Annotated in this window: 311 protein-coding genes, 2 tRNA genes, 2 pseudogenes, 1 CRISPR repeat array and 1 riboswitch (1 of these 317 only partly in view); of the genes and pseudogenes, 159 read left to right on the top strand and 156 right to left on the bottom strand. The window is 63.5% G+C overall.

All coding sequences use genetic code 11. The annotated features are described in order from the left end of the window. From ACYQ6J_RS14735 to ACYQ6J_RS14765, 7 genes are all read right to left on the bottom strand, one after another. Positions 1-620 carry the 5' portion of a GNAT family N-acetyltransferase gene (locus ACYQ6J_RS14735; RefSeq protein WP_460184948.1) on the bottom strand. The gene continues 589 nt to the left of window position 1, outside the view, so only the first 620 of its 1209 coding nucleotides appear in the window; its start codon is at positions 618-620; its stop codon lies off the left edge, out of view. Between the two features lie 19 nt (positions 621-639). Continuing rightward, entirely contained in the window at positions 640-1212 is a 573-nt protein-coding gene (locus ACYQ6J_RS14740) for a ParB N-terminal domain-containing protein (protein WP_460184949.1), read from the bottom strand. Positions 1213-1272: 60 nt separating this feature from the next. Next, on the bottom strand, positions 1273-1539 hold the full coding sequence (locus ACYQ6J_RS14745; RefSeq protein ID WP_460184950.1) for a hypothetical protein: 267 nt from the start codon (positions 1537-1539) through the stop codon (positions 1273-1275). A gap of 51 nt (positions 1540-1590) precedes the next feature. Then, positions 1591-3516, bottom strand: a complete 1926-nt coding sequence (locus ACYQ6J_RS14750; RefSeq protein WP_460184951.1) for a trypsin-like peptidase domain-containing protein — start codon at positions 3514-3516, stop codon at positions 1591-1593. A gap of 37 nt (positions 3517-3553) precedes the next feature. Beyond that, positions 3554-4078 (bottom strand): hypothetical protein, encoded by a 525-nt coding sequence (locus tag ACYQ6J_RS14755; protein ID WP_460184952.1) that lies wholly within the window; start codon positions 4076-4078, stop codon positions 3554-3556. A 470-nt stretch (positions 4079-4548) separates the two neighbouring features. Beyond that, positions 4549-8139 (bottom strand): glycoside hydrolase domain-containing protein, encoded by a 3591-nt coding sequence (locus ACYQ6J_RS14760; protein WP_460184953.1) that lies wholly within the window; start codon positions 8137-8139, stop codon positions 4549-4551. A gap of 652 nt (positions 8140-8791) precedes the next feature. After that, positions 8792-9835, bottom strand: a complete 1044-nt coding sequence (locus tag ACYQ6J_RS14765) for a 3'-5' exoribonuclease YhaM family protein (RefSeq protein ID WP_460184954.1) — start codon at positions 9833-9835, stop codon at positions 8792-8794. A 369-nt stretch (positions 9836-10204) separates the two neighbouring features. On the opposite strand from ACYQ6J_RS14765, the gene ACYQ6J_RS14770 reads away from it, so the two are divergent. After that, complete coding sequence (locus ACYQ6J_RS14770) at positions 10205-11566, top strand: citrate synthase (protein WP_460184955.1); 1362 nt, start codon at positions 10205-10207, stop codon at positions 11564-11566. A gap of 233 nt (positions 11567-11799) precedes the next feature. Here ACYQ6J_RS14770 and ACYQ6J_RS14775 read toward each other — a convergent pair whose 3' ends face one another. Then, the gene (locus ACYQ6J_RS14775) at positions 11800-13263 is read right to left on the bottom strand and encodes a S26 family signal peptidase (RefSeq protein WP_460184956.1); all 1464 of its coding nucleotides are present in this window, start codon (positions 13261-13263) and stop codon (positions 11800-11802) included. Between the two features lie 56 nt (positions 13264-13319). Further along, the gene (locus ACYQ6J_RS14780) at positions 13320-14120 is read right to left on the bottom strand and encodes a sugar phosphate isomerase/epimerase family protein (RefSeq protein ID WP_460184957.1); all 801 of its coding nucleotides are present in this window, start codon (positions 14118-14120) and stop codon (positions 13320-13322) included. Between the two features lie 321 nt (positions 14121-14441). On the opposite strand from ACYQ6J_RS14780, the gene ACYQ6J_RS14785 reads away from it, so the two are divergent. The 9 genes from ACYQ6J_RS14785 to ACYQ6J_RS14825 all read left to right on the top strand — a co-directional run bounded on the left by ACYQ6J_RS14785 (position 14442) and on the right by ACYQ6J_RS14825 (position 24345). Continuing rightward, on the top strand, positions 14442-17147 hold the full coding sequence (locus ACYQ6J_RS14785) for a hypothetical protein (RefSeq protein ID WP_460184958.1): 2706 nt from the start codon (positions 14442-14444) through the stop codon (positions 17145-17147). Positions 17148-17880: 733 nt separating this feature from the next. After that, positions 17881-18204 carry an ArsR/SmtB family transcription factor gene (locus ACYQ6J_RS14790; RefSeq protein ID WP_460185551.1) on the top strand — a complete coding sequence of 108 codons (324 nt, stop codon included), beginning with the start codon at positions 17881-17883 and terminating at the stop codon, positions 18202-18204. A gap of 127 nt (positions 18205-18331) precedes the next feature. Beyond that, entirely contained in the window at positions 18332-19702 is a 1371-nt protein-coding gene (locus tag ACYQ6J_RS14795; RefSeq protein WP_460184959.1) for a permease, read from the top strand. A 99-nt stretch (positions 19703-19801) separates the two neighbouring features. Then, on the top strand, positions 19802-20038 hold the full coding sequence (locus ACYQ6J_RS14800; RefSeq protein WP_460184960.1) for a thioredoxin family protein: 237 nt from the start codon (positions 19802-19804) through the stop codon (positions 20036-20038). A gap of 65 nt (positions 20039-20103) precedes the next feature. Next, positions 20104-20499, top strand: a complete 396-nt coding sequence (locus ACYQ6J_RS14805; protein ID WP_460184961.1) for a putative zinc-binding protein — start codon at positions 20104-20106, stop codon at positions 20497-20499. A 42-nt stretch (positions 20500-20541) separates the two neighbouring features. Continuing rightward, positions 20542-21057 (top strand): nitrophenyl compound nitroreductase subunit ArsF family protein, encoded by a 516-nt coding sequence (locus ACYQ6J_RS14810; protein WP_460184962.1) that lies wholly within the window; start codon positions 20542-20544, stop codon positions 21055-21057. A 391-nt stretch (positions 21058-21448) separates the two neighbouring features. Continuing rightward, on the top strand, positions 21449-22156 hold the full coding sequence (locus ACYQ6J_RS14815; RefSeq protein ID WP_460184963.1) for an aromatic aminobenezylarsenical efflux permease ArsG family transporter: 708 nt from the start codon (positions 21449-21451) through the stop codon (positions 22154-22156). A gap of 210 nt (positions 22157-22366) precedes the next feature. Further along, positions 22367-23167: a creatininase family protein gene (locus tag ACYQ6J_RS14820; RefSeq protein ID WP_460184964.1), complete on the top strand. Its 801-nt coding sequence runs from the start codon at positions 22367-22369 to the stop codon at positions 23165-23167. A 743-nt stretch (positions 23168-23910) separates the two neighbouring features. Continuing rightward, positions 23911-24345 carry a hypothetical protein gene (locus ACYQ6J_RS14825; RefSeq protein ID WP_460184965.1) on the top strand — a complete coding sequence of 145 codons (435 nt, stop codon included), beginning with the start codon at positions 23911-23913 and terminating at the stop codon, positions 24343-24345. A gap of 174 nt (positions 24346-24519) precedes the next feature. Here the strand turns inward: ACYQ6J_RS14825 and ACYQ6J_RS14830 are convergent, their stop codons facing one another. The 3 genes from ACYQ6J_RS14830 to gltX all read right to left on the bottom strand — a co-directional run bounded on the left by ACYQ6J_RS14830 (position 24520) and on the right by gltX (position 28803). Then, a complete protein-coding gene (locus tag ACYQ6J_RS14830) occupies positions 24520-25302 on the bottom strand; it encodes a class I SAM-dependent methyltransferase (RefSeq protein WP_460184966.1) in 783 nt (260 codons plus the stop codon). Further along, entirely contained in the window at positions 25302-27062 is a 1761-nt protein-coding gene (locus ACYQ6J_RS14835; RefSeq protein ID WP_460184967.1) for a glutamine--tRNA ligase/YqeY domain fusion protein, read from the bottom strand. The genes ACYQ6J_RS14830 and ACYQ6J_RS14835 overlap by 1 nt, the downstream gene beginning before the upstream one ends. A 163-nt stretch (positions 27063-27225) precedes the next feature. Next, entirely contained in the window at positions 27226-28803 is a 1578-nt protein-coding gene (gene gltX / locus ACYQ6J_RS14840; RefSeq protein ID WP_460184968.1) for a glutamate--tRNA ligase, read from the bottom strand. A 119-nt stretch (positions 28804-28922) separates the two neighbouring features. On the opposite strand from gltX, the gene ACYQ6J_RS14845 reads away from it, so the two are divergent. The 5 genes from ACYQ6J_RS14845 (at position 28923) to nadA (ending at position 34696) form a co-directional block, all read left to right on the top strand. Next, positions 28923-30308: a hypothetical protein gene (locus ACYQ6J_RS14845; protein ID WP_460184969.1), complete on the top strand. Its 1386-nt coding sequence runs from the start codon at positions 28923-28925 to the stop codon at positions 30306-30308. A gap of 571 nt (positions 30309-30879) precedes the next feature. After that, a complete protein-coding gene (locus ACYQ6J_RS14850; RefSeq protein ID WP_460184970.1) occupies positions 30880-31320 on the top strand; it encodes a response regulator in 441 nt (146 codons plus the stop codon). An 83-nt stretch (positions 31321-31403) separates the two neighbouring features. Continuing rightward, the gene (locus ACYQ6J_RS14855) at positions 31404-32438 is read left to right on the top strand and encodes a DUF933 domain-containing protein (RefSeq protein WP_460184971.1); all 1035 of its coding nucleotides are present in this window, start codon (positions 31404-31406) and stop codon (positions 32436-32438) included. A 536-nt stretch (positions 32439-32974) separates the two neighbouring features. Beyond that, on the top strand, positions 32975-33469 hold the full coding sequence (locus ACYQ6J_RS14860) for an FxsA family protein (protein WP_460184972.1): 495 nt from the start codon (positions 32975-32977) through the stop codon (positions 33467-33469). An 81-nt stretch (positions 33470-33550) separates the two neighbouring features. Further along, positions 33551-34696, top strand: coding sequence for a quinolinate synthase NadA (gene nadA / locus ACYQ6J_RS14865; RefSeq protein ID WP_460184973.1), 1146 nt, complete (start codon positions 33551-33553; stop codon positions 34694-34696). A 19-nt stretch (positions 34697-34715) separates the two neighbouring features. Here the strand turns inward: nadA and ACYQ6J_RS14870 are convergent, their stop codons facing one another. The 4 genes from ACYQ6J_RS14870 to ACYQ6J_RS14885 form a co-directional block, all read right to left on the bottom strand. Beyond that, entirely contained in the window at positions 34716-35123 is a 408-nt protein-coding gene (locus tag ACYQ6J_RS14870) for a hypothetical protein (RefSeq protein ID WP_460184974.1), read from the bottom strand. 33 nt (positions 35124-35156) lie between these two features. Further along, complete coding sequence (locus ACYQ6J_RS14875; protein WP_460184975.1) at positions 35157-35798, bottom strand: RNA polymerase sigma factor; 642 nt, start codon at positions 35796-35798, stop codon at positions 35157-35159. Between the two features lie 116 nt (positions 35799-35914). Continuing rightward, complete coding sequence (locus tag ACYQ6J_RS14880; protein ID WP_460184976.1) at positions 35915-36781, bottom strand: radical SAM protein; 867 nt, start codon at positions 36779-36781, stop codon at positions 35915-35917. A gap of 67 nt (positions 36782-36848) precedes the next feature. Beyond that, positions 36849-37124: a hypothetical protein gene (locus ACYQ6J_RS14885; protein ID WP_460184977.1), complete on the bottom strand. Its 276-nt coding sequence runs from the start codon at positions 37122-37124 to the stop codon at positions 36849-36851. A 534-nt stretch (positions 37125-37658) separates the two neighbouring features. Between ACYQ6J_RS14885 and ACYQ6J_RS14890 the strand changes: the two genes are divergently transcribed. Next, complete coding sequence (locus ACYQ6J_RS14890) at positions 37659-38651, top strand: zinc ribbon domain-containing protein (RefSeq protein WP_460184978.1); 993 nt, start codon at positions 37659-37661, stop codon at positions 38649-38651. 22 nt (positions 38652-38673) lie between these two features. On the opposite strand, the gene ACYQ6J_RS14895 is transcribed toward ACYQ6J_RS14890, so the two are convergent. Further along, positions 38674-39492: a TrmH family RNA methyltransferase gene (locus ACYQ6J_RS14895; RefSeq protein WP_460184979.1), complete on the bottom strand. Its 819-nt coding sequence runs from the start codon at positions 39490-39492 to the stop codon at positions 38674-38676. Positions 39493-39810: 318 nt separating this feature from the next. Between ACYQ6J_RS14895 and ACYQ6J_RS14900 the strand changes: the two genes are divergently transcribed. The 3 genes from ACYQ6J_RS14900 (at position 39811) to ACYQ6J_RS14910 (ending at position 41563) form a co-directional block, all read left to right on the top strand. Then, on the top strand, positions 39811-39939 hold the full coding sequence (locus ACYQ6J_RS14900; RefSeq protein ID WP_460184980.1) for a hypothetical protein: 129 nt from the start codon (positions 39811-39813) through the stop codon (positions 39937-39939). Next, positions 39936-40064, top strand: coding sequence for a hypothetical protein (locus tag ACYQ6J_RS14905; protein ID WP_460184981.1), 129 nt, complete (start codon positions 39936-39938; stop codon positions 40062-40064). Before ACYQ6J_RS14900 ends, ACYQ6J_RS14905 begins: the two co-directional genes overlap by 4 nt. Before the next feature lie 236 nt (positions 40065-40300). After that, on the top strand, positions 40301-41563 hold the full coding sequence (locus tag ACYQ6J_RS14910; protein WP_460184982.1) for an ADP-ribosylglycohydrolase family protein: 1263 nt from the start codon (positions 40301-40303) through the stop codon (positions 41561-41563). A gap of 890 nt (positions 41564-42453) precedes the next feature. Here the strand turns inward: ACYQ6J_RS14910 and ACYQ6J_RS14915 are convergent. Further along, positions 42454-43187, bottom strand: a pseudogene (locus ACYQ6J_RS14915) (IS5 family transposase); the annotation flags it as partial. A 424-nt stretch (positions 43188-43611) separates the two neighbouring features. Between ACYQ6J_RS14915 and ACYQ6J_RS14920 the strand changes: the two are divergent. The 4 genes from ACYQ6J_RS14920 to ACYQ6J_RS14935 all read left to right on the top strand — a co-directional run bounded on the left by ACYQ6J_RS14920 (position 43612) and on the right by ACYQ6J_RS14935 (position 45016). Beyond that, entirely contained in the window at positions 43612-44001 is a 390-nt protein-coding gene (locus tag ACYQ6J_RS14920) for a CD225/dispanin family protein (protein WP_460184983.1), read from the top strand. Positions 44002-44080: 79 nt separating this feature from the next. Then, positions 44081-44392 (top strand): DUF2752 domain-containing protein, encoded by a 312-nt coding sequence (locus ACYQ6J_RS14925; RefSeq protein WP_460185552.1) that lies wholly within the window; start codon positions 44081-44083, stop codon positions 44390-44392. 193 nt (positions 44393-44585) lie between these two features. After that, a complete protein-coding gene (locus tag ACYQ6J_RS14930) occupies positions 44586-44780 on the top strand; it encodes a hypothetical protein (protein WP_460184984.1) in 195 nt (64 codons plus the stop codon). Further along, complete coding sequence (locus ACYQ6J_RS14935; protein WP_460185553.1) at positions 44780-45016, top strand: transposase; 237 nt, start codon at positions 44780-44782, stop codon at positions 45014-45016. Before ACYQ6J_RS14930 ends, ACYQ6J_RS14935 begins: the two co-directional genes overlap by 1 nt. A gap of 380 nt (positions 45017-45396) precedes the next feature. Here ACYQ6J_RS14935 and ACYQ6J_RS14940 read toward each other — a convergent pair whose 3' ends face one another. Next, entirely contained in the window at positions 45397-46101 is a 705-nt protein-coding gene (locus tag ACYQ6J_RS14940) for a DUF4190 domain-containing protein (RefSeq protein ID WP_460184985.1), read from the bottom strand. 186 nt (positions 46102-46287) lie between these two features. Then, entirely contained in the window at positions 46288-47787 is a 1500-nt protein-coding gene (locus ACYQ6J_RS14945; RefSeq protein ID WP_460184986.1) for a hypothetical protein, read from the bottom strand. Between the two features lie 264 nt (positions 47788-48051). On the opposite strand from ACYQ6J_RS14945, the gene ACYQ6J_RS14950 reads away from it, so the two are divergent. Both ACYQ6J_RS14950 and ACYQ6J_RS14955 read left to right on the top strand, forming a co-directional pair. Then, entirely contained in the window at positions 48052-49077 is a 1026-nt protein-coding gene (locus ACYQ6J_RS14950) for a hypothetical protein (protein WP_460184987.1), read from the top strand. A 211-nt stretch (positions 49078-49288) separates the two neighbouring features. After that, positions 49289-50779 (top strand): hypothetical protein, encoded by a 1491-nt coding sequence (locus ACYQ6J_RS14955; protein ID WP_460184988.1) that lies wholly within the window; start codon positions 49289-49291, stop codon positions 50777-50779. 111 nt (positions 50780-50890) lie between these two features. Here ACYQ6J_RS14955 and ACYQ6J_RS14960 read toward each other — a convergent pair. Continuing rightward, positions 50891-50964: transfer RNA gene (locus tag ACYQ6J_RS14960), tRNA-Arg, on the bottom strand. A gap of 414 nt (positions 50965-51378) precedes the next feature. Continuing rightward, the gene (locus tag ACYQ6J_RS14965; protein ID WP_460184989.1) at positions 51379-52266 is read right to left on the bottom strand and encodes a metallophosphoesterase family protein; all 888 of its coding nucleotides are present in this window, start codon (positions 52264-52266) and stop codon (positions 51379-51381) included. Between the two features lie 253 nt (positions 52267-52519). Between ACYQ6J_RS14965 and ACYQ6J_RS14970 the strand changes: the two genes are divergently transcribed. Then, positions 52520-53812: a nickel pincer cofactor-dependent isomerase, group 22 gene (locus ACYQ6J_RS14970; protein ID WP_460184990.1), complete on the top strand. Its 1293-nt coding sequence runs from the start codon at positions 52520-52522 to the stop codon at positions 53810-53812. 425 nt (positions 53813-54237) lie between these two features. On the opposite strand, the gene ACYQ6J_RS14975 is transcribed toward ACYQ6J_RS14970, so the two are convergent. From ACYQ6J_RS14975 to ACYQ6J_RS14990, 4 genes are all read right to left on the bottom strand, one after another. Beyond that, positions 54238-56871, bottom strand: coding sequence for a DNA gyrase subunit B (locus ACYQ6J_RS14975; RefSeq protein WP_460184991.1), 2634 nt, complete (start codon positions 56869-56871; stop codon positions 54238-54240). A gap of 82 nt (positions 56872-56953) precedes the next feature. After that, on the bottom strand, positions 56954-57295 hold the full coding sequence (locus ACYQ6J_RS14980) for a DciA family protein (RefSeq protein ID WP_460184992.1): 342 nt from the start codon (positions 57293-57295) through the stop codon (positions 56954-56956). 47 nt (positions 57296-57342) lie between these two features. After that, entirely contained in the window at positions 57343-58461 is a 1119-nt protein-coding gene (dnaN, locus tag ACYQ6J_RS14985; RefSeq protein WP_460184993.1) for a DNA polymerase III subunit beta, read from the bottom strand. A 625-nt stretch (positions 58462-59086) separates the two neighbouring features. Next, positions 59087-60190 (bottom strand): DnaA/Hda family protein, encoded by a 1104-nt coding sequence (locus ACYQ6J_RS14990; RefSeq protein WP_460184994.1) that lies wholly within the window; start codon positions 60188-60190, stop codon positions 59087-59089. Positions 60191-60743: 553 nt separating this feature from the next. On the opposite strand from ACYQ6J_RS14990, the gene ACYQ6J_RS14995 reads away from it, so the two are divergent. Then, positions 60744-61133: a response regulator gene (locus ACYQ6J_RS14995; protein WP_460184995.1), complete on the top strand. Its 390-nt coding sequence runs from the start codon at positions 60744-60746 to the stop codon at positions 61131-61133. A gap of 799 nt (positions 61134-61932) precedes the next feature. Here ACYQ6J_RS14995 and ACYQ6J_RS15000 read toward each other — a convergent pair. Then, complete coding sequence (locus ACYQ6J_RS15000) at positions 61933-62565, bottom strand: response regulator (protein ID WP_460184996.1); 633 nt, start codon at positions 62563-62565, stop codon at positions 61933-61935. Between the two features lie 438 nt (positions 62566-63003). Between ACYQ6J_RS15000 and ACYQ6J_RS15005 the strand changes: the two genes are divergently transcribed. The 5 genes from ACYQ6J_RS15005 (at position 63004) to dapB (ending at position 68836) form a co-directional block, all read left to right on the top strand. After that, positions 63004-64407 (top strand): sigma-54-dependent transcriptional regulator, encoded by a 1404-nt coding sequence (locus ACYQ6J_RS15005; protein WP_460184997.1) that lies wholly within the window; start codon positions 63004-63006, stop codon positions 64405-64407. 897 nt (positions 64408-65304) lie between these two features. Continuing rightward, a complete protein-coding gene (locus tag ACYQ6J_RS15010) occupies positions 65305-66480 on the top strand; it encodes a prenyltransferase/squalene oxidase repeat-containing protein (protein ID WP_460184998.1) in 1176 nt (391 codons plus the stop codon). A gap of 434 nt (positions 66481-66914) precedes the next feature. Continuing rightward, a complete protein-coding gene (gene cysC, locus ACYQ6J_RS15015; protein ID WP_460184999.1) occupies positions 66915-67577 on the top strand; it encodes an adenylyl-sulfate kinase in 663 nt (220 codons plus the stop codon). Between the two features lie 100 nt (positions 67578-67677). Continuing rightward, positions 67678-67899, top strand: coding sequence for a hypothetical protein (locus ACYQ6J_RS15020; RefSeq protein WP_460185000.1), 222 nt, complete (start codon positions 67678-67680; stop codon positions 67897-67899). 145 nt (positions 67900-68044) lie between these two features. Then, a complete protein-coding gene (dapB, locus tag ACYQ6J_RS15025) occupies positions 68045-68836 on the top strand; it encodes a 4-hydroxy-tetrahydrodipicolinate reductase (RefSeq protein WP_460185001.1) in 792 nt (263 codons plus the stop codon). An 87-nt stretch (positions 68837-68923) separates the two neighbouring features. Here the strand turns inward: dapB and ACYQ6J_RS15030 are convergent, their stop codons facing one another. The 8 genes from ACYQ6J_RS15030 to ACYQ6J_RS15065 all read right to left on the bottom strand — a co-directional run bounded on the left by ACYQ6J_RS15030 (position 68924) and on the right by ACYQ6J_RS15065 (position 81981). After that, the gene (locus tag ACYQ6J_RS15030; protein WP_460185002.1) at positions 68924-71572 is read right to left on the bottom strand and encodes an alpha-galactosidase; all 2649 of its coding nucleotides are present in this window, start codon (positions 71570-71572) and stop codon (positions 68924-68926) included. A 239-nt stretch (positions 71573-71811) separates the two neighbouring features. Continuing rightward, positions 71812-73272 carry a discoidin domain-containing protein gene (locus tag ACYQ6J_RS15035; RefSeq protein ID WP_460185003.1) on the bottom strand — a complete coding sequence of 487 codons (1461 nt, stop codon included), beginning with the start codon at positions 73270-73272 and terminating at the stop codon, positions 71812-71814. Between the two features lie 152 nt (positions 73273-73424). Continuing rightward, positions 73425-75941 carry a DUF6288 domain-containing protein gene (locus tag ACYQ6J_RS15040; RefSeq protein ID WP_460185004.1) on the bottom strand — a complete coding sequence of 839 codons (2517 nt, stop codon included), beginning with the start codon at positions 75939-75941 and terminating at the stop codon, positions 73425-73427. Positions 75942-76097: 156 nt separating this feature from the next. Next, the gene (locus ACYQ6J_RS15045) at positions 76098-76793 is read right to left on the bottom strand and encodes a hypothetical protein (RefSeq protein WP_460185005.1); all 696 of its coding nucleotides are present in this window, start codon (positions 76791-76793) and stop codon (positions 76098-76100) included. Positions 76794-76993: 200 nt separating this feature from the next. Then, positions 76994-78058, bottom strand: a complete 1065-nt coding sequence (locus ACYQ6J_RS15050; protein WP_460185006.1) for an aldo/keto reductase — start codon at positions 78056-78058, stop codon at positions 76994-76996. Positions 78059-78811: 753 nt separating this feature from the next. Next, a complete protein-coding gene (gene fliM, locus ACYQ6J_RS15055; RefSeq protein ID WP_460185007.1) occupies positions 78812-79897 on the bottom strand; it encodes a flagellar motor switch protein FliM in 1086 nt (361 codons plus the stop codon). Positions 79898-80052: 155 nt separating this feature from the next. Then, positions 80053-81327, bottom strand: a complete 1275-nt coding sequence (locus ACYQ6J_RS15060) for a glutamate-5-semialdehyde dehydrogenase (RefSeq protein ID WP_460185008.1) — start codon at positions 81325-81327, stop codon at positions 80053-80055. 420 nt (positions 81328-81747) lie between these two features. Beyond that, positions 81748-81981, bottom strand: a complete 234-nt coding sequence (locus ACYQ6J_RS15065) for a cold-shock protein (protein WP_460185009.1) — start codon at positions 81979-81981, stop codon at positions 81748-81750. A 751-nt stretch (positions 81982-82732) separates the two neighbouring features. Between ACYQ6J_RS15065 and ACYQ6J_RS15070 the strand changes: the two genes are divergently transcribed. Next, positions 82733-84940: an Hsp70 family protein gene (locus ACYQ6J_RS15070; RefSeq protein ID WP_460185010.1), complete on the top strand. Its 2208-nt coding sequence runs from the start codon at positions 82733-82735 to the stop codon at positions 84938-84940. Between the two features lie 729 nt (positions 84941-85669). On the opposite strand, the gene ACYQ6J_RS15075 is transcribed toward ACYQ6J_RS15070, so the two are convergent. From ACYQ6J_RS15075 to ACYQ6J_RS15100, 6 genes are all read right to left on the bottom strand, one after another. Beyond that, entirely contained in the window at positions 85670-87247 is a 1578-nt protein-coding gene (locus tag ACYQ6J_RS15075; RefSeq protein WP_460185011.1) for an FAD-binding oxidoreductase, read from the bottom strand. Between the two features lie 158 nt (positions 87248-87405). Further along, on the bottom strand, positions 87406-88137 hold the full coding sequence (locus tag ACYQ6J_RS15080; protein WP_460185012.1) for an N-acyl amino acid synthase FeeM domain-containing protein: 732 nt from the start codon (positions 88135-88137) through the stop codon (positions 87406-87408). A gap of 590 nt (positions 88138-88727) precedes the next feature. After that, positions 88728-89999, bottom strand: coding sequence for a glycoside hydrolase family 62 protein (locus ACYQ6J_RS15085; protein WP_460185013.1), 1272 nt, complete (start codon positions 89997-89999; stop codon positions 88728-88730). 98 nt (positions 90000-90097) lie between these two features. After that, on the bottom strand, positions 90098-91087 hold the full coding sequence (locus tag ACYQ6J_RS15090) for an alpha/beta hydrolase fold domain-containing protein (RefSeq protein WP_460185014.1): 990 nt from the start codon (positions 91085-91087) through the stop codon (positions 90098-90100). A 607-nt stretch (positions 91088-91694) separates the two neighbouring features. Further along, entirely contained in the window at positions 91695-92321 is a 627-nt protein-coding gene (locus ACYQ6J_RS15095; protein WP_460185015.1) for a PEP-CTERM sorting domain-containing protein, read from the bottom strand. 647 nt (positions 92322-92968) lie between these two features. Next, positions 92969-94882, bottom strand: coding sequence for a hypothetical protein (locus tag ACYQ6J_RS15100; protein ID WP_460185016.1), 1914 nt, complete (start codon positions 94880-94882; stop codon positions 92969-92971). 500 nt (positions 94883-95382) lie between these two features. On the opposite strand from ACYQ6J_RS15100, the gene ACYQ6J_RS15105 reads away from it, so the two are divergent. Beyond that, a complete protein-coding gene (locus ACYQ6J_RS15105) occupies positions 95383-99897 on the top strand; it encodes a C25 family cysteine peptidase (RefSeq protein ID WP_460185017.1) in 4515 nt (1504 codons plus the stop codon). A 59-nt stretch (positions 99898-99956) separates the two neighbouring features. On the opposite strand, the gene ACYQ6J_RS15110 is transcribed toward ACYQ6J_RS15105, so the two are convergent. The 16 genes from ACYQ6J_RS15110 to ACYQ6J_RS15185 all read right to left on the bottom strand — a co-directional run bounded on the left by ACYQ6J_RS15110 (position 99957) and on the right by ACYQ6J_RS15185 (position 121555). After that, positions 99957-100298: a hypothetical protein gene (locus tag ACYQ6J_RS15110; protein WP_460185018.1), complete on the bottom strand. Its 342-nt coding sequence runs from the start codon at positions 100296-100298 to the stop codon at positions 99957-99959. Positions 100299-100576: 278 nt separating this feature from the next. Then, a complete protein-coding gene (locus tag ACYQ6J_RS15115; RefSeq protein ID WP_460185019.1) occupies positions 100577-101368 on the bottom strand; it encodes a 3-keto-disaccharide hydrolase in 792 nt (263 codons plus the stop codon). Positions 101369-101646: 278 nt separating this feature from the next. Further along, a complete protein-coding gene (locus ACYQ6J_RS15120) occupies positions 101647-107910 on the bottom strand; it encodes an alpha-2-macroglobulin family protein (protein WP_460185020.1) in 6264 nt (2087 codons plus the stop codon). Positions 107911-108310: 400 nt separating this feature from the next. Further along, positions 108311-109000, bottom strand: coding sequence for a response regulator (locus tag ACYQ6J_RS15125; RefSeq protein WP_460185021.1), 690 nt, complete (start codon positions 108998-109000; stop codon positions 108311-108313). Positions 109001-109021: 21 nt separating this feature from the next. Next, complete coding sequence (locus tag ACYQ6J_RS15130) at positions 109022-109519, bottom strand: RidA family protein (RefSeq protein WP_460185022.1); 498 nt, start codon at positions 109517-109519, stop codon at positions 109022-109024. A gap of 96 nt (positions 109520-109615) precedes the next feature. After that, positions 109616-110494, bottom strand: coding sequence for an ATP phosphoribosyltransferase (gene hisG, locus ACYQ6J_RS15135; protein WP_460185023.1), 879 nt, complete (start codon positions 110492-110494; stop codon positions 109616-109618). A 126-nt stretch (positions 110495-110620) separates the two neighbouring features. Then, positions 110621-111061, bottom strand: coding sequence for a phosphoribosyl-AMP cyclohydrolase (hisI, locus tag ACYQ6J_RS15140; protein ID WP_460185024.1), 441 nt, complete (start codon positions 111059-111061; stop codon positions 110621-110623). Between the two features lie 362 nt (positions 111062-111423). Further along, complete coding sequence (locus ACYQ6J_RS15145) at positions 111424-112752, bottom strand: MFS transporter (protein WP_460185025.1); 1329 nt, start codon at positions 112750-112752, stop codon at positions 111424-111426. An 80-nt stretch (positions 112753-112832) separates the two neighbouring features. Then, positions 112833-113399 carry a class IV adenylate cyclase gene (gene cyaB, locus ACYQ6J_RS15150; RefSeq protein WP_460185026.1) on the bottom strand — a complete coding sequence of 189 codons (567 nt, stop codon included), beginning with the start codon at positions 113397-113399 and terminating at the stop codon, positions 112833-112835. Between the two features lie 22 nt (positions 113400-113421). Further along, positions 113422-114681 carry a uroporphyrinogen decarboxylase family protein gene (locus ACYQ6J_RS15155; protein ID WP_460185027.1) on the bottom strand — a complete coding sequence of 420 codons (1260 nt, stop codon included), beginning with the start codon at positions 114679-114681 and terminating at the stop codon, positions 113422-113424. A 466-nt stretch (positions 114682-115147) separates the two neighbouring features. Then, complete coding sequence (locus ACYQ6J_RS15160) at positions 115148-116512, bottom strand: leucine-rich repeat domain-containing protein (protein ID WP_460185028.1); 1365 nt, start codon at positions 116510-116512, stop codon at positions 115148-115150. A gap of 695 nt (positions 116513-117207) precedes the next feature. Next, positions 117208-118491, bottom strand: a complete 1284-nt coding sequence (gene fabF, locus ACYQ6J_RS15165) for a beta-ketoacyl-ACP synthase II (RefSeq protein WP_460185029.1) — start codon at positions 118489-118491, stop codon at positions 117208-117210. Between the two features lie 156 nt (positions 118492-118647). Beyond that, positions 118648-119154: a 3-hydroxyacyl-ACP dehydratase FabZ family protein gene (locus tag ACYQ6J_RS15170; RefSeq protein WP_460185030.1), complete on the bottom strand. Its 507-nt coding sequence runs from the start codon at positions 119152-119154 to the stop codon at positions 118648-118650. A gap of 79 nt (positions 119155-119233) precedes the next feature. Further along, a complete protein-coding gene (locus tag ACYQ6J_RS15175; RefSeq protein ID WP_460185031.1) occupies positions 119234-119632 on the bottom strand; it encodes an acyl carrier protein in 399 nt (132 codons plus the stop codon). Between the two features lie 342 nt (positions 119633-119974). After that, complete coding sequence (locus tag ACYQ6J_RS15180; protein WP_460185032.1) at positions 119975-120724, bottom strand: 3-oxoacyl-ACP reductase family protein; 750 nt, start codon at positions 120722-120724, stop codon at positions 119975-119977. Between the two features lie 255 nt (positions 120725-120979). Continuing rightward, on the bottom strand, positions 120980-121555 hold the full coding sequence (locus tag ACYQ6J_RS15185) for a 3-hydroxyacyl-ACP dehydratase FabZ family protein (protein ID WP_460185033.1): 576 nt from the start codon (positions 121553-121555) through the stop codon (positions 120980-120982). Between the two features lie 271 nt (positions 121556-121826). Between ACYQ6J_RS15185 and ACYQ6J_RS15190 the strand changes: the two genes are divergently transcribed. Continuing rightward, positions 121827-122804, top strand: a complete 978-nt coding sequence (locus ACYQ6J_RS15190; RefSeq protein WP_460185034.1) for a hypothetical protein — start codon at positions 121827-121829, stop codon at positions 122802-122804. A 55-nt stretch (positions 122805-122859) separates the two neighbouring features. Here the strand turns inward: ACYQ6J_RS15190 and ACYQ6J_RS15195 are convergent, their stop codons facing one another. The 6 genes and pseudogenes from ACYQ6J_RS15195 to ACYQ6J_RS15220 all read right to left on the bottom strand — a co-directional run bounded on the left by ACYQ6J_RS15195 (position 122860) and on the right by ACYQ6J_RS15220 (position 128288). After that, on the bottom strand, positions 122860-123264 hold the full coding sequence (locus tag ACYQ6J_RS15195) for a hypothetical protein (protein WP_460185035.1): 405 nt from the start codon (positions 123262-123264) through the stop codon (positions 122860-122862). Between the two features lie 364 nt (positions 123265-123628). Further along, positions 123629-124594, bottom strand: a complete 966-nt coding sequence (locus ACYQ6J_RS15200) for a class I SAM-dependent methyltransferase (protein ID WP_460185036.1) — start codon at positions 124592-124594, stop codon at positions 123629-123631. Continuing rightward, the gene (locus ACYQ6J_RS15205) at positions 124551-124961 is read right to left on the bottom strand and encodes a hypothetical protein (RefSeq protein ID WP_460185037.1); all 411 of its coding nucleotides are present in this window, start codon (positions 124959-124961) and stop codon (positions 124551-124553) included. Before ACYQ6J_RS15205 ends, ACYQ6J_RS15200 begins: the two co-directional genes overlap by 44 nt. Positions 124962-125373: 412 nt before the next feature. Continuing rightward, positions 125374-126381 (bottom strand): efflux RND transporter permease subunit, encoded by a 1008-nt coding sequence (locus ACYQ6J_RS15210; protein ID WP_460185038.1) that lies wholly within the window; start codon positions 126379-126381, stop codon positions 125374-125376. A gap of 46 nt (positions 126382-126427) precedes the next feature. Next, a pseudogene (locus ACYQ6J_RS15215) lies at positions 126428-126961 on the bottom strand (efflux RND transporter permease subunit); the annotation flags it as partial. Between the two features lie 13 nt (positions 126962-126974). Further along, positions 126975-128288 carry an efflux RND transporter periplasmic adaptor subunit gene (locus ACYQ6J_RS15220; RefSeq protein WP_460185039.1) on the bottom strand — a complete coding sequence of 438 codons (1314 nt, stop codon included), beginning with the start codon at positions 128286-128288 and terminating at the stop codon, positions 126975-126977. A 747-nt stretch (positions 128289-129035) separates the two neighbouring features. Here ACYQ6J_RS15220 and purE point away from each other — a divergent pair. Continuing rightward, complete coding sequence (gene purE / locus ACYQ6J_RS15225) at positions 129036-129557, top strand: 5-(carboxyamino)imidazole ribonucleotide mutase (protein WP_460185040.1); 522 nt, start codon at positions 129036-129038, stop codon at positions 129555-129557. 84 nt (positions 129558-129641) lie between these two features. After that, the gene (gene mtnA / locus ACYQ6J_RS15230) at positions 129642-130706 is read left to right on the top strand and encodes an S-methyl-5-thioribose-1-phosphate isomerase (RefSeq protein WP_460185041.1); all 1065 of its coding nucleotides are present in this window, start codon (positions 129642-129644) and stop codon (positions 130704-130706) included. A gap of 90 nt (positions 130707-130796) precedes the next feature. Here mtnA and malQ read toward each other — a convergent pair whose 3' ends face one another. The 4 genes from malQ to ACYQ6J_RS15250 form a co-directional block, all read right to left on the bottom strand. Then, positions 130797-132380: a 4-alpha-glucanotransferase gene (gene malQ, locus ACYQ6J_RS15235; protein ID WP_460185042.1), complete on the bottom strand. Its 1584-nt coding sequence runs from the start codon at positions 132378-132380 to the stop codon at positions 130797-130799. A 559-nt stretch (positions 132381-132939) separates the two neighbouring features. Continuing rightward, complete coding sequence (locus ACYQ6J_RS15240) at positions 132940-134151, bottom strand: HEAT repeat domain-containing protein (RefSeq protein WP_460185043.1); 1212 nt, start codon at positions 134149-134151, stop codon at positions 132940-132942. An 893-nt stretch (positions 134152-135044) separates the two neighbouring features. Next, a complete protein-coding gene (locus ACYQ6J_RS15245; RefSeq protein ID WP_460185044.1) occupies positions 135045-136067 on the bottom strand; it encodes an ROK family protein in 1023 nt (340 codons plus the stop codon). A gap of 130 nt (positions 136068-136197) precedes the next feature. Beyond that, positions 136198-137400 carry a 6-phosphofructokinase gene (locus ACYQ6J_RS15250; RefSeq protein WP_460185045.1) on the bottom strand — a complete coding sequence of 401 codons (1203 nt, stop codon included), beginning with the start codon at positions 137398-137400 and terminating at the stop codon, positions 136198-136200. A 463-nt stretch (positions 137401-137863) separates the two neighbouring features. On the opposite strand from ACYQ6J_RS15250, the gene ACYQ6J_RS15255 reads away from it, so the two are divergent. The 10 genes from ACYQ6J_RS15255 (at position 137864) to rfbB (ending at position 150061) form a co-directional block, all read left to right on the top strand. Next, on the top strand, positions 137864-139006 hold the full coding sequence (locus tag ACYQ6J_RS15255; protein ID WP_460185046.1) for a serine/threonine-protein kinase: 1143 nt from the start codon (positions 137864-137866) through the stop codon (positions 139004-139006). Between the two features lie 36 nt (positions 139007-139042). Then, on the top strand, positions 139043-139534 hold the full coding sequence (locus ACYQ6J_RS15260) for a hydrogenase maturation protease (RefSeq protein WP_460185047.1): 492 nt from the start codon (positions 139043-139045) through the stop codon (positions 139532-139534). 259 nt (positions 139535-139793) lie between these two features. After that, entirely contained in the window at positions 139794-140237 is a 444-nt protein-coding gene (locus ACYQ6J_RS15265; protein ID WP_460185048.1) for a Crp/Fnr family transcriptional regulator, read from the top strand. Between the two features lie 21 nt (positions 140238-140258). Continuing rightward, positions 140259-140654 carry a hydrogenase maturation nickel metallochaperone HypA/HybF gene (locus ACYQ6J_RS15270; protein WP_460185049.1) on the top strand — a complete coding sequence of 132 codons (396 nt, stop codon included), beginning with the start codon at positions 140259-140261 and terminating at the stop codon, positions 140652-140654. Between the two features lie 126 nt (positions 140655-140780). After that, positions 140781-141434, top strand: coding sequence for a hydrogenase nickel incorporation protein HypB (gene hypB / locus ACYQ6J_RS15275; RefSeq protein ID WP_460185050.1), 654 nt, complete (start codon positions 140781-140783; stop codon positions 141432-141434). Positions 141435-141550: 116 nt separating this feature from the next. Further along, positions 141551-142195 carry a 16S rRNA (guanine(966)-N(2))-methyltransferase RsmD gene (gene rsmD, locus ACYQ6J_RS15280; RefSeq protein ID WP_460185051.1) on the top strand — a complete coding sequence of 215 codons (645 nt, stop codon included), beginning with the start codon at positions 141551-141553 and terminating at the stop codon, positions 142193-142195. 606 nt (positions 142196-142801) lie between these two features. Further along, positions 142802-145501, top strand: coding sequence for a hypothetical protein (locus ACYQ6J_RS15285; RefSeq protein ID WP_460185052.1), 2700 nt, complete (start codon positions 142802-142804; stop codon positions 145499-145501). Positions 145502-146115: 614 nt separating this feature from the next. Next, positions 146116-147384 carry a hypothetical protein gene (locus ACYQ6J_RS15290; RefSeq protein ID WP_460185053.1) on the top strand — a complete coding sequence of 423 codons (1269 nt, stop codon included), beginning with the start codon at positions 146116-146118 and terminating at the stop codon, positions 147382-147384. 304 nt (positions 147385-147688) lie between these two features. Continuing rightward, positions 147689-148447 (top strand): tetratricopeptide repeat protein, encoded by a 759-nt coding sequence (locus ACYQ6J_RS15295; RefSeq protein ID WP_460185054.1) that lies wholly within the window; start codon positions 147689-147691, stop codon positions 148445-148447. Between the two features lie 540 nt (positions 148448-148987). Next, the gene (gene rfbB, locus ACYQ6J_RS15300; RefSeq protein WP_460185055.1) at positions 148988-150061 is read left to right on the top strand and encodes a dTDP-glucose 4,6-dehydratase; all 1074 of its coding nucleotides are present in this window, start codon (positions 148988-148990) and stop codon (positions 150059-150061) included. Positions 150062-150949: 888 nt separating this feature from the next. Here rfbB and ACYQ6J_RS15305 read toward each other — a convergent pair. After that, positions 150950-151264, bottom strand: a complete 315-nt coding sequence (locus tag ACYQ6J_RS15305) for a hypothetical protein (RefSeq protein WP_460185056.1) — start codon at positions 151262-151264, stop codon at positions 150950-150952. A 369-nt stretch (positions 151265-151633) separates the two neighbouring features. Between ACYQ6J_RS15305 and ACYQ6J_RS15310 the strand changes: the two genes are divergently transcribed. From ACYQ6J_RS15310 to ACYQ6J_RS15360, 11 genes are all read left to right on the top strand, one after another. Beyond that, positions 151634-151831 carry a helix-turn-helix domain-containing protein gene (locus ACYQ6J_RS15310; RefSeq protein WP_460185057.1) on the top strand — a complete coding sequence of 66 codons (198 nt, stop codon included), beginning with the start codon at positions 151634-151636 and terminating at the stop codon, positions 151829-151831. A gap of 3 nt (positions 151832-151834) precedes the next feature. Further along, positions 151835-155356 carry a helicase-related protein gene (locus ACYQ6J_RS15315; RefSeq protein ID WP_460185058.1) on the top strand — a complete coding sequence of 1174 codons (3522 nt, stop codon included), beginning with the start codon at positions 151835-151837 and terminating at the stop codon, positions 155354-155356. Next, the gene (gene darT, locus ACYQ6J_RS15320) at positions 155353-156012 is read left to right on the top strand and encodes a type II toxin-antitoxin system toxin DNA ADP-ribosyl transferase DarT (RefSeq protein WP_460185059.1); all 660 of its coding nucleotides are present in this window, start codon (positions 155353-155355) and stop codon (positions 156010-156012) included. Before ACYQ6J_RS15315 ends, darT begins: the two co-directional genes overlap by 4 nt. Then, a complete protein-coding gene (gene darG / locus ACYQ6J_RS15325; protein WP_460185060.1) occupies positions 156009-157079 on the top strand; it encodes a type II toxin-antitoxin system antitoxin DNA ADP-ribosyl glycohydrolase DarG in 1071 nt (356 codons plus the stop codon). Before darT ends, darG begins: the two co-directional genes overlap by 4 nt. Beyond that, positions 157076-159994: a DUF1156 domain-containing protein gene (locus ACYQ6J_RS15330; RefSeq protein WP_460185061.1), complete on the top strand. Its 2919-nt coding sequence runs from the start codon at positions 157076-157078 to the stop codon at positions 159992-159994. The genes darG and ACYQ6J_RS15330 overlap by 4 nt, the downstream gene beginning before the upstream one ends. 10 nt (positions 159995-160004) lie before the next feature. Beyond that, the gene (locus ACYQ6J_RS15335) at positions 160005-163328 is read left to right on the top strand and encodes a Swt1 family HEPN domain-containing protein (protein WP_460185062.1); all 3324 of its coding nucleotides are present in this window, start codon (positions 160005-160007) and stop codon (positions 163326-163328) included. A gap of 1095 nt (positions 163329-164423) precedes the next feature. Continuing rightward, on the top strand, positions 164424-165638 hold the full coding sequence (locus ACYQ6J_RS15340; RefSeq protein ID WP_460185063.1) for a hypothetical protein: 1215 nt from the start codon (positions 164424-164426) through the stop codon (positions 165636-165638). Positions 165639-165751: 113 nt separating this feature from the next. Further along, positions 165752-165973, top strand: coding sequence for a helix-turn-helix domain-containing protein (locus ACYQ6J_RS15345; protein WP_460185064.1), 222 nt, complete (start codon positions 165752-165754; stop codon positions 165971-165973). 221 nt (positions 165974-166194) lie between these two features. Beyond that, entirely contained in the window at positions 166195-168492 is a 2298-nt protein-coding gene (locus ACYQ6J_RS15350; RefSeq protein ID WP_460185065.1) for a YfjI family protein, read from the top strand. Next, a complete protein-coding gene (locus tag ACYQ6J_RS15355) occupies positions 168489-168950 on the top strand; it encodes a hypothetical protein (protein WP_460185066.1) in 462 nt (153 codons plus the stop codon). Before ACYQ6J_RS15350 ends, ACYQ6J_RS15355 begins: the two co-directional genes overlap by 4 nt. A gap of 64 nt (positions 168951-169014) precedes the next feature. Then, on the top strand, positions 169015-170394 hold the full coding sequence (locus ACYQ6J_RS15360; protein WP_460185067.1) for a tyrosine-type recombinase/integrase: 1380 nt from the start codon (positions 169015-169017) through the stop codon (positions 170392-170394). On the opposite strand, the gene ACYQ6J_RS15365 is transcribed toward ACYQ6J_RS15360, so the two are convergent. The 6 genes from ACYQ6J_RS15365 to ACYQ6J_RS15390 form a co-directional block, all read right to left on the bottom strand. Continuing rightward, positions 170360-170432 (bottom strand) — tRNA-Ala (locus tag ACYQ6J_RS15365). The genes ACYQ6J_RS15360 and ACYQ6J_RS15365 overlap by 35 nt on opposite strands. Before the next feature lie 343 nt (positions 170433-170775). After that, entirely contained in the window at positions 170776-172440 is a 1665-nt protein-coding gene (locus tag ACYQ6J_RS15370; protein ID WP_460185068.1) for a fucose isomerase, read from the bottom strand. Positions 172441-172732: 292 nt separating this feature from the next. Further along, a complete protein-coding gene (locus ACYQ6J_RS15375) occupies positions 172733-174352 on the bottom strand; it encodes an Rne/Rng family ribonuclease (RefSeq protein ID WP_460185069.1) in 1620 nt (539 codons plus the stop codon). An 87-nt stretch (positions 174353-174439) separates the two neighbouring features. After that, a complete protein-coding gene (locus ACYQ6J_RS15380) occupies positions 174440-175489 on the bottom strand; it encodes a TIGR03936 family radical SAM-associated protein (RefSeq protein ID WP_460185070.1) in 1050 nt (349 codons plus the stop codon). Between the two features lie 207 nt (positions 175490-175696). Further along, positions 175697-176836: a hypothetical protein gene (locus ACYQ6J_RS15385; protein ID WP_460185071.1), complete on the bottom strand. Its 1140-nt coding sequence runs from the start codon at positions 176834-176836 to the stop codon at positions 175697-175699. 432 nt (positions 176837-177268) lie between these two features. After that, complete coding sequence (locus ACYQ6J_RS15390; protein WP_460185072.1) at positions 177269-177427, bottom strand: hypothetical protein; 159 nt, start codon at positions 177425-177427, stop codon at positions 177269-177271. Here ACYQ6J_RS15390 and ACYQ6J_RS15395 point away from each other — a divergent pair. Continuing rightward, on the top strand, positions 177426-178409 hold the full coding sequence (locus ACYQ6J_RS15395; protein ID WP_460185073.1) for an RluA family pseudouridine synthase: 984 nt from the start codon (positions 177426-177428) through the stop codon (positions 178407-178409). The genes ACYQ6J_RS15390 and ACYQ6J_RS15395 overlap by 2 nt on opposite strands. A gap of 431 nt (positions 178410-178840) precedes the next feature. Here the strand turns inward: ACYQ6J_RS15395 and ACYQ6J_RS15400 are convergent, their stop codons facing one another. The 3 genes from ACYQ6J_RS15400 to ACYQ6J_RS15410 all read right to left on the bottom strand — a co-directional run bounded on the left by ACYQ6J_RS15400 (position 178841) and on the right by ACYQ6J_RS15410 (position 182787). Then, positions 178841-180094: a sialidase family protein gene (locus ACYQ6J_RS15400; protein WP_460185074.1), complete on the bottom strand. Its 1254-nt coding sequence runs from the start codon at positions 180092-180094 to the stop codon at positions 178841-178843. 231 nt (positions 180095-180325) lie between these two features. Further along, entirely contained in the window at positions 180326-181339 is a 1014-nt protein-coding gene (locus ACYQ6J_RS15405; RefSeq protein ID WP_460185075.1) for a sugar phosphate isomerase/epimerase family protein, read from the bottom strand. 218 nt (positions 181340-181557) lie between these two features. Further along, positions 181558-182787 (bottom strand): HD domain-containing phosphohydrolase, encoded by a 1230-nt coding sequence (locus tag ACYQ6J_RS15410; protein ID WP_460185076.1) that lies wholly within the window; start codon positions 182785-182787, stop codon positions 181558-181560. A gap of 350 nt (positions 182788-183137) precedes the next feature. Between ACYQ6J_RS15410 and galK the strand changes: the two genes are divergently transcribed. From galK to ACYQ6J_RS15425, 3 genes are all read left to right on the top strand, one after another. Further along, positions 183138-184328, top strand: a complete 1191-nt coding sequence (gene galK / locus ACYQ6J_RS15415) for a galactokinase (protein ID WP_460185077.1) — start codon at positions 183138-183140, stop codon at positions 184326-184328. A 580-nt stretch (positions 184329-184908) separates the two neighbouring features. Continuing rightward, positions 184909-187710 (top strand): ATP-binding response regulator, encoded by a 2802-nt coding sequence (locus tag ACYQ6J_RS15420; protein ID WP_460185078.1) that lies wholly within the window; start codon positions 184909-184911, stop codon positions 187708-187710. Between the two features lie 114 nt (positions 187711-187824). Beyond that, positions 187825-188793: a UDP-glucuronic acid decarboxylase family protein gene (locus tag ACYQ6J_RS15425; RefSeq protein ID WP_460185079.1), complete on the top strand. Its 969-nt coding sequence runs from the start codon at positions 187825-187827 to the stop codon at positions 188791-188793. A gap of 98 nt (positions 188794-188891) precedes the next feature. Here ACYQ6J_RS15425 and ACYQ6J_RS15430 read toward each other — a convergent pair whose 3' ends face one another. From ACYQ6J_RS15430 to hisF, 5 genes are all read right to left on the bottom strand, one after another. Beyond that, the gene (locus ACYQ6J_RS15430) at positions 188892-189722 is read right to left on the bottom strand and encodes a DUF4190 domain-containing protein (RefSeq protein ID WP_460185080.1); all 831 of its coding nucleotides are present in this window, start codon (positions 189720-189722) and stop codon (positions 188892-188894) included. Between the two features lie 141 nt (positions 189723-189863). Next, positions 189864-190505, bottom strand: a complete 642-nt coding sequence (locus tag ACYQ6J_RS15435) for a hypothetical protein (protein WP_460185081.1) — start codon at positions 190503-190505, stop codon at positions 189864-189866. 60 nt (positions 190506-190565) lie between these two features. Then, a complete protein-coding gene (locus tag ACYQ6J_RS15440; RefSeq protein ID WP_460185082.1) occupies positions 190566-192335 on the bottom strand; it encodes a GspE/PulE family protein in 1770 nt (589 codons plus the stop codon). Continuing rightward, positions 192335-193483, bottom strand: coding sequence for a type IV pilus twitching motility protein PilT (locus ACYQ6J_RS15445; RefSeq protein WP_460185083.1), 1149 nt, complete (start codon positions 193481-193483; stop codon positions 192335-192337). The genes ACYQ6J_RS15440 and ACYQ6J_RS15445 overlap by 1 nt, the downstream gene beginning before the upstream one ends. Before the next feature lie 223 nt (positions 193484-193706). Next, positions 193707-194474: an imidazole glycerol phosphate synthase subunit HisF gene (gene hisF, locus ACYQ6J_RS15450; protein ID WP_460185084.1), complete on the bottom strand. Its 768-nt coding sequence runs from the start codon at positions 194472-194474 to the stop codon at positions 193707-193709. 502 nt (positions 194475-194976) lie between these two features. On the opposite strand from hisF, the gene ACYQ6J_RS15455 reads away from it, so the two are divergent. From ACYQ6J_RS15455 to ACYQ6J_RS15465, 3 genes are all read left to right on the top strand, one after another. Continuing rightward, entirely contained in the window at positions 194977-195366 is a 390-nt protein-coding gene (locus tag ACYQ6J_RS15455) for a hypothetical protein (protein WP_460185085.1), read from the top strand. Between the two features lie 9 nt (positions 195367-195375). Next, entirely contained in the window at positions 195376-195657 is a 282-nt protein-coding gene (locus ACYQ6J_RS15460; RefSeq protein WP_460185086.1) for a hypothetical protein, read from the top strand. A gap of 895 nt (positions 195658-196552) precedes the next feature. Then, positions 196553-197983 (top strand): ATP-binding protein, encoded by a 1431-nt coding sequence (locus tag ACYQ6J_RS15465; protein ID WP_460185087.1) that lies wholly within the window; start codon positions 196553-196555, stop codon positions 197981-197983. A gap of 93 nt (positions 197984-198076) precedes the next feature. Here the strand turns inward: ACYQ6J_RS15465 and ACYQ6J_RS15470 are convergent, their stop codons facing one another. The 3 genes from ACYQ6J_RS15470 to ACYQ6J_RS15480 are packed head-to-tail and all read right to left on the bottom strand — an operon-like array spanning position 198077 to position 203077. Continuing rightward, positions 198077-201190, bottom strand: a complete 3114-nt coding sequence (locus ACYQ6J_RS15470) for an efflux RND transporter permease subunit (RefSeq protein ID WP_460185088.1) — start codon at positions 201188-201190, stop codon at positions 198077-198079. After that, complete coding sequence (locus ACYQ6J_RS15475) at positions 201187-202452, bottom strand: efflux RND transporter periplasmic adaptor subunit (RefSeq protein WP_460185089.1); 1266 nt, start codon at positions 202450-202452, stop codon at positions 201187-201189. The genes ACYQ6J_RS15470 and ACYQ6J_RS15475 overlap by 4 nt, the downstream gene beginning before the upstream one ends. Then, on the bottom strand, positions 202442-203077 hold the full coding sequence (locus tag ACYQ6J_RS15480; RefSeq protein WP_460185090.1) for a TetR/AcrR family transcriptional regulator: 636 nt from the start codon (positions 203075-203077) through the stop codon (positions 202442-202444). Before ACYQ6J_RS15480 ends, ACYQ6J_RS15475 begins: the two co-directional genes overlap by 11 nt. Between ACYQ6J_RS15480 and ACYQ6J_RS15485 the strand changes: the two genes are divergently transcribed. The 5 genes from ACYQ6J_RS15485 (at position 203064) to pyrG (ending at position 208350) form a co-directional block, all read left to right on the top strand. After that, positions 203064-203417: a hypothetical protein gene (locus tag ACYQ6J_RS15485; RefSeq protein ID WP_460185091.1), complete on the top strand. Its 354-nt coding sequence runs from the start codon at positions 203064-203066 to the stop codon at positions 203415-203417. The genes ACYQ6J_RS15480 and ACYQ6J_RS15485 overlap by 14 nt on opposite strands. A gap of 43 nt (positions 203418-203460) precedes the next feature. Further along, complete coding sequence (locus ACYQ6J_RS15490) at positions 203461-205365, top strand: efflux transporter outer membrane subunit (protein ID WP_460185092.1); 1905 nt, start codon at positions 203461-203463, stop codon at positions 205363-205365. A gap of 18 nt (positions 205366-205383) precedes the next feature. Continuing rightward, a complete protein-coding gene (locus ACYQ6J_RS15495) occupies positions 205384-205683 on the top strand; it encodes a hypothetical protein (protein ID WP_460185093.1) in 300 nt (99 codons plus the stop codon). A gap of 53 nt (positions 205684-205736) precedes the next feature. Then, positions 205737-206552, top strand: a complete 816-nt coding sequence (gene kdsB, locus ACYQ6J_RS15500; protein ID WP_460185094.1) for a 3-deoxy-manno-octulosonate cytidylyltransferase — start codon at positions 205737-205739, stop codon at positions 206550-206552. Between the two features lie 166 nt (positions 206553-206718). Further along, on the top strand, positions 206719-208350 hold the full coding sequence (gene pyrG, locus ACYQ6J_RS15505; RefSeq protein WP_460185095.1) for a CTP synthase: 1632 nt from the start codon (positions 206719-206721) through the stop codon (positions 208348-208350). Between the two features lie 63 nt (positions 208351-208413). Here the strand turns inward: pyrG and ACYQ6J_RS15510 are convergent, their stop codons facing one another. Further along, a complete protein-coding gene (locus ACYQ6J_RS15510) occupies positions 208414-208764 on the bottom strand; it encodes a DNA gyrase inhibitor YacG (RefSeq protein ID WP_460185096.1) in 351 nt (116 codons plus the stop codon). Between the two features lie 235 nt (positions 208765-208999). Between ACYQ6J_RS15510 and ACYQ6J_RS15515 the strand changes: the two genes are divergently transcribed. The 6 genes from ACYQ6J_RS15515 (at position 209000) to ACYQ6J_RS15540 (ending at position 219864) form a co-directional block, all read left to right on the top strand. Next, the gene (locus ACYQ6J_RS15515; protein ID WP_460185097.1) at positions 209000-210073 is read left to right on the top strand and encodes a mannonate dehydratase; all 1074 of its coding nucleotides are present in this window, start codon (positions 209000-209002) and stop codon (positions 210071-210073) included. A 215-nt stretch (positions 210074-210288) separates the two neighbouring features. Beyond that, complete coding sequence (locus ACYQ6J_RS15520; protein ID WP_460185098.1) at positions 210289-212019, top strand: efflux RND transporter periplasmic adaptor subunit; 1731 nt, start codon at positions 210289-210291, stop codon at positions 212017-212019. A gap of 99 nt (positions 212020-212118) precedes the next feature. Beyond that, positions 212119-213351 (top strand): prenyltransferase/squalene oxidase repeat-containing protein, encoded by a 1233-nt coding sequence (locus tag ACYQ6J_RS15525; protein WP_460185099.1) that lies wholly within the window; start codon positions 212119-212121, stop codon positions 213349-213351. A gap of 271 nt (positions 213352-213622) precedes the next feature. Next, positions 213623-214333, top strand: coding sequence for an FHA domain-containing protein (locus tag ACYQ6J_RS15530; protein ID WP_460185100.1), 711 nt, complete (start codon positions 213623-213625; stop codon positions 214331-214333). Between the two features lie 198 nt (positions 214334-214531). Next, the gene (dnaE, locus tag ACYQ6J_RS15535) at positions 214532-218164 is read left to right on the top strand and encodes a DNA polymerase III subunit alpha (protein WP_460185101.1); all 3633 of its coding nucleotides are present in this window, start codon (positions 214532-214534) and stop codon (positions 218162-218164) included. 335 nt (positions 218165-218499) lie between these two features. Further along, positions 218500-219864, top strand: coding sequence for an outer membrane beta-barrel protein (locus ACYQ6J_RS15540; RefSeq protein ID WP_460185102.1), 1365 nt, complete (start codon positions 218500-218502; stop codon positions 219862-219864). 231 nt (positions 219865-220095) lie between these two features. Here ACYQ6J_RS15540 and ACYQ6J_RS15545 read toward each other — a convergent pair whose 3' ends face one another. Beyond that, positions 220096-221052: a metallophosphoesterase family protein gene (locus ACYQ6J_RS15545; protein ID WP_460185103.1), complete on the bottom strand. Its 957-nt coding sequence runs from the start codon at positions 221050-221052 to the stop codon at positions 220096-220098. 826 nt (positions 221053-221878) lie between these two features. Between ACYQ6J_RS15545 and ACYQ6J_RS15550 the strand changes: the two genes are divergently transcribed. From ACYQ6J_RS15550 to ACYQ6J_RS15560, 3 genes are all read left to right on the top strand, one after another. Continuing rightward, positions 221879-223801 carry an ABC transporter permease subunit gene (locus ACYQ6J_RS15550; RefSeq protein WP_460185104.1) on the top strand — a complete coding sequence of 641 codons (1923 nt, stop codon included), beginning with the start codon at positions 221879-221881 and terminating at the stop codon, positions 223799-223801. A gap of 111 nt (positions 223802-223912) precedes the next feature. Further along, complete coding sequence (locus ACYQ6J_RS15555; RefSeq protein ID WP_460185105.1) at positions 223913-225244, top strand: CNNM domain-containing protein; 1332 nt, start codon at positions 223913-223915, stop codon at positions 225242-225244. Beyond that, positions 225241-226269: a CNNM domain-containing protein gene (locus ACYQ6J_RS15560; RefSeq protein ID WP_460185106.1), complete on the top strand. Its 1029-nt coding sequence runs from the start codon at positions 225241-225243 to the stop codon at positions 226267-226269. Before ACYQ6J_RS15555 ends, ACYQ6J_RS15560 begins: the two co-directional genes overlap by 4 nt. A 63-nt stretch (positions 226270-226332) precedes the next feature. On the opposite strand, the gene ACYQ6J_RS15565 is transcribed toward ACYQ6J_RS15560, so the two are convergent. From ACYQ6J_RS15565 to ACYQ6J_RS15585, 5 genes are all read right to left on the bottom strand, one after another. After that, positions 226333-226638, bottom strand: coding sequence for a hypothetical protein (locus ACYQ6J_RS15565; protein ID WP_460185107.1), 306 nt, complete (start codon positions 226636-226638; stop codon positions 226333-226335). A gap of 315 nt (positions 226639-226953) precedes the next feature. Next, positions 226954-228366 carry a hypothetical protein gene (locus ACYQ6J_RS15570; protein ID WP_460185108.1) on the bottom strand — a complete coding sequence of 471 codons (1413 nt, stop codon included), beginning with the start codon at positions 228364-228366 and terminating at the stop codon, positions 226954-226956. A 184-nt stretch (positions 228367-228550) separates the two neighbouring features. Beyond that, positions 228551-231148, bottom strand: a complete 2598-nt coding sequence (locus tag ACYQ6J_RS15575) for an ATP-dependent Clp protease ATP-binding subunit (RefSeq protein WP_460185109.1) — start codon at positions 231146-231148, stop codon at positions 228551-228553. A gap of 642 nt (positions 231149-231790) precedes the next feature. Then, positions 231791-234163 (bottom strand): ribonuclease R, encoded by a 2373-nt coding sequence (rnr, locus tag ACYQ6J_RS15580; protein ID WP_460185110.1) that lies wholly within the window; start codon positions 234161-234163, stop codon positions 231791-231793. Between the two features lie 314 nt (positions 234164-234477). Next, positions 234478-236829, bottom strand: a complete 2352-nt coding sequence (locus ACYQ6J_RS15585; RefSeq protein WP_460185111.1) for an ATP-binding protein — start codon at positions 236827-236829, stop codon at positions 234478-234480. A gap of 513 nt (positions 236830-237342) precedes the next feature. Between ACYQ6J_RS15585 and ACYQ6J_RS15590 the strand changes: the two genes are divergently transcribed. After that, positions 237343-237939 (top strand): HNH endonuclease, encoded by a 597-nt coding sequence (locus tag ACYQ6J_RS15590; protein ID WP_460185112.1) that lies wholly within the window; start codon positions 237343-237345, stop codon positions 237937-237939. Positions 237940-237986: 47 nt separating this feature from the next. Here ACYQ6J_RS15590 and ACYQ6J_RS15595 read toward each other — a convergent pair whose 3' ends face one another. Further along, positions 237987-238934, bottom strand: a complete 948-nt coding sequence (locus ACYQ6J_RS15595) for a cobalamin B12-binding domain-containing protein (RefSeq protein ID WP_460185113.1) — start codon at positions 238932-238934, stop codon at positions 237987-237989. 300 nt (positions 238935-239234) lie between these two features. Here ACYQ6J_RS15595 and ACYQ6J_RS15600 point away from each other — a divergent pair, with 300 nt between their 5' ends. The 4 genes from ACYQ6J_RS15600 (at position 239235) to ACYQ6J_RS15615 (ending at position 242549) form a co-directional block, all read left to right on the top strand. Next, positions 239235-239807, top strand: a complete 573-nt coding sequence (locus ACYQ6J_RS15600) for a fasciclin domain-containing protein (protein ID WP_460185114.1) — start codon at positions 239235-239237, stop codon at positions 239805-239807. Between the two features lie 157 nt (positions 239808-239964). After that, positions 239965-240825 (top strand): heme-binding protein, encoded by an 861-nt coding sequence (locus ACYQ6J_RS15605; RefSeq protein ID WP_460185115.1) that lies wholly within the window; start codon positions 239965-239967, stop codon positions 240823-240825. A gap of 363 nt (positions 240826-241188) precedes the next feature. Further along, on the top strand, positions 241189-242079 hold the full coding sequence (locus ACYQ6J_RS15610; protein ID WP_460185116.1) for an AAA family ATPase: 891 nt from the start codon (positions 241189-241191) through the stop codon (positions 242077-242079). Next, positions 242079-242549 (top strand): hypothetical protein, encoded by a 471-nt coding sequence (locus tag ACYQ6J_RS15615; protein WP_460185117.1) that lies wholly within the window; start codon positions 242079-242081, stop codon positions 242547-242549. Before ACYQ6J_RS15610 ends, ACYQ6J_RS15615 begins: the two co-directional genes overlap by 1 nt. A 243-nt stretch (positions 242550-242792) precedes the next feature. Here the strand turns inward: ACYQ6J_RS15615 and ACYQ6J_RS15620 are convergent, their stop codons facing one another. Next, positions 242793-243563 (bottom strand): SDR family NAD(P)-dependent oxidoreductase, encoded by a 771-nt coding sequence (locus ACYQ6J_RS15620; protein WP_460185118.1) that lies wholly within the window; start codon positions 243561-243563, stop codon positions 242793-242795. 135 nt (positions 243564-243698) lie between these two features. On the opposite strand from ACYQ6J_RS15620, the gene ACYQ6J_RS15625 reads away from it, so the two are divergent. Next, positions 243699-244865, top strand: a complete 1167-nt coding sequence (locus tag ACYQ6J_RS15625) for a CAP domain-containing protein (protein WP_460185119.1) — start codon at positions 243699-243701, stop codon at positions 244863-244865. A 127-nt stretch (positions 244866-244992) separates the two neighbouring features. Here the strand turns inward: ACYQ6J_RS15625 and ACYQ6J_RS15630 are convergent, their stop codons facing one another. Continuing rightward, a complete protein-coding gene (locus tag ACYQ6J_RS15630; RefSeq protein WP_460185120.1) occupies positions 244993-245844 on the bottom strand; it encodes a hypothetical protein in 852 nt (283 codons plus the stop codon). 538 nt (positions 245845-246382) lie between these two features. On the opposite strand from ACYQ6J_RS15630, the gene ACYQ6J_RS15635 reads away from it, so the two are divergent. From ACYQ6J_RS15635 to ACYQ6J_RS15645, 3 genes are all read left to right on the top strand, one after another. Continuing rightward, complete coding sequence (locus ACYQ6J_RS15635) at positions 246383-247417, top strand: metal ABC transporter solute-binding protein, Zn/Mn family (RefSeq protein WP_460185121.1); 1035 nt, start codon at positions 246383-246385, stop codon at positions 247415-247417. Positions 247418-247566: 149 nt separating this feature from the next. Continuing rightward, complete coding sequence (locus tag ACYQ6J_RS15640; protein WP_460185122.1) at positions 247567-248520, top strand: metal ABC transporter ATP-binding protein; 954 nt, start codon at positions 247567-247569, stop codon at positions 248518-248520. Further along, on the top strand, positions 248517-249359 hold the full coding sequence (locus tag ACYQ6J_RS15645) for a metal ABC transporter permease (protein ID WP_460185123.1): 843 nt from the start codon (positions 248517-248519) through the stop codon (positions 249357-249359). The genes ACYQ6J_RS15640 and ACYQ6J_RS15645 overlap by 4 nt, the downstream gene beginning before the upstream one ends. Before the next feature lie 68 nt (positions 249360-249427). On the opposite strand, the gene ACYQ6J_RS15650 is transcribed toward ACYQ6J_RS15645, so the two are convergent. Next, entirely contained in the window at positions 249428-250321 is an 894-nt protein-coding gene (locus tag ACYQ6J_RS15650; RefSeq protein ID WP_460185124.1) for a fumarylacetoacetate hydrolase family protein, read from the bottom strand. Between the two features lie 256 nt (positions 250322-250577). Between ACYQ6J_RS15650 and ACYQ6J_RS15655 the strand changes: the two genes are divergently transcribed. Together ACYQ6J_RS15655 and ACYQ6J_RS15660 are read left to right on the top strand one after the other, a co-directional pair. After that, entirely contained in the window at positions 250578-251618 is a 1041-nt protein-coding gene (locus tag ACYQ6J_RS15655; RefSeq protein WP_460185125.1) for an ROK family protein, read from the top strand. Between the two features lie 147 nt (positions 251619-251765). Then, the gene (locus tag ACYQ6J_RS15660) at positions 251766-252155 is read left to right on the top strand and encodes a diacylglycerol kinase family protein (RefSeq protein ID WP_460185126.1); all 390 of its coding nucleotides are present in this window, start codon (positions 251766-251768) and stop codon (positions 252153-252155) included. Positions 252156-252197: 42 nt separating this feature from the next. Here the strand turns inward: ACYQ6J_RS15660 and ACYQ6J_RS15665 are convergent, their stop codons facing one another. Together ACYQ6J_RS15665 and ACYQ6J_RS15670 are read right to left on the bottom strand one after the other, a co-directional pair. Continuing rightward, a complete protein-coding gene (locus ACYQ6J_RS15665) occupies positions 252198-253238 on the bottom strand; it encodes a 6-phosphogluconolactonase (RefSeq protein WP_460185127.1) in 1041 nt (346 codons plus the stop codon). Positions 253239-253593: 355 nt separating this feature from the next. Next, on the bottom strand, positions 253594-254394 hold the full coding sequence (locus tag ACYQ6J_RS15670; protein WP_460185128.1) for a carbon storage regulator: 801 nt from the start codon (positions 254392-254394) through the stop codon (positions 253594-253596). 1656 nt (positions 254395-256050) lie between these two features. On the opposite strand from ACYQ6J_RS15670, the gene ACYQ6J_RS15675 reads away from it, so the two are divergent. Then, on the top strand, positions 256051-257163 hold the full coding sequence (locus tag ACYQ6J_RS15675) for a M28 family peptidase (RefSeq protein WP_460185129.1): 1113 nt from the start codon (positions 256051-256053) through the stop codon (positions 257161-257163). Between the two features lie 503 nt (positions 257164-257666). Here the strand turns inward: ACYQ6J_RS15675 and rbsK are convergent. The 4 genes from rbsK to ACYQ6J_RS15695 all read right to left on the bottom strand — a co-directional run bounded on the left by rbsK (position 257667) and on the right by ACYQ6J_RS15695 (position 262015). Then, entirely contained in the window at positions 257667-258596 is a 930-nt protein-coding gene (rbsK, locus tag ACYQ6J_RS15680; protein WP_460185130.1) for a ribokinase, read from the bottom strand. A gap of 70 nt (positions 258597-258666) precedes the next feature. Continuing rightward, positions 258667-259665, bottom strand: coding sequence for a hypothetical protein (locus tag ACYQ6J_RS15685; protein WP_460185131.1), 999 nt, complete (start codon positions 259663-259665; stop codon positions 258667-258669). Between the two features lie 331 nt (positions 259666-259996). Further along, complete coding sequence (locus ACYQ6J_RS15690) at positions 259997-260980, bottom strand: 3-keto-disaccharide hydrolase (RefSeq protein WP_460185132.1); 984 nt, start codon at positions 260978-260980, stop codon at positions 259997-259999. A 117-nt stretch (positions 260981-261097) separates the two neighbouring features. Then, the gene (locus ACYQ6J_RS15695) at positions 261098-262015 is read right to left on the bottom strand and encodes a sugar phosphate isomerase/epimerase family protein (protein ID WP_460185133.1); all 918 of its coding nucleotides are present in this window, start codon (positions 262013-262015) and stop codon (positions 261098-261100) included. Between the two features lie 1197 nt (positions 262016-263212). On the opposite strand from ACYQ6J_RS15695, the gene ACYQ6J_RS15700 reads away from it, so the two are divergent. Both ACYQ6J_RS15700 and ACYQ6J_RS15705 read left to right on the top strand, forming a co-directional pair. Further along, complete coding sequence (locus ACYQ6J_RS15700) at positions 263213-264130, top strand: phosphatidate cytidylyltransferase (protein ID WP_460185134.1); 918 nt, start codon at positions 263213-263215, stop codon at positions 264128-264130. 596 nt (positions 264131-264726) lie between these two features. Next, entirely contained in the window at positions 264727-265074 is a 348-nt protein-coding gene (locus tag ACYQ6J_RS15705) for a hypothetical protein (RefSeq protein ID WP_460185135.1), read from the top strand. Between the two features lie 138 nt (positions 265075-265212). On the opposite strand, the gene ACYQ6J_RS15710 is transcribed toward ACYQ6J_RS15705, so the two are convergent. From ACYQ6J_RS15710 to ACYQ6J_RS15725, 4 genes are all read right to left on the bottom strand, one after another. Beyond that, positions 265213-266037, bottom strand: coding sequence for a protein-L-isoaspartate(D-aspartate) O-methyltransferase (locus ACYQ6J_RS15710; protein ID WP_460185136.1), 825 nt, complete (start codon positions 266035-266037; stop codon positions 265213-265215). Positions 266038-266095: 58 nt separating this feature from the next. Next, positions 266096-267529 carry a tRNA (N6-isopentenyl adenosine(37)-C2)-methylthiotransferase MiaB gene (gene miaB / locus ACYQ6J_RS15715; RefSeq protein ID WP_460185137.1) on the bottom strand — a complete coding sequence of 478 codons (1434 nt, stop codon included), beginning with the start codon at positions 267527-267529 and terminating at the stop codon, positions 266096-266098. A 120-nt stretch (positions 267530-267649) separates the two neighbouring features. After that, a complete protein-coding gene (locus ACYQ6J_RS15720) occupies positions 267650-267832 on the bottom strand; it encodes a hypothetical protein (RefSeq protein ID WP_460185138.1) in 183 nt (60 codons plus the stop codon). 776 nt (positions 267833-268608) lie between these two features. Continuing rightward, the gene (locus ACYQ6J_RS15725) at positions 268609-270081 is read right to left on the bottom strand and encodes a Gfo/Idh/MocA family protein (protein ID WP_460185139.1); all 1473 of its coding nucleotides are present in this window, start codon (positions 270079-270081) and stop codon (positions 268609-268611) included. 482 nt (positions 270082-270563) lie between these two features. Here ACYQ6J_RS15725 and ACYQ6J_RS15730 point away from each other — a divergent pair, with 482 nt between their 5' ends. Both ACYQ6J_RS15730 and aroH read left to right on the top strand, forming a co-directional pair. Then, positions 270564-272657: a tetratricopeptide repeat protein gene (locus ACYQ6J_RS15730; protein ID WP_460185140.1), complete on the top strand. Its 2094-nt coding sequence runs from the start codon at positions 270564-270566 to the stop codon at positions 272655-272657. 134 nt (positions 272658-272791) lie between these two features. Then, the gene (gene aroH, locus ACYQ6J_RS15735) at positions 272792-273286 is read left to right on the top strand and encodes a chorismate mutase (RefSeq protein ID WP_460185141.1); all 495 of its coding nucleotides are present in this window, start codon (positions 272792-272794) and stop codon (positions 273284-273286) included. A 27-nt stretch (positions 273287-273313) separates the two neighbouring features. Here aroH and ACYQ6J_RS15740 read toward each other — a convergent pair whose 3' ends face one another. Further along, the gene (locus tag ACYQ6J_RS15740; RefSeq protein ID WP_460185142.1) at positions 273314-274444 is read right to left on the bottom strand and encodes a HEAT repeat domain-containing protein; all 1131 of its coding nucleotides are present in this window, start codon (positions 274442-274444) and stop codon (positions 273314-273316) included. A gap of 341 nt (positions 274445-274785) precedes the next feature. Here ACYQ6J_RS15740 and ACYQ6J_RS15745 point away from each other — a divergent pair, with 341 nt between their 5' ends. After that, positions 274786-275562 carry a lipoate--protein ligase family protein gene (locus ACYQ6J_RS15745; RefSeq protein ID WP_460185143.1) on the top strand — a complete coding sequence of 259 codons (777 nt, stop codon included), beginning with the start codon at positions 274786-274788 and terminating at the stop codon, positions 275560-275562. Positions 275563-275691: 129 nt separating this feature from the next. Here ACYQ6J_RS15745 and ACYQ6J_RS15750 read toward each other — a convergent pair whose 3' ends face one another. Genes ACYQ6J_RS15750 through ACYQ6J_RS15760 form a run of 3 tightly spaced genes read right to left on the bottom strand, consistent with a single transcriptional unit; the run spans position 275692 to position 279952 of the window. Continuing rightward, positions 275692-278625, bottom strand: coding sequence for a hypothetical protein (locus ACYQ6J_RS15750; protein WP_460185144.1), 2934 nt, complete (start codon positions 278623-278625; stop codon positions 275692-275694). After that, positions 278622-279560 (bottom strand): ABC transporter ATP-binding protein, encoded by a 939-nt coding sequence (locus ACYQ6J_RS15755; protein WP_460185145.1) that lies wholly within the window; start codon positions 279558-279560, stop codon positions 278622-278624. The genes ACYQ6J_RS15750 and ACYQ6J_RS15755 overlap by 4 nt, the downstream gene beginning before the upstream one ends. Then, the gene (locus ACYQ6J_RS15760; RefSeq protein WP_460185146.1) at positions 279557-279952 is read right to left on the bottom strand and encodes a GntR family transcriptional regulator; all 396 of its coding nucleotides are present in this window, start codon (positions 279950-279952) and stop codon (positions 279557-279559) included. Before ACYQ6J_RS15760 ends, ACYQ6J_RS15755 begins: the two co-directional genes overlap by 4 nt. Before the next feature lie 334 nt (positions 279953-280286). On the opposite strand from ACYQ6J_RS15760, the gene ACYQ6J_RS15765 reads away from it, so the two are divergent. Next, the gene (locus tag ACYQ6J_RS15765; protein WP_460185147.1) at positions 280287-281303 is read left to right on the top strand and encodes a DNA-binding transcriptional response regulator; all 1017 of its coding nucleotides are present in this window, start codon (positions 280287-280289) and stop codon (positions 281301-281303) included. A 54-nt stretch (positions 281304-281357) separates the two neighbouring features. On the opposite strand, the gene ACYQ6J_RS15770 is transcribed toward ACYQ6J_RS15765, so the two are convergent. From ACYQ6J_RS15770 to ACYQ6J_RS15780, 3 genes are all read right to left on the bottom strand, one after another. Next, positions 281358-282329, bottom strand: a complete 972-nt coding sequence (locus ACYQ6J_RS15770) for an FHA domain-containing protein (protein WP_460185148.1) — start codon at positions 282327-282329, stop codon at positions 281358-281360. Positions 282330-282521: 192 nt separating this feature from the next. Continuing rightward, a complete protein-coding gene (locus ACYQ6J_RS15775; RefSeq protein ID WP_460185149.1) occupies positions 282522-282953 on the bottom strand; it encodes an arsenate reductase ArsC in 432 nt (143 codons plus the stop codon). A 69-nt stretch (positions 282954-283022) separates the two neighbouring features. Then, positions 283023-284054 (bottom strand): nucleoside hydrolase, encoded by a 1032-nt coding sequence (locus tag ACYQ6J_RS15780; RefSeq protein ID WP_460185150.1) that lies wholly within the window; start codon positions 284052-284054, stop codon positions 283023-283025. 365 nt (positions 284055-284419) lie between these two features. On the opposite strand from ACYQ6J_RS15780, the gene ACYQ6J_RS15785 reads away from it, so the two are divergent. The 23 genes from ACYQ6J_RS15785 to ACYQ6J_RS15895 all read left to right on the top strand — a co-directional run bounded on the left by ACYQ6J_RS15785 (position 284420) and on the right by ACYQ6J_RS15895 (position 314854). Then, complete coding sequence (locus ACYQ6J_RS15785; protein WP_460185151.1) at positions 284420-284965, top strand: DUF4416 family protein; 546 nt, start codon at positions 284420-284422, stop codon at positions 284963-284965. Beyond that, positions 284962-286191, top strand: a complete 1230-nt coding sequence (locus ACYQ6J_RS15790) for a glycosyltransferase family 4 protein (protein WP_460185152.1) — start codon at positions 284962-284964, stop codon at positions 286189-286191. The genes ACYQ6J_RS15785 and ACYQ6J_RS15790 overlap by 4 nt, the downstream gene beginning before the upstream one ends. Before the next feature lie 12 nt (positions 286192-286203). Next, entirely contained in the window at positions 286204-288657 is a 2454-nt protein-coding gene (locus ACYQ6J_RS15795; protein WP_460185153.1) for an O-antigen ligase family protein, read from the top strand. 282 nt (positions 288658-288939) lie between these two features. After that, positions 288940-290838: a dynamin family protein gene (locus ACYQ6J_RS15800; RefSeq protein WP_460185154.1), complete on the top strand. Its 1899-nt coding sequence runs from the start codon at positions 288940-288942 to the stop codon at positions 290836-290838. A gap of 21 nt (positions 290839-290859) precedes the next feature. Continuing rightward, entirely contained in the window at positions 290860-291942 is a 1083-nt protein-coding gene (locus ACYQ6J_RS15805; RefSeq protein WP_460185155.1) for a dynamin family protein, read from the top strand. Next, positions 291939-293042 carry a P-loop NTPase family protein gene (locus ACYQ6J_RS15810; protein ID WP_460185156.1) on the top strand — a complete coding sequence of 368 codons (1104 nt, stop codon included), beginning with the start codon at positions 291939-291941 and terminating at the stop codon, positions 293040-293042. Before ACYQ6J_RS15805 ends, ACYQ6J_RS15810 begins: the two co-directional genes overlap by 4 nt. 210 nt (positions 293043-293252) lie before the next feature. Continuing rightward, positions 293253-294428, top strand: coding sequence for a hypothetical protein (locus tag ACYQ6J_RS15815; protein WP_460185157.1), 1176 nt, complete (start codon positions 293253-293255; stop codon positions 294426-294428). A gap of 285 nt (positions 294429-294713) precedes the next feature. Further along, positions 294714-295757: a nitrilase-related carbon-nitrogen hydrolase gene (locus tag ACYQ6J_RS15820; RefSeq protein WP_460185158.1), complete on the top strand. Its 1044-nt coding sequence runs from the start codon at positions 294714-294716 to the stop codon at positions 295755-295757. Between the two features lie 435 nt (positions 295758-296192). Beyond that, positions 296193-298325: an ATP-dependent zinc metalloprotease FtsH gene (gene ftsH / locus ACYQ6J_RS15825; RefSeq protein ID WP_460185159.1), complete on the top strand. Its 2133-nt coding sequence runs from the start codon at positions 296193-296195 to the stop codon at positions 298323-298325. 459 nt (positions 298326-298784) lie between these two features. Further along, entirely contained in the window at positions 298785-299300 is a 516-nt protein-coding gene (locus ACYQ6J_RS15830; RefSeq protein ID WP_460185160.1) for an NADH-quinone oxidoreductase subunit A, read from the top strand. Positions 299301-299396: 96 nt separating this feature from the next. After that, positions 299397-300059, top strand: a complete 663-nt coding sequence (locus ACYQ6J_RS15835) for an NADH-quinone oxidoreductase subunit B (RefSeq protein ID WP_460185161.1) — start codon at positions 299397-299399, stop codon at positions 300057-300059. A 17-nt stretch (positions 300060-300076) separates the two neighbouring features. Beyond that, positions 300077-300574, top strand: a complete 498-nt coding sequence (locus ACYQ6J_RS15840; RefSeq protein ID WP_460185162.1) for an NADH-quinone oxidoreductase subunit C — start codon at positions 300077-300079, stop codon at positions 300572-300574. A 203-nt stretch (positions 300575-300777) separates the two neighbouring features. Then, complete coding sequence (gene nuoD, locus ACYQ6J_RS15845) at positions 300778-302004, top strand: NADH dehydrogenase (quinone) subunit D (protein ID WP_460185163.1); 1227 nt, start codon at positions 300778-300780, stop codon at positions 302002-302004. A gap of 157 nt (positions 302005-302161) precedes the next feature. Continuing rightward, positions 302162-302692 carry an NADH-quinone oxidoreductase subunit NuoE family protein gene (locus ACYQ6J_RS15850; protein ID WP_460185164.1) on the top strand — a complete coding sequence of 177 codons (531 nt, stop codon included), beginning with the start codon at positions 302162-302164 and terminating at the stop codon, positions 302690-302692. Between the two features lie 133 nt (positions 302693-302825). Further along, the gene (gene nuoF / locus ACYQ6J_RS15855; RefSeq protein WP_460185165.1) at positions 302826-304283 is read left to right on the top strand and encodes an NADH-quinone oxidoreductase subunit NuoF; all 1458 of its coding nucleotides are present in this window, start codon (positions 302826-302828) and stop codon (positions 304281-304283) included. A 35-nt stretch (positions 304284-304318) separates the two neighbouring features. Continuing rightward, positions 304319-305950, top strand: coding sequence for an NADH-quinone oxidoreductase subunit G (locus ACYQ6J_RS15860; RefSeq protein WP_460185166.1), 1632 nt, complete (start codon positions 304319-304321; stop codon positions 305948-305950). Between the two features lie 16 nt (positions 305951-305966). Further along, positions 305967-307226: a complex I subunit 1/NuoH family protein gene (locus tag ACYQ6J_RS15865; protein WP_460185167.1), complete on the top strand. Its 1260-nt coding sequence runs from the start codon at positions 305967-305969 to the stop codon at positions 307224-307226. A gap of 52 nt (positions 307227-307278) precedes the next feature. Then, positions 307279-307869, top strand: coding sequence for a NuoI/complex I 23 kDa subunit family protein (locus ACYQ6J_RS15870; RefSeq protein ID WP_460185168.1), 591 nt, complete (start codon positions 307279-307281; stop codon positions 307867-307869). Positions 307870-307936: 67 nt separating this feature from the next. Further along, positions 307937-308701, top strand: coding sequence for an NADH-quinone oxidoreductase subunit J family protein (locus ACYQ6J_RS15875; protein WP_460185169.1), 765 nt, complete (start codon positions 307937-307939; stop codon positions 308699-308701). A 129-nt stretch (positions 308702-308830) separates the two neighbouring features. Further along, positions 308831-309277: an NADH-quinone oxidoreductase subunit NuoK gene (nuoK, locus tag ACYQ6J_RS15880; protein WP_460185170.1), complete on the top strand. Its 447-nt coding sequence runs from the start codon at positions 308831-308833 to the stop codon at positions 309275-309277. 19 nt (positions 309278-309296) lie between these two features. After that, complete coding sequence (gene nuoL, locus ACYQ6J_RS15885) at positions 309297-311354, top strand: NADH-quinone oxidoreductase subunit L (protein WP_460185171.1); 2058 nt, start codon at positions 309297-309299, stop codon at positions 311352-311354. A gap of 139 nt (positions 311355-311493) precedes the next feature. Continuing rightward, the gene (locus ACYQ6J_RS15890) at positions 311494-313257 is read left to right on the top strand and encodes a complex I subunit 4 family protein (protein WP_460185172.1); all 1764 of its coding nucleotides are present in this window, start codon (positions 311494-311496) and stop codon (positions 313255-313257) included. Positions 313258-313297: 40 nt separating this feature from the next. After that, complete coding sequence (locus ACYQ6J_RS15895; protein ID WP_460185173.1) at positions 313298-314854, top strand: NADH-quinone oxidoreductase subunit N; 1557 nt, start codon at positions 313298-313300, stop codon at positions 314852-314854. A 72-nt stretch (positions 314855-314926) separates the two neighbouring features. Here the strand turns inward: ACYQ6J_RS15895 and ACYQ6J_RS15900 are convergent, their stop codons facing one another. The 4 genes from ACYQ6J_RS15900 to ACYQ6J_RS15915 form a co-directional block, all read right to left on the bottom strand. Then, positions 314927-315583 (bottom strand): hypothetical protein, encoded by a 657-nt coding sequence (locus tag ACYQ6J_RS15900; protein ID WP_460185174.1) that lies wholly within the window; start codon positions 315581-315583, stop codon positions 314927-314929. After that, positions 315580-315978, bottom strand: coding sequence for a hypothetical protein (locus tag ACYQ6J_RS15905; RefSeq protein ID WP_460185175.1), 399 nt, complete (start codon positions 315976-315978; stop codon positions 315580-315582). Before ACYQ6J_RS15905 ends, ACYQ6J_RS15900 begins: the two co-directional genes overlap by 4 nt. Continuing rightward, on the bottom strand, positions 315978-317477 hold the full coding sequence (locus ACYQ6J_RS15910; protein WP_460185176.1) for a DUF3592 domain-containing protein: 1500 nt from the start codon (positions 317475-317477) through the stop codon (positions 315978-315980). The genes ACYQ6J_RS15905 and ACYQ6J_RS15910 overlap by 1 nt, the downstream gene beginning before the upstream one ends. 150 nt (positions 317478-317627) lie before the next feature. Further along, positions 317628-317993: a DNA-directed RNA polymerase subunit alpha C-terminal domain-containing protein gene (locus ACYQ6J_RS15915; protein ID WP_460185177.1), complete on the bottom strand. Its 366-nt coding sequence runs from the start codon at positions 317991-317993 to the stop codon at positions 317628-317630. Positions 317994-318381: 388 nt separating this feature from the next. On the opposite strand from ACYQ6J_RS15915, the gene ACYQ6J_RS15920 reads away from it, so the two are divergent. Next, the gene (locus tag ACYQ6J_RS15920) at positions 318382-319065 is read left to right on the top strand and encodes a YqaA family protein (protein WP_460185178.1); all 684 of its coding nucleotides are present in this window, start codon (positions 318382-318384) and stop codon (positions 319063-319065) included. A 226-nt stretch (positions 319066-319291) separates the two neighbouring features. After that, positions 319292-320719 carry a hypothetical protein gene (locus ACYQ6J_RS15925; RefSeq protein WP_460185179.1) on the top strand — a complete coding sequence of 476 codons (1428 nt, stop codon included), beginning with the start codon at positions 319292-319294 and terminating at the stop codon, positions 320717-320719. 177 nt (positions 320720-320896) lie between these two features. On the opposite strand, the gene floA is transcribed toward ACYQ6J_RS15925, so the two are convergent. Next, a complete protein-coding gene (gene floA / locus ACYQ6J_RS15930) occupies positions 320897-321886 on the bottom strand; it encodes a flotillin-like protein FloA (RefSeq protein ID WP_460185180.1) in 990 nt (329 codons plus the stop codon). Positions 321887-322164: 278 nt separating this feature from the next. Between floA and ACYQ6J_RS15935 the strand changes: the two genes are divergently transcribed. Further along, positions 322165-323670 (top strand): Gfo/Idh/MocA family protein, encoded by a 1506-nt coding sequence (locus ACYQ6J_RS15935; RefSeq protein WP_460185181.1) that lies wholly within the window; start codon positions 322165-322167, stop codon positions 323668-323670. 494 nt (positions 323671-324164) lie between these two features. Continuing rightward, positions 324165-325295, top strand: coding sequence for a hypothetical protein (locus tag ACYQ6J_RS15940; protein ID WP_460185182.1), 1131 nt, complete (start codon positions 324165-324167; stop codon positions 325293-325295). A 37-nt stretch (positions 325296-325332) separates the two neighbouring features. Here the strand turns inward: ACYQ6J_RS15940 and ACYQ6J_RS15945 are convergent, their stop codons facing one another. The 3 genes from ACYQ6J_RS15945 to ACYQ6J_RS15955 all read right to left on the bottom strand — a co-directional run bounded on the left by ACYQ6J_RS15945 (position 325333) and on the right by ACYQ6J_RS15955 (position 329668). Then, a complete protein-coding gene (locus ACYQ6J_RS15945; protein ID WP_460185183.1) occupies positions 325333-326619 on the bottom strand; it encodes a Gfo/Idh/MocA family protein in 1287 nt (428 codons plus the stop codon). A gap of 110 nt (positions 326620-326729) precedes the next feature. Next, positions 326730-328181 (bottom strand): sulfatase family protein, encoded by a 1452-nt coding sequence (locus ACYQ6J_RS15950; protein ID WP_460185184.1) that lies wholly within the window; start codon positions 328179-328181, stop codon positions 326730-326732. 386 nt (positions 328182-328567) lie between these two features. Beyond that, positions 328568-329668 (bottom strand): DUF1559 family PulG-like putative transporter, encoded by a 1101-nt coding sequence (locus tag ACYQ6J_RS15955; RefSeq protein WP_460185185.1) that lies wholly within the window; start codon positions 329666-329668, stop codon positions 328568-328570. 538 nt (positions 329669-330206) lie between these two features. On the opposite strand from ACYQ6J_RS15955, the gene hydE reads away from it, so the two are divergent. Beyond that, positions 330207-331322, top strand: coding sequence for a [FeFe] hydrogenase H-cluster radical SAM maturase HydE (hydE, locus tag ACYQ6J_RS15960; RefSeq protein ID WP_460185186.1), 1116 nt, complete (start codon positions 330207-330209; stop codon positions 331320-331322). Positions 331323-331401: 79 nt separating this feature from the next. Beyond that, entirely contained in the window at positions 331402-332826 is a 1425-nt protein-coding gene (gene hydG, locus ACYQ6J_RS15965; protein ID WP_460185187.1) for a [FeFe] hydrogenase H-cluster radical SAM maturase HydG, read from the top strand. Between the two features lie 86 nt (positions 332827-332912). On the opposite strand, the gene serA is transcribed toward hydG, so the two are convergent. The 11 genes from serA to ACYQ6J_RS16020 all read right to left on the bottom strand — a co-directional run bounded on the left by serA (position 332913) and on the right by ACYQ6J_RS16020 (position 353308). Beyond that, positions 332913-334556, bottom strand: coding sequence for a phosphoglycerate dehydrogenase (gene serA, locus ACYQ6J_RS15970; RefSeq protein ID WP_460185188.1), 1644 nt, complete (start codon positions 334554-334556; stop codon positions 332913-332915). 285 nt (positions 334557-334841) lie between these two features. Then, complete coding sequence (locus ACYQ6J_RS15975) at positions 334842-338354, bottom strand: WD40 repeat domain-containing serine/threonine protein kinase (protein WP_460185189.1); 3513 nt, start codon at positions 338352-338354, stop codon at positions 334842-334844. A gap of 133 nt (positions 338355-338487) precedes the next feature. Next, on the bottom strand, positions 338488-339948 hold the full coding sequence (locus tag ACYQ6J_RS15980) for a Gfo/Idh/MocA family protein (RefSeq protein ID WP_460185190.1): 1461 nt from the start codon (positions 339946-339948) through the stop codon (positions 338488-338490). A gap of 634 nt (positions 339949-340582) precedes the next feature. Continuing rightward, positions 340583-341446: a succinate dehydrogenase iron-sulfur subunit gene (sdhB, locus tag ACYQ6J_RS15985; protein ID WP_460185191.1), complete on the bottom strand. Its 864-nt coding sequence runs from the start codon at positions 341444-341446 to the stop codon at positions 340583-340585. A gap of 112 nt (positions 341447-341558) precedes the next feature. Then, positions 341559-343526: a succinate dehydrogenase flavoprotein subunit gene (gene sdhA / locus ACYQ6J_RS15990; RefSeq protein WP_460185192.1), complete on the bottom strand. Its 1968-nt coding sequence runs from the start codon at positions 343524-343526 to the stop codon at positions 341559-341561. A gap of 57 nt (positions 343527-343583) precedes the next feature. Further along, positions 343584-344369: a succinate dehydrogenase cytochrome b558 subunit gene (locus ACYQ6J_RS15995; protein WP_460185193.1), complete on the bottom strand. Its 786-nt coding sequence runs from the start codon at positions 344367-344369 to the stop codon at positions 343584-343586. 595 nt (positions 344370-344964) lie between these two features. Then, a complete protein-coding gene (locus tag ACYQ6J_RS16000) occupies positions 344965-346854 on the bottom strand; it encodes a hypothetical protein (RefSeq protein ID WP_460185194.1) in 1890 nt (629 codons plus the stop codon). Between the two features lie 149 nt (positions 346855-347003). Continuing rightward, positions 347004-348779 carry a proline--tRNA ligase gene (locus ACYQ6J_RS16005; protein ID WP_460185195.1) on the bottom strand — a complete coding sequence of 592 codons (1776 nt, stop codon included), beginning with the start codon at positions 348777-348779 and terminating at the stop codon, positions 347004-347006. Positions 348780-348965: 186 nt separating this feature from the next. After that, positions 348966-350423: an AGE family epimerase/isomerase gene (locus ACYQ6J_RS16010; protein ID WP_460185196.1), complete on the bottom strand. Its 1458-nt coding sequence runs from the start codon at positions 350421-350423 to the stop codon at positions 348966-348968. After that, on the bottom strand, positions 350420-352228 hold the full coding sequence (locus ACYQ6J_RS16015; RefSeq protein ID WP_460185197.1) for a sulfatase-like hydrolase/transferase: 1809 nt from the start codon (positions 352226-352228) through the stop codon (positions 350420-350422). The genes ACYQ6J_RS16010 and ACYQ6J_RS16015 overlap by 4 nt, the downstream gene beginning before the upstream one ends. A 135-nt stretch (positions 352229-352363) precedes the next feature. After that, positions 352364-353308 carry an alpha/beta hydrolase gene (locus ACYQ6J_RS16020; RefSeq protein ID WP_460185198.1) on the bottom strand — a complete coding sequence of 315 codons (945 nt, stop codon included), beginning with the start codon at positions 353306-353308 and terminating at the stop codon, positions 352364-352366. 423 nt (positions 353309-353731) lie between these two features. On the opposite strand from ACYQ6J_RS16020, the gene ACYQ6J_RS16025 reads away from it, so the two are divergent. From ACYQ6J_RS16025 to ACYQ6J_RS16035, 3 genes are read left to right on the top strand one after another with little or no spacing between them, the layout of a single operon-like run. After that, positions 353732-355717 carry an efflux RND transporter periplasmic adaptor subunit gene (locus ACYQ6J_RS16025; protein ID WP_460185199.1) on the top strand — a complete coding sequence of 662 codons (1986 nt, stop codon included), beginning with the start codon at positions 353732-353734 and terminating at the stop codon, positions 355715-355717. A gap of 16 nt (positions 355718-355733) precedes the next feature. Beyond that, positions 355734-356474 carry an ABC transporter ATP-binding protein gene (locus ACYQ6J_RS16030; protein ID WP_460185200.1) on the top strand — a complete coding sequence of 247 codons (741 nt, stop codon included), beginning with the start codon at positions 355734-355736 and terminating at the stop codon, positions 356472-356474. A gap of 52 nt (positions 356475-356526) precedes the next feature. Beyond that, positions 356527-357849 (top strand): ABC transporter permease, encoded by a 1323-nt coding sequence (locus ACYQ6J_RS16035; protein ID WP_460185201.1) that lies wholly within the window; start codon positions 356527-356529, stop codon positions 357847-357849. 141 nt (positions 357850-357990) lie between these two features. Here ACYQ6J_RS16035 and ACYQ6J_RS16040 read toward each other — a convergent pair whose 3' ends face one another. From ACYQ6J_RS16040 to ACYQ6J_RS16050, 3 genes are all read right to left on the bottom strand, one after another. Beyond that, positions 357991-359337 (bottom strand): sigma-54-dependent transcriptional regulator, encoded by a 1347-nt coding sequence (locus tag ACYQ6J_RS16040; RefSeq protein WP_460185202.1) that lies wholly within the window; start codon positions 359335-359337, stop codon positions 357991-357993. Continuing rightward, positions 359334-360626 (bottom strand): sensor histidine kinase, encoded by a 1293-nt coding sequence (locus ACYQ6J_RS16045; RefSeq protein ID WP_460185203.1) that lies wholly within the window; start codon positions 360624-360626, stop codon positions 359334-359336. Before ACYQ6J_RS16045 ends, ACYQ6J_RS16040 begins: the two co-directional genes overlap by 4 nt. Before the next feature lie 470 nt (positions 360627-361096). Next, a complete protein-coding gene (locus ACYQ6J_RS16050) occupies positions 361097-363778 on the bottom strand; it encodes a sodium-translocating pyrophosphatase (protein ID WP_460185204.1) in 2682 nt (893 codons plus the stop codon). Positions 363779-364539: 761 nt separating this feature from the next. Here ACYQ6J_RS16050 and ACYQ6J_RS16055 point away from each other — a divergent pair. The 3 genes from ACYQ6J_RS16055 (at position 364540) to ACYQ6J_RS16065 (ending at position 368200) form a co-directional block, all read left to right on the top strand. Continuing rightward, positions 364540-365418, top strand: a complete 879-nt coding sequence (locus tag ACYQ6J_RS16055) for a hypothetical protein (RefSeq protein ID WP_460185205.1) — start codon at positions 364540-364542, stop codon at positions 365416-365418. A gap of 370 nt (positions 365419-365788) precedes the next feature. Next, positions 365789-367111, top strand: a complete 1323-nt coding sequence (locus ACYQ6J_RS16060) for a nucleotide sugar dehydrogenase (protein WP_460185206.1) — start codon at positions 365789-365791, stop codon at positions 367109-367111. Between the two features lie 78 nt (positions 367112-367189). Continuing rightward, a complete protein-coding gene (locus ACYQ6J_RS16065) occupies positions 367190-368200 on the top strand; it encodes an NAD-dependent epimerase/dehydratase family protein (protein ID WP_460185207.1) in 1011 nt (336 codons plus the stop codon). A gap of 230 nt (positions 368201-368430) precedes the next feature. Here the strand turns inward: ACYQ6J_RS16065 and ACYQ6J_RS16070 are convergent, their stop codons facing one another. Further along, a complete protein-coding gene (locus ACYQ6J_RS16070) occupies positions 368431-370383 on the bottom strand; it encodes a methyl-accepting chemotaxis protein (RefSeq protein ID WP_460185208.1) in 1953 nt (650 codons plus the stop codon). A 595-nt stretch (positions 370384-370978) separates the two neighbouring features. Between ACYQ6J_RS16070 and ACYQ6J_RS16075 the strand changes: the two genes are divergently transcribed. From ACYQ6J_RS16075 to ACYQ6J_RS16085, 3 genes are all read left to right on the top strand, one after another. Continuing rightward, positions 370979-372382: a DUF362 domain-containing protein gene (locus tag ACYQ6J_RS16075; RefSeq protein WP_460185209.1), complete on the top strand. Its 1404-nt coding sequence runs from the start codon at positions 370979-370981 to the stop codon at positions 372380-372382. Between the two features lie 70 nt (positions 372383-372452). Further along, on the top strand, positions 372453-375008 hold the full coding sequence (locus tag ACYQ6J_RS16080) for an N-6 DNA methylase (protein WP_460185210.1): 2556 nt from the start codon (positions 372453-372455) through the stop codon (positions 375006-375008). An 87-nt stretch (positions 375009-375095) separates the two neighbouring features. Then, complete coding sequence (locus ACYQ6J_RS16085; protein ID WP_460185211.1) at positions 375096-376118, top strand: MBL fold metallo-hydrolase; 1023 nt, start codon at positions 375096-375098, stop codon at positions 376116-376118. Between the two features lie 83 nt (positions 376119-376201). On the opposite strand, the gene ACYQ6J_RS16090 is transcribed toward ACYQ6J_RS16085, so the two are convergent. The 3 genes from ACYQ6J_RS16090 to ACYQ6J_RS16100 all read right to left on the bottom strand — a co-directional run bounded on the left by ACYQ6J_RS16090 (position 376202) and on the right by ACYQ6J_RS16100 (position 378748). After that, on the bottom strand, positions 376202-376738 hold the full coding sequence (locus ACYQ6J_RS16090) for an HYExAFE family protein (RefSeq protein WP_460185212.1): 537 nt from the start codon (positions 376736-376738) through the stop codon (positions 376202-376204). An 87-nt stretch (positions 376739-376825) separates the two neighbouring features. Beyond that, positions 376826-378148, bottom strand: a complete 1323-nt coding sequence (gene hisS, locus ACYQ6J_RS16095; RefSeq protein WP_460185554.1) for a histidine--tRNA ligase — start codon at positions 378146-378148, stop codon at positions 376826-376828. 48 nt (positions 378149-378196) lie between these two features. After that, positions 378197-378748 carry a YkgJ family cysteine cluster protein gene (locus tag ACYQ6J_RS16100; protein WP_460185213.1) on the bottom strand — a complete coding sequence of 184 codons (552 nt, stop codon included), beginning with the start codon at positions 378746-378748 and terminating at the stop codon, positions 378197-378199. A gap of 582 nt (positions 378749-379330) precedes the next feature. Between ACYQ6J_RS16100 and cas3 the strand changes: the two genes are divergently transcribed. The 8 genes from cas3 (at position 379331) to ACYQ6J_RS16140 (ending at position 409078) form a co-directional block, all read left to right on the top strand. Continuing rightward, the gene (gene cas3 / locus ACYQ6J_RS16105; protein WP_460185214.1) at positions 379331-381736 is read left to right on the top strand and encodes a CRISPR-associated helicase Cas3'; all 2406 of its coding nucleotides are present in this window, start codon (positions 379331-379333) and stop codon (positions 381734-381736) included. Between the two features lie 24 nt (positions 381737-381760). Beyond that, on the top strand, positions 381761-382492 hold the full coding sequence (gene cas5c / locus ACYQ6J_RS16110) for a type I-C CRISPR-associated protein Cas5c (protein WP_460185215.1): 732 nt from the start codon (positions 381761-381763) through the stop codon (positions 382490-382492). A 14-nt stretch (positions 382493-382506) separates the two neighbouring features. Next, positions 382507-384327 carry a type I-C CRISPR-associated protein Cas8c/Csd1 gene (gene cas8c, locus ACYQ6J_RS16115; protein WP_460185216.1) on the top strand — a complete coding sequence of 607 codons (1821 nt, stop codon included), beginning with the start codon at positions 382507-382509 and terminating at the stop codon, positions 384325-384327. Positions 384328-384412: 85 nt separating this feature from the next. After that, a complete protein-coding gene (gene cas7c, locus ACYQ6J_RS16120) occupies positions 384413-385387 on the top strand; it encodes a type I-C CRISPR-associated protein Cas7/Csd2 (RefSeq protein ID WP_460185217.1) in 975 nt (324 codons plus the stop codon). Between the two features lie 194 nt (positions 385388-385581). Next, positions 385582-386277 carry a CRISPR-associated protein Cas4 gene (cas4, locus tag ACYQ6J_RS16125; RefSeq protein ID WP_460185218.1) on the top strand — a complete coding sequence of 232 codons (696 nt, stop codon included), beginning with the start codon at positions 385582-385584 and terminating at the stop codon, positions 386275-386277. After that, the gene (gene cas1c, locus ACYQ6J_RS16130; RefSeq protein WP_460185219.1) at positions 386274-387305 is read left to right on the top strand and encodes a type I-C CRISPR-associated endonuclease Cas1c; all 1032 of its coding nucleotides are present in this window, start codon (positions 386274-386276) and stop codon (positions 387303-387305) included. The genes cas4 and cas1c overlap by 4 nt, the downstream gene beginning before the upstream one ends. A 21-nt stretch (positions 387306-387326) precedes the next feature. After that, positions 387327-387617, top strand: a complete 291-nt coding sequence (cas2, locus tag ACYQ6J_RS16135) for a CRISPR-associated endonuclease Cas2 (protein WP_460185220.1) — start codon at positions 387327-387329, stop codon at positions 387615-387617. 240 nt (positions 387618-387857) lie between these two features. Further along, a CRISPR array of direct repeats spans positions 387858-408422; the repeat unit is 32 nt; unit sequence GTCGCCCTCTGCGCGAGGGCGCGGATTGAAAC. A gap of 119 nt (positions 408423-408541) precedes the next feature. Further along, a complete protein-coding gene (locus tag ACYQ6J_RS16140; protein WP_460185221.1) occupies positions 408542-409078 on the top strand; it encodes an IS5 family transposase in 537 nt (178 codons plus the stop codon). A gap of 227 nt (positions 409079-409305) precedes the next feature. Here the strand turns inward: ACYQ6J_RS16140 and ACYQ6J_RS16145 are convergent, their stop codons facing one another. From ACYQ6J_RS16145 to ACYQ6J_RS16155, 3 genes are all read right to left on the bottom strand, one after another. Further along, positions 409306-410043 carry an aldo/keto reductase gene (locus ACYQ6J_RS16145; RefSeq protein WP_460185222.1) on the bottom strand — a complete coding sequence of 246 codons (738 nt, stop codon included), beginning with the start codon at positions 410041-410043 and terminating at the stop codon, positions 409306-409308. A 1125-nt stretch (positions 410044-411168) separates the two neighbouring features. Continuing rightward, on the bottom strand, positions 411169-413337 hold the full coding sequence (locus tag ACYQ6J_RS16150) for an alpha-amylase/4-alpha-glucanotransferase domain-containing protein (RefSeq protein ID WP_460185223.1): 2169 nt from the start codon (positions 413335-413337) through the stop codon (positions 411169-411171). Positions 413338-413413: 76 nt separating this feature from the next. Beyond that, the gene (locus ACYQ6J_RS16155; RefSeq protein WP_460185224.1) at positions 413414-414484 is read right to left on the bottom strand and encodes a galactose-1-phosphate uridylyltransferase; all 1071 of its coding nucleotides are present in this window, start codon (positions 414482-414484) and stop codon (positions 413414-413416) included. A 251-nt stretch (positions 414485-414735) separates the two neighbouring features. Between ACYQ6J_RS16155 and ACYQ6J_RS16160 the strand changes: the two genes are divergently transcribed. After that, entirely contained in the window at positions 414736-415794 is a 1059-nt protein-coding gene (locus ACYQ6J_RS16160) for a DUF6807 domain-containing protein (protein ID WP_460185225.1), read from the top strand. Positions 415795-416116: 322 nt separating this feature from the next. Here the strand turns inward: ACYQ6J_RS16160 and ACYQ6J_RS16165 are convergent, their stop codons facing one another. The 3 genes from ACYQ6J_RS16165 to ACYQ6J_RS16175 all read right to left on the bottom strand — a co-directional run bounded on the left by ACYQ6J_RS16165 (position 416117) and on the right by ACYQ6J_RS16175 (position 418369). Further along, positions 416117-416506 carry a hypothetical protein gene (locus ACYQ6J_RS16165; protein WP_460185226.1) on the bottom strand — a complete coding sequence of 130 codons (390 nt, stop codon included), beginning with the start codon at positions 416504-416506 and terminating at the stop codon, positions 416117-416119. Positions 416507-416669: 163 nt separating this feature from the next. After that, positions 416670-417431, bottom strand: coding sequence for an SMC-Scp complex subunit ScpB (gene scpB / locus ACYQ6J_RS16170; RefSeq protein WP_460185227.1), 762 nt, complete (start codon positions 417429-417431; stop codon positions 416670-416672). Between the two features lie 116 nt (positions 417432-417547). Further along, the gene (locus ACYQ6J_RS16175) at positions 417548-418369 is read right to left on the bottom strand and encodes a hypothetical protein (protein WP_460185228.1); all 822 of its coding nucleotides are present in this window, start codon (positions 418367-418369) and stop codon (positions 417548-417550) included. A 326-nt stretch (positions 418370-418695) separates the two neighbouring features. Between ACYQ6J_RS16175 and ACYQ6J_RS16180 the strand changes: the two genes are divergently transcribed. After that, positions 418696-420198 carry a hypothetical protein gene (locus tag ACYQ6J_RS16180; RefSeq protein WP_460185229.1) on the top strand — a complete coding sequence of 501 codons (1503 nt, stop codon included), beginning with the start codon at positions 418696-418698 and terminating at the stop codon, positions 420196-420198. Here ACYQ6J_RS16180 and ACYQ6J_RS16185 read toward each other — a convergent pair. After that, a complete protein-coding gene (locus ACYQ6J_RS16185; RefSeq protein ID WP_460185230.1) occupies positions 420129-420830 on the bottom strand; it encodes a hypothetical protein in 702 nt (233 codons plus the stop codon). The two genes, ACYQ6J_RS16180 and ACYQ6J_RS16185, sit on opposite strands and share 70 nt — an antisense overlap. Before the next feature lie 396 nt (positions 420831-421226). On the opposite strand from ACYQ6J_RS16185, the gene pepF reads away from it, so the two are divergent. The 3 genes from pepF (at position 421227) to ACYQ6J_RS16200 (ending at position 425907) form a co-directional block, all read left to right on the top strand. Beyond that, positions 421227-423122 carry an oligoendopeptidase F gene (pepF, locus tag ACYQ6J_RS16190; RefSeq protein WP_460185231.1) on the top strand — a complete coding sequence of 632 codons (1896 nt, stop codon included), beginning with the start codon at positions 421227-421229 and terminating at the stop codon, positions 423120-423122. Positions 423123-423155: 33 nt separating this feature from the next. Further along, a complete protein-coding gene (locus ACYQ6J_RS16195) occupies positions 423156-424340 on the top strand; it encodes an aminotransferase class V-fold PLP-dependent enzyme (protein WP_460185232.1) in 1185 nt (394 codons plus the stop codon). 271 nt (positions 424341-424611) lie between these two features. Then, the gene (locus tag ACYQ6J_RS16200) at positions 424612-425907 is read left to right on the top strand and encodes a Gfo/Idh/MocA family protein (protein WP_460185233.1); all 1296 of its coding nucleotides are present in this window, start codon (positions 424612-424614) and stop codon (positions 425905-425907) included. Positions 425908-425940: 33 nt separating this feature from the next. Here ACYQ6J_RS16200 and ACYQ6J_RS16205 read toward each other — a convergent pair whose 3' ends face one another. After that, positions 425941-426780, bottom strand: a complete 840-nt coding sequence (locus ACYQ6J_RS16205; RefSeq protein ID WP_460185234.1) for a sugar phosphate isomerase/epimerase family protein — start codon at positions 426778-426780, stop codon at positions 425941-425943. A gap of 185 nt (positions 426781-426965) precedes the next feature. On the opposite strand from ACYQ6J_RS16205, the gene tadA reads away from it, so the two are divergent. The 3 genes from tadA (at position 426966) to ACYQ6J_RS16220 (ending at position 429751) form a co-directional block, all read left to right on the top strand. Beyond that, the gene (gene tadA, locus ACYQ6J_RS16210; RefSeq protein WP_460185235.1) at positions 426966-427481 is read left to right on the top strand and encodes a tRNA adenosine(34) deaminase TadA; all 516 of its coding nucleotides are present in this window, start codon (positions 426966-426968) and stop codon (positions 427479-427481) included. Between the two features lie 310 nt (positions 427482-427791). After that, on the top strand, positions 427792-429180 hold the full coding sequence (locus ACYQ6J_RS16215; protein ID WP_460185236.1) for a Gfo/Idh/MocA family protein: 1389 nt from the start codon (positions 427792-427794) through the stop codon (positions 429178-429180). 73 nt (positions 429181-429253) lie between these two features. Beyond that, on the top strand, positions 429254-429751 hold the full coding sequence (locus tag ACYQ6J_RS16220; protein ID WP_460185237.1) for a dual specificity protein phosphatase family protein: 498 nt from the start codon (positions 429254-429256) through the stop codon (positions 429749-429751). Positions 429752-429829: 78 nt separating this feature from the next. Here the strand turns inward: ACYQ6J_RS16220 and ACYQ6J_RS16225 are convergent, their stop codons facing one another. Next, positions 429830-431914, bottom strand: coding sequence for a DNA topoisomerase VI subunit B (locus ACYQ6J_RS16225; RefSeq protein ID WP_460185238.1), 2085 nt, complete (start codon positions 431912-431914; stop codon positions 429830-429832). Positions 431915-432525: 611 nt separating this feature from the next. Between ACYQ6J_RS16225 and ACYQ6J_RS16230 the strand changes: the two genes are divergently transcribed. The 5 genes from ACYQ6J_RS16230 to ACYQ6J_RS16250 all read left to right on the top strand — a co-directional run bounded on the left by ACYQ6J_RS16230 (position 432526) and on the right by ACYQ6J_RS16250 (position 442051). Continuing rightward, on the top strand, positions 432526-434898 hold the full coding sequence (locus tag ACYQ6J_RS16230) for a S1C family serine protease (RefSeq protein WP_460185239.1): 2373 nt from the start codon (positions 432526-432528) through the stop codon (positions 434896-434898). A 311-nt stretch (positions 434899-435209) separates the two neighbouring features. Then, positions 435210-436400 carry a HEAT repeat domain-containing protein gene (locus tag ACYQ6J_RS16235; protein ID WP_460185240.1) on the top strand — a complete coding sequence of 397 codons (1191 nt, stop codon included), beginning with the start codon at positions 435210-435212 and terminating at the stop codon, positions 436398-436400. 415 nt (positions 436401-436815) lie between these two features. Continuing rightward, positions 436816-439728, top strand: coding sequence for a secretin N-terminal domain-containing protein (locus ACYQ6J_RS16240; RefSeq protein ID WP_460185241.1), 2913 nt, complete (start codon positions 436816-436818; stop codon positions 439726-439728). 305 nt (positions 439729-440033) lie between these two features. Further along, a complete protein-coding gene (gene accD, locus ACYQ6J_RS16245; RefSeq protein ID WP_460185242.1) occupies positions 440034-440933 on the top strand; it encodes an acetyl-CoA carboxylase, carboxyltransferase subunit beta in 900 nt (299 codons plus the stop codon). A gap of 221 nt (positions 440934-441154) precedes the next feature. Continuing rightward, positions 441155-442051 carry a serine/threonine protein kinase gene (locus ACYQ6J_RS16250; RefSeq protein WP_460185243.1) on the top strand — a complete coding sequence of 299 codons (897 nt, stop codon included), beginning with the start codon at positions 441155-441157 and terminating at the stop codon, positions 442049-442051. A gap of 104 nt (positions 442052-442155) precedes the next feature. Here ACYQ6J_RS16250 and crcB read toward each other — a convergent pair whose 3' ends face one another. From crcB to ACYQ6J_RS16275, 5 genes are all read right to left on the bottom strand, one after another. Continuing rightward, complete coding sequence (gene crcB, locus ACYQ6J_RS16255) at positions 442156-442623, bottom strand: fluoride efflux transporter CrcB (protein WP_460185244.1); 468 nt, start codon at positions 442621-442623, stop codon at positions 442156-442158. 120 nt (positions 442624-442743) lie between these two features. After that, positions 442744-442810, bottom strand: a riboswitch (Fluoride riboswitch). Between the two features lie 801 nt (positions 442811-443611). Further along, positions 443612-444199 carry a hypothetical protein gene (locus tag ACYQ6J_RS16260; RefSeq protein ID WP_460182412.1) on the bottom strand — a complete coding sequence of 196 codons (588 nt, stop codon included), beginning with the start codon at positions 444197-444199 and terminating at the stop codon, positions 443612-443614. Positions 444200-444292: 93 nt separating this feature from the next. Further along, the gene (locus tag ACYQ6J_RS16265) at positions 444293-447379 is read right to left on the bottom strand and encodes a type II and III secretion system protein family protein (protein ID WP_460185245.1); all 3087 of its coding nucleotides are present in this window, start codon (positions 447377-447379) and stop codon (positions 444293-444295) included. A 91-nt stretch (positions 447380-447470) separates the two neighbouring features. Next, positions 447471-447977 carry a hypothetical protein gene (locus ACYQ6J_RS16270; protein WP_460185246.1) on the bottom strand — a complete coding sequence of 169 codons (507 nt, stop codon included), beginning with the start codon at positions 447975-447977 and terminating at the stop codon, positions 447471-447473. Positions 447978-448545: 568 nt separating this feature from the next. Then, on the bottom strand, positions 448546-449295 hold the full coding sequence (locus ACYQ6J_RS16275) for a sugar phosphate isomerase/epimerase family protein (protein ID WP_460185247.1): 750 nt from the start codon (positions 449293-449295) through the stop codon (positions 448546-448548). A gap of 1021 nt (positions 449296-450316) precedes the next feature. Between ACYQ6J_RS16275 and ppdK the strand changes: the two genes are divergently transcribed. Further along, positions 450317-453052, top strand: coding sequence for a pyruvate, phosphate dikinase (gene ppdK, locus ACYQ6J_RS16280; protein ID WP_460185248.1), 2736 nt, complete (start codon positions 450317-450319; stop codon positions 453050-453052). 277 nt (positions 453053-453329) lie between these two features. Here the strand turns inward: ppdK and ACYQ6J_RS16285 are convergent, their stop codons facing one another. Genes ACYQ6J_RS16285 through ACYQ6J_RS16295 form a run of 3 tightly spaced genes read right to left on the bottom strand, consistent with a single transcriptional unit; the run spans position 453330 to position 457323 of the window. After that, the gene (locus ACYQ6J_RS16285; RefSeq protein WP_460185249.1) at positions 453330-454448 is read right to left on the bottom strand and encodes a glycosyltransferase; all 1119 of its coding nucleotides are present in this window, start codon (positions 454446-454448) and stop codon (positions 453330-453332) included. Continuing rightward, on the bottom strand, positions 454445-456079 hold the full coding sequence (locus tag ACYQ6J_RS16290; RefSeq protein WP_460185250.1) for an O-antigen ligase family protein: 1635 nt from the start codon (positions 456077-456079) through the stop codon (positions 454445-454447). Before ACYQ6J_RS16290 ends, ACYQ6J_RS16285 begins: the two co-directional genes overlap by 4 nt. Further along, positions 456076-457323 carry a glycosyltransferase gene (locus ACYQ6J_RS16295; protein WP_460185251.1) on the bottom strand — a complete coding sequence of 416 codons (1248 nt, stop codon included), beginning with the start codon at positions 457321-457323 and terminating at the stop codon, positions 456076-456078. Before ACYQ6J_RS16295 ends, ACYQ6J_RS16290 begins: the two co-directional genes overlap by 4 nt. A gap of 257 nt (positions 457324-457580) precedes the next feature. On the opposite strand from ACYQ6J_RS16295, the gene ACYQ6J_RS16300 reads away from it, so the two are divergent. After that, entirely contained in the window at positions 457581-458429 is an 849-nt protein-coding gene (locus ACYQ6J_RS16300) for a prephenate dehydrogenase (protein ID WP_460185252.1), read from the top strand. Beyond that, positions 458413-461331 carry a phosphoribosylformylglycinamidine synthase subunit PurL gene (gene purL / locus ACYQ6J_RS16305; RefSeq protein ID WP_460185253.1) on the top strand — a complete coding sequence of 973 codons (2919 nt, stop codon included), beginning with the start codon at positions 458413-458415 and terminating at the stop codon, positions 461329-461331. The genes ACYQ6J_RS16300 and purL overlap by 17 nt, the downstream gene beginning before the upstream one ends. The last annotated feature ends 42 nt before the right edge of the window (positions 461332-461373 follow it).

Genomic DNA, 461373 nt, shown 5'->3' on the forward strand with positions numbered 1-461373 from the left:
GCGATGGCCCGGGCGGCCTGCCGATCCACCACGCTCGTGAATTCGTCGCACACCACCAGCGGCAGGCGTCGATCGGCTTGGGGCGGCAGCAAGGCATGCCACGGTTCCTCTTCGGAGGTCGCGGTCCCTTCCTCTCTCGGCGCGCCGGCCGTCGGTCCGGCGGCGTCCTCCGGTTCTGTTTCCTGTTTCGGCAGCGCGTCGGGACGCGGATACAGTGCGTCCGCGAAGAGCCGCGCCAAATCGCACCGCGCCCGTTCGCCGTTGCTGAGGAGTCGGTACGGACGGAGCCAGGCGGGCGGAGACGCGAACCCCACCGCCGTCAACAGACCCGCCGCCCGTTTCAGCGGCATGGCGTCGAAGACTTCGATCACCGCGCGATCGTCCGGCCAATCCGCGGCGGGCCGCATGCGATTTCCGAACCAGTGCCGCGCCAGCGTCGATTTGCCGCTTCCCGAAGGCCCCACGATCAGGCCGATGCGCCAATCCTCGGTCTGCGGCGGGACCTCCACGACGAACCGTTCGCAGAGCTTTCGGCCCAGCGGCACGTCGAACATGCCGGCGGCCTGCTGCACGCGAAAACTCGGTCGGACCGGCGATTCCAACACAATCTCGAACCGCATCGTGCACCCCACTCCGGTATCAAAGATTGACCAAGCGACAGGAAAACCCTTCTGCCGTCAATCGCTCGAACAATTGCCGCTGCTCATCCTCGTCGCGGCACCGGACCACGATTTGGAAGAGGTCGGGCAGAGGCGGTTCGCTTTGCCCGTCGGACGACTCCGCCGCCTCGAGTTCCCGCTCCGCTCCGCCGTCTTCGCCCGCCAGACCGTCCAAGAGCGATTGCAGGCCGGGGTGCGTCGTCTCCACTTCGGCCAAGAGGTCGCGGAGTGCGTCGTCGTCCCTGCCGGCCAGACTCGCCAAGGGGTCCAGCACGGCCAACAGCTTGGCCGCCTCTTCCGCCGACACATCCAGAACCAAGACCGGAACCAAGGCTTCCGGCGTGGTCTCCGCCCGCAAGTGCCCGTCGATCAACTCCAGCGATCCATCCTCCAACTGCCGGGCCAGGAGGGCGTCGGCGTAGCCGATCTCGGCCAGCACGCCGCGGAGGGCCTCTTGCTGGTTTCGGGGATGCGTCCGCCAATTGCGGGGATTGGGCCGCAGGTCTCCCGCCCGAACCCGACGCAACTCCTTGATTCGATCGCGTATTTGCACGGCTTGCGTTTCCTCCCCATCCGTTGCGTTCGCTCCCAAGACGTTGAACGGTGAACGCGGTCAAGCGGCGTCCTCCACGGTCGAGAACGTCGCCTCGGCCAAGGGGCACGTCACGGCGGGGCACGCCGATCGAACCGCGGGGCGAGCGTCTTCGCCGACACTCAGCGCCGCCCGCCGCGCGTCCAACATTTCGACCTTGCGCCGCAAGTCCTGAAGCGTGCTGATGACGACGGCCAATCGGGCATGGACCGTCATCAGCCAGGGCAGCAGCAGCATCAACCAGGTCGAAAAAAGCCCCAGAATCACGCCCCATTCGGTACTCGTCATGATCGGCGCTCCCATTCCCGCTGCAACGACCGGAGGACGACGCGGCCGGGTTCATGTCCCGGCGGAAGGCTCGCCGGCGGGTTCCGTCCGTCGTTCGCTTGCCTTGCGGCGGACTCGACGCCCGATCAAGGCGACGGCGGCGCGGGCGGCCAGCACCACGGCCAAGGAGGGCGGCCCGCTCCAGCCCAAGGCCGTCAAGAGACGCGGCAGCCAGGTCTGCACGGCGTCCGGCCCGCGCTCGGCGATCCATTCGGCGGCGGCCTCCCTCACCACGCCGCGGAGGTTCTCCTTGCCGACGACCGCCTCGGCCGCTTCCACGCGCCGGCGCAACCGACCCACCGCGGCGGTCGCGGCCTCCACGACCTTGAGACGCTCGCTCAAGGCCCGGGTCTCGGCTTGCTGCGCCGTTTCGCTCGCGCCCAATCGCTCGGCCAAGGCCTGCAAGCGCTCGCGGAGTCCGCCCGCATCGCTCGGGGTCTCCGACTCCGGACCGGATGGAGCGACGTCGTCCGGCGACGGAAGCGGGAGCGGGACCTCGCCGGGACCGGGGAGCGGAAGCGGATCGGGCCGAAGTTCCGGAAAGGGAGCGGCTTGCGGAGCGGCTTGAAAGAGGCCTCCCAGTCGGGACAGAAACGCCCGAATGCGACCGCAGTAGCTCCCCACGGTCCGCGTGCCGTCGGTACCCCACAGCACGCCCGCCACGCGGCCCCGCGCATCGAGGATCGGCCCGCCGGAATCGCCGTTCTCGGCCCCGCCGCTGACTTGCAGGGTCTGCCGACCGGCAAGCCCGGTCGTGCTTACATAGCCCAGCACGCGCCCCGACTTCACTTGCAGGCGACCGGTCGAGCCGAATCCGCAGAACGTCACCGCCTCGCCCGCCGCCGGAACGTCTCCGCGGATGGGCAGCGGATCGACCGGGGGCGCCGCGATTTCCAGCACGGCCAAGTCGCCTTCGCGATCCCATCCCAGCGCTCGCGCGGCATACGCGCCGCCGGCAAGGCTCACCGTCACTCGGCCCACGCCCTCCCGAAACAGATGGGCACACGTCAGAACCCAACCGCGGCGCTCGTCCTTGGCGATCAGCGTTCCCGTCCCGAACGACGTCATTCCGCCCGGCAGTTCATTGGCGATCCGGGCGACGGCGGTCCAAGGCGCGGCGCGAGTCGCGTCGGCCCCGGGCGGGCCTACCGGTTCGATGGGGATCGCCCCCGCCGTTTCCGGCGCGACGCCCACGGGCACACCGCATCGCCCGTCCACGCAACCGCTCGCCCCGACCGCCGATCTCGGCAACATCCCGCCGACAAAGAGCGAAAGGAACACCACGGCGGCGGGAAAGATTCGCTCCGCCCAGGTTCGCGGACGCGGCAACAGCGACTTTTCGCCCATTTCGTCCGGCACCAAGGTGCAGCGATAACGGAGGAACGCGCTGCGGGCCAAGTCGGCCGGTTCCGTCATGCGATCGGCCAGATTGGGCACCGGGTCCACGCCGCCGCCCGTTCGCAACGCCTCGGCGCAGGCCTGACTGCAAAACGGGGCCGAAGCCTCGTCGTCGCGATCGTTCGTGACCGCGGGCAGGATCAGCCGCAACAGCGGCAGGCGTCGCAGTGCCAAGGCGAAAAGCGCCCCATAGCCGTAGGGCCGGCCCATCCAGCGGCGCATGCGGCGGACCGCTCCTCGGCGATCGAAGTCGGGGCGTTGACCGTCCGGGTCCGCGGCGTACACGTCGATCCTGCCGGGATGACGGGCGACCTGGCTCTCCAGCGTAACGGCCCGGCCGCCGTAACCGCCGCGCACCTCCAAACAGAACAAATCGCCGTCCCACCAGGCGACCAAGGCGGCGTGATTGTGTACTCCCCGACCCACCGCCGAAATCACGTCCCGACGCCGGAACAGCAGGACGTCGGCATCGTCGATCATCTCCCGTGCATCGCGAAGCGCGACATAGCGGAGCATGGTTTCGCCCCCACCCATGGTCATCGCCGTTTCTCCTCAGCCGCCTCGCCGCTCGAACCCCTCACGCCGCCCACCGTTGCCCCTGCCCGAACCAGGCGTCGTCGTCTTCGTACGCCTGCGAGAAATCCGGGTCGTCGTCCCAAGGAGGCTGCCAATCGTCGGCCGCATCGCGGTCGGGCGGCGTCTCGTCGGGCAAAGGTTCCTCGGTCGTTTCACCCCGCGCCATCGCCGCCGCGCGAACCGCCACGTACCGCTCGTAGTGAGGGCTTCGCAGTTCCAACCGCAGCGGGCCGGCAGGCTCGTCGGAGGACGGCGGCAAACGCCCTTCCGCCCGCAGTCGCAGCACCATGCAGGCGCGACAAGGCATTTCCACCAAAGCCCCGCAGTTGGGGCAGCGGGCCGTCGGCGGCGATTCCGCGTTGATATCCGCGGAGACGGCGTCCTCTTGCGGACCCGCCTTCATCCGCGCGGCGATCTTCGCCACGGTGCCGCGACTGACTCCCAACTTGGCGGCGATCGCGCGGCGACTCATCTTGCCCGCTCGCAGCAACCGCTCCACGCTACGCACACGATGCAGATCCAACATGGCCGAGGTCCCCTCTGCGAATCGGCGGATCGTCCGTCATCCCGCCGGAAATATACGTATGTACACTGCTCCCGAGCGAAAAAAAGCGACGGGCAACGACCCGCCGCCAAGATGGGAATCGGCTCGCCTCGGCCTGCTCGGCCGCTTGCGTGCCGCCCACGATGAACCGATCTTACTACGGGGCGCGGCCCAGTTTCAAGCCTCCGGCGGAGCAACTCGCCGGGCGCCGGACCGAGTGCTGTCCAACCCCACCGGGTCGCGTCCAGCCCCATAACCGGAGCCGCCGGCGCGACCAGATCGTGCTAACACTATAGTGCTAACACTAGAGCCACCAGCGTAAGCTGGTGGTGTGGCGATCTGGTGATTTGCTTAGAGCCACCAGCGTAAGCTGGTGGTGAATTATCTGGAGCCACCAGCGTAAGCTGGTGGTGTAAAACCTGGAGACGCACCACGGGACGCGAACCGGACGTTCAGCGACCGAGCAGGCCTTCCAAGGCGTCGGCGGCCGCGCGGCGGACGCGAGAAACGGCGTCCGGATCGGGCAGAACCTTCGTCGAGTAGCGACCGCCCGCGTTGGGAATCGTCACCAATTCCAGGGCCGCCCGAAGTGCGGCCTCCGCCTCCGCCACGTCTTGACCGGCGGCCTTGCCCCGCTCGATCGCCTCGCGGAGCATGGCGAGGCACTCGTAATCCTCCACGCCCTCGCGAGCTTGCGCCAAGCGAATGGTCGGAACCGGTTCCTCCAGGCCGATCGGCTTGCCCGGGTAAATCAGAAAGCCGTCGCCGTTGGGATAGCGGACCCAATAGCGATTGCCCGGCTTGTCCGATTGGCTGATGTAGGCGTGCCAACCGAAGCGGTAAGGGTCGTAGGTCGTCCAGGCCACGCCCCAAAACTCGTACGCTTCCACCCCGTAGCGGAAACCATAGTACGGCAGCAACCGCTCCACGGCGCAATAGGGGGTATCCAGGCACATTTGACCGTCCGTGGTGAACCATAGCCGCTTGCCGGAAGCGCGGATGGCCTCCATTTCATCCACCGGCACCACGCCGTAGTGACCGATGCCCCAGATGTCGAGCGACCCGTCCCATTCCGGCACATGATGCCAGGTGCTGGAATAGATGGGGATGGCGGGATCGACCTCGTGGATCATCTCGCAAAGGGCCTGCATCTGCCGGATGATCGGCTCCTCGCGGAAAAAAGGCTCGTCGGAGATGTACAGCACGAAGCGGTCGGCCCAGCCTTTTTCCTTGACGTGATCCCAAAATAGCCGCAGGGCCTGCTGGTATCTTTGTTTGAATTCCGGTCGCAGTCGGCCGCGATCCGCGCCTTCGTAGGGATAGCCGCCGGGATAGGGGGCCTCGCCCCAGGCCGCTTTCGGCGGGTGTCCCCAACCGAACAAATACAGGTCCCACGGCGTGTAACTGTGCGGGAAGTGCATTTCGTCGAAGTACCAGCGGGCGGCCTCGTCGAAGGCGGTGAAGTCCGCCGTTACGCGGTCTCCGTCCAGGCGGAATCGGGGCATGGGTCGCACGGCGTCCGGGCACAACCGGTAGCGGGCCATCAGCGATGCCAGCGGACGATACCAGTCGTCCAAATTGCCGCCCCACACCGCCGAACCCGGGCCAAGACGCACGTCGTAGATGGCCTTGCATCGGCTCGTGCCGGGTAGGCTGAAGCCGCGGACGCGAAGCGTGTAGGGCACCTCCGCCGCCGCTTTTCCCGACCCCAAGCCCGGTTCCATCAAGCGGACCGTGCCGCGATATTCGCCCGGCGGTGCGCCGGAGGGTGCGAAAAAGGTCACCCAAACCGCGTGTGTCTCCTGGGCGGGCAAGTCCAACTCCGCCCGCGGCAGTAACGGGTCCGGCCACCAACCGGCAAAACCGTCGCAACCCGGCGACGTGTGCGGTATCTTGCGGTACCACGCCGGATTCTCGTCGCGATAGTAACTGGTGGGATAGTCCACCGGGACGTAGCCGACGACGTGGATTTCCGGCGGGGGCAAGACCGCGCCGTTGGGACCGCGGGGCGGGTCGGCGGCAATCCGCAAATGCCTTGCCCGACCGCTGCGAATCGCCAGTTGCAGAGGCTCGTACTCGTTGCCCGCCAGGTCCAATACCGCCGGCGTCGCGGGGCCGACCGGTTCGTCGGGGAAGACCTTGATCAGCGGATTCACGGGCCGGACGGCCAAGGGGGCGTCGGGCGGTAAGGGTCGGGCCTCCCACGCCGCCGTCGCGGCGGGCAGTATCTCCAGCACCAGTGCCCCGTCGTGCCACAGCGTGCCTTTGCCCTCGGTCGTCAGGTGTACCGACATCCGCGCGGCGTCTGCCGGCATGGTGAACGTCCCCGCAAGCAGCGTCCAATCGGTCGTATCCTTGATGCCGCTGCCCGTGCTGCGCATGGGGCTGTCCGCCGAGAACGAACCGTCCGCGCGATGGATGTGCAAGTGGACTCGGAGATCGCCGTCGCGGAGGTCTTGGCAACGTCCCCACGCGGCCACCAGATAGGCGGCGCCCGGTCGGACGGTGACCGCCTGTTGCCGACCGCGCCATCCCTTGGGCGTGTCCGGCCCGATCGTCATCTTCGCGGAGTGCGGACCCAAGCCGGGGGCGGCGATGTCGTCCCGAGTCAAGCTCACGCCGTTACCGTCCGGGGTGCGAGTCCAGGCCGCCGGATCGTCCGCCTCGAAGTCCGCATCCTTGAGCAAATTGGCGGGAGAACGCACCAGCGCGGCGTAGTCGGCAGGGTTCACGCCCTCCGGATGGACCGACGCCTCCGCCGTGTAATAGACCCAATAATCGGCCGCGGATCGCCCGGGCAAGGTCGCCTCCACAAGGATCCGGCCCTCGATGATCCGGACCGGTTGCGGACGTCCTTGGTGCAGGACGACGATCTTGGCGGGGTCCAAGCGACCGCCCAGTCGATTCCGCAAGTCGTCCAAGGGGATACCGACCCAGGCGGAACGGTCCCGCTCGTCCAGGTTCCACGCCCGAACGAGAACGCGGCGATCGCACGCAGCGGCGGGTCCTTGGGTCGGCCAATTCCCCGGACCGCCGATCCGCCGCAGTTCCAGGCGCTGCACGGCGTCGGCCTCGACCCGCCACGGTTGCCCATCCAAACATTCCAGACGCACGTCGTCGAACCAAGCGGTACCCGATCCGCGGAGGACGGTCCCCAAATCGGCCTGATCGGCTTCGGCGGGCGCAACGAATTCGGCGCGGACCTGCTTCCAGTCGAAGGTTCCCTCGCCCGCGGTCAACATGGGCGAGGCCAACATGGGGTTGTCGCGGTTGCCCAGGTGGATGTACCAGCCCGCAAATCCTCGCACATCCTTCGCCCGCACCCAGGCCGTCATCACGTACCGGGCACCGCCGATGATGCGGATGTTGTGTTGCCGCGTGGCGATCCACGTCGGTTCCGCGCCGGGTTCCACGATCGTCTTGAGACAACGCTTGCCGGACCGCGGCGACTCATCCGTCCATTCGGCCCGGTGCTGAGGATCGGGCGCATCGTGCCGCCACCCGGCGGGCGCGGCGTCCGGCCCCGCCGCGAAATCGCCCCACTCCATATCGCCGTTGACCAGTCCGCGACGGGCCTCGAAATAGTCGGGCAGGAAACCGGCCGCGGGATTGTCGAAATACACGTAAAGTTGCACAACGCCTTGCGGCGGGCAGTCGGCCGGGATGACCAAAACGCCGCCCGGCGGAATGGGGCCTTGCCGCAACGTGCCGCCGTCCGGTCCGAGCAGGTCGAAGAGCAACTCCCGCCCGCTCGCATCGCAAAGACGCAGGCTCGTCGCGTCGGCGCCGACCAGGGCGGCCTGACCCGGCCCGGCACCGATCGGCACCTCGATCGGCACGCCTTGCAGCGTCTGCGACGATTCGTTGATCACGCGGATGGGAATGCGGCACCGCCAATAGTCGCCGCCGCTCAGGTACAGCGGGTGATGCCAGTCGGCCGCGGCGCCGGGCACGCCCGCCGTGAGAAGCAGCACGGTCGTCCAGACCAGACGCCGCCGAAAACCTCGCGATGCATAATGATTTCGCGATGCTTGGTGATTCACGGCACCCTCCCCGGTATAAGCTCCTGGAGCCACCAGCGTCAGCTGGTGGTGAATTACCTGGAGCCACCAGCGTAAGCTGGTGGTGTGAAATCCAGAGCCACCAGCGTAAGCTGGTGGTGGCAGCGATGGTAAACGCTGGGCAGCGCCAAAACACCGCCGGCTCACGCCGGCGGCTCCAATTACGCTTGCGCCATCGCGCGAAACCTGGAGCCACCAGCGTGAGCTGGTGGTGTGAAATCCAGAGCCACCAGCGTAAGCTGGTGGTGGCAGCGATGGTAAACGCTGGGCAGCGCCAAAACACCGCCGGCTCACGCCGGCGGCTCCAATTACGCTTGCGCCATCGCGCGAAACCTGGAGCCACCAGCGTAAGCTGGTGGTGTGAAATCCAGAGCCACCAGCGTAAGCTGGTGGTGTGAAATCCAGAGCCACCAGCGTAAGCTGGTGGTGGCAAACCCTGGGTAGCGCCGAAGCACCGCCGGCTCACGCCGGCGGCTCCAATTACGCTTGCGCCATCGCGCGAAACCTGGAGCCACCAGCGTAAGCTGGTGGTGTGAAACCTGGAGCCACCAGCGTAAGCTGGTGGTGTGAAATCCAGAGCCACCAGCGTAAGCTGGTGGTGGCAAACCCTGGGTAGCGCCGAAGCACCGCCGGCTTACGCCGGCGGCTCCAAATCCGCCGACGGCGCCAACGTGGGCGACTCGGGCGACGCAGGTTCGGACGAGGGCGTTGCCGCCCCCTCGCCCTTGAACAACTTCCGATTGAGTTGGCTGTGGAAACCCGTCCAAGCGCTGCCGACGTTGGGATCCTCCTTGATGCACTGCCGGAAGGCCGCCATCCAGGCATCCAAATGATCCAGGCAGTGCAGCGCCAGGGCCTCCAGCGTCATGGGCGGCTTGGGGCTGCCGAAGTCCAGTTGCCCGTGATGGCTAACGATCATGTGCTTCAGCCGCAGGGCGATTTCGACCGGGAACGCCTCGCCCGCCAATTCCTCGGCTTGGCGGACCTTTTCCTCCAGCATCTGCGTGCCGATGACCAGGTGGCCCAACAATTGTCCGGCGTCGCTGTAGCCGTATTCCCGCTCGTACGTCAATTCGCGGACCTTGCCGATGTCGTGCAGGAAGGCGCCCATCAGCAGCAATTCGGGGTCCAGGTCGGAATAGCGTGGGGCGACGGCGCGAGCCAACTCCATCAGGTTGACGATGTGATCGACCAGCCCGCCCTCGTAGGCGTGATGGAACTTCATCCCCGCCGGGGCCTTGGCCAGATCGCGCAGAAACGTCTCGTCCAGCAGAAAGCACTCGGCCAGGTTGCGCAACGCGGGATTGCGCAGGCCGCGGAGCAGTTCCGCCAAACGGTTCATCAGCCGGTCCACCTGGCAGGGCGCCACGGGGGTGAAGTCGGCCGGGTCCACCTCGCCCGGGTCCACGCGTTGAATCCGCGAAACGATCAACTGCAAGGCGCCTTGATAGACTTGCGTCGTCCCCTCCACGCGGACGTAATCGCCGTTCTCGAACGAGCGATAAAGCTGCTCGGTGGCGTTCCACATGCGGGCGCTGATGGAGCCGGTACGATCGGTGAGATCCACTTGCAAGTACAAGGCCCCGTGGCGATTGGGGCGCAGTTGCTTTCCTCCCGCCCGATAAACCTCGCGTATTTGCTCTTGCGGACCCAACTGCTGAATGAAGCGACGTTCCATGGGCGATCGTCGAACTCCGGAAACGCCGAGGACGGCGCCTGAAGGGGGGACGGTGCGGCTTGACGCGGAGGCGGAAGCGGCCGAGACGACACGTCACCGCCGCGCCGCCGGGCCGATAAGCCCGCGATCCAACGAAACTCGGATTGTAGGTCGGCCCGCAACCCGGAACAAGACGCCCCCGGAATCGACCCCGGCGCCGCACCCGGGCGGGGGCACCACCGCGGCGGAAAGGCCGGCCTCGGCGCTGCATCCCCGCCCCGTCGTTGCCCGGCGATTCCCCCTTCGAGTACAATACACCTTCTGAAAGATTCATGCGTGATTTTGCCCGCGACCGTGTGATCGCGCGGCTAAGACGACAAGGACCCATCCATGAGTGAAACCGCCAAGCTGGTATTGGAAGGCAAAGAGTTCGAATTCCCGATCCGCGTCGGCACGGAAGGGAATCGCGTCATCGACATTTCGAAGCTCTACGCCGCGACGGGCTACATCACGCTCGACGACGGTTTCGCCAACACCGGCGGCGCGGCCAGCAGCATCACCTACATCGACGGCGAGCAAGGCATCCTCCGCTACCGCGGCTATCGCATCGAGGAGTTGGCCGAGCGCTGCGACTTTCTCGAAGTGGCCTTTCTGCTAATCTACGGCGAACTGCCCACCGCCGAGCAGTTGGAGGAGTTCCGCGAGGGCATCCGCAAACGGACGCTGCTGCACGAAGGGATGAAGAACATCTTCGCGGGCTTCCCGCCCGACGCCCATCCCATGGCGATCCTCAGTTCCGTGGTCAACGCCTTGTCGATCTACTGCAAGGATTCGCTCGATCCACTGGACGAAAACCAGCGTCAATTGGCGATGTTTCGCTTGATGGCCAAGATGCCGACGATCGCGGCCTTCGGCTACAAGCAGTCCATCGGCCAACCCTTCATGTATCCGCAAAATCACCTCGATTACTGCCAGAACTTCCTCTACATGATGTTCGCCCTGCCGAGCGAACGGTACCACCTGGTGCCGGAGCACGTGGAGGCCTTGAATCTGCTGCTGATCCTGCACGCCGATCACGGCCAGAATTGCAGCACCTCCACGGTCCGCATGGTCGGTTCCAGTAATGTGAACCTGTTTTCGGCGGTGGCGGCGGGCATCAATGCCTTGTGGGGACAATTGCACGGCGGCGCCAACGAGGCCTGCATCAACATGCTCGAGCAGATCGTGGCCGAGGGCGGCAACGTCGGCAAGTTCGTCGATCGCGCCAAGGACCCCAACGACCCCTTCCGCTTGATGGGTTTCGGCCATCGCATCTACAAGAATTACGATCCCCGGGCCAAGATCATCAAGGCCATGGCCGACCGCCTGCTAAGCAAGCAAGCCGCCGACATTCCGCTGTTCCAGGTGGCCCAAGAATTGGAGGAGGTCGCCCTCAAGGACCCCTATTTCGTGGAGCGCAAGCTGTACCCCAACGTGGACTTCTATTCGGGGATCATCTACCGCGCGCTCGGCATCCCTAAGAATATGTTCACCGTGCTGTTTGCCTTGGGGCGTCTGCCGGGTTGGATCGCCCATTGGCGCGAGATGCACATGTCCTCGAGCAAGCGCATCCATCGACCGCGGCAGCTTTACACCGGCTACCCCGAGCGATCCTACGTGCCCATCATCAAGCGCTCCACCGAACCGCCGAAGGAAGTGCATATTCAGCGTCCGCCCACGGGTCAGTTCCCCGGCGGCGAGTTCGAGCTATAGTCCGCGCTTGTGCGGGCCTGCGGCACGAACGGGAGCCTCCAGCGTTAGCTGGAGGTGCCTTCACGCTACCCAAGATTCAAGCGCTGACGCAGCGCTTTCACCACCAGCTTACGCTGGTGGCTCCAGGTTTATACATCAACAGTTTACGCTGGCAGCTCATGGCTTTGTTAGTAATCCGTGATCACACGTGGAGCCTCCAGCGTTAGCTGGAGGTGCCTTCACGACGGCACGGCCTAGCGCATCCGCAGGACGACGGTCCGCCCCAGGATTTGTTCGCTCGCGATGCAGAAGTCCGGTCGCCAATACCGCCCGTCCATAGAAGAGTGCGAATCGTCGCCCAATACCAGGTACTTTCCCGGCGGCACACGCACCGTGAAGGAGGCTTGGAGCACAACCGCGAACTCCTCGCCCGGCAGTCGTAACGGGAAAAAGGATGACTCCGCCCGGGAATCGAACGATGCGCCCGCTTTTCCATTGGGCAGCGGTTCCGGCGTCGGCGTCACCACGTCGTAAGGGGGCAGGTAATACACGTCGCGCAGCACCCGAAGGTCGGCCAATCGCCCCGTCGCCCCTTCCGCCTCGACCACGAATGGCTGAATCAGCGACCGCGTCAGCGGCGGCGGGTCGTACGTCGACTCGAAGACCGGGCGATCCTGCACCGCCACCAGCAGGCGGCGATCGACCAGGGAGACCGCCACGGGAAGCGGCGGCTTTGGATTCGGTCGGCGAACCCAGTTCTCCAGCACCCGAGGCAGAGTCGTCCAAAGCTCCATGCCGCCAGGGTCGTCCTCCGTGCCGCCTTGCTCGATCGCCATCCGCTTGGCCGCGAAATCGAACGTCACGATCCAACCTCGGTCGCCGTCGTCCGCTCGAATCTTCAGTTTGCCGCCCGCGTCCTTGCCTTTCGCCGAAAACTCGGTCAACGAAAACAGCAGGACCAAGTCGCGGGTCGGAAACTCCAGTTGATCCCAACCGGGGTGAAAGTGGCAGTAATTAGTGGCGGGCGAGGCCAGGCGGACCGGGCAGGGCAGGGCGCGCGGTCCGCGGGAGTCTTCCGCAAGCGGCAACGGGGCCGACATTTCCCGCACCAGGGGCCACGGCTTTCGGCAAATCCGCCCGTTCACGAATAGGTCGCCTTCGCGGATCGCCACGCTCTCGCCCGGCAATCCCACGATCCGCTTCACGAGCATCCGGGAGGCCGCCGCCGGGTCTCGCAAGCCCACCATCTCCCAGCGACGAGGCCGCCGAAAAAAGTACGGACTGCGCAGATTCCACACCAGGTCGCCCACGTGCCAGGTCGCGTTTTCGGTAGAAATCGCCACGCGCCGCCCGCAGTGGGGGCACACAACGATCGGCGGCAAGCGCCCATCGGGCATAGGCAACACGGCAAACCCCCGCCCGCAACCGTCGCACGTCACGCGATGGTGTTCGCCGATCAAACAGGGGACCATGGAGCCTCCTTGCACGCGATGCGGGCGAAACGAGGTGACAAAGACGTGATCGGCGGTCACAACCGTCGCCGCCAGCAGCACCGCCGCCCGCACCATGCGGAAAAGCGCCCCGCGTGCCCGACCGGCACGGCAGGGAATGGGCGGCCGATGGGCGACCGCGCCTTCCGCCCCGACCGGCATGCCCGACCCGGGGACCGAGCCTATCGCGGCCGAATCATCGGAGGGAATGCGTTCACGTGGGGGCATGGCGCTGAGCCGCAAATCCGGAATGCGGCGGGCGAGCATCCCGGGCGTGCCGGACATCATATTCGCCGCAGATATTCGATCGCCCGCTGGACCTCGCCGACGGGCTGATCGTCCCCGACGGCACGGACAAAGAACCACCCCCGATAACCCGTTTTCTCCAAGCCTCCCAAAACTTCAGAATAATCCACATCTCCGGTACCCAAGGGGGCGATTCTGCGTTGGCCCGGCCCACCGCCCGACACGGCATCCGTCGCGTGGACGACCATCACGGAGTTTCCCAAGGCTTGGACGGCCTGTTGCGGCGAGTGCCCGAACGCCGCCAGCAGCCCGGGGTCGAGGTCCACGCCGACCCCACCTTCGGGTAATAATTTCAGCAGTCGGGCCAAATCTTCGCCCGAATCCTCGCCCAATTCCCCCGTAAGGATCACCCCTTCCCGCTCGCTATAGTGTATCAGGTCGCAGAGGACATCCACGATCAGGGGATTCGAAATAGACTCTTCCGAGGGATGATCTTCGCTTTGCTCGGGCAGGCGTCCCAGGCGATTGGTGAGAAAGCCGGCGCCCAAGGCGGCGGCCAAACGCATGGCGGTCTTCGTGCCCTCCACCCGCCGATCCAGGTCCTGGGTTTCGTCATAACCCCTTTTGGTTCGGAATCTTACGACGGAAAGGCGGAGGTTCCTGTCGCTCAATTGCTTGCGGATCTCGCGGACGGCGGTTTGCCCCAGTTCCCGCCACGGCAATTGCCGCCGCAGGTCGATTTCGACGGTATCCACGCCCAAGCGACGGGCGGTCTCCAAGCACGGCAGCCAGTCCAAGCCCAGCGAAGCCAGGTCAACGGCGGGACGAATTCTGAGCACGGATCAATCCTTTTTAACTTGTCGCGGCACGCGACGCCGAAACCGAAGTAGGCGCGGTCCGCGCACCCTTGCCGCGTCCGTAGTCATTTGTCCTTGCACGACCTTGGAAACCCGATCGAGGGGTCGCAACCGCAGGGTCCGATTCCACCCGCGGTGAATCCCCCCGGCGATTCCGAACGCATTTCCATGTGCCCACGTTCGATGATTCCATTCCGCGATCAATCCTGCTCCAACGCTCGGCGACGGGGCGGGGCGGCGCGGGAGCGCCGAATCTTTGATCACCGAGGGAGGGGGCACGCTCCCTCCGCGGTCGGGGCGGTCGTGCTGGCGCTCTTTGGGATCATTGTAGGGGCGTACGCGGAGGAGCCCAAGACCGCCGATCCCGGCGAGCGGATGCCCCAAGCCGCGACGCAGGCGGAAGCCCCCCGCGGTCGCTACGTGGAGGCCGCATCGGCCCAGTCGTTGGACTCCCGCCCTTTGCCGGGGACGCAGTCCGTCTTCAGCCTCGACTTCGCCGAATCGAAGGACGTCAATTACGATAATTGGCCGGACTACTGGACGCGCCGGGTGGGCGAAGGGTTTCCCGCCTATTTGAAAATGGAGATCGTGGACGTACCCTCGCCCGACTCGCCCCGCTCGCTCGTGGCGGAACTCGACGGCGGGGGCGTCGCGGCCTTTAGCCCTCCCATTCAGGTCTCCACGCTTTTCAGCCACGTGCTGGAGGTCTGGATTCGCGCCGAGGGAATCCGGCACGATCGGGTGTTCACGACGCTGAGCTTTTTCGACTCGCGGAACAACCCGCTGCACATCGCACGGTCGGCGGAGATCGTCCCCGGTCCCGAGTGGCGGTTATTGCGACTGGGACCGCTGGACCTGGACCTGCCTCAAGCCGAGACGGTCGTGGTGGGCCTGCACGTGGAACCGCGAGAAAAGGCCGATCTGAAGGCCGCCGTGTGGTTCGGCACCATCCGCCTGGGTCGCCTACCCCGATTGAGCGTGCGACTGAACCGCGCGCACGGCCTGTATCAGGAAGGCGAGGCCGTCCAAGCCGAATACACGGCGGCGGGAATCGCCGCCCAATCGCCTCCCTTGGAATTGGAGATTCTGGATCCCGACGGGAACACGCTGGAGCGCGTGCAAGCCCCGTTGGAGGTTCGCCCCGCGTTCGGTCCGGACGAGATCCCGCGGGAGGAATCGCTACGGGCCAACCCGCCCCATTTTGGCGTGTGGAAGTGGGACGTACCGCTGTCTCAACCCGGCTACTATGTTTTGCGGGCGACGCTTTCCACCCCGGAGGGCGCGCGACGCCGCGTCGAGGTCCCCGTCGCACTGCTGGCGCCCGTCTCGCAGATCTCGGCCGCTCCTTTCGGTTGGTCGCTGCCGCGGGGCGCCGATCCCCTCGACCTCCGCGACCTCCTGGAAGTGATTCGCCTGTCCGGGGTGAGTTGGGTCAAATTTCCCGTCTGGACCGACGATTCGGCGAAGCCGGAGACCTTGGAGGAACTGGGCTTCTTCCTGGAGCGACTCCGCGGACAGGGCGTGCAAACGGTGGGACTGCTTTGCGAACCGCCCCCGACTCTCCGCGGTCCCTGGACCGGTCGAACCACCGCCGCCGAATTCTTCGCCGCGGATACCGAACTTTGGCGACCGTCGCTGGAGTTGACGCTGGCGCGTTTCGGGCTGCTGGTCGGTCGCTGGCAATTGGGCCGCGACGACGACCTGGGGTTCACCGCCGTTTCTCACCCCGAGGAAATCGTGCGCCGCGTGTCGGCCGAGGTCTCCAAGGTGCTCTACGGCGGACAAGTGGGGACGGCATGGGACTGGCTGGAACCGCCGCCTGTGGGTCGCGGTTCGCCGTGGCGATCCCTGCAATTCACCACGGAACCGCCCATGACCGCCGCGGAGGTCCGGCGCTACCTCGCCGGATACGCGAAGCCTGACGCCGAAACCGCCTTGTGGGTCGATCTCCGCCCGCTGAATCGGAGCGAATACCCGCTGCCCGTCCGCATCACCGATTTGGTGCTTCGCATGGCGGCGGTCAAGGCGAACGGTGCGGAGGCGGGCTTCCATCCCGACCCCTTCGATCCCCGCTGCGGCCTGTTTCGCCCGGACGGCTTTCCCACCGAGATGCTGATCCCCTGGCGGACCGCCGTCCACAGCCTGCGCGATCGTACGCCAAGGGGATCGATCCGCTTGCCCGGCGAGTCGCAAAACCTGATCTTCGGCGACGGCGAGACGGGCATGATGATCGTTTGGAACCAGGAACCCGGCGAGGAAACGCTCTACCTGGGCGAGGCGGTCTCGACCACGGACGTATGGGGACGCACCGCGCCCCTCTCCCGCTTGGGAGAAAAGCAACGCTTGAGCGTCGGACCGCTGCCGCAGTTCCTGGAGGGCGTCCACCTGCCGGTCGCGCTTTGGCGGCAGGCCTGCCAACTCGGCGTTGCCCGGGTACCCAGCGTGTACGGAAAGCCCATCTCCAACCAACTACGGTTCCGCAACACGTTCCCGCAAGCGGTATCGGGCACGGTGCGACTTCCGGGCGGTCGCGGTTGGCGACTGGAGCCGGAGACGGCGGCCTTCAAGTTGCTTCCCAACGAGGAGATCGCGGTCCCCTTTGTGCTCACGCTGCCCCTGGACGCAGAGGCGGGCGTTCAACCGTTCGTCGTTCACTTCTCGGTGCAGTCCGACCGGCGATACGAATTCGACGTCTTTCACACCTTGGAGATCGGCCTGGGCGACGTGTACGTTGACGTGCGCACGCGATTGAACGCGGCGGGCGAACTGGAGGTTCAGCAAACGCTGGTCAACGAGACGGAGAATCCCCTGTCTTTCCGCTGCGAACTGTTCGCCCCCGATCGGCGGCGTCAACGGACGCAACTCGACGTGCCGGCCTTGGGCCGCGCCATCCACGTTTACACCCTGCCCGCCGGACACGAACTCTTGGGACAAACGATCTGGCTGCGTGCGGAAGAGGTCGGGCAAGCCCGCGTGCTGAACTATCGCACCACCGCCTCCGCCGAATGACCCCCGCGCGATCGCGCAAACCCTGGAGCCGCCGGCGCCTAATGGAGCCCCTAATGGAGCCACCAGCGTAAGCTGGTGGTGTGCGCGAACTTTGCACGCACATACTTGAGCCACCAGCGTTAGCTGGTGGTGGCGTGAACTATACACGCTCATACTAGAGCCACCAGCGTTAGCTGGTGGTGTGCGCAGTGGTAAACGCTGGGTAGCGTGAAAACACCTCGGGCTTACGCCCGAGGCTCCAGTGTCTCCTGTGCCATCGCGCAAACCCTGGAGCCGCCGGCGCCCAATGGAGCCCCTAATGGAGCCACCAGCGTAAGCTGGTGGTGTGCGCGAACTTTGCACGCACATACTTGAGCCACCAGCGTAAGCTGGTGGTGAATCCTGGGTAGCGTTGAGACACCGCCGGCTTACACCGGCGGCTCCAGTTTATTTCACGCCGGCGGCTCTAAATTATTTCGCGCCGGCGGACCTAATTGCGCTAGCGTCACCAATCGCACCGGCGGCTCCAAAATAACCTTGACGCGAAAACGCGATTCTTGTAATATTGCATCATGTTGCAAACAACCAAGGACGATGATACGTATAAGAGTTCGTAAGGGCTTGGCCGAAGGTCCTGTGAACCGGTTCGATCTTCGGCGGCGACGTTGCCCGACGCCCCTTATGCCAGGGCAATTCGCGACGAACAGCCCTTTTACCGGGTGCTAGCCCCCATTTTCGGCGAGGGTAAGACGTGATGGACGCAAACGCGAAGGCTCGTTGCGAGATGACCGCCGAGGTCTTTCGGGCTTTGGCCCATCCCTCCCGGGTGTTCATCGTGGAGCAACTCGCGGAGCACGGAGAGAAGTGCGTCTGCGAAATGACGGCGCTGATCGGCGCCGACATGTCCACGGTCTCGCGTCACCTCTCGGCTCTGAAAAAGGCCGGCGTCATCGAGGACGAACGACGCGGAACCATGACGTTTTACCGATTGCGGACCCCCTGCGTGCTGAACTTTTTGCAGTGCGCAGAGAAGGTTCTGCGGGAAAGTTATCAGGCCAAAGTGCAAATGCTGAAGTAGAGGATCAGGCCCGGCGACTTTCCCGTTGGCGGCGCGTGGGGCGGATGATGAACGCCCGTTTGTTCGCAAGTCAATCTTGCATTATTGGCCAAACTTGCATACGATAGCGACTCGACAGGAGCGTAGGATGAACAGGAAAGAATGGGGAATCCTGATCGCGCTGGTCGCGGTCTTCGCCTTCGCCTATTTCGTCAACTTCAACTCCGAACGCATCCAAACGGCGATCATGGAGGCGTTCCTGATGCTCCAGTGGTATGCCCGAAACCATACCCTGGGCTGCGTGGTGCCCGCCATGTTCATCGCCGGAGCGATTGCCACCTTCCTTTCCAAGGAGGGCGTGCTGCGGCACCTCGGACCGCAAGCCAACAAGGTCGAGGCCTACGCCGTGGCTTCGGTGTCGGGGACCGTGCTGGCGGTTTGTTCGTGCAGCGTGCTGCCGATGTTTGCCGGCATCTATCGGGTGGGTGCCGGTTTGGGGCCCGCCGCCGCGTTCCTCTATTCCGGACCGGCCATCAACGTCATGGCGATCTTCCTCACCGCCCGCGTGCTGGGGTTCGACCTAGGCATCGCCCGGGTCGTGGGCGCCATCGTCTTCGCGGTCGTCATCGGCCTCTTGATGGCCCTGATCTTCCGTCGCGAGGAAGAGAACCGTACCAAGGCGATGATGGCCTTGCCGCCGTCCCCGCCCACCAAACGAAAGTTGTGGCAAAACGCCGTCTTTCTGGCCGCGATGATCCTGTTTCTGGTCTTCTCCGATTGGAGCGACCCCAGCCGCACGGTGGTCAAGCTTCAACCCAATACGCCGGTCACGCTGATGGACGGCACCAAGGAGCGATTGCAGGCGGAGGAGTTGGACGTCGCCGTGCTGCTGGAGACGACCGCCGCCTACCGCTTCCAGCTTGAAGAACCCGCCGACCGCTTCGCCAAGGGCGTCAAGATCAACGTGGATAAGCAATACGTCTTGGAGAAACGCCAGGACACCCCGCCCGGCTATGAATGGGCGGCCTGGCTCTATCCTCGGCGTTGGTATGTGGCGGGCGTGTTCCTGCTGCTGACCCTTGCCATGTCCTTCTCGTGGTTCGAGAAATCGGAACTGAACGCCTGGATGGCCGAGACCTGGAGCTTTTCCAAACAGATCATCCCCTTGCTGTTCATCGGGGTGTTCGTGACGGGTTTTGTGGGGGCGCTGCTGCCGGAAAAGGCGGTAGGAGCCTTGGTCGGCGGAGACAGCCTCCGCGCCAACCTCGTCGCCTCCGTCATCGGCAGCGCCTGGTACTTCGCCACCTTGACGGAAATCCCCATCTTAGAGGCGTTGATCGGCTTGGGTATGGGCAAGGGACCGGCGCTGTCGTTGCTCTTGGCCGGACCCGCCCTCTCCCTGCCCAGCATCGCCGTCATCTACAGCGTTTGGGGCTTCAAGAAAACCGCCACCTTCGTGGCCCTGGTAGTGGTCATGAGCGCCCTGGTGGGCATGATTTTCGGGGCCTTCTTCGTGTGAGGTCTCACGCGGCGACCGGCGAGGGTCCGGTAATCCGCCGTTTTTCCTTTCAAACTTCGAACGACCAGTCTTACAATTCACAAGATGGAGGAACGAACCATGAAGCTGATTCAAGTTCTCGGACCGGGTTGCGCCAAGTGCACCGCGCTGGCGACCAATGCCGCGGAAGCGGTGAAACAGGCGGGCGTCGAGGCCCAAATCGAAAAAATCTCCGATATCGCCACCATCACCGCCTTCGGCGTCATGATGACTCCCGCCCTCGTGATCGACGGCGAAGTCAAATTGATGGGCAAAGTGGCGAGCGTGGACGAGATCAAGCAGTTATTGACCGCTTGAACGACGCGGCCGGGCCGACCGGCTCCCCCGCCAAAACAACGGTCTTGCCGTAAGGAATACCAATCATGAGTGACGAGAAAACCCAAGGTGGCTGTTGCTCGGGAGTGGCCAAGCCGATCGTGTTGACCTGCTCGGGCGCCTCGAACCTGGGCCGCATGGCCGACTTGGCGGCACGCAAAATGACCGCCGACGGCATCGCCCAAATGTCGTGCCTGGCCGGAGTCGCCGGCGGCGTGCAAATGATGCTGGACGCCTTGGCCGCCGCCCCCGCCGTCCTCGTCTTGGACGGGTGCGACTATGAATGCGGGAGAAAAGTGATGGAGAAGGCGGGCTACACCGACTTCCATCAATTGCGACTCGACCAAATGGGGATGAAGCGCGGCGAAACCCCGGTCACGGGCGAAAACGTCCAGCGCGTCGTGGCCGAGGGCGCCAAACTGCTCGGCGTCGCCCTATCTTAGCGGCGGGATTTCGTACGTGCCCTTTTGAGGAGTGCTCTGACCATGGCGGAAAAGAACGGCATGCGAGCGTTGTTGACGGGAGCCTTGCTCCTGCTGGTGGGCATGGCCTTCGGCGCGATCTTCGTCAAGATCGGCCAGGCCCAAAAGCCTACGGAGGCCGCCCCCGCGGTCGCTCCCGCCGTACAGGTCGCCGAAACCGTGAACAAGGCCCCTCAGGACGCCGTCTTGGTGTACCTGTGCCACGGCAATGTGCGATGCCCAACCTGCCTGAAGATCGAGGCCTCCACCAAAGACGTCCTCGAACGGATGTTCGCGGACGATATTCGGGCGGGCCGCGTGATCGTCAAGGAGGTCAACTACGAGCAACCGGAGAACAAGGATTTGCTCACCAAGTACGAGATCATCGCGCCCACCGTGATCATGGTTCAGCTCAAGGACGGCAAAGAGGTAACGTACCGGAACATCATGGAGGTCTGGCAGACCGTCCACGAACCGGACGCCTTCCAATCCTTGATCTCCGACAATCTGAAGGATCTGTTGCCGAAAACGGCCTCCTGAACGGCTAGAGCCTCGAACCTGCACCGAATCCTAGAGCCTCGGGCGTGAGCTGGTGGTGTAAACCCTAGAGCCACCAGCGTGAGCTGGTGGTGGTGTGCGTGAACTTTGCACGCGAACCCTAGAGCCACCAGCGTAAGCTGGTGGTGCCCGCGGTGGTAAGCGCTGGGTAGCGCCGAAGCCACCGCCGGCTTACGCCGGCGGCTCCAATTACGCTCGCGGTGCCAAGCGCGCTGGCGCTTCCCTCGTGTTGCGCCGCGCCATCGCGCGCACACACTGGAGCCACCAGCGTAAGCTGGTGGTGTAAACCCTAGAGCCACCAGCGTAAGCTGGTGGTGCCCGCGGTGGCGTCGTCGGCCAAACACCAAACAATTGGGTAGGAGCTTCGCACTCCATGAACACGCAATGGTGGATGCAGCAGGGACCGCTGATCGCCTCGTTCGGCCTGGGTCTGGCGACCGCCGTCGCACCGTGCCCGATGGCGACCAACATCGCCGCCATCTCGTACCTGGGTCGCAAGGTCGGCAACGCCCGAGCCGTGTTTCTGACGGGCCTGCTCTACACGCTGGGGCGATCCCTGGCCTATTTTCTCCTCGCGCTGATCATCGTGACCGGCTTGGCGGCCTTGCCCGGCATCTCGGCGGCCCTGCAAACCTACGGACACATGTTCCTGGGGCCGTTCCTCGTCTTGGTGGGGATGCTGCTATTCGGTTTGCTGACGATCCCGCTGCCGTCGATCGCGGCGGGCCGATCGCAGGCGGTGGCGGATTCGGCCGGCATCTGGGGCGGGCTGCTCTTGGGCCTCCTTTTCGCCCTGGCCTTTTGCCCCACCTCCGCCGCGTACTTCGGCACGGTCATCGCCATCGCGCAGGGATCGCAAGCTCCGGCGGCCTTCCTGAGCCTGCTTTTCGGCGTCGGGACGGGCTTGCCCGTCGTCGCATTCGCCGCCCTCGTGGCCTTCAGCGCCCAATCGCTGGGCAAGGCCTTTCAGGTGATGACGGTCGTCGATCAAGTGGTTCGTTCGGTCGGCGGCACGCTCTTCATCGCCGTCGGCATCTACTTCATCGTAAAGTACCTTTTCGACGTGCCTTTGCCGTTTTGAGCGCCTGCGACGATGTCGGCCAGGCGTTCCCGACTTGGCGCCGGGACACCACCAGCTTACGCTGGTGGCTCCAGTTTGTGCGTGGATAGTTCACACCACCACCAGCTTACGCTGGTGGCTCCAGTTTGCGCGCGACGCCGTAAGCCTCATTGGAGCCGCCGGCGTGAGCCGGCGGTGCCCCGCGAAACCGTGGATCCAAGGACCTCCCCCATGGACGACTCGACGCCTCCGCCTCGACCCTGGAAACTGTGCGATCTGACCTACGCCGCCGTGCGACAGCAGCGCTACGAGGTCGCCGTGCTCCCCTTGGGCGCCACCGAACCGCACAACCTCCATCTGCCCTACGGCATGGATACCCGGGAGGGCGACCTGATCGGCGACGCGGTCTGCGAGGCCGCCTGGCGGCGAGGGGCCAAGGTCATCCTCCTGCCGACCATCCCCTACGGCACGGAGACGAACCTGCGGGCGTACCCCTTCGCCATGAACCTGAATCCCAGCACCCTCCACGCCGTGCTGGCCGACCTGATCGAGTCGCTCACGCACCAGGGCATCATGAAGATCGTGTTGCTGAACAGTCACGGCGGGAACGACCTGAAGGGCTTTCTCCGCGAGATGTACGGCCGATCGCCCGCCAAGCTCTTCCTGTGCAATTGGTACGCCTCGATTCGCGACGTTTATCACCAAATCTTCGAGGAACCGGACGACCACGCCGGAGAGATGGAAACCTCGCTGGCGCTGGCGTATTGGCCGGAACTGGTGGCCTTGCGTCCCGACGGTTCGCCCGACGCGGACTCCGGCAGGACGCGACCCAGCCGATTCGAGGCCGTCAACCTGGGCTGGGTGTCGATCACGCGACCGTGGCACCTGTTGACCACGAACGCCGGGGCGGGCAATCCGCACCGCGCCGCCGCAGCCAAGGGACGTCGCTTGGTGGAATTGCTGACCGAGCGGATCGGCTCGTTCCTGGTGGAATTGGCCCAATCGCCGCTGGACGAGACGTTCCCGTTTTGACGCCCTGTTGCGGCAAGCGCTGCGCCGCGCAGTCGCGCGAATCCTAGAGCCACCAGCGTAAGCTGGTGGTGGCGTGAACTATCCACGCACATACGGGAGCCACCAGCGTAAGCTGGTGGTGTTAGTGGTGAATCCTGGGTTGCGCCGAAACACCGCCGGCTTACGCCGGCGGCTCCAGTTACGCTCGCGCCTCCACATGCGCCGGCAGATCCAATAGCTTTGCGTTGTGTTATCGCGCGAACTAGAGCCACCAGCGTAAGCTGGTGGTGAATCCTGGGTAGTGTTAAGACACCGCCGGCTTACGCCGGCGGCTCCAATAGCTTTGCGTTGTGTTATGGCGCGAACGGGAGCCACCAGCGTAAGCCGGTGGTGGCATTTGACGCGCGGCCATTCTCGACCTAGAGTTGCAATGGCCTCCTGATCGACTCGCCAAGCCAAGTCGCGCGGGGTCGGCCGACGCTGGGGAGATTGCACGCTCTCATCACCGAGGAGCTAGGGGAGCCGAGACATCGGGCGGGACGACCGGCCTCGAGCACCACGCTTGCAGCCGCGACTTGCCGCGAGTTTCTTCACTTCCGACTGAAGGAATTGATTGCCTGCGGGCCGGTCTTGCCGGTTGCACGGGCGAAATTCTCGGCCCTCGCGTGCTCTCTGTTTCGTTCATCTCGTTTTGGCAACGACAAGTAATCGGCTCGGCAGCGAATGCCAATACACCTTGTGTACTTCTGCAAGGGGACGGGCGCATGAGTCACGGTGCCTTCGTGCGGAACGCGGACCCGGGTTGGGCGGCCTGCCTGAACCCGGCGGATGAGGCGGTACGGGACGGGGTCTGGCAGACCCTTTCGGCCTTGATGCCGGACGTTCATCCCGGTGAACGTCGCGAATGCGTCCGATTCAATTTCCCTTATCTCGTGCGGCTGACCATGGTGTCCGAGGATGACGGAACGCCCCGCGGTTCTCCCGTCGTCGTCGTGGGACGGCAAATCTCGGAAGGCGGATTGGGCTTCTATCATCCCAAACCGCTGGCGGCGCGGCGGATGATCGCCACCTTCGATGCGGGCGGCGAGCCTGTCAGCCTGCTCATGGAACTGCTGTGGTGCCGTTCCACGCAACAGGGATGGTACGAAAGCGGCGGACGCTTCGTCGCCCGAGTGCCCAATCCCGAAACGCCGATGTGAGCCGATAGCGCGCTTGGCACCATTAACGTCATGGGAGCCGCCGACATAACTAGAGCCGCTTGCGCAACTGGAGCCGCCGGCGTGAGCCGGCGGTGGCTTCGGCGCTACCCAGCGCTTACCAACGACGCCACCATGAACACTACCACCACCAGCTTACGCCGGGGGCTCTGAGGTTTATGCGATGCGGCGGAGGACGAAGACGGCGTCTTCCGTGCAATCGTCCAGGGGGATGACGTCGTCGATGTCGTAGCGGAAATCGTGGACGGCGGCGATCTCCCAACCGCCCGCCTTCTTCAACAGGCCGCGAAACTGCGCGGCGGTGTAGGTGCGGAAATCGAACTCGTCCACGATGCGGAAGCATCGCCGCGGCGTGTACACGTCGAATTGCAGGCGGACCCTTTCGCGGCGTGCCCGACGGTCCAGGCTGAGGCTGCGCATGAGGGAATTGACCTGCAACATGCCGCGCCGCGCGACCCAGGCCTCTTCGGTGCATTGGGGCGGACGGTTGGGGGTGAGGTGCAGGCCGATGACGTAGATTCCGCCGGGCGCGACGGCCTCGGCCATGCAGCGGAAATGCCCCACCGCCGCCCGCTCGTCCGCCACGTGACGAAAGCTGTTGATGGCGTTGTAGGCCGCGTCGCACGGTCGGGGCAGCGAGAAATCGGTCATGTCGCCGACCACGGCGACGGGCTTCTTGCCCGCCTGAACGAAGCGGCGGTTGCAGTAGTCCACCGCTTTCGGGTTGAGGTCCAATCCGCACACCGCGTAGCCCGCCGCGCTCAGTCGAATCAACATCCGCCCCGTCCCGCACGCCGGTTCGAAGACGCGGCGTACGCGTCGCCCGGCATAGCGGCGGAAGGCGGCCTGGAGGAACCGCATCTCGGCGGCGCAGTCGGCGCCGAAGAGCACGTCGTAATACTTCGGGTAGTCGTAGATGCTGCCGCGGATCGTTTCCATCAGGCGTCTTGTTCCCGTTTCTTCTCGATCTTGGCCCAAGCGTCCTTGAGGGAGACGGCGCGGTTGAAGACGAGTCGGCCCGGCCGGGAGTCGGGATCGACGCTGAAGTAGCCCAGCCGCTCGAATTGATAGCGCGTGCCCACGGGGGCATCTCGGACGCTCGGTTCCACGAAGGCGGGCGAGACGATCTCCAGCGAGTCGGGGTTCAGATTCGCGCGCCAGTCCGCGCCCTCGGGGACGTCGTCCGGGTCGGGCTTGAGGAAAAGGTGATCGTAGAGACGCACTTCGACCGGCAGGGCGTGCTCGGCCGATACCCAGTGGATGGTGGCCTTCACCTTGCGTCCGTCCGGGGCATTGCCGCCGCGCGTGTCGGGATCGTACGTGCAATGCACTTCGGTCACCTGACCGGTGGTCGGATCCTTGACCACGTCGGTGCAACGGATGAAATAGCCCCAGCGGAGGCGGACCTCGCGACCCGGCGACAAGCGGTAGTACTTGGGCGGCGGCGTCTCGCGGAAGTCGTCCTGCTCGATGTAGAGCACTTTCGAGAAGGGGACTTTGCGGGTGCCCATCCCCGGGTCTTCGGGATTGTTCACGGCGTCCAATTGCTCGACGAGATCGTCGGGATAGTTGTCGATCACCACGCGGAGCGGACGGAGGACGGCCAAGACCCGCGCCGCCCGGCGATTGAGGTCCTCCCGCAGGCAGTGTTCCAGCAGCGAGATGTCGATCACGCCGTCGTACTTGGCCACGCCGATGCGACGGCAGAACTCGCGGATCGCCTCGGGGGTGTAGCCGCGCCGCCGCAGACCGCAGATGGTGGGCATCCGCGGATCGTCCCAGCCTCGCACCAATCCCTCTTGCACCAACTGCAAGAGTCGCCGCTTGCTCATCACGGTGTAGGTCAGATTGAGCCGCGCGAATTCGATTTGACGCGGCGCGTAGATGCCCAGGGCTTGGATGAACCAATCGTACAGCGGGCGGTGGATCTCGAACTCCAGCGTGCAGATGGAATGCGTGATGCCCTCGATGGAGTCGGATTGCCCGTGCGCCCAATCGTAGGTGGGATAGATGCACCACTTGTCGCCCGTCCGATGATGCGTCGCCCGCAGAATGCGGTACATCACGGGGTCGCGCATGTTGACGTTGGGATGGGCCATGTCGATCTTGGCCCGCAGCGTCCGCGAACCGTCGGGAAACTCGCCCGCCCGCATCCGGCGAAACAGGTCGAGGTTCTCCTCGGGCGAGCGACGGCGGAAGGGGCTTTCGCGTCCCGGTTCGGTCAGCGTGCCGCGGTATTCGCGGACCTGCTCCGGCGTCAAATCGCAAACGTAGGCGTAGCCCTTGCGGATCAATTCCTCCGCCCATTGATAGAGTTGCTCGAAGTAATCGGAGGCATAGAAGCAACGGTCCTCCCAGTCGAATCCCAGCCAGCGGACGTCCTCCATGATGGATTCGACGTACTCCACGTCCTCCTTGGTGGGATTGGTGTCGTCGAAGCGGAGGTTGCACTTTCCGCCGAATTCCTGCGCGATGCCGAAATTCAAGCAGATGGACTTGGCGTGCCCGATGTGCAGATAGCCGTTGGGTTCGGGAGGAAACCGCGTATGGACGCGGTCGTAGCGACCGTTCCGCAGGTCTTCGCGAATGGCCTCGCGGATGAAATCGCCGCCGCCTTCGCAGGGAGGGCACCCGCCCTGCGCTCCGTTGCGGGCGATCGTTTCCGGTGCCGGTTTCGGTTCGGATGTGTTGTCGTTCATGACCGTCTCCGTGATGGAGTTCCACTTGATGGGGCGGAAAACAGCGGCCTTCCCGCCGGGTTCTCGCCGCGTTGCGCACGGCGATCGCGCCGCGATCCGCCTCGACGCGCTACGCCTCATTGTTGCCGCGCGGCAGGGGCGGACAAGGGGACGGCGGCCCGGTTCAGCCCTCGCCGCTTCCGCAAAAGCGTCGCTCGGCGGTCTCCAGTCGCGCCGCCGTTTCATCCTTGCCCAAAATGGCGATCGTCTCGAACAGTCCCAGTCCGACCGTTCGACCGGTAAGCGCCACCCGCAGCGGATGGATGATCCCGCCCAGCTTGATCCCCTGCCGCTCCGCGAAGGCGTGCACGGCCTGTTCGAGGTTGGCGGGCAGGAACGGTTCGACTTGGGCCAAAGTCTCCGCGGCTTGTCGCAACAAGGTCCCCGCTCCCGCCGCCCGAAGGTGCTTTTCGACCGCCTTGGGGTCGAATTCCAAGCGTTCGTAGGGGAGGAAGAACTCGGGATAGTTGAGGATTTCTCCGGCGACGCGAAGCCGATCGCCCGCCGCCTCCACCACGCGCGCCACCCGTTCGCGCAGTTCCTCGGGAAGCGGCGAGGGGACCCAACCCGCCTGTTGCAGGAACGGAATCACCGCCTCCGTCCGCTCGGCGAGCGGCACTTGCTGCATGTGGCGCTGCTGGAAGGCCGTGAGCTTCTTCGGATCGAAGGCCGCCGGGGCCTTGTTCACGCGATCCAGCGAAAACACCTCGACCAATTCGCGGCGGGAAAAGTGCTCCGTGCGGTCGTCCAGCGACCAGCCCAACAGGGCCAAATAGTTGACCACCGCCTCCGGCAGAAAGCCCACGATGCGATAGAAGTCCACGACCACGGGATTGAACAGGTCGTCCGAGGCCGTCAAGCCGATCCGCCGGGCGATGCCGCGCCCCAGGTCCATCAATTCGGCGAAATCGCGGTTTTTCAGATACTTGTCCAACTTCCGTTTGCTGAGTTTGGTCTTGCTGCCCGGTTCGGCCACGAAGGGCAGATGCGCGAATTGGGGCGGTGCGTGGCCCAACGCTTGCAAAATGAACACCTGCCGCGGCGTATTGGAAAGGTGCTCTTCCGCCCGAATCACGTGCGTGATGCCCATCGCGTGATCGTCCACCGCGCTGGCCAGGTGATAGAGCACGGAACCGTCGGACCGCTGAATGACGTGATCCTGCTCTTGCGACCAATCGAACTCCACGTCGCCGCGGATCAGATCGCGGACGATGAGCTTGCCTTCTCGGGGAATCTTCAGTCGCACGACGGCGGAGCGACCTTGGCCGCGGAATCGGGCCTCGTCCTCCGGCGTCTCGGCCATGAAGCGGCGACTGTACACGAAGGGGCGCTTTTCGGCTTGGGCGGCCTCCCGCTCGGCCTGAATCTCCTCCGGCGTGGCGAAATCCTTGTACGCGTTTCCCGATGCCAGCAGCTTTTCCACCGCCGCCGCGTAAATCTCGTGCCGCTGGGACTGATAGTACGGCCCGACCGGACCGCCCACCTCCGGCCCTTCGTCCCAATCGATCCCCAGCCACCGCAGGCCGTCCAAAATCGGCTGCAAGGCCTCCTCGACGTTCCGCTGCCGGTCCGTGTCGTCGATCCGCAGGATGAATCGACCGCCGTGACGCCGCGCGAACAGCCAGCAAAACAGCGCGGTGCGGACCCCTCCAATGTGAAGATAACCGGTGGGACTGGGAGCGAAGCGTGTGCGTACCGTCATGAAAGGGCGACCTGATGGACGGAGTTGATCTAAAATGCAGATAGTGGGCGGTCGGCCTGATGTCCGCGGCGCGGAGGACCGCAAAAACGCAAATATAACGCGATTGGAACGAACTGCCTATGTCGCCGGTACGGGATGATGCCTTGTTGCGGTGTTCGCGGGTTCCCGCGGCGGTCCGCTCTCCGCCGCCGATCGCCCTGCTCGCCGTGCTGGTTTGGTTCGCGTCGTTCGCCCCGGCCATGGATCGCACCAAGGGGAATCCGCCGTCGCCCAAGCAGGATTGGGTCACCATCGACGAGCCGAAGTTGCTCGCGGCGGGAATCCGGCGATTGGAGGGGCGGCATCTGACGCTCTTCACCGATCTCCCCCCCTCGCCCGAGGTCGACTCCCTGTGCCGCGTGTTCGACGCCGCCTTTCCCCAGTGGTGCCGCTATTTCGGCGTGTCGGGCGAGAACAACGACGATTGGCGGATGCGCGGATTTCTGATCGACGACCGCGAGCGTTTTCGCACGCTGGGCTTGCTCCCCGCCCGATTGCCGCCGTTTGCCAACGGCTACTCCGTCGGCGACCTGCTGTGGCTCTATGAGCAACCCACCGACTACTACCGCCGCCATCTGCTGCTGCACGAGGGGACGCACGGCTTCGTTCGCTCCTTTTTCGGAGAATTTGCTCCGCCCTGGTACAACGAAGGCATCGCCGAACTGCTGGGCACGCATCATTGGGACGGCACCGCGCTGACTTTGGCCTATACGCCGCGCTCGCCCGACGAGGTTCCCATGTGGGGGCGCGTCAAGATCGTGCGGGATGCCGTTCGCGCGGGACGCGGCCTGTCGCTGGAACAGGTGCTGGGCTTCGGGCCGACCGCCCATCGCGAAATCGGTCCCTACGGTTGGTGCTGGGCTTTGACCGCGCTGCTGGACGGCGATCCCCGCTTTCGAGATCGCTTTCGCTCCCTGGCCCGCCTCCTGAACCGGCCGGACTTCGCCCGGCGCTTCGACGAACTGTTCGCCGCCGATCGGCGGCTCCTGCAATTGGAGTGGCTGCTCTTCACGCACAACATCGAGTACGGCTACTCGTTCGAGGCCGAGGCCCTGGACTTGCGACCGGGTGTGCCCTTGCCCTCCGCGGGCGCCGGATACTCCGCGGCGTGTCATCGCGGTTGGCAGAACACGGGCTACCGATTGCAGGCGGGCACGACCTACCGGATCACCGCCCAAGGCCGATACACGGTCTGCCGTGACGGCGGCGATTGGGTCTGCGAGCCGAACGGCGTGACCATCCGTTACCACCGCGGAAAGCCGCTGGGAATGCTGCTGGCGGCGGTCGATGCGCCCGACTTCCCCCCCGACCGACCCGGCGGACTGCTCAATCCCATCGCGGTGGGAAGCGAGTGCCGGTGGTCGCCTCCGGTCGCGGGGACGCTCTTTGTTCGCATCAACGATTCGCCCGCCGAATTGGCCGACAATACCGGTTCGGCAAGCGTCTTCATTCGTCCCGAAGAATGATGAAGCCCGCTGGTTCACCGCCGGCTTCCGCCGGAGGCTCCAGGTATGTGCGTGAATCGTTCAATCCACCGCCGGCTTACGCCGGCGGCTCTAGGCTTAGCGCATAACATCCGGGAGCCACCAGCCTAAGCTCGTGGTGTGAAACGTAGAGCCACCAGCGTAAGCTGGTGGTGCAAAATCTGGAGCCACCAGCGTAAGCTGGTGGTGGCAGCGGTGGTGAGCGCTGGGCAGCGCCGAAATCACCGCCGGCTTACGCCGGCGGCTCCAATAGCGTTGTGGCGCGAACTGGAGCCACCAGCGTGAGCTGGTGGTGGCAGCGGTGGCGAGCGCTGGGCAGCGCCGAAATCACCGCCGGCTTACGCCGGCGGCTCCAATAGCGTTGTGGCGCGAACTGGAGCCACCAGCGTAAGCTGGTGGTGGTCCACGCTGGGTAGCGCCCAAACACCGCCGTGCCCACCCCGGCGCCGCGTCGTTTCGGCGACCTTCTTGCCGCACGAGCCCTCCCGTATAATCGCTTCAAGACGCGGAGGCTCCGCGCAGCATCGCCAACCTCATGATTCGGTACTCGATCATGGCCTCGAAAAGCAAGATTCTGATCGCCGACGATAACCCCACCAACGTGGAACTGCTGGAAGCCTACCTCGCCGATTTCGACTGCGAAACGGCGGTCGCGGCGGACGGTGAAGAGACGCTCCGCGCCGTGGAACAATTCCGACCCGACGTCATCCTCCTCGACATCATGATGCCGCGTCTCAGCGGCTTCGAGGTCTGCAAGCGGCTCAAATCCGATCCGCAAACGAAGGGAATCATGATCCTCATGGTCACGGCGTTGAACGAACCGGGCGACATCGAACGGGCCGTCCAGTCCGGTTGCGACGACTTCCTCAGCAAACCGGTCCACAAATTGGAACTCCTCAAACGTTTGGATAACATGCTGAGAATCCGGCACATTTCGGACGAGGTGGAGCGTCTGCGGGCCTACATCGAGCAAATGGAAGAACGCCGCCGCTAACCCCGCCGCGCACCCTTTCCGCGAGTGTGCGTGTAATCCGGGACCCTCTGCAAGGAGCAACCCCATCGGGGACGGAGTCTGTCATGCAAATCGGATTGGTGGGATATCAGGGCTGCGGCAAGAGTACGCTGTTCCATTGGTTGACGGGCGTGGCGCCGGATCCGGCGTTATCGCACAGCGGCCAAAGCGCGATGGCGGCCCTGCCCGATCCGCGATTGGAGGAACTCCGCAAGCTCTACGACGCGAAGAAGGTCACGCCCGCCGCGCTGGAGATCATGGACACGCCCGGCCTCAGTCGTTCCCATCAAGGAAACGCCGCCAAGTTGGCGGTGCTGCGGGACGTGGGCTGCCTGGTGCTGGTGGCGCCGGCCTTCGGCGGCGCCGATCCCGCCGCGGAATTGCAATCCTTCCGCGAGGACTTGATCCTGGCCGACCTGGAGATCGTTACCGGTCGCATCGAACGCGTGCAAGAGTCGCTCCGCAAGCCGCGACCCAAGCAGGATCGCGAGACGTTCGAGGAGGAATTGGCGGTGCTGCAACGGGTCAAGGAGGGCTTGGAAGCCGGGCGGCCGCTCACCGAGGCCGACATGCAACCGCACGAACTGCGGCATACCCGCGCGTTCCGACTGCTCAACGAGAAGCCGCAATTGGTCGTGGTCAACACGTCCGACGACGAGACCGACTTCGGCCGTTTCGCCGCGATGCTGCCCGCCGATCTGCCCGTCTTCGCCGCCCCACTCTCGCTGGAGGTGGAACTGGCGGCCATGAATCCGGAGGAGCGCGCGGCCTTCCAGGCGGAGTTGGGTGTGGGCGGCGCCGATCGCGGCGAATTGCTTTGGAAAATGCTGCGGGTCTCCGGCAGGCAGACCTTTTTGACCGCCGGACCGAAAGAGGTCCGCGCCTGGCTCATCCGCCGCGGCGCCACCGCCGTGGAGGCCGCCGAAGCCATCCACACCGACTTGGCCAAGGGCTTTATTCGGGCGGAGGTGATGAACTACCATGACCTCATCCGCCTGGGAAGCGAGCGCGAGATGAAGGCCCACAACCTGGTCCGGCACGAACACAAGGACTACGTGGTCCACGAGGACGATATCCTGCTGATCCGGTTCAGCGGGTGAAAATCGTGCGCGATCGTTTCGCCTGGAGCCACCAGCTTACGCTGGTGGCTCCAGGATTCGTGCGATCGCGCGGCGCAGCGCTAGGAAATCGTTTGGAATCGCAGGCGCGATTGGTGGCGCCGGCGTAATTAGAGCCGCCGGCGTGTGCCGGTGGTGAAATCAAACCTGGAGCCACCAGCGTGAGCTGGTGGTGGAGTCCTGGGTAGCGCCGAAACACCTCCAGCTTACGCTGGAGGCTCCCGCTCGCGCGTTCTGCCATGCGCATTCTGGAGCCACCAGCGTGAGCTGGTGGTGGAGCCTTGGGTAGCGCCGAAACACCTCCAGCTTACGCTGGAGGCTCCCGCTCGCGCGTTCTGCCATGCGCATTCTGGAGCCACCAGCGTGAGCTGGTGGTGGAGTCCTGGGTAGCGCCGAAACACCTCCAGCTTACGCTGGAGGCTCCAAAACGCGCTGGAGGCTCCAAGACGCGCCGGTGGCTCCAAAACACGCCGGCGGTTTCCCCCGCGGCAACATCACGTCCGCCAAGAGGCCCGTTTGTGATCCGCATTTTGGCCCTACTTCTGATCGTCCCCTTCGTGGAGTTGGTCCTGCTCCTATGGTTGGCGGATCGCGTCGGTTGGTTGCCGACGTTGGGCATCATCGTCGGCACCGCACTGTTGGGGGCGTTCGAACTCCGCCGCGAGGGTCTCCGCTGTCAGCGGCGTTTTCGGGAAGCCCTGCAACAAGGCGAACTACCCGCCGAACCGCTCTTCGACGGCCTGCTCATCCTCATCGCCGGGGCGCTCCTGCTGACGCCCGGGCTGATTACCGACGCCGTCGGTTTCGCGCTGCTTTTCCCGCCCTCGCGGGCCTGGATTCGGGCCTATCTCCGCCGACGCGTGGCGCGGTATCTGCACGTGTCCGTGGACGGAATGTCCTTTACGTCCACCGGACCGTTCGACCCGTTCGAAGACGACCCGTCCGCCGGGGCGAAAGGGCGGTCGGGTGCCCAAGACGACGTCATCGACGTAAAATTCAGAGACTCGGATTGAGTCGCGGCGCCCGACCCCGTCGCGTCGGCGCGGTCATTTCCCGCCTGATGAGATTCAAATCGCTTACCGCGAGAGCATTCCATGTCTGCGCGCGTTTTGGAAGAAACCCATCCTTTCGCCCCCTATCGCCGACTGCCGCCCGAGGAATTGGTCGCCCGCATTCAGCGCGTCAAGGCCGAAATGGGCGAGCGCCTGCTGATTCTGGGCCATCACTACCAGCGCGACGAGGTGGTCGAACTGGCCGACCTGCGCGGCGACAGCTACCGCTTGAGCGCCTTGGCGGCGGAGAACGAGACGTGCCGGGCGATCGTCTTCTGCGGCGTCCATTTCATGGCCGAGACGGCGGACATCCTGGCCAACCGTCCGGAACGCCTGGAGCGGCGGAGCGGCGAACGCATCCCCGTCGTTTTGCCGGACCTTTCGGCGGGTTGCTCCATGGCCGACATGGCCGAGATCGACCAGGTCGAGGATTGTTGGCAACAATTGTCGGAAGTCGCCCCGCCCGAAACGATCGTGCCCGTCACCTACGTCAACTCTTCCGCGGCGATCAAGGCCTTTTGCGGACGGCACGGCGGCATCGTGTGCACCTCCGCCAATGCCGACGCCGCACTGCGCTGGGCCTTGGACCGCGGCCAAAAGGTCGTGTTCTTCCCCGATCAGCACTTGGGACGCAACACGGCACTCAAGATGGGCATCACTTTGGAGCAAATGCAAGTCTGGGACCCGCACGAACCGGAATGGGGCGGCGGTCGCCCGGAGGAATTGGCCCAAGCCAAGATCATCCTTTGGAAGGGCCATTGCAGCGTGCATCAAATGTTCCTGCCGGAACACGTGGACTATTTTCGGCGGGAATACCCGGGCATCAAGATCCTCGTTCACCCCGAGTGCATGCGTGAGGTCGTGGCCAAGGCCGACGAAGTAGGCTCGACCGGAAGGATCATCCGTTTGATCCGCGAGGCCGCGCCGGGCACGCGCTGGGCGGTGGGCACGGAATTGCACCTGGTCAACCGCCTCAAGAAAGAGCACCCCGAGCAGGAAATCTATTTCCTCTCGCCCGTGGTGTGCATGTGCTCCACCATGTACCGCATCGACTTGCCACACCTGTGCTGGGCGCTGGAGAACTTGGCGGCGGGCACGCCGGTGAACGTCATCCGCGTGGATGATGCCACCGCCGCGGACGCCCTGATCGCCCTGGAACGAATGTTGGAACTTCCCGGCGGCGGGTGACCGCCGCGCGACGCGCGGATCACCGGCGCCGCAGTCGGCCCACGCTCGACTCGTAGTAGCGTCGGCGCCGCGTTTCCACCGCCGCGTCGCCTTCCTCGCTTTGAGCCTGCAAGTCGCGGAGGTTGGCCTGGCAAAAGCGGCAACCCACCTCGCGCAAGTGGATTTCCATGTACTGCCGAGCGGTGTCGTCGAGGGTTCCCAGCAAGTAGGCCGACCACTCGCGGCGGTCGGGGCAACTCGCCCGGCGACGGCGCCAAATCTCGCTCAGGGTGTGCACGCCCGAGTCCCGCCGCGCGTTGATGGCCGCCAATTGTTCCAGCAAGGCCGGTTCGCGACGCAGCCTTTGCTCGATCTCGGCCATTTCATCGGCGGGCAAGGCCTCGTCCAGGTAGGCCTCCAGGTCGTGTTGTCGCAGAGTTCGTTTCATGGCGCGTCGTCGAAGCGGCAAGCGGCGCGGCGATCAATCCCCGCGCAATTCGGGAAAAAGCTCCTCCGGCGGATTCTGCCGCCGCACCGCCGTTCGCAGTTTGTTCAAAAAGTCGAACTTCCAGTTGGCGACCTTCTGTTCGTCCACGCCCAGCAGTCGGGCCGTTTCGTTGTTCGGGCGACCGCGGAGGAACAGCAGTTCCAGGCAAGCGGCGCGGAGCCATTCGCCGTTCTGCTTGATCCGCGTCATTTGCTCCGCAACGGCGGCGGCCAAGGCGTCCTCTTCGAAGCCGCGACGTTCGCGACTGCCCAGCACGGTGCTCGGCCCCCGACCTGCCCCCGCCGGATCCCACGGCGAACCGCTCGACCCTAGCCCGGAAAGCGGCACGGCAGGGCGTCGTCCCACGCGGCGGAGGTGATCCGTCAACTTGTGCGCGGCGATGGAGAACAGCCAGCTTTCCAGGGATCGCTTGCCGTCGTAGTTGGGCAGACTGTTGAGGAACCCCAGAAAGGCCTCTTGGACGAGGTCTTCGGCGGTCATGCGGTCGCCGACGCGGGACTCGACGAAGGCCAAGAGTCGGCCCTCGTAACGACGGATCAATTCGGCCCAGGCATCGGCGTCGCCTTCCCGAATGCGTCGAATCAGCAGCGGTTCATCCCGCCCGACCGCGGTCATGCCAACCCCCTCGCAACCGATACGGCAGGCCCTGGGCGTCCTGCACGGGAGCGGATCGCCGCTTCCCGATTATCCATTGTGACCGGAACGGGTGGATGATTCCACGGGCGGCGGCGTCACGGATAGACGGCGACCGGCACGCCCACCTCGCGGCGGACCGCCTCCGCCCAGGTCTCCAGTTCCTCGGCGGAGAGGGGTCGGGCGAAGGATTCGGCGGGCTTTCGGGCGACGGTGTACAACTGCACGCGGCGGAGCGATCCTCCCGCCTCCAGCACCTCCCGCAGCCGGGCGCAATAGGCTGCCCGTTCGGCATCGTCCAGCGGTTCCTCGCCCCATCGCATGAGCAGCGTTTGGATGACGATCGGCCTGGCCCGCGCCGCCTCGGTGATGTTCTCCAGGATTTGCCCAAAGGAGATCGAGGTCCGCGCGATGCGGCGGAAATAGGCCTCCGTGCCGGCGTCCAGCTTCGCCCAAATCTCGCCGCCGTTGGCATCCAACAGGGCCAACCCTTCGCGGACGGCAGGCCGATGAAACATGGAAGCGTTGGTGATCAGCACCAGCTTCAAATCGGGCGGCGCCAGTTCGCGCCGCACGGCGGCGGTCGTCTCGATGACCTGCGGAAAGTTGCGGTAGGTCGTCGGCTCGCCGTCGCCGCTGAAGGCGATGTCCTGAAAGCGGCGGAATTGGGCGGGAGTCTCGGCGAAGGCCGGATCGCGGAAGATTTCGCCCGATACGATCCACGGGACCGCCTGCCGCAACTCTTCGTCCAGTTGCCTCAGATCGAGGAATTCCCGCTCTCCCATTTCGCGGCGGTCCACCTGGCAATACACGCAATCGAAATTGCAGACCTTGTCCAGGTTCAGGTTGACCCCCAGGGACACGCCGCCCGCCCGGCGACTGACCACGGGATACACGTACTTCCAATCGCCGAAGCGGCGGGGATGATGGCGGAAAACCAGGGGAGCGAGCGAGGGATCGGACATCGAAAGCGGGTCCCCGCGGCCGAACTTGAAAACGTCTCGGAGGAAGACGATGAAACTCGAGCCGCGTTCAATCGGCGCGGCGAATGACGGTGAATTCATCCACCGTAACGGCCGACAACTCGCCGTCCGGCAGTTCCAGCAGGATCACATCGGCGTAGGTCTGTTCGTCGGCGGCGCGGTCGAAGTGCAGGCCGTGATGGGTCCGCTCCGTCCGCACCACCGTACCGGTCACGGTGGACTTCCATTTTTGGGAACCGACCCGCACCAAGTGCTCGACCGTGATGCGATCGCCCACCTTCAGTTCGTCGAATCGCGTGATGGATTGGGTTTCACCGCCGACCATGCCGGCATACTCCTTGCGGCGCCGCCCCGGGGACCTCGGTTGCCATCTCGTCCCCGCTATTATCATTCTTACCCCGAGTCGTCCGCAAGGCTAGTTTTCGGCCCGACGGATCCGGTATTGCTTTTCACTAACCGCCGGTGCAAGGAAAACCGGAGCCCCCGGCAATAAGGGAGCCTCCAGGAATCATGGGAGCCTCCAGCGTAAGCTGGAGGTGGTTTCGGCGCTACCCAGGATTCCACCACCAGCTTCCACCACCAGCTTACGCTGGTGGCTCTAGGGTGCGCTAGTGGCTCACGGTGTGCGCCGAGGGCGCAGGGATGCGTGCGTCGTTGAAGCCACCACCAGCTTACGCTGGTGGCTCTCGAAAGCGCCGGCGGCTCAAGGGTGTGCCGGCGGCTCCAATTTCACGCCGGCGCCGGCGTCGGGTACAATACCGCTTCGGAGGGGCGCCGCGCGCCGCCCCATTCGCGATGATTCGGCGCGGATCACCCGCCGCGGGCCGACTCGCCCGCGCGACCAGGCGGAGGAACACTCATGACCGAAGCGGATTTCATTACGGGCAAATGCCCGAGTTGCGGCGTGACGTTTCGCGTGCCGTGGGCGATGCGGGGAAAGCGGGGCAAATGCCCCAAGTGCGGCGAGGTCTTGGAAGTCCCCATGGAGACCGCCGGGGCAACCCAAGCCGCCGAGACCGCCGCGCCCGGCCTCGCCGATTCGCCCTTTCCCCCGACGGCAGCGGCGGGCGGGGTGGAGACCAGCCTACCGGCGGGCCAAGCCTCGGCCCTGCCGAACCCCGACAAGACGTCCGCCTTTTGGCTGATGTTCGGGATCCTGGGGGGAGCGGCCCTGACGGTGCTGATTGCGGCGGGGGGCGTGCTCTTGTGGCTGCTTTTGCGTCCGCAACCGGTGGCGCAACAACCGGCGGCGCCCGTCCCTGCAACCCCGGCACCCGCCGCGGAACCCGCCGTGGCCGAGGCCACCTCGCGCTTTTGGGAGGATTTCCAGCGCAATTTGGCGACCCTGGAGGGGCGGTCGCGTAGCTTGGGCGCGGCAGCCGGACCATCCGCACTCATGGAGGGAACCGCCCTCCGCCAAGCCGCCGATGAAATCGCGCCATTCCTCGCCGCCGTGCGAAACCTCGATCGGACCAACGTGGACCCGCAGGCGCTTCAGGCCGTCGATGAGGCGATCCAAACCTTGACCGCGCTGGGCCAACGCCTGGGCCGTACCGCCGAGACCATGAAGCACTGGTCGGCGCAACAGCAAAAGATGGTCTTGGACCTGTCGATGGGGCAGATTCCCGAAGGCGGAACGCTTCCCGGCTTGGACAATCAGGCGATGCAGGGCGTTGTCAACGAGTTCGCCGAGATTGTGAAGCAGGCGCAGGATATGAAGGCCAAGCTGTCGGCGACGGCCGAGCAGTTGTCGGCCCGCTATCAACGACCGTTCACCGGCGCAGCTTCGGCGCCCGCGCCGCCGGGCGGAACCTCGGGCCAGGTCCCGCCCCCAGGCCCGTCGGGCGGATGACGCGCGGCGAACGCGGCCCGATTCACGCCCTCCGCGAGAGCCCGCCCCGGCGGAACTCGTAGAGAAAGACCCCCGCCGCGACGCCCAGGTTCAGCGAATCGACGTCCGGCGACATGGGGATCGTCACCAGCGAGTCGCACAGATTTAGCCAGGCGTCGAGTCCCTCCGTTTCATGACCCAGCATCAAGGCGCAGGGGAACGGGCAGGCGAAGTCGGGCAAGGAGACGGCCGATTCGCTCAGCACGGCGGCAGCCAAATGCACGCCGAATCGCCCTCGGACCGCCTTCAGGTCGGCGTGGAGGTCGCCGCTCTTGGCGATGGGGACGGCGGTGACGGCACCCATCGAGACCCGCAGCGCCCGCCGCGTGAAGGGGTCGCAGCACCGCTCCCCCAGCAATACGCCGCTGACGCCGAAGGCCGCCGCCGAGCGGAAGACCAGTCCCAGGTTTTCCGGCTTGGTCACCTCGGGACAGACGATCCAAATCGGCTCCTCTCCCCGCGGTTCGGCGAACAATGCCTCCGCCGAGCGGAACGGTTTGCGACGACCGACCGCCAAGATTCCCTGATGAAACTTGTAGCCGACCACGTCGTACAGCAGACGCCGGTCGCCCACGTAGAGCGGGATCGACTCGGGAATGCGATGGGCGAATTCCTCCACGTGATCGGCCGCCATCAGAACCGACTCGCAAGCGTATTCGCTTTGCAGCAGACGCTCCGTGACGAACCACCCCTCGGCGATGAAGATCGCCTCGCCGCGAAGGGTCCTCTCCGGCAGATTGCGGTAGGGCGCCACCCGCGGATCGTCGATGCTGCGGATCGGCTCGAAGGGTCGTGCGGTCATGTAGAAGGTGCGATGTCGAGGCTACAGGGACGCAGCGTGACGGCATGCGGTCGTGCCGACGCGGCAGGCTTTCCTCGATTGTCCGTTGCGCGCCGCGGGTTGGAAGGGGTACCGCCCCGCGGAGCCTCCAGCGCTGGTGGCTCCAAGATCATTGGAAAATGCGCGACCAGGAGCCTCGGGCGCTGGTGGAGCCTCGGGCGTAAGCCCGAGGTGTCTCGGCGCTACCCAGGATTCCACCACCAACACTTCCACCACCAGCTTACGCTGGTGGCTCTACGATGCCTATATTGCAACGACGCGCGAGTTGGAGCCTCCAGCGTGAGCTGGAGGTGTTTTATCACTACCCAAGATTCGACCACCAGCGCCGGCGCCACCACCACCAGCTTACGCTGGTGGCTCTACGATGCCTATATTGCAACGACGCGCGAGTTGGAGCCTCCAGCGTGAGCTGGAGGTGTTTTGTCACTACCCAGGGTTCCACCACCAGCGCCGGCGCCACCACCACCAGCTTACGCTGGTGGCTCTACGATGCCTATATTGCAACGACGCGCGAGTTGGAGCCTCCAGCGTGAGCTGGAGGTGTTTTATCACTTCCCAAGATTCGACCACCAGCGCCGGCGCCACCACCACCAGCTTACGCTGGTGGCTCTACAGTGAGCTAGCGTTGCTTGCTGCCCGTTTTCCGTTGCACGGCGGTTGCTCGCCGTCTAAATTGAAACGGCGGAAAGGCTTTTCACCGCATATCGCGGCGAGGAGCGCCCGAACCGTCACGCCCTGTGCCACAGACCTTTTGCCTTGCGAGGGGACCATGCGCCGAATCTTGCTTCCCGTCCTGATCGGGGTGTTCATCATGTCGTTCGCTCAAGAAAATGTCGCCCGCTGCCAGGAGTTCCGCAAACTCCCGCTGACCGTCTATCGCGACAAGATGGAGGCGGCTTGGCTGGGTCAGATGGCGGGAGTGGGCTGGGGCGGACCCACCGAGTTCCACGCCCAGGGACGCATCCTCCGCGAGGACGAGATGCCCGCCTGGCAACCCGACATGATCAACCAATTCCACCAAGACGACCTGTACGTCGAGATGACCTTCCTGCGAACGCTGGAGCGCTACGGCTGGGAGGTCTCCCTGCATCAGGCCGGGATCGACTTCGCCAATAGCCGCTACCCGCTGTGGCACGCCAACCGCGCCGGGCGCGACAACCTTCGCTCGGGCATTGCGCCGCCCGACTCCGGCCACCCCCAATTCAATCACCACGCCGACGACATCGACTATCAGATCGAGGCCGACTTTTCGGGCATCATCTCGCCGGGGATGCCCAACGCCGTGATCGCGCTGGGCGAGACGTTCGGTCGGCTGATGAACTACGGCGACGGGTTGTACGGCGGGCAGTTCGTGGGCGGCATGTACGCCGAGGCCTTTTTCGAAAGCGACCCCGTCCGCATCGTGGAGGCCGGCCTCCGCTGCATTCCCGCCGAAAGCCAATACGCCGAGTGCATCCGCGACGTTTTGACCTGGCAACGCGAATCGCCCGACGACTGGCAGGCCGTCTGGAACAAGATCAACGAAAAATACCACCTCAACCCCAACTACCGCCGCGCCTCGTGCGCCAAGGGCGACTTCAACATCGACGCCAAAATCAACGGCGCCTACATCGTGATGGGCCTGCTCTACGGCGGCGGCGACATCGACCGCACCATCGTCATCGCCACGCGCTGCGGGCAAGACTCGGACTGCAACCCCTCCAACGCGGCGGGCATCCTCTTCACCACGCTGGGCCTGGCCAAGATTCCCGATCGCTTCACCTCCGCCCTCAACCGCGAGACCGTCTTCTCGCACACCGAGTACAACTTCGACCGCCTGGTTCAGGTCTGCGAAAAGCTAGCCAAGGACGCCGTCGTGCGACAGGGCGGACGGATCGAACGCGACGCGGACGGCAACGAGACGCTCGTCATCCCCGTCGCCGCACCCAAGCCGGGCCCCTTGGAGCAGTGCTGGGAACCCGGCCCCGTCGCCGAAAGCCGATTCTCCGAGCAGGAAAAAGGCGAGATTCTCTATCCCCCCGGCGAACGCTGATCGCCCTCGCAAAATCGGCAAACCAAACGCGCAATCACGAGCCTCGGACAAGAGCCTCGGGCGTTAGCCCGAGGTGTTCGAGTCCAACAAAATCTCAACTCAACTCTGGAGCCTCGGGCGTAAGCCCGAGGTGGTACACTCTGGAGCCTCGGGCGTAAGCCCGAGGTGGTACTGCGCAAAAGGAGCCTTCAGCGGAGGGGCAACTGGGGCAAGAAAAAAGGGCACTCCAACCGACGGCGGCGGCGACATTGGCAACGGTGAGCCCGACGCATCACGGGGGCGCCGTGATCCCGCCTTGTGTGATCCGCCCGCGACCGGAGTCGCGCGACGGCTATACACGCCGCGGAATGCTTCGAGCGATACGGCTCCCATCGGGCAAAGTATCGACTCTCCGTCACAACATCGCCTCACGCACGGGGCGGAGTGCCTCGTTTCGTGATCGCCCGACCCGACCCGGCGAATCTCGCGGGTCCGAGCCGAGCGCTGGATGTCCCAAAACCCTTGTAGCATAGCACGTCGGCGGCCTCCGCTCAATCACCCGATTGGGTTCGCGCCGCGCCATCCGCGAAACCAACACGCGAGTTGGACCCTCCAGCATTTTTTGCAGACTCCAGCAATAAGGGAGCCTCCAGCAATTCTTTGGAGCCGCCGGCGTGAGCCGGCGGTGTTATGACGCTACCCAAGATTCCACCACCAGCTCACGCTGGTGGCTCTAATTCCACGCCAACAGGACCACCTCACGCTGATGGCCCAAGAGAGCGCCGGCGGCTCCAGGATTTGCATTGCGCCACACAAGAAGAGCCTCGGGCGTAAGCCCGAGGTGGGGCAGCCGCTCGCCCGTAACGCCACGCGCCGATCGAGGTCCTGTTGACATTCAAAATGGTGGTTAGCAGCGAGGCCTGGCAAAGAAAGCCGAGGCGATTCGGGGCGGTTTTTTCGTAGCGTGTGGCCACGCGGCGATAGTGCTTGATGCGGTTGAAAAAGCGTTCGACTACGTTACGGAGTTTGTACTTGATTCGGTCATAGCGACGCCGACGGATTTCTTTGAGTGCGGGAATGACCGGCTTGGCCCCTTGGCGGCGGATTTGGTCTCGCAACAGATCGCTGTCGTAGCCTTTGTCCCCAATGACGTACTCGGGAGAAAGCCCCTGGACCCATGGTTCGGCTTGGGTCACATCGTGATGTTCGCCACCCGTTGGCGCGAACCGGACCGGCCGGCCATGTCCGTTCACGGCAGCGTGTATTTTCGTGCTTTAACCGCCACGAGACCGCCCGAGGGATCCGTTGCGCGCCCCCCTTTTGCCCCAGCCGCATGCTGATGGTCCTGGACGATCGTGGAGTCGAGCAGCAGAGACTCCAAGTCGGCGTCGCCGCCAAGGGCCTCCAGCACCCGTTGCCACACGCCCTTCTTGCACCACCGATTGTAGCGTTGGAATACCGCGTTCCAGGGGCCAAATCGGTCGGGCAGGTCGCGTCACGGGGATCCGGTTTTGGCAATCCAAAGGACCGCATCTACGGACCTTCGATTATCTTCCCCAGTTCTTCCTGGGTCGCCCGCGCGACCCGGCAGCAACGGTTCAATGCGAGCCCATTGCTCGTCGGACCATGCGTGTCGCCGTTTCATCTTGCTCCTCCGTGAGCACCGGGAACGGCAAAGTGATAACATACCGGCGGTTTTCACGCCAGATGAATGTCAACAGGATCGAATACATCCAACCTCGCTAGTTCATTTGCGTTCGTGGGTTATTCTCCGCGCCCAGCCGGAATAGTGTGGCGTGAAGACATCACCGTTCACGCGGCAAAGGCTCACTCTAATTCGCGTATGACATCCCCGAATTCCGGCGTGTTGACAGTCCAACATGTTTGATTACATTGAGGGAAATCCCGTGCTGTTACCGTTCATGCGCTAAGCCGCCATGGGGAAACCCATCGACTCACTGAACAATCGCATGTCCGTAAGCCTCGCACGGATTGCAAAGAAGAACTACGACAGCTTCGTTCCGGCGCTGAGTGCCAGACAATTCTTCAACGAATGGGGGTGACTTTTCATGTACTGCCAGCAATGTGGGACGCCCAACCCGGATAATGCAGTCGTTTGTGGACACTGCGGGCAAAGGCTGCATCCTATCGCGGGGCGACCAGCGCTTAATCCGTACCCTCCCATGTACCCAAATGTGCCGCATTATCCAGTTCCCAACTATTTGGCTGGGGCCATTCTCGTCACACTTTTCTGCTGCTTGCCGTTTGGAATCGTCGCGATTGTTTACGCAGCTCAGGCAAACAGCGCGGCCAAACGAGGAAGTTATAACGAGGCCATGGAGAGTGCTCGGAAAGCCAAGTTTTGGACCTGGTTATCGTTCGGAATAGGACTAGCTGGAACGCTGCTTTATTTCCTCATAATGATCTTGGCGGCCGCGGCTGATAGCGGACCATACTGAAACTTCAAGCAGATCCTTGCGACACTCTACGAAACTCACCGTCATTGTGGTCGGTCTTGCGATTGCAACGATCGGGGTAGTGCTTCTATACACATTCGACCCCTCTACAAGCCGACTTTTCCCACCTTGTCCATTTCGGTACTTTACTGGAATGTATTGCCCGGGGTGTGGATCCTTGAGGGCTACTCATCAACTGCTGAACGGAAGAGTTATGCGGGCCGTTGATCTCAATCCTTTGATGGTGCTTTTGTTGCCTGGCATTTGCCTTTTCCTCGTGCGACCACAATCATTTCAACAGCCTTGGGTAGGCTGGACACTGCTTTCGTTGATAATTGCATTTTGGATTTTGCGAAATATCCCGATTTTTCCATTCTCCATTCTCGCGCCTTAAACTCCTACGGCGCAGGACGGCGCGCGGTCTTCGACACTACGGTACTTCAACCACCGATTTACGGCGGTGAGTACATACTAAACGCGAGGTTAAATGAGACAAAGACCCTCTGCACAACACCCACCTGACAACAGTATAATACGGGCATATTCGGGAACCAAGATAGAGACGCATCGACATTAGGACGGTGATCATGGCGAGGAAGGACGGTTCATCGCAGCGGACGTTGGCGACGGGCGGCTTCGACGTGATGCGAAAACCCACCCGGCGGCAACAGTCCCTCCCGGTGATGGACAAGGTCATGCCCTCGCAGGAATTGATGAGCCGCGTCGAGCCGTTTTATCCGAAAGGCGATGGTCCAGTACGTCCTGTCAAGCCGCTGATCTGATTGCTGAAGCTCTATTTCGTGACCGGGAGAAAGCGAGAAATCCGCGGAAGTCGCGGATTCGCTCGCGGGTGGAGCATGTGTTCAAGGTGATGAAGCACGTCTTCGGCTGGAGAAAGACGCGGTTTCGGAGGATATTCAAGAATCTCCAGTATGCGCTGGGAGTGGCGAGCGCCGTGAATATCTACCTTCACCGCTGGGCGATCTTGCGGAGTATGACCTTGCCCGGCGCGGGATAGAGCGCTGATACTGCGCGCACGAGGCGACGGCCCAATAAACCGGGCGATATAGAAAACATATAGACGTTAAACCCCGCGCATCCGCCCTTAAGAGCCGAAAACAAATCCGAGATACTCGAGCCGCCGGCGTGAGCCGGCGGTGGTTTGTCGCTACCCAAGATTCCACCACCAGCTTACGCTGGTGGCTCCACGATGCCTATATTGCAACGACGCGCGAGTTGGAGCCGCCAGCGCGAGTTGGAGCCGCCGGCGTGAGCCGGCGGTGTTATGACGCTACCCAAGATTCCACCACCAGCTCACGCTGGTGGCTCCACGCTTTGCGACACCACCAGCTCACGCTGGTGGCTCAAGGGTTTGCGCTGGGTCGCGCTTCGGCCGCGCTACCGCACCACGTCGGCCTCGATGCGGTAGATCATGCCGCCGAATTGCTGGTTCAAAACGTCGGGCTGCGAGGTAAAGACCCCGCCCACTCCGATCCGCTTCGTGCTGTAATCCAGCTTCAGGCCGTTCTTCAGATGGATTTCGACCATTTGGGTGGGCTTGAGTTGCCCCTGGCAGAAATTGCAATGGGCGACCTCCGCCACCAGAACGAAGTCGGTGATTCCGAACGCTTTTTCGCCCGCCACCATGTGGCCGTACACAAAGACCTTCTTCCCCTCCAAATCCTCGGCCTTCTTAGAGATGGGACTGCGGTCGCCGGGGTCGGGTTGAAGATCGGCGAAGGTGATCAGGCGGTAGCCCGGCGGAGCGGCGGCCAAAAAGCTGTACATCACCCAACCCGTTCCGCTCAGACCGAAGACCAGCGAGAACAGCATGCCGGTCTTCGCCATCCCCAGTCCCAACCGTTCCTTGGGCAGTCGCAGGATTTCCCGCCGCGCTATCCAGCCGAACGCCGCCCCCGCGATGGGGATGATCACGGCGTACACCGTCAGAAAACAGACGATGGAAAGGATTCCCAGAATCAAACTGACGACCGCGTGCGGCTGAATGGCCCGGTATCCGGTCCGAAATCTGGCGGCCAGTTTGTAGGTCCGCCGCAATTGGGACGCGGCGATTTTGCTGTCGGTGGTAGAATCCACGGCCATAAGCCCGGCCTCCTCGCGCCGATCGGCGACTGCTCCAACCCCTCCACGGGGCACATCACCCCGCCGCCCTTCTTCATTATAGGCGACGGCGGCGACCCGCCCTGATGCTTGGGCTACGAGCGCAGGCGGAAAAAGGTTTTCCCTTTGGCCGCGAACGGTCGGCGCAATCGGCGGCGTCGGCCGGTTTTAGCGGCTCCCAACCGGGGTGACGACGGCCGCCCAATGCCCTTCGCCGGGGGCCTCTAGCGGGATTTTGCCCCCGCCCGCGACGTCATCCGCTTTGGCGATCTTTCCCGTTTGGATGTCGATCCATTCCAATCGGAGCTTGCCCGGCGAATCGGACAGATCGAGGACCACGCGACCGCCGTTGGGAAAGTACACGATGCCGCCCTTGGCCGGATCGATCCCCGCAAAGGCCTCGTTCTCCTCGCGATCGCTCAGCAGGTCCTGTCGCGGTTGCAGGTCCCAGAAACGGACGCGGCTTTCAGCCAGTCGGGCCGCGCGAATGGCCGCCTTCGCCTTATCCGACAAACCCAGCCCCGAGTCGGGCCGATGGAACCGAGCGCCCGCCGCCCCCGCCAGGATCAACCGCCAGAACCGCTCCACGCCGTCGCGGTCCGTGCCAAATCGCCCGGTATCCGCGCCGTAAATCTTGACGCAGTTCAGCGGGCGGGGTCGCGCCGCGGTGTATTCCCGCACCCAAAGGAAATTCGTCCAATGCACATCGCCCTTGTTGTGGTTGTTTTGCGAGACGTCGGCGAAGCCGTACAACTCGGGGTGATCGAGCGTCCGGCGGTGTTGCGGGGCCTGCAAGTCCCAGGCGTCCCACATCTCGGTGACGTACACCGTCTTCCCTTGCGCCTTGGCTCGGTCGCGGATGAACTCGGCCCAAAACCGCCCCCACGCCTCCTCGCCCGAGGTCTCGTTGTCCATGCAGTACAACACGTGATCGTATTGCAGCGAATACGACAGCAGCTTCTCCACGAACCGCCGTTGGTACGGAAAGACCGTTCGGTTATTCCGCTGGGCCGGCGTGGTGAAAAAGAAAGGCTGTTTGTTCGCGCCGGGATGGTCCGGGTAATGTTCCGCGAAACCCGACTCGGCGTAGTCGTAGTTCACGTTGTTTTTCGGATTGTACGGATGCGGCTCCCAGTTGTCGCGGGAATAGTCGAAGCGGTCCCAGACCTCGATCTGCACCACGATGCCGCGCTCGGCCGTCCATCGGAGCATGTTTTCGAACCGCCGCCAATACTCGTCATTCCATTGATCGAGGTCGTACTTGCCGTTTTCCAGTCGCAAGAAAGGATAGACCTCGAAGCCGTTGTCGGGCCGATCGCTCATGGTGTTGCGGATGTAATTGGCGCCGACGGCGGCCATCTCGTCCAGGTGCTCGCGGAGATCGGGAATCTGAAAGAGGTTGTCGTCCTTGCTGCCGCCCAAGAGCATCACAGGCCGCCCGCGATATTGCCAGTAGCGCGGGTTTTCCTTCCAGGGTTGAATGGCGTCCTCGGAGGCGGCACAGGCCACGCACGCCCAAACCGCCCAGAGCACGGCGGCCGCCAAGGCGACTTTGCCCGGGACGCTCCAACCGAACGACCGCCGCGACGGTTCGGGGCACTTCGACCCCTGCGCTGAAACCGACCGACCAACCAACCGCAAAACCCGTAGGCAGCGATGCGACCTCATGAGAGCACCTCCTTTGGTAAACGACCGCGCACCCGACGAACGACGGAGCCAAGCCGCGAACCGTTGGGCCGACGCACCGAGCAGCACCGAATCGAGGCGACGCCCGCCGCCCCGGGACCGGTGCGAAGCCAGTATACCGAGCGACCTCAAGCCCGTCGATCTTTCGATCCCGCAATCCCGATCGACAGGCCTGTTTGGTAAAATCGAGGAACGGTCTTTCCTGCGTCGATCCGCCGGGAAGCCCCCGGGAACCCGAGTCGCCCCATGACGGATGAACCGCTGCCGGAAATTCCTCATTGCGTGCCGAGCGACCAACCCCGCAACGTTGCGGAGTTGGCCGAGCGGTTGCTGCCCGTCTATCGCGTAGAGGGCGGGACGATCCAGCTTTCCGGTTGCTCCATGGACGAGCACCTTTTTCTGCGGATCGACTTCGAGACGGAGGAGGGCGACGAGCGGGTGGTTCTGGATGCCGGCGGCCGATTCTTGGACCTGCGGCAAATCTCGATTCTGGGTCTGGACCGGACGACCCCGCTGCCCAAGCCGCGTCCCGTTCCGCCGGGTCTTTTGGAGCAACTTTGGGAGCAGGGTCGCCGCCGGGCGACCGAGCGCGGCCCGCTCGGTCCGCTCAAGCCCGCCGTCGTCTGGTGCAGGTACGTCGAAGGCCGACTCCGCGCCTGTTTCGGCGAAAAGCTGGTGGAGGTCTCGTTCTCGGACTGGGCGCGGCGTCTGCAACCGCCCGCCCTCACCTGCCCTACCACCGGTCGCAAGACCTTCGCCCTGACGCAAACGGACGACGGGCGGATCGTGGCGGCGGAGGAGGCCGCCGTTTGCGAGGAGACCCACCGCGTGGTACTGCGGACGGAATTGATTCGCTGCGAGGTGTCGGGCAAGGAGGTGTCGGCGTCCCTCACCACCCGCTGTCCCGTCTCGCATCACGTCGTGCTACGCGACCGCTTGATGCCCTGCAAGCTGTGCGGTCAAGAGGTCAGCCCGACCGTCCTGGCGTCGGGCGTGTGCGCGGCCTGCCGCGACGTGCGGCCGATCTCCAAGACCGATCCCCGACTGGTGCGCCTGTCGGCCGAATACCCGGCCCTGGAGCGCTCGCTCTCGTGGCGGATGTCGGAGACGAGCACCGTGTACATCGTCGTCAGTCAGGGTTGGTGGGAGCGCCTGTACTGGGTGGTGGACAAGGAATCGCTGCGGATTCACCGCCTGGCCCGTAGTCACCGCTTCTCCCGCCAATGGCAATTCCTCGCGCCCGAAGAATACCCCCCCGCCGTGGAGGAGTGAGGGTGCGATTCACCTAATCGGTGCAACACTCCCAAGCCAAGGCCGAAGTAAAGGCGTCGTGATGGGATAACAGAACCGCCCGCGCATGCGCGAATGGAAGTTGAGCTACAATTTTCGAGACAGCGAACGGGACCGTTCCCATTCGAGCGAAGCCAACATCCTTCCTTAGGTCTTGGCCCGGCCCAAGCCTTTGATGATAGGAACACACTCTGTGAACAGTTCAGCCGACAAAGCGCTGAATAGTGCGGACTCATTTACTCCAGAGGGCGCATCCCCTCTTAAGAAGGCGCACATCTTCCTTTATTCATTGGGTACGCTGCTTTTAGTAATACTATCCATATCCGTCCGCGCACACAACTTGGGTGCGTTCGCATTAACACAAGATGAGCCGGCAGTAGGGTTATTTGTACAGGGCAAGCTACAAGATGCAACACTCCGAATATCGCCACTTTCACCATTTGCCACGCAAATAGGGTTTACTATATTCGGCGTCAACGAATTCGGCGCGAGGTGTTTTTCCTTGATCGCTGGATGTATCTCCATCGTCTTGTTTTGCATAATAGGCTTCTCGATTGCACGGTATGCCGGCGCGTTTATCGCCTCCGCGATCGTATCACTGTCTTTTTATCACATCTACTTCTCTCAGACGGCGAGGTACCCCATTTTCGAGATTCTCTTCGGTTTTGCTCTCATATCCCTAATCATTCATGAATTGAGCGGCCATCGCACTGCGCGGCGACTTTGGTTGACCGTTTCCCTATTCTTGGCGTGCGCAGTCCTAGGCATCCTGTCGCACCTCTTTTTCGCAAAACTTGTAACCGCAGCCCTGGGTGGACTGATATTATTACGCTTGAACACTTCGCGGAAAGTTGTAGTGACGGTCATATGCGTGGTCCTCATCGTCTTGCTGACAGCGGTGTGCGGCGCACTTGCCTTTCCGGATTTCTTTGCACGCTGTCACTTTCAAGGTGGGCGTTTTTTATTGAACGTTGGTAGAGTCGTCCTGTGGCAATCACCGGTCTTATGGGCATTAGCTCTTCTAATATTCGTGATGCCAAATCGAACTGGTATTTGTAGCTGGCTTCGCGGCACCACGCTGATAGCCATAGTGTGGATGCTTGTTTTTTGTGTTGTCAGTGACTACCGTGCCCGGTACGCCGGATGGCTTTATCCAATTGTAGCAACGGACGCCCTTGTAGCGGTAGCGGCTTTGCTGGAAAGTAATAAGAGGCGTCAAAGCGTGTTTATTGTGGTGGTATGTATCTGCGCGAGTGATGTTTTAGCGCTTGCACGGTACGTGGCAAACAATAATTTTCGCTCACCGATGAATGTCGCCGCAAGAATTATTCGAGAACAGTCTGAGTCAGGCGATGTTTTTCTAGCTTCAGGGATTAACTGGTGGAGCGCTCGATTCTACTTGGAGGATCCGCCGATCATTCCCATCGTGGACGCCAAAGCTTTTTTCGAAACTCGGCGCACGCCCCCCGCCGCTTGGGCACTATGGTGTACCTTGGGTGGTAGGCCGCCGGAGCGATCGGGGTACTGTTATCGGGTAGTGGAGAATTGGCGGTCCGGCACCCCCTTCAAGTCCTTTGAATACGTCCTTTTGCGTTACGAACGGATTGAGGAGACTGGGGAAAGCCCTAGGCGGTTAACCGCACCGGATTCGGACGCCTTCAATGAGCAGTCGCCCGACCAATAACATGACGCGTTATAACCAATCGTGATGCTTCTGCATCGGGTTCCCCACGATTGGCCGTAGCGATGGCCGAGGTAGGCCGTTGGCGCCGGGAGCGTGACAAGAAAAAAACAACGCGCCCCACAGGACTCGAACCTGTAACCTTCGGTTCCGTAGACCGATGCTCTATCCAATTGAGCTAGGGGCGCAACGCGGACGCGGCGAGGCCGGACCTCGCTCCCATTCCACAATCTCGGTTGTATAGCCGTTCGCGGTTCGAGTCAAGCGCCCCCACGGGGTCGCGGGGGTTGGCGGGCATCTCGCGTCGGTTGGGGGATACGAGGCCGGCGCGAGTTGGTGGCGAATCCCTGGAGCCACCGGCGTGAGCCGGTGGTGAATCCTGGGTTGCGCCGGGACACCTCCAGCTTACGCTGGAGGCTCCTAAAAATCTGGAAATATTGGAGGCGCCCTGCGCGCTGGAGGTGTCTATTCATGAAAACGATTACGAAATCGAATCCCAGAGCCACCGGCGTGAGCCGGTGGTGAATTCTGGGTTGCGCCGAGACACCTCGGGCTTACGCCCGAGGCTCCAGTGCATTGGGCGCCCGAGGCTCGGTGTACTTTCACTCGGCAGGGTGGCGTCCGAGGGGCGCGTCCAGCATTTTTCGGGGTGAGTCGGCCCATGCCCGTTTCTCGTAGTCGTACGGGATCGCCAGCAGGCGATCGCGGGTAATGCGGACGACCATGATCTCGGACGGGCTTTTCGGGGCGGGCGACGGCAATTGCAGGAATCGGATGCCGCGGTAGACGTCGGCCTTCGATTGGTGATAGTGCCCGCCCAGCACCAAGATCACATTCTTGCCGCTCAGCGCGTCCGCCAAGGCGTCGCGGTTCGTGACGGCGTCGTAGCACAGATGCAGAGCGACCACGACCGGCACGTCGTCCGGCACCTTGTTCAGTTCCTCGCGAATGAACCGCAAGGCCCCCTCCGCGACCGGTTGGGCCGGATTGTTCAAGGTCTCGTCGTAATCCGAATGCACGGCGATGAAGCGGACGCCCCCTCGCTCGAACGTGTACGAGAGCGCACCATGCCGCGCGATGATCCAGCGGTGGAGCGTCTCGCTGGGCGATTTGCCGCCCGCGTCGTGATTGCCCGCGATGTCGAACGAGGGAAACCTGAGCCGATTCTCGATCAGATCGGCGTAGCGTTCCTTGGCCGCATGGGTGGGCCACTCGGTGATGTCGCCGCAACCGAAGACGAAGGCGGGTGCGTCCACCGTGGCGCCGATGCGTTCCGGATACGGCGTACCCGGCAGCGAGTTCATGGCGTCGATGGCGGGCAGCAAGTGGTCGGCGTTGCCGTCGGTTTGCACGTGCTGGTCCGACCAACCGAAGAACGTCAGGCCGACTTGCTCCGCGGCAAGCGGACCGATCGCCGCTGCCATACTCCAGAGCACCGCCGCACTCGCGAACATGCCCCCGAACATCCTTCGACGAATCCGGCCTTTCATGACTTCGGTTCCTCGTGAGACAATGCCTACGGACCGCGCGGGCTGATGCGACGGGCATCGCGCCGCGTTTCCATTATGTTCGGCATGGAGGCCCGCCGCTACTTCTCATCAGCTTGCGGCGGAATCGGCGTACAATAGGGGATCGGCGCGCGTTTCGTCTCCGAGGGTTCGCGCCATCGAAGGCACGGCGATACCACGCACGGCAAGACCCCGGCGGTGGGACCGCTCGGTCCAATCAGGCAAGGAATGGGTGATGCGGCAGGTCGATTTTCCGCACATTTTTCGCGTTCGGCAGCGGTTCGTATCGCGGGGGATCGCGGACTTGGAGTCCGCCGTTCGGCGCGAGTTCGATCGGATCGGACTTCGCGACCGAATTCGGCCCGGCGAGACGGCGGCGGTCACGGCGGGCAGTCGCGGCATTGCCGCCTATGCCCGCATCCTCCGCGCCGTGGTGCAATACCTTCGGGAATCGGGCGCGGAACCGTTCATCGTGCCGGCCATGGGCAGTCACGGCGGGGGCACCGCCGAAGGCCAGCGCGAGGTCTTGGCCCGATACGGCATCACCGACGAAACGATGGGCTGTCCGATCCGCGCATCGATGGAAACGGTCGTCGTGGGCCGAGCCGCGGAGGGTTTTGACGTCCACTTCGACCGCTTCGCGGCGCAGGCCGATCACGTGGTGGTGGTCAACCGCGTCAAACCTCACACGCAGTTCACGGGACCTATCGAAAGCGGCCTGATGAAGATGCTTTTGATCGGCCTGGGCAAGCACCGCGGCGCGGAGATTTATCACCGCGCGGTCGAAGATTTCGGCTTCGATCGCATCGTGCGGAGCGTGGGTCGCATGGTGCTGGAGCGCTGCCGGATTCTGTGCGGTCTGGGGTTGGTGGAGGACGCCTTCGACGAGACGGGACACGTGGAGGCCCTGCCGCCCGACCAATTCGAGACGCGCGAACCGGCCTTGCTGGAACTGGCCAAGCAGTGGATGCCCCGACTGCCCTTCGACGACGCCCATATTCTGCTCATCGACCGGCTGGGCAAGGATATCAGCGGGGCGGGGATCGACACCAACGTGATCGGTCGCAAGTACCATTATCATCACGCGGCGGAGAACGAACGGCCTCGCATTCGCTACATCTGCGTCCGCGGTTTGACGGAGGCCACCCACGGCAACGCCATCGGCATCGGTTTCGCCGAGTTCTGTCGCAGCGAGGTGATTCGGGCGATGGACGTCCAGGCCACGCGGATCAACGCCCTGACGGCGGGACATGTGGCGGCGGGAATGCTGCCCTTCGACTATCCCACGGACCGGGAGATGTTGACGCACGCATTGGCGAACATCGGTTTGACCCCGCCCCCGCAAAGCCGCCTGATGTGGATCGCGGACACGTCGCACTTGAGCGAGTTGGAATGTTCGGCCGCCTATTGGGAGGAGGCGCAGGCCCGAAGCGACTTGGAGGTTTTGACGGCCCCCCGCCCGCTGCCTTTCGACGCGGCGGGCAACCTGCCGTCGGTGCATGCGTTTTCGCCGTCGGACGCAGGTTGAGAAGCCGGACGCGTGACGGCACCGCCGGCTTACGCCGGCGGCTCCAGTGTCTCCTGCGCCATCGCGCAAACCCTGGAGCCACCAGCGCCCCCCAAGAGCGACCGGCGCTCGCGTGAAGCCGCCGGCGTGAGCCGGTGATGCCGAGAACTTTGCACGCACACACTGGAGCCACCAGCGTAAGCTGGTGGTGGAATCCTGGATTGCGCTGAAACACCTCCAGCTAACGCTGGAGGCTCTAGTTATCAATTCATTTGTTCTAGAGCCACCAGCGTAAGCTGGTGGTGATGTTGGTGGTGGAATCCTGGGCGGCGCCAAGACAACGCCGGCTTACGCCGGCGGCTCCAGAGTTGGGATTCTTTTGAAATCGAACACCTCGGGCTTACGCCCGAGGCTCTCTAGCGTTTGCGTACATGGCGCGTCGGCCGTCACACGTCCAGGTTTTGCACCTCCAGGGCGTGCCTTTCGATGAACTCGCGTCGCGGTTCGACCTTTTCCCCCATCAACACGCGGAACATCTCGTCGGCGGCTCCGGCGTCCTCCATGGTCACCTGGACCAAGGTGCGATGGGTGGGGTCGAGCGTGGTATCGCGCAACTCCTCGGCGTTCATTTCACCGAGACCCTTGAAGCGGGTGATTTGCAGGCCCTTTTCGCCCGCCGCTCGGACCGCGGCCAGCAGTCCCCGCAAGTCGTCCAAACCGTGCTCGGCGTCGCCGCGGCGGAAGATGAAGCGCGGTTTTTCGTCGCCCGGTCGCTTGATCGGAAAAAGCCCGTCCAAATCGAAGCCCATCTCGCGAAGATCGTTGAGCAGGTTGTTGATGGTGCGGACCTCGTGCAATTCCACGATGTGGACGCGCCCGGCCTCTTCGGCGTCCTCCGCTTCTTCTTGGGCTTGGGGGGTCTCCTCTCCGTTGCGATCGGCCTGAACGAGCAGGTCCTTGCCGGTCTCGGCCTCGCGCTGTTCGAGGAAATCCTCCATCTCCTTGCGACCGGTAAACCAGTAATCCTCGGCGCCGAGGAAGACGTGATAGACGGGCAAGCGGCCGGTGGCGGGATCGCGCCGCCCGGCGTGCTCGCGGAGGCTGATGCCGCGGCGTTCCAGGGCCATGACGGCGGTCTCCATCGAGGCCAGCGTGCGGCAGAGGCGATCCAGCTCGGCGCCCTGAATCACCCGACCGTCGCCGCACTCGAAGACGGCCTCGGTGATGCCCGCCTCCAAAAGCTGGCTCTTCATCTCCTCCTCGGTCTGCACGTAATAGACGTCCTTGCGGCGCCGGACGCGATACAAGGGAGGCTGGGCGATATACACCATTCCCGCCCGAACCAACTCGAACATCTGCCGGTAAAAGAACGTCAACAGCAACGTCCGGATGTGGGAACCGTCCACGTCGGCGTCGGTCATGATGACGATCTTGCCGTAGCGCCGGCGTGCGAGGTCCAAGTCCTCGCCGATGCCCACCCCCACCGCGGAGATGATGCTGCGGACCTCCTCGTTGCTGAGGACCTTATCCTCGCGGGCCTTGTAGGCGTTGATGATTTTACCCCGGAGCGGCAGGATGGCCTGGAACTCGCGGATTCTTCCGCCTTCGGCGCTTCCGCCGGCGGAGTCGCCCTCCACCAGATACAACTCGCAGCGATCGACTTCGCGGCTGGTGCAGTCGCGGAGTTTGCCGGGCAGACCGCCGCCGCTGAGCGCGCCCTTGCGCTCGCGGACCAACATGCGGGCTTTGCGGGCGCTTTCGCGGGCCTCCGCCGCCAAGAGGGCCTTTTGCAGAATCGCCCGCGCCGTCTTCGGGTTCTCTTCCAAGTATTTCGCCAAGAACTCCCCGACCGCCGAATTCACGATGCCTTCGACCTCGCCGTTGCCCAACTTGGTCTTGGTCTGGCCCTCGAACTGCGGATGCGGCACGCGGACGGCGAGCACGCCGGTCATGCCCTCGCGAAAATCGTCGCCGGTGGGGACCAGGTCCTTGAACATGCCGCTTTCGCGCCCGTACTGATTCAGCGTTCGCGTCAAGGCCGCGCGAAACCCGGAGACGTGCGTCCCGCCCTCCGTGGTGCAGATGTTGTTCACGTACGAATGGAAGTTCTCGGTATAGTCGGCGCAGTATTGCAGGGCCAATTCCACGGCCACGCCGTCCACCTCGGTGCTCATGGAGAGCACGTCGCCGTGCACGGCGCCGCTGGCGCGGTTCAAATACTCCACGAACTCCACGATGCCGCGTTCGAAGCGGAAGACCTCGCCTTGATTGCTCCGCTCATCGCGAAAGTGAATGGCCAGGCCCGCGTTCAAGAACGCCAACTCCTGAAGTCGCCGCCACAACGTGTTGTAATTGAACTCGGTGACGGGGAAGATTTCGTGGTCGGGCTTGAAGGTGGTCTTGGTTCCCGTGCGCTGGGTGCTGCCGATGCGGCGGACGGGACCGGTGGGAATGCCCCGCTCGTATTCCTGCTGATACACGCTGCCCCCGCGATGGACCTCGACCACGCACCACTCGGAGAGGAAGTTGACCACGGTCACACCCACCCCGTGCAAACCGCCCGACGTGTAGTAGGCGCCTTTGCTGAACTTGCCGCCGAACTTGAGCACGGTCATCACGCCTTCGAGGGTGGAGATACCCAGGACGGGATGCGTTTCCACGGGGATGCCGCGACCGTTGTCCTCCACGGTCACCGAACCGTCGGCGTTGATGGTGACCCAAATGTGCGAGGCATAGCCGGCCATGGCCTCGTCCACGGAGTTGTCCACGACTTCGAAGACCAGGTGGTGGAGGCCCCGCGTGCCGGTATCGCCGATGTACATGCTGGGCCGCTGGCGGACGTGATCGCGGTCGCTGAGGTGCTCCAGTTTGTCGGCGGAGTATTCGTTCTGGCCCTCCACCGCGCGAAGATTGATCCGTTCGATGTCCGCACCTTCGTCCGCGGGTCGCGGAGCGGTTTCGGGATTGGGAGTCGAAACCTCCGGGGTTTCGCCCTCGCCCGCCGGTTCACCGTTTCCGTCTCGGTTTGCGTCCTGTGATGCCGCGTCCACTTGCTTGACGTCGTCCGTATCCATGTTCATTCGCAACTCGTTTCGGCGCAATGCCGCTTCCGCGTGTTCAAACAGGCGCCGCGCGTATGGGGCGCAGCGCCGCCGCTAACGATCAGGATCGCTTCTCAAAGTCGCCCGCGCTGCCGATCCGAAAGCGGAGGCTGCGGATCTTCCAATCCGGCAGGTGTTGCCGCAAACCTTGCAGCAACGCAGCGCGGCGGAACATCATCTCTTGCAGCAGGGCGGAGGTGCGTACGCGCACCTCGATGCAGCCCCCTTTCCCCTTGACGACCGCGGTGTGCTCGCTCCACTCGCCGACCACCTCGCGCCAGGCCGCGGTGAGCTTTCGGTGCTCGTCGAAGCGTGCGGCGCCCGATCGGGCCAAAATCTCGCTGACCACTCGGCCCAACCATTGCGGCCCTCCGTACCCGCGTTGATCTTGACGCCCCCGCATCGGGCACACTCCTTTCGATCGTCTTTTCGCCGCTTTCGGCCGACCCGTCAGGAGGCGGACGTCGGATCCAGCGGCATCACCAAATGGTTGTAGCCGTCGTTGGTGGCGGCCAGCACGGCGGTATTCGGTCCCCAGACCTTCCACGTCACGGTCCCTTGATCGTCCAAGACCCGCAGAAAATCGACCACGAATCGCGGGTCCAAACGCACCGCCACCTCCTCGCCCTCGTAGGCGATCGGCAGTTCGATCCGCGACTCCCCGAATCGCGAGCCGCGCGACGAGAGGACCATGTTTCCGGAGACCAAGGTGTACAGCACCGAGCGGTGATCTTCGTCCGTCATGACGGCGGCCTGCCGGGTGACGGAGAGCAATTCCCCCACATTCAATTCCAAGACCACCGGATTTTCGCGCTTCGGGAAGACGTTCCGCCAATTGGGAAAGCGCCCTTCCAAAAGCCGCAGCGTGACCGCGGTGGAACCGATTTGGACCTGGGCCGATCCGTCCTGGATGGCCAACTGGATAGGCTCCTCACCGTCGCCCAGAACCCGTTCCAGCAGTTGAACGCCGCGGAGCGGCAAGACCACGCCTTCTCCGGGCTGATGTTCGCCTACACGATCGACGGGGCCTTCTTGGATGGCCATCCGCCGGCCATCGGTGGCCACTGCGTACCCGGTCTTCTCTCCCAGTTCGAAGTAAACGCCGCCCAAGGCGTAACGCGTGCTCTGCGGATCCGCGGCGAAGGCCGTCCGCACGATCATTTGGCGGAGCAACCGCGAGGGCAACTGGTGATAGTTCTCCGCCGAAAATCGGGGCACCTCCGGGTACTCCAGAGGGTCGGGCGTGGGGAACTGGAACTCGCTACGGGCACCCAGCAGCAGCACCGTCGTGCCCGTCGACTCCAGTCGCAACTTTTCCTCCCGCGATTCCCGCAAAGTCTGCATCACCAAACGAACGGGAAGCAGGGCCTCGCCGGGGACCTCCGTCTCCACGCCTGCCAATTCGCACCGCAAGCCCACTTCCAAATCGGTCGCTTGAAGCACGCATTCGCCGTCCTTGCAGTCCAACCGCGCATTTTCCAGGACCGGCTTGGGCGTTCGGGTTGGCACCACCGCGGCGGCGGTCTGCAATGCCTGCAACAGCTTCTCCCGCTCGAACGTAATTTTCATGATTCCAACCCTTCGTCAAGACTCGATATCGCGTTCGTCTATCTCTTGAGTAAACCGGTTACTCTTCTTAGTCCGCAAGGTACAGTCGTTTTCACCAAGCATCCGAACTATCCGGATGTGCTCTTGCAACAGCGTCTTCATGATCGTTGCGATCGATTCCATCCGAAAGTATTGCGGCGGACTGAGAGTCTCCCAGGATGTTGCCGATAACCTATTCCTAGAGGCTGGTTTCCTCTGACTCATCTCCTGATCTTATCCAAATCTCCCTGCGTAAACGCCTTTCCCAAGCTCGCAGGATCGGAAACCGACACCCGGCAGGGCACTCTCCTTCATAGGAGATATTTCTTTCTTGCTATGGTTATAGTGCGACGACGCTAGCGGTTGATAACCCGGTTCTCCTCGGGCGTATGCCTGCTGCCAAACACACTTTGCGACTTCGGCACGGTGTTGGAAGAGGCTGTTGGATTCTCGTTGGTTTCCCGTCAACGATCGTCAGCGATTGTTGATGGTTCCGTCCTTTTCAAAAGGCCGTGTCAATAAACGGTCGGTTATTGACATGGATTGACATCGCGGGTGTTCTATTTGGTAACTATCTGATTGTTATAAAACACGCTTATTATCTATATTAACTATTCACGCGAGAGCGTCTCTTTTCACATTCGAACTTCGATTTCTCGGCGATTTCGGTCACGGTAAGGCGAAGGCAGGGATCCCGGTCGATGGCGGATTGCGCTTTGCGCAAGGCGTACGAAATGGTGGTGTGGTCCCGTCCGCCCAAGATCTTCCCGATTTGCCGCAGGCTCTTGCGCGAGAGCGTGGCGATCAGATATACGGCGGTCTCCCTCGCCCGGACGACGGTCCGCGACCGACTGGGTCCTTTCAGTTCCGCGACGGGTACCCGAAAGTACCGCGACGTAGCGCGGAGGACTTGGCCTGGGGTCGGCGGGACGGGTCGGTCCATCCGCTTGAGCAACTGCTTGGCGGTCGTCAGGTCGATCGTACCTTCGCCCGCCAAAAAGGCGGCGCTCGCGGCCAGACCTAAGACTTGACCGGCGGGACCCGGGCATTCGTCCACCAGGTACTCCAAGGCCGCCGGCGTCGCCCTCAAGCCGCGCTTGCCCAGGGCCAAGCAGAGCAGTCGGGCGCGGGCGGGGGGCGAAGGGTACTCGACCGGCAGCGCATACCCGCCGCTCAGACGCGAGCGAAGTCCCTCGCTCAGTCCTTGCAGTCGAGTCGGATGTCGTGTCGCGGTGACGGCCAAGCGCATCAGCCCCTGTTCCACCCGGCGAAAGATACTTAGCAATTCGATTTCCGCCGCCGGGTAATCCTGCAAATGGTGAATGTCGTCGAGCAGCAACCATTGCGCTCGCTTCCAGGTTGCCCGAAACGCCCCGGTGCGTCCCTCGTCGATCGCGGCGGTCAGGCTCCGTACAAAGTCGGGCGCCGCGGCGGCAAGCACCTTGTCGCCCGGAAACACCGCCCGCAGGATTCCCCATAGCAATCGCAACAGGTGCGTTTTGCCGCTGCCCGTCGGACCGTACAAGACCAGCGAGAAGGGACCCGCCTTCGGCAACTCCAGCACATGCTGCATGGCGGCCAGGACTGGCAGGTTCTCGTCGCCGGTGACAAAGGGCAAAGGGGCATCGCGCGGGATCGAGAAAGCTTCCCCCTCCGGTCCGCTTTCCACCACGTGCACGCCGGGTAGCACGATTTCCGCGCGCCGCGTCATCACCGCCGGGGTGCCCTCCCCATTACCAAAGGGACGGTTCCAGGGAATTCCCAATGAGCCTCGACAAAGCCGATATTTTACCAGGTTTGCGGTCGTCTTGCGAGTCAAGCAGCGGTCGAACCGTCCACCGCGTGCGGGGGCGCGATACCGCTACCACAGAACCAGCCCGACCCTGCGATTTCCCTGCCAGTTTGACAGTCGCAGCCTGTCCACGGGCCCACCCATGGGACCGCATCGGCGTCTTCCACACGGCAAGAACGGTTGCCGTATTATCCGCGCGATGGTCCCCGGCGATCCCCGGAAAACAAGACTTATGGTTTGCCGAAACGGCGAAGATTTGCTAGATTTACGGCACTTTTCGGGCGCTTCGTCGTCAAGGGGGCAAGGGATGTCCCCGCGCTTGGGGCGATTTGGGAGAGGAAAGTGGGCGATTGCGGATTATGATTGGGGGAGGATATTCGCGGTTCCGCCTGCATTTGGCACATCAATTGCTAACATAAAGGTGGCGTTTTCCGGCGAGCCGAGGTGGTCTTGCCCGTCCGGAGGGTCCGTGATGCAGTTGTCAGCTCCAGCCTTATTGATTACGGACGACGATAGCCGTTTGCGGCAGACATTGCGCGAATTCTTGGAGGGGCAGGGTTACGCGACGTACGAGGCGGGCGACGGCGAGGAAGCGCTCCATATTTTGGAGCGGCGGTCGGTCCACGTCATGCTACTGGACTTGCACATGCCCAAGCTCAGCGGACTGGAGACGCTGCAATTGGCCCGCAAACTCCACGTGGTTTTGCCCTGCATCTTGATGTCGGCGGAATTGGACCCGGAGGTCATCGAGAAGGCCCGGGCGAACGCCGTCTTCGAGATTCTCGCCAAGCCCTTCTCCGTGCGGCAGGTGGCCTCCGTGGTCCGCGACGCCTTGCGAACGGCCTACGACTGGTCGGTGTAGGCCTTTCTCAGAGTTTTGGAGCGTCTAGCGCTTTTGAAGCGTTCGGCGCCGTGGGAGCCTCCAGCCGAATGGGAGCCTCCAGCGTAAGCTGGAGGTGTCTCGGCGCAAGCCAGAATTCACCACCAGCTCACGCCGCACCACCAGCTCACGCTGGTGGCTCTAGAATTCCACTACCAGCTCACGCTGGTGGCTCTAGTGTTTCACAACGAGCTAACGCTGGTGGCTCTAGAATTGATTTTCGAAAACGTTTCAAGGAGCCACGAGCGCCTCTTGGAGTCTCCAACGTGGAGCCTCCATCGCTTGGAGCCTCCATCGCTTGGAGCCTCCAGCGTAAGCTGGAGGTGTTTCGGCGCGACCCAGGATTCCACCACCAGCTTACGCTGGTGGCTCTAGAATTCCACTACCAGCTCACGCTGGTGGCTCTAGAATTGATTTTCGAAAACGTTTCAAGGAGCCACGAGCGCCTCTTGGAGTCTCCAACGTGGAGCCTCCATCGCTTGGAGCCTCCAGCGTAAGCTGGAGGTGTCTCGGCGCAACCCAGGATTCCACCACCAGCTTACGCTGGTGGCTCTAGAATTCCACTACCAGCTCACGCTGGTGGCTCTAGAATTGATTTTCGAAAACGTTTCAAGGAGCCACGAGCGCCTCTTGGAGTCTCCAACGTGGAGCCTCCATCGCTTGGAGCCTCCAGCGTAAGCTGGAGGTGTCTTGGCGCAACCCAGGATTCCACCACCAGCTTACGCTGGTGGCTCTAGTGTTTCACAACGAGCTAACGCTGGTGGCTCTCTAGGGAGGGAAGCTACGCCAGGCCTTTGCGGACGGCCCAGACGGCGGCCTGCGTGCGATCGCTGACGCCCAGCTTTCGCAGGATATTCTGCACGTGCTCCTTGACGGTCTCGACGCTGATGTCGAGCGAAAGGGCGATTTCCTTATTCGAAAGGCCGAGCGCGATGTGCCGCAGAACCTGGGCCTCGCGCTGCGTGAGGGAGATGTCGTCGTCTTCAATGGGCGCCCTGGTCTGCATGGCCTGAGCGATCGTGCCCATCTCGCCGGAAAGGGTGGGCGGTTGATGCGCCGCCGCCCCCTCGATCGCGCGGAGAATCTCTTCCCGAGAACACCCCTTCAGGACGTAGTCGCAGGCGCCCAGGGCGACCGCCCGGGCAACGTACGTGGGATTCTGAAACGTCGAAAGGATGACCACGCGCGATGTGACGTTCCGCTCGCGCATCTTCGCCAAGGCCTCCAAACCGTCGAAGTCGGGGAAGCGGATGTCGAGGAGGATCACGTCCGGATGCGATTCGACGGCCTTTTGCACGGCTTCTTCACCGGTGCCCGCCTCCGCAACGATTTGAATGTCCGTCCCGGCCAAGAGTTGCCGTAAACCCCAACGAATCACCTCGTGGTCGTCCGCGATCATCAACCGAATGGCCATCTCTGGTTCTCCGAAAGAGTGTCATCCCTCCGAGCGATTGCCGAAGAAATCGGGAGCGTTGGGCGGAATCCGCATCGGCCGCTTTCACCCAACTCGGCAAGAAGATGCACTCCCCAACGATGTCAAACCACTCTAAAGGTACCACAACAAGGGCGGGTTTGGCAACCTCCACGATAGGGAAAGTTGGGAAAAAGGAAGGGTGAAGTGACAATAATCGGCAGTGACGATCACGACGTTTGATACAATCCTAACGCCTGCGGATGGCAACAGAAATCTTTTGCAAACATCCCACGTTGACTATCTTCTCGGCGTAATGTAGATATTTTGCGACGGATCGTGATGCGCGGTCGGGATCGCCCCATCCTTCGGGGCAGACCCATCGATGCCGCTTTGCCCAGGGAGGTTTGCCTGGTTTGCCTCGAACGAGATACCCTTCCCATGCCCGCCAACACGATCAAAGCCTCGCTCCTGCTTGTCGACGACGATCGGCATGTTCTCCAGTCGATGTCCGTCTGGTTGAGGGATCAGGGTTATCGCGTGGACACGGCGACGGGCAAGACGGAGGCCCAAGCCCTGATCGAACGGAAAAGCTACGACGCGGCCTTGGTGGACGTACGCTTGCAGGATGGCGACGGGTTCGAACTCTTGGCGGAGTGCCGCCGCCTTCGCCCGGAGATGCCGGTCATCCTCATCACGGGGTACGGGTCGGTGGACGCGGCGGTGGAGGCATTGCGGGCGGGGGCCTTCGACTTCCTCACCAAACCGCTGATCGACGACGAGTTGGCTTTGGCCATCCAGCGGTGCCTCCATCAGAGGGAGGTCGTCGAGGAGAACCGTAATCTCAAAGCCCAACTCGACATGCGTTATGGGCTGGAAAACATCGTGGGCCGCGATCATCGCATGGTGCGAATCTTCGACGTGATCGAGGCCGTCGCCGACACCAAGGCGACCGTGCTGATTACGGGAGAGAGCGGGACCGGGAAGTCGCTCATAGCTCGGGCGATTCACCGCCGCAGCGCACGCCGCGACAAGCCTTTCGTGGAGGTCGCCTGCGGCGCCTTGCCCGAGACGCTACTGGAAAGCGAACTGTTCGGCCACACGGCGGGGGCGTTCACGGGTGCCACGGGCGAGAAGATCGGCAAGTTCCAACTGGCGCATGGGGGCACCATCTTCCTCGATGAGATCGGCACAGCCAGTCCCGCCTTACAGGTCAAGTTGCTCCGCGTTTTGCAAGACTACCAATTCGAACAGGTGGGAGGGTCGCAGACGTTCACCGTCGATGTGCGGGTAATTTTGGCGACGAACGAGGACCTGCAAAAGGCCGTCGCGGACGGACGCTTTCGCAGGGATCTCTATTACCGCATCAATGTGATCAACATCGAGCTGCCGCCGCTCCGCGAACGCATCTCGGACATTCCCTTGCTGGCCGACCATTTTCTGAAAAAGATTTGCGAGGAGATGGGCCGACCGGTCAAGACCCTGTCTCCGGAGTCGGCGGCGATCTTGCAGGCCTATCGCTGGCCCGGCAACGCCCGAGAACTGCAAAACGTGCTGGAACGCGCCGTGTTGCTGGGGCGCGGGCCGGCGATCGAACCGGAAGACTTGCCCGCCGAGTTGCTGACGCAGATGTCGGGCGACGTGACGCCCGCCGACGCCGCACCGCTCAAGCAGGCCTTGCAACTTCCGGAGCGGCAGATCATCTTGCAGGTGTTGGAGATGAACGGATGGAACCGGCAGGCCGCGGCCAAGGCCCTGGGGATCAATCGAACCACGCTTTACAAAAAGATGAAGCGTTTGGGGATCGAGGCCCCCCGCGGCGACGCCAGACCGGTCTCGGCCTAGCCGGCGGCTCTAGAGTTCGCACCACCAGCTCACGTGGTGGCTCTGGAGTAAATAGTTCCAGCGTTTGATTGTGTAATTGTGAAATCGTCTTCTGGAGCCTCCAGCATTTTAGAGAGCCTCCAGCGTAAGCTGGAGGTGCCTTGGCGCAACCCAGGATTTACCACCAGCTCACGCTGGTGGCTCTAGGATTCGATTTCGTAATCGTTTTTCTATAGACACCTCCAGCGCGCAGGGCGCTTCCAGCATTATCAGGAGCCTCCAGCGTAAGCTGGAGGTGCCTTGGCGCAACCCAGGATTCACCACCAGCTCACGCTGGTGGCTCTGGAGTTCACACCACCAGCTGACGCTGGTGGCTCTAAGACGCTCGCTTCCGCGGGGGTTGGCGTGTCGTATAATTCGACACGGGGCGCAGAAATTGACCACGCGACGTGCTAACCATCCCCGGTGATAACGAAGTTTTCGCGTCGAGGTCCGGCTTCGGAACGGCCTTTTTGTCGCCTCGCGCCCAACGCGGCGGCGATGTGCCGCATGGGAATGGAAGTTGCAATCAAGCTCCCGGCGAAGACTGCGCGCCAAGAGGCATCCACCACCGGTGGATCACTGGATTCCACCACCAGCTCACGCTGGTGGCTCTGGAGTTCACACCACCAGCTCACGCTGGTGGCTCTAGAGTAAATAGTTCCAGCGTTTGATTGTGTAATTGTGAAATCGTCTTCTGGAGCCTCCAGCATTTAAGAGAGCCTCCAGCGTAAGCTGGAGGTGCCGTGGCGCAACCCAGGATTCCACCACCAGCTTACGCTGGTGGCTCTAGAGTTCACACCACCGGCTAACGCCGGCGGCTCAAATGTTGTTCGACACTACGCGGGGTTTAGATTCACGTTCGGAGGAGAGGTAATTATGTCCGACTGCGGTTTGCGAACGGTGACGTTGCGGCGAGTTGTGCGATCGCATCTTGGGGCGGCGGCAATGCCGGCGGCGGTGTGCCTGATCCTGGTCGCCGGGGTCTGTCGTGCCGCCGAGGCCGACAACGCATCTCCGCCGCGGTTCGGCCCGGACCCGGCGGCGTATCGGCAGGTCGTGGATCGCGGCATCGCTTACTTGGTGGATCGCGGACAGGCCGCGGACGGTTCGTTCAGCGGCGAAACCGGCATCGGCATCACCGCCTTGGCCGTGACGGCCCTGTTGCAAAACGGTAAGACCGTGAACGATCCGGCGGTCCGCTCGGGTCTGGCGTTCCTTGAGAAGCATGTCCAGCCCGACGGCGGAATTTACTTCCCCGGCACGTATTACAAGAACTACGAGACCTCCATCGCCATCATGTGCCTGCATCAGGCCGACGCGGAGCGCTACCGCCAAATCATCGAGAACGCGGAGCGGTTCGTCAAAGGCATCCAATGGGATGAATCGGAGGATCAGACGCCCGCCGATTATGCCTACGGCGGGGCGGGCTACGGACGTCACCGCAGGCCCGATCTCTCCAACACCGCCTTTCTGCTGGAGGCGTTGCGGAGCATCGGGCGCGGTCCGGACGATCCCGCCGTTCAAAAGGCCCTGATCTTCGTCTCACGCTGCCAAAACCTCGAGACCGAGCACAACACCACCCCCTTCGCCGCCAAGAACCCCGACGGCGGATTCTATTACACGCCCGCGGCGGGCGGGCAGAGCATGGCGGGTGAAACTCCCACCGGCGGACTCCGCAGTTACGCCTCCATGACCTACGCCGGCCTGAAAAGCATGATCTACGCGGGTTTGAAGGCCGACGATCCCCGGGTCAAGGCCGCCAAGGAGTGGATCGCCAAAAACTACGACCTGGAATCCAACCCCGGCATGGGCCAGCAGGGGCTTTACTACTACTATCACACCTTCGCCAAGACGATGGATGTCTTGGGCGAACCGATCTTTACGGACGCGGCGGGCAAGGCGCACGATTGGCGGGCCGAGTTGTTCGATGCCCTTCGGCAGCGGCAGCGGCCCGACGGTTCCTGGGTCAACGAGGCCGACCGCTGGATGGAAGGCGATGCCAACCTGGTGACGGCCTACAGCTTGATGGCCCTGTCCTATTGCCGCCCGTAGGCGTGGAGTCCCCGCGATGGGCCGTTCCTACACCTCCAGCTCACGCTGGAGGCTCCAGTTCTTGCGGCGCTATCGCGCAAACCCTCGCGCCACCAGCGCAATTCTTGAGCCACCAGCGCTCTCCTGAGCCACTAGTGCTCTCTAGAGCCACCAGCGTAAGCTGGTGGTGACGCCGGCGCTGGTGGTGGAATCTTGGGTTGCGACGAAGCTACCGCTAGCTCACGCTAGCGGCTCCAATAACGTTGCGTTGCGTTATGGCGCGAACTAGAGCCACCAGCGTAAGCTGGTGGTGGAAGCTACTGGTGGAAGCACGGAAAGGAAAGCCGCAATCTCGGCGCGGCGCACTTCGCGTTGCGCGACCCGGGGTCTATAATGGGAATTCCTACTTTCTTGAGCAACGTATTGGTAATTGAGCGACAGGGAGCACAGAGAGCATGAATTCCCCCACGGATCCCAAGGTCTTTTGGCACGAGCACGCCGTTAGCCGTCAGGAGCGCGAGCAGCTTCACGGGCATAAGGGCTGCGTGTTGTGGTTTACCGGTCTGAGCGCCTGCGGCAAGAGCACGGTGGCGAACCTGGTGGATCACCGGTTGCACGCCTTGGGATGCCATAGCTACGTGCTGGACGGGGATAACATCCGGCACGGCCTGAACGCCGCGCCCGCCATGCTCAAGGAGCGGCACGGCGAGGAGTTCGCCAAGCGTTTCGGACTGGGGTTTTCGGCTCAGGATCGGGAGGAGAACATCCGCCGGATCGGAGCGGTGGCCAAGCTCTTCGCCGAGGCCGGTGTCATCGCCATCACGGCCTTCATCAGCCCGTACCGTGTTGACCGCGACCGCGTCCGCGCCTCGATGCAACCGGGCGACTTCATCGAAATCTACATGAACGCCCCGTTGGAAGTCTGCGAGGCCCGAGACCCCAAGGGGCTGTACAAGAAGGCCCGGGCGGGAGAGATCAAGGGCTTCACCGGCATCGACGACCCGTACGAACCGCCGCTCCAACCCGAATTGACGTTGGACGCCGGCAGTCGCTCGCCCGACGAATTGGCGGAGGAAGTGTTGGCGTACCTTCGGGCGCAGGGCATTCTGTCGCGGTGAACGACGCGCGTCGGCTTCGATGAGGCTCTAGCTTGCGCGTTGGTTTCGATGAGGCGCGCCGCGCGGTTGCTCCACCTCGGGCTGACGCCCGAGGCTCTTCTTGAGTGGCGCAATGCAAATCCTGGAGCCACCAGCGCAACTCTTGAGCCACCAGCGTAAGCTGGTGGTGGCGTTGGCGCTGGTGGTGGCGCCGGCGCTGGTGGTGGAATCCTGGGTAGTGTTAAAACACCTCCAGCTTACGCTGGAGGCTCCCCAAAGATGCCCGAGGCTCACGTTCAAGTTCACGTTCACGCCGGCGTTCGCGCTTGGGTTTACGAGTTGATTTCAACGATGACCCGCTTTAATTTCAACGATGACCCGCTGCCAGGCCGACTCCCGTGCGGCGAGCGTTTCGGCCTGCTATGCTGGAGTGCGCCGGGGATGGCAGCGGAGACACGCAGTTGCGAAAACTTGGGGAGGATCGGGCCATGGGAAAGCTACGCCTTGCCGTGATTGGGGCCGCGGGTCGCATGGGCCGGCGGATCGTCGCTCTGGCGACGGAAGATCCGAATTTGATGGTCACGGCCGCGCTGGATGCCGCCGAGCACCCGCAGATGGGCCAGGACATCGGCGTGGCGGCGGGCGTGGGACCGCTGGGAGTGTTGCTCCGCCCCGACCTCAGCGCCCCCGCCGACGTGGCCATCGACTTCTCTTCGCCTCATGCCACGGACGGCGTGCTGGCTTTGTGCCGCGAACATCGCCTGCCGTTGGTGTTCGCCACGACGGGCATCTCGGCCGAACAGCAGGGGCGATTGGAGGCTTTGGCGAGGGAGATCCCCATCGTGCAGGCCCCCAACATGAGCTTGGCCGTCAATTTGGCCATAAAACTGGCCCAAACCGCCGCCGCCGCGCTGAGGGAACATGACGCCGACGTGGAGATCTTGGAACGGCACCACCGATTCAAGGAGGATGCGCCGAGCGGGACCGCCTTGGAGTTCGGGCGTGTGATCAGCCGCGAAATGGGGCAGACCGTGCATCGCCACGGACGGGAGGGACGCCCCGGCAGTCGACCCCGCAACGAAATCGGCTACCATGCCGTCCGCGTGGGCGATAACCCCGGCGAGCACAACGTGGTCTTCGGCATGTTGGGCGAGACGGTGGAGATCATCGTTCGGGCGACCAATCGCGACGCCTACGCCAAAGGGGCTTTGGCGGCGGCCAAGTTCGTCGCGCGGCAATCGCCCGGCCTCTATTCCATGCGCGACGTCTTGAACCTGTAACGGCCAATCGAGCCAACCGTTCCCGATGCCGACGATGCCGCGAAGAGATCCCTTAGGGCACCGCGGGCACCGGTCACGCTCGCGCCGTCACGGGCGAGGCGATTCCCCGGCGACTCGTTGATACATCATCACCGCGGCGGACGGGGCCGATTCCAGGCTCCACGAAAACCCTCGCTCCATCAACTCGCGTCCCGTCGCCGTGAAGCGCCGATCGGAGTCCCATTGTGTCAAGGCATAGGTCGCCTCCGGGTCCAGTCCCCGCAGTCGGAACGTGGGCGAGTCGCTCGGGGCGGCATCGCGGCGGAAGGCCTGGATCAAACCGCGTCCCTCCTCCGGCAGGTCGAACTGCCAAGCGATCCAGACGTTCTTTTCCAAGCTGTAGGGCGTCAAGGGGTAATAGTCGCCGTAGAAGCAGGGCGACACCTCTCGAAAGGCTTGGTAGAGGCGGCGGAGCGCTTCGTAGTCCAAATCACGGACGCGGATGTCCACGCCGCAGCCTAAGCTGGGCGCGACGTTGCTCCAAAAGGCGTACGGTTCGACGGGGGTCGGTCCCGCCCCGTAGTAAGGCGCGGCGGAGCAGGCGACCGTGCCCGTCCCGTGATAGGGAAGCCAGAAGCTCAGTCCGTAAGTCATGCCCTGGTGGCCGATCGGTTCGTAGGCGTAATCGCTCCGCCACAGCGGCACGGCGCGCCGCATGGTTTCCAAGTCGTTGCGGCGTCCGCCGCTGGCGCACGAGTCGATCAGCATGTCGGGATGACGCCGCCGCAATTCATCCCAGTAGGCCAAATGACCGGTCACGTACCGGTTCTCCGTGATGCCTTGGCGATCGGGGTCGTCCGCCGCGCGCCAAAACGCCAGCGGTTCGATGTTGAAGTCCTCGCGGTAGAGATCGATGCCCTGTTCGGTGAGCAATCGGTCGATGTGGTCGGTGAGCCACCGCCGGGCCTCGGGATTGCCGAGGTCGAGCAGGCGGGGGCCGTCTTCTTGCGGAATGACCGCCGTGTCGTAGAGCGCGAACGTCGCCGGATCGGGTTGCGCACCCGATTGCATCCAACCGTACGACCACGCGCCCGACGGGTTTTTCTCGGGGTCGAAGTCGCGTGCCGCATCGTAGGCGCGGCCTTGGGGATCGAGGATGTGCGCCTCCAAACCCGTCGAATCGCAGATGTAGCTGCCGTTTCCGTAGCCCACCGCGAAGTCGAGCGTGGCGCCGGCCTGCAAGGCGACGGTGCCTTCGTAGCGGGCTTCCGGTTCGGCGCCGTCCAGTCGCAGTTTGCCCGCAAAGACGCTGCGATCGCCCGCCAGTACGTGGACGGAGGTCGTGGTCTCGCGGTCGATGGCCAGGAAACGGGCCTGCACGCGGTATTCACCGGACTTGGGCGCGGTGAAACGGATGACGCTGAACTGGCCGTCCGGGCCGGGGTGGAAAGAAAGGCGTCCCGGCGCCCACTCGATCGCCGCCATGCGGTACGCGTTCGGACCGAGGTTGCAACTCACGTTGGGGTCCGGCGTGCTGAAGGACGTGCTCCGCCATGCCCGCATCCCCGTGGAAGCGCCGTCTTTTCCCCTTCGCGGCAGCAGCCATTCGGGATGCTGTTGATAGAGCCATGTGCCGGGCATCACGCGCTCCGGTTCGAACCAGACCAGAATCTTGACGCCGTGGGCGTGCGCGAAATCGCTGATGGGCTTGAATCCGCGGGGGAAGCGGCGGGGGTCCACCTCCCAGGTTCCGACCTGCGGCCATCCGTGCTCTTGGATGTACCACCCGGCATCCATCCACCAGTAATCCGGGCGGAGACCCTCTTCTAAGTATCGCCGGATGTGCATGATCTGATTCTCTTCGTCGGCGTGGATCATTTCCTCGTAGGCCCGCGAGGACGACGCCACGAATTGGGTGGGCGGGAGGCGTCCGCCCGGTCGCGGCAGGTTGTGCCGAATCATCCACCGCCGCCAAACGTTTTGGGCGCGCAGCAGATCGCCCCGCCAGAATTGCAGCACGACCAGCGGGGTGCGGATTTTTTCGCCGGGTAGGAGTCGCAAGTGCGTGTTCTCTTGGCCGATGCGGAGTCGCAGGCCGCGCTGGGAGTCGCGGGTCCACTGGGCCGCCCATTGGCCGGGCCAACCGATCGCCACGATGCGTCCGCCGCCGTCGAACGCCAGGTTGAAGTAGGGCCAATCGGCGTCGCTGGGTCGCCCGCCTCGCCCGCTCAACCGCAGCGTTTGCCCGGCCTCCAGCACCGACGTCAACGGTTCGTAATCGCGCTGCGAGGCCTGCGAGCCGCGCTGATGGTGCAGCGTGAATTCGTCCGCACCTTGCCGCGTCCACGTCTCATCCAGGACCGAGATGTCTTCCAGCAGCGGCGTGGGGGCGTTGCCCACGTTCTCCAATTCCACCACCCATTCCACGGTGGGAAAATCGCGGTAGTGCGTCAGCTTTTGCCGCACCATCAGCCCGGTCCGGCTGTCCCGCCATGTGTACGTGCCTTCCGTCCGAGACTCATCCGGTTGCGAGGTCTGTTCCTGCAATTCCCAACCGGGCAGGCACTCGGCGGAGTCTCGCCCGTCGTATTGGAAGGAAAACGGCACGCCCGCCGCACCGTCGGGGGCATGCTGCTCAATCCACGCTCGGGCCTGTTGCATCTCTTCGGCGGTGGGAGCGACCTGGGCGACCAAGCTTCCCACGAAGAAAAGGCTCGCGCCGAAACCGATGGCGCACACCGTAGCCGGGCATTTCATGGCGAATCTCCCGATGGTTGCGGGCGACGTACGGTCGGAGGTCGCCAAGGCCTCGCGCCGCCGCGCCCCGCCTCACGCCGATTCCTAAGGCAAGCGGATCGGCCGACGCTGACGATAGCATTCCAAGGCCGCGAATACAATCTCGTGCGTGACGGCGCACGGCGAAGACTTCCTCGGGTTAAGCGACCTTGAACTCGCCCGCCGCCGTGAGGCGAGGCCGCCCTGCGGCATGGCCGGGGTCATTCGTAGATTTCCACTTCGGCGATCGACATTTGCCCGCCCGGTTGGTTCGGACCGTTGGGCTTCAGACCGCGGATGCGAATGACCTTAGCCTGAATCGGCTCGCAGGTCAGATCGACGGTGCCGCCGGTCTGATCCGTGAACGTGCCCAGGGGCGTCCACTGATCGCCGTCGAGCGAGGCCGAAACGTCGAACTCCGTTGGATAGCCGCGTCCGAAGCGGATCACGACGCGTCGCACCTTCTCCGCGCGGATGAGATGCACGTCATAGGCCCAGGCCCATTCGTTGGCGGCTTGCGCCACCGTATGGGGATCGCCGTCCACGCCGTTCCAGGCGTAATGGACGCCGCTGGAGGGCGGCAGCGGATACCGCCCGTCAAGATTGAGCATCCGTGCCGGTTTGCGCCAGGCCTTGTTGGCGGGGGGCACGGCCCGGCCCTCACGCCACGCGTCCAAATCGCGACTTCTCTCGGCGAGGGCACCGCGGAGCGACTTCAATACTTCCAATTGGGACCGATCCACGTCTCCGTCTCGATAGAGCACGATATCGATGGAAACGACTCCGCCCGCGCCGGTGACCAAGTGAAGATAGTCGGCCATCGCGCGCTTGGTCATTTTGATTCCGGGTTGTCCCCAACCGGAGCCGTCGTTGCCGCATCCCAGGTAGGCCAACAAGTGCCACTGTTTGCCGTCGATGAAGCGAGAGGGCGGCCAATCGAAAAAGATGTTCTGTTCGCCGGTCGTGAAATCCTCGTGCTTGGAGTACGCGCGGACGCGCGGGTCCACGCCGGGATTGAAGGCCACGATTCGGTCGGGATATCCCGCCCGCAAACCCTCGGCGAGTACCCCCAGTTTTTCGTCGTCGTAGCCGATCCAGGGATAACATCCGTCGACCCACCAACCCTTGACGCGATCGCCGTAGCGTCGTCCGTACTCCGCGGCGACTTCGGCCCATTGGGTCACGAATTCGGGGGAGACGGGGCCGGATCCGGCGTAGCCCATGGCCTGCGCCGCCTTGGGATCGGCCCGAGGCCCGTCGCCCGTCCAGTACAACATCAGGGGAATGCCCCGCTTGTCGAGGGAACGAGCGAGGTCGTCGATCAGATCGCGCGTCGCGCACGCCTCGCCCGGTCGATAGCCCGTGATCCGGTCGAACGCGGCGTTGGGCGCAATCATGAAACGTTGGACTTGCATGACCGTGAAGATCACGTAACCCGCCCCCGCCTCTTTCATCCTTTCCGCGAACAGTTCGGTATTGAACTCGCGGACGCATTCGTCCCATGAGGTGCGGCGATTCAGACTGGATACGTGCTCGGGATTGTTTTGAATCCCATCGAGATAATGGACGAAGACGCCGTACTTTGCCGCCGCGAACCAGTCGGTCTTGTGGTGCGTGGGTTCTTGGCCGCAAACCGTCGTCATGAACAACCCGACGACCGCAGCGATGACGAATCTCTTCATGTCGGCGTCTCCCCGGTTAAAGATAGGGCGTCTCCCCGGTTCATGATCCTGACCCGCCGTCCTGTCGCGCTTGTGGCGAACGGGATCGGCAGCGAAACGAGGTCCCCGGCAAACCTCGCCGATAGCATAGGGAAGACCTCGGCGTTCGTCCATCATGTCCCGGAACGCAGTGCCGGGGCGACGGCGGGGAAGCTTCGCAGTTCGGGTTGATCCGTCGCGGATTCGATGGCCTGGATGGCGTCCTCGACGGCTTGGACCCGGCGATCGTTCAGTTCCCCGCGGGGAAACTCGCCTCGCTCGCATTGCTGATGGAACTGATCGATCAGTGCGCGCAAGTCGGGGATGATGGCGCGCGCGGCCGTGCCGTAAGGAATCAATTCCTTCATGATCTCGCCGGTTCGCTTTTCGCTGCCGTGACCGCTCTGCGTCATGGCGAAGACGACTCCCGCCTCGATCGCCTCCTTGAAGCGATACTTCGTGAGGGCCTTGAGCGCGCCCATGCGGATTTCGTTGGCGAACATCGTGTCGGCGGGGCTCATGGTCTTGACGGCGGCCACGAGGTCGGGCCCCAAGGCCTCGACATCCTCCAGCGTCAGGCTCTTCTCGAAGAAGCTTCGCAGCGTCGCCCGCGCCATGCCGTCGGCGTTGTTGGCGATGACGCGAACGGCGGGATAAACCAGTTCGCGATCGACCTCGTCCAGCCCGCGCGCCAGCGGTCCCTTGAACAGGGCCGCCGCCAATTGGCCGTGCGTCAACTGGATGGGGTCTTCCCAGCGGATCGGATCGGCAGGCTCGGCGGTTTGCACCACGGCCTGGAGCATTTGCCGGACGACCGGTCGTGCGTCTCCCCCCATGTTTTTCAGGGCGCTTGCCGCCTTGAACCGCAGCCAACGATCTTCGTGCGAGAGCAGGCGGATGAATACGGGAAGGGCCTCGGGGGCTTTCATCAGGCCGAGCGCTTCGCAGGCGCCTTGGGCGACGTGGACGTCAGGCCCTTCGGCAAGGGCCATGAGTCGCGGGACCCAGGCCCGGGCTTCCGTTCGTGCGGCCAATTCCTCGGCGGCCCAACCGCGGACGATCGGCGACCAATCGCCCAGGGCGGCGGCCAACTGATCCATGCTCATGGTCTTCCGCCGAAGGTCGAAGTCTCCCGACGCGATCGCCTCGGCCACATCCCGGTCGCTGAGTCGGTTCGCCGGATCGGCGTCCTTGCCGGTGATGTAAAGCCGGCGGAGCGGCAAGGCGTAAGTCAGCACGTAGCACGCGGTCGGATTGAGGCCGTAGTAGCCGCTCTTGCCGTAATAGGTGTCGTCGTCGGTCTTGCCGGGGCCGAACTGTTCGCCGCCGTCGTAGGTGAAGGAGCCGTCACAGCGTCGGGCCAGGTCCATGTGCCAAGACGCCTGCCGGAAGAAGGCTGCCGCGGCGGACGGACCGCCGACATTCGCGCCCAAAGCGCCCCAAAGATAACTGAACCCCTGGCCCGTGTGGCCGTATTCCCGATTCTTGTAGGAAGCCGTGACCATCTTGGCGAAGTACCGGGCCTCGGTCACGCGGTTATCCTGGAGGGCGAAATACACGGCAGTCATGGCATTCTTGCCGTTGTTCTCGTGATAGGGCCAAGGCTCGTGTTCGCCGTAGGGAACGGCTCCTTTATCGACGTAATAGGCGAAGAAGTCGGCCCCGCGCTGGATGGCGCGGTCCACCGCCGGATCTCGAACGCCGCATTTCCTTCCCAGAACGATGGCGATATTGGCCGGCAGTCCCACGGCGTTGACCGGACCGTACGGGGGAACCGATCCGGGACGTCCGTCGGGCCTCGGCGGAACCAGTCGGTGGCCGAACGTGCCGTAGAGACTTTGACCTCGGGCAAGCGCGGCGGTGTACGCGTGGATGGCGGGCAGCACCTCCCGGTCGCCGGTCAGCAGGTAGTACTCGCACAGGAATAGCGTTCGGTAGGCGAAGTCCCAGGTCTCCAGCGACCGACCCTGCGGCAGGCGGAACGGCGAGGGCGCCATGGTTCGGGCGAGTTCCCGCACCCGCGGAAGGTACTCGCTCTTGCCGGTCGCCATCAGCGCCAGGCCGTTGATCGCGCCCCAAATGTCGGGCCGAAGGGGTTCCCGCTCCAAGACCTTGCATGCGTCATCGAGGATCGATTTCGATTTTGGGCAGTCGCAGGGGGCGGTGGGGCTGTACGTGCCCATGACGCGGAGGGGCAACCGAACCTCCGTCACCTTGCCCGCCCGCCAAAGCGTCAGTCGCAAGATACCGCGGTTCTCGCTCTTCTCCGCCTCCTGGATGGCTAGAGCGATACTCTTGCGGGCGTCGTCGCTGAACGGTTTTCTGCCGACGCCGAGAATGACGTCGTCCACCTCGACCAGGCCGTCGGCGGGCGACCCTTTGCCCACGTGCGTGACCAGAATCTGCCGAGCGGCGGCGGTGGTGCGCCCCTGCACGCCGTCCAGGTAGCTTGCCGCCTTGGTGTAGATCCACCCGCGAAGCCCGGTCGGGCCGAGATTATAGGTCAACTCGCGGTCGATCGTCGCGATCACGCCGTCTTGCGTCAAATCCGGCGGCGCCGGCGGGTCCTTCGCCAAGGCCGATCCAAACAATGCCGAACCGCCGGCCCAAGCAATCGCGGCGGCAACGCAAGTGGTGAGTAATCGCTTCATGAGCGGTTTTGCCTTTCGTAATGGAAGCCAGTTTCTCGGGTGTGGTCGTGCGGCACGACGAACCCCCTGCGAAAACCGCGACCGCAGGCCGCGATCGACGCGAGGGAGCGCCGCAGCGCGAACAAGGGAAAACGCCGTCAACCTGCGCCCGGTCGCCTATTTGAAATTCCCTTCACCCACGGTGATGGCGTGCTTGCCGTGGCAATCGGTACAGGGAGAGTCGAGCGATACGTATCGCCCGTTCGCGCGGCGTTCGCTGAGATGCTCTTTTCGGTACGCCTCGACCTTGTCGGGGTGTTTGTGTTGCAGGTGACACTGCCGACAAAACGGTTCGATTTCGGCGCGTCCCCAGATGACGTCCGGTCGGGTGATGTTGAATTCGTCGCCGCGGTGCGTCATGGAGTCGCCGTGGCAGGCCATGCAGGTGATTCCCGCTTTCAAATGGACCCTGGAGATCGGTTCCTCCTCGAAATCGATGTGGCACACCATGCAGGAGGAGTTGTCGGATTCCTCTCCGGAATCGAAGAGCAGGGGCTTGTCGTGGTTGTACCGGGGATTGCGTACCAGGATCATGCCTCCGCCGCGGGTGGGCGTATCCGACGGGGAAGAAGCATCGGCCCCGGCCGGCGACGAGGCGTCGCCGTCGGCGGCGGGCGAGGAGGGCTGCGGGTGCTGATTCTCCGCCGATCCCGTCGAAGGCGTCTGGGCTGTCGCGCCGTCTGCGGCGGGCACGGACGAAGGCCCCGGGGTGTCCGCCGCCGCGCCCAAGGGGAAGGCGCGGAGAAGGACCCCCATCGCCGCCAAGCTCAGCGCCGCCAAGGCCGAATAGATGAACAGTTTCCGCTTCCTCATGACGACCATCCTCCCGAAAAATACGAGAATACATGCGAGAATGAAAACGAGAACGAAGTTTCCACGCGTCGGAAATCCCGCCTCGCGGAAAAAGGCCGGTGCACGCGACCGCCGTCCCGGCGTTTGAGATCGCAGGCCGGGACGCGGACCGTTACGCGGCGAGAAACCTTTCAACGTTCAATCATGACGAGACGCGGGATTCACACCCACTTCCACTGGCGGAGCCATTCATAGTCCTTGGGCAGGTTGTTCCACATTTCGCCGGCGATCTCCTCCAATTCGGCGTGTTCGTGCTCGGCGAGGTCCTGCTCCTTCCGCTCCACCACCGCCGCCGCGGCGTTTTTTACCTGATCCAAAGTGATCAGGCCGGGGATGGCGGCGGTCAGTTGCGGGCAACTCAACACGTAGCGCAGCACAAGCCTGGCCCGGCGGTCGTCCTCATCCTTGCTGGCGGAGTCGGGTTGGCCGCGCGACTTGAACACCGCGCCGCTGGCGAAGGGCTTGATTCCGATGAAGCCCACGTCGTGCTTCTCGAAGGCGTCGAACATGCTTCCCTGCGGTGCCCGCTTGCTGCCCGCCGTGTAGGGCGTGACGATCACCTCCAACTGCGGATACGCGGCCACGGCTTCGGCGATCCAGTTGCGATCGTGGCTGGAAACGCCGGTAAAGCGAGCGCGGCCGGTTTTCTTGGCCCAATCGAGGGCCTGCATGGCGATTTCGATTTCCTCGGGCGTGTTGCGTCGGCTGGTCTGTTCGTGCATGGTGATCCGCCAGAGATCGACGTATTCCAGGCCGCCGGCCTTGAGGCCCATGTCGAGGCTTTCCTTCATCTTGTCCAACGATCCGCCCCAATCGGGAAAGCGGCTTTCGTGTCCGCCGAAGGAATAACCGAAGTAGATGTCCTCGCGGCGTCCCCGAATCGCTTCGCCGTAGGCGATGACCTCGTGGTCCCAGCAGGCGTCGATGTAGTTGATCCCGTGGTCGAGCGCGGCGAAGAGGACTTCGCGACGGTTCTTCTTGAATTCGTCGGTGCCGAACTCGTAGGGGATGCGCTTCCAATGCCCGCCCATGCTGACGGCCGAAATCCACAGGTTGGTCCGCCCGAGGCGACGATACTCCATGTTGGGGTTGTAGCTTCGGGTCTTGGTGGGATCGCCGGCATCGGGCGCGGCGACGGCCGGGGCGGCTTGTCCCGCCGCAACGGCGGCGGCCGCGGCGGCCGTTCCCTGAACGAACTGTCGGCGGTTGAGATTGGCGTCACTCATGGAGGGGCCTCCTCGCTCGGTTGGAGATGAAGAACGTCCGCGGTATTGCGGAGGGCTAATAAGCCGTGATCGGACGGCGTGCCGCAAGAGCGGATGACATTCGCGTTCTCTCGCCCCGAACCCGACACTCATTAGAATCACGGCCCCGAACGCCCGCAAGTGCGTTCTTCGCGGAATGTTAGGACGCAAAGTGAGACCGGCTCTCATTTTCCGCCATCGCGCGCCGCCCAACCACACAACTTCTAGAGCCACCAGCGTAAGCTGGTGGTGGTAGCGTTGTTGGCGTGAAATTGGAGCCACCAGCGTAAGCTGGTGGTGAATACTGGGTAGTGGTAAGACACCGCCGGCTTACGCCGGCGGCTCCAATTTTCCCCGCGCCATCAAACAGATTTTTCCGGCGCTATGAAACGAGTTTTCCCGGCGCTATTACACAAACCCTAGAGCCACCAGCGTAAGCTGGTGGTGGCACTGGCGCTGGTTGTCAATTCTGGGTAGCGCCGAAAGCACCGCCGGCTTACGCCGGCGGCTCCAATTTTCCCCGCGCCATCAAACAAATTTTTCCGGCGCTATGAAACGAGTTTTCCCGGCGCTATTACACAAACCCTAGAGCCACCAGCGTAAGCTGGTGGTGAATCCTGGGTAGTGTTAAGACACCTCCAGCTTACGCTGGAGGCTCCTGCTCGCGCGTTGTGTAATGCGCATTCCAGAGCCACCAGCGTGAGCTGGTGGTGGCTCCGGCGATTCTCGGCGCGATCAATCGCCGATGGCCTGGCCGGAGTCGGAGATGATCTCTTCAATGCAAACGGCCTTGCGGCCCTTGAAGATGCCGGGACGTGCGTAGAACTTGGGGACGCCCTCCACTTTCACCAGCAGGGGTCGGTGGACGTCCTTCTTCGTCGTGATGATGTCGCCCACGCGGAGGCTCACCAATTCTCCCGTCGTGATGGTCGTCTTGGCCAATTCCACCACCACTTGGACTCGCGAACCGCGGAGGGTCTTGCCGATCCGCTCGCCGGCCTCGGGCGAGATCTGCCGCTTTCCGTACGAGGCCCAACTGTTGGCCGAGAGCTTGCTCGCGATCCGCTCGATGCTGTTGTAGGGAATGCACAGATTGGCCATCCCGCGGATCTCGCCCAGCGTCAATTCGAAACTGACCAAGACCACGACTTCGTTGGGCGGCACGATTTGGACCAATTGGGGATTGCTCTCCACGCGGACCACTTCGGGTTGCAGTGCCACGACGTTTTCCCACGCCCGTTTCAGCTCATCCAAAAACAGGCTGGTGATGCGACCGACCAAGCGGCGTTCGATCTCGGTCAAAGGCCGCCGCGAGATGGGCGTGGGTTCGCGCCCCCCGCCCAGCAACCGGTCGATCATGGGATACAAAATCGACGGGTTGATGTCGAGGATGATGTGCCCTTCCAGCGGTTCCGCGCGGATGAGGTTGAAACAGGTGGGGTTGTCCAGACTGAAGACGAACTCGCTGTACGTCAATTGGTCCACGCTGGTCAACTTGACTTCCACCATGGACCGCAGCATGGCGGACAGTCCCGCCGCGAAGTTGCGGCTGAAGCCCTCGTGAAGCGTCTGCAAGGACCGCATCTGTTCCTTGCCGACCCGCTCCGGGCGCTTGAAATCGTACGGGATCACCTTCTCCCGCGAGCGGCGCTGCGGTTCGCCGGGCGGATGCGCGCGGGCGGGAGGGGCGGTCGGCGCCGGGGAGGCCGATGCGGGTTTCGAACCCGGGGGCGCATTGCCGGGCGACGATCCCGCCGGCTTACCCACGCCCGCCAAAAGGCTCTCGATTTCCGCTTGCGTCAAGACGTCATCGGACGACATGGCATCCCTTCCCTTCGTCCGTCGAAACTTTCACACATCGGGCATGGCCCCGCTCGGCGGGAACCGCTCCAAGTCGGCGCTCCGCGTCGGTCGCGTTTATCGCCCGCGAACCGACCGATTCCGCGAATCCCCGCCGCAAGGCGCCCGCGATCGAATTATTCCCGAACTTGCCCTTCTCCGAATACCACGTATTTGTAGCTGGTCAATTCGTTGAGTCCGCAAGGTCCCCGGGCGTGGAACTTGTCGGTACTGATGCCGATCTCGGCGCCCAGGCCGAACTCCCCGCCGTCGTTGAAGCGGGTGCTGGCGTTGACCATCACGGCGGAGCTATCGACGGCGCGGCAGAACTCGCGGGCGGCGTTCCAATCCCGCGTCACGATGGCGTCCGTATGCTTCGACCCGTAACGGTTGATGTGGTCGATCGCCGCGTTCAGATCGTCCACCACCTTGACCGAGATGATGGGGCCGAGATACTCGGCGGCGTAGTCGTCCTCCGCGGCGGGCGCGGCCTGGGGGAACAACCGGCATGTCGCCTCGTCGCCGCGAATCTCGATGCCGCGTTGCGCCAGGGCCTGACAGATCCGCGGCAACAGCGTATCGGCTACGGCGCGATGAAAGACCAGCGACTCCGCCGCGTTGCACACGCCCATCCGCTGGCACTTGGCGTTGACGGTGATCCGCTCCGCCAAATCGGGATCGGCGGCGGCGTCGATGTACACGTGGCAATTCCCCGTGAAATGCTTAATGACCGGCATCTTGGCCTCGGCGGTCACGCGACGGATCAGGCTCTCGCCGCCGCGGGGGATGGCCAGGTCGATGTACTGGGGCAGGTTGAGGAAGTGGCCGACGACCTCGCGCTCGGGCGTGCTCACCAGTTGCACGGCGTCCAAGGGCAGGCCGACATCGGCGCCCGCCTCCATCATCACCTCCACGATCGCCCGGTTGGAATGAGCGGCCTCTTTCCCGCCCCGCAGGATCACGGCGTTCCCGCTCTTGACGCACAAGGCCGCCGCGTCCGCCGTCACGTTGGGCCGGGACTCATAGATGAAGAAAATGACCCCCAGCGGCACCCGGACCTTCTGCACCAACAGTCCGTTCGGTCGCACCGAAGACCAAATCACCTCGCCGATAGGCTCGGGCAGGAGGGCGACCTCCTCCAAGGCCCGGGCCATCGCCTCGATCCGCGCGGGCGTGAGTTTCAAGCGATCGACCTGCGCATCGGTCAGGCCGAAGGAGGGTGCCGCCGCCAAATCCCGATGATTGGCCTCCGCCAACGCCACCGAGCGCTCCTTCAGCAAGCGCGCCGCCTGCTGCAACCACTTCTGCTTGACCCCGGCGCCGAGCCGAGCCAACTCCATGGAGGCGGCCTTCGCCCGTTGCGCCGTCTCCTCCGCGTAGGCGCGCCAGTCGGGATGATTCGCTTCACTCATCAACTCGCCCTTGATACCCCTCTTGAGAACCAGTGGATCACATCCTGCTGCAAGATCGCAATTCCTCGTCTCAAGTATCCCGATTTCCCTGGTTTGCGTCAACGGACAATAGGTCCGTTCAGGGCCGAGCCGAAACCGGCGCCCGGCGCTCTTAGGGCAATGAATCGGGGTCCACCGACGCAGCGATTCCCGGTCCGGCGCGGCAAGAAAACGAAAGTTCCGGACGACGGTGTTCGCCTTCGCCCGGAACCTTGCTGGTGCTGATAACGTTTTACCGCCGAATGTCGTCTTAGGCCTTCAAACTCCGGTTACGTCTCTTCGAAGCGAAGCGATGCTCGACTTACCGAGGGGTCGAATCGGATGGAATGCAAACGGAACGTATTCGGACGGCAGTCGGTCGCCGGGGATCCGGCGGCCCATTCAGCGAGGTCGTACGCTGACCGCGCGGGGACCTTTGCCGCGTCCCTGGCCGGGGGAATCCGTACCGATCTCGAATTCCACATCCTGACCTTCGTGCAGGTCCTCGAAACGAGAACCCTGGACCGCGGAAAAGTGGAAGAACACATCCGACTTCCGCATCGAGCCCCCGGACGTCGCCTGGATAAAACCAAAGCCACGGTCCACGACCAACTTCTTAATAACACCCTCGGCCATCACGAGCCACTCCTCGAAAAACACTCGCGGGCTTTTGCCCGCACCTTCACGCTTTCGGTCGGTTTTGGGGGTTGACGCCGGAACATCGAGATTCGGCGATTCACAAATCGTCCGAGGCGGGCCCTTCCGGGAGGAGCGGCACGACTGGAGAAATTCGCGTAACGCTGAAGACCTCGCGTTTTGCGTAAACGACACAAAACCGCCGAAAAACCGTCGTCCGACCCCGAGACCACTGCGGCTCGGACCGATCGAACGTTTAAGCAGCATCAAATGTAACCTACGCGCGGCACCCCGGCAAGTGGCAAAATGCGATTTTGCCAATTATTCGGCTGGACGGCTTCCCATTCTTTCGCCAAAACCGTTCCCGACACTCTGCCGCTAGCTCAACCGGGGGGATTTCCTCAAGCCAAGGGTGCCGAATTGCCGGGGCCGTGAACCGATTGGGTCTCGCCGATCGGCGGGCGAATCCTCCCTCGGCCCTTCGCCCCTCCTTCGCCTCCTACCGCCTCGCCCGCGTTGGTCATCGCTCTCCCATCGTGCTATGCTCAAGAAGGCGGCCGACAACCCGTGCGCACGACGGCGCCGCGGACCCGTTCGAACATAGGTCGGTGCCACTTGGGATTTCGACCGCGGGGAATCTTCGGGGCGGGAAACGGCGTCGAAAGGATGGGCCTATCGCGGGCGTCGGCCCGAGCTGAGGATGCGGTGAACCGACCGGCGGGCGTTTGAAGTTCCGGACTGCTTTTCGATCATGATTGCGGCCACGGCGGCGGGCGTTGACATTGGAGCGGGAAACTCGGCCGCGGCCGTCTGGACGACCGAAGGCCGCACGCGCATGGTCCCCGACGCCCTGGGGCGATTCTTCACGCCCAGCGTGGTCCGCTTGGCCGAGGGCGAAATCCTGGTGGGCGAAGAGGCCGCCCGATCCGCCCTGCTCTTCCCCGACGAAACCGCCCAATGGATCAAGCGCGAACTGGGGGCGAATTGGTACAGTCGGTCGATTCGCGGCCGACGACTGCCCCCGGAGGTCATCCTGGCCTGCGTGCTGCGTAAATTGCGAGAGGACGCCGAGCGGGAGACCGGTGGGTCGATCCCCGCGGCTGCCGCCGTACCTTGGTATTTTGACGATGCCCGACGCAAGGCCGCCGCCGACGCCCTGGAAATCGCGGGCTGGGAGTGCTTGGGTCTGGTCAACGAACCTACCGCCGCCGTGCTGGCCTTGGCCGAGTCGCTGGGCCGACTGCACGATCCCCGCGGCGAGCAACCGCCCCTGCGACTATTGGTGTACGACTTGGGAGCCTCGGCCTTCAAGGCCGCGGTGATGCGACTGAAACCCGGCGGGTGCCGCACCGTCGCCGCCGACGCCGAGATTCAATTGGGCGGTTACGATTGGGACGTGCGGCTCGTGGAATGGTTGGCCGACAAACTCGCGCCCCAAGGCTTGCCCGATCCTCGCTACGACGCCTCGGTCTGGTCGCGAGTTTACCCCGCCGCCGTAGAGGCCAAGCACGCGCTCTCGTCTCGGCGGCGAACCACGGTGCTGATCGAACTGGCGGGCAGGAGCTTCGAGACCGCGCTGGACCGCGATGAGTTCGAAGACATCACGGCCGACCTTTTGCTCCGCACGCGGACGCTGACGGAGCGTCTTTTGGATAGGGTGGGCCTAAGCTGGGGCGACTTGGACGGCGTGCTCGCGGTGGGCGGGGCGGTCCGCATGCCCGCCGTCTGCGAAATGTTGACCCAATGCTCGGGCCGAGCGCCGCTGCGCCCTTGCCCGCCCGAGGAAGCCGTCGCCCGCGGTGCCGCCGTCTTCGCCGAATGGCTCCGCCGCGGTCTGTTGACCGGGGACGATGCGGCAGGCTGGCGGATTCGCGAGACCGCTTCGCAGGGCCTTTGGGTGGAGACGCGCGATCCCCGCGACGGCGCGCCGCGACCCGTCCTCATCGTCCCGCCCGAGACGGTCCTGCCCGTCGAAGTGCAAAAGGTCTTTTGCACGGAGCGCGAGGGTCGGCCCTCCATCGCCTTCCGAATTTGGGAAGGGAGCGGGACGCCCGGTGGGGCCGTCGTGCCCCTGGGCGAGGTCGTGATCGGCGGCCTGCCCCCGGACCTGCCCAAGGGTTACCCCATTCGCGTCACCTTCCAATGCGCCGCCGACGGTCGCTGGCGGATTCACGCCGAAGTCCCGGATACCGATTGCCGGGCGGAGGTGGAACTGCGACGCGAGACCGGCTTGAACGCCCAAAACGTCCAACAGTGGCGGGACTTCTTGGAGTCGTCCGCGTCGCTGGGGACGGACCGCCGCCTCGACCGCGTGCTTGCTCCCGCCGACGCCGACCAGCGCGATGTCGCCGCCGCCGAATCGCCCTCAACGTCCGTCGCGGATCGACCGGTAGCGGACCCGGCAGCCGGGGAATCCCCGATCGTGACGCCGATCGAGCCACCGCCGGGAAGAGAGCATCCGCGTTTGGTCGCCGCCGAAAAACTGGGGCGACGCACCCGACTGCAACTGCATCCCCAAGCCGACGAACCGCTCGACGAGGCCGACGTCCGCTCGGAGACGCCGCCGGCGGCACCGCTGTTGCGTCAAACCCGGCCCACGGTCACGCGCGACATGCTGCTTTCCGCGACCCCCGCCGAACGCCATCCCCCGGCGGCGCTGGAATACGCGGGGTCTGAGCCACCGCGAGACGAGGGCGGGTCGGACGTCGGGACGCTTCTGCCTTCCGCAACAAGGCAGCCCGACCTTGCGACCGCGGCGCCCGTCGTGGCGGCAGCTTCGGAATCGGGCCGACAACGCTTTGCCGCCCGGCGCGTCGCCCTGCCTTGGGGAGGCTCCGTCCCGCGCTGGGTGATCGGGGCCATCGGCTTCGTCGTGTCCGGCGCGATTGGGCTTTTGCTGGGCTATTTGTTGATTCGGTATTTGATTCCCGACAGCCCGATCTTGCGGCTTTGGAAGTGATTGCCCGCAGACCGCCGCTTCGCCGCCCTCAACGCAAGAAAAACTGGAGCGGCCGGCGCAACAAGAAGACTAGAGCCTCCAGCGCGAGAAAGAAACTGGAGCCGCCGGCGTGAGCCGGCGGTGGTTTCGGCGCTACCCAGCATTGACCACCAGTGCCACCACCAGCTCACGCTGGTGGCTCACGATTTTGCGTTAGCGCCAGCGCCGCCACGCCACCACCAGCTTACGCTGGTGGCTCACGATTTTGCGTTAGCGCCAGCGCCGCCACGCCACCACCAGCTTACGCTGGTGGCTCACAATTGCACGCCAACAACGCCATCACCACCAGCTTACGCTGGTGGCTCCAGAATGCGCATGACACAACGCGCGAGCAGGAGCCGCCGGCGCAAGAAGAACTGGATCCGTCGGCGCAAGAACAATTGGAGCCGCCGGCGTGAGCCGGCGGTGGTTTCGGCGCTACCCAGCATGGACCACCAGTGCCACCACCAGCTTACGCTGGTGGCTCACCATTTCGCGTTAGCGCCGGCGCCGCCACGCCACCACCAGCTTACGCTGGTGGCTCACAATTGCACGCCAACAACGCCATCACCACCAGCTTACGCTGGTGGCTCCAGAATGCGCATGACACAACGCGCGAGCAGGAGCCGCCGGCGCAAGAAGAACTGGATCCGTCGGCGCAAGAACAATTGGAGCCGCCGGCGTGAGCCGGCGGTGGCGGCCCTTTTGCCGCTAGTCATCCACGGAGATCGACACGCGGATCGGCGAGCGGATCGGCTTTTGCACGCCGGATCGGTAGGGCCAAAAACCCTTGGCGATTGCGGCCGCGGACAGTTCCTCGTAGCAGGCGGCGGCGGCCTCGGTCTCGGCCGGCGATTCGGCGTCGTAGAACACGCTCACCACGCCCACCAACGCGCGCTCCGTGACCGATGTCATGGTGATCAGCGGTTCGAAGCCGTGCTTGTCGAAGATCGGTTCGATGGTATCCAAGAGCAGTCGGGCATGTTCGCCGTCGGCGGGCAGGACGGGCGAGAACCACAACCCGCCCGCGTTTCCCAGATCGGCGATCAAGTCTCGGGGAGGCCGACGCATCCGCCAGTATACGCCGCGGAGGTGATCGGCGGCGGGAATGCCGCACAATAGATCGTACACGGAACGGGCGCTTTCCACCGTGCCGGCGAGACCTCGTAGCAGACCGATTCGACTGAGGGCGCCGGTGACGGCCTGCCCCAACCGTAATTTGCGATCATCGAAGAAATGGACCCGGGCCAACCCGGCGAATGCCCGGCGGACCTCGGCGGCGTTCGCGTGGACCGCGGCCCGAGTGCCGTACAAAGCACCCATCAAGTTCCACGCCCCGACGCCGGCCTCGCGTCGCAGTCGGGCGCGCATCTCCGGGGGCAAAGGCACCTTGCCGCCCGTCCATTCCCAGGGATACTGCCGCCGCGCCGAGATGACGCGGAGGTCGTTGGCCACGTGGACGGTGCTTTGCACCACGCCCGCCATCCGCAAGCGCCGTAAGGCGTCGATTGCCGGGAAAAGCAGTTCCACGCGGTCGAGTTTCAAGGCGAAGGCCGTGATTTGCGGGGGCCGGGGATAGAGCCATATCGCCAATCGCGTCACCACGCCCAGGTCGGATTGGGTGAAGATGCCGTCCAGCCAAGGCCCCACGCCGTACGGGAAGACGTAGGCGGCGCGGGCGTTGGGAAAGCCGCCGAAGCCCGTGTGAACGACCGTGCCGTCGCGGAGGACGACCTCCATGCCCGACACGTTTAGGATGCGATTGCCGTAGGGGGTGTGACCGAAACCGCGCTGCAAAACATTTCCCACCAGGCTGGCCTCGGGTCCGGCGCCGGTGGCGTCCAGAATGTACGGCAAACGGTTGTCGCGGAGGTAGTCGGCCAACTGCTTTTGTGAGACGCCCGGTTCCACGACGGCGTAGCCCAACTCGGCGTTGACCTCGACGATGCGATTCATCCGCCGCAGGTCCAGAATCACCATGCCGTCGCGCGGCGGCATGGCGGCGCCGTAGCCCCAATTCTGGCCCCGGCTGATCACGTGCAATTCGACGCCCGTATCGTGGGCCGTCTCCACCACGCGGCGGACCTGCTCTCGCGAGTCGGGCAACACCACGGCGACCGGTCGATGCCGGTACTTGGGGGGAAGCGTCGAACGCGAGTACTCGTCGAGCGTGGCGGAATCCACGCGGACGAATTCCTCTCCCACGATGTTCCGCCAGCGCGCTAGAGCCGAATCCAGTCCCGTATGCGCCGATCTCTGCACGATGAACCCCGCTAGATCGTGAGCCATGAGTCTATCCGTAGCCGGAGGGTGGGATGTATCATTCTACGGTCGCAAGCCGTGCAAAGGCTCGCCGCCGCATCCTACCGTCAAACTTAGCTCACGGCGTCGAACAACGGCGGAACCGCGGTCGGCGCTACCCCGAGGCGCGAATCGCAAAGACCGTTCTACGCGACGAGGATTTCGTTGGGCTCGGCCTTGACGCCCGACTCGAACATGCCGAGAGAGGGGAGCGGATAGCTTTCCGTATCCACGCACTCCTCCAAGAGGCGGTATTCATGCTCGCTGAGGCGAGGCGCGCGGAAGTCCTCCGGGCGATACGGCGAATCGAGGAGAAAGCGGTACAGTTTGGCCGGCAATCGCTGCATGTTGTGCAGGTCCAAGTACAGCGCTACGGCGGGATGGTCTTTGACGCTGGGATATTCCCGCAACTCGCCGAACGTCCGGAAGGCCAGCATCCTTTGATAGAACTTGGCATGCCGGGGATGCACGGCGATGACCAACTCGTCGTACCCGCGCCAAATGGCGAAAACCGTCATCAAACGGCACAGATGGATGAAGACTTCCATGCCGCAGCCCACCTGAGCAGGATCGGCGGCGAGGCACGAGACCTCGGCCATCAGCTTGCCGTCCCTCCGCCGCTGCGCGATTTCGGGGGCGTAGACGGTTTCCATGGGCAGGCCCAGCTCCCCATCGCCGACCAGGCTCATGGTCGAGATGATTCGGCGGCATTCGCATTCCGCCACGAAAATGTTCGTGGTGGATAGCAAATGATAGGGGGTGGCTCGAACGCCGTGTGCGTTCGGTTCGATCAACCCCGCCCGCACATACGCATTGTGCACGAGTCGCAGGGCGGCCAGACGCTCTTCCAGAGTAGCGGCTAATCGGTATCGCGTCATCAGGCTTCCGCTCGAAAAGGTGCCGTTGCGGGAAAGCAAAAGGCCTCCCTCTCCGGCAAAGGAGCATTACTGAACTCATCGGCCAACGCGGAAAAGCCCCGCGAGAGGTTCCCAAAAACTCCGGCATGCGGCAGGGGCATTCCGGGGGGGACCCCCTCACCCGGCCCTGACCCGACGAGACTGCGCCCGGAAAAGCACGGTGGCGCGACGGTCCGCCGAAACCGATTTCCTCTGAGTCGGATCTCGATAGGGCCGACTACGACGAAAAGCTGTTACACTTTAAGCGTAGCTTGAGAAACTAGTTTGTCAAAAGAGTTGGGCGAAGTAAAGCGTTTTGCGTGTTTTGGGCCGCTGGTAAAGACGCATCCGCCCAAATGGGTTATATTCCGGCCGGAAAAAGTGCGAGACGGCGCAATTTGGGCCGGTCCTCTCCCGCGAAGTGACTACAAGCCCGGTCGTCGCATCGCGAAGCCGGAATCGCCAAACCGCCGCGGCGGTTGGCACGGGCGCATGGAAGCACGTGTTGTCCGCGAACAGAAATATCCCTTGCTAGGGGGGCATGGAACTGACGAATCGGGCAGGGGGGCCGGTTACGGTTGCTGCACCGCCAATCCCAAGCGCCACGGTATCTCGCCGTAGGTCTTGCCCGCCATCTCCGCGTCGCTGACGCCTTGGAAGAGCATGGTCAAGCCGTCTCGGGCGTCCACCTCCATGCGTTCGTCGTAGCCGGACCTCAGCAGTTCGCCGTGGCTGAACGATTGGCACCAAGGCCGGTCTTCGAACGCGACGTTTTCCGCGCCCAGGAAGGGGTGATCGCGTTCGGCGGCCAAGGGATGCCATCGCCCGTCCAGAGTATCGCTCACGTATGCCTTGTAGTAGCGCCGCCTGCCCGCCTGCGCTTCGATGAGGGCCAAATAGGCCTCGGCCCCTTGGAGGCGATAGACGTGGGCGGCCTCGAAGATGTCGGCCTGAAGTGCGACTGCGGGCCGACTCCAACCCCCGGGAAAGTCTTCCAACCGCGTGGATGCCCGCCAGAATCGACCGTCCAACGACGTGAAGAACAGATACGCCTTTTCGTCGTCGCAGATGATCCAAAAGTCGATCCAGCGTTCCACGTTGTCGGGCGAGGTCTCGAACAGCGGTTGCGGCGGGGACCAAGCCGACGGCGCATCCACGCGATCGTTCGTGGAAAAGGCGGGCTGAAGTTGCGGTTTGCGGTCGGGGATCACCGTCTGATAGAGCAGATACCATTTGCCCTGCGGGCGAAAGTAGAAGACCTGCGGCGCGCAGTAGTAACCCTCGACGATGTCGGGGAACGCCCGTTGCGGTTTGGGATCGCGCCAATCCCGCAGCGAAAGGTACTCCACCTGGTGCGTTCGCGGCTTTGCCCGAATGGTGCAGAACAGGTGCCACCGATCGCCGAAGAAGACCACGCTGGGGTCCTTGATGGAGTAATAGGCGGTTTCGGCGTCGTCGGGCGGACGCTCCACCACGGGCGGAGTGATCTTCCAGCGGAAATCGCCGCGTTGGAAGCCTGGGAACGGCAGCGCAGGCGGTGCCGCCTCGCGGATGGTTTGCCCCTCCTCCGTCGTCTCCGGGACCGCCGCGACGCCCGGCTCCGCGAGCATCCCCGCCGCTACCCCGATCGCCGCGATGATGAGGATGGTTGGACGTGCATACGTTGCGGCAACTCGAACCGTGCGAAGGAACGTGCGTCTCATGGTCTTTTGCCTCCCGATTCCTGATGGACTGAGGTAACCGCCTTCGCCGAGCAATTGCTTCCGCAGCGACTTCCCGTTCGGTCGGGCGATGGGAAGTTCGCCCAAGCCGAGCGGCGGCGGCATCAAGGTTCCGCAACGCAAGCAACACTCCGCCGGCGACCGCACCGACGGCGAGGGTGCATCGGTCGATCCGGTTTCGACGTTCTCCGCGCGGGAGTCGGCGACGGCGGGGAATTCGGCTACGGTGCGGTGTTGGGGACGGTCAGGTCTTGGAAATCGGCCTTTTCGCCCAGCAAGTGCGCGGCGAAGAAATCGCGGACTTGACGCTCGATGACGGGGTTGCGGAAACCGCCGTGACTGCCGTCTTGGACCGTGATCAAGGCGACCGGCACGCCCGCCTTGCGGAGCGCGTCCCGAAACTCTTCGGACTGCGGAAGCGGTACCAGGGGGTCTTCCGTGCCGTGGACGATCAAGAACGGGGCGTCGTCCGGAGTGACGAACGTGATGGGCGAGGCCTGCCGGGCCTTGGCCTCGTCGGCCTTGATCGCGCTGCCCAACAGGAGCGCCTCCGGCGCGTCGTCGGCGTAATGCTTGATTTGGCTCGGATAATCGCCGATCGTGAGGAAATTGGTCGGTCCGAAGAAATCGACCACGCAGGCGACGCGACTGCTTTGATCGGTGAATTTGCCCAGATCGCCCTCCAACTCGCGCACGTCGGCCGCCGTGCCCAGCATGGCGACCAGGTGTCCACCTGCCGAAAAGCCGATCACGCCGATACGGTCGGGGTCGAGGTCGTACCGGCGTGCGTTGCCGCGCAACCAGCGGAGGGCGGCCTTGCAGTCGTGGATTTGGGCGGGCCAAATCGCGTCTTGGCTCAAACGATAGCCGATGCTAGCGCCTGCATACTTCCCCGACGCCACAAGCGGCACCAGGAACCCGATCCCGGATCGCTTGTCGCCGCCCATCCAGGCCCCGCCGTGCACCGCCACGATCACCGGCAGGGGCTTGTCCGCGGATCGGGCCTTGGGCAACAGCAGGTCCAGACGCTGGCGCGGATGATCCGTCTCGGCGTAAGGGACATCCCAATGGGCCTCGATGGAGTCCGGGACTCGCGGGGGCGGGGCCTCACCGCGGCATAGGCCGCCCGCCGTCCAGGGAATTGCAATGCTCGCAAGAACGGCGATCCAACGGACTCCGAACAGGCTTGGCCGACGACCGCGTGCTACCATGGCAACTCGCTCCAAAAAAGCGGAATGGAGGATGGGATGGTTCGGCCTGTGACGATCGCCGAGCAATCAATTTGCACGGCGCGTTGACGTCCGTCACGGCGCAGCCGACAGCATATTCGGCCGCCGTCGGGCGTGCAAGAGTCGCCGAAAACGTTCTGGACTTGGCGTCAACCCGAGGTGGTGGATTGCAATATCAAAACAAGAGCCTCCAGCGTAAGCTGGAGGTGTTATAACACGACCCAGGATTCACCACCAGCTCACGCTGGTGGCTCCAGGCTTCGCATCACCACCAGCTTACGCTGGTGGCTCCAGTTTCACGTCATCACTAGCGCCATCACCACCAGCTTACGCTGGTGGCTCAAGGGGAAAGAGCCGCTAGCGTAAGCTAGCGGTGGTCGCGGCCTGCGATGTCGAAAGCGGCTAAAAAACAAGAGCCTCGGGCGTCAGCCCGAGGTGGATGAATCGCTCACGGCGTGAGCCGCTACAACGCGAAATGCAAAGAAGCGCGTGGGGCCTGGTCCCACGCGCTTCCGAGTTTCATGCGAGATGGAGTCCCGCGCGGCTATCGGCGGCTATCGCAGGAAGTACGCCGCGGGGTCGCTGGGAATCACGCCTTGGCTCGCTTACGACGTCGGACGAATCCCCAGCCGGCGCCGACCAGCCCCAATCCGCCCAAGGCGACCATGGACGCCGGTTCCGGCACGGGCTCTAAATTAACCCTCGCTACAGTACCATCAGTGAGTGAAATAGTTATTCCATCAATTTGCCCGTAGAACCCGTTAGCCCAGCCTGTGGCTGTCGCGAATCGCAAATACTTGACGGGCTCATCCGCCATGGTTAGACCGAAGTCCCGGTCGCTTGTCAATAATTTGAAATTGTCGAGGTGTGGGTCAGTATAAGCTCCGTTTGAGATGTTAACGCCGTTCTTTGCAGAAACGAAGAATCGTAACCAATTGTCGCCTTGATCAGAACTCCAAAGGTTCCATTGATCTGCAGGATCGTTGAGATTCTCTGAAAAATAGGGCTCGGAATTAATGCGATATCCATACCAGGAATTTGGGTTTGGGAAGGGCTCCGTGTAAATCGTAAAGAACCAATCCGGTGCCGAAAATGTGTGAGTAGTCCCTTTCTTTGTATAGAAGCTCACGGAGTTGATATCGCCGATCGTAATACTTCGGTTAAAAAGCAACTGGGGCGTTAAATAGAGTTCCGTCACCGTAGAACCGTTGGCCATCCAACTTCCATTCCCCCAGCCAAACGGCGCATCAGCGTCTACTCCAACGGGGGGGCTGACCGGAATTTGTTGTGGACGCACTATAATATCGCAATACGCTCGCGATGCTGGGATTGCCCAAACCAACGCAGCGAGCGCAAGGAGTGAGGCCACACGTCGCAAACTGCGTGGCACATCACCACATCGTGGTCGCTCACCCAAAAGCACTGTTTCTCGTCTCATCGTGCCTCTCCTCTTTCAGAAGACCCCATTGCGAAACACTACTAACACGTGCAAAAGCAGGAGGGTTGGACCGGTGGGCTTGCCCCGGGTGGTAGCTCTTGCCCTCTCTGCCCGCAGCTAGACCTTATCGCTCAAATGCGATTCTAATCGCACAAGCGCGAAAGTCAACCAAATCCTCCCTGTCGTTTTCCTCGTGCCGTAATACCGAGAAAAGAGTCCAGTCCTCCGGGGTAGTGACGTGGCGCCATCGGGGTGGCACCACCAGCTCACGCTGGTGGCTCAAGTATTTGTGTGCCTGGTTCAGGGCACCACCAGCTTACGCTGGTGGCTCCGGTAGGCGCTGGTGGCGCTAGAATGGGCATGGCACGACGCGCGAGCGGGAGCCTCCTCGAGTAGGAGCCGGACGCGACGCAGGCCACCGCCTTTCATTGAAGTTCCAGCAGCACCGTGTCGGGCGAGCGGAGTTCCAGCGTGATTTCCCGGGCATTCTCGGCGACCACGCGATCGCTGAAGACCTCCACGACGCGGGCGACTTCGCGCGGCAGAACGATCCGTCGTGGGCCGCCGGTCGCCGTGTGTAAGGCGATTAGCCGATCCGTGGCGTACACCGGTTCTCCCGCTTCGCTGTAGATGTGGACTCCCGCCTTCTCCGCGAGGGAGCGAAGCACCTCGCCCGACAGATTGGGTTGCGGCGACAGCACGGAGCGCCAGTTGCCCATGTCGCGCTCGGCGATCTTGTCGGTTCCGAAGGGCAGTCCGGTCAAGCGTTCCACGCCCGCCGGATCGTACTTCCCGTCCGCGATGATGCCCGGCGCGTACACCCAAACCACGGTGCGATTCTCGCCGAAGACCTTTTGCCGCAGCAATTCCAAGCGCGGGGCGTCCACCACGAACAGATTGGGGAACAGGACCAGTCGGAATCGCTTCAGGTCGAGCGTCGGCAGATCGGCGAAGGAATAGACCTCGTAGGGCGCGCCGATGCGTCCCAGTCCTTGCCGTTGTGCGGACAAGAGTTGGTTGTAGAAGGGGGCGTCGGCGCTCAGGTAGTACATGCTCTCCGCATCGACGATGACGGCGACCTGGGCGACGGACCCGCCGGGATCGGCGAAGCGGTCCCAGAGGTTCTTCATGCGGGCGATGTCTTGCAGCACGGCGTTGCCTTCGTACCAGCGGCCGAACATGTCGAACCACCACATGGCCGCCCCGGAGGTCAAGGCCAGGGCGAATTCCCGCCGCAGCCCGGCGATGGTGCTCGGTTCGTCGGGAAAGCCGGATTGGTGTCCCGGGACCGGTTGGCCCAGCAGGGTGACCGACATCGCCGTATGGGTGCGGTGATCGACTTCGTGGACGAAGCCCTTGCCGTGATGGCGGATCGATCCCAGGCAGACCATGAACCCGCTCGCGCCGCCGATCTGCCGATCGCTGTAGGAACCGGGGGCGAGGAAGAAATCGACGTCGGGCGAGGCGATCACGCGGTCGAAGGCCAAATGCCCTTCGCGCAACAGTCGGCCCGCCCCGTGCTCCAGGACGTAGCCGTAATACACGCCGATGGGCACGCGATGCCGGGTCGCCTCCTTGGCCGCCCGGGCGTAATAGAGGATCGTCTCCGCCGTCAACTCGTGGTGAAACCGCCAATAGTCCAGCGCCAAGGCATCCTCGACGGGATCGCGGAACACGCCGTGAGAGACGTGATCGCGCACGGAGGCCGGGGGGATATCGACGGGATCGGGTCGACCGCGGTCCGTCATCCACCGCCGCCAGGCAGCGCGGCGCGGCACGCTTTCCTCTCCCCAACTATAGTCCTGCCATTCCAGCGTCATGCCGCAAGTGAGGACGTAGGCGATGACGCGGTCGCGGTACCGCGACTCGACGTGCTCCAAGAATGCGCGAAGAAACGCGCTCGTGTCCTTCCTCCATTCTTCGCTGCCCGCCACCTTGCCGAGTTTGGTGAAACTGTCGTCGCGCGTTCCGGCGCGGCCCAGCCAGCGCGGCCACCAGGCGGGCGTGTTGAGATCGACCTCGCAGACGATCTTGGCGTCGGGGTTGGCGGCGATCAGGTCCGCGAACTGCCGGTCGACGCTGTCGAAGTCGTATAGATTGGGGCCGAGCCAGACCGGCGGATAAGGGGAATAGGGGACGCCCACCGACGATAGATTGTTGGCCGGAAAGCACGTGACCGTATCGATTCCCAACTCGCCGAATCGGCGAACCGTCGCCAGATCGCGCTTGTAGGAGTGAAACGCCATCCAGCGGACCGGTTCCCCCGCCGTTGCGTCGCCGCCGTACGCCGCGCCCGCCCAAATCAACGCCGCCAACAACGTCGCCCTGCATCCACGCATGCTCGCGCTCCCGGTTTCGGTTTTTCCTCATCCCTCGCGATTGGTCTCGGCGGACCGCCGGTGTCGCGTTCGGTTCCGTTATACCATCCTCGCCGCCGGGGAAAAGCCCCGTACGCGCGGTGCGATCGGCGTCAAGCGTCTAGCCGCTTTTGGCCGAGCGATCCGCGCAATCCGCTCGGTCGGCGATTTCCGCGGGGCACGCCGCGGGGAAATGCGGTACTTCGGCTAAAGTTTTCGCAAGCCCGGCGAATCGTGACCTAGATTTTTGGTGGATGCCGGGTGGGACTGTGTCGCTCGCCCGCGTCTGCTCGTCGAAGTCGGAACCCGTTCTTTTCGAATGGTTCGCGTTAAGAGTCGTGTCTCGTCGTTGTCGGTCGGCGGAAGCGGGGCCGCATGCGACCTCCTCCGCGACCCGGGCGTTGCGTGCCGTCGGTTGTCATCGCCGCGGCGGTACGTCGGCGCACTTGCACCTTGTCTTTTCGCACCTTTGACGCCGCGCCATGAAACTTGTCAAGCTCATCGCTTCGCCGCGTGTCGGTATCGAGGCCGTTTTATCGCGAGCGCACCGCAAAGCGCGCGACGCGGGGTCGCCCGGCGGGTTCGGTCGGTCGCTTTTCGGCGGGACGTCCGCCGCGCGCTTGCGGCGTCGTCGCCCGGTCTGCCGCGTGGAGTCGCTCGAATGCCGGCAGATGATGTCGGTATCGCCGTCGCTGGTGCCGGTTGCCTCGCTTGTGGGTGAGGATTCCTTGGCGGCGATGGCGGGAGGCACGAGTTCCGCCGCCGTGCAAACGCAGTGGTCCGGGTTTCAGCGGACCGACAACGGTTGGTCGGCGGCCATGCAATTCCGCTTCGACGGCCTGCCCGAGTTGCAGAGCCTGGGCGCCGGTACGATCGTCACCTTGGCCGGGGCGAACACGTGGTTCAATACGGGCGAACCGGTGTTGCCCGTCGCCTCGCAAAACATCCTTTTGCCGCAAGGGACGCGGTTGACCGACGTGCGGGTGGTGGGGCTGGGAGAAGGGCACGTGTTGGGGACGGGCGCGCCGCTTCTGGTCGCGCCGAATCCCGTCTTGCTCGACGGTTCTCAAGGCGATCCCGACTGGACGCAATTGGCCGCCGCGTCGCTGGACGTGTCGGACGCGGTGCGATTCACGAACCAGAGCCTGGCGGGCTATCAGTTGGCGGTCATCAACGTCTTTCCCGTCCTCTTCCAAGCGGAGGGCGGCGTGCTGACGTATTACGACTCGTTCTCGCTGGAACTGCAACTGGAGAACGCCGACGCCGCGGACGTCTTGGCCCCGGTGAGCGATTCCGCCGTCGCAACGCAGATCGCGGGTTCCGTCGTCAATCCCGAGATGCTGGCCGCCTACAGCGCGACGACGCCCGCCGAGCGATACGACTACGTCGTCATCACCCGAAGCGACTTGGCGTCGGCGTTCCAACCGCTGCTCCAGGAAAAGGCCGCCCGGGGACTGAGCACCCGACTGGTGACCACGGACTGGATCGCGGCGAACTACTCGGGCACGGAGACCGGCGATCTGCCGGACAAGATTCGCCAATTCATACGCGATTCGTATGCGCAGCACGGCACACGTTACGTGTTGCTGGGCGGAGATCAGGAGATCATCCCGGCCCGGGCGGTGTACGCGGCGGTAGGCTCTACCGTCGATACCGGCCTGGCGACCGACATGTACTACGCCTGCTTGGACGGCACGTGGAACGGAGATGGGGACGGGTTGTGGGGGGAATTTACCGACGGGACGGGCGGCGGCGACGTGGACCTGGTGCCGGACGTCGCCCTGGGGCGCGCTCCCGTCAGCAACCTCACGGAGGCGAGCAACTTCGTCGCCAAGACGGTGCTCTACGCCACCACGCAGCACCCCAACGCGACCGCCGCTTTGCTGCTGGGGGAACAACTGGACGGCATCACATACGGCAGCGTTTCCAGCGAGGTCATCCGCGACCGCACCATCCCCGGCGACTGGACGGTCGATACGCTGTACGACACGGCGACCTCGGCTTGGACGCGATCCGACTTGATCTCGGAATTGAACACTTCGCCCAATCTGGTGCATCACTTGGGGCACGCGAATTCGGTTTATGTGGCGCGCATGCTCCGCAGCGACGTCGCGTCGCTGAGCAATGCCTTCCCCTTCTTTCTCTATTCGCAGGGTTGCGACGCCGGCTCGTTCGATACGCAAGACATCGCCATCGCCGAGCAGTTCGTGGTGTCGCGTGCCGGTGCCGCCGCCGTCGTCATGAACACGCGGTACGGATGGTACGCCCCGGGCAGCACCCCGGCGGGCAGTCACGACTACGCCCTGGAATTCTTCGATGCCGTGTTCAACGAGGGCATTCGCCGCGCGGGCGACGCCCAAAACGATTCCAAGCTCGACAACCTGTTTCGGGTAGGGACCGGCGGCGCGTATCGCTGGATCCATTTCAGCGCCACGTTGTTCGGCGATCCGGAACTGACGTTGCAAACCGGCGATTGGACGCCTCCGCCGACGGCGGGCATCCGCGGAAGGGTCTTCGAGGACCTGGACGGGGACGGCGTCCTCGACCCGGGCGAATCCCCGCTGGCTCAGCAGACGGTTTACTTGGATCTCAACGGCAACGGACGCCTCGACCGCGATCCCCTGGTTTATACACAGTCCACCGCGCTGAACTTGATCGACAACGGGGTCGTCACGAGCACGCTGGACGTGTCGGGCGTCGGGCGGATCGACCGGTTGGAGGTGCGGCTCAATTTGTCGCATAGCTATACGGCCGACCTGGAGATCACGCTGATCGCCCCGGACGGCACGCGCGTCCTCTTGGCGAGCGGCGTCGGCGGCGGCGGCAATGATTTCACGAACACCGTGTTCTCCGATGACGCCGCCGTTTCCATACAAGGGGGCGCCGCTCCGTTTACCGGCGTCTTTCGGCCCATGCAACCGCTCGGCATCCTCCGCGGAGCGGGCGCCGACGGTCGCTGGCGGTTGGAAATTCGCGACACCATGCCCTGGGATACCGGCAAGCTCAACTCCTGGGCCGTCGCCTTCCGCAGCGATGAACCGGTCGCCGTGACCGGCGAAGACGGTTCGTATTCCTTCGACGGCCTGGCGCCCGGCGATTACGTGGTCCGACACGTGGTGGGTGAGGGCTATCGCGACACGCTGGGCGGGGAAGGCCGCGCGGTGGCCTTGGCCGTCGGGCAGATGGTGACGGGCGTCGACTTCTTGACCTCGCGGGCGGATATCCCGGTCGTGGAATTGGGAACCGTGGATTATCTCCGCACTCAGTCGTCCGGCGCGGGCAGCACGTGGTACCGCATGACGGCTTCGCGCGACGGCATCTTGACGGTGCTGGCCTCGCCCGCCGCCTCCGGCGCCGCGCAGATCACGCTTTACTCGGCCGATCGCAGCGTCCTTGTCCGGCAAACGCTGAGCGGGGACGCCGCGCGGATGGATTGGTCGGCCGAGGCCGGGCAAACCTATCTGCTGGAAGTCGCCGCCGAATCGCCCAACGTCGATCTGACGGTGGCCAACCTGGTCCAATATTCGGCGGGCAGGTTGGCCGTCTACGGCACGGCGGGCGACGATACCGTGATGCTCAGCCTGGAGAACGGCATCTCGCTGCGGTTGAACGATGTCGAATACGCCTTCGATCACGCCGCGGGAACGCCGCTCTCGGTGGAAATCGACGTTCTGGCGGGTAGCGACGCCTTGAGCCTGCGACTCCCCGCCGGCGACGCGCGACTCGCCGCGACGCCCGACCTGATCACCGTCACCATGACCGATCTAAGCCTCCGCGCCGCGGGCGTGGAAAACGCCTCGGTCCAAGCGGGCGGCGGAGTCGGTACGGCGGAGCTTGTCGATTCGACCGGGAACGATACCTTCCTCGCCGGACCCGGTTGGGGAGAGATGAGCGGACCGGGCTATCGCCTCCGCGCCGAAGGGTTCCGTTACATCCACGGATATAGCCGCAACGGCGGAGAGGACGTCGCCCACCTCTACGACTCCGCCGGCGACGACCGCTTGGTCGCCAACCCGCAACAAACCGTCCTCTACGGTTCCAACTTCTATCTCCGCGCCAAGGGCTTTCGGTACACGCACGGTTACGCCGTGTCCGGAGGGAACGACGTCGCACAACTCGGCGGTTCGACGGGCGGCGATCGCCTGGTCGTGCGACCCACGTTCGTCAGTATTCGCAACGACGCCTTTTTCGCCCGCGCCAAGGGGTTCCGCAACGTGATCGCCGTGGGGGGCGGCGGGGCGGACTTCGCCGACGTCGGGGGCGCCGCCTCCGCGGATCGTTTCGTCGGGCGTTGGAACGGTTTCGAACTGCAAAACGCCGCCCAATTCGTGCAGGCCGGCGGTTTCACCAACACGGTTTTTTCGGGGAACGGCGGCGACGATCGGGCCGAGTTGTACGACTCGCCGGGCGACGATCATTTGGTCGCGGGTCCGACCTGGGCGATTCTGACCGGACCGGGCTATCGCCTCGCCGTCCGCGGCGTCGCGACCATCGACGTCACGGCCTCCGGCGGCACGGATGCGGCGGAACTCCGCGATTCGGCGGGCGACGACACCTTCACCAGCGACGTGCTCGTCTCGACGATGGAGGGGCCGGGCTTCCGAATCGTCGCACGCTTCTTCGATTACGTCCACGGCTATTCCACGGCGGGCGGGCGCGATACGGCCTATCTGTACGGTTCCGCCGCCGACGATCTCGTCGCGGCCCGGCACGATCAAACCGTCGTCTCCGGAGGCGGCGCCTATCGCCGCGCCAAGGCCTTCGACGCCGTCTTCGCACTGATGGAACAGGGCGGATATGACTCCGCCGTGATCTCGGATTCCGCCGGCAACGACGTGCTGAGCGTGCTCGGCCGAGACGTGGCCATCCAGTATCCCGGTTCCCGCGTCGAAATCCGATCCGTGGCGCGCCTATCGGCCCTGTCGGCCTCGGGCAACGACGTCAAGTCGGTCGTTTCGCCGCTCCTGCAAATGGAATTGGCCGGTCGGTGGCGGTGACCGACGCGGCCAAGTGCGAGGGATTGGTGGTTATCGTTCAACCTCGGCGGTGACGTGCGTCACGGGCCGATGGGGGTGGGATATTTCTGGAAGAAGTCCCGCGGTCCTCGAACCGTGTAGTACGGATAGGTGATGGCGCCGGTCGGCGGACCGGGATCGACCATCGCCCCATGATGCATCCCCATTCCCCAAGGCCGCGTTCCTAGGCCGATCGGCGCCCGCGCGGCGGGCATGAAGTTCGATCCCGGCGCGCAGCTTTCGCAGATGAAACCGCAGCGCGGCGCGGCCAGACCGCTCAAGCCGATGCCGCGACTGTAACGATATCCGTGGTCCCCGGCCATGGCGGACTGGGCGACTCCCAGCCCAACCACCAGCAAAATCATCCACATCGCATGTTTCATGTTCGGCGATTCCTTTCCGAGTAGGTCACCATCTTGCCGACGTTTGCCCGGAGGCGGCGACCGCCGTCCGTTGCCGCCGCGGGCGAAAGCCGTCCCGGGCCGCGCAATTCGCTCCCTTAACTCAGAATCGGCCTCACGCCCCGAATAGTCCAGAAAATCGCTACGCCCCCTAAAAGGGAAAGGCGCGGTACCGTCCCCACGGAGTCCGTCGTGCGCCCGGAGGATGCCGCCGCCGTCGCGGATGCTTCCGGCGTTGGGTGGTTCCGGGGAAAGGGGTTTCAGGGCAGCGGGCGGAGCAGCAGCTCGCGAAAGCGGATGTGCATCGTTCCGCCCGGGTGAATCTGGAGCGCGATGTGCCCCTTCATGCCCACGTTCCGCCGGCCGTGCGTTTCGTCGTCCAGGCGCCCGGCGCCGTCATAGTCCGCCGTCGGCACCCCGTTGACCCAGGTTTGGATTCGAGTTCCGCGGCACACGATGCGGATGTCGTTCCAGCCCGGCGCGTGCGTCCACTTCCATCCGGCGGGTGCGTGTTCCGGCTTGGCGTTGGCGGGAGCGCCGACGTCGGGCCACAACCAGACTTGCACGCCTCGCGTCTCGTCGTAAATGAAACCGCTTCGCCAAGGTCCGGGCGGGTTGATGTCCACCTGCGGACCATCCATCCAGTAGGCCGCGTCGTCGTAGCGGCTTCGCACCTGGACGCCGCTGTTTCCGGTCGAGTCGGCGGTCGTTTGAACTTGCAGCTTCAATTCGAAGTCGGCGAATTCGTCGCGACTCACCAGCCAGATGTAGTCGTGTTTGCTGCCGGCGGGGATGACGGCGGCGATGGTTCCGTCCTCTACGCGCCAATAATCGCGCTTGTCGTCGTCTTTGGGCTTGCATTGGACGGTCCAACCGTCCAGGGTGCTGCCGTCGAAGAGCGCGATCCAACCGTCCTCGGCGGCGGATGTCGAGGCGGCTTGTCCGACGATCAGCACCGCGGCGAGGGCGACGACCGTCGGCCCAACCCACCGGGCATGGCACGCTGGGGATTTCCGGTCGCGATGGGGATCCAAGCAAGGGGAGCGGTTCATGCGATCGTGTCCTTGGAAACGGCGAATGGAGCCTCCAGCGTTGAATCCAGTTTACGGCGTTTGGAGCCTCCAGCGTAAGCTGGAGGTGTCATAACACTACCCGGGATTCACCGCCGGCTCACGCCGGCGGCTCCAGGTATTTGCGTGGGTGATTCACGGCACCACCAGCTCACGCTGGTGGCTCCCCGATTGTAATAATTTAGACCCCATGGGAGCCGCCGGCGTGAGCCGGCGGTGTCCCGCCACGTCCCGGCGTCTTCGCCCGGGCGGGACCGAGGCTATTTCTCGGGCACGATCGGCACGTCCACCACGCGGATTTTCATCTCGTCCGAGTTCGCCCGCAACTCCGGAGCATACATGCCGTAGCCCCGGGTGGGCAGGGCCGAGAACTTGCCGGGAATCTCCGCACGCATGCGGTAGGCCACGCTGTGGGTGCCGCGGGCCAGGCTTCGGCAGAAGAAGGCCACCCGATTATCGCGGAACTCCACGTAGGCCCCCAAGGCGTTGCGAGTGTATCCCGACCGCAAATCGACCGGTTCGAATCCCGCCGGTTTCATGTCCTCGAAGACCAGGTACTCGTAATCGTTCTTGCTTTCGAGGAGCAGTTCGATTTCGACCAAGTCGCCGGATCGGACCTCGGCCAAGTCGGCCAACTCTTCGCGGCGGTATTTCTCGACGCGTTGATCGATCACTTGCCCGCGGGAACCGGCGACCTGGGCCGTCGCTTCGACGGGGACCAGTCGGTAGTATCGGCGCTGCACCTTGATCTCGAGTCCCGCCGCCGGGATGAAGTCTTCCAGCGAGAAGTAGCTGAGGTAGGCGTTGATGTAGAGCGGGCCGCCGCCGCGACGCCGCACTTCCACCGCGTGGTCGCCCTCGGTCAACTCCTCGCCCGCCAGCACCACCGTGTTGTCGAAGGCGAACAGGTTTTGCGGCGTGATCTCCACGGCCTTGCGGAGGGTGCCGTCCACATAGACCTCGACGGTCATCTCCGGTTTGTCCTCGCCCGACGCCCGAATGTAGTCGGCGAAGGCTTCCACCACCAGCGCGGTGTCGCGCGTGGAGTTCCAGTAGGTGGCGTGCTTGCGGTTGTTCAGCAGGTACTTCACCAAGCGCGGCGCCAGTTCGCCCTTGGGATTGGTGCGGGTCAGCAGCTTGAGGTAGTAGGCCATGGCCTCGATCTCGCTGCCGTACCAATACCACCAACTCCACTGACCCATGTCGAGCCAGGCGGTCTGGTTTTCGTCGTCCTGCCGGACGTACTGGTTGATGTTCCGCAGCACCATGTCGAGCTTTTCGCGGTCGCCCTCCTTTTCCAGGGCCAGCCCGAACATCGCCAGCGCGTACACCGAGATGTTCAAGCGGTCGCGGTAGAGGAAGCGTTTCATCTCAGGGTCGAATTGACCGGCGTCCGCCAAGACCATGTAGACGAGGGCGTCGAGGTTGTCGGCGGAGGCCTTGCGCGGCACGTCCTTGAGGTCCTTCTCGTGGTTCTGCAACCAAACGATTTGCTTTTGCTGGTAGGCTTGGAGCCATGCCACGCCGCGTTCCAGCACGCCGGGGACGACGGCCACGTCGTTTTGTTGGGCGATTTGCAGTCCGTGGACCACGACCGCCGTGGTATGCGGCGAGGAGAATTCGCCCCAACCGGAGAACCAACCCCAACCGCCGTCGGAGAGTTGCATCTCGGTCAGGCGCTGCACGCCGTCCTTGACGATGCGGGTGAGTTCCGCCTGATCGAAGACCGGTTCGCGATCGTATCGCTTCCATTGAGCGGCGCGTTGCGCGGCGTCGCCCAATTCCTGCGCATTGAGGTTGGTCCGCTTGGCGCGGATTTGATCCAGGTCCAGCCCCAGGTCGATGAGCACCTTTTGGGTGATGGCGGCGGGCAGGAAGCGGTTGAGCGTTTGCTCCGTGCACCCGTAGGGATAGTCGATCAGGTAGGGCAGGGCATCGACCATGGCGCCGGCCAAGGTGGGCGAGAAGCGGATCTCCAGTCGGGCGGACTCGGGTCGGCGCTCGGCGGGGACGTGGGCCGTGAATTGCCACGCGTCCTTGTCCGGTCGAATCCATCCCGAGAACGGCACCATCTTGTCCATGCCGTGGACGTAGCAGGGGAACCGCATTTCCATGGCGTCCGACTCTTCGTCGGTGAGGGCGGCCATGCGGACCAGGGCTTCGCCCTCGGCGGTGACGCGGACCCGCCAATCGACCCGAGCCTCGCCGCCCGCCGGTATCTCCACCTTGCGGACGGTTTCGTCCAGGGCCTCCAGCGTGCCGCCTTCCAGATGCAAGCGGACCTCCACGGACTTGGCCGACGGGAGGTAGTTGTGCACGTTGGCGGAGAGCACGACCTCGTCGGTCTGCACGAAGAACCGCGGAGCTTGGAGGCGGAGGATGAGGTTCTTGCGGGTGACGACGTCGGTCGCGGCCTCGCCCACCCGGGTGCCGTGTCCCATAGCCCAAACCTTGACCCGCCACGTGGTCAGGTTTTCCGGCATCTTCAACGTCACCTCGGCGGTTCCGTCGGCGCCCGTATTGAGCGTGCCGACCCACAGCGCGGTGTCGGCGAACTCCGAACGGACGGCGGGTTCCACGGTCGCCGTTTCGGCTTCGCCTCCGGCGGCCAAGCCATCGCGATCGGCGGCGGCCTTTTCCGTCGCGACCGCGTCGGCGGCTGCCGCCATGGGAGCGGGGGCACCCATGGCTTTGGCTTCGGCCATTCCGCCGAATCCGCCGCCGTAGGCCATCATCGCCCTGCCGCGGCGCAACACCGCGCCGTTGGCGGCGACCATGCCCGACTGCGCCAGTGCCACCTCGTCCACCACACCCGCCCCGAAGACTCCCAGATCGTTCATGCCCGGCTTGTTCGAGGGGACCACGTTCCACGACTGCCGGTCCAAGGAGTGCTCGGTTTGCGGGTTATGGCGTCGGCGCCACTTCCAGAAGAAGGCCTTGATCTCGGGGACGTTGCTCCCGCCCGAAATGTACTCCACCGACTTGTCGTAGATCGCCACGATGGTCGAACCCGACAGCGGCTTGCCGTCCAAATCCGTGAGTTTGAGTTTCACGACGGCGTTTTCGCCCGGCAGGTATTCGGTCTTGGAAGGTTGGACCTCCACGTTGAACACCCGTTTTTCCGGCGGGACCACGATTTCGCGGACCTCGCTAAACAGCCTGCCGTCGGAGACGGTGAAGGCCTCGACGAAGAAGTTCGGCATGTCCTTCATGGTCACAGGGATGGGGAAGACCGCCGTTTTTCCTTCCAGTCGCAGCGTCACGGGCGGCAGGTACACGCCGTTGGCGGGCCGCACGAAGAGCATCACCGTGGAATCGCGGCGATTGGTGTTGACCTGGAGTTGGACGGTTTCGCCCGGCTGATACTCCGGCTTGTCGGGAATCAGTTCGATCTCGTTGAAGCGGAAGTCTTCTCCGCCCGCCGCGGCTTGGCCGATGATGGTGAAGACGTAGCCGCCTTCGATCTCGTGCCCTTGGCCGTCGTTGACCTTCAAGGCGAGGCGGTATTGCCCCGGTTCGGCGGCGCGGATTTGCAGCGATGCCCTCCCCTCGTCGTCGGTCGGCATCTCCCAGGCGCGGACCGCCGTCTCGAGGGGCTTGCCGTCTTGATAGCGAATCTTGTAGAGCGTCAATTCGCCCTTGCCCGCGACGGGGCGACCGTCGGGCGTCCGCGCAGAGGCCTCCACCGCCACCACGTCGCCCGTCCGGTAATAGCCCCGGTTGACCCACAAATACACCTTGAAGGGTTGCCGCGTGACGATCACCTCGCCGGTGCCCACGATGGTGCGCCGCGACTGATCGGTCACCTCCGCCGTGATCCGGTAGCGATGGTCCTGGTCGGGGTGCAGGAGCTTGGCCAGGGCGGTGTCGATCTTCACCTCGACCTTGCCGTCCGGTCCCACGGCGACCTCTTGCTCGGCGACCAACTCCGGGGGTTGCGGGCTGCGCGGCCACCAGAACGGACTGGGGCGGACGCATCCCCACGATCGCCAACCGGGATACCAATCGTAGTCGTACGCGAACCACCAATAGCCCGGTTCGTACAACCAATCGAACGGACGCGGCGGATACCAATTCTCCGTGTAGCCCGTCCGCTCGATCTTATACTTGACCTTGGCCTCCGTGACGGGCGAACCGAAGTAATAGCGGGCCTCGATGGCGGCGGTGATGGTTTCACCCAGGGCGACCGGCTTATCCGGGGCCTTGACTGTGACCTCGAACTCCGGCTTCTTGTATTCCTCCACGCGGAAGGAACCGCCGCCGACGTTCCGACCGTCCGGCAATTGGAACGCGAACTGATAGACGCCTAAACCCGCGTCCGCCGGAATCTCCCATTCGCCCTCCACGCCGCCGAACTCGTCGGCCTTGGCCGTGCGCTCCCACAGTTTGTCGCCGCGGGGACCCAGCAGGCGAATCAGCACGTTCTTGCCCGCAAAGTCCGACGTATCCGGCATGTCGTACTGCGCCCGGCGCATCCACAGCTTGTAGAACATCTTCTGCGCGGGGCGATAGATGGGCCGGTCGGTCACCAAGTAGGTCTTGACCGCTTGATACTGGGCGTCGTAACGATCGCCGAACCAGATGCCGGTGAATCCCAGGTGAGCCAAGCGACCGTCTTGCGTGCGGGCGATGATCAGCCATTGGTAGTTGTCCGCCAACCGGCTTTGATCGAGGACCAGTTGCCCGTCGCCGTCGCTGAATTCGGCGAAGTTCTTGGTGAGGACGCGCGGGCGCGGGGCGTTGTTCCGCCACTCCTGCTGCCAACCGAAGAACTCGACGTTGGCCTTGGGAACGGGCTTCCCCGTCACGGCGTCGCCGACGTACAACCACACCTTGCGCCCGTCCAAGGGCTTCTTGACGATCACCGTGTCCGCGACCCAAAGAATCACGAAGCACATGTTGCCGTCTTCCATGTCGGCGCGGAGCAGGTACACGCCGGGCTTCTGCAAGGGGGTGGCGACCGTCACGCGGTCGTCGAAATGGTCGGGTCGCGGCTTCAATTCCATCGACCACTGCGCGGCCTGCGCTCCCAGGTAGCGCGTCTGCGACTTCTCGACCAGGCGATAGCCGAGGTTCGAAATATCGAACTTTTCCCAATCCAATTCGGCGGGCGAGGATTTGAGATAGGCCTTGACGTCGCCCAACAGTTTGTCGAGGAGGATTTCGTGGGCGGTGAAGGTGACTTTTTTCCCGTTGCGGAAGCGATACTCGACGGTGGCGCCGCGTCCGGCGGGTTGCGTCCCCACCGGTTCGAAGCGTCCCCAATTCCCCACGATCTGGTCGAGCCTGTCACGATAGCTTCGTTGGAGGTCGCCCTGGGTCAGGCTCACGGCGCGCTTCAGCATCTCGGCGGCCTTGGGATACTGGCGGCGATTCTCGAAGACGCCGGCGAGTCGATCCAGGGCCTGCACTTGCAGTCCGCCCTCCTTGTCGGCCAAGCGGCGCCAAATGCGGATGTAGTTGAATTCCTCGGGCAGAGGGAAGCGTTTGACGCCGTCGGCCAACCGGGCCATGGTCTCGTCTTCGCTCAACAGATGCAGCGCCCAGGTCCCCGCCTCGCCCGAGGGCTTCTCCTCCGATTCCAGTCGGGCGAAGAACCAACCGTAGTCGGCCATCGTCTGCACGCCGAATTGCGACCACAGAAAGTCGGCGAATTGGAAGTCGATTGGATCGGCGAGCGAGGGATCGAATTCCTTGGCCTGGGTCAGGCACCAGCGCCAACGCTGCCCATCGTTGGCGGCCTCGGCGAACGTCTTGGGCACGGTGTAGAAGATCGGCTTGCCGTCGGGATCGACGGGGGCGCCGCGGGTTTGGCCCCAATAACCCCAGCCTGATTCGTAGTCGGGCAGCGTCTCCAGATCGGTCAGCGCGCCGAGTCGCCAGGCTTCCACTCCGCCCGCCCCTTCCAGCCACATTTGGGCGAATTGCAGATAGAAGCGTGCCGCCTCGCCGCGATTGTCGTCGCGGTCGGCCAGGGGCATCGCTTGCCGCATCAATTGCAGGGCGCGGACGCGGTCCCTTTGGTAGGAGTTGGCGACTTCGCCGCCGCCCCGATGCGGCCCGCGCCGATACTCTCCGGCAATCAGAAACCCCTGGTGCGGCAGTTGCCGGTACAATTCCGCCGCGGCAGCCAGGAATCGCCAATTCTCCGCTTGGGCATCGACGCTCTTCTCGATCAGGGCGTCGATCTCGTGCATGCGATTCAGTTGGGCCAGGCACTGCCATGCCGCCGGGAGGTCCTGGCACACGGCGCGGGCGTCCTGGGCGGGGGCGGTCAGCAGGCGCTGGAAGATGTCGTAGGCCTCGCGGTAGTTCCCTTCCTGCAATAACTGCATCGCTTTGACCCGCTGCGCTTTCTCGCTCATCGCGTCATCTTCCCCGAAGAGCGTCGTCACCCAACCGGCGGCGAGGCCCGTCTTCAGAAGGGCGGGGCGGAACAGCCAGGGCAGAATGGCGCCGCCCATCAGAACCGCCGCCGTAAGTACCACGACCTTGCCGCTACGAGACATGCCGGATGGAGCCATGGACCGGAACCTCCGTCCCAAGAGGAAACACTGAGGGAGACACATCCTTGACTGAAAGCGTTTTGATGCCGAAAACGACGATCCGCCTCTCAGCGCCGAAGAATCGTGAAACGGGCAAGATGAGCAGTGATGTCTTCTTAACCACGATTCCCCGTGCGCGTCAAGCACCCCGCGCCGAACCTGCGGTTTGTTCCGCAGGGTAACCGGCGCGTTTCGGACGCGGTGCATCACGCCGGGCGGAAACCTCCGCCGCCGTCGGCGTTCAACACTACAGACGCCGTGGATGGGGCGAAAGTTCCGGAAGCCGCCGGCAAGAGAGTGTGCGGGACCTCGACCGCGGCGTCGAAGACGCGGCGTGTAGGGAGAATGAGGCGAGTAACGCCCGACCCCGCCGGACGGCCTATACCTGGAAGCGATAGCCCACGCCGCGGACCGTTTCGATGTATCGTCCCGCACTGCCCAATTTGCGGCGGAGGGCGGCGATTTGAACATCGACCGCCCGATCCGTGACCACGTTTTCCTCGTGGTGCGCGGCATCGGCGATTTCCGCCCGGGTGAAGACCTTGCCCGGTTTGGAGACCAGGATCGCCAGCACGCGGAATTCCATGGGCGTCAGCACGACCGGTTTGCCGCTGACCGTCACGGCGTGCCGCTCGCGATTCACCGTGATTTCGCGGACGTGGATGACGCCGTCATCGGTCGGGGCGGGTTCTTCCCCGGCGCGGCGGAGCACGGCGCGGATCCGGGCCAAAAGGACCCGCACGCTGAACGGTTTGGGCAGATAATCGTCGGCACCCAACTCCAGCCCGGCGACCACGTCGGCCTCTTCCCGTCGCGCCGTCAGCATGATGATGGGGATGCTGCGCCACTGCGGCTCGCTTTTCAAGCGGCGACAGAGCGTCAGCCCGTCCATGCCCGGCAGCATCAAGTCCAGCAGGACCAATTGCGGCGAGGTCCGCTCCAAGGTCTGAAGCGCCTGCTCGGCGGAGTTGGCGGGAAGGACGGAAAACCCTTCCTTTTTCAGGTTGTACTGCAATAGCTCTTGAATCCGCGGGTCGTCTTCGACCACCAGGATTTGATCGTCACGCATGACCGTTTTCCAAGTGGAAGGTCATTGCCCGTCCCTGGAAGCGGCGTCCCGCAACTCGAAGATCGCCTCGATCTCGACGGCGGCGTTGAGAGGCAAGGCATTGGTTCCGCAAGCGGTCCGCGCACCGACGCCGCCGTCTTCGCCGAAGACCGCGGCCAAGAGTTCGCTGCACGCATTGATGATCCGGGGTTGGCCGCCGAACTCCGGCGCGGACCGCACCAAGCCGGTGAGCTTGACGACGCGGCGGACGCGGTCCAGGCCTCCCAATGCCGCCCGAACCGACGCCAGGATTCCCAAACCCGCCAAAAGCGCCGCGCGGCGCCCCTCCTCCTCGCTCAAATCGCCGCCCACGGTCCCCTGAACCAAGCGCCCCTGCTCGTCGATGGGGAGGTGTCCGGAGGTGAAAAGCAGACCCCCGGCGGCGACCACGGGCCGGTATAGCCCTTTCGGTTCCGGGGTGGGCGGCATGACCGCATTCACGGTCTTGAGGAATTCTTGCAGGCGCTGTTCGGGCGTCATCGTGAACCGACTCCCTTTCCGTCGCAGTGATGTCGCGGGTCGTCCTTTCGAGAGGAGACGGGGCGCTCCCGCCGCCGCGGCCAGGCGAAGGCGGGCTTAGTCGATCAGTTTGGTGACCGGTTGCTCCACGATGCCGGTCGCCCCCGCCGCTTTCAGTCGCGGAATCACGCACCGCACGAACGATTCGTCGCAGACCGTGATGACGGCCACCCAATCGGGGTCGGCCAAGTCGGCCACGGTCGGCTTTTGCAAAGCCGGAAGAAAGCCCAACACCTCTTCCAATCTTGCCCGGGGTACGTTCATCATCAGGCTGACCTTGCCCTCGGCGGCCATCGCCCCCCGCAGCATCAGCACGATATCCTCGATCTTGCCGCGCTTCCAGGGGTCTTGCCAAGACTGCTTATTGGCGATGAATCGCGTCGTGCTGACCAGCACCTCGTCCACGATGCGTAGGTTGTTGGCGCGGAGGGAACTGCCGGTCTCGGTGACCTCGACGATGGCGTCGGCCAACTTGGGCGGTTTGACCTCGGTCGCCCCCCAACTGAACTCGACCTTGGCGCTGACGCCGTGGCGGGCCAGGTACCGCTGCGTGATACCCACCGCCTCCGTGGCGATCCGCTTGCCCTCCAAGTCCTTGACGGACCGGACGGGCGAATCCTCGGGCACGCACAAAACCCAGCGGACGGGTCGGCGGCTTACTTTGGAGAAGACCAACTCCGCCACCTCCACCACCTCCGCCCCCGTCTCCACGACCCAGTCGTAGCCGGTCAGCCCGGCGTCCAAGGCCCCGTCTTCGACGTACCGGGCCATTTCCTGGGCGCGGATCAAGACGCACTCGATCTCTTCGTCGTCGATATACGGGTAGTAGCTCCGCGACGTGTAGGTGATCTTGTAACCGGCCCGGCGAAACAGGTCCGCCGTGGCCTCTTGCAGGCTTCCGGCGGGCAAACCCAATCGTAACACTGATTGTGACATGACAAACGATTCCGTATGGACAAGGATGGACTTAAATTTCGGATCGGATGACCGCCGCACGCCCGGCGGGTCGCGAGGCGACACTTTCAAGGCCGCCCCCGCTTGGCCCCGTTCGGAGCGAGCGAATCAACCGCCTTTTTTGCCGTACACTTGTTCGGGATCGAAGACGGGCGTTCCCACCACCTCCAGCCCGTGCTCCGTCACCCGGCGGTAAAAGCAGGAGCGGTGGCCGGTATGGCAGGCCGCGCCGCCCACCTGTTCCACCTTCAACAGAATGGCGTCACGGTCGCAGTCGATGCGAATCTCGCGGACGTGTTGGACGTTTCCGCTTTCCTCGCCCTTCCGCCACAATCGGTTGCGACTGCGGCTGAAATAGACGGCCCGACCGGTGGCCAAGGTCTCCGCGTAGCTCTCGGCGTTCATGAACGCCAGCATTAGCACCTCGCCGGTTTCGGCGTCTTGGGCGATGGCGGGCAGAATCCCGCCGCCCTTGCTGAAGTCCGGCCCTTCGCCGACCGCGGGCGCGGCGTTTTCCGATGCCGTCGGGCGCGACGTCGCCTCACTCATTACGGTTCCTCACTTGCTTTTGGGTTTCTCAGGATCGTCCTCAGAGAATCGTTCCCTATGGTATGGTTTGCGAGTTCTTCCAGACGGCCTCGGTCGCCGCCGGGTTCGCCTTGTATGGCACGCGACCGCACCGGTCAAGCCGGCGATGCACAATTCGCGCCGAAAAGGCGCGCCAAGAAGCGCGATTCCGGGGAAATCCTATTTTAGCCGCCGAAGGCCCCTGCGTCGATGAATACTGCGCAGGCGGGAGGAGGTTTGGCGAAAATGGGGTATTGTCGGAGGTTGCGCGGCGAAAAGGACACTCCGCCCCGTCGCCGCGAGATCGACGCCCCCTGCGGCTTCGCGGTTTGGGTCGCCGAGTGTCACTCGTCGTAACCCACCACCCGGGAGGGAAGCCGGCGTTCGACGCGCGGCTCCGGGACGAAAAGCAGCAAGCCCGCCGAAAGGACGATCACCGCCGAGGCCGACCAGCAGACCGGTTCAAAACCGACGCGGTCGATCACCCAGCCTACCAGCGGGGAGGCGGCCAGCGGCAGCGTGTAGCCCATCTGAACGATCGCCGTGGCCTGGGAGTACTCCTCCGGCGAGACCAGTTCCAAGGCGAAGTTGCCGGCCACGCGCGGGACCAAGGTGGTCAGCCCCAATGTGACGAAGGTGATCCAAAACACCTTGGCCGCCCAGCCTTCCGGCATCAGGGGCAAGGCGCCGGCCCAAATCGGCGACAAGGCCGAGACCAAAATCAAACCGCACAACGTCGCGCGATTGCCGCGGCGGTCGGCCAACCAGCCTACCAGCACGCTGAACAGTCCCACGCTGACGCTTTGCGTGATGATCCAACCGCCGCGCTGGGCGTTTCCCAGTTGCAGGTGGTCGCGCGCAAAGGCCTGGTAATGGGGGATCAAGATTAGGGCGACGCTGTACGCCAGCGTCGAAGCCAACAGCCATCGCAGCGGACCGCGATTTCGCAGCAGACGCCACACGCCGTGCCTGGGGGGCGATTCGGTCGCCTGGAGTCCCCGGGCCGCTCCCCGCGGCAGGGCGAAGCAAACCAGGCTCGAAAGCCCCAAGAACAAGCCTCCCGCGAAGAAAACCTCGTCATAGCGCGGGTCGGCGATATCCAATCGACCGGGAAGCAGCCAGATCGCCATGAGTACGGCGGGCACCGTGCCCCAGAACGTGGACAGGCTGAGCAGGCGACCGCGGCGATCGGGGGGCACGAGTCGGCCCTGCACCACCCCGAAGGCCAACTGGTACACGCCGTAGAGGCACGAGAACACGAAGTACGCCCCCAGAAAGGCGAGCGCCGCGCCGCCGGGCGTGCTCTTTCCCAGCAGGGCCAAAGCCGAAAAAAAGAGCATTGGCCCGACCAGCAGCATCGTGGCGACGCCCAAGAGCAGGGACGCATGCCGGGAGCGTTCCAGTCGGTGCGCAAAGAGCAACGGGAACGCCCCTTGCCCCACACGACTGAGGACGGGCAGGAACCCCCGCAACCATCCCGCCCCGGGACCTGCCAAATAGTCCAGGAAACCGGGGATGACGACGCTCTCGGTCTTGAACAGCCAGCCTACCCGAAACAGTATCTGGTGGACCGCCAACAGCGCCAAGTTGCGGCGGGGGTCGGACGACGGCGGACGGTCCGCTTCGACCATCGTGCGGCAGGGTTGAGGCGGGGATTCGGGTCGCGCATCCATGCCGGTATTCTATCGCCCGGGTCCGCAGACTGCCGCTCCCGATCGGCAATTCCCTCCGGCGCCGCGTCGCGGTGAGCACGCTAGCCTTCGCATCGGCCGCGCTTTTCCAAAAGCAGTTCCAGATAGCTGCGGCGCTCCGAGTCCTTCAGGCCCAAGTGCGCCGCCAATTCCTCCAGCTTGGCGCGGGCGGCGGGCACATCCTCCTCTTCCGCCAAGGTCTCCAGTTCCACGTACCGCCCCACTCCCTCCACATGATCGAGCGAGATTTCCACCGGCAGACCTTGCCACTTGATCCACAGTTTGCGGCGGAGTTTTTTCACCTCGGCCACCGGTTCGAAGCCCAGCGCCGAGAGCAATTCGGCCCACTCGTCGAACATCCGCAAGCCGGGCGGAAGCGACAGGTCGATTTCCCGCCGCGTCTTGCTCGTGGTATCGATCTTGGGGCCTTTGTAGGTCAGCGAACACCGCTGACCCACGCGGCGCATGCGGAGGGCCTCGTCGGTTTGACGGAAGTCGCGGGCGGGGTGCGAAAAATAGACGTCGAATTCCTCCCGCACCATCGTCCGCTCCGGTTCCAGCGCCTCGATCTTGGATTCCAAGTCCGCGGCGTCGCTCACCGGGTATTTCAATTCCACTTCATAGGACACGATTCAAACCCTCGTGCGTTGCTCATCGGGATGCCGCGGAATCGGTCGCCGCGTAGCGGAACTCCGAGGCCGCGTCGAACATGGCTTCGATATTCCGCGGGGGGACGTCGGCCAGAATGTTGTGCACCTGCTGGAATACGAATCCTCCGCCCGGCGCCAGAATCGCCATTTGGCTCAGCACATGTTCGCGAATCTCGTCGGGCGTGCCGAAGGCGAGAGCGCGATGGGTGTCGCATCCCCCGCCCCAAAACGTGATTCGCGAGCCGAAGTCGCGTTTCAAGCCGGCGGGGTCCATGCCCTTGCAGGAAATCTGCACGGGATTGATGGCGTCCAAGCCGGCGTCGATCAGATCGTCGAGCAGTTCCCGAACGCCTCCGCAGCAGTGCAGCATGACCTTGACCGGCGCCAGTTCCTTGGCCCGCCGCCACATCGCGGCATGCCGCGGCTTGAACAGTCGGCGATACATCCGCGGGGAGATTTGCGGGCCGCTCTGCATGCCCAAGTCGTCGCCGAAAAGGATGACGTCGATATACGGGCCCACCGCGCCTAGGAAGGTCTCGAGGTTCTTGAGGTGACTTTCGGTCAGGTTGTCGAGGACGCGTTCGGCCCGATCGGGATCGCCCGCCAACAGCATGTAGAAGTTGTCGTTGCGATAGAGGAATTGGCCGCACTCCAAGAGATTGCCGCCGAACAGGCCGATGATGGCGCGGTCCGTGCTTTCGCGGAGACGCCGCGCCCCTTCTCGAAGCCGCTGCGTGCCCTCCGGTCCCTCGACGAGCGGTCCCGGCGGCGAAGCGATGCCGCACCAGATGGTGTCCGCCAAGGCCTCCGCGGCGTGGTCCGGGTCGTCGCGCTCCAAGAAGGGCCAGTAGCACTGTTCGAAGTAGAGGGCCCCGTCAGGCATGCGTCCCAAAACCTTGCCCGTCGGGCCGCGAAGCAGCCACTCGCCGTTGCCGCGTTCGGGGGCGGCCCAGCGCGGCATTTGGCAGGGCGTGCCGTCGGGCAGGACCCAATCGACCCAGTGCTCGTCCTCCAGGGCGAAGGCGCGGCCCAGTTCGATCGTATCGATCCCGAAGCGATCCAGCACGTCCTCGTCGATCACGGCCAGTTGTTGGATCGGATCATAGACGCGGATCGGGCGCTCGGGAAGTCCCAGATGCCGCCGCAATTTGGCGTAGGCCACGGCGGCGATTCCCGACGAACGATGTCCGCCGCAATCGATCGGCACGCGATCCGCTTCGCGATGCTCCAAGGCGGCCAGCACGCGTTCCCGACCCGTCATGATTCGCACGCTCCCTTCGCCTGAGTCGCCCCGCCGTCGGACCTGCCGGGTTGGTCCGCCTCTCTCCGCCGGAGGGGAATTACCATGCCCCATTGTACCCGACAAATGCGCCGAGCCAAAACCCGCGAGGTCTCAGGTTCTTCCGGCGACGGATTGCGAAAGCGGCAGCTTGCGCGCCGGGTTTCACCGCCGGCTTACGGCTCCATGCCGCGCCGTCGTACTCCACCGCCGGCTTACGCCGGCGGCTCTCATATTTCACGCGCGCGGCCCAACCTGAATAAGGGAGCCGCCGGCGTAAGCCGGCGGTGTTTGGGCGCCACCCAGGATGCACCACCAGCTCACGCTGGTGGCTCCAGGAATCTTACCACCAGCTCACGCTGGTGGCTCCAGATGTGGAATCGTAGCGATGCCGCCACCAGCTTACGCTGGTGGCTCGGGGTTGCGTCTTCAGAGGCGCCGGTCGGCGTCAGAACGTGATCTTGCAGTCGGGCAGGGCCTCGCGGAGCTTCGCAACGCCGCTTTGCGTGAAGCCGCTCTTGCCCAAGCTGAGTTCCTTCAGGCCCGTCATCTGCCCCAGGTGCTCCGCGGCCGCATCCGTAACGCCGTTGCACTCATCGAGGGCCAACGTCCGCAAGTTCTTCAATGCCGTGAGATGGGCCAACCCGGCGTCCGTGACGGGCGTGCCGACCAAGTTGAGCGCGGTCAGGTTGCTGAGTTTGGCGAGATGGGCCAGGCCGGCGTCCGTGATCTTGGTATGCCACAGGTCCAAGTTTTCCAGCTTGGCGAATCGGGCGACGGCCTCCGCCGTGACATCGTCCGCGCTCGTCTCGGCCAGGTCCAGTTCGACCAATTCGGGCAGTTCCAATTCCTTCAGGCCGTTGGCGTTGATGTACAGGCCGCGGAGGAACAACCGCCGCAGTTTGCCCAACGGTTTGAGCTTGGGAAGCCCCGCGTCGGTGACGCCGTAGCTCCGCATCAGATTCAGGCTCGTCAGGCCGGTCAGTTTGGCGATCTCGTCCAGGCCGAGATCGGAGATGCCGGAGTCCTCCAGCGTAAGGTCTTGGAGATTGGGCAGCGTGCTCAAAATCGCCATTCCGGCGTCGGTCACGGAGGCCTGATTGCGGAGCTTGATCGCCCGCAATTCCTTGAGATCCCTCAGCGACTCCAATCCCCGATCGGTGATCAACACGCAACCCCGCAGGTCGAGTGCCCGCAACTTCGTCAGCTTGCCGATGTAGGGCAGGGCGTTATCGGTGAAGTTGTTGTACAGCAGGATGAGTTCGGTCAAGTCGGGCAACTTTTCCGTGAAGGCCAGGGCGTCGTCGGTGAGGTTGGTACTGCGGCGGAGGTTGAGCGAACGGAGGGTTTTCAGTTCGCCCAGCACCTGGGCCCCTTCGTTGGTGATGCTGGTGTTTTCCAGGGTCAGCTTGACCAGGCCGGGGAGCTTGGGCAATTCCCGCACTCCGGCATCGGTGACTTCGGCCCCCCAGAGGATCAGTTCCTCGATGGTGGGCACCTGGACGATCAGGGCGACGTCCTCGTCGCGCGCCTGCCGTCCGTAGAGATCGACCGCCTTGAGGACCTTGCCGTCGTTCTCCAGTCGGACTTTGCCGCCGCGCTCTTGGACCCGGGCGACGACCTCCGCGATCAGGGCGGGGTCCACGGTCTGGGCCGGGGCCGCCTCGGGCGTTTCCGCCGGTTGTGCCGCAGCGCCCTGATCCGCGGCTTTGGGGGTCGGTTTTTCCTCCGGCTGTTGCGGTTTGGGACAACCGACAAAGAGGGTGAGTGCGGTCGCAACGATGATCCAACCGAACGGAGAACGTGCTTGCATCGAGACCGGCTCCCGGGGTGCTAGGTGGGTTAGGGTAAGGTGGCCGCGTCCGCCGAAGGGGTGGCGGCCCGACCGGCGAAAGGGCGGAGAACGATTCGCGGGCGGCACGGGTCGGCCGCGCCCTTGGAGCGAGCATCTCGGCCCGATCGCCCGCCCCCTCTCGAGCCTCGGCGCTCCAATACCGCGCATACCTTACGGTACAACAATCGGTGTGGAACCGCAAACGGGGGGTGTGTCCGTCCGGCACCTGCGAGATTGAATGCGGCAGCGCGCCGCGGGAGTCCACCTCGGCCGGATGGGCCGCGCGGTGCGGCATGGTCGGCCCGGCGCCCTCCAACCGCTCGGTCGCGCCTGCGACTCGCGCGTCGAAGGATCGGGGCGTCGGCGGCGGAAGCGGAGGCGTCTCTACCGGCGGGCAAGCCTACCGGCGAATGAGGACGACGGCCCCGGCGACGCCGACAAGAAGGAGAAAGCCCAAAATGAGCGCCGCTTGAATCGCGAGGATCGACATTCCGCTCCGGCAGTGGCCGCCTCTTTCGAGAATTCACGAATCGGCCCGCCGCGATGCGAGCCGCCTAGGGAATTCTTCGGCGTTGAGTCGGCCGACCGATGCGGCGGATTCGCCGAGGCGACGACGTCACCCCAATGCTTAAAGTCGCGCGGCAAACTTTTCCGGCGGGGGAGAACGTGCGGTCTCAGCCGGTGAATCGTCGCACCAACAGCGAGATGTTTTGGCCGCCGAAACCGAAGCTGTTGTTCAGGGCCGTGTCGCAACGGGACTCGCGGGCCGTGTTGGGGACGTAGTCCAAGTCGCAGTCCGGGTCCGGGGTTTCGTAGTTGATGGTCGGCGGCAGGACGTTGTCGCGAATGGCCAACAGGCAAACGATCAATTCGGTGGCCCCCGCCGCCGCGATCAGGTGGCCCATCATGCTCTTGGTGCTGGAGACGGGCAGTTTGTAGGCGTAGTCGCCGAAGACCTGTTTGATGGCGAGGGTTTCGACCTTGTCGTTGACGACGGTGCTGGTACCGTGGGCGTTGATGTAATGGACGTCCTCCCCGGCGATGTCGGCGTCCTCCAGGGCCATCCGCATGCAGCGGATCGCGCCGCGTCCCTCGGGATGGGCGTCCGTGATGCGGTAGGCGTCGGCGGTGGTGCCGTAGCCGATGATTTCGCCGTAGATTCTCGCCCCGCGACGCCGCGCGTGCTCCAGTTCCTCCAGGATCAGCATGGCGGCGCCTTCGCCCAGTACGAAACCGTCCCGATTGAGGTCGAACGGTCGCGAGGCCTTATGCGGCGGATCGTTCTGCGTGCTCAGGGCGGTGAGCAGGTTGAAGCCCGTCACGCCGAAGGGGTGGATCATGGTATGCGTGCCGCCGGAGAGCATGACGTCGGCTTCGCCGCGGCGGATGATCTCGGTCGCCTCGCCCACCGCTTGGCTGCTGGCGGCGCAGGCGGTCAGGCAGTTGATGTTGGGGCCTTGGGCGTTGAACAGGGCGGCCAGATGGGCCGCGGGCATGTTCGGTTCCTGCTCCAATTCCTCGATCGGATTGAGGATTTCCAGCCCTTTTTGCACGAACTTGACCACGTCCAGGCCGTCGTCGGTGAGGGCTGCCATCATCATCCGCGTGAAGCGGTCGAAGTCCTGCTGGCCCTCGCCGCTGCCCGTGTACACGCCGAACCGTGTCGGATCGAGTTTGGACTCATCCAAGCCGGAGTCCCACCAGGCCTTCTTCGCCGCGCCCACCGCGAACCGGGTATGCCGCCCGCGAAAACGCCAATCCTCGGGATGCTCGCCGACGGCGGAGATATCCCAGTTCTTGACTTCCGCCGAGATCTTGGTGGGGAAGTTGCTCGCGTCGAAGAGGGTCGTATAGTCGATCCCCGATTCGCCGTTCAGCAACCGCCGCCAAACGGTCTCCAGATCATCGCCGAGCGGTGTGACGAAACCCATGCCGGTGACAACAACGCGGCGTCTCATACCGATGAACTCCGATTACGCCTCAGGTACCCTCACCACGGCACGCCCCGATCCGTTTCCGCGGCGCAAACTCGGAGGCGACGACCGGCGCGGCATTGGCGAGCGTCGCCGCGGAGGTCCGCCGCGTCCGCGTGCGGCACGGTCTCCGGGCGGGTTTCACGCATTTTGGTCCGGTTCTCGCAACGGCGAACCGTCCGCCGCCACCCCCACTTCGTAAGCGCGCAAGATGCGCATCATGTGGGTCAACGTGCCGGCCTCGAACAACTCCCGACCGCCCACGTCGGAGCGGAGATGGGCGAACACCAACTCCAACTCGGCTTGCAGGACGTCGCCCTTGTGACTGGTGGCCTTGACGGCAGCGCCGTGCGGGTGGATGCTTTCCACGATCGCGGTGTACAGCAGCGTGTCGCCCGGCACCGCTTCGCAGTGGAACACCGCCTTTTGCACCTTGGCCAAGACGACCTTTTCCCGAAACCCGTTGTGCTCCCCCACCAGCAATCCGCCGGTTTGGGCCACGCCCTCGATCACCAAGACGTTGGGCATCACCGGAAAGCCGGGAAAGTGGTCGTGCAGGTGTTCCTCCGCAAGCGATACGTTTTTGACGGCCTTGGCCATGCGACCGCTCTCGAAGGCGACGAAACGATCGATCCAATACCAACGCATGGCCGACCTCGATGATTCCTTGCGAAGGGAATTAGGTGCTTGAAACCGGGGTCGGCCTCGATCGCCGACCGTGCCGCCCTCACGCCGCCTGTTTCAACTTGCTCTCCACGAAACGGCACATATCCGCTACCGTCAACAGATTGGCGAAGTCCTGCACCAGCGGATTTTGGGCGAATTGATCGAGTTCGGCGAACGGCATCCGCTTCCGCAGTTCCGCCAATCCGGCCTCCGTGAATTTTCCGTCCTTCACGTAGTCCGGGTTCGTCATGATGTCCTCGGGGAACAATTCGCCGCGGGGAATCTTGATGTTGAAAGTCTTTTCGAGCTTGAAGACGATGTCCAAAAAGTCGATCGACTCCGCGCCCAAATCCCCCACCAAAGTGGACTCCGGTTTGACTTCGTCCTCGTCCACGGCCAAGGCGTCCACCAAGACGTCGCGGACCTTTTCGAAAATCTCCTCCTTACTGGGGGTCGTCATTGTGTTCTCCCTTGCGATTTCAGAAACCTAAAAGCTCCGCAAATGACTCCGTGTTGTCGGGAATGACCCGGCACACCTTACCTTTGGAGGGCGTCGAAAAAGCGACAAACCGGCGATCCGGAAATCGTTTGATGTTGATGGCCTGGAGCGGGATTCACGCACTGTGCCGGATTCTATATAGGTTGCATATACTGCCTCGAACACCGGTGCGGCCCCGGCGGCTTCCGCGGCAATGATTTCCGCATCGCGACTGTCGGCAATACGGTATCAAACTTCCTATCCTAGCAACAGCCGGTTTTGTTTTCGACGGGTCCCAATCGGCAACCGATTATTTCGTGGTAATTAATACCCCCCTAAACTGAGTCCTCCATCCACGCGGAGGACCTGGCCCGTGATGTACGATGCGGCATCGCTCGCCAGGAAGGTGACGACTTTGGCGACCTCTTCCGGCGTGCCGATCCTGCGGATGGGGATCATGTCTTTGATTTTGTCGCCCACGAGTCCGCGGACGGCCGCGCTCATGTCGGTATCGATCATGCCGGGGGCGACGGCATTGACGCGTACGCGGCGGGGCGCCATTTCCTTGGCCATGGCCCGGGTCAGGCCGTTGATGCCGCCCTTGCTGGCCGCATAGTTCACTTGTCCGCGGGAGGAAAACTCCGCCGCCGTGCTGGAGAGGTTGACGATGCTTCCCGCCCGCTGCGAAATCATGGCCTGTGCCACCGCCCGGCAAAAATGAAACGTGCCGGTCAGATTCGTGGCGATGACCTCGGCCCATTGCTCAACCGTCATGGTTCCCAGCAGGCCGTCGCGGACGATGCCGGCCGAATTGACCAAGATATCGATCCGCGAGCGCTCGGCCAAAACGCCGTCCACGATTTGCTGCACGCGCTCGAAGTCGCGGACGTCGGCTTGGACGGGGTGAGCTTGCCCCCCCTGTTCGGCGACTTCGGCGGCTAATTTTTCGGCGGCCTCTTGGCTGCTTTGATAGACGAACCACACTTCGGCGCCGCATCGAGCCAGGTCCAGCACGCACGCCCGACCGATCCCGCGACTGCCTCCCGTCACAATGGCGATTTTGCCTTCGACCACGGGTGAAACCTTCCTGCTGAGCTTCGTTGATTACCGTTATCCGTTTCGGTTCGGCCCGGACCGCCGCCGGGCCTGGTCGCGGATCTCTTGCACGGAAATGTACTTATCGGTACCTCGACCGGGGTGAGTTTACCGGACCGACCACGGTTTGCCGCTATCCGGGGCGGTTCAGTCCGCCACGATTCTTCGGTTCCTTCGCGAATACCGTAATCCGCCGTCGGTCGCCGCCCGGTCGCGCTCTCGTCTCGGGCGCTCTCAGCCTTCGGCGCGAGACGTCGTCGCCGCTGCGCTCGACATCCCGTTTTGCAAGCCCTCGCTCTCGCCCGCGACGGAACCGGCGGAACCGCTGAGATTGCGCGCCGGGACCGGCCAAAGGACGTCGAACAATTGACGCATGTCCTTCACCACGGAACGGTCCACGCGAGCGAGATCGGGATTCCGCTCCGCCAGATTGTACCGCTCCAGGTAGATTTTTCCGCTGACGGCGAGGCGGTCTTCCAGTCGGCCTTCGGCCTTGCATTCGGTGATTCTTTCGTCCTGAGAGACGATCTCGGCCGTCAAATAAAGTAGTTGCCCAGGCTCTACGAACTGGCCGTAGCGAATGCGTTTGGCCTCCCTCAGGACCACAATGCTGTGAGCGAAATCCTCCGACGCGCGGATCAACCAGGCGGCCGATTCCGTAAGTGCCTCCAACATCAGCACGCCCGGCAAGACCGGAAATTTGGGAAAATGGTCCGAGAGGTACTCTTCCGCCAGCGACAGCGCCTTCACCGCCCGAATGCGGCGCCCCGGCTCCAATTCCAAAATCCGATCTATCAGGCTGAACCGCATGGATTCGCTCGATGGATAAAATGGGTAATCTGAGTACGAACGAGAAATTCAGACCTCTAAGTATAAAGTTTTTCCATGATTCCCACAACGCCGACTGAGACGGGATGTTACCCACGTCGCTTGAGGTTTGTCCACCGCGCCGGCTCACGGGAGCGGCGCGCGGAGCCGGATATCGCAATCGCCGCGACATCGCGGTATGCTCACGGCGTTCCACGGTTTGCCGCCGTGGGCAAGCATCCTGAACGGTCTCGATTCGGCGGAGGTTCCCGCGATGTCTCACCCAATTCGGCGCTCCACGCGACGTAGCTGGCTGAAGTGTTCGGGATTTGTGCTGGGCGGACTCGTCTGCGGCGTACGGAGATCCGCCTTCGCGGAACCGACCGCCGGCACCGCTCTCTCGTTCCGCGCGGGTGAGGGCGGTTTTGCCTTTGACACGGGCGAACTGTCCGGCACGCTGCGTCCCGGGGGAAGGCCCATCGGCCTGTCGCCCGTCCGCCACCGATCGAGCGACCGCGACTTGGCTGGGCAGTACGGTTTGTGCTCGCACTACCGCCTCTTGGATGCCGATGCCCGTTACGGCGTTGCGGCCTGGGATTGGCCCGGGTCGGTGGCCGAGATCGAGGACGGCGCCGTGCGGGCACGCTGGACGCGCGACGACGCCCACCCCTTCGATTTGCAAGTGCTGTATCGCTGGAGCAAGCCGGACACGTTGGATATTGTGACCACCGTGACGGCGGCCAAGGATTTGAAACGTTTCGAGTCGTTTTTGGCTTCGTACTTCCAAGGATTCGCCGACCCCTACGCGTACGTTGCGGCCTGCCCGGAGACCGGCGACCGGGACGGCTTTCTGCTTGCCGAAGAGCGGTTCGGTGTGTGGCAGATGTATCCGCGCGACCAGAATGCCGTCGCGATCATCCAAGACGGTCGCTGGCTCCGCGAACCGCATCCCGTGCAGTGGCGCATCATGCCCCGGTACGCCTTCCCGTTGGTCGTGCGGCGGGACGCGGAGTCGGGGTTGGCGGGGGTGTTGATGGCCCCGACGGAAGACTGCTTCGCGGTCGCCATGCCCTATCGCGGAGAAGGGCACCGATCGATCTACCTTTCGCTTTTCGGCGAGGACCTGAAGGCGGGCCGAACGGTCGCCGCTCGCGCGCGGCTTGTGATTGCCCCATCGCTGAGCGACGAACAGGCCGTGGCGCGGTATCGAGAATATATGGCCGAGATCGGCGGTGGGAGCATCGGCTCATGAGTTGCCGGCGAGGTCCGGGCCAATCCGGCGCGCCGCCGCGGGCGATGCTCGGCGGTTACAGCAACGCTTGAATTCGTACCCAGTGAATGATCACCCAGCCGATCAGGCCGCCGATTAGGACCGCGATCGTGAACCGCCGCCAATCGGCGAGGGTCATCGGTTCACCGTCGGCCCGGCGCCCGTGGAATCGTTGCATGTCCACATAGCGTGCGACGGGGACGCCCAAGATGGCCGCCCAATAGAGGACATCGACGCCGGAGAATCCGCCCTGATGATGGACCACGGAGACGCCCGCCAAGACGGCGATCAAAAAGCCGCCGATCATCCAATACAAACGCAGCAGGCACCCGCCCATCGGTTCGGGTGCCGGCGCTTCCGGCGAGGGTTGCGGCGCTTCGGCGGATGTTTCGGGCGAAGGGGCGGGAGCGGCTTTGGATTTGTGCGTTTTTGGGTCGGCCATGATGCGTCTCGGGGCTTCGCGCTACGGCGGAGATTCCGAATGGCGGCCCGACCATTCCACACCCTGCGGCACGAACCGTTGGGTTCCAACACCGCACCCTTGCACATGCGCGGACGATCGTTCGATCGCCGGCACGGGAATCATTATAAGGCCTTAGGTTCGCAGTGAGCAACCCGAAGCGTGACCGTTGCCGGCCCAGTTCTTGGGGCGGCGTTCCGTTGCGGCGTAGCGGGCGTTTGACCAAAAAATCATTGCCGTCGGCCGTTTTGGTCGAAGCCGGCGAGGGCGGTGCCCATCGGCCGCTGGAGAACGACTTCGTCTGGGACGAGTTCAGGTGATCCCGGCCTTATCGCAGCGCCGCGGTTCAGGGATCGCGGCGGCGAAACTGCTCTTCCAAGCCGTCGGACCACCAGGCGACGAGCGTCCCGCAATCCAGAGCCAGGCCCGTCGCGGCGGGAATCCGCAAAGTCTTGACGCGGACCCGACCGGTCTGCCAAAGCCTGGGGCGGAGGTCGTGCAGCAGGCCGGTCAGGCGGCGCGGTCCAAAGCCGGGCGTGTGGCTGGTGAAAAGCAGGAAGCCCTCGTCGTCCAACAGGTCCAAGCAACTTTGCAGCAGCGAGGAGACGTGCCGCGCGAACTGAAAGGACTCGCCCCGCGGTCCGTGACCGTAGGACGGCGGATCGAGCAGCACGCCGAAATAGCCGTTGCCGCGTCGCAGTTCGCGGCGGACGAACTTCCAGGCGTCCTCCACGATCCAGTGGACGGGGGCGTCGCGGAGGCCGGAGAGTTCGGCATTGCGGGCGGCCCAGGCGACCATGTTTCGGGCGGCGTCGACGTGGAACACTTCGGCGCCGGCCTGAGCGGCGGCCAACGTCGCCCCGCCCGTGTAGGCGAAAAGATTCAATACCCGCTTTCCCGCCGAAGACCGCAACAGCGACCGGATCACGGCCCAATCCACGGCGTGCTCGGGAAACAGGCCGACCTGACCCGACGGGCAGGGCCTCAACTCGAAGCGCAGGTCGCGCCAGGCGACGGTCCAAGCGTCGGGCGGATTCTCCCGCCGCAGCCAAGCGCCGTCACCGCTGCGGGCTCCCTGATAGCGGGCATGAGCCGAGGCCCAACGTTCGGGATTTGCCTTGGGCTGTTTCGCCCCCGCGGCGGGCCGATCCGTCACCCACGGGCCGAATCGCTCCAGCCGACGACCTGCGCCGAAGTCCAGCAACTCGTAGTCGGGCCAATCGGCCAAAGCGCCGCGCGCCAGTTCCTCCCAGCCCTCGTCGGGACGGTCAATCGGCGACGACCTTGTAGACGACGTCGTGCTCTCGGGCATGGTCCCGGACTTCAATTCCCACCGATTGTCCCGGTCCGGCGGTCTGCACCGATTGGTGCTCGACCTGGATCGAGGTGACGGGCTGGACGAAATCGGTGGTGTGGCCCTTGATGTGGATCACATCGCCCACCGACAGGCCGCCTTCGCTCAACTCCACCGCCGCCACGTGCAAGTGGCTGAAATAGTGCGACACCTTTCCCACGGGGATCTCGGCCATCGGAAAGCCTCCTTCGGCACGGGTACCGTGCGGCAGCGTATGGCCCGACCGCAAGTCCAGCCAACCGCCGCACTCGCATTCCACGCAACGTCCGAACTGGAACAGCGTGATGTCGTACGCGGCACCACACCGGGGACAGATCACGGCCATGGGAAGCACTCGCTACCGATTAGTATGCGGGCGGCGCGGCGAGCGTGCAAGGAAGAACGAAGGAAATCGCTGGGCGACCTCGGCCCGATGGGGGGAGTCGCGCCGACGCGAACACCACCAGCTAACGCTGGTGGCTCCAGGACGCGCGTGGATTGTTCGCTCCACCACCAGCTAACGCTGGTGGCTCTGGGGTTTGCGCGATGGCGCAGGAGACATTTGCGCGCTGGCGTCGAAAAAATGGAGCCTCGGGCGTAAGCCGGCGGTGGCAGAACGATAATCTGGAGCCTCGGGCGTAAGCCCGAGGTGTTTTCACGCTACCCAGGGTTTACCACTGCGGGCACCGCCAGCTAACGCTGGTGGCTCCAGGATGCGCGTGAATTATTCGCTCCACCACCAGCTTACGCCGGCGGCTCTAGATTGGCGTGAGGGCCTCTTCCGCGGAGGGTTGACGTCGCGGCGCCGGGGCAGGCTCTTCGTCGCGACGCCTCCCGCCGGAAAACAGCCCCGTTACCGCATCCTTGGCGTCCATGGTCAGGCTGAAGAGGAGCGGGACCAGGATCAAGGTGAACAAGGTTGAGCAGGTCAAGCCGCCGACCACCACCGCGCCCAATCCGCGATACAACTCGCTCCCGGGACCGGGCGACAAGACCAGCGGCAACATGCCGAAAACGCTCGTGGCGGTCGTCATGAAGATGGGCCGGATCCGCGTTTGGACCGACTGCCGGATGGCCTCGCGGGCGGGCAGCGGTGCGAACGATCGCTCTTCCCCCTCCCCGATGCCGCGCATAAAGTTGAGCGCTTGATGCACCAGTAGGATGGCGTTGTTCACCACCACGCCGATCAGGATGATGAAACCGAGCATGGTCAAGGTGTCGAGTTGCTGGCTCGGTTCCAGGTGGCGGACCAACCGCAACCCGATGAATCCGCCCAAGGTAGCCAGCGGCACGCTGAACATGATGACGAAGGGATAGAGGAAGCTCTCGAAAAGGGCGGCCATCAACAGGTAGCTGATCAACAACGCCAGGAAGAAGCGGCTGAAGCCGACGCTCATGAGGGATTCGTAGTTCCAGCCGGTCCAGTGTCCCAGCAAGGCGGTGCGCACCTGCGTCAGCTTATCGGCGTTGCCGGACATGGTCACCTGCACGTCGCCGGCCATGCCGCCCTCGCGCCGGCACTCCTCGACCAATTCCAGGATGCGGTTTTGCGCCTGCTCCAGGGCGACCTCCGGCGGCGGGTTGACGGTGAAGGCCACGGCCCGCCGCTGTTCCGCCCGGCGTATCGACTGCGAAGCGTCGGCGCGGACGAAGCGGACCACCTGGCCCAAGGGGACGACGACGCGGTCCCCGTCCTTCTCGCGGACGGAGATCGGCAGGTCGGCGATTTCGTCGGGCGAAAGGGGAAGGCCGGGGTCGCGGATCAAGATCAGATCGATGTTGTCGCCCTGAAAATTGAAGTCGCCCGCCGTAGATGGTCACTTCCGCCACGCCCGGGATCCGCTCGATCGCCGGTTTGACGAAGCGATCGGCGTAGTCGTAGAAGCGGGCCATCTCGAAGGCGGGGTCCTCCGCTTGGATCAGGCAGTAGGCGATGGCGTCCTCGCCGGCCGAATCGGCGGCACGAATCACCGGACGCTCCACGTCCTCCGGATAGGATGGCACTTCGTCGAGTCGGGCGGCGGTCTCCTGCAAGGCCCGGCCCATGTCGAACCCGACTTGAAACTCCAGCGTGATGAAGCCCCGTCCCAACTCCGCCGACGAGTACATCTTGTAGAGGCCGGGAAGCGTCTTCAGCTTCTCCTCCTGCTCGATGAGGATCGTTTTCTCGATCTCTTCCGGACTGCGCCCCGGCCAGGAAGTGCTGACCGAGACCACCGGTCGATCGACGTCGGGAACGAGTTGCACCGGCACCGCGCGGAGCGCCAGCAGGCCGAAGAGGATGATCAGGATCACCCCCACGGCGACTTTGACCGGGTTTTGGATGGAGAATCGGATAAAGTCCAAGTCGGATGGCTCCCTACCGCGGAGACGCGGCGAGAGAGGTGCGTTGCTCGCCGCGCGGAGGGTCGTCGCTCGCCCGATCCCCGCCGCCGGGCGTCGTTTCCTCGGAGAGCGACACGATGCGCACCCGCTGGGTCTCGCCCGACAAACGCTCGGCCCCCTCGATCACCACCTTGGCGCCGGCGACCAGCAAGCGCCGCCCGTTTTCCGTCTCGGGTTCCACGGCGAACTCGTCCCGCGTCCGCGCGGTCACGGTGACGGGCACCGGGAAGACCTCGGCCGCATCGCCCTGCTCCTCCGGAACCGCCACCCAAACCAACGACTCGTCGGGGCGAATCAGCACCGCGTCGCGATGGACCACCAAGGCGTCCCGCTGCGCGGCGACGGGCACCCAAGCCGTCACGCTCATGCCCACCTTCAATCGGCCGCCGTGATCGCTCATGCGAACTCGGGCGGGAAACGTCCGCGAGGCCCCCGGACCGTACGGCGTCAACGAAACCACCGTGCCCTCGAATTCCTCATCGAGCGGATCGACGTGTATTTTCAAAGGTTGTCCCACGGTGATCAATTCGACGGCCGATTCGGGAATCATGATTCGGGCGTCGATTTCCCCGCGGGATACGAATTCCGCCACGGGCGTGCCGGGGGTCACGTAGCCGCCCAGTTCGGCCTGCTTCGCCACCACCACGCCGTCGAAGGGAGCGACCAGCTTAGCTCGGGCGAGGCGCTCCTGTTGCTCCGCGATGACGGCCTCGGTCTCGGCCAGTCGAGCCTTCAGTTCGTCCAGGGCGGCTTGCACCCGTTCCAGTTCGCTTTCCGTGGCGGCGTTCACGGCGCTCAAATTCTTGACCCGCTCCCATTCCCGTTCTTGGAATTGCAGTTGGGCCTGGATGGATTCCTTCTGCGCCTCGCTTTGCCGCAAGGCCAGTCGGGACCAAACCTCGTCGATCTCGGCCAACACGGTTTGTCCGCCGATGACTTCCGTGCCCTCCTCGATCGGCAGGCTGATGATCTTGCCCGCCACCTCAGCGGCGGTCACGACCTTGCGGATCTCCGTCAGTCGTCCCACGATGGCCCGGGTCGGTTGCAGCGGCTTTCGCTCCGCCGCGGCGACGCGAATCAAGGCCGGAGGCGACTCGCGACGGCTTGCCGTTCCCGCTTCGCCGGAAGCCTCGAGTTGAGACAGCGACCGGCGGAGGAACTCCGCATCGGCGACTTGACGCTGCCAGAATTGCCAAACGGCGTAACCGCCGCCGACGCTTCCCAACACCAGCGCCGTGACCACCAGCGCTGCCGTGAAGACCGTTCGCTTTTCGGTCGAGAGGTTCATGGGGTTTACCGAGACGATGGGCAGGGGAAGGCTGTGTGGGGGTGCGTCGCTCGGTGCGGCAACTTTCTCTCATTGTTATCTCGCAAACCGGCCGGACGCAATTCCGTGACGCATGAATTCTCGAACCGCCGCGCCGCCGGCGCAAGCGAGAAATTGGAAAAATCTATTAGAGCCGCCGGCGTGAGCCGGCGGTGCAAGCGCGAGAACCCAAAAAAAGGAATCATGAGCCGCCGGTGGGTTTGGCGCTACCCAGGGTTCTCCACCACCAGCTTACGCTGGTGGCTCCAGGGTTTGCGCGCTGGCGCAGGAGACATTTGCGCGATGGCGCAGGAGACATTTGCGCGCAGGCGCAGGAGACATTGGAGCCTCGGGCGTAAGCCCGAGGTGTTTTCGCGCAACCCAGGGTTTACCACGGTGGGCACCACCAGCTTACGCCGGTGGCTCCAGGGGGTGTGTGCATGAATTAATCCACCACCAGCTTACGCTGGTGGCTCGCGGCTTACGCCGGCGGCTCTGGCGCGCGAAGCTCGCGCCCGTGCCGTCCTGCCGGAGGGTTGCCCGAGTCGTTACAATGGGAGACTCATTGCGGCAACTCGGCATCCCTGCGAATTCCGCGGCGGATCGTCGCGTGCCCTTGGAGTGCGAAGGTCCCTGCCCGTCGATTCGCCGCCCGTGCCGCGCCGCGAGAGTCCGCAGACCGGGGAGTCTTTACAGTCCGTTGAGACCTTTCACGATCAGAGGTATCGCATGAGTGGAGAACCGAAAGTCGCGATCCTGATGGGCAGCGACAGCGATTGGCCCAAGATTCAAGCGGCGGCCAAAGCCCTGGCCGATTTCGGCGTGCCTTGCGAGGTCCGCGTGATGAGCGCCCATCGCACGCCGGAGGTCGTTAGCAAGTACGCCGCGGAGGCCGCGGACCGCGGCATTCGGGTCATCATCGCGGCGGCGGGTGGAGCAGCCCATTTGGCCGGCGTGGTGGCCGCACACACCGTGCTGCCGGTGATCGGTTTGCCGGTGCCCACCGATTTGGCCGGCGGATTGGATTCCCTGTTATCCATGGCGCAGATGCCGGGCGACATCCCCGTCGCCACGGTTGCCGTGGGGATGGGCGGGCCCCGCAACGCCGGACTGTTGGCCGTCCAGATCCTGGCCCTGTCCGATCCCGACTTGCAAAGCAAACTGATCGAGTTCCGTCGTAAGTTGAGCCGAAAGATCGCCGAAAAGGACGAGGCCCTTCAGCGCCGGATTGCCGCCGAATCGGGCGCATGATGCTTGCCGCGGAACGACGCGGCCGGCCTGCCGATCGCGCGGCGGAACGTTCGAGACGTTGCGGCGGACAAAAGGAACCCATTTGTGGCTTCACCGAAAGTACTGTCTTTGGAATGGGTGGGCAAAGAGGACGGCTATCTTCGCCTCTTGGACCAGACGTTGCTCCCTTGCGAGGTCCGCTATCTGGAATGTCGCGACGCCGCCGTGGTGTGGGAGGCGATCCGGCAATTGCGAGTTCGCGGGGCGCCCGCCATCGGCATTGCCGCCGCCTATGGGCTGTATTTGGGCGTGCGCGAGCCTGCGGGTGATGATGGGGCCGACTTTTTGCGGGAAGTGGATCGCGCGGCCGACTACCTGGCCGGTTCCCGACCCACGGCGATCAATCTGTTTTGGGCGCTGAACCGAATGCAGCGGCGGGCACGCGACTTGGCCGCGGCGGGCAAGGCGCCGCGGGAGATCGCTTCCGCCCTCTTGGCCGAGGCCCGCGCCATCCACGACGAAGATCGCCGCTTGTGTCACGCGATCGGCCGGCACGGGGCCTCGCTGCTGAAGGACGGCGACGGAGTTTTGACGCATTGCAACGCTGGAGGCTTGGCCACCTCCGAGTACGGCACCGCCTTGGCCGCGATCTACGCGGCGGTGGAATCCGGCAAGCGCATTCACGTTTATGCCGACGAGACCCGTCCACTGCTTCAGGGCGCGCGATTGACCGCCTGGGAATTGCAGGCCAACGGTGTGCCGGTCACGCTGCTGTGCGACAACATGGCGGCCCAGGTCCTCCGCGAAGGCCGCGTGCAAGCGGTGATCGTGGGGGCGGACCGCATTGCGGCCAACGGCGACGCGGCCAACAAGATCGGCACCTACGGCGTGGCCGTCTTGGCGGCGCATCACGGCGTGCCGTTCTACGTCGCGGCCCCCCGCACCACCTTCGATCTGACGCTGGCCGACGGAAGCGGAATCCCCATCGAACAGCGCGATGCCCGGGAAGTGACGCACGGTTTCGGTCGGCAAACGGCGCCGGACGGCGTCGAGGTGTACAACCCCGCCTTCGACGTCACCCCGGCGGAACTGATTCGCGGCATCATCTTCGAGGGCGGAATCATCTCGCCGGTCAACGCCGAGACCGTCGGTCGCGCCTTGGGGGGCTGAGCGGTTCGCGGCGGGCGGAGCTTCCGCGGCGACGGCGTCACGCGGACGTGCCGGCCTGATCGCCCGAACCGGACGATGTGGGGCCTCCGCTCACACAGTGACCGCCTCCGCCGAAACCCGACGCAACTGCTCGGCCAAGGCGTCCGTCAATCGGGCGTCGTCGAATCGCCAGCGCCAATTGTTGTGCGGGGTGCCCGGCGTGTTCATGCGGGCGTCCGAATCCAGGCCGAACACGTCTTGCAGCGGTACCACCGCAATCTCGGAGCGGGATCGAAAGGCCAGTTCGATCATGCTCCAGTGGATGGTTTCCGGCGACGGTCGGCAGTAATGCGACAAGCGCTCCAAGAGGTCCGGGCGGGGCATGACTTCGCGGAGAAACCAGCCGAGGCTGGTGTCGTTATCGTGCGTGCCGCTGTACATCACGGTGTCGGGATCGACGCGGTCGGGGAGAAAGGCGTCCACCCGCGACGTGCCGAAGGCGAATTGCAGCACCGCCATGCCCGGCAAGCCGAACTGCTTGCGGAGGGCGATGACCGGCGGCGTGATGTGTCCCAGGTCCTCCGCCACGATGGGCAGCGTCTTGCGACCGTCGGCGCGGAGGTGCCACGGACCGGCCCAGTCCGCCGACAATTGCCGCAGCAATTCCTCGCCGGGACCGGGGACCCAGCGCCCATGCTCCGCCGTGGTGTGCCAAGCGGGGACCGACCAAAAGGCCTCCAGTCCTCGAAAGTGGTCGATCCGCGCCAAATCGACCAGGTCGAAGACCGCCCGCAAACGGTCGATCCACCAGCGGTAACCGTCCTGCCGCAGGGCGTCCCAGCGATAGACCGGATTGCCCCACAGTTGGCCCGTGGCGTTGAAATAGTCGGGCGGGACACCGGCGACTTCCAGCGGCGTGCCTTCCTCGCCGAGCAGGAAGTATTGCGGATGGGCCCAAACGTCGGCGCTGTCGTAGGCCACGTAAATGGGGATGTCGCCAAAGATGGAGACGCCTCGGCCGCGGGCGTATCGGTGCAATTCGTCCCACTGTCGGAAGAAAACGTACTGCCGAAAGCAATACTTCTCAAAGGCCGGGCGAATCTCCGGCGGGAGCCGACCCCAACAGGCGTCGTACGAGACGATCTGGTCGTCGGCGGGCGGCTGTGCGTATTTGCGATCCCAGCGATTCCACGGCAGGCCGTCGTACAACTCGCTGAGGGCGCAGTATCGGGCGTAGGAGTACAGCCAGCGGGCCTTGGAATGGCAGAAGGCGAGAAATTCCTCCCGCAGGCCGGGATCCCGCCGCTCCGTAAAAACGGAAAACGCGCGATCCAAGAGTGCCGTCTTGCGACGCCGCACGGCGGAAAAATCGACGGGGCTTCCCGAGGGGAACTCCGGCGGGCAAAGGTCCTCCACGTCGCCCCGCGTGACCAGTTCCCACTCCGTCAAAAGGTCGGGAGAGACGAGCAACTCGTTGCCCGCGAAGGCTGAGGCCGACTTGTACGGCGAACCGTTCTCGTCCACCGGTCCGAGCGGCAGGATCTGCCAGTAGTCTTGCCCGGCCTCGACCAACCAATCGACGAACCGATAGGCGGATCGGCCCAGGTCGCCGATCCCGTACGGGGAGGGCAGCGATGTGGGATGCAAGAGCACGCCGCAACTTCGCATGACGCAACCGACCTCGTGCCGTGACATGAAGGACGCCTGGGATTCGTCGCAGCGCAAAAACTCACGACGGCGGATTCGATCGCGAAGCCGCACCCCTGCGGATTGTTTCATTCTACGCCGGACGGGGGAATGGTGCAGGGGTGGTTCTTACACGGAGTTGCTATGAGCCACTAGCTCAAACTATGTGAGCCACCAGCGTGAGCTGGTGGTGGATTCATTCATGCACACACCCCCTGGAGCCACCAGCGTGAGCTGGTGGTGTTCGTGGTGTTGAACGCTGGATAGCGTGAAAAACACCTCGGGCTTACGCCCGAGGCTCCAGTTTGCGCATTTTCAATATGCATCCTTGGAATGCATCCTGGAGCCACCAGCGTGAGCTGGTGGTGGAGAACCCTGGTTAGCGTGAAAAACACCTCGGGCTTACGCCCGAGGCTCCAGACAAACGCCCGCGCACCTCGGGCTTACGCCCGAGGCTCTAGATTATCGCTCTAACACCGCCGGCTTACGCCGGCGGCTCCACGTTAGCGTGCTTGCACTGGGGACTCGCGGGGTTTCGTTCGCGCAGAACCGCGTCTCGGTGATGCCATCACTCCGAGCGGGTGCTTTCCACGGCGGCGCGATGGCGCTCTTGGGCGTACCACCGTTTCCAGACGTCCGGCTCGTAGCCGAAGTTTTGCCCGCTCAATTCCACCAGGGCCTCCAAGACGTCGCGATTGGGGACCTGACGACGGATGACGCGGGGTTGGTTGCCGCCGGACGACAAGCCGGTTCCGGAGCGACCATCGGAACTGCGGCTGAAGGTGGCCCCGATGGAGCCGCTTTGGGCGGGCGGCAGGACTACGCGATGCGTGGTGACCAACGCGTCGATCAGGGCCGGGATGGCGGTCTTGTCGCCCATGGCCTTCAGCGCCGCCGCCGCCCGATTCACGATCACGTTGTTGTTATCCCGCAACCGCCCGATGAAGTACGGCACGCTCTCGGAGAATTGGGACTCGGCCAGGGACTTCAGGCAGGCCAGGCGGATTTCCTCTACGGGGTCCTCCACGGCCAACACCGCCAGCGCCCGTTTTGCTTCCGGGGTGTCGATGCGGGTCAAAACCTGCACTAACATCAGGCGGACGGGATCTCGCCGCTCTTCGCCGAGCACCTTGAGAAGCGGCTTGACCGCCGCCGGTTCGCGGATGTTTTGCAGTTGCTCGGCCGCGGCGGGGTCCGCGTCCAGTCGCGTCAACAACCGGCGAATCCGCTGCGTCCAGTCCCGCTCGGAGTCCTGTCGCTGCTCCTTCTCCTCCAGGATCTGCACCTCTTGAGGCAGCATCCAGCGGCCCTTGTACAACACGTAACCCTGTTCCCGCATCACCTCGTCGCGGGTCTTCCACTCGCCGTTGATTTTGGTGTAACCCAGAATGGCGCGGACCCGAACGTTGTCGGGATCCAACTCCAGAATGCGCCGGAGGTGCGTTTCCCGTTGCTCGAGCAGATTGCGTTCCCGGCACCACTGCGCCAGTTCCCACTGGCCCTCCACGGTGTCGGGATACTGCGAGCGGATGCGGTCGTATTCCAATTCGGCGGGCCGTTGACGGATGTGCTCTTCGATCTCGGATTGGGGTACCGTCACGATCACGCCGGGGAGGGTCTTGAGGGTCACCCCGTCGCGTCCGGCCGGCGGATCGGTCACCGGTTCTCCCACGATGCGCCCGCCGTTTTTGAGCACGACGATGTCGCCGCGCGCAAGTCCGCCCTGTAGGAGAGCGACGAGCGCCGCCACAACCGGGATGCTCCAACGAGGGTACCGCACGAGGGACGACTCCTCAGCGACGGGGCAACGAAGACCGCGAAAAAGGGGCGGCGCGATCGCGCCTCCCACACCTAATCCTAGTATATCCCCCGAATCGGAGGAGTGACACAAAGAGCCTTGGCGCTCGTTGCGTTTCACCACCAGCTTACGCCGGTGGCTCGCGTTGCGGCGACTAGCGATCCACCACCAGCTTACGCTGGTGGCTCGAGGGCGCGCGATTGTGCTAGCATGAAGCGCGACGTGTCATTGCGGTACGCACGATCGTACTGGAGCCTCGGGCGTAAGCCCGAGGTGTTTTGGCGCAACCCAGGATCCCGCCAACAACACCGCCAGCTTACGCCGGCGGCTCCAAGAAGGGCACCACCAGCTCACGCTGGTGGCTCGAGGGCGCGCGATTGTGCTAGCATGAGCCTCGGGCGTAAGCCCGAGGTGTTTTGGCGCAACCCAGGATCCCGCCAACAACACCACCAGCTTACGCCGGTGGCTCGAGGGCGCGCGATTGTGCTAGCATGAAGCGCGACGTGTCATTGCGGTACGCACGATCGTACTGGAGCCTCGGGCGTAAGCCCGAGGTGTTTTGGCGCAACCCAGGATCCCGCCAACAACACCGCCAGCTTACGCCGGCGGCTCCAAGAAGGGCACCACCAGCTTACGCTGGTGGCTCGAGGGCGCGCGATTGTGCTAGCATGAAGCGCGACGTGTCATTGCGGTACGCACGATCGTACTGGAGCCTCGGGCGTAAGCCCGAGGTGTTTTGGCGCAACCCAGGATCCCGCCAACAACACCACCAGGTCACACTGGTGGCTCGCGCTTCGGCGATTGGCGCATCCACCACCAGCTTACGCCGGTGGCTCGAGGGCGCGCGTCATTGCGCTAGGGAGCCGGGGGGCCGGCTAGGTGCGTTTCGAGGCTTCGAGTCGGGCGATACCTGCCGCTCCGATGAAGCCCGCGTTGCCCCCCAGCGTGGCGAAGTCGATCACGGTATGGTCGCCGACGGCGGGATAGGCGCGGAGGAAGATTTCGTGCTTGACCCGTTCCAAAAAGGTTCTGCCGATGCGACTGTCGTGCCCGCCGAACGTCATGGCCCCGCCGATCAAGATGGCGTCGGGGTCGATGGTGTGCATGAGGTTGACGATGCCGATGCCGAGGTATTCGGCCGTTTCCAGGACCAATTGCCGACTCAGTTCGTCGCCGGCCTCGGCCATCTCGGCGATCAGTTTCGGTTCGAGCACGGCCCCTTCCTTGAGTCGCGGAGTCAACATGCTGACGCGTCCGGCGGCGAGGATTTCGTGCGCGCGTTTGGTGACGGCGGTGGCGCTGGCGTAGGCCTCGAAGTGGCCGCGCCGCCCGCACGAGCAACTGCGAGCGTCGGGGCGGCAGTCGATGACGGTGTGTCCGTACTCGCCGCCGTGGCTATGTTGTCCGTCGAGGAGCAGATCCCCGACGATGATGCCGCAACCGATGCCGGTTCCCAGGGTCAGCAGGATCAGGCTGTGAAATCCCTTACCGGCACCGACCCAGCGTTCGCCGAAGGCCGCCGCCGTGGCGTCGTTGGCGAAGGTGACGGGGCGTCCGCAGTGTTCGGCCACGCGGTCGCGGATGGGGAAGTATTCCCAGCCTTTGAGGTTGGCGGGCACGACGAGCCTGCCGCCGGGGATGTCCATCGTGCCGGGGGAACCCAAGCCGACTCCCCCGACTTCGCTTTCGCGCAGGCCGGCCTCTTGAACGGCCCGCAAAATCAGTTGCGCGATGCGTCGGGCGCCGTCCTCCGGTCCGCGCTCCACGTGCGTCGGTTCTTGGCCCTGCCAAACGACTCGGCCCTGATTGTCCGTGACGCCGGCCTTGATATTCGTCCCCCCCAGATCGATGCCGACGAAGAAGGGGGCCTCGGCCGCGGTCTTACTGACGGTCTGCATGTTCTCGATGTTCCCTCCGGAAAGGCCGGGGACGGATGCGACGTCCGCCGGCGAACTACGGGTTGCCTGGGCAAGCGCAGGCGGGTCGGGCGGAGAGGCGACGGTCGTCGCTCTCCTTCGCCGCCGGTGTCTACGCGACGGGCTTTCCCGCCAAACGAACGTAATCGGGCAACGGGCCGACCAACGGCCCCGCGTATCGCAAAAACGCCTCGGTGACGAAGTTGCCGTCGGGATGGATGAACTCGTCCGGCATGGGCTTGGCGCGGACGGCCACCTCCGACAACTCCGCCGTGTCCAACGTCCACCGGTACGGATCATCGGAGGTCCGCCGGATGGAGACCATCTTGCCGGTGACGCCCTCGACGGCCAGTTCCACGGCGCGGCGCCCGCAGGCGTACGCCTCTTCGCGGTCCGTATCGCTGACGCGATCGGCGGCGCACATTTGCAGCGATTCGCAGACCTGGAATTCCCCCCGCCAGCCGAATTCGTTGCAGATCATCCGATGCAGCATCATCGCGGCGCTGGTCCCTCCCATCGCCCCGAATTCGACGTTGGAGAACCGATCGGTCACGGTGGCGGCGCTGACGGGCGTACCGTCGGGATACGTGATCCCCTCTCCGCAAACCACGCTGCACCAACCGAATCGCTCCCGCGTCTTTCGCACGTCGGCGAGGAAGCGGTCGCGATCGAAGGGACGCTCGGGCATGAGGATGATATGGGGCGCGTCCTCTTCGGCGGTCTTGGCCAGGGCCGACGCCGCCGCCAACCAACCCGCCGAACGCCCCACCGTCTGGAAGATCACGAACTGATCGACCCGCTGCATATCGCGGGCCAGGATGCCGGCCTGCTTGACCGACATCGCCACGTAGCGGGCGGCGCTACCGAAACCGGGCGTGTGATCGGTGCCGAACAGGTCGTTGTCCACGGTCTTGGGGATGCCCACGCCCACCATGCCGTATCCCTGCGTGCGGCAGTAGGCCTCCAAGCGGTGGATCGTGTCCATCGTGTCGTTGCCGCCGATGTAGAAGAAGAATCGAATGTCGTGGCGGCGGAGCACCTCGAGCAGGCGGGGGAAATCGGAGTCTTGCAGCTTGTAGCGGCAGCTCCCCAGGGCGGAGCTGGGCGTCGTCTTCAGGCCGGAAATCGTCGCTTCCGCCTCGGCGTCCAAGTCGATCAGGCGGTCTTCGAGGAAACCCTCGATACCGAACCGCATGCCCAAGCAGCGCGTCACCCGGGCTTGTTCGCGGCAGGCCTCGATGACGCCGCAAAGACTGGCATTGATCACGGACGTCGGTCCGCCGCCTTGGCCCACCACTGCGTTTCCCTTCAGCATTTTCGGCATTCTCCTTCCGACAAACGAACGGGCGAGGCCGCCGCGGCCCCCGGCGGCAATCGCCTGCTTGGCGTGCCGTCGCCTCGCCGCGGGATTGCGGCCGAAACGACGCAAGCTCCTGTGCGAGAAAACGGTTTCGGCGGACCGGCGCCTTCGGCCGAGAACGGCATCCCGAATCGGCCGACCTGCGACGGGACCGCGCCGGCAACCGTGCTTGAAACCCAGCCTGTTTCCGGACTGTGCCTCGGTCTCGAATATGTCATCAGTATGATGACGCATCTAATGCCGGACAAGCGACCCTGGGCTTCGCGTGTTTGAGCGTTCCCCTCCCTTCGATTGGGTGGGTTTGCCCAATACGACGCGAAAACGCCGTTTGATGGGACCTGCCGGATACAGTAAGATATTCAATATAAACCTTTTGAGACAGGGATGTCGACCTTCGCCTCGGAAAGAGGCCGTACGAATGACGGCAACGACTTTGATATACGAAACGGGTGTTACCCGTACATGGAGCGGATCGGCTCCGGCGGACAGTGCGGCACGTTTGACGACGGCTTATCGCACGCTGTTGGAGGGCGGGAGTCGGGTCAATTGGACCGAGCACCTGCGGCTGATCCGCCTTTTGGGATCGGGGGGACAGGGTGTCGTCTATTTGAGCGAGCGCCGCGGTTGCGACCAATTCACGCTGCCGGTGGCGTTGAAGATCTTCTCGCCGGAACCCTTTCCCGACGATGCCGCATACGAAGAATCCATGGCCCGGATCGCGCAGGTCTCGGCGCGCGTGGCCACCATCGCCCACGACAACCTGCTCGACGTGCACAACTGGTTCGAGCGGGAAAGCATCCGCATCATGGAGATGGAGTGGGTGGACGGCTACGATTTGGGCCGACTGCTCACGAACCGCATGTATCAACTGTTGGAGCAGCGGGTTCCTTCGCGGCGCTGGGAATACCTGAACACGGTGGTGGTGACGGCGGGCATCCGTCAGCCGAGGCTCAAGCCGGGCGTGGCGGTGGCGGTGGTGCGGGACTGTTTGGCGGCCTTGGCGGCGCTCCATCGCGGCGGCGTGGTCCACGGCGATGTCAAGCCCTCCAACATCATGCTCAAGCGGACCGGCAACGCCAAGATGGTGGACATCGGGTCGGCCCTGCTGATGAACGACCCGCCCCCGCGGCGGACCATCACGCCCTTGTACGCCGCCCCGGAAGTGCTGGAGAGCAACGGCGAAATCGTCTCCCCCCGCTCCGATCTGGCGAGCTTGGGGTACGTGTTGGTGGAGATGCTTTCCGGGCAGAATCCCTTCCACGAGCACCGGGACGGTCGAGCCTTGCTCGAGGCCAAGCGATTCCTGCCGCAAAAACTGTCTTCGGTCCTGCCCCCGGAGTACATCAAGAGCGACACGCTGATGAACTTCATTCGGCGTTTGATCGCACCGGATCCCAACAAGCGTTTCGAGTCGGCCGAGGAAGCCGATCTCAGCCCCGCCGGCGCCGCCGCGTTCCTGCGCCAGTTGGTGAAAGGCGATTTGGCCTCGGAATACGCCACGGAAATTCGCCTTTGGCTGGCGGATCTGTACGGCCTGGAGAATCCGTCGCCGTCCGAATGAGTCCTTTCCCCGCGATCGCCTTTCGAGTGCCCTGCCATGCCGCGGCCGACCACTTTGGTACTGGGTTTGGGAAACCCCATCCTCACCGACGACAGCGTCGGGCTACGTGTGGCCGCCGTGTTGAGAGAGGAATGGGCCGACCGGTCGGACGTGACCGTCGAGGAGGACTGCTGGGGCGGCTTGCGACTGATGGAGCGGTTGGCGGGCTTTCAGCAGGCCGTCATCGTCGATGCCATTCAGAGTGGGGCGCCGCCCGGCACCGTCCACCGACTCACCCCCAACGATTTGCCCACCCAGCACAGCGCCTCGGCGCACGACGTCAGCCTTCCCACCGCGCTGGCCTTCGGACGAAAGATGGGTCTGGTGCTGCCGACCGATGACCGCCTTGTCCTTGTCGCCGTGGAAGCCGCCGATATACTGACGTTTGGGGAAGCGTGTACCCCGGCGGTGGAGGCGGCTATCCCGCACGCGGTTGAAGCGGTCCGGGAGGTGCTGGCGGAGTGGGGATGCTTGCGGTCGGGCGATTGAGCGCCGCCGCGGCGCGTCTCGGCGACGGCCTTTTCTCGTCCGCTCGCCCCCATTCACGACCGCGGCGGAGAAGATGGGGGAAATCCCGGCCGTGCTAAGATCGGGCGCTGCGAACGGGACCTCCGCTCCGTGCCGCTCTCGCCGCCGCGATGCCGGACGCCGCGTGCGGTCACATGAACGGACGACCTGGTATGCCTCGGGCGAGCGTTCACCGGTCGGGTCAAAGTGGGACTTTGGATCAGACGAAAGGAAACATGCCATGGTATCGCCTGAGTTGCTGCGCCGATTTCCGTATTTCGCCAAGATCAGCGAAGAGTCGCTGAAGCAGGTGGCCATGATCGCGGACGAAAAGTCCTATCCGGCCGAGCAGGTCCTTTTCCGCGAGGGCGACCCTGCCGACACCCTCAACATCATTACGGAGGGCGAGGTGCGGATTCAGTACCTGCTGGGCAGCGGGGAGATGCGCACCGTGGACACCCTGGTCGGCGGCGACATCCTGGTCTGGTCCGCCATCGTGGAACCGTACAAGACCACCGCCTGCGGCACGACCTCCAAGCCGACCAAGGTGATCAGCATCAAGGGCAAGGAATTGCGGGAGATTTGCGAGAAAGACCCCTTGGTGGGCTACCGCCTGATGACGGAGATCGCCAAACTCTTGGCCCATCGCCTGCAAAACGCCCGGGTCCAGTTGGCCACCTTGTAATCGCTGCGAAGACTTCTCGGGATGCACGAAGTCTCGCTGGTCGAGCACCTTTTGGACGGCGTGGAGCGGGAATTGCCGGAGCGGTTCGCCGGCGCCCGCGTCGCGCGCGTCGTGATTCACGTCGGCGTACTGTCCGGGGCGCATCCGGAGGCCTTGCGATTCGCCTTCGATTTGCTGGCTCCCGAACGCTTGGGCGAGGGCGTGCGCTTGGAGATCGTCGAGGTCCCGGCGGTGTGCCGCTGCCGCGCGTGCGGCTCGGCGACCGCGATCACGGAACCGGCGCTCCTTTGCCCGCGATGCGGCAGTCCGGATATCCGCACGGAGGGCGGTTCCGACTTGATTCTGCAAGAGATCGAACTGGACGTGGAAGACGGCGACTCCGGCGACGCAACTTCTCCGCCGGCGTATGATTCCTGAAAGACCTCGTGATGCGCCCCGTCCGACCTTTTCGACGCGCGTCGAACGGCCGGGCATCCCTTTCGCGCAGGACACGCCGGGCGAACTTCGGGGCTGCGAGTCTCTCAAACGTGAGGTAGCCACGGGATGAAAATTGTCGCCGCCAAGAAAATCCTGAAGGCCAACGATCAATTGGCCGCCGAAAACCGCGATCTGTTCGATCGAGCGGGCGTGTTTACGGTGAACGTCTTGGGTTCGCCCGGGTGCGGAAAGACGACGTTGATCGAAGCGCTGCTGCGGGCGGTCCGACCGCGGCACGAGACCGCCGTCATCGAGGGCGATTTGGCCGGCACGGTGGACGCCGAGCGATTGGCCGCCCAGCAGGTTCCCGTCCTGCAAATCAACACGGAGGGGGCCTGTCACCTCGATGCCAACATGGTCGCCGCCGCCGTCCGGGAGTTGCCCTTGGACGGGGTTTCGCTGCTGTTGATCGAGAACGTGGGCAACTTGGTCTGCACGGCGGGGTTCTACCTGGGAGAACACCTGAGAGTCGTGCTGCTGAGCGTTCCCGAAGGAGATGACAAGCTCGTCAAGTACCCGACGATCTTCCAATCCGCCGACGCGCTGATCGTGACGAAATACGACTTGGCCCCGCACTTCGATTTTCGCTTGGAGCGGGTTCGCGAAGACCTTCGCAAGTTGGGGAACGACGGACCTGTCTTCGCCGTCTCCGCCCGGACCGAGCAGGGAATGGACCAACTGTTGGCCTGGTTCGGCGGTCGGTTGCCGCAGCGGGCATGAGTTCCGCGACAGCGTAGGACCCCCGATACGGATGCCCGATTCAGACGATCCGCGTCGTCCCGGGACCGGATTCATTGAGAGACGGCGGCAAATCATCGGCGGCTTAGGGAGAATCCATGATGTCCCGAAAGAAGGCCGACGATCCGCGACCACGGTCCTCGCTCCGCCGCTCGCCGGTGGGGTTGCGAATCATTGGCGGACAATTCCGCGGTCGAAAACTGCTGTACAGCGGAGACCTGGCCACCCGACCGATGCGCGATCGGGTCCGCGAGGCCGTCTTCAGCATCTTGCGGGATGCCGTGGTCGATGCCCGAGTCGTCGATCTCTTCGCCGGGACCGGAGCGATGGGCCTGGAGGCTGTCAGTCGCGGCGCGCATTCGGCGGTATTCGTGGAGCGAGATCGCTTGGCCGCCCAATTCGTGCGAAAAAATCTGGAGACGTTGGGGCTGACCTCACGGTGCGAAGTCGTCGCGGCGGACGTCTTCTCGTGGTGGAAATATCATCCCCCTTTCCCCGCCGTACCGCATGTGGTGTTCTGTTGCCCGCCTTACCGACTCTACTCGGAGGCCGCCGAGGCGATGGAGGACCTGATCGCGGGCCTGGTCCGCGAAATTCCCTCGCAAAGCGTGGTGATGATCGAGTCCGACGACCGCTTCGAATCGGATCGGCTTCCCCGCCCGGAGTTGTGGGACGTTCGCCGTTACCCCCCCACCAAGGTTGCCTTCTACTGGAAGGAAGGCGGCACGGACACGGCGGCGTAGTCGCTTGGCGAAGGCGCGGCGGCGTGGTTCGGGTTCGCGGTCGGCCTTTCCGTCGTGCCGCCGCACTGTGGGCATTTCCGCGGCGGCGCTCGTGACCACTTAGAGCGTGTCTTCAAATAGGCCCGCACAAGTATCACCCCCTTTTGGAGGGTGTGTAGTGCGGGCGGCGCGGTCACGAGACCGCAAATTCTTGTCGCACTCACAAGGGGGACCCTAGCCCGGAAGATAGGTCAAGACCCCCTTTCTCGAAGGGATAAGGCGTCATTCGAAGACACGATCTGAGAGGGGTTCGATCTTGTCGCCGCTGTAGGGAGGAGTGTTCTTTTTCCGATGTAATCGAAACGCGCGGGCAGGCCGATGTTTGCGCCCGTCTGACTGTGAGGATGGGAAATTTGTAATGGACGCAAGACGTATGTTGCCTGGATAGTTTGAGCTTTTGCGTTCACGGGGAGCGGTCGATTTTCACTAGTAAGCCGAGTCTTCGGGCATTTTCGGTTGGGAATTGCCCGAGATTTGCTTCCGAAAAACCCGCCGCGACCCGCCAGGCACGCATTCCGGCCCGGGTTGGATGCTTGGCGGTGATGCCTCCTACGGAAGGGAACGAGCATGAGCTCATCGGAACGACACGAACCGACCTGGCCGTTCCTGGTGGTTCTCGTCATTCTTTTCGCGCTAAGTGCAACGGCCCCGCGAGCCTGGAGGACGGTGGAGCGAGCCGATCCGCCGCACCTGCGCCACACCTGGGAGCGGGCCGAGAGCGGTGGCTCGGGGCGGGACTTGCTGGCCCAAGCAGCGCCCAACCCGCCGTCTCCGCCGATTCCGCTTGCCGAATCGTCCGCCGCGCCCGGCGGTGCGAGCGGTGAAAATAACGCGGAATCCAAGCCCCGCCCGGAAGACGCCCTGCGAGAGACCACGCTCCTCGGCGAGCGACTTGCTCCCGATTCCGATCGTGAACGAGTGGCGATGGAAGGCGATCTCGCGAAAGAGGACGGCATGGTCTTCTCAGCACCTCACCGGAGCGTTGGCAGCGACGCCTCCGATCCGGACGCGCTGCAAACCGAACCGGAGGGCGAATCGCCCTGGACGATCGGCCCGGACATGACCGCGGATGACCCGCTAAACGCGGACGCCGAGGCGGACGAGCCTGATGGATTGCGCTTGCTGTCGCCCGGCGACGCCGCCCCGATGGGCGAATCGGAAACGGCGCGAACCGAACCGGCGCCGCAGCCAACCGGCGATGCCGAAATTGCGCAACCGGCCCAAACTCTCTCGCGATGGACCCCGCCGCAGGCCCTGTTCGATCAATTGCAAGCGTTCGCGCATCATGCGAGCGTGGGTAAGTGGGCCGTTCGAGTCCGCGACGACCTCGAGTCCCTGGGCTGGGCGTTCGAGGATGACGACTTGGCGGAGGCGGAGGTCATCCTGGCGCGCATTAGGAAGGGGTTGGACGAGGCGGCCTCGCTCCAGGGCAATTTGGCCGAGGGGGCTGAGGCGGCGGCCTTCCGGCAGGTCCGGTACGCCTTGATACGCCGCACGAATCTGTGGACGTTGACCGCGGCGATGGGCGGGCTGAGTCGTCCCATGGCCGGTTTGAGCGAGGCCGACTGGGATCGTCTGGCCGAACGCACCGCCGCCGTCGAGGACTATTTGCAAGCCTCGGAAGGACGCCCCTGGCGCGAGTTCCTCCGAACCGAAGCGATCCGGGAAGTATTCACCAAGCGATCGGTGCTGGCGGAGGAGCATTGTCGCGAGATCGCCGCGGCGACGCTGCGGGACGTGACCACGCAGGACCTCGCCCCGGACCAGCGCCGCTTCCTCGATCAGCCGACCCTGGCCGCCTATCTGAAGGAATTGGCGTTTTGGCGGGAAGCGGCGGTAACGGCGGGCGACTTATTGCGGGCGGTGGAACGGTACGAGCAAACCGGCAATCCCGCCGACGCGGAGGCCGTGATGGCCCTCTACTACCGCTTGGAACCGTCCTCGGATGAGGCGGCCCGAGCTATGGCGCGATGCTTGCAGGTGCTGTACCGCAATGCCAACGTGCGGGTAGTGGTGACGGCGGAACTGTTGAACCGCATGATGCCGGAGCGATCGCCGGAATCGCGGCCCGTCTCCGATACGATTCTGGGGCGACCGGTTTACGGGACGAGCCTGGCCGATACCACGGCGTACTTCCGCTTTCTGCCCGACCCGCGGCGCGCTCGACTGGCCTTGATCGTGCAAGGGCGCGTCACTTCCGAAACCTGGTCCCAGGCGGGACCGGCGACCTTCTTCAACGACGGTTACGCCGTCTATGACGCCCGAAAGGAAATCGAGGTATCGCCGCGCGGGATCCTGGCGCAGCCGGCCGAGATCGACGTGCGGAATCGCGTGGAACTTCGGCAGGTCTCCACCAGCTTGGATCCCATCCCGGTCTTGGGGTTCTTGGCGCAAGAAGTGGCTCGCGATCAATTGGCCGACCGCCGCTTGGCGATGAACGCGGAAGTGAAATGGAAGCTGGCCTCCCAGGCTTTGGCGGAGATCGAGCGGGAGAGCGAAGGCCGGTTCGCCGAGATCAACCGCAAGCTGGAGACGGATGTGTTGGCGCGGTTGTCGGAGTTCTCCCTGGGACCGACCTGGATCGGCGCCCAAACCACGGAGGACCGCATGGTCTTGCGATGGCGACTCGGCGACGCTTGGCAGCCGGGCGGGCATACGTTGCGTCCCTGGGCATCCTCCGATAGTTTGGCCAGTTGCCAGGTCCACGAATCGGCCGTCAACAATTTTCTGGCTCAATTCCGCCTGGAGGGTCGGACCTTCGCCTTGCCCGACTTGGAAGCCAAACTCCGCGAGCGTCTGCGACTGCCGCAGCCGGATGACGAGGAGAGCGCGGGCGCGCGGGCGGATGCCACGATCACCTTTGCCGCGCACAACGCGGCGCGAGTGGAGTTTCGCGAAGGACGCTTGACGGTGGTGCTGTCGGTGGCGGCCCTGGCCAGCCAGCCCAATCACTGGGAAAACTTCGAGGTCCGGGCCCATTACCGACCCGAGGTCGCCGACGATCAAGTCCAGTTCGTCCGCGACGGCGTGGTGCAACTGATCGGGCCGATGGACATGCGGTCGCAGATCGCCCTCCGCGGCGTGTTCAGCAAGACCTTTTCGAAATCTCGCCCGTGGCGGATCTCGGCCGGATTCCTCAAGGAACACCCCAGCTTGGCCGACCTCACCATCTCCCAATTGGAACTGGAAAACGGTTGGCTCGGCGTCGCCATCGGACCGCGGCGGTCGAATTCGGTGGCGTCGGCGGGATCCGCGTCGGGCTTCTGATGCGACGCGTCCCTTCGCGCCATCTCGAAAGCCCGGAGCCACCAGCGTAAGCTGGTGGTGCAAAACCCGGAGCCACCAGCGTAAGCTGGTGGTGTATAAGGGTGAGCCACCAGCGTAAGCTGGTGGTGGTGAACCCTGGGTAGCGTCAAAAACACCTCGGGCTTACGCCCGAGGCTCTAGAGCTTGAGTTTCGCTGGATTTGACCGCCACGGGCTTACGCCCGAGGCTCCGGTGTGCGCATTTTTCAATACGCGTCCCTGGAGCCACCAGCGTGAGCTGACGATGGATAACCTGGAGCCACCAGCGTGAGCTGGTGGTGTTTCGGCGCGGCCCAGCGCTCACCACCGGTTAGCACCGCCAAAGGCCACCGCCGGCTCACGCCGGCGGCTCCAGTTTTAGCGTCAAGCTTTGGCACCGCCGGCTCACGCCGGCGGCTCCATACGCCGGCGACTCTTTCTCTGCGGCGACCTCCATGCGCCGGGTCGGCGCGGAACGGTTTTCCCGTTTCCCTCCGCATATCATTGACAACGCGGTTCCGCGACGGTATCCCATAGTCGCTTGTTTCTCGTTATGAAGCGGAGTTCGACAAGATACCCTAAACCGGAGACCGCAACATGGAAAGCGCGCACAGACGCATTTGGGTCGCCCCGGCAATCGTTGCCGGACTGGTGACGGCCTCGGTCTTATTCGCCGCGGCGGGGGCGGGGATGGCCGACGAGGCCGCCACGCGGTGGCAAATCGGAAACCCCATCGTCACCTACTGGGCCGGACCCAAGTTGACCGATGCCGTGGCCCGGCAATTAGCGGACGGCGGTTGGAATGTGGTCTGGTCGAGCGAAGAGGATTTGGACGTAGCGGCCCGGCATGGTCTGCGGGCACAGTTGCAACATCCGCTGCTCAACCCGGAATCGCTGGACGACCCCCAGCGCCGCGCTCAACTGGACGCCCTGGTCGATCGCGTGAAGAACCACCCGGCGCTGTACAGCTATTTCCTTCGCGACGAGCCGAGCGCCCAAGACTTCCCCGGCCTGGGTAAGTTGGTCGCCTATCTGCGCGAGCGCGACCCGGCGCATTTGGCCTACATCAATCTATTCCCCACCTATGCCAACAACGCGCAGTTGGGGACGGAAGGCGACCTGGTGACGGCCTACAGCGAACACCTGCGGCTTTACATGGAGATCGTCAAGCCCGACCTCGTGAGCTACGACCACTATCAGTTTCGCGCCAACGGAGACGGCGATCAGTACTTCCTCAATTTGGCGATGATCCGCGAGACGGCGCTTCGGGCCGACGTTCCATTCCTGAATATTGTGCAGGCGTGCAGTTGGACGCCGTCGATGAGGGTGCCCAACGGCGACGAACTTCGCTATTTGGTGTCCACCAGCCTGGCCTACGGTGCGCAAGGCATCTCGTACTACGTGTATTGTTGGCCCAATCACGTGGGCGGCATGGCGACGCCCGACGGCGAGCCGACGCCGCTGTATCACGCCGCCAAGGTCTTGAATCGCCGTTTCGAGGCCGCTGCCGAGCAACTGCAACCGCTGAAGTCGTTGGCGGTCTATCATGTGGGCAAAGTTCCGCTGGGAGGCGTCGCCTTGCCCGACGATTCGCCGATTCGCGTCGAAAACGTCTCCGCCGCGCATCAGGGGAGCGCGGAGCAGGGCGAAGGTTGGCTGCTGGGGCTTTTCGGAAAGGCCGCCGACACGCCGACGCACGTCGTGGTGGTGAATCTCGATTATCACGCGGCACGCAAGGCCGAGGTCCGGGGATCCGGCGCCTGGGAAAGGTTCGATCCCGACGCACGCGCTTGGAACGAGGCGGGACGCGACGGCGTACCGCTCGATTTCCCGCCGGGCGAAGGGGTCTTGCTGCGGCGGAAATAGCTGCGGGGGCAATTCCCAACGGCTCGCCTTTGGTGTATCTTGCCGAGGCATCCCTTTTTGGGGAGATCGTGGCCTTTGCTTGAAATCCCCATCCTGTTTAACTATTATGACCGTTATCGTAAGCCTGTTTTGTTGACTGGGTAATTAGGTCTCATCCGGACCCGGAATTTCCCAAACGGGCGGTAGAGGGATGCCGCTCGATCGGGCGGTTGGGCTTTGCGGTATGCCGTGGCCGGCGCGACAGGGAGGTCTCGTTGGGTTTCATCCTCCGATTTGCTCCGTCAGGCCTTTAGGAGTCCACTCCATGTTGCGGAAATTGTTGCTGGTGATTGCAGGGGGTATGGTTCTGTGCTCCGCCGCCTCGCTTGCCCAGGACGCCGTGTTGGCGCATTTCTACGGCAAGGCCGTCCATCGCTATTTCGCGCGGGACTACGCCGGGGCCTTCGAGTATCTCAATAAGGCCATCGAAAACGGGAGCGACGATCCCCGCTGCTACTATTTCCGCGGTCTGACCTATCTCAACCTGGGGCGCGAGGAAGAGGCCCGCGAGGACTTTCAGCAGGGCGCCAAGATGGAGATGCAGGACACGACGCAGATTTTTTCGGTCAGCAAGGCCCTGGAGCGGATTCAGGGGCGAACCCGACTGATGATCGAGGAATATCGCGAGGATGCCCGACTGCAAGCGATGGTGGAGGCGGAGAAGGTTCGTCGGGCACGATACGAGGAATTGAAACGAGAAGAGGCGAGGGTGCTCGATCAATCGGCCCCGGCGGTGGGTTTGCCGGAGGCTAGCGCCGGCACCCCGGCGGCACCCGCTCCGGCCACTCCACCCGCTCCCGCTGCTCCCGAGGCGGCCCCTGCCGCGCCGGCCGCTCCTGCGACCCCTCCGGCCCCTGCGGCCGACCCGTTCTCCACGGAACCGGCTCAACCCGCCGCGCCTGCCGCTCCGATGCCGCCCAGCGAACCGCCCGCTCCCGCTGCTCCCGAGGCGGCCCCTGCCGCGCCGGCGGCCCCTCCCGCTCCGCCTGCTCCCGCCGCCGACGACAACCCGTTCTCCACCTGACGGCCCATCAGCCCCGCCGCGGATGCGGTCGCGGTTCGCGGGAAGAAGCGAATCACAGTCGGGTCGGCGTTGGCCGACCCGATTTTGTTGCGCGCGTCGGGCATGACGCGCACCGTCACGACCCGACGCCGTCACCGGCTTGAGCCTCGGGCGTAAGCCCGAGGCGTTGTTGCCCAGCGCACGATCGCCCTGGAGCCTCGGGCGTAAGCCCGAGGTGTTGTTGCGCAGCGCACGATCGCCCTGGAGCCTCGGGCGTAAACCCGAGGTGTTGTTGCGCAGTGCACAATCGCCCTGGAGCCTCGGGCGTAAGCCCGAGGTGTCTCGTCGCTACCCAAGATCCCACCAACGCCTCCACCACCAGCTTACGCTGGTGGCTCCAAGGCGCCGGCGGCGGAGATTCGCCGCATCCGGCCGCTCCGGTCCGCATTCTCGCGGTAAACTACAGTATTGGCAAAAGCGCGAGAGGCGGCGGTCCGCGACCCCTTTTCGGCGGCGTCGAACCACCGCCGTAGTTTCTTCGGCCCGATGGGAGCGGTAGTCATGAATACGGTTTCGGACACGATTCTGGTGACCGGCGGGGCGGGCTTCATCGGCAGCAATTTCGTGCGGTTATGGCTCCGTGAGGAGTCGGGCCGCCTGGTCAATCTCGACAAACTCACCTACGCCGGCAACCTCGACTCGCTGGCCGACGCCCTGCAAGACCCGCGGCACGTCTTCGTCCAGGGCGACATCTGCGACGGCAAACTGGTCCGCCGACTGCTCGATGAATACCGCCCGTGGGGTGTCGTCAACTTCGCGGCCGAGTCGCACGTCGATCGTTCGATCGACGGTCCCGCCCCCTTCGTGGAGACGAATGTGGTGGGAACCTTCCGCCTGCTGGAGGCCTCGCGCGACTATTGGAACACTCTGGCCCCGGACGATCGCTCGCGATTCCGCTTTCTCCACGTTTCGACCGACGAGGTGTATGGGTCGCTGGGTCCCACCGGTTATTTCGTCGAGACCACGCCCTACGCCCCGAATTCACCCTATTCCGCCTCCAAGGCGGCGGCCGACCATTTCGCCCGAGCGTATTTCCACACCTACGGCCTGCCGGTATTGGTGACGAATTGCTCGAACAATTACGGCCCGTACCAGTTCCCCGAAAAGCTCATTCCGCTGATGATCCTGAATGCCTTGGAGGGCAAGCCCTTGCCGGTGTACGGCGACGGCGGCAACATCCGCGATTGGCTGTACGTGGAGGATCATTGCCGCGCGATTCGGACCGTGCTGTGTCAGGCCCCGCCGGGAGAGGAGTACAACATCGGCGGCAATTGCGAGCGGACCAACCTTCAGGTCGTGCACGCCATCTGCGAAATCGTGGGCCGTTTGCGTCCGGACCTGCCCCACAAGCCCAAGGACCTGATCACGTTCGTCAAGGATCGGCCGGGCCACGACCGCCGCTACGCCATCGACGCGGGCAAGATTCGCCGAGAACTGGGCTGGGAACCGCTGGAGAACTTCGAGTCCGGGCTGGAGCGCACGGTCCGATGGTACATCGAGAACCCGACCTGGGTCGATCGGGTCACTACCGGGAAGTATCGGCGGGAGCGTCTGGGATTGGGCGACGCCGGTTGACCCGCCCGAGGCTGAAGGGCGGTCTCGGCGGCCTCGCCGCGGCGTGCCCGCCCGTGCGCGAGCGACATCCCACCTGTGCGGTCCAGCCGCGGGAAATCACCCATCCCCTAGAACGAGAGCCAAACATCACCTCTTAATGGAGGATAGGGGATTCGACGCTGACTCCGTAAGTGACAATCCAGAAATAACTTGCGACACATCGGCACCCCGTGGTGGCACAAAATCCGGCACACCTAAGGCGCAATCCCGATGCGATATCCCGAGCGAGAGCACAAAGTTGGTTGCAGCTTCGGGTGAGAATCCAGTAGATGAAAGTGCGAATGCAGTAGATGAAAGTAAGGCTTTCGGCCGGCTGGAAGCCCTCAAACGTCTTGCAAGACGTTTGTCGCCCGAGCAACGGCGTCAATTGGCGGAGTGGCTAACCCGCGGCGAAAGCTGAGGATAACCGCCAATCACTCGAAATCCTATCCGCAGAATATGGCAGGTTAATCATTCGGGATAGTGTTCGAAAAACGCGTGGAACTTTGGATGTGCATTCATTAATCGCCGCCGTTGTGACTGGCTGCGCTTTACGGTAGGGGCAATACATGAAGGCCCCTACAACACACTGAGTCTCTTACCTTTTACACATTCTTGCAAGGCTTGGGGATGGGGCAGAATACTTGGACAGACGCCGAATCGCTCCTTGGTGGCAGCACTCGGAATTTTACATAGCGAAGCAACAAGGCTTGCGAGGATTGCAGAGCGGGGTTGGTACTGACCTATGCCCAGTCGGCCTCGGTTAGGATGGCGTTGAGCAGAGCGATAAGTGCACTGGAGGCCGTGAGTTTGAGTTACCGAAGCATCTTGCGGCCGTTGACAAATAGGGCGCAAAACTTGGGATGGTTGCTACTGCGGCACATCCCGGCGTAGCGGCGACTCGATCGCTTTGAGACGCCGCCCAAAGACGCCCGGTGAGTAAGGGCACACGAGAATCGCCGGCGAGCAGTCGAAGCGTCCCGCCCTGGTGATCTGCGAGTTGCGAACGCCCGACCCGACCGCCGGCCCGTGCGGTCCCGAAACATCTCTTCGACGGTCATCCGCCGCCCATAGGGGGGCCTGCACTCTTCCCTCCGAATACGACAGATGGGTCATCAGAAACAAGCTGAGGCGCATCGGTTCGGTGGGGCCTAACCCGCGATCCGCCGCCGAAATCACTTCCACAGCGGCCCAGCTCCGCCAAATTGACGCGGCCGATCAGCGTGGTTGCAGAAAGAAAGCAGAAAGCGAGGGTCTCGCCGTTTTGATTCGTTTTTTCGCAATCCGAAACAAACTCCGGCAACCCACAGCACGGCCTTGATCGGGATCATGTCGGTTCCCTGCGCTTGTGGTGGTTGAATGGGTCGACTCCGCACGCAACCTTGTACCAACGAGCGACTTCCGAGAAGTCGCCAATTTTATTATCCCCCGCGCCAAAGTGGCGGTGGTTCAATTTCGCGTGATGGTTGACATGCGTGTCTGAATATGCAGGATAGTATGGCGTGTTGCATGCAAGCGGGTTTTCTCCCGGCGGCGTTTCGCAGGAACACGAGCATGAATGATCCGAACATCGCAAAGCTGGTCAAGGAACTCCGGCAGCGGCTCGGCCTGACGCAGGAACAGTTTGCCCAAAGGGTCGGCGTCACCTTTGGCTCGGTGAACCACTGGGAGAACGGCAAACGCAAGCCACAGCCGTTCCTGCTCCGCCGTCTCCTTGATATTAAGGAGGAACTCGAGAAGAGGGAGGAATAACCCGTGGCGCGGCTGGAAGAACTCACGCGGGGCGCGTCCGTCAAAGGTATCCTTGCTGACGGCCTCGCCACCATTATCGACGTCAAGTGGCACGGCTCCGACGTTGTCGAGGTGACCTACAAGGACGCGTCCGGTCGTCCGGCCGGTGAGCTTCTCTACAGGGACTGTGAACCTTCTCTGGAGATCGTGACGCAGGGCACGCCCTTCAGCTTCGACGGCGACGGCGATCGGTTCCGTTTGGCCTCGGAGGCTCGACGCATCAGGCTCGCCTATCTGTTCGACCCGCTGTTGGCCATCCACACTTCCCTGATTGATCCGCTGCCGCACCAAATCACAGGGGTTTACGAGGTGATGCTGCCCCGGCAGCCGTTGCGGTTCGTACTTGCGGACGATCCCGGCGCGGGCAAGACCATCATGGCCGGATTGTTGATCAAGGAGCTGATGATGCGAGGTGACGTTCACCGGTGTCTCGTCTGCTGCCCCGGTAACCTTGCCGAGCAGTGGCAGGACGAGATGGACGCCAGATTCCAACTGCCCTTCGACATCGTCGGCAGGGAGGCGATCGAGGCATCCCGTACCGGGAATCCATTCGCCGAGAAGAATCTCGTCATTAGTCGACTGGACCTGATGAGCCGCAATGACGACATTATCGCCAAGCTTGAACAAACCGAATGGGACCTCGTCGTGGTGGACGAAGCGCACAAGATGCACGCCTCGTTCTTCGGCGGCGAGGTCAAGGAGACGAAGCGCTACAGACTCGGCCGCGTTCTGGGCAGGCTGGCCAGGCACCTTCTTCTTATCACAGCCACGCCGCACAACGGCAAGGAAGAGGAGTTTCAGCTCTTTCTGGGCCTTCTGGACGCTGACCGATTCGAAGGCCGGTTCCGGGACGGGGTACACCTCGTAGACACCTCGGACATCATGCGCCGCGTCACGAAGGAAGATCTCCTGAGGTTCGACGGAACGCCCCTTTTTCCGGAGCGCCGGGCCTATACCGTCACCTACACCCTCTCGGACATGGAGGCCAAGCTGTACGCGGAAGTGACGGAATACGTGCGGAGGGAAATGAAGCGGGCCGAACGCCTGGCCGCCGCGGGGGAAGGTCGTCGTGGGAGCGTCGTCGGCTTCGCCCTGACGGTCCTGCAACGACGTCTTGCCTCTTCTCCCGAGGCCATCTACCAGTCCCTAAGACGACGCCGGGAGCGGTTGGAGAAACGCCTCCGTGAGGAAAGAGTTGTCAATCGCGGAGCCGCCGTCGCCGTGGATACGACCCGGGAACTCCCTGCCATTACGCAGGAGGACATCGAGGACCTTGACGACGCGCCGGACGCGGAAGTCGAGGCCACCGAAGAGGCGGTGGTGGATCAGGCATCGGCGGCGCAGACCATCGCCGAACTCGAAGGCGAGATCCAAACGCTCCAGTGTCTCGAGGAACTCGCGCTTCGAGTGCGTCGCAGCCGGATCGACCGCAAGTGGGAGGAACTCTCCAAACTCCTCCAGAACAATTCCGAGATGTTCGATGCTTACGGCCACCGCCGAAAGCTTGTCATCTTCACGGAGCACCGCGATACGTTGAACTACCTGGCGGACCGGCTCAGGGCGCTCCTGGGCCGACCGGAAGCCGTCGTGACGATCTACGGCGGCATGGGGCGAGAGGACCGTCGCAAAATGCAGGAGTTGTTTACCCAGGACAAGGACGTGCAGATACTTGTGGCCACCGATGCGGCGGGCGAAGGTATCAACCTCCAGCGTGCCCATCTGATGGTCAATTACGATCTGCCCTGGAATCCCAACCGCCTCGAACAGCGGTTCGGACGCATCCACCGCATCGGCCAGACGGAGGTCTGTCACCTCTGGAACCTAGTTGCATATGAGACGCGCGAAGGCGAGGTTTACTATCGCTTGCTCGAGAAACTCGAGGAACAGCGCAAGGCCCTCGGCGGCCGTGTGTTCGACGTGCTGGGTAAACTCTTCCACGAAAAGCCGCTCCGTGAACTTCTCATCGAGGCAATCCGCGGCGACGAGCAGCCCGAGGGCCGCCGGCGGCTGTTCCGCGTTGTGGACGCCGCCCTGGACCGCGAGCACCTCCGGCAGTTGCTCGAGGAACGCGCCCTGGCGCGCGAGAGCCTGGATGCGGCGAGGATCCGTCGCATCAAGGAGGACATGGAACGCGCGGAGGCCCGCAGACTTCAGCCGCACTTCATCGCATCCTTCTTTTTGGAGGCCTTCCGCCTGCTGGGCGGCAGCATCCGGGAGCGCGAGCCGCGCCGCTACGAAGTCACCCATGTGCCTGCCGTCATCCGCAGTCGCGACAGGCAGATTGGCAACGGACAGCCCGTCCTGCCACGCTACGAACGGGTGACCTTCCACAAGGAACTCATGAGCGTGCCGGGAAAGCCCCTTGCCTCGTTTATCTGCCCCGGACACCCGCTTCTGAACGCAACCATCGATATCGTACTGGAACGATACCGCGACCTGCTGCGGCGGGGCGCCATGCTTGTGGATCCGCGAGAAACGGGCGACGAGAGAATGCGGATGCTCTTCTACGTGGAACACGCGATCCAGGACGGCCGGCCGGACGGCCAAGGCAATCGCAAGATCGTCTCTCGACAGTTGCAATTCGTGGAGATGGACGCCGACGGCAACGCGCGGATGGCCGGTTATGCCCCCTACCTCGACTACCGCCCGATCACCGACGACGAAACGGCCCTGGTCCAACCCGAACTGGCCGCGCCGTGGCTGCGGCAGAACGTCGAGGAACGAGCCGTCTCCTACGCCATCCAGCACCTGGTTCGCCGGCACTTCGCAGAAGTCAAACGATTCCGCGAAGAACTGATCGCCAAGACCGCCGCCGCCGTGAAAGACCGGTTGACCAAGGAGATCAACTACTGGGACCACCGCGCGGAGGAACTTAAGGCCCAGGAACAGGCAGGGCGGGTCCATGCCCGCCTCAACTCCGCCAAGGCCCGCCAGCGGGCCAATGAACTGGAGAGCCGGCTCCGCAAGCGAATGGAGGAACTGGAGCAGGAGAAGCATCTTTCGCCCCTACCGCCGGTGGTGGTCGGCGGCGCTCTGGTTGTGCCCATCGCTCTCATCCGACGGCTGAAGGGCGAAACCGGCGGCGAACCGGCCATGTTCGCCCGCCGGACGCAGCACGTTGAACGACTGGCGATGGAGGCCGTCCTGGCGACCGAGCGCCGCCTGGGCCGTGAGCCGCGCGACCTAAGCGCCGAGAACCTGGGATACGATGTGGAGTCGAGGGTTCCCACCAGCGGCCGGCTGCTGTTCATCGAGGTCAAGGGCCGCGCCGCCGGGGCGACCACGGTCACCGTCACTCGAAACGAAATCCTCACGGCCCTGAACAAGCCGGATGACTTCATCCTGGCCCTGGTCGAGGTGGACGGCGAAACGGCCAAGGAGCCGGTCTACGTCCGCCGGCCGTTCCAGAGAGAACCGGACTTCGGAGTGACCAGCGTGAACTACGAACTGAAGGAACTGCTGCGCCGCGGGGAGGCGCCGTCATGACTGTGCCGATGCCTACCCCCATCTATCGGTTTCTCCATGTGGACAACTTGGAGACATGCCTGCGGCGAGGCGGCTTGCACGCCCCCAATCATACGCCCAAGGACGGTCTTCCCTACAAGACCATCCATAACGTGGGTATTCAGCAGCAGCGTAAGATCGCCCGAATCCCTTGCGGGCCGCGAGGTGTCATCCACGACTATGTGGCGTTCTATTTCGGCTATCTGTCTCCGATGCTGCTTCAACTCAAGACGGGGCGGGTCAAGGGTTACGGCGAAGGCCAAGACCCGTTGATCTACGTGGTTTCAACGGCGCAGGCCGTGGCCGATAGTGGGGCGCAGTTTGTCTTCTCCGACGGCCATGGGATTGCTGCGTTCACACATTGGTACGACGATCTAGCGCGTCTGGACCAAGTTGACTGGAACGTGGTATACGAGAGGTACTGGGCAGACAGCGTGGACGATATGGACCGCCAGCGACGTAAGCAGGCAGAGTTCTTGGTCCATTGCCGGTGCGATTGGAGCCTGATTCACGAGATCGCCGTGCTGAACCAAGGCATGAAGACACGGGTCGAGGAAATTCTGTGCGGCTTCGCGCCGGCAACGAACCGGCCCGTGAACGTCCATCCGGAGTGGTACTTCAAGGAGGTCGCCGGATGATCGAGATAACGCAAGGCAACATCATCGAGGCCGACGCCGAGGCGTTGGTCAACACCGTCAACTGCCAAGGTTTCATGGGCAAGGGCATCGCCCTTCAGTTCAAGAAGGCCTTCCCGGATAACTTCAAGGCCTACGAGCGGGCCTGCCGCGCTGGCGATGTCCGCCCCGGTCGCATGTTCGTCTTCCCCATCGGGATGATGACGAACCCCAAGTACATCATCAATTTCCCCACCAAGCGCAAGTGGCGTGAGAAGTCCAGGATGGAGGACATCGAGGCGGGCCTGGCCGCGCTCGTCGATGAACTTCGCCGGTTAAAGGTGTCGTCCGTCGCGGTACCTCCGCTGGGCTGCGGTCACGGCGGGTTGGACTGGGGAAGGGTGCGGCCGCTCATCGAGCGGGCGCTTGCTGCCCTGCCCGATGTCCGAGTCATGCTCTTCGAGCCGCTCGGAGCGCCCGAAGCCAGGGCCATGCCCGTCCGCACCCAGCGCCCGAGACTCACCCTTGCCCGGGCCCTGCTCATCCGGCTCATGCGGCAATACACCGAAATGGCGTACCGACTCACGTTGCTGGAGATTCAGAAGTTGGCCTACTTCCTTCAAGAGTCCGGCGAGCCGCTGCGGCTGAACTACGTCGGCCACCTCTACGGGCCGTATGCCCACAACCTCAACAAGGTGCTGGAGACGCTCGAAGGCCACTTCATCCGCGGCTACGGCGACAGCCAGAAACCCGACGTGGAGATTGAACTCCTGCCCGGCGCGACCGACGAAGCCGACCGATTTCTGGCCACGGACGCCGAGGCCGCTGCCCGCCTTCAGCGCGTCGCTGACCTGATCGACGGCTTCGAGACGCCTTACGGCATGGAGTTACTATCCTCGGTTCACTGGGTCGCGTGCCACGGGAAATCACCGGTCCGCAACGCCGACCAGGCCATCCAGGCACTTCATCGCTGGAACGATCGCAAGCGATTGATGTTCAAGCCGGAACACGTCCGCGTCGCTTGGGATCGTCTGCTGCAAGCGGGATGGATTATGAGCGCCGCGGACACGTCGAAGGAGCACGCCGAATGAAGAACGTCACAGCCTATCCCCGCAAACTCATCGAGGTCGCCTTGCCGCTGGCGGAGATCAACGACGCCTCGGCTTACGACAAAATGCCCGGCATCGGCGCGCACCCCAAGGGCATCCACCAGTGGTGGGCGCGGCTGCCGCTGCCGGCGGCGCGGGCGGTGCTCTTCGCCTCCGTCGTGGACGACCCCTCGGCCCACCCGGAGAAGTTCCCCACCGAGGACGCCCAGAACGCCGAGCGGGAACGGCTTTTTGACATCATCCGCCGCCTGATGCAAAAGAAATTGCACGAACACCCGGAGGTATATGCCGCTGCCCGGGCCGAGATGCTCAAGCATTGCGGTGGCAAACTGCCGCCCGTGCTCGACCCCTTCGCCGGCGGCGGGTCCATACCGCTGGAGGCGGCCCGGTTGGGCTTCGAGGCCCACGCCGCCGACCTCAACCCTGTGGCCGTGCTCCTCAATAAGTGCAACCTCGAAATCGTGCCCCAGTGGCTCGATCAGCCGCCGGTCAACCCGGAAAAAAGAGGTCAGGCGTCAGGAGGCAGAAGGCTGCACTCGGGCGGCTGGCACGGGGCGGCGGGCCTGGCGGCCGACGTGCGCTACTACGGCCGCGTCGTTTTGGAACGGGCCCGCAAGAGAATCGGCCACCTCTACCCCAAGGTCCATATCGTCCCGGAAACGGACGACACCTGGCGGCATGCCACCGAAGAAGAGATCCGCTCCGGCAAGGGCGGCGTCCGCGAAGCGAACGTCATCGCCTGGCTGTGGGCACGCACGGTGGCCAGCCCCAACCCCTCCGCCAAGGGCGCGCACGTGCCGCTGGTGAGCACGTTCTGGCTCTCCTCGAAGAAGGGAAATCTTGTCTGGCTCCAGCCGGTGGTTGACCGCCGAAACAACACCTGGCGGTTCGAGGTCAGGACCGGCGAGCCACCGGATGCGAGCGCTGTGAAGTTGGGCACCTCGCAAGGCAAACGACGTGCATTTCGTTGCGTGATATCGGGCACACCTATTCACTATGATTACATACGCGCAGAGGGCAAAGCAGGGCGAATGCGGGATCGGTTGTCGGCGCTAGTGGTGCAGATTCCTGGCGGCCGCACCTATCTCTCTGCCTGTGAGAGCCAGGAGGACAGAGCGCGGCAGGCAAGCGCGACGTGGGTTCCGCATTGCGAATTCCCCAAGAAACACAGAAACTTCCAGCCGCCGGTTTATGGCCTTGACGACCTATGGCAAATTTTCACCCCCCGACAGTTGACGGCGCTGGTGACGTTTAGCGACCTGGTGAAGGAGGTGCGGCAAGATGTGCTCAAGGACGCCCACGACGCCGGCTTGTCGCCCAAGGATGCAGAGGAATACGCCAAGGCCGTCGCCACGCTTTTAGGCACCGCGCTCTCCCGTCTCAGCGATCACGCGAGTTCTCTGTGTACTTGGAACCCACACGATCAGGTTGTTATGCACACTTTTGGCCGCCAAGCATTGCCTATGGTCTGGGACTTTGCAGAAGGCAACGTCTTGACCGAGGGAAGATGCTCATGGAGTATATGCATTGGACGTGTCGCAGATTGCCTTAATGCAGTCGCTCGACCTGCCGTGGGGAAAGCTAAACAGATCGACGCCGCCAGCGCCTGGGACGATCTTCGCGGCGTCCTGGTCAGCACCGACCCGCCGTACTACGGCAACATCGGCTATGCGGCACTGTCCGACTTCTTCTATGTCTGGCTGCGGCGGACGATCGGAGACCTGTACCCGGACCTCTTCAAGACCATCCTGGTGCCCAAGGAACCGGAATTGGTAGCCGCGCCGGAACGCTTCGATGGCGACAGGGAGAAGGCCAAAGAGCACTTCGAGACGGGCTTCCGCAAGGCCTTTACCGCCCTGCGCGAGAAGATGGACCCGAGATTCCCGCTTACGGTCTATTACGCCTACAAGCAGGAGGACGAAGGAGTAGGGAGCGAGGAGCACGAAGCGGCGAGCAGGGACCAGGAGGGGGGAAGCAGGAATGGCGTGGACCTGACGACCGGGTGGGAGACAATGCTTGAGGCGCTTCTGGGTAGCGGATTCCAGATCACGGCCACCTGGCCCATCCGGGCGTCGCAGAAGTGGCGGATGGTGGCCATGGGCACCAATGCCCTGGCCTCGTATATCGTCCTGGCCTGCCGCCCCAGGCCGGCCAATGCGCCGCAGACGAGCCGCCGTGAGTTCATCATGGAACTGAAAGAGGAACTGCCCACGGCGCTGCGGCACCTGCAGCAGGGCAACATCGCGCCGGTGGACCTGGCGCAGGCGGCCATCGGGCCGGGCATGGCGATCTTCTCGCGCTATTCGAAGGTGATGGAGGCCGCCGGCCGACCCATGACCGTGCGCACGGCCCTGGGGCTGATCAATCAGACGCTGGACGAGGTTTTGGCGGAGCAAGAGGCCGAGTTCGACGCCGACACCCGCTGGGCGCTGGCGTGGTTCGAGCAGCACGGGATGGAGGAAGGCTCGTTCGGCGACGCCGAAACCTTGAGCAAGGCCAAGAACACGGCGGTCAGCGGCATGGAGGAGGCGGGCATCCTTACGGCCAAGGCAGGCAAGGTTCGCCTTCTTCGTCGCGACGAACTACCGGACGACTGGGACCCGGCGGCGGATGGGCGGCTGACGGTGTGGGAGATGACGCAGCACCTGGTGCGGGCGCTGGAGAACGCCGGGGAGAGCGGTGCGGCGGAACTCCTGAGGAAACTGGGCAGCCGGGGCGAGACCGCGCGGGAGTTGTGCTACCGACTTCACAAGATCGCGGAACGACGGGGCTGGGCGCAAGAGGCGGTGTGGTACAACGCCTTGGCGGTGGCTTGGCCGGAGATCGCAAGGCTGGCGGCCGCAGCGTCCGAGCGGCGCGAGCGGCAGATGACCCTGGATGAGAATGAGAGCAGGTAGGTGAATTGCCATGGCAAAGACGAATCGTGACCGGGTCGGCAAAGGGCTGGAACTGCTGAGCCGGGGGCTGTTTCCGTTCATCGAGCGGGAGATGAAGGTTGTCCATGGGGACAAATGGAAGGCGGCAGCCGGACAGTCGTTCGGCGAAAAAAAAGTGAACTGGTCCGACCCGCAGGCGGTGCTGATGGTCATGTGGGACCAGTGGAACTCGGTGTTCAAGAACGTGCTGGGCCACGCCGAGCGGAGCCTGGTGAGCGAACTGCGCGAGGTACGCAACCGCTGGGCGCACATGGAGAATTTCAGCACGGACGACGCCTACCGGGCGCTGGATAGCGCCGGGCGGCTGCTGGCGGCGGTCTCGGCGGCCGAGGCGGAAGAGGTCGAAAAGCAAAAGATGGAACTGTTGCGCCTGCGCTTCGAGGAGCAGCGGCGGACGGAGGCCCGCAAAACGGCCGTGGCACCCGTAGAGGGCCGGCCCACGAAGGACCTCAAGCCCTGGCGCGAGGTGGTCACGCCGCACCCGGACGTGGCCAGCGGGCGGTATCAGCAGGCGGAGTTTGCAGCGGACCTCTGGCAGGTGTACCTGAGCGAGGGGTCGGACGAGTACCGCGACCCCACGGAGTTCTTCCGCAGGACGTTCTTGACGGAAGGACTGAAGCAACTGCTCACGCGGGCGGTGGAGCGTCTGTCGGGCAGCGGCGGCGACCCGGTGGTGGAACTCCAGACCAACTTCGGCGGCGGCAAGACGCACTCGATGCTGGCCTTGTATCACCTGTTTTCCGGGACGGCGGCGGCCAATCTGCCCGGCGTGGACGACCTGCTAAAGCAAAGCGGCCTGACGCTGCCCGAGGGCGTGCGCCGCGCGGTATTCGTGGGGACGAAGATTTCGCCGGGCCAGACGCACAAGAAGCCCGACGGCACGGTGGTCCACACCCTGTGGGGCGAAATTGCCTGGCAACTGGGCGGCAAGGCAGGCTACAAACTCGTCAAGGAGGCGGACGAAACGGCGACAAATCCCGGCGACGCGCTGCGGGAGCTATTCAACAAATATGCGCCCTGCCTCATTCTGATTGACGAATGGGTGGCCTACGCCCGGCAATTGCACGACAACGGCGGCCTACCGGCGGGGACGTTCGACACACAGTTCACCTTTGCGCAGGCCTTGACGGAGGCGGCCAAGGCCGCGAAGAAAACGCTCCTGGTGGTGAGCATTCCGGCGTCGGAGAGTCCCAGCCCGCGCGAGGGCCGGGAGTCGGTTTCCGACATCGAGGTGGGCGGCGAACGGGGCCGGGCGGCTCTCACGCGGCTAAAAAACGCCATTGGCCGCGTGGAGGCCTCTTGGCGACCGGCCAGCCCGGACGAAGGATTCGAAATCGTCCGGCGCCGTCTGTTCCAACCGCTCAGCGACCCCGCCAAGTTCGTTGACCGCGACCGGGTGGCACGGGCATTCGTCGAAATGTACGGGGGCCAGCAGCAGGAATATCCGGGCAATTGCCGCGAGGCGAGTTACGAGCGGCGGATCAAGGCGGCCTACCCCATTCATCCCGAACTGTTCGACCGGCTCTATAGCGACTGGTCCACCCTGGAGAAGTTCCAGAGGACGCGGGGCGTACTTCGGCTGATGGCGGCGGTCATCCATTGTCTGTGGGAGAGGCAGGACGGCAACCTCCTGATCATGCCGGCGAACGTTCCGGTGGACGACCCTCGCGTGCAGTTTGAACTGACGCGGTATCTGGAGGACCAGTGGGTGCCGGTCATCGAGAAGGACGTGGACGGGCCGCATTCCCTGCCGCTGGCGCTGGACCGCGACAACCCGAACCTCGGACGGTTTTCAGCCTGCCGGCGCGTGGCCCGGGCGATCTACCTCGGCTCGGCCCCGACGCAGCGGGCGGCCAACCGCGGCATCGACGATAGGCAGGTGCGGTTGGGGTGCGTCCAACCGGGGGAGAGCGCGGCCGTCTTTGGGGACGCCCTGCGGCGGCTGACGGACCGGGCAACCTATCTCTACGTTGACGGGAACCGGTACTGGTATTCGACCCAGCCCACCGTGACGCGCCTGGCCGATGACCGGGCCGCACAATTGCGGGAGGAGGACGTGCTGGAGGAGATCGTTCGGCGTCTGCGCGTTGAAGGCCGCACGCGCGGGGATTTCGCCCGCGTTCATGCCTGCGCGTCCGGCGGAGACGTCACCGATGAGCGGGAGGCACGGCTGGTCATCCTCGGCCCCGAATACCCGCACGTCGCCCGCGACCCTAACAGCCCGGCGAGGCAAGAGGCAGCCCGCATTCTTGACTCGCGAGGACCTTCCCCCAGGACGTACAAGAACACGCTGGTGTTTCTTGCGGCCGACCAGACGCGCATGAGGAACTTGGAACACGCGACGCGGCAGTACCTGGCATGGAAGAGCATCTGGGAAGAGAGGGAAACGCTGAACCTGGACGCCTTCCAGTCGCGGCAGGCCGAGACCAAGCGCCGGACGGCCGACGAGACGGTGGAAGCGCAAGTTCCCGAGGTGTATCAGTGGCTCCTGGTGCCGAACCAACCCGATCCGAAGGGCCCGGTGGTTTGGCAGGAGATACGGCAACAGGGCAGGGAGGCGCTGGCGATTCGGGCGTGCAAGAAACTTAGAAACGAGGAGATGCTGCTTGCCCAACTCGGCGGACCGCGACTGCGGCACGAACTGGACAGGGTGCCGCTGTGGCGCGGCGACCACGTGGGCGTAAAGCAACTGGCCGAGGACTTCGCCGCGTATCTATATTTGCCACGGCTCTGTGACGATTCGGTCCTTTTGGGCGCCATAAGCGACGGCCTATCGCGACCGACATGGCAGACCGAAACCTTTGCCTATGCGGACCAATGGGAAGAGCAGGCGAAGAAGTACATCGGTCTTCAGACCGGCTCCCAAGTCCGCGTTCTCCTGGACGACCGCAGCGTCCTCGTCAAGCCGGACGTCGCCGTCGCGCAGATGCAGGCGGACAGACCAACCGCCGGGGTTGGGCAGTCGCCGGCGGGCAAGGGAACCGGCATGGTCGAAAAACCTGCGGGCGTGATGACCGGGCCGGAATCGGGAGTCGAACCGCCCACGCTTGTGGAGCAACCGCCCCGGCGGTTTCACGGCACCGTCGTGCTTGATGCCATGCGCGTGGGCAGGGACGCGAGCCGGATAGCCGAGGAAGTGGTCCAGCATCTTGCCGGGCTGGTCGGGGGGCGGGTCGAGGTGACGCTTGAGATTCAGGCGGAAGTCCCCGACGGCGTACCCGATCAGGTTGTCAGGACGGTCACCGAGAACTGCCGGACGCTCAGGTTTAAGAGCCACGGGTTTGAGAAGGAGTAGAGCATACGGACTTTGTCCGCGACAACAGCCCGCAGCTACGCCGAACGGCGGTCATGGCCGCGGCTAACATTTCATTCAGACTTCCGTGGGAAGCGGACGTCCAGTGGGACCAGGTGGTAAGGTCGGGCTATGCCTATGGAATTGGGCCGAGACACCATGAAAGCCGAACTGGTGGCACGTCGGTAATGGTGGGACCGTAGAATCACAATCCCACAAGCGGCCCCCCCACGACCTCCGCAAAGTCCCGAATTGGGGCAAAAGCCGACGATTCCCAGGGGCGTCGCGAGTTTCCGGTAGCCCTGTTCCGCTATGTCTTGCAGAGGTAACGGTGGATTTGCATGGGCGCTGCGGAAGCGCGTCCGCCCTTTGCCGCGCAAGACATTCAACTTCAAGTTGGTCAAGCCCGCCCGCATCGCCGCCTCTCCCGGTTGCTTCAGCCAATGCCGGCCCCGCGTCCCATTATAGGCTCATAGGCCTCGTCTGACGGTGGCATCTTCTCAACGGCGAGCAAGTGACTCGGCTAAACCCGCGGATGCGAATAGCACGGCCCCTTTACGCCGGGGCGAGGGGGAAGCGGGTTGTGTCCGTATACCGTTACCGGGCCAATCAGGCGTCTTGGGAATCCGCCGTCCGACGTGGATAAGAGTTTACCTATTCTCGGCGGAGCGCGCTGAATTGCGCTGAATTTCGGTAAAATGGGCAAACCAATTCGTGCCGAAAGTTGCCCCGGGGCGCGATATACGTGGCCCTCCGAACGACGTTTGCCATTTGGCGGGCACAACAAGGGTTCACCGTTCGGGGCAATTCATGAATTGCCCCTACCGCAATACGGCAACCACGCAAAACACGGTGCTCACGGCCGATTTATCAATCGCCCCGGCCGGGACCTGCTCGTCAGGTCTGCTCTCCAAACTCGGGTGATCCCTTCCGCTTCGCCGGGGCATTTGGACGCCTCACAGGGGCCTCGAAAAACGTTTAGAATGCGCTGAGTTGAGGGGCGAGCTAGGGAACCTAGGCCCGAAACCCCGCCGCCACACGGGTTGCCCGCCCCTTTTTCCGGCTTGTGGTGTTCTTTGTTCGCGCGGAGTGGCACGCGTGTCTGGTGTTTCGCATCCGTTTTTGTCGGCCTTGCGGAAGCTGTTGACGGCTTTTGAGGACGTAGAGGACTCCTGGAACGTCTTCTGGACGAGATACCAAGAGGGCGATGGGCGACAGGGGCGGTGGTTTCCCGACTTAGGACCCAAGTGGACCACGTTTCAGTCGGCCTTCCAAGAGGCGGCGCGGCAAGTCCAGGAATGTCGGCAGGCCATGCCGAAACCGGAGGAACTGCCCCGCTTGTTTACGGGGGGGCCGCCAAACTGGGCCATCGCGGCCACTTTCCCCGAGCTGTTACAGTATTTTGCGGAACGGTTTGCAGCGTGGGTCCGCGGCGTGACGGCACCGCCGGGCGGTTTCGCAGTATGGGACTGGAACACGGATTTTTCCAGGCACTTCATGGGGCAATTTCGGGAACTGTTCATCGTGCCCTTGGGAGCGGTTATTCAGGTGTATGAGAGGTTCTTGGCCCAGCGGGAGGCCGAGCGACTGGCGAAAGCGCTGGTTGCGGATCCTCCAACGCCTCTGGACGGCGCGGAAGAGGTCCGCGAAACTCCGCAGGGTCCTGCGGCACCGCAAAGCGCTGCGGTGCTTGAAGGGGACGCGGCTATCCGGAGGCCGGAGCCGGAATTCGTGTTCCGGCGGAACGGCGGCGGCTGGTTTATCCGGGCTTTCGGGAAACAAGGTTACTTCGGGAACTTGCGCGGGTTCGAGCATATCGCCAAGCTGCTGGAGGCCCCGGGCAAGCGGGTGCCGATGACACATCTAGCCGGCGGTCAGTGTGGGACCACGACGACGGCGGACGCGGCCGAAGAAGGACTCCACGCCGAAGGCGTACCCCAGCCCATGATCGATGAGCAGGCCCAGCAGGACATAAAGCGCGAGCTGAAAAGGCTACAGGAAGAGATCGCGGACGCCGAAAGCGAGGGAGACGTTGTCGCAGTCCAAGACTCACGAGCCAAACTGAATCAGTTACTCGAGCAGTACAAGGACACCCGGAAGCCCGGCGGGGAAACCAAAAACTTTCCTACGCCCGTGGATCGCATGCGATCTCAGATCACGAAGGCGCTCAACCGGGTGTATAAGCAACTCCACCAGGCTGGTTTGAAACAACTGGCTGACCACCTAAGAGTGTCCATCTCCGCTCAAGGCGATTCCTTCATATACTCTCCCACCCCATCTATCCCCTGGGCTTTAGGGGAGTTCCGTATGTAGTTCCGCGAAGCGGAACTTAGTTCCGCGAAACGGAACGCGTTTCTTTGTGGAAGCGGATGCACAGTGCAAGCCGCCACAACCCCGCGCAGGTTTCTACAAAGGAACGCAGAACCATGCTGGAGCGTCTTCTTCTCACCCCCCGTGAGGCGTCCTATCGCCTTGGCATTAGCACCCGGCACCTTTGGAACCTCACCAGCCCACGCGGCCCGATTCCGGTCGTAAGACTGGGGCGGAAGACTTTCTATCGGCCGGAAGACCTCGCGAACTTCGTAGCCGACGTTGCCCGGCAATCGGCGGAGGCCGCAACCCTTACGGATGAGGAGGGCGACCGATGATTGACTCCCCCGAAGGGCAACTTCTGGACGCCCTCGAACGGCACGGATGCGGCCCGCGGCGATCAGGGGACGGCTGGTCGGCCCGGTGCCCGGCCCACGATGACCGACGGCCGTCCCTAAGCGTATCCGCGGGTGATGGCGGCCGGGTGCTCTTGCACTGTCATGCTGGATGCCCGACGGAGTCGATCGTATCGGCCTTGGGCCTACGAATGGCTGATCTGATGCCCGAGCCGATGTCGTGCTCCACGCCGAGTAAGCCTCGGAACAACGACAAGGTGAGCCGTGAGCGGGCGGCACGCAAATCGTTCCATACCTGGCAAGACGCCGCGCGGACCTACGGACTTGGGGCCCCGTCCGCGTCGTGGCCCTACCACGACGCATCGGGAGCGGTGGTTGGCGTGATTTGCCGATGGCAAGGTCCGGGCGGCAAGGAAATTCGCCCGGTCACGCTCATGGATGGTTTCTGGTCGCCGTGTGCCATGCAGCCCCCCCGACCACTGTACGGCTTGCCTGCGGTTCTGCGGGCGGACATGAAAACGCCTATCGTTGTTGTCGAAGGCGAGAAAACTGCTGACGCCGCACGGCGGTGCGGACTCACGGCCGTCACGTCGGCTGGCGGGGCGAAAGCGGCGGCAAAATCCGACTGGACGCCGCTGCGCGGTCGGCAAGTGATTATCCTGCCCGACCATGATGACGCTGGGGCAAGCTACGCCCAGGACGTGGCCCGATTGGCCGTTGCGGCCGGTGCGAAGGGCGTTCGCATTCTTCGGTTGGCAGACTATGCGACGGAATTGCCCAAGGGCGGTGATTTAGCCGACGTGCTCGAATCGTCAACGTGGTGCGGGCTGCCCTTGGCCGCAGGCGCGGGGCCCGAAGACGTTGGTCGTTGGATGATCGCCACGGCCGAAAGCCTTGAGCCTTGGGAGCCGGAGCCGGCGGAGCGCATCAAGCCGTTGGAGTGGCAACCCTACCCGGTGGACGCCTTGCCCGAACCGATTCGGACGTTCGTCACGACAACGGCGCGTGGTTTCGGGTGCGACGAAAGTTATATCGCCCTGCCGTTGATCGTTGCGATGGCTGCCGCCATAGGCACGACGCGACGACTGGAACCGAAGCCCCGTTGGCTGGTTCCGCCGATTCTTTGGGCTGCGATCGTGGGCGAATCCGGCACGCTAAAGACGCCGGCGCTTCGTGCCGCCCTGTGCTGGACGCAAAAACGCCAAGACGCGTTGTTCAACGACTACGATGCGTCGCGACAGCAATTTGACATCGAACGGCTGGCTTACGAAAAAGCATTGGCCGAATGGAAAAGGTCCAAGGCGGACGCCCTGCCCCCGGAAAGGCCGGAACCGCCGACGGCCGGGCGGGTTTTGGTGGCGGATACGACCGTGGAGGGTTTGGCCCCAATCTTGCAAGCCAATCCGCGAGGGGTGTTGCTGGGTCGTGATGAATTGGCGGGCTGGGTCGGAAACTTCGACCGATACGCGAGCACCCCCGGGGGCGACGCGCCGTTCTGGCTGTCTGCATACAACGCCGTTCCATGCGTGATTGACCGCAAAACCACCGGAACGTTGCGGGTACCGACGACGGCCGTTTCGATCGTGGGAGGGATTCAACCGCGAATCCTTGCCCGTGCCCTAGGTCCGGTCAACCGGGAAAACGGGCTTCTCGCCAGGCTGCTGGTGACGATGCCGCCACGGCAACCCAAACGCTGGACTGAAGCCGGAGTTGAACGGGCGGCCGCCGACAGCGTTGGCAAAGTCTTCGACCGGCTATTCTCGCTGGAGCACGACATCGACGACGACGGCACGCCGACGCCGCGGACGATGCGGCTTTCCGCACGTGCAAAGCAACGCTACGTCGAGTTTTACAACGAACACGCCGAGGACCTGGCCGACGCGACGGGCGATTGGGCTGCCGCATTGGCCAAGCTCGAAGAATTGCCCTTGCGGTTCGGCTTGGTGCTGCACCTGGTGCGATGGGCTGCCGGGGAAAACGTGAACCCGGACATCGTGGATGGTGACAGCATGGCCAGGGCGATTGAGTTAACGGCGTGGCACAAACACGAAACGCTGCGAGTGTACGAAGCACTGGATGACACCGAAGAGGAAAGCGAGCGGCGGAAGCTTGTCGAGTGGATTGCCCGCCGGGGGGGAAGCGTGACGGCCCGAGACCTGTATTGCGGCGGGCCCCGCCGATTCAGGGGGGAATCGGGAGAGGCCGAAGCTGCCCTACAGACACTGGCCAAAGACGGATACGGGGTATGGGAAGACGTTCCCGCCAACAATCGGGGGGGCAGGCCAACCCGTGTTTTTCGACTACGGAATCAGTGGCAGCGGAATCAAAACCTCGCCAAACACGGGGAAAACATGGGTTTTGATTCCGATTCCAGTGATGCCACCGACGAAACCGCACCCAACGAACCGGAAACAGTGAATCCTACAACACCCGACGGCGGTAGCGTGGATCCCAGTCAACCTAACGACCTTGAAAGCTCGATCATGTGGTTTGAGTTATGAGCGCGCTGCACCTTCTCAACCGGCCCGGGGTTAGGGTGGTGTGGGAAAACGGCAAGCTTCGGCTTGGCGTAGAACCCGAGACACTGACCGCTGACGAACTGGCCCTCTTACGTGAACACAAGGCCGAAGTGGGCGGCTGGCTGCTTTTGCACAAACTTTGGGAGGCTGGTTTCCGGCTTCGGCTGGAGCCAAGCCGATCCGGCCCGGGATACGTTTTGATTCCTCTCGGTCAACCGGCCCAACCGGTAGACTTCCCGGCCCTTTTTGACCTGTACGACACCTTCCACGACGCGGCCGTATGCCTGCTGCTGGACGTGTGCAAGAAACTCAACATCGCGCCCGAGGATTGGCCGGCGGGTGCTGATCGCCTTATTGTGGCCGAGGCCCAACACGAGGATGGGCGGGGCGGAGAAACGGCTCCCCGTCCGAAGGCCCCCGAGCGAAGACGCGCAGTCTAAACGCTGTTGCACGGCAAAAAGCGGGTTGGTCCAATAACGGCCGTCGAGAACGAAAGGAGCGGGTATGGCAAGCGTGGCAAAAGACGGCAAAGGCTGGAGAATCCTGTTTTCGGCCCCCGACGGCCGGCGGAAGACGATCCGGCTTGGCCGCGTGGACAAAAAGACGGCGGAAAGTATCCGCGTCCACGTGGAGGCCCTGCTTGCGGCCCGAATCAGCGGTCTACCGGTACGGCAAGCCACCGCGACCTGGTTGAGTACGATCGGGGACGCCCTCAAAGAGAGACTGGCGAGGGCGTTGCTGATTGAATCCGCCGCCGTGGCGAAGCTGGGTCCGTATCTAGAGAATTACGTATCCTCGCGGCAAGGCACCTGCACGGCCGCCACGCGGGTTGTGTGGCGACATACGATCCGCAACCTTTGCGAGTGCTTCGGCCGGGACTGTCGGCTTGCGGAGATCACGCCGGAAAAGGCGGATGCCTTCCGGCAATACCTGGTAGGCCAAGGGCTGGCCAGCACCACGATCAACAAGCGGCTGCAATTCGCCAGGATGTTTTTCACCCACGCCCAAGGTCTGGGACTGATTCCAAGCAACCCCTTCGGATTCGTCAAGCATCGAGCGGGTGACCCCTCCGGACGGCGAGTCTACGTGAGCGTTGAGGATACGTCGCGGTTAATTGAGCATGCCCCTAACGTGTGGTGGCGGTTGCTCATTGCCCTGGCCCGCTTCGGCGGCCTTCGGATTCCTTCGGAGGCATTTTCCTTGCGGTGGAGTGACGTGAATTGGTCCGAAAGCAGAATCGTAGTCCCCTCGCCGAAGACGGCTAACAAGGGAAAGCCCTACCGGGTGATTCCCATGTTCCCCTTACTGAAGCCGCACCTAGAAGAGGCCTGGGACGCAACCCCACCCGGGACGGAATACGTGTTCCCGGAGGAATACCGCCGCCGTGCGCAAGGCCCCGCGGGGTGGATCAATTGCAATCTGCGAACCACCTTTGAGAAGATCATCCGGCGGGCTGGCCTGGAACCGTGGCCGCGGCTATGGCACAACCTCCGAGCGTCCTGCGAATCCGATTTAGCCCAATCCTTCCCGCTGGCCGTGGTCACGAAGTGGTTAGGCAACACTCCGTCCATAGCGTTGCGCCATTATGTGGACCCCACGGATGCGACATACAAGGCTGCCATCCAGTGGACCCCCGTGACAGTACAGAACTCAAGATGTGGACCGAAGGGCCTCGGTGACGGTCAACCGCTAGGTGGCACAGAATCCGGCACACTGTTGGCGCAAAATCCGGCACAGCACGTTCCCGCAAGCGATTGCAAGATGGAGAACTCTGAATCGGAAAGCCTGTTCAATTACGAAGTTATGCAACCGCTTGCGTGTCGTAACTTATTGCTGCAAAACGACTTAATGGAGGATAGGGGATTCGAACCCCTGACCTCTTGAATGCCATTCAAGCGCTCTCCCAACTGAGCTAATCCCCCAACAGGGATCGTGATCATCCCGGATAACGCGGCAAAGATGTGGGGGAAGGATCCCAAGTGGGAACCGACCGCCGCCGGATTGCCGCCGACCGCAGGATCGACCACGACTAAGCTTCACTTTATCAGTCGCCGGGCGAGTCGTCAACTCCGGCGACCGGGACCTCCGCCGGTCGGTTTTCGGCGGGAACACCCTAATTTCGGCGGGACACGCGAAAGGCGGTCGGACGCTGCCGGGCAACCGGCAGCGCGGCGCCGGAACGGAAGATCGGCAGTACGAGTTCGGAACGGGAAATCGGCGGCGCGACTCCGGGTCGAGGAATCGCGCCGTAGCCGACCGCGCCGGTCAAGCCCAGGGCTTGCCGTCTTTTCGCGTGCCGCACATAAAGACGCGCATTCCCATCGCATCGGCCAGGGCGGCCTTGGCCAAGGCCGCGGCGTCGGCGGAGCGGGCGTCCTCGGCATAGGCGACCTGAATGTGGTTGGCCTTATGCTTGGCCATGAAGGCGTCGCGATCCACGCCGTACGTGACGGCGTGCATGATCGGCCATTGCGGGGTGGTCTCGTTCCAGCGGCGCTGCGTTTCCTCGGGGGGCAGTTCCACCACGCCGCCGCGACCGATGTCCATGCAGAGGCGACCGTCGTCCACGTAGATGCGGGACCAGACGATCTCGCCTGGTTTGGAGACGCCCTTGAGCGTTCCCCCGCCCAAGCGGAAATACATGGCCGGTTGGCGTTCGCTGGAAGCGCCGGTCCAACCGCCGACGAAATGGGCGGGCGGCGCCGATCCGCTGATGAGGAACACCCAAACATAGTCGGGCACCGTGCCCGAGCGGTCCGCGTCGCCCCAACGGACGTCGTGCAGCGTGTTTTCGACCGGTTGTCCCAGGGCCTTGTGGACGCGATAGGTCATCAGGCCGTCCAAGCCCGCGCACTCGTCCACCTCATTGAAGTGCGGCAACGGTTCGCCTGCGTACAGGATCCGCTCGCCGCGGCGATCGGTGACGGGCGGGCGGTCCGAGTTGTTCAGCATTCCCTCCACCAGGTCGCTGGCGGGCAAAAGGTCCTTCAAGCCCTGCTGGTATTGGATGCCCACCGCGTGGCAACCGAAGTCGTCCGCGATCCGCAGGGCCGCGATGTACATCTTGCACTGCGTCAGGATCTGATCCTCCGTGAGGTCCGTCTCGGGATTGGGGCCGGTGACGAATTTCATGCCGCGATCGAGCAGCCATTGGTAGACCCGGCGGGCTTCGTCGTCCGACACCTGCGTGGTCTCGTAATACAGGGCCGATTGGCTGAGTCGCTCCTTGTAGACTCCCAAAGGCATCAGCAGTTCGTCGGGGAGGATGGCGTTGTACATGCCCATGCATCCCTCGTCGAAGACGCCCAGGATGGCCTTTTTGACGCGGAACTCTTCGGCCAGGGCCTCGCCCAATCGCCTTAACGCGCCGGGAACCTTGACTTTTTTCAGCGGGACGGCGTGCCGGAGGGAGTGTCGCACGCGACCGTCCTCCAGCCAGGCGGTCAGGCGTTTGCGGAACTGAGGCAGCGAAAAGTCCTCGCTCCACAGCGTGCTGTAGGGCTTGCCGGCCTTGGTCAGGCAGGCGTTGAGGTTGAGCATGCCCACCAATCCCGGCCATTGACCCGACCAATTGGCCACGGTGAGAATAGGCCCCCGGTGGGAAAGCAAGCCGGCCAGCACATGGTGCGAGTACTGCCAGACGGCCTCGGCCACCATCAGCTTGGCGTCGGGGTCGATTCCCGCGAAGACCTCCATGCCCTCGCGCTGGGAACTGATGAATCCGTGCTTTTCGTCGGGCTTGTAGGGATGGGCGCGGACCAACTCGTAACCCGCCGCGCGCACCGCTTCCCCCAGGGCCTCTTCCATGGCTTGTTGGGCGGGCCAGCAGACCTGGTTGGCGGAGAGTCGCAAGTCGCCGCTGGCCGCCAGGAAGACCTGCTTTTTCTTGGCCTTGACGGGTTTGGGAATGGTCGGCATCCGGATGTCCATGGAATCAGCTCCTTCTCTGGTTGAGATGCCCGCCCACGGCGATCTGCCGAAGTGTCCCCGGTAGCCGTGGAGCCTTCGCGGTTACGGTGATCGAGAAGACGGCCTTGCCTGCTGCGCAACGGATCGGCTCGGCCGAGTTGCCGGCGACGCAGCGCCCCCTATCTTATCCCCGCGGCGGGAAGGGCGACAACGCCCCCCGACTCTCGGCGACGGACGGAGCGCAGCAAGATTCGGGCGCGCGGCTTAGGGGCGACGCTTGGGTGCGGCACCTGGTCCGCAGCGGCGGAGTCCGTCAGTTCGTCGTGGAAAGCAGTCGACCGTCGGCGTCGCGGCACTCGATGACGAGGTGCTCCGGCGAAACGTGCTCCGCCCCCACCACGCGAATCGAGACTTGATGCTGATTCTCGAGGTCGGAAAGGTCGCGGCGCTTCTTGTTGTTCAAATGCTCGGCGACCTCGTCCGCCACGGTCACCTTGATTTCGGCCGCGCGGGGAACCAGGCAGGCCAGAATCAATTGCCGCATCACGTCGATGGCCATGGTGTCCACGGTCTTCACCAGGCCGGCGCCGCGGCACAACGGGCAATCGCGGAAGAGCGTCCGTTTGAGGCTGGGGCGAATCCGCTGCCGCGTCATCTCGATCAGTCCGAAGGGGCTGGTGCGGACGATTTTGGTGCGGGCCCGATCGCGCTGCACCGCCTCGCGGAGCGCCCGCTCCACGGCACGGCGGTGCTTCTCCTTCCGCATATCGATGAAGTCGTTGACGATCACGCCGCCCAAGTCTCGCAGGCGGATTTGCCGCGCGATCTCCTTGGCCGCGATGAGATTGATCTGATAGGCCGTCTCCTCGGCCGAATCCTCGGCGCGGAAGTTGCCGCTGTTGACGTCGATGGCCACCAGGGCCTCGGTCTGATCGATGACGATCGAACCGCCCGGCTTGAGCGGCACCTGCCGCTGGTGGATCATCGTGATCTCGTTTTCCAATCCGAACTTGTGGAAGAGCGGCTCCTTGCCGTCGTACAGTTGCAGCCGATTGACGTACCGCGGCATCACCATTTCGAGGAACTCCTTGGCCTTTTCGTAGGTCTTGGGTTCGTCGATCACGATGGTTCCGACCTCGGCGCTGAAGATGTCGCGGATGGTCCGGGTGATGATGTCGCTTTCTTCGTAGATATCCACGGGAGCGCCGAGTTTGCGGATGCGGCGGACCAGCACCTTCCACAACCGCATCAGGTAGGCAAGATCGCGAGACAGATCCTTCCGCGTACGGTCGGCGCCCGCCGTACGGACGATGAACCCCAAACCTTTGGGCACGTTCAATTCGCGCATGATGTCGCGCAGTCGCCGCCGGACGGACTCGTCCTCGATTTTGCGGGAGACGCCGACGCGCCCCAAGGCGGGCATGAGGACCAGGTAGCGACCGGGGATGCTGATGTAGGTGGACAGCGTCGGCCCCTTGCTGCCGATGCCCTCCTTGATCACCTGCACGATGACTTCGTCGCCGCGTTTGAAGATGCTTTGGATGGGCGGTTTGAAGCGAGGGCGATTGCCGGGGCGAAACGGCCGCGCACGCGAGTTGCGGGGGCGTTCCTCGCCCGACTCGCCGAGCCCGTTGAGCACGCCCGAGGCCGGCGCCGGCATCTCGCCCAACTCGTCGGGGTCGTAGCCCGCCTGGCGAAAGTACTGCGGTTCCACGTCGCTGACGTGGAGGAACCCGTTGCGACCCACGCCGAAATCGACGAAGGCGGCCTGAATGCTGGGTTCCAGATTGACGATCACGCCCTTGTAGATGTTGCCGACGTATTGTTCCTGGTCGGCACGCTCGATGTAAAGCTCTTGCAGAACGCCGTCTTCGACGATGGCGATGCGGCACTCTTCAGATTGGGCCGCATTGATCAGCATCTCCTGTTTCATCTTTCTCGCCTTCCAAATCGGCTCCGGAGGCGAGTGCGTCGCGGGAGGATCGGGCGATCCCGGTTCGAAGTTGCCGCGGAGCGGGCTTCATGAGGCAAGCTCCACGTCGGCGCGGACCAGGGGAATGCCTTGCGCTTCCAAGTCCTCCAACCCCAGCACCGCGAGGACTTCTCGCGGGTGGAGCGATCCTTGGGGATCGACTCGCAGGGCCATCCGCAACACGCCGCCCTCGAGCGCCAATTCCTCCGCCCATTCCCGCAACTCGAAGGTCTTGCCTTTGGCCGGGCGATGGATGGGAAACGACGCGGCGGACGTGATTTCGCGGAGGCGGGCTTGGACCGCGGCATGGTACCGGGCGGGTACTTCCAGGCAGTAGACGACCCTCTTCACCCGGGCGGGCGGGGCCGACGGCGGGAGCGTCTCGATCGCGTGGAATTCCAGACCGGGAACGGCGTGCGACGCCAATCGCGCCGACAATTCCTCCCCCGTCATCGCTTCCGCCAACTCGACCTCGAGCACTTCGCGAACTCCCTCGATTCCTAACGCCAGGGCCGACGGAAAGTTGAACCGCGGCTTCGGGTGGAACCCTTGGCTGTACGCCGGACGTATGCCCGCGCGACGGAACCACCGTTCCACGATCCGCGCCAAGTCGTGATGCCCAACGAACCGCAAATCCCCTCGTTTCGAAAAGCGAATACGCACTCGTTGACGAACACGGGGTTCGTCGTCCCCGCCGCTGCCGTGCGCGACGGGGCCTCTTGGGGTGAATGTATCGTGGTCTGGATTCGGAACGCACTCGGTCGGTTCCGACGCCTGGGAGGCCGCCGTACGCAGGGAAGCGTGCGATGCGTCATCGCTCCGCGGAAACCCATGCACGGCGGACGAGGCCGCCGCGTGTTCCGGGCTTCCGCACGACGCATCGCCCGACGGGGCCTTTCTCTCAGCGTGGTCCTTCAGGTCCGAGTGCTCGCCGATGAATCGAAACTCCTTGCGTCTAACGGAACGTCGCCTTACAACGTTTTCGTCGGGATCCCCGGTACCCCGGGGGGATCTTTCTTCGTGAACGTCTCGTGAACGTCGTCCCTCCGGCCTCATCGCGTGTCCGACCGAGGTCGGTTTGCATCCCACGGCGGGCATCGCGGCGGTCTATCCTAGCCGAGAACCCTCTCCGCGTGCAATCCCCATACCGAAAGACGACCGCCCCGGGCTGTCCGATTGCGGAGGCTGAGGAAACGCCCCCAAAGTTAATCTGAACAAGGATATCACGCGTCCGCCCCGGCGAACGGAACGCGACCGGTCCAATCGCCGAAATTTACCTTGACTGCAAATTATAACCCGTTTTGGTCAATCGAAACAGAAACACCCATCCCAAGGCCCCCCATGCTTGGGGCAGATTTTCCGATCAGTCGGCGGTGTCGGCGCAGGGCCACGATCTTCCCCCGAGGGGGTGTCGTCGTTCGGACTCTCGATCGCGACCTGGTCCGCTGATTCTTGCGGCGGCGTGTCGGCGTGGTCTTCGCCGTGGATGACGGCCCGGTCGACCGCCGGCGGCGAAGGCGTTGCGGCGAGGGCTGGTTTGACTTTCGATTGCCGCCCAAGGAGGGGGACGCGGTGCTCGCTGATCCACGGCAGAATGGCTGATCCCCCCAGTTCCGACGCCCAACGGCCCAAACCGGGTGTGATTCGCCGCGGTGGAATGAGCCACAACTCGGGCCGCAGGGGCGATCGTCGGGCCTGATCCCGCGCCCCGTGCAGCACGGAAGAGGGGACTTCCGGCCCGACTGGCAGCAGCGTGGCCTGAAGAATCCCCCATTTTGGCAATTCGCCCCAAGTTTCCGGCAAGACCTGGTCGAATCGCCGCGCGAAGGCCAAAACCGGCTCCACACCCCACGATCGGAGGATCAAAGCGTCCAGAATCCGTTCCACGAGGAAGACGTGACTGGGCCGCGACGGCATTAATTGTTCCATCCCGAAGGCGATGGGTCGGTCGTCCCAGCGGTCGCGAAACAGGTACCACCGCGATTGGAGATCGGTCGCGCGAGCCCAAAACGTGACGATCGTGCCCGAGAACTCGCGGATGGGGCCGACCAGGCAGCCTTCCAACTTCGGGGATATTCGCCGCTTCTTCCAATCGCCGGGGGATACGCCGGCCTTAGCGGCATACTCCCAAGCCGACTTGGCCGAATCGAGCATCCCGATGGGCAGGTCGGGGACCGCCGGCCAATTCATGCCCGCCGACTCCAAAAAGACCCTGGCCCTGATCGCCGCCTCGCCGTCTTGACGCAAGAGAACTTCACGGCAATAGGCGGCCAAGACCTCGTCGGGAGAGACGGTTTCGCGAACGGGGCCGATGCCGGCGTTTCGCATCGCCGTCGGACATGCCGAATTCGGGGAGCGGTCGGTTGCGATCTCGGGCAAGGGGTCGGCCGACGCGGGAACGTCACCCGTCGCCGGGCTAAACTCGCGCTTGTCCAGACGCGCCATCTCGCCGGCCTCCGTGGAGAGCGAAGAGAAGCTAACGCAACTTTCCGTTATTAGAGGGCGCCGCCGCTTGCAAGGCAAGCGCAACTCGCCTAGAGCCGCCGGCGTAAGCCGGCGGTGAATGAAGCGCTATCCAGGTTTCAAGTGTTCGCACAGCGCTTCCACCACCAGCTTACGCTGGTGGCTCCATATTTCCCGGCGCCATCACGCAACACGAGAGCCTCCAGCGTAAGCTGGAGGTGTCACGGCGCAACCCAAGATTTCACCACCAGCTCACGCTGGTGGCTCGGATTTACCAGCACTACCACCACCAGCTCACGCTGGTGGCTCTTGGCTTACGCTGGTGGCTCAGGGTTTGGGCGCGAGCGTGAGCCTCGGGCGTAAGCCCGAGCTGGAGGCTGCGATCCCTGACGGAGCGCCGCGTTTTGCGTTAAGCTAACGGTAGCCCGCCCCCAGGCAATGCCTCGCTCGCCCGCGGTTGGTGCCGTTGCGGGTTTGCGCCGCGGAATCGCGAATGGCGGTTGTCGGCGAACGCGGGCGGAGTATGCCGTGCGGCGCGTGCGCTGTCATCAGCAGGTCTTGGCGTTCCATCATGCACTCCTTTGGTGATCGAGTCTTTCGAGTCCTTCCGCGCCAGGAGGGGGCGACGCTGGCGGCGGCCCTCCGCGAATGGCTGCCGTCGGTCTCGTGGTCTCAGGCGAAGAAGCTGATCGCGGGCCGCTACGTGCAGGTTAACGGCAATCCCTGCCTGGACGCGGCCCGGCGCTTGAAGTTGCAAGACGTCGTCAAGCTGACGACTCGGCCCGCCGCGCCCCCGCCCGGCCCTCGCGACGTCGCCGTGATTCATCTGGACGAGCACCTTGTGGTCGTGGACAAGCCCTCGGGAATGACCACCAATCGGCACCGCGAGGAGTTGGACGCTTCGCAACGGCGGCGGCAATTGCAGCCCACGCTGGACGAGGTCTTGCCGCACATCATCGCCAGGATGGAGGGCAAACGGAAGAAGGGACCGCCGCTGCCCGTCCGTGCCGTCCATCGCCTGGATCGCGACACCAGCGGCCTGATCGTTTTCGCCCGCACCGCCGAGGCGGAACGAGGACTGATGGAACAGTTCCGCCGGCACACTACGACCCGAAAATACTTGGCCGTCATCCCCGGCTACCTCGAAGCCCAGACCTTCAGCAGTCGTTTTGTGCGGGATCGCGGCGACGGGCGGCGCGGCAGTACGCTTCGCGACGGCGAGGGCAAGGCTGCCGTTACCCACATTCGGCCCATCGAGCGAATCGGCGAGTACACGCTGTTGGAATGCCGCCTGGAGACCGGTCGGACGCACCAGATTCGGATTCACCTGTCCGAGGCGGGCCACCCCGTGTGCGGAGAAAAGATCTACAATCGCACGCTCTACGGCAAGCCCATCGAGGACCGCAGCGGTGCCCCCCGCCTGGCCTTGGCGGCGGTCGAGTTGGGATTCATCCACCCCGTGACGGGCGAGTCGCTGCACTTCGAGGTGCCGCTTCCCAAGGACCTCAACGACTTTCTTTACGAACTGCGGCGGAGAACCTTGCCGCGGTCGTAAGCCGGCGGTGTCTTGGCGCAACCCAAGATCCACCACCAGCTTACGCTGGTGGCTCTTGGTTACTACTACCATCAAGAGTACCACCACCAGCTTACGCTGGTGGCTCGTGAATTGGCGCGATGATGCGCGCGCCGGCGCAATTCACGCAAACGATCGAGAGCCTCGGGCGTAAGCCCGAGGTGTTGTTGCGCTACCCAGCGCTCGCCATTGGCACCACCAGCTTACGCTGGTGGCTCTTGGTTACTACTACCATCAACAGTACCACCACCAGCTTACGCTGGTGGCTCGTGAATTGGCGCGATGATGCGCGCGCCGGCGCAATTCACGCAAACGATCGAGAGCCTCGGGCGTAAGCCCGAGGTGTTGTTGCGCTACCCAGCGCTCGCCATTGGCACCACCAGCTTACGCTGGTGGCTCGAGATTTCGCGCAATCACGTCCAGCGCCACCGGGCTTGTCGCAGTACGGCCTGCGATGACCCGGCGAGCAGTTCGTACCATACGGTCAGCAGCGTCCCGTCGCCCAACTCGACCGTCGAGGGATAGCCCAAGTCCCCGCCGGCCCCGTCTCCGTAAAGGACCATCGGGGCGGACCACGATCGACCGCCATCCTCGCTGATCCGCGCTTGGCAACCGAAGGGTGGGCGGCGATGGCCGTAGGTCATGAGAATGCGACCGTCGCGAAGTCGCAACAGATGGGAAGGCAGGCCCCAAACTCCGATCGACCGCGGGGCCGACCAGGTTTTGCCGCCGTCGTCCGATTCGCACTGGAGGGTCTCTCCCGCGTTTTGCGGGTTGTGATTGCGAATCTGCGCGATCAAGCGACCGTCCGCGGTTTCCACGGCGTGAAGTTCGTGGTATTGGGCGGGATCATCGCCCTGTCGGGTGGGAATTTCCGCCAGCCATTCCCAAGTCGCGCCGTCGTCCGAGGATTGGCAGACGCCGACTCGGCCCCGCCCTTTCCATAGTTCTTTGCCCGCGTAGAGCAATCGCCCGTCGCGGAGTTGAATCGGCCCGTGCGGACTGCTGACGAGGCATCGCTGCCGCTGCGACCAGGTGATGCCGTCGTCGGTGGATCGGGTAATCCAAACGTCCAGGGCCGCATCGCGTCCCGCGGCATCCAAGCGCTCGTGGGCGGCCTGCCAACGGCGGAGCTTTTCGTCGGGCCATGCGCCCGGCGTTCCCGCCGCCGCCTCCGCCCGCTTCAGGATCGGTTCATAGGCCAGGGAGGTGAACGTCGTGACCAAGATCGTGCCGCGATCCGTCTCCAGCACGCCCGCGTCGCGGTCGTCGATGGGGCTGTCGAGAATCACCTGCGGATAGGTCCAGGTCTTGCCGTCGTCGTGCGAACGCATCAGTTCCACGCGCCCGAACGGGCAAACGTGGGCCTCGCGACCTCCGGAATAGACCAGCAGCAGTTCGCCGCTTTTGCGCCGCGCCACGGTCGGCCAACCGTGATAGGCGCTGAGATGGGAGATGGCGGTCACTTCGGCGACTTCGAAGCCCGGCGCGGCGGGTTCCGCGGTCGAGGTCGCTTCGGCCCCGCAGACCGTTTTGTTCAGCAGCAGCCAGGGCAGTGCCAAGGCGCCGGCCGAACTTAGTCCGCCTCGGGCCAGCCAATCGCGGCGAGACAATCGGGGTGCTGCGATAGGGGAGAATGAATTGCGGTGCTGGGGACGGACGCTCATGGGAACCCTCGCTGTCGAATGGAGTCGGCGGTGACGCATACACTGGAGCCGATAGTGCGCACACTGGAGCCGCCGGCGTAAGCCGGCGGTGGTAAACGCCGGGTAGTGCCGAAACACCGCCGGCTTACGCCGGCGGCTCTCAATTATTGCGGCGCTAAGCATCGCCGGCGGCTCTCAATTATTGCGGCGCTGGGCATCGCCGGCGGGCGAGACGGGAGCGGATCGCAGGGCTTAGAAGCCTCGGGCCGCGCGGACGTCGTCGAAGTCCCGCAGGTGATAGCGGATCCCCACGTAGTCCAGCACCCGGCACAAACCGCGGAGGGCGACGCCCATACCGTCGGGACCGCTGAAGCCGCCGAATTGGCCGCCCCCTTTGACGTGCGGTTCCAAGTCGAGGAACACGCCCGGCACGCCACGCTCCGCCATTCGCGATTCCAACTCGGGCAGATAAGAGGCGAAGTCGCGGAGGATCGCCTCGTGCCCGGTGTCCCCTAGGTTCGAGGGCACGAAGTTCTTCAGCATATCTTCGTCCACGTGTCCGCCCTTGGCGTCGCGCTGGGGTCGGCGATAGTCCTTGATGTGCAGCCAACCCAGGCCGGGCTTCATCGCCAGGTATTGCGCGTAGATTTCTTCCGCGGTGTACCCTTGCACGACCAGGTTCGCGCCGTCGAAGACGAGGACCAGGTTGGGGTGCGCCAGGCGACGGTGAATCTCGGCCAAAATGTGCCCGTTCTGACCGACCAGATTAGCCTCCACCTCCAGGCCGAAGATCAGGCCCGACCGGGCGCAGCGGTCGGCGATTTGCCCCAACCGATCGACGACTTCGTTGACGTGCGGTTCCGGGTCCGTCCCCTTGGGATGATAGAACGAGAATCCTCGGATGAGCTTGGTTTCGAGGAATTCGGCCAATTCGCACGCCCGGGCGACGTCCTCGGCAAGATAGCGTTCGAACGGGATGTAGACGTTCTTGGTGCCGTCTTCCTCATCCCGCAGTTTGATCTTCCCGATGGGCGACCCCAGCGACGAAACCCGCAATCCGAATTCGGCTTGGAGCTTCTTGACGGTGCTCAATTCCTCGGGCGACAACTTCATGACGTTCTTGACGCCGCCGCCCAGGTCGATGAAGCGGATGCTGTAGTATTGCAGACCCAAGGCCGCGAAGGCCACGAACTGCTCCAGGGCCGTCTTGTTGAGTGCGGCTTCGTCCGCGAAGCCGGACAAGAGAATTCGGGGTTCCGTTGGCATGGGAAGACCTCGCGTCCCGAGACAAAGGTGATCTGACTTCGTCGGAGCGCACCCGCCGTCGGCGATCGGCCCGCCCCGTCCCACGCACCGCGCTGCGGATCGGCAAGCGATCCGATGACGTCCGAGGGGAGCGTGGAATCGCTATTCTGAAGATTTCCGACGGTTCGAGCAACCCCCGCGACCGACCATCGAGGGGAAAAACCCGACGACCGCACCGCCTACCCCAGCGTGGGGGCGTCGTGAAGCGGTGCGACGTAGGCGAAAGCGGTCGGATCGCTGATTTGGGGTAGAGGGGACGGTTCGGGACTCGGCCGTTCGTCCGTCGGATCGCTCGGTCGCTCGCGCGGCGAGTCTTCGCCGAGTTGGTGTTTGCGGTAGCACTCCAGAATGTCGTCCCAGCGACGCCGGAAGGCCTCGACGACCATGGGATCGAAGTGGCGACCGCTCTCGCGTTCGATGAATCGGGCGGCTTCCTCGGGCGGGATCGCGTCTTTGTAAACCCGCTTGGACGTCAGGGCGTCGAAGACGTCCGCGGCGGCTACGATTCGGGCGGAAAGCGGAATGGCTTCGCCCTGCAAACCGTCCGGATAGCCGCGACCGTCCCAACGCTCGTGATGGTGCCGCGCGATCGCGGCGGCCGTCATGAGGAACTTCCCCGCCGCGCCGACCTGCGAGCCCATGCTCAACGTCTCATACCCGATCACGGTGTGGGTCTTCATGACCTCGAACTCTTGCTCCGTCAGCTTGCCCGGCTTGAGGAGGATGGAATCCGGAATGCCGACCTTGCCGATATCGTGCAAGGGGGCGGCGCGGTAGATGTCGTCGGGAAATCGGGAGCCAAGCCCCGCCCGAGGGTTCATGGCGACGATCTCGGCGGCCAGAATCCGAGAATAGTGCCGCATCCGCGTGATGTGGTCGCCGGTCTCGGGGTCGCGCGAATCGGCCAGGCGGGCCAAGGCCGTGATGGTCAGGTCCTGCGTCTCCAAAACCTCCCGCGTGCGCTCGGCCACCAGTCGTTCCAAGGCTTCGTTGAACTCTTGAATCCGGGCATTGGCCTGCCACAGCTTTTCCATCATGTCGCGCAGGCGAAACAACACGCGGAGCTTGGCGAGCAGTTCGTCGTGCCGGAACGGTTTGACCATGTAATCGTCGGCGCCCGCCTCGTAGCCCGCCAAACGCTCGGAGGCCGAACCTTTGCCGCTGACCAAGACCACTTGCGTGAAGGGACCGATGGGGCTTTGCTTGATGCGGCGGCAGGTTTCGTAACCGTCCAAGCCCGGCATCATGATGTCCAACAGCACCACGTCGGGAGAAACCGAAATGAGTTGGTTGAGGCAGTCCTCGCCGTTGGTGAAGGCGGTGACGTCGAAGTCTTCGCTTAACAGCTCCACCAGGATTTCGCGGTTGATCTCGCAGTCGTCCACCACCATGATTGAGCGCTTCGGCATGGTCGAACCTCGCCTGGAACTTGCAGAGCAGCCTGGTTCATCGGTCGATCCAACATTATCAGCCCCTTTTTCGGAGCCAATTCATGATCGTAAGCCAAGGCATCATGCCGGTCCCGCCCGAACTTCTATTGGAAACTTTAGGTCACGATCGGGGTGACCGCCCGATTGTCGCGCAACCGCCGGATCAAGCGGAGGTCCGATTCTTATCCGCATAATCGGCGGAATCGGCGCGATCGGCGGTCGCCCCCGGTCCTTGACCGGCGGACGCCGGGCCAGCACGATGAACGATTCCGTTCGCATGATCGCGAGTCAGGAATTTTCCCGCCCCCAAGCGGGGCCGAGGGTGCGTTATGAGCGTTGCTGAAAGCAAAAGCATCGACGTCTCCACGGTGGAGCGGATGTTTTCGGAGCAGGTGGGTGGAACGCCGGATTGGGTGGTTCGGGCGCCCGGTCGAGTCAACCTGATCGGCGAGCACACCGATTACAACGAGGGTTTCGTCCTGCCCATGGCCATTGAACGGGCCGTTTGGGTCGGACTGCGGCGCCGCGCAGACCGTTGGGTCCGGGTGTACGTCGCTGCGGAGTCGCGGTGGCGCGAATTCCACCTGGACGCCTTGCGGCGCGAAGGGACCGCGCCGATCGAGTACGTCAAAGGAACGGCCTGGTCGCTCGGCGAGGAGGGCCGCTTTTTGCGAGGCTGGGAGGGCGTTTTGCTGGGCGACGTGCCGATCGGGGCGGGGCTTTCGTCCTCGGCCGCGATGGAGGTGGCCGTCGCCCGGGCCTTCGCCGCCGCCTCCGATCTGCCCTGGGATCCCGTGAAGATGGCCTTGGCGGCCCAACGGGCGGAGAACCGTTGGGTGGGCGTGCAGTGCGGCATCATGGACCAATTGATCTCGGCCCACGGCAAACAAGGCCATGCCCTGCTCATCGACTGCCGCACGCTCGAGTGCCAACTCGTGCCGCTGCCGCCGGGGGTGAAGGTGGTGATTTTGGACACGGGCACGCGGCGGGGACTGGCGGATTCGGCCTACAACGAACGTCGCGAGGCGTGCGAATCCACCGCCGCCCGTTTCGGACTGAAGGCCCTCCGCGATCTGACTTTGGACGACCTCGCCGCCCGATCGGGAGAACTGGATTCCGTGACCGCCCGCCGGGTCCGGCACGTGGTCAGTGAAAATGCAAGGACCGTGCAAGCTGCGGAGGCCATGCGCAAGGGTGACGCGGAGACGCTGGGACGCCTGATGATCGCCGGCCACGAAAGCCTGCGCGACGATTATGAGGTTTCCAGCGACGCCTTGAACGCGATGGTCGAGATCGCCTTGTCTCAGCCGGGATGTTACGGCGCTCGCATGACCGGGGCCGGTTTCGGCGGATGTGCGGTGGCTTTGGTGGAAGCGAGCGCGGCGCCCGGCTTCGCCGAAACCGTCGCCGACGAGTACCGCCGACGCACCGGGAATCAGCCCGCCGTGTACATTACCGACGCCACAGCGGGGGCGGATGTGGTCGTCGATCGCGCCGCCGCTTCTTCCACCGCCGGCTGACGCCGGCGGCTCCAAGTATCGCTAGCGCAATCCAAGAGCCACGAGCGTAAGCTGGTGGTGGATCTTGGGTTGCGCCGTGACACCTCCAGCTTACGCTGGAGGCTCTCGTGTTGCGTGATGGCGCCGGGAAATATGGAGCCACCAGCGTGAGCTGGTGGTGGCCGCGATGCCGAACGGAGGGCTGCGCTCCGAAGTAATCGCGACCCCGAACCCGCCTCATCGGGTTCACGAACGGTTGGGTTGTAGGGACTGTGCCGCCTGAGTCGTATTATCCCCACACTGGGGATTATTTCATTCCAAACAAAAAGGGGCACAAGCAACCGAGCTTATCCTAGATTCTTGTTGATAACCGGGATCGGCGTCGCGAAACGACGCGGGGGTACAGGGCTTTTCCGGCTGAAAGCGGGCGACCGTAACCTCAAGGACGCAGGGCGGAAGTGCGTTCCGTCCGCGTCCGACTCTTTTATCCGACTCTTTTATCGGAGTATGTTCCCTTGCGGTCGGGTACGGCGAATTCGCCCCGGCAGCATACTGAGTTCGGTCTGTTGAAATGCTTGGCGCTGCTATGTGTGAAAAATGCGTGGAAGAGTCGCGTCCGGAGAGTGTCGCGGAGCGACGCATCTTTTTTCGCTTGCTTCCGGTAATTTTCGGACTCGCCATCGTTCTCTTGGGATTATGGACGGCCCACGCGGTTAGTCGTACCGAAACGCTGAAGCGATCGCTTGTGCGTCAGGAGGCGGAGGACCGCTATTCCGCGGCGGCGGTTGCCGCCTTTCGCCGACAACTCGATTCCTTGGCCGCGATCGCCAAGAACGCGTGCCTGTTGTATGCCGCCAGCGACGAAGTGGACGCCGAGGAATGGGCGACGTTTCGGCGCATCAACGCCGTGTCTCATCAGCCCGGTTTGGATAGCATCGAGTATCTCCCGTCCGAGTGCGTCTCCGCGGAAATGAGGAGTGCGATGCGGAAACATGGTTCCGATTGGAGTGCCTCGATCGCCTTGTTCGATTCGGGGGAGTCGGGCGGTGAACCCGGCGGCACGCGGCGACTTCGGATGTGGATGCCCGTCTACAATAAAGCGGCGATAAAGGGCGCAACGAGTTCCCGCGACGGTGACGCCGAGCCGACTCTGTTTTCCGGCTTGAGCGACGATGCCGAAGCGGGCGACGCGATGGAGGAACTCGCCGCGATTCGTCCCTCCGGTTACATCGTGATGAAGATCGATGCCGGCGAACTGTTGGATCGTGCTCGGTCCGATTTGGCCGCCGCCAATTTGGCGCTCCATTGGGGGCACCCCGACGGCGTGGCGAGTCGATGCGTCGCCTATACCGGCGACCCATCGCTCCTTCACCTTCAAGCAAGGGATTCCCGAACGGAGGGCGCTGCCGGGGGCGATTCGGCCGATTCGGCCTGCCGGTCGCCGGACTCCGGGGCCGCCAGGGTTTTGCGGAGGCCCGTACAGTGGGGGCTTTCCCCGCTTTGGTTGACCGCGGTTCCTCCCCGGGAGTTGGCAAGCGATTCGTCGCGGCAGGACACCGGCCTCGTTTGGGCCGTGGGAGGTTTGGCCACGTTGGCCGCCGCGGGGCTGATGCTCGGCTTCTCGCGATTAGGATCCGCCGTAAAACGCGCCCATCGCGTGTTCGCGGAGACGCTGGCCGAGAGTCGGCGGCAGTACCACGTCCTATTCAAATCCACCCTCGAAGGGCTGATGGTCTTGGACGAAGACCTGCGGGTTTACGAGATCAATCCCGCCGCGGCACGCTTGCTTCGCACCGATGCGGAAAAGGCGACGGGGCGACGATTGGACACGCGGGTCACCTTGGAAGGCGGCGCCCTGCGTCGGCAGGTCGGTCGCGTTCTCAGTTGGCGCGTGCCCGAATGCGGACAGTGGCGTTGGACGGCGGGCGGCACGCTCTACGAAATCGACGGTTCGCTGGCGGCGGTGCAAATCGGCGGGCGATGGAAGTGCCTGACGGCCTTTCATAACGCGACGCAACAAAACGCCGCGCGGCGGGAGTTGGAGGCAACCGCCGAATCGCTTCAGGAGGCCAACGCGCGGCTCCGGGCGTACTCGGAGGCGGTTGAGCGCTCCTCGCGCGACCGCATCGCCTTCGTGGCGAGCATGTGGCACGAAATCCGCTCTCCTCTCTCCCTGATCGTCAGCTACGCCAGGCTCTTGCAGGAAGGATGCCGCCAAAACGCAATGGATCGGTCGTCGTCTTGCTCACTTCCATGCGGTTGCGGAAGCGACGCGAAGGAAAACGCCGACTCGGTGACGCGATGCGAAGCGGTGGAGGCCGTCTTGAACAACGGCGAGCATCTCCTGCAACTGGTCAACGACATCCTCGATTTCTCCAAATTGGAGGCGGGCCAAGTGCGGCTGGATATCCGGCCCGTATCGCCGCGCGACGTGATCGAGCAGGTGATCTCGATGTATCGCATCCGCGCCCGGGACAAGGGAATTCGCTTGGAAATCGCGACGGCGCCGAATGTTCCGGAACGCATCCTGACCGATCCGCTGCGATTGCGGCAAATCATCGCCAATCTGACCGATAACGCCATCAAGTTCACGCAACGCGGTTTTGTGCGGATCGAGGCCGACTTCGCGGAGGGCAACGCCGGCGAACCGAAGCTTTACATCCGCGTTCGCGACACCGGCATCGGCATGAGCGAGGAACAACTCGGGCGACTCTTTCAACCGTTCGCCCAGGCCGAGGCGAGCACCGCGCGGAAGTACGGCGGCACGGGACTGGGGCTGGTCATTTGCCGCCGCCTGGGGCGCCTTTTGGGAGGCGATGTCTGGGCCGAAAGCGGGCCGGGTCGGGGGACCGTCTTTCATGTTCAGGTGGCGGGCAAGATCGCCCAGGCCGAACCGCCCGAGGCCGATAGCCCGACCGACAGCGATCGAAACGAATCCGATCCTACGGCGGAAGACGCAAGCGGCGTCGATTCCCTCACCGAGACATCCTGTCCCGTCCGGGTACTCTTGGCCGAGGACTCCATCGAAAACCAACGGCTGATCCGGCGGTTTTTGGAACGCGACGGCGCGTCGGTCACGACGGTGGAGAACGGACGTCTGGCCGTGGAGGCCCTGGCGGCGACCGCCCGGCCCGACGCCGACGGCGAACCGCCCTTCGACAACGTGTTGATGGATGTGGAAATGCCGGAGATGGACGGTCCCACGGCGGTCCGCGCTTTGCGACGGTCCGGTTGCGAGTTGCCGATCATCGCCCTGACGGCGCACGGCGATCCGGATATCCTCCGCGGGTTTGTGGAGGCCGGTTATACGGGCTACCTGGTCAAGCCGGTCACTTCGGCGGAATTGTGGCGGGAAATTCGCGGGCGATTAGCGCGGCGAGCGGCGGACCCCGTCGCGACGTAGACGCTTTTCGGTCGGGCCGTCTCCCCGCGATCGGGGCGAGTTGCGACAATGTCGGTTTTGCGGCGGGACGCATCCGGCCGCGCGTCGAACGGGCGGACGAATCATGAGGTTGGCATGCTGAAGCGAATTCTGGTCACCGGCGGAGCGGGGTTTCTCGGCTCCCATCTTTGCGAGCGACTGGTCGAGATGGGCCATGACGTGATCTGTCTCGACAATTTTTTCACCAGCCAAAAGGCCAACGTGATGCACCTTTTGGATCGGCACAACTTCGAGCTGATCCGGCACGACATCACGCTGCCGATTTGGTTGGAGGTGGACGAGATCTACAACTTGGCGTGTCCGGCCGCGCCCGGCCATTACCAATACAATCCCATCAAGACGATGAAGACCTCGCTGATGGGCTCGATCAACGTGCTGGGGATGGCCAAGCGGTGCCGGGCCAAGGTCTTGCAGGCCTCCACCAGCGAGGTCTACGGCGACCCGGAGGTTCACCCGCAACACGAGTCGTATCGCGGAGCGGTCAATCCGATCGGTCCGCGGGCCTGCTACGACGAAGGGAAGCGGGCGGCGGAGGCCCTGTTCATGGATTATCACCGCATGAACGGCGTGCCCGTCCGGATCGTTCGCATCTTCAATACCTACGGTCCCCGCATGCACCCCTACGACGGACGCGTCGTTTCGAACTTCATCCGCCAGGCCTTGGCAGGCGAGGACATCACGATCTACGGCGACGGTTCGCAAACGCGGTCGTTCTGCTACCGCGACGACATGGTGGAGGGGATCATCCGCATGATGAACGTCGCGGAGGACTTCACCGGTCCGGTCAACCTCGGCAATCCCGAGGAGTTCACCATCCGAGAATTGGCGGAGTTGGTCTTGGAGTTGACCGGTTCGAAATCGCGACTGATCTTCAAGCCTTTGCCGCCGGATGACCCGACGCGACGGCGTCCGGATATCACGCTGGCCCGGAAAAAGCTCGATTGGCGGCCCACCATGCCGCTGCGAGAGGGACTGGCGCGGACCATCGCCTGGTTCCGGTCGATCGACGTCAGCCAATATCGCCCGCCCACCCCGCGGTATTGAAAATGGCGCCGGGCGTCGGGCGTCGGACCCGTCGCGGCACTTTGGCGCGCCGGCAAAAACGGAGCCTTCGACGGAATCGATCGGCGAGCGACAAGGCTTCAGCCCGAAGCGGGTGTCGCCTCCGGCCCCTCGTCGTCGCGGTTGCGTTGGGCCTGACGCCGCGCCTCTTCCCAGGCCGCCTTCTGAGCCTCCAGCGAGGTCGGCGCCGCGTCGGAGCGGACCGCGCTCAAGTACCAATCGGAAGCCCCCGCCGCGGGAATCGGCAACCGATTCATGGTGAGGATCAAGAAGAACGTCTTCTCTTTCCCCTGCTCGTCGCGGTAGGTCACGGCGTAGCTTTGCACGACGACGTCGCTTTCGTTGTCGCGGTAGATTCGCTCCGTATTGAACCAGCGGATTCGACCGTCGTTCCGCTTTCCCAGGGCGACCAGGGCCTGGGTCTCCTTGCGTCCCAGGAAGGCTTCCAGATCACGGCGGGCGGGTTGTCCCGTCGCGTACTTTTCCGGCAAGGTATCGTCCAAGGGTTGGCGGAGGGGGGCGGACATGCTGAGTTGATGGGCGCGGAGCAGGTCGCCCGACCGAACCATCTCCAACCAAGTCCGTCCGAATTGCCGGGCTTCGGCGTCGATCAGAGCGCGATGCGTGAACCACTGTGCGGGCGCGGCGCCCAGCAAAAACAATCCGAGGGCGGCGCCGATCCACGCGGCGGTCCGGCCCAATCGCGGAGGCTCCTGCCGGCGAATGGAGACTTCGGCCCAAACGCCGAGTATTAAGGCTGCGGCGGGAAGGAACCAAAGAAACGGAGAGAAAAAGGCCAGGGGGGAAAGCAGACCGACGATCAAGGCGGACACGGCCAAGCCGCTCAACGGGCGGTATTCGGCGGTCTCGGTCGCGGCCAAGGATGCCTCGGGTTGACGGAATGCACTCATACGGCGGCCTCACACGCTGCGGCGCTGTGATGTCTTGCGCAAGAGCCCTCCGCCGCCGATGGACGGGGCGGGCTTGCCGAAAAAGCTACGCAGGAGAGGCCGGGACGGTTCGCGACCGGGAGCGGGTCAACTCGCGGCAGGCTAGCGAGCCTCGGCCCCCGACGCCTTGAACCCGCTGCCGCTCTCCACCTGGCTTTTGAGAGACTCTTGTCGCTTCTGATAGACCTGGAAGATATTGTTCCTGCCGGGAAAGGCGGCGATGTTGGCGCCGTAACTGGCGGCCTCTTCGGCCGACACCGTCCGCGACAAGGCTCCGCGAGACATCAGGCTCGCCATCAGCCCCCAACGCAGACCGAGGGGCAATCCCTGATCGCTGACCAGCGCGGTACCGAAAGGCGAAGGCCCCAACGGCGCGAAATGGAGCGAAAACAGCAAGAGGGCATTGAAAGTGCCGGCGCACGAAAGCGCGGACAACACCGTGAACGTCCGGTCCACATAGATATTGAATTTCACCGAAACGCGCGAGATCACGGCGGTCAGGGAGTGCAGAATCACCATGAAGACCGCGAACGTCCCCCAGAAGGCCAGGAAGTCGTAGAAGTACGTCAATTCCGACCCGGCGGTATCTTCCAGAAAGCGCGCCGCCGGTTCGAAGAAGTTGGTCGCCAGCAATCCCGCGAAAAGGATATTCCACGCCCTGATGAACGTCCCCCAGGCACCGTCGCGGAGAGCGAAGGCGATGAACGCGGCGAGAACGGCGAGGTTGATGAGCAGTAGGATCATGGCGAACGCCTCGTATCGGGTCGAGGATCGGCTTGTACGCAGCGAACCAGGGATGCGGCTTTACGACTTTTGCAAAATCCGCTGAAGCTCCTCCAACGTGGTAATCCCTTGGGCGACCAGCAAAACGCCTTCCTCTTGCAGGCTGACCATGCCCGCGGCCTTGGCGGCCTTGCGGAGCGTGGCGTAGTCCGGTTTGCCGGCCAGGACTTTGCGGACCGTATCGTTCACCACCAGCAGTTCGTAGAAAGCCGCGCGTCCCAAATAGCCCAGTCCGCGGCATTGGGGGCACGGTTCCGGGTGCTCTTGCGTCGGTGCGCCGGGCCGATAGAGGGCTTGCACGCGCCCCGGCGGGATGCCCAACCGCTGAAGCAATTCCGGCGGCGGGGGGTACGCTTGCTTGCAGGCGTCGCATAGCCGACGCAGGACCCGCTGATTCAACACGCCGATCACCGCCTTGGGAAAGGCTTGCGAACGGGGTTGCAGGGCGGCCAGGCGAAGTAGCGCCTCGCAGCAGTCCTTGGCTCGAACCGTGGTGATGATCAGGCGATCGTTCTCCACTTCCCGCGCGGTCAGTTCCAAAACTTCGCCGTCCGGGATGTCGCGGAAGACCACGACGTTCGGTTCCAGGTGGAACCACTTGTCCAGCATATCCGGCAGGAGGGCGCGTTCGGCGGCCTTGTAGGTGTGAACGTGGACGTTTTCCACGGGCTGATAGACGGCGTTCTCCTCCTGGATGGCGATCCATTCCCGCGCGAAGCGGTCGGCGGAGGTCAGGGCGCACGTGACGGTGGTGCGCAGGCCGTGTCCCGGCGGGGCCGAGAATACGAGCATGCCGCGATGCTCGTGGAGCAACTTCGCAAGCTGCTCCTGGAGTTTGGGACGCATGCCCAGGTCTTCGAGTTTTCGAAAGCGGCTCTGCTTTTCTTGAATGCGGAGGAGGACCTTCTCTCCGCCCGAGACCCCTTGAGAAAGGAACGTGGCGGAGAGCGGGACGTCGGCGTATTTGAACTCGAAGCGGCCTTCCTGTCGGTTGACGTGATCTTGCGGATTGAGGCCGCAGAGGATCTTCAGCGCTTCCACGGCGGGTAGGATTTGCGGGAGTTGCAAGGGTGGGGCGCTCATCCAGACGCCGTCGATTTCGTACTGGCAGCTAGCGCCGGCGGCCTGAATGTCGAAAACCGCCCCCTCCGCACGGCGTTCCACGGCGCCTGCCACCAGTTCACGTGCCGCCTGATAGCCGGGGTGCTGCCGCGCCGGGATCATGCGGAGATTGCGCACCTGCTCGTTCGGTCCCAGGGCTTGGAAGCGGATGGGGGGCGGGCGATCGTCCGGACCCAGTTCCACCACCTTCTTGCCCGACAAACGACCGATCACCTTGCGCACATGCAAGGGCGTGAACACGCGATCCTCGCGATCGACCTTACCGTTGCGATGGACCACGTACACGATGAACGGCACGAAGACCGCCAGCGTCGCCAGAAAAATCCCCACGGGGAAGATCGGCAGGACGAACCCGATGCCGAAAAAGACCGCGAAGACGAAAAACACCAAGGGATTCCAGAGTTTGGCGTTGAGGTGCAGTCGCTGCACGTCCTGGTTGACCCAATCTCCGATCTTGACCCAGAGAAGGTAAAGGACGATGAAAGCGGTCAGCTTCCACAAGCTGAAATAGAAGCCCGGTCCGGACCAGCCCGATTGGGCCAAAGGCAAGGCCGAGGGCGCGAAGGCCTGCGCGAAGGCGGGGACGGCGGATCCCCCGACCGCCGCGGTCGCCGCGAGCCTCAAGGTTCGTCGCAAAACTGTTCGCGGAGGAAACGTCCAAGGTTGCATCAAAGGATTCCCGGCTCTTTGACTTCAATTCCCTTCAGGGCCATGCTCAACGCTTCCGGATTGGGCGCGACCTCGAAGGCCGTCGCCCGATCGATCAACCGCCGTTCCACCAGTTGCTTCAGGCTGAGCGTGAAATCTTGCATGCCCTCCTGATAACCCAGGCGAATCGCGTCCGGCAACTTGTGATCCTGCCCCTCCAGGATGAGCTTCCGCACGGTGGGGTTGAAGATCATGATTTCGCAGGTGGGTACCCGCTGCACGCCCTCCTTGATGGAAGGCAGCAGTTTTTGGGCGATGATGGCCTTCATGTTGAAGGCGATGGCGCTGCGGATGGCGCTGTGCATTTCGCTGGGGAAGAGGTCCAAGATACGTCCCAGCGTGCTGGGGGCGGTGGAGGCGTGGATGGTTCCGAACACCAAGTGCCCGGTCTCCGCCGCCTGGATCGCCGTCTCGAACGTCTCCCGGTCGCGCATTTCGCCCACCAGCATGACGTCGGGGTCTTCGCGCACGGCGTGCTTCATGCCGATCATGAAGTCCTTCACGTCGATGCCGATCTCCCGCTGATTGATCAGGCACTTATCCTCGGTAAACGTGAATTCGATGGGGTCTTCGAGCGTGAGGATGTGTTTGCGATAGTTGCGGTTGATCCAATTGAGCATCGAGGCGATCGTGGTGCTTTTACCGGAACCGGTGACGCCCGCCAAGAGGATCATGCCCTGATGGAACTTGCACAGTTCCTCCAAGATCGGCGGCAGGAAGAGCTTTTCGAAGTCGGGGATGTAGTTGTTGATGCGCCGCGCCACCAGACCCAGGTAGCCCATCTGTTGCAGCACGTTGACGCGGAATCGCCACCGGATGTCGTCGATCTGGACGACGTAAGCGAAGTCGCAACCGCCGTCCTCGTCGAGAATCCGCCGCAACCGCTCGTCGAGCATGGGGAAGATGAGGCGGACCATCTCATCCTCGTCGATCGGCTCGCGGTTCAAGGGGCGGAGCGTGCCCGCCACGCGGACGAAGGGAGGTCGCCCCACCTTGAGATGCAGGTCGCTCCCTTGCAGCTTGACCAGGGCGCGGAAGAGCTTGTCGATTTCGAGATTCGACGGGCGCTTGCTGAATCGTTTTTTGTCTTCTTCGATGGGAATGGTCATGGGCCGAAAACTCGGATGATCCGTTTGGTCGTATCGCGATAAGCCGTCCCGTCGCCCGGCGCTCCGCTCGCACCGCGTGACAAGTCGCGGCGGCGCCCAAGCGGCGAAACCTATATCTTCCTTTGCCGGGGGGTACGGTTTCAAGCGGGTGCCGCGGTTCGCCGCGGCGCCGTGCCGTCCGCGGTCGGGTTGCCGTTGCGCGGCCGCCCGGTCCGAAAACGCCTCACAGTCGAATCGGGATTCCTTGCGAAGCCAGGTACTCCTTGGTTTCGCGGATAGTGTACACGCCGAAATGGAAGATTCCGGCGGCCAGGACGGCATCGGCTCCGGCTTTTAGGATGGCGTCGGCCATGTGCTGCGGGCAACCCGCCCCGCCGCTGGCCACTACCGGAATGGTGACCGCCTCCGTCACCGCCCGCGTGATCTCCAGGTCGTAGCCGTCGCGCGTACCGTCGGCGTCCATGGAGGTGAGCACGATCTCGCCGGCCCCCAATCGCTCGACCTCGCGTGCCCAGGCGACGGCCTCCAAACCCGTGCCGATCCGCCCGCCGTTGATGTGGACCTCCCAGAACTCCCGACCGTCCCGCATTACGCGCTTGGGGTCGATGTTGACCACGATGCATTGGCTGCCGAAGCGCCGCGCGGCCTGAGCCACCAACTCGGGATTGCGGCAGGCCGCCGAATTGATCGAGACCTTATCGCAACCGGCCTGAAGCAGATTGCGGATGTCCTCCAGGTTGCGGATGCCGCCGCCCACGGTCAAGGGCATGAACACGACGTCCGCCGTGCGGCGCACCACGTCGAGCATGATGTCCCGCCCCTCGTGGCTGGCCGTGATGTCCAAGAAAACCAGTTCGTCGGCGCCTTCGGCCTCGTAGCGCCGGGCGATTTCGACGGGGTCGCCGGCGTCTCGCAGGTTCAGGAAGTTCGTGCCCTTGACCACGCGGCCTCGGTCCACGTCCAAGCAGGGGATGATACGCTTCGCCAACATGTGCGTCGTTTACAATGAAAAGAAGCGATCTTCCAACCCAGGAAGCCGCGCGCCTTCACGGCCGCGCTCCGCCGCGGCATGCCGGGAGGGAAGGCACGGCGCCGCCGCGAAGGAAAACCGGGAACGGCCGTCGTTACGGAATCTCTCTCCAGCTTTCACTTTAAGTCGCCGGTCGGGATGGGTCAACCGGTTGAGCGGAGCCCTTTGCGTTGTTCCCATCTCGCATGATGGATTGAAGTTAGGAAGGCCCTTTCCTGCCTCCTCGCAAGTCCCATCAATGCCGCGAGATGGGAACAACGCAAAGGGCTCGAGTAACACGAAAAAAGGTTGACGCGAATTCGGCTCAGTGTATACTAGAGGGCTAAAGTCAACCTGAGAATACGCGAAGTGCGATGCAGCGTAGCGAGCCCAGTTATTCTAGTTTCTAGTGCGTGCTTCGGCACAGGTTTTTGCATAAGCATTTGCGGTGCAAAGCGAATCTTAAAGCGAGGCGGCTGCATCTATGCGAAGAACTTTCGATCTTCCTGTGCACTTGCAAGAGCAACTCTTGCAACTTGCGGAACATTTGCCCGAAAAAGCGCGGGCAGGCTTCCTTAAGCGCACGGCTGCGGCATTGAGTGATCTAACTGTGGAATATAAGAACACGCTTGTCTTTGCCGTTGTCGGATGGATGCTCGGCGAGTTGTTGGACAACCTTCTTTCCGTCCGCATACCGTTCACGGACTTCGTATTCGAATTAACTGCCGACCAACTTAGCAACCTAGGTCTGTTAACAGGTATGGTTTACGGATTGTCTAAAGACAAAAACGAAGAGGCCACAAGGCGAAAAGTGGCCGATAAAGTGGCCGATATCGTTGCACAAGAATTGCGTCGTGCCCTTGCTTCCGCATAGGTTACGCTCATGAAGGACTACAACAGAATTGCTACCGAAGCCCTAAAAGGTGCTTCGAAAGGCGCGCTTCTCGCTTCGGCGGCGTCCATCGTCAGTGGCGTTGCTATGGCTACTGTTCCTATCAAAGTTCTTGGGATTGTGACGGTTGCAACAGCAACCACAGTTGCTGCTCCGGTTGTCGGCGCAATCGCTGTAGGGGGTGCGGTTGTCGGAGGTGCGGGTGCGGCTTATGCCGCTTATCGCAAACAAGCCAAGATTGAAAAACAGTTCCGGGAGGCGACAAGTGAGTGACGGCACCGCTAAGCGCCGCATCCGGGCCGTCAAAAAGTACACACGACGGCGTCAAAGCGAGATGCCTTCCTTTCGATGCTGCGCCTTCTCCACTTTTCGGCCTGTTTGGGGTGGCGTCGGGCAGGGCGGCAAGTGCTCTTCTCGGCGTGAGTTTGAGTCGTTGCATCATCTTGCGGCCGACCGATGAAAAACACGCTGCAAGCTTCGGGATGGTCGCTGCTGCACGTAATCCTGTGGGTGTAGCTCTGAAAGCAGTCAAGCCGAGCCCAACGGCAACCCGTAAGCTAACAAGAGTGTCGTTAGTAGACGTTAGTGGACGGTTGAACCGTTTCACCACGGTGAGGGGTGTGTTGCGCAACGCCCAACCGGACCGTCGGTTCTTGCGGTCGCGAAACATCCTTTCGGTGTTCATCCGCCGCTCGTAGAAGTCTGCCAACTTCCTCACCGAATACGGCGGATCGCTCGTCGAGAATCAGCAGAGGCGTGCCAATCCGGCGCGTTCAAACCCGCAAGACACCGGCGAAATCACCGTGATTCACGGCGACCCAATTTTGGCAGACTGACGCCGCCGATCCGCACCGTCGCCGAAAGCAAATTGCCCAAGGTTTTGGTCCGGCTTTTTCGCAGTCCGAAGCATCACCGGCAAAGCAGTGCAGGGCTTACTCGCCGATCATGGCGGTTTCGTCCGCTTGTGGTGGTTGAGTGTGGCGACTCCCCGCGCAACCTTCTGCCAACGAACCACTTCCGAGGGATGGTCAATTCCGTTTCCCCACGCGCAGGTTGGGATAGGATAGGTTGAGCGAGGTGTGCCGACGGGCATCGGCGGGCGCGCCGATCGCCGATCCGCCCCAGTGTTTGCCGAACATTAAGTACGCCACGCCGCGGGATGTATCGCATGGCTTTCCCTTCCCCTCAATCCAGCGCATCGAAGACGCGGTTCGGTTTCCGGTCCGCAGGCTCCTTTCTTTGGGCCGTAATCCTTCCCCAATTGGCGGTCCTCGTCCCGTTTCTTCTGCCGCCCCTGTCGGCGCATGCGCGGTACGCTCCTTGGCTGATGCTGGCGGCGGGCGCGGCGGGACTGGCGTGGAACGGCGCCCGATTCGCTCGCGCTCTCGACGGCTTGCGATCGTTGCTCCGCGGTTGGGCCGACGGCGATTTCACGCCGCCTTCGGTCGCGGCAGGCGCCGATGCGCCGCGGGAACTTCGCGACTTGTGGGATACCGCCCGGGATGCCGCCGAATCCATCCGCCGGCGGCAAGCGGACCTGCGGTCGCGGGCCGAACGATTGGCCTCCGTCTTTCAAGCCTTGTCCGATGGATTGCTGGTTCTGGACTCCGAAGGCCGCATCTGGGCCTACAACGACGTTTGCCGCCGTATGTTGCGTTTGGAGGTCGCAGACCTGTCGGGCCGACCCATCGAGGCGGTCATCCACGACGCGAAGCTCATGGAATACGTGCGCAGTCTGATGACCACGGGCCGAGCCTCGCAAGTGGAAAGGGCCTCCGGCGATTCGGAGCAACGGACCTTCGAGGTGCAGGGCGCCGTCTTGCGAAACCCCAACGGCGACAACGCCGGCTTTCTGATCTGCTTCCGCGACGTGACCCGAATTCGCTACCTGGAACGCGTGCGGCGGGATTTCACGGCCAACGTCAGCCACGAATTGCGGACTCCGCTGACCTTGATTCACGGGTTCGTGGAGACGCTGCTGGACGGGGCGCTGGACGATCGCGATTCCGCCGCCCGATTCCTCCAAATCATTCGCGAACAGACGGAACGCCTGGACGCCTTGATGGACGATATCCTCAGCCTCGCCCGCCTGGAACGCGAGGATCAAGAACCGGTGCCGCTGGAACCGCTCTTGGTGCACGAGGTTCTGAGTGAAAGCTTGGATCTGTGCCGCGTCCGCGCCGAAGAGCGGCAAATGGTGTTGGAATTGAACGCCGACCCGGAGTTGGTCGTCTTCGCCAACCGTCGCTTGTTGGAGCAAGCGGTGGTCAATCTGATCGACAACGCGGTCAAATACAGTGATTCGGGCAAGACGATCCGCGTGCGGGCGGAGCGTCGCGGGCGGTGGGCCGAAATCGCCGTGGCCGATGAGGGTTGGGGCATCGAGAGCCGCCACCTGCCCCGCATCTTCGAGCGATTCTACCGCGTGGATCCGGGGCGGAGTCGCGAGTTGGGCGGCACCGGGTTGGGCCTTTCCATCGTCAAACACATCATGCAGGTGCATCACGGCGAAGTGGACGTCGAAAGCACGCTGGGCAAAGGCAGCGTCTTTCGCCTCCGCCTGCCGGTTGCGACGGGGGGCTTGTCGGCCGATGCATGAACCATCGCCCCGCCCGGTCGGCACCGGCGTCGGAACCGGAGCGCTGCCGCTTCGCGCGGTCGGGCCGATGCTTTGCCCGGGCGATCCGGTCGCTTACGTTGCGGTCGCCGGGGTTGGGTCGGATTTCTTCCGCTTGCCGTTGGCGCCGCGCGTGGCCATGTCGTACAGGATGGGAACGGTGATTTGCGTCAAAACGCCGGACACGAGGATGCCGCCGACGCTGGCAGCGCCGACTCCCACCCGCGGTTCCGCCCCGATGCCTTTGCCCAGCATCAAAGGCAGCATCCCCAACACGGCGGCCAAGGTGATCATCACGATGGCCCGAAACCGATCGCACGACGCTCGAATCATCGCCTCGTGCGAGGGGACGCCTTGCGCGACCAATTGATTGAACTGGTCGACGATCAGAATGGCGTTGTTGACCACGATGCCGGTCAGCATGACGATGGCCATCACGGCGAAGATGCCGAGGCTTTCTCCCATCAAATACAGGCCCCAAATGGAACCGATCAGACCCAGCGGCACGGTGACCAGCACCAGGAAGGTCCGCTTGAACGACTCGATGATGGCGGCAAGCGAGAGGAAGACCAACAGCACGGAGATCAGTCCGGCCTCGGCCAAACCGCCCAAACCTTCCTGCATGGTTTCGTACAGACCCGCGAAGGTGAACCGATAGCCCGGCGGGAACGCGACCTTTTCGTTCAACCGGGCGCTGATCTCTTGCACGGCCTTCCCCAAGGGCAGGTCGGGGGCCAGTTGCGAGGTCATCTTGGCGATGCGTTGCTTGTCCTTGCGGATGATCTGGATGGGCATGGTCCGCTCTTCGACGTTTCCCAGCGTGGCCAGGACGACGGGATATCCGTCCGCGCCGGGGAAGAGGAACCGGGCCACTTGGTCTTTTCCCTCCTGCTCCGCGAACTTGACGACGATGTCGTAATTCCTCGCCGTGGCGCGGGACTTGAACGTGCCCGCCTTGATGCCCTCCAAATTGCCGCGGAGAATCAACCCCATTCCCACGGCGGGCGATTGGATGTCGGCCAGGATGTCGCGGCGGGGACGGATGCGGATTTCCGGTTTGGGAGCGCGGACGGAGGTGTCGGGCGTCAGGACGCCGGGGATTTGCCGGGCTTCCGCCAGCGACACGAGCGCCAAGCGATCCAGTTCCCGCAAGTCCTGGCCCGCGATCTCCATTTCCACCGGGTTGGACTGACCGCCGATGATCGACGGGATGCTGACGGTGATGAGGGCGTCGGGGAAGTTCTCCAAGCGCCGCCGCACGTCGTCCATCAGATCGTAGATGGTGGCCTTCCGCTCGATCCGCTGCGAAAAGACCAACAGCACCTGGGCGATGTACACGCCTTCGCTGCTTTGGCCCAGCACGCCCTCGGCCTTGCCCACGGTGGTCAGGACGTGGCGCAGTTCGGGCACGTCGCGCAACCGCCGCTCCGCCTCTTGCACTTGGGCCACGGTGGCGTTGAGGTCGTAGCGGGTGGGGAACTCCAATCGCACGTAAACCTCGCCGCGGTCGGAATCGTTGAAGAATCCCGTCCCCACCTTCCCGGCCAAGAATAGCGAGTGGACGAACAGCGCCGTCACGCCTAAGAGGATCAACACGGCGGCCCAGCGGCGGTGCTCCGCGAACTTGAGCAACCAACGATAGACGGCCACGTTCGCGTCCAGCAGCCGATTGAAGCCCCGCTCCAACCGCGCCAAGACCGATCGCGAATCGGGTTTGGCGGGCTTCAGCAGCAGCGAGCACAGCATCGGCGTCAGCGTGAACGAGATGAACAGCGAGGCCACGGTCATGATGAACATCGTCATGGCCAAGGGGCCGATGAACAGACCGACCCGCGTCCGCATGACGGCCAAGGGGAACAGCACCACCACGTTGGTCAGGGCGCTGGCCAGCACGGCGACGAAGACCTCGGAGGCGCCGATCCGAGCGGCCTCCTTGGGATCGCCCGACTCTTGCAACCGCGCGACGATCGCCTCCAGGACCACGATCGAGTTGGTGACCAAGATACCCACCGACAAACCGATGGCGATCAGGGTGGAGGTGTTCAACGTGTAGCCCACCGCCTGCATGAAGAACAGACCGATGACGATCGTCAGCGGCATGCTGATGCTGACGACGATCAGCGACCGCAGGTTGTAGAGGAAGAAGAAGAGAATCGCGGCGGTGAGCACGATGCCGATGCCCACGTTCATCCAGGCATCCTGGTTCATGGCCTTGATGAACGTGCCGTCGTCGGAGACCCACTCCAGTTTCATTCCGGCGGGAAGGTCGCGATTGATGCGATCGAGGGCGCGGCGGACGCCGTCGACGGTGCGGACGGCGTTGGCGTCGGCCTTCTTGACGATCTTGATCGCGATGGCCTCGCGCCCGTCGAGGTAGGCGCGCTGCCGCAACTCTTCCGTGCCCAGCACCGCCCGACCGACGTCGCGGAGGTAGCACCGCTTGCCCTCGGCGTTGGCGATTTCCAGGTCGTTCAAGCGATCCAGTTCTTCATAGTCGGCGTCGAACTTGACGCTGTACTCGATCCCGTGCTCGCGGACGCGACCGGACGGAATGGTCCGCACTCCGGACTGCACGGCACGGACCACGTCCATGGTGGAAAGCCCGCGCGCGGCGAGTTTGTCGCGGTCCAGTTCCAGGTGGACCTCGCGCTTGGCGCCGCCGATGAGTTGGACGTCGGCCACGCCCTCCAACACGCTCAGGCGGTCCCGCAACTCGTTGTCGGCATAGTCGTACAGTTGATCCACGCCCAAATTGCCGGTCAGAACCAACGTGGCCACCGGTTTGGCGTTGATGTCGAATTTTTGAATGATCGGGTCTTCGGCGTCTTCGGGCAGGTCGCGTCGGATGAGGTCGATCTTTTCCCGCACGTCCGTGGCGGCGATGTCCACGTCCACGCTCATCTCGAATTCGAGCAGCGTTTGCACGACGTTTTCCATGCACACGGAGGAGACGTGTTTCAGCCCCTCCACCGAGGACACGGCATCCTCGATCCGCTTGGCGACGTCAATTTCCAATTCCTCGGGCGACGCCCCCGGGTAAACCGTCAGCACGGTGATGAAGGGGACGTCCAGCTTGGGCATCAACTCCAGGCCCATGTTGCGATAGGCGTTGACGCCCAAGATGGTCAAGCCGATGAACAAACAGCTTGTGGCGATGGGGCGGCGTACCGCGAAATCGGAGAGAGTCATCGAGCGGCCTCCTCGATCACGCGCAGGGGCGTACCGTCGCTGACGAGGGTTTGACCCATGGAGATGATGGGCGTACCCGCTTCGATTCCGGAGAGGACCTCCCACCAACCGTCGGTTTGCAGACCCAAGGGCGTGGCGATCGCGGTCGCCTTGCCGTCCTTGGCGGCGAAGACCAAGTTGCGGCCCTCCCGCTTGACGACCGCCCCGATGGGCACGCCCACGCCGCGCCGCGATTGCAGCAGCAGGGTGGACTGGGCTAGTCGCCCCGGCACCACCTCCGCCGGCGGGTTCGGCAACAGACACTTGACCTGGAAGGTCCGCAATTTAGGCTCGACGGTGGGGCTTTTATAGGTGACGGTCAACTCGCCGACCTCCGTCGCGCCCACCTTCACCCGCATCTTGCTTTTCCCCACTTCGATCCGATCGTAATACTCGGCGGGGGCGAAGACGCTGATTTCGACCAGCGTCAAATCGTCGATGCGAAGCACGGGCGTGCCGGACCCGGCGCTCTCGCCCGGTTCCTTCAGTCGCACGGACACTCGGCCCGAGATCGGCGCCACGACCAGCGAATCGGTGAAATCCTTTTCCGCGATCTTGACGTTCAGCCGCGCCTGTTCCAGTTGGGCCTTGGCCAGGTCGATCAACGTCTGCACGTGGCGGACGTCGGCCTCCAACTGCCGACATTGCGCCTGCTGGTGCTCCACCACCTGAGTGGCGACGGCGTTGCGGGCGTTCAGGTCCCGGTAGCGGGCCAAGTCCGTCAAGGCCTGCTGTTGCGCCACCAAGGTCTTTTCCAGCAGGGCCTCCTTCTCGCGGACCGCACAGTCGGCCACGCGGAGTTGCTCCTGCGCAATGGCCACCGCTTGGGCCAACTTCACCGAGTCGGTCTGAAAGAGCTTAGTCTTCCCCGCCTCCACGAAGTCTCCCTCTTCGACGAAGATCTGGTCGAGAGTGCCGGGAATCCTCGCGGAAACCAGGGCGTAGCGCTTGGCCAAGACCGACCCGGAGATCGTCAACCTTTCCTCGAAGACCATCTCCTTGGCCGGCGTCAGCACGACCGGCACGGCCTCGACGGGGGTCGCCGATTCCTTCGCATCGCCGGTCGGTCGCGCCCCTTCGCTTGTGCCCGAAGTCGAAGTCTCCGCCCGAACCGTGCCGAATACTCCGGCGGCGGCGGCGACCACGATCGCCCCTCCCACCAAGAGCGCGGCCACGCCCAAGGTGACGAACAGTTGCATCAATCTTTTTCGATTAGCCTTCATGAGGTCGTTCCCCCTGCCCGTCTCCCGAACCTATCCCTCGCAGAATCAGGTCCATGAGTTCCCCAATCGAGGAATCTACGGGCCTTTGTTCCCCGGACTCTAATTGCCGTTCGATGCAGAATTGCGTGGCTCCTACCGCCATCTCGGCGGCGGAAACGGCGTTGAACTTGCGAAAACTCCCCTCCGCGATGCCCTGCTCGAAAATCGCGCGAAAGCGCTCAATGGCGAGCGAGTTCTTGCTTCGTCGGGAAGTGAAGCAAAGCTCTCGGACGTGCGGGTCGCGGAAGAGGAAGTCGAATAGGCCGCGGTGCTGTGAAAAGTGGCTGAACCACAAGCGGAGCATGGCCTCCAGTTTCTCCACCGCCCCCATCGAACTCTCGACGATTTGCCCCCCGGCCTCGATAGCCGGTTCGATGGACCGCTCGAAGACCTGCGTGACCAGTTCCTGCTTATTGCGAAAGTAGTTGTACACGCTGCCTTTGGCGATGCCGGCGGCCTCGGCCACTTTTTCGATGGTGAGGTGCTCGAAGCCGTCGGCTCGAAGCACGTCGAGTGCCGCCTGGAGAATCCCCTCTTTCATGGCGTCGCCGACCATTCTGCGGCAACGCTCCGTGAGGTTGGCCATTTTTTATTTCCTCCCCATTTTGCCCCTTCTGCCTGCTGGGGCGTGCCTTGACGCATTAGCCCCGACGGCGGTGGTGCATTTTTCCTTCTTCGACCAATCGGGTTGCATGGGCTTGGATTCGTTGTCGGCGGTTTCCTATCTTCTCATACGGATTCAAGGCCGAACGAGTTTTCATAAAAATGACCGCACATTCATTAATATGACCTATTCGTTTATGGGTCAAGCCTCGCTGCCGGTTTTTCCGAAAAGACTGAAAGTAGGCCCCGTGCCGGGTGTGCGGTTTGTGCCGCAGGTGGCCGTGCTCGATCGGATATCGCCTCGTTTGGGGTGCTTCGGTTGATTGGGAGGGATTCAAGGGGGCCGGCATTTTGGAGTTTGGAAATATGGACCCGATTTCGGCAGCGCGGAAGATGGGCGAGGGAGAAGACCGTGAAGGCGGTCGCGGCATGCGGTCCAGACGCGAGCCAACATCGTGGACCGATCCCGGCGTCGAGCGAACCACCCGGATCGTGGCGATTCTCACGGTGTTGTTGTTCGCCGCGGGGTGCATGACGAGCTTTCGCGAATGGATCAACAACGGTTTCAAGGTGGGTCCTAACTACTGCCCACCCGGCGCGGAGGTCGGCGAGGCCTTCCTGGATTCGTCCGATCCGGGGATCAGCACCGGTGCGGCCGACTACGGCGAGTGGTGGAGCGTTTTCAACGATCCCACGCTGAACGAATTGGTTCGGACGGCCTACGAGGAGAATCTTCCGCTGAAGATCGCGGCCGAGCGCATCCTGGAGGCTCAGGCCATGCTCGGCGTGGCACGGGGTTCTTGGTGGCCGCAACAGCAGCAGGCCATGGGGTCGTTCTCCCGCAACCAAATGAGCGGGGAGGCTTTCCCGATGTCCAATTTCAGCAAGATCCCCGGCTTCAAGATGGCCTACGACGACTGGGCACTGGGGGCGGAAATGGCCTGGGAATTGGACTTCTGGGGCCGCTTTCGCCGGATGATCGAATCGGCCGAGGCCAATGTCGAGGCCGAAGAGGAGGCCTACAACGCGGCCCTGGTGCTGTTGCAGGCCGAGACGGCTTCCACCTACATCCAACTGCGGACCATCGACGAGCGACTCGCGCTGGCGCAGCAGAACGTCGCCTTGCAAAAGAACACGCTGACCATTGCCCAAGCCCGGTTCGAGCAGGGCGTGGTGAGCCAACTCGACGTCCATCAGGCCCAGGCCATTCTGGCGAACACCGAGGCCCTGATCCCCATGTTGCGGTCGCTGCGTCGGGTGGCGGAGAACCGGCTTTGCACGCTGCTGGGCGAACCGCCGCAAGACTTGGACCCGATCCTCGGGCCGAGCGGCAAGATTCCCGAAGCCCCCGCCGACGTAGTGGTGGGCATCCCGGCCGATCTCTTGCGACGACGCCCCGACGTGAAGCGGGCGGAGCGTTTGGCCGCCGCCCAATGCGCCCGGATCGGCATCGCCGAGGCCGAGTTCTATCCGCACATCGCCCTCACCGGTCAAATCGCCTACCAGGCCGAGAACTTCAGCGACCTGTTCGGCGGAAAGAGCTTCAGCGGGATGATCGGCCCGGGCTTCCGGTGGAACATCCTCAACTACGGCCGCATCCGTAACTCCGTGCTGATGGAGGACGCGCGATTCCGGCAGGCCGTGCTGGGATATCAAGAGGCCGTACTGCGGGCGAACGAAGAGGCGGAAGACATGATTACCGCCTTCCTGGAAGAGAAGCGGCGACTCATCGCCTTGGAGCAGGCCACCCAAGCCACTGCCGCCGCCTCCGCGCTGGCCATGGCCCAATACCAGGAAGGCTTGATCGATTTTCAGCGGGTCATCGACTCGCAGCGGGCATTGGTGCAGCAGCAAGACGCCTTGGCGGAATCTCGCGGCAAAGTGGCCTTGAATTTGGTCTCGGTGTACAAGGCGCTGGGAGGAGGTTGGGAGGTTCGTTATCGGCCGACCGCGACCAGGGTCGTTTCGTACACGACGACGGAAACGGGCGGAAGCGGGCAGGGGCTCGACACGGCTCCGCAACCGGCACTGCCCGTCGTTCCCGCCGCTCCCGCGACTCCGGCAACCCCGGGCGTGATCGCGCCTCCGGCGGGCGCCGTGCCGCAACCCATGCCGCCGGCGAACACCGCGGCGCCTCCGCCCGTCCAACAGGCGCCGCAGGCCGTGCCGCCCGCGGAATCGCCCGCGCCGCAAGGCGGTTCGCCTTCGCCCATGCCGCTGCCGCCGGCGCCCGCCCCGGACGAACCGGCCGAGGTCCAGTTCCAGCAGTGATTCCGGCTCGCGCCGGTAATGTCGGCGCGAAACGAGAGCCACCAGCGTAAGCTGGTGGTGGAACTGGCGTTGGCGGCGTTCGCGCGAAAGGAGAGCCACCAGCGTAAGCTGGTGGTGGAACTGGTGTTGGCGGCGTTGGCGCGAAAGGAGAGCCACCAGCGTGAGCTGGTGGTGGAGCCTGCGGCGGTGGTCGATGCTGGGTGGCGCCGAAACCACCGCCGGCTTACGCCGGCGGCTCCAAACGTTGTGACGGTCCCCGGATCGCGCAGGGGGCGGATTGGGTTAGACTATCGCTTCGGCCGTGCGATTCGGCCATGATTTCCACGAAGCGAGCGGCGACCTATTCCGCGCACTGTCTGCCGAGGTGAACGATGACGAGCACAACGCGAGGACACGGCGAATCCGCCGACGGGCCTTCCGGCGGTCTGAAATGTTGGGTGGTCATTCCGGCTCGACTGGCCTCGGTGCGACTGCCCGGCAAAATGCTGCTGAACGAGACCGGCAAACCGTTGATACAACACACCTACGAGGTCGCCTCGGCGGCGAAGCGAGCGGCGGGCGTGTGCGTGGCCTGCGACGGCGAGGAGATCCGCGCCGCCGTGGAGGCCTTCGGCGGGACGGCACGCATGACCGACCCCAACGCCCAGAGCGGGACGGACCGCGTGGCGGAAGTGGCCCGATCCATGCCCGAGGTCGATGTCTTCGTCAATCTTCAAGGCGATGAGCCGGAGATGGCGCCGGAGGCGATCGACCGGTTGCTGGACTTGATGGAACGATATCCCGAAGCCCAGGTGGGCACGCTGGCCGCCCCGCTCCGATCGCGGGAACTGCTGGATGACCCCGCCTGCGTGAAGGTGGTCCGCGACGCGGAGGGCTGGGCCTTGTACTTCAGTCGCAGCCCCATCCCGCACCCGCGCGAGTGGGACGACCGTCTCCTCCAGGCCGACCCGCCCGTCTTCCTCCAGCATCTCGGCATCTACGCCTACCGCCGGGAATTCCTATTGCGTTTGGGGGACTGGTCGCCGCCGGACCTGGAGCGGGTGGAAAAGCTGGAGCAATTGCGATTCCTCTATCACGGCACGCGGATCCTGGTGGGTCTGATCGACACCCCATCCTTCGGGATCGACACCCCCGAGGACTACCGCCGGTTTGTGGCCCGATATCAAGCTCGGTACAATCTCCGATAGGCGGTTTCACGGCGAGGCGGGCGACCGGACGGTTCGCTTCCGTTCCGCCATCACGGCGTCATTCTTCGTGTTCTCTTTCACGATTCGCTGCGTTCCATCGTCCGGCCAAGGTCTGCACGGCGAGCGCGGCGAAATTGTTTTTATCCGCGGCGGACGGATGGGCACCATGAGCAAACATATTTTCGTCACGGGGGGCGTGGTCAGCTCCCTGGGCAAGGGTCTTACCAGCGCTTCGATCGGAATGCTGCTGGAGCGTCGCGGCCTACGGGTTCGCATGCAGAAGATGGACCCCTATATCAACGTGGACCCCGGCACGATGAGTCCCTACCAGCACGGCGAGGTCTACGTGCTGGACGATGGCAGCGAGACCGACCTGGACCTTGGGCACTACGAGCGGTTCACCAACAGTCCCCTCACCCGAGATAGCAACTACACGACCGGGAAAATCTATCAGGCGGTCATCAACAAGGAGCGCCGCGGAGAATACCTCGGTCAAACCGTGCAGGTGATTCCGCACATTACGAACGAGATCAAGCGGGCGGTGACGAAATTGGCGGAATCGGACGTCGATGTGGTGATTACCGAGATCGGCGGGACGGTCGGCGACATCGAGAGCCTGCCGTTCCTCGAGGCCATCCGCCAACTCTCCTTGGACCTGGGACGCGAGAATTGCCTGTATATCCATTTGACGCTGGTGCCGTATTTGCGGGCGGCGGATGAACTGAAGACCAAACCGACGCAGCATTCCGTGGGCCAATTGCGGCAAATCGGTATCCAGCCCGACATCCTGATCTGCCGCACGGAAAAGCCCCTCAGTCGCGACCTGCGGGCGAAGGTCGGTCTCTTCTGCAACGTCCCGCCCGAATGCGTGATCGAAGAGCAAGACAAGACCTTCTCCATCTACGAGGTGCCGATCAGCCTGGTGGAGCACGGCCTGGATGACTTGATCGTCCGCAAGCTCAACCTCAAGTGCGGCGCGCTCGACCTGGAAAGCTGGCACGACTTGCTGCACCGCATCCGCAATCCCAAGAGCGAAATCTCCATCGCGGTGGTGGGCAAGTACGTGGAGTTGCGAGATTCGTACAAGTCGATCTACGAGGCCTTGGATCACGCCGGGATCGCCCATCAAAGCGTGGTCCGCGTGGAGCGGTTGCACAGCGAGCGTGTGGAGCGGGAGGGACCGGACCGACTGTTGGCGGGTGTGGACGGCCTGCTGGTGCCCGGCGGCTTCGGCGAACGCGGCATCGACGGCAAAATCCAGGCGATCCGCTATGCCCGAGAAAAAAAGATCCCCTTCTTCGGCATTTGCCTGGGCATGCAATGCGCCGTGATCGAGTTCGCGCGGAATGTGGCGGGCTTGGGGGATGCCCATTCCACCGAGTTCGCCAAGGACACGCCCCACCCCGTCATTTGCCTGCTGGACGAACAGCGGATGGTCACGGACAAGGGCGGCACGATGCGGTTGGGGGCCTATCCCGCCGTGCTGAAGGAAGGGAGTCGAGCGGCGGCGGCCTACGGAACCTTGGAAGTCTCCGAACGGCACCGCCACCGCTACGAATTCAATCTCGCCTACCGCGAAACCTTGGAACGCTGCGGCATGATCGTGACCGGGACCAGTCAAGACGGAAAGCTCGTGGAGATCGTCGAGGTGCCGGACCATCCGTGGTTCGTGGCCGTGCAATTCCACCCGGAATTCCGGTCGCAACCGACGCGGGCCCATCCGTTGTTCCGCGCATTCGTGGCGGCGGCGCTGGAAAAAGGGGGGCACGCCCCGCTGCCGCATGAGTCGCAAGCTTAGGCGGTGCCGACTCCGCGGCGCGCCGCGCGACGGCGCGGCAATCCACGGCGTCGTCCCGGGGATTCAGTCGTCCCGATCGAAATCAGCGTCCCGGCGAAGTTCGTCCTCTTCGTCGTCCAATCGCGGCGGAAGGGGCAGGGCGTAGTCCTCCTTCAACCAGCGATAGAGGTCGATGTTGCGACATCGACCGCTGCAGAACGGAAGGGCGTCGCTCTCTCGCGGCGAGAATCGCTTGCCGCAAATGGGACACCGAAGTCGCTTCTCTTCGCCGTTGTGGGGCATGGTTGGCAGACGCATGATGGAAAAACTGCCGGCGTGCCGGCGGTCGGCGTGCGCGGGGGTCGCGTCGGCGGTCCATTCTCCTAGGGCCAAACGACCGCCGATCGGGTCCGCGGCGGACCATCGCTCGATCACGAGTCCGTTCCGCGCCGCGATCGGGAATGCGACCCGCGCGGCTCTCACCCTCTATTTTCTTTCCCCACGGCGGCTAATACGATTCCCCGTTCGGGAATTTTCGCAACCCGCGGCGCGGAACGTCTCGTCAGACCGCTTGCGTGCTTCGGCACATCGCCATCGTGCGGCGAAGTCGGGGCGAAGACGTGCGGCGAGCGTGGCGTTGCCGTTCATCGGGCATTCCGAGAGGGACGTCATGGAATTGGGTTTCGGGCTATATCGGCATCAATTGACGGACGACAATTTCCGTTTTGCGCGGCAGTGCGGAGCAACCCGCCTGGTTGTGCACCTGGTCGATTACTTTCGGGGCGGATCGGCACGCGACAACCAACCGGTGGGAGACGACGGTTGGGGTTGGGCGGGAGACCCCGACGATCCCGTTTGGAGTTACGACTCCTTGGCCCGATTGCAAGATTCCGCCCAACGGCACGGTCTGACGGTGTACGCCATCGAGAACTTCGATCCGGTGCTGTGGCACGACATCTTGCTGGACGGACCGGAACGCGACCGCCAAATGGCGCGGCTGCAAACGTTGATTCGGGACGTCGGTCGTGCGGGGATTCGAGCGTTCGGCTACAACTTTTCCATCGCCGGGGTGGCGGGTCGCAAGTCGGGCCCCCTTGCGCGAGGCGGCGCGGAGACCGTCTTCGTGGACGGTCCGGACGAACGTCCCATCCCGCTGGGCATGGTTTGGAACATGCGCTACGCCCCGGGCGGGAAGGAACACCTGGCCTTCTTCCCGCACGATGAACTGTGGCGGCGGTTGGAGTGGTTCTTGCAACACCTGGTACCGGCGGCGGAAGAGGCGGACGTCCGCTTGGCCGCCCATCCCGACGACCCTCCGTTTCCCCGGCTCCGTAATTCGCCGCGGTTGGTGTACCAACCTTTCATGTACCGTCGCCTGCTCGACCTTTACCCCAGCCGATACAACGCCCTGGAGTTTTGCCTGGGCACGCTGGCCGAGATGACCGACGGCGACATCTACGCGGCCACGGAGGAGTTCGCCCGGGGAGGCAACATCGCCTACATCCACTTTCGCAACGTCCGGGGCAAGGTGCCGTCGTATCAAGAGACATTTTTGGACGAGGGGGATATCGACATGCCGCGGATCGTTCGAATCCTGGCCGACTGCGGCTACGACGGTCCGCTGATCCCCGATCACACCCCGCTGATGACCTGCGACGCCCCGTGGCACGCCGGGATGGCCTACGCGATGGGCTACATGCAAGGGTTGCTGCGGTGTGCGGCACAACAGGGGTATTCGGTATAGCTGGGAGGGTTGGGAGAAGGGGGGCGGAAATTGTATTGCGGAGACGCCCTCGTCTGAAACCCGACCTATGTTTTCCTGAGACGCCGTGGGCGGATTCCGCGGCAGCTTGCTTTTTGTTAGGCGACTCGCTATCGTCAGGCATAAGGCAACCCTTCGCGCGAGGGGTTGATCCCAAAAACTTTGCTTGCTTCAACACTTGGACGGGAAGAATCTCCATGAACACCGCCTATCGGTCCTTGTTGCAGGCGCTGGTCGCGGTCAGCGTGCTGGTTTGGGTGACTTGGGCAGCGCATCCGTACAAATCGGAGGCATGGGCATTCTCCTCCGTTTTGGAAGAGAAGGCGGATGATACGGATTCCAAGGAAGGCGAAAACGAGGAGGAAAAGGAGGAAGAGGCTAAAGAATCCGCCCCGCAGGAAAAGCCGGTCGCGGAACAGTCGCAGAAAGACGCGGAGAAGAAGGAAGCGGAGGCGAGCGATTCCGAAAAGGGAAAGCCGAGCAAGCAAGTGCCGACCGCCGAGCAACCGAAGCCCGCCGCCGCGCCCGCCCCGCAGGCGCCCGCCGCTAAGCCGTCCCCGGCCACGCACACCGTCAAACGGGGATTGGTGAAGGTCGAGAAAACGTACAACGCGGTGTTCCAGCCCAAGGCCGCCGCCGAATTCGCCTTGCGATTTCAGGCCTGGAGCCAAGTCGAGGTCGTGGAGGCGGTGGAGCACGGCGCCCGGGTGAAAAAGGGCGATGTCTTGGTCCGCTTCAAGACCGAGGACCTGGATCGCGCCATTGCCGATCAGAAACGATCGCTGGAAGCGGCGAGGCGGGCCCTGAAGGACGCCGAAGAACTGCTGGCGATCACGGAGAAGTCGGTGCCCTTCGATCTGGAATCGCTGCGGACGAGCCTGGAACAGGCCGAGCAGGACACCAAGCGATACTTCGAGGTCGAGCGCGAGTTGCTGATCCGCAACTACGAGATGTCGCTCCGCAGTTCGAAGGAATCGCTCGATTACGAACGGGCCGAATTGGAACAGTTGGAAAAGATGTACAAGGCCGATGACCTGACGGAGGAGACGGAGGAACTAATCCTTCGCCGCCAGCGATTCGCCGTGGAGCGGGCCGAGTTGAGCTTCCTGCTCGCTCAAGACCGGCACGAGCGGTTCATGAAAATCCAACTCCCGCGCGACGATGAAGCCTTCAAGCGGGATTTGGAGCGGATCAAGTTGATCACCGCGCGATCCCAAATCTCGCTGCCGGCCCTGCTCGTCGAGCAGCGCCGGGCCGTGGAGCAGCAGAAGATCGATCTGGAGCGCGCCGAAGAACGCCTGGCCAAGCTGGTGGCCGACCGCAAGTTGTTGGATTGCCGTGCGCCCTGCGACGGGATTGCGTACTACGGGGCGTTCAATCGCGGCGAATGGAGCGGGGCTTCCACGCTGCAAAGCAAGTTGAAGCCCGGCGGCAGCGTCTCCAAAAACGACGTCCTCTTCACCATCGTGCAGTTGCCGACGGAGAAGATCACGTTCAGCGTGGGCGAGGCGGACATCCGCTGGATCGAGGCGGGACTGGAGGGCACGGTCGAACCGAAGTCCAGGCCGCGGACGTTCCTGCCCGTCGTCGTCTCCCAGGTCGCCGACGTCCCGATCGCGGCGGACAAGTTCGAGGTGACCGCCGAAGTGACGATGCCGAAACGAGCCTTGGGCTTGGTTCCCAGCATGACCGGCACCGCCCGCTTCTTGGTTTACGTCAAAAAGGATGCCGTGTTGGTCCCGTCCAAGGCCGTCTTCACCGAGGAATTGGATCCGGCCCAACGCTACGTCTGGGTCAAGGGCGAGGGAGACCGTCCTGAGAAACGTTCGGTCGAAGTCGGCGAATCGGCCGGCGACTCGCTCGAGATTCTGGACGGCCTGCGCGAGGGCGAGATCATCTTCCTGGAAAAGCCCAAGACGGAAGAGTGAAACCGGCGTGACGGTCCGCGTCCCGTTCGGCGCGACGGATGGGGCGGTCCGCATCGATTCGGATCGCCCGGCGCGCTTCGCTCTTTGGGAGAATCAGTCGTGAGCGTCCTGAGCATGAGACGGGCGTTGGTGGCGGCGGCGGCGGTCGGGCTGGTCGCGTGGACCTTCAAGGTTCGCCCGGCGGAGGGGATTTCTCCGCAAGCCCCGACCCATCCCGCGCCCAATCCCTTGGCCTTGGAAGGCCCCCGACCGCCCGATGTGGAAAAGCCCTCCGACGAGGCCGTCGGCGCCGCCTTGCGTCGCGGCGTGGATTTCCTCTTGCTGCGGCAGAATCGCGACGGTTCCTGGGGTTCCGCCCGAAACACCAAGGAATTGAACATCTACGCGCCGGTGCCGGGGGCGCACCAGGGTTTTCGCGCCGCGACGACGTCGCTGTGCATCTCGGCCCTGATCGACAGCGGCGACGATCGTCCCGAGGTGGCGGAGGCGATTGATCGAGGCGAGGCCTGGTTACGGGAAAACCTGCCCCATGTGCGACGCGCGACGCCCGATGCCATCTATAACAATTGGGCCCATGCCTACTCCTTGCAGGCCCTGGCCCGACTGGTGACGCGACACGAGGGCGACCCCGAGCGGCAGGAAGCCCTCCGCGAGTTGATGCGAGGCCAACTCGACCGCTTGACCCGCTACGAATGCGTGGACGGCGGTTGGGCGTACTACGATTTCGACTACGGCACGCAGCGGCCCGCCGGCTCCACGATCAGTTTCGTGACGGCCACGGTCTTGACGGCCTTTCACGAGGCCCAAGCGGTCGGTTTGGAGATTCCTCCCCGTTTGGTGGAACGGGCGAAGGCCTCCATTCTCCGCCAGCGAAAGCCGGACTTCACCTATTGCTACGGCGAGTATCTCAAGTACGTGCCGATGCATCCCGTCAATCAGCCCGGCGGGAGTCTGGGACGCAGCCAGGCCTGCAACCTGGCGATGCGTCTCTGGGGCGACCAAGCCGTCACCGACGAGATCGTCGAGAATTGGTTGGACCGCCTGATCGCCCGCAACGGTTGGCTGGATATGGGCCGCAAACGCCCCATCCCCCACGAGTCCTGGTTCGCGGTGGCGGGATACTTCTACTATTACGGTCACTATTATGCGGCCATGTGTGTGGACTTGCTCCCGCCGGAGCGGCGTCCCCGGTATCAAGACCACCTGGCGACGATCCTCTTGGCGTTGCAGGAGAAGGACGGTTCTTGGTGGGATTATCCGCTCTACGATTACCACCAGCAGTACGGCACGGCGTTCGCGATCATGACGTTGGTTCGTTGCCGCCGGCCCTGAGTCGGCCCCTCCAGGTCCGAAGGTGTCCCGTCTTCGGATCGGCCCGCGGTGCTCACCCGCCGACTGCGGGAATGTCACGGCATCGCCGCTTCTCCGTCGGTTCTTCGGCGTTTTGCGTTAGTTTACCCAGCGGGCGCAACTTGCCCGGCGCGTCCCGGCGTGATACAAAACACTCGAAGCGGGGCCTGCGGTCGCGGTGTGTCGCGTCCTCTCCGGCCCCGAGGTGATCGCCTGTCAGCACGAATCCTCCCGTTTCCTCAGGAAGCGGGTTTTGCCTGGTCCCAGGTGGCCGATCATGGCCTTGGTAACACTCCGTATCGTCGATGGAGCGGATCGGGGACGCGTCTTCGAGAATCTTCCCACCCCCATCTCGGTGGGCAGAGAGGAAGGGAACTCGGTCCGTTTGAATGATGAGCGGGTCAGCCGCTTCCATCTGAAGATTCAGGAGGACCGCGGCCGGTTGGTGTTGACGGACCTGGCCAGCACCAACGGGACCAAGGTCAACGGCGAGCCGGTGCAAGTGACGATCGTTCGGCCCGGCGATGTGGTGGCGCTGGGGAAGACCGTGATCCTCGTCGGTTCCCGAGAGGAAATCGCCCAGCGATTGGCCGAGGTCCGCAAGGCCCAAACGGCGACGGGGGCGAGCGCGGCGGGGCAGGCGGACTCGGAATCGAGTTCCGCCTCGTGGGAACCGGTCTCCCTCGATTTCGAACTGGACTGGGGCGAACAAGCCGAACAATTGGCGCCGCTGCACGAGGTTGTGCCGCCGGAACTCCCGGAGGGCCTGTCTCCCTCGCAGTACGCCCAGCTTGCCGAGATCTTCCATTACATGCACTACCGCATCCGGCGGGTCGTGCGATCGGGCGAGATCACGGCCCAACGCGGTCACGTCAAAATCGACGACCGCCGCTGGCAGGCCTTGCTGGACCTGTACGACCGCGTCGCCGGATATCTCAAGCAGATCGGCGAACCGACGGAGTGACGGCGGGCGATCGCGCCGGGGCTTCCCGGAACCCAAGGCGCAGCCGATACGACGCGGTGCCGACAAGGCTCATCACCGGTCGGGGAACCGAACCACCATAACGGGTTTCTTTCGCTCGCGTACGGGCGCGTTACAATCGGCGGACGGCCTTCAGCCGAGGCACGACGCATCGGCGATCACCTTGCAGGAGCGCGCGTCATGGCCCATACGCCCTTTGTGCATTTGCATTGTCATAGTCACTACAGTCTGTTGGACGGCGCAGGGACCGTGGATCGGCTTTTGGAGCGAGCGCGGCAGTTGTGCATGACCGCCCTGGCTCTCACCGATCACGGCAACCTCTACGGGGCGCTGGAGTTCTACCAAAAGGCCGTGGAAAAGGGCATCAAGCCGATCATCGGCTACGAGGCCTACGTGGCGCCCGGCAGTCGCTTCACCCGCGAGGGGAGCATGCGGGAGGCCAGCACCCATCTGACCTTGCTGGCGATCAACGCGGCGGGCTACCGCAACCTGCTGAAACTGGCCTCGGCGGCCTATTTGGAAGGCTTCTATTATCGGCCTCGGATCGACAAGGAATTGCTGGCCGAGCACGGCGAGGGACTGGTTTGCCTCAGCGGTTGCGCCTCCAGCGAAGTGAATCGGGTATTGGCCGCCAAGGACGATCCCGACATCCGCGCCGCGTGCGACGCCGCCGCGTGGTACCGCGACCTCTTCGGCGACCGTTTCTTCATCGAGGTTCAAAACAACCACATCGAGATCCACCGGCAATTGCTCCCCGGGCAGATCGAGGTCGCCAAGCGCCTGAACGTCCCCACGGTCGCCACCAATGACGTCCATTACGTGCTTCAGGAGGACTGCGACGCGCAAGACGTGTTGATGTGCGTGAACACCGGCAAGTACCGCAGCGACTCCAACCGCATGAAGATGGACGGTCGCGAATACTACATGCGCTCGCCCGAGGAAATGCGCGCCGCCTTCTCCGGTTTGGAGGACGCCGTTGCGCGGACCCAAATGATCGCGGATTGGGTGGACCTCGACCTGGAATTGGGTAAGCGGCACTTTCCCCGGTTCGTTCCGCCGGACGGTTCTTCGCCCGAGGAGTTCCTCCGCCGGTTGTGCGTCGAAGGTTTGAAGGAGCGCTACCGCGGCGATCCGCGGCGACTGAAGAACGGAGAATTGGCCCCGGAGGTCAAGGAGCGACTGGAACGGGAGCTGCACGTCATCAACACCCTGGGATTTCCCAATTACTTCTTGATCGTTTGGGATTTCGTGCAGTTCGCGCGTTCGCGCGGGATTCAGGCCACGGCCAGGGGCTCGGGCGTGGGATCGCTGGTGGGGTTCGCCTTGTACCTCAGCCACGTCTGCCCGCTGGAGTACGATCTGCTGTTCGAGCGGTTCCTGGACCTCAACCGCCGCGAGGCGCCCGATATCGACATCGACTTTTGCCAGGAGCGGCGGGAAGAGGTCATCCAATACGTCAAGGAGAAGTACGGCCACGAAAATGTGGCTCAGATCTGTACGTTCAACACGCTGGCGGCGCGGGCGGCGATTCGCGATGTGGGCCGGGTGCTGGGGTTGCCGATCGCGTTCGTCAACGGGGTGACGGCGCTGGTCCCCAACACGCCGCACATGACCATCGAAAAGGCCCTCCAGTTGAGCGAGGACCTCCGGCGCCGCTACGAGAACGATGCGCAAGTCCGCGAGGTGATCAATTACGCGCGGCAGATCGAAGGGTTGGCGCGCAACGTGGGAACCCACGCCGCCGCCGTGGTCATCGCCGACCGCCCCCTCACCGACTACCTGCCCGTCCAGCGGATTCAAGGCAAGGAGGAAGTCATCACGCAGTGGGAGATGGGCTGCGTCGAAAAGGCCGGTCTCTTGAAGATGGACTTCCTCGGCCTGCGCAACCTCACCATCCTCTCCAAGGTCATCGCACTGATCGAGCAGACCACCGGCAATCGCGTCAATCCCTACGAGTTTCCGTTGGACGACGCGGCCACCTTCGAATTGCTCCGCCGCGGCGAAACCAAGGGCGTGTTCCAATTGGAAAGCGGCGGCATTCGCGAGCTTTTGCAGCGAATGAAGCCCGACAATATCCGCGACATCATCGCCGTCAACGCCCTCTATCGCCCCGGTCCGCTGGAAGGCGGCATGGTGGACGACTACATCCAGGTCAAGCACGGTCGCAAACGGGCCGAATATCCGCACCCCGTGATGAAGGAGATTCTCGAGGAAACCCACGGGGTGATGGTCTATCAAGAGCAGGTCATGCGGATTCTCAATCGGCTGGGCGGAATCGAGTTGGCCGAAGCCTACACCTGCATCAAGGCCATCAGTAAGAAGAAACACGACAAGATCGCCAAGTATCGCGAAGAATTCGTCAAGGGCGCGTGCGAGCAAGGGCTGACGAAATCGGCGGCGGAGAACCTGTTCAATCTGATCGAGAAATTCGCCGGTTACGGTTTTAATAAGAGCCACTCCACGGCCTACGCCCGAATCGCCTACATCACCGCCTATCTCAAGGCGCATTATCCCCTGGAGTTCATGGCGGCCCTGCTCTCCAGCGATATTACGAACCGCAATTTCACCCGCAAGGACTCGCTGGTCGAGCACCTGGAGGATTGCCACCGCATGGGGTTGGAGGTGTTGCCGCCCGACGTGAATCTGTCCGAGGCCGAGTTCTCGGTGAACGAGGGGCGGATCGTGTTCGGGTTGTCGGCGATCAAAGGCTGCGGGGGAGCGGCGGCGGAGGCCGTCGTCGCCGAGCGATTGCGCAACGGTCCCTACCGCAGTCTGTTCGACTTCTGCGAGCGGTTGGAGCAGTCGGCCGTCAATCGGTCCGCGATCGAATCGCTGATCAAGGCCGGCGCCTTCGATCGACTGGGCGGCAATCGGGCGCAATTGACCGCCGTCCTGGACCGCGCCATTCAGCACGGGTCCGCCGCCGCCGAAGACCGCCGGCGCGGGCAGCGGAGCCTATTCGAGAGCGACGACGAAGGAAGCGAGGAGGAACCCGTCGAGATCACCCTACCCGACGTCCCCGACTGGTCGGATCGGGAAAAGGCGGCCTGCGAAAAGGAAGTGCTGGGACTCTATTTCTCCAGCCATCCCCTCCGCGAATACGAGCAAAAGCTGCGGCAATTCTGCACGCACGTGACCGCCGACCTGTCCCAGTTGGGCGAAGGCACGGAAACCGCGGTGGGCGGCGTGGTGTCGGCCCTCAACGTCAAGCTCACTCGCAATCCGCGACCCGACGCCCCCAACAAATTCGCCATGTTCGACCTGGAGGACACCTCCGGCATCGTCCGCTGCATCATGTGGCCCGAAGCCTACGCTCGCTACGGCGAGTACCTGACCGGCGATCGCGTCGTGGTGGCGATCGGCACGATCGACAAACGCGGCGGCGGCGACGAGTTCAACCTGATCGTGCAAGAGTTGGTCCCCGTGGAGGATTTGGAGCGCCGCTTTACCCGCGGGCTTCTGGTCCAGGTGATCGAGGGACGCGATCCCTTCGACGTCTTCGACCACATGTACCGCTTGGTCAAACAGTACCCGGGCGGCGGTGAGCTCCAACTGATGTTAGTGCTTCGCGACGGGCGGCAGGTCATGTTGGACTGCCGGGGATTGGGCGTGTCCCTCGACGCGGAACTGACGAACCACTTGGAAAACATCCTGGGGGCCGGCCGGGTGCGAAGACTCGCCATGCGACTGCGAAACGGCAGGAACGGCCATTCCCGCGGATCGGCGGCGGGACGTACCAACGGCAATCGCTTCGCCAACGGCAAGCGCTTTCCCGGCAACGGGTCGAACGGGTCCGCCCGCGGACGAAACTGAGTCGCCGGCGTCCCCCGTCGCAGATACCGCCTTACGCTCGGCGAGTGCCCGAAAGGGAATTTGCCCGGCTTGCCGAAGCGGAAAACCTTCTCGCGCCGGCGGCTTCCGTGCCGAAAAAGACGACGTCGCCGCGCATCTTTTCGTTATCCGCGATTGCCGAGTTTTTCGATGGAATCGAAAAGGGGAGTGCGGCGGTGGTGTTCGCCCGCTTCTGCGATTCGGCCCCTAAAGGCTTGTCGTCGTTTGCGGAACGCGGTGAAAGTCCGCGGACAAGACGTCACAGTACGACCGTTCAATAGGAACGGATCGGCGTCAATCACGGAAGGTGACCATCCATGGACGGAGTTCGCCCGGCGCGTTTAGGGCTTGCATTGGCCCTGTGTCTCCTGCTTTTCGCAGGTTCTCGCGTTTGGGGGCAGGCTTTAGGGAGCGGTGACAACCTCCTCGTCGTGCCGGAAAATGGGCCGATCGTGAGCGGTCCCGCCTATAGCCCCGCGGCGATGATCACCATGTCCGAATCCTCTTCCTCGGCGAGTCTGCCGCGGATTTGCCCGCCGCGGTGCACCCCGTGGCACTTGCCGCAACCGGGGTTCTTGCAGGCCGCCGACATCCGTCTGGGAGGCTGGCTGGAGCAGGGCTTCACCTTCAACGCCGTGGATCCCGCCGATCATTTCAACGGTCCGGTGGCCACCAACGATCTGGACGGCGAGTACCAGATGAATCAGTTGTGGCTGTTCCTCGACCGTCCCGCCGATAACGGCGGTTGCGGTTTCGCTTGGGGCGGTCACCTCGATATGACCTACGGGACGGACTGGCGATTCGGCATCAATCACGGTTTGGAGGATCGCATCAACGGTTTCAACCGCCAGACCTACGGTTTGGTCATCCCGCAGGCCTATTTGGAATTCGCCTGGAACCGCCTGTCGGTGAAGTTGGGGCACTTTGCGGGAATCCTGGATTACGAAGCGGTTCCGGCCCCCATGAACCCCTTCTACAGCCACTCGTACTCTTACGGCTATACCGTGCCGCAACTCGTGACCGGCATGTTGGCCGACTACCGTTGGACCGATCAATTCTCGATCCAAGCCGGTTTTCATCGCGGGTGGATGATGTTCGAGGACAACAACGGGAATCTCGACTTCATGGGCGGCGTGAAATGGAAATCGACCGACGGTCGATTGCAGTTGGCGTACGCGATTTCCGTGGGGCCCCAGGACGACGCGGGAAATCAAGATCGATTCGCGGGCAGTTTTGTGGCCCAGTGGCAGGCGAGCAAGCGTTGGAAATACGTCTTGGTGCAAAACATCGGTTACGAGAACGACGCCTTGCCGGACCTTCAAAATCCGCCCGCCCGACAGGACGCCGAGTGGTACGGTATCAACCAGTACTTCATTTACACGATCAACCCTTGCTGGTCGGCGGCGATGCGCGTGGAATGGCTTCGCGACGACGACGGCGCTCGGGTGGCGGGTCCGGGAAACATACCCGGCGTACGGGCATTCAGCGGGCGAGGATTCGCGGGCGACTTCTACAACGTGACGCTGGGCCTGAATTGGCGGCCCACGCCTAACTGGCTGGTGCGGCCTGAAATCCGCTGGGATTGGTACGACGGTCCCGCCGGGCCGACCGGCCTGCCCTTCGACGGCGGCAATCGCGACGATCAGTTCACGGCGGCGATCGACGCCACGCTGCTATTCTAAGGCGAAAGTGAGGAACGTCTCCGGCGATCCCGCTCCGACACGGAAGCCGGGTGGGATCGGCGGTAGAGGAAGGGGTATTCGGTCCGGAGCGGCCGACCCGAAAAAGCAATGAGGCCCCGTCGCACAGGAAGCGGCGGGGCCGCTTGCATGGGTAACGAAAGCGGGAATCCGCCCCGGAATCGCCGCGGACAACCGGCGGGCGGATTCGCGGACCGGCCGGGCTTCGCCGAATCAGCTTTGTTGTTCGGCCTGCCAACCGTAGGTTTGATAGGTGAATTGCGCGGCGCCGTCCGGCGTCAGGTCGAAGACGCCGAAGCCCTCCGGAAAGCCCTTGTTGGCGCCCTTCCACCAGCGTCCCGACACGGCCGCGTTGCAGACGTACTTCACCCCGCGATAGAGGACCTCGTCCAGCATGTGGATGTGCCCGGAAACGGCCAAACGCACTCCGTGCGCGGCGAACACGCCGGCCAGCGACTGGCTGCCCGCGCAGATCGTGGCGGGCCCGATCCTGAAAGCGCCGTCCTTCACCGCGTCGGGCAAGACGGTGACCGTGAGGAAGGGGATATGGCTGACGACGACGGCGGGCGTGTCGGCGGGCTTATCGCTCAGGTCCTGATGCAGCCAGGCAAGCTGTTCCTCGTCCAGGCCGCCCTGATACAGGCCCGACTCGGACGGTTGCACGCTATCCAGCACGTAGAACCGCCAACCGCGGTGATCGAACGCATAATAGGGTCGCTCGATCTGGAGCTTTTCGCAGTACATTTGCTTGCCGAAGCCCGCCGTTTCCTCCGTCACGCCGTGCTTGCGACCCCACCCGAACACGTCGTGGTTGCCCATGCAATGCCGCACCGGAATGTCGGTGTTGTCGGCCACGACCTTCTTGAACAGATCGAACAACATGGAGGCCCGCTCGGACGAAGTCTCCAAGGCATCCATGATGAGATCGCCGCCGGTCAAGATGAAGTCGGGCTTGGGATCGAGTTTGTTCACCGCCTGAAGACAGGCTGCCAGGCCCTCCGCCGCCCGCAACTCCGGTTGCACGTGGATGTCGGTAAGATGCACGAAGCGAAAACCGCCGGGGCCGATCGCCGTCGATGCGGCGCGGGCCGCGCCGGTCCCACCCCAAAGACTTCCCCCCAGCGCGGCCAAGGCTCCCGCCAAAACGTTCCGCCGAGAAATGCGACTCACTGCGTTCTCCTTTTCGTCCGGAAAGTTGGAACAACAATCTTTACCGCCGCCTTCGCCTTCACCGCGATGTCTCAATTCGTTGCGGGCCGACGGAAGGCAAGCGAGACCATCACCTCGGTGACGATTCTAAGGGCAGGACCGGGTAATTTCTACGGTTCAAGCTGGAATTAACCGTTTTCTAACAAAACGCCTTGCCCGGGTTCGGGGCGGAGAAATCTCGCGGCAACCTCCAGCGGAATCTCGGGCGGCATTCTTCTGCGGGGATGGCGGGGATCGTTCCGTCGATGATCGCCGCCGGCAGGCCCGACGGGGCCCTCGTCGAAGTGCCGAAACCTCTTGGGCACGGCGGGGATGGGCGCTGCCGGTTTCGCTTGGGTGAGTAGGCACGGCCCGATCCGGAGGCGTAACCGTGGAGCGCGATTACGGTTGTGAACGCACCGGGCAAAGGGGCGGCGGGTACGGTTACGCGTCCGTTCGGAACAAGCGAACGGCAGTCCGGCGCAATGCCTTGGCAAGATTTCTTGATTTTGGATTGCGAATCCCTCGTTGCTCCGCGCGCCGGCGGTTCCGCCGTCATCTTGGAGTACCGCTCCTGCCGCATTATACTGGCAGCGTGTGCCTTTTTAGCGTTTTTTCTTGGGCGCAAGCGTGGGTCCGGTGCTAATCGAGGGGGGAACCCTGCCGCGCGGCGTTTCCAAGCTTTGAACCGCTTCGGTAAGGCGTGCGTACGCACTAGCGCTCGGCGGCGGGGGTTTTGTTCCCCAAGGGGCGGAATTTTCGGATTTTTGCGACGCCGTCGTTTTCCTTTAGGTTTTGAGGGTTGCCATTGGTAGCGGGACCTATTCTCACTCGCGAGCTGACGATTCGCCCGCGACGGCGGCAGTTTTACGTCGCCCGGGCCATGTACGTGCTTATCCTGCTTTTGTTGATGTGCACGGCTTGGCTGGTGGTGACGGGCACGCAGTACATTCGGGACGTGGGCGACTCGGCCCGATTCGGCATGGCGTGGTTCCAAATCGCCGCGCCGCTGCAAGCCCTGGTGAGTTTTTTCGCCGCCGGGGTGATCGCCGCCGGGAGCGTGTGCCAGGAAAAGGACCGGCGGACGCTCGACCTGCTGCTGATGACGGAGTTGACGAATCGCGAGTTGGTGCTGGGTAAACTGCTGGGCAGCCTGGTGACCTTTTTCTCGATGCTGGCGGCGGGCGTGCCGGTCTTTATGCTCAGCGCCCTGCTGGGCGGCATCTCCGAACGCCAGATACTTCTCAGTTTCGGCGTCACCGCGGCGGCGGTGTTGCTGGGCGGCGCCGTGGGCACGACGGCGGCATTTTGGCGTGAAAAGACGTTCCAGGCCTTGGCCGTCACCATCATGGCGCTGGTGTTATGGTTGGCGCTGGGCGAGGTCGTTGCCGCCGGATTGCTGGGGGATTCCTGGGGCGGCGCATCGTGTCGCGTTTGGGCGGCGGTCTTCAGTCCCTGGCGAGCGGTCTTGGAGTCCTGCCGACCCGTGCCCGACGCCTCGCTATCGGTTTTCGGCCTTTCGCCGCTACTCGCCTTTGCGTTTTTTTCAGTCGCCGTATTCGCGATCACGGCGGGAATCGCGGTGCTTCGGGTGCGGACCTGGAACTTGGTGCCCGACGCCTTGCGCCGGCGACTCCGCCCCGCCGAGCTTAAGACCCTGGTCGAGGGGCTTGCGGGTGCGGCGCAAGGCAGCGCCGAATCGAGCGTTGCGGTCGAGGAGGCCGCGCAGGATTGGGCGACCAAATGGGAGACACGCGGACGGGCGACGGCCGAGGAGGAAGACGGAGAGGCGGGCGAGACGCCTCGCGACGTGCCTGTACCGGGCGACGCGGCGACCACGGTCGTCCGAGAGAAGGCGAAGGTCCGCCACGTCTGGGACAACCCGGTGTTGTGGCGCGAAGTGTGCACATGGGCCTACGGGCGCAAGGTGCTTTTGGTCAAAGGGGCGTACCTGACGCTCTTCGCCGCTGCCGCGGCGGCGCTGGCGTTTCTTCAGCGACCCGAGGCGGGTTTCTCGATTCTGCCCGCCGCGGTGTTGGTGCCGCTCTTTCTGCTGAGCCTGATTTTGGTGAACACTCAGGCCGTCACGGCGCTGACGACCGAGCGCGACGCGGGCACGCTGGATTTGATCCTGGTTTCTCAGGTCACGCCCAAGGAGTTCGTCTTCGGCAAACTGCTGGGCACGTTCTACAACGTGAAGGAGGTCGTGATCCTGCCGCTGCTGCTGTGCGGGTATCTTTATTGGCAGGGACGGGTCTCCGCTGAGAACTTCTTTTACCTGATCGTGGGTTTGGGCCTGCTGTACGGGTTCGTCGCCATGCTGGGACTGCACGCCGGGCTGACCTACCCCAGTTCGCGCAACGCCATCGCCGCCAGCCTGGGCACCGTGTTTTTCCTGTTTGTCGGCGTGGCGGTGTGCATGCGGGTGATGCTGGCGTTCAGCGGATCGTTTCAGGCCCAGCTTCATCCCTTTTTGGCATTCATGATCGGCGGCGGGGCGGGCCTGTACTTGGCGCTGGGATCGCGCAATCCGTCCAACGCCATTGCCTTGGCATCGTTTGCTTGCCCGCTGGCCACCTTCTACGCCTTGACCAGCCTATTTCTGGGACAGACGCACCTGGCCTTCTTGGCGTTGACGGGGGCCTACGGATTCGCCACGGCGGCCATGCTCATTCCGGCCGTGGATGAATTCGATTTGGCAACGGGAAGGACCAGCCTGGACGAGACGTGACGCCATGAACGCGGCCCACCGCCGCTTGCCGACGTCCTTCCGGCACTTGCGGCGGGGCGGAGGAGGATTTCGCGTCGAGTCGCGTCCATTGCGATGGGAGACCGCGGTCCGGTGACCGAATGGTGGATGGTGGCGCCGCTGATGCTGACGATGGCCGCCCTGGCGGTTGCGTCGGGCTTCTTTTCGGCGAGCGAGGCGGCGTTCTTTTCGCTGCGGGCGGCGGACCGCGAAGCCATGGCCCAAGGCACCCTGGGCGAGCGGTTGGCCGTCGCCCTCCTCCGCGATTCCCAGCGACTCTTGACCGCGATCCTGTTTTGGAACCTGATCGTCAATTTCGCCTATTTCACGCTGGCTTCGATCGTCACGCTCCGCTGGCAGGCGTCCGGACGGGCCGACTGGGCGAGCGCGTTCGCCGGGGCGTCGGTCTTCGTCCTGATCCTCTTCAGCGAAATGCTGCCGAAGAGCCTGGCCCTGTTGGTCGCCCGACGATTCGCGGGCATCGCCCCATTCCTGCTTTCGCCCGCCGTACGCATCGCATCGCCGATCCTCGGTTTTCTGCAGAGAATTGCGGCGGCTTTGCTCCGCGTGCTGCGCCCCGGTTTTCGCCCGGAGCCTTATCTGCGATTCCGGGACCTGGAATTGGCGGTCACGCAGACGTATGGGCCGGCGGTGGCGCTCCAGCGAGAGTACGAAACCATTCAGAATTTGTTGCAACTGTCGGACCTGTCGGCCGAGGAGGTGATGCGACCCCGGACCGAGATTCGGCACCACCGTTCGCCTTTGACGCGGGAGCACATGCGAGCGGGGATACCGCCGAGCGGCTACTTCGTGATCTGCGACGACGAAGACGAAATCGTGGCGGCCCTGTCGCCCGAGACGTTGTTGCGGCACTCGCAAGCGATCCGCGCGGGGGAGGGCGATGAAGCCCGTCGGATCGCGGATTCGCAGCCCTCCGCGGCGATGGGTTTGGACCGCCTCGCCGAACCGGTGATCTACGTTCCCTGGAAGACCTCGGCGGGCGCGGTCTTGGAGATGCTTTGGCGCGAACGAAAGCCCGCGGCGGCGGTCGTCAACGAATTCGGCGAGACGGTCGGCCTGGTGACCGTCGATGACTTGTTGCGGCGAATCTTTGCCCCCCAGACCGGGCGCAGCGAGATGCTGTGGCGGCGGATGTCGATCCGTCGGGTGGGAGCGGGGGTGTGGCAGGTGACGGGTATCACCGGCGTCCGCCGCATTGGGAGGTTCTTCGGCCTGACCTTGCCCCCCACTCGCCATTTCACGATCGCCGGCGTGCTGCAAGAGCAATTGGAGCGGGTTCCGCGCGTGGGCGACGAATGCGATTGGGGACCGTTCCGACTCCGCGTCGTCCAGGTCCGCCGCGATAAGCCGGTCGTCGTGGAACTGCGACGGCGTTTGCAGGAGGACGAGGAGGCCGGTCCGTGATCGCCTTGGCCTTGATCCTGACCGCGGTCGGTCTGCTTTTGAGCGGCCTGTTCAGCGGATCGGAGACCGCGCTCTACCGCGTGGCGCGGCTGCGCCTGGAATTGGCGGCGAAGACCGGCGATCGCGTCATGACCGCCGTGGCCTGGATCGCCGCCCGGCCCTGGCTCTTCATCGGCACCGTACTAGTCGGCAACAACGTGGCCAATTACGTCTTTTCGATGGGCGTCATCCTGATCATTCACAACGCCGCGAATTTGCGGGGCGCGGCCGCGGAGACGGCGGCGGCCCTATTGGCGGCGCCGCTTCTCTTTCTGTGCGGCGAACTGTTGCCGAAACGGTTGGGGTTGGAGGCCCCGTTCGCCACGCTGCAACGGTTCGGCCCGCTGCTGATCTTTTTCGCCGTCCTCTTCATGCCGGTCTCGCTGCTGTTGTATCTTTGGAACCGTCTCTCGAAGGTCCTTTTTTCGGCGGCACCGGAGGACGTGCGATCCTTCATCGCCGACCGGGAGTTGCGCCGCATCTTGGACGAGGCGCGCGAGGCGGGGCTTTTGTTCGACGTTCAGCGGGTCTTGGCCGCCCGACTCTTCGCCGCAGCGTCCCAGCCGATTACCGCGCGAATGCGGCCCCTCGCGGAGTTCCCGATCGTGCCCTGGAACGCGCCCGACGGGGAGATCGAAGCGGCGATGCGACCGGATCCGCCCTTCGTGCTGCTCCGGCACCCGAAGCGGAGACGCCGGCCCGCGGGTTATCTGTCCGCCGTATCCGTCTTGCTGCGGCAGGGAGAGACCGACCAGGTGGAGCGTCGCTCGCTAATCCGCGTCCCCGCCGATGAAACGGTGATCGAGGTGCTGACGCAGCTCTATGAATCCGGCGAGCCGATCGCTTTGGTTCAGGACCGCGCAGGCTCGACGCTGGGGGTCGTCCTGGAAAGCGATCTCCGCCAAGCACTTTTGGCGCCGGAAGAAGCTCGGCAGTCGGCCGAGTCGGTGCACGACGCCGAAGCGAGTGGAATCGCCTCGCGGTGATGAGTCGGGCACAAGGGCGACGGATGCCCGGGGGCGTTAGGCTGCTTGGAACGGCGCTGGCGGCTACTTGTGATAGCCCAGCGAGCGGATCACCGCCAGCAATTCTTCGTAGTTGATGAAGCGGCGATGATGCCGGAACTTGTATTCGTCGACGGCGCGTCCCAACTCGCGGGCCTCCGGGGAAAGCTCTTCGTAGCTGTTGGTGAATTGGCGGCGTTCCATCGCCTGCCCGGGATGGGCGTTTTTGCGGCGTTCCACGAAGACGGGCGTCTCTTGCGGTGCCGCCGCGTTCAGCGGTTCCGAGGTTCCGGCGGGGGCGGCAAACGAACCGCCGTCGTCGCAAGCGGTGTATTCCGGGGCGGGATGCATGGCGTGATCTCTCCGAAGAGTCGGCGGCGAGGGATTTCCCGAGCACAAGGCTGCCCGCGGCGGCGCCGTCGCGGGACCGGCGAGGGAGATTGCGCCAACCGGCGTCTATGCAACCATACGCCATAAAACGGCGGCGGCGCCATTCCGGTAGGCCGTCCCAGCGGATTGCGACCCGCCGCAGGTCTGAACAATCGGTGCGACCGCAATTTTCGGCAAGCCCGCTTCAACGCATGCAGTCCAATGTGTGCCGATTCCTGCGGTGGGACTAGGGGCGGGCGCGAGGACGCTGTTTTGGAAGCAGGGGAGAGATGACGGTTACGGCGACGGCGGACCCCTGCCGGGAGCGGGGAGCAGCGGAATCTCGATGGCCGCGTGACGCCCGACCTCGCCCGTCCCGATCCCCTGCACATATACCCAACCGTCGTGCACTTCGACTTGATAGGGTTCGCCCGTCCAGGGATTGATCGGGGTCTGCGCGGGCGGTTCTTGCAGGGCCGTCCGCACGGCGAGGAGCCATGCCTCCAAATTGGCGCGGTCGCGAGCCTGGATTTCGTGCCCCGGCGGGACCTCCGGCAAAAGCACGCGGCACGATACGATGGGCGGTGTTTCGCCGGCCAAGGCGGTCGTCCATTCCGTCGCCAAACGATCGAGTTCGGCACGTCGTTGGGTATAGGGCATGGCGCTGATCTCGATGACGCGAGCCATCGCCCGAACAAAGTACAGGGCGTCGGCGTCGGCGTTTTTGCGCGTTTGTTCCACCAGCGACTTCATGTCGTAATGCTCTTGGAATTCGGCGACTTCCTCGTTCGTGAGGATGTCGTAGAGTCGCCCGCGCTTGGCCGTTTCCAAGGCGTGCAGTCCCAGCGCGCGAAATCCGATCCAGGCATCGGCGTCGGCGGGCCACACGGCGATTTGTCGCCGCAGTTCGTTCAAGACGCGGAGCATGTCATCGCGGTGGAGGGGCTTGCTCAACACGACCTCTTGCAGCATGTTGAGCGCGGCGGCGCGATGCCGTGCCGCCGTGAAACGGACCTGCGGATGCTTGCAGGCGGCCAAGGCCGCCGCCAGTTGCAACTGCGAGATCACGGAATCGGCGGCTTCATTCGTCCTGCCTTCGCCGGCGGCCTCCAAGGCGAACAAGGCCTCCAGTCTCATAGCCGCCGCAACCTGGTCCAGGAATCCCAGATCGGCCGCGTAACCCGCCGTAAAGCGGACGGGAAACACGCACGTCGGTCGCCGCAACGCGCGGCGGACCGAGATCCGCTGCGGTTCGAATCGCTCGCGGAAGGCTTTCGCCCCGCGAAGGGCGTCGGGATGGGCGTCCGGACCGCCGCCGGCGGAGAGATACTGCTCTGCCTCGGCAAGGATGCCCGGCAGGCGATCCGCGGGGAAGAGGTCCACGAACACCGCTGCCAGGTTATCGTCGGGCGGGGGCAGGGCTTCCGTCAGTTGCCGCGGCAAGCCCTTTTCCTCCTCGATCCGCGCAATCTCTTCGCGCAGCGTCACCAGGGGCGTCCCGCGCAGTTCCGTCAATTCGCCGATCCGCTCCACCAAGGGGACCGGCTCTTGTTCGGGAGCCTGGGACCGGGGGCACCCGACACCGACGAGCGTGGCGACGACCGCCGCGGCGAAAAGCGGTCGCGCCGTCGCGGAGGGGAACGTGGGGCGGAGGGCGGCACGCCGTGCCGCTTGCGGCGTTTCGCCGTATTTCAGCGGGTTCGGTTGCATGGTGGAGCGCTCCCGGTTTTCCAACGTCCCCCCGAGGGCCGTCCTCTGCGTCGAATCGGCGCCGCGGGGGACGGCGCATCACTGCATCATTCCAACAAAAACTCGCCGCGGGCAAAAGTGCCGACGGCGAGTTTCAGGATGCGATATCGGAAAACGAGGTGCGTGAACGCCGCCGCGCGAAGGCTCAGTTCGCGGACGCGGAGGCGGAGGATCCGCCGTCGCCTCCGGAGACTCCCGCCGCTTCCGGCAGGTGGTCTTGCAAGACCTCGGGCGGCAGTTCCTCGGGTTTCCCCGTGACGCCCTCGAAGGCCAATTGGCGTTTGCCGCCGACTTCCTTGACCCGGACGATGATGGTGTCCTTCCCTTCGAATTCGCCGCGGAGCAATTCCTCGGACAGCGGGTCCTCGATGTAGTTCTCGATGGCGCGGCGAAGCGGTCGCGCTCCGAAGTCGAGGTTGCTGCCGCGTTTGATGATCAACTTTTTCGCCTCGTCCGTGAGCACCAAGGCCAGATTGCGCTCGGTCAAGCGATTGCGGACTTTGGCCAGTTCCATCTCGACCACGTCGCCCAAATCCTTCTGGGTCAGGTGGCGGAAGACGATGATGTCGTCCACGCGGTTGAGGAATTCCGGGCGGAAGACCTTCTCGATCTGCTCGATGACCCGCTGCTTCATGCTCTCGTAACTGGCGTCGTCGTCGGGCTTTTGGAACCCGAAGGCGGATTCGTTCTTGATCGCCTCGGCGCCCGCGTTGGTGGTCATGATCAAGATCGTGTTGCGGAAGTCCACGTTGCGGCCGAAGCTGTCGGTCAGCCGGCCTTCCTCCATGACCTGAAGCAACATGTTGAAGACGTCGGGATGGGCCTTTTCGATCTCGTCCAAGAGGACCACCGAGTAAGGCCGGCGGCGGATCTTTTCGGTCAGTTGGCCGCCTTCCTCGTAGCCCACGTAACCGGGAGGCGCACCCACCAACCGGCTAACGTTGTGCTTCTCCATGTACTCGCTCATGTCGATCTGGATGAGGGCGTCCTCATCGCCGAACATGAACTCGGCCAAGGCCTTGGCCAGCAGGGTTTTGCCGACGCCCGTCGGCCCGGCGAAGATGAAGCACCCCACCGGACGCTTGGGGTCCTTCAGTCCGCTGCGACTGCGGCGCACGGCCTTGGAGATGGATTTGATGGCCTCGTCCTGGCTGACCACGCGGCGATGCAGTTCCTCCTCCATCTTCAGCAGGCGGAGCGAGTCCTCGGTGGTCATGCGGGTCAAGGGGATGCCGGTCATCTTGGAGACGACCTCGGCCACCACTTCGGCGTCCACCACGCCGTCCGTGGAACTGGATTTCTCCCGCCATTCGCGCATCATGGCGGACTTTTTCTTCTTCAGCTTGTCGGCCTGATCGCGGAGTCGGGCGGCCTTCTCGAAGTCTTGGTTGGCGACCGCTTCCTCCTTTTCCTTGTTCAGGCGTTCCACTTCCTCGTCGATTTCCTTGAGGTCCGGCGGTCGGGTCATCGACTTCAAATGGACCCTGGCCCCCGCCTCGTCCACCACGTCGATCGCCTTATCCGGCAGGCAGCGGCCCGTGATATAGCGACTGGAAAGCTCCACCGCCGCCTCGATCGCGTCGTCCGTGATCTGCACGTGGTGGTGCTTTTCGTAGCGGTCGCGGAGTCCGCGGAGGATCGCCACGGTCTCTTCCTTGGTGTTCGGTTCGACCATGACCATTTGGAATCGCCGGTCGAGGGCGCTGTCCTTCTCGATGTACTTGCGATACTCGTCCAGAGTGGTGGCGCCGATGCACTGAATCTCGCCGCGAGCCAAGGCCGGTTTGAGGACGTTCGAGGCGTCGATGGCCCCCTCCGCGCCGCCCGCGCCGACCAGGGTGTGCAATTCGTCGATGAAGAGGATGACGTTCTGCGCTCGGCGGACCTCGTTCATGACCGCCTTGATGCGTTCCTCGAATTGGCCGCGGTACTTGGTGCCGGCCACCATCATCGCCAAATCGAGCACGACGACGCGGCGCTCGAGCAAGATCTCGGGCACGTCGCCGCGGACGATCCGCTGGGCGAAGCCCTCCACGATGGCCGTCTTGCCGACGCCCGCCTCGCCCAACAGGACCGGATTGTTCTTGGTCCTGCGGCAAAGGATCTGCATGGTCCGCTCGATTTCCTTTTCCCGGCCGATGACGGGATCGAGCTTGCCCTGCCGCGCGAGTTCGGTCAGGTCGCGACCGAAGCTATCCAGGGCGGGGGTTCGAGAGCGACTCGGCTTGGCCGTCGGGTCCTGAGATTCCTCTCCGGCCACACCGGCGCCGGGCGTTCGCTCGGGCGTTTCCGCCGCCTCGCTGCCGTGACCCAGCAGATTCAGCACCTCCTCGCGAACATCCTCGAGCTTGAGTCCCAAGTTCATCAGAACCTGAGCGGCGACGCCCTCCTGTTCGCGAAGCAGACCCAGCAGGATGTGCTCCGTGCCGACGTAGTTGTGGTTCAGGTTGCGCGCTTCTTCGGTGGCGTATTCCAGCACTTTTCGCGCGCGCGGCGTGAGCGGCAACCGGCCCATGGTGACCATGTCCGGCCCGCTTTGTACCAGCTTTTCCACTTCCAGGCGGATCTTGCGGAGGTCCACGTCCAGGTTGCGCAGGACGTTGGCGGCGACGCCGCTCCCCTCCTTGATCAGGCCGAGCAGTATGTGTTCCGTGCCGACGTACTCATGATTGAATCGCTGCGCCTCTTGATTGGCGAGCTGAATCACTTTTCGGGCACGATCGGTGAATCGTTCAAACGGCATGATTGTCAACCTCTCCTTCCCAATCGCCGCGTCCCGTCCGGCATCCAAACGACCGTTCGAGATCGGCGTGATTTGCTTCTCGATGTCCCGGAAATTCCCGCCCCCGAACGGTGCGACCCGCCGCAATCTCCCTTGGGCTTCAGGGCCAGGATCTGGTCGAGGGCGTCCCGGGTGAGCGGCACCCCAACGCGATGGATCGGGCGACCACGGCCCGCCGCTCGTGTTTTGTCGTGGATTCTTCTACCCTCCAAGCAAATAGTATGCCATGCAGGGAAATAAGCAAGTCGCCGCGAAAGCGGCCGTTCGCACCACGGAAGCGGCACATTTGTGGCGTTTCGGCGCGTCGTTGCCTCCGCCTTGGAACGGCGATCAGAGCTGCGGTCGATCGGCGTGCCTCAAGGCCTGCCAAAACGGCAGCTTTTGTCGCGATCACCTCACGTTCGTCGCTTCCCGATTCGATTGCACTTGCGCCTTTAACCTAGTTTTTGGTTCGGCTTGTCCGTTGACGGGAAGGCGTCACGACACGGGCCCCCGCCGCTCCCACGCAATTATAGCGGATAGTTTGCGGTCCGGTGATGCCAATATCCGGCAGGCGGGCGCGGTCCGGTCGCCTTTGCCGTCTCATCCGATTGGGGGCGGCGTTCACTCGCTGGGGCGCTTCCTCTTCGATTGGGCCGACTTTCCGGCGGACTTCTTGGCTTGCGTCCCTCGCTTCGCGGATCCGCCGGCGGCTTTCTTCCGCGTTGGCCGGGGTGTGGTGGACAGCGGTTCGCGGGTCTTGCCGCTCTTGTGCTTCTTCCAGTCGAAGGTGCGGAGGGAGTCGCCCAGGGTGTTCGGCCCCGGGTTCCCTAGGTGTTCGAGCAAGCGCAGGTCCAATTGCCGCCGCTCCAGATCAACGCGGGCGACGGCGACTTTCACCAAATCGCCCAATCGGTATTGCCGTCCCGCTCGATGCCCGGTCAAGCTGTGCGTGGCGCGGTCGAAACGGTAATAGTCGTCCGTCAGCGATTCGATGTGGACCAGGCCTTCGGCGGGCAAGGCGATTCCTTGCACGAACATGCCGTAGCTTTCCACGCCCGTCACCACGGCGTCCATTTCCAGGCCGATGCGTTCGCCGAGATAGGCCAGCAACTTGAGTCGCACCAACTCGCGCTCGGCCATTTCCGCCCGTTCCTCGCGGGACGAGCAATGCTCGCCCAATTCCACCAACTCTACGGGATTGATCCGCGGATTCTCGTCCAACAGCAGGGCATGGACCAGGCGGTGGACGGTCAGGTCCGGATAGCGGCGAATGGGCGACGTGAAGTGGCAGTAGCAATCGCTTGCGAGGGCGAAATGTACTTCTTCCCGCGGACTGTAAACGGCGCGTTGCAGCGTCCGCAACACCGCGTAATGCACGGCGTATTGCTGGGGCGTGCCTGTGAAGTGCTTGAGAATGCGCTGCAAGCTGAAGCGGTCCTCCAATTGGTCGGCGGAAAAGCCCAACCCATCCAGGAACTCTTGCAGGATTCGCAGTTTGCGCAAGGACGGCGGTCGATGGATGCGGCGGAGGAAGGGCCAACCGCGGGCGTAGAGCGTTTCCGCCACGGCCTCGTTGGCCGCCAGCATGAACTCCTCGATCATTTGATGGCTCTCGGTATTGGGCACCACATGGGCGCCCATCACGTGCCCGCCGCGGTCCAGGTCCACCTTGACCTCCGGCATGACCAGTTCCAAGGCCCCGCGACGCATCCGCCTGGCTCGCAGCAAGGCGGCCAACTCGCGCATCCGCATCAATAGGTCGGCGACCTTTCGGCCCAATCGCGGCGTTTCTCCGTCGGGGTCGGCCAGAAAGGCGTCCACCTGCTCGTAGGTCAACCGCTTGTCGCTGCGGATCGCCGATCGCCGCAGGGCGACGTCGGTCTTGATGCCCTCGCCCGTGAATTCGATGTACGCGCTGACGGTCAGTCGCACCTTGCCGGGCTGAAGGCTGGCCAGGCCGTTGGAGATCAGTTCCGGCAGCATGGGGATCACGCGATCCGGCAGGTAGATGCTGGTGGCGCGGTCGCGGGCCTCGCGATCCAGCGGCGAACCCGGTGCAACGAAATGCGACACGTCCGCGATGTGCACCCCCAAACGCCACCCGCCTTCCGGCAACCGTTCCAGCGAGATGGCGTCGTCGAAGTCGCGGGCGTCCTCGGGGTCGATCGTGATTGTCAGTTCGTTCGTGGCGTCGTAACGGTCGGGCGGGACGATTTCCTGGAACTCCGCGGCGCGAGCGCGGGCGTCGGCCAAGACCTCGGGCGGGAAATCGCCGGGCAGATTGAACTCTCGCAGGACGGTCAGGGTATCCACGCCGGGCTTGCCCAGCGGTCCCAAGACCTCCACGATCACCCCTTCGCCGCGGCGATAGTGGTTGGGAAAGCGGAGCATCTCGATGACGACCTTGTCGTCGGCGCGGACGCTTTTCGCCCCGGCGTCGCCCACAAAGATCGGCTGCGCGAAGACCGTGCCGTCCACCTGGACGTAGCCCATGCCTTCCTCTTCGAAGTACGTCCCCACGAATCGCGAGGTCTGCCGCTCGAGGACTTCGACGATTTGACCGGCAGGCCCCAGGCCGCGCCGCTTGGCGCCGCCGCGGTGGGCCAACCGCACGCGGACCAGGTCGCCGCTGGAGGCATCCCCGCTCCATTCCGGGGGGACGTAGATGTCGTCTTCCTTTCCGGCCCCCTCCGGCGCTCCTCGCGGACGCACGAATCCGTAGCCTGCTTCGCGGCGGCGAAAGACGCCGATGATTTCGGCGGCGGGCTTCTTGTCTTCGCCCTTTCGCTTTCCCGCCAAATACACCAGGTGCCCCGTTCCGAACTCCAAAAGCCCGGCCGAGACCATCCGCTTGACCGCCTTGCGGACCAGATGCGACTCCTCCGACGGTACCTTCAGTAGTTTGGCGATGGCCTTGGGCTTGACCGCCTGATAGCCGGGGGCTTGCACCAGCTCCAAGATCGCGCGTTCCAAATCCTGCAACACTTGTTTCATGACATGACCTTCGTAAAAGAGAGAATTCCCGCCCCTTCGGCATGAGCTTGATCGGGTTGCGCGTCCAAGCGCGGTGCGCAGCGCCGCCTCGGCCGAGCTTGGCAACCAAGATAGCAAATGCACCGATCCGCCGACAGACGACCGAATGCGGAGAGTCGGACTCGATGAGGAAACTCGGGCGGGATAAGAGTGAACTCCAAGGAACTCGATGAAGACTTGGCTCATTATCGCCGACGTGGGCCAGGAAAACAACTCCACCCGAACCGATTCGGCGATCGTGCGTCGCCGGCGGCGTCCTCGGCGGGGCGCGCGATTCAGGCGGTTTGCGTGCCGCTCATCTCGGGCGCGGCGATGCGTGCCGATCGGCCGATCCACTCCGCCGCCTTACCCAGCAGCGTACGCGCGTCGCAAGGTTTCGAGAGGTAGTCGTCGCAACCGGCGGCCCGGCATTGCTCGCGATCCTCCGGCATGGCGTGCGCCGTGAGGGCGACGATGGGGGTGGTCACTCCGGCCTCTCGCAGTCGTCGCGCGGCCGTATAGCCGTCCATTTCCGGCATCTGCATGTCCATGAAAATCAGGTCGAAGGCCTTGTCGCCGGCGCGGTCGCCTTCCTCCGGCGATGCGTCGTGTCCCAACACGCACTCGCAGGCGATTCGGCCGTTCTCCGCGATCGTCACCTCGGCGCCCGCCCTCCGCAACAGGAACGCGAATAAGCGTTGATTGTCGGGACCGTCTTCGGCCAACAGAATCCGGCAACCGGGCGGCAGCGTGGGAAGCGGACTTTTCTTGCCGTCGTCGGACGATGTCCGCTTCGCGCCGTGCTCGGACACCTCGGATAGACTCCGCCGCAAGGGGACGCCTTCCAGCGGACCGGGGTCGATCGTCACGGTGAAGCAACTCCCCTTGCGCGGCTCGCTTTGCACCGAAATGTCGCCGCCCAGCAGACGCGCCAATCTGCGACTGATGACCAGACCCAAACCGGTCCCGCCGAATCGTCGCGAGGTCGAATCGTCGCCCTGGCTGAAGGGTTGGAATATCCGCGACATCTGCTCCGGCGTCATGCCGATCCCCGTATCGCGGACTTCGAAGACCAAGCGCGGCGGGCCGGCCGCGTCCGACTTTAAACCGACGGTCAAGACGACCTCGCCCACCTCGGTGAACTTGATCGCGTTGGCCAGCAGATTGATGAGAATCTGCCGCAAGCGAATGGGGTCGCTGTGGATCGTTTCGGGGAAGGCGTCGCGAACTTCCACGGAGAGCTTGAGATTCTTTCCCGATGCAGGCACGCGCATGAGGGCGAGGACGTCGCCGATCAGTTCCGCGGTCGCGACGGGTTGCCGAGAGATCGTCATCTTGCCCGCCTCCACTTTGGAGAGGTCCAAGATGTCGTTGATGAGTTGCAAGAGATACTGTCCGTTGCGCCGGATGGAGTCCACGGCATCGAGATGGGCGGGGTCGGAAAGCGAACCGGCCAAAATCTCCGCGAAGCCGAGGATGGCATTCATGGGCGAGCGGATTTCGTGGCTCATGTTGGCGAGGAAGACGCTCTTGGCGCGGTTGGCCTGGTCGGCGGCCTCTTTGGCCGCGGCCAAGGCCTCCGCCGTCCGGCGCAGTTCCTCTTCGGCCGACTTCCGCTGCGTGATGTTCGTCAGGACCAATAAGACGCGGCGATCTCGCCCCAGCGCGACGGGGACCGCGCTGAGCGAGAACCAAAAACAGTGTCGTTCGCCGTGAATTGTCAGTTCGCGCTCTACTTCGCAGTCGTAAACCGGCGTGCTTGTCTTTAGCGCGGTATTGATGGCGTTACGAATCGGGCAATCCTTGCATGCGTTTCCCGTCCCGCAACCGCCGGGCGCCGCCGCCGCGTGGACGCAACACAATCCGTCGCCGGGTTGGCGACCCAGCCATTCGGCTTGATCCGTGCCGACCAAACGCTCGGCCACTCGATTGATGTGTTCTACCGCCCCGTTTTCAGCCAACAGAATCATGGCGGCGGGTGCCGCGTCGAGAATCGCGCGGAGCGTCTCCCCCTCCAATCGCCTCATTTCACTCTGTCGGCGGAGATCCTCCTCGCGCCGCTTGCCGTCCGTGATATCGACGAAGACTGCCGCATAGCGATCCCCGCCCAAAGGGTGAATATGCGCATCGTAATATCGCTTCAGCGGTTCGAAATAGTCTTCGTAGTGGGTGGCAATGCCGGTCTCCATTGTGCGGCACACGTGGGCGAAATACGAGGTTCCGCGAAAACCGGGAAACACCTCGGACAGCGGTCGGCCCACCACCGACTCCACATCACGTCCCGTGTGGCGTTCGAAGGCTGGATTGGCTTGGAGGATCACGTCGTCGATGGGGTGTCCGTTCGCATCTCGGATGAGTCGATGGAAGGCGATGGCCGCGACCGCGTCGTGAATGAGCAGGCTGTACATCGATTGCCACTCTTTCTGAAGAGCGGCAAGGCGGTACCCGTTGCGCTGCGCGAAAACGAATATCATCGCGAAGGCCGCCAGGAGCGCGGCGGCGTAGCCCAGCGCGGCGGGGGTGGGGTTCAGCGCGGCGGGGACCGTGATCAACAGCACGGACACCAGCGCCACCGCTGAAATGATGATATCGCAGCGAGTCCACGACTCGCGGGATTTGCCGGCGTGCCCTACGACGCTGGTTTTCATGGCAGGACTTGGAGGTGATCCACAATATCGGTTTTCCGATCAAAGCGGAATCTTGTGCGGGTCGTCCGCACTGATCCAAAGAACCATAGCTCACCGAATGAGGGCCTTGGGGAAAGATCATTCCAGCTTCTGCGATTTCGCCCGCTTTCGCGCGAGACACTTTTGCGAAAAGGCGCGAGTTCGACGCAGCACTCGACATCCCACCCGAACCCGCCCTCGTCTTGCGTTCCTCCGCGCGTACATCGGCAGGATCGGTTGGATGGATTGTGGCGACGGTTCGGTCGCTCCCCTTCCTTGGACGGGGTGTCACTCGGATGTTGTCTCGGCGGCGTGCCCTTGATAAAGTGAACGGCAGTGGGTCTTGTGGACGGGTCGCCGATCGGGTAAACGCCTCGCCGGCGAATCGAGGACCGGAGGCGCGCTTACCCGGCAGCGGCGGCAAGACGCGGCATACTCGGCCCCGCGCGTGCGGAGCGGCGAGCGCGAATTCCTTTGGCTGAAAAGGTGCCGGAAGTGAACTCTGCTATTTTGCAGCGACCCACGCTGGTGCTGAACCGCGACTGGCAACCCATCCATGTCGCCACGGTGGCCCGCGCCTTGGTGATGGTCTATCAAGGGACCGCCCTGATCGTCGACCCCGACGACTTCAGCATGTACACCTGGTCGGATTGGACGGAATTGGCCCCCGTGGACGGAGATCCGTTCATCCAATCGGTGTCGTTGCGACTGCGTGTGCCCGAGGTGGTCGCCCTCAAGGAGTTCGATCGGGTACCGTTCCACAGTGTGCCCTTCAGTCGCCGCAACCTATTCAAGCGGGACCACAACACCTGCCAGTATTGCGGTCGTCAATTGGCGGCAGAGTTGCTGACCATCGACCACGTCATTCCCCGGGCCAAGGGTGGGGAATCGACCTGGGAGAACTGCGTGCTGGCCTGCACGGATTGCAACCGCCGCAAAGGTTCCCGCACTCCGGAAGAGGCGGGCATGAAACTCCGCCGCAAGCCGATTCGGCCCAAGTGGCGGCCGCTCTATGCGGCGCGGGAAATCCGCGTCGAAAGCTGGACCCGCTTCGTGAGCGAGGCTTACTGGAACGTCACGCTGGAAAGGTAGGTCCGGCGTCGTCGAACGCCTTCGATCGTCCGCGCTCGAACCGGATGCTATCCCGCCTTCCCGTTCTCTTGCGTTTCAATTGCCTGTTCGGCTCGATCGCGGTCCGACGGTTGGCGGGCTTCCATGAAGCGCTGCGAAGCGGGGAGCGTGTCCAAGAGCATGTTCAGGTGCATCAAATCTTGGCAGTAGGCGGAGTAGGGTAGGCGACGCCGCAGGGGTTCCTCAATCCCTCGCCCACCGACCACAAGGAGCGTGCCCTCCTGCTTGGCCGCCTCGAATAGAGAACGGCACGCCGCGATCAGATTTTCCGTCGAGGCGACGAACGAAACGCTGAGCCAGAAGACGGCGGGTTTGAGGTCGTGGATGGCGTGGGCCAACGTCTCGGGCGGGAGATGCTCGCCCAGGTACAACGCCCGCCAACCCTTCTCGCGAAAGACCAGTCGCACCAGTTGCGAGGCCAAGCGATAGTGATCGTGGCTGAGCGAACCGCCCACCGCCGAGGGCGAATCGGGTCGCGGGTCGGGAAGCAGGCGGTCCAACTCGACGAGAACCTCGCTGAACAGTTCGCACGCCGCTCGCTCGCAATAGATTTCCAAATTGCCGCACTGCCAAGCCTGTCCGATGCGTTCGAAGGCGGGGGCCGCGACCGCGTCGCCGATTTCGGCCATGGAAAAGCCGAGTCGCCGCAATTCCAGCAACAAAACGCGGCAGCGATCGGCGTCCGCCTCTTGCAGGGCCTGCGTCAATTCATCGGAAGCCTGCTGCAACGTTCGAGCGCTTTTCGTGGAAAAGGCGGGCAGACCCAGGGCTTCGGGATGGACGAGCGGCGCGTTGCGGTCGTTCAAAACGCGGAGGGCCTCGTTCAAGGCGATCCTGCGATGCCCGCCGGGCGTTCGCACGAAAGGCAGCACCCCGCGATCGCACCACCGCTTGATGGTCGATTCACTGATCCCCGAGGCCAAGGCGAGCTGTTTGGGCGACAAAAAGGCATTCATGGCGTTTTTCGTGAATGTTTTGAACGATTCTAATATCGGCAACATGAATCCGAATCGTTCTCTTTTCATTCTACCGCCCTGAACCCGGAATTGCCAGTTATCCATTTCTCGTTAAATGATAGATATTTGCGAAAAACAACTCAAGAAAATGGAAAAAACCGCGTTTCGGGTCTTGCCCGGGCTCCTGGAGCGGCCTATACTTCGACTGAACGATTTGAACGAATCTCAAACGTTCACGTCAGCGGCGTCGCACGGGGCGTCGCCGCAAAACAAAGTCGCATGTTGCGAGGAGGTGTGAAGATGCGTTGGTTCGGTTTCGCGTCCCTGTTGTCGTTGGCCCTTGCGGTTTCCATGATCGGCCAGGCCCGATCCGCCGTGGCGGACGAGTCCGCCAAGAAAGACATCGTCGATGTCGCCGTGGAGGCCGGTTCCTTTAAGACCTTGGCCGCGGCCCTGCAAGCCGCCGATCTGGTCGAAACGTTGAAGGGCAAAGGTCCGTTCACCGTGTTTGCGCCCACTGATGAGGCGTTCGCCAAGTTGCCGAAGGGCACCGTCGAGGCCTTGCTGAAGGACAAGGCCAAGTTGACGGCGATCTTGACCTACCACGTGGTAGCGGGCGAGTATCCTGCCGCCAAAGTCGTAGAGTCCAAGCACCTCAAGTCGGTGCAAGGCTCCCCGATCCACGTCAAGGTAGCTGATGCCGGCGTGATGGTCAGCGGCGCCAAAGTGATCAAGACGGACATCGCGGCGTCCAACGGGATCATCCACGTGATCGACACCGTGATTCTGCCGCCGGAAAAGAAGGAGAAGCACGAGGGGCACGGTCAAGCCGGTTCGGTCTCGACCTCGACGTGCCCTGCTTCGGCTAAATGAGGCCCCGACTCTCGGAGCCGCGCACGCTGACGTGCCGGCCCGATGCCCCACGAAGCTCCGGAGCGGTCGCATCGAGCATGCCCGTCTTATCAAGCTCGCGACCCTCCGGGGCCCTTTTTCGAACACGTCTTCCGGGAACTTAACGAAAAGGAATGCAATGATGCGGTATGGTTGGTTCACAGTTGCAACGATCGGTGTGGGTGCCACGATCCTGCTGGTTCAACAGAGAATATCCGTCGGCGCTCAATTCCCCACTCACCCGCACGCCGAAGACTACCGCCGGGCGGCGGACCTGTTGGAGTCGGCCTTGCCGGGCGACCTCGAGGCGGACGCCGGTGCGGCCCTGCAACGCCTCAGCGACGGTCTCACCTCCGCCGCGGATGCCCTGCCGGAAACGTCGTACATCGCCGATCGACTCCGTTCGCTGAAGGATCGCTTGCAAGCTGCGGGAGGATCCCCGGTAGTGGCTGAGGCCGTCTCGGCCATGGTGCGGGCGATCGTTCGCGACCTCCGGTTCGCTCCGCGGGCCGAAGCCGATCTTCCTGAGGGCTTCCCGGCTCCGACCCCGGTCGGCGAGGTGGAAGTGAAGAGCTATCCCGTTTACCGCGCGGCGGTAACGGACAACGGTTCGGCGGCCTTCTGGCGCCTATTCGCGCACATCAAGAAGAACGGCGTGGAAATGACGGCGCCGGTGGAAATGCGCTACGGTGACGACGGTCGGCGTCCGGTCTTGATGGCCTTCCTGTACGAAGGGCCGAATCAGGGGCGGACCGGCGAGGATGGTGCCGTGACGGTCCGCGACGAACTGGCGAGTCTGGTGGTCAGCACCGGTGTGCGAGGTTCTCGTACCGATGCCGACCTGGAGAAGGCCAAGGTCCGCATCGAAGAATGGCTGAGCAAGCACGCGGACCGGTACGAGCAGGCGGGACCTCCCCGCATGTTGGGCTACAACAGCCCGTTCGTTCCCCGCGACTTGGCCTACTGGGAATACCAGATCCCCGTACGGGAAAAGAAATAGGCTGACTCCCCAACCTTGCTTTGGGCCGAGTTGAACGGGTCGGCCTGAGGCAAACCCGGCTGCCGCCGCGGTGTTCGCACCGAATGGGCCGACGTTCGACGCGTCGGCCCTTGGCGTTTCTTGCCTTCGGCAACCGACCGATTGCCCATTTTGGTTGCGTCCTCGGGTCGGGCCTCGGTATTCTGGATTACCGGCGGCTTCCGTAACTTGCGGGCACTGGTGAGACGAGGCCATCACAGCTTGTAAATCGTGTAAACGAATCTAGCGGAATTTCCTTCTTGCGGTGGCGAGGCCGATATGCTCACTCATTTGAAAATCGAGCGATTTAAGTCTATCCGGTCTTTGGAGCTGAATTGCCGACGAGTGAATCTATTCATCGGCGAGCCGAATACCGGAAAATCTAATATTCTGGAAGCCCTGGGCTTGCTCTCCTGGTGCGGTACCGGTGGAGATATCTCAGCTTTTGTGCGATTCGAAATGACACACAATCTCTTTTACGACGGTTTAACGGAGGAGCCGATCCGGATCGAATTCGAAAAACAACCTGCCGGGTCGGTGATGTTACGGCCGGATAAAGACAAATTCATTTGTTACTTCGATGATCAGCCGATTGCGAATCTATCCGTTGCTGGAGGTAGTAGGCAACAAGGGTTAAATCGGCTTTCGGCTGTCCGGAAGTATTGTTTTCGTCTGTTGCCGAAATATACTTCTCCGGAACCAGGTGCTTTGATGCCCCCCGATGGCGCAAATCTGTTTGCAGTCCTCTATGGTTCCAAATCGCTACGGGATTGGGTGGCAGAACTGTTTCGGACCTATGGATTAACAGTCGTATTAAAACCTCACGAACAAAAGATCGAATTGCAGAAATTGCATGATGGATTAGCCATCAGTTATCCCTTCAGCACTGCTTCCGATACTCTCCAGCGCATTGTGTTCTATCATGTGGCGATGGTCTCGAATCGGGATGCGGTTTTGGTGTTTGAGGAGCCGGAGGCCCATGCCTTTCCGTACTACACGAAATTTATGGGTGAGCAGATTGCCGACGACGCGTCCAATCAGTATTTCATCGCCACGCACAATCCGTATCTCTTGACGGCGGTGCTGGAAAAAGCCAATCGGGACGAAGTCGCCGTTTTTGCCGTGCAGTACAAAGATTACGAAACCAAGGCGACGGCCTTGAGCGACGAGCAGATCAGTCGGTTGCTGGATGCTGATCCTTTTCTTGGATTGGACGGGGTTTTGGAGGCCGACTGATGCTATTCGTCGAGTGCAACGCGGATGAGAAACTGGTGTACTGCTTAGGTGTACGACGACAATACGTTCGCCATGCCAAGTGCAAAGGCGAAGTTCTCAATAGACTTCGGCAACAGGAGGCCGGGATTGGATTGATCGATGAAGACCCACGGGCTGCGCAGCCTTCGGAGTTGAGCCGTTATAGAGAAGTAAGGCGAGAAGGGGGATTGATCTTGCTGGAGGGAACGGACCGGTCCGACCGCCGGGTCATCGTCCTTTGCCCGCGATTGGAAGAGTGGCTTTACCATCGGGCGGCCGCCTGCGAGGTTGAACCGCAAGAATACGGGTTAGCGCGTTCGGCCCACGAACTGAAAAGGATTCCCCGCTACGAAACTAAGGGGCGATTCGCGGAGTTTGTCCGGCAGCTTGCCCAGTCGGATGGCGAAGTGGCACTTCTTCAGACATGGTTGCGGGAATTTACCGCCCCTTGAATTCGTTTCTCGCTCGGTGACGGTTTTGCGCAACCGATTGGCGTGCAATCGGCCTGCCGGTGGAGTGACGGACTGGAAGGCGCGGCCAAGACCGCAGCAGGCCCCGTGCCGCGTCCCTCGCGTTGCACCAAGCGAACGTGCATGCCGCGGACGGGCTTACGGCCTGTCTTGTCCCAGCGGCATATGTGCACCCCATACTTGCCCCCAAGGCGCTGCGACGATCCCTCCCGGTTTGCCGCGGGGTCAGAAGATGCGGGCGAGGCAACCGCCGTCCACCGTGATGACTTCGCCGGTGATGTACCGCCCCGCCTCACTGGCCAGGAGCAACGCGGGCCAGGCGATTTCCTCGGGTTGTCCCCAGCGTCCCAGAGCGGTTCGACCGCCCAACTGCGCCTGCTGCTCGGGACTGAGCAGCGACATCGGCATCTCCGTGGCGATGGGACCGGGGGCGATGCAGTTGACCGTGATGTTGTACGGTCCCAAGTCCAGGGCCGACGCCTGCGCCATCCCGATCAGGGCCGCCTTCGTTGCCGAATAGGCGTTCCGCTTGGCCGTGCTTGCGCGACCCATGATGGAGGAGATGTGAATCACCCGACCCCAACGCCGCTCCTTCATTGGGGGCACCAGGGCGCGGGTCAAACGCATCACGCTGGTGAGATTCAACTCCACGAGGTAGTCCCAATCCCGGTCGCTGATTTCGTCGATCGCCTGAGGAATGTTCCAACCGGCATTGTTGACGAGGATATCGACCTTGCCCATCCGGCGGAGCGATTCGGCGGCCACGCGATCGACGTCTTCCCGCTTCACCATGTCGGCTGCCGTGAATTCCACGCGGGCGCCGGTCTTGTTGTGAATGTCTTCCGCGGCGGCGCGGAGCGTTTCCTCTTTTCGGCTGCAAAGGAAGAGTTCGGCCCCCGCCTGGGCGAAGACCTCGGCCATCGCCTTGCCGATGCCGCGACTGGCGCCGGTGATGAGGGCCGTTTTTCCCGCCAAGCTGAAAATGGTATCCTTCATGGAGTCGCTCCCAATTCGTTTTTTTCGCATACCCTCAGGTCGACCGGGAGGGCCGAGGGTCTTGCGGCGTGCCGTCGTGGGGGACCGCGCCGCGCGATGCTCGCCCGTGCCCGCAGGCCGACAAGTGGATTCGCCATGCCCAAGGTTGTACCCGCCCAATCGCCCATTATCACCGTTTCCGCCGCGCTTCATCAACCCGACGAGGCGAGGGGAGGTGGCGGCTTCGCCCGAGCAAAGCTTGCCCGCGGTTGGGCCGTGGTGCTCGTCGGACTGGCGATCCATGCGCTTTCCGGGGTGTCGGCTATGGGGGCGGAATCACCCGGCGAGAAACCCTCCTCGCGGGAGACGGCGGCTTTTCAGGCGAGATTTCGTGCGGCCAGGGGCGATCTCGGTGAGCGCCGCCGGTTGGTCGAAGAGGCCGTCGCCCGGGGGCCCGCCGTCGCGGAGTCCGTTCTGGGAGTCATCGAGCGGGAATTAGGCCCGCAAGTGAAGCGGTATCACGAACTGTTCTATCGTCAGGCCGTTCAACTTGCGGGGAAAAAAGCGAGGCGGACGCCGGTGGAGGAGGTGGCGGGCCTCCGCGCGGCGGTGCTCGGTCTTCAACAGCGGCCCGACTTCAGCGGCGACTTGATTCGCCAGGTGGCCGACCCGGCCATGCAACGATTGCGAGAACTGCTGTTGATCTCGCCGGACGAGGTTCGCGCATCGCTGCCCGCCATCCCGCGAGAGCGTGAGAAACTTTCGGCCTTGGGTGAACTATGGGAATTGTGCATTCGATCGCTTTGGGAGGCCGCCCCCAAGGAAGAGCGTCCGCAGGAACCGCCGTCTTTCGATAAATACCTGCTCGGCGAGGAAATGCTGGCCGTAGGATTGGCCGCCCCCATGCCGCCGGCGACGCGGCAGGTGTTGGCCGCCAACGCCCAACTGGGCTCTCGACTGGATGAGCAAGAGGCTCGGGCCGTCACCGCACTCAATCTTACCCGAACGCTACTCGGCCTATCTCCGGTGGCCTTGGACCTCCGCCTGTGCGCCGCCGCCCGCGACCACTCGAACGACATGAAGACCCTGGGCTTTTTCTCGCACGAATCTCCCGTTCCCGGCAAGGCGACCCCTTGGGACCGCGCCAAACTCTTCGGAACAACGGCCTCGGCGGAGAATATCGCGGCGGGCTATCCGGACGGCAACGCCGTCAACGAGGGCTGGTTCCACAGTCCGGGCCATCACAAGAACATGCTGGGGAATCACAAGCGGGTAGGGGTTGGCCGCGTCGGAACCCATTATACGCAGCTTTTCGGCGGCTGATTCCGCTCACAGTTCGGCGAATGGTGCGCAAAAAATGAGCCGCGCCCCAAACAATCCATTCGGGACGCGGCCGCTTCCGGGAGGGACAAAGGGGATCGGGAGTCAACCTCTTTCGAGGTCAAGTGTCTCAGTTGGTACCTTCATTCTTCTTTTCGGCAGGCTTCGCCCGCTTGGCGAAACCCTTTTCGAAAGCCGCATCGCTGAAGACCAAGGACAGGCGAGCGTCGTCGTTTTCCGCGCCCGTAATCTTCCCTTGGCATCCGCCGCAGCACACGCCGACCGACACACCGGCAACGTCGGCTTTCTTGCCCTCGGCTACCGGTCGCCCGGTCAGGGGGCACGCCTTTTGAACGTATTGATGCGAGGCTACCAATTGGGCGTTCGCCTTGGCGGCGTACTTAGCGGTGTGCTCCTTGAATTCCGAGATGCAATCCGCACAGCAGAAGGCGATCTTGCCGCCTTTGTACTCGACGGAGACCTCGGGGTTGACCTTGCCACCCATCACCGGGCAGGTGAGTTCGTGCTTTTTGGCCTTGCCTTCCTTCTTTTCCTCGGGAGCGGCGTACGAAACCGGCTGGACGGGAACCGTCGGCTCACCGGCGTCGGCCTGCTTATCTTCGCCCTTACCGCCGCAACCTTCCTTCGGGCAGGTCTTGTCGGCTACGGGGCACGCAGCACCCTCGCAGCAGGACTTGTCGGCGCAGCAGGCCTTGCCCTCTGCACAGCAGGCCTGACCTTCGGCGCAACAGGAAGCCTCGGACTCGCAGCAGGCGTCGCCGGACGATGCGGAGACCGTTTGAGCCTGGACGCCTTTCTTGCCGGAACAGCAGCCTTCGTAGGAGGCCGTTTGGGCGGCTACCGTCTTGTCGCCGCAACCGGAACCGGGACAGGTCGATCCGGCGGAACCTTGGCCGGATGCCATGAAGGCCAACCCGACCGCGCCCAATACCAGGGCGAGCGAACCCACTAATTTGGTCATCTGCGAACCCTCCGAATTTCTTTTTTGCCAGGCGTAATTGCCGTTGCTAATGAAAAGGATATCGATTCGGCTGAAAAAGGCAAGCGATAAATTCACAACTAATATTGTGATAAATCGACCCGGTCTGTGGGGTGGGGAATCCGAGCCGCAATATATGCTTGTCGGTATCGGTAGATGATGGTCGGTTCGCTCCGGAGATCCGAGCGGAGCCTGGCCCGCCATCGTTGTCCGACCCATAGCGGCGGTTCCACCACCGGCTCACGCCGGTGGCTCCCGCTACTATGTACTGATGGCTTACGCCGGTGCCGCTTTTTAGTGATTACCACCACCGGCTTACGCCGGTGGCTCCCTCTACTTCACTTCTACTACGTAATGATGGCTTACGCCGGTGGCTGTCTCTTGTGCGACCCCTGGCTTACGCTCGGGGCAAGTTGTCCGGTCGCCCGCGGCAAATGAACCGTTTTGCGTAATCATATACGCTGGAGTTTTTCGGGTGGCGTTGCGCCACCACCCCTTCCCAGTCAGAGGATCTTACGCGATGTCGTTCAAACCAAGCTGTACTGCGATGGTTTCCCTCAATCCAGGGCGGGGCGAGCGGATCGTTCCGTACGGTGCGGCTTGTAAGGCCGCACTGTCGGTCGTGCTGTTGACCACCCCTCTTTTTCTTTTTTTCATAAACGGTTGTCGCAAGACCGAGCCTGGCGATACCTCGAGCGGTGTGGTCGTGGCGGTGAGTCTGGCCCCGCAAGCTTGGCTGGTACGGCGGATCGGTGGGGACCGGGTACAGGTCGAGGTGATGATCTCGGGCGGATCCGACCCGCACACCTTCCAAATCAGCGACGCGGACGTGACCCGGCTTGCACGGTCGCGGGTGTTCTTCGCCGCCGGCATGCCGTTCGAACGAACTCCCGCCTGCCAGGCAGTGCTGCGCAGCGGCAACGCGCGCGTCGTGGACTTGCGAGAGGAATTGATCGGCCAAGGCCTGATCGCGGGCGATCACGGGCACGCGGATGAGCACGAGCATGCGGACTCGCACGATCACGAAGGGCATGACCACGAGCACGCCCATGACGAACCGCTTCACGTCTGGCTCAGCCCGCGGTTGCTGAAGGCCCAGGCCGAGACGGTGGCTAAGACACTGGAAGAAACGGATCCGGCCGGCGGCGAGGTCTATCGCGCCGGTCTGGCCGCGGTGATTGCCGAACTGGATTCCCTGGACAAGGATTTGCGTGCCAAGCTGGCGCCGCTGCGAGGGCAAGCCTTTTTCGTCTATCATCCTGCCTGGGAATGCTTCGCGGCCGACTACGATCTGCGGCAGGTGGCGATCGAACAATCGGGCAAAGAGCCGACCGACCGGGAACTTTCCGAGTTGCAGCAGGCGGCGGCAGAGACGCGAATACGACTGATTCTGACGCAACCGCAGATATCCTCTCGGGCGGCGCAGGCCGTCGCCCAAACGGCGGGATTACGGGTCGAGACCGCCGACCCTCTGGCGCCCGACCCGACCGCCGAACTCCGTCGGCTTGCCGACCTGCTGGTTTCGTCCTATCGTGGAGGAAGCGCGAGCGAGTAAAGGGTTCGGTCTCGCGCGGGATTCGATGGTTCGTTGCGCGGTCGAGAGGTTTCACGCCGCCGGTCCTCGGCCTTATTGGAGCACCGGTGGGCGGATTTCACCCTTTCGCCGCTTCTACTAACGTGTTTAGCTTTCAGAGCAGACTCGCCGTGCCCTCCGCCGAAGGAAAACCGACCGCACAATCGGCGAAGGCCGTCTCGGACGACCGTGAGCCAATCGTTTGCTTCGAGCACGTCTATTTCGCCTATCCGGCCGAAGAGGGCGGATCGCGGATTCCCGTCCTCGAGGATGTCTCGTTGGATATCTTCCGTGACGATTTCCTGGGCGTCATCGGTCCGAACGGGGCGGGCAAGACGACGCTGCTGAAGGTGCTGCTGGGATTGCTGGAACCTCAAGCCGGTCGGGTGACGGTCTTCGGTCGTTCGCCGGTCGCGGTGAGGAATTGGATCGGCTACGTGCCGCAGCACGCCCGGATCGACACCTCGGTGCCCGCCTGCGTGCTGGACGTGGTCTTGGCTGGCCGAATTTCGCACGCGCGTTGGGGATTTCGCTATGCGCGCGCGGATCGCGAGGCCGCCTTGGAGGCTTTGCGGCGGACGGGCGTCGCCGACCTGGCGGAGCGGCGTTTGGGCACGCTCTCGGGCGGTCAGCGGCAAAGGGTTCTGATCGCTCGGGCGCTGGTCGGCCAACCCCGACTCTTGCTGCTGGACGAACCGACGGCGGGGATCGATCCCGCCGTGGAACGCAACCTCACCGATCTGCTGCACCAGTTGAACCAACTCTTGCCGATCGTCATCGTCAGCCACGACATCGGCTTTGTCTCGCGGCATTTGAAGCGGGTGGCGTGCCTCAACCGGCGCCTCACCGTCCACGACGTGGATGACGTCAGTCGCGAGTTGTTCGTGGGCGTGTATCACGACCACGTCCGCTTGATGCAGCACTCCGATTGTTGTCCCCTGAATGATCCGGGTTGCGATCAGGGGTGCATTCCCGCCGCCGAGGATGCCGCCGATGCGTGTCCCGTCCACGGACCGGGGCAGTCGGAGCGAAAGAGTCCGTCGCCCGCCGAGGGAAGCGCGGAATCGGGAGGGGCGACCCCGTGATCGGCTTCTTCCGCGACATGTCGGTGAACCCGTTTCTGATGAGCGGGCTGATCGCCGGATTGCTGGCGGGGTTGGCCTGCGGCATCATCGGACCGTACGTCGTCACCCGCCGCATCGTGTTTCTGGGCGGCGCGTTGGCGCACATCGCGGTGGGCGGAGTGGGCGCGGCCTTCTTTCTCGCCCACGCCTTCCCCCGGTACTGCGGTTGGCTGGAACCGCTGCACGGGGCCACCGCGGCGGCCCTGTTGGCGGCGGTCATCATCAATGTCGTCACCGAGCGGGCCAAGGAGCAGAGCGACACGATCATCGGCGCGCTGTGGGCGGTGGGTATGGCCGCCGGAATTCTCCTCATCAAGTTCACGCCCGGCTACCAAGGCGAATTGATGAGCTATCTTTTCGGCAATTTGGCCGTCGTCCCCTGGTCGCGCGTGATCTGGATGGCGATTCTGGACGTGGTGATCGTCGTCGTGGTCTTACTATTCCACAAACAGTTCTTGGCGGTGTGCCTCGACCCGCAAAGCGCGCGGCTTCAAAACGTGCCCGTCTCCCGGGTCAACCTCGTGCTCTTGTGCCTGATGGCCCTGACCGTCATCTGCTTGACGCAGGTGGTGGGCTTGATTCTGGTGATCGCCTTGTTGTGCCTGCCCGCCGCCTCCGTGGCGCGCCATGTCACCGGAATGGGGAGGCTGATCGTGGGCAGCACGCTGCTGGGCTGCGTGTTGGCCACGCTGCCGCGGATCGCCGTGTACGGCACGCCGGTCAGCCCCGAGGCGGCGATTGTGCTGGCGGCGGGCGGTGCGTACCTGCTCAGCCTCGCCCTCGCACGATTACGTCGCTGAGGCGCGGACTGTAACCGTGCCTGTGTTACCTTCGGTACCCAAGGCGAGGGCGAACCGCAGCGACTGCCTCACCCGGTGGATGGGGAGGCGGGGGGGTGTGCTCCGGTTCCGCCCGCCACGGGGTTCCGCAGGACGCCGATGCCCTCCACTTCGATCTCGATCACGCTCCCCGGCTTGAGGAAGACGGGCGGTTGTCGAGAAAAACCTACTCCGGGAGGGGTGCCGGTGAAAATCAGATCACCCGGCTTGAGCGTGCAAACTTGCGAAATGTAGCTCACCAGGTATTGCACCGAGAATATGAATTGCGCGGTGCTGGAATCCTGCATCACTTCGCCGTTGAGTCGCGAGCAGATCCTCAGGCGATTGGGGTCGGGTAGTTCGTCGGCTGTGACGAACTCGGGGCCGGTCGGCGCGAACGTATCGAACGTCTTTCCGAGTAGCCACTGCCCCCCCGGTTTGCGGAGTTGCCAATCTCGCGCCGAGACGTCATTCCCGCAGGTGTAGCCCGCCACGTAGTCCAGGGCATCGTCCTGGGTAATGTTCCGCCCTTGTCGCCCGATCACGAGGACCAGTTCGGCCTCGAAATCGACCTCTTCGGAGACCGGCGGGACCATGATCGGCTGGTCGGGACCGATGAGCGCTGAGGGAAACTTATTGAAAATGACCGGAACGGGGGGAGGCTGGGCACCGCTTTCGCGGGCATGGTCGGCATAGTTCAGCCCCACGCACACGATTTTCTCCGGCGACTGCACCGGGGCCAAACGCGTTGGATTGGGGTTGTCGATCGGTTTCCCGGAGGCGATGACATCTTCCGCCCGTTTCAGGGCTTCCGGCCCGAGGGTCAACAGAGCACGCAGATCGGTCGGCAAGCCGGGGTCGTTGGCGTTCAGATCGATCCATTGTCCGTCGCGCAAACCGGCGATACGCGGCCCGGTTTCGGATTGATAGGTAACGAGTCGCACGGGCAAACCTCCTACTCAGTGACAAGGACCAACACCGCAGGCCCCGACAAGTACCAACTCCGGTTTTTCACAGTTTAGCGGGAGGGGAAAACGGTTGTCAAACGTGCGGGAACGAATCACCATGGAAGGGAAACAACGGTGATCCCCTCGCTAAGGATTGGCCTCAGCGCCAATGCAGGGACAAGGTGCCCTGGCGCCAGGCTCCAATCCGGGAACCACCGGCCCTAGTCTGGAAAAAATCAGGGAGGCCCGATCCATGGCTCCGGACGTGAAACCCATTCCGTTGACCCGGGCCGTGGCGCCGTTTTACGTCGGCGTCGATTTGGGCGGAACAAGTACCAAATTGGGGGTGGTGGATGACCTCGGGCGACCGGTGTGTCGGGCCGAGGACATCCCGACCGCCGTGGCCGAGGGGCCGCAAACCTCCGTCGAGCACATCGCGGCCGGGGTAAACGCCATGATCGACCAGATCGGGCTGCAACCGACGGAAGTCGCCCGGATCGGCTTGGGGTGCCCCGGCATTTTGGACTACCAGGCAGGCGTGATGGTCAACCCGACCAATTTCCCCGGTTGGCACGGGTTCCCGATCCGCGATCGCCTTGCCGAGCAGTTGGGCATGCCGGTGGTCATGTCCAACGACGCCTCAGCGGCGGCCTACGGGGAGATGTGGATCGGATCGGGACGCGGTTTTCGCAGTGTGGTGCTCTTGACCTTGGGGACCGGCATCGGGTGCGGGGCGATTATCCACGACCTTATCATCGAGGGCGAGCACGGTCACGGCACGGAATGCGGGCACATTCTGATTGATCCGTCGCCGCAGGCCCCCCTTTGCTCGTGCGGTAAGACCGGCCATCTGGAGGCCTTCGCCAGCGCCACGGCGGTCGTTCGTCGAACCCGTGAGCTGATAGCCGCCGGAAAGTGCGCGGCGATTGCCGAGCGGACGGCGGCGGGCGAAACGCTCACGACGCGCCTGATTGCCGCGATGGCCGAGGCGGGGGACGCCGAAGCCCTGGACATCATCCTCGAAACCGCCCGTTACTTGGGACTCGGCATCGTGACCCTGCTGCACACGTTCGACCCCTCCGTTGTACTGTTAGGAGGAGCCATGACGTTCGGCGGAAACGTCTCGCCGATCGGTCGTCGCTTTTTGGATCGCATCCGCGAGGAGATTCGGGAGCGTGCCTTCCCCGCTTTGATCGAGAAGGTTAGTATCCGGTTTGCGGCGCTGGGCGGCGACGCCGGTTTCATTGGTGCGGCGGGTATTGCCCGACTGGTCCATCGGCGCGATCGTGGGTAATAATCGCGTCTTCGTCCGCCGCAGCGAGACCGGTCGGCGCTCAACGCGAGGTTTTCGCGGATCATATTGAGGGTCCCGGGGGCGCGGCGCCGCCCCGGCGAGAGCATCGGCTCATATCGTTCCGAATTCCTAGAGGAGCATCAGGGCGTGCCGCGTCCTCCGATCAAACCGAAAAGGACTTGGGGCCGCAAGTTCGGCGATGCCTTCCGCGGCCTGTGGTACGGCATTGTGGGGCAAAGCAGCTTCGCCGTGCACTTCGCCATGGCATTCGCCGTCATGATCGCGGCGGCGGTCTTTCGTGTCACCGAGACAGAATGGTGCCTCCTGATCCTCTCCATCGCCGTGGTATTCACGGCGGAATTGATCAACAGCGCCTTGGAATGGATCGCGCCCGCGGTCACGCAAGACTACAACCCGCACATCGAAACCGCCCTGAACGTGGCCAGCGCCGCCGTGCTGATGGCATCGCTGGGGGCGGCGGTGATCGGCGGCATCATCTTCGGCCGACACCTGATCCATCTGCTCGGTTGGTGGTGACGCGCCTTTCCGCGGAACCGGTGGGCGGCGGCGGAGGCGGATTCAGGCGGCGAAATCCTCCATGGGGATTCCGACCGCGGCGAGCGTCTCGCGTATTCGGGCCAAAATGGAGGACATATTCGGCATGCGCGGTCCGCGGAGACTTTCCGCCAGGCGATGCGCTGCGTCGCGGGTGACGACGCCTTTCTCGCGGTAGTCGGCCAAGGCCCAGGCCGCCGCTTGCGTGGTACGGACCACGGCGCGGGGATGGCGTTTCAATGCCCCGGCGGGAACCGAATCGTGAACCGTCTTGGAACCGAAGGCCGCCAGTATCGCCAGGGCCTTGCCCGCCTGGGGGACGTTGCCCTCGATCAAGTGCCGGGTGGTGAGGAAGAGGGGCACGGAGGCGGTGTAGGCGGACATCGGCACGTCTTCCGGTTTGCGGAAGAGTTGCGGATGATCGCGCATCTGCTGATCGACGTTCTCCTCGGTCAGCGCCACCCGCATGAATCGCGGCGAGCCTTCCAGGGGAATCCCGGGTTCGTGAAATCCCCAGTGCCCGTTCTCGCCGATGCCCATCAATTGCAGGTCGAGACCCCGTTCCAAGACGGCCTTTTCGTAGCGGCGCGCGGCGGCGTCGGGGTCCGGGGCGTCGGCCTCGAACAAATGCACCTTGGCCGGGTCGGTGAACGGCGCCAGCGGCATGAAAAAGCGTTGCAATAGAAGGAATCGAAACGATGCCGGATGATGGGCCGGCAACGGGTAATCGTCGAACTGAAAGAAGTGCGTTTTCCGTATCGCGCGGCGGAGTCGCGGCGAGGACTCGGCCAACCGCACATACGCTTGATAGAACGGGAAGGCGGACGGGGCGGCCATCACGATGAAACTCAGCTCGTCCCGTTCCTCGGCCAAGCGACACTGCTCCGCCGCCAGGTTGATCGCCGAAGCCCAGCCCATCTCTTCCGCCGACTCATAAACAGCCACGGGCGGTCCGGATGTGGGAATGACGCTCCGCGGCGCCGGGGCCTCCAGGGCGAACTCCGGTTGCAACCAATTTCGCGGTGCAAGACCGCCCGTATCTCGTGACGAAAAGGAATCGCTCATGATACGATCTTCCCCCCATCTCGGACCGTGAACCGCCGCAAAAGCGCGGCCGGGGTGCGGGCCAAAAGCACTGCGGGACAGGCTCGCGAAGGCCTCTCCCACGCTCGGCACAACGAGGAAAAAACAGTTTCGCCGGGCCGATGGGCGGCGTCAAGAGCCGGGCGGACCGTCCGCTCGAGTCACGGCGCCGCGGAAGGACGAACCGCCCGCGTTGACGAAAGGCGACCCGGTCGCGCCGTCGATGCGGCCATGGGAAGAGGCCTGCCTTCCGCGATACCGCGATCGGGCGCCGGGTGAACTGCGGCGACGGGCGTCGCCCGCCGAAAAACGGCGCCGGAAAGCGTCACCGACGCATTCAGAAACGGACGGACGACGCTTCCGATTCCACGCCCGACAGCAGCGATTCCCGCGAATTCGGCGTCTCGATCCAGCGATCGACGCCGCGGGCTCCCACGCTGACCTGGACCTCGGCCTCGCCTTTTCGCCCCAGGCCGATCACCTTGAGATGGCTCCAGGCCGGATTGCTGCGAATCGCGCGAACCGTCGCCGCCGCATCCTCGCAGGGGGACCGCGCGGGAGCGAAGTCGAGGAGCACGATGTCGGGACGACCGCAACGACTCAGCACGTCCACGGCGCGGCAACCGTCTTCGACGGCCTCCACCTCGTACCCGGCGCCGCGCAGAGTCTCGGCCAGGGCCTTTCGCCGCTCGGGATCCTTTTCCACGAGCAAGAGACGGGGCGAACGCGATCCGGGCGCCGGTTTCGGCGCCAAGCATTGGGACCGAATCCGCTCCACGTGCCGAAAAGCCTTGTCCAATACCCGTCGCGCCTCTTGGATTTCGCCCCGATCCAGCGCGGCGTGGGCAAAGTCGAACGCGAAGCCCAGACAATCCAGAATCCGCTCCAACTGATCGGGTTCCAACGGCGTCCGTTCCGCGGACTCGTCCGAAGACGTAGGCGCATTTGCGGCGGGACCATGCGCCGCCGTGGGGGCGTCCCCGCGAGCCTTCAGCAATTCCTCTCGATAGACGGGCACGTTGCCCGGGGCCTCGATCCCCAAGCGCACGGCGTTTCCCAGGATCTTGACCACCTGCACCGCCACGTTGACGGTGGGCAGGACCAACTTTTCATTGGGTCTCCGACTCAGTACCAGCATGGCTCCCTCCTTCTCGCGAATCCTTTCCAGACTCGAACCGGGTCCAAACGCGGGTCGCCGACCGGCGCCGACTCGGCATCCCACAGGATGCACGCGGACGGTCGTTCACCGCCTCCCCGTGACGGAGCAGCGCGCAGCCCGATGCACGGAGCGTCGACTACGGAGGTTGGCGCCAATGAACACCCAACCTCCCTTTGGGCTGCTTGCGGTCGACCCCGACTCCCGACCGACATTGCCGAAGCGGATTCCTTCCGCCTTCGCGTGCCGCCGAACCACGCCGGCGCCACGGGTCGGGACTTACCCTTTCCTTGGTCGAACCGCTGCGCAATAGAGGGAATCGAGACTTCCTTGCCGCGAGACACACTCTCACGTATCCAAAGGGTTTTATAACGAATCGCCCCAAAACCGCAAATAGCGATTTTTTAATTTTCGTTTTACGGTTTTCCCTGCTTCGCGGCGTCGGCCGACACTTCCGAATAAGTTGCCGCGGAAGCCCCGACCTTACGGCGAATTTTTCGGTTTTTGCCCCCTCCTTGCCGCCCAGCGCGAACTCTAGAGCCACCAGCGTGAGCTGGTGGTGTTTCCGCACCGCGGCGCGTTGGACCACGGCGCGCTTCTTCACCTCCAGCTTACGCTGGAGGCTCCTGTGCGATCGTGCGTTGCGTTGAGCACTTCTGGAGTCGGCGCCTGCGTGAAATCCTGGAGCCGCCTGCGTGAAATCCTGGAGCCGCCGGCGTGAGCCGGCGGTGTATCCGCGCTGCGGCGCGTTGGACCACGACGCGCTTCTTCACCTCCAGCTTACGCTGGAGGCTCCTGTGAACTGGGGGCTCCAATGTCGCTGGATGCGTGACTGTAGCTGGAGGCTCTAATGTCGCTGAATGTGTTAGTGTCGCTGGAGGTTCCAATGTCGCTGGGGGTCCCGTGCGATCGTGCGTTGCGTTGAGCACTTCTGGAGTCGGCGCCTGCGTGAAATCCTGGAGCCGCCTGCGTGAAATCCTGGAGCCGCCGGCGTGAGCCGGCGGTGTATCCGCGCTGCGGCGCGTTGGACCACGACGCGCTTCTTCACCTCCAGCTTACGCTGGAGGCTCCTGTGAACTGAGGGCTCCAATGTCGCTGGATGCGTGACTGTAGCTGGAGGCTCTAATGTCGCTGAATGTGTTAGTGTCGCTGGAGGTTCCAATGTCGCTGGGGGTCCCGTGCGATCGTGCGTTGCGTTGAGCACTTCTGGAGTCGGCGCCTGCGTGAAATCCTGGAGCCGCCGGCGTGAGCCGGTGGTGTTTCCGCGCTGCGGCGCGTTGGACCACGGCGCGCTTCTTCACCTCCAGCTTACGCTGGAGGCTCCTGTGAACTGGGGGCTCCAATGTCGCTGGATGCGTGACTGTAGCTGGAGGCTCTAATGTCGCTGAATGTGTTAGTGTCGCTGGAGGTTCCAATGTCGCGGGATGCGTTAGTGTGGCGGGAGGCTCCTGTGCGCTGGAGGCGATTGGCCCGGCCACCGTGTACGCGATATGATGGAGTCACCATCTCCGTCAGCAGTCCGCCGCGAGCGGATGCGGCGATTTTCCGCGTCCGGTTCGCCGCCCCAAGGGTTCTTTGGAAAACCCCCGCCGGGTCGGCGGCGGGGGCGCATGCCATTCAATCTTGTGAGCTGAGAAAATGGGCCGTTCCTCCCGCAAAAAGTCGTTCGCCGAGCGCCCCGGCGGTTCGCGGTCGGGCGAGGTATCGGGGCCTTCGTCCGACTCACCGCCGCGCGACGAGTCGGTTCGCCGCGTTCGCTTGCGGAGCGTGATGTGGTGGTGCGGTGGGGTCGCGGGCGCTGCCATCGCGGTAGGAGCGGTCCTGATACTACTACAACCCCGAAACGGCCAAGCCGAGTCGCCGGTTTCGTCATATCGCCTGGATCAAATCCCGTTCGACGGCGCCGACGCCTACGAGCACCTCAAGTGGTTGTGCGAGATCGGTCCCCGGCCCAGCGGATCGCCCGGCATGAAGGCCCAGCAAGAGTTGCTGCTGCGGCATTTTTCGGAATTGGGAGCGGAGGTCGAGCTTCAACAATTCACCGGTCGGGATCCGCGCTCCGGCGCCGGCGTGCCGATGGCCAACGTCATCGCGCGATTCTTTCCGGAGCGTGCGGATCGCATCCTCTTGTGCGCGCACTACGACACGCTGCCCTTGCCGATCCGCGACCCGGTGAATCCGCGCGGGCGATTCGTCGGGGCCAACGACGGCGCCAGCGGCACCGCCGTCCTGATGACAATGGCCCGGTACAGCGCAGAATTTCCTCGGCGTTTCGGCGTGGATTTGGTGCTGTTCGACGGCGAGGAATTCCTATTCGAGGAATGGCAACCGTACTTTCAAGGTTCGGAGTATTTCGCGCGGGAATATGCCCGATCCGCGAAGCAACGGCCCTGGCGCTATCGCGCCGCCGTGTTGTTGGACATGATCGGCGACGCGGACCTTCAGATCTATCAAGAGCGCAACAGCGCCTGGTGGCGCGATACGCGCTGGATCGTGGACGGCATTTGGTCCACCGCCGCGCGACTCCGCGTGCGCGAGTTCATCCCCAAGAAGAAATACGAGGTCCGCGACGATCACATCCCGCTGCACAACATCGGCGGCATTTCGGCGATCGTGCTGATCGACTTCGACTATCCGTTTTGGCACACGCAGCAGGACGTGCCGGAGAAGTGCTCGGCCCTCAGCCTGGCCAAGGTGGGCTGGGTGGTCTTGGAGTGGATGAAGAGTCTGGACGCCGCCCGGGTGCCGTGACCGCCGCTCGAACCCGCCGCCGGGGGCGTCGCGCAAAACAAAACCGCCGGTCTCCCGGAAGAACCGGAAGACTCGGCGGTTTATCGGATCAAGCCGCCGCGATATTGCGACTGGATGCGTCGCTGCGAGACGAACGAGGGTCCAGCGTGCACTTGCACAAGCCGTTGAATCGACCCAGGTTCACGCTAAAGGGTTGGCACCTCCGTCGGAATATACTGAAAGCGGCTTGACCCAATGGTTGCTAGCATCGGCCGGATCGATCCGTCGAATGTATCGGCGAAAGACCGGCGAAAACTCCATTCAACGTCGCCCGGCACGGCGTTTTTGACCGCTCGGTCGGGCTGCCTCCCAGTCCTATAAATTTTAGCCTACGGCGGCGCGGAGGCCAGGGCGGAAACGGCCGTTTCGCGGAGTGCAAAATGCGTTCCGTGCCGCGGAATCGAGACGGCAACCTGCGTGCCGGTCCGTGGGAGGGAAAGTCGGGCGAAGGCGGCGGGCGGGGTTTACGCGCCCCGCGCAGCGCGGACCTCGGCTTCGGTGGGTAGGCTGGGTTGGGCCCCCATCCGCGAGGCGGCCAAGGCGCCGGCCACCGCGGCGAATCGTGCGGCGTCGATCAGGGAATCGCCCCGGGCCAGTGCGACGGCCAGCGCGCCGCTGAAGGCATCGCCCGCCGCCGTGGTGTCCACAGCCGAGACCGCGTGCGGCGGCACCGTCACTCCCGCCCCGGGTCTTTCCACCACTAGCGCTCCCCGTGCGCCCAAGGTCACGATCACAGCCCGGAGACCGGTCGCAAGCAAGCGATCCGCCGCGGCTTGAGCCGAATCGACATCGGTCACGGCCACGCCGGTCAATCGCTCGGCCTCGCTCTCGTTGGGTTTGAGATACGTGACGTGCCGCAGCAAGTCTTGAGGAAGGGGCTGGGCGGGAGCGGGGGCGGGGTCCAGAATCACCGGCACGCCTGCCGCCGCCGCGATTTCCGCCGCTCGGCATACCGTGGGCAACGGGGTCTCCAGTTGCATCACCACGATGTCGGCGGAACGCAGGACCTCGGACGCCGCGTCGATGTCCGCCGGTGCGAGGGCTTCGTTGGCCCCGGATGCCACCGAGATCAGGTTTTCGCCGCTCTCCTCCACCAGGATCAGCGCGACGCCGGTGGGACGCTCCGGATCGCGAAAGACCCAGCGTGTGTCGATGCCCTCTTTTTGGTAGCCTTCGACGGCCTGCTTGCCGAAGAGGTCGTCGCCGACCTTGGCAATGAACGTGGTCTTGGCCCGCAGCCTGGCGGCGGCCACCGCTTGATTGGCGCCCTTGCCGCCTGCCGCCATCACGAACGTACCGCCGACCACCGTTTCCCCCGGCTTGGGCAGATGCGACGTCTTGACCACCATGTCCGTGTTGGAACTGCCTACCACGACCACGTGCGGGATCTTCATACGACGGCCTCACCGGCAAGGGAAGAAGGTCGGCTCACTTCGGTCGAAAACACCATTGGCGGCGGGGTAATCACCGCGACAGGATGATCGTCGTCAGTCCGATCAGGAACGCCGCGAACATGGCGGTCAGCAACCGGTTGGTCCCGGGCGGGGCCTCGCGGAACTCTCGCCAAACGAACACGCCCCACAAGGCCGCCACCAGCGTGGCGCCTTGGCCCAATCCGTAGGAAATGGCGAAACCGGCTTTACCGGCGGCGATGATGCTCATCGTCATGCCGACTCCCCAAATCATCCCTCCCACGATGCCCCACAGGTGGTCGCGCGGAGAACCGCGGAAGTAATCGGCGAAAGCGACGGGTTGACCGGCGACGGGAAACCGCATCAGCAGAGTATTGAACACGAAATTGCTCATCAGCACGCCCAGCGAAAAGAACACCATGGCCGTGTAGGGTGAGAGCTTGCCCGCCTCCAAGGCGACGGGGTCCTCGGCCATGGAACGCGCGACGCACAGATAGAAGGTGCCCATCAGCAGACCGCACAAAATCGACAGCACCAAGCCCTTGACGCCGCCGCCGGACTCCTTTTGCGAGGGCAATCGCCGATAGGCCAAGGCATCCAGCACGATGGCCGCCGCCACGAGCGTCATGCCGGAGAAGAGCAGGACGGGGTTACCGGTCGGCTGATTGATGTAGTTGACGATCATGCCGACGATCAGGGCCAACCCGATGCCCACCGGAAAGGCGACCGCCATGCCCGCCAGCGCAATGGCCGCCACCAGCAGGATGTTGGCGGCATTGAACACCACGCCGCCCAACAGGGCCCAACCTTGGACCGGCCATTGGGCCTGGGCAAGGTCTTCCAGAAAGGGCCGGCCCTTATCGCCCATGCTGCCCATCGTGAAGGCCAGAATCAAGGCCGTCAGCAGGACGCCGATCACGTAATCCCAGTAGAACAGTTCGAATCGCCAGGAGCGTCCGGCCAACTTCTGCGTGTTGGCCCACGATCCCCAACACAGCATGGTAATGATGCAGAAAACGACTGCCGCCGGGTAACTTTCCAATACGAACATGGCGCGACTCCCCGGATCACCCTGGATCAATGCGGTTCCGCTACCGACGCATACCGTGAAGAGGACCGACGCATACCTTTGAGAGACGTACACCGGGCGGCGGGACTTCGCGGACGCCCGGGAACCTCCGACTTGGGCGGATTCTAACGCACCGGCACAACCCAGGCAATGGCCGCAGTGCAGCGCGACCGGAAACCTTCGCCGCAACACGACCCCGCGGTCGTGCTCCGCATGAAGAAGGGGGCGAAGACCGAAGCGGCCTTCGCCCCGCGGTGATAGTTCCGAGGATCACATTTGGCGGACTGGAAGTCCGCTTACCAAGGGGACGAGCTTACGGTTTGGGAACCAACCAAATGTTGCCGTACACCACCTTGTTCCCGTGGCCTTGGAGGTAGAGGGGGCGCGGGCCCGGGCCTTCCCCTTGGCGACCGGGCGTTGCGCTCGGCAGTTCCAAATCCTCGTGAATCACCACGCCGTTGTGCCGCAGGGTGAGTCGGGCGTTGGCGACCTTCTTTCCGTCCTCGTACTTCGGCGCCGTAAAGTCGATGTCGTACGTCTGCCAGGTCAACGGCGGCAGGCACATGTTGACGTCGGGCTTCTTCACCTTGTAGATCCCGCCACACTCGTTGTCCTCGCCCGTCAGACCGAACGAATCGAGGACCTGCACTTCGTAGCAGTCGTGGAGATAAACGCCGCTGTTGGAGCGGGCTTGACCGCGGGCCTTCGGCATCCACGACAATCGGAACTCCAAGTGCAGGTGATAATCGTTGAACTTCTGCTTCGAAATCACATCCGAGAGCATGGCGCCGTCCTCGGTCAGTCGCGCGCCCTCGAAGGCGTCGCCGCTCTTGCCGTCGAAGAGGACCACGGCGCCCTCGGGCGGTTTCTTGCCGAGGGTGGGGCTTTTGCGTTCGGTGCGTTTCAGTTCGGCCTTGGCGTCGCCTTTCCGCAAGGTCATGACGCCGCCCTTGATCTCGCCGACCGCACCCTCTCCTTCGATTTTGACCGCCTCGCCGTCGCGAATGGCCGACAAGCGAATGCGGTCCTGGTCGGGCGTCCATCCGTCGCCGGGCAGGCCGCCGATGAGCACGTAGACGTCGAACTTGCCTTCACCCAGGGCCACGACTTGAGCACCCACCTTGCCCCGGGCGCCGTCCTCGGCGACGCCCTCGCCGATGTACTCGCCTTGGATCGCGAAGTCCGGATCCTTGGCGGCTTCCTTGACGTCGATGATCTCTTGTGCCGCGCAGGCTCCCGCGAAAGCGAGAACCGCCGGCGCCCAACACGCAAGCAACAACCGATGGCGCAAAAACATGGCAGCATCTCCTAAAAGCGAACGAAACTCGAACCTCCAGCGTTTACGCGGCGACGCCGCAGGGAGCAGGCGGAGCGTGATCCCGCCGCTCCGGCAGCGAACGCCCACCGCCGCCGATCATCCCGGCAGGTCGGCTTTCTCCCACTGCTCCCGCAGGAAGGCCATGGCCTTGGGAATCTCGACCTCGCGGTCGCCTTCGCAACCGCACTCGAAACTGCAATAGTCTTGATATCCCACCCATTTCAGGCCGCGGAAGCCGTCGATGAACGAGCGTTCGTCCTGGCCGGGCAGAACGCGCCGCCGCGAGGCCAGGTGGACGTGGTGGAGCCACGGTCCGCCCGCCACGAAGGCCGCGAAATCGCTCGGCTCCTCGATGTACATATGATAGAAGTCGCCCATCAGGCAAATGCCGGGGCTGTTGATGTCGCGGCAGATGGCCGCCGCGTCCGCGACCTGCCGCAAGAAGTAGGCCTCACCGCGATTCAGCGGTTCGAACAAGACCCGCGACTTGACGTTGACCGCGTGCTCGCCGATCTCGGGCATGATGTCCAAGAGGACCTTGCGAATCTCCTGATTGGTCAGCGGCGTTTGGCCGTTGAAGGCGGGGACGTAGATCACGCCCGTCGATTGCAGTTCGCCCGCCGCCGCGAGGGTCTCCTTCAGCTTGCCGATACCGTCTTTCCGCCGCTCCGGATCGTCGGAGACGAGCGAACCGCCCGCCGATCCCCAGCAGACGGCGCTGATCTTCAAACCGGCATCGGCGGCGGCCTTGCGATACTGCTCGACCTTGCCGACCACATCGCCGGGCAACTCCACGGCATCGAACCCCCAGGCCTTCATCTTGGCCAGTTTTTCCTCCAAACTCTTGCCGGGGATGACGCCCAACTGGCTGGAGAGTTGGAGTTTGGCGCCGCTCTTGGGCTGGGAGATCTCGCCCGGCGCGGCGAGGGCGCGGGCTGCGGCGCCTCCGGAAAGCCCCGCCCCCATCAACGCTGCCGTACCCGTCCAACGAAAGAACTCTCGTCGCTGCATCATCGTGTCGCTCCTCATGCGTGTGTCAAGCCGTGAACGTCTTGGAAAGGACGCATCGCTATCCATGTACCGACCGGTTACTCAGGATAATTCCGGAGCGCTGCCGTCCGCAAGTGCTTCCACCGCCGGCTCACGCCGGCGGCTCCAATGTCTCCTGCGCCATCGCGCCAACCCTAGAGCCACCAGCGTTAGCTGGTGGTGGGCCTGAACTATCAACACAAACTGGAGCCACCAGCGTAAGCTGGTGGTGGATTGAGCGATTCACGCACATACCTAAAGCCACCAGCGTCAGTTGGTGGTGGGCGTGGTATTCGCATCGTTGTTGTTGATGCGCCCTGGGTAGCGCCAAACCCACCGCCGGCTCACGCCGGCGGCTCTAGTTTCGATTTTTTGTGGTCTCGCGCTTGCACCGCCGGCTCACGCCGGCGGCTCCAATTTCTCCTGCGCCATCGCGCCAACCCTAGAGCCACCAGCGTTAGCTGGTGGTGGGCCTGAACTATCCACACACCAACTGGAGCCACCAGCGTAAGCTGGTGGTGGATTGAGCGATTCACACACATACCTAAAGCCACCAGCGTTAGCTGGTGGTGGGCGTGGTATTCGCATCGTTGTTGTTGATGCGCCCTGGGTAGCGCCAAACCCACCGCCGGCTTACGCCGGCGGCTCTAGTTTCGATTTTTTTGTGGTCTCGCGCTTGCACCGCCGGCTCACGCCGGCGGCTCCAATGTCTCCTGCGCCATCGCGCCAACCCTAGAGCCACCAGCGTCAGTTGGTGGTGGGCCTGAACTATCAACACAAACTGGAGCCACCAGCGTAAGCTGGTGGTGGATTGAGCGATTCACGCACATACCTAAAGCCACCAGCGTCAGTTGGTGGTGGGCGTGGTATTCGCATCATTGTTGTTGATGCGCCCTGGGTAGCGACAAACCCACCGCCGGCTTACGCCGGCGGCTCATGGAACTGATGCAGAATAGGAACGGCACACACAACGCGAGAGCGCCAGGCGCTAGCGTTTGCTAGCGGTGACGGGAAGGTCGGGCGTCAGCTCGATGTGGAACACCACGGACGGTCCCACGTTAGAATCAGAGGACATTTCTATTGGTGAGTAACAATAGCGCCGCGCGGGTCTTGCCGGATGTGCGACCGTAGACCAATATAGGGTGTTGCCCTTCGTGGCGTACCCGGGAGAAGCCGCCGCCCATGCCAACCCTGCTCAAACGCCTTGTTTTCGGCACGCTCCTGGCCGGCATTCTGTTGCTGCTGTGCGGCCTCGATTATCGCGCCGACAAGTTGCCCGGCGTGTTTCTCTTTCCCGTCCTGATCGGTTTCGTTGTGTTGGGCGGAAACGAAATCATCTTTTTGTGCCGGGAAAACCGTGTCTTTCCGTCGCCCGCCGTCGTGCACCTGGGCAACCTGTTGACCGTCGGGACGGCCTGGGGCATGGGTCTGTTCTGGATCCATTGGGAGACGACGCATCCCGATCGTCTGGCCCGGGGGTGGGACTTGGCCGCCGTCAGTAGCCTGGCCACGCTGGTAGCGGTAGCCGTCACGGTGTTTTTGGCCTTTTGGGTCGAGATGCAGCGCTATCGCTCCCCCGGCGGGGCCACCGTCAACATCGCCGGAGCGGTCTTTGCCGTTTGCTACATCGGCGTGCTGTCGGGGTTCCTCGTCCAATTGCGAGTCGCTTTCGGCCTGGAAGCCCTCGTCTCGCTGCTAATGGTCGTCAAACTGGGGGATAGCGGGGCTTATGCCGTGGGACGGTTGTTTGGGACGCATCGTCTGGCGCCTCGTCTCAGTCCCGGCAAGACCCTGGAGGGCGCGGTCGGAGCGATACTCTTCGGCGTTGTCGGGGCCTTCGTCAGCTTCCACTGGCTGCTGCCGCAATTGGGGCTGAAGGCCGACGTCCCACATTGGTTCCCCATGCTGGCCTACGGCGTGATCCTGGCCGTGGTGGGCATGATCGGTGACTTGGCCGAGTCGCTGATCAAACGCGACGCGCGGCAAAAAGACTCCAGTCGCTTGGTGCCGGGATTGGGTGGCGCCTTGGATCTGATCGACTCGGCCCTGATGGCTGCTCCCGCCGCCTACCTCTTCTGGCTGTTCGGTTGGTTGAACTGATAGCTTGCCAACCGCCGTTGCTACACGCTTTCCCTAGTCCGCCCGCGGCAGACGTTGCGCCGACGTCGGCCCACCCTGATCCTGTATGTGACCCCTCAGAATGTGGGGATAAACCCGTCCATAGGGTTGTTGACGAAAAGTGTAAAAAAGGTGTGGAATCGTTCGCGCGGGGTAGTTAACATGAAGGACGGCGGGTTTTGGGGGGCGATGATCCGGGGGCGTTGCGCCGAATTCCGGATTTCCGCCGAACCTTGGACGCCGTTGCGGTGTTTAACCAGGGGAGGGCGACTACGCTCCGCTTTGTCCCCCCAGCGATACCCCCCAAAAATACCGTCGGTCGCGCCGGAACTCGCAAGCGCGTACCTCATCCGGCGCAATAGCAAGATGGAATCCCGCGCGGACAAGCCGCGATAAAGACCGCAGGGCGGTCGTCGTCGCGCGGGGAAAGGCACGGGACTTACGAACGTCGGGCAGGGTGAGCGAGGATCACCGGACACCTTTCAGGCTGATGAATCCCCGGAGCATGGACGTCTGAGAAGAGGTCATACAGATCGGCTCGTTGATATTTCGTTAGGCACGAGTCGAGGAGGACGAACATGCCGCCGATTGACGTAGTTTGCCCGAACGGCCACAAGTTGCGGGTAAAGGATGACTTTGCCGGCAAGTGGGGTCTGTGTCCCGTGTGCGGCGTCCGCATGAAGATACCGGAAAAGCCCCGCGACGGCCTTTCCGAGGACGAGATTCTGGAGTTGCTCGGCCCCGCCTCCGGGAACAAGGAAGCGGAACCGGCGGAGACCACCCATCGCGTCTCCGGACCGGAGGCCACGCCCCGACCGCCCAAGAAAATCTGCGAGAAGTGCAACCGAGAGGTCTTGGCCGAGACTCGCATCTGTCCCTACTGCCGCACCTACATCGGTCTGGCGGGCAGCTATCCCAAGTTTTGAGCGATCGTACCGATCCGTCCGAGCCGCGCTGACTTCTACGCACGGACTATTAGCCGACTCTTACCTACCCGGGATCGGACCCGAGCAACCGGCCTGCCCCGTTCGATCGGCCGATCTTTTGCCCGTGGTTATTTCCGGTTATTTCCTCCGCATCGCTTCGCCGGTCATTGGCACGAACATCACGGGCGCGATGGACTCTCGGCGGACCGCACCGTCCCGGTCTTTGACGATCAGCAGCAATTCTTGCCGGGCATCGCCGACGGGAATCACCAAGCGCCCTCCCGGGGCCAATTGGTCGATCAGCGGTTGCGGCACGTGGTCCGGCGCGGCGGCCACAATGATCAGATCGAACGGGGCCTTTTCCGGCCAGCCTTGGTAACCGTCTCCCACGCGGACCGTGACGTTCGCATACCCGAGTTCCCGCAACCTCTTTTCAGCCTCTGCGGCCAAGGGTTCCACGATTTCGATGGAATAGACCTCGCGGCACAACTCGGCCAGCACGGCGGCCTGATAGCCCGATCCCGTGCCCACGTCCAGCGCTCGGCTCTCGGGTTGCGGCGCCGCCGCCTGCGTCATCAAAGCCACGATGTAAGGTTGCGAGATCGTTTGCCCGTGACCGATCGGCAAGGGGTGGTCGTCGTAGGCCTCGTGCAGGACGGTTTGCGGAACGAATCGGTGACGCGGCACCCGGAGCATGGCCTCCAGGACGCGAGGATCGCGGATGTCGCGCGAGGCCAACTGCCCCTCGACCATCGCATGCCGCAAGGCGAGGAAGTCGTCGCCGGTCGGGCGGGACGCGGTTGGGGCGTCCGCGCGATCCTCGCGGGCAGCGCCCTCCGCCGGTTCGACGTCTTCCCTGCCGGGGGACATGCGATCGATCGCCCTCCAAAAAAATATGGCAATCGCCACGACGGCCAAGGCCGCCAAACCGCTCACCGCGAGCGCGACCGTGCGGGAATCCATGGCGAGGCCCTCCGCTGACGTTCCGCGATGGGCGACCCGGCGGATGTCTCTCGCGGTTTCAAGGCTCGACCGAGACGATCGTCCCGAAAAGGGTCACGGCGGTGACGCGTTCGACCTGAACGCGGGCGAACCTTCCGATCCAGTTCGCCTCACCGTCGAACACCACGATGCGGTCGCACGGGGTTCGGCCCGTCAATTGTAGCGACTCGCCGTTCGGTGCGGAACGGGCGTCGGAGACGGCGTCGCCCGCCTCCGCGGCGGTTCCCCCCGCAGCCTTGCTCGGACCGTCGATCAACACCTCCACCGTCTCGCCCACGAAACGGCGATTGTCCTCCTCGCTGATGCGATTTTGCAGCGCCAATAGTTCATGGTTGCGACGCCGTTTGACCGCCTCCGGCACATCGTCGGGGAAAAGTTCGTCGGCCTTGGTGCCCGGTCGCGGACTGTATTTGAAGATGAAGCTGTTCTTGAAGCGGGCCTCCTCCGTCAGACGCATGGTGGCCTCGAAATCCTCCTCTGTCTCGCCGCAGAAACCGACGATGAAATCGCTCGTCACGGCGGCGCCGGGCAGGGTCTCGCGGACGGCGGCGAGCATCTCGCGATACTGCTCCACCGTGTAGCCCCGCTTCATCCGCTTGAGCACGGCGTTGGAACCCGATTGCGCCGGCACATGCAGGTACGGGCAGACCTTGGGGAGATCGCGAACGGCCTGCAATAGGTCGGGGGTCATGTCGCGGGGATAGTTCGTTACGAAGCGGATGCGGCGGATGCCTTCTACTTCCGCGACTCTTTCCAAAAGATCGGAAAGGCGGACCTGCCGCCCGTTCTCGCTCGTCCGGTAACTGTTGACGGTCTGGCCCAAGAGCGTGATTTCCCGGCAACCTTGATCGGCCAGCAGGCGGACCTCGTCTATAATTTCGGCGGCGGGGCGACTCTGCTCCGGACCGCGAACGCTGGGCACAATGCAATACGTGCAGAACTTATCGCAACCCAGCATGACGCGGACCATCGCCCGATGCCGCTGCGAACGCGCCTCGGTCACGCGATCGGGATCGTAAAGGGCGAAGGACTGGGCGACCGTCTCGCGCCGGTGCCCTCGTCGCGGCAGGGCCACCGCGACTTGCGGTTCCTTTTTTCGCTCGCGTTCTTCGAGCAGGGCCACCAGGCTGCCGATTTGGCCCGGTCCCACGATCAGGTCCACGTGCGGGGCGCGCCGCAGAATGGCCTCGCGATCCTTCTGCGCCATGCAACCCAACACGCCGATCAATTTGTCGGGCCGCTGTTCTTTGAGATGTTTGAGTCGCCCCAGCGCACTGTAGATCTTGTCCTCGGCATGTTGGCGGACGCTGCACGTGTTGAAGAGGATGAGGTCGGCATGGCGTCGCTCGAACGTCCGCCGGTAGCCGGCCTGCAACAGGGCCGCCGCCACCAACTCGCTGTCGAGCACGTTCATCTGACAGCCGACGGTTTCCAGGAAAAAGCGCTTGGTCATGGACGCGTCGATAGGGGAAAGGAATCGTGATGCAACCGGCGGCGAGCGGGGCATGCTACACCCGGCGCGACGCGGGAAATTCGCCCGTCGGGAGACCCGTCCCGATGCCGCTCGGCCGAATCAGGCGTTGCCGTCGCCTTCCGATTCGGCGGGCGCGGACCGGCCATTCTTTGCCGCGGCCTGTCGGGCCTGTTGCTGATAGTAGAGGACGTAGCGGTCCCGTGCCGCTCGCATCATCCGGACCAAAGCCAGGACGGCCAAGGCGGCGCCGCCCGACCAAAGTGCAATGTCCCAACCGTCCATGGAGACGCCCTCCGTGTGACTCACCGTGCGTCGAGTCGGCAGCGGGATACGCCGTCGTGGGCCGCCGCCGTCGGGGTATATAATCCCTCCGAATATTTTAGGGGGAATAGCGGCAAAAACGCGAGGGCCGATTTGAAGAATTACGGCGGACTGCCGAAAATCGTCCGGAGCGAGCGGGGTAAAGAAATTCGCATAACCCGATAGGGTGTATTGTATTGAATCAGGTGCGCTTTTTTAATACAGCAAAATAATACAGGCGAGCCGTCTTGCTCGGGCAACAAGAGTCGGCTCGCCTGCACAATTGGAGGCCGGTGATGTTGGGTCGTCGGGTGGGTCCTCGTGTTCAGAGGAGAGCTTCGCGTGTTGGGGGGCCCGACGCCGCCCAAAACTCAGGTACCTCTTCCAAGTACCGGCCCCAAAATCCAAAAACCTCTTCTCTGTTCCGTGTTCGGCGAGGGCGAATTGCCTGCCGGTTTGCCAGAGGTCCGCAGTCGGCGTTTCCTCCGACCGGTAGTAAATAGTGCAAAGCGTGTGCCAAAGACTTCAGCTCTCCGCTCTCCGCCGCGGATTTTCGCCAACTTGCGGGGCAGTTCATGCCGCGGACCCCTCGGACGGCCCATTTCGCCAAATACAAGGCAAAAACAAGGTTTCGTCCGACCGCACCGCCGGGGGCGTGGGACGAATCGGTCACGAATCCTCGCCGCCCGGGTAGCAGGACCGAGGTGGTAGGCCGAATCGCGGGCCAAACGCCGATACGACAGTAGCGCCAGCCCGGCCTAGAGTTGGTCGGCCGAGGGCATGACGAACGGTTCACGGTACGTTCGCGTCAGCAGGGCGTCGGCCTCGGAGTCGTCCACGAAGCGTTCAGCGGCGGGGTCGAACGCCAACGATCGCCCCAGCGTCAGGGGTTCCGCCGACAAATCGACGCCGTTTTCGCGGAGGTGCGCTTCGATGGCTTCCAGCGTAGCCTGTACGTCCTCGTTGGAGGGGAACTTTTCCAGGGAGGTTTGGAGAGCGGCGTGATCCGCCGGTTGCCCCAGTCGGTACGAGACGTTCGCCAGGTGCGTGAACGCGGAGGAGATGTGGATTTCCTCGATATCGGCATTGAGCATCTCGGGTTTGCCCGCCTTGACGGCCTCGACGAAGTTACCGAAGTGGTCCACCGATTGTCCTGTGATGGTTTCGACTTCCTTGCCGTTTTTGTCGAAGCGAGTGACGCGGTTTCCCATGGACGTGGCCACATAGCCGTCCTCGCCCACCACCAGCACGGTTCCGCCCAGGAAAGGCGGCGGCGTCTTGAAGTTCCGCACCTCTTGGACGAACGTGAGGCCGCCCAAATCGTGGATCGAAACCTGCGTGTTGGGGGTTTCGCCGGCGTCGTGGAAGCCCGGTCGACCGCCGTAGCATAGGACGCCTTTCCCCAAGTTCGGGACGTCCACGATGATCCGGGCGGTATCCACGGCGTGAACGCAGTTGTTGCCGATTTCGCCGTTGCCGAAGTTCCAGAACCAGTGCCAATCGTAGTGGAAGGACCGCCGCGTGACCCTGGCCATGGGCGCCGGTCCGGCCCAGAGGTTGTAGTCCACGCTGGGCGGCACGGGGTAGTCGCCCGGCGGGCCGATCGGGTTCCGCTGCCGATACATGACGCAGCGGACCACGCGGACCGGGCCGATCTTTTCGACCAGTGCTCGGGCGTCTCGAAATACGCCGTCCGAACGGCGCTGCGTGCCTCCTTGGCATAGCTTGCCGTATTTTCGTGCGGCTTGAACGATCCGTCGGCCCTCGCTGACGTTGTGGCTGACCGGTTTTTCCACGTACACGTGCTTACCCGCCTGAATCGCCCAGACCGCCGCCAAGGCGTGCCAGTGGTTGGGCGTGGCGATGGAGACCGCGTCCACCGCGGGGTCCGCGAAGATTTCCCGCATATCCGTCACGAATTTCGGCCGATAGCCGAATCGCGCCGCGAAACGGTCCGCGTAGCTTTGTCCGATCTCTCGGTCGGGGTCGCAGAAGTACGCCACCACGCAATCGGCTCGCGAGGCGTAGGTCTGGGCGTGATCCTGACCGCGACCCCGCACGCCCAAGACGGCGACTCGGAGCTTTTCGTTGGCGGAAACCGGACCGGCGGGACCGCCCGACGATTGCGAGAAGACGCGATTGCCCCAGGCGCCGGCCGCCATCATGCCCAGGATGCTCTCTTGCACGAAAGCGCGGCGTGAAAGCCGCTTGCCGTTTATCCGCCCAGCCATGGAAACACCTCGCGAGATAGACCGGTGATAGGGCGACGGTCGCCCGCCGCCCGCGGGAGGCGGTACCCCGCCGTCCGCGATCAACGAAAAGCCATGATAGACCGGCGATCAAGCCCTTTCAACCGGTTATCGTCGTGGGCGCGAGGGAGGGCGACGTGTTACACGATCGCGTGCCGACCGACAAGGCGGGCGAGGCACCGCCCGGCGGCGAGCGTCCCGAGACGTCGTTCCAATGCGGACAAAGCAAAGCCCGCCCGCGTGCGCGCTCGCGGAACCTCCCGTGTGCGATCCCGATCTGTTAGAATCAAAGGTCGCCATGCGCGGCGAGCGGACGTGGCAAGCCGGGTGAGTTGTCGCGGTCGGTTTGGCGGCGGGGCGCCATGGGTGTCGGCACGCATCGAACCGACGATGCTTTTGCCGGATCGAGTCATCGGGATTCGGTCGAGGTTTTTCGGACGTTCCAAAGCATAAGAGATTTCCTAATGTCGTTTGAAGCTTACAGCTTTTGCCCTGCCGGGACGGGGAAGAAGGTCAAGTTCTGCTGCCCCAACAACTGGCAGGACCTAGATAAGATAAGCCGCATGATTGAAGGCGGGCAACTTCGGGCGGCCTTGCAATTCGTCGATCAATTGTTGGCCAAACAACCGGAACGAGCCTGCTTGTGGACGTACAAGACCGTGTTGGAGCGCGCGAGCGGAAACTACGAGAATACCGTCGCCGCGGTCGACGAATTCCTGTCTCGTTTTCCGAACAATCCTGTGGCCCTGGCCGAACGCGCCCTCTCATTGCTTCTCCAGGGCGACGCTAAGTCGGCCCTGCCGGTGATGGAGCAAAGTCTCCACGCCAGCTTCAGCGCGAAAGCCCCCTTGACGTCGCGCCAAGTGCAGGCCTTGATCCTGGTGCTCCGCAAGCTGTCCGACGACGGCGAATGGCCGCCGGTCCTTTACTGGTCCATCTGGATCGAGCAACACATTCCGTCGATGGTGTCGGACATCAGGCCGATTCGGCTGAGAATGATGGAGGACCCTCAGCAACCCTTGCGACTCCGCGAATCGCCCGTCATGATCCCCATTTCCGTGAAGGAGGACTCTCCGCCGGAATTTCGCCGACTGGCTTCGGCGATCAATTCGGGCCTGCTGACCGAAGCCCGCCGCATGCTTTGCGAACGGATTCAAAGCCAACCGGAAGAGCCTCTGTCGTGGTACCTGTTGGGTATGTGCAGCCTGTGGCAGGCGGACTACGTGACGGCGGGAGAAAGTCTCCTCCGCTACAGCGAATTGACCGACGACGAGGACATGGCCGTCGAGGCGAAAGTGCTCTCGTATCACTTGAAAAAGGATCCATGGGGCGACGCCGAGGACAGCCTGAGTCTGACGTATGCGCTTCCCGATCCGGCGGGCGTCAAGGAAGCCATTCTGTCCGACCGCCGCATCAAGGTGGTGGACCGAAGCTTGTCGCCGGAGGAATTCGGCGGCGGTCCGCCGCCGGAGTTGGTCGCGATCGTCTTTCGGAAAGAATGCCCGGCGGAAGGATCTCCCCTGCCGACGGAGTTGAAGAGCGAAGCGGTCGCCATCCTCATGTACTTCGGTCGGCAAACGGACCGCGATGCGCAGCTCCAATTCACCGGCGTGATGGAAAGCGATCAGGCGTTCCTGGAGGATACGCTGCGGCAATGGTTGGGCGAGCGCGAACCGGTCGCTCTCGACCGCGTGGTGATCGGGCGAAGATCGAATCTGACCCTCACGGCGGCGTACGTTTTGCAAAGCGTTCTCCCGGACCGGCAAACCGACCTTTTCCGCCGGTTGCTGAAAGAGGTTTGGGCGGATCGTCCCAACAAGGCCCTCGACGACCTTACCCCGCGTCAGGCGGCGACCGATCCCGGCAAGCGACGAGCGCTCAAGGCCGTGATCGAATGGATGCGCGACTTCGATTCTCCGGAATTGGATATCGTCTTGGAGGAATTGAAGACGGAGTGGAACCTGCAAGACGGCGCCGCGCGGCCTTCCGCCCGGATGGAGGGCGATCTGCGCGTGCCGGTGACGGTGGCGGCCCGCGTGGATCCCGCCGCTTTGAGCGACGAAGAGGCGGGCCTGTACTGCCTCGAGGCCGTCACGCTTGGGATCGAGGGAACGGCGGATCGCCTCGCCCAAGAGGTCGTCGCTCGCCGGGAACGCATTCCCGCCCCGATCGTTTTCGAGGCCTATCGTTACTTGATCAGGCAGGCGGAAGACGTCGAGACGGCAAAGCGGATGCGTGACGAGGCCGCGGCCTTGGCCGATCAAGCCGGCTTTTCACACAGTGCGGTCCATTTGGAGCTTGCGACGGCGGGTATTTTGGATGCGGCGGACGCCCGCGCCGAATTGTTGCACTTGGCCGAAGCCCACCACGAGGAACCGGAGGTGCGGGAATTCCTGCAAGCGGTCATGCGTTACGCTGCGTCCCAATCTTCCGAAGAGGGGCCGAGTTCGCCTGCCCCCGCGGAGTCGCCGGGATTGTGGACTCCGGACTCCGGACCCGAATCGTCGCCTTCCCACCCGGAATCGAAATCCAAGCTGTGGATTCCCGGCCAGGACTGAGTCGCGGGAGTTTTCGTCGGAGATTTCCGCTTTTCGGATTTTCGGGAGGGTTTGCCGTCGATCGCCCATCGGGTTCGGGCGTTTGCGGCGGCGACGGGAGAGTTCGCGTTTCCAGTCGATCAAGGGTCGTGCCCATGCAACAATGCCGAGGGGTTCGAGGCGCGATCACCGTGGACGCCAATACGCCGGAGGCCATCCTGGAAGGAACGCGCCTCTTGCTGGCCATGATGATCCGCCAAAACGGAATCGAAGAGCGCGACGTGGCCAGCGTCATCTTCACGACCACGCCCGATCTGAATGCGGAGTTTCCGGCCCTGGCGGCGCGGCAATTGGGGTGGATGCAGGCGGCGCTTTTGTGCGGCCACGAGATGACCGTCCCCGGCGCACTCGGCCGATGCGTGCGGATCCTGATCCATTGGAACACCGCCAAGTCCGCGGACGAGATCGTGCACGTCTATCTGCGGGATGCGGAGCGTTTGCGACCGGACCTCTCCGCCTTGCCCCCCGTGGACTGGGACGAACTAGAGCGGTGGATTCAAGCCCATCTGAACCCCCAACCGCAACCGAGTGCGCGGACGTCGTCGCGCTCCGAAAAGGGGGCAACCTCCGCCGGGCACGACCCGTCGTAGTCGCGCGGCGCCGCGGTGTCCCGTACGTTAGCGCTGCAACCGCTGAATCTTCAAATCCACGCGCATGGCCAGCGTTCGCACTTCCTCGGGCGCCCGACTCAGACAAAGGTCCTCCATGGCCGGGTGCAGCATCGCCATGCGTTCGTCGGGCGAGCGGTCGGAGAGCCGATCCAGGGCGGTCAAGGAGCGGCACAGCAGTTTGCACGTCCGCTCGCCGATGACCGAGTCGGTGGAACCGGTGGCGGCCAATTTGCGGACGTTTTCGCTGCGGAGGAATTCGTGGAGCGTATCCAGCCCGGCGCCGTAACCCGAGTAAGCCAACGCGACGGCCGCGTTGTAGCGCACCACGTCGGTATCGTCGTGCAGCATCTCGCGGAGCAGGTCGCGAACCTCATCGCCGCCGATGTAACCGAGAGCGGCGGCGGCAGCGCGGACGGGCGGGACCGGATCCTTCGCCGCGCGGCACAGGACGGCCACGCCGTCCGGCACGGCGCGAACGCAATCCGGCCCGTGACGCTCCAAGGCCATCACCACGCCCTCCGCCGCGGCGCGACGGATCGGCGAATCCAATTGAGGCGAGCTCGCGATGCGGCATTCGGCCGCTGTCAGCAGGACGGGAACGGTCTGCGGCGTATCCAGTTCGCGAACCAGACGGCACAGTTGGGCCCGATAGACCACGGCGAATTCGGGACTGCTCCCCGCCGGCTGATTCAGTTCCGCCTCCAAAACCCGGATCAGCGTCGCGGCCAATTCCGGATTCGTCTTCAAATCGCGGTAGCGGGGATCGAGAATGGCTTCGTGGACCTGGGTCAAGGCGTCGGCCCGGGCCGAACCTCCCAGTTCGATGCCGTCCAATATCTTCGGCATGTCCAAACGCGGCATGAAGACTTCGCGGAGGGCCGCCAAGCCCGCCACAGCCGACACGAGGAAGATGCCCGGAAACACCAGTCGTGAAAACACCAGCCACGAGAACGAAGGAAGAGCACGGCTGGGCGCGTCCGGCGGTTCGCGGTCGCCCTTGTCGCGCGGAGGATGCCGAAGCGACTCCGCGGATTCCACCGAGGAATCGGCCGTGAAGTGCGGCCCGCCCGCGGCACCCGTTCCCGAAGCCTGCCCCGTGGGAGAAGAAACGCCGACGGCCCGATCGTCGCGTACCATGGAAGAGGCCCTCCTGTAGGTTGTTCGGAGGAAAAAACGCCCGGCGCCGCCCGCCATGCCGAACAGGATCGCTCGGCTCGCAGACGCGATACCGCCGCGTGGTAAACGCAGGAGTATTTTTGACGGTCGCCGCGGCTCTGTCAAGCCAAAAAGTGAATACAAAATCTTGTTTTGATCCGATCGTGAACCCGACCCCGGCGCTCCGCGTTGCAACGTTCCCAACGACGATGTGCGACGCAGGACGTTGCACGCGGACGGTTGAGGCGTGACGCCCGGCCTGCAAGGTCGGCTTGTTCGGAAAGTCGGGACCGCGTCGGCAATCCCTCGGAGCGCGACCGCGTATGCATTTTTGGGATGTGACCTTACCCACCTTGGAGGAAAACCTGGCCCTGGATGAGGCCCTGCTCGAAGCCGCCGAGCACGGTCGCGGTGTGGGGGCGGTGCTCCGCGTTTGGGAATGGGCGGCGCCGGCGGTAGTGGTGGGACGTGCTTCCCGGGTCTCTCAAGAGGTCCGTTTGGAGCGATGCCGGATTCACGGCGTTCCCGTGTTGCGGCGATGCAGCGGCGGGGCGGCGGTCGTCATCGGCCCCGGTTGCTGGATGTACACCTTGGTCCTGCCCCTTTCCGGCGATTTGCCGCGCCAACCGGACCGGATTCACTCCGCCGTTTTAGATCCCATCGTCGCGGCCTTGGCGACCCGGGTTCCCGGCGTGATCCGAGCGGGAATCAGCGACCTGGCCCGGCATGCGACTTCCGAAAGCGACGCTCGTGACCCATCCGGCGACGCGCCCCGCGTCGCCGGTTCCGCCCCGCGGAAGTTCTCGGGCAACAGCCTCCGCTGTCGCAGGGATTGGCTGCTCTATCACGGCACGATCCTTTACGACTTCGACATTTCCTTGGTGGAGGAACTCTTGGCGATGCCGCCGCGGCGACCGGAATATCGCGGAGGGCGCGACCACGCCGCCTTCCTCTGCAATCTGCCGCTGGATCGGGCCGCGCTGTGCGACGCATTGAGAACGGTTTGGCACGCTTGGGAGCCTCCGCCCGAGCTACCTCCGGACGAATTGCAGAGGCTTCTGCCGCGCTATCGCGATCCCGCGTGGCACTTCGAGCGTTAAGTTTCGGCCGTTCTCCACCGCCGGCTCACGCCGGCGGCTCCAATTTTTTGCCGCGCTGTCGCGCAAACCGTAGAGCCACCAGCGTAAGCCGGTGGTGTTTCCGCGCAGGAAAAAACATGAGCCGCCGGCTCACTCAAGCGATTCCTTTTGGTCTTCGGACGGCCTCGGCTCCAGCGGGAATTCGGCCCCGTCGGCATTCAAGATCGGGACCGGCGACGCCCCGCTCTCAAGCGAGCTTGCCGGGGGGAATCGCAGGGTAAAGCTTCGCCCGCTGCCCGCGACGAGCGGAATCTCGGGTAGATAATTCGGCACCAATTCTTCCAAGCGTTCAGGATAGCGACCGTGTTCGAATTGATACGCGCGGATCGCCAATCGCAGACATGCGGCATCGACATGCACGTCGGCGGACAGTCGATTGCGGAAGACCGCGTCCATCGATCGCCGGATCGCCTCGGTCGCGCGCCATCCGATCGCAATGGACCGGTCCCTCTCCCCTTCGGGCAATTGGAATCGCCGCCGAGCGCGCCACGGCAGGACGCCGCGCTCGTCGTACTTTACGGCCATGGGAAGGTATTTGGCGAGCAAGCGGTCGACCCTGGCTCGATGGAGTTGTCCTTCGCCGGGCGACCACGTGACGTAGATGGGGAGGAACCAGGTTTCGCCGGGCCACCAGGCGATCCTAGGCCCCTCGCGACCCATGCCGGAACCGGCGTCGCTTAGGAAGCCTTCCCGCCAATAATCGCCGATGAGCGTCACGCGTACGCCCAGCGGGATCTGCTCGCGTGCGACAACGTTGCGAATCTCGTGCAACATGTCGCGGAGGGATTGTGGAGTTTGCCCCTCCGTGCGACTCCATTCCCACACGATATCGCCCCAACGCCACCAATTCGTTGCGGCCGATCCGGCGTAGAACTCCTCAAAAACACGGGGATAGGTCCGCTCCGCGCGGAATCGAAGGCAAAGCGCGGCGATCAGCACGCTCCGCGCCTTGTCGATTTCCCCCGCCCTCACCGAGGATCGGGCGAAGTTTTCCAAGGCCGGGATCGTCTGAAAATCGAACCAGCCCGCGCCGTATTCGAAGGACTCGTCCGGCCACGGCCCAGCCTCGCCGTGCAGCGCCGCCGCTCGGACATCAAAGTAGGGCATCTTGGGAATCTCCGCGACGAGGCGGAAGAATTCCGCCGCCGACTCGGATTCCAGGAATTGCTTTCTCGTCGCATCATCCGCCGCATCCCGCGAAGACGTCTCGCGGTAAAGGGCCCAGGTCGAAAGCGGTTGGGAAAAGCGAACGAGGCGAGCCAGTTCCATGGTGTGATTGAAGCCGGAAACCCCTTCCGGCAGCGGCCCCATCCACGGCTCCGCGATCCTCCGCTGCGCGACTTTCAGTTGCTGAAGCGACTCAGAATCCGCCCGCGGAATCAGCAGCACCCGCGTCCACGGCAATCCGAACCAGATCACAATCAGCCCCCACAGGATGGGAGTGGAGAGTCGTTCGCGCAGCGAGCCTGAGGGGCGATCCTCCAACCAATTGCGGATCGACCGCCGGGTTTGCCATACGAGTGCGACGACCAGGACGGCCAGGGTGATTGTGAAACTCAATCCTGGGATGCGTTCATCCGGTCCCACGGCGAAGAGCAGCGTTGGGATCACCCCGCCGCAGAGCGTGAGGCCCCCGGCGAGGATTAGGGCGTGGAGGATCCCCGGGGCAAACATGCCCGCCGATTGCCCCGCCGCGTAAATCACCACGCCCCAAGGCAGCAGCCACAAGGGCATGGGGTTGTCGCGGAGTTCGAGGAAGGCGGCGGGATGGATTGCGATTGCCGTGGTGATCCAAGCGGCGAGGAGAGTGGTCCAAATCGCGCACCAAGCGATTCCCCAGCGCTGCCGCGTGAGCCAGAGTTTGCCGGGCGGGATGGGTTGTGGGGCCAAGAATCGCCGGGTACCTCGCCATCGATCTTGGCCGAAGACGAAAACGCCCGTCGTCGCCTGCATGCCCAAGAGGACGCTGATTCCCACCGGAAAAACATAATTCCAACAAATCTCCGCGACTGGTTGCGAGATCGGTGCGTACGCGGCGGCGCCAAACCCCGCCAGGATTGTCATCGTGGTCACGATCGCCAGGGTCGTCATCGTGGCCGTCAAGGCCCCGGTCTGCCGGACCTGCAACCAGTGCAATTGTTGATCGGCGGGACGTTGCAAGTCGGGCTGTTGTCGCGAAAACAGGCCCCGTCCTGCCGTTGTCGCCGGCGCGGGAAATCTCTTGCCGAGCGTCTCCGCCGCTTGCCGGAGCGCCGCGAGGATGCCCCTCCTTGAGACTGCCGGTTCCGGGCGCAACCATGCGCGGATCAGGCCGGCATCGACGAACACGACCAACGCGACCAAGGCCAGCCGAAAGTGGGTAAGCTCGGCTGCGGCTTCCCAAGTGAACCCCTTGCCTTCCGTGAGCCAGGACGTGACGGCGGCGTCCGAAATGTAGGCGGTCGCCGCGGCCAAGACTGCCGCCCAAATCACGCGGCGAATCTTCAAGGAATAGAAGACTCCCCAAGCCAGAAATGCGGCACCCAAACCCATCCAATAGATGCTGCCCATCAGCGGTTCGTAGGGCCAAGGCAAGTTGAACAACGAGAGATCGCCGAATAGGACGTCCACAACGGCGAGCAGGACCAGGGCAAGCGCGGCAGCGACTGCCGCGCCCGACACTCCCGCCGCGAAAACCGCAACGATCAGCGGACCGGGGTGGATCGGCAGTCGTCGCAGCAAAGCGTCCGTCCCCGATTCGCATTCGCCGGCGAAGGCGGCGGCCCCGAAGGCCAGCGCGAAAAGCCCTCCCGATACGAAGCAAAGGAATGCCAGGTCGGTGGTGTGAAAACTCGACCTTTCGTACTCACCGATACCCAACGAGGCCATAATGCCGATCAATACCAGCAGGATGGGACCGGCGGCGAGAGGAAGGATCAAGGGGCGCGTCTGCCGCAGGTACCGCCACGCATGGGCGAAGACCTCGCGTCCGAAGTCGCTCTCTCGGCCTGCGGCGGTCTGAGTTTGAGATAAGCTCGCGGTCATGTCCGAGCCTCCTCCGGCGAAGACGCCTCGCGCTGGATTTCCGGTCCCATGTACGCGGTGAAGATCTCTTCCAACGAGCAGGCGTGCGCTGCGATCCGTTGGACGCCCGAGGCGGCCTGGAAACGCCCTTCCGGCGATTCTTCCGGCGATCGAACCACCAACTCCAATTGCCGCCCGTCGCGATCGATCCGCAACACGCCGTCTTCCGCGGCGAGTGCGTGTCGGGAATGTTCGGCGGTCGAGTCATCGGCGAAGGTGAGAATCAGGCGACGCATTTCCCGTTTCAGCCGTTCCAAAGGCTCGACCAAAATGACGCGACCCTCCTTGAGAAAGGCCACGATATCCGCCACGCGCTCCACTTCGTGTACCTGATGACTGGCCAGGAACACCGTTTTGCCCGCTGCCGCGCGATCGACCATGCTCTCCAGGAACTGCCGCCGAAACATCACATCCAGACCGGAGGTCGGTTCGTCGAGGATGAGCAGGTCGGGATCGTGCCCCAGAGCCAGGGACAAAACCACCCCCGCCCGCATTCCCTTGGAGAGGTGCCGCAACTCCTGATCGGGCCGCAGACCGAACTGCGCGGCGACGCGGAGATACTCGGAAACGTAACCGGCGGGATGGAAGGCGGCGCAGAACCGACCGATTTCGGCGACGGTCATCCAGTCGTAGAGGACGGGCAACTCGGGGACGTAACCGACCTTGCGGCGGATGGTCAGGTATTCGGTGCGGCAATCGTGCCCCAGCACGGCGGCCCTGCCGCGATCAGGCTCCAAAAGCCCCATCAAGATGCGGATCAGCGTGGATTTGCCGGCACCGTTGCGCCCGAGCAACGCCCAGACCACACCCGGCGGAATCTCGAGTGAAACGCCGTCCAAGGCCTTCACCCGGCCGAAACGTTTCGCGAGTTCCTCGGTACGAATCACGGCGTTCATGTTGGGGACTCCTGCCGAGAAAGGGTTTGGATAACGTCTTGCAACATGATCTGGAGTTGTCGGGCGGAGACCTTGGCGCGGAGGGCCTCGGCCACGACCTGCGCCAATCGCTCGCGGATCCATCGTCCGCGCTGATCGCGGCACTTGTCCACGGCGTCGGCGGCGACCGTCAGCCCCAAACCACGTTGGGCGTCCAAAATACCCAGGGACTGCAACTCGCGATACGCCCGGGCCACCGTGTTGGGATTGACCGCCAACCGCCGTGCCAACTCGCGGACGGAGGGGACCATCTCGCCCGGCGCAAGACCGCCGGAGGCCACGGCGAATTGAATCTGCCGCGAAATCTGCTCGTAGATGGGGGCGGCGTCGCCGGGATCGATCTGGAAGAACATCCGTCCGTCTCCTGTATTAGTTGCCTAATACAGTATACAGGTCCGGCCGCGGGCGTCAACCCTTTTTTCCGCGCGCATTTTTTGCCGGTTCGCCGGTCCGACCGCGTGCCGCAGGGCGCCCCTGAGGGCGGACGCGATCCCCCGGCGCAAGAAGCAGCCATCGCCCCCGCCGCAGCGGGTCGGGCTCTGAACGGGCGTTGCCCGGCACAGGCGGGGCGAAAAACGCAAAAACTCGTCTTGATTCCCGTTCGCAAGCGTCGCTATAGTTCCGCCCTCCAGGCGTAGTAGGCCGAGAGCGTTGCACGTTGCGCTTCAATTCGGAAATTCGAGCATCATGCCGCAGGGCGGAAAACGCCTCAACACGACGCGCTACGATCCCCTTTGGCAGGGGTTGCCCGGCCATCTGCGCGTGCTGTACGTCTGCGATCGCCAGCGGACCGGCGGTTGGTTGGCCGACGCCTTTTCCGCCGACGCCGCCGTGGAGGTGGATCTGCACGAGTCGGTGGGCGCCCTGGCGGGATTGGCCCGACTCCGCGATGAGCTTTTCGACGTCGTCCTCGTGACGCACGAACCGGGAGAACTGGACGCCCTGGAATTGGTGGAAGGGTGCCGGGCGGCAGGCGCGGACGAACCGTTGATCGTGCTCGGACATCAAAGCGAGCAGGAGATGGCCGTCCTGTGTTACGAGGCCGGTGCCGACGGCTACGTCTGCGTCAACACGGGAACCACGCGGGGCCTGATTTGGCTGGCCGCCAAGGCCCTTCAACGGTGCCAATTGATGCGGCAAAACCGCCGTCTCTTGCAGGCCGAGAAACAACGACTCCGCCGCGAACAGGAGGAGGCCGAGCGCCTTCTCCGCCAGCAACAATCGCTGATCGGCGATCTGGAACGCCTCCGCGCGGCGGATTCCGCGGCGGACCTGCCCGATTTGGAATCGGGCGAAGCGGCCTCGGAGCGACCGATCAGCGTCCCCGGCGGCGACTTCATCCCCGATCCGCCCGACCTGCCGCAAACGCTGATCAGCCATTACCGCGAACTATTGCGGGCCTACGTGATCATGGGGACGGGCAATTTGGCGGCGGAACTGCGACCGCTGGCCGAGGTCTTGGTGACCGCCGCCGTCTCGCCGCGGGAAGTGATGCAATTGCACGTTCACGTGGCCGCCGAGTTGATCCACGGTCTGGGATCGCGGAGCAGTCGGCACGTCATCACCCGGGCGGACCTGTTGGTCGTGGAAATCATGATCCACATGGCCGAGGCGTATCGGGCGCGTTATCGCGAATCGTGCCGCCCGCCCGTTCAGCTTCTCTTGCCGGGCATGGAGAACTTCGTCGCAGCCTCGGCGGAATGAGCGACGGTCGTCGGGCGAGGTCCGGCGGCAGGCCGTGCACGGAACCCCTCGGCTTCAACGCTTGCCGAACGGCCACCAACCGCCGGAGGTCCGCGCGGTCGGCCGCGCGCCGGGGGAGGGATCGTCCGAAATCGGCGCGACATTAGATGCCGGAGCATCGGGAAGCTTTTCCGCCGGGATCACGCGATCCGGCAGATGGAGCGAGAAGTCTTCCCCGCCTCGAACGCGCGAAGGACGGTTCGTTTCGTCCTCTGCGTCGGAAGGCTCCGGCAAAGGCTTCACCGGCGAGGTTCGCATAATCGGGGTAAAAGGGGCGGGAGAGTCGGCCCAGGCCTCGCTGCGAGGCGGAGAATGCTTGGGGCGCTCGTCTTGGGGCGACGCGGGCTCCTCGGCCGCATCCGACTCCGCGGACTGCTCCGTTTGCGTGAGCGGCGGCGCAAAAGACTCCGGCGGAGGAAGGTCGCCGAATAGCCCTTGCGGGCCGGCATCCACCTTGTCCGTGTCGGCGATCGGTTCCGCGGATTGCGGTTCCGATTTCGCCGGGACGGTGGGCGCGGAGGATTCGGGAGAGGCGAAGGGTTGCGGTTCGGTCCCCAGCTTGTCCCCGGGGGCGCCGGCGCGATCCGTCGCCGGGGAGGGGGCCGAGAATCCGCGTGGATCCGAGTCCGCCACCACCAGATCGGACTGGGGATCGCCGGGAGGTTCGGCGCGGCCTTGAAGCGGATCTCCCTTGAAGCCGCTGACGAAGTCCACCTCGAACGTCAACGGACCGATCGCGAGCGTGTCCCCCGCGCGAAGTTCGCTCTCCTTGATCGGCGACGCCCCCAGGTACGTGCCGTTCAGCGAACCCAGGTCGCGGACCATGATCCGCCCGTCCCGCTTGAACAACTCGCAGTGGCGACGACTGATCATCGGGTGAATGACGGTCAGGTCGGCTTCGCGACTGCGGCCGATCACGGCGGGGATCGAAAGATCCACCACGTCGCGGTTGGCCTTGCCGCGAATCACTTTGAGGCGAACGAGCATCGGCGGGCTTCTCACGCAAAGGAAGGCACGAGTCGGAGGAAAACGCTGCGACAGCGCCGACCCTTGCATTTTAGTCGCAAAAAGGCGACCAAACAACGCCGCTTCCGGGGCGGGTGCGGCATTACGGGCGTCTCGGCGCGACCCCGCGCAAGTCGCGCCCTGCGGAGAATGCGGTATCCGTCGATCTTGCGGCTACGACCGAGATTCGGCTTCCGCGTGCAGGAAGGCCTGGATCCGCTCGCGAATGGCGTCCCGTACGGATCGGAACACAGCGAGTTTTTCTTCTTCCGTGCCATCGGCCTCGGCGGGGTCCGGGAACGGCCAGTGAAGCGTTTGCGGAGCCCCGGGAAAGACCGGACACGATTCCCGCGCGTTATCGCAGACGGTCACCACCAAATCGAAGGGCCGATCGCGGAATTCGTCCAAGTGCTTGCTGCGGTTTTGGGACAGGTCCAACCCCAGTTCCGACAAGACTCGAATTGCCAAGGGGTGGACGTAACCGGCGGGACGCGAACCCGCCGAAACGGCCTGCCAAGCGCCGCCCGCCAGATCGTTCCACAAAGCCTCGGCCATTTGCGACCGGCACGAATTGCCCGTGCAAAGGATGAGCACGCTTTTCGCCATGATGCTTTCCGGGATGTCTTCGAGACCAACAAGAATAAAAAGAGTGCGCGAAGAGCGCGACGACCGCGGTCATCCGGTCAGACGCTTCACGAGGTGATCCTCGTAGGCTCCCAGGTCTTTCCAGCGGACGGCGGCGCGGACGACGCGACCGGCGGGGTCCACCTTGGTGAAACCGTCGTCGGTGACCGTGCAGGAGACGCTCTCCATTTCGGTGAGGGCTTCCGAGTAGGCCAGATACACGGCCACGGTGTCGAACAGTGTGCTGCTGGCGGTAGGCGGTGGCAAGGACCGCTTTTCGCCGGCCTCACGCCAGTGCTGATAGTTCTCCATCAACGCGCGGATCAGAGGATCCCGACATTCGAAAACCCGGCGGAACTTTTCGCCCTCCAGTCGCACCAAGCCACAGGTATCCAGGGGCGTGATGGTGATTTCCCACGGGGCCCGGAGGACCGCCTGCAAAGCGGCGGGATCCCGTTTGACGTTATACTCGGGCGAAATCTCCGCACTTCCGCCGTAGCCCTTGTAAATGCTGCCGTGCATCCCTACGAATCGGGCGTTTTGGGCGATATCCGGCGCCCGTTTCAGAGCCTCCGCGATATTCGGCACGGGACCGATGCAGATCAGCGTGACGGGTTCGGCGGAGGCGCGAATGGTATCGATGATGGATTGGACCCCGTCTTCGTGGACCTTGCCCGGATAGCTCGCCAGGTCATAATCCTTGACCCAAGCCGTCTGCCTTCCGGCATGGTCTTCAGGGCGCAAGCCGATTCCCACGGGGACGTCGATTCGGCCCGCCGTCTGCAAGAGCTTGGCGATCAGTTTTGCCCGATAAATCGCGTTGTAGGCGTCTCCCACCACCAGACGCAGGTCCAATTCCGGCGACTTGAGCAGCATGCACAGAGCCCAAGTATCGTCGATGTCGTCGCCGATGTCGGTATCGAGGATCACCGGCACTTTCTTGCCCGAGGCAATGACCCCGAAGGCCTGCGCGGCGGTGACGCCGGGCCTTTTCTCTTCCGCGCCCCAACTCCGACCGGTTCCGTAGAGAATCCCGGCGGCGGTACCCAAGACGAAATCACGACGCAAGATGTTGGACTTCATGGGGGAGTTTCTCCTCGCGATGACTCGCTCTGCGAAGCTACCGACGCGACTCTTCCCGGGAGGCGGGTCCCGGGAGCGCCGTCCGGCGGAACGGACCATGCGACATCAGGGTTGATGGATGTGTTTCGAGCCTGGGCGACGTGAAATTATGATGGGTCCCGGCGGCCAAAGCAAGCCTTGCGCACGAACGCCGGGGCATCCGTGCGCGTTCCGTCGCGTTCCCGCCGCGGCGTGGTACAATGCAGACATGGGCGATGTCGCCGCTTCCCGAGGGTTCGGCCGAGCGGCGGGCGCCGGGGCGGCAACGTCTTCTCCCGCCGAACCGCGGGGATCGATCACTTCCTGACAAGGAATGAAAGTCGGCCATGGGCAGCGTCAAATTACCCGACCCCGCCTTGCTCGTCGTGGCCGCTTTCAGTCGGTACGAGGAAGCTCTCGACTGGGTGCGGCGGCGACTGCAAGCCGAGTTCGGTCCGATCGTGCTGGAAAGCCCGGTCTATTCCTTCAATCAAACCGATTACTACGCCGCCTCGATGGGGACGGAGCTTAAGAAGCTTTTCTTCGCGGCGGGGCGGATCGATCCCGCCAATCTGGCGGACATCAAGCTGCGTAGCAACGCTTGGGAAGAGGAGTATGCGGCGACCTCCGGCGTGCCGGAACCTCGTCCCGTCAATATCGATCCCGGCTACATCACGCCCGCTAAGTTAGTCCTGGCGTCGACAAAGGACTTTGTGCACCGCGTGTATTTATCGAAGGGTATATTCGCCGAGGTCACTTTATTCTATCGTCGCGGGGTTTGGGAGCCGCACCCTTGGACTTTTCCGGACTATCGCGAGGCCCGGTATCATCCCTTTTTTGATCGTTGTCGCGACTATTTGCACGGAATAAAAAAGACCGAGACCGCTCCATGATCGGGCTGATACTGGGCGCCATGGTGACGGCGGCGGCGGTCAGTTGGGCCGTCGGCTTCGCGCTCCGCCGTTGGGGACCTCGACTGGGGTTGCTCGATCGGCCGGGACACCGCAAGATTCACGCGCGCCCGATGCCGACCTCGGGCGGGTTGGCGATTTGGCTGGGCATCGTCCTGCCGTTCGCGGTCGCCACGCTGCTTGCCGCGTTGCTGGCCGGCAATGGGACGTCGGGGACGCCGATCCCCCAAATCCTTCGCGACGCCGCGACCGCCCTGCTGCCCGCGGATGCGATTCAACATTTGCCGGGAATCCGGTTCCAATCGGGTCGGCTGTGGACCATCCTGGGCATTGGCACCGTGATGATGCTGCTTGGGCTGGCGGACGATCTCTGGAAACTCGATTGGCGACTGCGACTGGCCGTGGAGTTCGCGGCGGCGATTCTGACCGTGGCCTCCGGTTTCCGCATGACGATGTTCCTCGATATACCTTGGTTGACGTTCGTAGTCAGCGTCTTCTGGATCGTGGTCATGATCAACGCCTTCAACATGCTCGACAACATGGACGGTCTGTCCGCGGGGATCGCCGCCATCGCAGCGGTTATTTTGGCCGTGGTGATGCTGTTGACGCCGAAGACGTCGGGAGGCGAACCGCAGCTCTTCGTGGCCGGATTCTTCTTTGTGATGGTGGGGGCGAGCATCGGTTTTCTGTGGCACAATCGCCCGCCCGCCCGCCTGTTCATGGGCGACTGCGGCAGCTATTGGCTCGGCTATCTGTTGGCCGTCATGTCGATGACCGCCACGTTCGCCGGGTCGAATCTGCCGCGACACGCGGTCTTAGCGCCGTTCTGCGCGCTGGCCGTCCCCCTGTACGATTTCACCACGGTGGTCCTGATTCGGCTTCGGGCGGGGCGCAGTCCTTTTGTGGGCGACAAAAACCACTTCTCCCATCGCCTGGTGGAGTTGGGCATGACGCCGCCTCAGGCCGTGCTGACCATCTATCTGGCGACGGCGGCCTGCGGCCTGGGGGCGCTCCTCCTGCATCAGGTCGACACCTTCGGGGCCGGGGTCATCCTGTTATTAGTCTTTTGTATGCTCGGTTTGATCGCCATTTTGGAAGCCACCGGTCGGCGGCAGCTACGACGCGGGCGGAACGGTCGCGCTCCATCGTCCGGACCGGAGACGGTCGGCTCGACCGGCGACGGCGTTCCCGAGAGCCACTCGTCCTGATGGGAAAGCTCCATGTCGCGGCCTCGCAAAGACCGACGCTCGCAAGTCTCGCCCGGCGGCAAGTCGCCCTCCGCCGCCATGCCTGCGCACGACGTTTCGCCGGCGTCGCGCGAGTCGTCGCAACCGTGGTTCTTGGCCGCGGCGGTGACGCTGCTGGCCGCCCGACCTCTGTTTCCCAGCGAAGGCGCGGATCGCGGCGACGGCCTTCCCGTCGTCATGCTGTGGTTGGCCCTGGCCGTGATGTGGTGGCTGTTCCGTGCCGGTCGACCGCGGATCCGCTTTCGCTTCGGTCCGCCCGACGCCGCCGTGGTAGTGTTGACCCTGGCCTACGTCGCGTCGGCGCTGACGGCCGTTTTTCGGGGTACGGCGCGGCCTGCCGTCAACATGCTGTGGGAGGCGGTGGGATTCGCCCTGATATTCCTGTACTTGCGGCAGTTCGAGTGGACGACGCGCAGGGTTCGCGCGATCTTGGCGGTCATGGTCGCGGTGGCCGTGGGTTTGGCCGCCTTCGGTTTGTATCAATACGGCGTGGAAATGCCCGCCGTGCGAGCGGCCTATCGCAGCGATCCCGCCCGCTACTTGGAATTGGCCGGGCTGGGCGAATACCTCCACCAACCCGACGCCCTGCGATTGCTCGAAAACCGCTTCTTCAGCGTGGAACCGCTGGCCACGTTCGCCTTGACGAACTCGCTGGCGGGCTTTCTGCTGCCTTGGGGAATGGTGCTCTTGGCGGCCATCGGGCAAACCGCCGCCGGTGCATGGCGCCGCGCGCAGTTGCGGGGCGAGTCGCAAGACTCCGGCAAAGGCGCAACCTCCGCCGCCCCAACGTCCCCCCGCGCCGTCGCGATCCTTCGCGCTGCGGTCCTCGCTGCGGCGGTGTTTACGCTGGGGCTTTGCTTGATTCTCACCAAGAGTCGGGCGGGCTATCTCGCCGCTGTGGTCGGCGCTGTTGCCCTGGCCTGGTCCCATCGCAAGGCGCTGGGCCGACGCATCTATTTCTTACTGTTGGCAGGCTTTGCCGCCTTGGCGGTTCTGATTGGGCTGGCCTTGGCCCTGGGCGGCCTCGACCCCTTGGTCTTCTACGAGGCCGGCAAATCGCTCCTCTTTCGCGGGCAGTACTGGCAGGCCACGGTGCAAATGATCCTGGCGCACCCGTGGTTGGGTTGCGGGCCGGGGAACTTCCGCTATGTTTACGCCCAATTCAGGCTACCCGACGCCGTCGAGGACATCAGCGATCCGCACAACTTCTTGCTCGAAGTCTGGGCCGTGGCGGGCGTCTTTGCATTGGCGGCGCTGATTGGGCTGCTCGCCGTCTTCTATCTTCGAATCCGCCGCTTCGGAAGGCTCGCGCGACACGCATCGACCGATGAATCGGCCGCGGTGTCCGCACCCGATGCGTCGCCCGGCGGGGATCCCCGCGAAACCCGATGGTGGATGCTCGCTCTGGTCGCGGCCTGGCCGTTGGGATTCACGCTGAGCCTGCTCTCCAGCGCCCCGCAGACGTTGTCGTCTGTGCTCGTGGGGCTTCCCGTCGCCCTGGTCGTCTATTGGGCGATGGGCGACTGGGTCCGCAGTCCGTCCGGCGCCGGCGGGGCCTCGCCCGGCCGCGAGGCGGCCCTGTGCGGCTTGGCCGCGGCGGTCCTGCTCATTCATTGGTCGGCCTCCGGCGGCTGGAGTTTCGCCGGGGTTGCGCAGTCGTTTTGGCTGTTGGCGGCGGTCGGCATCTCGTGGATGGAGGACGCGGCGGGACCTTCCGCACCGCGGGTCGCGAACGACTTGCGCGAGGCCCCCGGTCCGGTCGCCTACGCGCCGGCCGGCGTCTTCGCCCTGCTGACTGCGGCCTGCTACGCGACGGCCTACGCGCCGGTCCTTCGTTGTCGAGCGCTGATGGAGCAAGTGCCGCGGTCCGACCTCGACCCGCGCCCCGCCTTGGCCGCATTGGACGCGGCGGCCCGGGCCGACCCCTTGGCCGTGGAGCCGCTGTTGCGGCGGTTGGCGGTGCTCAGCGCGGCCATGGCGCAAGGGGAGGAAGGCTCCCCGCCGAGCTTCGCGCCGAGCGCCCCCGATCGAAAGGCCTTGCAAGCGGACCTCGACCGTACCGCCGACTGTTTGCGGCGATTGGCGCCGAATTCCGATTCGGCGGCCTTCAGTGTGGTGCTGGCGTATTTGCAAGCCGCCGACAATGCGGGCGACGTGTCGGCGCTCCGCAAGGCCGAGACGGCGGCGCGGCGGGCTATGGCGCTCCAACCCAGTCAGGTCCTCTATCGCGCCAGGTTGGCCGACATCTTGTTCCGGCAGGGCCGATCCGCGGAGGCGGCACGCGAGGCCGAAACCGCCCTCCGGCAAGACGACGCGATCGCCAATCCCGAGCGCAAGTTGCCCGAAGAGTGGCGCAATAAAATGCAAATACTCGCCTCCCGCCGGTTGGATAATCGTCGTCCGTCTAACTCCGCTCCGGACGACTAAGTCGCGGAATGCTTTTAATTCACCGCGCCCCGGTCGAGATGCAAGTTCTTGGCGAAGGGCCCGGTGATATATACTTGTCCCCAATGAGGTTGCATCATGCAGACGCAGGCGAGATGCTCTGGGGTGGTTCCTTTATCTGTCGCCGAGGTCGCGCGCTTGCAAGCCGCGTAACCGTACGGTAAACTGCTCTGAGTATGTTTTGACCGGTAAACGGCTGTTCGTTTTTTGGGCGATTTGCGGCCGACAAGACCGACCGGGCCGCTAGGAAGGAATTGGAAGGTCATGACTGCACTTATCGGCGCCGAGCGTCAGAATCTGGTTGATTGGTCCCGGAGAATTGTCAGTACGCTTGGTGACAAAGCCGACGCCACAGTCGTCCAGGCGATAGAGCAGGCCGAGGCCGCCCTTTGGGCCGACCGGTTCTGTCTTGCCGTAATGGGCAAAGCGAAGCGGGGAAAATCCACGCTCATCAATGCCATCCTCGGTCGAACCGACGATCTCGTCGCACCCGTGGATAAGTTGCCCGCTTCAAGTGCAATCTCCCGAATTCGGTGGGCTGAACGCGAAAACGCCGTGGTGGTTTTTCGAGACGGTCGCCGCGAGCCTATCAGCTTCAGTCGCATCCGCGAGTACGTCACGGAGGAATACAATCCGGAGAATCGCAAGGGCGTCGATGTGGTGGAAATCGAGGGACCATTCTCCGGGTTGGAGTCCGGATTTGAACTCGTGGACACGCCGGGGGCCGGTTCCATCCACGAACATCACGACGCGCTGTTGTACGCCTTCATTCCGCAGGCGGACGCGGTGATTATTTTGGTAACCGCGCGAATGCCCCTCGATCAGGACGAACTCGATTTGCTGAAGAAGGTCAAGGAGAACGATATCCGCAAGATCTTTTTCGCCATCAACCGGGTGGACGAGTGCACCGAAAAGGAGATTGAAGAGGGCGTTGCCCACAATATGCAGCTTCTCGCCCAGTTGGGCATTCACGTGGATCAAATCTACCGGATCAGCGCCAAGCGTGCTTTCCAGGGTGACCTGGCCGGTAGCGGACTGACCCAATTAACAGAAGATATCGGCCGATTTATCAGGGCAAACAAGGGTCGGTTTCTGGCCGCCCGATTCGTCGCCCGAGTCTGCAACGTGGTGCAACCTATCGCCAATGCCATCGATCTGAAGCTGGCCAACAGTCGGAAGAGCCAGGCGGAGATCGACGCCGAGCTTGCTGATCTGCGTCAACGAAAGCTGGCGATCGAGTCGACGCGGCAACGCATGGAAAGAGAATTCGAGAACTCATGGGCGTTGGCGTTGGAGGAATATCAGGTTGGATTGAATCAGGCCGAACTGAAATGCATCGCCGCTGTGGCTGAACGCATCGCCCAAACGTCGGTTTTTAAGGTCTCTAGTTTGGCCAAGGAAATGACGACCTTTGTCAACGATACCCTCGAGCAGCACCTTCTTCCGGTATCCTCACGTTTTGAGCAAAGGGTTCGAGAGGCGGCGGACCGACTCCAGACGAATTATCCCGAATTGGTTGTGGGCGAGCAGGTTCGGGTGGGCGTTGTTCCGCAAACGGAGCGAGGGCCGCTCCTGGCAGCCGCCGGGGGGACCGCCGCTGCCGCCGCGGGAGTCGGATTCGCCATGGCGGGTGCCTCCACCGCCGCCAGCATCGCCGCCGCGAACGCCGCGGTTGCCGCGGGGCTTTCGGGAGCAGTCTCGGTCGCGTCCGCCCTCGGCTTTGAAACAATCGCGCAGGGGCTGGCCTCCGCCGCTCTGCCAACGCTATTGACCACCACGCCGCTATGGGTGGCAATATCCGGCCCGGTGGGTTGGACGCTCGCGGGCGTGGGCGCCCTGGCAATATCTTTCTCATGGCGAGCCTCCAAAATGAAGCTCAAAGAGGAGCTCGACCGAGCGAGTCGAGAGCAAATTGCCAAGGTCTTCCAGCACATCCGGAATGATCGTATTCCCTTGCTTCGCCGGATGGGTGCAAACGTCGTCGAAGACCTGCGAAATCGATTCGATCGCCAGTTGGCGGAACTCGAGTCGGTCCTGGTCGGTTCCCTTGAGCGTCGGCCGGATCCGGCGGAGTTGGAGACCTTGGCTCACACGGCGACCGGCCTTCAGGGACTGTTGCGGCAAGGAGCCGATTTCTGTGCGGAACAAGGTGCTTCCCAATAGCCGCATCGTTGAGAAGTATCCATGATTGAGCCGGACATCCAAGCCATTAGCGAGATCGTTGACGAGCTGTTTTTGCTTTTCCATGAGACGATGGCGTTTCATTCGGACGAGCAGGTCCGCGCCGCTCTCAAGGATGCCTGTGCGTGGCTTCGAAAAATCCGCCGACGGCTACAACTTGTTACGCAAGGCTATGTCGTGGCGGTGGTGGGACTGACCAACGTGGGTAAATCCACGCTCTTGAACGCCCTTTTGGGGGGCGATCTCGCTCCCCGTCGCAACGGTCCTTGTACCGCTGCACCTATCGAGTTCACGTACGGTGAGTTTTTACAATTGACCGTCCACATTGAGAACTCCGTGCGAAAGCAGCGCTGGCAACTCGACAGTTGCGAGGAGCTTCATCAGCGTCTGGCCGCCCTGGCCTCGGAAAACCCGGAGGGAAGCAGCCAATCCGTCGTGAAAGTGGTTGTGCAGGTGCCCGTCCCGCTGCTGGCAAACGGTCTGGTCATCGCCGATACCCCCGGCTTTGGCGCTGCGCAAACCGCCTCGGAAACCAGCACTCACGAGGAGGCCCTGAAGCGTTATTTGCAAAGCAATGTTGCTCAGGTGTTTTGGGTGGTGCTAGCCGAGCAAGGGATCGGGAAACGAGAAAAGGATTTCTACGAAACTTATCTCACGGATAGGTGCGAGGATGTGGTGGTCACCGGTTGCGAAGATTGGGAACCTCACGAGCGGGAACGGTTTCGCAGGCGATTCTCTCGCATGCTCTCCTCTTCCATCTCGCCGCGATTCCACTTCGTGTCCGGCCTTCAGGGGCTTCGCGGACGGGAGACAAACTCTCCCGAACTCCTGGAGGCCGCCGGCATTCCGCTGCTGGAGCAACGAATCCGAGAGTTGTCGGAAACCGTCGGTCGGATCGGCGCGATCGAAGCCGGGTTATGCCAATTGTTGGACGATGTCCGCTGCTGGCTCCAAGAGTATCGTAACCCGCGAGGCTTCAAACTCTCCCCCTGGTGGCGACCGGACAGTTGGAGCAGGTGGACGGCCTGTTTGCCGTCTCACCGCCTGAAAAACAACCTGTTATCCAAGTTGGAGCCTTCAAATTGAATCGGGCAAATTTCTCCGAGCAGTCGGCGTCGTCATCGTCGGCAGCTTCCTCCGTCCGGGTCGCCATCGTGGGCACCGAGGGGGCGGGGAAGACGGTCTTGACCTGCGTACTGGCCAAGCGATTCAGTCTCGTGGACGGTCGGGGCGTTTTTCTCGAACCGTGCAATTCAAAGACCATCAAATACGTGGAGCAGGTGTGGGCGACGCTACAGTCGGGAGGTTGGCCGCCCTCGACCCCGCCCGGTGAGTTGTATCAACTTGATTGGAGATTGCACGTCGACGGATCACCCCCCTGCGAACTCCGCCTCGTCGATGTCGCGGGTCAGGACATCCGCAAGATTTTCGACGACGACCAGGCTTCTTCTGACGACTCGCTGCCGCACGCATTGCGGGCACCGTTGGACTATTGCCGCAGTGCCGATATCTTGCTGTTCTTGTTGAATTTGAAGGACTTTGTGGGGGAGGGCGATCCCGCGAGGCGGGCTTCCAGCGAGGCCGCCCTCAAATCGGCGATCGACGAACTTCTGAAAGCCGGTCGCCAAGCTTGCCTGGTATTCACGCAGATCGACCTGTACGAGGCTTATGCCAGGCAAAAGGGTGGATGGAAGAACGTCATACAAGAGGCTGTTCCCTACCTGTACTCCGCCTACATCGCCCGTAAAGTCGTATCCCCATTCGGCGTGGCCGCGGTCGCGGAGACGCAGACCGTTGTGGCGGATGATGGATCGCCCCGCCGGATCCCCAAGCATGACTTCGCTTCGACGGGGCTGACGGAACTGCTCGATTGGCTGGTGCATGCCGTCCAAGAGATTGAAGCCTCAAAGAGAGCGAAGGAAGCCGCCAGGAATTCCACGGAGGCTCCCGTTCGAAACCACCAACCAAGCGGCAAGTCTGAGACAGAAATCAACGCCCCAAGCGACGGGGCAATCGTCGGGGCAATCGGCGGGGCAATCGGCGGGGCAATCGGCGGGGCAATCGTCGGGTTTTTCGCCGGGGGACCCGTGGGGGCAATCGTCGGGGGAATTGGCGGGGCAATGGGTGGGGGAGCCTTGGGGTCAATTGGCAGCTCAGACAAGAAAGGCGATTCGCGCAAGCAGTAGTCGGAACAACACGGCGATCGTAAAGGGCTGTAATCCCCGGCTAGAGCGAGATTTTTTGGGGATGGGCGAGAATTCACGGGTGAATCCGGCGGGTGATTCGGGCCGAAAGCGGCCCGAGCGAAGCGGCACAAGAATGGTCTAGTTCGCAACGTGCCCGCTTCGGTGTAGCGGTGAGCGGTCCCTGCGGTGCGTGATCGAGGCTCGAAAGCCATGCAATTATCCCTGGCCTTGTTTGACCCGTCTCGGTTTTCGAGCGACGGTTCCTATTGGAGTTGGTATGCACCGGGGTTGGGACCGGCCCTTTTGGACCGTCTGTATTACGACGTAGCTATGGGCGACAGGCCGGCCGATCCCAATCGGTTGGAACCGGAGGCCGTCGTGGGCGGTTTTGCGCGGATCGATTCCGGATGGGTCTTCGGGTACCGATTTGGTGACGGCGGTCGGGATACGGCGGGTCGACCGGGCCGTTTTGTGCTGGTTGCGGCGGGAGTCGCCGCCGAAGAGGCCGCGGAGGGCGACCTGAGCTTGCTGGTGGACTCGGAACCGATCCGCCGATTGCTGGCAGCGGCCCGCAACGGACATGCGGTACCCTGCCCCGAGGACCTCCGTCCCCAACTGGTCGCAGAACGACCGAATGCGGATCCGGTGGTCGTGCGTAGGATAATTGAGACGGGCCGGGCGACGTTGAGCGGCGGGGATGTGCTGCGGAAGGCGGCGGCGGTGTGTGCCGCGCTTCCGCCCGATTGGCAGTGGTGCTGCCATCTTTGCATCCAGGGGGAGCGTGCCGAGGCGATTATTGAACGTCGGCACAAGCCGCAAGCGGTTCCATGCGAGCCTTCCGAGACGGCTTCGGCGCACGTGGAAAGCCGCCCGGCGCAAAGCACGTCGGATTTTGCGAATGCAGCGGGCGAAGACGCCCGTGTCGTTCGAAGCTCTGATCCGATCTCCTCGGATTCACTGCTTGGCGAGTTGGGCTACTATGTTGGATATGTTGGACGATTAGCTCGAGGTTTTCTGTCACTTGTCGTTCCGCCTACAAAGGAAGTCCGACAGCATAAGGAAAGCGAAGCTTTTCGCGATCCGGCGGTCGGCCCCGTTGTCCCGCCCGGCGGTCCCAAGACGGGCGAGGAGACGCAAGCCGATTCAAGAGGCTCCGGGCCGATTGATTTGCCGGAAGACGGTGTGGACGGGGCAATTCCGTCTGACGCAAGGAACCCACAAGACAGGCTCTCTTTCGAATCGCCGACCGGTGAAGATGGAGCATCGGAGTCACTTTCGTTAGAGGGCGAGTCTGCGGAGAAGAAGTCCGAAAAGCCCTCGAACGCTCAAACCAATCCCGATGCAGCAACGACGCTCCCGGATCCCGACCGCGAAGACGGTCGATAACGTTCGCTGCCTCGGCGGTCTGTCGGCCGTCGCGGGCTTGTCTTGGGACCCCGCGATGGAGGGGCATGGTCGGTGAATCGCCCGGTTCGCCGTGCTTTTCCTTTCCCCGTTTTTGCGCCAAACTGAAGGGGTCGCCGATCTAAAGCGTCCGGCCCGATCGTGACCGAGCATCCCGGCGAGCATCCGTATCGAGGCGGCGGCATGTGGGTATCGCGGCGTTTGGCACCGCGGCGGTTGTTTCGGGCGGTGGGGATCGGGCGGGGAACTGAGACGAAGAATCGAATCATGAGCAACAATTGCCGTCGCTACTATGCGGCCATGTGTCAGACGGACCTGCCGAATCCCACGGATCGGGCGGGGATTCATCGCAACGTGGGGCGGATGTTGGAGATGGCCCATTTTGCCGCCACCGCGTACGGGCCTTTTCACGACGTTCGTTTGATCGTCTTTCCCGAGTTTTCGCTTGCCGCCCCGGTGTACGAGAGCGTGGGCGAACTGCACGACAAGTTGGCCGTGCCGGTCCCCAACGATTTCACGGACCGCTTCCACGAAACGGCGCGCCGCTTGGGCGTGTTCATTCAAGCGGGGAGCTTTTTGGAGTGCGACGACCGCTATCCCGGGCATGTGTTCAATACCTCGTGCCTGATCGGTCCGGACGGCATTTTGCTGAAGTACCGCAAGGTTCACCCGTGGATCCCTTGGGAGTTGCACACCAGTCCGCACGATTTGCCGCAATACGACGCTTGCATGTTTCCCACGGTGGAGACGGAGATCGGGCGCTTGGGCGCGGCGATCTGTTACGATTGGCTCTTTCCGGAGGCGATTCGGCAGTTGGCTTTGGCGGGCGCGGAGGTGCTGGTCCGCGTGTCGGCCTACATGGACCCCTGGGGGACCGCCTCGCCGCTGGATTGGTGGACCGTCATCAACCGAGCGCGGGCGATTGAAAACGTGGCCTACGTGGCCGCTTGCAATCAGGGGTCGGCCTTGCGGCGCTACGCCCCTTTCAGTTGGCCGGGCGGGAGCATGATCGTGGATTACGACGGTCGCATTTTGGCCCAGGCCGAACCCGGCGGCGGCGAGCGGATCGTAGTCGGGCCGATCGACCTGGCGGCGTTGCGGGCGGAGAGAGACCGGCGTCGCGGCCATCTGATGCCGGCGCATCTCCGCATGGAGGCCTACGGCGCCTACGGGCAAGGCATCTACCCGGCGGGGATGTCGGCCTCGCCGCCCCGGCAAGAGGATGTCGAGGAGGCGATTCGACTCGGTCGGCGGCGCTGGGAGGACCTTTGTCGCGGGACCGGTTCCGGTTCCGACTGCGGTTCGAAGTGACGTCGCCCCGCCGGGTAGGGGCGACCGTTGTGGATGCGACTGTGAATGCGACAAGGATTTGCGGTTTCTCGACCGCGTCGCCCTCACCCTAGCCCTCGCCCAGGTGGGGGCTTGTGGTCTCACATTACCTGCCGGAGGGAGAGGAGGCTTGTGCCCGCCCCCCGGCGGGAGATGGTCTTGTGCGGCCCGATCTGAAGACACGCCCTCAGGATCGTAAAACGTGCTCTTAATGGGGATTTCTTGGAACATTTGTCCCCGCGGCAAAATACGCCATAATACAGTAGTAATGACACGGCGACCCCGACGAGGGCGAGCGTCACGGCGCTAGGGCCCGGAGCCTGTCGCGGCGAATCGGTCCGGCGGCGGGCAGTCGAAGGCGTTCGCGAAGTGGTGCGGTCCGCCCGATCACGTTGCCTATCTTAGTGGAATACACGAATGCGGCTTCATTTTTCCTCGAACGACGAAGATCGGCCTCCCCCGCTCAAAGGAGGCGACGAGCAGCGGAAAGGCAAGGAGCCTCCGCGGCCGATTCGCGGTCCCGCCATCTTGTGGTACTTGCTGGTCGGTCTATTGATCAGCTTGCTGCTGGCCGGCATGTTCCGCATTCCGGTGGCGGAGGACATTCCCTATAGCGAGTTCGTGCGACTGATCGAACAGGGGCCGGTCGAAAAGAACCCCGACGCCCATATCGTCATCACCAAAAAGTCGGGCAACGAAACGCTCAAGGTCAAGTACTCCAATCCCCGCGATTTGGTGGTGGAACCGTACCAGGTCGTCGGCACGATCAGCTACGAGGTCCTCGAACCGGCGGACAAGAAGACCAAGGCCGAGGACCGCAAGTTTCGGACCTCGCGTTTGGGGATGGGTACGGACGACAACGCCCTGATCCAATTGATGTTGGAAAAGGGTTTTCGCGACGTTCGCGGGGGCGAACCGCCGACGTTTTGGGAGCAATACGGTCCTCATTTCGTCCTGCTGCTGGTGTTCGTGCTGGTGATGTTGTTTTTGTTGCGGCGGATGGGCGGTCCGGGGTCGGCCATGGCCTTCGGGCGAAGCCGCCACAAAATGTACGCCCAGGAGGATATCGGCGTCACCTTCGACGACGTGGCGGGCGTGGACGAGGCCGTCGAGGAACTGCGCGAGGTCGTGGAGTTCCTGAAGAACCCGCAAAAGTTCCGCGCCCTGGGCGGTCGCATTCCCAAGGGCATGCTGCTGGTGGGACCGCCGGGGACGGGCAAGACGCTGTTGGCCAAGGCCATTGCGGGCGAGGCGGGCGTGCCGTTCTTCAGCCTTTCCGGGTCGGACTTCGTGGAGATGTTCGTGGGCGTGGGTGCCGCTCGCGTTCGCGACATGTTCCAACAGGCGCAGGCCCGCGCTCCGTGCATCGTCTTCATCGACGAATTGGACGCCTTGGGAAAGACGCGGGGGACCAGCATCGTCGGCAGTCACGACGAACGCGAGCAGACGCTCAACGCGCTGTTGGTGGAGATGGACGGTTTCAGCCCCAACAGCGGAGTCATCGTCTTGGCGGCGACGAACCGGCCGGAGACGTTGGACCCCGCCTTGCTGCGTCCCGGTCGCTTCGATCGCCACGTCTTGGTCGATCGCCCGGACTTGCGAGGCCGCGAAGCGATTTTGAAGGTGCACTGCAAGAACGTTAAACTGGCGCCCAACGTGGACATTTCGGAGATCGCGGCGATTACGCCGGGTTTCGTCGGCGCCGATCTGGCCAACCTGGTCAACGAGGCGGCGCTGCTGGCCGCCCGCAAGGATCGCGACTCCGTGACCATGGAAGAATTCACCGAGGCGGTCGAGCGCGTCACGGCGGGCCTGGAAAAACGCCGGCGACTGATGAACGAGGACGAGAAGCGGCGGGTGGCCTATCACGAGAGCGGGCACGCCCTGGTGGCTTTTTCGCTGCCGAACACCGATCCCGTGCACAAGGTCTCGATCATTCCCCGCGGCATCGCCGCTTTGGGATACGTGCTTCAGCGGCCTGAGGGGGACCGGTATATCCTCACGCAAAGCGAACTGGAAAGCCGCATTCAGGTGGCGCTGGCCGGTTCCGTGGCGGAGGAATTGATCTTTCAAGACCTTTCGACGGGCGCTCAGAACGACCTCCAGCGCGCGACCGATCTGGCGCGGAGCATGGTCGTGGACTACGGCATGAGTCGCCTGGGTCGGATCGCCTTGCGGGAGGACGCCCCCGGCGGTTATTTGGGCGGTTTGGATTGGAATCGAGCCAATCGCTGGTACAGCGAGGCGACGGCCAAAGAGGTGGACGTGGAAATCCGGCGGATCCTTACGGATTCGCTGGAGAAAGTTCGGGATATCATGCAGACCCGGCGGCAGGCGTTGGTGGCCCTGGCTGAGCGTTTGATGGAAAAAGAGGTCATCGACGCGCAGGAATTGAAGGAGGTCATCGAGGCCAATGTGCCGGGACCGTTGGTGGTGCCGGGCACGGCGGACGCCTTGAATCGCAAGGCGGCGAGTCCCGGCCCCGAACGCTTCTCCCGCCCGGCGGATGATACGGCGAGTCCCGGCGACGAGGCCGCCTCGGGAGATTGAGTCGCACGCCCCTTCGCATCGGACCGCTGTCGTTCGCCGCACGGGCGCGGAGGGTGTGGGCATCCATGTCCGCGAACCCTCTCGCCCCGGTAGCGACTTCCCCGCGGTTGACGCTGCAAAGGTCCCGCCTTTAGAATTCGAAATAAGTTCTGATTCGTCAGACGTTATTGTTTCGCGCGGATGCGCGGTCTTGACGGAATCTTCGCGTCGGCCGACCTCGGCGAGTTTTCGTTATGAGTGAGGCCGTGACGTCCGACCGGGTTATTGAAGACCGCTCGCGCTCGCACCCAATCCGTAGCCCCGGTCGATGCTTGTTTGAGATTCGCGCGGCGGTATTGCAAGGCGTCGCTTCGACCGCGGAGTCGCTTTGTGCGGAATGCGGCTTCGCATTTCCCCGGCGGATTTGTGCCGGAAGAGTGAGACCCCTCGTAGCCGACGCTGAGATTAGGCGAGGAAACCATGGCCTTCGACCTTTCGATCGTGCCGATCACGCTGTTCATCCTCGCTTTGGCGGCGGTGGGGGCGTCGCTCGTCGTCGTGGGCGCGCTGGCGGGACCGCGCCGTCCAAACCCCGTCAAGGCCATGCCGTATGAAAGCGGCGTGGACCCGTTCCACGACGCGCGGCGGCGATTGAACATCCGCTATCATCTCTTGGCCGTGGCGTTTCTGGTGTTCGACGTGGAATTGCTGTTTTTGTACCCGTGGGCGGTCGCCCTCCGCGAGACGCCGCGCGTACCGACCGCTTCGGCGCCGTCGGCGGCAACGGAGGCGGCGGAATCGCCCGCGGCGGGTGAGCGGATCGGGCTTGCGGCTTGGCCGACGGGCGCGCGGGCTTTCGCCCAGAGCGCCGAGACCGGTTCGGCAAATCTGTCCAACGCGGCGCGACCGCTGATTTTCTGGGGAGGCGTGCTGTTCTTGGCGATCTTGACGCTGGGTTTCGTATACGATTGGAGAAAAGGCGTATTTCGCTATTAGGCGGAGTGCGGTCTGGGCCGCCGGGTGCGGTCGCGGAAACGCCGGGGAGGTTTCCGCCGACGGCGAAAAGGCACATCGACAGCGACAGGACCAGCCATGACCCAGGTCGATCTTCCCGATAATGTCGTCATCACCAAACTCGACGAATTGGTCAATTGGTGCCGGAAATTCAGCCTTTGGCCGATGCCCTTCGCCACGGCGTGCTGCGGCATCGAATTGATGGCGACCGGCGCCAGTCGGCACGACGTGGCACGGTTCGGGGCCGAAGTCTTCCGCTTCAGTCCCCGGCAATGCGATTTGATGATCGTGGCCGGTCGCGTGGTGATGAAGATGATGCCGGTCCTCCAGCGGATCTGGCTGCAAATGCACGAGCCGAAATGGTGTATTTCCATGGGGGCCTGTGCGTCCACCGGCGGGGTGTTCGACACCTATGCCGTGGTGCAGGGGATCGACCGCTTCATTCCCGTGGATATGTACGTGCCGGGATGTCCGCCGCGGCCCGAGCAGTTGATTCAGGCGATCATCGACCTGCAAGAGAAGATTCAGAAGACCGGTACGGTGTGGGGGAAGGAGTTGCACGATCCGCGCCGGAGTCGGCCTCCGCGACCGCTCTTGGCGGACCCGAGCAAACCGGTCCTGCCCGTCTCCGCCGGTCGCTTGCCGATCGAAGACTGGGCGGAAACGCCCGGGGCGGCGTTGTCGCCCCCGCCCTCGGTCGCGCCGCCGCGGCGTCTGGAATCCGACGGCACCGAAACCTGAACGCAGCGGAACCGACCATGACGGAAGAAGCCACTCTGCGAAGAATCCGAGAGCGATTTCCGGGCGTTGAAATCAGCGAATTCCGCGGGCTGCACCGCGTCCGCGTCAATGCGGCGGTCGTGCACGATCTGCTCGAATTCTTGAAAGAGGAAGTCGGCCTGACGCTGCTGGTGGATATCACGTGCGTGGACTATCTTTACTACCCGGGCGCTAAGGACCGCTTTGGATTGGTCTATTTGTTGGCGAATCCCGAGACCAACGAGCGGATCACGGTGCGGACGTTCGTGAACGATCCCGATCCGGTCGTCCCCACCGCGACGGACCTTTGGGCGGGGGCCGATTGGCTGGAACGCGAGGTCTGGGATATGTTCGGCATTCGGTTCGCCGGGCATCCCGACTTGCGCAGAATCCTGCTGCCGGAGACCTTCGAGGCCCATCCTCTGCGGAAGGACTATCCCCTGCAAGGATTGGGAGAACGCCACAACCTGCCGATCGTGACGCGCGACATGGGCTAGGCGGAGGCTTCCGGTCGCACGCGGATTCGCGCCGGCGAGGCGGCGATTCCCTGCCGCGAATTCGGCAAAAGGGCGGCGAAGAGAGGCCGAGGCCGCCGGGACGACGGAAACCACGCGCGGCGACGGAAGTGCTTTAGAATAATAGAAGTGCTTTAGAACAATAAAAGTGCGTTGGAAATAGAAAGCATACGCGACGGGACGCCATGCCGCTTTATAAAAGCACGACGACCGGTAATCTGGCGCATGATGAGCCGCAGGAATATCTGTGGACCATGAACTTCGGTCCGCAGCACCCGGCCACGCACACCACGCTGCGATTCGTCCTCAAATTGGACGGCGAGCGGGTGGTGGACGCCATGCCGGACATCGGCTATTTGCATTCCGGCTTCGAGAAACTGGGCGAGTATCTCGACTATAACCAATACGTCGCCGTCACCGACCGGATGAATTACATTTCGCCCATGGCCAATAACGTGGCCTGGCATATGGCGGTGGAAAAGCTGATGGGGATCGAGGTGCCGCCGCGGTGCCAATACCTCCGCGTCATCATCGCGGAGTTGGCCCGAATCGCCGACCACTTGGTTTGCAACGGTGCGGTGGGGTTGGATACCGGCGCGTTCACGTACTTTTTGTACGCCTTCAATCCTCGCGAGTTGATCTACGATATTTTCGAGGCCCTTTGCGGGGCGCGATTCACCAACAGCTATACCCGCGTGGGCGGATTGATGTACGATGCCACGCCCAAGGCCGTGGAATTGATCCGCGAGTTCTTGCGGCGCATGCCCCGCGCCCTGGACGACATGGAGCGCCTGCTGAACCGGAACCGCATTTTCATCGACCGAACCAAGGGCGTGGGCGTGTTGACGAAGGAGGAGGCGATCAATCGCGGGGTGACCGGGCCGATCGCCCGGGCCAGCGGCGTTACGCGAGATCTCCGCAAGGATGAACCGTATCTGGCCTATCCCGACTTCGATTTTCGGGTGTGCTGCATGACGGCGGGCGATTGCTACGCTCGGTATCTGGTCCGCATGGCGGAGATGCGCGAGAGCCTAAAGATCATCGAACAGGCCGTCGAGAACCTGCCCTCCGGACCGGTCAACGTGGCGCCCGCCGGTCGCGCCGCCTTGCCCGACAAATGGCAGGTCCACTCCACGATCGAGGGGCTGATCACGCACTTCGAATTGGTCATGACCAACCGGGGCTTCGAGGTGCCTTGCGAAGAGGTCTATTTCGCCACCGAGTCGCCCAACGGCGAATTGGGATTCTACATCGTGGGCGACGGTTCGCACTTCGCGTATCGAGCGCGTTGCCGACCGCCGTCGTTTATCCACCTGGCCTTGTTTCCCCACTTGATCCGGGGGCATACGCTGAGCGACGTGGTGGCGGTGCTGGGGAGCTTGAATATCATCGCGGCGGAGTTGGATCGCTGAGTCGGGCCGCGCGATCGTGCCCCGGCGGGGGCGGTTTTCGCGAGAAACGGCAGAGGGGACGACCGTCCGAATGCGGAGGACGACGCGGGACGCGAGAAGCTTCCGCCGGAGTGTAAGAGTTTCAAAGTCGCAGGGGGAGGGACGAATCGGTAGTTCCATGGAAGAGCACAACCCTGAACAACCCATCACGCCCGACATGGAAGAAGCCGTGCGGCGTCTCTTCCCGCGGTATCCGACGCGTCGGGCGGTCGTGTTGCCCGCTTTGCACATCATCCAGGAACGCCTGGGGTGCGTTCCGCGGGCGGCGATTCGGCAATTGTCCGGCATTTTGGAGGTACCCGCCCCGGAGATTCAGGACACGCTCTCCTTCTACGGCTTTTTCAAGCAGGACGGTCGCCTGGGCCGATATCGCGTCTGGGTTTGCCGATCCCTCAGTTGCGCCTTGTGCGGCGGCGAGGACCTGCTGGGGTACTTGGAGGAGAAATTGGGCGTCCGCCCCGGCGAAACCACGCCCGACGGTTTGTTCACGCTGGAGCATGCGGAGTGCCTGGGTGCCTGCGATTTCGCGCCGGCGGTCCTGATCAACGAGGAATTGCATCCGAACATGAATCGCGAAAAACTGGATCGGCTATTGGCGGAGTTGGCGGGGCGAGCAGGCACCGCCGCGGATGTTCCGGGTCGCGCGTGATTCGGCCCGCCGCTTCGTGCGGCGAGATGGCAGCGGCGGCGAAAGTCGCTCCTACGGCGGCGACGTCGCCCGCGAGAGAACGCCGGGGTCGGGCCGGTTCTCTTGAGGTGTCTTGAACGGAGGGAGTGGTCCCTTGGACGATTATCAGCCGGTATTGCTGGCGAACGTGGGCGTGGAAGACAGCCACAGGCGGGCCGTGTACGAAGCCCGCGGGGGCTACGCCGCGCTCCGCCGCGTGCTCCGTGAATGCACGCCGGCGCAAGTCGCGGAGGCCGTGCGGTCATCCGGTCTTCGCGGAAGAGGCGGGGCGGGCTTTCCTACCGGCCTGAAGTGGTCGTTTCTTCCCGCCGATCACCCCGGGCCCGTCTATATGTGCGTCAATGCCGACGAGAGCGAACCGGGCACCTTTTGCAACCGCGTGCTCATGGAGCACGACCCTCATCAGGTCTTGGAGGGGACGATCCTGAGTTGTTACGCCACCCGGGCGTCCACGGCGTACATCTATCTCCGTTACGAATATCCGCTCTGCCTCCGCCGTTTGCAGCAGGCCGTGGACGAGTGTTACGAGGCCGGTTATTTGGGAAAGAATATCCTCGGATCGGGCTTCGACCTGGACATCCACATTCATCGCGGGGCGGCGGCCTACATTTGCGGCGAGGAAACCGGCCTGATCGAGAGTTTGGAGGGCAAGCGGGCTTGGCCGCGGATCAAGCCCCCGTTTCCCGCCGTGGAAGGCCTGTTCCGCAAGCCCACCGTCGTCAACAACGTGGAGACCTTGGCCTGCGTGCGGCACATATTGGAGCGCGGACCGGAGTGGTTCCGCTCGTTGGGGACGCCGCCCGACCCCGCCAACTCCCACGATCCCGGCAGTTTCGGCCCGAAACTGTACTGCGTCAGCGGCCATGTGGAACGACCGGGATGCTACGAAGGTCCGCTGGGCGTGCCGTGCCGCGTCATCATCGACGATTGGGCGGGCGGGGTGTGGAAAGGCCGCAAGGTCAAGGCCGTCGTTCCCGGCGGTCTCAGCACGGGGCTGCTTACCGCCGACGAACTGGACGTCCCCATGGATTTCAACGGACCGGTCAAGGCCGGTTGCCTGGGACTGGGCACCGCCGGGCTGATCGTCATGGACGACACCTGCTCCATGATCGAATTCCTGTACAACAGTTGCCGGTTCTTCGCCCACGAGAGTTGCGGGCAGTGCACGCCGTGCCGCGAGGGCACGCGGTGGGCGCTGGGCATCATGGAGCGTATCAAGGCGGGCGGCGGAAGGCTGAAGGACTTGGATTTGTTGCTGGAAATCGCGGACGGCATGGGGATCATTCCGGGTACGACGATCTGCGGACTGGCGGATGGGGCGGCGTGGCCCATCAAAAACGCCATCCGCAAGTTCCGCCCGGAATTCGAGGACTACATTCGCCGCACCAATCCGCGCGGTTACTTGGCCGTCCACCCCGTGCCGGCCTTGTCCGGTCCCGTGATGCCGCGGTTGGAGAATACAATGTCGCGGGAGGGGTCGGGCGACAGGCGCGCGCCGGTGCCGACCGCCGACGGTTCCGCCCCGTGGAGGAAGACGCTCCCGCTCCTCTAGGACCGAAAGGGTTCCGGATCAAGATCGGCAAGCCTATGCCCAAAGCCTACATCGACGATCGCGAAGTCGAACTGAATCCCGGCGAGCGCCTGAACGGCATTCAGGCCGCCGCGCGGGCCGGGATCGACATTCCTCATTACTGCTGGCACCCCGGTTTGTCGGTGGTGGGAAGTTGCCGCATGTGCCTGGTGGAGGTCGGCGCGAGGGATGCCGAGAGCGGTCGCGTGATCATGCTGCCCAAGCTCACGCCCGCCTGCAACACCCCCGTCAAGGACGGCACGGTCTTGGTGACGAATAGCGAGAAGGTCGCGCGGGCCAGGGCGATGGTCGAGGAGGACCTCCTCCTGCGGCACCCCATCGACTGCTCCATTTGCGACAAGGCCGGCGAGTGCTACCTCCAGGATTATCACTTCCAATACGGGCAGGGAGAACGGCGGGCCGATGTTCGACCTTTCACCAGTCGCAAGCGCGATCTGGGCGATGTCACTCTGTTCGTCGATCGCTGCGTGATGTGCAGTCGCTGCGTTCGCTTCACGCGCGAGATTTCCGGCACCAGCGAGTTGCTGGTGATCCACCGCGGGGCGCGGGAAGAGATCGACGTGTTGCCCGAGCAACCGCTGAATAACCCGCTCTCCGGCAACGTGGTCGATTTGTGCCCGGTGGGCGCCTTGGCCGACAAGGACTTTTTGTACAAGCAGCGGGTGTGGTACCTCCGCCGAAGCGCCGGCGTGTGTACGCTCTGCGCGACCGGTTGTTCGATTTGGGTGGAGCAGAATCAAGATCGCGTGTACCGCATCAAGCCGCGGGAAAACCCCGCCGTCAACGGTTGGTGGATTTGCAACGCGGGACGCTACGCCTATCCGCGGGTACACGATCCCAAGCGGTTGCGCGGGGTGATGCGGCGGAGGGGCGACTCCGCGGTGCCGGTCGATTGGAACGTCTTTCTCCGCGAAATCCCCCGGCAATTGCAGGCGGCGGGCAGGCTCGGCTTGGTGCTGTCGCCCTTCTTGACCGTGGAGGAGGCCTATTTGGCGTGCCGCTGGATTCGGTCCCTGGACGAAGCGGCGGCAATCACGGTCGGGCCGATTCCTCGCGAGGGCGAGGATCAGCGTTTCCCCGGCGGTTTCGTAATCTCCGCCGAAAAATGCCCCAACCGTTTGGGCGTGGAGGAAATCGCCTCCCATTTCCAACCGAAGGGACCCGACTACACGGAATGGCTGGAAGCGGCGGCTCGAGGTGAATTCGGCGGGATCTGGGTGGCCGGCGGGTACATGCAACCGTGGATCGACGAGATCGCCGCGCGGCGACTGCGGCATGCCCGACTCCTCGTCGTGCAGGACCTATTCCCCTCGCCCTTGAGCGACGCGGCGGATTACGTGTTGGCGGCGGCGGCCTTCGCCGAGAAGGAAGGCTCGTACGTCAATGCGCGGCATCGGTTGCAGACCGCGCGGCGGGCGGTGCGACCGCCCGTGGGCAATCGCCCTTGCGGCCCCCTGTTTTGGGATTTGTTGGGACGCACCGGCCTCTATGACCCGCGGCGCGTCCTCAGCGACGTCGCGGCGGAGATTACTTACTTCAGCGCCGCCTCGGGCGAGATTCCCGACGTAGGCATCGACCTGCGAGTCGATCGTTTGGCCGAGGTCGCGCCGCGGCAAGGCACGGTTTGAAGGAGATTCCCGCGGCATGATCGTGTTCTTCGTCACGGCCCTGATCAAGATTTTCATCATCATCGGCGCGCTGATGACGGCGGGGGCCTACCTCGTCTTGGTCGAACGCTGGGTCGCCGCTTGGGTGCAGGATCGTTTGGGTCCCAATCGGGCGGGCATTCCGCTTACGAACATCCGTCTGTGGGGATTGGGCCAGCCCATCGCCGACGGGTTGAAGTTCATCTTCAAGGAAGAGTTCGTCCCCCGGCACGTGGACAAGATCCTGTACACCCTGGCTCCCATCGCCACCTTGACGGCGGCGGTTGTGATCTACGCCGTTTTCCCCTTCGGTTCCCTCCGTTGGGCGGACGATCGCCCGCCGATCCCCTTGAGCCTGGTGCCGGGCTTCGACGCGGGAGTCTTGTACATCTTCGCCGTCAACGGCGTGGCCGTGTACGGCATCATCTTGGGCGGTTGGGCGGCTAACAACAAATACAGCCTGTTCGGCGCCCTCCGCGGGGCCGCACAATTGATCGCCTACGAGATTCCGCTCAGCCTGGCCGTCTTGACGCTGGTCGTGGCGGCGGGTTCGCTGCGGGTCGAAGACGTCGTTGCGCAGCAGGCCCACAGCGGCGTGTGGAACGTCTTCCTGCATCCCTTGGCTTTCGTCGTGTTCTTCGTCGCCGCCACCGCCGAGGCCGGACGCCTGCCCTTCGACCTCCCCGAAACCGAGCAGGAATTGGTGGGCGGATACCACACGGAATACTCGGGCATGCGCCTGATGATGTATCTGGTGTCGGAATTCCTGCACATGATCACGGCCTCGTTCCTGATCGTCATTCTGTTTCTGGGCGGGTGGCATTTCTGGGGGCTGACGGGCGCGGAAGAGGCGGCGGCGTGGCCCATCGCCCTGCTTCGCGTGGCCGTCCTCTTGGCCAAGGTCTTGGCGGTCGTGTTCTTCTTCATGCTCATCCGCTGGAGTTGGCCGCGGTTCCGCTTTGATCAACTGATGGCCCTGGCCTGGCAGGTGATGGTACCCTGGGGACTCGCGCAGTTGGTGTTCTTGGCCTTTTGGTTGGAGTTCGTTCAAGAGGATCCTTGGTCGGGCGGTTGGAGCACGGCTTGGCCTTTGGCGGCGGCCAACGCGGGACTCTTGGCGGCGGTTTGGTTCGTCACGGCCTGGGTCGCCGCGCCGCACTACGACAATCGGCCGCGCCGCATCCCGTTGCCCCCGCGGCGGACCGTCTTCGCGGATCCCGGCACGGAGGTCGTCCCGCAAGGGGCACGCGAGGCCTGATTCCCGACCGGACACGGCGCCCGGTATCCGATCCAAACTGAGGATGGACCGCATGAAAAACGACGATCCCGGCATCCGGTGGGTGGAAGAACCGGAAATGACGTTTTTGGAAAAGACCTATCTGCCGCTCTTCATCGACGGCCTGACGACGACGGTGCGTCACTTGGTGGGGCGCAAGGTGACCGTGCAATTTCCCGAGCAGCGGCACCAATTCGCCGAACCGCTCCGTTATCGCGGCGTGCATCGGCTCAATCGAGACGAGCAAGGTCGCGTGAAGTGCGTGGCCTGCTTTTTGTGCGCCACGGCCTGCCCGGCGCACTGCATCGACATCGAGGCTGCGCCCAGCCCTTGGCCCGACCGGGAGAAATATCCGGTCCGCTTCAACATCGACGAGTTGCGCTGCATCTTCTGCGGGATGTGCGAGGAGGCCTGTCCCGTGAACGCGATCGAGTTGACCACGCTGTACGACTTGTCGGGACATAGCCGCGAGGAGATGATCTTCGACAAGGAGAAGCTTTTGAGCATCTACGATCAGACCAAGGACGCGGAACCGCCGCTGTGGATGCTGGAGAAAGCGGCGCTGCAAGGAGATTCGACCGGGGGCGATGCCGGAGCGAAGCCTCCCGCTTCGGCATCCTCGTGATCGAAGCCCCGCCGGGGCGAGATTGGGCGGTCGCGGCGATTCAGGACTTGGAAAGGGATGAACGAGCATGGTGTACACGGCGGCGGTCTTGTTAGCTGCGCTGGGGCTTTGGTGGCTTCTGCCCGGCTACCCCTTGCCGCAAAGGCGACTCGGCTGGCTGCCGCTCATGGTGGCGGTCGGTTTGTTCGCGTCGGACCTGCGGGCCGTCGGCACCTGGCTGGACGGCGCGGCGGCCTCGGTCTTTTCGCTGCTGACCTTGATCTCCGCCGTGGCCGCCGTGACTACCCGCAAGCCGCTGTACTGCGCCCTGTGGTTCGGCATGACGGTCTTGGGAACGGCGGCGCTGATTCTTTACTCCGGCGCTCAATTCCTCGCGGTGGCCACGGTGGTGGTGTATGTGGGCGCCATTTTGGTGACGTTCTTGTTCCTGCTGATGCTGGATCGTCCGGACGGTCGCGAACCGCAGGACCGCACAAGCTGGAGCCCGGTGGTCTCGCCCATCATCGGCCTGACCTTGGTGGGGATTCTGTCGGCGTGCCTGGTGCGGACCGTCGGTCGGGGAGAGGCGGCCTTGGTTGTCCCGCCGATTTCGGTCACCGCAACCGCCGACGAGGGTGGGGAAAGCGGCGCGGAACCGTCGGTCGGCGGCGTCGCGTCGCCCGCCCAGGCCGAGGTCACGCGGACGGCGGACTTGGGGCGGCAGCTTTATCTCGATTATTTCGCGGCGGTGCAGGTCGTCGCGCTGCTCTTGCTGGCGGCCTTGGTGGGGGCCGCTGTGATCATCGGTAGACCCTTGCAACCGCTGCAAGACTGGAGCGGCAATCCTCCGTGAGTCGGCCCGGCGGGAGCGGGCGGATCGCGGCGGTCGGCTTGCCGAGGCCAAGCCGGATCGGAGCGGCGAACGGCGGTCCGCAAACGGGCGTCCGGTGAAGGAAGAAAAACACGACGAAAGGCCAAGCGGATGGGAAACGCGGCGTTGCTTCATCATTACCTGCTCACCGGCGGCGGACTCTTCGCCCTGGGGATGATCGGCTTTCTCAGCCGCCGCAACTTGATTTTGATGTTCTTGGCGGTGGAGATCATGTTGCAGGGCGTGGCGCTGACGCTGGTCGGCTGGGGACGGTATCACGGCAATGCGGAGGGGCAGGTCTTCGTGCTGTTCATCATCGCGGTGGCGGCGGCGGAGGCGGCGGTGGCCTTAGCCCTGGTGTTGAACGTGTTTCGCACCGGTCGAAGCCTGGACGTTGCGCTGCTGGCCCGGCTCCGCGAGGATACCGTGCCGCCCCGGCCCACCCCGCCCGGCGATTTGGAAATCGCGCTGGAATCGCCGCCTTGGCCGCGGTTGCCGACGGCGGGCAAGCGGCCCGAGATTCCCGCCGAACTGACGGATTATCGCTCCCAGCCTTGAGCCGACGGATGATCGCCTTATGGAATACCTGATCGTATTCATCCCGATGATGCCGTTGGCCGCGGCGTTCGTGACGGCCTTGCTCGGTCGCCGGGTGCTGAAATCGAGCAGCCACGTGCCCACGTTGACGGCCGCGGCGGCGGCCTTCGTCGCTTCGCTGGTGCTCCTGCTGCTGGTGCTCCGGGCGACGGCGGCGTCCGAGGAGGCCTTCGCCACGACGGTCCGACTATGGAGTTGGGCCGACATCCGTCAGCCTGTCTTGGAGGGCGAAGCGGCGGCGCCCCTGGCCGGGGCGTTCGACCTGGGCCGTTTCCATATCGCGATCACGCTCCGCGTCGATCCGCTGACGTCTGTGATGCTCGTGACCGTCACGCTCATCTCGCTTTTGGTGACGGTCTACTCCATCGGCTATATGCACGACGACCCCGGCTATTGGCGGTTCTTCACGTACATCAGCCTGTTCATCTTTTCCATGACGATGCTGGTATCCGTCAGCAATTTCGCGTTGTTGTACGTTTTTTGGGAGGCGGTCGGCCTTTGCAGTTATCTGCTGATCGGCTTTTGGTATCAAAAACCGGAAGCCGCCGCGGCCGGGAAAAAGGCCTTTCTGGTCAATCGGGTGGGCGACTTCGGCTTCGCCCTCGGCATCTTTCTTCTGTGGTCGCTTTACGGAACGCTCGACTTTCACGACACCTGGAACCCTCAGACCGGCGAACTGATCTCGTCGGGCATATTGGGCGGCGTGCGGACCGCTGCCGGTAGTGAGGGCTATCTCCACGGCGGCGTCGCCGCTGCGATCGCGCTTTTGTTGTTCGCGGGCGCTTGCGGCAAGAGCGCCCAATTCCCCTTGCACGTGTGGTTGCCGGACGCCATGGAAGGCCCTACGCCCGTCAGCGCCCTGATCCATGCGGCCACCATGGTGACGGCGGGCGTTTACTTGGCGGCCCGGTGCATGCCCCTGTTCGAGGCCGCTCCCATCGCTCTGACGGTCGTCGGCTGCATCGCCGGTTTGACGGCCTTGCTGGCCGCCTTCATCGCGCTGACCCAAAACGACCTCAAGCGGATCCTGGCCTACTCCACGATCAGCCAGTTGGGCTACATGTTCCTGGGTTTGTCGGTCGGCGGTCTGGTCGGGGCCGCCGCCGGTATGTTCCATCTTTTTACTCACGCCTTTTTTAAGGCCTTGTTGTTCTTGGGGGCGGGCAGCGTGATGCACGCCATGGGCGGCGTGATCGATCTGGAACGGATCGGCGGCCTCCGCCGTCGCCTGCCTTGGACCTACGCCACGTTCCTGGTCGGTTGCTTGGCGCTGGCCGGCGTGTTTCCTCTGGCGGGCTTCTTCAGCAAAGATGAGATCCTGCTCGTGCTGTACAAGTACGGGGACGGTTGGGTTTATCGCCTTTTGTTCTACGCGGGCTTGGCGGGGGCCTTGATGACGGCCTTTTACACGTTTCGCGCGTTTTTCCGCACTTTCCACGGGGAGGAACTGGTACCCGTCGAGGCCGGTCGCCACGCCCACGAGTCGCCTTGGATCATGCTGGCTCCGCTGGTGATTCTGGCGGTCGCTTCGCTGGCGGTGGGTGGGATCTTCGGTCCCACCGGTTGGTTCGAGGACTTTTTGAGCAAGACGCCGGGCTTGGCCTCGGCGACCGATCATCCGGCGCACGCCGCGGCTGCGGAATCCGGACACGGCGCCCATGCCATGATCGCCTTGTGGAGCACCCTCGCGGCCTTGGGTGGGATCGGCTTAGCGGCGATCCTGTACCTCGGCCCGCCGGGACCGCTCCGCGCGGCGGCGTCCGCGGCCCGCGCCGCCGGACTATACGCCCTCTCCTACCGCAAGGTCTTCATCGACGAGTTGTACGATTGGATTCTCGTGCGACCCCTCCGCGGTCTGGCGGCGTGCGCCGCCTGGTTCGACCGCTATGTGATCGACTGCCTGGTCGACCTGGTCGGCCTGATTCCCAAGGCCCTCGGGGCCTTGTTGCGGGACGTGCAAACCGGTTTCATCCCCTGGTACGCCTCGGCCATGATGTTGGGAGTGTTGGCGCTGCTGGCGGCGCTGGTCCTGTTTTGAGGGAGGTTTCACCCGGGCGGGCGAGTCGGCGAAAAGAGTCGTAAGACGCGCGACGCGCGGTCGGAGGGCGGCGACCGAACCTCCAAGAGCGGCGAAGAAACGGCGGCACGAGATCGGGTTTCGAAGGATTTTGAACAAGATGAGCACGCTTTTGCTGATAACCGTGTTGCTGCCTGTGCTGGGCGTGCCCCTGATCGGCGAGCGGCGCGAGAGCGCACGCCGGGCCGCCTTGCTGGTGGTGACGCTGACGCTACTGCTTAGCGGCTATCTCGCCTTCTCGTTCCCCGCCGGCGGTCGAGATTTCGCCGTCTGGGAGACCTCGTGGACGGCGGGGCGCTTTCCCGGCTTGGATTTGCGATTCGGATTGGGACTGGACGGACTGAGCGTCTGGCTCTTTCCGCTCAGCGCCTTGTTGACGTTCACCGCCGTCTTGGTCAGTTGGCACGCCGTGGACCGCGGCGCCGCCTCGTTCTATCGGTTGCTGTTGATTCTGCTGACGGGCATGTTGGGCGTCTTCGCCGCGCGCGACGTCGTGCTGTTCTACGTCTTCTTCGAGGCCACGCTGATCCCCCTGTTTTTCCTGATCGGCGTTTGGGGGCACGAGGAAAGACGCTATGCGGCGGTCAAGTTCTTCCTGTTCACCTTGGCCGGCAGCGTGCTGACGTTCCTGGGGCTTTTGGCACTGGCGATCTACAATTCGCACCTTCGCCCGGACGGCGTGCTCACGTTCTCCATCCCGCGCTTGACGGAGGACTTAGCCGCCTTACGGACCAACGGGCAATTCCCTCTCGCCGTGCAGATGTGGATTTTTCTGGCCTTGTTCGCGGGCTTCGCCGTCAAGGTGCCGCTGTTTCCCCTGCATACCTGGCTTCCCCTGGCGCACGTGGAGGCGCCCACCGCGGGGAGCGTTCTTTTGGCGGGGATTTTGTTGAAGATCGGCGGTTACGGGTTCCTGCGGTTCAGCCTACCCATGCTGCCCGATGCCGCGGCGACCTGCGCTCCGTGGATTTTGTTCCTGGCCGCGGTGGGAATCATCTACGGCGCCCTGACCGCCTTGGCCCAAAGCGACATCAAGCGGCTGATCGCCTATTCCAGCGTGGCCCATCTGGGATACTGCGTGCTGGGCTTTTTCGCCCTCAATCCGCTCGGCTTGCACGGCGGATTGCTGCAAATGGTCAACCACGGTTTGACGACGGGCGGCCTGTTCGCCGTGGTCGGCATGCTGTACGAGCGCTATCACACGCGGCGGATCGACTCGTTCGGCGGATTGGCCCGGCGATTGCCCGTGCTGGCGTTCTTCATGTTTCTGCTCACGTTCTCCAGCATCGGCCTGCCCGGCCTGAACGGATTCGCGGGAGAGTTTTTGATTCTGACGGGGATGTTCCAGCGGGCGTGGTTGTTTTATCCCGGCGAGACGGTCTTGGCCGTCGCCGCCGTGTTCGGCGTGGTCTTGGCGGCGTGGTACATGCTGCAATTGGTCGGCCGGGTGTTCCTGGGCGAGTTGAAGGAACCCGAGCGGCGAAGCGCCGACGCATCCCACGGCGGAGGCGACCGTTACTCGGTGCAGGGTTGGGTGAGCGACCTTACGGCGCGCGAGGTCTTCGCGCTGGCACCCTTGGCGGTATTCATCGTGTGGATCGGCGTGCAACCGTCGTACTTCCTGGCGCGGATGACGCCCACGCTACAAGCCTTGTCGGCCCAGGCTTCGGCGTCGGCCTCCTCTTTCTCGCCCGAGACGGCCATGCGGTCCGAAGGGCCGGCTTCGCCTGTCCCGCCGCCGACCGGCGGAGCGTCGTCGCGTTCGGCAATCGCAGAGGTCGGATATGCGTCGCCGCGCCCAACGTGGGACGCCGCCTCGGCCCGACATCACCTCGAAACCACGGAGGATCGCGTCGGGCCGTAATCGCCCGGCGTACGTCCCTGCCTAAAACGGTGCGAATTCCATGGGAACGGCATTGCAAGATATGATTCCCGAGTTGATCCTCGGCATGGCCGCCGCGGCGTGCTTTTTTCTGGGGGCTTTTCCCTCGGTCCGCCACGCAGCGCGATTGACGGCCTGGTTCGCGCTGGTTTTCGCCGGGGCGGTGACCGTCGCGCAAAGCGGTTGGTGGCACGGAGTCGCCGCCGCTGAACCGTGGTATGCGGCCTTCGGCAGCCTCTTTCGCCTGCTCGGCGTGGGTTTGGGAATGGTCTTGCTGGCATCCATGCGGGCCGACGCCTCGCAGGGGCATGAGGCCGAGTCCGTCGCCTGTCTGTTAACGTCCGTGCTGGGGCTGATGCTGGTGGGCGGCGCCGGCGATTTGATCCTCCTATTCCTCGGCCTGGAGTTGATCTCCGTCGCGGCATACATCCTGCTCTATCTCGACCGCGACGGTCCGCTGCCGCAAGAGTCGGCGGGCAAGTACTTCTATCTCAGCATCCTTTCCTCGGCCGTGTTGCTGTACGGTCTGAGTTACGTTTACGGCTTGGGCGGGTCGCCTCGGCTGGATCGCCTGGTGCACGCTTGGGCGGGGGCGGCGGGCATGCCGGGCGATGCCTCGCTGGGGGCGTTCGCCACCGTCCTGGTCTTCGCCGGATTGGCCTTCAAGATCGCCGCCGTCCCCTTCCACTTCTACGCGCCCGACGTCTATCAGGGCACGTCCCACGTCAATGCCGCGCTCCTGTCGGTGCTTCCCAAGGCGGCGGGCATGGCGGCCCTCATCAAACTGCTGTTGGCCACCATGGTCGGTTGGGGCGGTCCCGTTTGGCAGGCCGCTCTCGCCGTCGCCGTCCTCACGATGACGGTGGGCAATGTGATCGCCCTTTGGCAAAGCCATGTGCGGCGTCTGCTGGCCTACTCCTCCATCGCCCATGCGGGCTTCATGCTGATGGGGCTGACCACGGCCCTGACCTATCGCCGCCTCAGCGATCACCCCTGGGACGGGGCGGGCGCAATGATCTTCTACTTGATCGCCTACGGTATCGCCACGGCGGGGGCGTTTGCCGCCCTTAGCGCGCTGCGGCGAGGCGACCGACCCGTCGAACGATTGGACGACTTGCGGGGGCTGGCGCGGTCCGCGACCGGGGCGCCGCGCTTCGTCGCCTGGTCGTTGGCGGCCTTCATGTTCAGTCTGGCGGGAATCCCGCCGCTGGCCGGCTTTTGGGGGAAATTGGCGGTCTTTTTCAGCGCCTTGGACGTGGGGGCCGCTCCCAGCGAAAACCCGCTCCGCTCCCGCCTGCTCTGGTTGGCCGTATTCGGTGCGATCAACGCCGCGATCGGGGCGGCCTACTATCTTCGCGTAGTGGGAACGATGTTTTTCGCCGAAGAAGATGCCGGCGAGCAACCGCAGGTCGCCGTCGTTTCCTCGCCCGCCGTGGTCGCCGTCTTCGTTTGCCTGGTGCTCACCCTGGGCATCGGCGCGGCTCCCGGCGGTTGGTTCCAGGCCGCACACGATGCCAGTCCCACCGCCGCTCGGCCCATCGTCGAACTTTCCCTCGGCGCAACTCCCCGCGCCCCGTGATGCCCGACCGCCGCGCAGTTCGCGGCCGGGAGCGGCAAGCCGGTTCTCCCTCTGCTCTTGGAAATCGGGCGGTCAGGTTTCGGGATCAGCGCGTCCGGTGTTGATCCGCGGCTTTGCCGGGGGATGAAGCCGAATTTCGTACAGGTCGTACAGTTCGAACAGCATCTCGCGGAGGTTGCCGCCGTGCCGCGAAAAGCAGGCCTCCACGTCCTCCCGCGCGATGAGCGGTTCTCCTTGTTGCAGGAGGTACTCCACGATCCGCCACGCGAGGTCGGAACTAGGCTCGGGCGTGAAGATGGCGGGCAACTCCACGGCGGAGTGGGCCGTGACCAGCAGTCCCAACTTCCGCCGCCTGCAAAGGCGACGGACCTGATAGCGCGACCACGAATGAAGCTGCTCGTAGCCGTCCATAAGGACGGTGCCTTCCCACAGCGATTCCAAGCGGGTGCGGTCGTCGGGACTCAAGGACCGCTGCCCGTTGTGCAATTCCAGGTGCAGAAACGGTTCGTTCTTTTCCGCCAGATATCCGCGGAGGGCGGCCAAGAGGGCCGATTTGCCCACCCCGTGCGGGCCGACGACGGCGCCCTGTCGTCGATGGTCGCGGAACAGGGCGAAGATCGACTCCGGCGAATGCCCCTCGGGAAAGATGTAGGGAATCGCGCCCGGTCGCACGAATCGTGCGGAAAAGGGGTTCTCGACCTTGGGATGCTTGGAAGCGGGAGCCGTCATGCCAGTTTTACCCGTGCCGGGGCGGTACGACCCAATCGAAACGGAATCTCCTCATGCACCTCGCCGCCGTCCTTGAGAAACACGCGCAACCGCAGACACCATCGTATGCGCAAAATCAGGCCGTCGTAGCTGAGGGGGCTTTTGGGCAGCACCGTGGAAAAGCGAAACGCTCGGCCGGGAATGATCACGTCGCCCGTCTCCGGCGCCCAACGCTGGAAGTGTCGCACGTGCAGGTCCTGGTCTCCCTTGCCGTCCGTGTACCACAGGATGGATAGCTCGACGGCGCGGACTTGTCCTCGGGTCGTGCCCTCCAACCGGAACTCCCCGGACAGCGTGTCGCCGGGCTGAAACGTGGTGCGCGGCGAGTCGAGGCGGACGAGGACCGTCGGTTCCATCAGAGCGCGTCTCCCTCCATCGCTTGCGAAGGATCGGGAATCGCGTCGCCGCGGTTTTCGTCGGAAGTCGCGATCGGACCAGCATCGGGCGCGGCCCCGCCGGGCGCCGAGCATGCTTCGATCTCGCGATTCGCCGGGGCGTCGTTCGGATTTGCGATTGCATTACTCGCGGCGGCGGGCGATCGTTCGCCGGACGGGCCTTCGCGACGCCGCCGTTCGCCCGGCAGTACGACCAAGGGGAACGTCCGCTCGAAGACGGGATAATTCTCAGCGCTCACCCGCACGCAAAGCCGCCATCGAACTTCGTTGTGGGCCGACTTGAAGGAATGCATGGCGGCGGGAGGGATCTGAAACTCGGCCTCGCACTCGAACGGCACGTGCGGCATGATCTCCAGCTTCTCGTGCCGGAGCAGCGTCTTTTGCCACACGCGGCGCGATTCGCGACGCAGGTTGGTACCGTGCTGAAAGATCGCCTCCTCTTCGCAGACCAGCAGCGTCTCGAACCAATGCAGTCGCAGTCGTCCCGTCTGGATGACATAGACTTTGCAGCGACCGCCGGCGACCAAGGGGAAGGCCGACACCTCCACAAAGGTGCGTCCCATCGCGCGAATCAAACGGCTTTGCCGCACGTAAACCGCCGGCAAGGCGATTCCCACGGCGCCGCAAGGGATGACGAAGAGGGGAAAGCTCCAGTGCAGCGGACCGCGGGAAAGGGCGGTCGCCACCAGCGCCGCCAGCATGGTGTTCCAGAAGAGAGCGGCGGCCAACCACGCCGTCGCGGCGCGGACGGAGGCCGTCCCCGGGGGCAAGCGGTAGGTCAATCGTTCGCCGGGCGCGATCGCGGCAGGCCGGATCTCCGGCACGAAGGGATACTCCGACTCCCGGTGGCGTCGCTCCAAGCGGAGCACCTCCAGCGGCACGCCGCGAACGGCCAGGCGTTCCGCGGATTTGCCCCGCCGCCATAGACCCACGCTCAATCCCCAACTGCCGATCAGCAACAGCGACAGCGGGATCGAGAAGACCAGCCACACCCACCAGCGGTAGCCCCGTTGCAGCACCGCCACTTCGGGATGGAGGGGGTCGTACCAGCAAGTGGTCTCTTGAATGCCGCCCGGTCCGTATTGCCGGACCACGGCCTCCACGGGGGCGCGTTCGGCGACGTACCCGTTGCCGCGCGCCGTGTGGATATCGTACGTCCAAGTGCGATAGCTTCGACCGCCCACCGAGTATTCGATGAGGATCTCCGCCCGATAAAGCGTTTGATCGTCGCGGACGGTGGTGTCCAGTCGGGCGTCCAGAACGCGGCAAGCGGCGGGGAGGAACTGCTGGGTGACGCGCCACTCGGGCACGATCAATAGGGCGACCACCAGCCCGCTCCCTAAGAGGCCGCATACGAACAGGGCGGCCGAAAACGCAAGCTCCCATACGCCCGCCGACGAAGCGGTTGCCATGCCGGCAGGGTCGTGGGGATCGGAAGCCAATCGCGTCACAGGGGTCACAGGTTGCCGTCCTTCCGCGTTGCGATCTGCGGACCGCGAGGGCAAGGCCGCCGCGGCACCGTACGCTCATCGCCCGACCCCCGCCGCCCCATCTCTCTCGATTCCGCGGCACGAATCGTCCGAGACCGGATTGGATCCGGAAAGGTTCGCCTATTCCTCGTCCGTTGTCACGCGGAATTGCAGAATGACGGGTTCGTCATCCTCTTTTTTCAATTCCGGGGCGAACGGGGTAGGCCGACCGCGGACTCCCATTCGGGTCAAGCGACTCCGCCGGAAGAAGCCCAGACGCTCCAGAGCCAGGTAGACTTCCTCCAGGGTCTTCTCGCCGAAATTGGCGATCTTGAGCAGGTCCTCCGGGCGAGAGGCGACCAACTGAGCCACCGTGAAGATGCCGCGATCCTCGAGACAATTCGTGGTTCGCACCGGCAGTCCGATTTCCGCCACGCTCAGCTCCAATTTCCGCTTCAGTTCCTCCTGGTAGGCCACTTCCTCGCTAATCGGCACGCGCGATCCCATCGCGGACCCTCCTTGGATAGTACGGAACTCATGCACCCGAGCGGGACGGACCGCCGTTTTCCCCGAGAAATGTTCGGTGACGCTCCGTCGGCGCGCTCCCGCAAAACTCATTGAAACCAGTTATAGCAGTTTTGTCGATTTGGAAAAATTGCCTCGCCACCCGTCAGGGGTAATTGCATGGGGCGGCGCGCTCGCCGCGGGTGGGCGGAGCGTTGTCCCCGCCGCCGGTCGGATTGCCGCCGTGCTATACTTAGGCATCTGCATCCTTCCCGATCGCGGCGCGATTGGTCGCGCGGTTCCCGGGCGGAAGCAGGTCGGGGTACAAGTCCGACCGATCCGTTTCAGACGCGGCGAGCGAGAAACGCAGTTTTTGCCCGATTCTACGTCCATGACCACGACCGAACCATACGAGGAAATCCCGACGGCCGATCCGATCCGCGAGGCATCGAACGACCCGTCTCCCGCCCCGCGTCGCGGTATGTTGCGGCGGTTGTACGATTGGGTTTTGCATTGGGCGGATACCCCCTACGGCACGCCCGCCTTGTTCGTGATCGCGTTCGCTGAAAGCTCCTTCTTTCCCATTCCGCCCGACGTCCTGCAAATCGCCCTGTCCGTCTCCAAGCCGCGAAGGTCGTTCTTTTACGCGGCGATCAGCGGCATCGGTTCCGTCTTGGGCGGGATCTTGGGCTATGTCATCGGCTTCGCCTTTTGGGCCGCTGCCGGCGGATTCCTGATGTCGGTCGTCCCCGGCTTGACCCAGGAGAACATCGACTACGTGGGCGGGCTCTACCAAAGGAACGCCTTTTGGACCATCGTGTGCGCAGGCTTTACGCCGATTCCGTACAAGGTCTTCACCATCGCGGCGGGCGTCTTCTCGCAACACGTCGGCCTGGGCGTCCTGATCGCCGGGTCGATGCTGGGTCGCTTCGGGCGATTCTTCTTAGTGGCGGCCTTCCTGTACTTCTTCGGGCCCGGCGTCAAATCGCTGATCGAAAAATACTTCGATTGGGCGGCGCTGGCCTTCGCCGTCCTGCTGATCCTCGGCTTCGTGGTGATCAAAGTGCTGTTGTGATCTTACCTCCGGTTCGCTGCGCGACGTCTTCCAGCGATCCGATCCGCCTTGCTCAACGTGACCCCACGTGGACGGTGCCGCCGCGCGCCTGCCGGGAACGCGATGATCGCAAGGCCGCGGAGGCTTTTTCCGCGCCGTATAACGCGGCCTCACGCCGTGCGATAGAATGGCGAGGCATCGAGTAATTTTTCCGGGCGTACCTTCGGAGGAGTGCGGGAGGCTGGTGATGAAGCAAGTCGCTTGGTATGCGGTGGCTTACGGAAGGGGCGTGTTTCGGGTAATCACCGCGTCGGTTTTGACGGTTGGGATCATCGTCGGGCTTCCCGTCGCCCGCGCTGATACGCGCCGCGCCCTGGAGTACGCACCCGCCCCGGTGGACAACCCCTTGAAGGGCCTGGTGCCGTATCGAGGCGACGTGCGGGACCGGTTTCCCCACAGCATGGAGTTCAGCTACATTCCCTACTCGGCCCTGGTGAAAGGGTATGATGATTTCGACTGGGTGCCCTTGGAGCGGTTCTTGGACGACGTGGCCGGTCGCGGGCATCAGGCCGTCTTTCGCGTCTTCTTGGAATACCCCGGCAAACGCGGCGTGATCCCGGAGTTTCTGATCCGCGACGGTTTGAAGGTTCACGGCTACCTCAACACCAACACCCAACCGTTTCCGAACGCGCAAGTCGAAACCCCGGATTACGCCGATGCGAACCTCCGCCGTTCGATGGTGCGTTTCATCGCGGCCCTGGGAAAAAAGTACGACGGCGACCCTAGGATCGGCTTCATCACCGCCGGATTGCTAGGCACTTGGGGCGAGTGGCACGATCACCCCAGAGCCGAATTGTTCGCCGGCAAGGACGTGCAGCAAGAGGTCATGGACGCCTACGAGGCGGCGTTCAAGACCACGCCGGTACTGCTGCGCTACCCGGCGGGCGACCAAGACCCTCGTTACGCGGCGAACTGCGATCGCGGCTTCGGCTATCACGACGACTCTTTCGCGTGGGCCACGCTCGACACGGGCAGGAAACAAGACGCGTGGTTTTTCATGGCCCGGCTTCGTGCCGCGGGTCCCGCCGCCGAAGCCAAATGGAAGACGCATCCCATCGGCGGCGAAATCCGTCCCGAGGCGTGGGGGCGTGTGTTCGACGAGCAACCGGGAGACGAACGGATTCAAGATTTTCGCCAATGCGTGGAGGCTACGCACGTCACCTGGTTGATGGACAGCGGCATGTTCCGAGGGGAAATTCGCCCCGACCGGATCCGGCGGGCGGAAGATGCCGTGCGGCGAATGGGTTACGAGTTCTACGCCGCGGCGGTGACAATCGGAGAACCGCAAGACGGTCGGTTGCGAGTAAGTTTGGAGATCGAGAACCGCGGCGTGGCCCCGTTCTACTACCAATGGAAGCCGGAGTGGGCGTTGTTAGCGAACGGTCGCCCTATTTGCGTCTTTCCGTGTCGGGGTACGTTGCGCGGTCTGCTGCCCGGCGACCCGCCCCGTACATGGACGGATTCCTTGGACCTGACGGGAACTCCGCCGGGGGCTTACACACCGGCCGTCCGCGTTCCGAACCCGCTGAAGGGAGGCAAGCCGATTCGGTTCGCCAACGTCGATCAAGACGTCGAGAGTGGTTGGCTGCTGCTAGGTGAGGTCAGGAGCCCGTGACGGCCTCCGTAAATGCGCAAGCCGGAGCCGGCATCAGCTTGCGCCGGCGCGTCAGCTTAGCGCGTCATTCGGTCAGGCTCGCGTTCCACGAAACAGCACGAAGCGATGCTGAGCCCGAACCGCCCGCGTCAGCCGGCGGTGAACCGAACCGGCGAGGCGGGTGGGATGTCTTCGCCGTCAGTTGCGGGAGGCCAGGGCCTCCAGTCGGCCCTCGCGGATGGCCTTGGACATGGCCCGGGGGACCTCGGCCTCGGCCAAAACGACCTGCGCACGGTTGTAAGCCACGGCGGCCTTCATCTCTTGAGCGCGGGCCATGGCCATGGCGCGGCGTTCTTCGGCCTTGGCGCGGGCCACGCGGGTATCGGCCTCGGCTTGATCGGCCTGGAGACGCGCCCCGATGTTTTGACCCACGTCGATGTCCGCAATGTCGATCGAGACGATCTGGAAAGCCGTCGCGTGGTCCAATCCCCGATTCAAAACGGCCTTGGAGATCAAGTCCGGATTCTCCAGCACTTGCAGGTGGGTCTCGGCCGAACCGATGGACGTGATGATGCCTTCGCCGACCCGAGCGATGACCGTCTCCTCCGTGGCGCCGCCGATCAGCGTTTCCATCTTGGTGCGGACCGTCACCCGGGCGCGAACCTTCAGTTCCACGCCGTTCTTGGCGATGGCGCTAAGCATGGTGCGTCCGGAGCGGGGGTCCGGGCAATCGATGACCTTGGGATAAACGCTGGTGCGAACGGCGTCCAGCACGTCGCGTCCGGCCAAGTCGATGGCCGCCGCTTGGTCGAACGTCAAGGGAAGCTGTGCCCGCTGGGCGGCGATCAACGCCATGATCACGTTCATGACGTTTCCGCCCGCCAGATAGTGCGCCTCCAATCTCCGCGTAGTGATGCCGGTTTGCCGTTCCGGACCCAGTCCCGCCTGTACCGACATGATTTTGGCCTTGACGATCAGGCCCGCATTCACCTGGCGGAGACTCATTCCCACCAGACTCCAGATGCTGACCCGCGCGCTCGACATGAAGGCCTGGAACCAGAGCGATCCGTAGACCAACGCCAAAATCAGCAGGATCAGGAGGAGGCCGATACCGACGACCGCCAGTACCACGCCGACGAGCCAGGGAGGAATCACTTGCCCGAATAGCCCAAGTTGTTGCCACGCCATAACCGTGCTCCTCGCGAGGGCGAAGCTTTCATCCGCCGCCGAGCGACGATCGTCGAACGGTTCGAAAAGCGGTGCCCGGACAGTCGGCATTATAGCATCGCCCGATCCGGTCGGCTACAAGAACAACCGTCCGCCGACGGGGTCGGTTTCGCTGGAGAATCGTCATCGTGCCCGTCATAATGGGAGCGGTTTCGGCGGACTACCGTTCCTCGACGCCATCGTACCCATTCGTTGCGTCAACTCTATTGGTTCCACCCGGGAAAACGGAGGGGAAAGTCATGCATACGGGTTCTCTGCCTCGTCGAACGTTTGTGGCCGGTTCCTTGCTGGGCGCCGCGACGCTGGTCCCGCGCCACGTTTTGGGAGGCGTGGGGGAAACGCCGCCCAGCGAGAAGATTCGCCTGGCTCATATCGGCATGGGCACCCAGGGTTTCCGCGAACTGAAGGCCCTGCTGGATCATCCGGCGGTCGAAATCACGGCGGTCTGCGATCCCAACACCGATAGCAACGACTATCTGGAATGGGGGGCGGGCGAGATACGGTCCCTCATCGGACGTTTGGTCGGTGATCCCAACTGGCGGACTGCGGACGGATGCCCCGGCGGTCGCGAAGTCGGTCGATTCGTCGTGGACGCCTACTACTCCAAGCAGCGCGGCCGAACATTCCGCGGATGCCGGGCCTATGCCGATTTCCGTGAACTTCTAGAGAAAGAGACCGACCTGGACGCCGTCAAGGTGATGACGCCGGATCACCTGCACGCCGCCGTTGCCATCGCCGCATTGAACCGAGGCAAGCACGTGTTGATGCACAAGCCGCTGGCCAATCGCATGGCTGAGGTCCGCAAAGTCCTGGCGACGGCGGCCGCCGCCGGAAAGGCCACGCACTTGTTGGCCTGGGGCGCAGGCTTGGGCAATGCGCGGATTGCCGCCGCGGTGAAAAAGGGCGTGATCGGCCGACTCCGCGAGATTCACAACTGGTCCAATCGCCCGGTCTGGCCGCAGTACGCCGAAATCCCGAAGGATCGACCGCCGGTTCCGCCGGGCTTTCAGTGGGATTTGTGGCTCGGTCCGGCAGTCGATCGTCCCTATCATCCCTGGTACACCCACACCGTGTTTCGCGGTTGGTACGATTTCGGCGGGGGTTCCATGGCCGACATGGGCATCTACAGTCTGTGGCCGGTCTTTGAGCAATTGGGCCTGGGGCCTGCCACCGTCGCCGACGGTTGGGGCACGCACCTCTGCACCACGGAAGGAACGGTCAGCCGCGTCATTCAGAACGACTATTCGTACCCCGCCGGTTGCATGTTCCGATTCCGCTTTGCGCCGGGATCGGGCGAGGGCGTGGAGTTGTGGTGGTACGACGGCGGCATGAAGCCCCGCTTGCCCGAGGCCTTGGACGCCGCCGGCGTTCGTCCCGCCCCGGAGGGAATTTTGTTTGTTGGGGAGAGCGGGGCCGTCCTGGCGGGCTTTTCGGGGCAGAACCCGATCCTGTTTGCCGACGGAAAGCAAACGTCGCTCGAGCAGGCGCTGGGCGAAGAATTCGCCCGGTCCGTGCCCGACCGCGGGTCGCACCTGGATTTGTGGGTGGCGGCTTGCCGCGGGGGAGAGGCCTCGCCCGGCAACTTCCTCTCGGCGTCGGCCATCTCTCAGACCGTCAATCTGGGAACGATCGCGCTGCGGTCAGGCTCGCGCGTGGAATACGACCCCGGGACGGGAAACCTCGTGTCGCCCGAGAGCGCCCGGCCCCTGTTGACTCGTGAATATCGCCCCGGTTGGGAATTGTGACGATTTCCACCTCGGGCTGACGCCCGAGGCTCGCGGTTTCAACCACCTCGGGCTTACACCCGAGGCTCGTGCTGACGCAATCGCGCGCCCTGGAGCCACCAGCGTAAGCTGGTGGTGATAGCGTAAGCTATTGGCGCTGTTAGTGATGATCGCGATGGCGATTTGGTGACGTTGGGCAGTGGCGACGCACCTCCAGCTAACGCTGGAGGCTCCCGGAGAGATTTGATTCGCAGCTCCAGAGCATCTCACGCTAGAGCCGGCGGCGCGTAGCGCAAAGCGCAGTTTGGAGCCACCAGCGTAAGCTGGGTGATAGCCTAAGCTGGTGGCGGCCGCACCGCGGCGTATCGCGCCGGCCCGAAACCGGCGCGAACTGACCTTTTACCCCCGGGCGATTCCCGCTACACTTTGCCTCGGGGAACGGACTCCCCACGGACATTATTCGAGACACAATCGGTTCCGACCGGACGCATTCCGAACTCGGAAGGAGGCCAAGGATGGCTTTCGAGAAAGGGCTATTCGCTTTCCGCCGCGTCGCCCGACGCGGCTTGCCCGCCGCAGTGCTGGGGCTTGTCTTGGGCTGTGTTGCGGGCTTTGCCTGCGCCGCCCCGTGGGACAATCTCTTCACCTTCACCAAAGTCGACGCCGACCCGGCGAAGGATTATCGTCTCACGGAGAAAAACGGCCCCTGGCTGATCATGGCATGCAGCTTTTCCGGGGATCGGGCCGAGGAGCAGGCCAAGGAATTGGTCCTGGAGTTGCGCCAGAAGTACAAATTGAAGGCCTATCTGTACGAAAAAGAGTTCCGTTTGGACCGCGGCAAAGGGGAGCGGAATTCGTGGCGTTATCGGGCGGGGGATGAGATTCGGGAAATCGCGGTGTTGGTGGGCGACTTCTCGTCGGTGGATGATCCGGCCGCGCAACAGACCCTGCAAAAAATCAAATACAGTCGCCCGCAATGCCTGGAGGCGCGTCCCGACGCCCCCACGTCGCGGACCTTGGCCGCTTTGCGGACCATCCAGCAGTCGCTGCTGACGGACGACAATGAAAAGAAGCACAAAGGTCCCATGGGACACGCCTTTTTGACGGCCAATCCCCTCCTGCCGGACGAGTACTTTAAGCCCAACGGCTTGGACAAGTTTCTCTTGGAATTGAACGACGGGTACGAGTACAACCTGCTGAACTGCCCGGGACGGTACACGGTTCAGGTGGCCCACTTCACGGGCGAGGTGGTGATCGACCAGGCCAAGATTCGGGCGATCGAACGGGGAGAGGCCAAGTTCGAGAGCAAGCTCGTGGAGGCCTCGCGCCGAGCGCACGAATTGACGCTGGCCCTGCGAGCGAAAGGCTACGAGGCCTACGAATTCCACGATCGCGCCGTGAGTCTCGTCACGGTGGGTAGTTTCGATTCGCTGGGCACGCCCCGGGCGGACGGCAAGACGGAACTGGACCCGCGGATCGTGGCCATCATGAAGACCTTCGCCGCCGAACCCGTGCCCGGACCGCCGGGAGTCTCGTCGGTCGGCTATCAACCCAAGCGGTTGGTGGATATCCCGTTCGACTTGCAACCGACGATCGTGGAGGTTCCCAAGCGATCGTTGGGAGCCGATTACGCGGGACGTCGCTGAGGGCGGGGCGATCGGCCCCGACGCCTTGGCCGGTCGGTCACGCCTCCGGCAACTCGTAGCCCGCACGCCGCGGTCGCAGGACCAAGGCGTTGGCCTCATCGTCGCCGACGAACGACTCGCGGACGGGATCCCACTCCAAACGTCGCCCCAGATAGCGGGCGATGTTGGCCAAGTGCGAGATGCTGATCGAGCGGTGGCCGATTTCCACGTCGGCGACGGGCAATTGGCGGGTCCGCATGCAGTCCATCCAGTTTTCCATGTGGTATTTGGCCTGCCAAAGGGCCACTTCGTCCCGCCACTTGTCGATTTCCTCTTGCGGCGGCAAGTCTCGGATCAAATCCGGCGGATTGCAGGTGAACTTGTTGCGATTGATCTCGATCCGACCGTTCTCGCCGGAGAAGACGGCGCCGCCCATCGGCGCGCCCGATAGCTCCAGGCGCAGCGGCGTGCCGTCGTCGTACTTCATGTGGACGGGCGCGTTCATGTCCTTGGCGGGTCCTTGCGGGCGAATATCCACCGGTCCGGTACCGTCCTTGCCCAACGCCCATTGCACCTGATCCAAGCCGTGGGCGCCCCAGTTCGTCATCTCGCCGCCCGAGTAATCCCACCACGCCATCCAACCGAAGTGCAACTGCTTGTTGTACGGTCGCATGGGGGCCTGATTCAGCCAGCGGTCCCAATCCAGATCTTGCGGCTTTTCTTCCTCGGGCAATGCCTCGGGGAAGCGAGGACCCGGATAGTTGACCCCTTGAACGACCCGGATTTTGCCCAGTTTGCCCGACCGGATGAACTCGCATGCCAATCGGTTCATGGCCATGGAGCGTTGCTGGCTTCCCACCTGGAACACCCGCCGGTATTTGCGAACGGCGCGAACCAAGGCCCGGCCCTCCCCGATGCACAGCGTGAGCGGCTTTTCGGCGTAGATGTCTTTTCCCGCTTGGCAAGCGTGGATGCAGACGTAGACCCGGGCATGGTCCGGCGTGCCCACGATCACGGCGTCGATGTCCTTGCGGTCGAGAAGTTGGCGGTGGTCCTGATAGACCGCCCATTTCCCCTCGCCCTTCTTGGCGTTGGTGTCGTTCGCCCGGGCCAGAAAGCAATCGCACAGAGCCAAGATTTGCCCTTGCTCGGGGAGTTGGTCGATCAGGAGGTTGGATCGCCCGCCGGTTCCGATCACGCCGACGGTGATGCGGTCGTTCGCGCCGGGGCGAGGGCCTTCGCCCAGCACGGAACGGGGAATCCAGGCGGGCACGACCGAGGCTGCGGCGCCCGTCGCGGCCAAACGCAGGAAGCTACGACGCGTCGGTTGAGACAACCGGTTCATGGCAATCGCTCCTATTCGCGTCCAAGAAAAATCGCAAGACGTATTGAGGCCGCAAGCCGAAGCGCGGACCTGTTGTTGGTCAGGAAATGGGCCGGCCTCGTCTCAGTCGGTCAGCGGATGGAGGCCTCGGGCAACTCGGTCTTGACGCCTTCATCCAGCGGCATGCGATCCGGCAAGGCCTCCGTCTCTTCCTGCAACCGCCGCAACTCGGCCTTCAGTTCTTGTAACACGGCGGCGTAGGCGGGATCGTCGATCCGATTGTAACGCTCTTGGGGATCGTTTTGCAGGTCGTACAGTTCCGCGCGGTGGCGATCCGGCGTCCCGTCGCCGTGCGGGTAGTGGACGTACTTGTAGCGATCCGTGCGCACGCCGCGGACGTTGGGGGTGTAGGGGAATTGCTTTTCGTAGTTGTACTCGTAATACCACGACTTCCGCCAATCGGTCGCGGTACCCGTCAATAGCGGTTTCCAAGATCGCCCGTGCGCCTTGGGCAGCGGCGGCACGCCGCAGATGTCCAGCACGCTGGGCGCCAGGTCGATATTGAGCACCATCTCGTTGACCACGGTGCGGGGCCGCACGAGCGGCGGATAGCGGACCAACAGCGGCACGCGGATGCTCGGCTCGTTCATCGTCCGCTTGTCCGTCATGCCGTATTCGCCCAACAGCATCCCGTTGTCCGAGGTGAAGATAACCAGCGTGCGATCGAGTCGACCCGTCTCCTCGAGCGTCTTCAGCACCTTGCCCAGGCTGTCGTCCACCGAAACGATCGTGGCGAGATAACTGCGAACAAATCGGGCGAAGTCGGCCTCGGCCTCCGGTCCGGTATCCGGAAATTTTTCGCGAAATCCGAAGAGCGGCCCGTAGATGCCGTGCCACGTGACCAGTCGCTCTTTGACCCAGTCGGGCTTGCCGTCCAGTTCGAAGGCCGAGGCGGGATAGCGGATCGCCACGTCATCGAAGATGTGCCGATAAGCCTCCTCCGGCGTAAATGGCGTATGCGGGGCCTTGTGCCCCAGAATCAGAAGGAACGGACGATCGTGAGGACGCCGCAGCCATTCCGTCGCCAGATCGGTGACGCGGTGGGTATAGTAGCCGGGCAGTCGGCGCCGCACGCCGTTGATGTTGAAATCGTTGTCGTAGTAATTTCCCTGGCCCTTGTGGCTGGCCCAATAGTCGAAGCCCGGTCGAGGCGAGTCGTCGTCCTCGCCCATGTGCCACTTACCGATATAGGCCGTCTCGTAGCCCGCCGCGTGGAGTTGACCTTGAAGACTGGGGATATCCTGCGGAAAGTCGGTGAAATTGTTGATCACTCCGTGGGTGTGAGCGTAAAGGCCGCTCAGCGAGGAGGCCCGACTGGGTGAGCACAGCGACGTAGTGACAAAGGCGTTGGCGAACCTTGCGCCCTCGGCGGCCAAGCGGTCCATGTTGGGCGTTTTGAGGAAGGGATGGCCCGCGCAGCTCATGGCGTCCCAACGCTGATCGTCGGTCACCACGTACACCACGTTTGGGCGGTCATCGGCGGTCGCTGCCAGCAGTCCACAAAGCAAGAGCGACCAAGGCATGATGCAACCTCTCCGAGGAAAAAGGCTTGGACCGTTGGGAAAAATCGACTCGCCGCTACGGTTGCGAACTGATAACCTCGCTGGGAGCACTCCCCCGAGGGTCCGCGGGAATCGCACCGGCAGCGGCGCGACGGCACCTCCGTAGAGTTTGGTTGATGCAATCACCGCGGTCAAGCGCCCAACGAACCATGAATCGCCGGCGCCACCACCGGCTTACGCCGGTGGCTCTCCATACGAGTGACTCAAAGAAACAAAGAGCCGCCGGCGTTAGCCGGTGGTGCAGCGAGCGCACGTGCGTGATTGGAAAAAGAATAAACTAGAGCCGCCGGCGTTAGCCGGCGGTGATGGGATACTTATCGTCCTGACGCGACGAAGCGGCCCGGCAATCAGAAGTTGTTGACCGACTCGCGGCCCATTCGGGTGCCGAGCGCGCCCCAAACGCCGTAGGGGCTGGGACCGCCGCTGACTTCAGGCGCCGCCAAGTTGCCGGTGTTGATCGTATCGCTGATAAAGCGAACCGACCCGTCGGCCAAGGCCGCATTCACGCCGCCCGGGTGATAGCTGTCCGGCGGCATGACGTGGTCCGAACCCCATTCGGACCAATAACCTTTGCATCCGATGGAGTTGGGCGGGAGCACCGTGTTGAACCCGGTGACGCATGCGGCACCCCAGCCGTAGTGCACGCCGCGGAGCTCGCCGATCTGCGGGGCGGATGCGGTGATGGTATTGTTCGGTCCTTTCCATTGCAGGCAAATGCCGGGATTGGCACGCAGCGTACCGTCGCCTGCGTTCTCCACATAGTTGCCGTGCGTCTCCCGAACGTCGCCTCGGGTGGAGACCACGACTTCGCTGACGGCGAGGGTGTTGCTGGTGCCGTCCGTGATACCCGCCATCCCGACGAAACTGTCGCCGCCGAAGATACCGCGGGGATTCGAGCGACCCCGCCAATCGACGCTCACATCGTCGCCCCAGCAAAAGACGTAGGAGTTGTCGCCCTGCCACCAATAGGGCCTGCCGTCGTCACGGATCTTGCCAGCCGATCCATCAGAGGGGCAGAGAATCGAAGGTACCTGGACGTTGTGCGGTCGGAAATCCCAACCGTACCAAGGCACCGGTCCCCAGGCGTTGTAGCGGGGCGGTTGCGGGGCCTGCCACTGATTGTAAAGGGCCGTTTGTTCCAGATAGGGCAGCAGCATCACGAAGGCGCTCAACCCGCCGTAGGTGCTCTTTTCCTCCGGAGGCGTCCCCGCAGTGGGACCTTGGCCGAGGCTAGGAAAAACGTTGTATTTATCGTGGTAGTTATGTAGCGCCAAGGCAATTTGCTTGAGATTGTTCGTGCATTGCGATCGCCGAGCGGCCTCACGGGCGGCCTGCACGGCGGGCAGCAATAGCGCAATCAGGATGCCGATAATGGCAATCACCACCAGCAGTTCCACCAGGGTGAAGCCCGGTGGAAACTTTCGCCACAACCCTCTCATTCTACGCATGGCTAGCACTCCTTCAGAAAAGGACTCGACACGTTCAACCCCGTAACGGGGAAGCCGACCGAACAGTCAGACACAACTGCGCCACTTACACCAGGATTTTATTTTCATGATGCAAAAAGTCAATAGAAAAGTGGACAATACACGTTAACATTGAATAGCACCCTTTTTCTGTTCATCGGATAGTTTGGAATCCTCCCGCCTCCAAGAGGCTCGGGCGTAAGCCCGAGGTGTTGTTCGCTACGCACGACCATATTGGAGCCTCCAGCGTAAGCTGGAGGTATTTCGGCGCTACCCAGGGTTCCACCACCAGCTAACGCTGGTGGCTCCAAGAGGGGCACCACCTGCTGACGCTGGTGGCTCCAAGAGGGGCACCACCAGCTAACGCTGGTGGCTCCAAGGAATTCACTCACCACTAGCTCCTGCGAGGGGCCGCACCGTGGGTGCGTCGGGGTCGTATAATAGACAAGGTGCGTGCCGCAGTCTCCCACAAACGTGGGGTTGGCCTTCCTTCCGCCGTTACCGCCAAAAGAAATCACTCATGCCTTCGTCGGCCGTCTTGCAATCGCTCGAACCTCTCACCCGGGAAGGTTTGGTAGCCTGGCTCCGGGAAGAGAATCCCTCGCGCCTCGAGCAATTGTGGCAGGCCGCCGACGAGGTCCGGCAGGCGCACGTGGGCGGTGAGGTGCATCTCCGCGGGTTGATCGAGATTTCCAATTACTGCATCCGACTGTGCGTGTACTGTGGGCTGCGGGCGCCCAATACGGAGCTGACGCGATATCGGATGACTGAGGACGAAATTCTCGCCTGCGCCCGGCAGGCCCACGCGATGGGTTACGGCACCGTCGTGTTGCAGGCCGGCGAAGACCCGCTGCTGAGCCGCGACATGATCGCGCAGGTGGTGCGGCGGATCAAGGAGTCGTTTCCGCTGGCGATCACGCTGAGCTTGGGAGAACGCAGCGCGGAGGATTGGGCGGCCTGGCGGCAAGCAGGCGCCGATCGCTACCTGCTGCGGTTCGAGACCTCGAATCCTCAGCTTTATCGCAAGTACCATCCGCCGAAAGGCGAGGAGCGTGCGACGCGTATCGAGATGCTCCGGCAATTGAAGGCCCTGGGTTATGAGGTCGGCAGCGGGGTCATGATCGGCATTCCGGGGCAGACGTACGGCGACTTGGCCGACGATCTGCTGACTTTTCGCGATTTGGACCTGGACATGATCGGGGTGGGACCTTTCATCTTGCATCCCCGTACACCGCTGGCCGACCCGGAGTTCCGCGTCCTCGTTCCGGACGGCGACCAGGTGCCCGCCAACGAACTGATGACGTACAAAACCATCGCCCTGGCGCGGCTAGTGTGTCCGCGGGCGAACATCCCAAGCACGACCGCCTTGGCCACGCTGAATCGCGGGCGAGGGCGGGAACTGGGACTGGTCCGCGGCGCCAACATCGTAATGCCGAACCTGACGCCTCCCCGATATCGCGTGTTTTACGAAATCTATCCGAACAAGGCTTGCATTCAAGAGTCGGCCGAGGCGTGCCACGTCTGTCTCCGTTCGCGGATCGAGAGCTTGGGGCGTCCGATCGGGCGCGGGCCGGGGACCTCGCCCAATTACCGCGCTCGCACGAGCGACTGCGACGACATCGAATCCTCCGCGTGAAGGCGTGCGGCAGGCCGGCCTGAAAGCTCGGCGCGGCGACGGTCGCATGGGTTCCCGCTACAAGTAAGGTTGCTTGAATATGTCTTCCTCCGCGATCCGGCGGCGATTGAGCGGCAGCGCCGCGGATTTCATCGACGAACCGAAACTGCACGGCCTTTTGAATTTGCCCGCCGAACCGGGAAGGGTCCGCGAGATCATCGCCAAGAGCCTGAACAAGGAAGCCCTGACGGTGGAGGAGACGGCGGTCCTGCTGAGCGCCGAAAGTCCCGACCTGATCGAGGAGATTTTCGACGCCGCGCGTCGCTTGAAGCGGGATGTGTATGGGAATCGCATCGTCCTTTTCGCCCCGTTGTACATCGGCAGCGAGTGCACGAACGATTGCGCGTACTGCGCCTTTCGGCGGAGCAACCGCGCGGTGCAGCGGCGGACGCTTTCGCCCGAGGATATCCGGCGGCAGGTGGAGGCCCTGCTCGATCGCGGACACAAGCGGCTGATCCTGGTCTTCGGCGAGCATCCCGAGTATTCGCCTACCTTCATCGCCGATTGCGTTCGCACGGTGTACGCGGCGCGCCGCCCGCGGGCTTCGATCCGTCGGGTCAACATCAACGCCGCGCCGATGGACCACGAGGGCTTCGCCGAGATCAAGAACGCCGGCATCGGCACCTACCAGATATTCCAAGAGACGTACCATCACCAGACGTACGCGCAGGTGCACCCGCGAAAGACTCGCAAGGGCGACTACCTGTGGCGATTGGACGCCCACAGCCGGGCCATGGAGGCGGGTTGCGATGACGTGGGAATCGGCGCCCTGTTTGGTCTGTACGACTGGAAATTCGAGGTGCTGGGACTGGTCACGCACGCCCTATTCCTGCAAGCGCATTACGGGGTGGGGCCGCATACGATCAGCTTTCCGCGTTTGCGCCCCGCGGCGGGTGTGCGATTGGATGAGCGGTATCGCGTCAGCGACGCGGAGTTCAAGCGATTGATCGCCGTGCTCCGCCTGGCCGTGCCGTACACGGGTCTGATCCTGACGGCGCGGGAGCCTGCCGAGTTGCGCCGCGAGGTCATGGAATTCGGTGTTTCGCAGATCGACGCGGGTAGCCGCATCGAGTTGGGCGGATACACGGAGGCGGGCGACGCCCAGGTCTTGGAGCGGGAGCAGTTCGAACTGGGCGACCTCCGCCCGTTGGACGACGTGCTGCGGCAACTGATCGTGGACGGCTACATCCCCAGCTTTTGCACGGCTTGCTACCGCCTGGGAAGGACCGGCGAGCATTTCATGGAATTCGCCATTCCCGGCTTTATTCAGCAATTCTGCACGCCCAACGCCTTGACGACGCTGATGGAATATCTTGTGGACTATGGGTCGCGGGAGACCTACGAGGCCGGAGTCCGCCTGATCGAAGAGGAGCTATCCAAGATTCCGGAGGGTCCGCGCAAGACCGCGCTGCTGGAACGCCTGCGTCGCATCCGCGAGACGGACCAGCGCGACCTGTATTTTTGAGATGCGGATTCGCGAGCCGCCTTCGCCCGCGAGGCGGGACCGGCGCAACGACTTGCCTCTCGGCTCTTGGAGCAAGTCGGGCGGGCTCAGTCGCGGGGAACGCCCACCGACAACCAAGACGGCAACTCGCCCCGCTGCGGGAGTTGCACCACGGTGACCTTGTGGATCGGCTCCATTTTCAGCATTTCATTGAGGGCTTCGGCGGGGGGATAGGAATCCAGGGCCAGCACGCCGATGGCCTCGCCGCCGGGCTGGTTCTCGGCCCGACCCAGCGAAAGAAATGCGATATTGACGTTGTGGCGACCCATGATCTCGCCGATCTTGCCGACGACGCCGGGCACGTCGCGGTGGTACATCACCAGCATGATGCCTTCCAGCGGGCTTTCCAAGCGGAACCGTCGCTTCTGAATGAGCCGCGGCAAGGACTTGCCGAAGACCGTGCCGCCCACGATGGAACTGCCGTCCTGCCGAGTGACCTCGGCGGTGATTTGCGAGGAGAAGTCCCCGACCTCGGCGCTGCGTTCCTCGGCCAGTTCGATTCCCCGTTGCCGCAGCAATATCTCGGCGTTGACCAGGTTGACCGATTGGTCAAGGGCTTGTGCCAAAAGACCGGCGGCGAAGGCGGAGGAAAGGAGCCGAGTATCGCGGGAGGCGACGTCGCCCTGATACCGCAGCTTGCAGCGCTGCGGCGGATTGCGGTCGAGTTGCGCCATTAGCAAGCCCATGCGATAGGCCAGGTCCAAATAACCCCGCAACCCCTCCAGCATCTTGGGATCGAGGGGCGCCATGTTGACCGAGTTGCGAACCGCTCCGGTGGTGAAGAAATCGACCAGCAGTTCCACAGCCTCCAGGGCGACGTTGGATTGGGCCTCTTCCGTGCTGGCGCCGAGGTGCGGCGTGCACAGGACGTTGGGACGCCCGAACAGAGGATTCTCGGTGCACGGTTCCTTGGGATAGACGTCCAGGGCCACGCCGCCGATTTGTCCGCTTTCCAATCCCTCCAGCAAGGCCTCCTCGTTATAGATTCCGCCCCGCGCGCAATTGATCAGGCGGACGCCTTTGCGCATCTTGGCGATTTGCGGCCTGTCGATGAGGTTGCGAGTCTGGTCGTTGAGAGGCGTATGGACGGTCAGGTAATCGACCTCGGGCAACATCTCGTCGAGGTTCTTGCAGGTGGCGATGCCCAACTCCTTGGCGCGATGCTCGGGCAGGAAGGGATCGAAGCCGATGACGCGCATTTTCAATCCAATGGCGCGCTCGGCAACGGCCTGCCCGACTCGGCCCAGACCCACGATGCCCAGCGTCTTGCCGGCCAACTCCGTCCCCATGAACTTGCTGCGCTCCCACTTCTTTTCCAGCAGGCTTTGATAGGCGGGAAAGAGGTTGCGGGACAGGGCCATCATCAGGGCGATCGTATGCTCGGCGGTGGCGACGGTGTTGCCGCCGGGCGTGTTCATGACCACGATTCCCAGGCGTGTGGCGGCCGCGGAGTCGATGTTGTCCACGCCCACCCCCGCCCGAACGATCGCCTTCAACCGCGTGTTGCCTTCCAAGACGTCGGCCGTGATCTTGACCCCGCTGCGGCAGATCGCGCCATCGAACTCTTGCAGCGTTTTTCGTAGTTCCTCGCCTTTCAGGCCCGTTCGCACCTCGTGCTCGATGGAACCGGCGGCTTCCAACAGTTTGAGACCCTCGGGCGACAACGGATCAAGCACCACGACTTTGGGCATGGCAGGTTTCCTGAATCATCCTTCCAAGTGAAGCGAAGCCGGGGGGGAGCACAGGCTCGAACCCAACGCGGATGCGTCCGGCAAACGACAAGGCGTGCAAAACCTTACTTTTAAGGCAACGGCAAAGCGGGGTCAAGGTCCCGAAACCGCCGGAGGGGCGGGGGCCGCTGCGGGTTCGACAAGGCTCGGGCCGGATCGGTTCGCGCCGCTTGGAACCGAAAGTCGCCCGGGGACGCCCCATGCCTGCCGAATCCGTCCCTCGCTCGGTCGCTGCCGGATGTGCGTCTATTCGAGCGGCCAGATTCGCGGTTCTCGGCGGGCGTCCAGGGTGAACATCGCGTCGCCGGCGGCGGAGAAATGGATCGGTCCGGCGAAGTCGGGGAACACGGCGTGACATCGCCCCGAGGCGACGTTCCACACGCGAATTTCCACGCGGCCCGCAGGGTCCGGCGGCGTACCCGAGATCAAGGCCTCGCCGTCGGGCGTGAACGCCAGGGAAGTAATGAAGCCGGGGACCTCGCTCCAACGATCCACGGTGGAGAGGTCGCGGCTAAACAAACAGATCGCCGAGCCTTCCGCCGCCGCGGCAAGACTTTCGCCGTCGGGGCTGAAGGCCAAGGCCCCCACGGGAGCGGGACGCAGGCTTGTTGAAACCGAAGTCCGCCGCTCGAAATCCCAAACCTGGATGCGTCCGTCCGCGGTGCCCAGAGCCAAACGTCGTCCGCCGGGATCGAATTGCATGGCCGTGACCTCGACCGCCGGCGACGGCGGTTCGCGAACCTCCTCCACCGGTGCCTCGCCCGTCGCCTCGATCCGGCAGCGATAGAGACGACCGCCGCGATCGGCGATCCAAAGCTCGCTCGACGTCGGATGAGCCAGAATCAGCGACACCGGGGCGGCGTCGGGCAGCGTCACCGTGCGACGAAGGTTGAGCGTCTCCGCGTCGCGGATCTCGATCTGCCGTTCGCGGGCCGGAACCGCCAGCCAATCGCCGTCCGCGGACAGAGTCATGACGGGCGGAGCGACCCCCATTTGCTTGACCGTCGCCAATCGCGTTCCGCTCGTCATATCCCACAGCGTGATGGCGGCGTCCCGGGGAACCAGTCCTTCCAACAGTAGCAGTCGTTTGCCTTGCCGAGAGGGAAGATAGTTTCGGACGCCCGCGTTCAGTCCGCTCAAGCCCGCGGGTATTTCGCCGTGGGTCAGGTCCCACTGCGTCAAGACGGTTCGACAGGCCGTCCAAATGCTGCTCATGTCGGGGGCGAACAACCCTTGCACCGGATAGCCCGACTGACCCGTAAACCGGCGTATCGGGGCCAGCGTTCGCACGTCCCAAAGCTTGGCCGCCGAGTCCAGGCCGCAGGTCAGCAATTGCTTGCCGTCGGCGGAAAAAGCCAGCGCGACGATGGGGCGGAAATGGGCTTCCCGCAGATACCGCGAAACGCCGGTCCGCCGCTGATAGAGCCAAACGCTGGAACCGGATGCCGCCGCCAGCAGCGTGCCGTCCGGAGAGAACGAGGCCGCCGAAACAGGCCCGTTGAATTCGCGAAAGACGGCGGTCAGCGTCAGCTTAGGCCACGAAAGCAGGAAGGAACGCCCTCCCCCGGTGCCGCAGAAGATGGAGGACTCTTCGGGATCGACGGCCAAGCACGTGAGGTCGGGCTGAAAGTTGCGCGGCGGACGGAAAGGCGGTCGAGCGACTCCCCCCAACCGGCGATCGTTGACGAAGGTGCCCAAGTCCACGGTTAGCGTGCGCATCGCGTCTCCGGCAGCCTGGCCGGTCTCTTCGTCGCGGAGGGCCGCTCGCAAACCGGCGTCCGTGGCGGCCAAAAGCCCCTCGCCTTTGCCCGTAAAGGCCAGTCCGTGCACGGTCTGGGCGGCGGCGTTCCACCGGCGAAGCAATTTCAGGTCCGGTATGGACCAGAGCGTCACCTCGGCGCCTTCTCCCGCCGCGGCCAAGGCGGAACCGTCGGGGGAAAACGCCGGCGTCGCGGCCCCCCGGGCCAAGTGGGTTTGGGCCAACGCCTTCCGTTCCTGCGTATCCCAAAGGAGCAGGGTGCCGTCCGCGCACCCCACGGCCAGGCGGCGCCCGTCCGGAGAGACGGCCAAACGGACGATTTCGCGATCCTCTTGTTCCGCTGCGGGCGTGAGCGGCGGCGAATCCCCCGGCGGGGACGCATCGGCCGAACCGGCCTCTCCGGCATTTTCCGGCAGGGGCGGGAAAAGGTCCCAACTCTTTCGGCCCGCCGACGCTAGGCGGTCGAGCAGTCGCCAAGCGAAGTCGCGGAGGTCCTCGGGGCACAGCTCGGGGTCGTGCAAAACCGCCTCCGCCGCGCCCGGGTTGTCGGCCAACAACTCCCCGGCCTGAGACAGCGCCTCCGCGTACCGCTGCTGTCGCGCCAGGTCCTGCTGAGAGCGAAGGACTTTCTCCTGTCGTGCCGTCACCTCGGCCAGGAACGCCTTGCCGTGCATTTCCTGCTCCAGACGCGACGCGTACCACCGCCAGGTCAGCGCGAATCCGACCAGCAGCACCACCGCCGCCGCTCCCACCATGGCAACGGCGCGATTGCGATGGAACCACTTGGCGGCGCGTTCCAAGGGACCGGCGGGCCGGGCCGTGATGACGTGCCCCTCCAGGAAACGCCGCAGGTCGTCGGCCAGGGCGGCGGCGGAGGGATAGCGTTTGCCGGGGTCCTTCTCCAGGCACTTCAGGCAGATGACGGCCAGATCGCGGTGCAAGTGCGGTTGAAGTTTTTGCGGCGAGACGGGTTCGGTCTTCTTGACCAACAGCATGGTCTCCATGGCGTTGCGCCCACGAAAAGGCGGGCGACCCGTCAGGAGTTCGTATAAGATCGCCCCCAAGCCGTATATGTCCCCGGCGGGACTTCCCGCCTCCGGTCGGCCCCAGATCTGCTCCGGGGCGGCGTAGCCCGGCGTTCCCACCAGCCACTCGCCCGACGCGGACTGCGAGCGGTCCAAGCGGACGGCCAAACCGAAGTCGCTGATCTTCGGCGTACCGTCGTGATCGAGCAGGACGTTGCCGGGCTTCAGGTCGCGGTGGAGGATGCCGTGATCGTGGGCGTACTGCACGGCCCGGGCCAGGGTTTCCACCAACCGCGCGGCCTGTCGCGGCTTCCAGACCCGGCCTCGCCGGTCGGCCAACGTGCCGCCCTCCAGTAACTCCATTACCACGTAGCGGCAATCGTCGGCCTCGCCGACCTCGTAAACTTGGACGATGTTGGGGTGCCGAAGCGATGCCGCCGCCTCCGCCTCCGGCGGCGGACCACCCTCCCGCGCCTCGTCGCCGCGCGCCAGCGTTTTGACGGCCACCAAGCGTTTCAGTTGCGTATCGCGGGCCTTGTAGACCTTGGCCGTGGCCCCCTCGCCGATCACTTCCAGCAGCGCATAGCGGCCCAGCATCGCCAGAGCCGGGGCATCGTCCGTAATCGGCTCAGGCCGATCTCCCGCCGCCGTATCGTTCGGGAGATCGGTCTCGCTCTCGGACAATCCCCCCGTCGCTTCGTCCTCGGCATGCACGATCCGATGGACGAAGAAGAGTTCGCGGAGGTCCTCGATTAGATCGGGAAATCGGGCGAAATACTCCTCGGGGTCCGGGTTGAGGCCGACCTCGTGCCGGGCGACGAATTCGGTGTAGATCAGTTCGAGCAAGAGCTCCGGCGCGGGATGCGGCCCAGGGTGTGAGGCGAGCAGGTCCTCCACGCGCCGCGATTCGCCCCGGCGGATGGAGCGGTCGAGCACATCGCAGGCTTCGCGAATCCAGTCTTCCAATTGGGCCATGATCCGAACGCCGAGGAGGACGCAGCGCGCACAAAAGGAGACGCGGCGCAGCGCCGTCTCCGCGTCCCATCTCCATTATGGCTCGTTCCGAAGGGTTCTCCACCTCGCGGCGGACCGGACGGAGCGGACCGACTCAGACCGTCTCCGGCACCACGAAGGGCGCGCGGTAGTTCCGCGTCAGAAGTCGGTCGGCCTCGGCGTTGTCCACGAAGCGTTCCCGCGCGGGATCGAAGGCCAGCTTGGGACCCACCGTGCACTTCATTTCGGCGAGGTTGACGCCCAGCGCGCCCGCGAGGTGCTCCTCGAGCGCCTTCCACGAGGCGGCCACCGTCTCGTTGTCGGGCAAGGCCTTGGCGGCGTCGGCAAAAGAGGACTCCGCGCCCAGTCGATAGGAGATGTTGCCCAGATGGCACAGTGCCGCCGAGTAGTGGGCCACTTCGATGTCGGCGTGCAGTTGGTCCACCTTGCGACTGCGGACGCAGGCGATGAAGTTCTCGAACTGATCGCCGGGCCCCATGGTGACGTCGAATTGGTCCAGTTCCTCGGCCTGGTCCTTGCCCTTGGGATAGAACTTGCCTCCGCGGATCACGCCCTCGGTAAGGTAGAACTCGTTGTCCACCTTGGGATCGAACTTCTTGCCGCCGGGCCCTTCCTTGCCGACCAAGCCCAAGACCTCGAACAGCAAGAGGACGTCGCCGAAGCCCATCACGGTGATTTGCATGTTGGGGGTTTGGCCCTGGTCTTTCCAGCCGTGCTCGGGTTCGTCGACGTACCGCCCGCCCGCGCTGATGACCCAATCCGGCAGTTTGGCGCCGGGGATGGCCCAGCGGGCGATGTCCATTTGGTGCACGCCCTGGTTGCCGATTTCACCGTTGCCGGTCTCCCAGAACCAGTGCCAGTTATAGTGCACCAGGTTGCCGTTGAAGGGCATTTCGGGGGCGGGACCGAGCCAGAGGTTGTAGTCCAACTCCGAGGGCGGGTCGGTGTCGGGCTTGAACCCGATGGTCCAACGCGGCTTGCTGGCGTAGCCCTTGGAAATCAGCAGTTTGCCGTACTTGCCCGAAGCCACCGCCGCCGCCTGCCTCGCCCAACTCGCGCTGGAGCGGCTTTGCGTGCCGTGCTGGACGATTCGGCCGTACTTGCGGGCGGCCTCGACGCATTTGCGTCCCTCGAACACGTTGTGGCTGCACGGCTTTTCCACGTACACGTCCTTGCCCGCCTGGCATGCCCAAATCGTGATCAGCGAATGCCAGTGGTTGCACGTGGCGATCGAGACGGCGTCCAGGTTTTTGTCCTCCAGCGCCCGGCGGATGTCCTGCACGCACGTGGGCGTGTTGCCGCCGCGTTTCTGGACCTGCTCGCTCCGCTTGGCGAACAGTCGGCTGTCGGGATCGATGAGGTAGCTGACCTGCACGTCGGGCATGGTGGCGAAGGCGTCGATATGGGCGCCGCCTCGGCCGTTGATCCCCGCCACGCCGACGCGGATCGTTTCATTGGCGCCGAGCACGCGGCGACGCGAATCCGAGATGACAAACGTGAAGGCGGCGCCGGCGGCCGCGGTCTTGAGGAAGGTTCTGCGATTGGGGCGGGTCATGGTTTCTCCTCACATCAGTCAGGGCACGCGGATGCGATCGTCGCGGCGGGTGAAGCCCCATCGGCCGACGGATGCGCCGATCGCTCCGCCCGATCACGGCTCCATTCAACCACACGGCCGCGCCGATTGCAACGCGCCGCCGGGTTTTTGAGGGGCTTGCCGCTGCGTTTCACCGCCGGCTTACGCCGGCGGCTCTAGTGTTCGCGATGAAAAACTGATGAGCCTCGGGCGTCAGCCCGAGGTGGGGGCGTTTCGCCGTAGAATCGAATTCTGGAGCCTCGGGCGTAAGCCCGAGGTGTTGCGGCGCTACCCAAGATTCCACCACCAGCTTACGCTGGTGGCTCTGGGAAAATCACCACCAACTGACGCTGGTGGCTCTGGGAAAATCACCACCAGCTTACGCTGGCGGCTCTAGGGTTTGCGCGATGGCGTCGGGAAGAATCAAGCACTCGGCGTGATTGGCGCCAGTGACATAATTGGAGTGACATAATTGGAGTGACGCAATTGGAGTGACGCAATTGGAGTGACGCAATTGGAGTGACGCAATTGGAGTGACGTAATTGGAGCCGCCGGCGTGAGCCGGCGGTGGAGCAACCGGACGCCCAATCGCCGAAGATCCCAGCGGCGCTGATCCTTACAGGTCGAACCACCGGCGGAACATGTGGATCGTGGCGGCCCGCCCCATCCGCGCGATCGATGTGGTAAGGGGGATTTCCTTGGGGCAGACCTTGACGCAATTCTGTGCGTTGCCGCAGACCTGAATGCCGCCCTCGCCGACGAGGACATCGAGACGTTCGCGGGCGTTCATGGCGCCGATGGGGTTGCTGTTGAAGAGGTCGATTTGGGCGATGCCCGCCGCACCCATGAATGCACGGTTCGTAATTTCCGCCTCCCGACGGCGGTAGTCGTCCTCACTCTCGCCGGGCAGTCGCCGGACTTCGATCTTGAGAAACTGCGGGCAGGCTTCCATGCAACAACCGCAACTCATGCACTTGCTCAACAGGTAGGCGATCTCTTGATTCTCTTGGGACTGGCGAGGTCCCGGCCCGAGGTCCAGGTAGTTGTCCACCGGAACCCAGGCGCGGACCTTTTTCAGCGTGGCGAAGATGCGGGTTCGGTCCACTACCAAGTCGCGTATGACCGGGAACTTGGACATCGGTTCCAACCGGATTTCGCGGGGATCATCCTCCAGCAAGCGGTCGACCAGCGCGGTGCAGGCCTGGCGGACCCGACCGTTGATGACCATGGTGCACGCCCCGCAAATCTCCTCCAGGCAATTGCACTCCCAGGCCACGGGCGGGACGCGTTTGCCCGCGGCGTTCTCGCCCAGGGCGGCGATCTTTTGCAGCACGCTGATGACGTTCAGGTCCGGCTCGTAGGGCAGAGCGAAGGTTTCCCAATAAGCCGCCTGGTCCGGACCGGCTTGCCGCCGTACCCGCACGTTGATTTGCCGCGGGCGCCGACCGCCCTGCCGGTGGGAATCGCTGGAATCCGTCATGGGCTGATTACCGAATAGCGTCTAAGGTTCAATTCTTTCGATGCGTCGGATTTTTGCGGAGGGTTCGGGCGGTCGACGATTTCGGCCGCAACGCCTTCCCTCTTTCGCCCGTTCATGTCGTGGCGGCGACCTCCGGTCGGCGCCGCTCCCGCCACACCTGCTCGATGATCTGGCCGCCCACCAAGCCGTACAGTCGCGGTCGGGGAGGAATCAGACTGGTGTCCACTTCCTCGTAATGGATGACCGGTTCGCCGTCCTCGTCGTACGTGGCGATCGTCGATTTGAGCCAGCGCCGGGTATTCTCTTCGAAGCGGTCGCACCAGGCCTCGGCCTGCCGCCGGGCCTCGGCGGGATCCTGCGCCGTGATGGACGGCATTTCGAATTCGGGCTTGTAGTGCGCGCCGCGACACTCGTCCCGCATCCGAGCACCGCGGAGGATCGCCTTGGCCACGGGGAACATATCCTCCAAGGCCCGCGTGAATACCAGGTTCTGATTCGTCCACGAACCGGTGTCGGAGAGTGAGCAGTGCTTGGCCCGGGCTTCCAGTTCCAGCACCTTCTCGTACGCCTCATCCAGTTCCTTGTTGTGCCTCACCACGGTCGCCGCGGCGGTCATCACGCGCCCCAATTCCTGGTGAATACGGTAGGGGTTGTCGCCGTCTTGCGGGCGGCGGAGGAACTCTTGCAGTTGTTCCTTCCGGCGGCGCTCCGCCTGCTCGAAGAGCGACGAGCCTACGCGGTCCCGCGGCGCTTGGTCGCCGTCCTTGATATACGACAAAATGCCGGGGGCCGCGATCAAACCGCTGAAAATGCAGGAAAGCAGCGAGTTCGCGCCCAGTCGGTTGGCCCCGTGATATTGATAATCGCACTCGCCCACCGCGAAGATGCCCGTGATGTTGGTGTGCTGATTCCGCGGCGAACCGATCCGCAGACCGCCGGACGCCGTCCGCTCGTAATCGACCCACAGACCGCCCATCGAGTAATGCACGGCGGGAAAGATCTTCATGGGCACGGCGCGGGGATCGACGCCCTGGAACTTCTCGTAGATTTCCAAGATGCCGCCCAACTTGCGGTCCAGCAGATCGCGGGGCAGGTGGGTCAAGTCGAGGTACACGCAGAGGCGGTCCTTCTCGACGCTCAGGCCTTCCTGCGTGCAGACCTTGAAGATTTCGCGGGTGGCGATGTCGCGGGGCACCAGATTGCCGTACTTGGGATAGCGCTCCTCCAAAAAGTAGTAGCGTTCGCTCTCGGGGATTTGATGGGGAGGGCGGGGATCCTGAGGCGTCCGCGGCACCCAAACGCGCCCGCCTTCGCCGCGCGCCGATTCGCTCATCAACCGCAGTTTGTCGCTGCCGGGAATGGCCGTGGGATGGACCTGAATGAACTCCGGGTTGCCGTAGCGCGCCCCGGCCTGGTAGGTCCTGCTGACGGCGCTGCCGTTGCAGGCCATGGACATGGTGGACCGCCCGTAAATGACGCCGCACCCGCCGGAGGCGATGACCAGGGCGTCGCCGGGCAAGGCCCGAATCTCCATGCTCACCAAGTCCTGAACCGTGCACCCGCGGCATACGCCGTTTTCGTCGAGGATCGGGCCGAGGTATTCCCAGAACTCGAACTTTCGCACATGCCCGGTCACTTCCCAGCGGCGGACCTGCTCGTCCAAGGCATATAAGAGTTGTTGGCCGGTGGTGGCCCCGGCGAAGGCCGTCCGGGGATAGAGCGTGCCGCCGAAGCGTCGCTGATCGCGAAAGCCCTCGGGGGTGCGGTTGAAGGTGACGCCCAGTCGGTCCATCAGGTCGATGATCCGCGGCGCCCATTCCGCCATTTCCTTGACGGGCGGTTGGTGCTGGAGAAAGTCGCCGCCGTACACCGTATCCTCGAAGTGGGACCACTCCGAGTCGCCCAACTGCCGGGTCAGGTTGTTGACGCTGTTGATGCCGCCTTGGGCGCAGCAACTGTGGGATCGTTTGACGGGGGTCAGGCTGATCAACCAGACCTCGGCGCCCAGTTCGGCCAATTTCATGGTCGCCGAAAGACCGGCCAACCCCCCTCCCACCACGATGACGCGAAATGATGCCATGCCGTGCCTCGGTTCAGAGTGAATCGCCAAGTCAACCAGACGCCCGACGCAGGCCGCTCAGGGCCTCTCGGCGGCGGAGGTCTCCGCGCGAACTTCCGTCGGCGGCGCCGCGCCGTCGGACATCGTTTCGCGGGCTTGCGCGTTGGATGTGTCGATCGTATTCATGCCGTACAGGGCGGCAACGGAAATGCCGCCCAGAAATATGCCGATCACCAGGGCCAAGCCCGATGCCATCCGTTGCGCTCGGGGGCTGATCCAAAGTCCCCACGTAATCCCCGCCGTCCAAATGCCGTTCACGAAGTGATAGACGCACGACAGTACACCCACGATGTAGAACAGCCGAATCCAAATCGAGGCCTGAATCGCCTCGGCGGCGGTGATGACTCGAGCGGGATCGAATTGATGGCCGCCCAAGGGTTTGGCCACGTTGTCCAGCCACCACTCGAACTTGAGCCAACCGTGCATGTGAAAGACGTGCCACAAAATGAAAAAGAAGGCGATCACGCCGGTCCAGCGCTGGAGCGTGTAGCGGATGTTTTCGGGATACGGATAGGCCGCCACGTTCCGCTTGCCGCGAGAGACGATCATCATGCCCACGATCGCGTGGAACAGGATGGGCAGGAAGATGAACGGCCATTCCAGCATCATGATGGTAGAGGGACCCAGGCCGTGGATGACGTTCACGCGATACTGGAAAATCTCCACGCCGTCGGCGATTGAGGCGTTGGTGGCCAGGTGAAAGACCATGAAACCGCCGACCGGGACCAGACCGGTGAAGGAATGCAAGCGGCGGATGAAGAATTCGTGACGCCCGAACAGAGAAGCCAAGTCGGCCTTGAGCACGGGAAACAATCCTACAGGCTGAGGTTCAGGAGCAAGAACGGAGAGCGGAAACGGCAACGCGCCCGGCGCGAGGTCGCGTTACGATCCGGAACTCCCGGTGACGGCGCCGCAAGGGGCGATCGTTTCGACGCGAAGCGATTACGACGGTCGTGGTTGTCTTTATTCAAAATATAATTCGCCTCGCCCACGATAGGCAAGAGTCCGGCGCCGCCCAGCGCTCCCTGGTTCCACCACCAGCTTACGCTGGTGGCTCTATTTTCCACGCATGAGAGCCTCGGGCGTAAGCCCGAGGTGTTTTGACGCTACCCAGGGTTCCACCACCAGCTTACGCTGGTGGCTCTATTTTCCACGCATGAGAGCCTCGGGCGTCAGCCCGAGGTGTTTTGACGCTACCCAGGGTTCCACCACCAGCTTACGCTGGTGGCTCTATTTTCCACGCATGAGAGCCTCGGGCGTCAGCCCGAGGTGTTTTGACGCTACCCAGGGTTCCACCACCAGCTTACGCTGGTGGCTCTATTTTCCACGCATGAGAGCCTCGGGCGTAAGCCCGAGGTGCCGACGTGCCAAATCGCCGACGTACCGTCACCCCGAATCCTCACTCGATTTCGAAGCGGAGCGGGGCGGAATAGACGTTGGACGCCGGACCGCTTCGGCCGAGCGCCACCACTTGCAGCGAGACGGGACCCCGCCCCAGTTTGCGCGTCTCCGCCGTCAATCGGCCCGAGGGACCCAGACAGCGATCCAGGATGCGACCGTTGTGACGTAGAACCAGGGCCATCGCACCCGCGGAACGAGCCTCCACGGAGACGGTTTGTCCGAAGGCGACGCGGTCGGGCGATTCGGACCGGACCTCGATTTCGCGATCGTGATTCCGGAAGATCACATCGACCGATAAGGAGCCTCGGGTGGCGATCAGGCCCTTCTCCACGGCGACCACGCGCAACTCGTGGCGACCGTCACCCCAGGCGGCGGTGTTCAGCGTGCATTCCTCGCCCGGTCGCAGACGGTTGCGCATCTCGCCGTCCAAGTAGTATTCGAACGCGAAGGCTTCGCCGCCGCCCAACGGTTCCGGCAGGCCCGGTCGGGGGAAATGGGCCGTCGCCCGAAGCCGGATTTCCCCGCTGACGATCGGGCCGGACAGACCCTCCAGCGTCACCCTCGGGACGTTCGCCCAGGGACGGCACAACGGGTCGCCGACGATCAGCAGTTGGTAGGGGCCGTACACCGATTGATAGAAGGCCTCGACCGCGGTACAGCCTCGGGCGTAGTGCACGTGGAGCATGGCGAAGGGGAATTTCTCTTGGATGGCGAAAGGCTCGGTGACGGTTCCCGACGCCGCCGCCGCTCCGTAACGGAGAAATTCGCTGAGGGGCGTTTGGCCGCCGTTGCGACTCATCACGCCGCCCAAGCTGGTGAGGTGATCGCATAGAGCGCCGGGCCGGATCGTGCTGCCCGATTCCTCCCAACGGAATTGGGCCGTGCCCATCATCACGCCTTGGCAGTCGTCCTTTTGCTTGGGCATGATTCCGAAAACGATCTCGCCGCGGACGCCCAATCGCTCCAACTGTTCGACGGCCTCGGGGAAGGCCGATTGCCGCGTCTTGGAGCGGATGTCGTCGTTGCGGACGTAGTAGATCGTTCCGGTCGGGAAGGTGGCGTCGGCCTTGGCCGACCGTTCCAAATAGTTCACGATCTCCGGCAGGGTATTGCCGCGGTTCTTCTCGTTTTCCACCACGCCCAGCACTATGGAGAGCAGGTACCGCCGGCGTGATTCGACGGCCTGAGGATCGACGCCGCGGACCTGCGGCCAATCGCGGTCCGCCCCCCAGACCTCGCCGTTAGGGCCGAATTGCAGCGTGCCGCTGAAGCCCAGCGAGGGGACGCCTTCCTGTTCCGGCGTGGCGCGTCGCATGTACTGGTTTTCGCGGAGGTTCATGTAGCCGGGCGGGGCGGCAGCCAGAACCGGCAGGTAGAGATACGTCAAGCCGTTGATCGACCCGACCGGCGTCAACGGCTTGGGCCACCGCGCGGCGGGATCGTCTTCCGCTTCGGTCTTTTCGCCGCGCGCGGATCCCTCCGGACGCGCGGGGAGGAGTTCCGGGTGTTCCCGCGCGAAGGTGCGAATATCCTCCTCCAATCGCACTCCCCAAGGGAAATCGGCGGAGTAGGCCACGCAGTCGATTTGCGACCGGCGAGCGAGCACGGCCTCGATGACGGGCTTGAGAATCTTTTCTCGGAAAGTCGCGACATCCGTGGTGGTTTGGAGCGGGTCCCAGTCCAGATACAGGACATTTTCGGGCGGGATTCCGCGGAGGGCTTGGTAGTGATTGGCGACGGTGAGGGAGGCCTCGCTTTGCGGATTGACGACCAGGAGGACGTTTTCCGGCCCCACGCCGCCGCGGCAGACGGCCTGCCAAAGGAAGGTCGCGAAGACGGTCGCGGCAATCCAGGCGGTCGATCGGCGGTTCCGAGCTCGGAACGTCATGGGCATTTCCCTCCGCTGCCCGTGAGCCGCCGGCGTAAGCCGGTGGTGAGATTCACGCTAATTCTAGAATCAAATTCTAGAGCCACCGGCGTTAGCCGGTGGTGAGATCTTGGGTTGTGACTGAACACCTCCAGCTTACGCTGGAGGCTCTATTGCTGGACGTTTCCATTTTCGCGAGCGGCGCGAAATCGCGCACCGGTCTCGCGTTCCTCCGCGATCGATTGGGCGATTCGTCGGGCGGCGTCTTGCACGGGAATCCACTCCGCCGACTTTTCCCAGCGCCACTTGATTTCGACCTCGCTCTTTTGCAGGCCGCGCTCGCCGACCACGACGCGAAGCGGGAAGCCGATCAAGTCGGCGTCCTTGAATTTGACCCCGGCCCGGACGTCGCGGTCATCCAGCAGCACGTCCACACCCGCCCGGCTCAATTCGTCGTGCAGCGACTGGGCTACGCGGACGCTCTCCGGGTGCGCGGCGTTGACCGGGACCACCAAGACCTCGTAGGGGGCCAGCGACACCGGCCAAACGATGCCGTTGTCGTCGTGCGTGGTCTCGATCAAGGCGGCCAAGATGCGATTCACGCCGATGCCGTAGCAGCCCATGATGATGGGGTGCAGCGTCTCGTCCTCGCCCGCGTAATTGGCCGACAATGCGACCGAGTATTTCGTGCCCAATTTGAAGACGTGGCCCACCTCGATGCACGGTCGAAGCCGCAGGATGCTGCTGCACCGGGGGCATGGGTCGCTGTCGGCGGCACAGCGAAGGTCGGCGAATTTTTCGGGCCGAAAATCGCGTCCCACACTGACGCCGCGCAGGTGCATGTCGGCCTCGTTGGCCCCGGTTACGGCGTTGGTCATATACTGGATATCGTAGTCGGCCCAAACGGGGATCGGTTGCTTCAATCCCACCGGTCCGGCGAAGCCCACCGGCGCGCCGGTCGCCTTCTCGATGACCGCCGGTTCGGCCAAGGCGACCTCCCGGGCCCCCAGGGCGCGGCGAATCTTGTTCTCATTGGCCTCGCGATCGCCGCGGATCAGCACGGCGACCGGTTTGCCGTCGGCGACGTAGATGAGCGTTTTGATCATGTCTTGCGGGCGGCAGCCCAGCAGTTTGCTCACCTGTTCGATGGTGCTGCTGCCGGGGGTGGGCACGCGTTCGATCGGTCCCGGTTCGGGGATGGCGTCCTCGGGCGCTCGGGCGCCGATCTCGGCCCGCTCCAGATTCGCCGCGTAGCCGCAATCGCGACAGTGGGCGATTTTGTCTTCGCCGTTTCCGGCGGGCACCATGAATTCATGGCTGGCGTCGCCGCCGATCGGACCGCTTTCCGCTTCCACGGGGATGTAATCCAGCCCGCAACGGTCGAAGATCCGGCAGTACGCCCCGTACATGGCCTGATAGCTGCGATTCAAGCCCTCCAGCGATACGTCGAAGCTGTAGGCGTCCTTCATCAGGAATTCGCTGGTCCGCAAGACGCCGAACCGCGGGCGCTCCTCGTTGCGAAACTTGGTCGAAATCTGGTACAGCGTGATGGGCAACTGCCGGTAGCTGGAGATTTGATGCGCCACCAGGTCGGTCACGATTTCCTCGTGCGTGGGGCCTAGGACCGCCAAGACCTTGCGGTTCTGCCGTTTCAGCGCCACCTGGATCAGCACGTCCCCGAAGGCCTCCTTGCGACCGGTTTGTTCCCACAACGAGATCGGGCTGAGGGACGGCATCAACAATTCCACGGCGCCGGCGGCATCCATCTCCTGCCGAACGATCCGTTCGGCCTTTTTCAACGCCCGCAACCCCAAAGGCAGGTACGTGTAGGCCCCGGCCATGACCTGGTTGATCAGCCCGGCGCGGACCATCAGGATGTGGCTGGGAACTTCCGCTCCCTCGGGCGTCTCTTTCAACGTGGGGATGAAGGTCTTGCTCCAGAGCATGTGGCGATTCCGTGCTTGAAAGGGCGAAAACGGCGACGACCGCGACCGCGGCACTGAAATACTGGATTCTAAAAGAGCCGGGCGGGAAACGGTAGGCGAGTCGCGGCGTGCGCCGCCGCAACGCACCGCCGGCGTAGGCCGGCGGTGCAACCAAGCCGGTAGTGCATGCCTCGGCGCTCGGCGGCGCTAGCGAGCTGCGCCGTCCGGATCGCAGGAACCGGGCGCGCGCTCCGCCAAGTGCCGAAGTCGCTCCGCCGTTCGCATCAGGGCCCGCCCGTTGTGGTAACCCGCTTTCCAAATGTGCCCCAGCGGACGATCCGGCAAAGGCTTGCCGTCCTCGGTCACGGTGTCGTACCATTCGCCCCATTGCGGGTGAATCTGGCGGCGGCGGATGAAATCCCATTGCTTGCAAAAGAAGTCCCAATAGCGGGCGTCGTCCTCCCCGAACCGTTCATGCATCAGCAGCAAAGCGTTCAACCCTTCCGCCTGCGTCCACCAGATCTTTTCCTTGGCGTAGGCCGGCGCGAAGGCGAAACCGCGGTCGAAGAACCCGCCCAGGCGGTCATCCCAACCGTACTCCAGGGCATGATCGACCAGGGTGCGGGCGACGGCCTCGGTCCGAGGATCGTGCCCTTCTCCCAAGACCTCCGCCGCTTCCAGAATTAGGAACGCCGTTTCCACGTCGTGACCGAAGGAGTCGTGATCGGGGACCGGTCGCCAGTCCGGCGTGAAATAGAGATTCAAGCAACCGGGCGGAACGGCGATCTTGTCGCGGACCACGCTCAGCAATTCCCGCAGTCGCTCGCCGACCTCGGGGTCGGGTCGGGCCAGGTACAGTTCCGTGACGGCCTCCAAAATGTGGATGTGGCTATTCATGGACTTGTAGCCGTAGGGTGTTCCCAGCAGGTCGCGCGGGCGGCGCAAACCGCCGGGCGAAACGGGCGGTTCCAATAGCGGCGTGCCGTCTCGGGCGAAGGCTTCGAAATAGCCGCCGTGTTCACGATCGCGGGCATGCTCCTCGAGCCAAACGAAGGCCGCATGCGCCAATTCCCACGCCTGCGGATCCTGCGTGGCGCGGTAGACGTTCGCCGCCGCGTAAATACCGAAGGCCGTACCGTAGAGGTGCTTTTCGGTCCCGCAACTCGCCAAAGGTCGGCCTTCGATCGTCACTCCCCAGTAGAACCCGCCCTGTTCGCGATCCCACAGCGATTCCCGCAGCATCCGCAGTCCGTGCCGGGCGTAATCGGCATAAGGTTCGCGGAGGTCGGGATAGCGTCGGGCGACTTCGGCGGCAAGCCACGTCATGCGAGCTTGAAACACGATCGTACGGTCGGAGACGGGCCCTTGGCTTCCTTCCGCCGTGAAATGCGGGTGAAAACCCTGGTGCTCACGGTCCACGCAGCGGGGAAACCAGAACGGCAATACCTCGTGCAAGAAGTGCGTCTCGATCCGGTCGGCAAGTTGCCGGTACGCATCCGGCGTGGGAGCGAGCGACTCCGGCGACTCGGCCCGGACTTTGCCCGAAGCAGCGACGATCAAAACGACCGCCGCCAGAAAGCGGATGGCGCGGGAGGGGACGCTTCGGGCGTGGTGATCGGCGAAGATCGAAACGGCGGCGAGGCGGTGAAATGGTTGACCGTTCATTGCGAGAAACTCCAGCTTTGTTCTTTGCCGTCGCGGGCGCGGAGGGTGATGCCCAGGATTTCCAGACCGCGCGTATCGGCGGGTTGGAAACGCAGGTGGATCAGGCGACCGACGACGGGCAGTTCCGTTCGGATGGTCGTAGGTTCCGCGGCGGCGGGCCAGGCGACCTCCGCTTTGCCGTCCGGCGGGAAGTCTTTTTGGCCGGCGGTCCGCCAGGCAAAAAATCCTCGCCCGGCCTGTTGCGTCCGCAGATGTAGGGAGACGGTGACGGGACCCGGCAGGTCGATCCGAGCATTGGCGATGAAAGGACGGGCGTTTCGGGGCGGATCGGGCTCGGGCGTGATAATCAGCGCCCCGCCCCGAACGGCGAGCGTGCCGTTGCGGCAGAGCCAGCCTCCGAAGGCGTCCGCCTCGGCAGTGGAGTCGGGCACGGGGGCGGGCTTTCCTTCAAGGTAATAGTCGAAATATTGGTTCCAGACGGGCGCCATCGCCCCGTTGGTCAGGCCCGGCGGTTTGAGTTCGTCGGACCAAGCTTGCAGTTTGGCGCGAAGGCGGGTCGCGATGTCGGGGTGGATTGCGGCGAGGTTGTGTTTTTCCTCGAGGTCGCTCGCAAGATCATAAAGATATTCCCGATCGCCGCCGCGGAGCAGTTTCCAGTTGCCCTCTCGAATCGCGCTTTGGGCGATCCAGCGCCAACAAAGCGCGTCGTGCGGCGGTTTATCGATCTCGCCCGTCAAGTGCGGAACGAGGTTCACGCCGTCGAGGTCGCCGGGCGTGACGGGCAGGGCGGCCAGCGCGGCCAAGGTGGCTGCTACGTCGAGCGCGCTGACGGGATGCTCGAAGGTCTTGCCCGCCGGAATCGTGCCGGGCCACGCGATGAGAAACGGCACGTGCATTCCGCCCTCGCTCAGCATGCCTTTCTCGCCGTTGAGCGGGTCGTTGAGGCTGCCGTCCCAGCCGCCCGGGTCGCCGGTCAAGGGCGAGTCCAGCTTGTGAATTTTCAGCGGCGCACCGTTGTCGCCGATGAAAAAGATGAGCGTCTTTTCGCGGAGGTTGTGCTTCTTCAGCGTGTCGGTGATCAGCCCGACGCCGTCGTCCACCGCGGCCAACATGCCCAGCGCCGCGCGGCGCCGTTCGGGCATGGGACCGGGAAAGCGGTCTTTGTAGTGCTGCGGCGCATCGAGCGGCGTGTGCGGGGCGCGGTACGCCACGTAGAGGAAGAACGGACGATCCTTATATCGCTCGATGATCGCGGCGGCGGCCTGAGAGCAGGCGTCGATGTGGTACTCCGTCGGAGCGAGGTTTCCCAGCGGCCTGTCCGTGCCGTCGAGGTTGATGTTGGCCGCAAAGGGCTGCCGACCGTCTTGGGCGAACACGTGAGTGAAACCGTGCTTAGGAATTTCGTTCTTCGGGCCGAGGTGCCATTTGCCGAACTGCGCGGTGACGTAACCGGCCTTTTGCAGGCGTGCCGCGATGGTGGTTTGGCGATTGAATCCGTCCAGCGATGACGCATTGCTCTCGACCCCGAATCGCGCTTGGAATCGGCCCGTCAGCAAACCCGCCCGCGAGGGCACGCACTGCGGCGCGGTGACGTAACCGTGTCGGGCGATGACGCCGTCCCGGGCCAATTCGTCGAGATGCGGCGTGCGTACGTCCTTCACCACGCCGTGGACGCCGAGATCCGCCCAACCGTGGTCGTCGGTATAGATGACGATGAAGTTGGGGCCCGCCGCCGAGACGATGGTCGTTGGCGCGGCAACGCAGAAACCGAGGATGCCGAGGAACGTCGCGAAGACCGTTTTCATCTCAAGCTTTCTTGTGATGTGACGCGTCGTTTTCCTCGCGGAGGTCGTGCGGTTGGGTCGGGCGTGCCGGCGTGGACCGCGCGGCCCTGGGCGGACGAAGACGCCGGACCGACACCGACTTGGTTCGCAGCATGCTCACGGAAGCAATTCCGGTCGCGGTTCGCCCTGCAAGTAGCCCAACGAGCTTAGGAAACGGTCGGCTTCCAGGAGAGTTTCGCGGAATGCGCGATTGTCGCCCCGACCGAAGTTGAAGAACCCGTGGTCGAAGCCGGGCCAGATTTTCAATTCGCAACGATTGCCTTTTTCCTCGGCAGCCTTTTGGAAGTCTCGGGCCCCGGCCAGAAAGCGATCCCGGTCGCCGAAAAACATGATGGCAGGGGGAAGCCCCTCGCGGATGTGGTAGTACGGCAGAATCTCCGTCGCGACGCCCAACTGTCCGGTCGATTGCCTGTCGGGCAGGGCCTTGCCCATCACTGCCGGATTGAAGAGGACCATGGCATCGGGGCGACTGCTGACGGCGAGGTCTTCGCCGGGTTCATCCCAACCGGGCACCACGCCGCAGACGGCGGCGACCATCCCGCCCGCCGATCCTCCCCCCGCCGCCAGCTTGTTCGGGTCGATGCCCAATTCCTCGGCATGCAGACGGATCCAGCGGACGGCGGACTTGCCGTCGCGGAATGATTCCAGCGGGGTGGTACCGTGCCGATTCTTGACGCGGTACTCGGCGGTGACGGCGACCATGCCGCGTTGGCTGAGGTAGCGGCAGTGCGGTTCGAATTGCTTGGGGGAACCGCTCACGAATCCCCCGCCGAAGAAGAACACGATGCCCGGTCGGGGTTCCGCCGGGACGCGGTGATCGGGGAAGAAAACGTAGAGCGAGAGGGAAACATCGTCGATTTTTTTGAAGACGACGACTCGATCCGCCTGAATGTCGCTGTCCGCGGCGATGGCCGACCGACGAGCGGCAGCGTTCCTTCGCGCGGTATCGGCCCCCGCCTCGGAGGCGTGACTTGCGGCGGGTTCGACGGTTGGCAACGGGGAAAAGACGATCAGCGCAGCAACCAGAGTTCTCGCGTACATGGCGGCCTCCCGGAATCGAGATTGAAACAAATTCTCACGATACCCGATTTCCCATGTCTCCCAAAGTCACACCCGGCCCAGTTTATCCACCCGGGCCGTCCAAGCCATCCCCCATTTGGGAAAAAATTCGGTAACTTTGAGTCCCGGACGTGTTTACAATAGAGGGGGGTGTGGTTGCGCGCCTGCCGTCGCAGTTCGGCTCATTCGCGGTCGCCACTGGCGGCAAGGTTCCGCCGACGAGGCGATCATTCCGCACCCGAGTTTTGTTCCCTCCGCGTCTCGGGGCCGATCTTGCGACTTGTTGATGACCGTTGCGGGTTGGGGCGGCGTAGCCGAAACGGCGTCGGGTGCCGGCGGGATGGATTTGCGGGGGAACCGACCGGCCCCGTTCGATACGATGCTTGAGCTTGAGGATTTGCTAGGATGTCCGAATCCAAAAACCGTCGGACGAATCGCGGCCCGCGTCGTTCCGGTTGGATCATCAAGGGTGCACTGCTGGCAATGGGGGCGGTGGCGGTATCCGGGCTGCTCTTTTTGACCTCGTTCCTGCCTAAGTTTTCTTGGGGAGGGACCGGCGAAAAGCCGCTCACCTACCAGGTGGTGCGCGGCGAATTCGTCAGCGAGGTCTTGGAGCGCGGCGACGTGGAGAGCGCCAGCAATGTCGAGATTCGCTGCGAGGTCGAATCGCAGGGCAGCGGCGTGATGATCTTGCGGATCGTTCCGGAGGGGACTTACGTCCAACCCGGCGATTTCCTCGTGGAATTGGATTCGTCCTCGCTGCGCGACCGCTTCACCCAGCAGCAGATCACGGTCGCCAACGCGCGGGCCAATTTGATTCAGGCTCAAAACGTCTTGGATACCGCCCGAATTGCCAAGCAGGAATACCTGGAAGGGCAGTATCGTCAGCAGTTGCTGACGATTCAGATCGAGAACTTCGTGGCTCAGGAGAACAAGCGGCGCGCGGAAGACTATCTCAAGTACAGCCAATCGCTGGCACAGAAGGGCTACATCACCCAGGCCCAATTGGAAGCCGATCGTTTCGCCCTGGAAAGGGCTGAAAAGGATGTGGAGTCCGCACGCACCAAACTGGACGTCTTGGAGCGATTCACCAAGCCCAAGATGCTGAAGCAATTGGACGCCGACATTCAGACGGCGCAGGCCAAACTCGAGGCCCAGCAGCACGCCTTGGACTTGGAAGAGCAGGAGTTGAAGGAGATCGAGGACCAAATCGCCAAGTGCACCATCACGGCGCCGGAGGCCGGCCAAGTGGTCTACGCCAACCAGGTCGGCGTCCGCGGACAAACGGACGTGATCATCCAGGAGGGCGTGCGGGTGCGAGAACGGCAGACCATCATCCGCCTGCCCGACCCCAAGCGGATGCGGGTTAAGACGAAGGTCAACGAGTCGAAGATCGGGCTGGTGTCGGTCGGATTGCCCGCTCAAGTTCAAGTCGACGCCTTGGCCAATCAGGTCTTCGACGGTGAAGTGGTGGACGTGGGCGAATACCCCCTGCCGACCTCGTTTTTCAATTCCAACGTCAAGGACTACGAAGTCATCGTTCGAATCGACAATCCGACGGAGCAGCTTCGGGCGGGATTGACGGCCCAAGTGCGGATCGTTTCGCACCGCGAGCCTGACGTCTTGCAAGTGCCGGTCCAGGCCGTGTTCGAGTTTGCGAGCAAGTTTTATTGCATCGTTTGGGCGGACGACGCCATGAAGCCCGTCGAGGTGGAACTCGGCCCCAGCAACGAAAAGTTCGTGATCGTTCGCAAGGGGTTGGAGGAGAATCAGGAGGTGGTTCTCAACGCGGCGGCCTACCGAGAGAAGGTCGGCATGGCGGAGGAGAGCCTGGTCGTGCAAGCGTCGTCCTCCGGTCCTCCGGTGATTTCCGGTGAGAAGAAGTCGGGCGAAGAAGGCGCGACCGGTCCCGGCGGTACACCTGAAGGCTCGCGAGAGGGCGGGCCGGGTATGGGACCGCCGCGCGGAGGCGAACCGGGGGCGAGCGGACCGCCCGGTGCCGGTATGGGCCGCCAAGGGGAAGGGATGGGTGCCCCAGGCGCCGGTATGGGGCCTCCGGGAGCAGGCATGGGACCGCCGGGCGGCTTTGATCCCGCGATGATCGTCGATCGCATCTTCGACCGCATGGACGCCAACAAGAACGGCAAGATCGACGCCGACGAAATCCCCGAGGATCGCAGGGAACAAATGTTGCAAAACGATTCCGACGGCGACGGGGCGATCTCGAAGGAGGAGATGCGGGCGGGCATGGAAAAAATGCGAGCCTCCGGCGGGTTCGGACCGCCGGGCGGGGGCATGGGGTTCGGCGGGCTTGGACGCGGAGAAGGACGCCGCGGAGGACCGCCCGACGACGCTCGCGGCGATGCCGCCCCGCCGCGCGGTCCCAATTGACCCGGAGTCCCGCAGCATGCAACTGGCAGCCTCGATTCAAAACCTGATCAAGGAATATCGGCTCGGCGGCGAAGTGGTCCGCGCTCTACGCGGCATCTCCTTCGACGTGCCCGAGGGCGATTACGTCGCCATCATGGGCGCTTCCGGTTCGGGAAAGAGCACGCTCCTCAATCTCCTCGGCTGTCTCGATCATCCGACGTCGGGAAGCCTCTTCTTGGGCGACGAGAATATCGCCGACGCGAGCGACGATCGCCTGGCGGAACTGCGAGCCAGTCGCATCGGCTTCGTCTTTCAGTCGTTCAACCTCATTCCGCAGTTGACGGTGCTGGAGAATATCGAAGTGCCCCTGTACTACCAGGGTCGGCTGAGTCGCCGCGACCGCGACCGATGCCGCGAACTGGCCGAATTGGTCGGCTTGGGGGAGCGTTTGAGGCACCGTCCCACGCAGCTTTCCGGCGGGCAGCAGCAGCGCGTGGCCATCGCCCGGGCGCTGGTCAACGATCCCTTCTTCATCCTGGCCGACGAGCCGACCGGCAACTTGGATTCGGCCACCACTGAGGAAATCCTGGCCCTGTTCGATCAGTTGAACGCGGCGGGAAAGACGATCGTGTTGGTCACGCACGAACCGGATGTCGGAAAGCGTGCCCGAAGAATTATCCGTTTGAAGGACGGTCGCATCGAGAGCATGATCGAAAACCCGCCGTCCGCGCGACCCGCGGTCGCCGGCGCTGCGCTCACGCCCTTATCGCAGTCGTAATCCTTGTTTCCCAATCGCCGCTTCGCTTTCGTCGCGTGAACCGACTCCTGCCATGTTGATTTGGATTCGCACGTTTCGCCTGGGCACCAAAAGCCTGATGCTCCATCCCCTGCGGTCCCTCCTGACCGTGCTGGGCATCTTCATCGGCGTGGCCAGCGTCATCTGGCTGTTGGCCATTGGCGAAGGCATCAGTCGCAAGGCGCAAGAGCAGATCGAGAGCCTGGGCGCCACGAACATCATCGTCCGCACGATCAAGCCGCCCTCCGACCAAATCACTTCCACCAGCCTGCTGCTCCAATACGGAATCACCCGTGCCGATTACGAGCGGTTGTCGCAGACCATTCCCACCATCACGCGAGCCATCCGCATTCGCGAATTGCGGCAACGCTTCAGCCGCGGCGGGCACGAGATGGACGGGCGATTGGTGGCCTGCACGCCGGAATACAAAGACATGCTGCGTCTGGAGATGGACCGCGGCCGATTCCTGCAAGACGTCGATTTGGAGCAGGCCAAGAACTATTGCGTTCTGTCGGCGGGCGTGGCGGAAAAGCTGTTTCCCTACGAGGATCCCGTCCACAAGATCATTCGCGTCGAGGAAACCTTCTACGAGGTCGTGGGGGTGTGCAAGCCCAAGATGCCCTCCGCGGGGATCGGCGGTTCCATGGCCGCCCAAGACTTCTCGAGCGACGTGTACATCCCCATCACCACGCTATGGTGGCGGATCGGCGACGTGGTGATCTCTCGCAGGGCCGGGTCGCTGGAAGGCGAAGAGGTGCAGTTGAGCCAAATCACCTTCCAAGTGAACGACGTCAAGAACGTCCTTCCCACCGCGGAAATCATCAAATCTCTGCTGGCCAAGTACCACCGCATGGAGGACTACGGCGTCACCGTCCCCTTGGAATTGCTGGAGCAAGCCCGCATTACGCGCATGATGTTTATGATCTTCATGGGCTTGATCGCCGCGATTTCGTTGCTGGTGGGCGGAATCGGAATCATGAACATCATGCTGGCCACGGTCACGGAGCGGACCCGCGAGATCGGCATCCGCCGCGCCTTGGGGGCCAAACGCCGCGACATCATCCGCCAATTTTTGGTGGAAACGATCGTGCTTTCGACGGTCGGCGGCCTGACGGGCATCTTGGCGGGCTTCACCTGCCCGATCTTTACGTATTTCTTGAAGGCGGGAGTGGAAACGTTCCTGCCCGGCGTGTACGGCGCCCTGCCGGACATCGTGAAGACCATGCACCCGGTCATCGTCCCGGCGTCGTTGCCGCTGGCGTTCGGTATTTCGGTGGCGATCGGCGTGGTGTTCGGCCTGTACCCGGCGCGCCGCGCGGCAAGCATGGACCCCATCGAGGCCCTCCGGCACGAGTGACGCTCGCGCCGCAAAGCAGCGGGGGAACGCCTGCAACAGAGTTGGACGCTGCGGCGTGAACGGTCGAACTCATTCGGCGTCGGGCGAATCGGAAGTCGCTCGCTCGTGGTGCAATCGTCGCGAATCGGCAGCGGCGGGCCGTTATCCCAAGCCGTACTTGGCCAGTTTGTCGCGGAAGGTGGAGGGCTTCATGCCCAAGGCCGCGGCGGCGGCCGACTTGTTTCCTCCCGCATCCCGTAGCGCGGCCTCCAGCAGTTCCCGTTCCGTCTGCTCGATGGTCTCTTGAAAGCTTCCGCCGGCGGGACGTTCGCTCTTCCCGTTGCGGTCCGGCCAGGGGGTGATTTGCGAGCGGATCACGTCCGCCGTGATGTGCTCCGAGCCGAGCAGATACGTGCGTTCCAGGGTGTGGTACAGTTCGCGGATATTGCCCGGCCAATCGTGCTCCATCAACGCGGCCACGGCGTCCGGTTCGATGCGGAACGACCGATCCTTGGCGATGCGCCGCAGGAGGTGCTCCGCCAAGGCCGGGATGTCTTCCTTTCGTTCCCGCAGCGGCGGGATGCAGATTCGCAGCACATCCAAGCGATAGTACAAGTCCTGCCGAAACGTGCCCTCGCCCACCTTTTCCAGCAGGTTCTTCTTGGTCGAGGCGATGATCCGGACGTCGGCCTGGACCAACTCCGTGCCGCCGACGCGTTCGAAGACCTTTTCCTCGATGGCCCGCAGCAGCTTGGCTTGGTGTTCCAGGGGGATGTCGTCCACGTCGTCGAGGTAGAGCGTGCCGCCTTGGGCCGACTCGAATCGACCGATCCGCCGCTGTTCCGCCCCCGTGAAGGCGCCGCGCTCGTGCCCGTAGAGTTCGCTTTCGATGAGATGCGAGGGGAACAGTGTGCATCCGACCTTGACGTAGGGCTTTTCACGGCGGTGCGAATGCCGGTGGATGGTTTGCGCGATGAGGTCCTTGCCGACCCCGGTTTCGCCCCACAGCAGCACGTTGGCGTCCGTCCGCGTGCAGATTTCGATCATCTTCTTGACGCGGCTCATGGCGGCGGAACGGCCGATCAATTCGCGATCGACCTCGGCGCCGACCGGCTCGGACGCCGGGGTGCGGGCGGACGTCGGCCCACGCTTCTCTTCCAGTCGCGCCAGCAGGGGGAACAAGTCCTCGTTGCGGAAGGGTTTCGTGATGAAATCGTACGCCCCCGCCTTCATCGACTCGACCGCCAATTGAATGCTGCCGTAGGCGGTCATCATGATGACCTCGGTGGCGGGAGCCTGTTCGCCCTGTTTGATGCGACGGAGCAGCTCCAAACCGTCCATGCGGGGCATCTTCACGTCCGCCACGACTACGTCGAAAGGTCGGCCGCGGAGTCGCTCCAGGGCCTCCTCGCCGTCGGCCGCGGTATCCACCTCGTGCCCTTGGGCGGCCAAATCGTCCGCCAAAGTCACGCGCTTGATCTTTTCGTCATCGACGATCAGGATTCTCATGGCTTATGGTCGGGTTCGCGATAGGCGTTCAAGACGACGGTGAAGGTGGTGCCTTGTCCCAGGGCGCTGCGGACGTCGATCCGACCGCCCATTTCGGAAATCATCATGCGACACAGGCCAAGGCCCAGGCCGGTTCCGCCCGCCTCCGCCCGCGTCGTAAAAAACGGCTCGAAGATGCGTTCCAAATTGACGCGCGGAATCCCCACGCCCGTGTCGATCACGTCGATCGCCACGGAGTTCATCTGGTCGTCGTCCTGGGTTCCCAGGGCCCGCGTGCGGACGGTCAGCGTGCCTCCGTCGGGCATGGCGGCCAGGGCGTTGGTGCACAGATTGAAGACGATCTCTTGAATGGTGTACATGTCGCCCAACACCGGCGGCACCCGGCGAAGGTCCTTTTCGACGCGGATGTCGTCTCCGATGCGCGGGCCGAGCATGGCCAAGGTGCCCTCCACCGCGGCGTTGACGTCGGTCTTTCCCAGGACCACGCCCCGGGGTTGGGCGAAGGCCTGCACTCGCTTGGCTGTTCGCTCGATCCGCTCCAGGGCCTCGGTCATCAATTGCACGTACTCGGTCAACCGGGGATTGTCCTTGACCCCTTCGCCGATGCGACGAAGGCAGTTTTGGACGCCGTCGAGAGGGTTGGCGATTTGATGGGCGATACCGGCCACCAATTGTCCGATGCCGAGCATCTTTTCCTTCTGCCGCAATTCCGCGTGCGCGCGATCGACGTAGCGGCGGATGGAAGTCGTGAAATAGACGGCCATCCAAATGCTGCTGGTGACCGCCAGATAGACGCCCAGCACTTGCAATCCATGCAAAGGCTGGTCGGCGCCCGACCCGTAACGCAACGGAAAGCGAGGCAGTCGGCCCGAGTACTCGGCGAACATCACCAACCCCAGCAGCACCGTCGCCGCGCCCGCCGCCTGGAACGGCCGATAGCCCCGCAGATACATCCCCGCAATGATCATGTGGAACACGTAATAGATGATGAAGGGATTCCGCGTGATGTCGGAGAAATACAGCAGCAGCGTCAGCGACGCCAAATCCAGGATGACCTGGGCGAAGATGCTGTCCTCCGGTCGCAGGGGTTGTAACGGGTTGTTTTCCCAAAGCAGCCAGGCAAAGGCCAGGTTGTACAACAGGAGGAAGGTCCCCACGGCGAAGATGGGAGCGGCCGATTCGAGGACACCCAAGACGTAGGATGCCAGGTAACCGGCGAGAAACACGCCCGCCGCCGCAATCCACCGCAGCCGAATCAGCCAAAGGGCGCCTTCCGGGGGTAGTTTCATGGGGACGAGCGAGGTCTTCGGGGCTGGATTCGATTCTCCGGCGGGACGGCGCCGCTTCCGCACCTGAGGCGAGGCATGCTCGGCTGCGAATCGGGCAAAGTCCGTCCTTTGGCCCGTCGCGCACCGGCACCGCCGATCTCGTCTATTGTATCAGCCCGATGGGAATCCGGCACGCGGGCACGTCGCAATTCGCGCGGCGGTACCGGGAGCATCGGCGCATCCACCACCAGCTTACGCTGGTGGCTCTATTTTCCGCGCATGGGAGCCTCGGGCGTAAGCCCGAGGTGGAAAGGCGGTGCATCCACCACCAGCTAACGCTGGTGGCTCTTGTTTCTCGATTGGAGTGGGCGGTGGGGGCCGAGGGGCTGCCAAACGCAAAACGGCGGCACGACCGCAAGGATCGCACCGCCGTCGAAGTCAGGGTTGAATCAGGGATGACCCGGGGAAAACCCTCCCCGAGCGGGAAACGCTCAGAACCAGCCCAAGGCGGCCAAGCTGTAGCGGACGGCCAAGCCCGCCACCACCACGCTCACCATGCTCATCAGCTTGATGAGGATGTTGAGGCTGGGGCCGCTGGTATCCTTGAACGGGTCGCCCACGGTATCGCCGACGACGGCGGCCTTGTGGGCGTCGGTGCCCTTGCCGCCGAAGGCGCCGCGCTCGATGTGCTTTTTGGCGTTGTCCCAGCTACCGCCGGCATTGGCCATGAACACGGCGATGCAGAAACCGGCCGACAGGGCGCCCATCAACAGGCCCATCACGCCCGCCACGCCCAACAGCAGCGCCACGATCACCGGCGTCACCAGTCCCAGCACCGAGGGCACGATCATCTCGCGCTGGGCGGCCTGGGTGCTGATCCGCACGGGACCGGCGTAGTCGGGCTTGTCGGTGCCCTCCATGATGCCGGGCTTTTCGCGGAACTGCCGCCGCACCTCCTCCACCATGCGGTAGGCGGCGCGGCCCACGGCCTTCATGGTCAAGGCGCTGAACAGGAACGCCGCCATGGCGCCGATCAGCACGCCGACCAAGACCTTGGGATTCATGAGGTGGGCCTCATAGTAATTGGCGAAGTCCGGCATGGTTGCCCGATCCACGCGAACCAGCGGAGCTTTGGTCTTGGTGAACTGCAAGCGTTCACGCTTCAGCCCTTTCGCCTCGTCGGTGAAATTCTCCAGCATATCCGGCGGGATAGAAACGGGACCTTTGGTCGCGTCCAGTTTCTTCCAGTCGTCGGCGATGCTGGGATCGGCGGCGACGGACGGGAAGACCAGGTAGCCGTAAATCTTGGGCTTGCCGGACGCATCCTTCTCTGTTTTGCTGACTTCGCCTACGAAACGGTCGGAGAGCTTGTACAGTCCCGGTTCGGCCGAGACCAAGGCCGAGTGCGACCAGCGATCGAAGCCGACGCGGACCTCTTCCACGTAGGCGGCCAAGAGGGCCAGGGCGGTGAGCGCGGCGGAACCGATGGCGAAGCCCTTGCCGGTCGCCGCCGTCGTGTTGCCCAAGCTGTCCAGGGCGTCGGTGCGTTGGCGAACTTCGGGCGGCAGGTGCGACATCTCGGCGTTGCCGCCGGCGTTGTCGGCGATCGGACCGTAAGCGTCGGTGGCCAGCGTGATGCCCAGCGTGCTGAGCATGCCGACCGCGGCGATGCCCACGCCGTAAAGCCCCATGGCGAACCAGGTGACGTCGGCGAAGTTGCCTTGCGCGGCGAAACCGAAGGCCAGCAGCGTGGCCACGCTGACCACGATCACCGGAGCCCAGGTGCTCTTCATGCCGTCGGCGATGCCGCCGATGATGACGGTGGCGGGGCCGGTCAGGGCCTGCTCGGCCAACTTCTTGGTCGGAGTGTATTCGTCGCTGGTGGCGTATTCGGTCCACTTACCGATCAACCAACCGGCGATCAGGCCGGTGATCACACTCAGCGAGACCGTCCAGAAGTCCGGCATCAGCCAGAAGGTGAAGATGAAAGTGACCACGACGATGGCCGCCGTGGAGAGGTTGATGCCGCGGGCGAGCGCCTTGAGCAGGGTCCGCTGGGTGGCGTCCTCATCGGATCGCACGGCGTAGATGCCGAGGATCGAGAGGAGGATGCCCACGCCCGCCAAGACGATCGGCAGGAACATCGCGCTGAGCTGATAGTTCAGCCTGGCGGCGTCCAGCGAGAGAGAGCCGGCGGAGATCTTTTCGAGCACGGAGGCGGGTAGCAATTCGCCGGTGGCGAAAGCCGCCACGCCCAAGGCCGCGGTGGCCAGAATCGAACCGCAGTAGGACTCGTACAGGTCGGCGCCCATGCCCGCCACGTCGCCCACGTTGTCGCCCACGTTGTCGGCGATGACGGCGGGGTTGCGGGGATCGTCTTCGGGGATGCCGGCTTCGACCTTACCCACCAGGTCGGCGCCGACGTCGGCGGCCTTGGTGAAGATACCGCCGCCCACACGAGCGAACAACGCCTGGCTGCTGGCACCCATGCCGAAGCAAAGCATGGTCACCGTGATCTGTTCCAGCGACATGGCATAGCCCAACCAGTACACGACCCAGTACAGGATCGCGAACCAGAGGCAGATGTCCAACAGGCCCAAGCCGACCACCGTCAGGCCCATCACGGCCCCGCTGCGGAAGGCCACGCGAAGGCCGTCGTTGAGCGACTTGCGGCAACCTTGCGCGGTGCGACTGCTGGCCCAGGTGGCGGTCTTCATGCCGAACCAACCGGCCAACCCGGAGAAGAAACCGCCGGTCAAAAAGGCGAACGGCACCCAGGTGCTCTGGGCGTGCAAGCCGAAGGCCGCGATGGCCAGCAGGATGAAGATCACCAGGAAGAACAACGCCACGATCTTGTACTGCTGGTACAAGTAGGCGTTGGCGCCCTCGCGGACGTACCCGGCGATCTCTTCCATGCGGTCATCGCCCTTTTCCGAGGCCATCATCTCCTGGAAGAACTTCCAGGCGAAAAAGAGGCCGACGACCGATCCGGCCAGGCCGATGACCCAGGGGAAGAAAATCCACCAACTCGACCCGGTCGGGGCGACGCTCTCCGCGACGGCTTCCTCAGCCGACGCCGCGGCGCCGAACCCGCAGGTCACCGCGAAGACCGCGGTCGCCGCGAGCAGAGCAAGCCCGCGACCAAACCATGCACTCCATTTTCCGGCTGTCATAGAGACCCTCACTTTTTCCCAACGTTTCCACGGAATGTCCAAACCTCACGGAACGCATACCCGGCGGAAGGCGGGATGCCGCCCGCGGGGATTCCCGTACGCCCGTCCCCCCAACGCCAACGGCAAGAGTCTCGGTTCCCGATCCCGGAACCGGCGATGGTGTGTGCCATCCTTTTCCGCCGTCATCGGCTTCCGTACTCGTTTTCCGACCTTTTAGGCCGCCGTTTCGTCCGCGAATTCCGCCGGCCGAGGCGTTTTTCGTCTGTTGCTAATGTGATGCGGCAAGCGGTTGGCCGAAAAAGATCGGGTGACGCCCTGGGCGTTCACTTCGGCGAGGCACACGACAGACAAAACTAGCAGTTTAGCGGAGGGGCTTCATCTGTGTCAACAATAGCTTGCGCGACTTGCATTGCACGCCGTAGCTGCTTGAACGCCGCGGTTTCCCTAGATTTCCAGCCCCGAGAATCGTCACGACCTTCCATTTCGCAAGAAACCGAACACCATCGTTTTGCCGCACAACATGAAGCGGCGGCGGAAAGGGCTTGTCCTCATTTGGTGGGGGGTGTGGTGGGAACTATTGCCGGTCGCGCCTCGTCCAAAGTCGGGAGGGTTACCGCCCGACCTCGGTAAGCCGGCTAAATTCGCAAGCACGGCGGTTTTTGCGTTGCTTTTCCCGGTTTTCGGATTACTCTGGATAAGTAGGTCTTGCGAGCGCGCTCGTCCGTGCGGCCGCGGTTCGTGCTTTTTGGAGGAATTTTCGCATGTGTCGCTCCGTTTTGCGGATCGTCTGTCTGGTCGGTGCCTTCCTTTTCGGCGTGTTCATTTCGTGGTTTGCCGGGTTGGACCAAGCCCCGGGAGCGGAGCCTAAGAAAGAGGCCCCGGTCGCCGAAAGCGTCGATCTCTTCGCAGCCATCCAGCAAGGTATGGTGGAAGTCAAACTGATCGCCAAGGATTCCACCGAGTGCAACGTCCGCGTCAAGAATAAGACCGATAAGCCGCTGAGCATTCGACTGCCCGAAGCCTTTGCAGGCGTGCCGGTCCTGGCGCAACTCGGCCTCGGAGGCGGCGGCCTCGGCGGTGGTCTCGGCGGCGGATACGGCGGCGGATACGGCGGCGGCGGTTACGGCGGTGGAGGAGCCCAAGGCTTCGGCGGCGGGTTCGGCGGCGGCGGACTGGGCGGCTACGGGGGCGGCGGATACGGCGGCGGCGGTTTCGGCGGCGGTATGTTCAACGTCCCGCCCGAGGTCGTCGTACAGGCCAAGGTCCCCATCGTTTGCCTCGACCACGGCAAGCAGGATCCCAATGCCCACGTCCAGTACGAGATTCGTCCGCTGGAGGATTATGCCAAGAAGCCGGATGAGGTCCGCGAGGTCTTGAAGTTGATGGCCAACGGTCAGATTCCGCAGCGTGTCGCCCAAATCGCCGCCTGGCACTACAACAACGGCATGAGTTTCGAGGAATTGGCGGCCAAGACGATCCGCTCGGCCATCGGCCTGCGTCGTCCGTACTTCTCGCCCGCCGAGATTCAAGCCGCTTTGCGGGTCGTCAGCCTGACGAATCAAGTCGTGATGAACAACCGAGCCAAGTCCAAGCCGGCGGAGGTCTCGCCGGGGGAAACGGCCACCTCCTTGAACCCGTAAGCCCACCGGGGGCCGCGACGGTGCTTTCGCTGCCGCCGCGACCCTTCGTCGATTCGCCTTCCACGATCGGGGACGCGGACTTCCGCGTCCCCTCGTCTTGCGCCGCTTCAAGCATCGACGCCCGTCTCGCGCCGGAGGCGTGCGACGCACCCGGCATCCCGCGGACGTGGGGCGTCAAGCCCTCGTTCCCGGACGTATGCTAAACTTTCTCATTGACGTCGCGGACGCATCGACGTCACACGACCGCGATTTGAACCGGCGCACACCCGGGCAAGGCTTTTCCGCCGGGGAACGACTCAGCGCTCGGACGAAACAAGGCGCGGAAACGCGTGGTGATTCATTGGGATGGGGACGTTGCCAGGAGCTTGCCATGGGCTTTCAAGACCTCGAAGCCAAGATTCGCGACAAAAAGGCCGTGATCGGCGTGATCGGTTTGGGGTATGTGGGATTGCCGCTGCTGCGGGCCTTCATCAAATCCGGTTACTCCGCCCTGGGCTTCGATATTGATCCGGAAAAGGTCCGACTCTTGAACGCCGGCAAGAGCTACATCGGGCATATCCCTTCGGAATGGATCGCCGAGTGGTTGGCCGCCGGAAAGTTCGAGGCCACCAATGATATGGCCAGGCTTTGCGAACCGGACGCCGTCTTGATTTGCGTGCCCACCCCGCTGAACGAAAGCCGCGACCCCGACTTGCAGTACATCGAACAAACGACCGTCGCCATCAGCAAGGCGCTGCGACGCGATCAATTGGTGGTTTTGGAAAGCACCACCTATCCCGGCACCACCCGCGAGGTCATGCTGCCCATCCTGGAAGACACCGGCCTGAAAGTCGGGGAGGACTTCTTCCTGGCCTTCAGCCCGGAGCGAGAGGACCCCGGCAACCCGGACTTCTCGGCCGAGCGGATTCCCAAGGTGGTCGGCGGAATCGAGCCGAAGAGCACCCGCCTGGCCACGGCCTTGTACGGGAACGCCGTGGTGCGGGTGGTGGAGGTGGGCAGCGCCGAGGTCGCCGAGGCCTGCAAGATCCTGGAAAACACCTACCGCGCCGTCAACATCGCCATGATCAACGAGTTGAAGGTGCTCTTTCAGCGTTTGGGGATCGACGTTTGGGAGGTGATCGAGGCGGCCAAGACCAAGCCCTTCGGTTTTCAGCCGTTTTATCCCGGCCCGGGATTGGGCGGGCATTGCATCCCCATCGACCCGTTCTACCTCAGTTGGTTGGCCCGGCGCCAGGGCATGCCCACCCGTTTCATCGAACTGGCCGGTGAAATCAACACCTCCATGCCGGAGTACGTCATCCAGCGCCTCACCGAGGCCCTCAACGAGCACCGCAAGCCCGTCAAGGGAAGCAAGATTTGCGTCTTGGGCGCAGCCTACAAGAAGGACGTGGACGACCCGCGCGAAAGCCCCTCCTTCGAATTGATGCAATTGCTCTTGTCGAAGGGCGCCGAGGTCAGTTACAACGATCCTCACATTCCCAAGTTGCCGCGGATGCGGCACTATCGGGTTCCCCCCATGACCAGTCGCGAATTGACGGCGGAGTTCCTGGCGGAACAGGATTGCGTCCTGATCGCCACCGATCACTCGGCCTACGACTACGACTTCATCGTCCAGCACGCGCCGTTGATCGTCGATACCCGTAACGCCACGAAAAACGTCCGGGAACATCGCGAGAAGATTTGGAAGGCCTAGAGGACGGGGAACGGCCGCGGGGCTTGGACCGCGAGCATGGCGGGCCCGGCATCCTTTTTCGTGACGGAATGACGCGGTATGCCGAAACGCTATTTGGTGACGGGCTGCGCAGGCTTCATCGCGGCCAGGGTGTGCGAACTGCTGCTCGACGCCGGGCACGCCGTGGTCGGTTGGGACGAATTGAACGATGCGTACGATCCCAGCCTCAAGGAATGGCGACTGGCGCGACTCCGCGATCGGTCGGGCTTCTCTTTTTGTCGCATCGACGTCTCGCAGGCGGAGGCCGTCCGGGAATGGTTCGCCCGCGGCGCCCCGGACGCCCCCATACCGTCGGCCGACCGTCCGCCTTACGACGCGGTAATCAACCTCGCCGCGCGGGCGGGAGTGCGTGCCAGTGTGGCGCGGCCCGACATCTATTATCAAGCCAACTGCATCGGCACCCTGGTCCTGCTGGAACAGTGCCGAACCGCCGCGGTCCGGAAATTCATCCTGGCCTCGACCTCCAGCCTGTACGGCGCCCATAACCCCGTCCCTTATCGGGAGGATGCCGATACGGACCGCCCGCTGTCGCCCTACGCGGCCTCGAAAAAAGCGGCCGAGACCCTGGCCTACACTTACCACTACCTGCACGGCCTGGATGTCACCGTGTTCCGCTATTTCACGGTGTACGGTCCTGCCGGTCGGCCCGATATGAGCATCTTTCGCTTCGTCCGCCAAATCAGCGAGGGCGAACCGATCACCGTCTTCGGCGACGGTTCGCAACGCCGCGATTTCACATACGTGGACGACATCGCGCGGGGTACCGTGGCAGGCCTGAAAGAGGTGGGATACGAAGTCATCAATCTGGGAGGCGACCGTTCCGTCCCGCTCTCGTTCGTGATCGAAGAGATTTCCAGGCAGTGCGGGCGAGAGGCTTGCATCGAATATCGTCCCGCGCACCCCGCCGACGTGCCCGCCACCTGGGCCGACGTCGCCAAGGCCCGATCGCTCCTCGATTGGAACCCGGAAATTCCGATCGAGGAGGGGATCCGTCGCTGCATCGCGTGGTATCGGGAACACCGCGAAACGATGCGGCACATCCGCCTGTAGCCGATGGCCTGAAACACGCCGTGCCCGCCTCTTCCACCGCTAGCTCACGCTAGCGGCTCCTCTCAAAAAACACCATTTCTAGAGCCGCCGGCGTAAGCCGGCGGTGGCGCTGGTTTCGATCGTGAATAATTAGAGCCACCAGCGTAAGCTGGTGGTGGTGGCGGTGGTACGCGCGCCGCCGGTGATGGTACGCGCGGCGCCGGCGGTGGTACCGCCGGGGCGGGGCGACCTCAGCCCGTGGACACGGTCTGGCGGACCTTGAACCGGCCGACCAGGTCGCGGAGGGCGGTCGATTGGGCGCCCAACTCCTCGCTGCTGGAGGCCAACTCCTCGCTGCCCGCCGCCGCCTGCTCCACCACTTGGCTGATGTTCTGGATCGCCTTGGAGACCTCCTCCGCCGTGCCCGCCTGCTGCACCGTGGCCGAGGCGATCTCGGAAATCTTGCCCGCCGTGGTCTGGATGCCCTCCACGATCTTCTGGAAGGCCTCGCCCGTCTGCTGGCTCAACTCCGCGCCTTCCTCCACGCGGGCGGTGGATTCGCGGATCAGCTTGGTGATCTCGCCCGCCGCCTGATTGGACCGCTCGGCCAACTTGCGGACCTCATCCGCGACGACGGCGAAGCCCATCCCATGCTCGCCCGCCCGGGCGGCCTCGATCGCCGCGTTCAGGGCCAACAGATTGGTCTGGCCGGCAATCTCGGAAATGACCTGGATGATCTCCGCGATCTGCTGCGAACTGCCGCGAATGAGCTGCATGGCCTCGATCGACTTGTTGACGGCCTGCCCGCCGCCGTCCGCCAACTGAGCGGCTTCCCGGGCCAAGCGGTTGGCCTCCTCCGCCGCCGCCTTGACCTGTTCCACCACCCTCGCCAATTCCTGCATCGAGGCCGACACCTGCTGCACGCTGGCGCTCTGCTCCTGGGCGCCCGAGGCCAGGCTCTGCGAGGCCTCCGACACCACCCGCGAACCCTCCGTGAACTGCTCAGCGCTGGCTGAAACCTCACGGATGATCTCTTCCAATTTGTCGCAGAAGATGTTGAAGTATCGGGCCAGTTCGCCGATCTCGTCGTGCGAGGCCACCTCCAACCGCTTGGTCAAGTCGCCCTCGCCCTCCGAGACGTCCTTCAGCAGCGCCACGGTCTTCTGCACGGGCCGAATGATGCTCTGGGCCAGGTAGAAGCCCAGGATTCCCGCGAGGATAACGGACGTACCAGCCGCCGCGAGGATACCGCTCATTGCGATTTCAGCTTGAGATTCTCCCTGTCGGACCGTGCCGGCCGAATCTTGCCGGATCCTCTCCGCCAATTGATCCAGCGCACTTTGTGCCGCCTCTTCCTTTTTCTGCGACTCTTCTAGGACCAACTTCTGATATTCGTCTTCGGTCGTTTGAACCTCGGCCGCCTCGGCTGCCAATTGATCCAGCCGCGCGAAGACTTCGTTCTTACTACTCTCCATGGCGGCTAGTGCTTGTTTGGCAGCGTCCGTCTCGCCCGCGGCAACGTGTTGCTTGATCTGTTTGATGGCGGCGTGGAAACGTTGATGCGGATCGAGCGTCTGCTTAACGATCTGCTGCAGCTTGGGATTGGTGCTGTCGAACGCGGCGGCCCATTTCCCGAACGCGCAAGCCGTATGATCTTCCCCTCCTTCAAAAAGATGCCCTTCGAGAACGGCTTGCTGGGTCTTGCCCAGGGCTTCGAAGTGCGCCGCTCGAATGGCCTGTATTTGCGATTGCAAAGTAGCGGGATCGCCAAGGTCCAGGTCCCGGATTCGGCCGCACATCTGGAGTCCCGCGTCCACCGTCTTTCGCCACTCCTCGGCTGCCGTCGAGAATTGCCGCCAAAGCTGATCGGCTTCGGCTGAGTGCGGAAGCGATTCGAAGTTGCGTGCACTTTCCTCGAACTTCTTCTTAGCTTCGTCGATATCGACGAGTTGTTGCTTCCAGACCTCCTCGCTGACTTTTTGCGTCAGAAGAGTCCGCTGCCCGACCTGGATTTCGTGGAAGGCGAGCTTCGCCTCCTCCAACGACTGGACGGAGGGCAAGACGTTGTGAGAAACATCTTGAGCGCAATTTCGCATCAACCGTACCGCCCAGAATCCCGCCGCGCCGACCGCGGCGGTGATCAGGGCCACCAATCCGAACCCGCCCAACAACTTCGCCTTGATGCTCAGATGCGACAACTTCATACGAACGCCCCCAAACCGACGTTGTGCGGAAGGAACCGGAGGGGAGCCTTCGTGGCCCGCGGTTCACGGTATCTCCCGGACGCATCCTGAGTCCGCGACTGAGAAAACTTAGGTCGCGGAAGGGGGCGTGGTGCGGCGGGGCGAAGAAAAAAATCGCTGCGCCTGGGTCCCGGGGACGGGAATCCATCGCGGTTGTAGCGAGAATGCGTGCGATTCCCCCCGCGAGTTTACCGCTAGCGCACGCGAGGCACCTCCAGCTCACGCTGGAGGCTCACGAAAAGTTATTCGCAATCCTAGAGCAAACCACCCGAGAGCCACCAGCGTAAGCTGGTGGTGGTACTCCCGGCGCCGTGATGGCGCTGGTGGTGAATGGTTGACGCTGGGTAGTGGCAAGACACCTCCAGCTCACGCTGGAGGCTCCATTTGCGCTAGCGACTCCCCAAAAAAACGCCATTTCTAGAGCCACCAGCGCAAAAATGGAACCCGCCGGCGATGGCGCCGAGCGGTGCCTTTGGTGGTGAATCGCTCGCGCGACAATGTTATATTGACGACTGGGCTCCGCCTTTTTTACCGCCTTGACGGGAGGGACCGGGACATGAACGAATCGCCTAAATCCAAGCAAACGGAATCGCACGAACCGCTGTTCGCCGCGGAATCCCCCGCCTGGGATCGCGTCGATCGACGCCGTTTTCTGGGCGGGGCTGCGCTGCTGGCCGGCGCGGCCGGCGGAAGGTTGGTGCGGGCGGAATCTCCCACCGACCAACCGGAACCCTTGCGACCGATCGGCAAGGCCCAGGGCATTCATCCCGGGCGCGTGGTCTGGATCCACGATCCCGGCGCGGTCCGTTGGAACGGGCCCCAGGACGGCGTGTGGTGGTCGGGGGAGCACGTCTCGCAACGTCGTGTGGATGCCATGCTGAAAGAGGCCGTTTGCCACGCGGCGGGTGAAAGCGATCCGACCGCCGCTTGGCACCGCATCTTCGCCCATCTCAACCGCAAACGCGGCAAGGGCGATCACGGCTATCGGCCCGGCGAAAAGATTCTAATCAAGCCCAATTGGGTCGGCATGATCTACCGAGAAAACATCGTCGATCCCGAGACGTACCGTTTCATGCGGCGGGAAAACTACATGAACACCTCGCCGCACATGCTGCTGGCGCTGTTGGGGCAATTGATCGACGGGGTGGGCGTGCGTCCCGGCGACATCACGATCTGCGATACGCTGGCCTATTTGGTGCACGAATACTACGACATCCTGCACGGGGCCTATCCCGACGTCCGCTACGAGGACTACGCGGGAAAATTCGGTCGCATTCAGGTCCGCACTTCGGAGGTGCCGCTCTATTGGAGCAACCGTCCGGCGGGCGCCGCCCAAGACTATCTGCCGACCTGTTTCGCCGAGGCCGACTATTTGATCAACTTCGCCAATTTCAAGGCCCACAGCGGGGCGGGCGTGACCTTGTGCGCCAAGAATCATTACGGTTCGCTCGTTCGCTGGCCGGTCCAAGAGGGCTATTACGACATTCACCCCAACTGTTTCTCCAGTGCGTCGGCGATCTATCGACCGTTGGTGGATTTGATCGGGCACGCGCATCTGGGCGGCAAGACGGCGTTGTATCTGATCGACGGTCTGTTCAGCGGCGTGCATCCCAAGGACCCCGAACCGCAGCGGATGCACATCCCGCCCATGGAAGGCCGGTGGTCGTGCAGCTTGTTCGCCTCGCAGGATCCCCTGGCGATCGACTCGGTGGCGTTCGACTTCCTCTGGGCCGAAGGGACGCCCTTCCCGCGGAAAGGCGGGGTGGACGACTATTTGCACGAGGCGGCCTTGGTCGACAACCCGCCTTCGGGGACGTTCTACGATCCCAATCACGCCGAACCTACGGAGCGGTTGGCGAGCCTGGGCGTCCACGAGCACTGGAACAACGTCCGCGAGAAGCAATACTCGCGCAACCTGGGGACCGGCGAAGGCATTGAACTGTTTCCCGTGACGATGTGATTTCCCGCTGCGAGAATCGCCACCCAACGCCGGGGTCGAAACCGCTCGCCGCCCGCGGCAATGGAGTCCCATGTCCGAGCAGGCAAGGTTCAACGCTCAGGCCGGATTCGATGTCGATTCGCTCACCGGAACCGGACCGGAGGATCTTCGCCGCGCGTTCGCCCGGCGGGGCGAATTCGCCGCACTGCTGCGGGCTGTATGGGCGGGCATGGAGCGTCGAGGTTTCTCGGCACCACCGGCGGATGCGGCATGGTCTGGGTTGCAACCCGGCGAGGCGGCGCACGTTTGCCGCCGGGCCGCCCGCTGGGACATCGTTCTCACGGATGATCGCTGCCCGGCCTTCCTCCGCGCCTGCGAAACGGCGTTCGCCTTGTGGGTGAAGTGGACCACGTGGTGCTTGGCGGCCTGCCGCTGGGCGGCTGTCGGCCGACGGTTGCCCGACGACGCATGGGACCGCCCGATCGATCCCGCCGTCTTGGCCGCTTGGGACTCGGCGCGCGGAGAGGATTCGTGCGCGGAAGCCCTGGGATGGGACGCGCCGCTCTTCGCGATCCTCGATCCGGAAGGCTGGTTTTGGGAATACCGCGAGGTCTGGGACGAGGGCTTGGCCGCCGCCGCCCGAGCGTGCATGGTGCGACTGCGCGAGATTGCCGCGCGGCACATCCGCCGCCCAGGCCGGGCGATGTTTTGCGACTGGTGGCGTCCGGCCTACGAGGCCTGTTTTCCCAAATCATTGCGATTGGCCCAGGGCGAATTCTACACGCCGCCGTGGTTGGCGGAGCACGTGTTGCGCGAGGCGGGCTATCCCGATCGGCCCGGCGCGAGCCTTTTGGATCCCTCATGCGGATCGGGTGCCTTTTTGACGGCGGCCCTGCGATTGATCGTGGCGGAGCCTTCGAGGAGCGGTTTGGCGACGGTCCGCCGCGTCCTGGCCGCAGGAACGCTCCGCGGCATCGACCGCCGACCGCTTGCCGTGCTCATGGCCCGGGCGAATTACGTGTCGGCCCTGATCGAGGCATGGACGGCGGAGGGAGATGCCGGGGCGACGCGTGAGCTCCCGCCGATCGAGGCGACGTGGCGCCCGCCCGTCCATCGAGCCGATTTGTGGGACCTGGCGACGCCCGCCGTCGCAGGGAGCGACGGGGCGAGTCGTTTGCCCGCCGACTTCATCCCGCCCGGCGGTTTCGACTTCGTGGTCGGCAATCCGCCGTGGTTGATGTGGGATCGTTTGGAGGACGGCGATCGGCGGCGCTTGCTGCCGATCCTGCAAGCCCTGGGCGGGTTGGAATTGACGGCGCGCGAGTTCCGTCACGGCGGGGCCAAGCGCGACTTGGCGGGCGTCGTGGTTCGTTTCTGCGCGGAGGGACCGGCGGCTGGAAACGGTCGCGTGGCCATGGTGGTGCCGCTCAGTCTGTGGGGCAATCCCGCGGCGGGCCGAGGTTTTCGCCGCTGGGCGTGTTCCGAACCCGAGCGTCTGCGGATCGCGGCGCTCGATGATCTATCCGCGGCGAATGTGTTCCCCGGCACCAATCGGCGAACCGCCATCCTCTACATCACCAAGGGAGGCGATGAATCGCCCGGCACGGCGGTCGTGCGGTATCGCCGCTGGCTTCCGGGGCCGGTCGGCGAGATCGGCGGCGGGGGCAGGCGATCCGCGCGGCGACCGACCGGGCCTCACGGGTTGCGGATCGAGTCGGGAATCGTACCTCTATCGGATCTCGCGCAGCGACCGCCGCTCGGCGCGATCCTGACGCCGGAAATCGCGGAGCTTGTCCGCCGACTGACGGGGACTTGCGAATACACGGCTTATTTGGGGGCCAATACCGGCGGGGCCAACGGCGTCTATTGGCTGCGCGTGCTGGAACGCGACGGACGGATCGTGTGGGTCGAGAACCTGCCGGAGCGAGGACGCCTGCCGATTCCGGCGTGCCGCGTGCGACTGGAGGCGGATTTGCTGTTCCCCTTGCTCCGCTGGCGTAACGTTCGCGCGTATGCGGCGACTCCCGACCTCCATCTGTTGATGGTGCAAGACCCCGAGCGCAGAACGGGCCTGCCAGAGGAAGTGCTGGCCGCCGAGTATCCCCTGACCTACGACTACCTGCGGCGGTTCGAGGAATTGCTGCGACGCCGTGCCGCGTACCGCAAGCTGCAAAGCCGCGGTCCGTGGTATTCGCTGTACAACGTAGGCCGGTACACGCTGGCCCCGCACAAAGTGGTGTGGCGGCGGATGGATCGGCGTGTGCGCGCCGCCGCCGTCGGTCCGCTCGACGACCCGATCCGGGGGCCGCTGCCGATCATTCCCCAAGAGAGTTGCGCTTTCATCCCGGCCGATTCGCCGGAGGAGGCCCGCTACCTGGCCGTACTGCTAAACGGGCCGGGCGCGCGGCTCTTGAGCGCCGTGCAGATGTGCCGGGGCGGCAAGGGCTTCGGTTCCCCCGGCATGATTCGAACGTGGCTCCTGCCGCGCTACCGTGCGGATGATCCTTGCCACCGAGAGGCGGTGCGGGCCTATCCCCACGATGAGGCGGCGTCGCGGGACGCCGACTACGCCGGCGGGGCCGTCCTGGGACTGACGCGCCGAGAGGTCGACCGCATCATCGACGTCCTGGCGGAGTGGGAACGCTGAACGCTCCGACTCACAAGGCCGTTCGTCGCAGGGCGATAGGCCGCCGCTTTCCCGCCGCCGTATGATGAAGGAGTCGGGGCGGGGCGAGTGGGCGACGCCACGCCGAAACGGCGGGGGCAATGCGGCAGTCGCCCGGACATCGCGGCGAGAAAAGGGAATATGTTCGTTTATCACCACGGACTTCGCTTGACGGTCGCCGATCTGGCCGTCGACACCCGGCGGCGGCACGCCCGAGCGTTCGTCTCGCATGCCCATTCCGATCATATCGCGCGGCACGATTACGTCCTGTGCACGGCCCCCACGGCGGCCCTGATGGAGCATCGCCTGGGAAAACGAACGGTCCGCATCATGCAGCCGGGCGAACCCATCTCGTGGGCGGGCGTCACGCTGACCGCCCTGCCCGCCGGGCACTGCCTGGGCGCCGCCATGCTCCACGTCCAAGCCGACGGGCAATCGCTCCTGTACACCGGCGATTTCAAGCTCAGCCCCTCCGCCACCGCCGCCGCGGCGCAACCGACCCGAGCCGACATTTTGATCATGGAAAGCACCTTCGGCACGCCGGATTACCGCATGCCGCCGCAGGACGAGGTCTTGTCGAGGCTCCGCGATCTGGTGCGACGCATCCTCGACGGCGGTGCCGTCCCCGTAATCGAGGCCTATTCGCTCGGCAAAGGGCAGGAGATCACGCGGCGGCTGAACGACATGGGGTTTCCGGTCGTGCAGCATCCGCACGTCTGGGCCGTCAGCCGAATCTACGAATCGTTCGGCGTCAACTTGGGCCGCTATCGCCGGTGGGACGGCACGGTGGAACCGGGAGAGGCGGTGGTGGTGCCGCCGCGCAAGCGACTGGAGATGCGCGGGCTTCGGCAGGTCCGGGTGGCCGTGACGGGCTGGGCCGTCGATCCCGCCGCCAAGTATCGCCTCGGCGTCGATCACGCCCTGCCGCTTTCCGACCATGCCGACTACGACGAACTGCTGGAAATGGTGGAGCGCGTAGCCCCCCGCGTGGTGTACTGCACGCACGGATCCGACGAGTTCGTCAACCGCCTGCAAGAGTTGGGGTGGGATGCCCGGCCTTTAGGCCGGTCCACGCAGCGACGATTGTTCTAACGGCGGGCGCGGCGAGGAATCGCTGGAAACTGAGACCGCCGCGCGGCGGTCTCCTGCCGCGCGGTTCGGATCGGCGGCGAGGGTCACGCGACGCTCGCCGTTTCGGGCGGACTGAGCGCGGCGCGGATCGGTCGAGCCAAACGGCGAAACTCGGCCGCGGAGACGGCCAAGGTGTCCCAGCGGGGTGAGATCAGCCGCGCGGCGGCGCGGTAGGCGCCCAATTCCACGGCCAAGAACCCGTACTGCCGATCGCGGAACGTGAAGAGATCCTCCGGGGCGACCGGCAGGCGGGCTCCCACCCGCTCAAAGGCGAACACGAACAGCCCGCGAAAACCCTCGCCGAAAAGCCGCTCCCATTCCGCCAGGCTTTCCAGGTCGTCCCGCGTGGACCAATTCTTCCAATACTGATGATGCTCGTCGCCGGAGGGGAATCGCCTTCCCTTGATGTCCACCAGCCAGGCGAAACCTCGGGCCGAGGCCACGATGAAGTCGAGGCTCTTCAGGGATCGACCGTCGGCCATCACGGCGCGGCGGGCCTCGTCCACGGCCACGTAGGGCACCCCCTCCGCCCGCAGGTAGGCCTCGAAGGCCGCTTCGTAGTGATTTCCGCGATCGGCCACGACCAAATCCCCGCTTCGGCCGCACGACGGCGACCCGTTCGCCATGACCCCCGATACGCCCCAGCATATCCGTCGCCGGGCCGACGATCAATCGAGCATCCGCCGCAACTCCGCGATCAATTCCGCGGCGTCGTCTTGCAGAGGGACTTCGACCTGCTTGCCCGTCTTCAAGTCCTTGATCTTGCAGCGACCGCTTTGGAATTCGTCTTCGCCCAAGACCAGGGCCGCGCGGTGCCCGCGCCGGTCCGCGTACTTGAGTTGCTGGGCCAACTTCTTCGCTTCGGGGTAGAACTCCACGCCCAAACCGGCCGCGCGAAGCCGCGCCGCCAACCGCAGGTAGTCGTTCCGCCGCGTGCTTTCAAAGAAGGGGAGAAAGACGGGGGCGGGCGTTTGCACGCCCTCGATCATGCCCAACTCCTCCATGGCCGCCAGCAAGCGATCCAATCCCAGCGATGCCCCCACGCCGGGCAACTCCTGCCGCGTGAACAGGGCCGCCAAGTTGTCGTATCTCCCGCCCGAGCACACGCTCCCGATGCCCGGCAGGGCATCCAAAAAGGTCTCGTAGATCGTACCCGTGTAGTAATCCAGCCCGCGGGCGATGGACACGTCGATGCGGAAGCAACTCGGTCGGGCGGCGGCGCCGGCGGCCTCCAAGAGGTCGCGGAGTTCCGCCACGCCTTCCTCACCCAAGGGGCTTCCGCGGACCAACGCCTCCAGGCCGCGCAACACCTCGTCGTTCTCGCCGCGAAGGGAGGTCAGTTCCAGGACGCGCCGGGCCTCCGCCTCCGTCAGACCCGCCGCGCTCCGCATCTCTTGGGCGACCGCGTCGAGGCCGATCTTGGCCGACTTATCCAGCGCCCGCAGGATCGGCACCGCCCGATCCCGCAGTCCCAACACATCCAACAGACCGTTGAGGACCTTGCGATTGTTGATGTGGATGCGAAAATCCTCGAAGCCGATCGCCCGCAGCAAATCGTGAATCACCAGCGCCGTTTCGATGTCGGCCTGCACGCAGCGGGTGCCCACCGTGTCGAAATCGCACTGCATGAACTCGCGATAGCGGCCTCGCTGCGTGTTCTCGCCCCGCCATACCGTCGCCAGGTGATACCGCTTGAAAGGCGTGCCCAGTTCGTTGAAATGCTGGGCGATGAATCGCGCCAAAGGCACGGTCAGGTCGAAGCGGAGGGCCACCCGGCGACCGCCGTGGTCCTCGAACTGATAAAGCTGTTTGTCCGATTCTTCGCCCCCCTTGCCCGACAGGATTTCCAAGTATTCCAGGGCCGGCGTGTCGATCGGCGCATAGCCGTACGAGCGATAGACGCGCCGGGCCGTCTCCATGATCCGCTCGCGCGGAATCATGATGTGCGGCGGATAGTCGCGAAAGCCTTTCAGGGTGCGGGGCGTGATGATCGACGTCATGACGGTACGGTTCCGCGAAGAAGCAGGGAGAGGGATGCGTCAGGCGCCGGGCACGGCGGATCGGGAACGCTTACGGCGACCGTTCGACCCCGCACCGTTCCCGTCCGGCGGCAGGGGCGGCGGGAGGATGGGCAGCGACCCCGATGCGTCCCGGGACGCTTCCCGAGGGCGAGGGCCGAGCAACGCCTCGGCGTACTCCTCCACTTGTTGCGGGACTTCGAACAATTGGTCGTACACCGAATTCTCCTCGAACTCGCACTGATCCGTCGAGTAGTCGCGACAGATCTTGGGCCGCGTGGGATAGATCCCGCAAAGACCGTCCGCACGCAACTCCCGGCAGGTCGTGTAAATCATCAGGTACCACGTATCGCCGTCCACGAAGACCGCCGTGTGCTCGTGCAGCAAGAACCAGCGGACGGTGTCGAAGTCATCCCAGGTGGTCGGCGTATCGATGTGCAGGGCGATGTAATGACAACACTTGGCGGGACAGTGCAGGCACAGATTGGTCCCGGGCGGATAGTCGGCCCGTCGAAGGATCGGCCCCCGCGCGCCGTTACGCCTCAACCAGTAATTGGGAGGAGGTTGGGTCATCGCGTGCTTCCCTTTGCGATCCCGCGAAAAGTGCCGGAGACGCGACCCCGGCGACGCGCGACGCGCCTGCCACGCAAGGCGTCGCCCCGCCGGACGAAACGCCTCCCTTTCGTGAGCTTACCGCTTTCTCGCCCCCTCGGTAAGCCCGGGCACGCTCTCGTTGTCAGCCTTGAATTGACATGTTCCCGGATTCTTGCGCATGGAAATGCCCCCTGATTCTCACGAATGGATGATTCTCACGAATAGAAACGTCCCTTTCCGGGGGTTCCAGGAGCTGACGAATCGGGCGACGAACCGCAGAAGGAGAGAATTGCCTTCCCCGGGCGGTTCCTTCGCTCCGCCCGCGAGAACGACTCGCGCTGTCGCAGATGGCCGGCGTCCGCTCGCCTCACGCGTCCGCGAAAAAAGCGCGGGGTTGGACTCAACCTGTCCAAGCCCGCATTTATGCTGCAAGAATGGCCTTGCGCGAAAACCGACGGCGCCGGCAGTGCTCGGCGGCGAAAAAAGTTATGATTCCGGTCGGTTCAACGTACTTTGGGAAGGAATCCACTTCGTTACGCGAAAGTCGATGCGAGAACTCTCATGCCTACCGATCCCTCCGGCGAATATCTGGCTCACAGCGCCAACGACCGCGGCCAAGGCATTCCCGAACTGTTGCGGGATCATCTCCTTCGAGTGGCGGAACTGGCGCAACGCTTCGCGGAACCGTTTTCGTGCGGTCATCAAGCCTACGCCGCGGGCCTGCTGCACGATGCCGGCAAGTACGGCGATCGGTTCCAGAGTTACATTCGGGGCCGAGAGTCCCGCGGGGGCGACCACGCCGCGCCCGGAGCGATCATCGCGGCCTACCGGTATGGAAAGGGCGGTCTCTTTCCCGCCGCGGCCATCGAAGGCCATCACGGAGGCATGGAGTATTTGCCCCTGTCCGCCAAGCAATATTGCGAGGACCGGATCCGATTGTTCAAGGAAACACCCCGGAAGTTTTCGACCGACGATCTTGGGCGGCTCAAAACGCTCTTGGACAAGGAGGGCATCGCGTTACCGGCCGAAGTCGAAGGGCTGGTCCGCAGCGGCAAAATGATTGCGGACATGCTGGACGCGCGGATGCTGTTTTCGTCCCTGGTGGACGCCGACTATCTGGCGACGGAGGCCCATTTCGCGGGCGACGCCCAAACGCCCTATCGTCTTACGCCGGAACGCCCGCCGCTGGACCTCGCCCGGGCGATTCAGGCCTTTGAGGACCACCTGGAGTCCGTGCGAAACCATTCCGACAACATCGATTCGCCCATGCGGGAATTACGCGAATCGCTGTTGAACGACTGTATCGCCGCCGCCGCGTCGCCGACCGGTTTGTTCACGCTCTCCGCCCCCACCGGTTCCGGAAAGACGCTCGCCATGCTGGCCTTCGCCTTGCATCATGCGCAACGTCACGGCCTGCGGCGGATCGTCGTGGTCCTTCCCTACCTCAACATCATCGATCAGACGGTTCAAGAGTATCGCAATATCTTCAGTGAGGCGCGGGGATTCGACCCCGGAATCATCCAGGAACATCACAGCCTGGCGGAGCAGGGGCGCGACGACGCGGCCAGAATATCCGGCGATCACGGCGATCCGGATAGCGAGGACGCCGAGGAACCGGAGAGCACATCGCGGAGCCTAACCCCCAATTGGGACGCCCCGATCATCTTGACGACGACCGTGCAATTCTTCGAATCGCTCTTTTCGGCTCGGCCGTCTCGTTGCCGCAAATTGCACCGCCTGGCCAAGAGCGTGATCCTCTTCGACGAGGTCCAAACGCTGCCGCCCAAACTGGCCGTTGCTACGTTGTCGGCCTTGTCGCGACTGGCGCAGCCCGACGGGCCGTACGGTTCCAGTCTCGTCTTCGCCACGGCAACGCAACCGGCGTTCGAAACGCTCGAAAGTCGCGTGGCGATGTACGCCCCGGGCGGTTGGCAACCGCGCGAAATCGTCCGGCATCCCGAGAGGCTTTTCGCGGCGGCGGCGGGCCGCGTGCAAACCGTTTGGCGCCACGAGACGCCCATCTCGCTGCAAGACCTGGCCGCCGAATTGCAAGGACACGACCGGGTGATGTGCATCGTCAATCTGCGGCGCCACGCGGCCGATTTGGCGCGGCTGCTGCAAGCGAGCGGCACCGCAGGCGTCCTGCATCTTTCCACGAATATGTGCCCCGTCCATCGCCTCCGCGTCTTGGACGAGGTCCGTCGGCGTCTCCGGGAGAACGTCCCGATTCGCCTGGTCGCCACACAGTGCGTCGAGGCCGGCGTGGACCTGGATTTTCCCACGGTCTATAGGGCGATTGCCCCCTTGGAGTCGCTCGTGCAAGCGGCGGGACGTTGCAATCGCCAGGGTGCCCGCGAATCGGGGCGGGTCGTCGTCTTCCGCGTCGCCGATGAGCGAAGCGAATATCCCCCCGACTATAAGTATCCCGTCGCTATTACTCAAACCTTATTAAAACAGCTCAACATTTCCCAAAACACGGAAGACAGCCGCATACTCTACGATCCCAAAACAATGAGTACATATTTCGCGACGCTGTACAAAACCATTGGGCGCGACGATTCCAAGATTTATCCCGACGATGAGCGGGAGCTTTTGCAGGCGATCGAGGCGGGCCGATTCGACGAGGTGGAACATCACTACCGTTTAATCCCCGATATTACGATCAACGTGCTTACGTCGTACAACCCCGAGGAACGGGACGAGCTGACGGCGGAACTAAAGAATCCGCCCGGCGGCAAAGGGGATTGGGTCCGCGATTGGATTCGCCGTGCGTCGCGCTACGCCGTTTCCATGTTCCGTCCCACGCGAGGCTCCGGACTTGCCAACCACCTGCAGCCGATCGCCTTTTTCCGCCGGAAACACGCCGAGTTGGAGGAAAGCACTTGGTTCGTGGCCTTGCCGGGCTTGCCTTACGACGACCTGCTGGGGCTCGTCGCACCGGATAATGCGAGCGATTGGGTTCTTTGAATCATTACAAAGGAGGTGCCATTCATGGCGGCGGCACGACGTCACACCTTGGAAGTTTGGGGCGATTTCGCGTGCTTTACTCGCCCCGAAATGAAAGTCGAGCGATACTCCTACCCCTGTCCCACGCCGAGCGCCGCGCGAGGGATATTCGAGGCGATTTATTTCAAGCCTCAATTCCGCTGGCAGGTCGATCGGATCGAAATCCTTTCCGAGATCGCCTACATCGGCCTGCGGCGGAACGAGACGAAAGAGAAGATCAGCGAAGCCGCAGTGAAGAAGTGGATGCGAGGCACGGCGGAACCGGAACCGATCCTGGCGGACGGCGACCCCGACGTGACCGGAAACACCGGCAGAGGCCGCACCCAAAGGCAGACGATGGCGGTGCGAAATCCCCGATATCGCATCACCGCCCACATCGTTCCCAGGCCGGGCAACGAGAGTCAGCAGGCCGCGTACGACGCCCAGTTCGTTCGCCGCGCATCCTGCGGCAAATGTTTCTATCAGCCGGCTTTTGGTTGCCGCGAATTCGTGGCCTTCTTCAGATTGGTCCAGGAGGGCGAGGAGCGGACGCCGCTCTGCGAGCATACGGAAGACTTGGGCTGGATGGTGTACGACGTCTTCGACCTGAACCGGATCAACGACCGCTCGGCGCCGCCGTTCATCACGCTCTTCCGTGCCAAGATCGAACGCGGCGTCTTGGAGGTCCCGCCCTTCGATAGCGCCGACGTCCGTAAACCCGTGAGCCAAAACGCCTAGAGGAGCTTTCCACCATGTTGCATTACCTGGCGGAGTATGCCCGGCGCGAGAATCTCAGCGTCGCTCCCGGGCTGAAACCCAAGTTCGTCCGCTGGCTGATCGTCTTGGACGAACAGGGCCGATTCACGTCGGTCGTAGATTTGGCGGGCGGAGAAAAGAAGTCCAAGGGCCGCGAGTTTGCGGCTTGCCCCGAGGTGGCCCAAAGTTGGCTGCAAGGCGGCGGCCGCGCGAACTTCCTGGTCGAGGCCCTTTCCACGATCGTCCTGTTTACCAAGGAAAACCCGCCCGACGCCAAGTCCGTTCGCAAGAACGATTTCTTCGTGGGTCTCTTAGAGCAAGCCGCCGGGGAAGTTCTCGAGTTGGGCGTCATTGCCCGCGCTCTGCGATCCCCGGAAGTCCTGGACGCCGTCCACGAGGCCTTGCGTACCCAGAAGGCCAAGCCCACCGATTCGGCCACGTTCGCCTTAGCTCTACCAACGGGCGGGATGCGCATCTTCGTGGAGGAATCGAGTTGGCACCCGTGGTGGCAACAATTCCTGGAATCCATCGGCCGCAACCGCGACGAGCCGAAATCGGAAAAGCGGGGCGGCAAAAAGCCGGCGTCGAAGCTGATGCTCGACTTGCTCACCGCGAATCCGGTAGAACCGCTCCCCACGCACAATAAGATCGAAAAACTCAGCGACGTCGGCGGTTTGGCCACCGGCGACTCTCTGATCGGGTTCGACAAGGACGCTTACACCTCGTTCGGCTTGGAGCAGGCCGAAAACGCCGCCATGAGCGAGGATAGCGCCAAAATCTATCTCACCGCGCTCAACCATATCATCGCGCATCGCTGCCACCGCTTGACGACCGTCAAGGTCGGCTTCTGGTACAGCAAGCGCATCCCGCCGGAGCTCGACCCGCAAAACGACTTCGGCCTGAGCGCCTTCGGACCCGCCGCCGACGACGAAGATGACGAAGCCTCGGACGATCCTTCGCGACGCAATCAAGCGGAGTCGTTCGCCCGTAAGGCTTTGAATGCCATACGTTCCGGCGAGCGGCCCGACCTCAAGGACTGTCGCTATTACGCCCTCACGCTCTCGGCGAACAGCGGGCGGGTCGTCATCCGCGACTTCACGGAGGGGAGCTTCGAGGAGTTCGCTCAAAACGTCGATCGCTGGCTGACGGATCTTGCCGTCATCGACCGCGAAGGCCGGATCCAAGATCGTTTTCGATTCACGCAAGTCTTGGCCGCGCCGGTCCGAGAACTCAAGGACGCCTCGGCTCCCTTAACGGCGACGCTGTGGCGGAGCGCCGTCCACGGCCTGCCCATTCCTCACAGCGTGATGGCGCAAACTCTCCATCGCGTCCGTATCGACTTCCTTCAGGGCGAATCCCCGCGAGTCGCCCGCATGGCGTTACTGAAGGCCTTTGTGAACCGTAATGAAAGGTTGCCCAAGATGAATCCCGAACTGAATCCCGTGGAAAACCACCCCGCTTACGTGAGCGGCCGGATCATGGCCCTTCTGGCCGGCATCCAAAGGACGGCCAATCCCGACGTAGGTGCCGGCGTCGTGCAGCGTTACTATGCTGCGGCAAGCGCCACTCCCGCTTTGGTCCTGGGACGCCTGGTCCGCACCGCCCAAATCGCCCACCTGCCCAAAATCGAGCAGGAAGGGCTGCGCCGCTGGTTCGAAGGCCAACTCGCCGAACTGTGGTCGCGTCTGCAAACCGCTCCGCCCCGCGCCCTCACGCTCGAGGAGCAGACGCTGTTTGCGATGGGGTACTACCACCAACTGGCGACCCGCGCCAAGGCCGCGGAAAACGAGGAGCCTACCCCTGCCGCCGCGGAGTGAGCTCCACGCTCGGTTTCAACCGTGAACGACTGTCCAAACCGGAACGTTAACGAACCCTTGGTTTCAAGATCTCGGAGTTACCATCATGTCTCAGACCATCCAAAACCGTTACGAATTCCTGTACCTCTTCGATTGCGAGAACGGCAATCCTAACGGCGATCCCGACGCCGGCAACGCTCCGCGGATCGATCCCGAGGACATGCACGGCCTGGTCTCGGACGTCGCCGTCAAGCGGCGCATCCGCAATTACGTCCAACTCGCCAAAGGCAACGTCATGCCTCATGCCATCTTCGTGGAGCACGCTTGCAACCTCAACAAGCACATCACGCGCGCCCATCAAGAGGCCAACGGCCAACTGCCGACCGGCAAGAGCGGAAATAAGGACGCCGTCAACAATGCCCGCCGCTGGATGTGCGAGAACTTCTATGACGTCCGCACGTTCGGTGCCGTGATGTCCATCGGTCCCAACGCGGGCCAGGTCCGCGGACCGGTCCAGGTGACCTTCGCCAGGTCCGTGGATCCCGTTCTGCCGCTCGACGTTTCCATCACCCGTATGGCCGTGGCCGAAAACGTTAAAGATGCCAAGTCCTGGCAGGACTACGAACAATGGGAGGCCGAGCAAAAGGAGGACACGCTCCGCACCATGGGCCGCAAGTCGCTGATCGCCTACGGCCTGTACCTTGGCAAGGGCTTCATTTCCGCCCATTTGGCCGAGCAAACCGGCTTCACCGCCGACGACCTCAAGCTCTTCTTCGACGCCTTGCTCAACATGTACGACCACGACCGCTCCGCCAGCAAAGGGCAGATGTCGGTTCGCCGCCCGGTCTTCGTCCTCAAGCATGTGGGCACGGATTCGAATTCCGAGCAACGGGCCGCCCAGGCCAAACTCGGCTGTGCCCCCGCCTACCTTTTGTTCGAGGAAATCATCAAGGTTTCCCGCAAGGACGGCGTGCAGACTCCGCGATCCTTCGACGATTATGTGGTCACCGTCCATGAGGATAAGATTCCGCCGGGCACGGAGCTTCTCCGCCTGCCCGAGGATAGGGATCGGCTTACCTGATCCCGCGTTCACCGTCCGCCCGCGCGGGCGATCGTCAATCCCCAAGCGTTCCCGCACCGCCGGTCTAAGCCGGCGGTGCCTTCCCATCATGCGATTCCGGAGCCGCCGGTTGTGCCCTGGCAATAGATAGCCCAAATCAGAGCCGCCGCCGTTAGCCGGCGGTGTGTTCAGACTCTGCAAACTCGGAGCCGCCGGTGTTAACCGCCGGTGTTCTCGCCATGTATTCCGAAGAGGAACTGATTCCCATTTCCGCCCTGTCGCAATACACATACTGTCCGCGACGCGCCGGCCTGATCTTCGTCGAGCGCCAGTGGGCCGATAACGTCTTCACCGTTCAGGGACGACACGTCCACGAGCGTGCTCATCAGCCCTCCAAGACGAAGGCCGAAAACCGTTGCGTCGTTCGCGGTCTCTACCTCAGTTCCGCCCGACTGGGACTCTTCGGCGTGGCCGACGTCGTCGAGTTTCCCGCGGAAGACCCGGTCAGCGACGTCACCATTGTGGAATACAAACGCGGCAAGCTCACGGCGCGGCGCAAACTCGAATACGAAGTTCAACTCTGCGCCCAGGCCGTTTGTTTGGAGGAGACGCTGGGCCTGAGCCTGCAACGCGGATGCCTGTTTTTCGCCCTCTCCCACCGTCGCGTCGAGGTCGAGTTCACCGCCGACCTCCGCCAAACGGTCGAGTCCGCCGCCCAAAGCATGCACGAACTGATCCGGGCCGCCGCGGTACCGCCGCCCCAACTCGGCCGCAAATGTCGCGGTTGCTCTCTTCGCAATCTTTGTCTGCCGGAACTCAGCGTCGGTCGCAACGCCGCCGCTTATCTCCGCCGACTCACCGACGACGCAGCCGCGAAAGCGGAACAGCATCCGAAGGATAAGTCCTCATGAAACAGCACTTGAACACCTTGTTCGTCACCACGCAGGGCGCCTACCTCAAAAAGGACGGCGAAGCCGTGGCCGTCCTCATCGAGCGCAAGACTCGCCTTCGTTGCCCCTTCATCAATCTCGGCGGATTGGTCTGCTTCGGACGTGTCGCCGTTTCGCCGCCCCTCTTAGGCGCTCTGGCCGCGAACGGCATCTCGGTAGCCTTCCTTTCCCAATACGGCCGACTCCTCGCCGTTACCCGCGGCTTTACCCCGGGTAACGTCATCTTGCGTCGCCAGCAATACCGCTGGGCCGACGACGCCGAGCGATCCGCCGAAGTCGCCCGTTCCTGCGTACTCGGCAAACTGGCCAACTGCCGCCTCAACCTGCGCCGTGCCGCCCGCGAACATCACGATGCCGATGCCGCAGCGGCATTGAATGCCGCTGCCAACCGCCTTCAAGGTGCCTTGGAATCCCTTCTCCCAGCCCTTCCCCTCGACACCGTCCGCGGCATCGAGGGCGCCGCCGGAGCCGACTACTTCGCCGTCTTCTCCCATCTCATTCAATCCACCGACAGTCGCTTCGCTTTTACGGGCCGTTCTCGCCGGCCTCCCCGCGATCCCGTCAACGCCCTCCTCTCGTTCACGTACGCCCTCCTGCTCAACGACGTCCGCTCCGCCTGCGAAGCCGCCGGTTTGGACTCCCAGGTCGGTTTTCTCCATCGCGACCGGCCGGGGCGCCCCGGACTCGCCCTCGATCTGATGGAGGAACTCCGGCCCATCATCGCCGACCGCGTCGTTCTCAACCTTATCAACCGCCGACAAGTACGGGCCAAAGACTTTCAATGGCAACCGTCGGGTGCCGTGCTCCTCTCCGAGAATGCCCGCCGCACCGTCCTGCAAGTCTTTCAGGAACGCAAGAGCGAGGTCGTAACGCACCCTTTTCTAGGCGAAAAGATGACGCTGGGGTTGGTCCCCCACATCCAAGCCCGACTGCTGGCCCGATTCATTCGCGGCGATATCGACGCCTATCCCCCGTGCGTCCTGCGTTGAACCTTGTACCGGAGTCACGCCATGATGGTCCTTGTCACCTACGATGTCTCCACCAAAGATAGAGCGGGCGTGCGCCGCCTCGGTCGCGTGGCGAAAAAATGCCTGGACTTCGGCCAACGCGTGCAAAACTCCGTGTTCGAGTGCTCGGTGACGCCCGAGCAATGGGTCACGCTTCGCCGCGATCTTGAGACGATGATCGATCCCGAGCAAGACAGCCTCCGCTTTTATTTCCTCGGTGCCAATTGGAAACATCGCGTTGAGCACATCGGCGCGAAGCCGAGTATCGATCCGGACGGCCTGCTTCTGGTTTGAGAACCGGCTTCTCGATGCGCGCCCCGTTAGGAGCCGCCCCCCCAAAGGGTATGCAGTACGACATTCGCGAACCCCGATCGGTGGCAAAAACCCGGGGGGTTCGCGTTTTCCGTAAATGCTTAATTTCACACGATTTGCGACTTAATCTCGAATTCATGAGTCGTTACGGACGGAATTTTTTGGGGGGTTCGCGAAATCTTGCGTGGAAGTGTCGCCCTAATATATAGTTAGGAGAAAGGGGTCGCCCTCTGCGCGAGGGCGCGGATTGAAACATGTGCGGCTGTGTACGCTTTTCGACGCTCAATTCGCGTCGCCCTCTGCGCGAGGGCGCGGATTGAAACGATAGTGGAATGCGATGAGATGATAGTCCGCGGCATGTCGCCCTCTGCGCGAGGGCGCGGATTGAAACGCAGCCGATATTGCGGCATGGTAGTGGAGAATCCATGGTCGCCCTCTGCGCGAGGGCGCGGATTGAAACGCAGTGGCAGCTCGATTATCCATCATGCATTGCGAGTCGCCCTCTGCGCGAGGGCGCGGATTGAAACAGCTGTGGCAATGATGCTGGCAGGCAACAAACCACGTCGCCCTCTGCGCGAGGGCGCGGATTGAAACAGCATACAACCGGGCCGTTCACGTTGAACACCGTCGCCCTCTGCGCGAGGGCGCGGATTGAAACTGCCGCAGCCACCATAGGGGCCGCCACCGCAAGCCGTCGCCCTCTGCGCGAGGGCGCGGATTGAAACACGCCACCGGAGCCTACGGATGCACGCCCTGGAGTCGCCCTCTGCGCGAGGGCGCGGATTGAAACTACTGGCACTTTCGCAATGCATGATGGATAATCGAGTCGCCCTCTGCGCGAGGGCGCGGATTGAAACAGCTTGAGGCCGCATCCGAAATTGCCAGATTGTTGTCGCCCTCTGCGCGAGGGCGCGGATTGAAACTCACCTAGGATTTGTGCGAAACCAAAATCTGATTGGGTCGCCCTCTGCGCGAGGGCGCGGATTGAAACCTGTGCGTGTTCGTGTCCGCCGGGGGCGACCATGCGTCGCCCTCTGCGCGAGGGCGCGGATTGAAACGCGACGCGGAGGGCTGCTCGACGTGTGACGTTGAGTCGCCCTCTGCGCGAGGGCGCGGATTGAAACCTACAACTATTGGTTCTCCAGATTGGATGCCGCGAGTCGCCCTCTGCGCGAGGGCGCGGATTGAAACCAGAAAAGCGGCGTGGGCCGTTTCGAGGGCTTGGGTGTCGCCCTCTGCGCGAGGGCGCGGATTGAAACAAGAAGGTGAACTTCTTCGGCGGCGAGCCGATGGTGTCGCCCTCTGCGCGAGGGCGCGGATTGAAACCGTGGCGGTCGATCGTAATCACGCCGCCGTCGCCCGTCGCCCTCTGCGCGAGGGCGCGGATTGAAACTCTCAGACTCACGGATATCGTCGGCGATCGCGGAGTCGCCCTCTGCGCGAGGGCGCGGATTGAAACCCTGCTTCCGGAGGGATCATGCTTCTACCGTCGCGTCGCCCTCTGCGCGAGGGCGCGGATTGAAACTCTCAGACTCACGGATATCGTCGGCGATCGCGGGTCGCCCTCTGCGCGAGGGCGCGGATTGAAACCGCCGGGGGCGACCATGCAGCGATGGTCCTTGCCGGTCGCCCTCTGCGCGAGGGCGCGGATTGAAACTCCAACGACGACCAATGACGACGATAGACTTCAGTCGCCCTCTGCGCGAGGGCGCGGATTGAAACATAAGCCGATGTCAGAGAGAACCCGGTCTTGTCGCCGTCGCCCTCTGCGCGAGGGCGCGGATTGAAACAGGTGTAAGCCTGAATAATCTTAAAGTTTGCGGAGTCGCCCTCTGCGCGAGGGCGCGGATTGAAACTACAGGAGATAGACAAGTAGTTTTGTGCCGAGATGTCGCCCTCTGCGCGAGGGCGCGGATTGAAACTCCAACTGGATGCGTATGAGTCGCGAGACCGCTACCGGGTCGCCCTCTGCGCGAGGGCGCGGATTGAAACTTTCAGACCCGGATTCACAAGCCGAGAAATATCGTCGCCCTCTGCGCGAGGGCGCGGATTGAAACTTATTGGCCGTTGGAGCCGTCGAGTAGGACCACGGTCGCCCTCTGCGCGAGGGCGCGGATTGAAACACTCAGCGAATGCTGCTGCACACTCCCAGCGTCGGTCGCCCTCTGCGCGAGGGCGCGGATTGAAACTCGATGACCTCCACGATGAGCGGAGCATCAGCAATCGTCGCCCTCTGCGCGAGGGCGCGGATTGAAACTTCTGGAACGCACTGAGGTTCTGCGACGGCGTGACGTCGCCCTCTGCGCGAGGGCGCGGATTGAAACCTCGGCAAGGCCGTCGCAGCCGCCGGGAACGGCCCGTCGCCCTCTGCGCGAGGGCGCGGATTGAAACTCGATGGCTGCTATATGTTCCACGAGTGCCCGGCGTCGCCCTCTGCGCGAGGGCGCGGATTGAAACTCAAGCCCGGATCGACGAGGCGAGTAATGTCGAGCGTCGCCCTCTGCGCGAGGGCGCGGATTGAAACATTGGTCGGCGATGGCGAGACGCATACGGCAACAGTCGCCCTCTGCGCGAGGGCGCGGATTGAAACTAACACAAACCAACCTACCTCGAAACGGCAATTTGTCGCCCTCTGCGCGAGGGCGCGGATTGAAACATTGGGGCAGCCCCACTCACAAATTTGGACGCCACGTCGCCCTCTGCGCGAGGGCGCGGATTGAAACAACTCAGGCGGGCGATTTCTGCGGCCCAATCGCCGTCGCCCTCTGCGCGAGGGCGCGGATTGAAACACGCCGCATTCGCGCTCGATTCGTCCGGCGATGGTCGCCCTCTGCGCGAGGGCGCGGATTGAAACCTTGACCACTTCCCGGCACGCTTGAATGTATACCGTCGCCCTCTGCGCGAGGGCGCGGATTGAAACCCGAAGCACCCACGGATGCGGATGCTTGTACTCTGGTCGCCCTCTGCGCGAGGGCGCGGATTGAAACCCTCGGCGGCCGTTCCTCGCCAAATCCATTTCTGTCGCCCTCTGCGCGAGGGCGCGGATTGAAACAACCCCATGGCATTTCATTCGATTCCAAATTCAAAGTCGCCCTCTGCGCGAGGGCGCGGATTGAAACTGTACCCCGTGGCTTGAAGCTGTTCGCCAGGCGAGTCGCCCTCTGCGCGAGGGCGCGGATTGAAACTCAGCCCTCGCCGGGGACCGAGCAGAGGAAGACGGTCGCCCTCTGCGCGAGGGCGCGGATTGAAACCAAAGACGAGGATCCGACGCCGCGAAACTTCGGGTCGCCCTCTGCGCGAGGGCGCGGATTGAAACGGCGCGCAGCCAAGAGGACTGGGAGATCAACTTCGGTCGCCCTCTGCGCGAGGGCGCGGATTGAAACTATCGAGAAGCAGAAGCGCAGCCGCAAGCGATGCCGGGTCGCCCTCTGCGCGAGGGCGCGGATTGAAACGGGCGGGTCGCTCAAGTGGGCGAAGGTGAAGGTCGCCCTCTGCGCGAGGGCGCGGATTGAAACCGCCAACTCATAGACCTTCTCGACGTACACCGCGTCGCCCTCTGCGCGAGGGCGCGGATTGAAACAGTGTTGCCGTTCGGGTCTCGCCAGCGGCGACCAGTGTCGCCCTCTGCGCGAGGGCGCGGATTGAAACTCCGATTGCCACGGCTTCGGGTTCCGTTCGGAACGTCGCCCTCTGCGCGAGGGCGCGGATTGAAACACGATGCTAGTGCGGTACGAAATCCCGGATTGGAGTCGCCCTCTGCGCGAGGGCGCGGATTGAAACCCCACGCAGGCCGACAAGATCGCGTCGACGTCGCGTCGCCCTCTGCGCGAGGGCGCGGATTGAAACCGTCGTGTCCCACGCGACATATTGGATCGTGAGTGAGTCGCCCTCTGCGCGAGGGCGCGGATTGAAACGCACCGGAAGCGGCGATATCTGTTCGACATGCTACTGTCGCCCTCTGCGCGAGGGCGCGGATTGAAACATTCTGCGCAAAAACGGGTCCCATTGCCAGAATTGGTCGCCCTCTGCGCGAGGGCGCGGATTGAAACATCACAATCTGAGGCATTACCCACGCAAACGCTGAGTCGCCCTCTGCGCGAGGGCGCGGATTGAAACTTCGCCAGCCAGCCGACCACGACGAGGCACTCCAGTCGCCCTCTGCGCGAGGGCGCGGATTGAAACTGATAGCAGCCCGCCGCACATCCGGCCTGCGCCTCGGTCGCCCTCTGCGCGAGGGCGCGGATTGAAACAATCCACTTGGCGATCGGCAACGCTCGCTTCCGGTCGCCCTCTGCGCGAGGGCGCGGATTGAAACTTTATTTGAATACCGGAGCTATACCGAGTGCTGCTGTCGCCCTCTGCGCGAGGGCGCGGATTGAAACTTCTTCAGCACAAGTTGGAACTTGTCGGCTACCAGTCGCCCTCTGCGCGAGGGCGCGGATTGAAACATCTCCTTTTTTGTTAGTGCCTCGCGAGCTACGTCGGTCGCCCTCTGCGCGAGGGCGCGGATTGAAACTGACACAGAGCCGTGCACCGGCAGCGGCGATGTCTGGTCGCCCTCTGCGCGAGGGCGCGGATTGAAACATTTCGGATGCCGCAACTGCGATGTGGATGTGTGTCGCCCTCTGCGCGAGGGCGCGGATTGAAACGAGCGGATGCAACGTGGTATTGGTTCACCTCACCTGTCGCCCTCTGCGCGAGGGCGCGGATTGAAACATATATATGCAGAATTTCGACCCCCTACCCCGGGTGTCGCCCTCTGCGCGAGGGCGCGGATTGAAACGATAGCACCATCACCCAGGCAACAGTTGACAAGCTGCGTCGCCCTCTGCGCGAGGGCGCGGATTGAAACCTACTGCGATGTCTGCGACGCGGAGGGCTGCTCGTCGCCCTCTGCGCGAGGGCGCGGATTGAAACTGTGGAGTTGCCATAGTTGTATTTGCACACAGAGGTCGCCCTCTGCGCGAGGGCGCGGATTGAAACTATCACGAACATAATCCAGTGGTAGGTAGGCCGCTGTCGCCCTCTGCGCGAGGGCGCGGATTGAAACAATCAGTACCATGTGGCAAGCGCTCGACAGCTAAGTCGCCCTCTGCGCGAGGGCGCGGATTGAAACCGATGACTCCGGGACAACAGGTGGCTTGGATTTCGTCGCCCTCTGCGCGAGGGCGCGGATTGAAACATGCGAGTATTGTTACCTGCACCGCCCCGACTTCAGTCGCCCTCTGCGCGAGGGCGCGGATTGAAACAATAACGCACCCAAGACAGGCGATGCGTCGAACGTCGCCCTCTGCGCGAGGGCGCGGATTGAAACATGGGCATCAGGACAATGCCGCTCGTCGATGATTGTCGCCCTCTGCGCGAGGGCGCGGATTGAAACAATCCGAAACTCCGGCGGCCTTTCTCGCATCTTCGGTCGCCCTCTGCGCGAGGGCGCGGATTGAAACTTAATCGATGACACGACGGCTTCGGGCGGCACGTTGTCGCCCTCTGCGCGAGGGCGCGGATTGAAACGATGAGCACGCCGTCGATGTCGGTGGCAATGCAGGTCGCCCTCTGCGCGAGGGCGCGGATTGAAACGCACGCACGCCGTAGATTGCCGCCGTCACGACTGTCGCCCTCTGCGCGAGGGCGCGGATTGAAACCATCGACGGATGCCCCGAGGCCTGCGCGATCAAGTCGCCCTCTGCGCGAGGGCGCGGATTGAAACTGTTCGACGTGCTACTACTGCGATGTCTGCGACGGTCGCCCTCTGCGCGAGGGCGCGGATTGAAACATCAGCCCGGCTGACGACGCGCTCGCCCAGCGCAGTCGCCCTCTGCGCGAGGGCGCGGATTGAAACCTGAAGGTCCTTTCCACCAACGCCGACAAGACCCGTCGCCCTCTGCGCGAGGGCGCGGATTGAAACGGCGGACCGGATGCGGCGCCCGTCCCAGAAACGGAGTCGCCCTCTGCGCGAGGGCGCGGATTGAAACGCGAGCGGGGCTGCCGCTCCTGCTGCACAAGCCGTAGTCGCCCTCTGCGCGAGGGCGCGGATTGAAACTTGTTCGCCGTCGGCGCCGTGCTGTAGGACCACTGTCGCCCTCTGCGCGAGGGCGCGGATTGAAACTTCGCTATCTTCGCGGTGGCCGCGGTCCGCGCCTACGGGTCGCCCTCTGCGCGAGGGCGCGGATTGAAACCTGGATGACGTGGAATATGCGAAGGTCAAGGCCGCGTCGCCCTCTGCGCGAGGGCGCGGATTGAAACATCGCCACACCGGCCCCGACCACGGCCGCCGCGATGTCGCCCTCTGCGCGAGGGCGCGGATTGAAACACGATAGGGCCGTCGAGCGCGAGCACGGAGAAACGTCGCCCTCTGCGCGAGGGCGCGGATTGAAACGATGCCGCCGGTCGTACCCGACTCATCGCACGGCATGTCGCCCTCTGCGCGAGGGCGCGGATTGAAACATGTTGCCAATGTTGGCAGCAACGAAGGAACCTGTCGCCCTCTGCGCGAGGGCGCGGATTGAAACGATGGGTTTGGCTGGATACCTGAAAGTTACTTCGTCGCCCTCTGCGCGAGGGCGCGGATTGAAACAGAGAAGGAAGGCGTGTGCACGGCACAGACTGTTGTCGCCCTCTGCGCGAGGGCGCGGATTGAAACGTCTTCACAGGCTTACAGCGATTGCATATGCCGGGTCGCCCTCTGCGCGAGGGCGCGGATTGAAACATCCGGGCGTGACTTGAAGCCTGGGCCGGGTGCTGTCGCCCTCTGCGCGAGGGCGCGGATTGAAACGAACGCGTGTCCACAGCGACACCGACCGTAGCGATGTCGCCCTCTGCGCGAGGGCGCGGATTGAAACGAGCAGTGCAGGAAATGCGAGGCGCAGGCCGGATGTCGCCCTCTGCGCGAGGGCGCGGATTGAAACGCCCTCTGCCACTGGTTGGTATCGGTTGCGAGACTCTGTCGCCCTCTGCGCGAGGGCGCGGATTGAAACATCCCGCGCCCGGATCGGTGATCGTCCCCAACCTCGGTCGCCCTCTGCGCGAGGGCGCGGATTGAAACGATAGCGGTCGTCAGTGCCGCCTCGATCTCCTGCGGGTCGCCCTCTGCGCGAGGGCGCGGATTGAAACAGCATACCGAGGCCAAACCATCTTCCGCCGCAAAGGTCGCCCTCTGCGCGAGGGCGCGGATTGAAACCTGAGCCAGCGTCTGGATTGCAGCTTTGACTTTGGGTCGCCCTCTGCGCGAGGGCGCGGATTGAAACTGTGGCTCTTACCGGTTCCAGTTGTGTCTTCCCGGTCGCCCTCTGCGCGAGGGCGCGGATTGAAACCTGGGACGGATCGCCGCTACCAGGCGACGCTTGGCGTCGCCCTCTGCGCGAGGGCGCGGATTGAAACCCTCAAGCCATTTCATGGTTTGCTCACGGTATTTGTCGCCCTCTGCGCGAGGGCGCGGATTGAAACTCTGGACCCTCCGGGGAACGATAGATGCAGGTGTGTCGCCCTCTGCGCGAGGGCGCGGATTGAAACTTCCACTGGCTCCGCCGCCGCTCCCCCGCCGCACCGGTCGCCCTCTGCGCGAGGGCGCGGATTGAAACAACCATTCCTCGTACTCAGGTCCTTCATCCCAGCAGGTCGCCCTCTGCGCGAGGGCGCGGATTGAAACTGTCCCCACCGTCGCCGCCGTCTGGAACGTCACCGTCGCCCTCTGCGCGAGGGCGCGGATTGAAACTGGTGGGACATCGCGGCGATTCGATGGTGCTCGCGTCGCCCTCTGCGCGAGGGCGCGGATTGAAACACTTGATCCGTATGCCCGCAGCTGAATTTCGCTGTCGCCCTCTGCGCGAGGGCGCGGATTGAAACAACAATATGGATCCGCCACGCCGGACCCAACACAGGTCGCCCTCTGCGCGAGGGCGCGGATTGAAACCCTTGGAGTCGTAGGCTGGTGGGCGGCCAGGGTGGTCGCCCTCTGCGCGAGGGCGCGGATTGAAACACGCTGGAGGCCGGGACGCGGGGCGGAGACAGCCGCGTCGCCCTCTGCGCGAGGGCGCGGATTGAAACATGGAATCGACTTGGTTAACAGTCCTCGCATCTTGTCGCCCTCTGCGCGAGGGCGCGGATTGAAACTCTTCGAGGCTCAATCCGGCCTCGGCGGCGATGGGGTCGCCCTCTGCGCGAGGGCGCGGATTGAAACCATTTGGTCGGACAGGGCCATAAAGCTGCGGGCGGGTCGCCCTCTGCGCGAGGGCGCGGATTGAAACATCACCTCGCTTGTCTGTTGCCCCTGGTAGTCCGTCGCCCTCTGCGCGAGGGCGCGGATTGAAACCGAAATGCGATTCAGTGGGTGTGTGCGGGCCGTGGTGTCGCCCTCTGCGCGAGGGCGCGGATTGAAACTCGAGGGCTTGGCAGTCTAGAGAGCCAAGGAAGGGTCGCCCTCTGCGCGAGGGCGCGGATTGAAACTTTTGCGTTGTCCAGCAGGTGTTTCATGGTACCGATGTCGCCCTCTGCGCGAGGGCGCGGATTGAAACACTAGAGGGTGTGGCCATATCGGCTCCCCCCCTGAGTCGCCCTCTGCGCGAGGGCGCGGATTGAAACATCGACATAACGGATGACGGACAGTACCTCATGAAGTCGCCCTCTGCGCGAGGGCGCGGATTGAAACACCAAGGAAATGGTAGCACATACCCAGCTACTGATGTCGCCCTCTGCGCGAGGGCGCGGATTGAAACAGGCCGCCGCGCCTCTGCGAGAGGCGCGGATTGAAAGTCGCCCTCTGCGCGAGGGCGCGGATTGAAACAAAATTCCGGCCGACGCGCGCGCGCGCGAATAAGTCGCCCTCTGCGCGAGGGCGCGGATTGAAACCTGAGCCGTGAGGTACTCCACCAATGGCGGGGCTGTCGCCCTCTGCGCGAGGGCGCGGATTGAAACAATCATTGAAAGCGCCTCGTGGATATAGAGGGTGTGTCGCCCTCTGCGCGAGGGCGCGGATTGAAACTTCTGGTTCCGCCGCCGCCCCCGCCGCCCTGTGGTCGCCCTCTGCGCGAGGGCGCGGATTGAAACTACTCACTTACTCACTTACTTTCCCGCTTCCCTTTAGTCGCCCTCTGCGCGAGGGCGCGGATTGAAACACTAGTGACCAACACATTCGCGCACAAAAACGCGGTCGCCCTCTGCGCGAGGGCGCGGATTGAAACCTGTCGTCCTCTGCGAGAGGCGCGAATTGAAACCGCGTCGCCCTCTGCGCGAGGGCGCGGATTGAAACCAAGACGCCACAAAAATCAGCCTTTTTCAACCCGAAGTCGCCCTCTGCGCGAGGGCGCGGATTGAAACCCGGACGATTTACCGAGCTCCAACACGCCGCCGCTTGTCGCCCTCTGCGCGAGGGCGCGGATTGAAACAGGGCGGCCCGCAGCAGACTACTTCCCCGAATGATAGTCGCCCTCTGCGCGAGGGCGCGGATTGAAACGATGGTCTCGACTTGCAATTCCTGCAGCATGAAAGTCGCCCTCTGCGCGAGGGCGCGGATTGAAACAACCGTATCCGCCATTGCCTGCGCTCGGCTGGTCGTCGCCCTCTGCGCGAGGGCGCGGATTGAAACAACCGTATCCGCCATTGCCTGCGCTCGGCTGGTCGTCGCCCTCTGCGCGAGGGCGCGGATTGAAACTTATGGCGTTTCATTTTTCTCTCCTCATCGCTATAGTCGCCCTCTGCGCGAGGGCGCGGATTGAAACCCGGAGAGAGGCCCGCGAGTTGTTCGATCGTGAGGCGTCGCCCTCTGCGCGAGGGCGCGGATTGAAACCCCGTTGGGGGGCTTCCCCCCCCGTGCCTCCGTTGCGTCGCCCTCTGCGCGAGGGCGCGGATTGAAACCATGGCTACAGGTTCGTGCTGCTCCGGGGGTACGGAGTCGCCCTCTGCGCGAGGGCGCGGATTGAAACATCCAAGTTGGAGTATACCCAAAAGCGGGCTTGAGGTCGCCCTCTGCGCGAGGGCGCGGATTGAAACTATTGCCTCACTGTAAAGGGCGACGCCGTTCCGCTGTCGCCCTCTGCGCGAGGGCGCGGATTGAAACTTCGCCTTTCACCACGCTTCTACATCAACGATAAATGTCGCCCTCTGCGCGAGGGCGCGGATTGAAACCGCTTCAACTAGCGATGCCACGACCTGCTCGTCGTCGCCCTCTGCGCGAGGGCGCGGATTGAAACCTTCTCGACGTGGAGCCTCCACCACTCGCACGCCAGTCGCCCTCTGCGCGAGGGCGCGGATTGAAACACGAAGCTCAGACCATAGAAAACGTTCACCGGCGCGTCGCCCTCTGCGCGAGGGCGCGGATTGAAACATGTGTGTGCCAACAACACGGCGACGAATCCGGCTGTCGCCCTCTGCGCGAGGGCGCGGATTGAAACAGGACGAGGCGCGCGCTGAAACGAGAATAGCTGAGTCGCCCTCTGCGCGAGGGCGCGGATTGAAACTCCTCGACGCGGCCTCAGGACGAGGCGCGCGCTGAGTCGCCCTCTGCGCGAGGGCGCGGATTGAAACCTCGCGGGAGGAAGCGGAGGAACGGCGGAAGTAGCCGTCGCCCTCTGCGCGAGGGCGCGGATTGAAACATCCAGGAACAGAATTCCCGGGTTATCGCACAAAGTCGCCCTCTGCGCGAGGGCGCGGATTGAAACGCTGATAGCGACAATTCCTGGGATTGAGTTCCAGGTCGCCCTCTGCGCGAGGGCGCGGATTGAAACCTGGGCGCAGGCCCAGTCGCGGGACGGCGACCTAGTCGCCCTCTGCGCGAGGGCGCGGATTGAAACCGCGAGGCGCCGACCTTGAAGCTGAGCAGCAGGCCGTCGCCCTCTGCGCGAGGGCGCGGATTGAAACTGGGGCCTCTAGGGCCTCGCGGAGCTGGTGAACATGTCGCCCTCTGCGCGAGGGCGCGGATTGAAACGCTGCCCTCACTGAGTCGCTCCGGGATTGCGGAGTCGCCCTCTGCGCGAGGGCGCGGATTGAAACTTCTGATGCGGGCGTGCCCGGTTGCGTCTTGGGTCGTCGCCCTCTGCGCGAGGGCGCGGATTGAAACTGATAGGCTTTCTGGGGATTTGATATCAGTGGCAGTCGCCCTCTGCGCGAGGGCGCGGATTGAAACATCTGAAGCTCGTATCCGTTCTCCCACAGCCGAGTCGCCCTCTGCGCGAGGGCGCGGATTGAAACCGTAGTGGAAATGGCTCGGAAATTCCGCCGGAAGTCGCCCTCTGCGCGAGGGCGCGGATTGAAACGAGCTGCAATTCGGCTGGAAGCGCCAAGGCTCTGGGTCGCCCTCTGCGCGAGGGCGCGGATTGAAACCCATCCGTTGTGGCCGGCGATCGGACGGACACCGTGTCGCCCTCTGCGCGAGGGCGCGGATTGAAACCACGGGCTTTCAATTCCGCAACCCTCGAGAGGTAGGTCGCCCTCTGCGCGAGGGCGCGGATTGAAACTCTCGCAAGTGCGAAGATAAAACCAGGAAAGGGAAGTCGCCCTCTGCGCGAGGGCGCGGATTGAAACCCTCCGTTTCCGCACCATTATATTGGCGGCCGTTCGGGTCGCCCTCTGCGCGAGGGCGCGGATTGAAACTCGGCCGACGCGCGCGACATCGAGTGCGGCGGCGGGTCGCCCTCTGCGCGAGGGCGCGGATTGAAACCAATTCTCGGATTCAATCCGAGATTTCATAGTCGAGGTCGCCCTCTGCGCGAGGGCGCGGATTGAAACCAGCCGGGGTTGCCGCGGTTCGACCCGAACCGCCGTCGCCCTCTGCGCGAGGGCGCGGATTGAAACATTTTCGCCTTCCCTCCGACTCCTCCTTCGAGAATGCGTCGCCCTCTGCGCGAGGGCGCGGATTGAAACTGATACGTTTCAAAATTCTCTCGATTCGCCGCAGCAGGGTCGCCCTCTGCGCGAGGGCGCGGATTGAAACCTGGAACATTTGTCGCCCTCTGCGCGAGGGCGCGGGTCGCCCTCTGCGCGAGGGCGCGGATTGAAACCATCTTCCTTCCTTTCCACCTTATGGTTCCGCGGCGTCGCCCTCTGCGCGAGGGCGCGGATTGAAACCCGATTCCGCAAATTCCGAATTGGCGGGGGGATAGTCGCCCTCTGCGCGAGGGCGCGGATTGAAACCCGTTGTGGGCGTTCTCGCCGACGACGCGAACTCTGTCGCCCTCTGCGCGAGGGCGCGGATTGAAACGAGCGGCCCCCGGGCCGACGCGCGCGCGCGACAGTGTCGCCCTCTGCGCGAGGGCGCGGATTGAAACGGGGCGCAAGATCGAGGATGCATCTCTGGATGAAATGTCGCCCTCTGCGCGAGGGCGCGGATTGAAACCCCGACATAGAATCGAAAATGTATCGAGTCGCGGTGTCGCCCTCTGCGCGAGGGCGCGGATTGAAACGCCGCTCCGCCCGCGGCTCAGAGCTAACCGTTTGTAGTCGCCCTCTGCGCGAGGGCGCGGATTGAAACAACGCGATATTATTTGCGTTCTCTAAGATGAATTCCGTCGCCCTCTGCGCGAGGGCGCGGATTGAAACCTCGGATCGCCCGAGGGCAATTTGGATGATTTTGTCGCCCTCTGCGCGAGGGCGCGGATTGAAACCGGAATTTGCGGAATTGGCGGGAAAAATCTGCTGTCGCCCTCTGCGCGAGGGCGCGGATTGAAACAGCCTTGGACGGTTTGCCCGCTGGGGGCCGGTGTGGGTCGCCCTCTGCGCGAGGGCGCGGATTGAAACTCAATTGTGCAATTCTCGGATGGACTCCGAGAAGTCGCCCTCTGCGCGAGGGCGCGGATTGAAACCGATGGCGCGCCACCGCGGCCCCAGATGAGAGAGTGTCGCCCTCTGCGCGAGGGCGCGGATTGAAACCGATCCTTACCGCGGCGCGGATTTCGTCAAGGCTGTCGCCCTCTGCGCGAGGGCGCGGATTGAAACGTAAGCCGTAGGGGCTGATCCATTTGAAAGATAGGTCGCCCTCTGCGCGAGGGCGCGGATTGAAACTTGAGAACGCGATTCCATTTGCGTTCTCTAGGAGAGTCGCCCTCTGCGCGAGGGCGCGGATTGAAACCGCTCCGCCGCTCTCGATTTCAATCCGCGCCCTCGGTCGCCCTCTGCGCGAGGGCGCGGATTGAAACCTCGCACGTCGGCCCGGTGAGGGCCGCTCAAGCGTGTCGCCCTCTGCGCGAGGGCGCGGATTGAAACCTCTTCCGCGTAAAATGTATGCTTTGGGACACGAAAGTCGCCCTCTGCGCGAGGGCGCGGATTGAAACCCTCCGTTTCCGCACCATTATATTGGCGGCCGTTCGTCGCCCTCTGCGCGAGGGCGCGGATTGAAACATATTCCACATACCGGACGGGGCGAAAATCCCCGTCGCCCTCTGCGCGAGGGCGCGGATTGAAACCCTCGCGCCCCCCAAGGGCGATTTGGATGATTCGCGTCGCCCTCTGCGCGAGGGCGCGGATTGAAACCGACCCGAACCGCGGCGCGGATTTCGTCAATGCTTGTCGCCCTCTGCGCGAGGGCGCGGATTGAAACCCTCGCGCCCCCCAAGGGCGATTTGGATGATTCGCGTCGCCCTCTGCGCGAGGGCGCGGATTGAAACGACGCGGGCCGCTCCCCGACGTAGAATCGAAAATGTCGCCCTCTGCGCGAGGGCGCGGATTGAAACTCGGATGGATTCCGAGAATTGTATCACCGAAAGGTCGCCCTCTGCGCGAGGGCGCGGATTGAAACGATGCGGCTTTATCGCGCGCGCGCGTCCGCTTGGTGTCGCCCTCTGCGCGAGGGCGCGGATTGAAACTCGTCCGCTCCGCCGCTCTCGATGCGGCTTTATCGTCGCCCTCTGCGCGAGGGCGCGGATTGAAACCGGCGGCGGAGCGGAATTCCAAGCGGACGCGCGGTCGCCCTCTGCGCGAGGGCGCGGATTGAAACCGGCGGCGGACGGCCGAAAAAAAATCCACATCCCCGTCGCCCTCTGCGCGAGGGCGCGGATTGAAACCATTCACGAAGCGTTGTCAATTATACACTACATAGTCGCCCTCTGCGCGAGGGCGCGGATTGAAACATTCGGCTGTTCCCCGTCGCCCTCTGCGCGAGGGGTCGCCCTCTGCGCGAGGGCGCGGATTGAAACTTCGATGTCGGGGTGCTTATCTCCGCAATCGCCTGTCGCCCTCTGCGCGAGGGCGCGGATTGAAACCCATGAATCGCTGCATTGGTTTGTCCTTCGGATTAGTCGCCCTCTGCGCGAGGGCGCGGATTGAAACCGCCGTCACGTCCCAGAGACGGCGGCCAGTCCAAGTCGCCCTCTGCGCGAGGGCGCGGATTGAAACGCCCGATTGCCCACTATGCCTCGCCGGTCACCCGGGTCGCCCTCTGCGCGAGGGCGCGGATTGAAACTCCTGTTCGTGGTTGTGGGCATCAGATTACGTGAGGTCGCCCTCTGCGCGAGGGCGCGGATTGAAACCCTCCGTTGACGCACCATTATATTGGCGGCCGTTCGTCGCCCTCTGCGCGAGGGCGCGGATTGAAACACCTCTGCTGAAGAAGCGTCCCTCCGGGAGGAGGTCGCCCTCTGCGCGAGGGCGCGGATTGAAACTTTTCGCCTTCCCTCCGCTTCCTCTTTGGAGAAGTCGCCCTCTGCGCGAGGGCGCGGATTGAAACATATTGGCGGCCGTTCGGGCCCCCACGTGCCGGCTTGTCGCCCTCTGCGCGAGGGCGCGGATTGAAACCCACTTGGCTCCACCGACACTCCGTCACGGTCCGCCGGTCGCCCTCTGCGCGAGGGCGCGGATTGAAACACACTTTTCGGCCCGCACGCCGAGCGCGAGCGCGTCGCCCTCTGCGCGAGGGCGCGGATTGAAACAGGTAAATGAAATCCAACACGCAAACCCAGAAATCCCGTCGCCCTCTGCGCGAGGGCGCGGATTGAAACAAGCGTAGACACGCGAGCGTATCCTACGGCCACAGGTCGCCCTCTGCGCGAGGGCGCGGATTGAAACCATCCGCGTCATCCCTCGCAGCGAGTGGTCCGACGGTCGCCCTCTGCGCGAGGGCGCGGATTGAAACCGTCGAGCGTGATTCGCGGTATAACCTGCACGGTCGTCGCCCTCTGCGCGAGGGCGCGGATTGAAACACCAATCGTCGCCGGAATGCATCTCGATTTCCACGTCGCCCTCTGCGCGAGGGCGCGGATTGAAACCTCATCGAAGCCGCCGGCAAATGCAGGCTGAAATGGTCGCCCTCTGCGCGAGGGCGCGGATTGAAACTTCGATGTCGGGGTGCTTATCTCCGCAATCGCCTGTCGCCCTCTGCGCGAGGGCGCGGATTGAAACCCATGAATCGCTGCATTGGTTTGTCCTTCGGATTAGTCGCCCTCTGCGCGAGGGCGCGGATTGAAACTTTCTATTATTATTATATCGGCATATCGCGATGCGGTCGCCCTCTGCGCGAGGGCGCGGATTGAAACCGTCGAGCGTGATTCGCGGTATAACCTGCACGGTCGTCGCCCTCTGCGCGAGGGCGCGGATTGAAACCTCATCGAAGCCGCCGGCAAATGCAGGCTGAAATGGTCGCCCTCTGCGCGAGGGCGCGGATTGAAACTTCGATGTCGGGGTGCTTATCTCCGCAATCGCCTGTCGCCCTCTGCGCGAGGGCGCGGATTGAAACCCATGAATCGCTGCATTGGTTTGTCCTTCGGATTAGTCGCCCTCTGCGCGAGGGCGCGGATTGAAACTTTCTATTATTATTATATCGGCATATCGCGATGCGGTCGCCCTCTGCGCGAGGGCGCGGATTGAAACTTTCTGCATGTCGGCGAGGCGGGAGTCCAGGCCGGTCGCCCTCTGCGCGAGGGCGCGGATTGAAACATGCCTTAACGCACAATACAGATAAACAGCCTTGTCGCCCTCTGCGCGAGGGCGCGGATTGAAACTTTATGCGCCGTTGTGCGTGTTTGTTGGCGTGCCGCGTCGCCCTCTGCGCGAGGGCGCGGATTGAAACTACGTACATCGACGGATTGAATCCGTCAATGTACGTCGCCCTCTGCGCGAGGGCGCGGATTGAAACTCTGGCGTTCAATTCCTGGAGGACGCGCCTCCTCCCGTCGCCCTCTGCGCGAGGGCGCGGATTGAAACGCGCTTCGCCCAACCCCATGGCATTTCAGTCGATTGTCGCCCTCTGCGCGAGGGCGCGGATTGAAACAGGTAAATGAAATCCAACACGCAAACCCAGAAATCCCGTCGCCCTCTGCGCGAGGGCGCGGATTGAAACAAGCGTAGACACGCGAGCGTATCCTACGGCCACAGGTCGCCCTCTGCGCGAGGGCGCGGATTGAAACCATCCGCGTCATCCCTCGCAGCGAGTGGTCCGACGGTCGCCCTCTGCGCGAGGGCGCGGATTGAAACCGTCGAGCGTGATTCGCGGTATAACCTGCACGGTCGTCGCCCTCTGCGCGAGGGCGCGGATTGAAACACCAATCGTCGCCGGAATGCATCTCGATTTCCACGTCGCCCTCTGCGCGAGGGCGCGGATTGAAACCTCATCGAAGCCGCCGGCAAATGCAGGCTGAAATGGTCGCCCTCTGCGCGAGGGCGCGGATTGAAACCAAAATGGAGAACGGCGTTTAGGTGCTCCTCGGGAGTCGCCCTCTGCGCGAGGGCGCGGATTGAAACGAGGGCGACGAACTGCTCAGGCTGGAGCGCGACTTGTCGCCCTCTGCGCGAGGGCGCGGATTGAAACTCGCCCCGCTGGAGACCAGAGCGGAGCGAGCTCAGTCGCCCTCTGCGCGAGGGCGCGGATTGAAACAACGATGAAAAAAAATCCATATCCCAGCCCCAATGTCGCCCTCTGCGCGAGGGCGCGGATTGAAACTCTTGCATTTTGCGTCCCAGGTGGGGGGGTATGGCCGTCGCCCTCTGCGCGAGGGCGCGGATTGAAACCATAACCGTATTCAACTCCGGTCTTCCCGATCAGGTCGCCCTCTGCGCGAGGGCGCGGATTGAAACGCGAACAATCATGGCAATCAACCTCGATGTACTCTGTGTCGCCCTCTGCGCGAGGGCGCGGATTGAAACATCCTTGATCCCTCCGGAAGGAGGGATTCAATGTACGTCGCCCTCTGCGCGAGGGCGCGGATTGAAACGAACACGCTAATGAAATCGCCTTCTCCCGCGAGGGTCGCCCTCTGCGCGAGGGCGCGGATTGAAACCATTTCTTCTTCCTCCATTTCTGTCCGCGGCACGGTCGCCCTCTGCGCGAGGGCGCGGATTGAAACGACGAGTGGATCACCCAACCCTTTCCACCCACATCGGGTCGCCCTCTGCGCGAGGGCGCGGATTGAAACCTCGGTCAACAGGCCGAGAGCGATTTCAATGATGCGGTCGCCCTCTGCGCGAGGGCGCGGATTGAAACGATGTGGCCTGCGGGAGAAATCCGTAGGCGGGGAGTCGCCCTCTGCGCGAGGGCGCGGATTGAAACCATTTCTTCTTCCTCCATTTCTTTTTGCCCGCGGTCGCCCTCTGCGCGAGGGCGCGGATTGAAACTGCATCCCACTCGATGAGCTTATCCGCAGCCCAGTCGCCCTCTGCGCGAGGGCGCGGATTGAAACTCATTGAAATCGCTCTTGGACGGAGCGTCGAAGAGTCGCCCTCTGCGCGAGGGCGCGGATTGAAACCAGGCCTGAACCCACATCGGTCCCGCCTCGGGAATGTCGCCCTCTGCGCGAGGGCGCGGATTGAAACATTTCGGACCGCGCCCAGGCATCGAGACCCAGAGTCGCCCTCTGCGCGAGGGCGCGGATTGAAACTTGTCCATCGCTTCCTCCTTTTTGTTCGGTGCGGGGTCGCCCTCTGCGCGAGGGCGCGGATTGAAACACCGGGGAGTACAAGGCCACGCTATTCGCACTCACGGTCGCCCTCTGCGCGAGGGCGCGGATTGAAACCGCCGAGCGCGATTTGGATAATTCGCCTCTTGTCGTCGCCCTCTGCGCGAGGGCGCGGATTGAAACACAATGCCTCGTGCAGGTAGAGCGTATGGCCATGTCGCCCTCTGCGCGAGGGCGCGGATTGAAACGATCCGACTTTCCCGCCCTCGCCGCCGCCATCGAGTCGCCCTCTGCGCGAGGGCGCGGATTGAAACTGCCGTCTACTCCCCGGATGATCCGGCGGTGCAGGTCGCCCTCTGCGCGAGGGCGCGGATTGAAACTTCCAGGTTCGCGGCACGGACGACGACCTCGCCGGGTCGCCCTCTGCGCGAGGGCGCGGATTGAAACCTACGATGAAACCTGCATGTGGAGGCATATTGAAGTCGCCCTCTGCGCGAGGGCGCGGATTGAAACCAATGCGCACCGCCTCTCGGATTTCCTCCATCGTGTCGCCCTCTGCGCGAGGGCGCGGATTGAAACGATGTCGGGCGCGGACTGAAACGCCATCATCCGCGTCGCCCTCTGCGCGAGGGCGCGGATTGAAACGGCCAGGATATATGGGATGGCACCGTGCGCTACGTCGCCCTCTGCGCGAGGGCGCGGATTGAAACGCCCGGCAAGCGGAATTTTCGCCGGGATTCCGTGTCGCCCTCTGCGCGAGGGCGCGGATTGAAACCCCGTGCGGGGGCGCGGTGGATGACCGTCCGGGTCGCCCTCTGCGCGAGGGCGCGGATTGAAACCAAGTACAGGGTGTGCCCGTACCCGCTTCCGCCCCGTCGCCCTCTGCGCGAGGGCGCGGATTGAAACCGGTGTACGGCGGTGCGGCGGCGGGTCGCGGGGGGGTCGCCCTCTGCGCGAGGGCGCGGATTGAAACTAGGAAATCGTCGCGGTCTTGGTTGTGGTAAGTGGTCGCCCTCTGCGCGAGGGCGCGGATTGAAACATCACCACGCAGCACTTCCCGCGGCATCCATGCCGGTCGCCCTCTGCGCGAGGGCGCGGATTGAAACAATTCACAAGGCATTTCGGTGGAGGGAATTACGATGTCGCCCTCTGCGCGAGGGCGCGGATTGAAACGAAGCCGCGAGACTTGAACTCGTCCTTGATTTCGTCGCCCTCTGCGCGAGGGCGCGGATTGAAACAGGTTATATTGTCGAATAATGTCTTTTACGATTGGTCGCCCTCTGCGCGAGGGCGCGGATTGAAACCCACTTGGACCCACATTGGCCCGGCTTCGGGGATCGTCGCCCTCTGCGCGAGGGCGCGGATTGAAACAGGGCCCATCGCGTGCGGCCCCGTGCGGGGCGCGTCGCCCTCTGCGCGAGGGCGCGGATTGAAACGCTCAGAGGGCGGCCGTGGGCGAAGATATAGTCGTCGCCCTCTGCGCGAGGGCGCGGATTGAAACTGATGTGGTCGTTGCTCCAAGGGAGGGAAAAGATTGTCGCCCTCTGCGCGAGGGCGCGGATTGAAACGAAATCGGGGGCTTCCGACCATCGCGGGGGCGTCGGTCGCCCTCTGCGCGAGGGCGCGGATTGAAACGGTGATCCCGGAAGCTGGACCAATGTGTGTTCAGGGTCGCCCTCTGCGCGAGGGCGCGGATTGAAACTACTGGCGTTCTCGAGTATAAAGTCTCGAATTGATGTCGCCCTCTGCGCGAGGGCGCGGATTGAAACCAGGCGCGGCGCATTATATGTGGAATTCGCTATTGTCGCCCTCTGGGCGAGGGCGCGGATTGAAACAACAGATTTTTCATTCAGACTTCACGCACTCGCGCGTCGCCCTCTGCGCGAGGGCGCGGATTGAAACAGCTTGAGCTTGAAGTAGTCGCCGCTCTGCCGGAGTCGCCCTCTGCGCGAGGGCGCGGATTGAAACCAGACCTATTATTTCAGCATCGCGCCAGGACCTCGGTCGCCCTCTGCGCGAGGGCGCGGATTGAAACAGGGGGCGCTTCGGCCGACGCGCGCGCGGCGGCAGGCCGCCCTCTGCGCGAGGGCGCGGATTGAAACTGTTGATATGTGGGCGCGCAATTTCGCCGCACGGGGCCGCCCTCTGCGCGAGGGCGCGGATTGAAACCGCGGAATCCGGCGGACAGACACAGAGCGGCTTCGGCCGCCCTCTGCGCGAGGGCGCGGATTGAAACGGCGTCGGCGGGCGATTCGACGGCGGCGAGTTTCCAGCCGCCCTCTGCGCGAGGGCGCGGATTGAAACCCCATATCCGAAACATTCCCGCCCTGGAGCAGCCGCCGCCCTCTGCGCGAGGGCGCGGATTGAAACCGGATGGTTGCCGTTGGTTTGGGTAGTCGGCAGGGGCCGCCCTCTGCGCGAGGGCGCGGATTGAAACTCCCAAGCCTCGATCGTTCCTCCGTCTCCTGCGGGCGCCGCCCTCTGCGCGAGGGCGCGGATTGAAACCAATAAAACAAAAAACCACCAAAGCACGCACCCATGCCGCCCTCTGCGCGAGGGCGCGGATTGAAACCAATGCGCCACGACTTGACATGTACGACCCATCCGGGCCGCCCTCTGCGCGAGGGCGCGGATTGAAACCTCTTCGACGCCAACCACTGGAAAACCTTTCTCAGCCGCCCTCTGCGCGAGGGCGCGGATTGAAACCGACCCATCCGGGAGGATGGATTCGATGTAGCGCCGCCGCCCTCTGCGCGAGGGCGCGGATTGAAACGTAAGCGGCGGCGTGCTGGAGCTCGGCAAATCGTGCCGCCCTCTGCGCGAGGGCGCGGATTGAAACAACTTCCCACGCCATCGCAACTCCCTTTCTATTTTGGTCGCCCTCTGCGCGAGGGCGCGGATTGAAACTTCTCTATTTGCTTCCCGGTGTTCTCCAATATGAAGTCGCCCTCTGCGCGAGGGCGCGGATTGAAACATTCACTTAATAATAATACTTATAGCTTTGGGAACCTCTGCACAACAACCGTCCGGCAGCAGTATAATACGACCATGTTTGGGGACTAAGATAGAGGCGCATCGACATTAGGACGGGTGATGATGGCGAGGAAGGACGGTTCATCGCAGCGGACGTTGGCGACGGGCGGCTTCGATGTGATGCGCAAACCGACCCGACGGCATGAGTTCCTCCGGATGATGAACCGAGTCATGCCGTGGCAAGGACTCGTGAAACTCGTGGAGCCGTTCTATCCCAAGAGCGACCAACCCGGCCGACCGGTCAAGCCGCTGATCTGGATGCTGAAGCTCTATTTCCTCCAAATCTGGTACGGCCTCTCCGACCCGCGTACGGAGGAGCTGATGCACGATAGTCACGCCGTACAGGAGTTTTTGGGTCTCGACCTGGGCAAGGACGCCCCGCCGGATGAGACGACGATCTGTCGGTTCCGACACCTGATCGAGAGGCACGACCTGGGAAAGAGTCTGCTGGAGACGGTGAATCGGCATCTGGCGGAGCATGGGATCAAGGTGCGGGAGGGGACGATCGTGGACGCCACGGTGATCCACGCCCCGACCTCGACGAAGAACGAGGCGAAGAGTCGCGATCCGGAGATGGGGAGCACGTCTTTGAGATAATAAACCACGTGTTCGGCTGGAGGAAGACGCGGTTTCGGGGGATATTCAAGAACCTGCAGTATGCGTTGGGGGTGGCGAGCGCCGTGAATATCTGCCTTCACCGCTGGGCGATCCTGCGGAGTATGAACTTGTCCGACGCGGGATAGAGCGGCCATAGTGCGCGCTCACGCGGCGACGGCCCGATAAACCGGGCGACATAGACAACATATAGACCTTATACACTCCACTCATCCGCCATTTAGAGCCGACAATAAGGCTGAGATACTCGAACCGCCGCAGTCGCGGAGGTTGTTCAGGGGTTCCGAAAGATAGCCGTAGGAAAGCATGCATTGGTCGAACGCACCGGACTCGATCAAGGCCAGGGCCTTGTGAAAATAACTATGGGCAGAAAAGCCGATAAAACAAGTGATTTTCTCCTCGCGCAGCCTAACCAATTCGTCGTGGATGTTCATTGCCTGGGCAACGGTCATCTGTTCGAGCCCGGGAGTGCCGTGGAGTAAAAGTCCGTCCACATAATCGGTCTTCAATTGCCCGAGCGAGTTCTCCACAGCCGGACGCACCTCGACCGGATCGGTGGTTTCCACTTTTGTAACAAGGTACACGTGCCGACGGACATCCTTCAGAGCCTCTCCGAAGATTCGCTGGCTTTCGCCGTAATTGGCCGCGATGTCGAAGTAGCGTATACCACGCCGATAGGCGTAGCGGACCAGTTCAATCCGTTCGTCGACCGACAACGGGCTGCCCCAATGGCTCACCAGCGCCGCTCCGCCATAACCCAAGATCGGCAGGCTTTCTCCGAGCTTGCCGAACTCCCGTACCGGGAGCCGATCGGCTGGCAAATCAGCCGGTTGTTGCATTGCAGCAGGCGTTCCTTCGCTAACTGCAACCATCGCCCCGACCGCACCGGCGGAAAAGAAGCTCCGGCGGTTGATCGATCGTTGCCATGCTGCGTTGTGTGTACTCACGCTCTGTCCTTTCCCGTGGCTCCGGCGCTGGTTTGTCTGTTGCAGTCTAGCGGAATTATCTCGCCCTGTTCGGGCGCACCCTTAATGAACGCCGTGCGCGGTCCGGCATACTCGTACCTTGCCGCATACTGATACGTGCACAGCTTGGTGTCAAGAATCAATTGCGCTGACCCATGGCCATTTTATTTGGCGGCGCAAAACATTTTCGGTCCCCCGTACGCCGTTTTCCAGGCTTGGGGAATCTTTTCAGGAACCTCTGCACAACAACCGTCCGGCAGCAGTATAATACGGCCATAATTGGGAACACGATAGAGCCGCATCGACATTAGGACGGTGATCATGGCGAGGAAGGACGGTTCATCGCAGCGGACGTTGGCGACGGGCGGCTTCGACGTGATGCGCAAACCCACCCGACGGCAGAGAGTGCCGGATGACGGGTAAGGTGGCGGTTTCGGGGGATATTCAAGAATCTTTAATATGCGTTGGGGGTGGCGAGCGGCGTGAATATCTACCTTCACCGTCATGCGATTCTGCGGAGTATGACCTTGCCCGGTGCGGGTTAGAGCGTTAATATTGCGCGCTCACGCGGTGACGAACCGATAAACCGGGCGGCACAGAGAACCGATAGACCTTATAAACCCCGCTTGTCCGCCCTGTGAATCCGAAAACACAACCGAGATACTCGAGCTTCCGAAGTCGCGGAGGTTGTTCAGGGGTTCCTTTTCTAGGACCTCGCTTGCGCTCACTAGCGTTATATCCCCCGTCTTGACGCGGTCGAAGTCCTCCATCCTCGCCCGTTGTGTCGGGCTTATTCATAATGTCTCCATACCACCCTCTTTGCGAATGGTTGATAAGCGGGTTTCTATGTGCGCCGCAAGGGGCATTTCTACTGGAATATAAAAGCCGGAGTGCGTGAAGCTGGCAAAGGATGGTGTATCCGGCGCAGAGGTTTGAGGCGGGACGCTTGATGCGCGCAGGGCGCGGGGGAGAAAGGGAGGCCGCGGACCGCCGTTGTGATCCGGCGGCAGAATCGGATATTGACACGGCGCGCAAAAGCGTCGCCGGTTGGAACCGGCGACGCAGGGATGGTTTTTCGGATTGCCGAAGCGGTTGCTTGTTTGCCTGTCACACGTGAACGAGTTCGCGGGAGGCGATGCGGCGCTCGCGGGCCGCGGTCGTGTCGGCGACCAACCGCATGGTGACCGACCATTGGCCGTTTTCATCAGGCCGGACGAGCCAGTAGGGCTGCACGGCGACCGACTGATGGACCAATTCGAATCCGCCCTCCGATTGGCTGACCGTCTCGATGGGAAAGGCGCGAATGCCGCCGGGGACGGAGATCAAGAGGCGAAGATCGATCCCTTGCCATTGGTCGATCAGCCCTAAGCCGGCGGTCTCGGGTAAGTTCACCCGGGCGCCCAGGTGGCCGAGGCGCTTGCCGAAGGGGTCCACGAAGTAGCGATCATCCGCACCGCCGGGCAAGCCCGCGAAGTTGAACTCCACGGCGAATTGGCAGGCGAAGTGCGGCGGAAGATTCTCTAAGCGGTATGCAATCTCCAAAACGGAACTGCCTTCGCTGAGCAGGACGGCCTTGGTGAGCCGGATCGATTGACCGCCCGCCGTCCCTTGCCGCGTCATCATCACGCGCACGCGGTCGGGATTGGCGTGGATCGCGGCTTCGTACGGCGCCGCGTGGAAATCCCCCACGAGAACGGCCTCGCCCGACTCGGCGGCCTCCGGCGTGGTGTCCGGGTTGTAAAAGAGATCGACCAAGCTCTTGCGGGGATAAGGGTCGTAGCGGACGTGCCGGTCGAGATTCGCCTGCTTGAAGACGACCCGCTCGTGAATGCTGGCGCAACCGGAGTCGCCGCGATGCTCGCCTTGAAGGACCTTTCGGTGATACGCCTCGGGCCGACGCATCATGCCGGCCCCTAGGTTCAACCGGATTTCGCGGACGTCCAGTTCGTACATCATGCCGCCCTCGTGCGGGGCGATAAATGCGGCGAGCTGATCGTTGGCCACGCGAATTTCGGGTTTGCCGTCGAAGTTGTAATCCTCGGCACGGGCATCGATCCAGACATCCCCTTGCCGCGACCACTTTTCCAGGATCGTGTCGGCGGCGATCAGGTGATGATAGATGGCGTTGCGAAGGTGCGGCAGGTAAATGCCGCCGAACGCTCCGTGCCAATACGGGCAATTGCACTGGCCGCGGTACAGGTGGAGTTGCGCCTCACGAAGATCGGGGTTGGCCGCATCGCCTTGCAAGGCCGATTGGAGGCGGCGACTGACATTCATCATGCGGGCGTACATTTCGTCGGCTTCGCGGTACTTGACGCGGAAGTTCCGCCAAAAACCGCCGCGAAGAAACGACCGGATGCGATCCCAGCGCGGGTCGTGCTCCATCTCGTGACGGACGGACTCGAGTTCCTCCTGCCGGGCGGTGGGTAACGCCCATTCCGTCATTTCGCGGTAGCTGCAATCGGGCAGATAGATCTTGCCGCGGGGAGAAATCCGTTCGTACACCTCGCCCAAGGTGGAGACGCGGAGCCAATCGGCGTTGGCCGACAGGGCTTCGAAGAACCGCTCCAGCCAGCGGTCGTGATAGACGTGCTTTTTGGTCTCCGGCCAGGTGCCGAATTTCTCCCCGTCGTCGCCGAATACGACCACCGCGCCAGGCCGACGCTCCGCCAGGGCGCGGACGTGATCGATGGTCGCCTGGGGATCGGCGAAGGGAATGGTGTACCGGAGGCGTTCGCTGCCGGGAAAGACCGCCATCAAGCGGCCCTCGTCTTCGGTCAGATAATAGCCGTCCAGGTCCTCGTCGCGGAGTCCGGCGGCCTTGAAATGATAGTCGTCCAGGATGGCATACTCGATCCCGGCGTCCACGACGTCGCGGGTAAATGACTGCTCCCAAACCCGTTCGGGAAACCACATGCCGCGGACCTCGGCCCCCAGGCGGTCGCGCAGCCATTTTGTGTAGCGCCGAATCTGTCCGACGCGATCCGCCGACGGGATCATCGCCAAGATGGGTTCATAAAAGGGACCGCCGATGATCTCGATCCTGCCGTCTCGAACCAGGGACGCCACCCAGTCGAGGTAGCCGGGTTGATTCTGATCGAGCCACTCCATCAACGGGCCGCTGGTGTGGAGCGAGATCTTGATGTCGGGGTAGCGAGCGAAGACCTCGAGAAATGGGCGGTAGCTGTCCTCGTAGGCCTGACGGAAGACGTGGTCGAAGTTGCCGATGGGCTGGTGATTGTGCAGGAGCAGAACGAGGTGGGCCGTCGGTGTCATCGTGGTTGATTCACACGGGGCTAGGGTTCAGGGCGGGACGTCGCAAGCGGCACACGCTGCCGCCAAGCTCTCTTGTTTATGGCATCGGCAATCTCTCTCTGTCTGCTTCAGTTTGCCTAATCGTTTCATCTTCGGATTCCGGGCACTTTTCGAGGCTTTGGCGCAGTTCCTGGGCCGCTTGTTCCGGATAAACCGGATTGATGTAGAACCCGCTTCCCCATTCGAATCCCGCCGCCTTCGCGAACGCCGGAAGTACTTCGATGTGCCAGTGGTAGTGTTCCAGGGGCAAACCGCCCAACGGTGCCGTGTGAAACACCAGGTTGTAAGCCGGGGGGCGGACAACGGTCTCCACCGCCGTCAGGACCCTGCGGAGCACGCCGGCCAAGTCGCGGATCTCGTCGTCCGTGATGGTCTGAAAGTGTGAGGCGTGGCGGTTCGGCAAGATCCACGTCTCGTAGCCGAACCGAGAAGCGAACGGGCAAAAGGCGGTGAATCGCGGGGAGAGATAGACGCCTCGCGGTGAATCGGTTTCCGCGCGGAGCATGCGACAATACACGCATCGCCCCGAAGCGTCGAATTGGGCCTTGGCTCCGTGCAGTTCGGCGTCAGGAAGGCTGGGAATGGTGGGCAGGGCGATGAGCTGACTATGGATGTGTTCCAGCGACGCGCCCGCCTCCGCACCCATATTTTTGAATAGCATCACCGACGAAAGTCCGGGATGGGTTTCCAGGGCCTCGAACCGTCGGCGATACGTTGCCAAAGCGAGGACGATCTCGTCCGTGGTCAGTTGCGTCAGACTGGAAACGTGCCGCGGTGATTCGATGATGACCTCGTGGATGCCGTGGCCGGGTCGGGCCTGGTAAAGTGCATGGTCGGGCGATGAGGGCAAATTGAACTCGCCGTCTAACACGGCGGGAAACTTGTTGGGCACCACTCGGATCTTCCAGCCCGGGCCGTTCGGCAACGTGCCCGGGTCCCGGACGCACAGCACCTCGGCAGGCGTCTCGCTCTCGTTTCCCTCGCAGAACGGACACAAGCGACCGGTCGATCGCCGCGGGGCAATTTCGAAGTCCTGCGGTCGTTTCCCCCGGTTGTCCGCAATGATGACCCAGCGATCGACGATGGGATCTTTCCGCAGCTCGGGCATGGTGATCCTCAAGGGCTGAAATACTCTTATTATCCCGACGATTTGCATTTTGGGAACGCCGCTTCTATCCTGATGGCATCATCGGCGGAATCGCCGCGGAGTCCGGCGCGGCTCGTCACTTTCGTCGGAGCGCGGTGACACGGATGGGTTGACGATTTCCGGCCCAGTCCCCCGATGGCCGTCTCGCCAATGTCCGGCCAAAGGATTCAAGGAGCAGCACCATGGCAGCATGCGGAACAAGGGAAGCTCTCATGGGTCGCATCCGACATCTCTTTGTTGGGGCGACGATCGGCGGTAGCCTGCTTTTCGCGGCGATGATTCCGCCGTGCCTCGCCGAGGGGCCGACCGTACCTGACGATGCCCTGCCGAATGCGCGACCGGTGCCCGTGCTGCAAGTCGTACCTTTGCCGTACGATCAGGCGGCGTTCGTCTTGGCGGACGGTCGCGAGATAACGCGCTTCCATTACGGTCCGCAGTTGCAGCGTCCGTTCCTGTTTCCCCTGGCAGGTCCCGATGGGATTTCGCTGACTCGGATGGGACACCCCCACGACCCGGTGACGCACAGCCATCACAACTCCGTTTGGATGTCCCATCAAAACCTGGCGGGCGAGGACTTTTGGAAGGACGGCCCCGGACCGCGGATCCGCTGCCGCAACATCCTGCGATACGAAGACGCGATCGGCGACGGCACGGATACGCCCGCCGCGGCCTGGCTCTTGGCCGACCTGGAATGGCTCTCTTCCGATGGGACTCCGCTGTTTCGGGAACTCCGCCGCGTGGCGGTGAGAGTCGCCGTCCCGCGCGAGAGTGCGGCTTGGCTCCGTGATGCGTCGGCGGCGCCGTACTATTTGGTCGTCTGGGACAGCGAATTCCGATGTCCCGGCAACACCGCCGTCACCTTCAACGCCACCCCGTTCGGCTTGATGGCGGTGCGTGTGGCCAAGACCATCGGGGTGCGGGACGGCGGGGGGCGCATCCTCGACAGCGAGGGTCGGCGAAACGAGTCCGAGATCTTCCGGAAACCCGCACGCTGGGTGGACTACAGTGGGCCGATCGGACCGGGCAAGCAGGCGGGAGCGGCGCTGTTCGATCATCCCGCCAACCCCGGCCATCCGACTCCCTTTCATGTTCGGGATGACGGTTGGATGGGGGCCTGCTTGACGCTTAATAACCCCGTGGAAGTGACGCCCGACAAGCCGCTGCGATTACGATACGGCGTCTGGGCCCACGGCGGCGTACCGACTCGCGAAACCGTGGAAAGGGTCTGGCGACCGTTTGCCGAAGAATCGCCCCCGGACTTGGGTCCGTGATGCCGTCACACCGACCGGAGGATGGCCCCACGGCGACGCGCCGCGACCGAGTCGGCGGTTTTTTCGGTCTCAAACGGTCCATGCTTGTCGGAGCGGAATAGGCACGAGCACGCATGAAACGCGCATAAAAAAGGCGCACACCGCGAAGGCTGCGCCTACAAGCAAAAGACCATCAACGTTAACCGCCTAGCAAACGCGGCGTATTCCGTCTTTCAACCGTGAATGCTTCAATAAAACCAAAGGCTGGAAGCCGACTCACATAGGCCGAAGTCTCGCGGCCGAGCCCGCTGCGACGAACCGGGGCTCGGGCGGACGCGTGAAATCACTCGTCCTCATCCTCGTCTTCGTCCCAGTCGTCGTCCTCGTCTTCATCGTCATCTTCGTCTTCGTCCCAGTCTTCGTCTTCCTCCTCGTCTTCGTCCCAATCGTCCTCCTCTAGATCATCACCCTCTTCCTCGTCTTCCTCCCAATCCTCTTCCTCGTCGTCCCAATCTTCTTCCTCTTCGTCCTCGTCCCAATCGTCTTCGTCGTCTTCCCAGTCTTCATCCTCGTCTTCATCGTCATCATCATCTTCCCAGTCTTCATCTTCATCTTCGTCCTGGGCGACGACGGGCTTGAAGGCGCCGGGGTTGTGTTCGCAGAGGGCCGGTCCGTACGACCCGAATTCGCATTCTAAGATCCATTCCGACTTGGAGTTGGTCATGATTTTCACGAGATCACCCCCGTACTGGTAATTGAGCCGTTATTTCCTGATCTGAAGGTGCCAAGGACCTTCCCGTTCACGATTGGTTTACGACATCTCGGGTGGGGAATCGGCCCCCCGGAAATTCGCCGAACCGCCCTCCCGGTTGCGGCGGAGCGACTAAGTATACTGGCTATTCTTCGTCGGCAAAGCCCTCCTCACTTTTGTCCGCTTTTCCCCCGGAAGACACCGTCGTCGAACGTTTGGAGACCGATGAACAACGATATTCGGGATACGGCAAATCGTCCAGTCCCCGTAGCCCGAACACCTCAAGGAACCGCGCGGTCGTACCGTAAAGGTACGGCCTTCCCAGTTCCTCGGATCGTCCCACGATGCGGACGAGTCCGCGATCCATCAATTGTCGGAGAATTTCGCCGCACTGCACGCCGCGGATCGATTCCAGCTCGGCTCGCAGGACGGGTTGTTTGTACGCCACCACGGCCAGCGTTTCCAGGGCCGGGGGCGACAGTCGCAATTCGATCGGTTCGCGGTAGCGGCGACTCAACCAGGGGGCGAATACCGAGCGAGTCCGCAGTTGCAGTCCCCCGCCGACCTCCACCACGCGAAACGCACATCCTTCTTCGTCATACAAACGGTTCAGCCGTCGGACCAACGCTCGGACCAACGTGCCGCTCTCCAAGCCCGCCAACTGCGCGATCTTTCGCACCGGCAGCGGTTCCCGCGCCAACAAGAGCACGGCCTCGATCCGCCGAATCTCTTCGTTTCTCGGCGCGTCGCTCGGCGGAGGTTGGGCGTCGTCCGAACCGGCCTGCGCTGCGGTTTGGTTCCTCCACGCCCGAGCGCCCGACGCCTCCCACATGCCCAGGACTTCCGCCCGACAACCCTCCCACAGGTTGCGGCGCAACCACGGTTTGGCGTACGGATTGAAAGTCATCCCGGCATTCGCATCGCACATCCGCTTGGAGTACAGAATACAATCTAGCGCGCCGCCCTCGGTTGGGCAAGGGTTACGACTCGCGCCGCGAGGTGGGCGAGCGGGGATCGGTCGGTTCACATCTCCTGCCGGTCCCGAGCGGCCTCGATTTGCGAAATGACTTGAATCATCGCGCTTTCGGGGTGTTCCGCGACGGCCTCCCAGTGGCGGACCATCCCCGGTTGACCCGCGACGGTGGTATCGCAATAGAAGCGATAGAGACGTCCTTCGGCGCCCCACTTCTCCATGCGGTAATAGACGGCCCCCAATGCCTGGAGTCGCCGCTCCAGATCGCTGGTCGGCCCTGCGGTGTCAACGGTCGCCGCTTCCCACGAGTCCCCGGCGAACATGCCTGGAGGCGTGCCGCTGAACGAAGTCTCGCGGGTGCCCGGCGGTGTGTAGCCCGGCCCAATCGAATTGCGGTCCGGCCAGCCCTCCATCGATGTCTCGCGCGAGGGGCCCCAAGACGGATTGGAAAATCCCGCCGCCATTCCCGACTGCGCCGAGTAATCGGATGGAAGGGCATCCAGGCCGTCGTTCGGGGTCGCAATGGCGTGTAGCGCCGGATTGCCGCCGTCTTGCTGGGGATCCCCTGCGCCGCCCCAACCCGAGGCCATGTCGGGGTTCCCGATCTCCGCCGGAATGGTCGCCGATCGCTCTTGGGGGGGGAACTTCGTCTCGCGATCCATGCCGTCCATGGACATGGTTGGCAGATTCGGGGTTTCGCCGCGGGTTTCCGGTTCGGGGCTTTCGGCCGAAGCGGGCGTTCCGTCGTAGGCATCCCGCCAAGCCAGGCGACAGACCGACGGAAATACTGCCGCCGTCACCGGAAGCACCACGAATATGCCCAACAAAAGCAGGCCGCGTATCGTCTGACCCAGGTCGTTTTGTGATTCCAAGACCGAGGCTCCTTCCCCTGGGGAGTGTGCGGACGAACGATCGCCCGCCCCCGCGACAATTGCGAATCGAATCTCGGATGCTCCTTCCTCCGATGGGGCATCTTACGTTATTTTTCCGGAAACCCACAACACCAATGCGCGGCTCCAAACGGCCCATTCCTCCAAGACGCAACCCCGGTCGCCGAAACTCGCGCGCACCGCGTTCGGGCAGAGGCGCGATCTTGCGATAACCGAAAGCGATTCGATAGGCTAAAGGTTGCCGGGGTTGCCCGGCGCCGCCCATCGCACTTAGTCTCTTGCCGCAGAGCGGTCCAAGGTCGCGGAGCATGATGATGCTTTCGGACTGGGGAGGGGTCACGTCCAATCGTGGGGAATCGAAGAAGCCCCCTTCTCATGGGGTGAGGTGCCGCCGGGTACGCCGCCTCGCCGGTGGGTGGGTGTTCCTTGCGCTGCTGGCGGGGATGGTGCCCGGCCGAATCGCGTTATCGACTGCGCTTGACGACGAGGCTCCCTGGACGGCTGCCGTTCAAGAAGATCAGGGCGAGCGATCGGAAAGACCGTCCGTCGCCAGCACGACGGACGACGGGGACGCCGAAATGGCCGTCCAAGTGCAAAGCTGGGTCGCGCAATTGGACGCCCCGTTGCGCCGGCAGCGGGATGCCGCGGAGACCGCCCTGCTGGAGGCCGGCCCGACCGTGCTCGATCTCCTCCCTCCCGCCGAGGATGCGCCGTCCGCCGAGAGTCGCCTGCGGTTAGGCCGGGTCTGGCAATCGCTGGCCGACGCTGCCGTGGAACAGGCCCTTCGCGGATCGACGCTCGATTTGACCGGAAGTGGAGTCGCGGCGAGCGAAATCCTGGCGCAAATCCGGCGTCAGTCGGGCAATCGTCTTCGGTGGGCCGTGCCGGATGCAACCGCCGCGCCGATCACCGGTCCGCTTGCCGGCCCCTTCTGGCCGGTCTTGGACGGCCTCCTCGATGCCTGGAATGCCGAATTGCGAGCCGGCGGAGAACCGTTCACGCTGCAAATCGTCCCCCGACCGCCTGACCTGCCCGCCCGATTGCAAGCCGCGGTTTATTCGGGCGCATTTCGCTTGCAACCGACCAAGTTTCGTCGCTTCGAGGAACCGGACGGCACCGTCACACTTCGGACCGGATTGATCGCCGAATGGGAGCCGAAGCTATGGCCGGTGGTCGTGTGGCAGGATGCCGCTTGGAATCGGGCGACTACGACCTCCGGAAAAGAGGTAGTTTCCCGGTCGGGCGGCGGACGGCGCGAAATTCCCCTGCCTCGCACGGTCTATCCGCTGTCCTTGACAACCGACTTCACGCTCCCCGCCGATGACGCTGCGATCGCCCGCTGGACCGGTTGCATCGAAGTCTTGGCGGCGGTTTCGCCGTACTCATTCGCCTTCGACCTCAACAACGGGCTTCCTCGCCGGCGCAACCTGGGTGATGTGACCGTCGAGTTGCAACGCTTCGAGACCGCTGACGATTCCGCGGTCGCCCAGCTACGTATCGAGTATCGCAACGTCGCAATACCGTTGAAGTCGCATTTGGCGGGGGTGTTTGAGAACGCGGCCCGGTTGGAGTATCCCGACGGGACGCAGTGCGAAGGAGTCATCCGGGAAACCCCGGCGGAAACCGACCGCTCGGCTGTCGTTCAGTACGTTTTTCGCTTGCCCGAAACGACACCGCCGTCCTCTTTGCCGAATCGGCTCGTGACGACCATCCCCTTGGCCTTGCGGATGGTTCGGGTGTGCTACGATTTCTCGGGCGATCGATTGCCGTCGGCGGTCGGACCGGTATCGCACGAGGACTCCAACCCCTGATCGGAATCAATCGAAGGTGGGAGCGACGCGGGTGATTCCGGAGAGGCGACCGCGGAGTTCTCGGGCGCGATCTTCTCACCGCCGCTGCCCGGCACCGCCACCGGCAACATCTTCAGAAGTTCGGTCGTCCCCAGCGGATCGCCGGGATCCAATTGCCGTAGCTGATCGGCGACCTCGCGTGCCAGGCTTCGTTCGCCGAGAACCAGCAGACACTGCACCAGGTCGCGACCGGCCTCGTGAAAGGGACGGTTGGAGGGTCGCGCGTAGGGCAGCGTCCCGCGAAAACCGTCGCCGAGAGCCTTACACCCCAGTTCGTAGGCGTAGCCCAGGTGTGCTCGGGCGAGATCCCACCGGCTCGCCTCCAGGGCCAAACGCCCCAGCAGGCCATGCGCTTCGAGCAGTTCGTGGCAATCCTCGAGCAGCCACCGCAATTCGTCCTCGGCGGCCTCGATCTCACCCAACTCCAGCATCTCGTAGACTTCCTCCATGTCCTCCCGTCGCTCGCGGACACAAATCGGGAAGACAAGTTCGAAGCCGTTCCGGCGGTCGATCGGCCGAATCCGGATCGCCGTGCGACCGGCGGGACGATGTCCGCCCCCGCAAGGGCCGTGCCGGCCGAAGATGCGGGGCATTGCGGACCGACCGACCGGTTTTTTCTTGGAACTATTGGGTGGCCGTCGAGATCGTTTTCGGGAGTGCTTCTTGGGCATGGAGTTGGGCCGCCGGTTCCGCCGACCCGGCTCGCGCGGCGCAACGCCGCCGTCGGTCGGCACCTTCAAGTATGACGCCGCCCCGCCGCCCGGGGCAAGCACGGGACAGGCCGCCGTTTCGGCGAAGCTTCGGGCGCGGTCGTGCGTAACCCCTGCGAGTCGCAGTCCGCTGTCGTCTTGACACCGGATTTCGTTAGAACTTAGCTTGAACGCTTACGCGATGACGGCGGAGGAATGCGGCGGCGGTCTCGACGGACTTGCCGGGTCGGCGGCGCACGAAGACCTCAGTTGAAAACCGAAGTGTAGGAAGCGCACGAAATGGCAAAAACACGCAACAGGACCCCGATTATTGATATCCCCTTGCGAGAGGATGTGAATCCCGATGACCGTTGGGACCTATCCAGCCTCTACAAGAGTGACAAGGCCTGGGAAAAGGATTTCGCCAAATGGAAGGCCAAATTTGGTGACTATTCCCGCTTTCAAGGCCGCTTGGCCGAGGGGCCTGCCGTGATTGCCGAGGCCCTGGCGTTTCATTTTTCCATCGACGAGCAGGGCGAGCGACTTGGGGTTTACGCCCACCTACGCATGACCGAGAATCTGGCGGACTTCGGACCCCAGCGGATGGTCGGACGCTACATGGCCGAATTGAGCCGCGTCAACGAGGCGGCCAGTTTTCTGCAACCGGAATTGCTGGCGATCCCCGAACCGCAAATGTGGGAATACATGGCCGACGCGGCGATTCAGCCCTATCGTTTGTTTCTGGAACGTCTGCTCCGCTATCGCCCCCACACGTTGAGCCGGGCGGAGGAACGACTCTTGGCGGCCCAAACCGAGTTGCTGGAAGCCCCCCAGCAAGTCTTTCGCCAGCTCAACGACACGGAACTGGACTTCGGCAGCGTACGGAACGAACGCAAAGAATCGGTGCCGCTGACGCACGGCACCTATCTGTCCCTGCTCGAATCGCCCTCTCGCGAGGTGCGTCGCGAGGCCTTTCGCCGTTACTACACAGAGTACGCCAAGCACCAACGGACGCTGGCCGCGGCCTTGGGCGGTGCGATCCTCGCGGACAATTACCTGGCTCGCGTGAGAAACTACGCCAACGCCTTGGAGGCGGCGTTGTTTCCCGACAACGTGCCGGTGACCGTGTACGACAATTTGATCCGAACCGTTCGCGACAACATCGAGCACCTCCATGGCTACCACGACCTGCGTCGCCGCCGCTTGCGGTTGACGGAATTGGAACCCTTCGATCTTTACGTGCCCTTGGTGCCGGGGATGAAGAAACGCCGCACCTGGGAGCAGGCCGTGGAAATGGTCGTCGCCGCCCTGGAACCGTTGGGCGCGGAATACGTCCGAGTCCTCCGCAAGGGTCTTTTGGGGCGGTGGTGCGATCGTTACGAAAATCAAAACAAGCAGAGCGGAGCATTCAGTTCCGGGACCTACCGCAGCGATCCATATATCCTTATGAACTATAAGGAGGATGTGCTGGATCACGTTTTTACCTTGGCCCACGAGGCCGGCCACTCCATGCACACCTATTACTCGGCCAAGAGGCAGCCGTATCTCTATTATCAATATCCCATACTCGTTGCCGAAGTCGCCAGCACCTTCAATGAGCAATTGCTTAGTCGTCGACTGCTCGAACAAGCGAAGTCCGACGCGGAGCGGGCCTTGATCATCAGTCACGAGCTGGACTCGATCCGCGGGACCATCTTCCGGCAGACCATGTTCGCCGAGTTCGAGAAGAAGGTCCACCTGGCCGTGCAGGAGGGTGAACCGCCCACGCTGGAATTGTTCACGTCGATCTACGCCGATTTGTTGCATGACTATTTGGGGCCTGGCGTTGTTGTTGAACCGTACTTAAAGCTGGAGTGCCTGCGTATACCGCACTTCTATCGCGGATTCTATGTCTATAAGTATGCCACCGGGCTTTCCGCGGCGATCGCTTTGGCCGATCGGGTGCTTCAAGAGGGCGAACCGGCGAGGCGGGACTATTTGCGTCTGTTGGCGTCGGGTTGCAGCAAGGATCCCTTGGAACTGTTCCGCGATGCGGGAGTCGATTTGGAAAAGCCGGAAACCGTCCAGGCCGCCATGCGACGCTTCGCCGAATTGACGAACGAACTGGCGACGCTGTTTCCCAAGGTGCCGTGGATTGTCAAGGGCGCGAAGGCGAAGGGCCGCGGCAAGAAGGCAGGCAAAGGCGATGGAACTTGAGCTTGCCGGACGAATAAGGAAGGCGGTGCGGCGATGACGCACGACGACGGGGAACGTCGAGACGACGCCGCGATCGAGGCCGCGCGGAGCAGGTTTCGCGACTGCATGCCGATCGCGCGGCGCTACGCGTATTTCGACCACGCCGCCGTGTCGCCGCTGCCGGAACCGGTCCGGAATGCAATTCAAAGTTGGTGCGATGAGGCGACGGAGCACGGCGATCTGCGCTGGCCGCGTTGGGCCGAGGAAGTCGAATCGCTGCGAAGAGATGCCGCCGAGCTGACGGGCGCCGCGCCCGAGGAAATCGCCCTGGTTCGCAGCACCAGTCACGGGATCGGCATCGTCGCCGAGGGCCTTCCCTGGCGAGAGGGCGACAACGTGGTATTGCCCGCCGACGAGTTTCCCTCCAATCAATATCCCTGGCTGGCCTTGGCTGAGCAGGGCGTTGAGGTCCGTCGTGTGCCGCTCCGCGACGGTCGATTGGAACTTGCGGACCTGGAGGCCGCTTGCGACCGCCGAACTCGGATTGTGGCGATCAGTTGGGTCAGCTATTGGGGCGGACGGCGAACGGATCCCGCCGAAGCGGCGGAGTTGGCGCATCGCAAAGGGGCACTGCTCTTTTTGGACGCCATCCAAGGCTTGGGGGTGTTTCCCTTGGACGTTCGGGCGGCGGAGGTCGACTTCTTCGCCGCGGACGGTCACAAGTGGTTGCTGGGACCGGAGGGGGCCGGTTTGTTTTATTGCCGCCGCGACCATTTAGACCGGTTGCGTCCCACCGGCGTGGGTTGGAATAGCGTGGTCCATGCCATGCGATTCGACCGCATCGAGCCGAATTGGAAACCCTCCGCCGCGCGATTCGAGGGCGGGTCGCAGAATATGGTGGGGATGATCGGCCTGAGAGCGTCCCTGGGCATGCTCCGCCGACTGGGAATCGCAACGGTGGCCGAGGCCGTCTTGCGGTACACGGACGATGCCTGCAAGCGCCTGCGACGAATCGGCGCCGAGATCGTCAGCGATCGCCGACCCGGGGTCGCCTCGGGCATCGTGACATTCACGCTGCCGGGCGTGGATCCCGAAGAGGCGCGACGCCGCTGTGCCGCCGCGGGCGTGGTGCTGAGTTGCCGCGCGGGCAGGCTCCGCATCAGCCCTCACGGCTACAACAACGAGAGCGATTTGGAGCGGCTAATTGCCGTGCTGCGGGAATGCCGGGGCAATGCTTGAACCACGCGGTTCGCGTCGATCTGCGTCGGTCCGCGTCCAGGATCAGCCGTTGACCGCCGCGGTCCCTTGCGCAAGAATGAAATGCGGTCATCGCGACTCGTTGCGGTCGAGGTCACATGACATTCGCTGCCGCGTCGAATGCCGCGATGGCGTCTGCCGCGTATTCCGCATCACCGCATGGTGTTCCGGGAAAGCGGTCGCTTGACATAAAGGCTCGCGCTAAAGACGGACCATTTCTTTCTTTGTTTCTTTGCGGAAAGGGTGACCTGTCATGTCGGTACCGCGTCGTCGATTTTTGGGGAATGCGGCGGCCCTTGCAGCAGGGGCTTCGGTGCTGCCGGGAATGATTCCGGTAGCCGTTCGGGCCGAGGAAAACGCCGTTATACGTATGGGCGTGATCGGCATGGGTTGGTACGGCATGGTGGACGCCAAGGCTGCGCTCAATGTCGGCGGAGTCGAGATCGCCGCGATCTGCGACGTGGACTCGGAGCACTTGGAGAAGTCCGCCGCGGAATTGGAGCAATTGCAGGGCAAGCGCCCTCGGACCTTCAAGCTGTACGAGGAGATGTTGGACGGTTCCGACTTGGACGCGGTGATCATCGCCAGTCCGCCGCAATGGCATGCGTTGCACTTGCTCGCCTGTTTGAATCGCAACTTGGATGTCTATTGCGAAAAGCCCTTGGCGTACGATATTCGCGAGGGCCGGGCCATGGTGGACGCGGTTCGGCGAAGCGGGCGGATCGTACAGATCGGGTTTCAACGGCGGCAGCATGACAGCTTTCGCCAAGTGCGGGAATTCATCGCCGCGGGTGAGGCGGGCGACATCGTGCAAGTCGATGCGCAAATCCACTATCGAGCGGGCACAAAAGATCCTACGCCCAAAGATCCCCCACCCAGTCTGGATTGGGATCTCTGGTGCGGTCCGGGGCCCCTCATCCCCTACAGCGAGCAGGTAGGGCATTTCAATTGGCGATTGGAAAAGACCAGCGGGCACGGGCACCTGGTCGATTGGGGGATTCACCTGATCGACGCGGCCCGGATGATCTTGGGCGTGACCACGCCCGGCAAGATCGCGGCGGCGGGCGGTATCTATCGCTTGAAGGACGTGATCACCACGCCGGACACCCTGACCGTCCACTTCGAATTCGACCGTTGCCCCGTCCTGTGGCGGCACCGCCTGTGGGGCGCCGAGGAGTATGCTCCCGAGGTCAACAACGGCCTGTTCTTTTTTGGGACCAAGGCCACCGTTTACGTGACGGATAACCGCTGGGTGGTCATCCCCACCGGGAAGAACGGGGAACGCAAGGAGTACACGCCGAAGACGGATGCCGGCGTGAGGCACATGGCCGACTTCCTGGCTGCGGTCCGCGAGCGACGTCCGCCCGCGTGCCCCATCGAGGAGGGTTATCGCTCCACGACCACCGTCAAGCTGGCCATGATCGCCTATGAAACCGACAGCGTGATCCGCTGGGACGAGCAGGCGGAAGACATCCCGGATCATCCCGCGGCCCGGCAACTGCTTCGCCGCGACTACCGCAAGCCGTACCGTCATCCCTACGCGGGCTGATCGACGGATCGGGGCGCGAAACGCGGAGTCGCTTCAATCGCTCGCAGGCGATGCGTCCAAGGCGGCCAGGCACCGCTTCATGTAGGATAGGCTTTCATCGGCCAATCGCTGCGGACCGGGCGTGTAGTCGAAGACTTCGACCGACACCCAGCCCGAATAGTCGATCTCGCGCAAGGCGCGGAAGATGGGAATGAAGTCCAGCGATCCGAAACCGGGACCTTGCCGATTCGGGTCGTTGGCGTGGAAGTGCGCCATGTCGTCGCGGTGCCGCCGCAAAAGCTCCGGGATAGGCACCGATTCGGAACTCATGGCCTTGCAATCGAGATGCAGTTTGATGTTCGGGGATCCTAGTCGCCGTGCCAGTTGCACCGTTTCCTCGGCCGTATTGAGAAAATTCGTTTCCTGCGGCGAAAGCGGTTCTAAGGCCAGGACCACGCCGGTCCGCTCCAACTCCTTATGCAAGCCGTTGAGTACCTCGACGGCGTAGTCCTCGGCCTGTCGGCGTTCCACGCCGGGCAAAATGCTCCGTTGCTGCGGTGAACCGAAGACCAGCACGTTGCCGCCCAATTCCGCACAGGCACGAATCAACTCGAGGAGGTACTCGGTGGTGCGGCGGCGGACCATGACGTCGGGACTGCTGAGGTGATAACCCTCGGTCTTGGCCAGGAGCCAGTGCAGGCCGACCGTCTTCAACCCAAAGGATTCGATGGCTTGCCGGATTTCACGGCGGCGTGCGGGCGAGACTTCGGTGATGTAGGGGGCAAGGGTGAAGGGGGCCAATTCGACGCCTTCGTAGCCCAATTGAGCGGCGGCCTCGAAGCCCGCCTCCAGTGAGCGATCGGTGAACGTCTCGTTGCAGATGGCGAATCGCATGATGCCTCCTTTTTGAGTGACGGAAGACCTTCCCGATGACGCGACCGGCCTCGACCGGAGGACTCCGACCCCTACGGAGCGCCCGGCGATTTTCATAGAATATCGAAGGGGGGCGGGAAAAGAAAGTATTGCGCGGCCGAGGGTCAAGTCGCTGCGCCCGTCGTGACAAAGAATATCGGGAGCCGATGATGTTGTCCGCCTTTTCGGGCGAGGAACCACCGCAAGACGAGACGGCGGACCTGCTCGACGAGCACTTCATGATGCTTGCCCTGCAACAGGCGGAAGAGGCCGCCGCGGAGGACGAAGTCCCGGTGGGGGCCGTCATCGTCCATGCCGGGCGCGTGGTGGCGGCGGCGCACAATCAGCGAGAGCGATTGCGCGACCCCACCGCCCACGCCGAAATGATTGCCGTCACGCAGGCCGCCGATTCGCTGAACTCGTGGCGACTGGAAAACTGCACCCTGTACGTCACGTTGGAACCGTGCCCCATGTGCGCCGGCGCGGTATTGCAAGCCAGAATCCCGCGAGTGGTTTACGGCGCCGACGATCCCAAGGCCGGCGCCGTGCGGTCTCTTTACAGACTATTGGAAGATCCAAGGCTCAACCATCGCTGCGAAATTCGCGGAGGCGTGTTGGCCGAGCGATGCGGGGCGGTGCTGTCCGAATTCTTTCGCAAGCAACGGGCGCTCGGCAAGAAGTGACGGCGGGCGCCCAGGCGTCATCGAAATCCCGCGAAGTCACTGCCGGCGACTTGACTTGGCCATCGGCTTTTCCCATGATGTTCGGTGTCGCCGACGCGTCGAACGCCCGAATCGAGGCGAACTTCGAAGGCGCCAAGCTTTGCGGCAAGGCTCGCTCGACCCGTGCCCCCGCCGGAATCGGGTGCGGGCGGAGGATACGCGGGAACGCTTGGTGTCGTCACGCGAGCGCCTTGCGAGATTTTCCGCACGGCGCGTCGCACGCCGATTTCGGAGCAGTCCCGAATCCAGCCCCACGCGAGAGGATACCCTCATGGCCGATTACAGATCCGACCTGCGTCGCTTGGAAAAGAACGGTTTGTCACGCCGAGGCTTCCTGGCCCAGGGCGGAATCGCCGCCGGACTGACGATCTTACCCGGCGCCGGATCGGTTTATGCCGCTGAAGCCAACGATCGCGTGAACTTGGCGATGGTGGGTTGCGGCGGTCGTGCCGGCGGTTTGGGACCGGATTTCGCCCGGCGCGGCGATTGCCGTGTTCTGTATTGCTGCGATCCCGACCTGCCCCGAGCGGAAGCGTTGGCCAAGACCCTGACCGAACTTCAAGGCGGCATCGCGCCGAAGGTGGTGGATGATTTCCGCCGTGCCCTGGAGGACAAGGACGTACACGCCATCGTTTCGGCCACGCCCGATCATTGGCATGCGCCCTCCACGGTTTGGGCCTGTCAGGCGGGCAAGGATGTGTACGTCGAGAAACCCGCCTCGCACAACGCATGGGAAGGGCGAAAAATGACCGAGGCCGCCCGAAAGTACGGTCGCGTCGTGCAGATCGGTACGCAGAATCGCAGCGCGCCGTACAACTTCCAGGCCAAGGAGTACATCACCTCGGGCAAATTGGGGAAGATCCACTTTTGCCGCATCTTCGACCAAAAATACTGGGGCAATTTCCCGGTCGTGCCGGACAGCGATCCTCCCGCCGGATTGAACTGGGACATCTGGAACGGCCCCGCCCCCGAGGCCCGCTACAACCGAAATTACCACCGCAACTGGCATCATTTCTGGCGTTACTCGGGCGGCGACATCGCGAACGACTCCAGCCATCAGATCGACCTCGCCCGCTGGCTCTTGGGAGTGACCTACCCCAAGACCGTTTACTCGGTGGGTGGGCGATTCCATGAGGAGGGTGCGGCGGAGACGCCCGACACGCAGATCGCGGTCTACGAATTCGACGGCTTGACGGTCTCTTTCGAATTGACCTTGTACACGCCCTACATGCTCAAGATCGACCCCGAGGTGCGCAACAGCGACATGTTCCCTCTTTGGCAGCAGTGCGCCACGCGGATCGAAATCTACGGTTCGGAAGGCGTGATGTTCGTGGGGCGTCACGGGGGAGGGTGGCAAGTCTTCGATCGGCCCAAGTCGCGTCAACCGGTGGTAGCGGCCCAAGCCTACGGACGGTTCCCCGATCCCGAGCACAAGGAGAACTTCATCTCTTGCATCCGTTCGCGCAATCGCCCCAACGCCGACGTCGAGGAAGGGCACCTCAGCGCGCTGTGGATCCATTACGCCAACATCAGTTATCGGTTGGGCGGGGTGAAGTTGACGATCGATCCCGAAACCGAGCAGGTGTCGCAACCCGCCGAGGCTGCGCCGCTCTTCAAGCGGACCTACCGGGAACCGTTCGTCATTCCCGAGACCGTTTGAGGATGCCGGCGGTCCCTTGCCCGTCGGCGTCGTACTCCCGCGCCAAGGATGGACCCTTCAATACGAGGCACGCATGCGACTGAACCCGATCTTGGACCGCCTTTGGGTGGGAAGTTTTCCCGCCGACGCCGAAGATGTGCGGACGTTGCGGGAGGCCGGCGTTACGGCGGTCTTGAATCTACAAACCGACGAGGACATTCTTTGGAACCACGAGAACCGCACCGCGGTGGAAGCGGAACTGAAAAAGGCCGGCATCTTGGAAATCCGCGAACCGATCCGCGATTTCGACATCGATGATCTGGCCAACCGACTCCCCAAAGTCGTGGCGCGATTGGACGAACTGATCGAGTCGGGGCACACCGTGTACGTCCACTGTACGGCGGGAACGAACCGCTCTCCCACAGCGGTGGTTGCCTACCTGCATTGGGTTCGGGGGTTGGATTTGGAACAGGCGGTGCGACTCGTGTGCGGTCGCCACGCTTGCGATCCCTTCACGGACGCGGTCCGGTCTCAGCCTCGCCCGGCCTTTCTACCGCTTCGCGCGGGCAAGGCTCGCCCGGCGCAAGGATAAGCGAATAATCGCGAGAATCGTCACCCGCTCGGTGCCGCATGCCCGGGCCGCGCTGCGGTACGGTGCCGCCGAGCCGTGTTACTCGTCGGTAAACAATCGCGTTTGGACCTCTTCGGGGCGTTTGTCCGGCGCGATGGGGGCCGCGTTTTCCTCTTGCGACACGATCAGCACCGGGCCCGCGAAGTCCTCCTCGCCTTCCTCGACAATGGGGTTGCCGTGTTCATCGAGTTTCATGTCGGCGGCGGCGGTCACACGCTTGGCGACCTGCATCAAATGGCCGTGAATTTCGTCGCGGTCCACGCCGCGAATGACCGCCACGGCGTCGGCGACCTCGCGAAGGTAGCGGAGGAAGATGTTCCGTCGTTCGCCCTGCGTTTTCACGCGGTCGCGGCGGCGGAGATACATGCCCAAACGTCGTCCCACGGCCTGAAAGGCCAATCGCAATTCCTTTTGAATTTCAGGATAACCTGCGACGGCCTCCTTGGATTCGCTGGTAAAAGGGACCCAGACGCTGGCGATGTGGACCATCAGGGTGACGGGACCGGAAGGCAGCGCGTTGCGCGATTGCGTTAGTCCGTACGCCCGCCAATTCGTGCTCATGACCGTTTGCGTAATGGCGCAGGCCCCGGCCTGGAACAGGAGCGGGACGCGGTTCGCGTAGCGCAAGACGTTCATGGTCTGGCCCTCGCTCAGATTGACGCGCCGTAGGGCCTCGAAAAGTTGTTCGCGTTCTCGGGTCTTGAGACGACCGGGCGACATCCTGGCCCGCAGTCTCGCCTCGCGCAGCAGTTTGTCGGCCCCGTCCGGCCCCACGCCGTCGAAGGTGGTGGTGAGGAATTGGCGGAGCGTGCGGGCGTCGGTCTCCGCCAAAAGCTCTTCCAGGAGTTCCCGAGATACGCGATACGTTGCCGGTCCGCCGCCGTAGGTCAGCCCTACTTCGACTTGGAATGGGTTGCCGCGGTAGACGGCGGGCGGGCGGGTCACCGCCGTGTAGAACTCCCCCGGCACCATTTGCCGCATGCCTCGCAAGATCAGTTCCTCGCCGATGGGCGAGAGGCAGTCCACCGCGGGCGACTGCACCTTTTCGTTTTGCAGCGCGTGGAACAGCGCCTCGGCCTGGGCGCGGCCCAATCGCTTGGGGTTGGTGCGAATGCTCAACGACGCCGCCTGCGCGATCCGCTTGGCCACGGCGGGACTGATGCGGGAAAAAGACTCCGTCAAAAAGCGGCCCAGCGTGCCGGACTTGGAGTCTTTCAGCATGGTAATCAGCGTGCCCAATTCCACGCCGTAAGGGTGCGGTTTGATTTCCTTCGGTTCGGCGGGCAGAATCTCCGCCACCCGCGGATACTCATGCGTCTTGCCGTCCGGATCGTGATAGTGCAACGTCACGTGCGGGTTGGCGATGGCGGTCTGTTCCAGATACTCGTCCACGCTCCCTCGACCGCGTTGATACTTGGCCTCCAGTTCGATGGCCACGAGCGTGCCGTGATCGACGTCTTGCCAGTGGAGTTGATGCTCGCGGAGGAATTCGGCGGCGCCGTCGTTCGGCGGAATATCGACGCCCTCGCCCTTGCCGTTGACGATCTCGGGGCGATTGTGCTTGGTGTCGATCTGGATCTGATAGAAGTGGACGGGCTTCTTAGGGCCGGTGCGACTGACAATGCTGACGGGTCGGCCCGTCGTCAGCAAACCATACATCCCCGCCGCGCTGATGCCGATTCCCTGTTGCCCGCGACTTTGCCTTAGCCGGTGGAACTTGGAACCGTACAGGAGCTTGCCGAAGATCAAGGGGATTTGCTTCTTGACGATGCCCGGCCCGTTGTCTTGCACGCTGACGCGAAATCGGTTCTCGGACACCGCTTCGATTCGGACCCGGATTTCCGGCAACAGTCCCGCCTCTTCGCAAGCGTCCAAGGCGTTGTCCACCGCCTCCTTGACGGTGGTGAGTAAGGCCTTGCGGGGATTGTCGAAGCCCAAGAGGTGCCGGTTCTTGGCGAAAAATTCACTGACCGAGATTTCCCGCTGCTTGGAGGCCAAGGATTCGGCGGTGACGCGACTCCGTCGCGGCGTACCGTTGCCGCCGGTCGGGGGCGTTGCCGGGTTCTCCGTCTCGGCCGGAGAAGGGGAAGAGGAATCCTGGTTTTCGAAGATCAATGTAGCCAATGCGGCTGACTCCCAGCAAACATCCGTGCCCGGGAACGGGCCGTTTCCGCCGGGCGGTGCTTCGCCCGGCAAAATCATGCGCGAACGGCGGCGGGACGAAAAGCGGCGACGCGCGATGGGCCTTGCGTCGTGATTCCGTCACGGTCCGCCTTCCTTGCGAAGGTACCAGATAGGGGAACGCGGGAAAAGGTCGCCCCGGGTGACGTCCGGATCGCATGGTGGCGCGCAGACCGGTAAAGTCGCCGGGGTACTGCGATGCGCGTTGCCTCCCAGCCATGCCCGTCCGCTGCGGTCGAAAGCACGCTTTGCGCGGTTCTGCGCCGAGATTTGCCGGGTCGCCGACCTGACGAAAACCGTTTGCGGGGACTATTGGAACCGCTAAAATATCGAGCGGAAAGAAGTAAGCAGCGGACTTGCTCGCGTTGGCTGTGGATTGCTTCTCCGCTCAAGTCCGCGCGGCGGCCGTCGCCTCGTGATTCGGCGGAAAGGGGTTGTCTCGTCGAAGGTTCTCATCGCTTCTTCCAAATGGATCGGCTCGCTTCGGCTTGGTCGAATTCGGCGAGATAAGGTGCCGTCGGAAGCGGAGTTCAAAGACGACGTGGGGGACGAGTATGCCCGGAACGAAGTTTACCCTGGCGTGTGTCGTCGCTCATCTAGGGGTGATGGCGAGTGTGGTTGCGATCGGGTGCGGTCGCGGATTCGACGCAGAACTCGATCGGTCGGCCGATCAATTCGTGGTTCAACGAGAATCACCGGTTCAGGAAAATGGGCGGTCGGAACCGAAGTCGGAAAACACGCCTCCGGCGACTGCGGTTCCCAGTCCGGTAGATTCCGCCGCGGCAGCGAACAAGGGCGGCGGGACGACTTCGCCTTCAGGGAGCATGGTCGCTTCGTCTCCTGCTCCCATCGTACAGAGCGCGGACGGCCAGGCCGTCGGCGGGGTGACCGCCCCCTCCTCCAGTCCTGCGAATCCGGCGACAACGCCGCCGGAACCCTCGGCCACGCAAGCCGTCACCGTTCCCGTAAGCGCCTCGACATCCGCGGCGACTTCGCATGTCACCGACTTACTGGCGATGGTGGTTCCGGAGCGGGATTCCCGAGACGGCGTCTGGCAGCGGGAAGGGGACGCGTTGGTCTCTCCCCCGCAGGCCCTGACCGTGTTGACCTTTCCGTACCGTGTGGAGGGTAACTTCAAACTCACGATCGTCGCGGAACGGATTCAAGGGCAAGAGGCGTTGAACTTGGTGGTTCCGTTCGGCGGACGTCCGGCGATGTTCGTGCTGGAGGGATTCGGAAAGAAAGTCACGGGTTTGAATCTGGTGCGCGGAATGACCGCGGATCAGAGTCCCGGTTCCCTTCGCGGAACCGTGTTTCTTCCAGGCAAGCCTACGGAGATTACGTGCCTGGTAAGCATGGCGAAGTTGTCGCTGCGCTGTGACGGCAATCGGCTGACCTACACGTGGAGCGGTTCGCCCGATTCCGTGCAATTAGACTCCCGCTTCTGGACGGGAATACCGGGAGATCGGATATCGCTGACGGTGTATTCGGCCAACACGCGTTTTCGGATTTCTCGGGCCGTGTTGGAACCCTTGACGGCGGACGAGATCGCCGCGGCGACCGCGCCGCCGTCCCGACCGTCCAGGCCGCCCGTCTTCTTCGACGAACGCAACTTAGGCTCGGGAATGGATCATCCGCCCGGGTCTCCGCCGCCTCGTGCCACCGCGGGAGTACCCGTTGGGCAAGGCGGCGAGGCCATGGCCCCGGCGAGCGAGGAAGTCGCATCTTCTCCGAGGGACTACGCACCGCCGCGACTTGCTCCCGCGGAGCCTGCTCCGGAGGAATCGCAACGCCGCAAGGAGTCGGTCTGCCTGATCGAGACGCCGCTGGGTTCGGGTTCCGGGTTCGTCCTGGCGGATAACATTATCGCCACAAACGCCCACGTCACGGCGGATGCCTTCGCCGACGAAATCAAGTTGTCGTTCGGCTCGCAACGATCGCAATCGTTCCGCGCTTCGCGGATCCTATACGAGGACGGTCTCCGCGACATCTGCCTTTTGGAGGCGCAGGTTTCCGCACCGCCCATCCCATTCCGCTCTGATTACGAGATGAAACGCGGGGATCAGGTCGTCGTCATCGGAAATCCGTCCTTGGGGGAAACCGGGATATTGTTGCGCGACGCCGTCACGACGGGGCGGATCAGCGCACTGGTTCACACGGGCGGGTGCGACTTCTACCAAATTCACGCCGAGATCAGTCCGGGTAGCAGCGGCGGGCCGGTCTTGAGCTGGAGCGGCGAGGTCGTGGGCATCATCGCCATGAAGGCCACCGACAAGGGAGAAGACGAGATCCGCAAGGCCATGACGCGTTTGGATCGGAGCGTCGTGTCGCAGGCCGGTTTCGCCTCGGGTCGGGGAATCGCCTTCGCGGTGCCCGCCCCGGTCGTTGCCGAGGCCCTGGCCCACGCGCAGTCGGCCGCGTCGGCCGAAGTGGGCAAAGTGGAGGTTTGGCATAACGCGAGAGTCATTTTGCGGCGATCGGCGATGCTTTGGGCGCTGCATTTCATCAAGTTCTGCGCCAACGTGCCGCCCGCCGTCCGAGAGCAAGAGATAAACATCCGTTTTCGCCGCATTCCCGCCTCGGCTTTACGCCAAATCAAACAGGTGGACCTGATCCCGCCGGAGGAAGCGAGTGCCTTGCTATCGTTGTTGGAAGGCCCCGAGGTCTCTCGGATCGTGCGGGCGTGTTCCAATCAACTGGACGAACGCTTCGAGGCCCTCCGCAGCGGCGGACGCTTGCCCGAAGACGCCCTCAAGTCGTTGGACGATCTCCGCCGAGCAGTCAGCCGAGCCAAGGGCTTGGCGGAAAACCCTCCCACCAATTACCAATATTACTCGAAGGCCTTTTACGATCAGAAAGACTCGGTCAAAGCATTGGTGGAACGACTGGTCGATCAGCTTCATGTCGAAGAGGCCGGTTACGAATAGACCGGCCGGTCCTTTTGGCCGCCGCAATCGGTCGCCGGGGCTTTCCCGATCCGGTACCATGATATGGCGTCCCGCTTTCGTCGCCGCCGGGCGGCGGAGTCGTGGGACCGTGTCTTGTTCCTCGTTGGCGGAGGGTCTCCATCGTGCCTCATCAGCGTGCGGATTGCGGATATGAAGACGGATCGGGTCGTAGCCTTGTAGCGTCTCGCCCCCGGCCGACGGGATTGTTGCGCAAGCGATTTGTCGCGGTCGTGACGGTGGGACTTTTGGGTTTATGGCTCTTGCTTGTGCCCGGTCGAGGTGTCGGCCCGATGGCCGCGGAACCCGACGCAGCCCAAGAGGCCGAGGCGACGGAAGGGTCTGCGGCGGCGAAGGATTCACGCACGGCGGCGGAGCGGGCGGCAGCCTTGGCCGATTTGGCAAAGAAAGGGGCTGAGGCCGTCCCGGAATTGGTCCAAGCCCTGGCCGATAAGGACCCCGAAGTTCGCCGCGCGGCTCTTCGGGGATTGGCCCAGACGGCCCCCGCTGGCGCGGACATCGCCGTGCCGGCTTTGATTCGAGCCTTGGACGACGACGGCGGAAATTGGCAAAGGCCCAACTGGATATTGGCCTCTCAGGCCTTGGGGCGATACAAGGAGGCTGCGGTTCCGGCCTTGATGGAACTGCTGAAGAGCGACGATCCCAAGCAGACGGCCTATGGTTGCTTGGGAATCTACGAGATCGGCGCCGCCGGCGCCCAGGCCGTGCCGCGTCTGATCGAACTGCTGGAAAAAGACGATGCCCGCTATCGCCGCGCCGTGATCGGGGCGCTGATGAGCATCGGCCCGGCATCCGCGCCCGCCGTGCCCCTGCTCCGAAAACAGCTCTTCTCGGAGGACTTTCACACGCAGTACTGGTCGTGCCGCGCTTTGGGGGCGATCGGGGCTCCCGCTGCCTTGGAGGCGGTGCCCGATCTCGTCGATCGGCTGAAGAACGGGGCGGCATCGGTCAAGCGCAATGCGGCGGCGGCCCTGGGCAAACTTGGGCCGGACATCGGCACCGAAGCCGTCAACGCCTTGATCGAGGCCGTCGATGATCCCCTCCAACCGGTGCGCGAACAGGCGATCCAGGCCCTGGGGCGAATCGGCCCGGCGGTTGGCGAGCGGGCGGCGACCGCCATCCTGGAGTCCCATCAAAAGCGACCGGTCTTTCCCGCCTCCGTGGTCTATTGGGCCTTGTGGCGGATTCGGGGGGAATCCCAACCGGCCATCGACGCCATCGTGCGGGATCTGCGAGAGGGCACTTACGGAGACGAGGCCATGGCTTTGCTCTTGGAGATGGGGCCCGCCGCGGAGGGCGCCATCCCGGCGCTCCGCGCGGGTTTGACCGAGCAGTCCCAGGAGTTCCCCGAATGGCCGGGCCGCGCCGCTTGGGCCTTGAACAAGCTCCACGCCGCCGGTTTCCCCAACACCGACTTGCCTGCCGAATTGAAGGCGCAATTGGAGGCGGAAGAGGACGAGTGACTGAGCGGTGATACTCGTAACCTAGACAAATAACCTAGCGGCGAGTCGTACGATCTCCGTCGCACCGCGATCCCCGGTCTTGTCGCCACGTCCACGCAAAAAAATCCGCTTTTTGCGTGGACAATGTCTCTTTTCCGGTTGACAATGAATTGAGAGGTTGAAGTCCGTGAGGCGGTTCGTCGCGCGATCGGTGCGATCATGCTTCGCCGCTCGTGCGACTCGATGCCTTCTGCTTGGGGGAGCGGTGCCGATTCGCGAAAGCAGAACCATGTGCCCACGTGAAACGAAGGTTCCGTCGCGAGGCCATTGCGCATGGCCGGGGCGAACGTCGCTCGTATTGTGGTTGATGCTTGCCGCAACGCTCTGCGCGGCCGAGAGAACGGCTTTTGCGCAGGCGGCGTTGACAGTGGAGACCGTGGAAAAGCAGGCAGGGGCCGTTCCCGCCCCCGTCGGGGATGCCGCTCCGGCGCCGGTCGTCGCTCAGCCCGCAATCAAGGCCGCCGATTCGTCTCCTGTGGAAAGCAAACCGGGCACGGAGAACGGCACGCAACCGCCAACCTCGTCGCCTCAGGCCAAACCCGAGGGAAGCCCGTCGAAAGACACTTCTCAACGCGCGGAGCCATCCGGCAAGAAGCCGGAGGAAAACGCCCCCGGCGGCGTCGTCAATCGCCCCACTGAACCGGAATCGCCGCCGGACCCCGAGGAATTGAAGGTCCGCCCGGACGAGACGGGCAGGGTCCGCGTCAACTTCCGCAACCAGCCCTGGCCCAAGATCATGGAATGGCTGGCCGACATCTCCGGGATGAGTTTGGACTGGCGGGAACTGCCGGGCGACTATCTCAACCTGGTCACCCGCGAGAGCTACACCGTGGAGGAAATGCGCGACCTCATCAACCAGCACTTGTTCCATCGCGGCTTCACCATGATCCGCCGAGGCGAGGTGCTGATGGTGGTGAATTTGGAGAAAGTGGACCCCGGTTTGGTCCCGCGCGTCTCGCTGGAAGACCTGGATCGCCTGCCGGACTTCGATTTCGTCCGAGTATCGTTCGCCCTGGATTGGATCCTGGCCGACAAGGCGGCGGAGGAGTTCAAGCCGTATCTCAGCCCTCGCGGAAAGCTGCTCCCTCTTCCAACGACCAATCGTTTGGAGGCCATGGACGCGGTAGTAAACCTCCGCGAATTGGCGCTTCTGCTTCGCGAGGAGCAATCGCCCAAGGGGCAAGAGCGGTTGGTCCGAGAGTTCGTCCTCCAATACGCCCGAGCGGAAGAGACGGCGGAGCAACTGAAAGACCTGCTGGGCGCGAAGCAGAGCGGGTTTCCGATGCCGCCGGGCATGAATCCGCAGCAAATGCAGCAGATTCAACAGGCCATGATGGCGGCCCAGCAGCAGATGCAGCAGATGCAGAACGTCCCCGGCGGCCCCCAGACGGGCGGCAAGCGACCGGTGGGTTTTGCGCCCCAGCCCGACGCCAACTTCGTGGTCAACAAACGTCGCAATTCCATTGTGGCGCAGGCCCCGCCCGACAAAATGGCCGTCATCGAGCAGGCGGTCAAGATTCTGGACGTGCCCTCGGACACCGGGGCCTTTCTTGCCGGGATGTCGCGCTGGCAAGTGTATCGCCTGGCCGCCGTCGATCCCGAACCGCTGGCCAAGACGCTGGAAGAGTTGGGCGGGCTGGACCCCTCCGCGCGGATCGAAGTGGACAAGGCCAACAACGCCCTGATCGTCTACGCGCCCTTGGCCGATCACGTGACGATTCGGGCGGTGATCGAGCGATTGGACGGCAGCGGCAGACGCTTCGAGGTGATTCAATTGCGCCGTTTGCCCGCCGATTACGTGGCCGGGACGATCGACTTCATGATGGGGGGACAGCGCGAGACGGAGTCCAGCCTTCCCGCTTGGTTGCCGCCCTGGGAGCGAGATCGCCAGAGACAGCCGAAGAAGAACCCTAACGAATTTCGGGTGGATGCCGACGTAGAAAACAACCGCTTGCTGCTGTGGGCCAATGAAATCGAAATTCAGGAGGTGCAAAACCTCTTGGTCAAGCTGGGCGAGATGCCGGCGGGCGATTCGGCGGCCAACCGCGTCCGCGTCCTCGAAGGCCTCTCTCCGGAAGACGCGGCGGAGGTCTTGGACGCATTGCGCCGCCAATGGCCGGCGGTGGCACCCAACCCGATCCGCATCGAACAGGCCCCGAAACCGACCTCGCCCGATGCGCCGAACCAACCCTCCCCGCAACCCCAACTTGAAGGTGATCGAACCGCGGACCCGCGGCGAAATGCCGGGGTGACGCTCCCCGAGACGACTGCGGAGTTGGGCGATCCGCCCGGTGCAAAGATCGAAGCGTGGGCTGCCGTGCTCACCAGAGAACCGCTCCCGGAGGAACCGCCGCAAGACGCCCCCGATTCCGCCACGGCCTCGCCCAGCCCTCCGCCGCTGATCGTCGCTCAAACGCCCGACGGTAAAATTCTGATCACTTGCGAAGACCCTCGGGCATTGGAGCTTCTCGATTTCTTGCTGCGTGACCTGGTGCCCGCCAAGTCCGATTACCGCATCTTTCGCCTTCGCTACGCCTGGGCCGACAACGTGGTGAAGGTGTTGGAAACGCTGTTTTCCGAAAAGAAGACCGAATCTCGGATGCCGTATTGGTACTATTATGACCCCTGGATGTCCCCGCGAGACGAGACGAAGGAATCCTCGCGCTTATCGAGTCGCCGGCCCGTCAAATTCGTGGCGGACTTGGACTCCAATTCGGTATTGGTGCAGAACGCCGACGCACGGCAATTGGCACAAATCGAAGAGATCATCCAGTTCTACGATCAGCCGCCGCCGCAAGATTCGGAATCGGTGCGCGTGACGGAGATTTTTCGGATTCGCTATTCGAAGGCGTCGCAGGTGGCCGCCGCCGTGAGGGAGGTCTATCGCGATCTGCTCAGCCCAGACGAAAACCGTCGCGACAACCGGGGCGGCATCTTCCTCTTTCTGGACGGCGGTCAGGGCGATGCGCGAACCCCGAGATTCAAGGGCCTGCTGTCGATGGGCGTGGACGATCTTTCGAATACGCTGTTGGTATCGGCGCCGGTGTATCTGATGAACGACATCCGCAAACTGATCCAAGAACTGGATCAGGCGGCGGAACCGGTTCAGGAGGCGGTTGAAGTCATCAAGCTCGGCCCGGGTGTGAGCGCGGAGAGCGTGAAACGTTCATTGGGAGATCTATTGGGGACGGGGAGTGCTGGAAAGGATAGATCGAATGAGAAGAAACCCGGCTCCAGCACAATCCCCCCCGGTAGTCGTAGCCGAGAGCAGTCACCTCCGCAGCGATAACCGCAGCCTTTGGGTGTCTCAACCGCGACACTCTGACCGTTCGCAGGTTGCTATTACCCTCTTGATGGGCGGATAGCCTCAATAAATCGGCTCGCAGCGGAAGGCACCGCGTTCCACTCCAATGGGTGGTTTTGCGCCAAATTGTGCCTGGACTTAAGCTGTGAATTCGGGCAAAATAGAGCTAAATTCATCTTCGGGCCCTGACCGAAACGAGTAAGACGGGTGGCTGCGCTCGATCCCTGCGGTTGCTCGAACGGGCCGTTCATTTCCTACCTCCCTTATTTTGATCTTTTTTGAGGCGACGCATGAGCGAAGGCAAATCGGAAAGCCCCGCGGCTCCTGCCGCTCAAGAGAAATACGCTCCCGGTGGAGAAATCAACGGTTGGCAGAACGTCGCAAAACGCCCGAAAAGGGGCGTGCCCGCCGGACTGTGGATTCGCTGTCCCGGGTGCAATAGCACGGTCTTTCGCAAGGACGTGGACCGCCTGATGGGCGTCTGTCCCGAGTGCGATTACCATTGGTACGTGTCGGCAAGAGATCGTCTAGCGCAACTTTTGGATGAGGGAACGTTCGAAGAGTGGTTCGCCGACTTGGAACCGTGCGATCCCATTGAGTTCGTGGACAAGATATCCTACAAGGAGCGCATTCGCCGGGAACAGCAGCGGACCGGCCTCAAAGACGCGGTGCTGGTGGGCATGGGTATGATTCGTGCCCGGCGCGTCGCCATCGGCGTTACCGACTCGGCCTACATGATGGGTAGCATGGGTTCCGTCGTCGGCGAAAAATTGGCTCGGCTTACCGAACGCGCTCAAGAGTTGGGGTTGCCGCTGATCATCGTCTCCGGTTCCGGCGGCGGCGCTCGAATGCAGGAGGGCATGCTGTCCCTCATGCAGATGGCGAAGACCTCGGCGGCTTTGGCCCGGTACAGCGCGGCAGGCGGGCTGTACATCTCGGTTCTCACCAATCCCACGATGGGGGGGGTGGCCGCCAGTTTCGCCTCGCTTGGGGACATCGTCATCGCGGAGCCTAAGGCCCTGATCGGGTTTGCCGGGCCGCGTACCATCATGGCAACGATCCGGATCGAGTTGCCCAAGGGGTTCCAGACCAGCGAGTTTTTGCTGGAGCACGGCTTCATCGATCGGATCGTTCGCCGGCCTGATTTGAAGAGCGAACTGGCCCGATTGATCGACTACTGCGGCAAATAGGCCTCCGCAACCGGCCGCGCGTGCCGTTGGAAGGTCCGATTGCTCCGGAGTTCGGGCGACCGATCCGGTCGCACCTGCCGGGATTCGCCTCGGGCGGCACCGGATGAGACGACTGTCGTCGGACCGAGGAGCGGTGCGGCAAATAGGCAATCGTGGTCGCGGAACGCTTTCCCTTCCTGGTGAGGCGGGTTCACCGGCCCGCGGCAACGGCGAGAGCAACGATGGTCTGGCAATTCCTTCAGTCCCTCTTCGGCGGCAAACGGGCCGCGCGGGGCGCCGCTCGGCGCAAACTCGACGTCCGCAAGCGGTTCGAGATTCTTCGAGAGGGCGTGGCCGGGACGATGTCGAAGTTCTACGTCGCCCGAGATCGGGAACGCGGCCAGGTCGTGGGGCTGAAGATCGCGGATCCGGCCAAGGTGGCCGCCCACGAGGCCCGCTTTCGCGGACTCAATAAGCCCAGCGAGGGCGAGATCGCCACGCAATTCATCCATCCCTTCATCGTGGAAACGTACGAGTACGGTTGGACCACCGCCGACGAACCGTATTTGGTGATGGAGTATCTATCGGGCGGGATCTTGCATGCCCATATCGTCTCCAATAGCCCCGTGCTGCGCGAACGACCGCTCTTGCCTTACATTCGGCAATCGGCGGAGGCCGTGGCAATGATCCACGAACTGGGGTACATCCATCACGATATTTGCCCGCGCAACCTGATGTTTACGGGCGATTTGCGGATACTGAAGCTGACGGATTTCGGCTTGACGGTGCCCGCCACGCCGCCCTTCATGCAACCAGGCAATCGTTCCGGCACGCCCAACTACATGGCCCCGGAAGTGGTGCGTCGCTACCCCAAGGACGAACGCCTCGACATCTTTTCCTACGGCGTCTCGATCTACGAGATGCTGACGCTGGAATTGCCGTGGGAACGCGGCACGACGGGTATGGCGGCGATGAGCCACAACACCCCGCCCGTCGATATCCGACGCCGTCGGCCCCAAATTCACCCCGACTTGGCCGCCGCGATCCACGCCTGCATCGAGCCCGACAAGGAAAAGCGCTGCCCCTCGATGCCCGAGTTCTTGGCTCGCATCGCCGACCTGCCCTCGACGGATCTTTGAGGGCGACCGTCGAACACGCGAGAACCCCTCGCCGCGGGACTCTCCGCGCAATCAGTCACAACAGGTGAAAACGCCTCCGCTCGTCGGCGGCGGCAAGGGCGCAATCACGAAGCAGGCCGCAGCCAAATCCCCAGGACCACGCCCAGCGCGATGCCGACGAATCCCGCCGCTACGCTCCCGCCGACGTTGATCAGGGCAACCATGTGCTGTCCGCGACGCGCCAAATCGAGCGTTTCCCATTGTAGGGTCGAGAACGTGGTGAACCCGCCGCAAAAGCCGGTTCCCAAAAAGCTGAACCAACCGGCCATGGAAGTGGGCTGCCGCTCCCAGACCAGGCCCATCAAAAAGCCCAGCAGGAGCGAGCCGAAAAAGTTGACCAGGAACGTACCCAGCGGAAAATGGTGCGTCCAACCGTTTTCGTGGATCGCGCGGCCGATGATGTACCGCGCGGCGGAACCGATTCCTCCGCCCATGCCGATGAGGGTTACGTGACTGGTAACGAGCCCCCAAACCAACGCGGAAGCGAATTGCAATGTGCCCATGGCGTCTTGGCGTCTCCGGGAAGCCTTCATGGTGCAAAGACTCACAAGCGGAATCAATTCCACGGTTACGCGGGGAAGGCCGAAAGCAAAAGACCCCGCCTGACCGGGAGCCTGGCGAGGTCTCTATACGGAAAGACCCCCACCCGGCTCAACCAAGTAGGGGTCATTAGCAGCAACTCGACTGCGGTTAAAGGCGAACCCCATCGCCTTCAGCACAATCCTACTCCATCATCGACCGCCGGTCAAGCGGCAGTTGAGCCTGTGGCCCAGTTTTTTGGGCGGCGTTAAGTAGCGGCGTAGCGGGCATAGGGTGAGAATCGGCATCCCCGATTAACCCCAAAAGATAATGCCTCCTTGCACCCTGAATAGAAATGCCCACGCCACCCCTCTGATGGAGGGGTGACGCGAGGACATTACCGATGAGTGCGAAAAAGCATGCGCGGCTGGAGGTTTTCAGTTCAATGAAAATGCACCGTATCACGAGATATCACGCTGTTGAATGCGGGTGAGATGTTGGGGATGAGCTACCACCAAACGAAGCGTTCGCGGGCGTGCTAACAGCCTTCGGGGACGGCAGGGCATAGGCGGCGAGTATTTCGATTGTTTGGGTGTTATACCCGAACAGAAATGCCCCCTTTCGGCGCGAATGGCAATGTCTCTATCAATCTTCCGAAGGGTCTGGAGTGCGGGAGCGGGTTCGGGTTTGGAGTGCGGCAGCGGGTCTGGAGTGAGGCAGCAATGCTGCCGCTTGGAACGGCGGCGGCGAGCCGCCGCACTCCACAGTTAGCCGCACTCCACAGTCAGCGGCGAAACGCAGTCCACACGGGGAGGAAAGCTCGCGGCGGCGACGTCCGGGGATGCCGCGCGAGGAGGAGAGCGAGTCCGAAGCAAAGTCGCTCGATTCGATCCGGCTGCGCGAAAGATCGTATTGGAATAAACGTAATCCAATAGAAAGGTTTCCGCGCCCGGTCCGCGTCTGCGGCATGTTTTTCTCAACACGCCGAGCTTTCGGTTCGCGTTACCTTCGGATTCCCCCGAAGGAGCGACCGTAGCCGCCGCCGTAGCCAACACCCGTGCCGTAGGTGTCGTTCAGCGTGCGGTAGTAGGCGGCCTCGCCCTCCACGGCGCTCAGACCGGCAGTGAAACCGGGGGCTGTGATCACCCGACCGTCGATCTCCTCTCGCGGATAGCCCAACTCCACCAGCAGGTTCACGATCGCCTCGCGCCGGGCCTGATCCAAGGCCGGGTTCTTCTCGTCCGGCAATTCCTCGACCACCACCGGGAAGGGAACGTGCGGCAGTCGCAAGGCCGCCGAGAGCAGGTGCTTGCGGCCCAGCGGCGTCAGTTCCGCCGTCTGCCCCACGAATTCATGGTCGTAGAAGATGAAGTCGCCCGCCTCGGCGTTGGTCTGCATCGTCTCCCAATGGGCGTCGGTGACCTGGCCCAAGGGGAAGGGGCGATCGTAGCCCGGTCCCTGCTTGGCCTCCCGCATCGCGCCGTGGCAACCGCTCAACAGCAGCAGCAAGGCCAACCCGCCCATCACCTCCGCTCGCCTTCGCCGCGATCGCGGACTCGCATCTCTCTGATCCGACCGACGCCGTTCCATGGCTCACGCTCCGGGTCTTGTTTCGCTTTCCGCCTGTTTTCCCGGGCTCGCGCGATCCCGCGCGAAGCCGCCTGAATCTCCGGCCCGCGGCCTTCAGTCTCCGTGACCGAAGGGTCCGGAAATCATCGCCGGACCGCCCGCGTTGTAACGCCGACGGAGATTGGGCCACGTCGTGCCGTCGTACTCCGCCGTGGGCCGACCCTCCAGGTGTCCCTTGATGAAGAACTCGTGGTTCGTCGGTTCCGTGACGTCGAAGCCCGGCAGCGGCGGCGTCTCCTCCGGTTCCATGGGGTGGACCAGCTCCGGCGTTACCAGGATGATCAACTCCGTCTCGTTGCGGGACATGCTGCGGCGACCGAAGATCTGGGCCACGATCGGCAGGTCCCCCTGGTTGTTGCCCGACATCGAGTCGTCCAGCAACCCGGCCAAGGCCAGGGTCTGGCCCTCCCGCATCTCCACCGTGGTGGTCACCGCCCGAGTCCGCAGGCCCGGCGTCCCGTTGACCTTGTTCTTGTTGTCGATCTGGCTGAACTCCGGCGAGACCTCCAGGCGGATGAGGTCCTTATCGAGGACCGTGGGGAGGAAGGTGATGATCGCCCCGTAGGCCCGGAAGTCCGTGGTCACCGCCCCCACCCCGTTCACGCCCACCGCGGTCGGTACGGCGAACTCGCCGCCCGCGATGAAGGTGGCGGGCCGACCGCTCAGCGTCACCAAGGTCGGTTCGCTGAGCATCCGCAGCACGCCGTGCTCCTCCAGGTAATGGATGCCGAATTTCAAGTCTCCGCCGTCGAAGGTCCCCAGGATCGAGGCCGTCCCCGAGGAACTCAGATTCAGCAGCGATTGGATCAGGAACTTGCCCTGATCGAGATTGAGCTTCATGTCCACGCCGAAGTTGCGGGCCGCCGTGCGATTCAACTCCGCGATCTTGACCTTCAAGGCGACTTGCGCCGGACCGGGAATGCGAAGCAGGTTGATGACTTGGAGGGCGGGCAGGTCCTGACCGGCGGCCATACGGCCCACCGGGTCGTCGGCCTGTCCCTCGGCCACGCCCCGGGCCCGGACCAATTCGCCCCGGATCACGGCCATGATTTGGGCGGCCTCGGCGGCATCCCGGGCCTGGCCCCGCACGATCAGCTTGTCCCCCACCGCCGTCAGTTCGACCTTGCTTTCCGGGAACAGTCGGGCCAGGTGCGATTGCAGCAGGGAGTAACGCTCGGTCTGCTGCTTTTCGATCTCGGGGTCGGGCTTCACGCGGACCAGGTACGTGACCGGGCGATAGCGTTCGTCGGCGAACCAGAACGTGACGTGCGTGGCCCCCTGCCCCTTGCCCAGAATCGCGATCTCGCGGGGCGTAAACTGGCTCACGTCGCAGACCGCCGGATCGACCACCGCCGTACGGTAGACGTCCACCTTGGTCCGCAACAACTTGCTCCGCCGCACGATCACCGTCAACTCCCCCGACTCCTCGATGATTTCGAAAGGAGCGGCGAGAAGTTCCCCAGCCATTTCATGCTCTTGCGATGAAGGTACTTCCTCCACGAGACTTGCGCCGGACGAGGTTTCCTCGACCCGCATTTCCGCGAAGCCCGGGGCTTGCTGCAACGGCGTCGCCGCGCTTGCCGCCGCGGATTGGGAGGGGGAGAACTCCAGCACTTTCATCCCCGGCGTTCCGTCGCCGCTGTGAGGACTCGATTCCGTCACCACGGTGTTCAACGTCGCATTGCGGTTGCGGTCCTGCCGGCTGCCAACGGCGGTCGTATCTCGCTCCGCACCGGTCGTCGGCATCGCGTCCCGACTACTGCCGGGTGCCTCGCTCCGCTGCGGATTGTTCCAGCTCGAGATCGAAGAATACCGCGGCGCCGGCAATTCGGAGTTCACGGGCAATTCCACCGGGCCTGCTCCCACCGGCGGATGCGAAGTCATGACCTTCAGATCAGCCGTTGACTCTCGGGGCGGCGCCGTGACGCCGGGCAAGAAGCGTGCCGACGCCTCTTTTCCCTCGGCGAACCCGAAGTCGGTTCGAGATTCCATGACCCGCGTATCGGCGGCGGGCCAATCCAAACCGGTTTGCACCAAGCCCTGGGAATCTCGGACGCCGTTTGCGACCTGCTCGACTCCTTCCGTCGCCACCCGCTCCTGCCCGGCGACCAACCGTAACTCTCGGTCGCGGATTACGATCTCCTCGATGGCCGGTTCCGCGATCCAATCGCGATCGTTCCTCGGCGCCAGGCAGGATGAAACGTGTTGCGTCCGGTCGCTCGCGGCGGCAAGAGACGAGGGCAGCGGCACCCGACCGGGCGATTCCCGTCGCAGGTTTCCCATGACGGTCGGAGAGAGCCAGGGCAAGCAAGCCCGCACGGCGCCGCGGTTCATGGCCGATTCGCGAATCGCCGCGTCCCGCATCCACAACTCATTCCGCGAGGGGCGCGACTCGGCGGAGGCGAACGGCGTGCTCGCAAACTTCTCCGTCGGTCGCAAGTGAAGCATTACCGCCCCGCCCGTGCCGGATAGGCTCAGGCGCTCGACCTCCGCGCAATCCGGCAACGACGCTCGTTCGGACGTCGCCTTCCCTGCCCCCTCGGCGAACGGGGGAGCCGCTCCGCTAGCGACTTCGGGGACGGTGGGCTGAACCTTGGCGGTCGCTTTACCGGGCAATTCCTCCAACTCCGGCGCGTCCTCCACCCAAATTTCCGGACCGGCGGCGACTGTGCGATCCGCATTGTCGCGGCGCTGTATCTCGGCGGAGGCCGCTTCAGTACCGATGGCTTGCGTGCGGTGTCCGGTGGATTGTTCGGCTCCCAAATCGAGTACGACTTCGCCGACATCTCGCCCCGCCTGGGAGGGATCGGCGGCAGTTGAGGCGTCTCGGATCGTCAACTCCGCCGCGGCCTTCGGCGCAGTCGGCGAGGCCGCTTCCGCGGGCCGGCTCCGTGACGCGGCGAGAGGTTGAGCGGCGTTTATCCGAATCTCCAAGGGAACGGGAGATACAGTCCCCTTCGTGCTTGGCTGGTCGGCCCAACCTCGCGATGCGACGGCCCAACCCAAAGCCACTGCCAAACCGCAACCCGCCGCCGCGGCGAGGATCACCGTCCGAGAGCGTGAAGACGTCGCACGCCTCGGCTCGCACGGATCCTGCTGCCGGAAGTACCGCCGTCGATTTTGTGAGAACGGAAGTTTCATGGCTCAATTCAAGTCGGAGGGAGAACAACCCGTTCCGGCGGCACGTCTCGGTCTTGGACCTACCGCCGACATGGTCGCGTGCTTGGTCAATTTACGGCATCGGAACCGGCGCTGGACCGCTGGGTAACGGACTCGGCTCCGGATGGGCGTCGCTGGGAGAGCCTGCGGATTGCGGGGCGGCCGATTGAGGGATGGGATGCCATTCCTGCGCCGCCGACGTATCCGGACGGTGCATCCACGGCGGCATCTTCAGCGACGGATAGCGATACGGACTCCAGTAGCCCGTCATGGTTTGCTGGGCGTACATGCCCGGCCAGTGATACGTGAACCGCGGCGGCACGGGAAACTTGTAACTGCCCCGGCAACCACAGTTGAAGCCCGCGATCAAGGCGTCTTTGTGCACATGCTTTGGACAACCGCAGACCGGGCAGCAATCGGCACACGACTGTGCCTCGGCCAACGGGCTTGAGGAGACGACCGCCGTCCCGGCGTCCGCTGCGGCGGATGCCGTATCTTGCCCCAACACGGCGTCCCCCGTCGTCACAAGCATTCCGACGACCAGCAGGCCGTATTCAACAAGCAATGAAACTTTTTTCATGTGTTCAACCCTCACGCGGATCATGGACGCGGTTGAGGCTTGGATCTTCCATCCCAAGGACACAGACCCGCCGCCAAAACTACCGGAATTGTTCATTTAGCCTTACTTGCCGATACAACACTTCCCTTCGTTCGTCCCAACGTGATCCTCTCAAGGCCTACCGCTGATGAATCGCAAATCATCGGCGGCTTCTTTACATCGGCTGCTTTGCTCATAATCGTCAAATCGTTGCCATCGAGCATAGTGAGAACGCTCGGAAAATTCGGCCAAGATGAGAAGGCTAGGGGGATTGGATGGCCGCCCTGGTCAAGAATCCTCCCTGATAACCGCAAAAAGCCGCAGAGTCTGTAAATCCAAAATTACGATTACGGCAGGAGCAACCGCGCCAGAAAGCACGACCGATCCGCTGAAGAGGGGGAACCGGCCGAAGCGGAGTATCCCTCGCGTCGGCTGACGCACGACTTTATGACGGGAAACTTGGGAAGAAAACCGCTCGGATTCGAGGCGGTTGGGGTCGGGGAAAACCTCAAAAGGCGGATTTCACGGCAGATGCCTTAACGGCACACGATCAGAGAAGGCTTTCCAGTAGGAGGCGGAACTTTCGCAACTCCGCCGCTTGATCGACGTCGGGTTGCGGGGCTATGTCGATCGACAGCGCCTGCCTGTACCCGTAGCGTTCCAGCCGCGCGATCAGTTTCCCGTATTCCACCTCTCCCTGCCCCACGCGGACCTGGAACTTGTCCTTCTTCGTATCTCGCAGGCGCACGTGGCGGACATGCTTGTACAGTGGTTCCATGGAGGGGGGATTTTCTCGGCCGTAGATGAAATAACTGGGGTCGAGCGTGATCCCCAAGCCTTTGGCGTGGTTGCACAAGACGGCCAAGGTATCGGGCGACTCGCTCATGCGTCCGGTCTCGGTCAACAGGCTGACCACGACTTCCTCGAGGTGCGCGATCGCCACCATGCGCTGGAGTCGCTCCACCTCCTCGTTGAACGGCGTCCCCAGTTCACTGGAACGCACGACGATCGGCACGACCCGGGTCGCCTTGGCCAGCTTGCAGCACGCGGCAAATCGGCGAAAGTACTCCTCGCCGGTCGCGTCGGTATCAAAGCTGTACGCCACAGGCGTCAAACGAAAGGTCTTGCGGCAGAGGGCTACGGCGGACTCGAAATCGTCGGCCACCTGGGACGGTTTGAGATGGCCGTCGGCCTCGTGCAGCATGATCTCCACGGCGGAAAACTCGAGGTCGCTCAACCGCTCGAAGGCGGTCGCCAGAGGCAGATCGGCGAAACACCGAGTCGTAACGGCAACAAACACCAGGCACCTCCTCCTGAGGGGGCGTATCTTCCAACCGACCGAGCAGGAGCGCGCACCGCTGAAAGGCGTCGCACATCGGTCGCGTATGACGTTCCGTGGAAATTAGAATCTCATTAATTGGTTGTCACACCTCGGCGATCCTCACTGTCGCCGATCGTAGCATGCAGCTTACCGCTCTAACGCGCCTTTTGGCAACACCGGCTGAGGCGACGCCCCCGCATCCGAGACGCCCCGCCTTGCCGGCCGCCGCTTCGGCCCGGTCCAATTGGGCGTCTCCGCTTCGGACTCGCTCCGCTCGTCTTCCGCTCCGCCGCCAGATTCGGCAGTTCCCTGAACCCCTGGCCGGGGATATTTGTATTCGTGAGAATTATGAGAATTAGATGACATTTCTATGTGTGGGTAACAACCGCAATCCGGGCGAACGACTTGGCGAGGCGGACCCGTGGTGAACGCGCAACGAATCGCCGGTGGGGGGCTCTGGAGTACTCTGAACGCGGCCGAAGCGGGGATGCGGGGAAACCCCAGAGAGCCCTGTGCCGAGCTATCGAAGGCGCGAGTCATGGTGCAGTCGATCCCTCGCCCGGCCGGTTTCGTAACAACCCGGTGCGGTTTTCGGAGAGTTTCCGTCTATTGGCCTGGGCCGCTTCAAGAGGACATGCGGATCGGGCATCCGGGGTGACATGCAAAAGGACGGCCGACGTAGACCTATTCGGGTGGGGTGGTAATCCCCCTGAAAAAACGGGTTCATTGACGGTTAAGCTCCGATCCCGTAGATTGAAGAGTTCTATTGGATGGAATCTTTGTCGGTCACGGTGGATTGGCTTTCAGGTCCACCTCGGGACACCTCGCACGAGCCGAGAACGACTTGCGGCGAGTTTCGTTCCCTGCGGCCCGAGTCTTGGCCGGCGGGTCTTGCAATCACGCGGCGGGCACAAAGTCTAGTAATATCCCCACAACATAGGTTGCCGGGAGAGCCTGTGGGGGTAGGGGAAGTTTGTTTAGCTTTTAAGGAACTCACACGATGGCACAGTCTGCGAAGTACGTGTATTTCTTCGGACCGCAGGGCACCGAAGGCAACGCCGGCATGGTCAACCTGCTGGGCGGTAAAGGCGCCAACCTGGCGGAGATGGCGGGACACCCGGACCTCCGCCTTCCAGTCCCCGCCGGTTTCACCATCACCACCGAAGTCTGCACCCTCTTTATGAAGCAGGGCGGACAATATCCGGAGGGATTGAAGGAGCAGGTCGCCGAAGCCCTCGCAAAGGTGGAAGCGGCCATGGGCATGAAGTTCGGCGATGCCGAGAATCCGCTGTTGGTCTCCTGCCGGTCGGGTGCGCGTCGCTCCATGCCGGGCATGATGGAAACCGTGCTGAACGTCGGTCTGTGCAGCAAGACGATCCCCGGCTTGATCAAGAAGACGAACAACCCTCGCTTCGTGTACGACGCCTATCGCCGACTCATCATGATGTACTCGGACGTCGTGATGGAGAAGGCCGAGGGCATCGAACCGGCGGAGGGCCAGGGTATCCGCCAGCAACTCGAACGGCTGATGGAGGCTTTGAAGCATAAGAAGGGCTACGAGAAGGACACCGACCTGACGGCTGAGGACTTGCAGACCTTGTGCGAGCAGTTTAAGGCCAAGGTTCAAGAAGTGCTCGGCAAGCCGTTCCCGGACGATCCGCAGGAACAGTTGTGGGGCGGTATTGGAGCGGTCTTCAAGAGCTGGAACGGCAAGCGGGCCGTCTCCTATCGCCGCATCGAGGGCATCCCCGACGAGTGGGGCACCGCCTGCAACGTGCAGAGCATGGTTTTCGGAAACATGGGCGACAACTCGGCGACGGGCGTGGCCTTCAGTCGCAACCCGGCCACCGGCGAGAACAAGTTCTACGGCGAGTGGTTGCCGAACGCCCAGGGCGAGGACGTGGTGGCGGGCATCCGCACCCCCAATCCCCTCAACGTCGCGACCAAGAGCGAGCAGAACAAGCACCTACCGTCGCTGGAAGAGGTCGCTCCCGCCCTCTACAAGGAACTCGATGACATCCGCATCCGCTTGGAAAAGCACTACAAGGACATGCAGGACATCGAGTTCACCATCCAAGAGGGCAAGCTGTGGATGCTGCAATGCCGGGTGGGCAAGCGGACGGGTACCGCGGCCCTGAACATCGCCATGGACATGCTGGCGGAAGGCCTGATCGACGAGGCCACCGCCGTGCTTCGCGTGGCGCCCAAGCAACTGGACGAGCTATTGCACCCGATCATGGATCCTGCCGCTGAGAAGAAGGCCAAGCCGATCGCCAGCGGCTTGCCGGCAGGCCCGGGCGCCGCCTGCGGACAAATCGTCTTCACCAGCGAGGACGCCGTGGCCTGGGCCAAGCAGGGCAAGAAGGTCATCCTCGTCCGCGAAGAGACGAACCCCGAGGACGTCGAAGGCATGCGCGCCGCCGAGGGCATCCTTACGGCCAGGGGCGGCATGACCAGCCACGCGGCCTTGGTGGCCCGCGGTTGGGGTAAATGCTGCATCGTCGGCGCCGGGATGATCAAGATCGACGTGGCCGCCGGCATCATGAAAATCGGCGATAAGACCTGGAAGCGCGGCGACTACGTGACCTTGAACGGTACGCGCGGCTTGGTGTACGAAGGGCAACTCCCGCTCATCGACGCCACCGAGAACCCCCGTCTCCAGGAGTTCATGAAGCTGGTCGAAAAGTTCCGCGAATTGGGCGTGCGGACCAATGCCGACACCCCGCAGGATGCCAAACTGGCCCGTGAGTTCGGCGCCGAAGGCATCGGTCTGTTCCGGACCGAGCACATGTTCTACGGCGAAGGCTCCGACGAACCGCTGTTCGTGCTGCGGAAGATGATCCTTAGCAAGACGACCGCCGAGCGGCAAAAGGCTTTGGATGAGCTGTTCGTATTCTTCAAGCGCGACATCAAGGGGACGCTGGAGGCGATGGACGGTTTGCCGGTGACGATCCGCCTCTTGGACCCGCCCTTGCACGAGTTCGTCCCGCAGGAAGAGGAAAAGCAGGCGGAACTGGCCAAGGCCGTCGGAATTACCGTGGAACAGATTCAGGAGCGTGCCCGGGAATTGCACGAAACCAACCCCATGATGGGACATCGCGGGGTGCGGTTGGGGATCAGTTACCCCGAGGTCACGGCCATGCAGGTTCGGGCGATCTTCGAGTCCGCCGCCGAATTGCTGAAGGCCGGCAAGAAGCCGCGACCGGAGATCATGGTCCCCGTCACGTGCGACGTCAAGGAACTCGACGTCACCAAGGCCGTCGTCGATAAGGTCCATGCCGAGGTGGAAAAGCAATTCGGCGTCAAGATCGACTACCTCTACGGCACCATGATCGAGATTCCGCGGGCATGCCTGCTGGCGGATAAGATGGCCCAAACGGCGCAGTTCTTCTCGTTCGGCACGAACGACTTGACGCAGATGGGCTTCGGCTTCAGCCGAGACGACATCGGCGGATTTCTGCCGACCTACCTGGAAAAACGGATCCTGATGGCCGACCCGTTCCAGACCATCGATCAGGAAGGCATCGGCCAATTGATCCAGATGGCGGTCAGCAAGGGTCGGGCGACTCGACCGGACCTCAAGGTCGGCATTTGCGGCGAGCAAGGCGGCGATCCCGATTCGGTCGAGTTCTGCTTCCGCACGGGGCTGAACTATGTAAGCTGCTCGCCGTACCGGGTGCCCATCGCACGACTGGCCGCGGCTCAGTCCTCCATCAAGGCGAAACGCGCCAAATGACGCGATTTGTCCCGCGGTCCGGTTCGTAAGCGATCTTGCGACCTGACGTCGGGAATCACCGCTACAATGCCTTTCGCGAAGGGTCGGGGAAATCTCTCCCGGCCCTTCTTTTTCGTTGGGCGATGTTTCGTTGCCCAGCTTCGGTCCGACGGGGCGTGCCTAATCGCGATTCGAGGGGAAGCCGCAAAAGGAAATCGACGCAAGCCGGGGCGGATGCGACGGCACGCCTCGAACTCGCGAAGGTGCGACCGTTTACGATTCCGACAATTCGGGCTGTTCAAGCCGCCCTGGCAAGCTGAAGTACCCGTTGGTACTTGTTGACGGTCCGCGCGGCGACGCGATTCCAGGTCAACTCTCGGAGTACCCAATTTCGTGCGGCAAAACCCGCCCGTGCCAAGGCCGTTCCGGGGAGTTCGGCCAAGATGCGCAAATCGCGCGCCAGTTCGCTCGGGTCGCAGGAGGTCTCCCAACCGGCCCCTTCGGTCACCACTTCATCCGCCACATTTGTGCCGGGCGTTACCAAGACCGGCAGCCCAAACGACATGGCCTCCAGGACCGCCGTGGGATGTCCCTCCGTGCGGGAGGGATGGAGGAATAGATCCGCGGATTGGAACCACGCCCGTTTCTCGTCTCCAACCGCCGCATCGCGGACATGCACCAACGCCCCCAGGTCCAACTCGCGAATGCGCTCTTCGATTCGCCGACGCGAGCCTCCCACGTCCGGCCCCACGATGACCACTTCAACGCCCCGGCGGAGCAGCGGTTCCTTGACCTTGCGGCAGGCTTCCAGCAGGATATCCAACCCTTTATGCGCGATGTGGAGTCGGCCCAGGAAGAGAAACCTGCGGCCTGATCGCCGGCCGGGCGTGGCGATTGCGTCGTCGGTAGGGGGATGGACTCCGTTACCTGCGATGATGACGGGCCGCCCCCAATCTCCCGAGTTTTCCCACTCCCCGTGCGATAGATACTGGATGGCCGCCGCCCCACGAACCAACCGGTCGAAGAACCATAGGCGACCCAACCGCTTTTTCCATGATTTTTGCCGCAGGGCCTCCGCCGCCATGCCGCCGTGGGGACAGAGCAAATAGGGAACGCCCAATTCTCGCAGGTGGGCCGCCGCAGTCGCGTGCAGCGGGACGAACGTGCTATGGAACACCACGAGGTCGGGGCGACGAAAAGTATCCGGCAGACGATCCGGCGCCCGAATGCCCGCCGAGTCTCCCGGTGTGAAAACGGGAAAGTTCAAGGGAGGCAGTGTCCCTACGTCGCGCGACGTGATCCAAAGGCCGGCGCGACAACCGGGCACGTCATTCTGCGCCGTCGCCAGGTTTTGAACGGCGTGCGTAACACCATTCGGGTGACGCCACGTGACGGGGGCCGCATGGAGGATAATCATTGCTGGAAGACACGCGGAAAGTGGGACGGAGGGATCGACCGGAAAGCAGCAACCGTTCTTTTGTCGGCGTGCGGGAGATTTCCGCTCAAGCGCCCCTCCGGAAATTCTCGCCATGACGCGCCGCCGCGCGGGAGGGAGAGCGATTGGCCGGGGACGATCGCCGCTTCTTGCGATTGCACGGAGCGCGCCATGCCGGTTCCCAAGGAGGCCGGATCGAGCAACGCCAGCAACCAGGCGGAAGTGAAGATCCAGTGAAAATGGCGATGCAGGTCGGCGGTCATGCCGAATAGGGTAACGGCGAGCAGGAGGGTGCGTCGCGAATAGGTTCCCTCGGCCCGATCCAGCCGAGAGGCCTGTCGCCAGCACGCCCAGTAGAACCAGCCTCCCGGTAGCAACCCGAAGATACCGTAGCTCAACAGCCACTCGATGAACATGTTGTGGCAAGCGCGACGGTACTCTCCGTGGTCGCCGGGTTTGGCGCCTGCATCCAGTCGGCCCAAGGCGATCTCCGCTTGCCCGGTGCCTGCGCCGATCAAGATAGCTGCCGGGTCCGTCGTCCAGGCGCGGAATGCGTTCTCCCAGATGGGAAGCCGACTTCCCAGCGAGCGGATGCTTGCGCCTTCGCTACCCATGAGTCGGGCTTGGATACGTTCTAATGGATTGATTCCGGAGAGAAAGACCGCCAGGCAGCCCAGCCAAAGGGCAAAGACGCTCACGGCGAATAGGTCGCGAAGGCGACCACCGTTTGGAGATCGGGCGTCCGCGAGCAAGAGCACGCCCATCGACGCCAGCAGGGCCAGACCGGCCCCGCGGGAACCGGTAAGAAAACAACCCAGCATCAGCGGTCCTGCCGCCGCCAGAGAAAACCAACCGAGGACCTTCGCTCCGGCGCCCCCGGCGTCTTCGAGGCGGCGGGAGGCGGTATCGGGCAAGCGCTGCGCGGCGGAACGTGGCGAAATCATGGCAACGTTCGGCTCACGAATGAAGACGGTCGCGTCGGCGGCACCCAAGCAGTCCACCCAATCCCGACCGCAATGGTCGTCGTCGCCGAAACCACCGGAGGCGGCCCGGTCACGCGGCGACCGACCGGACCGCAAAAACAGAATCACCGCCATCACGGCGGCCAGGGCGAATTGCCCGCCCATCTGGTTGGGATTACTCGATGCCTCGCCGGTCGATAGCACGCTGAAGCCGAAACGGGCCAGGATGCGTCCCCAACTGCCCGCATGAACCAGATGGTCCAAGTACAGAGTCAACACCAAGGCCGCAACGTTGGCAAAGACGAAAATCCGCGCCGCGGGAATCCACCAGCGATGTACCGTCATCATTGCGGCGATGGGCAGGCCCATCAGCAGGAAGGCTGCGACCACCAGCGGTGTGTTTCCGCCCGCCAAGTTCGCGTAGGTCAAGCCCGCGATCGGTACGACCGCGAGTAGCAGCACCGGTCGGGAACGGGCAAAGGTGGGGCAGTGCAGCCAATACATCAGCCCCAACAGGAAGGCCGGCGCGTAGGCGAAGAAATGCGTCAATTCCGGGAAATGAATGCCGCCGTATTCTCCCAACCGACGCAGCGTGATCGCAAACGCGGCGGTAGTGGCGGCAAGGGTGATGGTGGCCTTGGCCCAACTCACGCCGCCGACCTCCCTTCGCGTAACGTTTGCCCCTCGCTCCCGTCGTTCTCCATGCGCAAAGCCGCCGTCCGACCGTGCTTCGCTTTCGGAAGGACTCGGCCCTTCCCAGCGTAAGGCACGCCTTCCAGCCAGAGTCGGCGCATCTGCCGGGCGTGAAATTCCAGCGTGAACGGACTCTCGCGGAACGCGCGGCGGACGGCAACACGCTCTTCAAGGCTCGGGCGAATCACCTCTGCGATCGCTTCCGCCCAGCGTTGATCTGATTCGGTAAGGGAGACGGCCCGAATTCCGGGAACGAACTGCGAAATCTCCGAGATGCAGGAAAGTTGGGACGTAGCTACCGGCGTTCCAACGGCAAGGCTTTCCAAGATCGCGCCGGGTAGCCCCTCCCAAAGCGAGGGAAAGATCATCACGTCCGACGCGGCCAGCAAATCCGGCACGTCGTTGCGCCGTCCTAGTACGCGGACTGACGGCCCCAGTCCGAGGGAGTAGAGGCGTTCCGCCAACCACGCCGTCTGATCCAGCGTATCGCCGACCAGCATCAACATGGCCCCTGCCGTGCGTTCTTCCACGGCCTTGAAAATCCGCAGCAATCGTTCGTGATTCTTTACGGGGCGGATGGATCCGACATTCACGCAGAGAGGACTCTCGGGAAGTATCCCGAGGCTTTCCCGCGTGCTCCATGCTTTCGCCACGTCGGCGGGGTCGGGAAAGCGAGCCAAATCCAGGCCGTTGTAGATGACTCGGCATCGCGGATCGGCCTGCCAGCGCGGCGTCCAAGCCCTGTCCATGGCGGATCGACTGACGGCCAAGATATCCGTTGCGTATCGGTCGATCAGGTGCCGCAAACACCAACGCAAGATCCTTCTAGGCCAAGTATGGGAATTCCCGTCGGAATCGCTCCGGAAATGGACGATCCGCCTCGCGACGCCCGCTTTATAGGCCAGACGTACGATCCAGCCCGAGGGGTAATGCACGTGAGAGTGCACCGCGTCGTAACCCCCGCGAACGAGCAGTTCGCGAAAGGCCCGGCCGAAACCGGCCTGCTTGAGCGGCAACCGATGGACGTTTCCTCCCAACGCCTGAATTTCGTGATCCAAGACCCCCGGCAGGCCGGACAACGCGCAAAAATCCATGCGGATTTCGTCCGGATCGACTGCCCGCATCAGGTCCAAGGTGCGGCACTCGGCCCCACCGCAGTTCATGCGGGCGAAGATGTGCAGGATTCTGACGGGCCGTTTCATGACGGAACGCCCTTCGCTTTGACCGCTTGGCGCATGCTTTCCCCTTTCCCGTGATGGTTTGCGGCAGGCGGGAACCGCCGGAAGGCCAGAAACTAGCAAACGTTCGCACTTGGAGCAATGGAGAAACCGGGGGCGCGGGGCGACGCGCGGACCTCGGCGGGCAAGGCTGCGGACGACCGCCCCTGATGTATTGCGGGGGCAAGCCGCTAAAATGAAGAGGCTTGACCGGACGATTCAGGCCGACGCCGGGGGTGATCATGGCGAAACAATGGGAATGCGTAGCTATCGTGGGGGTCGGCCTGATCGGGGCGTCGATCGGGCAGGCGCTCCTGCGCCGCGGGTTGGCCAAACGCGTCGTCGGCGTTGCCCGGCGGCAGACGACGCTCCGCGCCGCACGGCGGGTCGAGGCCGTCACGAATACCACCATCGATCCCCTCAAAGGCGTGGTCGATGCGGAGTTGGTGGTCGTGTGCACGCCGCCCGACACCGTCGTCGATCTGGTCCATCGCACCGCCCAGCATTGTCCGGAGGGAACGCTTTTCACTGACGTCGCCAGTACCAAGGCCAAGATCGTCGAGGCGCTGGACGGCACTTTGCCGCGCGGTTGTCGATTCCTCGGGTCGCATCCCTTGGCGGGCAGCGAAAAGACCGGACCGAGCTACGCCGATGCCAATCTCTTCGAAGGTCGGGTCACCATCCTCACGCCGACTTCCCGTACCAACGCCGATGACTTCGACGTCTTGGAGGCGTTCTGGTCCTCGCTGGGGTCGGTCGTCATCCGGATGCCGCCGGAAGAGCATGATCGTGCATTGGCCGAGACCAGCCATTTCCCTCACGTGGTCGCCGCGCTCTTGGCGGGGATGTTGCCGGAGCCTTATTTTCGCCTGACGGGAACCGGCTTTCTGGATACGACGCGGATCGCCGCCGGCGACGCGGAGATGTGGACGCAAATCTGCATGCAGAATCGGCGACATCTGTTGGAGGTCTGTCGCAAATTCGGCGAACGTCTTCGCAACCTGGCGGCGGCGCTGGAGAAAGGCGATGCGCCCGCCGTGCAGCAAATCTTGACCTTGGGAAAAAAGAATCGCGATGCTCTGGGAAGTTGACATCTACCCCGCCGAAGGCCGGACCGATCTTATCGCTCAGCAAGTCCTCAACGACGCCCACGACTTGGGGATTGGAATCGGCGTCGCGTGGCGTCTGGCGGCGGGCCGCGGCTACCTGATTCAGGGCGATTTCGCGGCCGAGCGAATCGAGCGACTGGCCGTCGAACTGCTGGCGGACCCCGTGGTCGAGCGTTTCACGGCGGCGCCGGTCGGCGACCCGCGACTGCTCGCACCGCCCGAACCCGGCATGACGCCGATCTACGTCCTTCCCAAGCCGGGCGTCATGGACCCGGTGGCGCTGAGCGCCCAGGCGGCCATTCGAGATTTCGGCGGTCAGGCGGAGGCCGTGCGAACCTTTCGCAAGTACTGGGTGGCCGGGCTGGCCGAAGAGGAATCGGCCAAACTGTGCGGCAAGATCCTGGCCAACGACGCTGTGGAGCAGGTGATTCGCGGAAAGCTTCCCTTCGATCGCATCGAACAGGGCGAACCGTATCGCTTTCGGCTGAACACCGTGCCCCTCCGCGAGATGGACGACGCGGCCCTGATGCGGCTTAGCCGCGAGGGGCAACTCTTCCTGTCGCTCCCGGAAATGCAGACCATTCGCGAGCATTTTCGCGGCCTGGAGCGCGACCCCACCGATGTGGAACTGGAGACGTTGGCGCAGACCTGGAGCGAGCATTGCAGCCACAAGACGCTCGCCGGTCGTATCGAGTATCGCGACGAAGAGCGGGAACTCCGGTTCCAAAACATGCTCAAAGAGACGATCTTCGCCGCCACCCGGGAACTTCGGCGACGCTCGGGCGAGGCGGACTGGTGCGTGAGCGTCTTCGAGGACAACGCGGGAGTGGTCCGGTTCGACGAGAATTTCAACGTGGCCTTCAAAGTGGAGACCCACAATCATCCCTCGGCCCTGGAACCTTACGGCGGCGCCAACACCGGCATCGGCGGCGTGATTCGCGATCCCATGGGAACCGGTCTGGGCGCCAAGCCGATCTGCAATACGGACGTATTCTGTTTCGCTCCGCCCGACCTTCCTTTGGAAGACATTCCCGAGGGCGTCCTTCATCCCCGCCGCGTTATGAAGGGCGTGGTGGCCGGCGTCCGCGACTACGGCAACCGCATGGGCATTCCCACGGTCAACGGAGCCGTCTATTTCGATCGGCGATACCTGGGCAATCCGCTAGTCTATTGCGGCAACGTGGGTCTTCTGCCGCGCGATAAGTCGCACAAAGCGGCCCGACCGGGCGACCTGATCGTGGCGGTGGGCGGGCGAACCGGACGCGACGGCATCCACGGCGCCACCTTCAGCTCCGCCGAATTGACCAGCGAAAGCGAGTCCCTCTCCGGCGGCGCCGTCCAGATCGGAAACGCCATCACCGAAAAAATGATGCTCGACGTGCTGCTCCAAGCCCGCGATCGCGGGTGGTATCACGCCGTGACCGACTGCGGGGCGGGCGGCTTTTCCTCCGCCGTGGGCGAAATGGGCGCCGACATCGGCGCCGAGGTCGAACTGGATCGCGTCCCCTTGAAATACGCCGGACTCTCGTACTGCGAAATCTGGATCTCGGAAGCCCAAGAGCGGATGGTCCTGGCCGTTCCCGAGGAACACTGGCCCGCCCTGCACGAGCTCTGCGAGTCCGAAGGCGTCGAGGCCGTGGTCATCGGCCGCTTCGTCCCCACGGGAAGGCTGGTACTGAAGTACGAGGGTCGGCAAGTGGCGGACTTGGACATGCACTTCCTCCACGACGGTCGACCGCCGGTGATCCGCCAAGCCGTCTATTCCCCGCCGCCGGAGACACCCCTGGATCTCGGGCAGGCCGTCGCGCAAACCGCGGACTTCACGGACGATCTCCACGCCATCCTCGCTTCGTGGAACGTGTGCAGCAAGCATTGGATCATCCGCCAATACGACCACGAAGTCCTCGGCGGCAGCGTCGTCAAGCCGCTGGTCGGCGTTTGCGAGGACGGCCCCTCCGATGCGGCGGTGCTCCGACCGGTCCTCGATTCCTATTGCGGCATCGCCCTGGCCTGCGGCATGAACCCGCGGTACGGCGATTTGGACACCTATTGGATGGCGGCGGCGGCCATCGACGAGGCCGTCCGCAATTGCGTGGCCGTGGGAGCCGACCCGCGACGGATCGCCATCTTGGATAATTTCTGCTGGGGAAACACCGATCGCCCGGAGACACTCGGTTCCTTGGTTCGCGCGGCCTTAGCCTGCCGCGACGTGGCAACGGCCTTGGGGACGCCTTTCATCAGCGGAAAGGACAGCCTGAATAACGAGTTTCGCACGGCAAGCGGAGAATCCATCGCCATCCCGCCGTCGCTGCTGATTTCGGCCCTGGGGCGGATCGCGGACGTGCGGACGTGCGTGACCATGGACTGGAAACGGCCCGGCAACCCGATCTACATCGTCGGCGAGACCTACGACGAATTGGGCGGATCGCATTGGGCGCTGGTCCGCGGATTGCAAGGCGGGCGCGTGCCTCGGCACAACGCGGAACGGGCCTTGTGTATCTTTGAAGCAATTCACCGCGCCATCACCGCCGGTTGCTTGGCGGCGTGCCACGACTTGAGCGAGGGCGGATTGGCCGTCGCCGCCGCGGAGATGGCCTTTTCCGGCGGTTTCGGGGCGACGTTGAATCTCAACGCCGCGCCGACCGCGGATCCCGCCCTTCCGGCGGTCGTCCGACTGTTCAGCGAGTCGAACAGTCGTTTTCTCTGCGAGGTCCGGCGCGACCGGGCCCATGAATTCGAGACGCTGTTGCGAGACGTTCCCTACGCTCGATTGGGCGAGGTCGCCGACGTCCCCCGATTGGTGTTCCAGTGGGAGGGGCGAGAGATCGTGCGAGCGCCGCTGGAGGGGCTGAAGGAGGCCTGGCAGCGACCCCTGGCCTGGTAGCCGTTGCCGCCGTCGCCCTGCGTACCGATCGACCCGTCGCTC

The sequence above is a fragment of the Thermopirellula anaerolimosa genome, assembly GCF_054657335.1.

Coding starts and splice junctions, on each gene's coding strand:
- serA (WP_460185188.1), bottom strand. CDS start 334,556: ATGCCCAAAGTCGTGGTGCTTGATCCGTTGTCGCCCGAGGGTCTCAAA.
- fabF (WP_460185029.1), bottom strand. CDS start 118,491: ATGAGACGCCGCGTTGTTGTCACCGGCATGGGTTTCGTCACACCGCTC.
- ACYQ6J_RS14975 (WP_460184991.1), bottom strand. CDS start 56,871: ATGAACATGGATACGGACGACGTCAAGCAAGTGGACGCGGCATCACAG.
- ACYQ6J_RS15955 (WP_460185185.1), bottom strand. CDS start 329,668: ATGCGTAGAATGAGAGGGTTGTGGCGAAAGTTTCCACCGGGCTTCACC.
- ACYQ6J_RS14830 (WP_460184966.1), bottom strand. CDS start 25,302: ATGGAAACGATCCGCGGCAGCATCTACGACTACCCGAAGTATTACGAC.
- crcB (WP_460185244.1), bottom strand. CDS start 442,623: ATGAAGGCTTCCCGGAGACGCCAAGACGCCATGGGCACATTGCAATTC.
- ACYQ6J_RS16035 (WP_460185201.1), top strand. CDS start 356,527: ATGTTGATTTGGATTCGCACGTTTCGCCTGGGCACCAAAAGCCTGATG.
- ACYQ6J_RS15395 (WP_460185073.1), top strand. CDS start 177,426: ATGCACTCCTTTGGTGATCGAGTCTTTCGAGTCCTTCCGCGCCAGGAG.
- ACYQ6J_RS14890 (WP_460184978.1), top strand. CDS start 37,659: ATGACCGAAGCGGATTTCATTACGGGCAAATGCCCGAGTTGCGGCGTG.
- ACYQ6J_RS15820 (WP_460185158.1), top strand. CDS start 294,714: ATGAGCAACAATTGCCGTCGCTACTATGCGGCCATGTGTCAGACGGAC.
- ACYQ6J_RS15730 (WP_460185140.1), top strand. CDS start 270,564: ATGTCGTTTGAAGCTTACAGCTTTTGCCCTGCCGGGACGGGGAAGAAG.
- ACYQ6J_RS15740 (WP_460185142.1), bottom strand. CDS start 274,444: ATGGTACGCGACGATCGGGCCGTCGGCGTTTCTTCTCCCACGGGGCAG.
- ACYQ6J_RS14990 (WP_460184994.1), bottom strand. CDS start 60,190: ATGACGCGGCGCGCGGAAATCGTGCTACCCGGCGTGCACGTGGTGGAA.
- pepF (WP_460185231.1), top strand. CDS start 421,227: ATGGCAAAAACACGCAACAGGACCCCGATTATTGATATCCCCTTGCGA.
- ACYQ6J_RS15245 (WP_460185044.1), bottom strand. CDS start 136,067: ATGCAGACCGTCAGTAAGACCGCGGCCGAGGCCCCCTTCTTCGTCGGC.
- ACYQ6J_RS15975 (WP_460185189.1), bottom strand. CDS start 338,354: ATGGCCCAATTGGAAGACTGGATTCGCGAAGCCTGCGATGTGCTCGAC.
- ACYQ6J_RS14875 (WP_460184975.1), bottom strand. CDS start 35,798: ATGACCGCGGTCGGGCGGGATGAACCGCTGCTGATTCGACGCATTCGG.
- ACYQ6J_RS15605 (WP_460185115.1), top strand. CDS start 239,965: ATGATGCGGTATGGTTGGTTCACAGTTGCAACGATCGGTGTGGGTGCC.
- ACYQ6J_RS16010 (WP_460185196.1), bottom strand. CDS start 350,423: ATGAACGGTCAACCATTTCACCGCCTCGCCGCCGTTTCGATCTTCGCC.
- ACYQ6J_RS15630 (WP_460185120.1), bottom strand. CDS start 245,844: ATGACCAAATTAGTGGGTTCGCTCGCCCTGGTATTGGGCGCGGTCGGG.
- ACYQ6J_RS15430 (WP_460185080.1), bottom strand. CDS start 189,722: ATGAGTGCATTCCGTCAACCCGAGGCATCCTTGGCCGCGACCGAGACC.
- ACYQ6J_RS14920 (WP_460184983.1), top strand. CDS start 43,612: ATGTACTGCCAGCAATGTGGGACGCCCAACCCGGATAATGCAGTCGTT.
- ACYQ6J_RS14770 (WP_460184955.1), top strand. CDS start 10,205: ATGAGTGAAACCGCCAAGCTGGTATTGGAAGGCAAAGAGTTCGAATTC.
- ACYQ6J_RS16075 (WP_460185209.1), top strand. CDS start 370,979: ATGAACGAATCGCCTAAATCCAAGCAAACGGAATCGCACGAACCGCTG.
- sdhB (WP_460185191.1), bottom strand. CDS start 341,446: ATGACGGATTCCAGCGATTCCCACCGGCAGGGCGGTCGGCGCCCGCGG.
- ACYQ6J_RS16155 (WP_460185224.1), bottom strand. CDS start 414,484: ATGCCCGAGCTGCGGAAAGATCCCATCGTCGATCGCTGGGTCATCATT.
- ACYQ6J_RS14755 (WP_460184952.1), bottom strand. CDS start 4,078: ATGTTGGATCTGCATCGTGTGCGTAGCGTGGAGCGGTTGCTGCGAGCG.
- ACYQ6J_RS15920 (WP_460185178.1), top strand. CDS start 318,382: ATGACCACGACCGAACCATACGAGGAAATCCCGACGGCCGATCCGATC.
- dnaE (WP_460185101.1), top strand. CDS start 214,532: ATGGCCCATACGCCCTTTGTGCATTTGCATTGTCATAGTCACTACAGT.
- cas7c (WP_460185217.1), top strand. CDS start 384,413: ATGTCTCAGACCATCCAAAACCGTTACGAATTCCTGTACCTCTTCGAT.
- ACYQ6J_RS16060 (WP_460185206.1), top strand. CDS start 365,789: ATGGGCTTTCAAGACCTCGAAGCCAAGATTCGCGACAAAAAGGCCGTG.
- ACYQ6J_RS15290 (WP_460185053.1), top strand. CDS start 146,116: ATGGAAAGCGCGCACAGACGCATTTGGGTCGCCCCGGCAATCGTTGCC.
- accD (WP_460185242.1), top strand. CDS start 440,034: ATGAGCGAAGGCAAATCGGAAAGCCCCGCGGCTCCTGCCGCTCAAGAG.
- ACYQ6J_RS16250 (WP_460185243.1), top strand. CDS start 441,155: ATGGTCTGGCAATTCCTTCAGTCCCTCTTCGGCGGCAAACGGGCCGCG.
- rfbB (WP_460185055.1), top strand. CDS start 148,988: ATGAATACGGTTTCGGACACGATTCTGGTGACCGGCGGGGCGGGCTTC.
- purL (WP_460185253.1), top strand. CDS start 458,413: ATGCTCTGGGAAGTTGACATCTACCCCGCCGAAGGCCGGACCGATCTT.
- ACYQ6J_RS15760 (WP_460185146.1), bottom strand. CDS start 279,952: ATGTTCTTCCAGATCGATCCCGGCGACGCCGCCCCCATCTACGAGCAG.
- ACYQ6J_RS16265 (WP_460185245.1), bottom strand. CDS start 447,379: ATGAAACTTCCGTTCTCACAAAATCGACGGCGGTACTTCCGGCAGCAG.
- pyrG (WP_460185095.1), top strand. CDS start 206,719: ATGAGCAAACATATTTTCGTCACGGGGGGCGTGGTCAGCTCCCTGGGC.
- ACYQ6J_RS15425 (WP_460185079.1), top strand. CDS start 187,825: ATGCTGAAGCGAATTCTGGTCACCGGCGGAGCGGGGTTTCTCGGCTCC.
- ACYQ6J_RS15765 (WP_460185147.1), top strand. CDS start 280,287: ATGCCGCAGGGCGGAAAACGCCTCAACACGACGCGCTACGATCCCCTT.
- ACYQ6J_RS14815 (WP_460184963.1), top strand. CDS start 21,449: ATGAACACGCAATGGTGGATGCAGCAGGGACCGCTGATCGCCTCGTTC.
- ACYQ6J_RS15655 (WP_460185125.1), top strand. CDS start 250,578: ATGGCTCCGGACGTGAAACCCATTCCGTTGACCCGGGCCGTGGCGCCG.
- dapB (WP_460185001.1), top strand. CDS start 68,045: ATGGGAAAGCTACGCCTTGCCGTGATTGGGGCCGCGGGTCGCATGGGC.
- sdhA (WP_460185192.1), bottom strand. CDS start 343,526: ATGGCATCATTTCGCGTCATCGTGGTGGGAGGGGGGTTGGCCGGTCTT.
- ACYQ6J_RS15155 (WP_460185027.1), bottom strand. CDS start 114,681: ATGACGGGTCGGGAACGCGTGCTGGCCGCCTTGGAGCATCGCGAAGCG.
- hydG (WP_460185187.1), top strand. CDS start 331,402: ATGTCTTCCTCCGCGATCCGGCGGCGATTGAGCGGCAGCGCCGCGGAT.
- ACYQ6J_RS15865 (WP_460185167.1), top strand. CDS start 305,967: ATGATCGTGTTCTTCGTCACGGCCCTGATCAAGATTTTCATCATCATC.
- ACYQ6J_RS14945 (WP_460184986.1), bottom strand. CDS start 47,787: ATGAGGTCGCATCGCTGCCTACGGGTTTTGCGGTTGGTTGGTCGGTCG.
- ACYQ6J_RS15370 (WP_460185068.1), bottom strand. CDS start 172,440: ATGGACATCCGGATGCCGACCATTCCCAAACCCGTCAAGGCCAAGAAA.
- ACYQ6J_RS15755 (WP_460185145.1), bottom strand. CDS start 279,560: ATGAACGCCGTGATTCGTACCGAGGAACTCGCGAAACGTTTCGGCCGG.
- ACYQ6J_RS15860 (WP_460185166.1), top strand. CDS start 304,319: ATGCCCAAAGCCTACATCGACGATCGCGAAGTCGAACTGAATCCCGGC.
- darT (WP_460185059.1), top strand. CDS start 155,353: ATGACTGTGCCGATGCCTACCCCCATCTATCGGTTTCTCCATGTGGAC.
- ACYQ6J_RS16140 (WP_460185221.1), top strand. CDS start 408,542: ATGATGGCGAGGAAGGACGGTTCATCGCAGCGGACGTTGGCGACGGGC.
- ACYQ6J_RS15060 (WP_460185008.1), bottom strand. CDS start 81,327: ATGAGTGAAGCGAATCATCCCGACTGGCGCGCCTACGCGGAGGAGACG.
- ACYQ6J_RS15110 (WP_460185018.1), bottom strand. CDS start 100,298: ATGAAACATGCGATGTGGATGATTTTGCTGGTGGTTGGGCTGGGAGTC.
- ACYQ6J_RS15790 (WP_460185152.1), top strand. CDS start 284,962: ATGATCGGGCTGATACTGGGCGCCATGGTGACGGCGGCGGCGGTCAGT.
- ACYQ6J_RS15600 (WP_460185114.1), top strand. CDS start 239,235: ATGCGTTGGTTCGGTTTCGCGTCCCTGTTGTCGTTGGCCCTTGCGGTT.
- ACYQ6J_RS14820 (WP_460184964.1), top strand. CDS start 22,367: ATGGACGACTCGACGCCTCCGCCTCGACCCTGGAAACTGTGCGATCTG.
- ACYQ6J_RS16260 (WP_460182412.1), bottom strand. CDS start 444,199: ATGGAACGGCGTCGGTCGGATCAGAGAGATGCGAGTCCGCGATCGCGG.
- ACYQ6J_RS15935 (WP_460185181.1), top strand. CDS start 322,165: ATGCATACGGGTTCTCTGCCTCGTCGAACGTTTGTGGCCGGTTCCTTG.
- ACYQ6J_RS15840 (WP_460185162.1), top strand. CDS start 300,077: ATGACGGAAGAAGCCACTCTGCGAAGAATCCGAGAGCGATTTCCGGGC.
- ACYQ6J_RS15495 (WP_460185093.1), top strand. CDS start 205,384: ATGTCGGCGCGAAACGAGAGCCACCAGCGTAAGCTGGTGGTGGAACTG.
- ACYQ6J_RS15615 (WP_460185117.1), top strand. CDS start 242,079: ATGCTATTCGTCGAGTGCAACGCGGATGAGAAACTGGTGTACTGCTTA.
- ACYQ6J_RS15795 (WP_460185153.1), top strand. CDS start 286,204: ATGTCGCGGCCTCGCAAAGACCGACGCTCGCAAGTCTCGCCCGGCGGC.
- ACYQ6J_RS15200 (WP_460185036.1), bottom strand. CDS start 124,594: ATGCCCGAGAGCACGACGTCGTCTACAAGGTCGTCGCCGATTGACCGT.
- ACYQ6J_RS15700 (WP_460185134.1), top strand. CDS start 263,213: ATGCCAACCCTGCTCAAACGCCTTGTTTTCGGCACGCTCCTGGCCGGC.
- ACYQ6J_RS15175 (WP_460185031.1), bottom strand. CDS start 119,632: ATGACGACCCCCAGTAAGGAGGAGATTTTCGAAAAGGTCCGCGACGTC.
- ACYQ6J_RS15595 (WP_460185113.1), bottom strand. CDS start 238,934: ATGAATGCCTTTTTGTCGCCCAAACAGCTCGCCTTGGCCTCGGGGATC.
- ACYQ6J_RS15130 (WP_460185022.1), bottom strand. CDS start 109,519: ATGACGCCCGAACAGCGCCTGCAAGAATTCCTCAAGACCGTGAATGCG.
- ACYQ6J_RS15750 (WP_460185144.1), bottom strand. CDS start 278,625: ATGACCGCGAGCTTATCTCAAACTCAGACCGCCGCAGGCCGAGAGAGC.
- ACYQ6J_RS16300 (WP_460185252.1), top strand. CDS start 457,581: ATGGCGAAACAATGGGAATGCGTAGCTATCGTGGGGGTCGGCCTGATC.
- ACYQ6J_RS15270 (WP_460185049.1), top strand. CDS start 140,259: ATGCACGAAGTCTCGCTGGTCGAGCACCTTTTGGACGGCGTGGAGCGG.
- rsmD (WP_460185051.1), top strand. CDS start 141,551: ATGATGTCCCGAAAGAAGGCCGACGATCCGCGACCACGGTCCTCGCTC.
- kdsB (WP_460185094.1), top strand. CDS start 205,737: ATGACGAGCACAACGCGAGGACACGGCGAATCCGCCGACGGGCCTTCC.
- ACYQ6J_RS14855 (WP_460184971.1), top strand. CDS start 31,404: ATGCAAATCGGATTGGTGGGATATCAGGGCTGCGGCAAGAGTACGCTG.
- ACYQ6J_RS15220 (WP_460185039.1), bottom strand. CDS start 128,288: ATGAACCTCTCGACCGAAAAGCGAACGGTCTTCACGGCAGCGCTGGTG.
- ACYQ6J_RS14750 (WP_460184951.1), bottom strand. CDS start 3,516: ATGACCATGGGTGGGGGCGAAACCATGCTCCGCTATGTCGCGCTTCGC.
- ACYQ6J_RS14895 (WP_460184979.1), bottom strand. CDS start 39,492: ATGACCGCACGACCCTTCGAGCCGATCCGCAGCATCGACGATCCGCGG.
- ACYQ6J_RS14790 (WP_460185551.1), top strand. CDS start 17,881: ATGGACGCAAACGCGAAGGCTCGTTGCGAGATGACCGCCGAGGTCTTT.
- cas1c (WP_460185219.1), top strand. CDS start 386,274: ATGAAACAGCACTTGAACACCTTGTTCGTCACCACGCAGGGCGCCTAC.
- ftsH (WP_460185159.1), top strand. CDS start 296,193: ATGCGGCTTCATTTTTCCTCGAACGACGAAGATCGGCCTCCCCCGCTC.
- ACYQ6J_RS15380 (WP_460185070.1), bottom strand. CDS start 175,489: ATGCCCGCCGTGGGATGCAAACCGACCTCGGTCGGACACGCGATGAGG.
- ACYQ6J_RS15895 (WP_460185173.1), top strand. CDS start 313,298: ATGGGAACGGCATTGCAAGATATGATTCCCGAGTTGATCCTCGGCATG.
- ACYQ6J_RS14870 (WP_460184974.1), bottom strand. CDS start 35,123: ATGAAACGAACTCTGCGACAACACGACCTGGAGGCCTACCTGGACGAG.
- aroH (WP_460185141.1), top strand. CDS start 272,792: ATGCAACAATGCCGAGGGGTTCGAGGCGCGATCACCGTGGACGCCAAT.
- ACYQ6J_RS15285 (WP_460185052.1), top strand. CDS start 142,802: ATGAGCTCATCGGAACGACACGAACCGACCTGGCCGTTCCTGGTGGTT.
- ACYQ6J_RS14775 (WP_460184956.1), bottom strand. CDS start 13,263: ATGCCCCCACGTGAACGCATTCCCTCCGATGATTCGGCCGCGATAGGC.
- ACYQ6J_RS15480 (WP_460185090.1), bottom strand. CDS start 203,077: ATGGCCAACCTCACGGAGCGTTGCCGCAGAATGGTCGGCGACGCCATG.
- hisG (WP_460185023.1), bottom strand. CDS start 110,494: ATGTCACAATCAGTGTTACGATTGGGTTTGCCCGCCGGAAGCCTGCAA.
- cysC (WP_460184999.1), top strand. CDS start 66,915: ATGAATTCCCCCACGGATCCCAAGGTCTTTTGGCACGAGCACGCCGTT.
- ACYQ6J_RS15040 (WP_460185004.1), bottom strand. CDS start 75,941: ATGAAGCGATTACTCACCACTTGCGTTGCCGCCGCGATTGCTTGGGCC.
- ACYQ6J_RS16285 (WP_460185249.1), bottom strand. CDS start 454,448: ATGATTATCCTCCATGCGGCCCCCGTCACGTGGCGTCACCCGAATGGT.
- ppdK (WP_460185248.1), top strand. CDS start 450,317: ATGGCACAGTCTGCGAAGTACGTGTATTTCTTCGGACCGCAGGGCACC.
- ACYQ6J_RS16050 (WP_460185204.1), bottom strand. CDS start 363,778: ATGACAGCCGGAAAATGGAGTGCATGGTTTGGTCGCGGGCTTGCTCTG.
- ACYQ6J_RS15035 (WP_460185003.1), bottom strand. CDS start 73,272: ATGAAGAGATTCGTCATCGCTGCGGTCGTCGGGTTGTTCATGACGACG.
- ACYQ6J_RS15310 (WP_460185057.1), top strand. CDS start 151,634: ATGAATGATCCGAACATCGCAAAGCTGGTCAAGGAACTCCGGCAGCGG.
- ACYQ6J_RS15010 (WP_460184998.1), top strand. CDS start 65,305: ATGTCCGACTGCGGTTTGCGAACGGTGACGTTGCGGCGAGTTGTGCGA.
- ACYQ6J_RS15900 (WP_460185174.1), bottom strand. CDS start 315,583: ATGACGGCTCCCGCTTCCAAGCATCCCAAGGTCGAGAACCCCTTTTCC.
- purE (WP_460185040.1), top strand. CDS start 129,036: ATGAGTGGAGAACCGAAAGTCGCGATCCTGATGGGCAGCGACAGCGAT.
- ACYQ6J_RS15725 (WP_460185139.1), bottom strand. CDS start 270,081: ATGGCTGGGCGGATAAACGGCAAGCGGCTTTCACGCCGCGCTTTCGTG.
- ACYQ6J_RS14910 (WP_460184982.1), top strand. CDS start 40,301: ATGCGCCGAATCTTGCTTCCCGTCCTGATCGGGGTGTTCATCATGTCG.
- ACYQ6J_RS15050 (WP_460185006.1), bottom strand. CDS start 78,058: ATGAGTGACGCCAATCTCAACCGCCGACAGTTCGTTCAGGGAACGGCC.
- ACYQ6J_RS16030 (WP_460185200.1), top strand. CDS start 355,734: ATGCAACTGGCAGCCTCGATTCAAAACCTGATCAAGGAATATCGGCTC.
- ACYQ6J_RS15785 (WP_460185151.1), top strand. CDS start 284,420: ATGGGCAGCGTCAAATTACCCGACCCCGCCTTGCTCGTCGTGGCCGCT.
- scpB (WP_460185227.1), bottom strand. CDS start 417,431: ATGACTTTCAATCCGTACGCCAAACCGTGGTTGCGCCGCAACCTGTGG.
- ACYQ6J_RS14995 (WP_460184995.1), top strand. CDS start 60,744: ATGCAGTTGTCAGCTCCAGCCTTATTGATTACGGACGACGATAGCCGT.
- ACYQ6J_RS16015 (WP_460185197.1), bottom strand. CDS start 352,228: ATGAAAACGGTCTTCGCGACGTTCCTCGGCATCCTCGGTTTCTGCGTT.
- ACYQ6J_RS15850 (WP_460185164.1), top strand. CDS start 302,162: ATGGAAGAGCACAACCCTGAACAACCCATCACGCCCGACATGGAAGAA.
- ACYQ6J_RS14800 (WP_460184960.1), top strand. CDS start 19,802: ATGAAGCTGATTCAAGTTCTCGGACCGGGTTGCGCCAAGTGCACCGCG.
- ACYQ6J_RS14940 (WP_460184985.1), bottom strand. CDS start 46,101: ATGGCCGTGGATTCTACCACCGACAGCAAAATCGCCGCGTCCCAATTG.
- cas3 (WP_460185214.1), top strand. CDS start 379,331: ATGCCTACCGATCCCTCCGGCGAATATCTGGCTCACAGCGCCAACGAC.
- rbsK (WP_460185130.1), bottom strand. CDS start 258,596: ATGAAGATCCCGCACGTGGTCGTGGTAGGCAGTTCCAACACGGACATG.
- ACYQ6J_RS16295 (WP_460185251.1), bottom strand. CDS start 457,323: ATGAAACGGCCCGTCAGAATCCTGCACATCTTCGCCCGCATGAACTGC.
- ACYQ6J_RS15565 (WP_460185107.1), bottom strand. CDS start 226,638: ATGCATCCCGCCCCGGAATACACCGCTTGCGACGACGGCGGTTCGTTT.
- ACYQ6J_RS15125 (WP_460185021.1), bottom strand. CDS start 109,000: ATGCGTGACGATCAAATCCTGGTGGTCGAAGACGACCCGCGGATTCAA.
- ACYQ6J_RS16100 (WP_460185213.1), bottom strand. CDS start 378,748: ATGACCCAACCTCCTCCCAATTACTGGTTGAGGCGTAACGGCGCGCGG.
- ACYQ6J_RS15000 (WP_460184996.1), bottom strand. CDS start 62,565: ATGGCCATTCGGTTGATGATCGCGGACGACCACGAGGTGATTCGTTGG.
- rnr (WP_460185110.1), bottom strand. CDS start 234,163: ATGAAACAAGTGTTGCAGGATTTGGAACGCGCGATCTTGGAGCTGGTG.
- ACYQ6J_RS15095 (WP_460185015.1), bottom strand. CDS start 92,321: ATGGCCAACGGTTCTACGGTGACGGAACTCTATTTAACGCCCCAGTTG.
- ACYQ6J_RS15335 (WP_460185062.1), top strand. CDS start 160,005: ATGGCAAAGACGAATCGTGACCGGGTCGGCAAAGGGCTGGAACTGCTG.
- cas2 (WP_460185220.1), top strand. CDS start 387,327: ATGATGGTCCTTGTCACCTACGATGTCTCCACCAAAGATAGAGCGGGC.
- ACYQ6J_RS15685 (WP_460185131.1), bottom strand. CDS start 259,665: ATGTTCGTATTGGAAAGTTACCCGGCGGCAGTCGTTTTCTGCATCATT.
- ACYQ6J_RS14970 (WP_460184990.1), top strand. CDS start 52,520: ATGCGGCAGGTCGATTTTCCGCACATTTTTCGCGTTCGGCAGCGGTTC.
- ACYQ6J_RS15690 (WP_460185132.1), bottom strand. CDS start 260,980: ATGTTTTTGCGCCATCGGTTGTTGCTTGCGTGTTGGGCGCCGGCGGTT.
- ACYQ6J_RS14930 (WP_460184984.1), top strand. CDS start 44,586: ATGGCGAGGAAGGACGGTTCATCGCAGCGGACGTTGGCGACGGGCGGC.
- ACYQ6J_RS16045 (WP_460185203.1), bottom strand. CDS start 360,626: ATGAAACTACCCCCGGAAGGCGCCCTTTGGCTGATTCGGCTGCGGTGG.
- ACYQ6J_RS15100 (WP_460185016.1), bottom strand. CDS start 94,882: ATGCGTGGATGCAGGGCGACGTTGTTGGCGGCGTTGATTTGGGCGGGC.
- ACYQ6J_RS14835 (WP_460184967.1), bottom strand. CDS start 27,062: ATGAACGACAACACATCCGAACCGAAACCGGCACCGGAAACGATCGCC.
- ACYQ6J_RS16000 (WP_460185194.1), bottom strand. CDS start 346,854: ATGACGTTCCGAGCTCGGAACCGCCGATCGACCGCCTGGATTGCCGCG.
- ACYQ6J_RS15475 (WP_460185089.1), bottom strand. CDS start 202,452: ATGAAGGCTAATCGAAAAAGATTGATGCAACTGTTCGTCACCTTGGGC.
- ACYQ6J_RS15390 (WP_460185072.1), bottom strand. CDS start 177,427: ATGATGGAACGCCAAGACCTGCTGATGACAGCGCACGCGCCGCACGGC.
- ACYQ6J_RS15205 (WP_460185037.1), bottom strand. CDS start 124,961: ATGGCCGTGATCTGTCCCCGGTGTGGTGCCGCGTACGACATCACGCTG.
- nuoK (WP_460185170.1), top strand. CDS start 308,831: ATGGGAAACGCGGCGTTGCTTCATCATTACCTGCTCACCGGCGGCGGA.
- ACYQ6J_RS16235 (WP_460185240.1), top strand. CDS start 435,210: ATGGCCGCGGAACCCGACGCAGCCCAAGAGGCCGAGGCGACGGAAGGG.
- ACYQ6J_RS15265 (WP_460185048.1), top strand. CDS start 139,794: ATGGTATCGCCTGAGTTGCTGCGCCGATTTCCGTATTTCGCCAAGATC.
- darG (WP_460185060.1), top strand. CDS start 156,009: ATGATCGAGATAACGCAAGGCAACATCATCGAGGCCGACGCCGAGGCG.
- ACYQ6J_RS14980 (WP_460184992.1), bottom strand. CDS start 57,295: ATGCGGGGGCGTCAAGATCAACGCGGGTACGGAGGGCCGCAATGGTTG.
- ACYQ6J_RS14885 (WP_460184977.1), bottom strand. CDS start 37,124: ATGGTCGGCGGTGAAACCCAATCCATCACGCGATTCGACGAACTGAAG.
- ACYQ6J_RS15620 (WP_460185118.1), bottom strand. CDS start 243,563: ATGAAGGATACCATTTTCAGCTTGGCGGGAAAAACGGCCCTCATCACC.
- ACYQ6J_RS14965 (WP_460184989.1), bottom strand. CDS start 52,266: ATGAAAGGCCGGATTCGTCGAAGGATGTTCGGGGGCATGTTCGCGAGT.
- galK (WP_460185077.1), top strand. CDS start 183,138: ATGAGCGTTGCTGAAAGCAAAAGCATCGACGTCTCCACGGTGGAGCGG.
- ACYQ6J_RS16180 (WP_460185229.1), top strand. CDS start 418,696: ATGATGATGCTTTCGGACTGGGGAGGGGTCACGTCCAATCGTGGGGAA.
- ACYQ6J_RS15065 (WP_460185009.1), bottom strand. CDS start 81,981: ATGGCCGAGGGTGTTATTAAGAAGTTGGTCGTGGACCGTGGCTTTGGT.
- hydE (WP_460185186.1), top strand. CDS start 330,207: ATGCCTTCGTCGGCCGTCTTGCAATCGCTCGAACCTCTCACCCGGGAA.
- ACYQ6J_RS15075 (WP_460185011.1), bottom strand. CDS start 87,247: ATGGCTCACGATCTAGCGGGGTTCATCGTGCAGAGATCGGCGCATACG.
- ACYQ6J_RS15575 (WP_460185109.1), bottom strand. CDS start 231,148: ATGCCGTTTGAACGATTCACCGATCGTGCCCGAAAAGTGATTCAGCTC.
- ACYQ6J_RS15435 (WP_460185081.1), bottom strand. CDS start 190,505: ATGATCCTACTGCTCATCAACCTCGCCGTTCTCGCCGCGTTCATCGCC.
- ACYQ6J_RS16055 (WP_460185205.1), top strand. CDS start 364,540: ATGTGTCGCTCCGTTTTGCGGATCGTCTGTCTGGTCGGTGCCTTCCTT.
- ACYQ6J_RS15405 (WP_460185075.1), bottom strand. CDS start 181,339: ATGCCAACGGAACCCCGAATTCTCTTGTCCGGCTTCGCGGACGAAGCC.
- ACYQ6J_RS15250 (WP_460185045.1), bottom strand. CDS start 137,400: ATGCTGAAGGGAAACGCAGTGGTGGGCCAAGGCGGCGGACCGACGTCC.
- hisI (WP_460185024.1), bottom strand. CDS start 111,061: ATGAGTGAGGCGACGTCGCGCCCGACGGCATCGGAAAACGCCGCGCCC.
- ACYQ6J_RS15190 (WP_460185034.1), top strand. CDS start 121,827: ATGTCTCACCCAATTCGGCGCTCCACGCGACGTAGCTGGCTGAAGTGT.
- ACYQ6J_RS15710 (WP_460185136.1), bottom strand. CDS start 266,037: ATGGATTCCCGCACGGTCGCGCTCGCGGTGAGCGGTTTGGCGGCCTTG.
- ACYQ6J_RS15675 (WP_460185129.1), top strand. CDS start 256,051: ATGGGCCGTTCCTCCCGCAAAAAGTCGTTCGCCGAGCGCCCCGGCGGT.
- ACYQ6J_RS16070 (WP_460185208.1), bottom strand. CDS start 370,383: ATGAAGTTGTCGCATCTGAGCATCAAGGCGAAGTTGTTGGGCGGGTTC.
- ACYQ6J_RS14765 (WP_460184954.1), bottom strand. CDS start 9,835: ATGGAACGTCGCTTCATTCAGCAGTTGGGTCCGCAAGAGCAAATACGC.
- ACYQ6J_RS15345 (WP_460185064.1), top strand. CDS start 165,752: ATGCTGGAGCGTCTTCTTCTCACCCCCCGTGAGGCGTCCTATCGCCTT.
- dnaN (WP_460184993.1), bottom strand. CDS start 58,461: ATGAAAATTACGTTCGAGCGGGAGAAGCTGTTGCAGGCATTGCAGACC.
- tadA (WP_460185235.1), top strand. CDS start 426,966: ATGATGTTGTCCGCCTTTTCGGGCGAGGAACCACCGCAAGACGAGACG.
- ACYQ6J_RS15460 (WP_460185086.1), top strand. CDS start 195,376: ATGAAGGACTACAACAGAATTGCTACCGAAGCCCTAAAAGGTGCTTCG.
- ACYQ6J_RS16080 (WP_460185210.1), top strand. CDS start 372,453: ATGTCCGAGCAGGCAAGGTTCAACGCTCAGGCCGGATTCGATGTCGAT.
- nadA (WP_460184973.1), top strand. CDS start 33,551: ATGTCTGCGCGCGTTTTGGAAGAAACCCATCCTTTCGCCCCCTATCGC.
- ACYQ6J_RS15410 (WP_460185076.1), bottom strand. CDS start 182,787: ATGCCGAAGCGCTCAATCATGGTGGTGGACGACTGCGAGATCAACCGC.
- ACYQ6J_RS15080 (WP_460185012.1), bottom strand. CDS start 88,137: ATGACGCGATACCGATTAGCCGCTACTCTGGAAGAGCGTCTGGCCGCC.
- ACYQ6J_RS15540 (WP_460185102.1), top strand. CDS start 218,500: ATGGACGGAGTTCGCCCGGCGCGTTTAGGGCTTGCATTGGCCCTGTGT.
- ACYQ6J_RS14950 (WP_460184987.1), top strand. CDS start 48,052: ATGACGGATGAACCGCTGCCGGAAATTCCTCATTGCGTGCCGAGCGAC.
- ACYQ6J_RS15440 (WP_460185082.1), bottom strand. CDS start 192,335: ATGCAACCTTGGACGTTTCCTCCGCGAACAGTTTTGCGACGAACCTTG.
- ACYQ6J_RS15260 (WP_460185047.1), top strand. CDS start 139,043: ATGCCGCGGCCGACCACTTTGGTACTGGGTTTGGGAAACCCCATCCTC.
- ACYQ6J_RS15520 (WP_460185098.1), top strand. CDS start 210,289: ATGAACACCGCCTATCGGTCCTTGTTGCAGGCGCTGGTCGCGGTCAGC.
- ACYQ6J_RS15875 (WP_460185169.1), top strand. CDS start 307,937: ATGGTGTACACGGCGGCGGTCTTGTTAGCTGCGCTGGGGCTTTGGTGG.
- ACYQ6J_RS15360 (WP_460185067.1), top strand. CDS start 169,015: ATGGCAAGCGTGGCAAAAGACGGCAAAGGCTGGAGAATCCTGTTTTCG.
- ACYQ6J_RS15145 (WP_460185025.1), bottom strand. CDS start 112,752: ATGGATGCGCGACCCGAATCCCCGCCTCAACCCTGCCGCACGATGGTC.
- ACYQ6J_RS16205 (WP_460185234.1), bottom strand. CDS start 426,780: ATGCGATTCGCCATCTGCAACGAGACGTTCACCGATCGCTCACTGGAG.
- ACYQ6J_RS15400 (WP_460185074.1), bottom strand. CDS start 180,094: ATGAGCGTCCGTCCCCAGCACCGCAATTCATTCTCCCCTATCGCAGCA.
- ACYQ6J_RS15465 (WP_460185087.1), top strand. CDS start 196,553: ATGGCTTTCCCTTCCCCTCAATCCAGCGCATCGAAGACGCGGTTCGGT.
- ACYQ6J_RS15515 (WP_460185097.1), top strand. CDS start 209,000: ATGGAATTGGGTTTCGGGCTATATCGGCATCAATTGACGGACGACAAT.
- ACYQ6J_RS15195 (WP_460185035.1), bottom strand. CDS start 123,264: ATGGCCGACCCAAAAACGCACAAATCCAAAGCCGCTCCCGCCCCTTCG.
- fliM (WP_460185007.1), bottom strand. CDS start 79,897: ATGTCGTCCGATGACGTCTTGACGCAAGCGGAAATCGAGAGCCTTTTG.
- ACYQ6J_RS15490 (WP_460185092.1), top strand. CDS start 203,461: ATGGACCCGATTTCGGCAGCGCGGAAGATGGGCGAGGGAGAAGACCGT.
- ACYQ6J_RS15925 (WP_460185179.1), top strand. CDS start 319,292: ATGAAGCAAGTCGCTTGGTATGCGGTGGCTTACGGAAGGGGCGTGTTT.
- floA (WP_460185180.1), bottom strand. CDS start 321,886: ATGGCGTGGCAACAACTTGGGCTATTCGGGCAAGTGATTCCTCCCTGG.
- ACYQ6J_RS15160 (WP_460185028.1), bottom strand. CDS start 116,512: ATGCAAGCACGTTCTCCGTTCGGTTGGATCATCGTTGCGACCGCACTC.
- ACYQ6J_RS15815 (WP_460185157.1), top strand. CDS start 293,253: ATGCAATTATCCCTGGCCTTGTTTGACCCGTCTCGGTTTTCGAGCGAC.
- ACYQ6J_RS14810 (WP_460184962.1), top strand. CDS start 20,542: ATGGCGGAAAAGAACGGCATGCGAGCGTTGTTGACGGGAGCCTTGCTC.
- ACYQ6J_RS15585 (WP_460185111.1), bottom strand. CDS start 236,829: ATGAAAACCAGCGTCGTAGGGCACGCCGGCAAATCCCGCGAGTCGTGG.
- ACYQ6J_RS15105 (WP_460185017.1), top strand. CDS start 95,383: ATGAAACTTGTCAAGCTCATCGCTTCGCCGCGTGTCGGTATCGAGGCC.
- ACYQ6J_RS16150 (WP_460185223.1), bottom strand. CDS start 413,337: ATGACACCGACGGCCCACCTCGTTCTGCTCCTGCACAATCACCAGCCC.
- ACYQ6J_RS16230 (WP_460185239.1), top strand. CDS start 432,526: ATGCCCGGAACGAAGTTTACCCTGGCGTGTGTCGTCGCTCATCTAGGG.
- ACYQ6J_RS16195 (WP_460185232.1), top strand. CDS start 423,156: ATGACGCACGACGACGGGGAACGTCGAGACGACGCCGCGATCGAGGCC.
- ACYQ6J_RS15635 (WP_460185121.1), top strand. CDS start 246,383: ATGTCGTTCAAACCAAGCTGTACTGCGATGGTTTCCCTCAATCCAGGG.
- ACYQ6J_RS16160 (WP_460185225.1), top strand. CDS start 414,736: ATGGGTCGCATCCGACATCTCTTTGTTGGGGCGACGATCGGCGGTAGC.
- ACYQ6J_RS15090 (WP_460185014.1), bottom strand. CDS start 91,087: ATGGTAGCACGCGGTCGTCGGCCAAGCCTGTTCGGAGTCCGTTGGATC.
- hypB (WP_460185050.1), top strand. CDS start 140,781: ATGAAAATTGTCGCCGCCAAGAAAATCCTGAAGGCCAACGATCAATTG.
- ACYQ6J_RS15045 (WP_460185005.1), bottom strand. CDS start 76,793: ATGAGGAAGCGGAAACTGTTCATCTATTCGGCCTTGGCGGCGCTGAGC.
- ACYQ6J_RS15940 (WP_460185182.1), top strand. CDS start 324,165: ATGGCTTTCGAGAAAGGGCTATTCGCTTTCCGCCGCGTCGCCCGACGC.
- gltX (WP_460184968.1), bottom strand. CDS start 28,803: ATGACGGTACGCACACGCTTCGCTCCCAGTCCCACCGGTTATCTTCAC.
- ACYQ6J_RS15835 (WP_460185161.1), top strand. CDS start 299,397: ATGACCCAGGTCGATCTTCCCGATAATGTCGTCATCACCAAACTCGAC.
- ACYQ6J_RS15350 (WP_460185065.1), top strand. CDS start 166,195: ATGCCCGAGCCGATGTCGTGCTCCACGCCGAGTAAGCCTCGGAACAAC.
- ACYQ6J_RS15950 (WP_460185184.1), bottom strand. CDS start 328,181: ATGCCTTGGTCGCTCTTGCTTTGTGGACTGCTGGCAGCGACCGCCGAT.
- ACYQ6J_RS14845 (WP_460184969.1), top strand. CDS start 28,923: ATGTCGCCGGTACGGGATGATGCCTTGTTGCGGTGTTCGCGGGTTCCC.
- ACYQ6J_RS15890 (WP_460185172.1), top strand. CDS start 311,494: ATGAGCACGCTTTTGCTGATAACCGTGTTGCTGCCTGTGCTGGGCGTG.
- ACYQ6J_RS16215 (WP_460185236.1), top strand. CDS start 427,792: ATGGCCGATTACAGATCCGACCTGCGTCGCTTGGAAAAGAACGGTTTG.
- ACYQ6J_RS15705 (WP_460185135.1), top strand. CDS start 264,727: ATGCCGCCGATTGACGTAGTTTGCCCGAACGGCCACAAGTTGCGGGTA.
- ACYQ6J_RS16025 (WP_460185199.1), top strand. CDS start 353,732: ATGTCCGAATCCAAAAACCGTCGGACGAATCGCGGCCCGCGTCGTTCC.
- ACYQ6J_RS15775 (WP_460185149.1), bottom strand. CDS start 282,953: ATGGCGAAAAGCGTGCTCATCCTTTGCACGGGCAATTCGTGCCGGTCG.
- ACYQ6J_RS16270 (WP_460185246.1), bottom strand. CDS start 447,977: ATGAAAAAAGTTTCATTGCTTGTTGAATACGGCCTGCTGGTCGTCGGA.
- ACYQ6J_RS15115 (WP_460185019.1), bottom strand. CDS start 101,368: ATGAACCGCTCCCCTTGCTTGGATCCCCATCGCGACCGGAAATCCCCA.
- ACYQ6J_RS15070 (WP_460185010.1), top strand. CDS start 82,733: ATGATTGCGGCCACGGCGGCGGGCGTTGACATTGGAGCGGGAAACTCG.
- ACYQ6J_RS15915 (WP_460185177.1), bottom strand. CDS start 317,993: ATGGGATCGCGCGTGCCGATTAGCGAGGAAGTGGCCTACCAGGAGGAA.
- ACYQ6J_RS15770 (WP_460185148.1), bottom strand. CDS start 282,329: ATGCTCGTTCGCCTCAAAGTGATTCGCGGCAAGGCCAACCGCGACGTG.
- ACYQ6J_RS15745 (WP_460185143.1), top strand. CDS start 274,786: ATGCATTTTTGGGATGTGACCTTACCCACCTTGGAGGAAAACCTGGCC.
- ACYQ6J_RS15780 (WP_460185150.1), bottom strand. CDS start 284,054: ATGAAGTCCAACATCTTGCGTCGTGATTTCGTCTTGGGTACCGCCGCC.
- ACYQ6J_RS14795 (WP_460184959.1), top strand. CDS start 18,332: ATGAACAGGAAAGAATGGGGAATCCTGATCGCGCTGGTCGCGGTCTTC.
- malQ (WP_460185042.1), bottom strand. CDS start 132,380: ATGTCACGGCACGAGGTCGGTTGCGTCATGCGAAGTTGCGGCGTGCTC.
- ACYQ6J_RS15870 (WP_460185168.1), top strand. CDS start 307,279: ATGAAAAACGACGATCCCGGCATCCGGTGGGTGGAAGAACCGGAAATG.
- cas5c (WP_460185215.1), top strand. CDS start 381,761: ATGGCGGCGGCACGACGTCACACCTTGGAAGTTTGGGGCGATTTCGCG.
- ACYQ6J_RS15170 (WP_460185030.1), bottom strand. CDS start 119,154: ATGCGTTGGTATTGGATCGATCGTTTCGTCGCCTTCGAGAGCGGTCGC.
- ACYQ6J_RS15905 (WP_460185175.1), bottom strand. CDS start 315,978: ATGGAACCGACGGTCCTCGTCCGCCTCGACTCGCCGCGCACCACGTTT.
- miaB (WP_460185137.1), bottom strand. CDS start 267,529: ATGACCAAGCGCTTTTTCCTGGAAACCGTCGGCTGTCAGATGAACGTG.
- ACYQ6J_RS15445 (WP_460185083.1), bottom strand. CDS start 193,483: ATGACCATTCCCATCGAAGAAGACAAAAAACGATTCAGCAAGCGCCCG.
- hisF (WP_460185084.1), bottom strand. CDS start 194,474: ATGTTGGCGAAGCGTATCATCCCCTGCTTGGACGTGGACCGAGGCCGC.
- ACYQ6J_RS15295 (WP_460185054.1), top strand. CDS start 147,689: ATGTTGCGGAAATTGTTGCTGGTGATTGCAGGGGGTATGGTTCTGTGC.
- ACYQ6J_RS16220 (WP_460185237.1), top strand. CDS start 429,254: ATGCGACTGAACCCGATCTTGGACCGCCTTTGGGTGGGAAGTTTTCCC.
- ACYQ6J_RS15800 (WP_460185154.1), top strand. CDS start 288,940: ATGACTGCACTTATCGGCGCCGAGCGTCAGAATCTGGTTGATTGGTCC.
- ACYQ6J_RS15470 (WP_460185088.1), bottom strand. CDS start 201,190: ATGACTCTCTCCGATTTCGCGGTACGCCGCCCCATCGCCACAAGCTGT.
- ACYQ6J_RS16200 (WP_460185233.1), top strand. CDS start 424,612: ATGTCGGTACCGCGTCGTCGATTTTTGGGGAATGCGGCGGCCCTTGCA.
- ACYQ6J_RS15945 (WP_460185183.1), bottom strand. CDS start 326,619: ATGAACCGGTTGTCTCAACCGACGCGTCGTAGCTTCCTGCGTTTGGCC.
- ACYQ6J_RS15330 (WP_460185061.1), top strand. CDS start 157,076: ATGAAGAACGTCACAGCCTATCCCCGCAAACTCATCGAGGTCGCCTTG.
- ACYQ6J_RS16020 (WP_460185198.1), bottom strand. CDS start 353,308: ATGTACGCGAGAACTCTGGTTGCTGCGCTGATCGTCTTTTCCCCGTTG.
- nuoD (WP_460185163.1), top strand. CDS start 300,778: ATGCCGCTTTATAAAAGCACGACGACCGGTAATCTGGCGCATGATGAG.
- ACYQ6J_RS15665 (WP_460185127.1), bottom strand. CDS start 253,238: ATGAGCGATTCCTTTTCGTCACGAGATACGGGCGGTCTTGCACCGCGA.
- ACYQ6J_RS14745 (WP_460184950.1), bottom strand. CDS start 1,539: ATGACGAGTACCGAATGGGGCGTGATTCTGGGGCTTTTTTCGACCTGG.
- ACYQ6J_RS16065 (WP_460185207.1), top strand. CDS start 367,190: ATGCCGAAACGCTATTTGGTGACGGGCTGCGCAGGCTTCATCGCGGCC.
- ACYQ6J_RS15385 (WP_460185071.1), bottom strand. CDS start 176,836: ATGGCGCGTCTGGACAAGCGCGAGTTTAGCCCGGCGACGGGTGACGTT.
- ACYQ6J_RS14805 (WP_460184961.1), top strand. CDS start 20,104: ATGAGTGACGAGAAAACCCAAGGTGGCTGTTGCTCGGGAGTGGCCAAG.
- nuoL (WP_460185171.1), top strand. CDS start 309,297: ATGGAATACCTGATCGTATTCATCCCGATGATGCCGTTGGCCGCGGCG.
- ACYQ6J_RS15980 (WP_460185190.1), bottom strand. CDS start 339,948: ATGACCCGCCCCAATCGCAGAACCTTCCTCAAGACCGCGGCCGCCGGC.
- ACYQ6J_RS15830 (WP_460185160.1), top strand. CDS start 298,785: ATGGCCTTCGACCTTTCGATCGTGCCGATCACGCTGTTCATCCTCGCT.
- ACYQ6J_RS14850 (WP_460184970.1), top strand. CDS start 30,880: ATGGCCTCGAAAAGCAAGATTCTGATCGCCGACGATAACCCCACCAAC.
- ACYQ6J_RS15005 (WP_460184997.1), top strand. CDS start 63,004: ATGCCCGCCAACACGATCAAAGCCTCGCTCCTGCTTGTCGACGACGAT.
- ACYQ6J_RS16005 (WP_460185195.1), bottom strand. CDS start 348,779: ATGCTCTGGAGCAAGACCTTCATCCCCACGTTGAAAGAGACGCCCGAG.
- ACYQ6J_RS14880 (WP_460184976.1), bottom strand. CDS start 36,781: ATGTCCGATCCCTCGCTCGCTCCCCTGGTTTTCCGCCATCATCCCCGC.
- ACYQ6J_RS15695 (WP_460185133.1), bottom strand. CDS start 262,015: ATGATGCAGCGACGAGAGTTCTTTCGTTGGACGGGTACGGCAGCGTTG.
- ACYQ6J_RS15670 (WP_460185128.1), bottom strand. CDS start 254,394: ATGCTGGTACTGAGTCGGAGACCCAATGAAAAGTTGGTCCTGCCCACC.
- ACYQ6J_RS15625 (WP_460185119.1), top strand. CDS start 243,699: ATGCCCAAGGTTGTACCCGCCCAATCGCCCATTATCACCGTTTCCGCC.
- ACYQ6J_RS15255 (WP_460185046.1), top strand. CDS start 137,864: ATGACGGCAACGACTTTGATATACGAAACGGGTGTTACCCGTACATGG.
- ACYQ6J_RS15720 (WP_460185138.1), bottom strand. CDS start 267,832: ATGGACGGTTGGGACATTGCACTTTGGTCGGGCGGCGCCGCCTTGGCC.
- ACYQ6J_RS15185 (WP_460185033.1), bottom strand. CDS start 121,555: ATGCGGTTCAGCCTGATAGATCGGATTTTGGAATTGGAGCCGGGGCGC.
- cas8c (WP_460185216.1), top strand. CDS start 382,507: ATGTTGCATTACCTGGCGGAGTATGCCCGGCGCGAGAATCTCAGCGTC.
- ACYQ6J_RS16185 (WP_460185230.1), bottom strand. CDS start 420,830: ATGCCCCGCATCTTCGGCCGGCACGGCCCTTGCGGGGGCGGACATCGT.
- ACYQ6J_RS15355 (WP_460185066.1), top strand. CDS start 168,489: ATGAGCGCGCTGCACCTTCTCAACCGGCCCGGGGTTAGGGTGGTGTGG.
- ACYQ6J_RS15570 (WP_460185108.1), bottom strand. CDS start 228,366: ATGCAACCGAACCCGCTGAAATACGGCGAAACGCCGCAAGCGGCACGG.
- ACYQ6J_RS15805 (WP_460185155.1), top strand. CDS start 290,860: ATGATTGAGCCGGACATCCAAGCCATTAGCGAGATCGTTGACGAGCTG.
- ACYQ6J_RS16040 (WP_460185202.1), bottom strand. CDS start 359,337: ATGAGAATCCTGATCGTCGATGACGAAAAGATCAAGCGCGTGACTTTG.
- ACYQ6J_RS15455 (WP_460185085.1), top strand. CDS start 194,977: ATGCGAAGAACTTTCGATCTTCCTGTGCACTTGCAAGAGCAACTCTTG.
- ACYQ6J_RS15120 (WP_460185020.1), bottom strand. CDS start 107,910: ATGGCTCCATCCGGCATGTCTCGTAGCGGCAAGGTCGTGGTACTTACG.
- ACYQ6J_RS15030 (WP_460185002.1), bottom strand. CDS start 71,572: ATGAAATGCCCGGCTACGGTGTGCGCCATCGGTTTCGGCGCGAGCCTT.
- ACYQ6J_RS14825 (WP_460184965.1), top strand. CDS start 23,911: ATGAGTCACGGTGCCTTCGTGCGGAACGCGGACCCGGGTTGGGCGGCC.
- ACYQ6J_RS15375 (WP_460185069.1), bottom strand. CDS start 174,352: ATGAAACAGGAGATGCTGATCAATGCGGCCCAATCTGAAGAGTGCCGC.